The organism is Streptococcus suis S735 (genome assembly GCF_000294495.1).
GTDB lineage: Bacteria > Bacillota > Bacilli > Lactobacillales > Streptococcaceae > Streptococcus > Streptococcus suis.
On record NC_018526.1, the window covers coordinates 922,747 to 1,384,119 of the forward strand.

Annotated in this window: 440 protein-coding genes, 3 tRNA genes, 1 other RNA gene, 9 pseudogenes and 1 other annotated feature (1 of these 454 only partly in view); of the genes and pseudogenes, 92 read left to right on the plus strand and 361 right to left on the minus strand. The window is 40.9% G+C overall.

Annotation, left to right across the window (positions count from 1 at the left end; genetic code table 11):
• Positions 1-397 precede the first annotated feature (397 nt).
• From mutY to yjbM, 8 genes are all read right to left on the minus strand, one after another.
• Entirely contained in the window at positions 398-1,558 is a 1,161-nt protein-coding gene (gene mutY, locus YYK_RS04545; RefSeq protein ID WP_014917249.1) for an A/G-specific adenine glycosylase, read from the minus strand.
• Positions 1,559-1,735: 177 nt separating this feature from the next.
• On the minus strand, positions 1,736-2,128 hold the full coding sequence (locus YYK_RS04550) for a PaaI family thioesterase (protein WP_012027036.1): 393 nt from the start codon (positions 2,126-2,128) through the stop codon (positions 1,736-1,738).
• Positions 2,112-3,854, minus strand: coding sequence for an ABC transporter ATP-binding protein (locus YYK_RS04555; RefSeq protein WP_012028203.1), 1,743 nt, complete (start codon positions 3,852-3,854; stop codon positions 2,112-2,114). Before YYK_RS04555 ends, YYK_RS04550 begins: the two co-directional genes overlap by 17 nt.
• On the minus strand, positions 3,841-5,580 hold the full coding sequence (locus tag YYK_RS04560; protein ID WP_012775590.1) for an ABC transporter ATP-binding protein: 1,740 nt from the start codon (positions 5,578-5,580) through the stop codon (positions 3,841-3,843). The genes YYK_RS04555 and YYK_RS04560 overlap by 14 nt, the downstream gene beginning before the upstream one ends.
• A gap of 1 nt (position 5,581) precedes the next feature.
• On the minus strand, positions 5,582-6,556 hold the full coding sequence (pta, locus tag YYK_RS04565) for a phosphate acetyltransferase (protein ID WP_012775151.1): 975 nt from the start codon (positions 6,554-6,556) through the stop codon (positions 5,582-5,584).
• Positions 6,557-6,573: 17 nt separating this feature from the next.
• Positions 6,574-7,467, minus strand: a complete 894-nt coding sequence (locus YYK_RS04570) for an RluA family pseudouridine synthase (RefSeq protein ID WP_012027041.1) — start codon at positions 7,465-7,467, stop codon at positions 6,574-6,576.
• On the minus strand, positions 7,467-8,285 hold the full coding sequence (locus YYK_RS04575; protein WP_002935241.1) for an NAD kinase: 819 nt from the start codon (positions 8,283-8,285) through the stop codon (positions 7,467-7,469). The genes YYK_RS04570 and YYK_RS04575 overlap by 1 nt, the downstream gene beginning before the upstream one ends.
• On the minus strand, positions 8,269-8,940 hold the full coding sequence (yjbM, locus tag YYK_RS04580; protein WP_002935242.1) for a GTP diphosphokinase: 672 nt from the start codon (positions 8,938-8,940) through the stop codon (positions 8,269-8,271). The genes YYK_RS04575 and yjbM overlap by 17 nt, the downstream gene beginning before the upstream one ends.
• A gap of 86 nt (positions 8,941-9,026) precedes the next feature.
• Between yjbM and YYK_RS04585 the strand changes: the two genes are divergently transcribed.
• The 7 genes from YYK_RS04585 (at position 9,027) to YYK_RS04615 (ending at position 13,861) form a co-directional block, all read left to right on the plus strand.
• Positions 9,027-9,593, plus strand: a complete 567-nt coding sequence (locus tag YYK_RS04585) for a CYTH domain-containing protein (protein WP_014735798.1) — start codon at positions 9,027-9,029, stop codon at positions 9,591-9,593.
• A gap of 144 nt (positions 9,594-9,737) precedes the next feature.
• Positions 9,738-10,715 carry a ribose-phosphate diphosphokinase gene (locus tag YYK_RS04590; RefSeq protein ID WP_014735797.1) on the plus strand — a complete coding sequence of 326 codons (978 nt, stop codon included), beginning with the start codon at positions 9,738-9,740 and terminating at the stop codon, positions 10,713-10,715.
• Between the two features lie 10 nt (positions 10,716-10,725).
• Entirely contained in the window at positions 10,726-11,841 is a 1,116-nt protein-coding gene (locus tag YYK_RS04595; RefSeq protein ID WP_014735796.1) for a cysteine desulfurase family protein, read from the plus strand.
• A gap of 1 nt (position 11,842) precedes the next feature.
• Entirely contained in the window at positions 11,843-12,187 is a 345-nt protein-coding gene (locus YYK_RS04600) for a DUF1831 domain-containing protein (protein ID WP_002935248.1), read from the plus strand.
• 1 nt (position 12,188) lies between these two features.
• The gene (locus YYK_RS04605) at positions 12,189-12,392 is read left to right on the plus strand and encodes a DUF4649 family protein (protein WP_012775154.1); all 204 of its coding nucleotides are present in this window, start codon (positions 12,189-12,191) and stop codon (positions 12,390-12,392) included.
• A 134-nt stretch (positions 12,393-12,526) separates the two neighbouring features.
• Entirely contained in the window at positions 12,527-13,165 is a 639-nt protein-coding gene (locus YYK_RS04610; RefSeq protein WP_002935251.1) for a redox-sensing transcriptional repressor Rex, read from the plus strand.
• Positions 13,166-13,168: 3 nt separating this feature from the next.
• On the plus strand, positions 13,169-13,861 hold the full coding sequence (locus YYK_RS04615; protein WP_012028208.1) for a gamma-glutamyl-gamma-aminobutyrate hydrolase family protein: 693 nt from the start codon (positions 13,169-13,171) through the stop codon (positions 13,859-13,861).
• On the opposite strand, the gene radC is transcribed toward YYK_RS04615, so the two are convergent.
• From radC to gyrA, 3 genes are all read right to left on the minus strand, one after another.
• Positions 13,858-14,538 carry a RadC family protein gene (radC, locus tag YYK_RS04620; RefSeq protein WP_012775155.1) on the minus strand — a complete coding sequence of 227 codons (681 nt, stop codon included), beginning with the start codon at positions 14,536-14,538 and terminating at the stop codon, positions 13,858-13,860. The two genes, YYK_RS04615 and radC, sit on opposite strands and share 4 nt — an antisense overlap.
• 112 nt (positions 14,539-14,650) lie before the next feature.
• On the minus strand, positions 14,651-15,400 hold the full coding sequence (locus YYK_RS04625) for a class A sortase (RefSeq protein ID WP_012028210.1): 750 nt from the start codon (positions 15,398-15,400) through the stop codon (positions 14,651-14,653).
• A gap of 6 nt (positions 15,401-15,406) precedes the next feature.
• Positions 15,407-17,851, minus strand: coding sequence for a DNA gyrase subunit A (gene gyrA, locus YYK_RS04630; protein ID WP_012027057.1), 2,445 nt, complete (start codon positions 17,849-17,851; stop codon positions 15,407-15,409).
• 188 nt (positions 17,852-18,039) lie between these two features.
• Between gyrA and YYK_RS04635 the strand changes: the two genes are divergently transcribed.
• Positions 18,040-19,023, plus strand: coding sequence for an L-lactate dehydrogenase (locus tag YYK_RS04635; RefSeq protein WP_014735791.1), 984 nt, complete (start codon positions 18,040-18,042; stop codon positions 19,021-19,023).
• Positions 19,024-19,065: 42 nt separating this feature from the next.
• Here the strand turns inward: YYK_RS04635 and YYK_RS04640 are convergent, their stop codons facing one another.
• The 9 genes from YYK_RS04640 to YYK_RS04680 form a co-directional block, all read right to left on the minus strand.
• Positions 19,066-19,596, minus strand: coding sequence for a dihydrofolate reductase family protein (locus YYK_RS04640; protein ID WP_014735790.1), 531 nt, complete (start codon positions 19,594-19,596; stop codon positions 19,066-19,068).
• Between the two features lie 155 nt (positions 19,597-19,751).
• Positions 19,752-20,705 carry an ABC transporter permease gene (locus tag YYK_RS04645; RefSeq protein WP_012775589.1) on the minus strand — a complete coding sequence of 318 codons (954 nt, stop codon included), beginning with the start codon at positions 20,703-20,705 and terminating at the stop codon, positions 19,752-19,754.
• Between the two features lies 1 nt (position 20,706).
• Positions 20,707-21,768 carry an ABC transporter permease gene (locus YYK_RS04650; RefSeq protein WP_002935270.1) on the minus strand — a complete coding sequence of 354 codons (1,062 nt, stop codon included), beginning with the start codon at positions 21,766-21,768 and terminating at the stop codon, positions 20,707-20,709.
• Positions 21,761-23,296, minus strand: a complete 1,536-nt coding sequence (locus YYK_RS04655; protein ID WP_014735788.1) for an ABC transporter ATP-binding protein — start codon at positions 23,294-23,296, stop codon at positions 21,761-21,763. The genes YYK_RS04650 and YYK_RS04655 overlap by 8 nt, the downstream gene beginning before the upstream one ends.
• Before the next feature lie 194 nt (positions 23,297-23,490).
• Complete coding sequence (locus YYK_RS04660) at positions 23,491-24,558, minus strand: BMP family lipoprotein (protein ID WP_002935274.1); 1,068 nt, start codon at positions 24,556-24,558, stop codon at positions 23,491-23,493.
• 80 nt (positions 24,559-24,638) lie between these two features.
• Positions 24,639-25,028, minus strand: a complete 390-nt coding sequence (locus YYK_RS04665; protein ID WP_002940839.1) for a cytidine deaminase — start codon at positions 25,026-25,028, stop codon at positions 24,639-24,641.
• The gene (gene deoC / locus YYK_RS04670) at positions 25,015-25,677 is read right to left on the minus strand and encodes a deoxyribose-phosphate aldolase (RefSeq protein ID WP_014735787.1); all 663 of its coding nucleotides are present in this window, start codon (positions 25,675-25,677) and stop codon (positions 25,015-25,017) included. The genes YYK_RS04665 and deoC overlap by 14 nt, the downstream gene beginning before the upstream one ends.
• Before the next feature lie 15 nt (positions 25,678-25,692).
• A complete protein-coding gene (locus YYK_RS04675) occupies positions 25,693-26,970 on the minus strand; it encodes a pyrimidine-nucleoside phosphorylase (protein WP_014735786.1) in 1,278 nt (425 codons plus the stop codon).
• Positions 26,967-27,557, minus strand: coding sequence for a class I SAM-dependent methyltransferase (locus YYK_RS04680; protein WP_012027067.1), 591 nt, complete (start codon positions 27,555-27,557; stop codon positions 26,967-26,969). The genes YYK_RS04675 and YYK_RS04680 overlap by 4 nt, the downstream gene beginning before the upstream one ends.
• 108 nt (positions 27,558-27,665) lie before the next feature.
• Between YYK_RS04680 and coaA the strand changes: the two genes are divergently transcribed.
• Positions 27,666-28,586, plus strand: coding sequence for a type I pantothenate kinase (coaA, locus tag YYK_RS04685; RefSeq protein ID WP_012027068.1), 921 nt, complete (start codon positions 27,666-27,668; stop codon positions 28,584-28,586).
• Positions 28,587-28,644: 58 nt separating this feature from the next.
• Positions 28,645-28,893, plus strand: coding sequence for a 30S ribosomal protein S20 (gene rpsT, locus YYK_RS04690; RefSeq protein ID WP_012027069.1), 249 nt, complete (start codon positions 28,645-28,647; stop codon positions 28,891-28,893).
• Between the two features lie 261 nt (positions 28,894-29,154).
• On the opposite strand, the gene YYK_RS04695 is transcribed toward rpsT, so the two are convergent.
• The 4 genes from YYK_RS04695 to YYK_RS04715 all read right to left on the minus strand — a co-directional run bounded on the left by YYK_RS04695 (position 29,155) and on the right by YYK_RS04715 (position 33,332).
• Complete coding sequence (locus tag YYK_RS04695) at positions 29,155-30,384, minus strand: transglutaminase domain-containing protein (protein WP_014735785.1); 1,230 nt, start codon at positions 30,382-30,384, stop codon at positions 29,155-29,157.
• A 330-nt stretch (positions 30,385-30,714) separates the two neighbouring features.
• Positions 30,715-32,094: a sensor histidine kinase gene (locus tag YYK_RS04705; RefSeq protein WP_012775588.1), complete on the minus strand. Its 1,380-nt coding sequence runs from the start codon at positions 32,092-32,094 to the stop codon at positions 30,715-30,717.
• Positions 32,087-32,758, minus strand: a complete 672-nt coding sequence (locus YYK_RS04710; protein WP_009909965.1) for a response regulator transcription factor — start codon at positions 32,756-32,758, stop codon at positions 32,087-32,089. Before YYK_RS04710 ends, YYK_RS04705 begins: the two co-directional genes overlap by 8 nt.
• A gap of 193 nt (positions 32,759-32,951) precedes the next feature.
• A complete protein-coding gene (locus YYK_RS04715; protein ID WP_012027076.1) occupies positions 32,952-33,332 on the minus strand; it encodes a hypothetical protein in 381 nt (126 codons plus the stop codon).
• Positions 33,333-33,705: 373 nt separating this feature from the next.
• Here YYK_RS04715 and YYK_RS04720 point away from each other — a divergent pair, with 373 nt between their 5' ends.
• Positions 33,706-34,908, plus strand: coding sequence for an IS110 family RNA-guided transposase (locus YYK_RS04720; RefSeq protein WP_014917250.1), 1,203 nt, complete (start codon positions 33,706-33,708; stop codon positions 34,906-34,908).
• 201 nt (positions 34,909-35,109) lie between these two features.
• On the opposite strand, the gene phoU is transcribed toward YYK_RS04720, so the two are convergent.
• The 18 genes and pseudogenes from phoU to YYK_RS04810 all read right to left on the minus strand — a co-directional run bounded on the left by phoU (position 35,110) and on the right by YYK_RS04810 (position 47,811).
• Positions 35,110-35,766 carry a phosphate signaling complex protein PhoU gene (gene phoU / locus YYK_RS04725; RefSeq protein WP_012028219.1) on the minus strand — a complete coding sequence of 219 codons (657 nt, stop codon included), beginning with the start codon at positions 35,764-35,766 and terminating at the stop codon, positions 35,110-35,112.
• 28 nt (positions 35,767-35,794) lie between these two features.
• Complete coding sequence (gene pstB, locus YYK_RS04730) at positions 35,795-36,553, minus strand: phosphate ABC transporter ATP-binding protein PstB (protein ID WP_002937614.1); 759 nt, start codon at positions 36,551-36,553, stop codon at positions 35,795-35,797.
• Positions 36,554-36,564: 11 nt separating this feature from the next.
• A complete protein-coding gene (gene pstB / locus YYK_RS04735) occupies positions 36,565-37,368 on the minus strand; it encodes a phosphate ABC transporter ATP-binding protein PstB (RefSeq protein ID WP_002940866.1) in 804 nt (267 codons plus the stop codon).
• 24 nt (positions 37,369-37,392) lie between these two features.
• A complete protein-coding gene (gene pstA / locus YYK_RS04740; protein ID WP_002937616.1) occupies positions 37,393-38,280 on the minus strand; it encodes a phosphate ABC transporter permease PstA in 888 nt (295 codons plus the stop codon).
• Positions 38,270-39,187 (minus strand): phosphate ABC transporter permease subunit PstC, encoded by a 918-nt coding sequence (pstC, locus tag YYK_RS04745; protein ID WP_002937619.1) that lies wholly within the window; start codon positions 39,185-39,187, stop codon positions 38,270-38,272. The genes pstA and pstC overlap by 11 nt, the downstream gene beginning before the upstream one ends.
• Before the next feature lie 2 nt (positions 39,188-39,189).
• Positions 39,190-40,059 carry a phosphate ABC transporter substrate-binding protein PstS family protein gene (locus YYK_RS04750; RefSeq protein WP_012775159.1) on the minus strand — a complete coding sequence of 290 codons (870 nt, stop codon included), beginning with the start codon at positions 40,057-40,059 and terminating at the stop codon, positions 39,190-39,192.
• A gap of 137 nt (positions 40,060-40,196) precedes the next feature.
• On the minus strand, positions 40,197-41,498 hold the full coding sequence (locus YYK_RS04755; protein ID WP_012775160.1) for an RsmF rRNA methyltransferase first C-terminal domain-containing protein: 1,302 nt from the start codon (positions 41,496-41,498) through the stop codon (positions 40,197-40,199).
• Positions 41,498-42,256 (minus strand): inositol monophosphatase family protein, encoded by a 759-nt coding sequence (locus YYK_RS04760; RefSeq protein WP_012775161.1) that lies wholly within the window; start codon positions 42,254-42,256, stop codon positions 41,498-41,500. The genes YYK_RS04755 and YYK_RS04760 overlap by 1 nt, the downstream gene beginning before the upstream one ends.
• Positions 42,246-42,524 carry a UPF0223 family protein gene (locus YYK_RS04765; RefSeq protein WP_012027086.1) on the minus strand — a complete coding sequence of 93 codons (279 nt, stop codon included), beginning with the start codon at positions 42,522-42,524 and terminating at the stop codon, positions 42,246-42,248. Before YYK_RS04765 ends, YYK_RS04760 begins: the two co-directional genes overlap by 11 nt.
• Before the next feature lie 14 nt (positions 42,525-42,538).
• Positions 42,539-42,940, minus strand: a complete 402-nt coding sequence (locus tag YYK_RS04770; RefSeq protein WP_009909989.1) for a Spx/MgsR family RNA polymerase-binding regulatory protein — start codon at positions 42,938-42,940, stop codon at positions 42,539-42,541.
• A 74-nt stretch (positions 42,941-43,014) separates the two neighbouring features.
• Positions 43,015-43,761, minus strand: a complete 747-nt coding sequence (locus YYK_RS04775) for a potassium channel family protein (RefSeq protein WP_012775162.1) — start codon at positions 43,759-43,761, stop codon at positions 43,015-43,017.
• Positions 43,754-44,677, minus strand: coding sequence for a bifunctional riboflavin kinase/FAD synthetase (locus YYK_RS04780; RefSeq protein ID WP_014917251.1), 924 nt, complete (start codon positions 44,675-44,677; stop codon positions 43,754-43,756). The genes YYK_RS04775 and YYK_RS04780 overlap by 8 nt, the downstream gene beginning before the upstream one ends.
• 34 nt (positions 44,678-44,711) lie before the next feature.
• Entirely contained in the window at positions 44,712-45,590 is an 879-nt protein-coding gene (truB, locus tag YYK_RS04785) for a tRNA pseudouridine(55) synthase TruB (protein WP_012775585.1), read from the minus strand.
• A 49-nt stretch (positions 45,591-45,639) separates the two neighbouring features.
• Complete coding sequence (locus tag YYK_RS04790; RefSeq protein ID WP_012027091.1) at positions 45,640-45,849, minus strand: hypothetical protein; 210 nt, start codon at positions 45,847-45,849, stop codon at positions 45,640-45,642.
• Positions 45,821-46,072: a hypothetical protein gene (locus YYK_RS04795; protein ID WP_014636000.1), complete on the minus strand. Its 252-nt coding sequence runs from the start codon at positions 46,070-46,072 to the stop codon at positions 45,821-45,823. The genes YYK_RS04790 and YYK_RS04795 overlap by 29 nt, the downstream gene beginning before the upstream one ends.
• A gap of 26 nt (positions 46,073-46,098) precedes the next feature.
• A pseudogene (locus YYK_RS04800) lies at positions 46,099-47,335 on the minus strand (DUF438 domain-containing protein).
• Positions 47,332-47,565, minus strand: a complete 234-nt coding sequence (locus tag YYK_RS04805; RefSeq protein ID WP_012027094.1) for a DUF1858 domain-containing protein — start codon at positions 47,563-47,565, stop codon at positions 47,332-47,334. The pseudogene YYK_RS04800 and the gene YYK_RS04805 overlap by 4 nt, the downstream one beginning before the upstream one ends.
• A gap of 12 nt (positions 47,566-47,577) precedes the next feature.
• Positions 47,578-47,811, minus strand: a complete 234-nt coding sequence (locus YYK_RS04810) for a histone acetyltransferase (RefSeq protein ID WP_012027095.1) — start codon at positions 47,809-47,811, stop codon at positions 47,578-47,580.
• Positions 47,812-47,840: 29 nt separating this feature from the next.
• Here YYK_RS04810 and YYK_RS09945 point away from each other — a divergent pair.
• Positions 47,841-48,688 (plus strand): IS630 family transposase gene (locus YYK_RS09945; RefSeq protein WP_094122532.1). Its coding sequence is split into 2 segments (ribosomal slippage): positions 47,841-48,144 and positions 48,144-48,688, totalling 849 coding nucleotides; the frame shifts between segments, so codons are not numbered across the junction.
• On the opposite strand, the gene YYK_RS04825 is transcribed toward YYK_RS09945, so the two are convergent.
• The 4 genes from YYK_RS04825 to YYK_RS04840 are packed head-to-tail and all read right to left on the minus strand — an operon-like array spanning position 48,689 to position 50,977.
• Positions 48,689-48,970, minus strand: coding sequence for a GNAT family N-acetyltransferase (locus YYK_RS04825; RefSeq protein ID WP_012027096.1), 282 nt, complete (start codon positions 48,968-48,970; stop codon positions 48,689-48,691).
• Position 48,971: 1 nt separating this feature from the next.
• Positions 48,972-50,225: a DUF2130 domain-containing protein gene (locus YYK_RS04830; RefSeq protein WP_012027097.1), complete on the minus strand. Its 1,254-nt coding sequence runs from the start codon at positions 50,223-50,225 to the stop codon at positions 48,972-48,974.
• Positions 50,226-50,231: 6 nt separating this feature from the next.
• Positions 50,232-50,489 (minus strand): hypothetical protein, encoded by a 258-nt coding sequence (locus tag YYK_RS04835; protein WP_002940881.1) that lies wholly within the window; start codon positions 50,487-50,489, stop codon positions 50,232-50,234.
• A gap of 17 nt (positions 50,490-50,506) precedes the next feature.
• Positions 50,507-50,977, minus strand: a complete 471-nt coding sequence (locus YYK_RS04840) for an SRPBCC family protein (protein ID WP_012027098.1) — start codon at positions 50,975-50,977, stop codon at positions 50,507-50,509.
• A 381-nt stretch (positions 50,978-51,358) separates the two neighbouring features.
• On the opposite strand from YYK_RS04840, the gene YYK_RS04845 reads away from it, so the two are divergent.
• The 3 genes from YYK_RS04845 (at position 51,359) to YYK_RS04855 (ending at position 53,930) form a co-directional block, all read left to right on the plus strand.
• Positions 51,359-52,174, plus strand: coding sequence for a Cof-type HAD-IIB family hydrolase (locus tag YYK_RS04845; protein WP_012027099.1), 816 nt, complete (start codon positions 51,359-51,361; stop codon positions 52,172-52,174).
• A 9-nt stretch (positions 52,175-52,183) separates the two neighbouring features.
• Positions 52,184-53,404, plus strand: a complete 1,221-nt coding sequence (gene pepT / locus YYK_RS04850; RefSeq protein WP_012027100.1) for a peptidase T — start codon at positions 52,184-52,186, stop codon at positions 53,402-53,404.
• Positions 53,405-53,531: 127 nt separating this feature from the next.
• A complete protein-coding gene (locus YYK_RS04855; RefSeq protein ID WP_012028234.1) occupies positions 53,532-53,930 on the plus strand; it encodes a DUF5684 domain-containing protein in 399 nt (132 codons plus the stop codon).
• A gap of 35 nt (positions 53,931-53,965) precedes the next feature.
• Here YYK_RS04855 and YYK_RS04860 read toward each other — a convergent pair whose 3' ends face one another.
• Positions 53,966-54,880, minus strand: a complete 915-nt coding sequence (locus YYK_RS04860) for an AEC family transporter (protein WP_012027102.1) — start codon at positions 54,878-54,880, stop codon at positions 53,966-53,968.
• A 130-nt stretch (positions 54,881-55,010) separates the two neighbouring features.
• On the opposite strand from YYK_RS04860, the gene YYK_RS04865 reads away from it, so the two are divergent.
• From YYK_RS04865 to YYK_RS04880, 4 genes are read left to right on the plus strand one after another with little or no spacing between them, the layout of a single operon-like run.
• The gene (locus YYK_RS04865; protein ID WP_002940906.1) at positions 55,011-55,328 is read left to right on the plus strand and encodes a PadR family transcriptional regulator; all 318 of its coding nucleotides are present in this window, start codon (positions 55,011-55,013) and stop codon (positions 55,326-55,328) included.
• Positions 55,325-56,437 (plus strand): DUF4097 family beta strand repeat-containing protein, encoded by a 1,113-nt coding sequence (locus YYK_RS04870; protein WP_012027103.1) that lies wholly within the window; start codon positions 55,325-55,327, stop codon positions 56,435-56,437. Before YYK_RS04865 ends, YYK_RS04870 begins: the two co-directional genes overlap by 4 nt.
• 11 nt (positions 56,438-56,448) lie before the next feature.
• Positions 56,449-57,027 (plus strand): DUF1700 domain-containing protein, encoded by a 579-nt coding sequence (locus YYK_RS04875; RefSeq protein WP_012027104.1) that lies wholly within the window; start codon positions 56,449-56,451, stop codon positions 57,025-57,027.
• Entirely contained in the window at positions 57,014-57,868 is an 855-nt protein-coding gene (locus YYK_RS04880) for a DUF4097 family beta strand repeat-containing protein (RefSeq protein ID WP_014917252.1), read from the plus strand. The genes YYK_RS04875 and YYK_RS04880 overlap by 14 nt, the downstream gene beginning before the upstream one ends.
• A gap of 36 nt (positions 57,869-57,904) precedes the next feature.
• On the opposite strand, the gene YYK_RS04885 is transcribed toward YYK_RS04880, so the two are convergent.
• Both YYK_RS04885 and YYK_RS04890 read right to left on the minus strand, forming a co-directional pair.
• Positions 57,905-58,264: a DUF1304 domain-containing protein gene (locus YYK_RS04885; protein ID WP_012775165.1), complete on the minus strand. Its 360-nt coding sequence runs from the start codon at positions 58,262-58,264 to the stop codon at positions 57,905-57,907.
• Positions 58,265-58,283: 19 nt separating this feature from the next.
• Entirely contained in the window at positions 58,284-58,709 is a 426-nt protein-coding gene (locus YYK_RS04890) for a MarR family winged helix-turn-helix transcriptional regulator (RefSeq protein WP_012027107.1), read from the minus strand.
• A 161-nt stretch (positions 58,710-58,870) separates the two neighbouring features.
• Here YYK_RS04890 and YYK_RS04895 point away from each other — a divergent pair, with 161 nt between their 5' ends.
• From YYK_RS04895 to YYK_RS04905, 3 genes are read left to right on the plus strand one after another with little or no spacing between them, the layout of a single operon-like run.
• Positions 58,871-59,629 carry a threonine/serine exporter family protein gene (locus YYK_RS04895; protein WP_012027108.1) on the plus strand — a complete coding sequence of 253 codons (759 nt, stop codon included), beginning with the start codon at positions 58,871-58,873 and terminating at the stop codon, positions 59,627-59,629.
• Positions 59,630-59,632: 3 nt separating this feature from the next.
• On the plus strand, positions 59,633-60,085 hold the full coding sequence (locus tag YYK_RS04900) for a threonine/serine exporter family protein (protein WP_012775166.1): 453 nt from the start codon (positions 59,633-59,635) through the stop codon (positions 60,083-60,085).
• A gap of 56 nt (positions 60,086-60,141) precedes the next feature.
• The gene (locus YYK_RS04905) at positions 60,142-61,380 is read left to right on the plus strand and encodes a cation diffusion facilitator family transporter (RefSeq protein WP_012775167.1); all 1,239 of its coding nucleotides are present in this window, start codon (positions 60,142-60,144) and stop codon (positions 61,378-61,380) included.
• Positions 61,381-61,662: 282 nt separating this feature from the next.
• On the opposite strand, the gene YYK_RS04910 is transcribed toward YYK_RS04905, so the two are convergent.
• Genes YYK_RS04910 through folE form a run of 5 tightly spaced genes read right to left on the minus strand, consistent with a single transcriptional unit; the run spans position 61,663 to position 65,248 of the window.
• Positions 61,663-62,973, minus strand: a complete 1,311-nt coding sequence (locus YYK_RS04910; protein ID WP_012775168.1) for a GntP family permease — start codon at positions 62,971-62,973, stop codon at positions 61,663-61,665.
• Positions 62,974-63,023: 50 nt separating this feature from the next.
• Positions 63,024-63,512, minus strand: coding sequence for a 2-amino-4-hydroxy-6-hydroxymethyldihydropteridine diphosphokinase (gene folK, locus YYK_RS04915; protein ID WP_012027112.1), 489 nt, complete (start codon positions 63,510-63,512; stop codon positions 63,024-63,026).
• Positions 63,509-63,871 (minus strand): dihydroneopterin aldolase, encoded by a 363-nt coding sequence (gene folB, locus YYK_RS04920; RefSeq protein ID WP_012027113.1) that lies wholly within the window; start codon positions 63,869-63,871, stop codon positions 63,509-63,511. The genes folK and folB overlap by 4 nt, the downstream gene beginning before the upstream one ends.
• A complete protein-coding gene (folP, locus tag YYK_RS04925; RefSeq protein ID WP_002938084.1) occupies positions 63,864-64,676 on the minus strand; it encodes a dihydropteroate synthase in 813 nt (270 codons plus the stop codon). The genes folB and folP overlap by 8 nt, the downstream gene beginning before the upstream one ends.
• Before the next feature lie 8 nt (positions 64,677-64,684).
• Positions 64,685-65,248, minus strand: a complete 564-nt coding sequence (gene folE / locus YYK_RS04930) for a GTP cyclohydrolase I FolE (protein ID WP_002938082.1) — start codon at positions 65,246-65,248, stop codon at positions 64,685-64,687.
• A 167-nt stretch (positions 65,249-65,415) separates the two neighbouring features.
• On the opposite strand from folE, the gene YYK_RS04935 reads away from it, so the two are divergent.
• Entirely contained in the window at positions 65,416-65,898 is a 483-nt protein-coding gene (locus YYK_RS04935; protein ID WP_012028247.1) for an NUDIX hydrolase, read from the plus strand.
• A gap of 47 nt (positions 65,899-65,945) precedes the next feature.
• Here YYK_RS04935 and YYK_RS04940 read toward each other — a convergent pair whose 3' ends face one another.
• Positions 65,946-66,623, minus strand: a complete 678-nt coding sequence (locus YYK_RS04940; RefSeq protein WP_012027115.1) for a DUF4956 domain-containing protein — start codon at positions 66,621-66,623, stop codon at positions 65,946-65,948.
• The gene (locus YYK_RS04945; protein ID WP_012027116.1) at positions 66,610-67,353 is read right to left on the minus strand and encodes a polyphosphate polymerase domain-containing protein; all 744 of its coding nucleotides are present in this window, start codon (positions 67,351-67,353) and stop codon (positions 66,610-66,612) included. The genes YYK_RS04940 and YYK_RS04945 overlap by 14 nt, the downstream gene beginning before the upstream one ends.
• Before the next feature lie 192 nt (positions 67,354-67,545).
• Here YYK_RS04945 and YYK_RS04950 point away from each other — a divergent pair, with 192 nt between their 5' ends.
• A complete protein-coding gene (locus tag YYK_RS04950) occupies positions 67,546-67,848 on the plus strand; it encodes a hypothetical protein (protein WP_002938072.1) in 303 nt (100 codons plus the stop codon).
• Positions 67,849-67,868: 20 nt separating this feature from the next.
• Here the strand turns inward: YYK_RS04950 and YYK_RS04955 are convergent, their stop codons facing one another.
• From YYK_RS04955 to ligA, 29 genes are all read right to left on the minus strand, one after another.
• Positions 67,869-68,135 (minus strand): DUF2087 domain-containing protein, encoded by a 267-nt coding sequence (locus YYK_RS04955; protein ID WP_012775169.1) that lies wholly within the window; start codon positions 68,133-68,135, stop codon positions 67,869-67,871.
• Between the two features lie 54 nt (positions 68,136-68,189).
• Entirely contained in the window at positions 68,190-70,589 is a 2,400-nt protein-coding gene (pheT, locus tag YYK_RS04960; RefSeq protein ID WP_012775584.1) for a phenylalanine--tRNA ligase subunit beta, read from the minus strand.
• Between the two features lies 1 nt (position 70,590).
• Complete coding sequence (locus tag YYK_RS04965) at positions 70,591-71,112, minus strand: GNAT family N-acetyltransferase (protein ID WP_012775170.1); 522 nt, start codon at positions 71,110-71,112, stop codon at positions 70,591-70,593.
• Between the two features lie 201 nt (positions 71,113-71,313).
• The gene (pheS, locus tag YYK_RS04970) at positions 71,314-72,357 is read right to left on the minus strand and encodes a phenylalanine--tRNA ligase subunit alpha (RefSeq protein WP_002938060.1); all 1,044 of its coding nucleotides are present in this window, start codon (positions 72,355-72,357) and stop codon (positions 71,314-71,316) included.
• A 455-nt stretch (positions 72,358-72,812) separates the two neighbouring features.
• Complete coding sequence (locus YYK_RS04975; protein WP_012027120.1) at positions 72,813-74,537, minus strand: glycoside hydrolase family 3 protein; 1,725 nt, start codon at positions 74,535-74,537, stop codon at positions 72,813-72,815.
• A gap of 10 nt (positions 74,538-74,547) precedes the next feature.
• Entirely contained in the window at positions 74,548-76,338 is a 1,791-nt protein-coding gene (locus YYK_RS04980) for a glycoside hydrolase family 3 protein (protein WP_012775581.1), read from the minus strand.
• Between the two features lie 46 nt (positions 76,339-76,384).
• Entirely contained in the window at positions 76,385-77,185 is an 801-nt protein-coding gene (locus tag YYK_RS04985; RefSeq protein ID WP_012027122.1) for an HAD family hydrolase, read from the minus strand.
• Complete coding sequence (locus tag YYK_RS04990; RefSeq protein ID WP_012027123.1) at positions 77,185-78,024, minus strand: SDR family oxidoreductase; 840 nt, start codon at positions 78,022-78,024, stop codon at positions 77,185-77,187. Before YYK_RS04990 ends, YYK_RS04985 begins: the two co-directional genes overlap by 1 nt.
• Positions 78,025-78,026: 2 nt before the next feature.
• On the minus strand, positions 78,027-79,127 hold the full coding sequence (locus tag YYK_RS04995) for a mannonate dehydratase (protein WP_012027124.1): 1,101 nt from the start codon (positions 79,125-79,127) through the stop codon (positions 78,027-78,029).
• A gap of 14 nt (positions 79,128-79,141) precedes the next feature.
• A complete protein-coding gene (gene uxaC / locus YYK_RS05000) occupies positions 79,142-80,542 on the minus strand; it encodes a glucuronate isomerase (RefSeq protein WP_012775172.1) in 1,401 nt (466 codons plus the stop codon).
• A 1-nt stretch (position 80,543) separates the two neighbouring features.
• Positions 80,544-81,164, minus strand: a complete 621-nt coding sequence (locus YYK_RS05005; RefSeq protein WP_012775173.1) for a bifunctional 4-hydroxy-2-oxoglutarate aldolase/2-dehydro-3-deoxy-phosphogluconate aldolase — start codon at positions 81,162-81,164, stop codon at positions 80,544-80,546.
• Between the two features lie 122 nt (positions 81,165-81,286).
• Positions 81,287-82,003, minus strand: coding sequence for a FadR/GntR family transcriptional regulator (locus tag YYK_RS05010; protein ID WP_002938037.1), 717 nt, complete (start codon positions 82,001-82,003; stop codon positions 81,287-81,289).
• A gap of 45 nt (positions 82,004-82,048) precedes the next feature.
• A complete protein-coding gene (gene uidA, locus YYK_RS05015) occupies positions 82,049-83,848 on the minus strand; it encodes a beta-glucuronidase (RefSeq protein ID WP_012775174.1) in 1,800 nt (599 codons plus the stop codon).
• A gap of 15 nt (positions 83,849-83,863) precedes the next feature.
• Positions 83,864-84,892, minus strand: coding sequence for a sugar kinase (locus YYK_RS05020; RefSeq protein ID WP_012775175.1), 1,029 nt, complete (start codon positions 84,890-84,892; stop codon positions 83,864-83,866).
• A gap of 55 nt (positions 84,893-84,947) precedes the next feature.
• Positions 84,948-86,501 carry an MFS transporter gene (locus YYK_RS05025; protein ID WP_012775580.1) on the minus strand — a complete coding sequence of 518 codons (1,554 nt, stop codon included), beginning with the start codon at positions 86,499-86,501 and terminating at the stop codon, positions 84,948-84,950.
• A 186-nt stretch (positions 86,502-86,687) separates the two neighbouring features.
• Positions 86,688-87,527, minus strand: coding sequence for a DNA/RNA non-specific endonuclease (locus YYK_RS05030; RefSeq protein ID WP_012028260.1), 840 nt, complete (start codon positions 87,525-87,527; stop codon positions 86,688-86,690).
• Between the two features lie 29 nt (positions 87,528-87,556).
• Positions 87,557-87,748, minus strand: coding sequence for a DNA-directed RNA polymerase subunit beta (locus tag YYK_RS05035; protein WP_012775177.1), 192 nt, complete (start codon positions 87,746-87,748; stop codon positions 87,557-87,559).
• A complete protein-coding gene (murA, locus tag YYK_RS05040; protein ID WP_012027137.1) occupies positions 87,741-89,024 on the minus strand; it encodes a UDP-N-acetylglucosamine 1-carboxyvinyltransferase in 1,284 nt (427 codons plus the stop codon). The genes YYK_RS05035 and murA overlap by 8 nt, the downstream gene beginning before the upstream one ends.
• 23 nt (positions 89,025-89,047) lie before the next feature.
• Entirely contained in the window at positions 89,048-89,272 is a 225-nt protein-coding gene (locus YYK_RS05045) for a DUF1146 family protein (RefSeq protein WP_012775178.1), read from the minus strand.
• 59 nt (positions 89,273-89,331) lie between these two features.
• Positions 89,332-89,748: a F0F1 ATP synthase subunit epsilon gene (locus YYK_RS05050; RefSeq protein WP_002936007.1), complete on the minus strand. Its 417-nt coding sequence runs from the start codon at positions 89,746-89,748 to the stop codon at positions 89,332-89,334.
• Between the two features lie 9 nt (positions 89,749-89,757).
• Positions 89,758-91,164: a F0F1 ATP synthase subunit beta gene (gene atpD, locus YYK_RS05055; protein ID WP_002936008.1), complete on the minus strand. Its 1,407-nt coding sequence runs from the start codon at positions 91,162-91,164 to the stop codon at positions 89,758-89,760.
• Between the two features lie 19 nt (positions 91,165-91,183).
• On the minus strand, positions 91,184-92,062 hold the full coding sequence (locus YYK_RS05060; RefSeq protein WP_002936012.1) for a F0F1 ATP synthase subunit gamma: 879 nt from the start codon (positions 92,060-92,062) through the stop codon (positions 91,184-91,186).
• 11 nt (positions 92,063-92,073) lie between these two features.
• Positions 92,074-93,594: a F0F1 ATP synthase subunit alpha gene (atpA, locus tag YYK_RS05065; RefSeq protein ID WP_032497571.1), complete on the minus strand. Its 1,521-nt coding sequence runs from the start codon at positions 93,592-93,594 to the stop codon at positions 92,074-92,076.
• A gap of 3 nt (positions 93,595-93,597) precedes the next feature.
• Entirely contained in the window at positions 93,598-94,131 is a 534-nt protein-coding gene (locus tag YYK_RS05070) for a F0F1 ATP synthase subunit delta (RefSeq protein WP_012027140.1), read from the minus strand.
• Positions 94,132-94,638, minus strand: coding sequence for a F0F1 ATP synthase subunit B (gene atpF / locus YYK_RS05075; protein WP_002936017.1), 507 nt, complete (start codon positions 94,636-94,638; stop codon positions 94,132-94,134).
• Between the two features lie 17 nt (positions 94,639-94,655).
• Positions 94,656-95,372 (minus strand): F0F1 ATP synthase subunit A, encoded by a 717-nt coding sequence (gene atpB / locus YYK_RS05080; RefSeq protein ID WP_002936020.1) that lies wholly within the window; start codon positions 95,370-95,372, stop codon positions 94,656-94,658.
• A gap of 36 nt (positions 95,373-95,408) precedes the next feature.
• Positions 95,409-95,609, minus strand: a complete 201-nt coding sequence (locus YYK_RS05085; RefSeq protein WP_002936021.1) for a F0F1 ATP synthase subunit C — start codon at positions 95,607-95,609, stop codon at positions 95,409-95,411.
• 136 nt (positions 95,610-95,745) lie between these two features.
• Complete coding sequence (locus tag YYK_RS05090) at positions 95,746-96,789, minus strand: diacylglycerol kinase family lipid kinase (RefSeq protein ID WP_002939803.1); 1,044 nt, start codon at positions 96,787-96,789, stop codon at positions 95,746-95,748.
• 10 nt (positions 96,790-96,799) lie between these two features.
• A complete protein-coding gene (gene ligA, locus YYK_RS05095) occupies positions 96,800-98,758 on the minus strand; it encodes an NAD-dependent DNA ligase LigA (protein WP_012028263.1) in 1,959 nt (652 codons plus the stop codon).
• Positions 98,759-98,880: 122 nt separating this feature from the next.
• Between ligA and YYK_RS10265 the strand changes: the two genes are divergently transcribed.
• The 6 genes from YYK_RS10265 (at position 98,881) to YYK_RS05120 (ending at position 103,745) form a co-directional block, all read left to right on the plus strand.
• A complete protein-coding gene (locus YYK_RS10265; protein ID WP_012027144.1) occupies positions 98,881-99,027 on the plus strand; it encodes an SPJ_0845 family protein in 147 nt (48 codons plus the stop codon).
• A gap of 1 nt (position 99,028) precedes the next feature.
• Entirely contained in the window at positions 99,029-99,934 is a 906-nt protein-coding gene (locus YYK_RS05100) for a permease (RefSeq protein ID WP_012027145.1), read from the plus strand.
• A complete protein-coding gene (locus tag YYK_RS05105; RefSeq protein WP_012027146.1) occupies positions 99,931-100,746 on the plus strand; it encodes a TIGR03943 family putative permease subunit in 816 nt (271 codons plus the stop codon). Before YYK_RS05100 ends, YYK_RS05105 begins: the two co-directional genes overlap by 4 nt.
• A 78-nt stretch (positions 100,747-100,824) precedes the next feature.
• Positions 100,825-102,312 (plus strand): glucose-6-phosphate dehydrogenase, encoded by a 1,488-nt coding sequence (gene zwf / locus YYK_RS05110; protein WP_012027147.1) that lies wholly within the window; start codon positions 100,825-100,827, stop codon positions 102,310-102,312.
• 199 nt (positions 102,313-102,511) lie between these two features.
• Positions 102,512-103,186 (plus strand): DNA alkylation repair protein, encoded by a 675-nt coding sequence (locus YYK_RS05115; protein WP_012027148.1) that lies wholly within the window; start codon positions 102,512-102,514, stop codon positions 103,184-103,186.
• Position 103,187: 1 nt separating this feature from the next.
• Positions 103,188-103,745 (plus strand): GNAT family N-acetyltransferase, encoded by a 558-nt coding sequence (locus YYK_RS05120; protein WP_012027149.1) that lies wholly within the window; start codon positions 103,188-103,190, stop codon positions 103,743-103,745.
• A gap of 23 nt (positions 103,746-103,768) precedes the next feature.
• On the opposite strand, the gene ftsY is transcribed toward YYK_RS05120, so the two are convergent.
• Genes ftsY through rnc form a run of 5 tightly spaced genes read right to left on the minus strand, consistent with a single transcriptional unit; the run spans position 103,769 to position 110,875 of the window.
• Positions 103,769-105,043, minus strand: a complete 1,275-nt coding sequence (ftsY, locus tag YYK_RS05125; protein WP_012775180.1) for a signal recognition particle-docking protein FtsY — start codon at positions 105,041-105,043, stop codon at positions 103,769-103,771.
• 1 nt (position 105,044) lies between these two features.
• Positions 105,045-105,857: a Cof-type HAD-IIB family hydrolase gene (locus tag YYK_RS05130; RefSeq protein ID WP_014917253.1), complete on the minus strand. Its 813-nt coding sequence runs from the start codon at positions 105,855-105,857 to the stop codon at positions 105,045-105,047.
• Entirely contained in the window at positions 105,847-106,656 is an 810-nt protein-coding gene (locus YYK_RS05135) for a Cof-type HAD-IIB family hydrolase (protein WP_012027151.1), read from the minus strand. The genes YYK_RS05130 and YYK_RS05135 overlap by 11 nt, the downstream gene beginning before the upstream one ends.
• Positions 106,653-110,186 (minus strand): chromosome segregation protein SMC, encoded by a 3,534-nt coding sequence (gene smc, locus YYK_RS05140; RefSeq protein ID WP_012775578.1) that lies wholly within the window; start codon positions 110,184-110,186, stop codon positions 106,653-106,655. Before smc ends, YYK_RS05135 begins: the two co-directional genes overlap by 4 nt.
• 2 nt (positions 110,187-110,188) lie before the next feature.
• Positions 110,189-110,875 (minus strand): ribonuclease III, encoded by a 687-nt coding sequence (rnc, locus tag YYK_RS05145; protein ID WP_012028264.1) that lies wholly within the window; start codon positions 110,873-110,875, stop codon positions 110,189-110,191.
• A gap of 188 nt (positions 110,876-111,063) precedes the next feature.
• Here rnc and YYK_RS05150 point away from each other — a divergent pair, with 188 nt between their 5' ends.
• Complete coding sequence (locus YYK_RS05150; RefSeq protein WP_012775577.1) at positions 111,064-112,053, plus strand: acyltransferase family protein; 990 nt, start codon at positions 111,064-111,066, stop codon at positions 112,051-112,053.
• Positions 112,054-112,298: 245 nt separating this feature from the next.
• Here the strand turns inward: YYK_RS05150 and YYK_RS05155 are convergent, their stop codons facing one another.
• From YYK_RS05155 to YYK_RS05165, 3 genes are all read right to left on the minus strand, one after another.
• Complete coding sequence (locus YYK_RS05155) at positions 112,299-113,339, minus strand: ArsR/SmtB family transcription factor (protein ID WP_012775181.1); 1,041 nt, start codon at positions 113,337-113,339, stop codon at positions 112,299-112,301.
• A gap of 11 nt (positions 113,340-113,350) precedes the next feature.
• Positions 113,351-114,622, minus strand: a complete 1,272-nt coding sequence (locus YYK_RS05160) for an MFS transporter (RefSeq protein WP_012775182.1) — start codon at positions 114,620-114,622, stop codon at positions 113,351-113,353.
• Positions 114,623-114,994: 372 nt separating this feature from the next.
• Complete coding sequence (locus tag YYK_RS05165; protein WP_011922710.1) at positions 114,995-116,158, minus strand: IS30 family transposase; 1,164 nt, start codon at positions 116,156-116,158, stop codon at positions 114,995-114,997.
• A gap of 282 nt (positions 116,159-116,440) precedes the next feature.
• Between YYK_RS05165 and YYK_RS05170 the strand changes: the two genes are divergently transcribed.
• Positions 116,441-117,928 (plus strand): DUF1846 domain-containing protein, encoded by a 1,488-nt coding sequence (locus tag YYK_RS05170; RefSeq protein WP_002936048.1) that lies wholly within the window; start codon positions 116,441-116,443, stop codon positions 117,926-117,928.
• A gap of 81 nt (positions 117,929-118,009) precedes the next feature.
• Here YYK_RS05170 and ptsP read toward each other — a convergent pair whose 3' ends face one another.
• From ptsP to acnA, 5 genes are all read right to left on the minus strand, one after another.
• Positions 118,010-119,743, minus strand: a complete 1,734-nt coding sequence (gene ptsP, locus YYK_RS05175) for a phosphoenolpyruvate--protein phosphotransferase (protein WP_012027161.1) — start codon at positions 119,741-119,743, stop codon at positions 118,010-118,012.
• Positions 119,744-119,747: 4 nt separating this feature from the next.
• Positions 119,748-120,011 (minus strand): phosphocarrier protein HPr, encoded by a 264-nt coding sequence (locus YYK_RS05180; RefSeq protein ID WP_002936050.1) that lies wholly within the window; start codon positions 120,009-120,011, stop codon positions 119,748-119,750.
• A gap of 155 nt (positions 120,012-120,166) precedes the next feature.
• Positions 120,167-121,348: an NADP-dependent isocitrate dehydrogenase gene (gene icd, locus YYK_RS05185; RefSeq protein WP_012027162.1), complete on the minus strand. Its 1,182-nt coding sequence runs from the start codon at positions 121,346-121,348 to the stop codon at positions 120,167-120,169.
• Between the two features lie 2 nt (positions 121,349-121,350).
• Positions 121,351-122,469, minus strand: coding sequence for a citrate synthase (locus YYK_RS05190; RefSeq protein ID WP_012028268.1), 1,119 nt, complete (start codon positions 122,467-122,469; stop codon positions 121,351-121,353).
• Positions 122,466-125,135, minus strand: coding sequence for an aconitate hydratase AcnA (acnA, locus tag YYK_RS05195; protein WP_012027165.1), 2,670 nt, complete (start codon positions 125,133-125,135; stop codon positions 122,466-122,468). The genes YYK_RS05190 and acnA overlap by 4 nt, the downstream gene beginning before the upstream one ends.
• 386 nt (positions 125,136-125,521) lie before the next feature.
• On the opposite strand from acnA, the gene nrdH reads away from it, so the two are divergent.
• The 4 genes from nrdH to nrdF are packed head-to-tail and all read left to right on the plus strand — an operon-like array spanning position 125,522 to position 129,158.
• Complete coding sequence (nrdH, locus tag YYK_RS05200; RefSeq protein WP_012027166.1) at positions 125,522-125,740, plus strand: glutaredoxin-like protein NrdH; 219 nt, start codon at positions 125,522-125,524, stop codon at positions 125,738-125,740.
• Between the two features lie 32 nt (positions 125,741-125,772).
• Positions 125,773-127,932 (plus strand): class 1b ribonucleoside-diphosphate reductase subunit alpha, encoded by a 2,160-nt coding sequence (gene nrdE / locus YYK_RS05205; RefSeq protein ID WP_012027167.1) that lies wholly within the window; start codon positions 125,773-125,775, stop codon positions 127,930-127,932.
• Between the two features lie 45 nt (positions 127,933-127,977).
• A complete protein-coding gene (locus YYK_RS05210; RefSeq protein WP_012027168.1) occupies positions 127,978-128,172 on the plus strand; it encodes a hypothetical protein in 195 nt (64 codons plus the stop codon).
• Positions 128,173-128,198: 26 nt separating this feature from the next.
• The gene (nrdF, locus tag YYK_RS05215; RefSeq protein WP_002936057.1) at positions 128,199-129,158 is read left to right on the plus strand and encodes a class 1b ribonucleoside-diphosphate reductase subunit beta; all 960 of its coding nucleotides are present in this window, start codon (positions 128,199-128,201) and stop codon (positions 129,156-129,158) included.
• A 435-nt stretch (positions 129,159-129,593) separates the two neighbouring features.
• Here nrdF and YYK_RS05220 read toward each other — a convergent pair whose 3' ends face one another.
• The 32 genes and pseudogenes from YYK_RS05220 to metG form a co-directional block, all read right to left on the minus strand.
• On the minus strand, positions 129,594-130,595 hold the full coding sequence (locus tag YYK_RS05220) for a LacI family DNA-binding transcriptional regulator (RefSeq protein WP_012027169.1): 1,002 nt from the start codon (positions 130,593-130,595) through the stop codon (positions 129,594-129,596).
• Positions 130,596-130,691: 96 nt separating this feature from the next.
• The gene (locus YYK_RS05225; protein ID WP_012027170.1) at positions 130,692-132,668 is read right to left on the minus strand and encodes a heparinase II/III domain-containing protein; all 1,977 of its coding nucleotides are present in this window, start codon (positions 132,666-132,668) and stop codon (positions 130,692-130,694) included.
• A 259-nt stretch (positions 132,669-132,927) separates the two neighbouring features.
• Positions 132,928-136,446: pseudogene (hylA, locus tag YYK_RS09950) on the minus strand (hyaluronate lyase).
• A 96-nt stretch (positions 136,447-136,542) separates the two neighbouring features.
• Positions 136,543-136,851 (minus strand): preprotein translocase subunit YajC, encoded by a 309-nt coding sequence (locus YYK_RS05240; RefSeq protein WP_012027175.1) that lies wholly within the window; start codon positions 136,849-136,851, stop codon positions 136,543-136,545.
• Positions 136,852-136,857: 6 nt separating this feature from the next.
• Entirely contained in the window at positions 136,858-137,673 is an 816-nt protein-coding gene (locus YYK_RS05245; RefSeq protein ID WP_002936073.1) for a PTS system mannose/fructose/sorbose family transporter subunit IID, read from the minus strand.
• Positions 137,660-138,436 (minus strand): PTS mannose/fructose/sorbose/N-acetylgalactosamine transporter subunit IIC, encoded by a 777-nt coding sequence (locus YYK_RS05250; RefSeq protein ID WP_002936077.1) that lies wholly within the window; start codon positions 138,434-138,436, stop codon positions 137,660-137,662. Before YYK_RS05250 ends, YYK_RS05245 begins: the two co-directional genes overlap by 14 nt.
• A gap of 18 nt (positions 138,437-138,454) precedes the next feature.
• Positions 138,455-138,946, minus strand: coding sequence for a PTS sugar transporter subunit IIB (locus YYK_RS05255; protein ID WP_012027176.1), 492 nt, complete (start codon positions 138,944-138,946; stop codon positions 138,455-138,457).
• A gap of 9 nt (positions 138,947-138,955) precedes the next feature.
• On the minus strand, positions 138,956-140,146 hold the full coding sequence (locus YYK_RS05260) for a glycoside hydrolase family 88 protein (protein ID WP_012775184.1): 1,191 nt from the start codon (positions 140,144-140,146) through the stop codon (positions 138,956-138,958).
• An 11-nt stretch (positions 140,147-140,157) separates the two neighbouring features.
• Positions 140,158-140,592 carry a PTS sugar transporter subunit IIA gene (locus YYK_RS05265; RefSeq protein WP_012027178.1) on the minus strand — a complete coding sequence of 145 codons (435 nt, stop codon included), beginning with the start codon at positions 140,590-140,592 and terminating at the stop codon, positions 140,158-140,160.
• 286 nt (positions 140,593-140,878) lie between these two features.
• A complete protein-coding gene (locus YYK_RS05270) occupies positions 140,879-141,520 on the minus strand; it encodes a bifunctional 4-hydroxy-2-oxoglutarate aldolase/2-dehydro-3-deoxy-phosphogluconate aldolase (protein ID WP_012775185.1) in 642 nt (213 codons plus the stop codon).
• Positions 141,521-141,530: 10 nt separating this feature from the next.
• Positions 141,531-142,532 carry a sugar kinase gene (locus tag YYK_RS05275; protein ID WP_012775576.1) on the minus strand — a complete coding sequence of 334 codons (1,002 nt, stop codon included), beginning with the start codon at positions 142,530-142,532 and terminating at the stop codon, positions 141,531-141,533.
• A 16-nt stretch (positions 142,533-142,548) separates the two neighbouring features.
• A complete protein-coding gene (locus tag YYK_RS05280) occupies positions 142,549-143,190 on the minus strand; it encodes an RpiB/LacA/LacB family sugar-phosphate isomerase (protein WP_012028272.1) in 642 nt (213 codons plus the stop codon).
• 50 nt (positions 143,191-143,240) lie between these two features.
• Positions 143,241-144,056, minus strand: coding sequence for a gluconate 5-dehydrogenase (locus YYK_RS05285; protein WP_012027182.1), 816 nt, complete (start codon positions 144,054-144,056; stop codon positions 143,241-143,243).
• 1,077 nt (positions 144,057-145,133) lie between these two features.
• Positions 145,134-146,255, minus strand: coding sequence for an IS110 family RNA-guided transposase (locus YYK_RS05290; RefSeq protein WP_012775575.1), 1,122 nt, complete (start codon positions 146,253-146,255; stop codon positions 145,134-145,136).
• Between the two features lie 107 nt (positions 146,256-146,362).
• Positions 146,363-147,037, minus strand: coding sequence for a CPBP family intramembrane glutamic endopeptidase (locus YYK_RS05295; protein WP_012775574.1), 675 nt, complete (start codon positions 147,035-147,037; stop codon positions 146,363-146,365).
• A gap of 9 nt (positions 147,038-147,046) precedes the next feature.
• The gene (locus YYK_RS05300; protein WP_012028275.1) at positions 147,047-147,364 is read right to left on the minus strand and encodes a hypothetical protein; all 318 of its coding nucleotides are present in this window, start codon (positions 147,362-147,364) and stop codon (positions 147,047-147,049) included.
• Between the two features lie 9 nt (positions 147,365-147,373).
• Positions 147,374-148,063 (minus strand): CPBP family intramembrane glutamic endopeptidase, encoded by a 690-nt coding sequence (locus YYK_RS05305; protein WP_012775187.1) that lies wholly within the window; start codon positions 148,061-148,063, stop codon positions 147,374-147,376.
• Positions 148,064-148,088: 25 nt separating this feature from the next.
• A complete protein-coding gene (locus tag YYK_RS05310) occupies positions 148,089-148,295 on the minus strand; it encodes a hypothetical protein (RefSeq protein ID WP_009910094.1) in 207 nt (68 codons plus the stop codon).
• Between the two features lie 21 nt (positions 148,296-148,316).
• Entirely contained in the window at positions 148,317-149,075 is a 759-nt protein-coding gene (locus tag YYK_RS05315; RefSeq protein WP_014917255.1) for a DUF3169 family protein, read from the minus strand.
• Positions 149,072-149,287, minus strand: coding sequence for a helix-turn-helix transcriptional regulator (locus YYK_RS05320; RefSeq protein ID WP_012028279.1), 216 nt, complete (start codon positions 149,285-149,287; stop codon positions 149,072-149,074). The genes YYK_RS05315 and YYK_RS05320 overlap by 4 nt, the downstream gene beginning before the upstream one ends.
• 12 nt (positions 149,288-149,299) lie before the next feature.
• Positions 149,300-149,866 (minus strand): DUF3267 domain-containing protein, encoded by a 567-nt coding sequence (locus tag YYK_RS05325; RefSeq protein ID WP_012028280.1) that lies wholly within the window; start codon positions 149,864-149,866, stop codon positions 149,300-149,302.
• A gap of 185 nt (positions 149,867-150,051) precedes the next feature.
• Entirely contained in the window at positions 150,052-150,276 is a 225-nt protein-coding gene (locus YYK_RS05335) for a hypothetical protein (protein ID WP_012775188.1), read from the minus strand.
• A gap of 33 nt (positions 150,277-150,309) precedes the next feature.
• The gene (locus YYK_RS05340; RefSeq protein WP_012775189.1) at positions 150,310-150,510 is read right to left on the minus strand and encodes a hypothetical protein; all 201 of its coding nucleotides are present in this window, start codon (positions 150,508-150,510) and stop codon (positions 150,310-150,312) included.
• 208 nt (positions 150,511-150,718) lie between these two features.
• The gene (gene alaS, locus YYK_RS05345) at positions 150,719-153,337 is read right to left on the minus strand and encodes an alanine--tRNA ligase (RefSeq protein ID WP_012027193.1); all 2,619 of its coding nucleotides are present in this window, start codon (positions 153,335-153,337) and stop codon (positions 150,719-150,721) included.
• Positions 153,338-153,616: 279 nt separating this feature from the next.
• Positions 153,617-154,102: an LURP-one-related/scramblase family protein gene (locus YYK_RS05350; protein ID WP_012775190.1), complete on the minus strand. Its 486-nt coding sequence runs from the start codon at positions 154,100-154,102 to the stop codon at positions 153,617-153,619.
• A 267-nt stretch (positions 154,103-154,369) separates the two neighbouring features.
• Positions 154,370-155,371 carry a peptidylprolyl isomerase PrsA gene (prsA, locus tag YYK_RS05355; RefSeq protein WP_002938100.1) on the minus strand — a complete coding sequence of 334 codons (1,002 nt, stop codon included), beginning with the start codon at positions 155,369-155,371 and terminating at the stop codon, positions 154,370-154,372.
• Between the two features lie 60 nt (positions 155,372-155,431).
• Positions 155,432-156,151, minus strand: a complete 720-nt coding sequence (locus YYK_RS05360) for an O-methyltransferase (RefSeq protein WP_009910106.1) — start codon at positions 156,149-156,151, stop codon at positions 155,432-155,434.
• Positions 156,152-156,225: 74 nt separating this feature from the next.
• Positions 156,226-156,774 carry a DUF6630 family protein gene (locus YYK_RS05365; RefSeq protein WP_002938103.1) on the minus strand — a complete coding sequence of 183 codons (549 nt, stop codon included), beginning with the start codon at positions 156,772-156,774 and terminating at the stop codon, positions 156,226-156,228.
• Positions 156,775-156,789: 15 nt separating this feature from the next.
• Complete coding sequence (locus YYK_RS05370; RefSeq protein ID WP_012775191.1) at positions 156,790-157,230, minus strand: hypothetical protein; 441 nt, start codon at positions 157,228-157,230, stop codon at positions 156,790-156,792.
• Position 157,231: 1 nt separating this feature from the next.
• Positions 157,232-159,034, minus strand: a complete 1,803-nt coding sequence (gene pepF, locus YYK_RS05375) for an oligoendopeptidase F (protein WP_012027200.1) — start codon at positions 159,032-159,034, stop codon at positions 157,232-157,234.
• A gap of 230 nt (positions 159,035-159,264) precedes the next feature.
• A complete protein-coding gene (locus tag YYK_RS05380) occupies positions 159,265-160,206 on the minus strand; it encodes a competence protein CoiA (protein WP_012027201.1) in 942 nt (313 codons plus the stop codon).
• Positions 160,207-160,269: 63 nt separating this feature from the next.
• The gene (gene metG, locus YYK_RS05385) at positions 160,270-162,273 is read right to left on the minus strand and encodes a methionine--tRNA ligase (RefSeq protein WP_012775442.1); all 2,004 of its coding nucleotides are present in this window, start codon (positions 162,271-162,273) and stop codon (positions 160,270-160,272) included.
• Between the two features lie 155 nt (positions 162,274-162,428).
• Between metG and YYK_RS05390 the strand changes: the two genes are divergently transcribed.
• The 5 genes from YYK_RS05390 to aroB all read left to right on the plus strand — a co-directional run bounded on the left by YYK_RS05390 (position 162,429) and on the right by aroB (position 167,390).
• Positions 162,429-163,022, plus strand: coding sequence for a DUF1361 domain-containing protein (locus YYK_RS05390; protein ID WP_012027204.1), 594 nt, complete (start codon positions 162,429-162,431; stop codon positions 163,020-163,022).
• A 300-nt stretch (positions 163,023-163,322) separates the two neighbouring features.
• Positions 163,323-164,360 (plus strand): 3-deoxy-7-phosphoheptulonate synthase, encoded by a 1,038-nt coding sequence (locus tag YYK_RS05395; RefSeq protein WP_012027206.1) that lies wholly within the window; start codon positions 163,323-163,325, stop codon positions 164,358-164,360.
• 9 nt (positions 164,361-164,369) lie between these two features.
• Positions 164,370-165,395, plus strand: a complete 1,026-nt coding sequence (locus tag YYK_RS05400) for a 3-deoxy-7-phosphoheptulonate synthase (protein ID WP_012027207.1) — start codon at positions 164,370-164,372, stop codon at positions 165,393-165,395.
• A 45-nt stretch (positions 165,396-165,440) separates the two neighbouring features.
• A complete protein-coding gene (locus YYK_RS05405; protein WP_012027208.1) occupies positions 165,441-166,310 on the plus strand; it encodes a shikimate dehydrogenase in 870 nt (289 codons plus the stop codon).
• Between the two features lie 12 nt (positions 166,311-166,322).
• Complete coding sequence (gene aroB / locus YYK_RS05410) at positions 166,323-167,390, plus strand: 3-dehydroquinate synthase (protein ID WP_012027209.1); 1,068 nt, start codon at positions 166,323-166,325, stop codon at positions 167,388-167,390.
• Positions 167,391-167,594: 204 nt separating this feature from the next.
• Here aroB and YYK_RS05415 read toward each other — a convergent pair whose 3' ends face one another.
• The 11 genes from YYK_RS05415 to YYK_RS05470 all read right to left on the minus strand — a co-directional run bounded on the left by YYK_RS05415 (position 167,595) and on the right by YYK_RS05470 (position 178,920).
• The gene (locus YYK_RS05415) at positions 167,595-168,395 is read right to left on the minus strand and encodes an ABC transporter ATP-binding protein (protein ID WP_012027210.1); all 801 of its coding nucleotides are present in this window, start codon (positions 168,393-168,395) and stop codon (positions 167,595-167,597) included.
• A gap of 9 nt (positions 168,396-168,404) precedes the next feature.
• Positions 168,405-169,298: an ABC transporter permease gene (locus tag YYK_RS05420; protein ID WP_002940642.1), complete on the minus strand. Its 894-nt coding sequence runs from the start codon at positions 169,296-169,298 to the stop codon at positions 168,405-168,407.
• Between the two features lie 54 nt (positions 169,299-169,352).
• Positions 169,353-170,327, minus strand: a complete 975-nt coding sequence (locus YYK_RS05425) for an ABC transporter substrate-binding protein (protein ID WP_012028291.1) — start codon at positions 170,325-170,327, stop codon at positions 169,353-169,355.
• 23 nt (positions 170,328-170,350) lie between these two features.
• Positions 170,351-171,310 carry an ABC transporter substrate-binding protein gene (locus YYK_RS05430; protein ID WP_012028292.1) on the minus strand — a complete coding sequence of 320 codons (960 nt, stop codon included), beginning with the start codon at positions 171,308-171,310 and terminating at the stop codon, positions 170,351-170,353.
• A gap of 714 nt (positions 171,311-172,024) precedes the next feature.
• A complete protein-coding gene (gene lacD, locus YYK_RS05440) occupies positions 172,025-173,026 on the minus strand; it encodes a tagatose-bisphosphate aldolase (RefSeq protein WP_012775193.1) in 1,002 nt (333 codons plus the stop codon).
• A gap of 22 nt (positions 173,027-173,048) precedes the next feature.
• Positions 173,049-174,194 (minus strand): N-acetylglucosamine-6-phosphate deacetylase, encoded by a 1,146-nt coding sequence (gene nagA / locus YYK_RS05445; RefSeq protein WP_012775194.1) that lies wholly within the window; start codon positions 174,192-174,194, stop codon positions 173,049-173,051.
• 262 nt (positions 174,195-174,456) lie between these two features.
• Positions 174,457-174,795 carry a YlbF/YmcA family competence regulator gene (locus tag YYK_RS05450; protein ID WP_002938966.1) on the minus strand — a complete coding sequence of 113 codons (339 nt, stop codon included), beginning with the start codon at positions 174,793-174,795 and terminating at the stop codon, positions 174,457-174,459.
• 9 nt (positions 174,796-174,804) lie between these two features.
• The gene (locus YYK_RS05455) at positions 174,805-175,908 is read right to left on the minus strand and encodes a prephenate dehydrogenase (protein ID WP_012027217.1); all 1,104 of its coding nucleotides are present in this window, start codon (positions 175,906-175,908) and stop codon (positions 174,805-174,807) included.
• A 7-nt stretch (positions 175,909-175,915) separates the two neighbouring features.
• The gene (gene aroC / locus YYK_RS05460) at positions 175,916-177,082 is read right to left on the minus strand and encodes a chorismate synthase (RefSeq protein ID WP_004194717.1); all 1,167 of its coding nucleotides are present in this window, start codon (positions 177,080-177,082) and stop codon (positions 175,916-175,918) included.
• A gap of 3 nt (positions 177,083-177,085) precedes the next feature.
• Positions 177,086-177,760: a type I 3-dehydroquinate dehydratase gene (gene aroD, locus YYK_RS05465; RefSeq protein ID WP_012027218.1), complete on the minus strand. Its 675-nt coding sequence runs from the start codon at positions 177,758-177,760 to the stop codon at positions 177,086-177,088.
• Positions 177,757-178,920 (minus strand): class I SAM-dependent rRNA methyltransferase, encoded by a 1,164-nt coding sequence (locus YYK_RS05470; RefSeq protein WP_004194720.1) that lies wholly within the window; start codon positions 178,918-178,920, stop codon positions 177,757-177,759. Before YYK_RS05470 ends, aroD begins: the two co-directional genes overlap by 4 nt.
• 115 nt (positions 178,921-179,035) lie before the next feature.
• Here YYK_RS05470 and YYK_RS05475 point away from each other — a divergent pair, with 115 nt between their 5' ends.
• Positions 179,036-181,216 (plus strand): LTA synthase family protein, encoded by a 2,181-nt coding sequence (locus tag YYK_RS05475; RefSeq protein ID WP_012775195.1) that lies wholly within the window; start codon positions 179,036-179,038, stop codon positions 181,214-181,216.
• A 195-nt stretch (positions 181,217-181,411) separates the two neighbouring features.
• Here YYK_RS05475 and YYK_RS05480 read toward each other — a convergent pair whose 3' ends face one another.
• The 6 genes from YYK_RS05480 to YYK_RS05505 form a co-directional block, all read right to left on the minus strand.
• A complete protein-coding gene (locus YYK_RS05480; protein ID WP_012775196.1) occupies positions 181,412-183,916 on the minus strand; it encodes a pneumococcal-type histidine triad protein in 2,505 nt (834 codons plus the stop codon).
• Positions 183,917-184,241: 325 nt separating this feature from the next.
• Positions 184,242-184,601 (minus strand): 50S ribosomal protein L20, encoded by a 360-nt coding sequence (gene rplT, locus YYK_RS05485; RefSeq protein WP_012028296.1) that lies wholly within the window; start codon positions 184,599-184,601, stop codon positions 184,242-184,244.
• Positions 184,602-184,644: 43 nt separating this feature from the next.
• Entirely contained in the window at positions 184,645-184,845 is a 201-nt protein-coding gene (gene rpmI, locus YYK_RS05490) for a 50S ribosomal protein L35 (protein WP_012027223.1), read from the minus strand.
• Positions 184,846-184,871: 26 nt separating this feature from the next.
• Positions 184,872-185,378 (minus strand): translation initiation factor IF-3, encoded by a 507-nt coding sequence (gene infC / locus YYK_RS05495; RefSeq protein WP_002940606.1) that lies wholly within the window; start codon positions 185,376-185,378, stop codon positions 184,872-184,874.
• 40 nt (positions 185,379-185,418) lie between these two features.
• Positions 185,419-185,547: a sequence feature (ribosomal protein L20 leader region), on the minus strand.
• Positions 185,548-185,573: 26 nt separating this feature from the next.
• Positions 185,574-186,251: a (d)CMP kinase gene (gene cmk, locus YYK_RS05500; protein ID WP_002937055.1), complete on the minus strand. Its 678-nt coding sequence runs from the start codon at positions 186,249-186,251 to the stop codon at positions 185,574-185,576.
• A gap of 9 nt (positions 186,252-186,260) precedes the next feature.
• On the minus strand, positions 186,261-186,737 hold the full coding sequence (locus YYK_RS05505; protein ID WP_012027224.1) for an SAG1386/EF1546 family surface-associated protein: 477 nt from the start codon (positions 186,735-186,737) through the stop codon (positions 186,261-186,263).
• Positions 186,738-186,787: 50 nt separating this feature from the next.
• On the opposite strand from YYK_RS05505, the gene YYK_RS05510 reads away from it, so the two are divergent.
• Complete coding sequence (locus tag YYK_RS05510; protein ID WP_012775197.1) at positions 186,788-186,982, plus strand: ferredoxin; 195 nt, start codon at positions 186,788-186,790, stop codon at positions 186,980-186,982.
• On the opposite strand, the gene YYK_RS05515 is transcribed toward YYK_RS05510, so the two are convergent.
• From YYK_RS05515 to cps2T, 15 genes and pseudogenes are all read right to left on the minus strand, one after another.
• Positions 186,971-187,459 (minus strand): EbsA family protein, encoded by a 489-nt coding sequence (locus tag YYK_RS05515; protein WP_012027226.1) that lies wholly within the window; start codon positions 187,457-187,459, stop codon positions 186,971-186,973. The genes YYK_RS05510 and YYK_RS05515 overlap by 12 nt on opposite strands.
• A 182-nt stretch (positions 187,460-187,641) precedes the next feature.
• Positions 187,642-188,412 carry a glycosyltransferase family 2 protein gene (locus YYK_RS05520; protein WP_012027227.1) on the minus strand — a complete coding sequence of 257 codons (771 nt, stop codon included), beginning with the start codon at positions 188,410-188,412 and terminating at the stop codon, positions 187,642-187,644.
• Positions 188,402-188,758 carry a DUF2304 domain-containing protein gene (locus YYK_RS05525; RefSeq protein ID WP_002937073.1) on the minus strand — a complete coding sequence of 119 codons (357 nt, stop codon included), beginning with the start codon at positions 188,756-188,758 and terminating at the stop codon, positions 188,402-188,404. Before YYK_RS05525 ends, YYK_RS05520 begins: the two co-directional genes overlap by 11 nt.
• Positions 188,758-189,474, minus strand: coding sequence for a glycosyltransferase family 2 protein (locus tag YYK_RS05530; RefSeq protein WP_012027228.1), 717 nt, complete (start codon positions 189,472-189,474; stop codon positions 188,758-188,760). The genes YYK_RS05525 and YYK_RS05530 overlap by 1 nt, the downstream gene beginning before the upstream one ends.
• Before the next feature lie 103 nt (positions 189,475-189,577).
• Positions 189,578-190,832, minus strand: a pseudogene (locus tag YYK_RS10495) (glycosyltransferase family 4 protein).
• Positions 190,832-192,892 carry a rhamnan synthesis F family protein gene (locus YYK_RS05540; protein WP_012027230.1) on the minus strand — a complete coding sequence of 687 codons (2,061 nt, stop codon included), beginning with the start codon at positions 192,890-192,892 and terminating at the stop codon, positions 190,832-190,834. Before YYK_RS05540 ends, YYK_RS10495 begins: the two are co-directional and overlap by 1 nt.
• 9 nt (positions 192,893-192,901) lie before the next feature.
• On the minus strand, positions 192,902-193,882 hold the full coding sequence (locus YYK_RS05545; protein WP_012027231.1) for a glycosyltransferase family 2 protein: 981 nt from the start codon (positions 193,880-193,882) through the stop codon (positions 192,902-192,904).
• Positions 193,883-193,884: 2 nt separating this feature from the next.
• On the minus strand, positions 193,885-194,874 hold the full coding sequence (locus YYK_RS05550; RefSeq protein WP_012775198.1) for a glycosyltransferase family 8 protein: 990 nt from the start codon (positions 194,872-194,874) through the stop codon (positions 193,885-193,887).
• Positions 194,875-194,896: 22 nt separating this feature from the next.
• Positions 194,897-196,204 (minus strand): DUF2142 domain-containing protein, encoded by a 1,308-nt coding sequence (locus YYK_RS05555; protein ID WP_012775199.1) that lies wholly within the window; start codon positions 196,202-196,204, stop codon positions 194,897-194,899.
• The gene (locus YYK_RS05560) at positions 196,201-197,460 is read right to left on the minus strand and encodes an MATE family efflux transporter (protein WP_012775569.1); all 1,260 of its coding nucleotides are present in this window, start codon (positions 197,458-197,460) and stop codon (positions 196,201-196,203) included. Before YYK_RS05560 ends, YYK_RS05555 begins: the two co-directional genes overlap by 4 nt.
• 32 nt (positions 197,461-197,492) lie before the next feature.
• Positions 197,493-199,256: a rhamnan synthesis F family protein gene (locus YYK_RS05565; protein ID WP_014917256.1), complete on the minus strand. Its 1,764-nt coding sequence runs from the start codon at positions 199,254-199,256 to the stop codon at positions 197,493-197,495.
• Entirely contained in the window at positions 199,238-200,452 is a 1,215-nt protein-coding gene (locus tag YYK_RS05570; protein ID WP_002937100.1) for an ABC transporter ATP-binding protein, read from the minus strand. Before YYK_RS05570 ends, YYK_RS05565 begins: the two co-directional genes overlap by 19 nt.
• The gene (locus YYK_RS05575; protein WP_012027237.1) at positions 200,452-201,258 is read right to left on the minus strand and encodes an ABC transporter permease; all 807 of its coding nucleotides are present in this window, start codon (positions 201,256-201,258) and stop codon (positions 200,452-200,454) included. Before YYK_RS05575 ends, YYK_RS05570 begins: the two co-directional genes overlap by 1 nt.
• Positions 201,259-201,260: 2 nt before the next feature.
• The gene (locus tag YYK_RS05580) at positions 201,261-202,190 is read right to left on the minus strand and encodes a glycosyltransferase family 2 protein (RefSeq protein WP_012027238.1); all 930 of its coding nucleotides are present in this window, start codon (positions 202,188-202,190) and stop codon (positions 201,261-201,263) included.
• Positions 202,187-203,335 (minus strand): beta 1-4 rhamnosyltransferase Cps2T, encoded by a 1,149-nt coding sequence (gene cps2T / locus YYK_RS05585; protein WP_012028306.1) that lies wholly within the window; start codon positions 203,333-203,335, stop codon positions 202,187-202,189. The genes YYK_RS05580 and cps2T overlap by 4 nt, the downstream gene beginning before the upstream one ends.
• 213 nt (positions 203,336-203,548) lie before the next feature.
• Between cps2T and YYK_RS05590 the strand changes: the two genes are divergently transcribed.
• Complete coding sequence (locus tag YYK_RS05590) at positions 203,549-206,098, plus strand: LTA synthase family protein (protein WP_014636419.1); 2,550 nt, start codon at positions 203,549-203,551, stop codon at positions 206,096-206,098.
• Positions 206,099-206,157: 59 nt separating this feature from the next.
• Here YYK_RS05590 and YYK_RS05595 read toward each other — a convergent pair whose 3' ends face one another.
• The 17 genes and pseudogenes from YYK_RS05595 to cls form a co-directional block, all read right to left on the minus strand.
• On the minus strand, positions 206,158-206,544 hold the full coding sequence (locus YYK_RS05595; RefSeq protein ID WP_002937109.1) for a glycoside hydrolase family 73 protein: 387 nt from the start codon (positions 206,542-206,544) through the stop codon (positions 206,158-206,160).
• Positions 206,545-206,663: 119 nt separating this feature from the next.
• On the minus strand, positions 206,664-209,141 hold the full coding sequence (locus YYK_RS05600; RefSeq protein ID WP_237718130.1) for an N-acetylmuramoyl-L-alanine amidase: 2,478 nt from the start codon (positions 209,139-209,141) through the stop codon (positions 206,664-206,666).
• Positions 209,142-209,208: 67 nt separating this feature from the next.
• Positions 209,209-210,252 carry an LPXTG cell wall anchor domain-containing protein gene (locus YYK_RS05605; protein WP_014917258.1) on the minus strand — a complete coding sequence of 348 codons (1,044 nt, stop codon included), beginning with the start codon at positions 210,250-210,252 and terminating at the stop codon, positions 209,209-209,211.
• Positions 210,253-210,268: 16 nt separating this feature from the next.
• A complete protein-coding gene (rfbD, locus tag YYK_RS05610; RefSeq protein ID WP_012027245.1) occupies positions 210,269-211,120 on the minus strand; it encodes a dTDP-4-dehydrorhamnose reductase in 852 nt (283 codons plus the stop codon).
• Between the two features lie 54 nt (positions 211,121-211,174).
• Positions 211,175-212,221 (minus strand): dTDP-glucose 4,6-dehydratase, encoded by a 1,047-nt coding sequence (gene rfbB / locus YYK_RS05615; RefSeq protein WP_002937117.1) that lies wholly within the window; start codon positions 212,219-212,221, stop codon positions 211,175-211,177.
• A 188-nt stretch (positions 212,222-212,409) separates the two neighbouring features.
• Positions 212,410-212,895 (minus strand): hypothetical protein, encoded by a 486-nt coding sequence (locus tag YYK_RS05620; RefSeq protein WP_002937118.1) that lies wholly within the window; start codon positions 212,893-212,895, stop codon positions 212,410-212,412.
• Positions 212,895-213,488: a dTDP-4-dehydrorhamnose 3,5-epimerase family protein gene (locus YYK_RS05625; protein ID WP_014735663.1), complete on the minus strand. Its 594-nt coding sequence runs from the start codon at positions 213,486-213,488 to the stop codon at positions 212,895-212,897. Before YYK_RS05625 ends, YYK_RS05620 begins: the two co-directional genes overlap by 1 nt.
• Entirely contained in the window at positions 213,488-214,357 is an 870-nt protein-coding gene (rfbA, locus tag YYK_RS05630) for a glucose-1-phosphate thymidylyltransferase RfbA (protein WP_012027249.1), read from the minus strand. Before rfbA ends, YYK_RS05625 begins: the two co-directional genes overlap by 1 nt.
• 97 nt (positions 214,358-214,454) lie before the next feature.
• Positions 214,455-215,279 (minus strand): ZIP family metal transporter, encoded by an 825-nt coding sequence (locus YYK_RS05635; protein ID WP_012775202.1) that lies wholly within the window; start codon positions 215,277-215,279, stop codon positions 214,455-214,457.
• 175 nt (positions 215,280-215,454) lie between these two features.
• Positions 215,455-216,250, minus strand: a pseudogene (locus YYK_RS05640) (Nif3-like dinuclear metal center hexameric protein).
• The gene (locus YYK_RS05645) at positions 216,240-216,923 is read right to left on the minus strand and encodes a tRNA (adenine(22)-N(1))-methyltransferase (protein WP_012775203.1); all 684 of its coding nucleotides are present in this window, start codon (positions 216,921-216,923) and stop codon (positions 216,240-216,242) included. The pseudogene YYK_RS05640 and the gene YYK_RS05645 overlap by 11 nt, the downstream one beginning before the upstream one ends.
• 1 nt (position 216,924) lies before the next feature.
• Entirely contained in the window at positions 216,925-217,599 is a 675-nt protein-coding gene (locus tag YYK_RS05650) for a DnaD domain-containing protein (protein WP_012027253.1), read from the minus strand.
• 9 nt (positions 217,600-217,608) lie between these two features.
• Positions 217,609-218,550 (minus strand): homoserine O-acetyltransferase MetA, encoded by a 942-nt coding sequence (gene metA / locus YYK_RS05655; protein ID WP_014917260.1) that lies wholly within the window; start codon positions 218,548-218,550, stop codon positions 217,609-217,611.
• A gap of 103 nt (positions 218,551-218,653) precedes the next feature.
• Positions 218,654-219,166 carry an adenine phosphoribosyltransferase gene (locus YYK_RS05660; protein WP_002937136.1) on the minus strand — a complete coding sequence of 171 codons (513 nt, stop codon included), beginning with the start codon at positions 219,164-219,166 and terminating at the stop codon, positions 218,654-218,656.
• Between the two features lie 432 nt (positions 219,167-219,598).
• Positions 219,599-220,495 carry a DUF3114 domain-containing protein gene (locus tag YYK_RS05670; RefSeq protein ID WP_014917262.1) on the minus strand — a complete coding sequence of 299 codons (897 nt, stop codon included), beginning with the start codon at positions 220,493-220,495 and terminating at the stop codon, positions 219,599-219,601.
• Positions 220,474-222,687: a single-stranded-DNA-specific exonuclease RecJ gene (gene recJ, locus YYK_RS05675; RefSeq protein WP_012027256.1), complete on the minus strand. Its 2,214-nt coding sequence runs from the start codon at positions 222,685-222,687 to the stop codon at positions 220,474-220,476. The genes YYK_RS05670 and recJ overlap by 22 nt, the downstream gene beginning before the upstream one ends.
• Positions 222,688-222,842: 155 nt before the next feature.
• Positions 222,843-224,390 carry a cardiolipin synthase gene (gene cls / locus YYK_RS05680; RefSeq protein ID WP_012775565.1) on the minus strand — a complete coding sequence of 516 codons (1,548 nt, stop codon included), beginning with the start codon at positions 224,388-224,390 and terminating at the stop codon, positions 222,843-222,845.
• Positions 224,391-224,605: 215 nt separating this feature from the next.
• Between cls and YYK_RS05685 the strand changes: the two genes are divergently transcribed.
• On the plus strand, positions 224,606-227,791 hold the full coding sequence (locus YYK_RS05685; RefSeq protein WP_014917263.1) for a M14 family zinc carboxypeptidase: 3,186 nt from the start codon (positions 224,606-224,608) through the stop codon (positions 227,789-227,791).
• Positions 227,792-227,834: 43 nt separating this feature from the next.
• On the opposite strand, the gene YYK_RS05690 is transcribed toward YYK_RS05685, so the two are convergent.
• The 5 genes from YYK_RS05690 to miaA are packed head-to-tail and all read right to left on the minus strand — an operon-like array spanning position 227,835 to position 232,267.
• Positions 227,835-228,590 carry an SDR family NAD(P)-dependent oxidoreductase gene (locus YYK_RS05690; RefSeq protein ID WP_012027259.1) on the minus strand — a complete coding sequence of 252 codons (756 nt, stop codon included), beginning with the start codon at positions 228,588-228,590 and terminating at the stop codon, positions 227,835-227,837.
• The gene (rnz, locus tag YYK_RS05695) at positions 228,587-229,516 is read right to left on the minus strand and encodes a ribonuclease Z (protein WP_012027260.1); all 930 of its coding nucleotides are present in this window, start codon (positions 229,514-229,516) and stop codon (positions 228,587-228,589) included. The genes YYK_RS05690 and rnz overlap by 4 nt, the downstream gene beginning before the upstream one ends.
• Before the next feature lie 10 nt (positions 229,517-229,526).
• Positions 229,527-230,156 carry a cystathionine beta-lyase gene (locus YYK_RS05700; RefSeq protein WP_012027261.1) on the minus strand — a complete coding sequence of 210 codons (630 nt, stop codon included), beginning with the start codon at positions 230,154-230,156 and terminating at the stop codon, positions 229,527-229,529.
• The gene (gene hflX / locus YYK_RS05705; RefSeq protein ID WP_012027262.1) at positions 230,140-231,390 is read right to left on the minus strand and encodes a GTPase HflX; all 1,251 of its coding nucleotides are present in this window, start codon (positions 231,388-231,390) and stop codon (positions 230,140-230,142) included. Before hflX ends, YYK_RS05700 begins: the two co-directional genes overlap by 17 nt.
• Positions 231,383-232,267 (minus strand): tRNA (adenosine(37)-N6)-dimethylallyltransferase MiaA, encoded by an 885-nt coding sequence (gene miaA / locus YYK_RS05710; RefSeq protein WP_014917264.1) that lies wholly within the window; start codon positions 232,265-232,267, stop codon positions 231,383-231,385. Before miaA ends, hflX begins: the two co-directional genes overlap by 8 nt.
• A gap of 68 nt (positions 232,268-232,335) precedes the next feature.
• Here miaA and YYK_RS05715 point away from each other — a divergent pair, with 68 nt between their 5' ends.
• Positions 232,336-232,506 carry a DUF3042 family protein gene (locus YYK_RS05715; RefSeq protein WP_012775205.1) on the plus strand — a complete coding sequence of 57 codons (171 nt, stop codon included), beginning with the start codon at positions 232,336-232,338 and terminating at the stop codon, positions 232,504-232,506.
• A gap of 99 nt (positions 232,507-232,605) precedes the next feature.
• Here YYK_RS05715 and YYK_RS05720 read toward each other — a convergent pair whose 3' ends face one another.
• Positions 232,606-233,772, minus strand: coding sequence for an MFS transporter (locus YYK_RS05720; RefSeq protein ID WP_014917265.1), 1,167 nt, complete (start codon positions 233,770-233,772; stop codon positions 232,606-232,608).
• Between the two features lie 198 nt (positions 233,773-233,970).
• Here YYK_RS05720 and YYK_RS05725 point away from each other — a divergent pair, with 198 nt between their 5' ends.
• Positions 233,971-235,119 (plus strand): cobalamin-independent methionine synthase II family protein, encoded by a 1,149-nt coding sequence (locus YYK_RS05725; protein ID WP_012027267.1) that lies wholly within the window; start codon positions 233,971-233,973, stop codon positions 235,117-235,119.
• A gap of 669 nt (positions 235,120-235,788) precedes the next feature.
• On the opposite strand, the gene YYK_RS05730 is transcribed toward YYK_RS05725, so the two are convergent.
• The 12 genes from YYK_RS05730 to rplK form a co-directional block, all read right to left on the minus strand.
• Positions 235,789-236,811: a PhoH family protein gene (locus YYK_RS05730; protein ID WP_009910187.1), complete on the minus strand. Its 1,023-nt coding sequence runs from the start codon at positions 236,809-236,811 to the stop codon at positions 235,789-235,791.
• Between the two features lie 78 nt (positions 236,812-236,889).
• Positions 236,890-237,105 carry a YozE family protein gene (locus tag YYK_RS05735; RefSeq protein WP_009910192.1) on the minus strand — a complete coding sequence of 72 codons (216 nt, stop codon included), beginning with the start codon at positions 237,103-237,105 and terminating at the stop codon, positions 236,890-236,892.
• 5 nt (positions 237,106-237,110) lie between these two features.
• Positions 237,111-237,566, minus strand: coding sequence for a DUF1801 domain-containing protein (locus tag YYK_RS05740; protein WP_012027268.1), 456 nt, complete (start codon positions 237,564-237,566; stop codon positions 237,111-237,113).
• Positions 237,567-237,575: 9 nt separating this feature from the next.
• Positions 237,576-238,496, minus strand: a complete 921-nt coding sequence (locus YYK_RS05745) for a 2-dehydropantoate 2-reductase (protein ID WP_014917266.1) — start codon at positions 238,494-238,496, stop codon at positions 237,576-237,578.
• Between the two features lie 9 nt (positions 238,497-238,505).
• A complete protein-coding gene (gene cvfB / locus YYK_RS05750; RefSeq protein WP_012775207.1) occupies positions 238,506-239,360 on the minus strand; it encodes an RNA-binding virulence regulatory protein CvfB in 855 nt (284 codons plus the stop codon).
• A 131-nt stretch (positions 239,361-239,491) separates the two neighbouring features.
• Positions 239,492-240,049, minus strand: coding sequence for a ribosome recycling factor (gene frr / locus YYK_RS05755; RefSeq protein WP_009910199.1), 558 nt, complete (start codon positions 240,047-240,049; stop codon positions 239,492-239,494).
• Between the two features lie 134 nt (positions 240,050-240,183).
• The gene (gene pyrH / locus YYK_RS05760) at positions 240,184-240,918 is read right to left on the minus strand and encodes a UMP kinase (protein WP_015445263.1); all 735 of its coding nucleotides are present in this window, start codon (positions 240,916-240,918) and stop codon (positions 240,184-240,186) included.
• 166 nt (positions 240,919-241,084) lie between these two features.
• The gene (locus tag YYK_RS05765) at positions 241,085-242,725 is read right to left on the minus strand and encodes a putative polysaccharide biosynthesis protein (RefSeq protein ID WP_012027272.1); all 1,641 of its coding nucleotides are present in this window, start codon (positions 242,723-242,725) and stop codon (positions 241,085-241,087) included.
• Positions 242,726-242,874: 149 nt separating this feature from the next.
• The gene (gene yghU, locus YYK_RS05770; protein WP_012028317.1) at positions 242,875-243,663 is read right to left on the minus strand and encodes a glutathione-dependent disulfide-bond oxidoreductase; all 789 of its coding nucleotides are present in this window, start codon (positions 243,661-243,663) and stop codon (positions 242,875-242,877) included.
• 8 nt (positions 243,664-243,671) lie between these two features.
• On the minus strand, positions 243,672-243,962 hold the full coding sequence (locus YYK_RS05775) for a hypothetical protein (RefSeq protein ID WP_012775208.1): 291 nt from the start codon (positions 243,960-243,962) through the stop codon (positions 243,672-243,674).
• Positions 243,963-244,068: 106 nt separating this feature from the next.
• Positions 244,069-244,758 (minus strand): 50S ribosomal protein L1, encoded by a 690-nt coding sequence (rplA, locus tag YYK_RS05780; RefSeq protein ID WP_004194879.1) that lies wholly within the window; start codon positions 244,756-244,758, stop codon positions 244,069-244,071.
• Between the two features lie 40 nt (positions 244,759-244,798).
• Positions 244,799-245,224, minus strand: coding sequence for a 50S ribosomal protein L11 (gene rplK / locus YYK_RS05785; RefSeq protein ID WP_002935890.1), 426 nt, complete (start codon positions 245,222-245,224; stop codon positions 244,799-244,801).
• 154 nt (positions 245,225-245,378) lie between these two features.
• Between rplK and YYK_RS05790 the strand changes: the two genes are divergently transcribed.
• A complete protein-coding gene (locus tag YYK_RS05790) occupies positions 245,379-245,747 on the plus strand; it encodes a DUF3397 domain-containing protein (RefSeq protein ID WP_004194874.1) in 369 nt (122 codons plus the stop codon).
• 367 nt (positions 245,748-246,114) lie between these two features.
• Here YYK_RS05790 and gloA2 read toward each other — a convergent pair whose 3' ends face one another.
• The 10 genes from gloA2 to YYK_RS05840 all read right to left on the minus strand — a co-directional run bounded on the left by gloA2 (position 246,115) and on the right by YYK_RS05840 (position 256,458).
• Entirely contained in the window at positions 246,115-246,501 is a 387-nt protein-coding gene (gene gloA2 / locus YYK_RS05795; protein ID WP_012027277.1) for an SMU1112c/YaeR family gloxylase I-like metalloprotein, read from the minus strand.
• On the minus strand, positions 246,501-248,870 hold the full coding sequence (locus YYK_RS05800) for an FtsK/SpoIIIE family DNA translocase (RefSeq protein ID WP_012027278.1): 2,370 nt from the start codon (positions 248,868-248,870) through the stop codon (positions 246,501-246,503). The genes gloA2 and YYK_RS05800 overlap by 1 nt, the downstream gene beginning before the upstream one ends.
• A 125-nt stretch (positions 248,871-248,995) precedes the next feature.
• Positions 248,996-250,354: a glycoside hydrolase family 32 protein gene (locus tag YYK_RS05805; RefSeq protein WP_012028321.1), complete on the minus strand. Its 1,359-nt coding sequence runs from the start codon at positions 250,352-250,354 to the stop codon at positions 248,996-248,998.
• Positions 250,355-250,371: 17 nt separating this feature from the next.
• Complete coding sequence (locus YYK_RS05810) at positions 250,372-251,982, minus strand: ABC transporter substrate-binding protein (protein WP_012775562.1); 1,611 nt, start codon at positions 251,980-251,982, stop codon at positions 250,372-250,374.
• A 46-nt stretch (positions 251,983-252,028) separates the two neighbouring features.
• Positions 252,029-252,916, minus strand: a complete 888-nt coding sequence (locus YYK_RS05815) for a carbohydrate ABC transporter permease (RefSeq protein WP_012027282.1) — start codon at positions 252,914-252,916, stop codon at positions 252,029-252,031.
• Positions 252,917-252,925: 9 nt separating this feature from the next.
• A complete protein-coding gene (locus tag YYK_RS05820; protein ID WP_012775210.1) occupies positions 252,926-253,846 on the minus strand; it encodes an ABC transporter permease in 921 nt (306 codons plus the stop codon).
• A gap of 104 nt (positions 253,847-253,950) precedes the next feature.
• The gene (locus YYK_RS05825; RefSeq protein WP_012027284.1) at positions 253,951-254,940 is read right to left on the minus strand and encodes a LacI family DNA-binding transcriptional regulator; all 990 of its coding nucleotides are present in this window, start codon (positions 254,938-254,940) and stop codon (positions 253,951-253,953) included.
• Positions 254,941-255,096: 156 nt separating this feature from the next.
• Positions 255,097-255,642: a hypothetical protein gene (locus YYK_RS05830; protein WP_012028325.1), complete on the minus strand. Its 546-nt coding sequence runs from the start codon at positions 255,640-255,642 to the stop codon at positions 255,097-255,099.
• Positions 255,643-256,020 (minus strand): glyoxalase/bleomycin resistance/extradiol dioxygenase family protein, encoded by a 378-nt coding sequence (locus YYK_RS05835; RefSeq protein WP_002935876.1) that lies wholly within the window; start codon positions 256,018-256,020, stop codon positions 255,643-255,645.
• 84 nt (positions 256,021-256,104) lie between these two features.
• On the minus strand, positions 256,105-256,458 hold the full coding sequence (locus YYK_RS05840; protein ID WP_012775211.1) for a DUF2500 domain-containing protein: 354 nt from the start codon (positions 256,456-256,458) through the stop codon (positions 256,105-256,107).
• A gap of 142 nt (positions 256,459-256,600) precedes the next feature.
• On the opposite strand from YYK_RS05840, the gene YYK_RS05845 reads away from it, so the two are divergent.
• Both YYK_RS05845 and YYK_RS05850 read left to right on the plus strand, forming a co-directional pair.
• The gene (locus YYK_RS05845) at positions 256,601-257,404 is read left to right on the plus strand and encodes a peptidylprolyl isomerase (protein WP_012027287.1); all 804 of its coding nucleotides are present in this window, start codon (positions 256,601-256,603) and stop codon (positions 257,402-257,404) included.
• Positions 257,405-257,532: 128 nt separating this feature from the next.
• The gene (locus YYK_RS05850) at positions 257,533-258,789 is read left to right on the plus strand and encodes an ISL3 family transposase (protein WP_012775212.1); all 1,257 of its coding nucleotides are present in this window, start codon (positions 257,533-257,535) and stop codon (positions 258,787-258,789) included.
• Positions 258,790-259,086: 297 nt separating this feature from the next.
• On the opposite strand, the gene YYK_RS05855 is transcribed toward YYK_RS05850, so the two are convergent.
• The gene (locus YYK_RS05855; RefSeq protein ID WP_012028326.1) at positions 259,087-260,631 is read right to left on the minus strand and encodes a peptide chain release factor 3; all 1,545 of its coding nucleotides are present in this window, start codon (positions 260,629-260,631) and stop codon (positions 259,087-259,089) included.
• 236 nt (positions 260,632-260,867) lie between these two features.
• Here YYK_RS05855 and YYK_RS05860 point away from each other — a divergent pair, with 236 nt between their 5' ends.
• Positions 260,868-263,204 (plus strand): cation-translocating P-type ATPase, encoded by a 2,337-nt coding sequence (locus YYK_RS05860; protein ID WP_014735631.1) that lies wholly within the window; start codon positions 260,868-260,870, stop codon positions 263,202-263,204.
• A gap of 30 nt (positions 263,205-263,234) precedes the next feature.
• On the opposite strand, the gene YYK_RS05865 is transcribed toward YYK_RS05860, so the two are convergent.
• The 12 genes from YYK_RS05865 to yycF all read right to left on the minus strand — a co-directional run bounded on the left by YYK_RS05865 (position 263,235) and on the right by yycF (position 274,715).
• Positions 263,235-263,864: a YwaF family protein gene (locus YYK_RS05865; protein ID WP_231112255.1), complete on the minus strand. Its 630-nt coding sequence runs from the start codon at positions 263,862-263,864 to the stop codon at positions 263,235-263,237.
• A gap of 159 nt (positions 263,865-264,023) precedes the next feature.
• On the minus strand, positions 264,024-265,385 hold the full coding sequence (locus YYK_RS05870) for a UDP-N-acetylmuramoyl-tripeptide--D-alanyl-D-alanine ligase (protein WP_014735630.1): 1,362 nt from the start codon (positions 265,383-265,385) through the stop codon (positions 264,024-264,026).
• A 128-nt stretch (positions 265,386-265,513) separates the two neighbouring features.
• Complete coding sequence (locus YYK_RS05875) at positions 265,514-265,894, minus strand: OsmC family protein (RefSeq protein ID WP_012775215.1); 381 nt, start codon at positions 265,892-265,894, stop codon at positions 265,514-265,516.
• A gap of 87 nt (positions 265,895-265,981) precedes the next feature.
• Entirely contained in the window at positions 265,982-267,028 is a 1,047-nt protein-coding gene (locus YYK_RS05880) for a D-alanine--D-alanine ligase (protein ID WP_012775216.1), read from the minus strand.
• A 104-nt stretch (positions 267,029-267,132) separates the two neighbouring features.
• Positions 267,133-267,729 (minus strand): recombination mediator RecR, encoded by a 597-nt coding sequence (gene recR, locus YYK_RS05885; protein ID WP_012027296.1) that lies wholly within the window; start codon positions 267,727-267,729, stop codon positions 267,133-267,135.
• 8 nt (positions 267,730-267,737) lie between these two features.
• Positions 267,738-269,813: a penicillin-binding protein PBP2B gene (gene pbp2b, locus YYK_RS05890; RefSeq protein ID WP_012775443.1), complete on the minus strand. Its 2,076-nt coding sequence runs from the start codon at positions 269,811-269,813 to the stop codon at positions 267,738-267,740.
• A gap of 76 nt (positions 269,814-269,889) precedes the next feature.
• The gene (locus tag YYK_RS05895; protein ID WP_012027298.1) at positions 269,890-270,639 is read right to left on the minus strand and encodes an ATP-binding cassette domain-containing protein; all 750 of its coding nucleotides are present in this window, start codon (positions 270,637-270,639) and stop codon (positions 269,890-269,892) included.
• Positions 270,640-270,801: 162 nt separating this feature from the next.
• Complete coding sequence (locus YYK_RS05900) at positions 270,802-271,344, minus strand: ATP-binding cassette domain-containing protein (RefSeq protein WP_012027299.1); 543 nt, start codon at positions 271,342-271,344, stop codon at positions 270,802-270,804.
• Positions 271,331-271,603 carry a hypothetical protein gene (locus YYK_RS05905; RefSeq protein WP_014735627.1) on the minus strand — a complete coding sequence of 91 codons (273 nt, stop codon included), beginning with the start codon at positions 271,601-271,603 and terminating at the stop codon, positions 271,331-271,333. The genes YYK_RS05900 and YYK_RS05905 overlap by 14 nt, the downstream gene beginning before the upstream one ends.
• A 255-nt stretch (positions 271,604-271,858) precedes the next feature.
• A complete protein-coding gene (locus tag YYK_RS05910; protein WP_012027300.1) occupies positions 271,859-272,662 on the minus strand; it encodes an MBL fold metallo-hydrolase in 804 nt (267 codons plus the stop codon).
• 6 nt (positions 272,663-272,668) lie between these two features.
• Positions 272,669-274,018, minus strand: a complete 1,350-nt coding sequence (gene vicK / locus YYK_RS05915) for a cell wall metabolism sensor histidine kinase VicK (protein WP_012027301.1) — start codon at positions 274,016-274,018, stop codon at positions 272,669-272,671.
• Positions 274,011-274,715, minus strand: a complete 705-nt coding sequence (gene yycF, locus YYK_RS05920) for a response regulator YycF (protein ID WP_004298854.1) — start codon at positions 274,713-274,715, stop codon at positions 274,011-274,013. Before yycF ends, vicK begins: the two co-directional genes overlap by 8 nt.
• Before the next feature lie 193 nt (positions 274,716-274,908).
• Here yycF and YYK_RS05925 point away from each other — a divergent pair, with 193 nt between their 5' ends.
• From YYK_RS05925 to YYK_RS05940, 4 genes are read left to right on the plus strand one after another with little or no spacing between them, the layout of a single operon-like run.
• Positions 274,909-275,670: an amino acid ABC transporter ATP-binding protein gene (locus tag YYK_RS05925; RefSeq protein ID WP_012027304.1), complete on the plus strand. Its 762-nt coding sequence runs from the start codon at positions 274,909-274,911 to the stop codon at positions 275,668-275,670.
• 10 nt (positions 275,671-275,680) lie between these two features.
• Positions 275,681-276,520, plus strand: coding sequence for a transporter substrate-binding domain-containing protein (locus YYK_RS05930; RefSeq protein WP_012027305.1), 840 nt, complete (start codon positions 275,681-275,683; stop codon positions 276,518-276,520).
• A 14-nt stretch (positions 276,521-276,534) separates the two neighbouring features.
• Positions 276,535-277,233: an amino acid ABC transporter permease gene (locus YYK_RS05935; RefSeq protein ID WP_012028333.1), complete on the plus strand. Its 699-nt coding sequence runs from the start codon at positions 276,535-276,537 to the stop codon at positions 277,231-277,233.
• Between the two features lie 14 nt (positions 277,234-277,247).
• Positions 277,248-277,907: an amino acid ABC transporter permease gene (locus tag YYK_RS05940; RefSeq protein WP_002935828.1), complete on the plus strand. Its 660-nt coding sequence runs from the start codon at positions 277,248-277,250 to the stop codon at positions 277,905-277,907.
• A 71-nt stretch (positions 277,908-277,978) separates the two neighbouring features.
• Here the strand turns inward: YYK_RS05940 and thrS are convergent, their stop codons facing one another.
• The 5 genes from thrS to YYK_RS05965 all read right to left on the minus strand — a co-directional run bounded on the left by thrS (position 277,979) and on the right by YYK_RS05965 (position 283,224).
• Positions 277,979-279,931, minus strand: coding sequence for a threonine--tRNA ligase (gene thrS / locus YYK_RS05945; RefSeq protein ID WP_012027308.1), 1,953 nt, complete (start codon positions 279,929-279,931; stop codon positions 277,979-277,981).
• A 13-nt stretch (positions 279,932-279,944) separates the two neighbouring features.
• A complete protein-coding gene (locus tag YYK_RS05950; RefSeq protein WP_012775219.1) occupies positions 279,945-280,265 on the minus strand; it encodes a MazG-like protein in 321 nt (106 codons plus the stop codon).
• A gap of 383 nt (positions 280,266-280,648) precedes the next feature.
• Positions 280,649-280,897, minus strand: a complete 249-nt coding sequence (locus YYK_RS05955) for a hypothetical protein (RefSeq protein WP_014917268.1) — start codon at positions 280,895-280,897, stop codon at positions 280,649-280,651.
• 14 nt (positions 280,898-280,911) lie between these two features.
• On the minus strand, positions 280,912-282,225 hold the full coding sequence (locus tag YYK_RS05960) for a glycosyltransferase family 4 protein (RefSeq protein WP_012027311.1): 1,314 nt from the start codon (positions 282,223-282,225) through the stop codon (positions 280,912-280,914).
• Positions 282,226-283,224 (minus strand): LTA glycolipid anchor biosynthesis glycosyltransferase, IagA/BgsA family, encoded by a 999-nt coding sequence (locus YYK_RS05965; protein WP_012027312.1) that lies wholly within the window; start codon positions 283,222-283,224, stop codon positions 282,226-282,228.
• A 309-nt stretch (positions 283,225-283,533) separates the two neighbouring features.
• Here YYK_RS05965 and YYK_RS05970 point away from each other — a divergent pair, with 309 nt between their 5' ends.
• Positions 283,534-285,546: a Spy0128 family protein gene (locus YYK_RS05970; protein ID WP_014917269.1), complete on the plus strand. Its 2,013-nt coding sequence runs from the start codon at positions 283,534-283,536 to the stop codon at positions 285,544-285,546.
• 433 nt (positions 285,547-285,979) lie between these two features.
• Here YYK_RS05970 and ccpA read toward each other — a convergent pair whose 3' ends face one another.
• Positions 285,980-286,984, minus strand: coding sequence for a catabolite control protein A (ccpA, locus tag YYK_RS05975; RefSeq protein WP_004298830.1), 1,005 nt, complete (start codon positions 286,982-286,984; stop codon positions 285,980-285,982).
• A gap of 209 nt (positions 286,985-287,193) precedes the next feature.
• Between ccpA and YYK_RS05980 the strand changes: the two genes are divergently transcribed.
• Positions 287,194-288,279, plus strand: a complete 1,086-nt coding sequence (locus YYK_RS05980) for a M24 family metallopeptidase (protein WP_012027315.1) — start codon at positions 287,194-287,196, stop codon at positions 288,277-288,279.
• Positions 288,280-288,317: 38 nt separating this feature from the next.
• Here the strand turns inward: YYK_RS05980 and tgt are convergent, their stop codons facing one another.
• On the minus strand, positions 288,318-289,460 hold the full coding sequence (tgt, locus tag YYK_RS05985; RefSeq protein ID WP_012027316.1) for a tRNA guanosine(34) transglycosylase Tgt: 1,143 nt from the start codon (positions 289,458-289,460) through the stop codon (positions 288,318-288,320).
• A gap of 319 nt (positions 289,461-289,779) precedes the next feature.
• Here tgt and YYK_RS05990 point away from each other — a divergent pair, with 319 nt between their 5' ends.
• Positions 289,780-290,622: a DUF975 family protein gene (locus YYK_RS05990; RefSeq protein ID WP_012027317.1), complete on the plus strand. Its 843-nt coding sequence runs from the start codon at positions 289,780-289,782 to the stop codon at positions 290,620-290,622.
• 295 nt (positions 290,623-290,917) lie between these two features.
• Here YYK_RS05990 and YYK_RS05995 read toward each other — a convergent pair whose 3' ends face one another.
• The 11 genes and pseudogenes from YYK_RS05995 to tehB all read right to left on the minus strand — a co-directional run bounded on the left by YYK_RS05995 (position 290,918) and on the right by tehB (position 307,253).
• Positions 290,918-291,355, minus strand: a complete 438-nt coding sequence (locus tag YYK_RS05995; RefSeq protein WP_012027318.1) for a CoA-binding protein — start codon at positions 291,353-291,355, stop codon at positions 290,918-290,920.
• Between the two features lie 119 nt (positions 291,356-291,474).
• On the minus strand, positions 291,475-292,257 hold the full coding sequence (locus YYK_RS06000) for a lipoprotein (protein WP_012775221.1): 783 nt from the start codon (positions 292,255-292,257) through the stop codon (positions 291,475-291,477).
• The gene (gene polA, locus YYK_RS06005; RefSeq protein ID WP_012027320.1) at positions 292,244-294,880 is read right to left on the minus strand and encodes a DNA polymerase I; all 2,637 of its coding nucleotides are present in this window, start codon (positions 294,878-294,880) and stop codon (positions 292,244-292,246) included. The genes YYK_RS06000 and polA overlap by 14 nt, the downstream gene beginning before the upstream one ends.
• A 75-nt stretch (positions 294,881-294,955) precedes the next feature.
• Entirely contained in the window at positions 294,956-296,263 is a 1,308-nt protein-coding gene (locus YYK_RS06010; RefSeq protein ID WP_014636651.1) for a hypothetical protein, read from the minus strand.
• Between the two features lie 169 nt (positions 296,264-296,432).
• The gene (locus YYK_RS06015) at positions 296,433-299,798 is read right to left on the minus strand and encodes an FtsX-like permease family protein (protein WP_012775222.1); all 3,366 of its coding nucleotides are present in this window, start codon (positions 299,796-299,798) and stop codon (positions 296,433-296,435) included.
• Positions 299,799-299,809: 11 nt separating this feature from the next.
• Positions 299,810-300,511 (minus strand): ABC transporter ATP-binding protein, encoded by a 702-nt coding sequence (locus YYK_RS06020; protein WP_012027323.1) that lies wholly within the window; start codon positions 300,509-300,511, stop codon positions 299,810-299,812.
• An 88-nt stretch (positions 300,512-300,599) separates the two neighbouring features.
• Positions 300,600-300,935, minus strand: a complete 336-nt coding sequence (locus tag YYK_RS06025; RefSeq protein WP_012775223.1) for a hypothetical protein — start codon at positions 300,933-300,935, stop codon at positions 300,600-300,602.
• Between the two features lie 94 nt (positions 300,936-301,029).
• Positions 301,030-301,515: a thiol peroxidase gene (gene tpx / locus YYK_RS06030; RefSeq protein WP_012775224.1), complete on the minus strand. Its 486-nt coding sequence runs from the start codon at positions 301,513-301,515 to the stop codon at positions 301,030-301,032.
• A 39-nt stretch (positions 301,516-301,554) separates the two neighbouring features.
• Positions 301,555-304,045: pseudogene (locus tag YYK_RS06035) on the minus strand (heavy metal translocating P-type ATPase).
• Positions 304,046-304,375: 330 nt separating this feature from the next.
• A complete protein-coding gene (locus YYK_RS06040; RefSeq protein WP_012028341.1) occupies positions 304,376-306,199 on the minus strand; it encodes a C69 family dipeptidase in 1,824 nt (607 codons plus the stop codon).
• A gap of 193 nt (positions 306,200-306,392) precedes the next feature.
• Positions 306,393-307,253 carry an SAM-dependent methyltransferase TehB gene (gene tehB, locus YYK_RS06045; RefSeq protein WP_014917270.1) on the minus strand — a complete coding sequence of 287 codons (861 nt, stop codon included), beginning with the start codon at positions 307,251-307,253 and terminating at the stop codon, positions 306,393-306,395.
• Between the two features lie 153 nt (positions 307,254-307,406).
• Between tehB and YYK_RS06050 the strand changes: the two genes are divergently transcribed.
• On the plus strand, positions 307,407-308,450 hold the full coding sequence (locus tag YYK_RS06050) for a zinc-binding dehydrogenase (RefSeq protein WP_014917271.1): 1,044 nt from the start codon (positions 307,407-307,409) through the stop codon (positions 308,448-308,450).
• Between the two features lie 86 nt (positions 308,451-308,536).
• Here the strand turns inward: YYK_RS06050 and smpB are convergent, their stop codons facing one another.
• From smpB to ybeY, 10 genes are all read right to left on the minus strand, one after another.
• Positions 308,537-309,004: an SsrA-binding protein SmpB gene (gene smpB, locus YYK_RS06055; protein WP_014735607.1), complete on the minus strand. Its 468-nt coding sequence runs from the start codon at positions 309,002-309,004 to the stop codon at positions 308,537-308,539.
• 2 nt (positions 309,005-309,006) lie between these two features.
• Positions 309,007-311,376 (minus strand): ribonuclease R, encoded by a 2,370-nt coding sequence (gene rnr, locus YYK_RS06060; RefSeq protein WP_014917272.1) that lies wholly within the window; start codon positions 311,374-311,376, stop codon positions 309,007-309,009.
• Positions 311,377-311,807: 431 nt separating this feature from the next.
• On the minus strand, positions 311,808-312,041 hold the full coding sequence (secG, locus tag YYK_RS06065; RefSeq protein ID WP_002935768.1) for a preprotein translocase subunit SecG: 234 nt from the start codon (positions 312,039-312,041) through the stop codon (positions 311,808-311,810).
• A 45-nt stretch (positions 312,042-312,086) separates the two neighbouring features.
• Positions 312,087-312,236, minus strand: coding sequence for a 50S ribosomal protein L33 (rpmG, locus tag YYK_RS06070; RefSeq protein ID WP_012775228.1), 150 nt, complete (start codon positions 312,234-312,236; stop codon positions 312,087-312,089).
• Positions 312,236-313,441 (minus strand): multidrug efflux MFS transporter, encoded by a 1,206-nt coding sequence (locus YYK_RS06075; protein WP_014735605.1) that lies wholly within the window; start codon positions 313,439-313,441, stop codon positions 312,236-312,238. The genes rpmG and YYK_RS06075 overlap by 1 nt, the downstream gene beginning before the upstream one ends.
• The gene (gene coaE / locus YYK_RS06080; RefSeq protein WP_014735604.1) at positions 313,428-314,030 is read right to left on the minus strand and encodes a dephospho-CoA kinase; all 603 of its coding nucleotides are present in this window, start codon (positions 314,028-314,030) and stop codon (positions 313,428-313,430) included. Before coaE ends, YYK_RS06075 begins: the two co-directional genes overlap by 14 nt.
• Positions 314,023-314,850, minus strand: a complete 828-nt coding sequence (gene mutM, locus YYK_RS06085; protein ID WP_014735603.1) for a DNA-formamidopyrimidine glycosylase — start codon at positions 314,848-314,850, stop codon at positions 314,023-314,025. Before mutM ends, coaE begins: the two co-directional genes overlap by 8 nt.
• A gap of 612 nt (positions 314,851-315,462) precedes the next feature.
• Complete coding sequence (gene era / locus YYK_RS06090) at positions 315,463-316,362, minus strand: GTPase Era (protein ID WP_002935752.1); 900 nt, start codon at positions 316,360-316,362, stop codon at positions 315,463-315,465.
• A gap of 16 nt (positions 316,363-316,378) precedes the next feature.
• Positions 316,379-316,780 carry a diacylglycerol kinase family protein gene (locus YYK_RS06095; RefSeq protein WP_012027339.1) on the minus strand — a complete coding sequence of 134 codons (402 nt, stop codon included), beginning with the start codon at positions 316,778-316,780 and terminating at the stop codon, positions 316,379-316,381.
• On the minus strand, positions 316,761-317,258 hold the full coding sequence (ybeY, locus tag YYK_RS06100; protein ID WP_002935749.1) for an rRNA maturation RNase YbeY: 498 nt from the start codon (positions 317,256-317,258) through the stop codon (positions 316,761-316,763). Before ybeY ends, YYK_RS06095 begins: the two co-directional genes overlap by 20 nt.
• A 99-nt stretch (positions 317,259-317,357) precedes the next feature.
• On the opposite strand from ybeY, the gene YYK_RS06105 reads away from it, so the two are divergent.
• A complete protein-coding gene (locus YYK_RS06105) occupies positions 317,358-318,170 on the plus strand; it encodes a MurR/RpiR family transcriptional regulator (RefSeq protein ID WP_012028344.1) in 813 nt (270 codons plus the stop codon).
• Between the two features lie 103 nt (positions 318,171-318,273).
• Here the strand turns inward: YYK_RS06105 and YYK_RS06110 are convergent, their stop codons facing one another.
• The 7 genes and pseudogenes from YYK_RS06110 to YYK_RS06145 all read right to left on the minus strand — a co-directional run bounded on the left by YYK_RS06110 (position 318,274) and on the right by YYK_RS06145 (position 327,682).
• Complete coding sequence (locus tag YYK_RS06110; protein ID WP_012027342.1) at positions 318,274-319,782, minus strand: PTS transporter subunit EIIC; 1,509 nt, start codon at positions 319,780-319,782, stop codon at positions 318,274-318,276.
• A gap of 27 nt (positions 319,783-319,809) precedes the next feature.
• Complete coding sequence (locus YYK_RS06115; protein WP_012027343.1) at positions 319,810-320,511, minus strand: N-acetylmannosamine-6-phosphate 2-epimerase; 702 nt, start codon at positions 320,509-320,511, stop codon at positions 319,810-319,812.
• Between the two features lie 310 nt (positions 320,512-320,821).
• Complete coding sequence (gene sly / locus YYK_RS06120; RefSeq protein WP_012027344.1) at positions 320,822-322,315, minus strand: cholesterol-dependent cytolysin suilysin; 1,494 nt, start codon at positions 322,313-322,315, stop codon at positions 320,822-320,824.
• 589 nt (positions 322,316-322,904) lie between these two features.
• Positions 322,905-323,620: pseudogene (locus YYK_RS06125) on the minus strand (HAD family hydrolase).
• 53 nt (positions 323,621-323,673) lie between these two features.
• On the minus strand, positions 323,674-325,413 hold the full coding sequence (locus tag YYK_RS06130) for an ABC transporter ATP-binding protein (protein WP_012027346.1): 1,740 nt from the start codon (positions 325,411-325,413) through the stop codon (positions 323,674-323,676).
• Positions 325,413-327,140, minus strand: a complete 1,728-nt coding sequence (locus tag YYK_RS06135) for an ABC transporter ATP-binding protein (RefSeq protein ID WP_014917273.1) — start codon at positions 327,138-327,140, stop codon at positions 325,413-325,415. Before YYK_RS06135 ends, YYK_RS06130 begins: the two co-directional genes overlap by 1 nt.
• Before the next feature lie 469 nt (positions 327,141-327,609).
• A tRNA-Thr gene (locus YYK_RS06145) sits at positions 327,610-327,682 on the minus strand.
• 156 nt (positions 327,683-327,838) lie between these two features.
• Between YYK_RS06145 and YYK_RS06150 the strand changes: the two genes are divergently transcribed.
• From YYK_RS06150 to YYK_RS10160, 3 genes are read left to right on the plus strand one after another with little or no spacing between them, the layout of a single operon-like run.
• Complete coding sequence (locus YYK_RS06150; RefSeq protein WP_012775230.1) at positions 327,839-328,309, plus strand: FeoA family protein; 471 nt, start codon at positions 327,839-327,841, stop codon at positions 328,307-328,309.
• Positions 328,306-330,450: a ferrous iron transport protein B gene (gene feoB / locus YYK_RS06155; protein WP_012027350.1), complete on the plus strand. Its 2,145-nt coding sequence runs from the start codon at positions 328,306-328,308 to the stop codon at positions 330,448-330,450. Before YYK_RS06150 ends, feoB begins: the two co-directional genes overlap by 4 nt.
• Positions 330,450-330,602, plus strand: a complete 153-nt coding sequence (locus tag YYK_RS10160; protein WP_085461704.1) for a FeoB-associated Cys-rich membrane protein — start codon at positions 330,450-330,452, stop codon at positions 330,600-330,602. The genes feoB and YYK_RS10160 overlap by 1 nt, the downstream gene beginning before the upstream one ends.
• Positions 330,603-330,654: 52 nt before the next feature.
• Here YYK_RS10160 and ftsX read toward each other — a convergent pair whose 3' ends face one another.
• The 6 genes from ftsX to YYK_RS06185 all read right to left on the minus strand — a co-directional run bounded on the left by ftsX (position 330,655) and on the right by YYK_RS06185 (position 335,784).
• Entirely contained in the window at positions 330,655-331,584 is a 930-nt protein-coding gene (gene ftsX, locus YYK_RS06160) for a permease-like cell division protein FtsX (protein ID WP_014917275.1), read from the minus strand.
• Positions 331,577-332,269, minus strand: a complete 693-nt coding sequence (gene ftsE / locus YYK_RS06165; protein ID WP_002936190.1) for a cell division ATP-binding protein FtsE — start codon at positions 332,267-332,269, stop codon at positions 331,577-331,579. The genes ftsX and ftsE overlap by 8 nt, the downstream gene beginning before the upstream one ends.
• A 142-nt stretch (positions 332,270-332,411) precedes the next feature.
• Positions 332,412-333,507 (minus strand): peptide chain release factor 2 gene (gene prfB / locus YYK_RS06170; RefSeq protein ID WP_012775232.1). Its coding sequence is split into 2 segments (ribosomal slippage): positions 332,412-333,434 and positions 333,436-333,507, totalling 1,095 coding nucleotides; the frame shifts between segments, so codons are not numbered across the junction.
• A 34-nt stretch (positions 333,508-333,541) separates the two neighbouring features.
• Positions 333,542-334,669 carry a tRNA epoxyqueuosine(34) reductase QueG gene (queG, locus tag YYK_RS06175; RefSeq protein ID WP_012775233.1) on the minus strand — a complete coding sequence of 376 codons (1,128 nt, stop codon included), beginning with the start codon at positions 334,667-334,669 and terminating at the stop codon, positions 333,542-333,544.
• A 40-nt stretch (positions 334,670-334,709) separates the two neighbouring features.
• Positions 334,710-335,198: a VanZ family protein gene (locus YYK_RS06180; protein WP_009910340.1), complete on the minus strand. Its 489-nt coding sequence runs from the start codon at positions 335,196-335,198 to the stop codon at positions 334,710-334,712.
• Between the two features lie 169 nt (positions 335,199-335,367).
• Complete coding sequence (locus tag YYK_RS06185; RefSeq protein ID WP_004298733.1) at positions 335,368-335,784, minus strand: TM2 domain-containing protein; 417 nt, start codon at positions 335,782-335,784, stop codon at positions 335,368-335,370.
• Positions 335,785-335,917: 133 nt separating this feature from the next.
• On the opposite strand from YYK_RS06185, the gene YYK_RS06190 reads away from it, so the two are divergent.
• Entirely contained in the window at positions 335,918-336,118 is a 201-nt protein-coding gene (locus tag YYK_RS06190; protein ID WP_014636456.1) for a hypothetical protein, read from the plus strand.
• Between the two features lie 101 nt (positions 336,119-336,219).
• A complete protein-coding gene (locus tag YYK_RS09985) occupies positions 336,220-336,411 on the plus strand; it encodes a hypothetical protein (protein ID WP_012027357.1) in 192 nt (63 codons plus the stop codon).
• Positions 336,412-336,526: 115 nt separating this feature from the next.
• On the opposite strand, the gene YYK_RS06195 is transcribed toward YYK_RS09985, so the two are convergent.
• On the minus strand, positions 336,527-339,214 hold the full coding sequence (locus YYK_RS06195; RefSeq protein ID WP_012775235.1) for a cation-translocating P-type ATPase: 2,688 nt from the start codon (positions 339,212-339,214) through the stop codon (positions 336,527-336,529).
• 324 nt (positions 339,215-339,538) lie between these two features.
• Between YYK_RS06195 and YYK_RS06200 the strand changes: the two genes are divergently transcribed.
• Positions 339,539-340,702 (plus strand): IS30 family transposase, encoded by a 1,164-nt coding sequence (locus tag YYK_RS06200; RefSeq protein WP_011922710.1) that lies wholly within the window; start codon positions 339,539-339,541, stop codon positions 340,700-340,702.
• A gap of 342 nt (positions 340,703-341,044) precedes the next feature.
• Here the strand turns inward: YYK_RS06200 and YYK_RS06205 are convergent.
• Together YYK_RS06205 and ssrA are read right to left on the minus strand one after the other, a co-directional pair.
• Positions 341,045-341,132: transfer RNA gene (locus YYK_RS06205), tRNA-Ser, on the minus strand.
• Between the two features lie 2 nt (positions 341,133-341,134).
• Positions 341,135-341,488: a transfer-messenger RNA gene (gene ssrA / locus YYK_RS09990) on the minus strand.
• Between the two features lie 109 nt (positions 341,489-341,597).
• On the opposite strand from ssrA, the gene YYK_RS06210 reads away from it, so the two are divergent.
• A complete protein-coding gene (locus YYK_RS06210) occupies positions 341,598-342,191 on the plus strand; it encodes a TVP38/TMEM64 family protein (protein WP_002935545.1) in 594 nt (197 codons plus the stop codon).
• Positions 342,192-342,330: 139 nt separating this feature from the next.
• Here the strand turns inward: YYK_RS06210 and tnpA are convergent.
• Positions 342,331-342,656 (minus strand): annotated as a pseudogene (gene tnpA, locus YYK_RS06215) (IS200/IS605 family transposase); the annotation flags it as partial.
• A gap of 95 nt (positions 342,657-342,751) precedes the next feature.
• On the opposite strand from tnpA, the pseudogene YYK_RS06220 reads away from it, so the two are divergent.
• Positions 342,752-343,882, plus strand: a pseudogene (locus tag YYK_RS06220) (ISAs1 family transposase).
• 86 nt (positions 343,883-343,968) lie between these two features.
• Here the strand turns inward: YYK_RS06220 and YYK_RS09995 are convergent.
• The 4 genes and pseudogenes from YYK_RS09995 to dnaG all read right to left on the minus strand — a co-directional run.
• Positions 343,969-344,126 (minus strand): annotated as a pseudogene (locus tag YYK_RS09995) (transposase); the annotation flags it as partial.
• A gap of 180 nt (positions 344,127-344,306) precedes the next feature.
• The gene (locus YYK_RS06230; RefSeq protein WP_002935553.1) at positions 344,307-344,630 is read right to left on the minus strand and encodes a metal-sulfur cluster assembly factor; all 324 of its coding nucleotides are present in this window, start codon (positions 344,628-344,630) and stop codon (positions 344,307-344,309) included.
• A 168-nt stretch (positions 344,631-344,798) separates the two neighbouring features.
• Entirely contained in the window at positions 344,799-345,917 is a 1,119-nt protein-coding gene (rpoD, locus tag YYK_RS06235) for an RNA polymerase sigma factor RpoD (RefSeq protein ID WP_002935555.1), read from the minus strand.
• A 2-nt stretch (positions 345,918-345,919) separates the two neighbouring features.
• Positions 345,920-347,710, minus strand: coding sequence for a DNA primase (gene dnaG / locus YYK_RS06240; protein WP_012775236.1), 1,791 nt, complete (start codon positions 347,708-347,710; stop codon positions 345,920-345,922).
• 181 nt (positions 347,711-347,891) lie between these two features.
• Here dnaG and mscL point away from each other — a divergent pair, with 181 nt between their 5' ends.
• Positions 347,892-348,257 carry a large conductance mechanosensitive channel protein MscL gene (gene mscL, locus YYK_RS06245; protein WP_002935562.1) on the plus strand — a complete coding sequence of 122 codons (366 nt, stop codon included), beginning with the start codon at positions 347,892-347,894 and terminating at the stop codon, positions 348,255-348,257.
• A 90-nt stretch (positions 348,258-348,347) separates the two neighbouring features.
• Here mscL and galE read toward each other — a convergent pair whose 3' ends face one another.
• The 7 genes from galE to hemW all read right to left on the minus strand — a co-directional run bounded on the left by galE (position 348,348) and on the right by hemW (position 353,844).
• A complete protein-coding gene (gene galE, locus YYK_RS06250) occupies positions 348,348-349,361 on the minus strand; it encodes a UDP-glucose 4-epimerase GalE (protein ID WP_012775237.1) in 1,014 nt (337 codons plus the stop codon).
• Between the two features lie 103 nt (positions 349,362-349,464).
• Entirely contained in the window at positions 349,465-349,641 is a 177-nt protein-coding gene (gene rpsU / locus YYK_RS06255) for a 30S ribosomal protein S21 (RefSeq protein WP_000048054.1), read from the minus strand.
• 98 nt (positions 349,642-349,739) lie between these two features.
• Positions 349,740-350,369 carry a TIGR01906 family membrane protein gene (locus tag YYK_RS06260; RefSeq protein WP_002935566.1) on the minus strand — a complete coding sequence of 210 codons (630 nt, stop codon included), beginning with the start codon at positions 350,367-350,369 and terminating at the stop codon, positions 349,740-349,742.
• Positions 350,359-351,132: a TIGR01457 family HAD-type hydrolase gene (locus tag YYK_RS06265; RefSeq protein ID WP_012028356.1), complete on the minus strand. Its 774-nt coding sequence runs from the start codon at positions 351,130-351,132 to the stop codon at positions 350,359-350,361. Before YYK_RS06265 ends, YYK_RS06260 begins: the two co-directional genes overlap by 11 nt.
• Positions 351,133-351,141: 9 nt before the next feature.
• Positions 351,142-351,759, minus strand: a complete 618-nt coding sequence (locus YYK_RS06270; RefSeq protein WP_002935569.1) for an NUDIX hydrolase N-terminal domain-containing protein — start codon at positions 351,757-351,759, stop codon at positions 351,142-351,144.
• Positions 351,746-352,486, minus strand: a complete 741-nt coding sequence (locus YYK_RS06275; protein WP_002935570.1) for an acyl-ACP thioesterase domain-containing protein — start codon at positions 352,484-352,486, stop codon at positions 351,746-351,748. Before YYK_RS06275 ends, YYK_RS06270 begins: the two co-directional genes overlap by 14 nt.
• 230 nt (positions 352,487-352,716) lie before the next feature.
• On the minus strand, positions 352,717-353,844 hold the full coding sequence (gene hemW, locus YYK_RS06280; protein WP_012027377.1) for a radical SAM family heme chaperone HemW: 1,128 nt from the start codon (positions 353,842-353,844) through the stop codon (positions 352,717-352,719).
• Between the two features lie 490 nt (positions 353,845-354,334).
• Between hemW and YYK_RS10000 the strand changes: the two genes are divergently transcribed.
• Positions 354,335-354,535, plus strand: a complete 201-nt coding sequence (locus YYK_RS10000; protein ID WP_231112277.1) for a VanZ family protein — start codon at positions 354,335-354,337, stop codon at positions 354,533-354,535.
• Between the two features lie 134 nt (positions 354,536-354,669).
• On the opposite strand, the gene glgP is transcribed toward YYK_RS10000, so the two are convergent.
• From glgP to rpiA, 6 genes are all read right to left on the minus strand, one after another.
• The gene (glgP, locus tag YYK_RS06285) at positions 354,670-356,937 is read right to left on the minus strand and encodes a glycogen/starch/alpha-glucan family phosphorylase (protein WP_012028357.1); all 2,268 of its coding nucleotides are present in this window, start codon (positions 356,935-356,937) and stop codon (positions 354,670-354,672) included.
• A 174-nt stretch (positions 356,938-357,111) separates the two neighbouring features.
• Positions 357,112-357,825, minus strand: coding sequence for a purine-nucleoside phosphorylase (gene deoD / locus YYK_RS06290; RefSeq protein WP_012027381.1), 714 nt, complete (start codon positions 357,823-357,825; stop codon positions 357,112-357,114).
• A gap of 32 nt (positions 357,826-357,857) precedes the next feature.
• Complete coding sequence (locus YYK_RS06295; RefSeq protein ID WP_002935585.1) at positions 357,858-358,667, minus strand: purine-nucleoside phosphorylase; 810 nt, start codon at positions 358,665-358,667, stop codon at positions 357,858-357,860.
• Between the two features lie 11 nt (positions 358,668-358,678).
• Positions 358,679-358,957, minus strand: a complete 279-nt coding sequence (locus tag YYK_RS06300) for an ArsC/Spx/MgsR family protein (protein WP_014636461.1) — start codon at positions 358,955-358,957, stop codon at positions 358,679-358,681.
• A 77-nt stretch (positions 358,958-359,034) separates the two neighbouring features.
• On the minus strand, positions 359,035-360,246 hold the full coding sequence (locus YYK_RS06305) for a phosphopentomutase (RefSeq protein ID WP_012027384.1): 1,212 nt from the start codon (positions 360,244-360,246) through the stop codon (positions 359,035-359,037).
• 328 nt (positions 360,247-360,574) lie between these two features.
• Complete coding sequence (gene rpiA / locus YYK_RS06310; protein WP_012027385.1) at positions 360,575-361,249, minus strand: ribose-5-phosphate isomerase RpiA; 675 nt, start codon at positions 361,247-361,249, stop codon at positions 360,575-360,577.
• Between the two features lie 239 nt (positions 361,250-361,488).
• Here rpiA and YYK_RS06315 point away from each other — a divergent pair, with 239 nt between their 5' ends.
• Entirely contained in the window at positions 361,489-362,778 is a 1,290-nt protein-coding gene (locus tag YYK_RS06315; protein ID WP_014636462.1) for a restriction endonuclease subunit S, read from the plus strand.
• On the opposite strand, the gene YYK_RS06320 is transcribed toward YYK_RS06315, so the two are convergent.
• The 3 genes from YYK_RS06320 to hsdR are packed head-to-tail and all read right to left on the minus strand — an operon-like array spanning position 362,732 to position 368,100.
• Positions 362,732-364,300 (minus strand): restriction endonuclease subunit S, encoded by a 1,569-nt coding sequence (locus tag YYK_RS06320; RefSeq protein ID WP_012027387.1) that lies wholly within the window; start codon positions 364,298-364,300, stop codon positions 362,732-362,734. The two genes, YYK_RS06315 and YYK_RS06320, sit on opposite strands and share 47 nt — an antisense overlap.
• Complete coding sequence (locus YYK_RS06325) at positions 364,300-365,763, minus strand: class I SAM-dependent DNA methyltransferase (protein WP_012775649.1); 1,464 nt, start codon at positions 365,761-365,763, stop codon at positions 364,300-364,302. Before YYK_RS06325 ends, YYK_RS06320 begins: the two co-directional genes overlap by 1 nt.
• A 12-nt stretch (positions 365,764-365,775) precedes the next feature.
• A complete protein-coding gene (gene hsdR / locus YYK_RS06330; protein WP_014917278.1) occupies positions 365,776-368,100 on the minus strand; it encodes an EcoAI/FtnUII family type I restriction enzme subunit R in 2,325 nt (774 codons plus the stop codon).
• Between the two features lie 220 nt (positions 368,101-368,320).
• Between hsdR and mnmE the strand changes: the two genes are divergently transcribed.
• Entirely contained in the window at positions 368,321-369,694 is a 1,374-nt protein-coding gene (gene mnmE / locus YYK_RS06335; protein WP_012775650.1) for a tRNA uridine-5-carboxymethylaminomethyl(34) synthesis GTPase MnmE, read from the plus strand.
• A 111-nt stretch (positions 369,695-369,805) separates the two neighbouring features.
• Complete coding sequence (locus YYK_RS06340; protein WP_014636465.1) at positions 369,806-370,882, plus strand: hypothetical protein; 1,077 nt, start codon at positions 369,806-369,808, stop codon at positions 370,880-370,882.
• A gap of 121 nt (positions 370,883-371,003) precedes the next feature.
• On the opposite strand, the gene YYK_RS06345 is transcribed toward YYK_RS06340, so the two are convergent.
• The 16 genes from YYK_RS06345 to cdaA all read right to left on the minus strand — a co-directional run bounded on the left by YYK_RS06345 (position 371,004) and on the right by cdaA (position 385,000).
• The gene (locus YYK_RS06345; protein WP_009910392.1) at positions 371,004-371,312 is read right to left on the minus strand and encodes a hypothetical protein; all 309 of its coding nucleotides are present in this window, start codon (positions 371,310-371,312) and stop codon (positions 371,004-371,006) included.
• 82 nt (positions 371,313-371,394) lie between these two features.
• The gene (locus YYK_RS06350) at positions 371,395-372,864 is read right to left on the minus strand and encodes a flotillin family protein (RefSeq protein WP_012027392.1); all 1,470 of its coding nucleotides are present in this window, start codon (positions 372,862-372,864) and stop codon (positions 371,395-371,397) included.
• Positions 372,865-372,875: 11 nt separating this feature from the next.
• The gene (locus YYK_RS06355; protein ID WP_012028367.1) at positions 372,876-373,457 is read right to left on the minus strand and encodes a LemA family protein; all 582 of its coding nucleotides are present in this window, start codon (positions 373,455-373,457) and stop codon (positions 372,876-372,878) included.
• A gap of 72 nt (positions 373,458-373,529) precedes the next feature.
• On the minus strand, positions 373,530-374,306 hold the full coding sequence (locus YYK_RS06360) for a TPM domain-containing protein (RefSeq protein WP_012775242.1): 777 nt from the start codon (positions 374,304-374,306) through the stop codon (positions 373,530-373,532).
• A gap of 71 nt (positions 374,307-374,377) precedes the next feature.
• A complete protein-coding gene (locus YYK_RS06365) occupies positions 374,378-374,956 on the minus strand; it encodes a uracil-DNA glycosylase family protein (RefSeq protein WP_012027396.1) in 579 nt (192 codons plus the stop codon).
• Entirely contained in the window at positions 374,943-375,401 is a 459-nt protein-coding gene (locus YYK_RS06370; protein WP_012775651.1) for a GNAT family N-acetyltransferase, read from the minus strand. The genes YYK_RS06365 and YYK_RS06370 overlap by 14 nt, the downstream gene beginning before the upstream one ends.
• A gap of 40 nt (positions 375,402-375,441) precedes the next feature.
• Positions 375,442-376,842 (minus strand): dipeptidase PepV, encoded by a 1,401-nt coding sequence (pepV, locus tag YYK_RS06375; RefSeq protein WP_012027398.1) that lies wholly within the window; start codon positions 376,840-376,842, stop codon positions 375,442-375,444.
• Between the two features lie 100 nt (positions 376,843-376,942).
• Positions 376,943-378,118, minus strand: a complete 1,176-nt coding sequence (gene sstT, locus YYK_RS06380; RefSeq protein WP_212753081.1) for a serine/threonine transporter SstT — start codon at positions 378,116-378,118, stop codon at positions 376,943-376,945.
• A gap of 400 nt (positions 378,119-378,518) precedes the next feature.
• The gene (locus YYK_RS06385; RefSeq protein ID WP_012028369.1) at positions 378,519-378,887 is read right to left on the minus strand and encodes a hypothetical protein; all 369 of its coding nucleotides are present in this window, start codon (positions 378,885-378,887) and stop codon (positions 378,519-378,521) included.
• A gap of 39 nt (positions 378,888-378,926) precedes the next feature.
• Positions 378,927-379,064, minus strand: coding sequence for a hypothetical protein (locus tag YYK_RS10270; RefSeq protein ID WP_012028370.1), 138 nt, complete (start codon positions 379,062-379,064; stop codon positions 378,927-378,929).
• Between the two features lie 35 nt (positions 379,065-379,099).
• Positions 379,100-379,297, minus strand: coding sequence for a hypothetical protein (locus tag YYK_RS06395; protein ID WP_223375648.1), 198 nt, complete (start codon positions 379,295-379,297; stop codon positions 379,100-379,102).
• Between the two features lie 177 nt (positions 379,298-379,474).
• Positions 379,475-380,251 carry a class I SAM-dependent methyltransferase gene (locus YYK_RS06400; RefSeq protein ID WP_012775244.1) on the minus strand — a complete coding sequence of 259 codons (777 nt, stop codon included), beginning with the start codon at positions 380,249-380,251 and terminating at the stop codon, positions 379,475-379,477.
• 130 nt (positions 380,252-380,381) lie between these two features.
• Positions 380,382-381,926 carry an ABC-F family ATP-binding cassette domain-containing protein gene (locus YYK_RS06405; protein WP_012027403.1) on the minus strand — a complete coding sequence of 515 codons (1,545 nt, stop codon included), beginning with the start codon at positions 381,924-381,926 and terminating at the stop codon, positions 380,382-380,384.
• Between the two features lie 163 nt (positions 381,927-382,089).
• Positions 382,090-383,439 carry a phosphoglucosamine mutase gene (glmM, locus tag YYK_RS06410; protein ID WP_012775245.1) on the minus strand — a complete coding sequence of 450 codons (1,350 nt, stop codon included), beginning with the start codon at positions 383,437-383,439 and terminating at the stop codon, positions 382,090-382,092.
• 12 nt (positions 383,440-383,451) lie between these two features.
• A complete protein-coding gene (locus YYK_RS06415) occupies positions 383,452-384,156 on the minus strand; it encodes a CdaR family protein (protein ID WP_012775246.1) in 705 nt (234 codons plus the stop codon).
• On the minus strand, positions 384,149-385,000 hold the full coding sequence (cdaA, locus tag YYK_RS06420; RefSeq protein WP_012027406.1) for a diadenylate cyclase CdaA: 852 nt from the start codon (positions 384,998-385,000) through the stop codon (positions 384,149-384,151). The genes YYK_RS06415 and cdaA overlap by 8 nt, the downstream gene beginning before the upstream one ends.
• Positions 385,001-385,181: 181 nt before the next feature.
• Between cdaA and murT the strand changes: the two genes are divergently transcribed.
• From murT to YYK_RS10010, 3 genes are all read left to right on the plus strand, one after another.
• The gene (murT, locus tag YYK_RS06425; protein ID WP_012027407.1) at positions 385,182-386,525 is read left to right on the plus strand and encodes a lipid II isoglutaminyl synthase subunit MurT; all 1,344 of its coding nucleotides are present in this window, start codon (positions 385,182-385,184) and stop codon (positions 386,523-386,525) included.
• Positions 386,525-387,313 (plus strand): lipid II isoglutaminyl synthase subunit GatD, encoded by a 789-nt coding sequence (gene gatD, locus YYK_RS06430; RefSeq protein ID WP_012027408.1) that lies wholly within the window; start codon positions 386,525-386,527, stop codon positions 387,311-387,313. The genes murT and gatD overlap by 1 nt, the downstream gene beginning before the upstream one ends.
• 191 nt (positions 387,314-387,504) lie before the next feature.
• The gene (locus YYK_RS10010; protein WP_074390220.1) at positions 387,505-388,353 is read left to right on the plus strand and encodes an IS630 family transposase; all 849 of its coding nucleotides are present in this window, start codon (positions 387,505-387,507) and stop codon (positions 388,351-388,353) included.
• Here the strand turns inward: YYK_RS10010 and YYK_RS06445 are convergent.
• The 15 genes from YYK_RS06445 to licT form a co-directional block, all read right to left on the minus strand.
• Positions 388,346-389,179 (minus strand): putative RNA methyltransferase, encoded by an 834-nt coding sequence (locus tag YYK_RS06445; RefSeq protein WP_014917281.1) that lies wholly within the window; start codon positions 389,177-389,179, stop codon positions 388,346-388,348. The two genes, YYK_RS10010 and YYK_RS06445, sit on opposite strands and share 8 nt — an antisense overlap.
• Position 389,180: 1 nt before the next feature.
• Positions 389,181-389,657: a helix-turn-helix domain-containing protein gene (locus tag YYK_RS06450; RefSeq protein WP_012775247.1), complete on the minus strand. Its 477-nt coding sequence runs from the start codon at positions 389,655-389,657 to the stop codon at positions 389,181-389,183.
• A gap of 437 nt (positions 389,658-390,094) precedes the next feature.
• Positions 390,095-391,993: an ABC-F family ATP-binding cassette domain-containing protein gene (locus YYK_RS06460; RefSeq protein ID WP_012775248.1), complete on the minus strand. Its 1,899-nt coding sequence runs from the start codon at positions 391,991-391,993 to the stop codon at positions 390,095-390,097.
• 100 nt (positions 391,994-392,093) lie between these two features.
• The gene (locus tag YYK_RS06465; protein WP_012775249.1) at positions 392,094-392,459 is read right to left on the minus strand and encodes a hypothetical protein; all 366 of its coding nucleotides are present in this window, start codon (positions 392,457-392,459) and stop codon (positions 392,094-392,096) included.
• 10 nt (positions 392,460-392,469) lie between these two features.
• Positions 392,470-393,129 (minus strand): M57 family metalloprotease, encoded by a 660-nt coding sequence (locus YYK_RS06470; protein WP_012027414.1) that lies wholly within the window; start codon positions 393,127-393,129, stop codon positions 392,470-392,472.
• A 65-nt stretch (positions 393,130-393,194) separates the two neighbouring features.
• Positions 393,195-393,971, minus strand: coding sequence for an alpha/beta hydrolase (locus YYK_RS06475; protein WP_012027415.1), 777 nt, complete (start codon positions 393,969-393,971; stop codon positions 393,195-393,197).
• Positions 393,972-394,035: 64 nt separating this feature from the next.
• Positions 394,036-395,697 carry a ribonuclease J gene (locus YYK_RS06480; RefSeq protein ID WP_002935677.1) on the minus strand — a complete coding sequence of 554 codons (1,662 nt, stop codon included), beginning with the start codon at positions 395,695-395,697 and terminating at the stop codon, positions 394,036-394,038.
• A 389-nt stretch (positions 395,698-396,086) separates the two neighbouring features.
• On the minus strand, positions 396,087-396,491 hold the full coding sequence (locus tag YYK_RS06485; RefSeq protein WP_014917282.1) for a hypothetical protein: 405 nt from the start codon (positions 396,489-396,491) through the stop codon (positions 396,087-396,089).
• A 5-nt stretch (positions 396,492-396,496) separates the two neighbouring features.
• Complete coding sequence (locus tag YYK_RS06490; RefSeq protein WP_012775250.1) at positions 396,497-396,982, minus strand: prolyl-tRNA synthetase associated domain-containing protein; 486 nt, start codon at positions 396,980-396,982, stop codon at positions 396,497-396,499.
• 182 nt (positions 396,983-397,164) lie between these two features.
• A complete protein-coding gene (locus YYK_RS06495) occupies positions 397,165-397,923 on the minus strand; it encodes an ABC transporter ATP-binding protein (protein ID WP_012028376.1) in 759 nt (252 codons plus the stop codon).
• Positions 397,920-398,786: an ABC transporter permease gene (locus tag YYK_RS06500; RefSeq protein WP_012027421.1), complete on the minus strand. Its 867-nt coding sequence runs from the start codon at positions 398,784-398,786 to the stop codon at positions 397,920-397,922. The genes YYK_RS06495 and YYK_RS06500 overlap by 4 nt, the downstream gene beginning before the upstream one ends.
• Before the next feature lie 22 nt (positions 398,787-398,808).
• Entirely contained in the window at positions 398,809-399,810 is a 1,002-nt protein-coding gene (gene trpX / locus YYK_RS06505) for a tryptophan ABC transporter substrate-binding protein (RefSeq protein WP_012775251.1), read from the minus strand.
• 756 nt (positions 399,811-400,566) lie between these two features.
• Entirely contained in the window at positions 400,567-401,991 is a 1,425-nt protein-coding gene (locus YYK_RS06510; protein WP_012027423.1) for a glycoside hydrolase family 1 protein, read from the minus strand.
• Positions 401,992-402,005: 14 nt separating this feature from the next.
• The gene (locus YYK_RS06515) at positions 402,006-403,847 is read right to left on the minus strand and encodes a beta-glucoside-specific PTS transporter subunit IIABC (protein ID WP_012027425.1); all 1,842 of its coding nucleotides are present in this window, start codon (positions 403,845-403,847) and stop codon (positions 402,006-402,008) included.
• Positions 403,848-403,857: 10 nt separating this feature from the next.
• Positions 403,858-404,697 (minus strand): BglG family transcription antiterminator LicT, encoded by an 840-nt coding sequence (gene licT / locus YYK_RS06520; RefSeq protein ID WP_012775252.1) that lies wholly within the window; start codon positions 404,695-404,697, stop codon positions 403,858-403,860.
• 305 nt (positions 404,698-405,002) lie between these two features.
• Between licT and YYK_RS06525 the strand changes: the two genes are divergently transcribed.
• The gene (locus YYK_RS06525) at positions 405,003-406,661 is read left to right on the plus strand and encodes an Rqc2 family fibronectin-binding protein (protein WP_012027427.1); all 1,659 of its coding nucleotides are present in this window, start codon (positions 405,003-405,005) and stop codon (positions 406,659-406,661) included.
• 25 nt (positions 406,662-406,686) lie between these two features.
• Here the strand turns inward: YYK_RS06525 and budA are convergent, their stop codons facing one another.
• Genes budA through YYK_RS06540 form a run of 3 tightly spaced genes read right to left on the minus strand, consistent with a single transcriptional unit; the run spans position 406,687 to position 409,796 of the window.
• Positions 406,687-407,403, minus strand: a complete 717-nt coding sequence (budA, locus tag YYK_RS06530; protein WP_012027428.1) for an acetolactate decarboxylase — start codon at positions 407,401-407,403, stop codon at positions 406,687-406,689.
• A 3-nt stretch (positions 407,404-407,406) separates the two neighbouring features.
• On the minus strand, positions 407,407-408,636 hold the full coding sequence (locus YYK_RS06535) for a tetratricopeptide repeat protein (RefSeq protein WP_012775253.1): 1,230 nt from the start codon (positions 408,634-408,636) through the stop codon (positions 407,407-407,409).
• A gap of 8 nt (positions 408,637-408,644) precedes the next feature.
• Entirely contained in the window at positions 408,645-409,796 is a 1,152-nt protein-coding gene (locus YYK_RS06540; RefSeq protein WP_014917284.1) for an AI-2E family transporter, read from the minus strand.
• A gap of 135 nt (positions 409,797-409,931) precedes the next feature.
• Between YYK_RS06540 and YYK_RS06545 the strand changes: the two genes are divergently transcribed.
• Both YYK_RS06545 and YYK_RS06550 read left to right on the plus strand, forming a co-directional pair.
• On the plus strand, positions 409,932-410,936 hold the full coding sequence (locus YYK_RS06545; protein ID WP_012028380.1) for a lactonase family protein: 1,005 nt from the start codon (positions 409,932-409,934) through the stop codon (positions 410,934-410,936).
• Positions 410,937-410,999: 63 nt separating this feature from the next.
• Entirely contained in the window at positions 411,000-411,185 is a 186-nt protein-coding gene (locus YYK_RS06550) for a hypothetical protein (RefSeq protein WP_002935693.1), read from the plus strand.
• Positions 411,186-411,217: 32 nt separating this feature from the next.
• On the opposite strand, the gene YYK_RS06555 is transcribed toward YYK_RS06550, so the two are convergent.
• From YYK_RS06555 to eno, 4 genes are all read right to left on the minus strand, one after another.
• Positions 411,218-411,859: an HAD family hydrolase gene (locus YYK_RS06555; protein WP_012775255.1), complete on the minus strand. Its 642-nt coding sequence runs from the start codon at positions 411,857-411,859 to the stop codon at positions 411,218-411,220.
• 166 nt (positions 411,860-412,025) lie between these two features.
• Positions 412,026-412,286, minus strand: a complete 261-nt coding sequence (locus YYK_RS06560) for a type II toxin-antitoxin system RelE family toxin (RefSeq protein WP_012027435.1) — start codon at positions 412,284-412,286, stop codon at positions 412,026-412,028.
• Between the two features lies 1 nt (position 412,287).
• Positions 412,288-412,509, minus strand: coding sequence for a type II toxin-antitoxin system RelB family antitoxin (relB, locus tag YYK_RS06565; RefSeq protein ID WP_012775256.1), 222 nt, complete (start codon positions 412,507-412,509; stop codon positions 412,288-412,290).
• A gap of 309 nt (positions 412,510-412,818) precedes the next feature.
• Complete coding sequence (gene eno / locus YYK_RS06570) at positions 412,819-414,126, minus strand: surface-displayed alpha-enolase (protein ID WP_002935704.1); 1,308 nt, start codon at positions 414,124-414,126, stop codon at positions 412,819-412,821.
• Positions 414,127-414,275: 149 nt separating this feature from the next.
• On the opposite strand from eno, the gene YYK_RS06575 reads away from it, so the two are divergent.
• Complete coding sequence (locus tag YYK_RS06575) at positions 414,276-414,728, plus strand: DUF1694 domain-containing protein (protein ID WP_012028381.1); 453 nt, start codon at positions 414,276-414,278, stop codon at positions 414,726-414,728.
• Between the two features lie 6 nt (positions 414,729-414,734).
• On the opposite strand, the gene YYK_RS06580 is transcribed toward YYK_RS06575, so the two are convergent.
• Both YYK_RS06580 and YYK_RS06585 read right to left on the minus strand, forming a co-directional pair.
• Positions 414,735-414,965, minus strand: coding sequence for a hypothetical protein (locus YYK_RS06580; RefSeq protein ID WP_014917285.1), 231 nt, complete (start codon positions 414,963-414,965; stop codon positions 414,735-414,737).
• A complete protein-coding gene (locus YYK_RS06585; protein WP_012028382.1) occupies positions 414,956-416,083 on the minus strand; it encodes a glycerate kinase family protein in 1,128 nt (375 codons plus the stop codon). The genes YYK_RS06580 and YYK_RS06585 overlap by 10 nt, the downstream gene beginning before the upstream one ends.
• 107 nt (positions 416,084-416,190) lie before the next feature.
• Between YYK_RS06585 and YYK_RS06590 the strand changes: the two genes are divergently transcribed.
• On the plus strand, positions 416,191-416,841 hold the full coding sequence (locus tag YYK_RS06590; RefSeq protein ID WP_012027441.1) for an HAD family hydrolase: 651 nt from the start codon (positions 416,191-416,193) through the stop codon (positions 416,839-416,841).
• Between the two features lie 436 nt (positions 416,842-417,277).
• Here YYK_RS06590 and YYK_RS06595 read toward each other — a convergent pair whose 3' ends face one another.
• From YYK_RS06595 to YYK_RS06635, 9 genes are all read right to left on the minus strand, one after another.
• Positions 417,278-418,480: an IS110 family RNA-guided transposase gene (locus tag YYK_RS06595; RefSeq protein ID WP_014917286.1), complete on the minus strand. Its 1,203-nt coding sequence runs from the start codon at positions 418,478-418,480 to the stop codon at positions 417,278-417,280.
• Positions 418,481-418,753: 273 nt separating this feature from the next.
• Positions 418,754-419,389 (minus strand): phosphoserine phosphatase SerB, encoded by a 636-nt coding sequence (gene serB / locus YYK_RS06600; RefSeq protein ID WP_012775258.1) that lies wholly within the window; start codon positions 419,387-419,389, stop codon positions 418,754-418,756.
• Between the two features lie 51 nt (positions 419,390-419,440).
• Entirely contained in the window at positions 419,441-421,165 is a 1,725-nt protein-coding gene (gene ezrA / locus YYK_RS06605; protein ID WP_012027444.1) for a septation ring formation regulator EzrA, read from the minus strand.
• 88 nt (positions 421,166-421,253) lie between these two features.
• Complete coding sequence (gene gyrB, locus YYK_RS06610) at positions 421,254-423,206, minus strand: DNA topoisomerase (ATP-hydrolyzing) subunit B (protein ID WP_012027445.1); 1,953 nt, start codon at positions 423,204-423,206, stop codon at positions 421,254-421,256.
• 181 nt (positions 423,207-423,387) lie between these two features.
• A complete protein-coding gene (locus YYK_RS06615) occupies positions 423,388-423,927 on the minus strand; it encodes a DJ-1 family glyoxalase III (RefSeq protein WP_012775259.1) in 540 nt (179 codons plus the stop codon).
• 13 nt (positions 423,928-423,940) lie between these two features.
• Positions 423,941-425,170 (minus strand): FtsW/RodA/SpoVE family cell cycle protein, encoded by a 1,230-nt coding sequence (locus YYK_RS06620; protein ID WP_012027447.1) that lies wholly within the window; start codon positions 425,168-425,170, stop codon positions 423,941-423,943.
• 448 nt (positions 425,171-425,618) lie between these two features.
• Entirely contained in the window at positions 425,619-425,861 is a 243-nt protein-coding gene (locus YYK_RS06625; RefSeq protein WP_012027466.1) for a type B 50S ribosomal protein L31, read from the minus strand.
• A gap of 118 nt (positions 425,862-425,979) precedes the next feature.
• Positions 425,980-427,008 (minus strand): FAD:protein FMN transferase, encoded by a 1,029-nt coding sequence (locus tag YYK_RS06630; protein ID WP_012027467.1) that lies wholly within the window; start codon positions 427,006-427,008, stop codon positions 425,980-425,982.
• Positions 426,995-427,939: a DHH family phosphoesterase gene (locus tag YYK_RS06635; RefSeq protein WP_012775655.1), complete on the minus strand. Its 945-nt coding sequence runs from the start codon at positions 427,937-427,939 to the stop codon at positions 426,995-426,997. Before YYK_RS06635 ends, YYK_RS06630 begins: the two co-directional genes overlap by 14 nt.
• Before the next feature lie 94 nt (positions 427,940-428,033).
• Here YYK_RS06635 and YYK_RS06640 point away from each other — a divergent pair, with 94 nt between their 5' ends.
• The 4 genes from YYK_RS06640 to YYK_RS06655 all read left to right on the plus strand — a co-directional run bounded on the left by YYK_RS06640 (position 428,034) and on the right by YYK_RS06655 (position 430,469).
• On the plus strand, positions 428,034-428,495 hold the full coding sequence (locus YYK_RS06640) for a flavodoxin (protein ID WP_012775265.1): 462 nt from the start codon (positions 428,034-428,036) through the stop codon (positions 428,493-428,495).
• A gap of 140 nt (positions 428,496-428,635) precedes the next feature.
• The gene (gene rpsN, locus YYK_RS06645; protein ID WP_002940393.1) at positions 428,636-428,905 is read left to right on the plus strand and encodes a 30S ribosomal protein S14; all 270 of its coding nucleotides are present in this window, start codon (positions 428,636-428,638) and stop codon (positions 428,903-428,905) included.
• Positions 428,906-428,986: 81 nt separating this feature from the next.
• A complete protein-coding gene (locus YYK_RS06650; RefSeq protein ID WP_012027471.1) occupies positions 428,987-429,265 on the plus strand; it encodes a chorismate mutase in 279 nt (92 codons plus the stop codon).
• Complete coding sequence (locus YYK_RS06655; RefSeq protein WP_012027472.1) at positions 429,255-430,469, plus strand: chloride channel protein; 1,215 nt, start codon at positions 429,255-429,257, stop codon at positions 430,467-430,469. The genes YYK_RS06650 and YYK_RS06655 overlap by 11 nt, the downstream gene beginning before the upstream one ends.
• A gap of 20 nt (positions 430,470-430,489) precedes the next feature.
• Here the strand turns inward: YYK_RS06655 and YYK_RS06660 are convergent.
• The 20 genes from YYK_RS06660 to YYK_RS06755 all read right to left on the minus strand — a co-directional run bounded on the left by YYK_RS06660 (position 430,490) and on the right by YYK_RS06755 (position 451,946).
• Positions 430,490-430,561: transfer RNA gene (locus tag YYK_RS06660), tRNA-Arg, on the minus strand.
• Between the two features lie 195 nt (positions 430,562-430,756).
• Positions 430,757-432,781, minus strand: a complete 2,025-nt coding sequence (locus tag YYK_RS06665; RefSeq protein ID WP_012775266.1) for a surface-anchored 5'-nucleotidase — start codon at positions 432,779-432,781, stop codon at positions 430,757-430,759.
• A 261-nt stretch (positions 432,782-433,042) separates the two neighbouring features.
• Complete coding sequence (gene sodA / locus YYK_RS06670) at positions 433,043-433,648, minus strand: superoxide dismutase SodA (RefSeq protein ID WP_012028394.1); 606 nt, start codon at positions 433,646-433,648, stop codon at positions 433,043-433,045.
• 112 nt (positions 433,649-433,760) lie between these two features.
• Positions 433,761-434,792 (minus strand): DNA polymerase III subunit delta, encoded by a 1,032-nt coding sequence (gene holA, locus YYK_RS06675; RefSeq protein ID WP_012028395.1) that lies wholly within the window; start codon positions 434,790-434,792, stop codon positions 433,761-433,763.
• Positions 434,793-434,942: 150 nt separating this feature from the next.
• Positions 434,943-435,533 (minus strand): hypothetical protein, encoded by a 591-nt coding sequence (locus YYK_RS06680; RefSeq protein WP_012027476.1) that lies wholly within the window; start codon positions 435,531-435,533, stop codon positions 434,943-434,945.
• 107 nt (positions 435,534-435,640) lie between these two features.
• Positions 435,641-436,396, minus strand: coding sequence for an epoxyqueuosine reductase QueH (locus YYK_RS06685; protein ID WP_012775267.1), 756 nt, complete (start codon positions 436,394-436,396; stop codon positions 435,641-435,643).
• Positions 436,397-436,825: 429 nt separating this feature from the next.
• Positions 436,826-437,536 carry an ABC transporter ATP-binding protein gene (locus YYK_RS06690; protein ID WP_012027478.1) on the minus strand — a complete coding sequence of 237 codons (711 nt, stop codon included), beginning with the start codon at positions 437,534-437,536 and terminating at the stop codon, positions 436,826-436,828.
• Positions 437,536-438,300: an ABC transporter ATP-binding protein gene (locus YYK_RS06695; RefSeq protein WP_002937291.1), complete on the minus strand. Its 765-nt coding sequence runs from the start codon at positions 438,298-438,300 to the stop codon at positions 437,536-437,538. Before YYK_RS06695 ends, YYK_RS06690 begins: the two co-directional genes overlap by 1 nt.
• The gene (locus YYK_RS06700) at positions 438,300-439,247 is read right to left on the minus strand and encodes a branched-chain amino acid ABC transporter permease (RefSeq protein WP_002937293.1); all 948 of its coding nucleotides are present in this window, start codon (positions 439,245-439,247) and stop codon (positions 438,300-438,302) included. Before YYK_RS06700 ends, YYK_RS06695 begins: the two co-directional genes overlap by 1 nt.
• A 2-nt stretch (positions 439,248-439,249) precedes the next feature.
• Entirely contained in the window at positions 439,250-440,137 is an 888-nt protein-coding gene (locus tag YYK_RS06705) for a branched-chain amino acid ABC transporter permease (protein WP_012027482.1), read from the minus strand.
• Between the two features lie 215 nt (positions 440,138-440,352).
• Positions 440,353-441,522, minus strand: coding sequence for an ABC transporter substrate-binding protein (locus tag YYK_RS06710; RefSeq protein WP_012775268.1), 1,170 nt, complete (start codon positions 441,520-441,522; stop codon positions 440,353-440,355).
• 130 nt (positions 441,523-441,652) lie between these two features.
• Positions 441,653-441,925: a YlbG family protein gene (locus YYK_RS06715; protein WP_002937299.1), complete on the minus strand. Its 273-nt coding sequence runs from the start codon at positions 441,923-441,925 to the stop codon at positions 441,653-441,655.
• 126 nt (positions 441,926-442,051) lie between these two features.
• Positions 442,052-442,642 (minus strand): ATP-dependent Clp protease proteolytic subunit, encoded by a 591-nt coding sequence (locus YYK_RS06720; RefSeq protein WP_002937303.1) that lies wholly within the window; start codon positions 442,640-442,642, stop codon positions 442,052-442,054.
• A gap of 116 nt (positions 442,643-442,758) precedes the next feature.
• Complete coding sequence (gene upp / locus YYK_RS06725) at positions 442,759-443,388, minus strand: uracil phosphoribosyltransferase (protein WP_012027487.1); 630 nt, start codon at positions 443,386-443,388, stop codon at positions 442,759-442,761.
• A gap of 79 nt (positions 443,389-443,467) precedes the next feature.
• Positions 443,468-445,084: a glycoside hydrolase family 13 protein gene (locus YYK_RS06730; RefSeq protein ID WP_012775656.1), complete on the minus strand. Its 1,617-nt coding sequence runs from the start codon at positions 445,082-445,084 to the stop codon at positions 443,468-443,470.
• Positions 445,085-445,157: 73 nt separating this feature from the next.
• On the minus strand, positions 445,158-446,606 hold the full coding sequence (gene gtfA / locus YYK_RS06735; RefSeq protein WP_012775657.1) for a sucrose phosphorylase: 1,449 nt from the start codon (positions 446,604-446,606) through the stop codon (positions 445,158-445,160).
• 69 nt (positions 446,607-446,675) lie between these two features.
• Entirely contained in the window at positions 446,676-447,506 is an 831-nt protein-coding gene (locus YYK_RS06740) for a carbohydrate ABC transporter permease (protein WP_002937312.1), read from the minus strand.
• A gap of 10 nt (positions 447,507-447,516) precedes the next feature.
• Positions 447,517-448,389, minus strand: a complete 873-nt coding sequence (locus YYK_RS06745) for a carbohydrate ABC transporter permease (protein WP_014917288.1) — start codon at positions 448,387-448,389, stop codon at positions 447,517-447,519.
• Positions 448,390-448,523: 134 nt separating this feature from the next.
• Positions 448,524-449,759, minus strand: coding sequence for an extracellular solute-binding protein (locus tag YYK_RS06750; protein WP_012775660.1), 1,236 nt, complete (start codon positions 449,757-449,759; stop codon positions 448,524-448,526).
• Positions 449,760-449,771: 12 nt separating this feature from the next.
• Complete coding sequence (locus tag YYK_RS06755; RefSeq protein ID WP_012028400.1) at positions 449,772-451,946, minus strand: alpha-galactosidase; 2,175 nt, start codon at positions 451,944-451,946, stop codon at positions 449,772-449,774.
• A 104-nt stretch (positions 451,947-452,050) separates the two neighbouring features.
• Between YYK_RS06755 and YYK_RS06760 the strand changes: the two genes are divergently transcribed.
• The gene (locus tag YYK_RS06760; protein ID WP_012775269.1) at positions 452,051-452,890 is read left to right on the plus strand and encodes an AraC family transcriptional regulator; all 840 of its coding nucleotides are present in this window, start codon (positions 452,051-452,053) and stop codon (positions 452,888-452,890) included.
• Between the two features lie 31 nt (positions 452,891-452,921).
• On the opposite strand, the gene YYK_RS06765 is transcribed toward YYK_RS06760, so the two are convergent.
• Positions 452,922-454,082: a MalY/PatB family protein gene (locus tag YYK_RS06765; RefSeq protein WP_012027496.1), complete on the minus strand. Its 1,161-nt coding sequence runs from the start codon at positions 454,080-454,082 to the stop codon at positions 452,922-452,924.
• Between the two features lie 3 nt (positions 454,083-454,085).
• A complete protein-coding gene (locus YYK_RS06770) occupies positions 454,086-455,177 on the minus strand; it encodes a cystathionine gamma-synthase (protein ID WP_012027497.1) in 1,092 nt (363 codons plus the stop codon).
• A 201-nt stretch (positions 455,178-455,378) separates the two neighbouring features.
• On the opposite strand from YYK_RS06770, the gene YYK_RS06775 reads away from it, so the two are divergent.
• The 6 genes from YYK_RS06775 (at position 455,379) to YYK_RS06800 (ending at position 457,768) form a co-directional block, all read left to right on the plus strand.
• The gene (locus YYK_RS06775; protein ID WP_014636473.1) at positions 455,379-455,645 is read left to right on the plus strand and encodes a hypothetical protein; all 267 of its coding nucleotides are present in this window, start codon (positions 455,379-455,381) and stop codon (positions 455,643-455,645) included.
• 13 nt (positions 455,646-455,658) lie between these two features.
• Positions 455,659-455,913, plus strand: a complete 255-nt coding sequence (locus tag YYK_RS06780) for a hypothetical protein (RefSeq protein ID WP_012027499.1) — start codon at positions 455,659-455,661, stop codon at positions 455,911-455,913.
• A gap of 9 nt (positions 455,914-455,922) precedes the next feature.
• Entirely contained in the window at positions 455,923-456,174 is a 252-nt protein-coding gene (locus YYK_RS06785) for a hypothetical protein (RefSeq protein ID WP_012027500.1), read from the plus strand.
• A gap of 227 nt (positions 456,175-456,401) precedes the next feature.
• Entirely contained in the window at positions 456,402-457,151 is a 750-nt protein-coding gene (locus YYK_RS06790; RefSeq protein WP_014917289.1) for a tRNA1(Val) (adenine(37)-N6)-methyltransferase, read from the plus strand.
• The gene (locus YYK_RS06795) at positions 457,141-457,410 is read left to right on the plus strand and encodes a GIY-YIG nuclease family protein (RefSeq protein ID WP_012775271.1); all 270 of its coding nucleotides are present in this window, start codon (positions 457,141-457,143) and stop codon (positions 457,408-457,410) included. Before YYK_RS06790 ends, YYK_RS06795 begins: the two co-directional genes overlap by 11 nt.
• Entirely contained in the window at positions 457,400-457,768 is a 369-nt protein-coding gene (locus YYK_RS06800) for a potassium channel family protein (protein ID WP_012775272.1), read from the plus strand. The genes YYK_RS06795 and YYK_RS06800 overlap by 11 nt, the downstream gene beginning before the upstream one ends.
• Before the next feature lie 11 nt (positions 457,769-457,779).
• Here the strand turns inward: YYK_RS06800 and YYK_RS06805 are convergent, their stop codons facing one another.
• The 5 genes from YYK_RS06805 to cshA form a co-directional block, all read right to left on the minus strand.
• Entirely contained in the window at positions 457,780-458,391 is a 612-nt protein-coding gene (locus YYK_RS06805; protein WP_012028406.1) for an FMN-dependent NADH-azoreductase, read from the minus strand.
• Positions 458,392-458,523: 132 nt separating this feature from the next.
• On the minus strand, positions 458,524-458,931 hold the full coding sequence (locus tag YYK_RS06810) for a GNAT family N-acetyltransferase (RefSeq protein ID WP_012027506.1): 408 nt from the start codon (positions 458,929-458,931) through the stop codon (positions 458,524-458,526).
• A 111-nt stretch (positions 458,932-459,042) separates the two neighbouring features.
• Positions 459,043-459,645 carry a DUF1648 domain-containing protein gene (locus YYK_RS06815; protein ID WP_012775273.1) on the minus strand — a complete coding sequence of 201 codons (603 nt, stop codon included), beginning with the start codon at positions 459,643-459,645 and terminating at the stop codon, positions 459,043-459,045.
• Positions 459,632-459,910, minus strand: coding sequence for an autorepressor SdpR family transcription factor (locus YYK_RS06820; RefSeq protein ID WP_002936205.1), 279 nt, complete (start codon positions 459,908-459,910; stop codon positions 459,632-459,634). The genes YYK_RS06815 and YYK_RS06820 overlap by 14 nt, the downstream gene beginning before the upstream one ends.
• Positions 459,911-460,054: 144 nt before the next feature.
• Positions 460,055-461,373, minus strand: partial view of a degradosome RNA helicase CshA gene (cshA, locus tag YYK_RS06825; RefSeq protein ID WP_012027508.1) — the 3' portion only. The gene runs 226 nt beyond the window's last position; only the last 1,319 of its 1,545 coding nucleotides appear in the window; the start codon falls outside the window, past its right edge; it ends in the stop codon at positions 460,055-460,057.

Here is a 461,373-nt window from a genome sequence, read left to right on the forward strand (position 1 = left end):
ATTGCTTATTATGATGAAAATCGCTAGAGGTTTTTGTGATTTTCTAAGGTTATGTTCAAAAGTTACAACATCTTGAACACATAGTAGTTACGACACGAATAATCTTAGCCTACTTCTGATTGAACCGGGTAGCAAGGCTAAATAATGAGTTAATGCTATGCATTTGACAATGGATATCACAAATAGATATAAAACAGGGATAACGGACTTTTCCCCTACTAGCATCCCTCTCTTTTTATTAGAGAAAGATGGCTAATAGTATATACACTTCTACGAACGCTAAAGAACTCCTTTCAGCAATTCAGATGGCGTTCAACATCTTAACTAACTATTTCCTTTTTTCAATTAGATTATACCACTATTATAAAACGCTTTCAAATAATTATGTGCTCCAAAGTCAACTTTTTTGCTTTTCTTTTTCCTTGATAAAGTTTTCCCACATTTTTTGTTGCGGCTTAGCAAATGGGTAGGTAGGAAAATCTTCTACAGAAACCCATTTCAATTCTTTTGATTCTGGAAGGTTAAGTGTTTCTGCCACACCTTCTACCATTTCTATCTGCCATTTGCGGTGACTAAAAATGTGCTGGACGATGCCAAATTCTTGCTCTTGCCAATCAACAGTCAGACCATAAAGTTCCGTAAAGCTCTGCCGAATATCTGGCTGAACAACTTCTTCTGCAACTTCAAAGAGAGAGACTTGTTTGTCAACGATTGCTCCTTTTTCCAAAAGCGGAAAAGACCAGAAACCTGATAGAAGACCTGCTTCATTATTTTTTTCCAATAAAAATTGATTGTCTTTATTCCTGATGAGAAATCCCTGGTAGGCCACGGGAATCGGCTTTTTCTTTGGTGCTTTGATTGGATACTTATCCATTGTACCGTTTAAGTAGGCTGCGCTAAAGGCTTTGACTGGGCTGTCCTGGGGACGTGGATTAACTGGCGATTCAATATCCGACCCTAGATCCATTAGAGCTTGGTTGAAATCGCCCGGTCGCTCTGAATCAATCAATAGCTCCATCATCGCTTGGAAAATCTTGCGATTGGCAGGAAGACCAATGTCATAATCAACCTCAAACAAGCGGCTGAGAACCCGCATCACATTGCCATCTACCGCTGGTTCTGGCAAATTAAAAGCAATACTGGAAATTGCTCCAGCAGTATAAGGACCAATGCCCTTTAGGCTTGAAATGGCTGCATGCGTGGTCGGAAATTGCCCATCAAAATCTTCTACCATTTGCTGAGCCGCCTTTTGCATATTCCGCACGCGCGAATAATAGCCCAATCCCTCCCAGAGTTTGAGAATGACCTCCTCTGGTGCTTGTGCTAAATCACTAATCGTAGGCAAGTGATGGAGAAAACGTTCATAATAAGGAATGACCGTGTCTACTCTTGTCTGTTGAAGCATGATTTCAGAAACCCATATAGCATACGGATCCTTGGTCCGTCTCCAAGGCAAGTCACGTTTATTGGCATCATACCAATCTAAGAGTGCTTTGCGAAAAGCTTGAATCTTTTCCTCCGGCCACATTTCGATTCCATATTCTTTCAAATTTAACATACATCTAGTATAACACAAAGAAAGGGAGCCAGCTTTTGCCAACTCCCTTATATCGTTTATAATCAAAATCAAACTAGCTCCAAAGGTTTGGGGAACCTTTGGAGGTTGGAAATAGAGCGAACGAATTTGTTTTTCTAAATCTAGCCAAGACTGTCTGCTTTTGATGTTCGAAGAGTTTTATTCTACTTTTCCTGTTACAAACATGGTAAAACTTGCTGAAGCAAGTAGCTGTTTATCTTGGTTTTCTATCTTAACTTCGACGACCTTTGTTCTACTTCCATCATGTGTGCAAGAGCCTATTACTGATAAGGTATCACCAAGTTTAGCTGCCTTCATATAATGAATATTGGACTGTAGGGTGACAGAATAAGAACCACTTGCTACCGTTGTCAGACCTGCAACTGAATCTGCCAATGTGAAAAGAAAGCCTCCATGTGCCATACCGTATGGATTGAGAGATTTTTCCGTCACCTTTGTGGTCATTAGCACCTCTTTCTCATTGAGCATTGTAGCTTGATAGTCATCTAAAACCGTAATCGGTTGTAAGTTTAATTTATCTAACACTTTCATCCTCCTCTGTCTGCTGACTTGTTTGCATTTGATAATAAACGCCTTGTTCAGCCATCAACGCTTCATGATTCCCTTGTTCAACAATTTTTCCATCCACCATGACCAAAATCAAGTCAGCTGATTGAATGGTTGATAGGCGATGAGCAATAATAAAACTGGTCCGTCCTTCCATCAATTTGGCAAATGCTTCCTGTACTAAAATTTCTGTCCGTGTATCAATAGAGGAAGTCGCCTCATCTAAAATCAGGATTTTAGGTATCTTGACAAAGACACGCGCAATAGACAAAAGCTGACGTTGTCCCTGGGATAAGCCTTCTCCTCCATCTGCCAAAACTGTATCGTAGCCCTGCGGAAGCTGACGAATAAAGAAGTCTGCATTAGCTGCCTTAGCCGCCTCAATGACCAATTCCCGCGTGGCATTTGGATAGCCATAGGCAATATTATCATGAATGGTACCAGATTTGATCCATGTCTCCTGTAAAACCATCCCAATCTGTCTGCGAAGATCCTCACGACTATACTGGCTAATCGGAACCCCATCTAAGACAATCTGACCAGCCGTCACATCGTAGAAGCGCATAAGAAGGTTAATCATGGTTGATTTGCCAGCACCAGTAGGTCCAACAATGGCTACTTTTTGTCCAGCTTTGACAGCAATGTCCAAATGTTCTATCAGAGAACGTTCAGGGCTATATGAGAAAGACACATTGTCAAAGGAAATAGCTCCCTTCAACTCCTCTGAATCAATTTTCCGCTCAGCCTGGTCGTCAATGCTATCTAGAGCCAAGATAGCAAACAGCCTGTCTGCACAAGCTAAGGCGCTCTGCAATTCCGATAGGACCGAGGAAATATCATTAAAAGGCTTGCTGTACTGACTAGCATAATTGAGGAAGGTTGTCAGGGATCCCACTGTAAAATTTCCTGCCATAATTCTTAGCGCTCCAAGTCCTGCAAGTAAGGCATAAATAATAGCATTGACAAAGCGAGTACTTGGATTGACCGTTGAAGAGGCAAAGATAGCCTGTTGGGAATAGGTCGCATACTGGTCATTCACAACTTGAAAACCTTGCGTAAATTGCTCTTGAGCATTGAAAGATTGAACCAGTGTCAATTGACTGATGGACTCTTCCAAAAGCTGAGATTGCCTCCCACGTGCCTGAGTCTGTTGCCTATAATAACCATAGGATTTCTTAGCGATATAGCGTGCCACAAGCAGAGAAACTGGAGTCAGGGCAACAACAACCAACATCATCGTCAAGTCAAGCCTAGCCATAGTGAAAATGGTTAGGAAAATGGTCGAGATACCAATGAAAAATTGATTGAAAATCATCAAGAGACCATTTGTTAATTGCTCGCTATCACTTGAAAAACGAGCCACCAAGTCACCGACTGATTGACGATCAAGATAAGATAAGGGCATCTGGTGCAGCTTCACATAGACCTGTTCACGCAAGTCGGCCACCATTCCGTAAACCAAGCGATTGGTTACCAAAGGTAAGTACCATTGCACCAGTGTATTAAGCAAGATAACCATCACCATTTTGCCTAAGATACCGAGCAAGACCTGACCATTTGCTATCAATACTGCATCAACTGCCTGACCAATCAAGATAGGCAGATAAACTGTCAGAAGGACTTGCACCAAAGTTCCCACCAACATCAAGGACATTCGAAGGGGCTGGTGTAGAACCAATCTGACCAGTTCCTTAAAACTAGATTGTCTCATAGCTATCCTCCTCTCCTTGTTGTTGCGATTGGTGAATTTCTTGATAAATAGCAGAGCTTCTCAGCAAGTCCTCATGGCGACCAAGTCCAACTTGACGCCCTTGTTCCAAGACCAAAATCTGATCAGCTGTCCGTAAACTATTGGTTCTTTGTGACACCATGATTAAGTTCTGACCTGGTAATTCCTGGCGAATAGCAGCTAATAATCGACTCTCCGTCAAATAATCCAGAGCAGATGTTGCATCATCTAAGATTAAAATCGGTGCTTTCTGTAAAATAGCGCGTGCAATGGTCAAACGTTGACGCTGTCCACCAGAAAAATTCTTCCCAAAGGCTTCGACAGGGCTATCCAAACCACCTTTATCCTCTATGAAAGATTTAGCCTGTGCAATTTCTAAAGCAGACCATAGGTCACTATCAGATATTTCTTCCAATCCTAAAGATAAATTAGAACGAATAGTTCCAGCAAAAAGCTGGGCCTGTTGCGGAACGATGGCAATTCGCTGCCGCCACTCTTTTAAATTCTTAGGACTTTTTCCATCAATGAAGAGAGAGAGCTGATTTGTTGGCACTGAATAGAGTGCCTGCAATAAATCTACTAGGGTGGACTTACCTGACCCAGTTCCCCCGATAATTCCCATAAACTGTTCCTTACGTAAGTCAAAAGTAATGTCAGACAGGGACTCCTCAGCAGATTTTGGATAAGAAAAGGAAAGATGACGCACAGAAAAGATGATTTCCTTATCCTCACTAACCACTTTTGGCAAACTAGACTCTACATCCTCAGATGTTTGGTCAAACACCTCTTGAATACGTTGCGCTGAAATATAGGTCTGGTTGAGAGTAGACACGACCATAATCATCTTGACCAATTCGACTAAAATTTGAAGAAGGTAGTTGATAAGAGCGACCAACATCCCCTGTTCCAACAAATTGTGTGAAATGGCTATATTTCCTTGCCAGATGAGAATGAGTAAGGTGCTGTTGACCACCAAAAATGTCAATGGCGATAAAAGACTAGACCAAAAACCAGCCTGCAACTGTTGCTTCTTATAAATCTGATTTATGCCTTGAAAAGCCTTAATTTCCCGCTCTCTTTGTCCAAATGCACGAATCACTCGCCAACCAGTCACGGTCTCACGTACCTGCCCCACCAAACCATCTAATTCTTTTCGCATCGATTGATAAATACGGCTGGTCATAACAGAAATGACTGTCACTATAAAAATCAATAGGATAATCATTCCTAGAAAATAGGCAGATAGACTTGGGCTAATATAGAATGCCATGATGAGCGAACCAAATACGACAATTGGAGCACGTAAAAACAAACGAAGAAAAGTATTAATACCCGTTTGAATTTGTAAAGTGTCGCTGGTCAATCGTGTCAGCAAACTGGATGAGGAAAGAATATCTCGGCTAGACTTGGGAAGGGAAAGAACCTTCTGATACAAGTCATTCGTCAGCTCTTTAGTCACTCCAACTGCTGCTTTAGCTGAATAATATTGCGCTATTAGTGAAACAATAATTCCAATACATGCTATACCAACCAGTAAAAAAAGCATAGCAACCAGGTTTCCCTGGCTGCCATTTGGAATAATTGTATCAACGATATAGGCGATAATTAATGGTACCAAAAGCTCAAAACAAGCTTCCAATAGTTTAAAAACTGGACCTAATATGGATTCCTTAATATAGTCCTTAAAATATCGTGATAAAAATTTCATATTAACGGTGCTCCAAAGCCTGAACCGCAGTAATCAAGGTCAAGTTGTAAACATCATCAGGGTTACAACCACGAGACAAGTCGTTTACAGGCTGATTCAAACCTTGTAAAACAGGACCTACCGCTGCAAATCCACCCATACGTTCGGCAATTTTATAACCAATATTCCCAGCTGAGATACCTGGGAAGATAAATACAGTCGCTTGACCAGCAACACTCGAACCTGGTGCTTTTAATTTACCTGTAGCAGGGACAAAGGCAGCATCAAATTGCAATTCACCGTCCAAATCCAACTCCGGACGCAATTTTTGAGCAATTTTAGTTGCTTCAACCACCTTATCAACTTTAGGACCTGAGCCAGATCCTTTTGTTGAATAGCTGAGCATTGCAACTTTTGGATCAATACCAAACATTTTAGCAGTACGTGCTGAGTTGATAGCGATTTCTGCCAAGGTTTGAGCATCTGGATCAATGTTGATAGCACAGTCACCAAAAATATAACGCTCTTCACCTTTTACCATCAAGAAGGCACCTGATGTTTTCGATACACCTGGCTCTGTTTTAATGATTTGAAGAGCTGGACGAACTGTTGAAGCAGTTGAATGAATCGCACCAGATACCATACCTTCTACTACGCCCATATATACCAACATAACACCAAAGTAGTTCACATCTTTCAACAACTCATGTGCCTGCTCTTCTGATACCTTACCTTTACGGCGCTCTACCAAAGCAGCTACCATCTCATCATATCTATCATAATGAGCTGGGTCAATAATTTCAAAACCTTCTGTAATCCCTTCAATGTCAAGGTAAATCTTAATACGATCTGGGTTTCCAAGCAAGACGGGTACTACATCCGACTCATTTACCAAACGTTTTGTCGCCTGCAAGATACGTGGTTCTTCACCTTCTGGCAATACGATACGTACTTTTTTACCCTCTAGCTTTGTAGCTAATTGCTCAAAAATTTTCATGAACAAACTCCTTAAATTTATTTACTTATTAACTGATTGATGACAGCCTGAAAATCCTCAGGAAGCGGTGCTTCCAAATCAATCCTTTCGGCTGAAAAAGGATTGTCGAAGGCCAAATTATGACAATGCAAGGCTTGACGTTCTATCCCACATTCCAAACTTCCACCATACATATCATCTCCTAACAATGGAAATCCAATGTGAGAAAAATGAACACGAATCTGATGAGTCCGCCCAGTATGTAGTTGAATATCTACTAAATGAATATCTCCCCACGATTGCACAACACGATAGGAAGTATGAGCATATTTTCCATTCTTTGTCACACAACGGGTAATGATGCTGTCTTCTGGACGACCGATAGGGGCAATAATATCCCCTGTCTCTTCTAGCTGCCCATTCCCCTTCACCAAAGCATAATAACGTTTATGAATAAGCTTGGCCTGTAACTGCTTATCGAGTCGTGCATGGGCATAGCCGTGCTTGGCAAACAGCATGACGCCTGATGTATCCCTATCCAGACGAGTCACAATATGAACCTGCTTATTCTCATAATTCTGCTCAATAAGATAACCTTTTACAAAATTTGCGATTGTGGATGAATGCAAAGCAGAAGGAATGGAGGCGTAGCCAACCGGCTTATTTATCGCCAGAAAATGATCATCTTCATAGACAATATCCAACGGAAAGAAAATCGGTTTTAAACTACCAGTCAAATCCTCTTCAGCAGGTATGTCAATTGTAACCCTATCTCCAATATCTAGCAAGTAAGTTGCATTTTGCTCAATATCGTTGACCCAAATATTGCCACCTGTGTACTTAATTTTGGCCAACAAACCTTTTGAAACACCATGTTTTTTCAAAAAAGTTTTTATTTTAGTATGCTGGTCAGCAATGAATTCAAACCGCATTACTCCACCTCTCCAATAAAGGCGTCCTTAACCCGATTCCAAAAACTAGTATGACTCGGTGTTGCAACAAAATGAATCTTACTATTGTCTATCTGATACTCTATACTTTCAATACTATCATAGACAAAAGTCTTATTGTCTACCGCAATCGAGTAACGGTCACTATGCTTTGGTTCAATCACAATCTTGTCTTTTTTAGGGACAACAACGGATGAACCCAAGGTGCGGTAAACACGATTGTTCAAACTTGCCACTTCTGCAATCTGCAATGCCTCGATTGTTGGATGTAAAACAGCACCACCTAATGACTTGTTATAGGCTGTTGAGCCTGTCGGCGTTGAAACCGAAATTCCATCCCCTCTAAAGCGTTCGAAGGGCACATTGTTAATAATAATATCTGCGACCATGGTCTTAGAAAGACGTTTTACTGTCGCCTCATTTAAGGCACGCGCCTCGACAATGCGACCATCTGTCATCTTGACCTTAACATTTAAAATCGGATACGATACTCTAGCACCTGTATCAAGCTTAAGATTTTCAATCAGCTTGTCCACTTCAAAATCGCGATAATCTGTATAAAACCCCAAATGACCCGTGTGAATTCCTACAAAACGTACACGATCAATCAACTTTTCATATTTGTGAAAAGCAGATAAAAGCATCCCATCTCCACCGATAGAAATGACAATATCTGGATTTTTAGGAGTCAAAATAAAATTTGCTTCTTTTAACTTTGTCCATAATTCTTTGGACACCGCTTCACTCTTAGGATTTCGACTAGCGAGCAGAGCGATTTTTTTTCTACCTGTATTCTTCATCTGTATCATCACTGTTGCCCACACCGTCATTCAGTTTGCGATAGGCAGGATCAAATAAGGCCTGCGCTTCTTGAATGTCGTTGCGGATTTTTCGCATCTCCTCATCTAATTCATAAGCAATTTTTGCTGTAACTTCCAAGCGTTTCTTGATTTCTTCTGGAAAATTCCCCTTATATTTATAATTCAGAGAATGTTCAATTGTAGCCCAGAAATTCATGGAAAGGGTTCGAATCTGGATTTCTGCCAGAACCGTCTCGTTGCCATTTATAGTATCCACAGGATACTCAATCACCACATGATATGAACGGTAGCCAGAGGCTTTCATATTGTTGATATAATCCCGTTCATGCACAATTTGCATATCCTTGCGTTTCCGCAAAATAGCTAATACTTCTTCAATGTCGTCCACAAATTGAACCATAATCCGAAGACCGGCAATATCTTGCATATCTTGAGCAAGATTTTCCAATTTGATATGTCGCAGGGCCATTTTTTCTTTAATGGATTCAATCGGTTTTACCCGTCCTGTGACAAACTCAATTGGAGAATGCCGGTTAGCCTTGCGATACTGCTTGCGAATCCCCCGCAGTTTGATTTTCAATTCACCAACTGTCTGAATATAGGGGTCTAAAAATTCTTCCCAGTTAAAGTCCATACGGCCCCTTTCTTGTCAAAACTTTTAAATTGTATTAGAATAACACAAAGACTAATCTATTATAACACATTGAAAGGGTTTACTGCATGAAAAACCACCTTGAAATTGAGTATAAAACCTTACTGACCAAATCCGAATACAAACGCCTGCTTACTGACTTTTCAGATGTGAGCCCAATTCTTCAAACAAACCACTACATTGATACCCCAGACCTAGATATGAAGAATCACCGCTTTTCACTCCGTATTCGTACATTTGAGGACTCAGCAGAACTAACCTTAAAAATTCCACAAGAAGTCGGCAATCAAGAATATAACCAAGTTCTAGACATCCAAACTGCTCATGATTTACTGGAAAATTTTCAACTACCAGCCGGACAAATTTCTGACATTATTTCTGCAACCGAAATTCCACTTGATAAACTTGTTGTCTGGGGAAGTCTCACAACAAAACGCTATGAGAAACAGACATCTATAGGCCTTATGGCACTCGATGAAAATGATTATGTGGGACAAAAAGATTACGAATTAGAAGTCGAAGTGACCGATGCAGATGCAGGGAAAATTCTTTTTGACGAATTCCTTAAGAAGAAATCAATTCAATTCAAATATGCTAGTAGTAAGGTTGCACGAACAGCTGCCCACATGAAATAACTATAAAAAATCAGCCAAATAAGGTTGATTTTTTAGTTTCACTACTGAAAATTTTTCATTTTTTTGATAGAATAGAGCTATCTATTGTAAAAAATACTTTTATGTCATCATAAAAGCTCAGTGTGTAAAAGGAGTTACTTTAAAATGGTACAACCACTCGGTGAACATAACATTAAATTATTCTCACTCAATAGCAACCGTGATATTGCTGAAAAAATTGCTGATTCTGCTGGAATTCCTCTTGGAAAGCTGTCTTCTCGTCAGTTTTCTGATGGTGAGATTCAAATTAACATTGAAGAATCTGTACGTGGCGTAGACGTCTACATTATCCAATCAACAAGCTATCCGGTCAATAATCACTTGTGGGAATTATTGATTATGATCGATGCTTGTAAACGTGCTAGTGCCAACACCATTACAGCGGTCATCCCTTATTTCGGCTATGCTCGTCAAGACCGTACCGCTTCTCCACGCGAACCAATTACAGCTAAATTAGTTGCAAATATGCTGGTTAAAGCTGGTGTCGACCGTGTATTGACTCTTGACTTGCACGCTTCACAAATTCAAGGTTTCTTTGATATTCCAGTAGACAATCTCCTTACAGAACCACTTTTTGCAGCCTACTACATGGAAAAAGGACTCTGCGGAGAAGATGTCGTCATTGTGAGTCCTAAAAATTCTGGTATCAAACGCGCGCGTAATATCGCTGAATTTCTAAATGCACCGATTGCGATTATCGACTACGCTCAAGATGATTCTGAGCGTTCTGAAGGCTATATTATCGGTGATGTTGCTGGTAAAAAAGCTATTTTGGTGGACGATATTCTCAATACTGGTCGCACTTTCTCACAAGCTTCAAAAATTGTCCAAGAAGGTGGTGCTACTGAAATTTATGCAGTTGCCAGCCATGGTCTCTTTACGGGAACTGCAGCCCAACTCTTAGATGAAGCACCAATCAAAGAAATATTAGTTACCGATTCTGTTGCAAGCAAAGAACAGCATCCTAAAAATATCGCCTTCCTAACAGCTAGTGACTTGATTGCAGATGCCATCCACCGCATCCAAGAACATCAGCCACTCAGCCCACTTTTCAAATTTACTAGTCCTGAAAAAGAAAACTAGGAGTAACTCTTTGATTTATTTAGATAATGCAGCAACCACTGCTCTATCTCCTACTGCACTCCAACGGATGATGGAAGTGGCTCAAGAAAATTATGGAAACCCCTCCAGTATTCATCAAAGCGGTCGGAAAGCCAATCAATGTCTTAGACAAAGTCGTCAAGAGATTGCTCAGATTCTCTCCGCCTCTCCTGAACAAATTATTTTCACATCTGGAGGCTCCGAAGCTGATACTTTAGCTATTCAAGGCTATGCACTTGCGCATCAATCCAAAGGAAAACACCTGATTACTACGGCTATCGAACACCATGCTGTCCTCCATACCATGCAGTATCTAGAGGATCGGTTTGGATTCGAGGTAACCTATATCCAACCAGTCAATCAAGTAATCACCGCTCAACAAATTCAGGATGCCCTTCGACCAGATACTATTTTAGTCAGCGTCATGTTTGCTAACAATGAGACCGGTCAGCTACTTCCCATCAAGGAAATTGGAAAGCTTCTAGCCGATCATCAGGCCGTCTTTCATGTAGATGCTGTCCAAGCAATTGGAAAAATCGCAATATCTCCATCTGACTACGGAATTGACTTGCTCGCGGCCTCTGCCCATAAATTCCATGGTCCAAAGGGGATGGGATTCCTGTATAGTAAAGTTCATAAATTTGATTCCTTGATCCACGGCGGAAAGCAGGAACAACAACATCGAGCAGGTACTGAGAATCTCCCTGCTATTGCTGCTATGGCGACTGCCCTAACAGAACAATATGAGTCCTTAGATACGCATCATCAACATGTCAGTGAACTGCGACAACATATTATCGAGGGATTGTCTGGCTTAGACTATTATCTCAATCAGGCTGGACCTCATCTCCCTCATGTCCTTAATATCGGTTTTCCTGGTAAACTTAATGAACAACTCCTTATGCAACTAGATTTGGCAGGTATTGCTGTTTCTAGCGGTTCTGCATGTACGGCAGGTGTTGTCCAAAATAGCCATGTTTTAGAAGCTATGTATGGAAAAGACTCCCATCGTCTGAAAGAATCCATTCGTATCAGCCTATCTGAAATCAATACAAAAGAAGAGATAGATACTCTTATCATCGAACTAAAGAAAATACTTGGAGGTTAAAATGGCATTCCAACAATCAGTTACCTTAAAAGATTGTAATTTTACTTATCACATTAGCCCTGCTATCAAAAAATATACACTCCGTGATAACACCTTTGAACAAACCAAAGCAGGTCACTATCAGCTTACACGTCTTCTGGAAGAAATTCCAAATTCAAACCAAGGATTCCTCTTGAAAATTATTATCAATCAAGACCTAACTGGTTTTAAAATTAACATTACCGACAAGTCTGGTCTTCATCTGGTAAACATTTTTAAGCCAGAAAGTAACAAGGTTATTCAAGAAAAATTCTATTTCCTCATGGATAGCTTGATTGACCGTGACATCTTTACAAAAGAGAGTTAGTATGATTGAAATTCACTATCTTGACGCTTACAAGCAAGAACGTATCCAAACATTTGAGAATAAGGATGCAGCCATTCTGGCTTTTTCCGGTTGCTTAACCCTCCCAGACTATTATCCAGTTACCAGCATTACACAAAACGGACAAGCTCTGGATTACAAAGGGACAATCGGAGATCTCTATCGCTATTTACAAACACTAGATTAGACAGTTTCCTGTTTAATCTTTTTTTAAAATCAATCTGTTGATTTTTTCACAAACTTGGACTAGAATAGAATAAAGAACTGTTTAATATATAAATAATCGATAAAGCGTATTCTATCGAAATAAAGGAGTCTAAAGTGAAAAACGATAAAAAATCTGATATTCCACGCGCTACTGCCAAACGTCTATCCCTCTACTATCGCATTTTTAAACGTTTCTATGCAGGAAATATTGAAAAAGCTAGTTCAAAAGAAATTGCCGAAGCTATCGGAATCGATTCAGCTACCGTCCGCCGAGATTTTTCCTATTTTGGAGAGCTTGGTCGTCGTGGCTTTGGCTACAACGTCAAAGAGTTGATGGATTTCTTTGCGGATATTCTAAATGATACCTCCATCACCAATGTTATGCTTGTAGGTGTTGGGAATATGGGGCGGGCCTTACTACACTATCGCTTCCACGAACGAAATAAAATGAAAATAGTCATGGCTTTTGAAGCAGATGATAATCCAGCTGTTGGAACGACAGATGAAAATATCCCAATCCATGCAATCTCAGAAATCAAGGAACGTATCAGCGAAGCAAACTCTCAGACCGCCATTCTAACGGTACCCAGCGTCAAGGCACAAGAAGTGACCGATATTCTTGTTGAAGCTGGTGTCAAGGGAATTCTGAGCTTTTCACCAGTTAACTTGTCTGTCCCAAAAGATGTCGTTGTTCAGTATGTTGATTTGACTAGTGAATTACAGACACTACTCTACTTTATGCGAAAAGGATAAGCAATGAAAAAACCAGTTATTGGTATTTCTGGAAATGAATATAAAACAGGGGATCATACAGAACCCCTGCTTTCTTATACCCAGACTTGCCTCGTACAAGCTATTGAAGATGCTGGTGGGCTCCCACTCATCCTTCCAGCTACAGAGCCAGATTTGGCAAAATATTATATTCATCTTATTGACAAACTCATCCTAACAGGAGGACAAAATGTCCAGCCAAGTTACTATCACGAAGAAAGGACTATTGACAGCGATAATTATCTACCAAAGCGTGACGAGTTTGAATTAGCCCTCATAAGGGCTGCCCAAGAAAATCAGAAACCTATCTTCGGTATCTGCCGAGGTCTACAGCTCTACAATGTAGCTCAAGGTGGTAGCCTTCATCAATCAATTTCTGAACATTGGCAAGACATAGACGGACAAGAAGTCAGTCAAACGATTCAACTGACTCAAAATAGTCCACTTTACGACATATATGAGTCCGATCCGAGTGTGAACTCATTTCACCGTCAGGCTATCAAAGACTTAGCCCCTGACTTAGAAATCATTGCACTATCAGATAATCAACAGATTATTGAAGCAGTTCATTCAGCCTACCCAACTAAATTTTTAGGGGTTCAATGGCATCCTGAACTACTCTACGGTAAACGTGAGATTGAAAAAGACCTCTTCCACTATATTGTCAATAAACTTTAAAATAACTCACTTTCTTCTCTAAAAGAATAGTAATCCTTATTTCCAACAATTAAATGATCTAATAATACCAGTCCTAGCTTTTCGCAGGACTCTTTTAAATTCTCCGTAAATAGCAAATCATTCCTACTAGGTTGTACTGAACCCGACGGGTGGTTATGAACGATGATAATCGATGTTGCCATACATTTTACTGCGTAATGCAAAATTTCACGTGGTTCTGCAATGCTACGATTAACACTCCCAATAAAAATCGTTTTTTGACTGATAATCTGGTTCTGTGTATTGAGATAAAGTGCAACTAGATGCTCCTGCTTCTTATGCCCGATTTCATGAATCATCTTACGTCCCAACTTCTCACTTCCCAAAATTCTCTCATTTAAGAGTAGCTCTGATTGATTGATACGTTTTCCAAGTTCAATCATAGCCTTAATTTCAATCGCCTTGACGCGCCCAATTCCAGTCAAACTTTGCAATTCTTCAATTGATAGTTCTCTTAGAGCCGCTAAACTCTCCAAACGATTCAATAATTTATTGGAGAGAATAGAAACAGGTTCTTTTTTTGTCCCAGTTCTAATAAAAATTGCTAGTAGTTCCTGATTACTGAGACGCTCAGCTCCAACTTCTACTAAACGTTCTCTAGGTAGAAAGGCCTCTTCTTTAAATTCAATTTGATACATAATTTCCTCCTCACCTATCTATTCGTAAAATCTTGCAAAAAAGAAGCCATATAAAACCAAAGATTATCTCCTCAGTCCTATACCACTTCTTTATCCTTAATATATAGATGTTTTATTGTCCATAATCATACTGATTATAACTCTTATTGAAGGAATCTAAGATGTCTTTTGCCGTTTCATTATATGGAGTGGTTGATTCAAGAACTCCTTTTACAACAATACGTTGCGTAGCATAATAGTCCGTACATGTCACTAACGTAACTTCTGTACGTCCTTCTACATCATCAATGACATAGACACTTTCAGGCGAAACAATTTCCACACTATCAATAACGTAGGTGTAAACATTGGTCTTGTCAGTAATATAGATTTTCATGCCGTTTTTAGCACGATCAAGCGGTGAAAAGAGAACATCTGCCGCACCAGTTACACCAAAAATATGGTGGCTGGCCAACGCATAATTTCCTTTCCCCATCTCTTGGTTTTCCTTCATGGTACCAGCTCCATACATGAGCGAAGTATTGAAGACCCCTTTAAAAATAGGAAGGTTGATACCAAGCTCGGGAACCGCAATCCCACCAATTACAGGTAAGCGTTGTGCATCCCACTGAGCTGCTAAAATAGCTTCTGTAGAAATAGACTGAACCTGTTCGAAATCAAATGTTGTCTCAGCCTGTTTATTCTTTTCGATATCCTCTGTCGTAACATTGCTAATCTGGTATTTATTCGTATTCCAGCCGATAATAAAATTACGGATAGAGGTGTTGAATATCAATGCCAAGGAAATCAGTATCAATACAACTGTTAAAAGATTGCGCCAAAAAGAACCTTTACGCTTCTTCTTGTTTTCACGTTTTGACATGACTATTTATTCCTTTTCTTCTTTAATTTCGGCAGCATCTACCAAGGCAAAGGTCATGATTTTCGCTTCACCATTCAAGCGCATCACTTTTACCCCCATGGTTGAACGACCAGTTTGAGAGATATTGGCAACACTTGTACGAATAATCACACCAGTATCGGTAATAACCATAATATCTTCATCACCAGATACCGTTGTCAAACCTGCCAGAGAACCATTCTTATCAGCAACTTTAAGAGTCTTGATACCCTTACCACCACGACCTTTGGTTGGATACTCACTGGCTGGTGTACGTTTACCAAAACCTTTTTCCGTCAATACGAGTACTTCTTGGTCATCAGAAATCATAGTAGCGCCAACTAACTGGTCTCCCTCACGTAAATTGATACCACGAACACCTGTTGCTGTACGGCCCATATTACGAACATCTGTTTCAGTGAAACGTACAGAATAACCGAACTTAGTCCCCATAATAATGTCTGCTTGGCCATTTGTTAAGAAAACATTGATGAGTTCATCGTCTTCTTTCAAATTCAAAGCTTTCAGACCGCTCTGGCGAATATTGGCAAATTCTGACACACTAGTCCGTTTTACAACACCTTGGCGGGTTGCAAAGAAGAGATAGCTATCTGCCTCCTGGTCCTTAGTTACATTGATAATGGTTTGAATTGCCTCGTTTTCTTCCAATTTAAGCAAATTGACCACTGGAAGTCCCTTTGCAGTACGACCATATTCTGGGATTTCATAGCCTTTGAGACGGTAAACACGTCCCTTATTAGTGAAGAAGAGCAAGCGATCATGAGTGCTTGTAGAGACTAATTCTCGTACAAAATCATCATCCTTGACGCCAGTTCCTTGAACCCCACGTCCTCCACGCTTCTGAGCTTGAAACTCATCCTGTGCCAAACGCTTGATGTAGCCTTGGTTTGACAAGGTGATTAAAACATCCGTTTCTTCAATCAAGTCCTCATCTTCAAGGGATAGAACTTCACCAACCATCAATTCTGTACGGCGTGGGTCAGCATATTTACGTTTGACTTCTTCTAATTCGTCTTTAATAATCTGAACAACACGCTCAGGCTTAGCTAGAATGTCAGCCAAATCTGCAATCAAGGCCACTAACTCATCATATTCTGATTGAATCTTGTCGCGTTCCAAACCTGTCAAACGACGAAGACGCATATCAAGAATAGCCTGACTCTGACGTTCAGAAAGGTCAAATTTCTCCATCAATTCAGCTTGAGCAATAGCATCAGTTTCTGAATTACGGATAATACGAATGACTTCATCAATATGGTCAAGAGCAATCAGCAAGCCTTCTAAGATATGAGCACGCGCCTCAGCCTTTTCTTTATCAAATCGTGTACGACGAGTGACTACTTCTTTTTGGTGTTCAATATAAGACTCTAGAATCTGACGTACAGAAAGAATTTTCGGTACACCATTTTGGATGGCCAACATGTTGAAACTAAAGTTGGTTTGAAGCTGTGTTTGCTTGAATAGGTTATTCAAAATAACGTTAGCAGAAGCATCACGACGAACTTCGATAACAAATCGTACACCCTCACGGTTGGATTCGTCTCGAACAGCAGTGATTCCTTCAATACGTTTTTCTTGGACTAATTTGACAATATGTTCTTGAACCTTGGACTTATTGACCATGTATGGAAACTCTGTAACAACAATGCGTTCACGACCATTTCCATATTCTTCAATTTCTGTGCGGGAACGAAGAACTATTGAACCTTTACCAGTTTCATAAGCACGGTGAATTCCAGATTTCCCCATAACCAAGGCACCTGTCGGAAAATCTGGTCCAGGCAAGACTTCCATAATCTCACGTGTTGTTACCTCGGGATTGTCCATAACCAGCTTAACTGCCTCGATAGTCTCACCCAAGTTGTGTGGAGGAATGTTGGTAGCCATACCAACGGCGATACCAGTCGTTCCGTTAACCAGAAGGTTAGGGAAACGAGCAGGTAAAACCTCTGGCTCACGTTCACTCGCGTCATAGTTATCCGCAAAATTTACCGTATTCTTGTTAATATCACGAAGCATTTCAAGCGCAATCTTGCTCATGCGTGCTTCTGTATAACGCTGAGCGGCTGCTCCGTCGCCATCCATGGAACCAAAGTTTCCGTGACCATCAACTAACATGTGACGGTAGCTCCACCATTGCGCCATACGAACCATTGCTTCGTAAATCGCACTATCTCCATGCGGGTGATATTTACCCATAACATCCCCTGTGATACGGGCTGATTTTTTATGTGGTTTATCCGGTGTAATTCCTAATTCATTCATCCCATACAAAATACGGCGATGAACCGGCTTCAGACCATCACGTACATCAGGCAGAGCACGTGAAACGATAACACTCATCGCATAGTCGATGAAGGATGATTTCATCTCATTGGTCAGATTAACCGTTACTAAATTTTTATCTTGCATTATATGCCTCTTTCAACAGTCATTGTGCTTCTATTATACCATATTGGCGAATAAATTTCTTTGTTGGAAACTAGCATGTAAACATTTTCAAAGGCGCTTTCACAAGTGACAAAAAGCTTAAAACATGCTAGAATGTATTATGGTCGGGATGAAGTCATCCCCAAATAAAACTAAGGAGATGTTTAGCAATGACTGCAACTAAACAACACAAAAAAGTAATCCTTGTCGGTGACGGTGCCGTAGGTTCTGCTTATGCTTATGCTCTTGTTAACCAAGGGATTGGTCAAGAATTGGGTATCATCGATATCAACAAAGACCGTACTCAAGGTGATGCAGAAGACTTGAGCCACGCATTGGCCTTCACATTCCCTAAAAAAATCTACTCTGCTGAGTATTCAGATGCTCATGACGCAGACTTGGTTGTATTGACAGCTGGTTTGCCACAAAAACCAGGTGAAACTCGCCTTGAATTGGTAGAGAAAAACATTCGTATCAACCAACAAATCGTTACTGAAATCGTTAAATCTGGTTTCAACGGTATCTTCCTTGTTGCTGCTAACCCTGTTGACGTATTGACTTACTCAACTTGGAAATTCTCTGGTTTCCCTAAAGAACGCGTTATCGGTTCTGGTACTTCTCTTGACTCAGCTCGTTTCCGTCAAGCATTGGCTGAGAAAATCGGTATCGACGCACGTTCAGTTCACGCTTACATCATGGGTGAGCACGGTGACTCAGAATTTGCAGTTTGGTCACATGCCAACGTTGCTGGTGTGAAATTGTACGACTGGTTGCAAGATAACCGCGATATTGATGAGCAAGGTCTTGTTGACTTGTTTGTATCTGTTCGTGATGCAGCCTACTCAATCATCAACAAAAAAGGCGCAACTTACTACGGTATCGGTGTTGCACTTGCACGTATCACTAAAGCAATCTTTGATGATGAAAATGCAGTACTTCCATTGTCTGTTTACCAAGCTGGCCAATACGAAGGTGTTGAAGATGTCTTCATCGGTCAACCTGCTATCATCGGTGCCCACGGTATCGTTCGTCCAGTCAATATCCCATTGAGCGAAGCTGAATTGCAAAAAATGCAAGCATCTGCTAAACAATTAAAAGACATCATCGATGATGCTTTCGCAAACCCAGAAATTGCAGCTGGTGTTAAAAACTAATTATATAAAATAGTAAAAAAGGTGAGCAATAGCTCGCCTTTTTTACCTTCTAATATCATAACGTAACATAGCAATTCCATCTGTGACAGTGGACTCTACCAAGAGCAATTTCTTTTCTTCCAAAAGTGAGGCGAAAAGTGGAATACCGTCACCCAAAATAGTAGGAATAATCCCAATAATAAGGTGATCAATCACTCCCGCCTCTAAACAGTCCTGAACCAGACTTGCTCCACCAAACAACCAAATATCTCCACCTTCTCTAGAACGAAGTTCCATAATCTCCCCAATGATGTCCCTTACGAAACGCACATTACCATAGTCCGTCTGCTCGGTATGACTCGCAACGATAAATTGCTTTTCCTGATATCCTTCAATCATTTCCAACGGACAATCTTCTAATGATTTTCTCCCCATCACAACTGTATCACAGCTGTTAAAGAATTTTTGATTATCAAACTGTAAGACTGTATCGTATTTATCGGTACCATGTCCTTCAATCCAATCGTAGCTTCCGTCCTTACGTGCAATAAATCCATCTAAACTCATTGCAATATTTAACACCAATCGTCTCACAATTAACCTCATTTCATACCTTAGTGACAAACTATTATACCAGTCATTCTTCCTATTCTCAACCAAAAGTCCCTATAACTCCTCTTCCTTTGAATAGGACAATTATTCATTTCCTGTACAGCAAAGAACATGATAAAAAGGTCCAGTGGACCTTTTTATTTAGATTTGATATAGTTGATACCGTCTGCTTTAGGAGCGACTGCTTTACCAAAGAAAGCAGACAGAGCAATAACAGTAATCAAATATGGTGCAATTTGAAGATAAACCGTTGGAATATCTTTCAATCCTGGTAATTGTCCACCCACTACTGCCAAACTTTGCGAAAGACCGAAGAATAGACTGGCAAGCATAGCACCAATTGGATTCCACTTACCGAAAATTACAGCTGCTAGAGCGATGAAACCTGAACCTACGATTGTTGTTGCAGAGAAGTTGATATTCACTGATTGAGCACTTACAGCTCCACCAACACCACCAAGGAAACCAGCAATCAACACACCTGCATAACGCATAGCGTAGACATTGATTCCCAAAGTATCTGCTGCCTGCGGATGTTCACCTACTGAACGAAGGCGCAAACCGAACTTGGTTTTATAAAGGATGAACCAAGCAAGAAATGCTGTTGCAATAGCTACATAACCCATCAAGCTTGTATTTTTGAAGAAAATTTCACCAATGATTGGAATATCTGCCAAGATAGGGAATGAAAATTTACCAAATGATTCAGTAATACTATCAGTTTGCCCCTTATTATAGATAACCTTGACTAGGAAAACTCCCAATGCTGGAGCCAAAAGGTTCAACACCGTACCTGATACAACGTGGTCTGCACGGAAATTAATCGTCGCCATCGCATGAATGGCGGCAAAGACAACACCAGCAAGACCTCCTACAATAACAGCTAATAATGGAGTAGCATTACCAAATGTCCCTGCAAATTCGATATTGAAAACAACACCAGCAAAGGCACCGATAACCATGATTCCTTCTAGACCAACGTTTACAATACCACCGCGTTCAGAGAAAACTCCTCCAAGACTGGTAAAGATTAAGGGTGCTGAATAAATCAACATTTGCGAAATGAGTAAGGCAAGAATTGAAACATTCATCTTATTTCGCTCCTTTCGCTTTATTTCTAGATTTTAATAATTGTTCAAAAATAAATTTCACACCGATAAAGAAAATGATTGATGCCGTAACAACGTTGATCAATTCAGGTGGAATCTGTGCACGTACCATACCTGGGGCACCGACAGAAAGAACACCGAATAGAAAGGCAGCCAATGGGATACCTAACGGTGAATTAGAAGCTAAAAGCGCTACTGACATACCATTAAAACCAATATCCAAGTTACCGCTTTGGATATAAACGTTTTGGAAAGTACCCAAACCTTGGATAGCTCCCCCAAGACCCGCAAGAGCACCTGAAATAATCATAGATAGAATAATCGTACGTTTAGCAGACATACCTGCATAATCCGATGCTGTTGGGTTAAGCCCCACTGAGCGAATCTCAAAACCAAGAGTCGTTTTGGTCAATAGGAACCAAATCACAAAAACTGCAATAATGGCAAAGAAAATACCAATATTCATACGTGAGTTATCTGTCAATGCACGGAGCCACTCTGTTTGGTAAGAGGCATTTGCTGACACGTTAACTGTCGAGTCTGTATTCTTCATCAAACTATCTGCAAATACATCACGAATGATATAGTTACATGAATAGAGTAAGATGTAGTTCATCATAATCGTAACGATAACTTCACTTGTTCCCAAATAGGCACGTAGAATACCTGGAATAGCTCCAGCAATACCGCCTGCCAACATGGCAATTAAGACTGTTCCCAAAATCAAAACTGGGCGTGGTAAGTCAGGATTTGCCAAGGCAAACCATCCAGCAAAAACCCAACCAACATAGGCCTGACCAGACAAACCAACGTTGAAGAAACCTGCACGACTAGCTACTGCGAAACCGAGAGCAGTGAAAACAAGTGGTGCCATTGCACGGAAAATTTCACCAATTGATTTGATATTACCAAAAGCTGAATAGAATAACTCTTCATAGCCCCAAATTGGATCGTAGCCAAAAACAAGCATGACAATCGCTCCAAGTAGGATACCGCTGACCACAGCCATTAATGGAAGGGCCAAATTCTTATATTTATTAAGCATGTTCTTCTCCCTTCTCAATATGTCCACCTGCCATCAAGACACCTAACTCTTGTTTATTGGTCTTAGCAGGTTCAACAATACCATGGATGACACCATCATGGATAACAGCAATTCTATCTGATACATCCAAAATTTCATCCAATTCGAAGCTGACAACAAGAACAGCTTTACCCTTATCACGTTCTGCAATAAGACGCTTACGAATATACTCAATAGCACCAACGTCCAAACCGCGTGTTGGTTGGCTAACAATGAAAAGGTCTGGGTTGCGATCGATTTCACGCGCGATGATAGCTTTTTGCTGGTTACCGCCTGAAAGAGCCTTGATTGGGACGAGTTCACTTGTCCCACGAACGTCAAATTCTTCCATTAACGCGCGTGCTTTTTCATTAATGATATTATAGTTCAAGATACCATTTTTTGAAATCGGTTCTTTATAGTAAGTTTGAAGCGCAAAGTTCTCAGCAACAGTCATCGGAAGAACGAGTCCATCGCGATGACGATCTTCGGGAACGTGGCTCACTTGCATTTCTGTAATTTTACGTGGAGTTTTACCAACTACTTCCTCACCTTTGATAGTGATTGAGCCAGATTTTACCTTACGTAAACCAGTTATTGCCTGAATCAACTCACTTTGACCATTTCCGTCGATACCAGCAATACCAACAACCTCACCTGCTCGAACATCAAGCGACAAGCCTTTAACTGCTGGAATACCACGGTTTTCATTGACAACCAAATCCTTAATTGACAAAATGACTTCTTTAGGATTTGCTTCAACTTTCTCTGTTTTAAAGGAAACGGAACGTCCAACCATCCACTCAGCCAAATCTTGGTTTGTTGCTCCCTCAACGGCAACTGTTTCGATTGATTTACCTCGACGAATAACTGTTACACTATCGGCAACTGCACGAATTTCATCCAATTTGTGCGTAATCAAAATAATAGATTTACCCTCTTCAACCAAGGCTTTCATAATTTTCAAGAGCTCTGCAATTTCCGCAGGGGTCAATACAGCTGTCGGCTCATCAAAAATTAAAAGGTCTGCTCCACGGTAAAGTGTTTTAAGGATTTCTACACGTTGCTGTGCACCCACAGAAATATCTGCAACCTTTGCAGTTGGATCAACTTCAAGACCATACTTAGCAGAAAGTTCTTTAATTTCTGCGATAGCTTTTTTAAGGTCAATCACGCCACCTTTGGTGGTTTCAGAACCAAGAATGATGTTCTCAGCAACTGTGAAAGCATCAACCAACATAAAGTGTTGGTGCACCATACCAATACCCAATTGGGCTGCTTTGGATGGAGAGTCAATCTTCACGGATTGACCGTTGATAACAATTTCACCGCTTGTAGGTTCCAACAAGCCAGCAAGCATGTTCATCAGAGTAGATTTACCCGCACCATTCTCACCAAGAAGGGCATGGATTTCACCACGTCTGACATTCAAATTGATGTGGTCATTTGCTACAAATTCCCCAAATATCTTAGTGATATTGTGCATTTCAATGACATAATCCTTAGTCATAATCTATTATCCTTTCTGACTATAGCCTTCTGAAAATTCTTCAGTACTACTTTGAGTACTTAAAAACTCTTCATCAACTATACCATTTTTGTCAGTAAAACCTACCATAGCTAATAGGCTTTACTGACAAAAATCTCAGCCCGAAAACGGCGCCCCGTCGGGTCGCCGAATCGGAATTGTCGAAAAGAAATTCATTAAGGTTTTTCAGGAACTTCTACTTTGCCATCCAAAATTGCTTGTTTAGCATCTGCAACTGCTTTAGAAGCATCTTCTGAAAGGTTAGTTTCTGCCAATTCAACACCTTTATCTTTCAATGAGAATTGAAGTACTTGACCGCCAGGGAAATCACCTGCAGCTGCCTTAGTTGCAATATCTTTAACCGAAGTACCAACTTGTTTCAATGTTGAAGCCAATACAAAGTTAGAAGACTTACCATCTTTAGAAGTGTATGTACCTTCTGCTGATTGGTCACGGTCAACACCGATTACCCAAACTTTATCTGCTTCATTACGAGTTTCGTTTTCTGCTTTAGCAGCTGCAAATACACCGTTACCAGTACCACCAGAAGCGTGGAAAATAACATCTGCACCTGCAGCATATTGAGCAGCTGCAAGAGTTTGACCTTTAGCAGCATCACCAAATGAACCTGCATAGTCAACTGTAATCTTGATGTCTTTGTTTACAGACTTAGCACCAGCAACGAAACCAGCTTCAAAGCGATCGATGATAACACCTTCCATACCACCGATGAAACCTACGTGATTTGTTTTAGTTGATTTAGCTGCAGCAACACCAGCAAGATATGATGCTTCATGGTCTGCGAAACCTACGCTAACTACATTGTCTTGATCTGGAACAACACTATCCACGATTACATAGTGTGTATTAGGATTATTTGGTGCAACCTCAGCAATCGCACTCTCCAAGGCAAAACCAATACCGAATACAAGATTGTAACCACCAGCAACAGCTGAATCAAGGTTTGTGATATAATCTGATTCACTAGCTGATTGGAAGTAATCGTAGCCATTACCTTTGGAAAGACTAGCTGCTTTACCCCACTCTTGAAGACCTTCCCAAGCAGATTGGTTAAATGAACGGTCATCAACACCACCAATGTCAGTAACGATAGCAGCTTTCACAGATGTGTCCGCTGATGAAGATGCTTCTGAGCTACTGCTTTTTGAAGCACGGTTACCACATGCAGCCAAAGATACAGCCGCAACAGCTGCTAGACCCAGTCCAACAAGTTTCTTGTTCATTTCTGAACCCTCCTAAAAATCTTTTTGCAACTACATTGTTGCAGAGTAATATTGCTACAGTCAAATGACTGTCATACAGACTACGTTAAGTCTGTAAAGGAATATGGAAGTAATTCCCCGACTGTCATCTCGACTGTCGATTTATCTTTAGCGACCAAGGTCACTTTTAAATCCTTATCAAAAAATTCTGCCATAACTTGGCGACAAGCTCCACAAGGAGATATTGGCTTTTCTGTTTCACCATAAATAATGATTTCAGAAAAATCTTTCACACCTTCAGAAATAGCCTTGAAAATAGCTGTCCTCTCAGCGCAATTGGTCAAACCAAAGCTTGCATTTTCAATGTTTACACCCGTAAATATTTCCCCTGTCTTAGCTACAAGAACTGCACTAACTGGAAACTTTGAGTACGGTACGTATGCTTTTTGACTGTTTTTTACAGCTAATTCAATTAAATCAATAGTCTCCATCCGCCTGTGCTCCATTCATGATTGCCACGCCTGATGACGCACCAATACGAGACGCTCCTGCTTCGATAAAAGCAATAGCATCTTCATACGAACGTGCACCACCAGAAGCCTTCACTCCCATGTCAGGACCTACTGTTTTTCTCATCAAGGCAACATCCGCTACTGTAGCACCACCTGTAGAAAATCCTGTAGATGTTTTAACATAGTCCGCACCAGCTTCTTGAGATAATTGACACCCCTTCACTTTCTCATCATCAGTAAGGAGACACGCTTCGATGATAACTTTGACTAGTTTATCACCACTTGCTGCTACAACAGCTTTAATATCCTCCAAAACCAAATCGTAATTTCCAGTTTTCAGAGCACCGATATTGATAACCATGTCAATCTCATCTGCTCCATTTGAAATTGCATCTTTTGTTTCGAACGCTTTTACAGCAGGTGTGTTTGCTCCGAGAGGGAAACCAATAACCGTACAAACTTTTACATCACTATCTTTCAAGCTTTCAGCTGCTAAAGCAACCCAAGTTGGGTTAACACAGACACTTGCAAAATCATATTCTTTTGCTTCTGCTAAAATTTTTTCAACCTGCTCTTGTGTTGTCTCAGGTTTCAAGATTGTATGGTCAATATATTTATTCAATTTCATAGCTTTCTCCGTACATTAAGAAATAATCTCGATGATTTCTTTCGTTTTTACACTTTCTTTATCTATTTTAACATTTTTTTGGAAATTTGTAAGCATGTTTTCCAAAATATTTTCATTGGCATAAATCGTTGCGATTTGTTCGCCTTTAGAAACAGCTTCCCCCACTTTCTTATGGAAAACAATACCCGTTTCATAATCTAAATTGTCAGTTTTGACTGCACGACCTGCACCCAGTTTCATTGCAAAGAGACCAAATTCCAAAGCAGGAAGTCCCACAATATAGCCATCCTCTTCCGCAAGAACTGGAACTTGCTGTGTAACCTGAACTGGGCGATATAAATCTTCTAAGTCACCACCTTGAGCACGGACCATCTCTTCAAATTTCTTCAATGCTGCACCATTGTCAATATGTTGACGTACTTCTTCAATGCTTTTCTCAACATTAGCAAGCCCCAACATAATTTGGGCTAATTCACAGATAAATTCGGTAACATCTTCTCGACCTTTACCCTGTAAAATTTCAATAGCCTCTAAAATTTCCAAACGATTTCCAATCGAAGTTCCAACTGGTTGAGACATGTCAGTTAAAACAGCAACTGTCTTACGACCAACCGCTTTCCCAAGATCCACCATAGTTTGAGCTAGAACCCGTGCTTCTTCAACAGTCTTCATGAAGGCACCTTCTCCCACCGTGACATCTAGAAGAATCGCATCCGCACCTGCGGCAATTTTCTTAGACATTACTGAGCTGGCAATCAGCGGAATAATGTCAACGGTTGCTGTCACGTCACGAAGGGCATAGAGTAGTTTATCAGCTTTGACAAGATTATCTGACTGACCAATAACTGCAACACCAGTATCTTGAACTTGCTTGATGAAATCTGCTTGACTAACTTCAATCTGGTATCCTTTGATTGACTCTAACTTATCCAAGGTTCCACCAGTATGACCAAGCCCACGACCGCTCATCTTTGCAACTGGAATATCAAAACTTGCTACCAATGGCGCTAAGATGAGTGTGACCTTATCTCCGACACCACCTGTAGAATGCTTATCTACCTTGATGCCTGGAATTGCAGACAAATCAATCTGTTCACCCGTTGCAACCATGGACATCGTCAAATCAGAAATCTCACGCGTTGACATCCCTTTAAAATAAATCGCCATCGCTAAGGCTGACATTTGATAATCCGGTACTGTCCCAGCTACATATCCATCAATCAACCATTTGATTTCTTCAGACGATAGTTCTAAGCCATCACGCTTTTTTTGAATTAAATCAACTGCTCTCATTCTTTCACACTTTCAAGGATGTAGTAACCCTTATCTTTCTTTATAATCTGGCAGTTGCCGAACACCTCTTCCATCTTAGCTTTAGCACTCGGTGCGCCTTGTTTCTTTTGAATGACAATGGACAAGGTTCCGTGTGCCTCTAAGCGTTGAAAAGCCCCAGCAATTACTTCATGTACAACCGATTTTCCGGCCCGAATAGGTGGATTTGAAACAATATGATTAAATGTTTCGTCCACATTCTCGTAGATATTTGATTGATAAATTTTAGCGATAACACCATTCCTCTCTGCATTTTTTGTAGCTAAATCCAAAGCTCTGCTATTAATATCAATCAGTGTTGTCTTGGTACTAAACACCTTAGCAAGTGTCAAACCAATTGGTCCATAACCACAGCCAACATCCAACACTGATGCCCCTTTTTCAAAATAAAGGTTTTTTAAAAGCACTTGACTACCATAATCAACCATCTTCTTGCTAAAAACACCTGCATCTGTCATGAAAGACATTGGGGTGTCTAGTAAGTTTACGTGGATTTCATGAATATCATGTGCTATTGTAGGATTTTTTTCGTAATACATATTGGACATGTACTTATTATAACATTTCCTAAAAACGTTTTCAAGAGTTTTTCTTACATGAAAAATATGATAAAATGAAATCGATATTGAAACGCTTACCTATAGGAAGAATTATGTATGAAAAATGAATTTTTAAATTTTGAACAAATTGACCGAGCCACTTGGCAACAACTACATCGTAAGACTACCATTCCACTTAGTCAAAGCGAACTAAATTCTATTAAAAGTTTTAACGACCGCATCCAATTACATGAGGTTTCTGACATCTATCTTCCTTTGGTTAATCTTATCCATATCTATCGGAAAGCACGCAAAGACCTAAATTTTACGAAGAGTTTATTTCTACAGAAGACTATCAAGCCACAACCATTTATCATTGGCGTTTCTGGAAGTGTTGCTGTCGGCAAATCAACAACTAGTAGATTGCTGCAAATTCTTATCGCTCGGACATTTAAATACGCCAAGGTTGAATTAGTAACAACAGATGGTTTTCTCCAGCCAAATGCGGTTTTAGAAGAACGGCAACTGTTAAATAAAAAGGGGTTTCCTGAGTCCTATGACATGGAGAAATTGATTGATTTCCTTGATAAGATAAAAAACGGCTACGACTGCCAAATCCCTGTCTATTCACATGAAATCTATGATATTATCCCCAACAAAACTCAGGAAATTAAGTCTCCAGATTTCTTGATTGTTGAAGGAATCAATGTATTTCAAAATCCACAAAACCAGCGCCTCTATGTCAGTGACTATTTTGACCTGTCTATATACGTTGACGCTGATGTGGAGCATATTGAAACCTGGTACTTGGAGCGATTCCAAAAATTATTGACATTGGCAAAAAATGACCCTAACAACTATTACCATCGTTTTACCCAGATGACGTACCCTGAAATTCTATCTATTGCCCAGAATACTTGGAAAAACATTAATCTAGCTAACTTAGAAAAATTCATTGAACCAACCAGAAACCGTGCTGATATTATTCTTCATAAGGCCGAAAACCATGAGATTGATAAAATTTATCTAAAAAAATAAATTTCACTTGTCAAAAATACTCTTTTCAGATATAATGGTATAGTTAGTACAAGAAAGGGTGGAGGTGAAACCATTGGCAAACATTAAATCAGCTATCAAACGCGCTGAATTGAACGTTAAACAAAACGAGAAAAACTCAGCACAAAAATCAGCTATGCGTACTGCAATCAAAGCATTTGAAGCTAACCCATCTGAAGAGCTTTTCCGTGCTGCTAGTTCAGCAATCGATAAAGCAGAAACTAAAGGTTTGATTCACAAAAACAAAGCAAGCCGCGATAAAGCACGTCTTGCATCAAAACTTGCTTAATTAAAAAAGAAACCTTTGGGTTTCCTTTTTTTTATTTTTTCCATCATAAGGATGCGGGACAAAGTGGATCAGTTTTCCCTCGATGAGTAACATCATTAACTCGTCAACCGTAAAGCCCTCACTAAGATTATACACCTAGTGAGGGCTTTATGTTCGTTTTCATTATTCTGTGGGTGAGGCGGAGCCATCATGGATGTCTTTCCCACTCCCTATTTTTTATTATTAGGGAAGAACACGCTCCTGGAGATTCAAACTAATTCCTTAAAACCAATCTGCCAGTTCAAATGTATAGGTTTGGTCATTATAATAGTACTGATACTCTCCTACATCGCCCAAAGCCTGAAAAATAGCATTATTTTCAGTAGAGGCCAATGTAATCATTTGTTGCATTGCTTCTGCTGTTCCGAATTGCAAGACTACTTTATCCGTACCTTGTAGTCGCTGGTCAGTGATGGACTGTAAAACTGCAGCTTCATCAAAGCTTGTGAAATAAACTCCCTTTTGAACATAGTAATTCAATGAATTATCTGTACACTTTGGATAGGTCAATGCTCTAGGTTCGTAATATTGTTCTTCTCCCCAGTAGTCGAGTAGGTCGGTATCAGCAATTCTACTTCTCTCTAATATTTCATCAGGGACACATAGATAATCGTATGAAATATCTGTATGCGCTTCTCCACTTATAGCTTGATCAAAAACTGGATCTCCCCAAGTCGTATCGACACCATAGTATTGTCCATTTATCTTGACTAGATTCCAAGCATGCCCAAACTCACCGTTTTGCCCATTTTTTGCAATCCCTGTGACATAGATACAATCAATGCCTGCTTTTTTACATAGATATTGGAAGGTGCGACTATAGCCAGCACAAACGGATTTCTTATCTAATAGCACACTGGTAATTCCTTGGCTTCTCCACGTGACAGAGTTGGTTTGTAGGGCTCCAAGGTCGTAATCCGTTTGCTTTATAATCACCTCGTAAAAATATTTAACCTTCTCATAGTCCGACCCTGTCGGTGCCTGAGCAAGTATCTTATTCACTTCCTCTTCTATTTTATTTCGTGTCGGAGATAAATCAGTCGGATACACTGGCTCTTCTAAATCCAATATATCAACTCCGCCACTCATTGCTGCTTCATCAGTTAGCCAGTAAAATTCTGGATAATCATGAGCGACAGAAAAATAGACGCGCGAATATATTTCATCATTAACAGAATCAATATCGATCACTTGCATCCGCTTGCTGAGCCCATTAACAAATTGGAGATAGACACGACGTTCCTTATCAGTATCCAATTGTTGGTAGTAGAAATTTCCTTGAACCTCTTCTTTTAATGCTGTTAATTCTGCTTCTAGTTGCTTTTTTTCTTTAGAAAATTCAATTTTAGCTGCTTCCAAACGTTCACTCAGCTCTTGTCCTCCTCCTGAACAAGCAGAAAGGACTGTCGCTGATAATAATATGGTTAAAACGCCACGAGAAACTTTCCTCATATTTACCTCCATTCTTGTTTAAGTATAACATAATCAGGAGACTTCTGACGAACTACACAAAACAAAAAGGGAGTGGAAAGAATTCAATAGATCGAAAAAGAATTCCCCTCACTTCCAAACATTTAGGTTCGATTTTCTATGGTCACTTTCTTATTTTTAGGTGACCAGCTGAAACAGTTCCCCAAACCTTTGGAGGCTGGAGATAGAGCGAACAGAGTTCGCTACAAAACTACCTGGGAGACAGTTGGAAGTTGGAAATTGGAAATAGAGCGAACTTTGAGAAGAAAGGCTGGATTTTTTACCCAACCTCTAATCTTGATGAATGGTTAGTTATTTGGGTAAACGTACCTCAAAAATAGTTCCTTTCGGTTGGTTATCTCTCACAGAAATCTCACCATCTAGATTCTTAATAATTTGTTGAGCTAAAGATAAACCTAAACCAAATCCACCTTTTTGACGTGTTCTAGCCTTGTCAACTCGGTAAAAGCGATCAAAGATTTTCTTTTTATCGACATCGCTGATTCCCAAACCATTGTCAATAACTGTAAAACAAACTAGTTTGTCCTTGATATTAGCTGCTATTTGAATTGTCCCATCATCATCGGTATACTTCATAGCGTTGTCAAACAAAATGGTGAGCAACTGTTTAATCAAAACCTTGTCTGTTCGAATTGGCTGATGAATCAAATTATTAACTGTTAGAGTTTTTCCATTTTCTTCGGCAATCATAAGGTAATTAGCAAAGATTTCATCAAAATAGTTGGGTTGGACATCGATCATATCGACTTTTAAGCCATCATCACGACGAGCCAAATTGAGCAAGTTCGTTGTTAATAGTCGCATATTTCGAACTTCTTCTAAACTAGATCCGATGCTTTCACTACTTTCCAAAATAGTTGTCTCGGGATGACGAAATAGACTTTCCAGGCGATTTTGAAGAACTGCCAACGGTGTGCGTAACTCATGACTAGCATTTTCAACGAAGTCTTTTTGTTTTTGATAACTAATTAGGATTGGACGCATGCTAAGATTCGATAGGTAAATACTTGCTAGTATAGAAATCAACCAAGCTGATACCATAACAATAGCAACTGTCGATTCATAGCTCTCAATGGAAGATTTAATTTGGCTGACATTCACCAAAATTGTCGCATATTTTATATCATAGGACGAATAATAACCTAGTTCATCTGTAGCCAGCCCAATCGTTATATAGCGATAATCTTCAGACATACCAAAACTTGATTCAACCGTAGTTTCCTTAATTTCACCCAATTTTTCCTTGTCTAATGATAGGTCGGCCAAACCAGTAAAAGTATCTGGATTAATCATCTCTCCACTTTTACTATAGAGTAAAACATGAGTATTGGCACCTAATCTCAGCTGATCTCCAGCTCTAGTATTTTTTTGATTTTTAGGAACAGGCATGCTATCTGAACTAGAGCTCGTAGTTTCTTCACCAGTTGGACTATCTTGAAGGATAAATACAGAATTGGGCTCATAGGTTCTTGCGATTGCAAAACCAACAGCCAGCGCTGGTTCTTTCTTAATGCGTTTCAAGGTGTTATCTGAATTTTGGTACATAGTTGAACGCATTAATTGAAAAATGATGGCTGTCATTAAACCAAAAATCAGAGTAAATACTGCAAAATAACGGATAAAGAAAGAAAATTTATCCGTGTACATTAATTTTTTAAATCGCTTAGGCATTTTTTAGAATGTATCCGACACTACGCAGGGTTTGAAGATTTTCCCCAAAAGTCGTTCCTTTCAACTTTTTCCTAATTTTAGAAACATATACTTCTACTACTGAAATTGTAGTATCACTGTCAAAGCCCCAAATACGGTCAAAAATTTGTGTTTTTGGCAAAATAACATTTTGATTTTGCAAGAAATAAACTAGTAGATCAAATTCTTTTCCTAACAGTTCAACTTCTTCGCCATTTACCATCGTCATATTTGTAGATAGGTCAACTGTCACATCTCCAAAGGTTAGTGTGTTTTCATTAAACTTACCCGCTCGTTTTAATAGAGCTTGAATTCGCATCTTCAATTCTTCTAAATAAAACGGTTTTGTCAAATAGTCATCAGCCCCCAATTCAAAACCATGGCCTTTATCCTCTAGACTTTCCTTGGCTGTTGTAATCAGAACTGGTGTCGTAACCCCCTTTTCACGTAACTCTTTCAAGACTTGAAAGCCGTCTTTTTCAGGTAACATTAAATCCAAAAGAATCAAATCATAAACGCCTGTTTCCGCCTCATAAACGCCCTCTTCACCATCAAAAACCTGCATAACATCCGCAAAATCATCTAAGAAATCGAAAACAGAATTTGATAGACTTAAATCATCTTCCACTAACAATATTTTAATCATCATACACTTCCTTACGTTTCGGTTTAATAAACAAACCAAAGACCTGGGACAGGTCACGGTCTTTAAGAGAAATGGTTAGATAAAGTACTACTATGACCATCTGAAAAATGAATGATAAGGTAGTCTTTATCTAACTATTTATTGATACGAGTTCATTATATCATGGAATAAGTAAAAATCGAAATCTCAATATTTATTGATTAGAAGAACTACTATCTCCTGAAATTTGAGCTTTAATTTCTTGATTCCTCTTTTTTAAAGCATTCACTTCATCAGAAGAAGTACTCGAGTTTGACTGAGTTGCTCCACTTGTCGCATCAGGAGGAGTTATACCTTGTCCCGGTGATATATCTTGTGTAGCTCCTCCCTGACCTGGTAGCATGCCTTGGGTAGCTACTTGTCCACTCTTAGCTACGGAACCATTTTGCGCCAAAGTTACCTGACTTTGTGTTGAAACTCCTGCTGAGCTTTTAGAAATACTCATTCCCCCTGCAAAGCCCAAGATAGCAACTGAAATAGCAACAGTAGCTAGTACTGTTTTTGACTGTGACTTAAATTGATTAATAAATGACATGAAATTCCCCTTTTCAATAGAATATTATCAGAATGAGACCTGTTAAATAACTCCTCTTCACCTGATGATAATAGTATAGTATTGAAAACTTAAAACAAGCTAAAGAAATTCAGCATTTTTTATAAAAGTCCATTACACAAAAACATACTAAGATTAGTAGTGAGGAAATCTCCGACGAGAGAAAGTACTCACTACTTTTTCCTTATGATAAAGTAGAGGTGTCTTGTTAAGTCGAGGGTGCTTTTGACGCTAGACGTCGCAACAAAAACTGGCAAGACACCTGTTTTAGAAAGAATGTTATCAAAGTATGTGGGACGCCAGACGTCGAGTATTGAAAATGACATCGCTAAAACAAGGAATCATTCAAGACAACATGCGAGTAGTTTTTGGGATTGATGTGAGTAAGGCAAGTTCAGAAGTGGCCATTCTAGTCAATGGTGAGAAAGTTCATGGCTATACCATATCCAATGACGCCATCGGCTTTGCTCGGATACTTGGCGATTTGAGAACCGTCCATAAGCCAGAAATCATCTTTGAAGCAACAGGTGTCTATTCTCGCCGTCTCCAAACTTTTCTAGATGATAATGGCTATGCTTATACACGGCTTAATCCCTTAGAAGCTAAGAAGCAACTGGATAGCTTGCGTGTGCGGAAAACAGATCAAATTGACGCTGAAAAACTGGCTCAATCTCAATTTGTGCTGAATCGTAAACCCACTTATGTCCAAGAAGAAGTCTACCAAAACTTGCGGGATCTCAGCCGTTTCTATCAGAATCTGACCGAGGATATTGTTCGAGCTAAAAACCGCCTGCACAAGGTCTTACAGGTCACTTTCCCTGAATTGGAAAATATCTTATCGACACCATCTGGCGAACAATACTGGAACTTAGTTATAGCTTTTCCTTGTAAGGACTGCGTACTTGAGTTAAGCAATGATGAACTCTCAAAGAGCATCCGTCTGTCCACTTCAAAACGGATTTCTGACAAGCGTGTGGCTTACTTAGCAGAAAAGCTTATAGCACTAGCTAATCAATCTTATTGTGCCGTCAAGAAAACCTCTCCAATACTGGAAGAGGTCCGTTACTATGCAAAAGAATTGCTTAGACTTTATGAACAGAGACAAGCTGTCTTAGACGAAATGGTGGAACTAGCTCAGCCATTACCTGAATATGACATTCTGCTCTCTATTCCTGGAATAGCTGAGACTACTGCAACAAGTATTATTGGTGAACTGGGAGATATTCGCCGTTTTCAGTATGCCAACCAAATCAATGCCTTTATCGGTATTGACCTGAGACACTATGAATCTGGTAACTTCCTCGCTAAGGAACACATTACCAAGCGTGGCAATCCCTACGCTAGAAAGATTCTGTTCAAGTGTATCCACAATATCGCTTCAGCCAGTCATACCAATCCTTGCCATATCGCAGACTTTTATGAGAAACGAAAAAGACAATCGCAAACGACTTCAACGAAGCCGCACACGATTGCCTCCATACATCGTCTCATTCGGACAATGTATTACCTCATTATGCATAACAAACTTTACGATTACGCTTCAACCCAAAATCGGTAAAACTGTTTATGCTCTATCATTGTAACACCTTATCAAAAAATTTCAACATAAGGTGTTGGTTTTGTATGCACTTTTTACACTAAAATGTAGTCCAAAATAAAACAATTTCCTTATTTTGATTACGAGATACAAAATATTTTTCGTCAAATACCTTGATGAACTTGACAAATGGTAGAAAAGAAGCCCTCTCGGACTTCTGAATTACAACTCTGTAATATCACCTGTGCGTAGATAAACAACCCACTCACAAATATTTTTAGCATAATCACCGACACGTTCCAAGTAGGTTAAAACTTGGTAATAGTCGCGACCAGCAACCAAGGATTCTGGATTCTTCTTGATTTCTTCCGTTGTCAATTCTTGAATAGTTGAATAGAATTCATTGACAACCTCATCACGTGCTGCTACTTCATAAGCGCGCTCCATATCAGCATCACCTAAGTAGAGTTCCAAAGTTTCTTCTACTAATTGACGAACTTCACGTCCCATTTTCTTGATTTCTTCTTCAACAACTGGGATGCGAACTTCTCCCTTCATACGGATAGCTGCTTTAGCAACTGAGACTGCATGGTCTCCCATACGCTCCAAATCACTAGTTGCTTTTAAGACTGTGATAACGCGACGAAGATCTGTTGAGACAGGTTGTTGGAGAGCAATGATTTCAAGTGATTTTTTCTCTAATTTCACTTCGAAAGCATTAATTTTCTTATCTGCTTCAATAACTTCTTTTGCTAATTCACGATCATGAATTGTAAAGGCACGAACAGCATTATTAATCTGAGCCAATACTTCATTTCCCATGGCGTAAAATTGGTTATGAAGTTTTCCTAATTCCTCTTCAAATTGAGCTCTTAACATGTGAACCTCTTTCTTTTTCTTATAGGCCTTAGCCGAACTTACCTGTAATATAGTCTTCTGTTTCTTTATTGGCAGGATTCAAGAACATTTCTTTTGTCAAATTGTATTCTATCAAATCGCCATCAAGGAAGAAACCTGTTCGATCTGAAATACGTGATGCCTGTTGCATAGAACGTGTTACTAGCACCATTGTATACTTATCTTTCAGACCATAAAGTGTGTCCTCAATTTTACCAGCTGAGATCGGGTCAAGGGCTGAAGTTGGCTCATCCAACAAAATAATTTTGGGGCTTGTTGCCAATACACGGGCCACACATACACGTTGCTGCTGACCACCTGAAAGTCCAACTGCTGAGTCATGCAAGCGATCTTTCACTTCATTCCAAATAGAAGCACCAATCAAGGAACGCTCAACTGCTTCGTCCAAGACCTGCTTGTCCTTGATACCGTTAATACGTAAACCATAAACGACATTCTCGTAGATAGACATCGGGAATGGGTTTGGTTGTTGGAATACCATACCGATTTCCTTACGAAGATCAACAGTATCCGTACGAGGACTGTATATGTTCTTTCCGTTGTAATCAATCGCACCTGTCAATGTTACCTCTGGGTTTAAATCTCCCATACGGTTAATAGAACGCAAGAGGGTTGACTTACCAGAACCAGAGGGTCCAATCAAAGCAGTAATTTCATTTGGATAGAAATCGATTGACACATTATTCAAGGCTTTTTTCTTGTTATAGTAAACAGACAAATCTTTTACTTGTAAAATAGGTGATGTCATTTGTTTCCTTTCTATCCAAAATGTCCTGAAACGTAGTCACTAGTTGACTTGAGTTTTGCATTCTGGAAGACATTTGCTGTCTTATCATATTCAATCAAGTCACCCAGATAGAAGAAAGCTGTGTAATCACTTGCACGAGCTGCTTGTTGCATATTGTGCGTAACAATGATAATGGTGTAGTCCTTCTTCAATTCAAACATAGTTTCTTCTAACTGCATAGTCGCAATTGGATCCAAGGCTGATGCAGGCTCATCCATAAGCAAGATTTGTGGTTTTACAGAGATAGCTCGTGCAATACACAAACGCTGTTGCTGTCCACCTGATAAGGTAAAGGCTGACTTGTGCAAGTCATCTTTTACCTGATCCCAAAGGGCTGCTTGTTTCAGAGAAGTTTCAACAATCTCATCCAAAACCTGCTTATCTTTCACACCTGCACGTTCATGTGCGAATGTGATGTTGCGATAAATCGATTTTGCAAATGGGTTGGGACGTTGGAATACCATTCCGATATGCTTACGAATTTCGTAAACGTTCATATCTGGTCTATTGATGTCGATTCCTTCATAAAGAATTTGACCGGTTACCTTAGCAATATCAATAGTATCATTCATACGATTAAGACTGCGAAGATAGGTTGATTTCCCACACCCTGATGGTCCAATCAAGGCTGTAATTTTATTTTTTTCGAACTGCATATCAATGCCCTTGATTGCTTCATTTTTACCATAGTAAACATGAACATCTTTTGTCGAAAGGGCGATATTCTCCTCTGGAAAAGTAATGATATGGCGTTCATTCCAGTTGTAATCTGCCATTTTTTCTCCTTATAAGTCAGACTTCTAGGCTGCTGAAGTCAGTTTCGCATGAAGTTTCTTACCAATATAACGTGCAGAAAGGTTGAAAATCAAGATGAAGACCAAGAGAATCGCTGCTGAACCAGCAGAAACTTGGGTTGCATCTGGAATTGTACCTTCGCTGTTTACCTTCCAGATATGAACCGCAAGGGTTTCTGATTGACGGAAGATAGAAATCGGACTAGTAACACTCAATGGATTCCAGTTTGACCAGTCAAGAGCTGGAGCTGACTGACCAGCCGTGTAGATAAGAGCTGCTGCCTCACCGAAGATACGACCAGATGCCAAGACGATACCTGTTACAATCCCTGGAAGTGCTTCTGGAATAACAACATGGAGAACAGTTTCCCAACGTGATAGACCAAGAGCCAATCCTGCTTCACGTTGTGTATGGTGAACGTGACGAAGGCTGTCCTCTACGTTACGTGTCATCTGTGGTAAGTTGAAGACTGTAAGAGCCAAGGCACCTGATAAGATAGAAAAACCGTACTCAAACTGAACAACGAAAATCAAGTAACCAAACAAACCAACGACAACGGAAGGTAGGGATGACAAAATCTCAATACAGGTACGGATAAAGTTAGTCAATGGACCTTTTTTAGCATATTCAGCCAAATAAATACCTGCACCGGTTGACAAGGGAACAGAAATTAAGAGCGTTACAACCAATAGGAAGAATGAGTTGTAGAGCTGAATTCCAATACCACCACCAGCTTTGTAAGACGAAGATTTACTTGTCAAAAAATCCCAGCTTACATGTGGCAGACCACGTAGCAAGATGTAAAGAATCAGTGACGTCAAGATAACGACAATCACACCAGCGATTGAGTAAAGAATACCAGTCGCCAATTTATCAAATTTTTTAGCGTGCATAGTTTTTCTTACCCTCTCTCGTAATAAATTTCATAATCATGTTAAAGATAAGGCTCATCAAGAGCAAGACTAGGGCCAAGGACCATAGGACGTTGTTCTGAACAGTTCCCATAACTGTATTACCGATACCCATTGTCAAAACAGAAGTCAAAGTCGCTGCTGGCGTTGTCAAGGAAGTCGGGATAACCGCAGAGTTCCCCACTACCATCTGAATAGCCAAGGCTTCACCAAAGGCACGCGCCATACCAAAGATAACGGCCGTAAAAATACCTGGCTTAGCCGCGTTCAAAATAACACGCCAAATCGTCTGCCAACGAGTGGCTCCCATAGCCAAACTTGCTTCGCGGTAGTGACGAGGTACTGCACGTAAACTGTCAACCGTCATAAAGGTTACTGTTGGCAAAATCATAACGAAAAGTACAAATACACCCGACAAGATACCGAAACCTGTTCCACCGAAGATTGAACGTACAAATGGCACAACTACTTGCAAACCAATGAAACCGTATACAACCGATGGAATACCAACCAAAAGTTCGATAACAGGTTGTAAGATTTTTGCACCACGTTTTGGTGATATTTCTGTCATGAAGACCGCTGCACCGATTGCGATAGGGGTCGCAACAACAGCTGACAGAATCGTAACAATGAAAGAACCTGAAATCATTGGCAGGGCACCAAATATTTTCGAGCTTGGTTCCCACTTGCTTCCAAATAAGAAATCAGTGATGCTCACACCGTCAACAAAGAAAGTCGATAATCCACGCTGTGCAACGAAAATCAAAATCATTGCAACAATAAAGACAATCAATGATAGACAAAGGAATGTAATTACCTTACCAAACTTCTCTAATCGAGAATTTTTAGATGGAGACGATAACTCTTTTGCTAGTTGTTCGTTTTTCATGCTTACTCCTTCTCAGTCACCGTGCCATCAGCACTTTTCACAACTTTCATATCGTTGATAGAAATGTATCCCATACTTTCAACGATACCATTTTGAACTTCATCTGACATCATGTAATCTAAAAATTCTTCTGTCAAATCAGTCGCTTTTCCCATCGTATACATATGCTCATAGGACCAAATTGGCCAATCATTTGTTGCTACATTTTCAGCAGTTGGTTCAAAACCGTTTAACTTAATTGTTTTAACGGAATCATCTAGATAAGCAAATGATAGGTAGGAAATTGCACCTGGTGTCTGAGCAACAATAGATTTTACCATACCGTTAGAATCTTGTTCTTGACTCTGAGTTGCGGTTTGTCCATCCATGATAACACTATCAAAGGTCGCACGTGAACCTGAACTAGCTGCACGGTTAATGATTGAAATTTCCAAATCCTTACCGCCCAGCTCTTTCCAGTTGGTAATCTCACCTGTAAAAATTTTACGCAGATCTTCTGTAGTAATATCTTTAACCGATACCTGCTCATTTACAATAACGGCCAAACCAGCTACTGCTACTTGATGGTCAACAAGTTTACTTGCATCAATACCATCTTTTTCCTCAGCAAATACGTCAGAGTTACCAATCTGAACAGCTCCAGACTGAACTTGTGACAAGCCAGTACCTGACCCTCCCCCCTGAACGTTGATGGATTTACCGATATTGACACTACCAAATTCATCTGCCGCTGCCTCAACAAGTGGTTGAAGCGCCGTCGAACCTACGGCTGTAATAGACTCTCCTCGATCGATCCAAGAAGAACAACCAGAAAGAGCCATACTACTCAAAAGAAACAAAGCTGCAATTCCAAGCTTCTGCTTTTTTTTCATTTCATTTTTTCCTTTACATTTTTCAGTGGAATCTCCTAAAATTAACTCTGTATTTTACATAGAATTTACAAGATATTTCCACTCATCCACTATATCATATAAAAAGACAAGTTGCAAAAAAAATTTGCTGATTTATTTTAAAATCTCAACCCTTTTGGAAAGCCGTTTTTAAGCGTTCCAGATACAATTTTTGCGAAACTAAGACCGTTCCCCTGGACTGCTACCTGATACCAGCCATTAGCTAAATCCTTGGACACAGCTATGGTATGTCCTGCAGTATAGGACGAGAATTCTTCTAAGCTGATTTCCACTCGATTTTCAACCTCCGAACTATGGAGTGCTAGACCTAAAGCAAAACTTGGTTCAAATCTTTTTTTCTTATACGTCCCCAAGTGAAGACCATTTCGAGCAATCTTTACTTTTGACAAATCAGGAAGGCCGTGTGGCAGTAGGTAGAGATTGTCGCCAAAAACCTGCAGTAAACCATCCAATTGAACCCTTAAATGCTTCTGTTCAAATTCTTTCCAGAGAGATTGTTGTTCTCTATTCAAATTAGATTTTCCTGGTTTTAATTTTTTCTGACTGGCTTCCCCTAGAAATCTAAATTTGGCAACGAACTGACCTTCTCCTGCAAAATGGTGGGGATACATACGAGCAACTTCTGTATATCCGATTCCTTCTACCATTCCATTGATTTTAGGAATGTCTATTAGTTCCAAATCATACTGTTCTAAGAGCCAAGTCACTACTTCTTCATTTTCCTCTGGTGACCAAGTGCAAGTAGAATAAATCAATTGACCATCTGGAGCCAACATGTTCAAGGCCGATTCTAAAATTTCACGCTGTAAGCTTGCACATTGTGCTGGATAATGTTTGGACCAATATTGAATCGCATCGGGGTATTTTCGAAACATCCCTTCACCTGAACAGGGAGCGTCTAGGACAATCATATCGAAATATCCTGGAAAGACCTTTTCCAAGCGGTCTGCTGATTCATTTGTTACAACAACATTCCTCGCTCCGAAACGCTCAATATTTTCAGCCAATATCCTTGCTCGTTTGTTAGAAATTTCATTACTAACCAAGAGCCCCGTATTTTCTAAGTATGAAAGCAAGTGAGTAGACTTTCCTCCTGGCGCTGCTGCCAAGTCCAATACTTTCATCCCTTTTTTCGGTGCTGCAATCTGACCTACAACCTGTGCAGCTGGCTCTTGTGAGTAGACTAAGCCAGTTACATGTTCTGGAGATTTCCCTGAGACCTTACCATAGTATGACCAAGTCATATTAGGGATTGGTTGCTCAAAGTCCAATTGGCTTTCTTTAAGAGGATTTGTGCGAAATCCTGAGATTGGGTCTTGTTCAAAACTCTCAAAAAATGCTTGGGCTTCACTACCAAGCAAATGATTATATTTATCTATAAAATCCTGTGGTAATTGCATTAGAATATATACCCCTTCACTTCCTCAAGATGGGATTCTGATACTAGCATGACAAACTCTCGCTTATCATAGGCCAGACTCGGACCCTCAAAACTTAACATGACTAAGCCTAAAGAGGAACCAATAATACTGGCTGCTGCGTAGTCCCATGGACACAGATAAGAAGCATAGGCAAATAATCTTCCTTCCAGAACGTGGGCGAAACCAATTCCAGCACTTCCTACAGATCTTGTACCTAAACTTTGATTTGCTAATTCTGCCACTCCATGTGCATTGCCTGCGTACAACTTTGCATTGATTCCTATCAAACTCTGGCGAAGAGGGCGCAGCTCTGGTTTCTTTAAGCGTTCTTGATTGCAAAAAACAGGGAATGAATCTCCTCCATGGAAAAGTTTGTCTCGCATGACATCATAGATGATACCGAACTTTCCTACTCCATTTTCAAAATAGGCAATCATAATGGCAAAATCAGTTTTCTGAGCAATAAAATTTGTGGTGCCATCAATTGGATCAATAACCCAAACATTTCCCTCATGAATAGAAGAAACGTCCCCACCTTCCTCGCCTAAAATCCCATCACCTTGATAGCGAGATTGAATCTGTTGAGTCAACATTTCTTGCACTTGTTTATCAAGGTGTGTTACCAAGTCTGTAAAGTCACCTTTTTCTTCAATCTGAAGATCATCATGTAAATGCTGTCGGAGAAAATTTCCAGCTTCCAGGACAATCGTTTGGGCAAAGTGATACTTAGTTTCCAAAACAAATAACTCCTTTCCCTTTATCTCGAGCAGCCTTAACAACTCGATAGGTTGAATAACCAGAAACTGCTTCAAAGTCACGATCAATTTGACGTTCCTGTCCCTTACTTTTAACAACATCTTTGAAGCTTTTATAACTAGCTAATATAGCTACCGCATCTGCTCCTTTTTCATAAGCTGCCTCCACCTGATTCAAAAAAGAAAGCACGGAGGAAATCTCCTCTGTGCTCCACGAAAAATCAAGTGGATATGAATAATTTTTGTTCATATCTTTTATCTTTCTTATCCTATTTCTGCTCTCAATGTAGCATTTTTTAGTTCTTGTTTGCGATACTTCCGCGGAAGAAATGCACGAATTTCATCTTCGTTAAAACCAATCTGCATCCGCTTCTCATCCAAAATAATCGGACGCCGTAAGAGACTCGGATAGGTTTCGATTAACCCAATAAGCTGCTTCACAGAAAGCTCATCAACATCAATATCTAGTTTCTGAAAAACTTTTGAACGGGTAGAAATCAAGTCATCTGTCCCATTTTCTGTCAATGCTAAAATGTTCTTTAATTCCTCAGCAGTTAGAGGGCTAGTCATAATATTGTGCTCAATAAAAGGGACTTCGTGACTTGTCAGCCAAGCACGAGCTTTACGACAACTGGTACAACTCGGTGACAAAAATAAAGTAATCATGTCTTCCATCCCCTCTAAAAACATTTTTCTTCTTATTATTATACTCTAACTTAAAAGAGTTTTCAATAGTAAATCTAATCTCTTCCCTGTAATTCACCTAATTTTCCTAAAGATTCTATTTTTTTCTCTAAGCGTAATAATGTTTCGTTTTGTTCATCAATTTTTGCCATCAAGATATCCAACTTCGTTTCTCGCTCTGTTTCAGAGAAAAAACGAGTTATTGTGGAGGTAACCATACCAAAAGTACAAATACCAACCAACATCAAGAGGATGGCTATAATTTTAGAAATCGTATCTTGGGGGACAATATCTCCATACCCTACAGTTGTCATCGTTACAATGGACCACCAAAGTGCATCGAAGAATGATTTTCCTTCAATTACTGATAATAAGACACTTGAAACTAGCACTGCTGAGATATTTAACATCAACACTTTGGATAAACTGTTGGTATGCAAAAGCTTGTTGATTGTATCCCAGAATCGATTAGACAGGGCAAATATTCTCGTTACTTTGACCAATCTGAAGAGTCGTGCAAGTCTTCCCAAGCGAAGAAAACTGAAGAATGAATCAAATGGAATAATGGCAATTAATTCCAAGATATGTCCCTGTACATATTCAAGTATGTCATCCGCATAATAAAGCTGAGCAAAATAATCGCAAACAAAAATAAACCATAAGAGCAAGTCTAGTACCCGATACCCACTAGAATTGGCAATACTAGCATCCATTAATTCAAGTACGATAAGAAATACATAGACTACAGCTATGTAGGTCATAGCCTTCTCATAAAAAGGATGACGAATCAATCGTTTAAGCATATTTCCCCCATTGCAAGGCAAATTTCTCATCAGATTTCATCTGCTCCATCAATCCTTCAATTCCATCAAATTTGACCATATCTCGAATTTTTTCAAACCAAAAAATAGTTATTTTTTCTCCGTAGATAAAGCGGTGAAACCCAAAAATATGGGCTTCTATCCGCATCTCCGTTCCATCAAAGGTCACATTTTTCCCAACGCTTGTCATAGCTCGATAGCGTTTTCCATCTACTTCGACATCAGCGACGTAGACTCCCTCAGATGGTAAATGGACACGGTCAAAAGGAGCCAGATTTGCAGTCGGATAGCCGATGGTGCGTCCTCTGGCATCTCCATGCACCACAATTCCCTCCGTCATAAATGGATAACCTAAAAGTTGATTAGCTAGAGAGACATCCCCTGACTGGATAGCCTGACGAATACGAGTTGACGAAACTTTCTCTCCGCCCAGGCTCACTTCACTTACAATTTCTACCTGACCATCAAATAACTCTGTCAAATCTTTGACATCTGCTCTGCAATTTCCAAAATGATAGTCGAAACCTGCAACCAAAATCTGGGCATTGAGACCTTTAATATAGCGCTCCATAAACTGCTGAGGAGTATTATTAGCAAATTCACTAGTAAAATCAGTCAAAATAAGATTATCAACACCATATTTTTTCAATAAGAGGTAGCGCTGCTCTTGACTAGTCAAATGCAGTAAAAGTTCTGGGCTAAAGCGAGAAAAAGCCAATCGAGGTGACTCTGGAAAGGTCAGAACAGTTACTGTCAAACCTTGCTCATCTGCTACTTTTCTTGCTCGATCAAGTAAAGCTTTGTGCCCAAGATGAATCCCATCAAAGTAGCCCAGTACTAAAACCGTCGGCTCCTCTTGATTCAATTCACTATAATGTTTAATTGTTCTAATGTTCATGTTTTCTATTTTATCACAGTTATTGAGAAATTTCTTAGACCAAAACCTTGCTCGGTTTATACAGCTGGTCGCGTTTTTCAAAAATAGCAATCAACTGACCATCATGAAAGCCTGCTAAGCGCTCTGCTTCTGCATTCAATTCGACAAATCGACCAAATGTAGCATCTTGCACCTGCTCTTCTTTCAATTCTACAACAGGTAAATCCCCGATACCACGTTCAATAGGTTGGAGGAATGAAAAATCATTTTCAGCTACCAGCGAAGAAATTTCTTCTAAAGTCAAGGCATCCGCTAGGTCCATTCCAGCTGATCCTGTTCGTTCCAACTTGGACATATGGCTGGCATAGCCCAACTTAGCCCCTAGGTCAACAGACAGGGTGCGGACATAGGTGCCCTTACCACAGCGAACTCGGAAGGTAAACCGTGCACAGTCATCTGCTAGTTCAATCGGGCTAGTCCGTTCAAAACTGTAAATCTCAATTTGGCGTTGAGGACGTTCAACTTCTTCGCCCGCCCGTGCGTATTCGTAGAGTTTACGGCCCTTGACCTTGACAGCAGAGTACATAGGCGGAATCTGGGTAATAGTGCCTACGAAACTGGTCATAGCCTCATCAACTGCCTGCTCTGCTATGTACAAAACCGGTGTCCGCTCAACAAGATCGCCAGATGCATCTTCTGTCGTGGTAGAGTAACCAATGGTAATCTCCCCCTCGTAAATCTTGCCCTCTTCCTGCATGTACTCAATCATGCGCGTGGCCTTGCCGACTGCAATGGGCAGAACACCTGTCACATCTGGATCCAAGGTCCCACCGTGACCAATCTTCTTCTCCTGCAAAATCTTGCGGAGCTTAAAAACAACATCATGCGAGGTCATACCTGCCTCTTTTTTTACATTAATAATTCCTGAAATCATGTTCTCATTATAACACAAAGGACCGCTCTTGTGGGCGGTCCGGTATCAATCAGTCATCGTAGAAACGATAGCTACCGAATGTTGTACCTATCAAATTCTCTAGTTCCTTATGAATACGTCGCATGGTTCCAGAAGGTGCTGCTTCATATGCAACTGCCTCATCAATGCTTTCCTCAGCCTCCTCATCATAGCCCCAAGAAAATATCAATGGGGCATCATAATAGCCTTCGTCACCAATTTTTATGGTCGGCCAATCCAACAGCTTGATTTCCTTTCAAAAATTCTCTAAATTTTTTTGCCTTGCTGATACGAATAGAAGTGTAATCTACTGAATTCTCAACTCGATTATCTGCACCTATATATTCAATCATATACTCCTGCTCCCTAAGACTGACCGCAACATCTACGCTCTTTCCTTCAATATAATAAGCCTTAAAAAGAATAAAGTCAATATTCTCGTATGTACGTTCAAATTGTTTCATGTTCTTTCCTTTCAAAAATGACTAAACTAGATATCCCGATGAAAATCGCTATCAATCTCAAAAAATGGTTGAATATCCTGAACATACTCCAAAACGCCTTGAAACTCTCCTTGGTCATCACGCACCGCCTTATAGACTACATAGACAAACTTGCCCATGCTCTCGGACTTGAACCACATGGCGTCCAATCTGGCTTGGTGTTCGTTTGAAAATCATGTCTTCGACAGGGTGGCTGTCATTGTAATATTGGAAAATGTCATCCTTGTTGACAAAGGTTAATTCCAGCGGTAAATGATTGAGGATAAGATTCGCTTGCTCAACAGATAAATAACCATTGCCGAAGGTCTGCGGACTAGTTCTGTCCTGAACAGTTTCTGACTTTTCCTTGGGTGTGAAGGCAATGGTAAACTGGCCTTCTGGCGTGTCGATAATCTGCTGATTTGGTCCTGCTGGCTGCAGAGAAACAGCATTTACTTCCTGCTCTGCTATTTCCCAAAAAGCCTCCCGATGAGGTACCCACTTGGCTGTCGGCTTGACAATGGCGTAGCCGTAGGCGTCACTGTCTACTGCCACTTGGAGCCAGTCGTCCTGGGTGAAAATCTCCAGCAAAATCATGAGAAGTATGGCTTCTTCCTTGAAAATCATCTCCTCGAACTCCTTGGCGAAGTTTTCAAAGTGAGCACGTGTCGCAGCTAGGTCACCTCCTTCAAGTGCCTTACGGGCCGTCTTGAAGAGATCGCGAATCTCGTCGTCCACACCCCACATGACCTTGGGCGGTGCATCATAACCGTACCGCTCCATAATGGGAAAGAAGACCTTTTCCTTGCGGGTATAGTGGTTTTCAAATTGACCGAGGAGGCCAAACTGGCGTGTCAAACCTTGCAGGAGCTGGTCTTTCAGCTCCGCATCCTCTGTCTGCTCATACTGGTCAATGATACGGCGGATGCGTAAGAGAGCTGCCCGCAGGGCAAGGTTTTCCTGCTTAAAGACATAGACAGGGTGTCCTTCCCGGTCCATATCCGCCACATCCACATCCGCAATGGCTCCTTTGAAGAGGTTGGCGTGGATATTGCAGAGGCTCATGACATCTTCAAAAGTGATACCCGTATCGCTGGACATGAGTTCATGCTCCATCATGGAGATTTCCAAGGCAGAAACTCCCGTGAAATGCTGATTAAACTGGTCCTGAACAGACTCTGGACTGGCCCCATTGTGCAGGTCCAAGAGAATATTCTTCAGAATGTCAACACGTTTTTCGGTCATGCTTCTCCTCCTATTACCTCGTAGCCGTTGCATTCCAAGACCTGTTGAATACGGTCTAGTGGAATCTTGGTCATCTTAGATCCTGTCTTCAGACTGGTTACCTTACCAACTGTGTTCAGCATAGCTGGATTTGCCAAGGGCTTGAAACCAAGCTCTACCAGAATGTCCTTGACTTCTGGGTGCTGGTTGATAATCTCTGCAACAGGCAGATTTAGGTCGATGGTGTTCATTTTACTTTTCCTCTATAATTTTTTTGTAAAATACAAGGCCAATTCATCATCGTTATAGGCTTTGGCACCTACTGGCAAAGAGCACCCTCGGTACCAGACACCGCTTCCGTCTGGTATGAAACCATGTTTTACATAGAGCCGTTGAGCCTTTCCATAATTTGCATTCAAACCAACTCCAATACCTACTGTATCCGTAAATTCTGAGGCAAGTTGGCAGATAGCATCTAATATAGTTAAATGAAACAAAAACAGTACATTTATGATATAATGTATTTATGGCATATTCATTAGATTTTCGTAAAAAAGTTCTCGCATACTGTGAGAAAACCGGCAGTATTACTGAAGCATCAGCTATTTTCCAAGTTTCACGTAACACTATCTATCAATGGCTAAAATTAAAAGAGAAAACCGGCGAGCTTCATCACCAAGTTAAAGGAACCAAGCCAAGAAAAGTGGATAGAGATAAATTAAAGAATTATCTTGAAACTCATCCAGATGCTTATTTGACTGAAATAGCTTCTGAATTTGACTGTCATCCAACAGCTATTCATTACGCCCTCAAAGCTATGGGATATACTCGAAAAAAAAGAGCTGTACCTACTATGAACAAGACCCTGAAAAAGTAGAACTGTTCCTTAAAGAATTGAATAACTTAAGCCACTTGACTCCTGTTTATATTGACGAGACAGGGTTTGAGACATATTTTCATCGAAAATATGGTCGCTCTTTGAAAGGTCAGTTGATAAAAGGTAAGGTCTCTGGAAGAAGATACCAGCGGATATCTTTAGTAGCAGGTCTCATAAATGGTGCGCTTATAGCCCCGATGACATACAAAGATACTATGACGAGTGGCTTTTTCGAAGCTTGGTTCAAAACATTCTTACTACCCACTTTAGGTAAACCATCTGTTATCATTATGGACAATGCAAAGTTTCATAGGATGAGTAAGCTAAAAGATTTATGCGAGGAGCAGGGACATAGACTTTTACCACTTCCTCCTTACTCACCGGAATATAATCCCATTGAGAAAATATGGGCTCACATCAAAAAACACCTCAGAAGAGTATTGCCAAATTGCGATACTTTTCTTGAGGCACTTTCGTCCTGCTCTTGTTTCAGTTGACTATAATTGCCAACCTATCCCCTGATTTTGAAAGTCTTCAAAAACATTGAAATCAGCAATTTCAGGTATTCCAGATTGGTAAAACTGTCCCTCCTTCACTTGCTTAATCAAGGTGATATAACCTTTACAAACCCCCGTTTCTTCAGCAACTAGGACGATACGTTCTCCCTTTTCTTGTTCCCTTAAATAGTTGGTTAAAATCTCTTTGCGGGAGGGCCAACCTTGCTTCTGGAAGGCCTCATCAAGTTGAAGTATATGCTCAAATTGTAACGGAACAATCATCTCAATCCTCCCTCAACGCCTCAAACTTGGCTTTCATGGTTGGGTTATTGCGGGTTAGTTTTTTGACGGAGACATCGTCTAGTTTATTATTAGCTAGGCGAAGCTGGTTTTCGCTGGTGGTCAGGGCTGCTTTGACAGCCTCCATTCGCTTGATTGCCTTGTCGATTTCATCAATAGCTTTTTGGAAATTGTTGCTGGCCGATTGATAGTTTTTGGCAAAAGCATTCTTGAAAATTTCCAAATCTTCTTCAAAATGAGTAATATCAATATTCTGCTCCTTAACCAAGGCTAACTCCTGCTGATATTGCAGACTATTGAGCGCAGCATTTCGTAAAATTCCGATTAATTGGATAAAGAACTGTGGTCGAATAACATACATCTTCTCATATTCATGACTAACATCCACAATCCCTATATTGTAATAGTCATTGTCCGCCTCTAGCATGCTGACTAATACAGCATATTCGCATTTTTTCTCCCGACGGTCCTTATCCAACTCCTTAAAGAAATCAGCGTTTTTATGCTTGGTCTTGGTCGTATCTGCCTCGTTTTTCATTTCGAACATGATGGAAATAAATTCCAAGCCCGACTCGTCAAAATCACGGAAGATGAAATCTCCTTTTGAACCGGACGCTGATACTTCGTTGTCCTTAGCAAATTTGGCACGTGGAAAAGCATAGGAACGAACCTTGTTAAACTCCGCCTCAGCAAATTGCTCCAAGCTCTCTCCAATTGCCTTAGTAGACTGCTGAGCCTTGAAATTTTTGTAAAATTCCACCTGCTCATCCGCCGCCTTGAGCCGTACTTCGTACTCCTGACGAGTGGTCGCCAGGGCTAACTCTTGCTTTTGTTCCTGCAAAACCAAAGCATTTTGTGCCGCATCCCTCTCTTTTTCCACCTGAGCTACCGCCTGCTGCAACTCCAAGTCCTTGGCGAGACCGATTTGCCCCAACTGAGCCTTAAGCTCTTGGATTTCTTGGTCTTTTTGGGAAATAGCAGAGCTGATTTCCAGTTCCGTCTGACTAGCAAATTTATCAAGTTTTGCGGTCAGTTCCAGAATCTCCTTATCCTTATCACTCAATCTAGCCTGCAAATCATTTTCAGCCTTCTGGCTTAATAATTCCCGTTCCCGCTCCAAACGGTCGTAGATTTCCTTATCAAACTCCGCACCACGCACCTGGGCTAAAAGCTGACTATATTCTGTTTCATTGACCTGAAAGGCCGTCCCACAATGGGGGCAAGTAATTTGATGCATATACTCTCACTTTCTTCTTTTCAAATAAGATATTAATTTATGTAAAACCGTAGCTACTCCCAGCGCCAATAAAAAATAAAAGAAACGAACCGCATTTCTAGCATCTGGAAGTGATAGAGCCCAAAGGACAAAAATCGTTATGGCAGTCGGCCATCTCCAGCCCCAGGTCATCTTCCGTTTGATAAACCATTCCATCCAATCTTCATTAGAATCAAACCGTGTTTCATAATATTCTTCTTTCAGTTGTTCCCACCACTTTTTCATAACAGCCTCCTTTCAGATCACAGACCTTCTAATTCAAGCTCCAGAAAAGTCCTCCACTTTTCCTGCAAGGGTTGACACACAGGCGGCTCCTGACCTTCTAAGAATTTTTTGATACATTCATTTTGCACCAACCAGCCTGTCATGTCTTTTTGAGCATTCGCAAATTCATTACCAAAATCTTCTGGAATTCGTTCTTCAAAAGTAATCAAGGTCTGATTTTCTAGCTGAGACAGTGCAAATGAAACTGTTGCTGAATCCCACCTGTAGGCAATTTTCTCATTTTTTCGGTATTCCAGTAAATCCATAACTTCACGAAATCCTTCCATTTCAAAAACCAGCGTATTTCCTACAATGTTCAACTGTGGAAACCAGTGGGCAAAACCACTGTCTGTCGCCAACAAATCCCAGGACTCCGCCAAACTAGCCGACACAGAATAGCAAATGCTGAACAGGTAGTGCCCCGCCTCTTTCTTCACACTAATCTTCATATCATGCTCCTATTCTATCCTTCTATTAATTATACCAAAAAACACCGGTCTATAACCGATATTTCCATTGTCTCTATTCTTTAAGCATGAATGCTATTCATTCCAGAGGATCGAAAAACGGTATCTTGAAATCTGAATTATTTTTTATAACATCTTTCATAGACTGTCCTTACCTTTGTTTATCTGGCTCATACTCCATGTTTTGTATCCCCTAGCAATGTTAGACTTTCCTGCCACATAATGGACATTGTCATTTTTGAAACACTTCTATATTTCATTCGTCACCTAATTTATTTTAACATATAGAACAGAGTTTAGTATTTCAATCATTCCTTTCTCATTTTATGCTATACTAGATGTATTGAAAACAAGGAGGTTTATATGATAAAACTAATCGCTCTTGATATGGACGGAACCCTTTTAAACGAGAAAAAAGAGCTGATGCAGCCACAGATTGATGCCATTCATCAGGCTGTTGAAGCGGGCTTCAAGATTGTTCTTTGTACTGGTCGGCCCTTGGCTGGTGTTAAACCTTTCGTAGAGCAGCTCGGCTTTGACACCGAGGAAGAATTTATCATTGTCAATAACGGCTGTTCAACCCATTCGACAAAGGATTGGAGCCTGATTGACTGGGAAGAACTATCTATCTCTGATATTGATTATCTTTCCACTTTTATTGAAAATGCTGATGTGCAAATCTCTCTTTTTGATGAGGAAGACTACTTCGTTCTTGCAGAAAAAGCCAATGCACGCGTTAATTTAGACGCAGGTTTGGTAGGAATGACTCCTCAACCAATTGATTTAAAAGAAGCCCAGTCAGGTCAGTATCGCTTCTTTGAAGCCATGTTTGTCGGTGAAAAAGTGCATATTGATGCCTTTGAAAATCAACACAATCCTGTACTCAGCAAACGCTATTCCACCGTTCGTTCACAGGACTATCTCTTGGAAATTTTACCAAACGGTGCCAGCAAGGCCTCTGGTTTAAAAAAATTGGCAGACCGCCTCGGTATCCTCCCAGAAGAAATCATGGCTATGGGAGATGCCAACAACGACCTGGAAATGATTGAATTTGCTGGACTTGGTATTGCCATGGGAAATGCCAACGAGCAGGTCAAGGCTATCGCCCAGGACATCACAGACACCAATGAAAACAACGGCGTTGCCAAGGCCATTGAAAAACACATTTTGAACAAATAAGGAGACAATATGAAATACCCAACACTCTTAGACCGTTTCTTGGTCTATGTCAAAGAAAATACTCGCTCAGATGAAAATTCGACAACCACTCCTTCTACCCAAAACCAAGTCGAGTTTGCACAGAATATCCTTCTGCCTGAAATGGAACGGATTGGTTTGCAGAATGTCCACTACCTACCAAACGGTTTTGCAGTGGGAACACTGCCTGCCAACGACCCAAGTTTGACCCGCAAGATTGGCTTCATCGCCCACATGGATACGGCTGATTTCAACGCAGAAGGTGTGAATCCTCAGATTATCGAAAACTACGACGGTAACCCAATTGCCTTGGGAACTTCTGGCTATGAATTGCATCCAAAAGACTTCCCACAACTTGCCAACTACCACGGTCAAATCCTGATTACCACAGACGGTACTACCTTGCTAGGCTCTGATGACAAATCAGGAATTGCAGAAATCATGACAGCTATTGAATTCCTAATCCAAAACCCCGACATCAAACACTGCGAAATCCGTGTCGGCTTTGGTCCTGACGAAGAAATCGGTGTCGGAGCAGACAAGTTTGATGTGAAAGACTTCGATGTGGACTTTGCCTACACTATGGACGGTGGACCGCTGGGCGAACTCCAGTACGAAACCTTCTCAGCAGCAGGTGCAAAGATTGATTTCCTAGGACGCAATGTCCACCCAGGATCTGCTAAGGACCAGATGATCAATGCCTTCCAAATGGCTATTGATTTCCACAATGCCCTTCCAGAAACAGACCGCCCTGAAAAAACCGAAGGATATGAAGGTTTCTTCCACTTGATGAACATGGAGGGCAGCGTTGATACTGCTTCTACCACCTATATCATCCGCGACTTTGAGGAAGAAGATTTCCAAGCCCGCAAGCAACTCATGCTGGACATCGCTGAAAAGATGAATGCCAACTTTGACACTCCACGCGTCATTGTCAACCTACATGACCAGTACTACAACATGAAGAAAATCATCGAAAAAGATATGACTCCAATTAACATTGCTAAGGACGTTATGGAAAATCTAGGCATCAAGCCACTGATTGAGCCTGTTCGCGGAGGAACAGACGGCTCTAAGATTTCCTTCATGGGCATTCCAACACCAAATATCTTCGCAGGTGGCGAAAACATGCACGGTCGCTTCGAGTTCGTCAGCTTAGAAACCATGGAAAAAGCCGTCGATGTCATCCTTGGAATCGTCGCTTACAAATAAAATTTCAAACGGCTTTCAATAGAAAGTCGTTTTTTTCTGAAAAAATTTTAAAAAAATGCCATTTTATGTTGTGTTATTGAACTAATACTAGTATAATAGAACTATAAAAAAGAAATGGAGTTTTATTATGACAGAAGAAACATTAGCACAGGGAATTCTCATTGGCATTTGGGGTACAACACTACTATTTTCATTTATTTGGTATATTCTTGTTGCTATTTCCAACTACATCCTCTTCAAAAAAGCAGGCTACGCTGGTTGGAAATCATTGATTCCAATCTACAATCTCTATATCCAACAATGCATCACCTTCGGCTATGAAAAAAGATGGTTCATTCTATTCTTACTAATTCCACTAGCAGGACCATTATATGGCATCTATCTCGTTTACAATTTTGGTCGTAGCTTCGGTTTATCAGCTGTACAAGCTATCTTCTATGTTCTTCTTACACCTATCTTTAACCTCTACATCGCCTTTAATGATGGAAGTCGTTACCAAGGTCCACAAGAATTCTTTATTGATTAATATACAATCAAGCCCCCGCACACGCGGAGGCTTTTTTAAACGAATAGAAAAATAAGAAGAACCATCATGACTAGGCTGACCAAAATAGATAAGGAGTTAACGTTGGCAGGTTCAGCTGAGCGACTACCTAACTTTAATGCATAAATTGGGGACATGACTGAAATCGGAGAAACTAGACAGACCAGCAACATGATTTTCATCGTTTTATCAATAGGTAGAAGAAAATAAATGACTCCTGCTATTAGAATATTCGCACCCAGCCTCAAAGAGAGAAGATAGGCCAATCGACTAATTTCTTGCCAATTCAATTTTAAATCAAGCAAGATTCCCAACATGAGCATGGCTAAAAAAGGATTGGCGTTACTGGCTATCGTCAGCGCAGAGATAAGTTCGCGTGGAAGTTTGATAGAGCAGACTGCTAACGATAGGCTAACTAGATAGACTACTAGTGGAACTGAGCGTGAAAGATTCTTTATAAAAGTTGCAACGGTCATTCTTTCCTGCTCTTCATCCACACCAGCTGCGATACTGTAATTCCCACCTAGAACCATGATTGCATTCCCCGCATCAAATACGATGACACTTAGTAGACTAGATAGCGGAAAAAAAGCTTGCACAAATGGGAGTGTAAAGGTTCCAATATTATAGCCTGATAACTGCATAAGACCGACGGAAGTCTGTTGACCAGACTTCTTTGCTTCCCAGTATCCTACCATATCCAAAAAAAGATTACAAAGAATCCCTAATATGAAGGGAAGGTATAAATCTATAGATACTTGGGTTGTCGCTGAAGCTACAAGGAGAGAAGCTGGTAGCGTAACATTCATCACTAAGCTAGAAAAGATTCTTGCATCTTCCCTTCGAACAATCCCTTTGACTTTTAATGTATAACCTAAACCGATAACAAAGATAAAACCGAGAGCACGGGCTAATAATTCAAGTTCATTCATGAAACTAGTATAGCATATAGAAAAGAATTTTGATGATATATAAAAATTTTATATAATCGCTTGATTTTGCTAAACAATAGGTATATAATTTATATATAAAATAATTACATAAAGATAAAGAGGTGAGTTTATGTACTACCCCGTATCCTCTATCTTGATAGAATTTCTGGTCTTAGCCATCGTGGAAAAGCAGGATTCCTACGGCTATGAAATCAGTCAAACCATCAAGATAGTTGCTGATATAAAGGAATCCACACTCTACCCTATTTTGAAAAAATTGGAAAAGGCGGGCTACGTCACCACCTATACCCAAGAATTTCAAGGGAGAAAGAGAAAATACTACACCATCACACCTGCTGGACGTGAGCACATCCCCTTCCTGCAAGGTGAATGGAATAGCTACAAAGACCATATTGACGGAATTATAGAAGGGAGCTTACGAAAATGACACGCGCAGATTATTTGAACCAACTGGAACAAGCATTATTTCAACTTCATCCAAGTGCCAGACAGGAGGCTTTAGACTACTTCAATGAATATTTTGACGAAAAGGATAACGACGAGGAAGCTATTATAGAGCTAGGAACACCTGATGAAGCAGCAAAGGAAATCATTGCCAATCTACCTGAAGATGCCCTAATCACCGAGCAAGACCAAGCAAGTCCACATTCATCTAAACCATTTGATTTCAACTTTGATTTTGATTTTCAATTTGACTGGGAGAATTTTTTCAACAATTTTAAACATTCAGCCTATCAAGCTAGGGAAAGAATTAAATTGACGGCGAAGATTGAAGAATTACCTGAGTTTTCAAATCTACAGATTTCGCTCGAAGATCAGGCTCTTAGCGTTCAAAGTTATAACGGAGAAGCTGTCTTATTGCACAATCCTGTTTCAGAAGATGGTAGCTACCAGGCTTTTGACTATCAACTGGTTCAGGATAGTTTGTACCTAACAAGCAAGCCTACCCCTAATCACCTCTACTTCTCAAACAATCAAACCAGCTCTGCTATTCTCAAAATCCCTAAAAAACTACTGCCCCTTACTAGTCTCAATCTGAAAACGACAGATAGTAGTCTGACGATGGCGGCTGTGCAAGCGAGCGAACAGCTAGTCATCAATGCAAAAGATAGCAGTATCAGCATGACGAAAGTGAGCTGCCCAAGCTCTGCTCTACGGTTAGAAGACTCTACACTAACTATCTCAGATGGACAGATGAGCGAGTTAAAATTGGAAGCCAGCGATGCTGTTATCACTCTCTCAAGCATGAGCCTTTCAGATGCAAGGATAACATTAGAAGACTGTGTCTGGAAGTTGAAGGATTTTGTTATTGAAAAGAGCCTTAACTGCCAGGCTGAAGATTCTGTCTTAACCTATAAACCAAGTACGGACATCAGTTTAGACATCTGGGAGGAAGATTCTAGCCTTAAACTTCCAAAGGATAAGGCGTTTACAATGATGAAAGAGGGTGACATCACTCATCTCAGCTACAAGCAAGAAAATAGCCCTGCTCAGCTAGTTATTCATTGTCAAGACTGCCAGCTTAGTGTGGGATAAAGGAGGTTTCCATGAATCGCAAGGAATATTTACAGAAACTCGAAAAATATCTCAAAAACCTACCAAAAGAAGATTTTCAAGATACCTTGGACTATTTCAATGAATATTTTGACGAAAAGGAAAACGATGAGCAAGCTATTCAAGAGCTAGGCAGTCCAAAAGAAGCCGCCCATGAAATCCTAGCCAATCTCTATGATAAAGAGAAGACTGAGGATAAGCCAAATACCCGCAATATGGTCTGGCTGACCATCCTCTCTATCCTTGCCGCCCCAATCGGCGTCCCCCTAGCAATCACCTTGGTCGCCCTCTTCATCACCCTTCTCCTAATCATCTTTAGCCTCTTTCTGCTCCTTATCTCACTCTGGATTGTCCTCCTCAGTCTAGCAATCGCCCAGCTACTCCTCGCCTTTGACCTCTTCACACTATCATGGTCTACCTCCCTCCTCTTCACAGGCCTGGCCCTCATCTGCTTGGCCCTCACTCTATTGGGTAGTAAATTCACTCTAGACCTTGGAAGCAAAACCTTCTTGCTTGTTTTACATTGGATACAAAGAAAGATTCGCAAAGGAGGCTATTATGAAACAGCTTAAACCATTTACGAAAATCAGTCTGAGCCTGTTCACTCTTGGAACAATTCTCAGTCTCATTGGCTACCTGGCTGGCGGTTGGACAAATATGAAAACTGTTGCAGAAAACTATTTTCAGCCCCAAACGGCAAGCTTTACGGATATTCGTTCTATAGAGGTCAATGAAAAACTGTCCATTATGCCCTCGCCTGACAAACAATTTCACCTCCACTATTACCGAAATCAGCACAAAGGCATTGACCTCCTCAGCCACCAAGTTCAACATGGAAAATTAACCATTTCTAGTGCCTATCAAGGCATCGTTACTTATGATGGTTTACTCGAACCTATCTTAAATCTTGTCAATGACCAGAATGTTGCCTACTACCAACCTGTCTTACAGGTCCCTAAAAATAGCACAATCGAAACACTCTCAGGGAGCATTCAAGGAGATGTCTATCTGGATAAAGTGACTATTCAAGATTTCCAACTCTTTGTTGAAAATGGTGACATGTTGATTGAAAACAGTCAACTCAGCTTTGCTCATTTGTCACACCTCAATGGAGAAGTAGCAATCAATCATTCCACATTAATAAGTCCGAAAGACATTTCCGATACTGTCGGCAGTAGCTTAACGATTGAGGATGGGGATTTTAAAGCTGAAAACCTAAAACTAGAAGGAAGACATAGTATCAGTAATTACGGTGGTTCAATCGACATTTCTCTTCATTCCAAAACAAAAACTGACATCCATATAGATGCCAGTCAAAATAATCTGGGAATTGACCTTCCAACCTATTCCAATCCCCAATCCACTAATTACCTCAACATCTCTACACTAGATGGTGAATTGAGCATTCGGTAATCGCTAAAAAGCCCTCCTCACGGAAGGCTTTTCTATTTATTTAAACAACAAAATAGAGATCAATGCCAAGATAGCTGGTCCACCTTGGGTTAAGATAATTTTTGGACTTGCTGTAATAGCACCATAAGCTGCTGCAGCAATAACACATAGAACAAAAATGCTTGTAATTTCTAAATTACCAGTAAAAATACCGTAGAACAAGAAGACCGCCAACAAGCCATTATAAATTCCTTGATTCTTGAACAATGCAGTCACAGACTTACGTTGTAATTCTTCCTTCTCCATATTGAATACGCGACTAGTAGAGTCTGAATGGGTCGCAAAGGTTTCCAAATACATGATATATAGGTGCTCAATAGCTACGATACTAGCTAGAATAGTGGTAAAAATAGACATAATGTCTCCTCTCAAAAAATTATATAGGTAGATTTTGCAAGCCAATCAATAGTTTATCAAGAGTGGCTAGGAATTGCTCGCTCTCCTCAACAGTTAGAATCTGATTCATCGAAGCTTTGATAGCTTGGTGGTGGGCAGAAGGATTCGTGATTAGCGCTTCTCTAGCCTGCTCAGTTGGCCAGACAAGTACTTCTCTCTGATTGTCAGGATTTCGCTTGCGAATGATATAGCCACTCTCCTCCAACAATTTGAGATGACGCGTAACCGCTGCGCGGTCTATCTGAAGCCGCTCCTGCAAAGCCAACTGATGCAGGGGTGCATCTTTTAGTAATGTTTGCAATATTGAATAGCGTGTCAAACTGATTCCCAACTGCTTTTCAAAAAGATTGGAAATCGTCTCATCTGTCACTTTCAATCTGTATAACAAATCTTCCATTTCTTGCATTATCTACCTCTTTTGATTGATTAATCAATCATTGATGAGTCAATTATACTACAATCCGAACAATTTTCAACTATTTTGCCTATCTATTAAAAAAATATGTTGCCTACACCTATATTTTGTTATAATTAAGGAAATAACTAGCAGAGGGATGGGACTTACTTATGGAAAACACTCCTAGACTAAACTTGGTCATAGACGTGCTCATGCTCGCTGGTGCCATTTTGGCACAAAGCGGTGCAGAAATTCACCGAGTTGAAGATACCATGATTCGGATTGCACATTCACAAGGAATTGAACAGGCCAATGTCCTTGCCATCCCTGCTGCTATCTTTTTCTCCATCGACCATACGAATATTTCGCGTATGAAACGCATTGTCAATTCAAATTACGACATGCAGAAAGTTTGTGACGTCAACCAAATCTCCCGTTCCCTAGCCAATGAAGAAATCAGCCTAGAAGAAGCATGGAGCCAATTAAATGCAATCAAACAACAAAAGCCACCTTATAACAATATCCAAATAACCTTAGCTGCCGTAGTAGCCGCACCATTTTTTACCATCATGTTCGGAGGTTCTCTTTTAGATGCAGCAGGTGCTGTCCTCGCAACAGCTTTAGCTTTCCCTATCTCCCTAATTGTCGAGCGCTATATTGGAATTGATTTTGTCACCACCTTCGTTGGCGCCTTTGTCTTCTCACTCACCTCTTATTTATTAAGCGCAACCACTACTCTCCCCATTAATCCTAACCTGATTAATGCAGGGGCAGTCATGCCTTTTGTACCAGGGATTGCTTTTACAAATGCCGTAAGAGACCTCATGACCAATCATATCAATACAGGGATGACCAAATTTTTCCAAACTGCGCTTATTATCTTATCGCTCGGTGCAGGTACAACTGTGGCCTTTATGCTTGTGAGGTAATCTATGACACCAGTTCACTTCTTATTACAGGCACTCGCCTCTTATATCGCTATCGCAGCCTTCTTAATTGTTCTCAATGTTCAAAGAAAAATGCTGGTCCCTGGTGGACTCCTAGGCATGCTTGTTTGGCTCATCTATCTTTCATTATTAGGACCAACTAATGTACTGATTGCTACCTTTTTCGCAGCAATTATCGGATCCTGTGTCAGTCAAATCATGAGTATTTGGTTAAAAACACCCTCCGTCATCTTTTCATTGGCTATACTTGCACCACTTGTTCCAGGCTATCGAGCCTACATGACCACGACTTATTTCGTTTCTGGGGACCACGCTCAAGCCCTAACCAATATCACTACCGTCTTAACTTTAGCCTTAGTCATTCCCATCGGTATGGCCAGCGGAACAATATTATTACACCTTTATAAGGTTCTTCGAACAGGCAAAAAAGCAGCCTAACCCCTTGAAAATAAGGGGCCTTTTTGTTAAAATGAAAACTTATCAAAGGAGATGCTATGAACCAAAACGTAACCAATCTAAAACTTGCTGAACGTGGTGCCTTGCTATCTATCGGTGCCTATATTGTCTTATCAGGTATCAAACTCGTTGCAGGACAGCTCTTTCATTCGGATGCCTTACGAGCAGATGCCTTCAATAATATTTCTGATATTATCGGTAATATCGCTGTACTTGTTGGACTAAAAATGGCACAGAAACCAGCTGATACCGATCATAAATTTGGACACTGGAAAATGGAAGACTTGGCAAGCTTGATTACATCCTTCATCATGTTTGTCGTTGGTTTCCAAGTACTCTATGATACCCTCCAAAAACTAATCAGCAATTCTTCTATCGAAGTAGACATTATGGGGGCCATTGTCGGAATTTTTTCTGCACTAGTTATGTTAGCTGTTTATTTATATAATAACCGCTTGGCAAAAAAAGTACGTTCCAAGGCCTTAGAAGCAGCTGCCAAGGATAATCTATCCGATGCAGTCACTTCCATAGGAACTTCTATCGCGATCTTTGCTGCGGCTTTCAACTTCCCTATTGTCGATAAAATTGCAGCCATCATCATTACCTTCTTTATCCTAAAAACAGCCTACGATATTTTTATGGAAAGCTTCTTTACCCTATCTGATGGATTTGATGAAAACTTATTGAAAAAGTACGAGGAAGATATTCTCAAACTCCCAAAAATCGTTTCTGTCAAATCACAACGTGGTCGGACTTATGGAGCCAATATCTACCTTGATGTTGTTTTAGAAATGAATCCAGACTTATCCGTTTATGAAAGTCATGAAGTGACTGAGCAGGTTGAGCAACTCCTAACACTCAAACATGGAGTTTTTGATGTGGATATTCACGTAGAACCATCTGAAATTCCACACGATGAGATGTATGAGCATGTGTACGACAAACTCTTCCGTTTTGAAACAGAGATACAAGCACATGCTAATGGGTATGAAGAATTGATTGACGACCAGTATCTCTTAATTGATGCCAAAGGCCGCTATCGAAATAAAACTCAGATGCTTGCCGACCACCCCATCCAAACCACGTATTTATCCAATTACCAAATGACCTCCATTAGCCAAAAATCAAAATTAGTTACGTTTGAAATTGGTGATTATGTTCATACGTCACTTTGGCGCCGTCATGAAAATTGGACTGTTATTTTCCACCAGATTTCAAAGAAACAAGCCTCTCAGATCGAAGCTACTGAAAAAAGCTCTGATTTGCATAATCCATAATAAAAAATAGGAATTTTCCCTGAATTATAGGGAGAATTCCTATTTTTTAACCTTCCTTTTAAGCTATTATCAGTCTTTTATACTCAATTTGTAGTTATTTAGTTTTTGTTTAGTATATGATAAAAGCTAAATAACTATAGAAGATTAGAGCTTACTGTTTTGGGATTTCATTGATTATTATATTATAAAGAAAAAGCCTCTACCCGAATAAATATTTGAGTAGAGGTTTTAACTGAATGATATTGCCCATTGGCAGGGCTTTTATTTGTTTGTTAATCAATCCTAATATAGCAAAGGTGCCAACAGTAAAATCACAAATAATGCTAACAAATGCCCAACTGTCACTAGGATAAACGAATACTTGAGGCCACGTTTCATACTTAATTTCGAAAGATTGTGGAAGGTAATCATCACACCAGACTGAGGCATAACTGTCAAAATAGCCGATGCAACTACTACTACACGATGCAGCAACTCCGGATTAATCCCCATTTCCAAATAGGAAGGAAGGAAATTACTTGAAGCAATACCTATCGCACCAGAAGATGAACCGATAATACCACTAATCAATGCTGTCGAAACAGATAAACTGATTAGAGGTGATCCTGGTATTTGTTGAATCCATTCTTGAATGACTGCAAAACCTGCTGACAAAGTTAACACAGTCCCAAAGGCTACTGTACTAGAAGTTGCAAAAGCAGGCACTATAGATGCCGTTGTCGCAGCATTCAAAATTTCTTTTTGATTTGGCAGATATGGATAAAAAATCAAGGCTGATAGAAGGATAGAGACCAACAATCCGATTGCCAGGACATTCGGAGTTTTACTCATTAGGAAAATCGTCCCAATAAGACTGAATAGAGGCAAGACTGATAAAAATAGATTTGGTGTCTTATCAGCTACCACTACTGCAGTTTCATCCTCTTCTTCCGTATACGTCTCTCCATTTGCTAGACTTTTCTTGAGGCAGTAGGCCATGTAGAGCAAGCCAAATACTAATAGTGTCAAGCTGGCTGCCAAACTGATAATGGGTGCCGCGGTCAAGCTAGTTCCCAAAACTTTTGTCGGAATGACATTCTGGATGGAAGGTGCCCCAGGAAGAGTTGTCATCGTATAGGTACCTGCTCCCAAAAAGACAGGAATCGGAAAAAGTGCCCAGTTGATATTCAACTCTTTAAAGAGGGGGCGTGAAAGGGGAAGCAAGGTAAAAATAACTACAAAAATACTCACACCACCATAGGTCAGAATGGAAGCAATCAAAGTGATAGCTAACAAGCCCTTATAGGGACTATCCTTTCCCATTACCTTCAAAATGCTATTGGCGATCGTCTGCGTAGCTCCACTTGCCTCCATATAACGTGCCAAGATAGACCCCAACATAAAGATGGCAAAATTATTAATCAAAAAACCTGCTAAGCCCGCCATATAAGACTGCTCTTTGCCCAACATAACTTCCAAAACATTCATCTGATTGGTCAGAATGATGATTAAACTAGCGAGTGGTGCAGCAATGATAACATGTAAATTTTTTGATGTCCAATAAATAATGGCTACAATAGCCAATAAAACTCCTAAAGTTGCTAAAATTGTCATAAAACTCCTTTATCTATTCTATCCTCTAATAAACCTAGTATCAGAGGCAACTATTTGAAAATTTTTATATCTTTTTGTTCCCCTAGTTCTGCAAGCAAGTCCGATACCACTTTTTTCAAAATTGGGTGACAGTAATCAGAAGCAATCTCAGCAAGAGGTTTGAGAACAAATGCTCTTTCATGGGCGTAGGGATGGGGAACAATCAGATTCTCTTCTTGAATCTTCTCCTCATCCCAAAAAATAATATCCAAATCAATGGTCCGTTGTCCCCATTTTTCAATCCGTACTCGGTCCAACTCTTGTTCGATGTTCTGGAAAACGCTTAGAAAATCCTGAGCAGACAAATCAGTATACACTTGACAGGCTAGATTGAGGAAATCAGCCTGGTCGGTCTTGCCCCAAGCTGGAGTTTCATAAATGTTGGAAACTAAGCCAAGCTGGCAACCTGGATGACTGGCTAATTTGTCTAGGGCTGCCTGTAAATAGGCTTGTCGATTGCCCATATTCCCTCCGATACTGAGATAGGCTAGATGCTTCATGGTCGTTCACGCTCCAATTCAATTCCGACAGAATCATAGTGTCCAGCAATGGGCGGATTTTCCTTGTAAATGGCCAAGCGAATCTTCTCCACCTTTGGAAATTGATCAAAAATCTCCTGACAGATGACACCTGCCACCTTTTCAATGAGAATATAGGGCTTGCCTTCCACAACTGCTTTAATGGTTTCAAAGACCATACCATAGTGAACTGTGTCTTCTAAATTGTCAGTTTGTGAAGCTGCTGTCAGGTCAACAAACAAATCACAGTCAACTGTGAAAATTTGACCAAGAACTTGTTCTTCTTTGAAGGCACCATGGTAGCCGTAAAAGCGACATTTATTGAGAGAAATCTTATCCATGTTGACCTCCAGAAGTCAATTGGTCCCAAACCTTAACGATATCACGGTTGGCAGCGACATTGTGAACACGGACCATTTTACAGCCTTTTTGGACTGCCCAGGCAGACAAGGCTGCCGTTGCTTGATCGCGGTCAGTCGGTAAACTATTGCCCCCAAGCAGATAATCCACCACGCGCTTACGAGATATTCCAAATAGAACGGGATAACCAAGGGCAGTAATCTGTTCCAAACCTTGTAAGAGATCAAGGTTATGTTGGACATTCTTTGAAAAGCCAAATCCTGGATCCAACCAAATCTGGTCTGCGGAAACACCAGCATCAAGTGCTGCTTGGGCACGCTCAGCTAGAAAGTTTTTGACCTCTCCAACAACATCCGCATAGCTTTCGTCTTTCTGGTTGTGCATGAGAATAATTGGTACCTTGTACTCCGCAGCCAGGGCCAACATATCTCCATCATAAAGTCCTGCCCAGACATCATTTAAAATATCTGCGCCTGCTTCCAAGGCTGCACGTGCAGTTCCTGTTTTATAGGTATCGACGCTGACAAGACAGTCATAGTTTTCTTTGATAGCGCGGATAATCGGAACCACGCGAGCAATCTCGTCTTCTTCAGACACAAATGTTGCACCTGGCCGAGTGGACTCACCACCAACATCAATGACGGTAGCACCCTCAGCCAACAACTTTTCTACTTGTACCAAGGCAGACTCCACCTCATTATAGTGACCACCATCTGAAAATGAATCTGGCGTCACATTGAGAATCCCCATAATGGTTACTTGATTCGCTAACTGTTCGATTGACATAGAACCTCCTATTTATTGTGAATCATGGACAAGAGTTCACGGCGCAAGATGGCATCTTCCTTGTATTTGCCAAGAGCAACTGTGGTCACTGTCTTACTACCTGGCTTGCGAATACCACGCATGCTCATGCACATGTGCTCTGCTTCGACCATGACAAAAACACCTTCTGGTTCAAGGGCATCTTGAAGGGCATGGGCAACCTGATGGGTCAAGCGTTCCTGCAATTGAGGGCGACGACTTGCTACCTCCACTGCACGCGCCAATTTGCTAAGACCTGTCACACGCCCCTTACTCGGAATATAAGCTACATGGGCAATGCCATAAAAGGGTACCAAATGGTGTTCACACATAGAATGAAAAGGAATATCCTTGACCAAAACAACCTCTTCATGACCTTCTGAAAAGACAGCTGTAAATTGGTCTTTGGGATCCTCTTCTAGGCCGTTAAACATTTCTAAATACATCTTAGCAACCCGTTTAGGCGTATCTAATAAACCTTCACGATTCGGGTCCTCACCCAATAATTCCAATAATTGATAAATTGTTTGTTCGATTTGTTCTTGTTTTGACATAGTGCATCCTAAATAGTTTGATGTTCTTATTATACCTCAAAAACTGTTTTCAGAAAAGAGCTTTCAGTATGCTAATCCCAAAACTGTCCCCTACCAGAGCACCAAGCAGGTGTCCCTACTCCCGCCTTTGTGATATAATAGGAACAAACTAACTATAAGGAGCTACTATGACCAAGAAACCTGTCCAACTGGCTACGATTTGCTACATTGATAATGGCAAAGAATTTCTCCTGCTCCATCGCAATAAAAAAGAAAACGATGTCCACCAGGGGAAATGGATTGGGGTCGGTGGTAAGCTGGAACCCGGTGAAACACCGCAGGCTTGTGCCATTCGAGAAATCTTTGAGGAAACTGGGCTTACTGTAACGAAGCATGCTCTAAAAGGAGTGATAACCTTCCCAGACTTTACTCCAAACACTGACTGGTACACCTATGTCTTTAAGATAACTGGTTTTGAAGGAAGTCTTATTGACTGCAATGAAGGTGACTTAGAGTGGGTTCCCTATGACCAAGTCTTGTCCAAACCAACTTGGGAGGGCGACCGGCATTTTCAAGAATGGCTATTAGAGGACAAACCATTTTTTTCCGCTTGCTTCCGCTATGATGGGGACAAATTGCTTGATTATAGCGTTGATTTTTATGAAGAATAAGCTAATAAAAAACGAAAAAGCCTTGGAAATCCAGGGCTTCTTTGATATTACAAATACTTCTTCTTCGGCATTTGCTTGTTCAATACGACATCCAAAGGACCGGCTGACAATACTGTATCTACCAAGCGTTTATCTGTAATTTTTTTATCGAGGAGAACTTGATATTCTAAGATCAGCGCTTCTTTTTTCTTCTTGTACTTGAGGGAAATGAGATCCGCTTGCTTGCAGGATGTACCAAATTGTTTCTCAAAAAATTGGTCGTAGTCAAAATTCATTGGCACTGTTACCAAGAGATGACGACGATTTTGATTGACTTGAGCAAAGCTGATGTTCTCAAAAATCAAAATACAAGCAGATAGGATGACCGTCATAAAGACAGCCAAACCTAGGAAGCCCATTCCTGTCGCTAGACCGATAGCCATCGCTAAGAGGACTGCAAGCATTTCCTTCGAAGAACCTGCTGCTGAGCGGAATTTAATTAGACTGAAAGTCCCTGCTACCGCAACACCCGCTCCCAAGTTACCATTAACTAATGCAATGATAACAGCAATCAATGCCGGCATCAGACTTAGTGTGATGACAAATTCCTTTGTATAATTAGATTTATATTTATAAACAGCCGCTAAGAGTACCCCCATGGATAGACTAACTCCAAAAACCATGGACATTTGCGCTAAGGTAATATTGCTATTGGCCGTTGAAAAGATACTATTAAACAGCTGCATGTTTGCTTACTTCCTCTCCAGTGATGTTGTGGGCAAGCTTATAGGCATTGCCATATTTTGAAAATGATTGCTTTTCGATTTGGTATTTTTCGAGCAGGGCTACCAACCAGTCTGGTCGTTCTTCTGGAACTTTTACTTCCATGATTACTTTGGTTGGGTCTAATAGGTTCTTACCAAATTTACCTTCCATTGCATCCACATCGTAGTCTCGATAAAGTAAGTTCTTATCGATTGTGAGACGAACTTTTTTGTCTTCGATTCCTTTATAGGATACGCGATCGTAGTAGATATACATCTTCGGCTTAATAGTACCGTAGCGTTCTCTCAACATTTCGAGTTCTGAGGTTACCTTATCATCCTTGATTGTGGAATCAATCACTCCATTTTCGATATAATTTGCTACAGAAACAGGGTTTGAAGTTAAACGGTATTTATAGCCAATTTTATTTTCTTTTTTCTTGATTTCAAGAAAAGCTTGACTCGATTCAGATGGTGTCGCATCATAGACACGCATCCGAATTTTCTCACGTCCATTCTTTTTGGCAAGTGAATCTTGAATCATATCAAAATCTTCATTATCAAAGTAGATATTGGTAATCGTTGATGTCGCAAACTCATCTGCCATCATGTACTGACGAAGTTCCTTTTCTAAAAGTTCAAAAGTTTTTTTATCAACGATATATTTAGTCTCTTTACGCTTAAACTGCTTTTGTACGATTCTTGTTTTCATTATTGTGCCTCTTCTATCCTAAATTTTGACAGGTCCCTGTCTTGTTTACAAGATATAGTTTACCGACCTAGCTTTAAATGAAACTGAAAATAAAATTAAACAAAACTTAAACTGCAATAAAGTTGAAATTCTTTTGTCACATTCTAATCTATGCTACAATAGTCCTATCAATAGTAAGGCAAGGAGAAACCCATGTACGAATTTGTCCTAGAATACGGCTCTTTCCCCGTAAAACTCATCGACGGTTTTGTCAACAATCGCTCAGAAATCCCTGATTTTCTCAAAGAAGACGAAGAAATGATTGCCCGCTTGAATGAGATTAACGAACTCTTCCACCAACTTTTCTTAACCATCGAGTGCAAGTTTGACTACATCGGCAAACAATTTCCTGACAAGATCGAACAACTACGAGAACTCTATCATCCCCTGGCAGACGATTTACTAGCCAAGTATGGCAACCAGATAGAGTTGAAGATTGAACCCTTTATTTTGTAAGACAAAAGAGATGACCGCAATCATCTCTTTTCTTCTATTCTGTATTCCAAACCATATTGGTCACGCGACAAGTAGCCGTAGTCCACCAAGTAGCGTCTCAATATAGCATAATCATCATAGACTTCAGCTAGAAAGGCATTGACTTCTTTTTCTGTGAAGGTAGAGCCTTTCTTAGCCAACTCTTCTTGTAAATAGGCAAATAAAACTTGCTTACTTTTTAATTTTTTAGGAATAACGATAAGCTTGCCTTCTCGAAAAAATTTTTCTTGAATATCTTGAGTGTTCATACTTCCCTCCAAAAAATCCCAGCCCGCTGACTAGGATTTCACAAGATTTACATGTTAACGAATTTCAGCTCCAAGTGTTTCGAGCGACTTACTGATTTTCTCCATGTACTTAGCCACTTCCTCATCCGTCAAGCTATCCTCAGGATTCTGGAAGGTCAGGTTATAAGCCATAGACTTCTTACCAACCTCGATATTGCTGCCAGCATAGACGTCAAAGAGAGTCACCTTGGTCAAGCGTTTCACGCCAGCACCAGCAATGGCATCCAGGACATCCTGATGTTTGACATCGCTGTTCAAAAGCAGGGCAATATCACGGCTAACCGCTGGGAATTTAGAGATGTCGGTAAATGGCTGAGCAGGCTGGAGGGCTTCTTCAATCGCATCCAGATTGATTTCAGCCACATAAGTTTCAGGAATACCGTAGTCCTTAGCCGTTTGAGGGTGTACCTGACCGACAAAGCCGATCACAGCCCCATTCAAATGGATTTCAGCTGTACGACCTGGGTGCAGGGCAGCAATCTCACTAGTCGCCACAAAGTCAACTGCCAACTTGTAATGATCAAAGATAGCTTCCAAAATCCCTTTGGCATGGAAGAAATCAACTGGTACAGCTGGTGTCTGGAAGTCTTTCTCAGCAACCAAACCAGTCAAAACAAGGGCAAACTTGTTGATTTCTTGTGGCAGGTCCTCTTTTGGATTGCCAGACTGTTCAAAGATCTTACCGATTTCGTAAAGAGCCAAATTCTTGTTCTTACGAGCCACGTTGTAGGCCACTGTGTCTAACATACCAGACACCATGTTCTGACGGAGGGCAGAGCGGTCAACTGTCATCGGCCACATGAGTTCGGTGACTGTGGTTGGACGAGCCACAAACTCCACAGCCTTGTCAGGCGTTGTCAAGGCATAGGAAATGATTTCTGTCAGACCTGCACCTTCAGCCAGGCTACGTACTTGGCGACGGATGTTCTGGGTCAGGGTCAACTCGCCTGCTGTTCCGTCCTCTTTCGGAAGAGTGGTCGGCAGATTATTGTAACCATAGATACGAGCGATTTCCTCTACCAAGTCTGCTGGAATGCGAATGTCCCAACGACGACGCGGTACTGCTACTGTAAACTGACTTGCATCGCCAGTTGTTTCCATACCTAAACGACGGAAAATATCTGCGATTTGGGCATAGTCGAGGTTGGTCCCAAGCGAGCGGTTAACGTAATCAATGGTTGCTGTGACTGGGACATCCGAAGTGTCCACGCTGCCCGCAGAAACGATGCCAGACAAGACCTGACCGCCAGCCAGTTCCGCAATCATAGCAGCCGCTGTGTCCATAGCCTCCGTCAAAGTTGCTACGTTGATGCCTTTTTCAAAGCGAGAAGAGGACTCAGACCGAAGGTTGAGGCGACCTGAGGTCTTGCGGATAGACTTGCCGTCAAAGAGGGCTGCTTCCAGCACGACGGTCTTAGAGCTATTGTCAATCTCTGTATTAGCACCACCCATGACACCACCGAGGGCAACTGCCTTGTCCGCAACGGAAATGACGATGTCATCGGCAATCAAGTCACGTTCTTCGCCGTCAAGAGTTACCAAGTTCTCACCCTCTTTTGCCTGACGAGCCACGATTTTCTTGCCTTCAAATTTATCGAAATCAAAGGCGTGCATTGGCTGACCGAAGTAGAGCAAGATGTAGTTGGTGATGTCCACCACATTGTTGAGCGGGCGAATACCTGCGTTCATGAGCAGGTTTTGCAACCACTGCGGGCTCGGTGCGATAGTCACATTTTCAATAACACGGGCCGTGTAGGCAGTCACCTTGTCTGACTCAATGGCCACTTCAATCACATCGCTGGCTTTCTTGTCGCTTTCCTCCAAGACCACTGGCTTGAAGTTGACCTTGCTGTCATAGATAGCTGCCACTTCGTGAGCCACACCACGCATAGAGAGGGCGTCGGCACGGTTTGGTGTGATGGACAACTCAATAATCTCGTCGTCGAGGTCAAGATATGAAAAGACTGGCTCACCCACGACTGCATCTTCTGGCAGGTGGTAGATACCGTCCGCATAGACCTTTGGCACAACTGAGTCGGACACGCCGATTTCGCTCAATGAGCAGAGCATGCCCAAGGATTCAACTCCGCGGATTTTGCCTTTCTTAATCTTGTAGTTGCCAGCGATACGAGCTCCTGGCAGAGCAACGATCACCTTGATACCTGGCTTGACATTTGGAGCACCGCAAACAATTTGCGTGATTGCTTCGCCCACATTTACCTGACAAATATTGAGGTGAGTATCTGGAATTGGCTCAGCAGACACAACCTGACCGACAACCAACTTAGAAAGGCCAGCACTCTTTTGCTCAACCCCTTCTACTTCAATTCCTGTTGTTGACATTTTTTCAGACAAGTCATGGCTTGTCGCATCAAAGTCAACGAGTTCTTTTAACCATTTGTAACTTACTAACATATTATCCTTTCTGGTGCAAAGGCCGTTTCAGTAGCCAATCCACATCAATCTTATCACCGACCGCAAATTCATGCTGGCCAAATTTTTCAAATCCGTATTTGGAATAGAATTTCTGAGCCTTGTAATTATGTTCCCAAACTCCCAGCCAGACCCAATCACAACTAGACTGCTCTGCTTTTTCCAAAGCAAATTCAAACAAGACCTTCCCAAGACCGCGACCTTGATAGGCCTGCAAGAGATAGATACGCTGGATTTCAAAGGCATTTTCCAACTCTTGCTCCGTCTGGGCAGAACCTTTGTTGAGCTTGAGATAACCAGCTATCTGATGATCTATTCTTAGAAAATAGTGCTGGCAGTTGGGATCCGATAACTCACTAGTCAAGACCTCCAAGGAATAAGATTCCTCAAAGAATGCCTCCAGTTCCTTCGGGTCATTATCGTGAGCGAAGGTCTCTGCAAAAGTCTGCTTGGCCAACTCCTGCAAAACGGAAACCTCTTCCAAACGTATAGGATCAATCTGCATCTCATTGCCTCTCATTTCTAACTGGACTAGGAAAGTCGCAGAGCAACGATACCCACACCTTAAATAGTGCGAGATTACGACGGTTCAAGGTTGAAAACGACATATTTTTCAACCTTGAACCTAGTGAGGGGAGTAGGTAGACCGCCATAGCGGCTACCGTCCTGTTTCTAGATACTTTCAGTATCAGAAACAGGTCTCACATCAAAACTGCTCCGAGAATCGTACATCACCTTGATAGAAACCACGGATGTCGTTGATACCGTAACGGAGCATGGCAATGCGTTCCTGACCAAGACCGAAGGCAAAGCCAGAGTACTTGGTTGAGTCAATACCACTCATTTCCAATACTTGCGGGTGGACCATGCCGGCACCGAGGATTTCAATCCAGCCTGTTTTCTTACATACATTACAGCCGTCACCACCGCACTTGAAGCAGGAAACATCCACCTCAACAGAAGGCTCAGTGAATGGGAAGTATGATGGACGCAGGCGAATCTGACGCTCTTCACCAAACATTTTCTTGATAATCATTTCAAGCGTACCTTTGAGATCGCCCATGGATACATTTTCACCGACAACCAAGCCTTCAATCTGGTGGAACTGGTGGCTGTGGGTCGCATCATCCGTATCACGACGGAAAACACGTCCTGGCGAAATCATCTTCAAAGCACCTTTTGAGAAATCATGCTGGTCCATGGTACGCGCCTGAACAGGCGACGTATGGGTCCTCATAAGGATTTCTTCTGTGATGTAGAAGGTATCTTGCATATCACGGGCTGGATGATCTTTCGGCAAATTCATCCTCTCAAAGTTGTAGTAGTCTTTTTCCACTTCAAATCCGTCAACGATTTGGAAGCCCATGCCCAAGAAAATATCTTCAATTTCTTCAGAAGTTTGGGTCAAGACATGGCGTTTTCCGACCTTAACCTGACGACCTGGCAAGGTCACATCAATGGTTTCGGAAGCTAGTTGTTGCTGAATTTTTGCTGCTGCAACCTTTTGAGCAGTTTCTTCAAAGGCAGTTGTCAGCACATCACGCACTTCATTAACCTGTTTACCAACGATTGGTTTCATGTCGTTAGACAGGTCTTTCAAGCCTTTCAATAAGTCCGTCAAAGACCCTTTTTTACCCAAAACCGCAACACGCAGGTCTTGTAGTTCTTTTTCTCCTTGGTGCTGGATTTCTTTTAACTTTTCTAGTGTCGTTTGGCTTAATTCAGCCAACTGTTGTTCAATGTTTGACATAATTCCTCCAATAAAAAACGCATGACACCACTCGTATCGGAGCGTTGTCACGCGGTACCATCCGTTTTCATCTGCAAGGCAGACCTTAGTTCTATGAACCTATATTCACAAGTGAAGTGCTTGCACATAAGAGATGGTTTTCCGCTAATCAAGGCTGTTTTTTGAGGGAATACTGACTGTATTTTGAAAAAAACTAACGATGAGTAGCTGAAAAACTAGCCTTAGATGGAAGTGTTGAACTGTGAATGCAGGTTCTAAGTCCTTGTGTGAGTGAATTCGACCAACTTTCACTGATTGAGCTTGCAGTCACGGCTCAACTCCCTGGACAGCTTCCATAAGGTGTACTAGTCTCACAGACTTCTATTCAATTAAGGATATTTTATCAAAAAGAAGAAAGTTTGGCAAGAAATCTTCCTAGAAAACTCCCTCTATCTAGGATAGAAAGGAGTTTAGTTTTATAGTTTTGCCTGCCATTTATTGGCCCAAACATTCTCATTTGGCACACCAAAGAATGCGTCTTTTCCTTCTAATTTATCAAGTAAGGATTCGATAGTATTTTTATTGTGATGGTAGGCATTGATAGCAGTTTTGACCATGGTAACATCGTGAAGGTGAGTTGTATAGTTTAGTGAAATGAAAATGGTTGGAACTTCATGTACATACCAAGGAACTTCATTTGACATGGCCGTTTTCCACTGGATGCGGTAATTATTCTGCGCTCCATATCCAATGACATTGGCAACAGTCAAGGCTAAATCAACTTCTTCTCGGTATTGCAGCGTTTTTCCTTTGATCCGAGTCGTACCATCATTGACGGTCACTTCATAGCCACGCGCTTCCAAGGCAGCTTTAAGGTTATCAACCACTTCTGTACTTGCCGCCATAATCCCTTCTTTTTCACCTTCTAGGTAATACAATCGGATTCTGCGATGGGTTTCTGGACTGATTGGAAGATTTTTCTGTGTATCTTTCAACAGCGTAATTGCCTTGTCTGCCGCCTCACGTTGCCAAGCCAAGTGTTCTTCACAGCCGATAATAGCCAATTCATCAGCTGATTTTAGTAAGGTTCCTTCCGCTTGCTTGATATGCAGATTGAGTTTGGCTTTCAGACCTAAAATGCGACGGAGAGCATCATGAAGGCGTTCGTCAGTAATCACTCCCTTGCGGTAGCCATTGAGCATAAATTCAAAATCTTCTTCTAAGTTATTGAAGAATAAGAACATATCGCAACCCGCAGCAATGGCTGCAGGTACGTAGTCTTCACGACGCATGGCTGCTGTCATCCCCAACATGTGGCTGGCATCTGTTATGACCAAGCCATTGAATTCCAGTTTTTCTTTCAATAAATCTTGGATCAATTCAGGAGCCAGCGTTGCAGGCAAAATATCTTCGTCCGTCAAACTTGGATTGAGTCGTTGTTGGTAATATGGCAAGGCTATATGTCCCGCCATAATCATCTCAACACCAGCTTCAATATGATGACGATAGACACGACCAAAGCTCTTGTCCCATTCTTCTGGAGAGAGCTCATTGACGCCTAGGACTAGGTGCTGATCACGTTCTTCTTTACCATCTCCTGGGAAATGCTTGATACATTGAATAACATCTCTTTCAGCAGTCAATCCTTCTAAATAGGCACTGGTATAGGTAATAACATCATCCGCATTTGTACCGTAGGCTCTGGTATTGACGATAGTATTGCGCCAGTTCTGAACAATGTCCACGCAAGGATCAAAATTGACATTTACACCTAATGCAGTCTCCTCACGCGCAGATACGAGACCTGCTAGGTAGGGAATACGAGGATCCCGACTGGCTTCCGATTGAGCACCTGAGGAAATATAGGTTCCTCCTTTCACAGCTCCATCTCCACCTGAGTCACAGTTCGCTGCAACCAAGAGAGGTACTTTTGAATAGCTTTGCAGCTCGTTAATCAGTCCTTGTACCTGTTCTGGACTGCCATTCATATAACGGGCACCACCTATGTGGTATCGATTCATCAATTCCTGATTACTCAGATTATTTCCGCTAAAAGCGTCTCCTCCGAAGAAGAATAGATTAACAAACAATTGACCGATTTTTTCTTCATCAGTCAGATGAGCCAAGGTATTTTCTACCCAGGTAATCTGCTCATCATTCAAACAATAGGGTTTCTTCCGCAAATCAACCAATCTAGGCATTCTTTCCTCCTTATTTTCCGCGCCAAATCTGTGTATCTACCAAGCCACAGTAGGCATCAACAGGCGATACTCCTGTAAAGGCTGACTCTCCTGCTAGTTTAGCAACCAAGGCTTCTAATGTGACAGGCAAGCCATCGTAGGCATTGATATAGGTTGCAACCTGTGGCATATCTGCAAGTGCAAATGGGTGCTGAACAGAGACAACAATGGTTGGAATTTCGTGAACATAGAAAGGCTGGTCTGGTGTTCCCTTGGCAGCTGGCCAAATAATTCGCTGAGTTGTTCCTCCTGAGTTGACATCAACTAAATTGATAATCAAATCATAGTTATCTGTGATTTCCGCAATTGGACGCTTGGAAGCATAGACATTTGCAATCGCTGCTGGTCTTTCTTCTTCTGGCAATTTGGCAATCCGTGCCTCCGTATTTTCCCAGATAGATACTTGGTGACCTCGAGCTTCTAATAGTTCTTTCAGCGTATCGGCTGCTCTCTTCTTGCCAGCATTGATCATGGCACCAAAACCACCCTTATAGCCATCTACTTCGACCAACAAAATACGTTTGTAGCGTTCTGGATTGACTGGGAAAATTCCTTCTTGTTTGGCTTTTACCAAGGTAATCGCCTTGTCAGCTACTTCTTTTGCAAGCTGTTTCGCCTCATCTCTACCAATCAAAGCCAGTGCTTCTTCTTTTGGCAACATGATTTCCTGACGACGACCTTCAAACAAGTGAAGACCGAGTTTAGCTTTCAAGCCCAAGGTACGACGAAGGGCATCATGGAGGCGTTCCTCAGAAAGCAGACCATTTTCCAATCCTTCTTTCATCCATTGCAAATCTTCTTCTGGATCGTTGAAGAAAAGGAAAAGATCACATCCTGCCTCAATAGCTGTAGGCAATAGCTCACGACGCGGCATAGAGGCTGTCATACCGATCATGTGACTGGCATCCGTGACAATGGCACCATTGTAACCTAACTCTCCACGAAGCAATTCATCCAAGAGGGTTTTATTCAGCGAAGCTGGCAACATGTCATCCAATTCACGTTCTGGATGCATTTCTTTCTCAACATTTGGCAAATGAATGTGCCCCGCCATAATACCTGGGAGACCTGCGTCAGCCATCTCACCATAAATCCGTCCAAATGTTTCCATCCATTCAGACTTGGTCATGGGATTCGAAGCGAAAGACAAATGATGATCTCGTTCGTCAATACCATCTCCAGGAAAATGCTTAGCAAACGGCACAATGCCATGTTCCATAATGCCTCGCATGTATTCTTTGGACAATTCAATGACTTGGTCTACATTAGCTCCCCATGTTCGGTTTGCAATGATTGGATTGCGCCAATTACGGCTTAGGTCCATAATCGGTGCAAAGGAGGCATTGCAGCCTACCGCAGCTGCTTCAAGTCCTGCAACTTTCCCCATTTCATAAGCATAGCGGGGATCGGTTGTCGCAGCAATCTTGATTTCATCCCCAATTTTCGTTCCATCCGTAACAGCGCCATTTCCACCAGATTCGGTATTGGCTGCAATCAAGAGGGGAATCTTAGACTTGGTCTGCAAAATATAGTTTTGCTCCCAAATATCTGCAGCAGGTCCAGGATTGTAACGAACAGCAGCAATCTTATAATCATTTAATACTCCAGTCAGATAGTCTTCTGTCCGCTGGCTCCCCATGTTGACAAAGAGGTGACCGATTTTTTCATCCAAGGTCATCTGAGCAATGGTTTCTTCAATCCAAGAAATAGCCTCTTCATCAAGGCTGTAAGGTTTCTTCCGTAAATCTACTAAATGTGTCATGTTTGCCTCCAAAAAAGCTAGAGGGCATAGCGCCTCTAGCCCTTCTCTAGTCGTCTAAATTATTCCAAAATGCCTGTATCAATTCTGTTTCTTTCTCACCTGTGAATGCTTGATGAGCAAAGTCATCTGCAATCGTTTCTGTCAAATCTGCCCAAGATTGCATCTCTCGTCCTACTAAAATAGGATAGAAATGGACACCATTCAATTCCGCCGCCTTCAAATCACCAGGCGAGTCACCAATCATCATAATCTTATTAGGACAATACCCTTCCTCTATTAACAGTTTGATGACATCTTCTTTCTTGCCACGGTCTTGACAGTACAATTCTGTAACAAAGTCCATCAAACCTTGGTCTGTCCACTCTTCTTCTACTGCTTCCTTATTAGCAGAAGAAACTACGTAGACTTTTCCTAACTGGCTCAATTTTTCCAAGCCCTTGTGAACGCCGATGAAGGCTAAAACAGGACCACTATAATGCTTAATGGCTTGATTGACTTGAGTGGACCATTTTAAGGCTAATTCCAAGTCTTTTGACGGCTGCTCCTCTATCAATCTTTCCAGAGAAGCATTTGACAAAGAATCTGTGGTCGCGACCCAATTTTTCAAGTTGTCTATACCAGTCACACCTGCAAATTCTAGGCCTTTAACTAAGCCAACAAAACGGTTAATGCCACGTTCTCGTGAGTAGAGATTAACTCGATTCCATTCAGCTAAAAACGGTTCTTTATCTTCAACACCAAAAACTTCCGCAGCTAAGGGGCCGAAGAAAAGCTTATGTTTGTAGGTCATGGTGTCCATGGCGCAGCCATCAGAGTCCACACAAAATACGTATTCCATCTTCATCATCAGACTCCTGAATAGGCTGAGAAGCCACCGTCAATCGGTAAAACAACACCGTTGACAAAACTTGCCAAATTCTCATCTGCCAAGAAGAAGACGCCGCCGACTAGCTCTTCCGATTCACCAAACCGTCCCATTGGTGTATTGGTCAAAATCTTGTTGGCACGTGCGGTCGGTTGACCTGACTCGTCAAAAAGCAAACCACGGTTTTGGTTGGTTACCAAAAATCCCGGAGCAATGGCGTTGCAACGAATACTAACTTTTGAAAAATGTACTGCCAACCATTGGGTAAAATTACTGATGGCAGCCTTAGCACCTGAATAGGCAGGAATTTTTGTCAAAGGAGTAAAGGCATTCATGCTGGAGATATTGATAATATTTGCTCCGCTACGGCCAATCATATCCTGTGCAAAGACCTGTGTTGGCAATAAGGTTCCTAGATAATTCAGATTGAAAACAAAGTTAATCCCCGCCTCATCTAGGTCAAAGAAGGTTTTCGTATCCGCTGGAAGACCCACTTCATGGAACTCATTATCCGTTGTCGCTTTCGGATTATTGCCACCTGCTCCGTTGATTAAAATATCTACCGGACCGAAATCTGCCAATACCTGTTGGCGAACTTCTTCCAAATTTTCCTTGGAAAGGACATTAGATTTGTAAGCCTTGGCACTACCTCCTGCTGCAACAATCTCATCAACAAAAACTTGGGCTGCTGCTTGATTTAAGTCTAAAAGAGCCACCTTGGCACCAGCCTTAGCAAATTCCTTGGCTAAATAACCACAAAGTACTCCGCCTGCTCCTGTAATGACAACAACCTTGTCCTTAAATTCAATGACACGCGTCATAGTTATCCCTCCTTTGTTCCAACTGTTTTTGCTTTAATACCAAAATCTGGTGTTTTGCCAGCCGCTCGCATATTGGCTTCGTATAGACCATTAAAGTAAGTCGCCCCGAGCGCTCGGTCATACAGACCGTAGCCCGGTGTCTTGGTCTGATCTCCCCAGATACGACGACCATGATCTGGACGCAAAGAACCTTGCCAATCATAGTCCACCAATAATTTAACAACAGCATTCATATCAATGTCACCAGCCTGTGACAAATGTGCAGTTTCTTGGAAGCCCCAAGCACCTGCCGTCACATTGCGCGTATGCATAAAATTGATACGATTGCGTTTGAGAGCATATTCCGTCATGGCAAGGACATCATTTTTCGGATCAGAAGCATAGGATCCGACACACATGGTAATTCCATTGTGTTCTGAATCATAGAGATTCAAAAATCGTTCAACGGCTTCTTGACCAGTAATAATACGTGGCAATCCGAAAATTCCATACGGAGGGTCATCAGGGTGAATGGCCATTTTGACGCCAGCCTCCTCAGCCGTTGGCAGAATCGCTTTGATAAAATACTCCAAATTCGCCCATAAATCTTCTTCAGAGATATTCTGACGATAATTTTCAATAATAGCCTTCATTTCTTCCTTGGAATAGGACGAATCCCAACCTGGTAAGTTCAAATCATCCGCCACAGGATCAACACCTGCTAAATCAGATTTTAGGAAAGCTAAAGAGGTTGAACCATCCGGAAGTGGGTGGTGCAAGTCTGAACGGGTCCAGTCAAACACAGGCATGAAATTGTAGCAAACAACTGGAATACCTGCAGCCCCGACATTACGGATGGAAGTCTTATAGTTTTCGATTAAGGCATCACGATTTGGCTTCCCTTGTTTGATGTCTTCATGAACAGGAATGGATTCAATAACAGTAATTTCAAGTCCTGCCTCTTCTACCATTTTTTTCAGCTCTAGAATGTTTTCAAGGGGCCATGCCTGACCAACTGGTACATCGTAGACTGCCGTTACGATTCCCTGCATACCAGGGATTGCTTTAATCTCTTCCAGTGTCACAGGATCTTTTTTCCCGTACCAGCGAAATGACATTTTCATGATTTACTCTCCTTCTATTGTTCAAAAAACTCTTTGGCATTGTAATAGGATATGGCTTCTACAAATTGCCCTAAACGATTGTAATCTTCTGGCACTTCTTCATCAACAATCCATTGACCAACATAGGTCGCTAAAATGCGTCTGAAATAATCATGCCGTTGATAAGATAAAAAGCTACGCGAATCTGTCAACATACCAACGAAATTGGCAAGCATGCCCTGTTCTGCATAAGCATTCATCTGGTCAATCATGCCCAACTTTGTATCATTGAACCACCAACCAGCACCAAATTGTAGCTGACTACGAACCCCTTCCTCATTGGACTGGAAATTCGCCAAAGTATTGGCCAGAGCAATGTTGTAACTTGGATTGAGATTGTACCAAATCATTTTTGGAAGGGCATTTTCCTTGACCAAGTTATCTAAGAAACGATTCAAATTCACAGTCAGACATGTCTGGTCTCCAATCGAATCCACACCTACATCTGCTCCAAGTTTTTCAAACAGTCCGGTATGGTTATTCCGTAAGGCACCGAAGTGAACTTGTGTCACAAAGCCATGTTTCTTGTACAATCGGCACAATTCTCTAAAGATAGCAGTCTGCCATTTATTGATACTGGATTGACCAGCTTCTTTACCTGCAAGTCTTGCTAGTAAAATTTCATCCAACTCTTCGAGGGTAGCCTCTTCATAGGAAATAGCCGTAAAACTGATGTCACTTGCTCGGCAACCGTGTTGAGCAAAATAGGAAACACGCTGACCAAGTGCCTCTACAAAACTTGCAAAGTCTCTTACTGCTACCCCTGTTACCTCCTCCAAGCGTTTAATAAATGGATTGAAATTTCGATGTTCTATAAAAGCTTCATCTGGTCGGAAAGTCGGTGCCACTACAGTATCTATGGTCGAGTCCTCAGCCAAGCGCTTATGCCATTCCAAGCTATCAAGAGGATGGTCAGTTGTCCCAATAAAGGTCACCCTAACATCCGCAATCAGCTTCCGTGGACTAACTTGATGTTCTTGCAAATAAGCATTGAGCTGATGATAGAGTCGCTCTGCATTTTCTTCGGTCAACAATTCCTCAACACCGAAAACCTGTCGCAATTCCAAATGACTCCAATGATAGAGAGGATTTCCGAAAGCCCGTTCCAAGGTTCTTGCCCAGGCCTTAAACTTATCTAGTTTACTTGCTGAACCTGTGATTTCTTCTTCTGAGATACCATTAGCCCGCATCAAGCGCCACTTATAATGGTCACCCCCCAGCCACAAATCAACAATATCTTCATAAACCTTATCTTCAAAAATTTCCTTCGGATCCAGATGACAATGGAAATCATAGATAGGAAGCTCTGCTATTTTCCCGTAAAGCTCCTTAGCAGGCTCGTTTTTTAGCATAAAGTTTTTGTCATTAAAACTCATTTCATCCCTCCAAAGCTGCAACAAAACTGCGAGCAATCGTCGTTACACTTTCATAGCCTTCAGCCTGCACTCGACTTGCCAGAGCCGAACCGACTCCAACAGCACAAGCACCTGCCTTTTTCCAATCTGCAACATTTTCAACCGAAACTCCACCTGAAGGCATCAAATTCACATCAGGAACAGGGCCGTGAATATCCTTGATAAATCCAGGACCCAAGACACCACCAGGGAAAAGCTTGATAATAGGACATCCCGCCTGACTAGCTGTGACAATCTCTGTTGCAGTTGCACAACCTGGGAAGTAGAATACCTCAGCCTCTTGCGCCAAGTCTTGAATTTCTTTATCAAAATGAGGACTAACCAGGAAACTAGCACCTGCATCAATGGCCGCTTGTGCCAGCTTAAGATTCATCACTGTTCCCGCCCCAATGACTACGGATGAATCATCTGAGAACTCCTCTTGTAATTCTTTGATAACTGTCGCTGCATTTGGAGTCGAAAATGTAATTTCAATATTTCGAATACCTCCCAAAATCGCATGGCGAGCGATCTCTTTCGCATCTTCTTCATCTTTTCCGCGAATCACTGCGAAAAAGTAATTTTCTTTTAATTGCTTTAACATCTTGACCTCCAATTAGAAAGCGTTGTCATTTATAGCTATAGTATACAATTCATCAGATGATTTGTCAATAAAAAAGCAAAAAATACCCAGAAGAATTCTTCTGGGCTGTCTATTTTTTATTTCTATTTATGATCGTTGAGACCATGCAAAGTCATATCTTTATCGAACCATTCGCTTAAAACAACCTGTCTTACTGATATAATATGTGCTAACATGCTATCATATGCTGCAACAGGGTGACGTTGCTTGATAGCCATTAAGATATTCCTGTGGGCCTGTAAACTATCCGATTTCATCTGACGATTTGAATAGTTTTCATTGATTAGATGAATAGATTGATTAATGACAGGCATGAGACTTGTCATAGCCAGATTCCCACTCATCTCAGCCAGCATACAGTGGAATTTCACATCCAACTCCAGATGCTTCGTGTCTCCAGCAGCAACAGCCTCTTCAATAGCAAGGACAATTTCTTCTAGTCGAGCAATGTCTTCGTCCGAGGCAAACTGAGCGACACGCTCCGCAATTCTCGGTTCAAGTAAATACCGCACTTCAAACAAATCTGTCGTCAACTTCACACGGTCTCTTACCAAAGAAAAACCTAGGGGATCCTCTGATACTCCTTTTTTAGAGCTGATATAGGTTCCCGACCCTTGGCGCACCTCCAGAATATTTCGAGTAGCCAAACTTCGCACAGCTTCACGAACAGTCGAACGTCCAACTTCTAAATCTTGGGCCAATTCATACTCATTTGGAAGCTTATCACCAACTTCATATCCTCTTTCCAAAATCAATTCCAATAAGCGCTCTGATGCTTTTTCTACCAAGGGTTTCGCCATGTGCTTGGTCCTCCAATACAACTTTCTATTTGCTACTATTATAGCTCATTTCCTCTTATAATGGTAGTTTGGAATGGCAGTCCAACGTTTCTTGATTTCTCTTACAATTTGCTTGGGTTGTCTATTTCTTGAGAATAATCCTTTGTGATTTCCTTGAATGCGAATGATACCGACTGTAGTTTCAAAATCAGCAAAATTCCATACCTGCTCACCAACTAAATTCGGAATTGAATCAAAGACGCAATGGTTCATATCGTAGTAATCCACCTGAAATTCCTCTGTATAAGGAATATCCCACATCGAATGCAAACCTGGAAGAGTATCTGCACCATATTCCGTAATCAAAATCGGCTTGTCAGGATAAAGTTTTTGCCAAGTCTCCAACTCTTGACGGAGCCCTTTCTCTGCCGCCTTCAAGTCACCATGAGCAACATACCAACCATAGTAACGATTGAGACAGACAACATCGACCAAATCCATAACCTCATCCTTATCAGGCGTTGCTGTCATAATATTGACCAAGGTCACAGGACGCTTAGACGGATCTCTGTCCCTCATGCGCTGAATCAGAGGTTCAAAGTAAGCACGTGCTCCCTTTTCATGCCCTGCCGGTTCATTGGCAACAACCCACATCACTACAGAAGGATGATTCTTATCACGCGCTATCAATTCATCAATCACCAGCTCATGAGCCTCCTTGGTTTGCATAACTTCCCAAGTATTTTTTGCTTCTTCAGAATCCCCTGTCAAATTCAAGGCTGCATTGAAAAGCTGGAACAGGCCAACTGCTGGCACTTCATCAAGGACGACAATTCCCAAACGATCTGCCAGCCGCATCATTTCCTCAGAATAGGGATAATGAGATGTCCTAAAGGAATTTGCTCCAATATCTTTAAGCAAATTCAAATCCATCAGATTGGCTGCTTCATTGAAACCACGCCCATTGATGAAGGTATCTTCATGTTTACCAAATCCCTTGAAATAGAAAGGTTTTCCATTGATGAAAAACTGCCCATTTTCAACCGCAACACTACGAATGCCGAATTGTTCTGAGTAGGTATCGAGTAAGTTTTCTCCGTCAACTAATTCAACTTTAGCAGTATAGAGATAGGCATCCAAGACCTCCCAAAGGCGTGGATGTTCAATGACCATTTGTCCATTTTCAAGAAGACCTACTTCCTGTCCCTCTTGATCTAAAATAGACATACGGATGGAATCGTACTGCCCAACTGTCTTCACATCAACATTCACTACCGCCTGAGTCAAATCTTGATTTAGCTCCGTCCGAATAACAATATCCTCAATCCTATTTTGGGGACGTTTATAGAGATGAACTGTCCGCTGGATACCAGCATAGTTGAAAAAGTCAAAATTTTCCTTGACGGTCTTCACAATTTGACCATTCTCATCCACTTCTTCGCTATAATTCCCTACTGGGAGGGTTGTGTAATTCAACTCATTATTAGCACAAACCGTCAAACGGAATTGATCAGCGTCGTATAAGTTTGACGGAATCAAGCATTCAAAAGGTGTGAAACCACCCTTGTGCTCCCTGATTAACTGACCATCTGCATAGACTTTAGCCTGATGTGTCACCGAACCAAAGCGTACAACTAACTCTTCATCATCAGCTACTACTGGAAGAGCTACCATCAGTTCATACCAATTATCTCCGACAAAACGACGTTTGTCCTTATCAACAACAACATCATTAAAAGAACTCGGTACAACCATTACCTCATCTGTATCTAACAGAGTATGAACATCATTGTTCCCTTGCTTAAATTTCCATATTCCATTTAAAGAATAAACTGAGCGTGTTTTTGTCTGTATTGGATACAACATACTTTTTCCTTCTTTCTATCGTTTTATTTCACGTGACCCTTTTTTCAATAGCAAAGCAATATCTGACGGACTGATGACATTGACATCACCTTCAATGGTATGTTTGAATTGAAAACTAGCCATCCCCAAGTCGACTATTTCCTGTGGCGTTTTTTCCTGCAAATAGCCCAAAATAATTCCTGCTGTAAAGGCATCCCCTGTCCCAACTCGGTCCAAAACTTGAATGGATTCTTTTTCCGTTTCATAAAGAATACCATCTTGATACAAATATGCTTTCAGCAAATATTCATTATTGTAGGTCATTTCCCTCTGGGTAAAAGCAAGACTTTGCAAAGAATACGTCTCCGCCAGACCTTTAACCACCGCCAACAAGACTTCTTTATTTTCATAAGGGCGCTTCAACCCCAATTCATCCTTCACATCTTTTCCAGATTCATTGAAGAGTTGAATAGGCTCTAGACCAAAGCAAATATCTGCTAAACCTACAAAAGGAGATAATTTCTCCCTCGCTTCTTCAAAAGAAGACCACAAACTTTCTCGATAATTCAAGTCAAAAGAAACCTTAACACCCTGCCTCTTTGCCATTTCCATCAAACGAAAGGCCAGTCGATAAATATCTGGATTCAAAGCGACCGTTATACCACTGACATGAAACCAATCGACACCGTCAAACATACCTTCCAAATCATACTCTTCTTCCTTGGATAAGCTAAAGGCAGAATAATCACGGTCGTAGGTCACCTGGCTAGGTCTAAGAGAGAAGCCCTTTTGATAATAATAAATCCCCAGCCTTCCTTTTTTTCGAATCAGATGCTTCTGTCCAATCTGCCGTGCAAAGAGAAAGTGTTCTGCCATCTTTCCCACTTCATTTTCAGGAAGTGCCGTCACCAACTCAACTGAATGCCCCAACTGTGCTAAACTGGCCAAGACATTCAACTCTGAGCCACCAAACTGACAATCTAAACTGGTAGCTTGTGTTAGGGTCTGATAATGAGGAGGAGATAGCCGCAATAAAACTTCTCCAAACGCTAAGATTTTTTTCATACCGCCTCCTAGATGAAAGACCCAGCTGGAATCCTCCAACTAGGTCGTTATTGTATTATTTATCGTCGTATTGATCAACCTTATATTGAGTAACATCTACATAATCCATATCAGATAATGGAACATTTTTCGCAATCGCACGCACACGTTCCTCATCTTTTGCCGCTTTCATAACATGGATTTTCTCTTGAATACGTGCCATTTCTTCACGATCTAGTTTGTAAAATTTCATCAAGAACAAGGATACGCTCAATACCACTGCTGGAATCACTGTCAATAGGACAATCAAAGCCATTCTCAAATCTGTTGAGAATGCTGTTTCAACGGTTGGGTACTCTTTACCAAAACCAATACCTGCTAATACAAATCCAACAACCATTGGGGCAAATGAAGAAGCAATTGAGTCTGTCAATGAGAAGATAGTCCCAATCATACCTGACAAGTAACGACCAGATACTGAAGTTTCATAGTCTGTAATATCTGCCCCCATTGTCAATACCAAACCAGATGGAGCACTAGATGCGTAGCGAGCAATGATATAAACAACAAAGAAGCCGATTGTGTAGAGATTCCAATTTGTCAAATCCAACATACCTGGTTTAGCTGAAAAGAGCATCGCTGCCAAGGTCACAAGACCAGCAATCCCAAGTTGAAGCGCTGTAATATAGGCAAAGCGTAAACCTTTACGACGAGCCAATTGCGCAGCACCAACTGTTACAAGAATACCTGGCAAAATCAACAGCATAGACATTTTACCAGAAAGAGCATAGTCACCGAAGATAATACCATACAGCATAACCCCGATAACGGAATCTCCAAACAGTTGAGCAACAAATTTTACAAAAGCTGCAGAGATTGAAAGAACCTGCAAAGGTTTGTTTCCTTTGATAACTTTCCAGTAGTCTTTCAACTTAGTTTCTTGTGTCTTCTCACCAAGACCAAAGTATTTCTTATTGTCTTTCTCCCAAATACCGATAATAGCAAGAATACCCAGAACAGCTGAAATTACTACTACACCGAGGAACAATTCTTGGAAGAAACTTCGAGTGAAACCACCATGTTTTGGAACCAATGTCCCTGACACAACAACCTGACTACCAGTCATCAACACAGTTGTCGCAATACCATCAACAATATTAAAGATTGGACGTTGCTTTGGATCATTGGTAAGCGCAACTTGTCCTGCTTTTGTAATCGTCTGTTGAAGTGAATATCCAATTTTATGGATAATCAAAACAAGGATGAATAGAGGAAGACGGAGACTCTCGCTAACTCCACTTAAACCTAACATCATAAAAAGAGAAGCTGCTGTAATGATATTCCCCAAAACCAAAATAGGACGATATTTACCAAACTTAGTATCCGTTTTATCAATGATAACTCCGATTGTAGGATCAATGAAACCATCAAAGATACGAATATACCCCATCAGTTGACTAACAAACAGGGCTGCAAGACCAAGCACACCTGTCGATAAATAAGTCACGAAAGTAAAAGCAACCAAGTAAATATTCGTCGATGAATTGTTCATCGCAAATAATATGATTTGCCATAACTTGGCTTTGTTATAAGTAACGTCTTCGACACGTTGCTCAACATGTTTTTCCATTGGAAATTCCTCCTAAATGTTTTCTACGACAAAGTCGTAAGCGTTTTCTTTAACTATATTCTAATATTCATCAGATGATTTGTCAACTGTTTTTGTAAATATTTTTAATTATACGCAAAAAAAGACGATTTTACGTGAAAATCGTCTGATATATTTGATTTAACGAGGGAGAATTCGTCTGACTATTTATTGATTTACTGCAATTTCCCCACTATGATAGTTGATACTGAGACCACTCTGCACATTTGGAACGAACACATTGAACTCTAGGCTACCATCTGCTGCTTTTGCCTCTAGATGACTTCCGACAGGAACAAGGTCTTCACTCTCAGCATACACCAAGGTCACACGATAGCGGACACGCTTATTTTTATCCAAGGCCCGCCGAATCTGACTTTCAAAATAATTCTGCCCAGTTGAAGTTTGGTCGTTAGCTTGGTTGGACCAAGCTGTTTGAACTGCAATATTCTTAGGATTGCTGGTTGAAGCATCGAAGCCAGACAATCCACCAATCAAAGCATAACCTAGGAGGTGACCACGGTCCACTGCATGGTCATATTCTCCAGTTAAATCATGGATCTGATGCCAACCCGCAGGTGTCCAAGAAGTTCGACCATTTCCTGTTTCTTCACGATCCTTATACTGACGTGTAGATTTAGCTAAAAGCGCATTGGCTACTGTTGGAACCGTTTCTCCCTGGACTGTTTTTGTCTTATTATCACCATAAGGAACACTGGCAACCGATGCATCTAAATCCGTTTGATTCCCGTTAATAATAAACGCTCCAGCACTATTCCATTCAATCGAATTTCCCAGTTGCTTTTTTACATCTTCTGTCAATACCGAACTAGCCAGTTCCTGATTAGGTGTGCCTTCACTTGCCTTAGACTGATTGACATAATAGGAATAATCAGCAACGTTGCTACTCTTGTTATCACTTAAAAGATAGCCACCCGCTACTACAACAATCGTAGCCAATAAGCTGAGCAGACTCATTGCTTGTTTTTTTACATTTTTCTTCGCCATTTTCTCTCCATCAAAAAAGCAGGTCCAGCCTACTTTCCTGTAAATTTACCGATTAATTCTTGCCACTTAGCTGGTGACAACACCGCAAATACATTGTCTCCATCTCCTATGACACCGTAACCAACCATTAATCCTAAAATAAACACCAAAATAGCAATCAACAAAACAACTGCTACTAAGATTAAATTTTTACCAACATAGCTAAGATTATCCTTATCCATTTTCATCTTCTCCACTCACACGTTCAATCGTTGCACCTAAAGCAGCTAATTTCTCATGAAAACGATAGTAACCTCGATCTAAGTGCGTTAATTTACCTACAATCGTTTCACCTTCAGCGACCAAACCAGCCAGAATCAAAGCGGCACTTGCTCGTAAATCAGTAGACATAACCTGAGCACCTTGCAGAGCAAGTCCTCCCGTGATGATAGCTGTATCTCGTAAAATTTCCGAATGCAAATCCATCCGACGCATTTCTTCCAAATGCTGGAAACGATTCTCAAATACCGTTTCAATCATGGTAGATTCACCCTTTGCAACTGCCATTAGAGCTGTAAATTGAGCCTGCATATCCGTTGGGAATCCTGGATGGGGCAAGGTTTTTACTGTTACAGGTTTAAGCTTATCCACTTGCGAACGAACTCGAATCCCTTCAGCTTCTTCCGTCACCTCAACTCCCATTTCCAACATCTTAGAAATGAGTGGACGGTTATGCTCCCAGACAGCGTCCTTGACCAAGACATCTCCACCAGTCATTGCCGCTGCCACCATAAAGGTACCCGCTTCGATACGATCTTGCACCACTTGATGTTCTGCGCCAGTCAATTCTTCTACACCAGTAATCGTAATCGTCTCTGTACCTGCCCCCTTAACTTTTGCCCCCATTTTGTTTAGGAAAATAGCCAAGTCAACAATTTCAGGTTCTCGCGCTGCATTTTCTAATACCGTTGTACCCTGCGCCAGAGTTGCAGCCATCATCAAATTTTGCGTTGCCCCAACACTTGGGAAATCAAGATAGATATGAGCTCCCTGCAAGTTCTCTGCACTCGCTTCAATATAACCAGCGCGTTGTTTAATTTTAGCCCCCATAGCTTGCAAACCTTTTAAGTGCAAATCAATTGGACGACTACCAATTGTACAACCTCCTGGCATAGAAACCTTAGCATAGCCATTGCGTGCCAAAATCGGACCAAGAATAACAATAGAGGCGCGCATTTGACTCACATACTTATAAGGAGTTTCACTACCAAGTTTACCTGTTGCATCAATATCGATAGTCTTTGTTTCCTCGTCAAATTTCACACGAACTCCCAGACCACGTACAACATTATTCATTGTATAGACATCAGACAAAATAGGAACCTGGGTCAATTTGGTTTGCCCTTGACTTGCTAGAACTGTTGCTGCCAATAAAGGCAGAACGGCATTCTTCGCCCCCTCAATCTCAACCTGTCCTTTCAAACCGTTTTTACTACCTGTAATAATAATTGTATCCATTTCTTATCCTTTTCTTACTTAAATCACATATTTGCAAAAGAGCGTCCCATCATCAACAATTCTAAAAAGAAAGTCGAGACTAAGTACCCCAGTGCTATTGCCAGAAAGAGAATCAGCAAATTGATTTTACGCTGATTGTCCCCAGTCACCTTCAACCACCGTGACCAATCAACTGTTGTAACCAAGAGATGATGAGCCAGATAGATAAACAATATATGACTAAAAAACTGTAAAATTGAAATTACCATGTTTCCATTATACCATGAAATTAAAAAATGGAACTGAACCAAGTTCAATCCCATATAGATTAATGTTTCCCAACACGAATACGATTTATCGCACGTTGGAGGGCGACTGTTGCACGCATTTCCATATCAATATTACGAGCAGTCTGTGCTTCTTCCAATTCACGTTCCGCGCGCAATTTGGCACGTTCCGCACGACTAATATCAATATCCCGTTCCCGCTCAGCGGAATCAGAAATGACCGTAATAATATCCTTGTTGACTTCAATGATTCCACCATTGACCGCAATCCAGTCTACATGGTTTTCATCATCAACACGACGCACTTTCATTTCACCGATTTCCAAAACTGCAATCAGTTCTTCATGTCCAGAATAGACACCCATCTCACCATCAACCGTTTTGACCAAAACAAATGCTGCATGATGGTCATATTTGATACCGTCTGGTGTTACGATTTGTACAGTCATTTGTCCCATAAGCCACCTCTAGAATTTCATTTTAGCAGCTTTAGCGACCACATCCTCAATTGAACCAACATTTCGGAAGGCATCTTCTGGTAGATGGTCGTGTTTGCCGTCCAAGATTTCCTTAAAGCCTTTCACCGTTTCAGCTACTGGCACATAAGAACCTGGCATACCTGTAAATTGCTCCGCAACGTTGAAGTTTTGAGAGAGGAAGAATTGGATACGACGAGCGCGACCAACCAAGGTCTTCTCTTCATCTGATAATTCATCCATACCGAGAATGGCAATAATATCTTGCAATTCTTGGTAACGTTGAAGGACACGTTTTACTTCCATAGCTACTGCATAGTGCTCTTCACCAACGATTTGTGGAGCAAGTGCACGTGATGACGAAGCCAATGGATCCACCGCAGGGTAGATACCAAGCTGAGTCAACTTACGCTCCAAGTTAGTTGTTGAATCCAAGTGAGCGAAGGCTGTCGCTGGAGCTGGGTCTGTATAGTCATCCGCAGGTACGTAAATAGCCTGAATAGATGTAACAGAACCCTTCTTGGTTGAGGTAATACGCTCCTGCAATTGTCCCATCTCCGTCGCAAGTGTTGGCTGATAACCAACGGCTGATGGCATACGACCCAAGAGGGCAGACACTTCTGAACCAGCCTGTGTGAAACGGAAGATATTATCGATGAACAGAAGAACATCCTGCCCTTCCACATCACGGAAGTATTCCGCAATAGTCAAACCAGTAAGAGCAACACGCATACGGGCTCCTGGTGGCTCATTCATCTGACCAAATACCATGGCCGTTTTTTCAATAACACCTGATTCTTTCATTTCCCAGTAAAGATCGTTCCCTTCACGGGTACGCTCGCCAACTCCGGTAAATACAGAGATACCACCGTGTTCTTGGGCAATATTGTGAATCAATTCTTGGATAAGAACGGTTTTACCAACACCAGCACCACCGAAGAGACCAACCTTACCACCTTTTAGATAAGGTGCTAGGAGGTCGATAACCTTAATCCCTGTTTCCAAAATTTCGCTTGAAGTAGATAATTCGTCAAAAGCCGGCGCTTTCTTATGGATAGGCTCACGTTCAAAATCTGCCGGAAAAGACTCTTCAAGGTCAATGGTATCTCCCAACACATTGAAGACACGACCCAGCGTTTCTTTACCGACTGGAACAGAGATGGGACGACCTGTATCGAGAACTTCCATCCCACGTGTCAATCCATCCGTTGATTCCATGGCAATGGTCCGTACAACGCCATCACCAAGTTCCAAAGCCACTTCAAGCACGACTTTTTGTTTGGAATCATCATTTTTATATACAACGAGTGCGTTGTTAATCTCAGGAAGTTTATCTTCTGCTGCAAACGCAACGTCTACAACTGGTCCGACAACCTGAGTAATTTTGCCTGAACTCATTCTATTTCCTCTATTTCTATTACTCAAGGGCTGAGGCACCAGCTACAATCTCAGTAATTTCCTGAGTAATCGCTGCCTGACGAGCCCTATTGTATTGGATTGTCAAATCGTTAATGACATTCTTAGCATTATCCGTTGCTGTCTGCATGGCTGTCATACCTGCTGCATTTTCAGCAGTTTTGGCATCCAAAATCGCTCCATAAATAGTTGATTCTGCATATTGAGTCAAGAGTTGTTCCAAAATAACCTCACGGTTTGGTTCCAACTCAAAGGTAGCTGTATAACCATCTGCTTCATTGTGGTCCAAATCTTCTACAGGAAGCATCTGTTGTACACGCACCTGACTGGTCAAACTATTGACATGGTGGTTATAACAAACATACAACTCATCAAAGAGTTCATTCTTGTACATTTCAACAGACTTAGAAATGATTTTTTGAACCTCTTCAAAACTTGGGTTGTCTGCTAAACCTCGCAATTCAAAGACAGGATTGATACCACGGGCACGGAAGAAATCAGCTCCCATACTACCAATGGCAATAATCTCATACTCGTCTTTTGAGTCATGATCCTGTTCAATCATCCCCATCACAGCCTTCAAAATACTGGAATTATAAGAACCTTTTAGTCCACTGTCAGAGGTAATGACAATATAACCAGATTTTTGAACTGGACGACGAATCAGCATTGGATTGCTTGTATCTGAAGCCATCAACTCTCCACGCAAGAGGTCCGTTGTAATCTGACGAACCTTGCTAGCGTAGATTTGAAAGGATTGCGCTAATTGCTCTGATTTGGCTAATTTAGAAGCCGAAACCATCTGCATGGCACCGGTGATTTGACTGGTTTTCTTAGTTGATGCAATTTTTGATTTGATTTCATTGAGAGAACCTGCCATTATTCACTCCTTTACTTAAAGACAGACTGGTCTTTGAAAGCTTGGATAGCAGCATTCAATTCATCTGTATCAGGAAGATCTTTTGTTGTACGAATAACATCCAAAAGACCATCGTAGTGCAAATCAAAATATGCGTACAGTTCTTCTTCAAATGCCAAAATATCATCGATTGGCACTGAATCCAAGAAGCCATTTGTCAAAGCATACAAAATCAAAACCTGTTTTTCAACTGGAAGCGGCTTATGCAATGGTTGTTTCAACACTTCCACAGTCCGACGACCACGGTTGAGTTTAGCCTGAGTTGCTGCATCCAAATCCGAACCAAATTGAGTAAAGGCTTCTAATTCACGATAAGAAGCTAAGTCGATACGAAGGGTACCTGCAACCTTTTTCATGGCCTTAATCTGTGCAGAGCCACCTACACGTGATACAGAAGAACCCGCATCAATGGCTGGACGGATACCAGAGTTGAATAAATCGTCCTTCAAGAAGATTTGTCCGTCCGTGATAGAAATCACGTTGGTCGCGATGTAAGCTGAAATATCTCCCGCCTGTGTTTCGATAAATGGTAGAGCTGTAATGGAGCCACCGCCCAATTCATCTGAAACCTTTGCTGAACGCTCAAGCAAACGACTGTGCAAGTAGAATACATCCCCTGGATAGGCTTCACGACCCGGAGGACGACGAAGCAAGAGAGATAATTCACGGTAAGCTACCGCTTGTTTCGACAAATCATCGTAAACAATCAAGACGTGTTTGCCTTCATACATGAACTCTTCTGCCATCGCAACACCAGCATAAGGAGCCAAGAAAAGCAATGGAGACGGTTGTGAAGCAGATGCAGTTACTACGATTGTGTAATCCAAAGCACCATATTGACGAAGGGTTTCAACCTGAGTACGAACAGTTGACTCTTTCTGACCGATAGCCACATAGATACAAATCATGTCTTGGCCTTTTTGGTTGAGAATAGCATCAATAGCTACAGATGTCTTCCCTGTCTGACGGTCACCAATAATCAATTCACGCTGACCACGACCAATCGGAACCAAAGCGTCAATCGCCTTGAGACCAGTTTGAAGCGGTTCATTAACCGACTTACGTTGCATAACACCTGGTGCTGGATATTCAATCGGACGAGTCTTACTAGTACGAATCTCACCAAGACCATCCACAGGTTGACCAAGTGGGTTGATGACACGACCAATCAAAGCCGAACCAACTGGTACTTCCATAATTTTACCAGTACGACGAACAACTGACCCTTCACGAATATCGGTAAATTGTCCGAGAATGATAATACCAACATCGTTGGTTTCTAAGTTTTGTGCCATACCAATGGTGCCATTTTCAAATACCAAAAGCTCTCCACTCATGGCATTGTCAAGACCTTGCGCACGGGCGATACCGTCACCGATATAGGTTACGACACCAGTCTCTGTGTAGTCAAAGTCAGGCTGAAAGCCTTCAATTTGTTGTTTTAGTAAAGCGCTAATTTCTTGTGCATTAATCAAAAGAACACCACTTTCTATTTTTTAAAGTTTTTTTCTAATGTCCTTCAACTGTGTCCGAACGCTTGCATCGATTACCTTATGGTTAACCGTTACAATAAAACCACCGAGGAGACTTTGATCAAGTTCTTCCGTGATATTGCGTACACGCAAGGAAAATCGTTGTTCTACCAAGTGACGGAGACGCTCTTTTTGAGCTTCTGTCAACGGATAGACTGAAACCACACGGGCTTCAAATTCATTTTTAAATTTACTGATTTGTAATTGGACACGCTCAAGGGTTTCAAGAAGCAAGTCTGCATGACCATCACGAATAACATCTTCAATCAAGTCATTGATTTGCCAGAAACTAGATTGACGTACCGTCCTTACAAAGTCAGCCTTTTCTTCTCTCGATACTGTCGCTGACAGCAAGATTCGATTCAGCTTACTATCATGAATGATGGAAATCAAGTCAGAAATCTGGTCATACATATCCCAAATATCTGCATGATCACTGACTTTTTCAACAAATGATAGAGCATATTTTTGCACGATGGCATTTTCTCTAGCGTTCATCTACTTGTCTCCTAGTTTGTCCAAATAACGGTCAATCAAGTTACTATGAGCTTGTTGGTCCAAATCTTCCAAAATAATTTTGCTTGCAAGATCAACTGCCAATTCAGCAACTTGAACACGCAAGTTTTCTTGTGCTTCACGTTTTTCAGCTTCAATTTCCAATTGAGCTTTTTGCTTCAATCCTTGAATTTCAACATCTGCTTGCTCAAGAATACGTTTTTTCTCTAGTTTTGCGCGTTCAACCGCGTCTTGAATAATCTTTTGACTTTCAATACGTCCCTGTACCAACTCATCTTCACGTTGTTGAACAAGGTTTGCTGCTGCTGTTAATTTTTCTTCTGCAGCATCAATATCGTTCGCAATCTTATTGGCACGTTCTTCAAAAATACCTGTAATTTTATCCCATGCAAAAACACGAATAAGAATAATAAGTACTGCAAATGAGGCTGTTACCAAGATAAAGTTTCCAAGAATGGTACTAGATTGCATTGTAATAGTTGTTGCCATAGTTGTCTTTCCCTTTCCTATTCACTCTCACTACTGATTTTTTTATTTAAGTACATAGATACCAACATGATAAATACATATCCCTGCAAGCATGAAATGAATACAGAAAATGCTGTCCAAACAACGTTCAGAGCAAAGGCAATTGGATATGCAAGTGCACTTTGTTGAGATAATTGTAGAAGAAGAGAGACAAGCACTTCACCAGCATAAATGTTACCGTACAGACGAAGAGCAAGCGACACAAGGTTGGTCACTTCTTCCAAAATGTTCATTGGAGCCATAGCCCAGGGTGTCACAAAAGATTTGAGGTATGCCTTGAAACCGCGACGACGAATACCCTCAACATGACAAAATACTGTTGCAATTGTTGCCAAACCGAAATCGTAAGCCATATTGGCTGTTGGAGAAGTCCACAAATTATGTCCTTCTGCTGTTTCCAATTTGGTCATCAAACCTAGATTATTGGCAACCAAAAGAAAAGTAAAGACTGTAAAGAAGAACAAGGAATACCGCTTTGCTTCCGCATCGCCAAGATTCCCTTTTGTAAAATTGATGGTCAATTCGTAAACATACTCCAAAACATTCTGTTTTCCTTTTGGCTTGAGCTCCATCCGACGACTAGCCCAAAAAACTAGTAAGAAAATAATGGAAATGGTAATGACAGAAACCAATACCATGGTCAGGTCAAAGGTTACGGGACCAAGGGTAAGGGTTGGACTTAAATGTTCTTCCAATGGAGGTTCCCCCCTTTTCTATTTCTCTATTTTCTACTATTTTAAGACAAATGTCATAGCCAAGGTTACGAAGAAAGTTCCCTCGATAAAGGCAACACCCAAAAATACACCAGCCATCAATTTACTTTGCATTTCTGGTTGACGTGCAGTCGAACTAAGGTATGAAGCCACCAACAGTCCCTCACCGATACTTACACCAAGACAGGCCAATCCAAGGGCCAATGCGCCTAAACTCATAACGAATTCTCCTTTTAAAATTTAATACCATGTAAGGATACTCCTAAAACATCTATTTGTCAAGAAAATACCGCCATTGTAAGCGTTTAATTCGTTTTTGTAAAATAAAAAGAAAAGAGTATTTCATCTTTTCTTCCTATTTAATAGCTTCATCAATATGGTCTGTTTCTTCAATGAATCGTTTGGCCATATCTTCTCGATTCATCTGATCAGTATCAAGAGTGATTGCATGGTCAGAAACCAGATCTGTATCTGCGAAAAACTCTATATGGTTTGATAGGTTGTACAGACGTACAGGGGCTTCCCCACCAAACTCTCCATCTAGATTGAGCAGTAGACGGTTATCTGGGTTCAGATTTTCGATGGATAGGCTCTTGGTTTTTATGTATTCAACTAAATCACTCTCAATGTGTTTGCCACCATCTAAGACTTGACGAATCAGATGTAGAATTTCAAATAGATTCCCTGTTTTAACCATCAATAAGGTAAAATTACCATCATCTAACTTAGCATCGGGAACGATCTGTTCAAAACCTCCAATTGAATTGGTTAAGGCAACAAAAATCATTGAAACCGAGCCTTCAAACACGCCCTCATCATGCTCTACACGAACAGGTGTAAATTGTACTTGTGGCAGGAGTTCTGCTCCTTTTACTACATAGGCCAAATAGCCAAACATGGTCTTAAGTTGACTGGGAACACTGTAGGTCAACTCCGTAAGTGTACCTGCCGCAGCAATGTTGATAAAATAATGTTCTTGATGAAAACCATTTTTTTGATTTTTGGCTAAACCAATATCCATTAAAATTGTCTGCTGCTTACCAATAACCTTAGCTGCTTCTACAGGATTTCCCCTAGGCACTTTTAAAGCACGCGCATAGTCATTGGTGGTGCCAGTCGGTATGATGGCCATCTGCGGACGTTTTTCAAGTGGAGCAATTCCATTGACGACTTCATTGATTGTTCCATCTCCACCAGCCGCGATAATCAAGTCAAAGCCTGCAAGCGCCGCACGTGTAGCTTCATTCTTTGCAGAGTCTTTCTCAGCAGTTGTTTGGAAAGCTGAAGTCTCATAACCGTAGCCTTCCAAAATTTCCAATACTTCGGCCACATTTTTCTTCATGATTTCTTGACCTGAGGTCGGATTATATATTAGTCTAGCACGTTTTCTTTCTTCCATCGTTTTACCTTTACAAGCTCTCTAACCAAGCCTCATCTTTTATTTCAATACCTAGCTCCTGTGCTTTGGTCAATTTACTGCCTGCATCTGTTCCGGCAACCACAAGATTAGTTTTTTTAGAAACAGATCCCGCTACATTTGCCCCTAAAGCTTCTAATTTGGCTTTGGCTTCGTTTCGTTTCATTCGCTCCAATTTACCAGTCAGTACAACTGTCATACCCGATAGCGCAGCATTTTCATCTACTACTTGGCCGAGATAGGTTAAGTTTACCTTAGCTTCCTTAAGTTCGGCTAAAAGTTGTTGCGCACCCTCACTAGCAAAAAAAGTTGTCAAAGACTTAGCAATAACCTGACCAAGACCTTCTAGCGAAGCAATTGCTTCTTGATCAGCAAATGCTAGAGTTTCTAAATCACCAAATTTTTCTACTAAAATCTTACTTGCCTTACTACCTACATGGCGAATACCTAGTCCAAATAGGAGGCATTCTGCTGAGTTACTCTTAGAAGTTTGAATGGCTTGATAGAGCTTGTTAGCTGATTTTTCTTTGAAACCTTCCAAGGTCAATAGGTCATCAACAGTTAATTTATAAATATCAGCAACATCGTGTACCAAGCCTGCTCCAAAGAGTTTTTCAACGATTGAAGACCCTAGCCCTGCGATATTCATAGCATCCCGACTTGCAAAATGTTCCAACTTACTCATCAGCTGGCTAGGACAAATAGGGTTGATACAGCGGAGGGCAACTTCGTCCTCATAGTGTTGTAGGTCGCTCTGACAAGACGGACAATGACTAGGAATGGGCATGATTTCTTGCTCTTTTCGATACTTGTCCACCACTTTCAGAACTGCTGGAATAATATCTCCCGCCTTATAAACAATGACCGTATCGCCAATACGAATATCTTTTTCGGCGATATAATCTACGTTATGCAAAGTTGCTCGACTGACAGTCGTTCCTGCCAGTTGAACAGGACTAAGATTGGCCGTTGGTGTCACAACACCTGTTCGGCCAACAGTCCAATCAACCGACAAGATTTCTGCTTCTTTTTCCTCAGCTGGAAACTTGTAAGCTACTGCCCATCGTGGCGCTTTAACTGTAAATCCTAGTTCTTCTTGTATAGCTAAATCATTTACCTTGATGACAACACCATCTATCTCATAGGGTAAATCATCTCTACGCTCTGCTATTTTTTCAATAAAATCCCACGTGTCATCAATCGACTCCGCCAAGCAATATTCGTGGTTGGTCACAAATCCCAGAGCATCCAGTTTCTCCAGTACTTGTGACTGACTAGTCGCTTCAGATGGACTAGCCTCTTGGTAGAGGAAAGTAGCGAGACCACGCTGGGCCACCACTCCCGTATCAAGCTGGCGGAGGGTCCCTGCTGCTGCATTACGCGGATTAACAAATTCAGCTTCACCAGCCTCCTGACGCTGTTTGTTAACACGGTCAAAGGAAGCTTTTGGCATATAACACTCACCTCGGACAGTGATGTCCACAGCTTCGGGTAAGGTCAAAGGAACATCAGCCACTCGTTTGAGATTTTCTGTGATATTTTCACCGACACTACCGTCACCACGTGTAGCACCCACGACTAAATTACCCGCTTCATAGGTCAGGGAAATAGACAGACCATCAATCTTCAATTCACAGATATACGTTGCTTGAGGAAATTCCTTGCGAACTCGCTGGTCAAAAGCTTCTAACTCTTCACGAGAAAAGGCATCCTGCAAACTAAAAAGAGGATAAACATGACTATATTTTTCAAATCCGTCTAGCATCTTTCCCCCGACCCGATGGGTAGGACTATCTGGTAAAATCAGTTCTGGATGAGCCGTTTCTAGCTCTACTAATTCACGATAAAGCGTATCATATTCTGCATCTGATACGCTAGGTTGGTCCAATTGATAATACTCTTTAGCGTATTGATTGAGCACGCTAACTAATTCTGATATTCTTGTTTTCATAAGAATATTATATCATGATTTGAGGGTGCGAACTATATTTGCGCTTCAATAAAAACAGATTCCTTTAGATAATTTTTAGTAAAAAATGTATAATGTTTATATAAAATTTTTGGAGGTGCCCTATGGCTGTAACTTATAAACGACAAGATGATTTAGAAAAGATGCTGGAAGAATTTGCTTCATTTGAAAAATTGGAAGAAATTGAGTATCCAGATCCAAAATCAAAAGAACATTCCGAGAAAAACAACTTGAATCAGGATAAAAAATAATATGCTTGGTCTTGATCAATTACCTACCTCCGTCCTACAGGCGGGGGCTATTTTCCTATCTATCATGATTGAAGCATTGCCCTTTGTCTTGATTGGAGCTATTATTTCAGGTTTTATCGATGTGTTTATAACACCAGATAAGGTTCGTAAACTCTTACCTAAAAACAAGTTTCTTGCCATTCTATTTGGAACCTTTATCGGCTTCATTTTTCCGTCTTGCGAATGTGGTATTGTCCCTATTGTCAATCGGCTATTAGAGAAAAAAGTGCCGAGTTATACTGCTGTTCCCTTTTTAGTAACGGCGCCTGTGATTAATCCTATCGTCCTTTTTGCAACCTTTACCGCTTTTGGAAATTCCCTACTTTTCGCACTCTATAGAGCCCTAGGAGCCATCATTGTATCCCTAGTATTGGGAATCATTCTTGGTTTTTTCGTAAAAGGACCAATTCTTAAAGGAAGCAAGTTTGACCATCACCAGCATGATTATTCAGATAAAACCAGCTGGCAAAAAGTTGGCTTCGCACTTATTCATGCCATTGATGAATTTTTTGATACGGGACGTTACCTAGTCTTTGGTTGTCTATTTGCCAGTCTCGTACAAGTCTATATTCCAACCGCTGTCCTGACTACCATCGGTCACAGTCCATTAACAGCTATTTTACTGATGATGTTGCTGGCCTTTCTTCTTTCCCTATGTTCCGAAGCCGATGCCTTTATTGGTGCATCACTACTATCCAGCTTCGGATTCGCCCCAGTAATGGCTTTCTTAGTTATCGGACCCATGGTGGATGTTAAAAACTTGCTCATGATGAAACATTATTTCAAAGGGAAATTTATAGTCGGTTTTATCATTACTATCACTCTCGTTATTTTGGGATATAGTCTGATACTTGGAGGTGTAGTATGATTCGTTTTTTAATTCTTGCAGGTTACTTTGAAATGACCATGTATCTTTATATCTCTGGAAAATTAGACCAATACATTAATCTGCACTATAGCTATCTAGCCTATCTATCCATGGTTTTATCTTTCATACTTGCCATCGTACAATTGTATGTCTGGGTAAAAGAAATTCGAGTACATAGCCATTTAAAAAGCAAAATTGCCAAACTATCAAGCATTGGACTATTGCTCATTCCTCTTGCTATAGCCTGGCTCTTTCCTACGGTAAGCCTGGATTCAACAACTGTTGCTGCCAAGGGCTATCATTTCCCACTAGCAACAGAAAACGATACTAATACACAAAACCAAGAAGGGGCGACTGTTCAGTATCTCAAGCCTGATACTTCTATTTATTTTACAAAATCTGCCTATCAAAACCAGATGCGTGAAATTGCTGATAGATACTTGGCTGAAGAAACCATTGTCGTTACTAATGAAAACTATATGGAAGTGATGGAAGCAATCTACGACTATCCTACGGAATTTTCAGGAAAAACGATTGAAATGATTGGATTTGTCTACAATGACCCTGACAATAGCCAGCAATTTTTCCTTTTCCGCTTTGGTATTATTCACTGCATTGCTGATTCTGGGGTATATGGCTTACTCTCTACGGGGGCTACCACAGAATTTCCTAACAATACTTGGGTAAAAGCCAGAGGAACAATCAAGGTTTCCTACCACACATCGTTGAAACAAAATCTCCCAACACTTGAATTACAATCGATGGTTCAGATTGAGCAGCCAGATTCTCCGTATGTCTACCGTGTTTTCTAATAATTCCAACTAAAAAAGTGAATTTTCTGACAATTTGTGGTATACTATTAATGATATTCAACAGATAGGAATGAAATTATGTCATCACATGTATTGTTTACAATTTTTGGTGCTAGTGGCGACCTTGCCAAACGCAAACTCTATCCATCCCTCTTCCGTCTTTATAAGGCAGGCCATATCCGAGAAAATTTTGCAGTAATTGGTACAGCTCGCAGACCCTGGACCAAGGAATTTTTTGAGCAAACCGTCATTGAATCACTAGGTGATCTGCCTGACACACCACGTCAAGCTCATGAATTTGCAAATCATTTCTACTACCAAAGCCACGATGTCAATGACACGGAACATTATGTAGCTCTTCGTAAATTGCAGGACGACTTGTGTGAAAAATACAATACCCAGCACAACAAGGTCTTCTTCCTCTCTATGGCACCTGAATTTTTCGGAACCATTGCCAAACACCTCAAATCTGAGCAAATCGTTGATGGACAAGGTTTTGAACGCTTGATAATTGAAAAACCTTTCGGAACTAGCCTTGCTACAGCTACCAAACTCAATGATGAATTGGCAGCAGCCTTCAATGAAGACCAAATCTACCGTATCGACCATTACCTAGGCAAGGAAATGGTGCAAAATATCTTTGCGGTTCGCTTTGCCAATATCATTTTTGAGCATATTTGGAACCGCGATTACATCGATAACGTCCAAATTACATTTGCTGAAGCGATTGGTGTTGAGGATCGTGGAGGCTACTACGATCATTCTGGCGCCTTAAAAGACATGGTGCAAAACCATGCCCTTCAAGTTCTTTCCCTTCTAGCAATGGATAAGCCAGCCAGCTTCAAGGAGGAAGATGTCCGCGCTGAAAAGATTAAGGTCTTCCAACACCTTCGTCAGCCTTCTGATGAGGACCTCAAACGCAACTTCATCCGTGGTCAATATGCAGCAGGTTCCATTGACGGAAAAGACTACGTTAGCTACTTGGATGAACCAAATATTGCCGAAGGTTCTCAGACAGAAACCTTTGCAGGAGGTGTCTTCTTCGTTGATACTGACCGTTTCCGTGATGTACCTTTCTTCTTCCGTACAGGTAAACGTCTGACAGAAAAGGGCACGCGCGTGACCATCACCTTCAAGCATGCGGAAGATATTTTTGGTCAACCTTCCGAAGCCAATGTATTGACCATCTTCATCCAACCAACTGAAGGCTTCATGCTCTCTATCAACGGTAAGGAAGTTGGTTCCCATTTTGCTCTTACTCCTGCCAAACTCAACTTCCGCCACAATGCAACTGCTCTTGGAAATTCACCCGAAGCCTACGAAAAACTCTTTTTCGATGTCCTAAATGGTGATTCTACTAACTTTAGCCATTGGGAAGAAGTGAAAGCAAGCTGGAGCTTGATTGACCGCATTGTTGATTTGTGGGCAAGCAACCAAGTCCCACTCCACACCTATCCAGCTGGAACTATGGGACCTGAGGCAGCCTTTGATTTGCTAGAAAGCTACAGTTGCAAGTGGGTTTGGACACCTGATGTCTGGTATCGTGAACGTGGTTTATTGAAATAGTCATTTAGTTTAGCTTTGATTACTTCGTTAACTCGCTTTGCCGTACTCCACGAAAGTGACTTGCTTCGCATGTCTTATTTCCAACCTAGAACAGCCTCTAGGCTGTTCTAGCAACCTGCACCTCGTTGCCTTGTACTAAAAGCAAACTAAACGACTACATATAAAAACTGGAGCAATCCAGTTTTTTTGGGAGATATTTATGACTGAAATGAACATCATTCTCACCCAACTTGAAGTAGCCAGCCATGCTGGCACCCTCAAGCGTTATGAAAAAATTGGCGAAACTAAGCCCTACTACGGAGTTCCAATGGGAGCTATTTCTGGTATCGCCAAGGCCTATAAAAATCGACTGGACTTATTTGCCCCACTCTGGCAAACAGGTGTCCTAGAAGCACAATATTTAGCTATTCAAGTTGCCAAGGCTAAACCTAACCAACTTCCCCAAGCTGACCTAGAGAATTGCCTCAATGAACAAATTTCGGTCAATGTCCTCGATAAATTGGCTTCCATTATCCTCAGCAAACGCAAGGATAGCAAAGACTGGGAAGAATACTTACTCATCCAAGACCAGGCTATTTTTCAACGATTAGGTTGGTTCCTTCGTGCCAAATACTTTGCTGGAAGAACTGCCTCAAATCAAGAAATCGAAGAATCTCTAGACCATATTCGCCAGCATTTGCAAACCGCTGACCCGCTTGTCCAATGGACCATGAACCAATGCTTAGTGGAGATTGCAGTTACCTATCCTGACTACCTGGAACAAGGTCTTGCAATTGGTCAGGAATTGGCCGTCTATGCGAACATGAAAGTTCCAAAAGGCTGCACTTCTGCCTATGCACCAGACTGGATAGAAGCGTTGTTGAGGAGGAAATAAGATGCAACATAAAGGAACTCAGATTTTAGAAACAGAACGTCTAATTTTACGCCCTTTTCAAGCAAGCGATGTTGAATCAGTTTTCCAAAACTGGACTTCAGATGAAAAGGTTACCACCTATCTGACCTGGCCAACGCATCAGACACTCCAAGATACTGAAGACTATGTCCAGTTCTGTCTTCAATCCTATTCACAGGAAAAAACATACAGGTGGGTAATTGAGCTCAAAGAAAATCAGCAACCCATTGGAGATATTTCCGTTGTCAGCCTTGATGAAAGAGTTCAAGCTGCCGAATTAGGTTGGGTGTTGGGCAGTAAATGGTGGGGGCAAAGTTATATGGCCGAAGCTCTTGAAGCTGTTAATCACTATTTATTGGAGGAAGTGGGCTGTTTACGGATTACAGCTGTTCACGATAGTGAAAATCGTCCTTCTGGTCGTGTCATGGAAAAAGTCGGTATGACCTATGAAGGAACTCTCCGCCAAGCCGCTCGAAACAATCGGGGTATTGTGGATATTGCCATTTACTCACTGCTGCATACAGATAGAAAAAGTCGCTAGTTCATTGAACTAACGACTTTTTTCTATACCAATCCTTCCAATAGCCCACGCATGAATTCTTCGGATTTGAATTCACCGATGTCATCGATTTTCTCACCGAAACCAATTAGCTTAACTGGTATATCCAGTTCCTGACGGATGGCAAGAACGACACCACCCTTGGCTGTACCGTCTAGCTTGGTCAAGACTAGCCCAGTCAATGGAGTAATTTTTGCAAATTCCTTGGCTTGACTGAGGGCGTTTTGACCTGTGGAGGCATCCAGTGCTAAGAGGGTTTCATGCGGTGCATCAGGTAGGGTCCGTTTGATGATGCGACCGATTTTTTCCAGCTCTGCCATGAGGTTTTCTTTATTTTGCAAGCGACCTGCTGTATCAATCATGAGAATATCCACGCCTTCTGCCACGGCACGTTTTACCCCATCAAAAACCACACTAGCTGGGTCTGACTTTTCAGGTCCTGTGACTACTGGCACATCGACACGGCGACCCCACTCGACCAGCTGGGCTACCGCACCCGCACGGAAGGTGTCCGCTGCGACCAACATGACCTTCTTGCCAGCTTGCTTGTACTTGTAGGCTAACTTACCGATAGACGTCGTCTTCCCAACACCGTTGACACCGACAAAGAGCATGACTGTCAAATCATCTTGGAAATTGATTTGCTCACTGAATTGACCGTCTTTTTCGTAAATATCCACCAATTTTTCGATGATAACACGACGGAGTTCATCTATCTTCTTGGCATTTTGTAGCTTGGCTTCATAGCGGAGCTCCTCTGTCAGCGTAGAAGCAACTTGCACACCTACGTCTGACAAAATCAGCATTTCTTCCAACTCTTCGAAAAATTCTTCATCAACCGAACGGAAATTGGCAAAGAATTCATTGAGCCTTGCCCCAAATCCTGTACGCGTCTTTTTCAAGGTACGCTGGTACTTGTCCTGTTCACTTTCTTGCCCTACTGGAGCAACTTCCTCAACAGGCTCTTCCTTGACCTTGGTTTGAATAGCAGGGTCAAAGCCTTGTTCCTGCGCTTCCTTCACTCGAGCCGCAGCGGCTTCTTTGGCTGCATAATATTGAGCCATCATGTCTAAGGTCCGTTGTTTCTGAGCTTCTTGTTCGGCTGTCAATTCAGTCTCTGCTACTTCAGACTGGAACTTTTCCATTTCTTGAGTAGCTGACTCAACTTCAGTAGTTACTGTATCTTCGCTAGAAGCCGACTGCTCCCTTTCCACTTCTTCAACAAGAGCGACTTGCTCCTCTTGTTTTTTTTGTCCAAATAATCGATCAAATAATCCCATACTAGTCCTCATTCAATACATAGTGCTCGATGACCCAAGCAATGCCATCTTCATCATTGTTTTTTGGCAGGACAAGGTTGGCCGCAGACTTGATTTCATCAGTCGCATTAGCCATGGCAACACCCAGACCAGCCCATTCAATCATCGAAAGATCATTTCCTTCATCGCCACAGGCCATAACTTCTGACTGATCAATCCCCAGATGTCCAATCAACTTAGCCAAACCATTTGCTTTATGAACACCTTTTGGACTCCATTCGAGCAGAATATCACGCGATTTGAAAATCTCGAAACGCTCGTGAAGTTCCGCAGGAATTTTTGGAATTTGTCCATCCAAAAAGTCTGCTGCCACAGCTGAAACTGCCTTATTGTAGACAAAATCTTCTGGCATTTCCTCATCGCTTGCCACAATTTTATTAAGCAATGGATTACAAGTTAGATAAAGTGATTCATGGGCTGATGGTAGAGAATAGACATCGCCACCATAGAGAACATCCAGAGGAAGGTCCAAGTCATTTGTCACACGACTGATGGTGCGCACATCTTCAATGGTGAAGCCAACCTTATCCAAAACTCGACCTGTATTTTCCTGGACTAGACCACCGTTAAATGTAATCGAATATTGATTCTCCCCTAACAGATCTAGTTCTTCTAGAAAAGTACCGATAGCTTGTAAAGGACGCCCTGTTGTCAGAACTACATAAACTCCACGCTCACGCGCTGCCTGCAAGGCCTTTTTATTAGCTTCTGAAATCCGTTTGTCCGATGTCAGAAGTGTTCCATCTAAATCCAATGCAATCAACTTAATTGCCATTTACTTCCTCCTCTAAATAGGCTAATACTGCTCCATCATTGCAATGACCAATCATCCAATCTGCCTGGGCCTTCACTTCCTCTCTTGCATTTTCTGTCGCAAGAGCCAGACCAGCAAAGTCAAACATATCCAAATCATTTTGATTATCACCAAATGCCACTACATCCTGACGGGTAATTCCAAAATGAGCACAGAGATGACTCAATCCAACTGATTTATTTGAACCATTTGGAATTATATCAATATTGTCAAAACCAGTTGTCATGGCCGTTACACCTTCAAATGTATCATTTAACCATCGTCTAGCATCGTCCATTTCCTCAGGAGAAAATTTGGCATTGATTTTTATAATCTCTTCTCGAACTTCTTCAAATGTGTCTACCAATCGAAAATGTGCGTAATAATTCGTCATCGCTTCTAAAAACTGAGGCTCAGCATTTTTTAATAAATAAAAGTTTTCGAGGCCAGACAGCACCATGGAACGACTGCTACCAAAGGGACCTGCATCAATACCTGCGATAATCGGCAGATAAATTTCAGGACTAATTGGATCATCCATAAAGATAGTCTGCCCCTGATATTCAACGATTGAACCATTTTCAGCTACAAACCCGATTTCATCTACAAAATCTTCAAAAACAAGTTTCAGGCTTTGCATAGATCGCCCACTTGCTGCCACAAATAAATAACCTTTTTCTTTGAACTGATTCAGTATACGACGAAACCGTTCCTTATCAAAACTATGGTCTTCTCGTAAAAAGGTACCATCCATATCACTGGCGTAAATTTTGTTAATCATAATTTCTCCACATCTTTCAGCTTAACGGAAACAATCTTGGACACGCCAGATTCCTGCATGGTCACCCCATACATGGCATCCGCTGCCGCCATGGTCCCTTTACGGTGGGTCACGACGATAAACTGACTCTCCTTATCAAAACGGTTGAGGTAGTCGCCAAAACGTTTGACATTCGCCTCATCCAAGGCTGCCTCCACCTCATCGAGAATTACAAAAGGAATGGTCTTAACACGGATAATGGAAAATAGCAGAGCGAGGGCCGAAAGGGCTTTTTCGCCACCTGACATAAGATTGAGAGATTGAATTTTCTTACCCGGAGGTTGAACAGAAATCTCCACACCCGCAGTCAATAGGTCACCTTCTGTCAAAATCAAATCCGCTGAACCACCGCCAAACATTTGTTTGAATGTCTGCTTAAAGCTTTCACGAATAGCTTCAAAAGTAACCTTGAAGCGCTCTTTGACTTCATCATCCATCTCGTGGATAGTATCTAGTAGTAAATCACGCGCCGACAAAATATCTGTCCGTTGCTCATTGAGGAAGGTCAGACGGTTATTGACCTCGTCATACTGCTCAATAGCATCCAAATTGACTGGACCCAAAGCACGAATAGCTCTTTCTAGGTCTTTGAGGCTTTGTTCAGCAACTGCAAGATTCTCAACTTCCTTGGCCTGAGACTGAGCAGCTTCAAAACTCAATTTGAAATGCTCGGTCAAATTACCAAGTAAAGTCCGTAATTTATCGCCCGCTTGCTCACAATCCGCCTCTAACTTAGCCTGCTTACGGATCAAATCATCATTCTTAGTCCGAGCTTGTTGCAATCTTTCTTCCAAGTCTTCAAACTGCCCATCAATATCTTCCAACTCAAACTTTAAGCGAATTAGAATCTGATTGGTCTGGTTTTGCTTATCAGATGCGGCCTGCAATTGTTCTTCAAGAATCTCAATACTAGTATCTTCAAGAGCTTCTAACTTCTGGTCAATCATATCCTCTAAAAGAGAAATTTCCTTATCTGCAACCACTTTTTCTTCTTGCAAACGTCTCAGATCTGTCTGTTCAAAACGAAGTTGGCTAGTCAGTTCAGCTTGTTCCAAAGTTAGTTGACCCTTCTGAGTCTGTAGTTTCTGCAAGCTTTCTTGAATACTGTCGCGATTATCACGGACTTGATTGATTTGTTGATCCAAGGCTAGTTTTTTCTCATTCAAGGCTTGGACATTTACTTCTTCCTTAGCAGCAGCCTCTTCTAGCTCAGTCAAAATGGTCGGACTAACCTGACTCATTTGCAGGTCATACTGGGCTGATAGCTGAGCCAGTCTATTTTCTGCCTGTTCCTGATGAATCCTTGCGCTCTGCTGGTTCAATCTAGCTTCTTCCCCCTCCGCCTTAATCGTTTCCAAGGCTTCTCTGGTTTGGTCTAAGCTAGTTTTCTTAGCTGCAACCAAGCTTTCTTGCTCCTGCAACTGGCTAGACAGCTCTGCTATTTCTCCTAAAAGAGCATCCAGTTCTGGTTTGATAAAGGTCGTGCTGTTATTTCGATTGCTACCACCAGCAAAGGCTCCACCAGGACGGATTTCCGCTCCATCCATGGTCACCATACGCACTTGAAACTTGGTCGCACGCGCCGCCTGGTTGGCATGGTCAATGCTATCAAAAATCGCAATAGTGCCTAGCAAATTTTGGAAAATCGCATCTAAATTTGGCTGATAAGTCACCAAATCACTTGCAAGCCCCAAGAATCCTTCTGAAGATTCTAGTAAAGAGACTTGCTGTCCAGAAAGCTGACGTGGCTTGATAGTTGTTAGAGGTAAGAAGGTTGCCCGTCCTTGCCGTTTTTCTTTCAAAAATGCGATAGCTCGTTTAGCAGTCGCTTCATCTTCAACGATGACGTTTTGACTAGCACCGCCAAGAGCAATTTCCAAAGCCGTTTGGTAACGAGTATCAAAGGTCAATTGTTCACTGACTGCTCCAATAATTCCTCCTAAGCTTGGTGCCGCCTGTAAGACAGCCTTAACCCCCGCGTAAAAATTGGAGTGATTTTTTAAAATAGCTTCTAAACTAGACTGACGAGCCTGCTTGCCTTTCAACTGATCCAGCAAATCAAACAAGCGACCTTGCTCAGCCTGATAAGCAGTCTGGACTTGATCCAATTCTGTTTTTTTGGTCTGATAGCTCTCAAGCAACTGGCGTAACACGTGATCAGCTTCTTCTAAACTTTTCCGACTCTTATCAAGTACTTCTTGAGCTGTTTGTTTTTCCGTCTGCAAGCGTGCCAAGTCTTCAGATTTACTCTCTGAAAGACTGATTTGATTGGCAATATCCTGCTGAATCTTGGTCAGACTGTTTGAAGCTTCTGCCTCTTCCTGCATCAGAGCAACATACTGTTCACGCAGATGATCTAAAACCTGATCAGGATCTTCTGAAAAGTAGGAAATTTCTTTGTCTACCGCAGCAATATCGTCTTTCAAGCTAGACAAGGAACTATCTAATTGCGCAAGCGTTTCTTGCTTTTGCTCAATCTGTTCTGCCAACTGCTCTCGTCTAGTCAACAAGTTTTCCAAGCGCGCCTGCGCTTCTTGACGACTTGATTCGTTTTGACTAGATTCCAGTTTATGGACCTCAATTTTTCGCTCCAAATCACTGATTAACTTGGTCAAATCCAACAGAACTGCCTGTTCACGCTCCAATTGTTCTGAAAGGCGGTGGCGCTTCTCTTTCAAGTTCAGATTTTCTTGCTCCAGCTCAGAACGCTGTTTGTAGTAGCTAGTCAATTCAGTTTTGACAGACTCTAGTTCGGCCTCTTTTTCCGATAACTTTTCCTTACCAAGCGACAACTGAGCCACCAAAACATTTAAGTATAATTCCTTACGTTGACCATCTAATTCTAGAAATTTCTTAGCAGTTTGTGCCTGTTTCTCTAATGGTTTGACCTGATTATCTAATTCGTAGATAATATCGTCCAAGCGGTCCAAGTTGTCCTGGGCCTGTGCCAACTTACTTTCTGTTTCTTTTTTACGCGTCTTGTATTTTAAGACCCCTGCCGCCTCTTCAAAAATAGCACGGCGTTCCTCAGGCTTGGAATTGAAAATTGCTTCAACCCGCCCTTGTGAAATGATAGAGAAAGAATCACGTCCCAAGCCCGTATCCATGAAAAGATCATGAATATCCCGTAGACGAACCTTTTGCCCATCAATCAAGTACTCACTATCACCAGATCGATAAATGTGGCGTTCTACCTTGATTTCTTTCTGTTTATTGGCGATAAAACCTGTGCTATTATCCAAGGTCACGACAACCGAGGCATAGTTAAGAGCCTTGCGACTTTCTGTTCCCGAAAAGATGACGTCTGGCATCTTGCCTCCACGTAGGCTTTTAGCAGACGACTCTCCCAAGGCCCAACGTAGACTTTCTGTAATATTGGACTTGCCAGAACCATTCGGTCCTACAACAGCAGTCACTCCACGATCAAAGACTACCTTAGTCTTATCCGCAAAGGACTTAAAGCCCTGCATTTCAATTGATTTTAGATACATACCTATCCTCTAGCCTCCACAGCATTTTTGGCGGCGGCTTGTTCAGCTAATTTCTTAGAGCGACCACGACCACGACCAATCACACGCTGATCAGCAGATACCTCCACTTCAAAGGTCTTATCATGGGCAGGTCCAGACTCAGCTATTACTTGATACGAAATAGCAATCTCACCATTGACCTGCAAAATTTCCTGCAAAGCAGTCTTATAGTCGGTCACGCGCTCAAAATTCCCTTTTTCTAAACGAGGAATCATGACCTTATGGATAAATTCCTCCACGGTCTTTTCCCCTTTGTCCAATAGCAGAGCTCCTAAGAACGCCTCGAAAGCATCTCCTAAAATAGTATCGCGATTTCGCCCTCCAGACTTCTCTTCCCCCTTACCAAGACGAAGAAACCGATCAAAACCACAAGCACGTGAAAAACCAGCCAAAGACTCCTCACGTACAAAGGTCGAACGCAACTTGGACATCTCACCTTCGGGTCTATCAGGATATTTTTGATAAAGATATTTGGAAATCATCAACTGGAGAACAGCGTCTCCTAAAAATTCCAAGCGCTCATTATGTGAAATTTTTAGAAGGCGATGCTCATTGGCATAAGAAGTATGGGTAAAAGCCGTTTCTAATAAATTCAAATCCGAAAAATCAATCCCAAAATCAGCCAATAATTTTGCATGTAAATCTTTCATCTATATGCTCCTTTCTAACTTAAACGAAATAGATAGTTTACATTTACTCCGTCCTAACATTATACCATATTTTCCACTGGACTTCTCTTGTCAACTAAGTTTCAGCCAGCACCTCTCCACATCTTTTTGCAAACATTTACATATTCATCAGATTTCGATAAAATAGAAGAAAAAAGAAGAACGTTAGCATGCAAAATAAGACAAAACCACTCAATACATCACTGCTCTCCCTCATCCAGTTCATCGGAGCCATTCTCGTTATCGCCCTCCATTGCCGCAGGTTATTTGAAACAGACCAGCTCCACTTCATCCAAAAATCAATCTTTAGTCGCATGGTCGTTCCCTACTTCATGGTCACAGCCAGCTTCTTCCTCCGACGCAACTACCCCAGCCTCTCCAAACAATACCTAATCCGCTACAGCAAGCAGTACCTGACCTGGTCCGTCCTCTACCTACCCTTCTACCTCTTCTACCTAAACCTCCAAGAAATCCCCCTACTCCACTACCCCCTCGCACTCCTAGTCGGACTGACCTACACAGGCACCAGCTACCAACTCTGGTACATGCCCGCCTTCCTGCTAGGTCTTGTCCTTGTCCACTATTCTTTAAGGAAATGGGGCTGGCGCATCACAGCTTGTCTAGCCTGCCTTCTCTATCTTCTAGGCTCAGTCGAAACCTACTCCTCCTACCTGGCAGAATCGATTTTCCTGACCGCATTTGACAGCTACAAAACCTTCTTTTTCACCAGCCGCAACGGCCTCTTCTACGCACCGATTTTTGTCCTGACAGGCTTTTATCTAGCCGACAAACTCAATCACCCCATTTTCCAATACCGACAAAAAAACAAACTACTTGTCTGCACAGCCCTTTTAGCTTTTGAAGCCACTGTCATCTATCTCAAACAGGGCTACGACAAGAACTTTCTATTTAGCCTGATTCCATTCACAGCCTATCTAGTCGCCTGGACCCTAACCACAGATCTATTCCGCCAGAAAAAATTCCAATTTCTAAAAGAATACGCCAGCTATTATTATTTTATCCATGTTATCCCAGTCGAAATCAGCTTTTTCTTCCTAGAAAATCATTCCCTGACTATAATACAGCAAGGCTGGCTGGTTTTCTTTATCACCATCATCACTTGCCAACTGCTCAGCTGGTTAATCATTAATACTCAATGAAAATCAAAAACAGACTAGCTCCAACAGTCTGGCAATAGACTGTTGGAGGTCGGAAATTAGACGAACTTGGTTCGTGACCGTAAGATGCAGATAGAACACTGTTCCTTATTATATTTCAAGGGAACAGGCTGAAAAGATCCACTGGACCTTTTCACTCATCAAATCAAGTCAACAACGTCTGATTTTGATTTTCGAAGGGTATAAGCACAAAAGAACCTTGTAAGATCTAACTTACAAGGCTTTTTTTACAAATCAAAATCCTCTGTCAATTTGGCAATGACCTCTTGGAGAAGTTCACGATTGACACTGTATTTGACATCGCTATTTTTTGTATTGAAGAGAAGTAAGTCACCGTTAATCAGCTTTTGAGTGTGGAAAGACACTGCCGCCCCTGTAATAGCCAGTCGTTCTGCAATGTCCTTGCTCTTGGCATGAGGCTTGGTCAGCTCAACCAAGACCTGATAGCGCGTACTATCGCTGATGACTTTAAGAGCCGTTGTCAAATCATCCAGATCCAGCTCGTCATTTGACAGCATAATCTGATCAATTCGACAGGAAGCTAAAAGAGCGACTTTCATATAGTCAAATTCTTCGTTGCCATAATAAGCAAACCAATAATTCCACGGACTGAGAACGAAGAATTGAGCATTTTCAACACTCAAAGCATCCAAGCCAGTCATGGACAACTGTTTGGAGTCTCGATAGAGTTTCTCAATGTCAAAATCCCTAGCAAAGGCTTCCCGCTCAACTCTTGCTTGCTCAAAATAGGGCTGGTAGATTGGAAGCATCTTATCCAAGAGATGGACAGACCGCTCAACTGTTTCCAGGGGATTGCGGATAGCCAGTGACCAGTACCACTTATCTGCCGGCTTTTTATCCGTTTTTTCCAAAAGTTCCATGAGGCTGAGGGTCTTCTCACGATGTCCGTCATTTTCAGATGCCAACATGGTTCGCATGGCATCTTCTACTTCTTCTTGAGACAGCTTTAAAATCAATTGACAAGCTTCCTCAACTGTCTTTGGATCCTGCCCATCATTCAAGATATAGAAATAAAGACTATGCAAAATGTTAAAAATATATCCCCAGACAAAGACTTGATTGACTTCTTGACGAAAATCTGCCAACTTTTCTTCAATCTCATCACGAATGTCCAAGGTATCTTTGAGAATGCCTTTTTCTTTCTGTGAAAAATCCGCCTCAATCGGTTCCTCACGCTCCTTGACAATTAAAGGAATAAAGAATTTTTCGACAATCTCGCTTCTATAATCTCGGTAATCTAATTTCATACGCATACTTTCTAAGCTTTAACAACTACTTCATTTTTAGACTTACGCCCCACAAGAATAGTATAGCTTACTAGTCCTACAGAAAGCAAGAGGAAGATGAGAGAAATACTTGTCGCAGAAAGCACTGTCACCATTAGGGCAACTAAAGCTTGACCTGCTACCATACCAATCTGGCAGAAAGCATCAATCCCTCCACCGACTGTCGCCAATTTATCTTCAGGCAGTTCATTTAAGACCAAGGCATTCATTTTCGGATTGAAGACACCCAAAGTCATAGCTGTCACAAAAATAATCGTCAATACCACATAAATATTGTGGAGAAAGAAACCTGAGAAAATCAAGACTGGCATCAATGTAGAGAATTTGAGGAGATTGATTAAGCTGACATTTTTGAACAAAGCCATACCGATACTTGACCCCAAGATACTACCAACTGAGAAGAAAATGGAAATCAAAGCAACGGTTGTTCCTGCATTGACAATCACAAAGTCTGAGAACTCCTTCATATTTAGAATAACTAATGGTGAAAGTGCGGTAAAAATGGCATTCAGGCTGGCAATGGTCACAATTGACGCTTTGAGAACTGGAATATTCTGAACAGCTTGGTAGGATTCTTTGAGACTGTTACGCATGCCCTTGATAATACCTGCTTCTGTTTCTGTTTGCTCAGCTTCTTGGATTGGATTTTCCTTCAGTAGCTTGGCAAGAGCTGGACGGAGGGTTGCCATGATAGCAAGACTGACCAAGAAGGTCCCTGCATTGAAGAAGGCGAGATTCTGGTAAGACATAAATCCGATCAGGATAGCACCGCTAGCTTGGAAGGCAATTTGCAAAAGACTTTTCACCGTCATCTTAAAAGCCATAGCTGTTTCACGGTCTTCAGCAGCCACAACCCGCAAGCTGACTGGCATATAGAGACCGTTTTCGTATTGACCAGCAAGGTCAGACAGGAAGTTGATGACGCAGACCACCGCCACAACCCAGAGGGCTGGTGCAAATCCCATCAAGAAGCCAACAAAGGCATAGAGACCGACACGAACCACCAGAGTTGCAAGAATGGTATCCAATTTGTTTTTGGTCTTGTCTGCCCAAATCCCGATAAAGAGGCCTGCCAAAATCGGCAAGGTTTCAGATGCGGTAATCATAGCCAGGGCAAACTTGGTATCTGGTAAGAGTAAAACATAGTTCATCAAAGCCAGATAGTAAAGCGTATCTCCAAAGTTGGAAATCAAGTCTGCCACAAAGCTAGATAGAAATAATTTATTGTGAATCAACCTTTTCATAAACGTCTCCTTAAACATCAATTAAATATTTGTTTAATGTTATTTTACACTTTATTTCAATAAAGTCAATATTTAATTTTATAAAAATTAATTTTTTTAAACGGTAAATTCTCAAAGTAAGTTCTAGTTCCCGTCCTTCCAGAAGTTACTCTGAGAAAACTGCATAACATCAACAGAATTTAGTCTCAGACTAAGTTCTGTTTTTGACTAAAAATGTTGATAATAGTGAGTTTTAGGGTTGAAAATGTTGAAAAAAGAGTACACTAAAGTTACTGGCTCTGAGACGTCTCAAAGTAAGTTCTAGCTATCTGGAATTTTGGATGGAACAAGTTCCTTTCTATTTTGAAATTATTTTTTGATAAAAACTAGCGATTACTTATCCAATAATCGAGGTGATTGAATGACGTTCTCAGGGTCAATTTTAGAGATTCCCAAAAGTGTTGCCAATTCCTCACCGTAGGTAAATGTAAAGAGTTCATAGGCTGATTTTCCGTTGAAAGAAGCTCGTTTGACGCTGTTGATATGCGAACAAACCAGGTTGATGTCCTCCTGTGTCAAGTTGTCAAAAGAACTTCTTTTAGGAAGAATATCTCTGATAAGTGTGTGATTCTTCTCAATTCTCCCCTTCTGGTCAGAACGATTGGGGTCACAGAAGAATAGCTTAGATTCTCCGCGAACATCCATTTCGATATCGTCCACTCTAGCGAATTCACCGCCATTATCGGTCAGAATGACAGGAAATATTTCGCAAAAGTCCATCTCTTTCTGATGCAGGTCATTCTTGATAGCGTAGAGATGTTTAGCGACCTCATTAGCTGTTTTATTATCAAGTAATTGAGCGAAGATAAAGTTACAGAAGGAGAGGTTAAAGGTGAGAAGTACCTTTCCGCCGATCCGTCCAGTAACGGTGTCCATTTCCAGCCAATAGCTGATTCCTTTCTCTGTGAGAAAGCGTTGGAAGTCCTCGTAAGACCGTCCTTCTTTGGCGATTTTAGGAATGGGTTGTAGGTTTCTGATTCTCCGCTTTCTGAATTTCACGACACGGGGGAAATCAATGGGCTTTGTGGACAGATAGCCTTTTTCAAGGTATCGGTAGATAGAAGCTCTGGATGCCGACATTTCGTTTGAGGCGATGATGTGGTTGAGGTGTTGTCCCTTTTGGATGGCAGCAGAAACAATCTCATCCATGCGATAGAATTCTTCCTTGTTTAGTGCAACACCTGTTCTCGAATCTGAGAGCTTAACTTCATAATCAAGCTGAGCTCTTTTTGCGTAGTAGAACTGTTTCTGGTATCCGCAGTTGCTTCTCTTTTTCGGACAGGCATTACAAACGTAAGGAGTCTTTTTGAGTAGAGGGCAGGCCTCACAATTGGAGGTACTAGAGTTCTCTTTTATCACCCTATTTCTCCGAACTTCTTTTGAAATTGTGGACGGATCTTTTCCTAACTTAGCTGCTATAGCTGAGAAGGGCTTAAGTTGTTCAATTCCTATTTGAATATCATTGCGATCAGAGAGAGTTAAGTGTTTGTTTTTCATTGTCAGTTACCAACTTGTCCCATAGTAAGTTCTACCTTATTTCTTTGTCTCAGTCTAATTTCCAGTTTTTAAGACAGACTAGAACTTACTTTGGGAATTTACTAATTTTTTTAAACACTTGTTTAATTTTTCTTCTGTCTGACTTTTTCTTGACAAGATTAGCACAGTTTGTTATAGTATTGTTCGGGCACCTCTTTTGAGAGGTCGGAGAAAAGGCTCCCTAGTTTTAGGGAGCTATTTTTTGTTTTCCCAGAGATTAATACACATTTGGAGGACATATTTATGAAAAAAATCGCATTTGATTCAACTAAATATTTGAATTTGCAACGTGACCATATTTTAGAGCGTATTGCCCAATTTGAAGGCAAGCTCTATATGGAATTTGGCGGAAAAATGTTGGAAGATTTCCACGCAGCCCGTGTTTTACCTGGCTATGAACCAGATAACAAAATCAAACTCCTCCAAGAGTTAAAAGACCAAGTAGAAATCGTCATCGCCATCAATGCAAGCAACATCGAACATTCTAAGGCACGTGGTGACTTGGGTATTTCTTATGACCAAGAAGTCTTCCGCTTGATTGACACCTTCAATGATATTGATATTTATGTTGGTTCTGTGGTCATTACCCAATACCGCAACCAACCAGCCGCAGACGCCTTCCGCAAACAGTTGGAAAAACATGGTATCAAGTCCTATCTCCACTATCCAATCAAGGGTTATCCTTCTGATATCGACCACATCATTTCACCAGAAGGTATGGGCAAAAATGACTACATTGAAACTAGTCGCAATCTCGTCGTTGTCACCGCACCTGGACCTGGTTCAGGTAAATTGGCGACCTGTATCTCCCAACTTTACCACGACCAATTGCATGGAGTAACATCAGGCTATGCCAAGTTTGAAACCTTCCCAGTGTGGAACTTACCACTCCACCATCCCGTTAACTTGGCCTATGAAGCAGCAACTGCCGACCTGGACGACCTCAACATGATTGACCCCTTCCATCTGCAAACTTACGGCAAAACTGCGGTCAACTACAACCGTGACATCGAGGTCTTCCCTGTCCTCAACCGTACCTTTGAACGTATTTTGAACAAATCACCATACGCCTCACCGACAGACATGGGCGTTAACATGGTGGGCTATTCCATCGTGGACGAAGAGGCTGCGATCGAAGCATCCAAGCAAGAAATCATCCGCCGCTACTACCAGACCTTGGTTGATTTCAAAGCAGAGCGGGTGAGCGAGCAAGCAGTTAAAAAGATTGAACTCCTCATGAATGAAGTCGGTGTGACGCCAGCAGATCGTAAGGTTGTTATCGCTGCGCGCGAAAAAGCAGAGCTGACAACTAGCCCTGCCCTTGCTATTCAGTTGCCAACTGGAGAGATTGTAACAGGTAAGACATCCGACCTCCTCAAGCCAACTGCAACTGTCCTTCTCAATGCCATCAAGCAAATTGCTAACATCGATGATGAAACACTTCTCATCGAACCAAACTACATCCGTCCAATTCAAGAATTGAAGGCAGATTATCTGGATAAGACCAATACACGACTCGATGCAAGTGAGATTCTTAACGCCCTTGCCATCACTGCACAAGATAGCCCTCTTGCTGCACGTGCCATGAAAGAATTAGGCCAATTAAATGGTAGCGAAGCCCACTCGACTGTTATCCTATCTGATGAAGACAAGAGTGTCCTTCGTAAATTAGGCATCAATCTTACCTTTGACCCTATCTACCAACACAATAAATTTTATCAGAAAAACTAAGCACACAAAAAGACTTGCTCCGACAAGTCTTTTTGTGAACAGTAAAAAAGCAAGGATTCAATTCCCTGCTTTTTTCAACGATTAATCGAAATCAACATACTCTTTTTGAAGTTCAAGAACTTCTTCTGCCGTTGCACATTCTGTCAAGGCACGGTGAGCATATTCTTCCATCTTAGCTGTATCAAGTTTCTTCATAAGGCTACGTGTACGAAGTACAGATGTTGCACTCATAGAGAACTCATCCAAGCCCATACCTACAAGAAGTGGAACAGCTTGTTGATCACCAGCCATCTCACCACACATACCAGCCCATTTACCTTCTGCGTGTGCAGCCTTGATAACATTGTTAATCAAGCGAAGGATTGATGGGTTATATGGTTGGTAGAGGTATGAAACTTGTTCATTCATACGGTCTGCAGCCATTGTGTACTGGATAAGGTCGTTCGTACCGATTGAGAAGAAGTCAACTTCTTTGGCAAATTGGTCTGCAAGCATTGCTGCTGCAGGGATTTCAATCATGATACCAACTTGGATATCATCCGCAACTGCTACACCTTCAGCCAACAAGTTTGCTTTTTCTTCATCAAGGATTGCTTTTGCTGCACGGAATTCAGTCAACAAGGCAACCATTGGGAACATGATACGAAGTTTACCATGTACTGATGAACGAAGAAGGGCACGCAACTGAGTGCGGAACATTTGGTTACCAGTCTCAGAGATAGAGATACGAAGGGCACGGAAACCAAGGAATGGGTTCATTTCGTGTGGAAGATCGAAGTAAGGAAGTTCCTTATCACCACCAATATCCATTGTACGAACCACAACAGGCTTGCCATTCATACCTTCAAGAACAGCCTTGTAAGCTTCGTATTGCTCGTCTTCAGTTGGGAAGTCTTGTGAGTCCATATACAAGAACTCTGTACGGTAAAGACCAACTGCTTCTGCACCGTTATCATTTACACCTTCAACGTCTTTTGGTGTACCAATATTTGCTGCCAATTCAAAGTGTTTGCCGTCAGCTGTAACTGTTTGAGCATCTTTCAAAAGAGCCCATTCAGCTTTTTGTTTAGCATAAGCTTCACCAGCTGCTTTAAATTCTGCAATCACTTCTTCAGAAGGGTTAATCACTACGTCACCTGTGATACCGTTAACAGCCAATACATCACCGTCTTTAACGATTTCAGTAATGTTATTTGTCCCCAAAACAGCAGCAATTTCAAGTGTACGAGCCATGATAGCTGAGTGACTTGTACGACCACCAATGTTCGTTACGAAAGCTTTTACCAACTGTTTGTTTAATTGCGCTGTATCTGAAGGTGTCAAGTCATGTGCGATAACGATTGACTCTTCGTCGATAGTTGCTGGGTTTGGCAAGCGAACACCAAGCAAGTGTGCCAATACACGTTTGGCTACGTCACGAATATCTGCGGCACGCTCTTGCATGTATGGGTTATCTTCCATACCTTCAAAGATAGCGATAAACATATCCGTAACTTCTTTCAAACCAGTCTCAGCGTTTGTTTTCTTCGCACGAATTGTTTCCTTAATCTGACCAATCATTTCTGGATCAGCAAGAACCATCAAGTGTGCATCAAATACGGCTGCGGCCTCTTCACCTAGGCTAGCTACTGCGTTCTCACGAATAACAGAAAGCTCGTTTTGAGATGCTTCTAGAGCAGCATCCAAACGAGCTTCCTCTGCATTTGTATCTTCAACTGTAACAGTTTCGAAGGACAAATCTGGCTGAACGAGTAGATATGCCTTAGCAACAGCAACACCATCTGATGCTGCGATTCCTTTAAGCATTTCTGTCATATTCTTATGCCAATCCTTCTTTTTCCATTGTTTCAGTGATAGCTGCGATTGCGTCGTCAGCATCAGCACCTTCAGCAGAGATTGTTACGTCAGCGCCTTGACCAACACCAAGACTCATAACACCCATGATAGATTTAAGGTTAACAGACTTTTCTTTGTAGTTCAAAGTGATGTCTGAAGCAAATTTACTAGCTGTTTGCACAAGCAAAGTTGCTGGACGTGCGTGGATACCTGTTTCTGCCACAATGTGGAAGTCTTTTGAAGCCATATTTGGATTCTCCTTTATTTTTACAAAATTGCGAGTTATTTGTGATAACCCTTACAAAGGACATTATACCACTTTTTGAAATCATTTTCAAGATTTTTTTACCTTTCTTTCATGTTTCCGTCATAAAAAGAGAGGTTCATTTTACTTTTTCTTCATTAAATAGAATCTATTAGAACTTCTGAAAATTGACTAGTAGATTGATGAGCAACGTCCAAAATTTTAGCAAAATCAAGCGTAACATTTTTATTTATAAAAGCGTCTTCCAAGGCCTGAATAATTAAAACAGCCGCTTCTTTCCAGCCAATATATTCCAACATCATACAAGCCGAAAGCAAGAGAGAACATGGATTAGCCAAATCCTTTCCTGCAATATCAGGAGCAGTTCCATGTGTCGCTTCAAAGATAGCATGACCTGTCTGATAATTAATGTTAGCACCCGGTGAGATGCCTATTCCTCCGACCTGAGCCGCAAGAGCATCTGATGCATAATCTCCATTTAGATTTGTAAGAGCAACCACCTGGAAGTTTTCCGGCGCCAATAAAATCTGCTGCAGAAAGTTATCCGCAATAATGTCATTTACTACCAAAGTCCCCTCTGCAAGTTCTGTAGCAAATTCTTCTTTCGCCAATTCATAACCCCACTTGCGGAAGCCACCTTCTGTAAACTTTTGAATATTTCCCTTATGAACTAAGGTCACCATCTTCAATTGATGTTCTAGGGCATATTCTATTGCAGAGCGAATGAGGCGTTTACTCCCTTCTTCCGAAATCGGTTTGATACCAATACTTGAAGATTCTGGAAAACGGATATTTACCACTCCCATTTCTTCTTGCAGAAAGGAAATGACTTTGGCAACTTCATCTGAACCAGCCTCCCATTCAATACCTGCATAAATATCTTCTGTATTTTCACGAAAAATAGTAATATCCGTCTTTTCAGGCTCTTTCAGCGGACTTGGCACTCCCTTAAAATAGCGAATCGGACGCACACAGGCATACAAATCTAATTCTTGACGAAGTGCAACATTAAGAGAACGATGACCTTTCCCAATCGGCGTCCCCAAGGGACCTTTGATTGCAACTAAATGCTCACGAATTATTTCCAGTGTCTCATTCGGCAAAGAAGTTCCCATTAATTCATAAGCCTTTTCTCCTGCAAAAACCTCCCTCCACTGAATAGAACGTTGACCTGCATAGGCTTTTTTCACTGCAGCATCAATAACTTTTTGACTGACTGACCAAATATCCCTGCCAATACCATCTCCTTCAATATAGGGAATAACGGGACAATCTGGGACAATTAACCGTCCCTCTCTCATTAGGATTTTTTCTGCCATATTTACCTCTTTCCAATCGGGATGTAAACCAAATTCCTACCACCTAAGTAGGAAGAGCGCGGACGAATCAATTTATTATTTTTCCGTTGTTCCTGGACATGTGCAATCCACCCCGCCATACGGCTCATTGCAAAAATCAATGTAAAAATATCACTATCAATACCTAGCACATGGTAAACTGTCGCCGAATAAAAATCTACGTTTGGAATTAAACCTTTTTTGGTTTTAATAAAGCTTTCTACTTCCTCTGACAATCTATAAAACGCTTCATCGTCTGTTCCGAATGTCAAATCACGCGCCATCTCCTTCAAATACTCTTGGCGAGGATCAACCGTTTTATAGACTCGATGGCCAAATCCCATAATTTTTTCCTTCGAATCCAGCTTCTTCTGCAAATATCTCTCGGTATCACCACTCTCACGAATAGCCAACAACATGTCAAACACTCGTTCATTTGCACCACCATGCAATGAGCCTTTCAGAGTCCCAATTGCCGTGGTGACACAAGAATATAAATCCGTTAACGTTGATGCCGTGACACGCGCAGCAAAAGTAGATGCATTCAATTCATGATCAGCATGAAGCACCAAAGCTTTGTTAAACGCTTTGATTTGTAAATCACTCGGCTCCTCACCATTCAGCATATAAAGAAAATTCGCCGCAAAACCCAGATCAGACCGCGGTTCAATTGGAACCAATCCGCGTCTCAACCGAGCAAATGTTGCAATAATCGTCGGAACCTTGGCCATAATCTGAATAGATTGTTCATACAAAGCTTCTAACGAATTCTCTTCAGCGTGTACATTATATACTCCAAGGAGAGATACTGTCGAACGCAACACGCTCATTGGATGCAAATGTCGCCGTGATTGAATCAGAATACATTGCTCTACCGCATCTGAAATCGCATATTCTTTTCGCAGGCTTTTCTCAAAATAATTTAATTCAATCTGAGTTGGCAAATGCAGGTTCCACAGAAGATAGATGACTTCCTCAAAAGAAGCGTTATTCTCCATCAGTTCAGCGATGTCATACCCTGCATAGGACAAGCGGTCATTTTCAATTGCACTGATTCGCGTATCACAGGCAATCGCATCTTTTAACCCATTCGTTTCTGTCATACCTTTCCTCCTAATTTCTTTCTTACTACCATAGGTAAAATACCTCCGTGGCGATAATAACGAATATCCGCTTCTGCATCAAACCGCACCAGAGCTTGAAACTCCTTTGTAACATCGTCTGTTTGCGCATGGACTGTTACAATTTGACCAACACCGACATCTTCTGGCAAATCAATTGTATAGCTTTCATGTCCAGTCAAGCCAAGACTTTCTGCCGACTGACCTTCTAAAAATTGTAAAGGAAGAACACCCATCATCACTAAGTTTGAACGGTGAATCCGCTCAAATGACTCAGCAAGAACAGCCTTCACACCAAGTAAACTTGAACCTTTCGCTGCCCAGTCACGGCTTGACCCCATCCCATAGTCTTTACCAGCAATAACAATACTACCGACACCAACTTCCTTATATCTCATAGCCGCATCATAGATAGGAAGAATCTCTTCGCCAACTCTTGTCCAACCACCAATTTTTCCATCTGCCAGCTCATTCTTTATACGAATATTTGCAAAAGTCCCACGTATCATGACTTCGTGATTTCCACGACGACTTCCATAAGAATTAAAATCCTTATAAACAATGCCATTCTCTTCGAGATAACGAGCGGCTGGACTCAATCGTGCAATATTCCCTGCCGGGGAAATATGATCTGTCGTTACAGAATCGCCAAATTTAGCCAAAACAGATAAATTTTCCAGTGGTTTTATGGATAAATCTGCCTGCATGTTGTCAAAATAGGGCGGATTTTGAATATAGGTAGAAGATGAATTCCAATTGTAATTCTTATTTATTTTTGTTTCAATCGCATTCCAAGCCTGACTATCTGTAAATACCTGTTGGTATTCTTCCTTATAAAGGTCACGAGTCACATAACGCTCAATGTAGTCGTCTACCTCCTCACGACTTGGCATAATGTCCGCAAGGTAGACAGCTTGTTGCTTCTCATCATACCCCAGCGGATCCCTTGTTAAATCTACATTCATATTTCCCGCAATAGCATAGGCAACTACAATCGGTGGACTCGCTAAGAAATTAGCTTTTACCAACGGATTAATCCGTCCTTCAAAGTTACGATTTCCAGATAATACCGCAGAAACCAATAAATCTTCTTCCTTAATCGCCTCCGCCACTTCAGGACACAGATCACCTGAGTTACCGATACAAGTTGTACAACCATAACCAACCAAATTGAACCCTAAGGTATCTAGATAGGTCTGCAAACCTGATTTTTTCAAATAGCCAGTCACTACTTTTGAGCCTGGTGCCAATGACGTCTTGACCGTCTTAGAAACTGCCAAACCTTTTTCTACCGCATTTTTCGCCAGTAATCCTGCCGCCAAAAGGACATACGGATTGGAGGTATTTGTACACGAGGTAATCGCCGCAATAGCAACATGACCTGTTTGAATTTGCTCATCTCCTTCAACATACTTAACCGAGGCTGTTTTATCTAACTCTGCTTCCTCCAAACCAAATCCACGCACGCCTACTTCACGTATTAAACTAGCCTGAAACTCTGCTTTTGCATCTGTTAATTCTATCAAATCCTGTGGTCTTTTAGGACCAGAAATAGATGGGACTACTGTCGATAAATCCAATTCTAAAACCTTGCTATAAGACGGAAAACGTTCAGCATCATAGAATAAATAATTAGCCTTAGCATAGGCTTCTGTCAACTCCACGTGCTCCTCCGAACGGTTGGTCAATCTCATATAATGTAAAGTTTCTCCATCGATCGGGAAATAGCCACAAGTCGCACCGTATTCTGGAGCCATATTGGAAACAGTTGCTCGATCCGCTAATGTAAGAGAAGATAAACCTGGTCCAAAAAATTCGACAAACTTCCCAACTACATTTTCCTGACGTAGAAGTTGAGTGACCTTAAGCGCCAAATCCGTTGCAGTGGCAACCTTAGGCAATTGCCCATCTAGGCGAACACCAATCACCTCAGGAACGGGAAAATAAGATGCTTCACCCAACATTGCAGCTTCCGCCTCAATACCACCTACACCCCAACCAAGTACACCAATACCATTAATCATGGTCGTATGACTGTCTGTACCAAACATAGAATCTGGATAAAGCAAACCATCCTTGTTGATAATAACATCGCTTAGAAATTCAATGTTTACCTGATGGATAATTCCTGTTGCTGGAGGCACAGCGCGATAATTTTCAAAGGAATTCTCTGCCCATTTCAGAAATTCATAGCGTTCATTATTTCTTTCGAACTCTAAGGCAATATTTTTCTCCAGAGCATCTTCAGTCCCAAAAAAATCAACTTGAACAGAGTGGTCGATGACTAAATCCACTGGAATTTCTGGGTTAATCAATTCAGGGTTTCCACCTGCTTTCACCACCGCATCACGCATGGAGGCTAAATCTACCACAACAGGAACACCTGTAAAATCTTGCAAAATAACACGACTAGGTTTAAAAGGAATTTCCCCTTTAGGAGAGGCAGCCTGATAATGAAGCAACTCCATTATGTGATTTTTTGTAACATCCACACCATCTTCTTTTCTTAAAAGACTCTCTAATAAAATACGAATAGTATAGGGAAGTGAATGAATATCCACTTTTTCTTCCATTGAAATCGACTCCAATGCATAATATGAATATTCTTCCCCTTTATAAAACAAGCGCTTTCTCTGTGTTTTTTCCATATTTTATAACCTCTTTCGACATTATTGAATAGTATAGTACAAAAGGTAATATATATTCAATACATGTATAACCATAAATGTTATATTTTGTAACATCGTTTATTTCCTTCAAAATATTATGACATTTGTAAAAAAGCTGATTTATACTTTACCGAGAGATTGTTAGGGTTATCAAACTAAATAGAAACAGCTATGTAAACGCTATTTTTCGACTTGGCAGCATTGGACGGATGTACAATATATGGTGTCTTATGAAAATATTGTGCACTATATTTTGTGATTTTAAATAAACTTCCTTCTTGACTTTAACCTTAAAATCTTGTATCCTAGATTGGTAACAAAATTGGGATTTTTTATTAATCCCTCATGGACAAAGGAGAAATTGAATGGTAACGATCTATTCAAAAAATGATTGTGTACAGTGTAAAATGACCAAGAAATTCTTGGACCAACATAGTGTAGATTATAAAGAAATCAATCTAGATGAACAGCCTGAATTTATCGATCACGTACAAGGTCTCGGTTTCTCAGCTGCACCTGTTATCGAAACTGAAAATGATGTTTTCTCAGGTTTTCAACCAGGAAAACTAAAAGCCTTGGTTTAACTCCCTACTGTTTATAGAAAGAGATTGCGACTATGAGTTTAAAAGAGCTAGGCGATGTGTCCTACTTCCGTTTAAATAACGAAATCAACCGTCCTGTCAATGGACAAATTCCTCTCCACAAGGACCAAGAAGCGGTTAAGGCCTTCTTTACAGAAAACGTCCTCCCAAATACCAAGCAATTTGATAGTATTTTAGACAAGATTGCTTATCTATTAGAAGAAAATTACCTCGAAAAAGAGTTTTTGGACCAATACAGTCCAGAATTTATCATCAAAATCGATCAATTCTTGAAAGACCAAAATTTCCGCTTCAAGTCTTTCATGGCTGCTTACAAGTTCTACAACCAGTATGCCCTTAAAACCAACGACGGGGCTTACTACTTGGAAAGTATGGAAGATCGCGTTCTCTTCAACGCCTTGTATTTTGCTGAGGGCGACGAAGAATTAGCACTAAACCTGGCCAACGAAATGATTCATCTTCGTTACCAGCCAGCAACACCGTCTTTCCTCAACGCAGGCCGTGCCCGTCGTGGTGAGTTGGTATCGTGTTTCCTCATTCAAGTCACTGACGATATGAACTCGATCGGACGTTCTATCAACTCTGCTCTGCAATTGTCCCGTATCGGTGGTGGTGTTGGTATTTCCCTTAGCAACTTGCGTGAGGCAGGTGCTCCAATCAAGGGCTATGAGGGGGCAGCTTCTGGGGTTGTTCCTGTTATGAAACTCTTCGAAGACAGCTTCTCCTATTCTAACCAGCTTGGGCAACGCCAAGGGGCTGGTGTCGTTTATCTTGATGTTTTCCACCCAGATATTATTTCCTTCCTTTCGACTAAGAAAGAAAATGCCGATGAGAAAGTTCGCGTGAAGACCTTATCACTCGGTATTACTGTTCCTGATAAATTCTACGAATTGGCACGTAAAAACGAAGATATGTACCTCTTCAGCCCATACTCAGTTGAGTTGGAATACGGTGTCCCTTATAGCTACCTTGACATCACAGAAAAATACGACGAGTTGGTAGCAAACCCACGTATCCGTAAGACAAAAATCAAGGCACGTGACTTGGAAACAGAAATTTCCAAACTCCAACAAGAGTCTGGCTATCCATACGTTATCAACATCGATACAGCTAACCGTAGCAACCCTGTTGACGGCAAGATTATCATGTCAAACCTCTGTTCGGAAATCCTTCAAGTTCAAACACCAAGCATTCTTAATGATTCGCAAGAATACTTGAGCATGGGTACTGATGTTTCATGTAACCTCGGTTCAACCAATATCGTTAACTTGATGAAGTCGCCTGATTTTGGACGTTCTGTCCGTACCATGACTCGTGCTTTGACTTATGTCACAGATCATTCACACATTTCAGCTGTACCATCTATTGAAGCAGGAAACAGTCAAGCGCATTCAATCGGTCTTGGAGCTATGGGACTTCATTCTTACTTGGCTCAGAACTTGATTGATTACGGTTCAAAAACTGCTGTAGAATTTACCAACATCTACTTCATGCTCCTCAACTACTGGACTTTGGTAGAATCAAATAACATTGCCCGTGAACGCAAGGCAACCTTCCATAATTTTGACAAATCAAAATACGCAGACGGCACTTATTTCGATAAATACGTGACCGGAGACTACCAACCACAATCTGACCGTGTCAAAGAACTATTTGAAGGAATTTTCATTCCAAGTGGACAAGATTGGGCGGAGCTTCGTGAAAAGGTAATGGCAGATGGTCTCTATCATCAAAACCGTCTAGCTGTTGCACCTAACGGTTCTATCTCTTATATCAACGACGTTTCTGCTTCAATTCACCCAATCACACAACGGATTGAAGAACGCCAAGAGAAGAAAATCGGTAAAATCTACTATCCAGCAGCTGGCTTGACAACAGAAACCATTCCATTCTATAAATCTGCCTACGATATGGATATGCGCAAGGTCATTGATGTCTATGCTGCCGCAACAGAACACGTTGACCAAGGTTTGTCCCTCACCCTCTTCCTCCGCAGCGAGCTCCCAAAAGAACTCTATGAATGGAAAAAAGAGAACAAACAAACTACACGTGACCTCTCTATCCTTCGTAACTACGCCTTCAACAAAGGTATCAAGTCTATCTACTACATCCGTACCTTTACCGATGACGGCGAAGAAGTCGGCGCAAACCAATGTGAAAGTTGTGTAATCTGATTTACAGACTAAAATAAAGCTATTCAATATTTCTGGAGGTTTTTTATGTTTGGATTTGGTAAAACAAAACAAGAAAATAAAAAATTAAAAAGAGAAAATAACGTACTAAAAAAAGCTTATTCACAAACTAAAAAAGAAAATAATAAGCTCAAAAAAACGAGCGACCGACTAGCTGCGGATGGATTACGCCACGGTAGTCCTGAAGCAGGAAAATACTTAGTCGGAAAACGCAAAAAATAATTATTGATAAAACGAAAGAAAGTAATATGGAAACCTACTACAAAGCCATAAACTGGAACGCCATTGAGGATGTTATTGACAAGTCAACTTGGGAAAAGTTGACTGAGCAATTCTGGCTCGATACACGTATTCCTTTATCAAACGACTTGGATGACTGGCGTAAACTTACTGCTGAAGAAAAAGACCTGGTTGGTAAGGTCTTTGGCGGATTGACCCTCTTGGATACCCTTCAATCTGAAACAGGTGTCCAAGCCCTCCGCAATGACATTCGCACACCCCATGAAGAAGCTGTTTACAACAATATTCAATTCATGGAGTCTGTTCACGCCAAATCTTACTCTTCTATCTTCTCAACCTTGAATACCAAGTCTGAGATTGAAGACATCTTTGAATGGACCAACAGCAACGAATATTTGCAACGCAAGGCAAAGATTATCAATGAAATCTACGAAACAGGTACACCACTTGAAAAGAAAGTAGCCAGCGTATTCCTTGAAACCTTCCTCTTCTACTCTGGTTTCTTCACGCCACTCTACTACCTTGGGAATAACAAACTGGCCAACGTTGCAGAAATCATCAAACTGATTATCCGTGACGAATCTGTGCACGGTACCTACATTGGCTACAAGTTCCAGCTTGGTTTCAATGAATTATCAGAGGAAGAACAGGACAAACTTCGCGACTGGATGTACGACCTGCTCTACCAACTTTACGAAAATGAAGAGGGCTATACACGCTCCCTCTATGATGCAGTTGGCTGGACTGAGGAAGTCTTGACTTTCCTTCGTTACAACGCCAACAAAGCCCTCATGAACTTGGGACAAGATCCACTCTTCCCAGATTCAGCAGATGATGTCAACCCAATCATCATGAACGGTATCTCAACCGGTACATCTAACCACGACTTCTTCTCCCAAGTCGGTAACGGCTATCTTCTTGGTGAAGTGGAAGCTATGACAGATGATGATTATTTATATGGGTTGTAGATCTTAGGAAAAATATCATTTCTATTTTTCCGTTTTATAGTCATTTTGTTTATCTTTGACGTGAGGCTGGGCAAAAAGCCCAGCGCCACTTCTTAGAGTTCGTGTCAACATCTCAGCGCAGTGGTTGATTGGCGGATTTGTTCGTGTTTTACACTCTAAATCCAACCTAATCAACTGTGCGGCACTCCAGTACTGTCTGCGGCTCATTGCCTAGTACTAAAAGACTATAGAAATCTGTTGAGTTTAAAATCGTATATAATGTTAATATATCATCTCGATGAGATTGGCATAAAAATAGGAATTCTCCCACCAGTTAAGGGAAAATTCCTATTTTTTGTATATATTAGGCGATTCAAGGAGGGTTTCAGTGAGCTCTCAATCAGAATATTCTACTTCGTTCTGCTCCTCTTCCTAAGAAGTAAAATTTGACTTAACTTAGAATGTAGAATCTTTCCAATGAACTGTGCAATCTAAAACCTGTTGTCGTCCCACTTGGTTTCCGCCCTCAATCTGATTGATCAGCATCCTTGTTGCCTGACACCCTTCTTCAAAGGCGGGTTGAACAATGGTAGAGATAGTAGGGGATGAAAAATTTGTCCATTCAGTATTGTCAAACCCCAAAAGACCAACCTGAGGAAAGTCATATTTAAGTTCTTTCATAGCATTAAAAACTAAAGGTAACGCCCAGCAATTCGGAACGAATACTAGGGTCTTTTCCTGAGGATTTACCACCCCTTGAAGAAAACATTTAATTTCCTCTATGTCCGTATTTTCATCTGCAATTGTTAAATCTTGATAACTTTGTTTACAATCTAACAGAGCATCCATAAACCCTGTAGCTCGTTCAATCCGTGTACTTAAGCGACTAATGTCAGCTGTAATAAGAATAAATTTTTGATAACCATTTTCTACACATAGTTGAGTTGCATCATAGACAGCATCATAATTATTTGTCTTAATCCAACTGGTACGGTGTTCGTAAAGCTGACTATCAAAGAAAACCATATGCTTTTTCTTATCCTCAATAATGCGCGAATATTTTCTAAAATGCGATGTCGGCTGAATAATAAAACCATCTACACCCAACATCAGCATACTCTCAATATACTTATCTTCGCTTTCTTGATTGTAATTGCTGTTTCCGATGATAACTTGATAGCCACTCTTATGCGCTTCTTCTTCTATACCTTTGACAATTTGATTGGAAAATGTATTTGTAATATCACCAATCAATACTCCAATCAACTTAGTATTTTTTGAATTTAGGCTCCGCGCAACAACGCTGGGTTTATAGTCTGTTTCGCGAATGACTCTCTCAATTCTTTCGCGTGTCTCTTTGGACATCTTTTCATATTTACCATTTAAGTAAAAGGAAACTGTTGTTTTTGAAGTCTGAGCCAGTTCTGCAATATCTTTGATGGTAAACTTCTCTGACACCTTACCGATACCTCCTTTAGTTACTTTATTCTATCATACTATCCGTACTTTATCAGTTATTTTGCACAGAAATGACTGTATTTTTTTCTGTCCCTTCTAATTTTTGAGTCGGACAACTTGTCTCTTATCCCTATCCACTACTAAGCACTTACCTCTCAACTTATAACCAGCCACTTGAAGCAATTTCTCTCCCTTACATATATCATTATCAGAAACCACTAACAGAATATTCAGTCCCTTTCCTTGACAGCTAAAAGCCAAACCGCTTTCTATCAAATGATAGTCTGTTTGGTAAACTGGCAATTGCTTGACACGAATTGCTTCATCTGCTAATAGAGTAAATGTAACTAATCTATCTTGAAAACTCTCTTTTTTGACCAGTTTATTGGTCTCTACTAGTTGGTTGTATCGAGGAGAACGCACGGTTTTCTGGATTTCAAAATCCTTTTGACTATATAGCCGAAGATCATTTAACCGCTCTTCTCCAATCTTGACTCTTTCATCTAAAATCAATTGACTGATCAACTCATGCTGGCCTGAGCAATCAACGCTATCCACTATCAGCAATAAATCGCCTCCAACCATAAGGAGCTGTCGTTTATGCCAGTAAGGCAAGCCTTGGCTGGTCTGAGCCTGATAAATGCCCTGCATCCAATGACAGTGTTCAAAACCCTTATAACTGTGACTAATAAACTGAGGATACGTGTCATATTCCCATGAACCCTTTATCTGCCCTGGAGCATTGTCATCAAGGATACAAGTGCTGTGAGCCCAAGCGCTTTTAAGCAAGTAGCGCTCCTCGCATTCACGGTAGCTGAAACGACCGCTGTCAATTACGATTGGTTGTCCTTTGTGGTAAAAGCACAAGCTATTTTGGTCAGAGTGGCTGTGGGCACTTCCCATGGGACCGGCCTTGAAACATAAATAGCTGTCCACTTCTTTGACAATACTGTGACCGGATTCAGAAAAATGCTGTCCCCCTGACGAGCTGGATTGAGCGGTCAAGTGTTCAAATATGCGCAAGCCATTTTCTCCGACCAAGAAGAGAACGCCTAAATCTAGCTTGGAATTATCTACTAGGTAGGTGCCATCTTCAAAGAAAATCGCAGTCATCTGTAAGATGTCAGAAGTACAATGAACATCGCTATCGCCAAGAGCCACACTTTTGCCATCTGGCCCCGTCATCTGTAAGACATAGTCTGCCATTTTTTTCAAAATAGATGTCCACTGTTTTCGATAATCTGGCAAGCTGAAAGCTAGTCCTAGCAAGAGTTTATAAACTTCCACATGGTAGAGAAAAGACTGCTCAAACTGAGTTCCATCTTCCAATATCTGAGTTTGAATTTGCTCTTCGATTTCCTGACGAGCAAAATGGTGAAGCTCTACTAAATCCACCTGATCGCCGATATAAGCATGGGCCAAGAGCATTGCGCCAGTCTGGAAAATTCCCCAATTACTCAACGTATCTTTGGCACGGTAATGACTGTGAAGGTAAGATAATTGTTTTTGAATGGATACTAACAGTTGGCTACGCTCAGCTTCACTTAGTCCGCCCCAATCAATTAAAAATGGGAGAATATTGAGCCAGCTTAGACAGCGGATAGCCGTATCTAAGGTGCGACTGCTCGTTCTTTTAGGATACCAATCTGTCACTTGTTCTATCCAACTAAAGATAAACCGTTTAACCTGCTCCATGTAGCGCGAATCTTTTTCAACCAGATAGGCCAAAACTAATTTCCACAAGTATTCCTGCCGATTGAGCATAAAGGTCCATTCCTCATCCCCATGGCAGTCGGCTGTCCAGTCAAGAGGAGCAAGATGATACCCGACTGAACAAGGTTCCATATCCCAATTGTCTTCAAAGATAAAAATATCATTTAATAAATTTTGACAAGAAAGGAGAAGCTCTTTATAAGCTGCATCTTGTTGATTGAGAATATAGGTTTTGACCGACTCTGCTGACTGATTGGCTACTATTTTGCCGAATATTGTTTGCATAACAAGTCCTTTCTCTATCGCTTCTCCAAAAGAAGAGAGGCTGGGCAAAGCCCAGATCCACTCCTCAAAGTTCATATCAATATCTCAGCGCAGTGATTGATTGGCTTTAACAGTTCAGTGGACTGCTAAAGGTTGGAGATAGGAGTTCCAAAACAAATTTCAGCAATTCGTATTTCATACTCCGAATCTGATCTAATCAACTATGCGGGGGTGGGAGTGAAACAGTCTGGGGATAGACTGTTTCAGCTCAACAACTAGAAATAAAGACTTGTTGACGAACTCTTTTTTGACTAGTCGAGTTCTTTCCCGCTCCCCCTTCACCCACGAATTTCATTTAGGAGTGCGATCTGCGACACTTGAAATCCACCACTGCCCCCAAGGTTAGCAAACCTAAGAAACCAAGACCTAAACTTGCTTCTTCTCCTGTCTGGGGCAGACGGGGCTTACTCGACTTTGTTTTTTCGGCAGCATGATGAACCACTTGTTTCACCTCTGGACTTGGTTGGTTTTCCTTGAGTTGTTTTTCTTCTTTTTCTGTTTTTTCGACACTTCCAGTTTGTTTATCAGAACCTTCTGGCATAGTAACCTTCCAGACAGTGGATGGATAAGCCGCAGTTGGCTCCATCTCAACAGTCAGACTAGAACCTGCCTTTGTCAACTCAATGCCATTCTTTACGGTTCGGGTAGACGGATTGTAAAAGGCGATGCGATAGCCACCTTCGACTTTCTGAATGGTATACAAACCGGAATCTGTTAAGGTAATATCATCTGTCAGCTTGTAGGCTGTATCCGTGTATTTCACAACGCCCCAGACATTCTGTTCTTGGTCGTATACCACTTGCAAATCCCTGTCTTGATGAAGCAATTTCACACTAGCAGCCACCTGATTCACTTTTTCCATAGATTGGTTTGGAACAAGGACGTAAGCATAGTTACTTGAAGTCTGTGCATGTTCATGCCATAGGCTAACAAAGGAATTGCTCACTTCTTCTTTCGACTGGTTGTAGTTGATGTCACTCCATTTGCCAGTTCACTGGTCTAATTTGGCATAGGTCGGCAGTTGGTTCAAGAAGACGTAACCGATGGACTGGTTGTCCTTGCCATTGGTCATGTAAAAGGATTGAGTCTTATCTGTCACTACTTCTTTGGACAAATCAACTGGCTGGCCATTTATGTAATAGCTATATTTTTCTCCGGTCAAGAGTTTACGATTTTCAATCGTTGTCACGGCGCCTTGAGCAGATTGATGCTGTATATCAGTACCTAGGAAAACAATCTTATTTCCCAGAACAATCCAAGCCTTACGAGCAGTCAGACTATTGTTCCAGTTGTTGAAATTCATTGCAATCGTCGCTAAGCGGTTGCCTAACTGGCTTGCTCCAACAAAGTCACTTGCAAGAGTTACCTCGCCACTGCCATCTTCTCGTTTGTCCTTGGTCGTTGTCGTTCCCGGTAAGCGATACGGGTCAACTGTTGCCCAGTAGTGGTTACTGTAATGACTCAAATCATCATTGTAGAGGTAAACCATGCCATCTGCTGTATACCAACCCTTGCGGTTTTCATTGTTCATATCTTCATAGTTTTGAGTTTTAGAAGAGTACATAGACAAGGCAAAGGTAAAGCCTTCTTGAGCGCTTCGATAAACAAACTTATCCATATTGTTGAAGGCTGCAATATAATCTTTATCTACTTCAGCAGGGATTTGATTATCAGCTAAAAGCTTGTTGACCAAATCAATATCCTTATAGGATTTGAGGCTGCGGTAGCTGTCATAGAAGGTATCAGAGGTCAGCTGTGCCTTAACAAAGGAGAGAAGTTTGTTTTTTTGCTCAGGCTGAGCCGATTCTGCAATGCGGACCAAAGACCTTAAAATCTCCATAGCCTGAACATGTGATTCACCAGTTGCCCGACTGATGGAACGACCGCGGGTCATATCCATCAGTTCACCGCGAACCAATATTGGCATAAAGGCTTTTTCAATCCATTCATAAAGAATGTTGGTCTGTTCTTCCTTGAGGGCAAACTCCGTTGGCTGAATAACCGGTAGTAACTGTGAAAAACCTTCAATAAGGACATTTCCATACGCCCCTGTGTAGGCAACATTGGTGTGGTCGATAAAGGAGCCATCCTTGTAGAAGCCCTCTCCCTTATCTACAAATTTCATTATCGTTGTCAAACCTTGTGCACCAGCCCTCACACGGTCAGCATCTTCGCGAAGAGCACCTTCCAAGATGGCCACCTTGCTCAAATCCGTCTGATTACCGCCAACTGCTGGGACTGGATTGGTCAATGTTTTACGGATAGTGGTTGGATCTGGTACAAATTTTGAAATCGGTTTGGTATAGGTTAGAATCTCCTCCTGACTAAAGTAGGGATGCATGTAGATCAAGGTGTTGACAACCGCACGCGGAGTTCCAATTTCATAATCCCACCAATTCCCATCAATTGACTTATTTTCATTATAAACATTGGTGTAAAGCCAGTTCATTCCTTTTCTGACCAAATCGATAAGTGAGCGGTCGTGGTAATAGGCTGAGTCTGGATTCTCAACTACTTGAGCCATCTGCTCCAAGCGGCGATAGACCGTTGTCAGATGGCTGGATTTACTAAAGTCAATATCGTTGAAAATCGTTTTGCCCTGATTTGTTGGTTCAACCCATTTTTTAAGAGAAGAAGCTACGCCGGCATCTAAACGCCCTAGAAAGGCTTTCATCTGAGTATCGTTAGATTGGTAGCGTTTATTGGCTAAAGAAATATCTTCCCAGTTGTTCCTTAAGGTATCAAAGACTGTTGCTTGATGCTCCGTAACTGTCAGCTCGAAACTAGATAGTTTGGTGTCTTTATCATAAACATCTACCTGAGTCTTTCCAGCCGCAAGCGGACGAATCATATTTTTCTCTACTATGGCCACAGCCGCATCCGCAATCCGATAGGTCAGGTCTGGCCGAACAGGCAGGTAGACCTTGTTGCTGGCAAGACTTATTTGCCCTGTTTCAGGTTGGACAAGTTCTAGGCTTGGCTCTGGTGTTTCTGGTGTCTTTTCTACGTATTCGACCAGCGAGATGTTATCCAGCCAGGCTTGGCCGACACTATTCTCAAAAAACAGTTCCACCTTCAATTTACGAGTTTCCGGAGATACCGTCAAGATCTGCTCTATGTGCTCCGCTTGACTTCCATTTTTATAAGGTGTATAGGCAAATTCTTGTGGACTCAAGTCCTTACCTTCTGCAGTCAAACTACGCAAGCGAACACGAACACCGCTCCCTTTCAGGTCCTTGGTTTCTACATTATAGCTAAAGAGATAGCGCTTGTTAGGATCTACATCCACTGTTTGGTGCACTGCCACTCGATAGCTAGCTGTTGAAGAGATATGCAGCCGTCCCTCATCAATGCGAACCTGTCCGTTTTCTTTCTTCACATTTGCAGGAATCCATGTTTCCCAGTTTGTAGCTGCCGGATCTGCCCAATTTCCTGATGCTGCTGTTGTACTGGCGAACTCCCCGTTGGCTACTAGGTTCTTCTCTTCTTCTTTTGTCGCCTGAACAGCTTGCGGACTAGCAAGAGTTTCTGCAGCGGTGCTTGAAGGCTGGGTTTCTGTTGATGTAACAGGACTAACCTCAGAGCTGACCTCGCTTGTCATTACTGCTTCTGTCGTAAGATTAACTGCTTCTGTCGTTTCTGGAGTTGTTTCCACTAACTGACTGCTTTGTGGACTAGCTGTTTCTGTACTTGGCAGTTGATTGGCTGCAACCCTTGTTCCCAAGATAGACAGCGCGATAAGGGCGGAGCAGACACCCACCTTATATTTCCGGATGCCGTAATGCTGCTTGCTTTGACTGATAAAAAATCCCATTGGTGTTTCCTTTCCTTTTTATGCGGGGCAAAACAATGTCCCAGGGGTATAATTTTAATCCTGCAACCGCTTCCTTGCGGAGGCAAGAAAGAAGAACTACTTCGTAAAAAGTAGTTCTTTGGCTTTTCCCATAATCGACTCTTTTTCAACGTAAACAAGAACACCTTCTGCAATCTGCAATTCTACCAAGCTGTCTGTTAGTTTGATGATTTTCCCATGCAGCCCAGAGAAGAGGATAACCTCATCTCCAGCCTGTAAGGTTGATAAGTAGCGTTGGCGTTTTTCCAGTTGCTCCTCAAGTGCTTTTTGTTGTCGCTTACGATTGACATAAGAAGTGAGTACAGGAAGTATGGTCGATAGAGCTACTAAAATAATTAGTACATAGTAGAGAGTTTGTTGTTCCATAGGCGCTTATGCAAGGATGCCCAGCCAGCTACCCAAAATACCGATGATAACTGTCAGGATAACTAGTTTGTAGGTTGTCCATTTCTTGTTCTTGATGAGATAGTAAACCAAAATCGTAAACAAGGCTGGAAGCAATGCAGGGGCAATCTTATCGAGCATTCCCTGGATGGTCACAATTTTCTGATCTGCTCCTTCTGTCAATTCACCCGCCGCAAAGGTAATTGGCACCGAAATTTTTACAAAGGTTACTGCTAAACCAGAGATAACTGTCACACCGATGATATTGGCTACCTTAGAAATTGTTGCCATTTGGTCACTCAACTTATCAATCACGCTGGTACCAAATTTATAGCCATACAAACCAGTCAACAACTTGATAGAGGTCAAGATAATGTTCATTCCAAGGAAGAAAAGAATCGGTCCCATAACCAGTCCTTGACCTGCTAGAGAGGCAGCAATCGTAGATAAAAGTGGGGCTAATACAAATTGTGAAAGTGAGTCACCAATTCCTGCCAACGGCCCCATCAGAGCCATCTTAATCCCACGAGTCTCTTCTTCTGGGAGATCATTTTCTAACATGACCAAATGAAGACTAGTAATGAATGGAAGAAAATGTGGATTGGTATTGTAAAACTCACAGTTTTCTTCTAAAGCTTTAGTTAATCCTTCTTTGTCGTCACCAAAATGCTTCTTAAAAGCTGGATACATGACATTTGCATAGCCAATCCCTTGATAATTACTGTAATTGAAACCATTCTGCAAGAAGAAGGCCCGTAAAGAAGTGTTGAGATAATCTTTTTTAGTTAGTTTAGATCCAGTCATCGTGTGCTTCCTCCTGTTTCACTGCCACTTGTTCTGGTTTATTAAAGAATTCTTTAAGTGCAAAGATACTACCGACAATTGCGATACCAATTACAGGCAGTTGTAGATAAGCTGCACAAACATAGCCAAGCAATACAAACGGGATCAATTCTTTCTTAGCCATTACAGACAAAATCATTGCAAAACCGATAGCTGGAAGCATCTTACCTGCTACACTCAATCCGGTTAATAATACTGGTGGAATCATTTCAACCAATTTCAAAAGAGTATCCATTGAATAGGCACCCAAGAAACCAAGAGCAAATCCTAAAAAGGCGAAAGTAATCACTGTACCATTTGCAACACGTTTAAATTTAGAAAGGTTTCCTGCACGAAGATGTTTGATAGCTGATTCTGGAGCACCCGCATGTAAAGTATATGCTGAAGTTTGTAAGAATTGAATACCTACCGCAATAGGTGTTGAAAGTGCTAAAGCTGCTTCTGGTGTTACTTTTCCAGCACTTGTAATAGCCATCAAAGTACCAAAAATACCAGGTCCGATTGGATTTGGAGGAACGGTCCCCCCAGCACCAACACCAAATCCCATGTATGCCAGCTCACTGATAGCACCCATAGCTAAAGCCGTTGGTAGATCTCCTAAAATGATTCCGACCCCAAAAGAAAGCACGATACATCGGTTTGTGTAAAGCCCCAATAATAGACCGCTAAAACAGAAAGCTGTCCACAGACCAATAAGAGCTGCTTGAATTAGACTGATCGTCATGATAATTCTCCTTATTTTTTAAATATAATCCAATATATTAACTTCAACTGCCCCATCATTACCAGAAGGCGTTGTCTTTGTGTTGAAGCGAATCTTATAAACATCGTTCAACTCTCTCACTATAGCCTTATCTTCTGAACCAAAAAAGATAGACCGTGTTACTTGCATTTTTCCAGGCGCATTATGAATATTTCCAATATTTAATTCTGTGATTGGTACTCCCCCTTTAACCAAAGCTAGTGCATCTTGCAAATCTTTAATAACTAAGAAAATAGTTTGAGCAGGATTAGCCTTATGAATCACATCAATCACTTTCTGCAAAGAGAAGAAACGCATAGCTACTGAATCTGGAATAACCGTTTTCATTAATGTCTGCTGAATCTTATCTTCACTAACCTTATCATTTGCCACGATGACAGTATTACAACCTAAGGATTTAACCCATAGTTGTCCCTGTCCATGAATTAGTCGCTCATCAATACGAGCCATTACAATATTTGGTGTTGCCATTTTAACCTCCTACCAATATAATTCCCAATCTTTATAAAAACGAAGCAAAGCTTCTAAGTAATAATAATCGCCCCAAGTATTTCCTTCATTGACACCTTTTCCTGAATGCCAAGAGTAGACCCCATGTAAAAGCAATGGACGACCTGGAGCTAACTCACGATTAGCATAGTTATCAATCAAGGACCGTAGCATCGTGTGCATAGCATATTTATAAGTTTCCTTGTCCTCATCAACTTCTGGCAAATATTTAAGCATCTCGTGAATACCACAAACCGCTATTGCTGTCGCAGAAGAATCACGAGCGTGCCCACTACCATCATTAAAAATTAAATCCCAATAGGAAACGTTATCCTCTGGCAAACGATTAAGAAAGTAGTTGGTTACTCCTTTAAACAAATTTAAACATGCGGGATCTTTAATTTTACGGTAAGCTAACGGAATACCGTAAATACCCCAAGATTGACCACGCGCCCAGGAAGAGTCATCACTAAATCCTTGTCGGGTAACCCCTTTGAGCGGTTTTCCTGTTTCAGGGTCAAAGTAATAGGTATGAAATGTTGAAGCATCATCTCGAATAACTGTATTAACAGAAGCGTAGAAATGACTAAGAGCTACATCATAATATTTCTGCTCACCTGTCTCCTCATAAGCAAAGAAAAGTAATTGTAAATTCAGCAAACAATCAATAATCAACCGATAATCTTCTGCTTTACCAAGTTGCCCCCAGGCCTGAATAAAACCTCCCTTTTCTTGATAGCGCTCCATTAATTTATCAGCAGCCAAGAGCGAAGCCTCTAAAGCCTCTTTACTACCTGTCAATTTATAATCAGCTACCGTTGATGGTGAATACAGAAATCCCAAATCATGATGATCTAATTCAATTCTTTGTTTGACACGTTCCAAGAAAGATGTCGTATTCTTTTTTGCTAACGCTTTCATTTCATTGTTCAAAGAATACTCATGTCCTAACCAAAGCGCGCCCGTCCAAAAACCATTTGTCCACTCTGTATTATCCATCTTTGGATAATGGTTATCAAATGTGGCCGGAGTCGGGAACGATTCACCAAAATATTCACAATTGATAACAAGTTGTTGAATCGCCAATTCTATTGCAGCCACAACTTCTTTCTTACTCAATAGAGTGGAATTTCTAAACTCTCTTTTTTTAGCAATTGACTCAATCAAAACATCCTTAATCATGCATTTCTCCCTCATATACCATCTTCAAATAACTCTTCATCATGGTTATCCTCTGCTAACAGACTGACCGAATCAACGATTCCATCTTTAGAGGTGGTAATCAATTTACCAACCAATTGTTCTAAATCATCTGTTAACCGTGAAAAATTCGCTTCCAAAATCATCGCAAGATTTAAACCTGAAAGAACGACAACATTCTGCTCTTTCTGTTCTGTTGCTAATTCTACACTAACTTTAAAAGGCGTACCTCCTAGTAAATCAGTTAAAATCAAAACTTCTCTTTCGCCTAATATAGCTGATTTGATGCGTGCTTTTAGTTCTTGCGCCGACATTCCTTCACTAAAATCAATTGCCTCAATATTCTCCACCTCTCCTGCAATTAACTTTAGTGAAGTAAGAATCCCACTAGCAAACTGTCCATGAGCAACGACAATCACTTTAATCATAATTCTCTCCTTTTAACTTTACCGGTTTACCTACACTTTGTATTGTAGACTATTGACAACCACTTGTCAATAGATTTTATAAAAAAATGTAAGCGTTTTATATTTCGTTGGACTTTTATTTAAAAAATATTCTCCAGCTCCCTCTTTTCATAAACAGGAGTACCAAATATCTCCATGTTTCCGTTCAAAATTTCCCCTGTAACATCTCACTTTCTCCCACATTCAACCCCGTTGGAGGCAGGAGAAAGTGAAAACGTTAAAAATACAGTCCTTATTTTGAAATAAACTACTTCATCTTATCTCTAACACTTGTATAAGAGGACGCTAATTCTTGAATTGTACCGAACTCTCCTTTAGTAGCTAATTGATTAAATTCCCCACCGATACCAAGAACAGTTGCACCAGCGTTAAACCATTCTGAAACATTATTAAGCTTTACTCCACCGGTTACCATGATTGAAACATGCGGTAATGGTCCTTTGATTGCAGTAATGTAGTTTGCCCCCAAAACACTACCAGGAAACAGTTTAACCATTTCACAGCCTGCTTCCAAAGCATTTGTAATCTCCGTTAAAGTCATACAGCCCGGAAGATATGGCACTGCATAAAGATGACAGATTTTTGCAACTTCTATATTAAAAGATGGTGAAACAATATAACTTGCTCCTGCCATAATGGCTTGCCGTGCCGTTACTGAATCTAGAACCGTTCCAGCCCCAATTAAAACAGAAACATCATCTTTATGGCATCGACTAAGTTCTGTAATAATCATATTCGCGTCAGGATTTGTATAAGCAACCTCTATAGCTGTAATTCCTCCTGCAATACAGGCCTGTGCCGTCTTAAATCCGACTTCTTTGTCATCTCCTCTAACGACTACAACAAGCCCTTGCTCCTTCAATTTTGAAATAATTTGTGATGGACTCATTTTTTCTCCTTTATCGTATAATGTCATTTTTCCCCTCTAATAAAGACTCAACTTTTCTAAGAGATTGCCGCATGTGATCCCCTTCTATGCTACATTTATAAGTTCCACTAGCAACTGCAAAATCTAAAATAGCCTTTAACGACGTCCCCTCTAACAATTTATATAATGCCCCAGCAACAAACGCATCACCACTGCCAACACGTTGTAACACCTGAGTTTTCAATTCTTGAGAGCAACAAAATTCATCAGCCAATCCGTAAGCCTTATACAAATTTCTGCCTAGTTCATCTGTCTGCCTAATCGTATGGAAAATTGCTTGGAACTTATAGGCTTCCTTTAAAGTTTGCATCCGTTCTCTTATTGTATGGACAGTAGCCGTATCTCTTTCAAATAATTCCCAATCTTTTTCATTAGCCATAATAGGTTCCAGACCAAAACAATAGTCTGCATAGGTCGCAAATTGCGAGAACACTTTTTTTGCATCTCTTAATCCAATCATCTTAGAACGCCAATTAAGATCCATCGAAATCGGAATTTTACGACGCTTTGCTTCTTTTAATACTTGAACAAGCCATGCCCTAACAGCTGAACCAATAGCCACGGTGATACCACTAAAGTGAACCAACCCAACCTCTAAAAATAATTGTTCCATATCAAAATGATCGACTTGAATAGCTTCCAAACTAGACTGGCCACGATCATAGTAGACTTGACTAGAACGGCAACCAAATCCTGCTTCCATGTAGTATACCCCCACACGTTCCCCCTTACGTTGAACACTGGAAGTATCAATCCCTTTCCCATCTAAGAAATCTAAAAATCTATCACCTAGAGAGCCTTGTGGTAGTGCGGTCAAAAGCTTGGTTTCACATCCAAATCCTTGAAGATTACAAGCGACATTGATTTCTGAACCTCCAAAAAACACACGACTTTCTACACCATCTGTCAATTCTTGATAATTTGTTGGTGTAATGCGAATTAAAGGTTCACCAATCAGTAATACCTTCTTCATAACCGCCCCCCACTCTTTAACTTTCTAATACTGTTTTTAAATATGTTGCAATTGACTCGTCCTGACAGTTGGCAAAGAAATATTCTTGGAAATGTTCACCTGAAATAGTTTCTTTCAAAAAATCTTGATCAATTTCCTGAAGTACTGTCAGTAAGTCTTTATAGGTGACTGCTTTCATTTCATTCAAAATACGAGCATTTCGTTGTTCTGGAATAACGCGTTCACGGGGATATCCGCCCCCCATTTCCTCTGCAAACAGTCGCTCAAAAAGTAATTTGAGATTTAATTCAGCTCCCCAACCGAATCCCTTTGCAAATGGCAGAGACAAAGCATTTCCTCCATTTATCTGTGAAAAGAGGTATGCATCCGTCGGATCTACCGCGAAGCCACAAACTACCCCTGGAAAACTATTAGCCGCCAACATGGCACCTACCCCCGTGCCACAACCTGTAATAACAAAATCCGCTGCCTTACTAACTAGAAGGATTGAAGCCAACAGACCATTTTGTACATAAGTCAACTGACTTTCTCCCTCTTTACCATACATTCCATAGTTAAAAACATGATACCCTTTAGCATCTGTTACTGACTTCAATGTTTCAAAAATAAGACTATTTTTAGCAGCCTGACTATTTTCATTAATAAGTGCAATTTTCATCGTTTTTTCCCTTCTTATATCAAAATTTGTTAAATTTGTTAATTCGTTTATTACGCTTCCGGCTGTTTACCAATGTAAGCGAGAATTCCTCCATCAACATAAAGAATGTGCCCATTCACAAAATTACTAGCATCACTTGCTAAAAAGACTGCTGGACCCATCAAATCCTCAGCTTCACCCCAACGAGCTGCAGGGGTCTTCGCGATAATAAATTGATCAAATGGATGACGAGAACCATCCTTCTGGAGTTCACGTAACGGAGCTGTTTGTGGAGTTGCAATATACCCAGGACCAATGCCGTTACATTGTATATTTGCTTCACCGTATTCCGAAGCAATATTCTTCGTCAACATCTTAAGCCCACCCTTAGCCGCTGCATAAGCAGACACTGTTTCTCGTCCTAACTCACTCATCATGGAACAAATATTGATAATCTTCCCATGCCCCTTTTTAATCATAGATGGAATAACCGCTTTAGAAACAATAAACGGAGCATTTAGGTCAATATCAATAACTTGGCGAAATTGAGCCGCTGTCATTTCAATCATTGGAACCCTACGAATAATACCAGCATTATTCACTAGAATATCAATAATTCCAACTTCTGATTCAATTTGAGCAACCATAGCCTGTATTCCATCTTCATCAGTCACATCGCAAACATAGCCATGCGCATTAATACCAGCTGCCTTATAGGCTGCCATTCCTCTATCAACCAACTCTTGATTAATATCATTAAAAACAATTGTCGCCCCTGCTTTTGCATAGGCCGATGCAATCGCAAAGCCAATCCCATACGACGCCCCTGTTACCAAAGCAATTTTTCCCTTTAGAGAAAATTGATCCAATGAAAATTGCTGATTCATATTCGTAACTCCCTTGTATTTTAATTTGTAAAGCGTTTACAAATTGTATTGTAATATAGTAAACCGGTTTTGTCAACGGTTTTTATCATTTATTTTAAATACTTTCAAAACGAATCTTGATATAATCTTATAAAATTCGAGTATCTTCATTCCCCAAGCAATAAAATATACTTAACACAAGTATGATTTTCTTCTTCGATTTTATCAATCATTAGTAAACATTTTACATATCATTATTCATATATTATCCAAAATTGGCTATACTACATTCACGAAAGTAAACCATACAAAATGGGAGCGGGAAGTGATACGACTGACTCCCTCACTACCAATTTCCCACCTCAAACAATCTCCAGAATATTCGAAAACTCAACTACTCCGCCGAGATGTTAATAGGAACTCAAACATTAACATTTTTACCCTGTGTTTACTACTCTAAATAAAAAATACCCTATTGCAACGTGCAACAAGGTACCATCTATCTCAATCATATATTCTGTAATTCATTTTATATAGTCATATCAGTTTATCTTTGATTACTTCGACGAGCGAGGAAACGTCGTTTCCTTATTTCCAACCTAGAACAGCTTTTAGGCTGTTCTAGCAACCTGTAGCTATTGAGGAGAACTTGCTTCGCCCTATCTCCAGCCTTCAAAGGTTCCCCGAACCTTTGAAGCGAGTACTAAAAGCAAACTAAAAGACTGATATGTAAAGCCCTTTGTCAAGTAAAAACAATCGAACTGATAAAAAATGAAAAGTATCTAGAAAGAGCCTAGTTTTTAGCTTCGGGCATTGGCCACTCTAATATTCGTGGATTGGTTACCCACAGGTCAATGGTTCTGCCGCGAGTCCTACTCTCTATAAGCGTGGATCACAATTGTGTCACTTAGTTGTTTCGTAGATGACTCAAACCTTGAAGTCCTAAACTCCTTCAAGATACTCTCCATTCAAACATTATTTCAATCCTTATTTCTGTCCAAATTCACCCAGTGATTTGGGATAGAAATAGGGATTCCTCATCGCTCTGCGATGATAAAACTTAATTGTCAAAAGTGTACATGAAAACAAGTGCTAACTTCAAGCTATTCTTCCTGTCATCATCCCCCAAATAAAACCAGATAATTCCCGTGCAATAGCTGTTTTAGCAACATTTTGTTTCTTATTTTTTCCTAGAACAAGTGTGCGATAACGTCTTCTTAAGCGTTCATTAGCCTTATCCGCATAAGCAATCACCTCCACTCGGTTTCCACTTTGTCTCCTTTTCAATTCTTTGGATTTATACCCAATCGTCCCCTTAGCCAATGATTGTGCAGCTTCTATCAGAAGTCGTCTCACATGGCTATTCCCAGTTTTGGTGATAGCACCTCTTCTCTCCCTGTCGCCGCTAGAATTTTCGCTAGGAGTTAGCCCAAGATAAGAAGCAAAATGTTGAGCTGTCGCAAAGCGGTTAAAACCACCGATTTCCGTCACAATGGAAAGAGCGGTTAGTGTTTTAATGCCAATAAAGCAAAAAAGCTGAGAGACCTTCTCTTGATAACTGTCGCTTTGACCCAGTTGCTCAATTCGCGCATCATACCGTTCTATTTGATCTACTAATTTCTCATAGGTCAATAGATATTCTGTCAAAATCTCTGCGTAAAGTCCATCAATATTTAGGGGACAGAGCCAGCGGACATGTTTCTGTGTCCAATTACTGCTTCCCTCGGTATAGCGAAAATCATGTCGGAGACAGAAGGCAAGAATTTGTTGTTTGATTTTCTTCAGAGCCACTTTGTGGTCTGTTCTCATGCAGATATATTCTTTGACTTGTTCATCCTCAACAGTAGAAATATGAACAGGCCGATAGCTATGAAAGGCCAGAGCTTTTGTGAGCTGAGCTGCATCTTTTTTATCAGTCTTAACACGCTTAGATCCTTCCTTCATCACCGTTGTAGGCGCCATCACGATACAGGGAATCCCGTGAGCTTGTAGCTGGTGATATAGGGTAAATCCAAGACATCCGGCTTCGTAGCCACATAACACTTCTACATCTTGACCATATAAACGACGAAGCTCATTCACATAGTTCACAATATAGCTAACATTTGGACCAACTTTAGTGCTATGTTTGAATTGATTCGCCATCATATCATAATAGCAGAGTGAAAAACTTTCTTTGTGAACATCCATTCCGATGAAAAGTGTGGTAAAATGAAACATATAAGACCTCCAATTGAGTGTGGTAATTCCTGTTAGAAGTTGATTGTTTTTTATTCTAGTGTACAGGTAAATCCACGAATTCTCAACTGGGGGTCTTTACATATTGTCTATACCAAAAATAGAATCATCAAATAGGAAATTCCATTATTTAACATATGTAGCGCAATCGGATAACGAATATCTCGTCTAATTAAATAGAGCCAACCAAGATTGAGTCCCATCGTGAAATAAATCAAAAATTGGGGAAGAGTTGCTGGCATATGGACCAGACTAAATAAAGCCCCCGTTACAAATAGATAGATTCCAACAGCCTTCATATCTGCCATTTTAGGGAAGAAATAGGTCGCAAAAAATCCACGGAAAATCAATTCTTCTAAAATTGGAGCAAAGATCACTACTGAGCTAAATGCAATCAAGGGATAAGCTGATACGAATTCGATCACAAGCTTTTGATTTTCACTTTCTGGGACTGGTACTATAAATTGGATGATAAAAAATGCAATATAGAGCAATATCGGCCATTGAATCTTATGGAACCATGAAGCTGTCACACGATAGTCAACAGAATGACGTGGATAGATATACTTCCATAACAGAATAATGAGCGCAATGGAGAGAACAAGACCAATTATCGCACAAATCCAAATTGTACTGTCAATCAACTGGGCAGGTATGTCTGGTATGCTTTGTAAAGTTGGTCCTACCATCAGAAAACCTGAAGCAATTTGATAGGCAACAAAGTATAGAAATAGTAATGCGACGTGTTTGATAAATTTTAACATAATCCCTCCCTAAAAGCTCAAGTCAATAATATTATCGACCCGTACCAACTTGGTTTCAATCTCCCCATTCGCTAATTCACGAGAAATTTTAACCCATTCCTCATCAACTGCCAAAATAGTGTATTCATAAGCAATAGAAAATTCCTCATCAAAGCGGATTTTGGCTTTACTTCCGATCAATTCTTTCAATAAAACGGACATCTGATTTTCTCCTTTTGTAGTTTTCTGCAACTTTTTTACCCTAGCTTGCAACTGCTTCACTTTTTTCCTATCTGATAGAGAATTGAAAAATAGAAATCCTACTAGAATCCATAAAAATAGTTTCATCGTATCCTCCTATATCAAGCCCAGACTCTGCATCAGTAGCATCAACAAAAATCCAAGAAGATTATTCAGACTGTGTAGAATAAGTGCATTGGTATATTTGCCAGAAATACGATAGGCGAGTCCCAGGACCAGGCCCATACCTCCGTAGACAACCCAAGATCCGATATTGGTCGGATTGTGAATAAGTCCAAACAAAAAACTTGATAGCAATAATCCCACAATCGAATCCTTACCAAATACTCTCCCCATAAGAATCCCTCTGAAAAGCAGTTCCTCCAAAACTGGAGCAAAGAAAACTGCAAAGAGAAACAAAACTAAGGTTGGTAAGCCTGAATTGTTGATGATTTCCTGATTGGCAGTCGTTTGACCATATCCCTCTTCCAACATAATCAATTGCCCACCAATTATTTTCAGACCAAACATAACGATAAAAGCGAGGACTACAAACCCAACATTCGCAACCATCCCCCATTTCTGCTCACCTTTCCATAGACCTAATTTACCAGTCAAGATAAGACCAAGCACCACGGCTAACAATAAAAGAACTGCAGCAATCAGTAGATTATTACCGTCAAAATTTGGTAGGGCAAACATGGCCAACTGGGTCAATACATTCAGTGCAACGACTGCCAGTCCCACTAAGAGAAACTTCCAATTTTTAACCACATTCCAATCTTTGACATTTCCAAGTCTATTCATAGCAATCTCCTTCACATACACTAAATCAATTCTTATCACTTTCTTTTTTGAACAATAGCAGAGCTGGCAAGCCCAAAACCATCGGCAAGAGGATATTCAGATTAGACAAATCAATCTGCCCAGTAGCCAGCCATTCTCCGAAAATATAGCCAACTGCGTACAGACCGAGACCGATTAACCCCACGAAGTAAACAATTTTTAGAACCGATATAAACTTTTTATTCTCTTTCATAATCACTACCAAAACCTTTCCTTATTTAAAATACCGACGGATCATGCGAACCTGCATCACATTGATATAAATGTGCAAAAACGCCACAACTAGAAATGCCGTAATTTGTCGTTCCTGCAATAGCATGCTAAGTACAAATAGGAATAGATACAAACCTGGTAACACGATTTGATTCAAAGTGAAGACGATTTGGAAACTCATTTCGTAGTTTGCTTGTTTCTCACCTTCGTCCATCGCCTCAGCAAAATCCTTCATTTCTTTTACCGTAGCAAAAGCGGATAACTTATAGTCACGAATTTTCTGAGTTAATTTCATGATAAAAATCTGAGAAATGAGAAGAATGACATAGAAAACTACATCAAAAATTGACCCGTACATGATCGCCCCGTCTTCGAAGAAGGTAACACCAAATCCTAGAACCAAATTTAACAATGTCAATGATACAGCAACATTGAATGAAATGGTCGCGTACTCTAGGTTACGATACATTTTCTTATATAGTTCATCAACATGTTCCTCATCCTCATCTGAAATGGAATGATAAAGTTTATAATTTTGATTAGCTTTAACACCAAAATATACGGTTCCAGCTAAAATTAAAAATGTAATAATCCTCAAACAAATTAGAAAATTATCTAAATTGAGATAAGAAGGTAGGCTGAATTTAAAGATTAATATTCCAAAGAAACCGATAAAGCCACCCAAAATTGCTGAAATCAGCATATACGCTGAATATCTCATCCATCTTTGTTTCGTCGAAATTTGTTTCCCCTGTTTCATTCTTCTACCTCCACTAATTGAAAGACATTCTCCACATTTTCATTAAAAATTTGTGCAATCCGCATAGCAATGACCACCGAGGGTGTGTATTCTCCTCGTTCAATCAAGCTAATAGTCTGCCGTGATACTTCTGCCAACTTTGCTAGCTCTGTCTGATTGAGACCATCTCTGGCTCGCAATTCCTTGAGCCGATTTTTTAAGACATATTCCATAAATTTTCCTTTCTAGGCTTGGTAGATAATCAAGCCTGTTTCTGTGTCTTCGACAGCTATATTTCCCTTGGCAAACTTGACCAATAAGAGATAGGTATAGTAGAAATCACCTGCACAAGAGGCAGCGTGCATGGTTGCCAGCATGAAGTAAAGAGTAATATTCATCATCCCAAAACCTGCTACCATAGTCAAGACCAAACTAATCACAACAAAGGGTGCTAGGGAAATCACCAGCATTTGCATCCGATTGTAGAGGGAACCTGGACTGGTAGCATAGGCCATGCCCGATTTCCATTTAAACCCGTATTTGACAGGATTTTCAGGACAAAAAACCTTGAAGAAGATGCCGTGGATAGCCTCATGCACAACTATTAACAGAATATAGAGTGGGATAAGCAACCATACCTCCGACACGGATAGCTCCGAGTATTGCGAACCGTTAGCTATCAACCAACTGACTATCATTCCAAATACGAAGGCAAATGGAAAGATGAGTACCACAGCAAGAATATTCAATCCCCACACAAATTTCTTATTTTCCATGATATTAACTTCATATAATTTCTTTTTAGCTTCCATTTCTCTTCTCTTTAGATTTCATTTTGTAAAATAGCAGAGCTGTCACCAATGTCGCCAGCAATGGAGGAAATAGATAACTTCTCTCAGTCAAACTCATCTCAAAACCTAACAAAGATAAAACTTTAAACACCAAAATATTTATCAAGAAGAGTACGAAAAATAGTAGGACTACTTTCACTCCGTTTTTAACTGTCTTGTTCATTCTTCTTTTCCTTTTCTCTGCCGAGAGTGGTTTTCAAAATGAATAGGGAACTCACCATCATCAAGAGTGGCACCATATCTATAGGCTGACCAAATCCAAGAATTTGAACGAAAGCATATATCAAAAATAGAGCAATTATAACTTCCAAACCTCGCACAACACTTGTTCCTGTAATCAAAATTCCTTTTTTATTGCTACTGGTTTTCATAATTTTCCACCACCTACTACTCGACTAATTTTACTACTTTACCTTTGACTCTTTTCTGCCACCTAGTTTCTTCAAGCTTCCAGTTGTCACTGCGATGGCACAAATTGCAAGAGTCACATGAGTCTGATCCAACTGCTGCCACTTCATAATGTCAGCTAGTAGGACAAAAACTAGATAGATGATCGCGATAAGTTGTACAAAACCTGCCATGTCACTATTGTTTATCTTTTTCATATATAGTTCCTACTTTCTGTTTATTTACCAGATGGATTCGTTTTCATCTTTATCTCAATATCATTGTAACACTTACTTTTCTTTTTGACAACTATCATTGTCAAAAAAATAATAATTTTTGTCAAAAAGTTTATGAAGTTCGTCAAAATGACTAGAATAACATGCAAAAAACTCTTCTACCCAATGGATAAAAGAGTTTATTGAGCGATTATAGATTATCAGCTACGCTGTTCAAGAGGGTTTGGATTGCAGAGGCATCGCTACCACCTGCCATGGCCATATCTGGCTTACCACCACCACGACCTGCTACGATTGGCGCAAGGACTTTGATGAGGTTACCTGCATGAACATCGCTTGACTTGCTTGCCACAAGGACATTGACCTTGTCGCCGATGGCCGCAACCAGCACCAAGACATCTGAGTAGTCTTTCTGCTTCCAGTTGTCAGCGAAGGTACGGAGGGCACCTGCATCTGAAACTTGGACTTGGCTGGCAATGTAGCGAATGCCGTTAGCATCTTTGACATTTTTGAAGACATCACCAGCAGCGGCTGCCGCTGCTTTTTCTTTCAGAGCTGCATTTTCTTTTTGTAGGTCACGAACTTGTTGTGCAAGACTTTCAACCTTGTTTGGCACTTCCTTGATTTGTGGTGACTTGATGGTTGCCGCTACTTCTTTGAGGGCATCTTCTTGGTCACGATAGGCAAGGAAGGCTTCACGACCTGTTACCGCAATGATACGGCGAGTACCTGAACCGATACCTTCTTCTTTCAAAATCTTGAAGATACCGATTTCAGCGGTGTTGCCAACGTGGGTACCACCACAGAGTTCGACAGAATAGTCACCAATTGTCACCACACGGACTTCTTTACCGTATTTTTCACCGAAGAGGGCCATAGCACCCATTTCCTTAGCTGTGTCAATATCGGTTTCAACCGTTACAACTGGAATGGCATTCCAAATTTGCTCATTGACTTCTTCTTCAATACGACGAAGTTCTTCCGCAGTAACTGCCTCAAAGTGCGTAAAGTCAAAGCGGAGGAAGTCTTGCTCGTTCAAGGAACCAGCCTGTGTTGCATGCTCGCCGATAATATTGTGAAGAGCTGCATGGAGCAAGTGAGTTGCTGTGTGGTTCTTCTCAACACCCTTACGGCGTTTTGTTTCGATTTCAAGTGTGTAGGTTTGACCAACTGAAATGCTTGCGGACAGCTCAACTGTGTGTAATGGCTGACCATTTGGTGCTTTCTGCACATCGATGACAGTCGCAACAATGTCTCCAGTAGCATTTTTCACAAAACCATGGTCTGCAACCTGACCACCCATTTCTGCATAGAATGGTGTTTGGTCAAAGACAAGGAGGGCTTGACCTTCTGAGACTGCTTCTGTACGCGCATTATCAGCCACAATGACAGATAAGCTTGCTTCAAGAGCTGTTTGGCCATAAACAAAGGTCGACTCTTCTGTGATAGCAGCCAGGGTTTCATTTTGCATCCCCATTGAACCACCTTTGACAACTGAAGCACGGGCACGGTCTTGTTGCTCTTTCATAGCCGCTTCAAAACCAGCAATGTCAAGGGTCATACCACGGTGCTCAGCCAATTCTTCTGTCAATTCTACTTGGAAACCATAGGTATCATAGAGTTTGAAAATGTCACGACCATCAATCTCAGACTTACCTTCTGCTGCCAATTTATCCATCAATTGCTCAGCAAATTGTGAACCTGTATGGATAGTACGAGCAAATGACTCTTCTTCACTCTTAACAATCTTCTCAATGAAGGCACGTTTTTCAAGTACTTCTGGATAGTAACTTTCCATGATATTACCAACTGTCTCCACCAATTTGTACAAGAATGGCTCTGTAATGCCCAAACGTTGACCATGCATAGAAGCACGACGAAGGAGACGACGAAGGACATAACCACGACCTTCATTTCCAGGAAGGGCACCGTCACCAATAGCAAAAGAAAGGGCACGGATGTGGTCTGCAATAACCTTGAAGCTCATGTTGTCGCCATCTTGGTCATAGGTCTTACCAGAAATCTTTTCTACTTCACGAATGATTGGCAAGAAGAGATCCGTTTCAAAGTTGGTCTTAGCCCCTTGGAAAATAGCTGCTAAACGCTCCAAACCTGCGCCCGTATCGATGTTTTTGTTTGGCAATTCCTTGTACTCAGAGCGAGGAACAGCTGGGTCTGCGTTGAACTGGGACAATACGATATTCCAAATCTCAATGTAACGGTCATTTTCAATATCTTCTTCCAAGAGACGGATACCAATGTTTTCAGGGTCAAAGTCAGTACCACGGTCAAAGAAAATCTCCGTATCTGGACCAGAAGGACCTGCACCGATTTCCCAGAAGTTATCTTCAAGCGGAATCAAGTGGCTTGGCTCAACACCAAGGGCAATCCAACGATTGTATGAATCCATATCATCAGGATAGTAAGTCATGTAGAGCTTGTCTTTTGGAAAAGCAAACCATTCTGGGCTTGTCAAGAGCTCAAAGCCCCATTCAATCGCTTCATCACGGAAATAATCACCAATAGAGAAGTTACCAAGCATTTCAAACATGGTGTGGTGGCGGGCTGTCTTACCAACGTTCTCGATGTCGTTGGTACGGATTGATTTTTGGGCATTTGTAATCCGTGGGTTATCTGGAATGACAGAGCCATCAAAGTATTTCTTGAGGGTTGCCACACCAGAGTTGATCCACAAAAGAGTGGGATCGTTTACAGGGACAAGATTTGCTGAAGGCTCAACAGAGTGACCCTTTGATTTCCAGAAATCCAACCACATTTGACGAATTTGAGCAGAAGATAAATTTTTCATAAACTAAGATACCAAGCCCGATTAGAAGGCGACTGAAAAATAGGAAACTGACAGGAAATCTTGATTTCCTAGGCAGTTTATCTTTTTTCCGAGCCTTCCGAGCGGGTTCAATTTAACGAAACAGTTAAATTAAACATTTCCTTTCATATAGTAATAATTGAGGGGAAAGTCCGTAGCCCGAGTTCATTTCAGAATAAACTCGATACCCTTTCCTTTCATAAGTGATAGTTAGGCGGGTTCAATTTAACGGACCAGTTAAACTGAATGATTATTTCACGATTAAGTCGATGCATCTTCCATCATTTCGATGTAGTCAATTGCGACCACTAAGGAAATGACCAAATCTGCACAGGAGTCCTCCAATACAGTAACGGAGTAATGAGAAGTTAAATGAAAGAGTTCTTTGGAGATTTCAGCTACGAGCATACCATCTGGCCTTTTCAAGCGAAAATCCAAATCCCAGATATTTCCGTCTAGGATTAAACCTAGATTTTCCACAGTATAGCGATCCTTGAAAAAAGTAAATTCCTTTTGCAAGTAGAAAGAATGTCCCTCTACCATATCAATGGTAAACTGGGGCAGGAAGGTCAAAAACTTCTTAGTAATCTGACAAACTTCCCCACCTCTGGAATTGGTTACGATAAATCGTTTTGGAATTTCGAGAAAAGATCCCTCCACTTGATAAGCAAGATTCCCAAAACTATCACGAATATCAAATTTTTCACCACCAAAGGTAAAGCGCTGTTTCACTTGAAATTGCTTCATGATAACCTCCCCCAAAAAAATAACAAGAAATCAAACGAAGGGCGAAAAACCGCGGTACCACCTTCATTCAATGACTTGTCATTCTCATTTAAGAAACTGTATCCACAAGCAAAAAACTTTTATATATAAGCCACAAACTGTGAATACAGGCTCTACTATTCAATTGTAATATTAAGTAGCAAAATACTTGGCTTAGATGGCTCGCAACAACCGCCAATTTTCTGAACTAAGGTGTCAAGTACCAATTCTTAATAAGTAAATCGTCAATTACTGACCTGATGAACTAGAAGATTCTGTTGTAGAAGAAGAACTTTCAGTCGACGAAGAGCTGCTCTTCGTTGAGGAAGAACTGCTTTCTTCTGTTGTCACATACTGTGAAAGAAGATTTTGGAAAGCACTGTCTTTAACCTTAACGTTTGCTTTTTGGAGTGCTTCTTTCAGCACAGTAGCAACAAATGATGAATCTCTTTGCTTTTGTGCCAAAATAATTTCTTTCAGCTTATCTTTATAATCTTCCCATTTAGCAGATTTTTCTGATTTAGCATCCAATTTTACAACGTAATAACTCGTTGTATACGTCTTCATATCTACCGAAGAAATCACCGACGCTCCGACTTGACCTGCATCCAAGGCAAATACCGCTTTCTGTACCTCTGCTGGAACAGTTGTTGAAGTTGAATCGAATTTAACTTCGCCTCCATTGTCTTTTGTAGTAGTATCCGTGGAATTGTCTTTCGCCAATTGAGCAAAATCTGCACCTTCAGCTTGTGCAGCAGCTAAAACTTCTTTTGCTTTAGCTTCGTCTGCCAACTTGATGACACGTGCTGTTACTTCAGGTGTATAGGCGTCATAAGCTGCCTTGTAGTTTTCATCTGTCAATTCTTTCTCAGCAGCTTGTTTTACAGCATACTCAACCAATTTATTGGTACGAATTTGTTCCTTATAGGATTCTTCTGTCAATCCTGCCGAAGAAAGTGCCGCGTTAAAAGAAGCACCAAGTTGTTCTGCCTTCTTATCATATTCCTTATTTACTTCTTCTGCAGAGACTTTGTCACCATACTGATTTTCAAATACATTACTGATAACCATTGACAGCAAAACTTGTTGAGCTTGTGAGTTTGTTTTTACTTTCTCATAAAACTCAGACACAGTAATCGTGTTACCTTTCATCGTAATGATATCTTTATCAGCTGCATTGGAACAAGCAGCGAGTGTTACTGCAGCAAAGAGTGTTACTGCACCTGCGAGAATTTTTTTAGTTTGTTTCATTAAAGACTCTCTCCTTTTTTCATTAACCCCTTTATTATAACACAAAAGCTTAAAAACTTCTTAAATTTCTATATGTTTTAAGTCAACATTCTCTACATTTTTCCTCAACATAAGGAGACCGTCACTCATGGAAACAAGACTAGCAGTCACATCTGGATTATCCAAAGTCGCATCGAATAAACGTTGCAATCCCTTATAAATCGTTCGCTGCCCTCTTCTGATATCCTTGATGTCCTTGGCAACATCTCCTCCTTGGAAGATGTCATCCAAAATGATTAAACCACCTACTTTGACCTTTTTCAAGACTTCTGGTAAAAATACAATATATTTTGATTTAGCAGAATCCATGAAAATAAAATCATATGTGTTATCTGGTAAAGTAGGAAGAATATCCATAGCTTCTCCTTCCAGCAATTCAATCTGCTGGCGATAATCATACTTGGCAAAGTTTTCCTTAGCAAATCCAATCATTTCTTCATTTCGATCAATCGTCGTAATCTTCGAGTGCGGGCTATTGTCAGCCATCAGTAACGCAGAGAAGCCAATAGCAGTTCCAACTTCTAAAATACGTTTAGGTTGGAGTGTCTGCATCAGCAAGCGGAAATAAGCTACCGTTTCATGAGGGATAACTGGAATGTTTTCTTGATGAGCAAACTCTTCCAGTTCTTTCAAAAACCCTGTATTTTGCGCCTGACGTGTTCGCATAAAATCCACAATTTCTTCCTTGACAACCGGACGGCGCATATTGTGATTTGCGTTTTTACTATATGATTCAACCATAGAATCCATTATATCATAAGCCGACAAGATTTTCTTCCTCAATACACTAAAAGGTAGGTTTCCCCACCTTTTCTCTACATATTTTTGGCGTAATCAATTCGATACCCTAAATTTCCAGCTAGTTCTTGAAGTCGAATAAAAGTCGCCTGCTTACTGAAAAAGAGATAGTAACTATCCGTGTCCATATCTACTGCCCCTAGACAAAAGTTTTCATCAAGATATTTGTTATCAATGACTCTTGCCCATTCTGAAATAGATGCAATTGGACTTAATCCACCTGAATCCAATTTAAGAGAAATTCCCGCATTGCGGACCTGCTGAAGGCAATCAAAAAAGTAGATAAAATCTTCAAGATTGTCCTTATAATCACGCACACAAATATAGTTCAAATGCTCTAGTAATTTTATCAAGATTAACCAAAGATTTTCCTTTTCAGACTCTCCAACACGATCCAAGAAATCATCGAATGACTCTGAATCTAAAATACGTTCCATAAAATTGAGAATCTCGTGTGGATCACTGGCGAAGACTACTTCTCTAAGTTGGAGAAATAGTTCCCTATCACCATTTGACATTAAATCTGCTAATTCAAAAATATCTTGTAGTTGTTCTTCTGTTAACATAGTCCCCTCTCTTTATTAATTTGAAAAATCCCATCTTATATGCGGTGCTACTTGCTCTACAAAATGGTAAATATCATTAAAATCTGCACCATCAAGCCTATTCAAGCTGACGACTGCAAGTAGTCCCCCCTTATTTCCTACAATTCGCAAACGTTTCGACTGATAGCCACGATAGACAGGAGAAACCATGTATCGAATCTCTGCAATCTCTTCTAACGAATGGCGTTGACGTTCACTCCAAAAGTGTTCTTGAAATTCTAGGTACTGTTTTGTCAATATAAAAACTGCCTTTTGCTTTCTCAATATATATAAATAAACTAGCAAAGCTTGTAAAAATATCAAATAGACAACACTTCCCATAGATGGCTCTTGCTTGGTCAAACCACCAAGACCCAGCAAGATTAAAACAAGGCTAATCACACTGGGAATGACAATCGAACGTTTATAGGAAATCATATTAGAGGTGCACACCTTTCTCAACGAGAGCTTCTAATTCTTCCAAACGGGCTTCAAATACCTTGAAGGCATCATTGAGGTAATCTTCCTTGGTCATGTCTACACCTGCTTTGGCAATGACATTGAGGGAATAATCTGAGCTACCAGCCTTCAAGTAGTTGAGATAGTTTTCTTTGTCTTCTGGACTACCATTGACAATCTTGTTTGCTAGAGCTGATGCTGCTGCGAAACCTGTCGCATACTGATAGACATAGAAATTGTAATAGAAGTGTGGAATACGAGCCCACTCAAACTGGATTTCTGGATTTTCTTCGGCAGAAAGTCCGTAATATTTCTCGTTTGTCTGACCGTACAATTCATTGAGGAAATCAGCCGTCAAGACCTGACCTTCCTGGTCTGCCTTATAGATAGCTTGTTCAAACTCGGCAAATTGGGTCTGGCGGAAGACTGTACCACGGAAACCATCTAGGTAATGATTTAGAATAGCAAAGCGTTCCTTGTCATCTTCTACTTCTGCCAAGAGTTTTTCAGTCAGAAGGTTTTCGTTGGTAGTTGAAGCAATTTCAGCCAAGAAAAGTGAATAATGGCCATAGACATAGGGTTGAGTCTTACGAGTCAACATGGAATGAAGAGAATGTCCTGTTTCATGGATAAGGGTGTACATGTTATCCAAGTTATCCTGCCAGTTGAGAAGCATGAAGGCGTTGGTGTCGTAGGCACCTCCTGAGTATGCTCCTGAGCGTTTTCCTTCATTAACATGGACATCAATCCAGCGGTTTTCGAAGGCTTCCTTCACAATAGCCGAATAATCCTCGCCGAAGATTTCCAAGGTTTCTTGACATTTTTTAAGAGCATCTTCATAAGAAATCTTGGTGCTGAAATCTGACAATGGTGTGTACATATCGTACATCTTCAAGTCATCAATCCCCAGGAGCTTCTTACGCAAATTGATGTAACGATGCAAGAGCGGAAGGTGCTTGTTGACTGCCGCCACTAATGTATCGTAAACAGATTCTGGAATGAAATTAGCTGCAAGTGATGCGTGACGGGCTGAATCGTACTTCCGCAAACGAGCTTTCAAGTTATTGACCTTGACATTAGACTGAAGGGTCTTAGCGTATGTATGCTGGAACTGCTCATAAGTACCGTACATAGCTTCATAGGCTTCTTGGCGGACATCACGGTTTTTAGACTCCATAAAGTGGATGTAGTTTCCGTGTGAAAGTGGCACCAAGTGACCGTCTTCATCTGTGATTTCTGGGAAACGCAGGCTGGCATTGTCCAAGACTGAGAAGGTTTCAGCTGGTGATTCGAAAATTTCGCTGGTCGCCGCCAATACTTCTTCCACCTCTTGTGACAAGACATGGTCCTTAGCTGCTAAAAGTTTTTCAAATTGATGGCTGTACTGAACAAGAGCCGGCTCTTCTACTTTAAAGGCTTCCAATTTCTCTTCAGTAATGCCCATAAATTCAGGCTCATAGAAGGCAAAAGCCTGTGAAAAGACAGCATACAAGCCCATGGCCTTAGCTTGAAATTCCTGATATTTTCCTTCGCGAGTATCTTGGTCGTTCTTCATAGACGCATAGACATAGAGTTTTTCAATGCGACGCATAAGACTAAGTTGCGTTTCGCTAATTTCTAAGAGACTTTTAGCTGAGTCCAGTAAATGACCTGCAAATTCTTTTGTTTTTTCAGTTTCAGCTTGTAAATCTGCAAGTTCTGCTTCCCAGGCTTCATCGGTTGGGAAAATAGTGGTTAAATCCCACTGGTATTTTTCTTCAATTTCGTAACGTTGTTTAGACATAATTAATCCTCCGTATTCTTTATTCTAACATAAAAAATCCCCTCTTTCCAACGGAAAGTGAGGGCTTATAGGTTACTTATTTCAACTGGAAAACAGTTTTTGCCATTCGCTATCGCAAGTCGTCACTAGGCTAACAAAGTCTACAACCTTCACCGACAGTAGTATGACTAACATAAAATATTGAGCATATTTTCAAAAGTAATATATACACCTCCATCAGCTATCTCTACTTACATTGGTTTTCTATAAATTATAGGTGGATATAGAACCTGTTTCTGCTTGTCTTCAATATTGCCGTAATACTGGTCAAAATCCTGATAAACTAGGGTTAAATCTTTTTGTATTTGGGCAAAGCCAATGGCAGAGCGGGGCAGACGGATGTGGGGGTACCATTCTTCTGCCGTCTTTGTCAGCAAATTCTCCCCTCGGCTATAAGACTCTGCCTGCAGGGCCAACCAATTGGGGGATTTGTAATAAAGCTGTTGAGCAATGTAGCGAGGCAAATCCCTATCTAACGGGCAAGTAAGATGCGATAAAGCTTGCTTGGCAAATGGCAGACGCAAGATGTCCAATAAATTTCCCTCGCCAAATGGAAAAACCTTTGTCAGACAGTGGACCTTACCTCGTAAGTCTTCGTGAATAAGGTAACGAAGACGCAATTCCTTCTTCTCATCATCCAATTCCCAGAGGTGAAACCCCATATTCATACTAAAAGAGAGAAATTGCTTGTGCAAATTGGTCAGTCGTTCCTTGAGCCACAAATCCTTGCCAAGCAACCAAAGAACCTGATAACCAGCCTCACTATAGGCTTGCGTCCTCAGCTGCAAACGAGAAATGGGCAGACCGGAACATTGAACTTCCAAAGCTAGACTATTATTGACAAATAAATCAGCGACCTGTCCTATACTAGTCAAGCATTTTTCAAGTTCAACTTGTTCGGCATTGACTAACCACCTGTACAGACAAGACTTGAGGGACAGGTGCTGAGCGGACTCATTCTCGGAAAAATAGTGGCAGTCCCGCAGGGTTACATGGGCAAAGTGCGAACGCAGAACTTTTCCTGATTTGTATCGGACAAGTCCTCCACAACCTGGACAGGAAAAACTGCCTTGCGGCGCAGGATTTTCCAAGACATTAAAAACTTGCCCATCTTCATCAAGTGCTACTAACATATTACCTCCTTTCTATATTAGTTCGTAAAAAAACACCCAGTTTAACTGAGTGTTTGAAATTTTTTACCCAATCTGACTGCCGTTTGGCACAGATGGATCGACTGTTAAGAGTGTTAAATTGTCACCATGTTCGGCTGATAGGATCATGCCCTGACTGAGCAAGCCCATCATCTTACGTGGCTTAAGGTTGGCAACGATTTGAACTTTCTTGCCAACCAACTCTTGCTCATTTGGATAATACTTGGCGATACCAGACAGGATTTGGCGGTCTTGTCCATCACCAGCGTCCAGACGGAACTTGAGCAACTTGTCAGAACCCTTTACTTTGGCTACTTCTTTGACTTCGGCCACACGGATTTCCACCTTGTCAAAGTCCTCGAACTTGATCGCAGCTTTTTCGTTTTTGAGTTCCACGTCAGCTGGGTTCCACTCTTTTTCTTCCTCTTGGGAAATAGCAGAGCTGCCACCCATTTGGGCTTGGATATAGGCGATTTCCTCTTCCATATCCAAACGTGGGAAGATAGGCGTTCCTTTTGCGACCACTGTCAAACCTGCTGGAAGACCTGCAAAGTCAAGATTTTCAAGGTCAAATGCTGTTCCCAAACCAAGCTGTTCCATAATGGCATTTGAAGTGGTCATCATGAATGGCTGAATGAGGTGAGCCACCACACGAAGACCTGCTGTTAAGTGAGCCATGACTGCTGCCAACTTGTCACGGTCCGCTTCGTCCTTAGCCAAGACCCAAGGTGCAGTTTCATCGATGTACTTGTTGGTACGGGAGATGATATTCCAAACAGCTTCCAAGGCGCGTGGGTAGTCAACAGCTTCCATATACTTGTGGTAGCTTGCCAAGTTGTCAGCTACAACTGCCGCCAAGTCCGCATCGAAGTCAGTCACATTGGCAACAAAAGTAGGTACCTGACCACCGAAATACTTGTTAATCATGGCAACGGTACGGTTGAGCAGGTTTCCAAGGTCGTTGGCTAGTTCGTAGTTGATACGACCAACATAATCTTCTGGTGTAAAGGTGCCATCAGAGCCGACTGGCAGACTACGCATGAGGTAATAACGGAGTGGATCCAAGCCGAAACGCTCAACCAACATTTCTGGATAGACCACATTGCCCTTAGACTTGGACATCTTGCCATCTTTCATGACAAACCAGCCATGAGCAACCAAGCGGTCTGGCAACTTCATATCCAACATCATGAGCATGATTGGCCAGTAAATGGAGTGGAAACGAAGAATGTCCTTGCCAACCATGTGGTAAACTGTTCCATTCCAGAACTTGTCGTAATTAACTGTTTCTTCCTGACCATAACCCAAGGCAGTTGCGTAGTTGAGTAGGGCATCAATCCAGACATAGACAACGTGCTTTGGATTGGACGGTACGGGCACGCCCCATGTAAATGAAGTACGTGACACTGCCAAATCTTCCAAGCCTGGCTCGATGAAGTTTTTCATAATTTCATTGAGGCGGCCGTCTGGCTGGATAAAGTCTGGATGAGCATTGAAAAACTCGACCAACTTATCCTGATACTTGCTGAGGCGAAGGAAGTAGGATTCTTCTGAAACCCAGGCTACTTCGTGGCCGCTCGGAGCGATACCACCTGTTACTTTGCCGTTTTCATCTCGGAAGACCTCTTCTAATTGGCTCTCGGTGAAAAATTCCTCGTCCGATACGGAGTACCAACCAGAATACTCTCCCAAGTAAATGTCGTCCTGCGCTAGCAATTTTTCAAAAACAGCCGCCACCACTTCCTCGTGGTAATCATCGGTCGTGCGGATAAATTTGTCGTAAGAGATGTCCAGCAAGTTCCAGAGCTCCTTGACACCAACCGCCATACCGTCAACGTAGGCTTGCGGAGTCAAACCAGCTTCTTTTGCCTTCTCTTCAATCTTCTGGCCGTGCTCATCAAGCCCTGTCAGATAAAAAACCTCGTGGCCCATCAGGCGTTTGTAACGAGCCAATACATCGCAGGCAATGGTCGTGTAGGCTGAACCGATGTGAAGTTTTCCAGACGGATAATAAATCGGTGTGGTAATGTAAAACGGTGTTTTTGTCATGTTTTTTTCCTTTCAAATTCAGAGCAAATGAAACCCTGTTATTGACAACATCCTATTTTATCATATTTTCAGCTAAATCACAAAATGGTTCTAACTACAAGTCTTCCTCTATCTATGCTATACTATGATACAACTCAAACAGAAAGAGGTCATCTATGTTTACAAAGAAAAATATTCTTACTCATCTCTTTTTCCTCATCATAGCAGTCGGACTAAAACGGTACGGTGTCACAGCACCTGACTTGACATGGAATATGTTCTTGGCATTGGTAGCACTTGATTTTGCAATCCTTACCAATCATACAAAGTCCCATATCCTCAAAGTGATAGCAGGTCTCCTCTGGCTCTTTTTCTACCCCAATACTTTTTACATGGTGACAGACATCGTCCATATGCACTTTGCCAACACAGTACTATGGCAACGAGAAAGCATGATTCTATTTATGCTTTATGTTCCAAGTATTTTCTTTGGGGTCATGGCTGGCGTTGAAAGTGTACGACTTATTTTCTCTGCTTTTTCTATCAAATCCTACTGGCTAAAACTGTTTATGATTAGTGGTCTTTCCCTACTATCCAGCTTTGCCATTCATATCGGACGATATGCAAGACTGAATTCATGGGACATCTTTACCAGGCCAACTGTCGTTATTGATGAAATGCTTGCAGTTATTTCGTGGGATTCTCTCCCCTTTATCCTCGGCTTCACCTTTATCCAAATTATGGTTCTTGTCTTTTCAATAAATGAATAAGATTTTTATCTCATAGCCATTATCTTCAAGCATCTTCCCACACTCAAGGACTATCGTTCCTTTTGGGAAGATTTTTCAAGGACATAAACAAAATTTTTTGATAAATTTATATCTTCTCCGTTTCTCTCCATTACATTTTTATCCAAACTGTATGAGGCAAAAATCGTTAACCTATTGTAAGTAAAATTTCTTAAATTTCCTTATATATAAAATATTCAGAATTTACTGTAAATTCTACATAAAATCATGGATATTGATTTTAAATTCTTAAAAATAATGGTATAATTGAGGAACCTATAAATGAAAGAGGGAGATCTATTGTTTACACCAATCAGCGAAAAAATTGACATCAATCAAGTACGAGAACATTCAAAACTTTCTCCAGAAACACTTGCTAAAAAACAAGCTCGTGACCGTGAACTTGAAGCCATCTTAAAAGGTGAAGATAATCGTCTTCTCCTAGTAATTGGACCATGTTCTTCTGACAATGAAGAGGCTGTCTTAGATTATGCTCACCGCTTGGCCAAACTCCAAGAAGAGGTCAAAGATAAAATTTTCATGGTCATGCGCGTCTATACTGCCAAGCCACGTACCAATGGTGATGGTTATAAAGGACTCATGCACCAACCAGATACAGATGCTGCACCAAGCCTCATCAACGGAATCAAAGCAGTTCGTAACCTCCACTATCGTGTCATTACGGAAACAGGTTTAACTACTGCTGACGAGATGCTCTACCCTGAAAACCTGCCTTTGGTTGATGACTTGGTTTCCTACATCGCTATCGGAGCTCGTTCGGTTGAAAATCAGCAGCACCGCTTTGTAGCGTCAGGCATCGATGTTCCAACAGGCTTGAAAAATCCAACGTCTGGTAACCTCAAAGTCATGTTCAACGGTCTTTTTGCTGCTCAGAAGAAACAATCCTTCCTCTTCAACAATACTGAAGTTGAAACATCTGGCAATCCACTTGCTCACGTTATTCTTCGTGGCGCAGTCAATGAAAATGGTAAATACCTACCAAACTATTACTACGACAATCTCTTGGAAACCATTGAGCTCTATGACCAATTTGGTTTGAAAAATCCATTCATCATCATCGATACCAACCATGACAATTCTGGGAAAAATTATTTGGAACAAATCCGTATCGTCCGTCAAACCTTAATCAACCGTGACTGGAACGAATCCATTCGTAACTACGTTCGCGGATTCATGATTGAATCCTACATTGAAGACGGTCGCCAAGACAATCCAGATGTCTATGGAAAATCCATCACAGACCCTTGCTTAGGCTGGGAAAAAACACAAGAACTCATCCGAGAAATTTACAACAGATAGGAAGATACTATGGGAATTCACAAACGTAGCACCAGTTTAGACATCGATAAAGTAAAGGAACTTTCCAAGTTAGAAGGAGAATTTCTAGCTGCAAAAAATCAGCGCGATGAAGAACTGAAAAGAATTATCCGAGGCGAAGATGACCGTCTGCTCTTGGTTATCGGTCCTTGCTCATCAGATAATGAAGAGGCCGTCCTAGAATATGCACGTCGTCTCTCTAAGCTTCAAGAGGAAGTCAAAGATAAAATCTTCATGGTCATGCGGGTTTACACAGCTAAGCCACGTACCAATGGGGAAGGCTATAAAGGACTGGTTCATCAGCCAGATACTTCTAAATTACCAGACCTCATTAACGGAATTGCAGCCGTTCGTAATTTGCATTACCGTGTCATTACTGAGACTGGACTCACAACTGCTGATGAAATGCTCTACTCTGCCAACTACCCTCTTGTGGAAGACTTGGTGTCCTACCATGCTATCGGAGCACGTTCGGTTGAAGACCAAGAACATAGATTTGTTGCATCAGGTGTCGACATGCCAACTGGTATGAAAAACCCAACTTCCGGTAATTTGACCGTTATGTTCAATGGTATCTACGCCGCACAAAACAAACAGAACTTTATTTACCGTGATGCAGAAGTTGATACAGATGGCAACCCTCTAGCTCATGCTATCCTTCGTGGTGCCAATACTGAAAAGGGCGGTTATGAGCCAAACTACTACTATGATATTCTCTTGAAAACCATCAAACAGTATGAACAATTTGGTCTTAAAAATCCATTTATCGTAATTGATACCAACCATGATAATTCTGGAAAAAATTACCTGGAGCAAATCCGTATCGTCCGTCAAACCCTCATCAACCGTGATTGGAATGAAGCTATTCGCAAGTACGTTCGTGGTTTCATGATTGAATCCTACTTGGAAGACGGCCGTCAAGATAGCCCTGAGGTATTCGGCAAATCCATTACCGATCCTTGCTTAGGCTGGGAAAAAACGGAAGCTCTGATTCGTGAAATTCATCAAACCGTCTAATTCTTTCCTTAATTTTTTATACGATAAATAATTTGGAGGTAAGCTATGAACATTGATGGTTACACTCGTCTTGCTGCCGTTGTTGCAAAGCCAATCAAACACTCCATTTCCCCCTTCATTCATAATCTGGCTTTTAAGGAAACAGGTGTAAATGGTGTCTATGTCGCTTGGGAAATTCCCGAGGAAGATTTGGCTGTAACGCTTGAAAATATCAAACGATATGATATGTTTGGTATCAACCTGTCCATGCCCTATAAGCAGGCTGTCATCCCTTATCTCGATAGCCTGACTGACTCTGCTCGCTTGATTGGCGCTGTCAATACCGTCATTCATCAGGATGGCTTACTAATCGGTCATAATACCGATGGCATTGGATTCTTCAAAAGTTTAGAAAAACTAAGAGGATTCCAAGTACGCAACAAGCGACTAACCATCCTAGGTGGTGGTGGTGCTTCTACTGCTATCATAGCTCAGGCTACATTGGATGGTGCAAAGGAAATTACCATTTTCTGCCGTCAACAAAGCTTGGAAAGAACACAGGCGAGTCTTACACCTATTGCTCGAGCAACTGGAGTTCCCATGCAGATCCTAGCGCTTGATGATAGCCAATTACTACAGGAACATATCACCAACTCCGACTTACTAGTCAACGGAACCAGTGTAGGCATGGATGGGTATTCTCAACCTGTTCCTTCTACCATTCGCTTTCCCGAAAATCTTTTGGTTGCGGATGTGATTTATCAACCATTCGAAACACCTTTATTAAAACTAGCCCAATCACAAGGCAATCCAACTATCAACGGTTTGGGCATGCTCCTTTTCCAAGCAGCTGAAGCCTTCCAATCCTGGACTGGACAGGAAATGCCGACTGACTTGATTTGGGACCAATTAGTCCAGAAATATGACATCAAATAGAGAGGAAATCTGATGAAACTGACCGTCAATCTTCCCAACACTCCCTACGACATCCTTATCCAAAGAGGAAGTTTAGCACAGACAGGTGCATGGGTCAAAGAACTTTGGAAACCTCAGAAAATCGCCATTATTACAGATGACCACGTTGGCTCACTCTACCGCGAAACAGTTCAGTCAAGCTTAGAACAAGCTGGTTTTGAAACCATTGTTTTTGAATTTCCAGAAGGTGAAGCCTCAAAAAATCTTGATACTGTCAACCAGGCCTACGAATTTCTCGTAAAAAATGGTATGACACGAAGTGATGGAATCATTGCTCTCGGCGGGGGAGTCGTTGGCGATTTGGCAGGTTTTGTCGCTTCTACCTATATGCGTGGTATCCATTTCCTACAAATTCCAACCAGCCTAACTGCCCAAGTCGATTCTTCTATCGGGGGAAAAACTGGCGTGAACACCCCATTTGCCAAAAATATGGTGGGGACCTTCTGCCAGCCAGACGGCGTTCTCATTGACCCTGATACCCTAAAAACACTCGGCAAACGAGAATTGATTGAAGGAATGGGCGAGGTTGTCAAATATGGCTTAATAGATGATGTGGAGCTCTGGGAAACCCTAGACCAATTAGACGGCTCTGTCGAGAGCATTCTGGAGCATGCTGACTATATTATCTACCACTCCTGTGAAGTCAAACGCAAGGTTGTTGTCGAAGATGAATTAGACAACGGTGTCAGACTCTATCTCAACTTCGGTCACACGATTGGACATGCTATTGAAGCGACCGCTGGCTACGGCCAGGTCATGCACGGTGAAGCTGTTGCCATCGGTATGGTACAAATCTCACGCGCAGCTGAGAAAAAAGGACTGATGCCAGCTGGTATGACAGCAAAGATTATCGCCATGTGTGAAAAATTCGGCTTGCCGACTACACACCAGCCTTGGAATGTAGATGAATTATACGCCTCCCTAACTCACGATAAAAAAACACGTGGCAAGACCATCAAACTTGTCATCGTTCCTCAATTGGGACAGGCTGCCATCCATCAAATTCCAATGGAAGAAATGCTAGAATTTCTACAAGTATAGTCATTTAGTTGACTTTTACGTCGAAGTAATAAAAGTCAACTAATACTCAATGAAAATCAAAAACAGACTAGGCGACGCAGATGCAGATAGAACTGAAGTTCATCAAATTAAGTCAACAACGTCTGATTTTGATTTTCGAAGAGTATAAATGACGATATAAGAAAAAAGACTACTGACTTGCATGAAATCAGTAGTCTTATTTTTTTATAAAATCATCTCATCGTCAGTTAGCTTTTCACCGCTGTTTTTGTAGAAAAGGTCCATCAAGTTTTGAACAGTCAAGTTCTTCTTCTCTTCTCCTTCTACATCGACAACAATCTGACCACGGTGCAACATGACCAAACGATTACCATATTCAATGGCGTTTTCCATATTATGCGTAATCATCAGAGCTGTCAACTGATGACTTTCCACGATTTTCTTGGTCAATTCCATAACCATATCGCTGGTTTTTGGATCAAGGGCCGCAGTGTGTTCGTCCAGGAGCAGAACTTTTGGTTTAACCAGCGAAGCCATCATCAAGGTCAGAGCCTGACGTTGACCACCTGAAAGAAATTGCGTGTCCACCTTCATACGGTTTTCTAGTCCCAGACCGAGCTCTTTCAAGGCTTCCTTAAAAATAGCACGTTCACTATCTTTGACCCCCCAGCCAAGACCACGTGACAATCCACGACGATAGGCAATAGCCATATTTTCTTCAATGGTCAAGCGAGAAGCTGTTCCCATCTTAGGATCTTGGAAAACACGGCTGATGTCCTTAGAGCGTTTGGCAGCTGAGACATACTTAATGGATTTACCTTCAAGCAAAATATCGCCCGAATCAACCGTCAAGGCACCTGCAAGTGAGTTCATGAAAGTTGATTTACCAGCACCATTACCACCGATGATAGAGATAAAATCACCTTCTTTTACATCTAAGTTCAACCCACGAAGGACATGGTTCTCATTAACTGTTCCAGCTTCGAAGGTTTTATGAATATTTTGGATTGATAAAATTGTAGACATGACTTCCTCCTAAGCATTTCCATTCAATTTTGGACGACGAATATTCAATTTCTTCTGCAATTCTGGCACATAGAGAACGGTTGCCAGAAGGATAGCTGAGAAGAGTTTAACAAGGTCTGCATCCATACCTGGAATTTCCAAAATCGCTAAGATAATCAAACGGTAAACAACTGCACCGAGAACAACCGATAGGAGTCTCCAACCCAAGCGTAAGTTACGCAAGATAACTTCTGCAATAATGACAGATGCTAGACCGATAACAATGGTACCTGTACCAGAGTTCAAATCCGCATAGCCATTATTCTGAGTAAGAAGAGCACCACAAAGGGCAATTAGACCATTCGACAACATATAACCGTAGATTTTCATATTATCTACATTGATACCATTGGCCTCACTCATTGGAATATTATCCCCTGTTGAACGAATAGCTAGACCAATTTGTGTATTGAGCAAGAGCGTCAATAAGCCTACAACTGCTAGTACAAAGACCAGACCAATCACCAAAACAGCATTTGTTTTTGTCAAACCAAAATCCTGCAATTGGGTCACTAGAGTTTCTTGCTTAAGCAGAGCCACATTGGCTTTGCCTAAGATTTTCAAGTTGATGGAGTAGAGTCCTGTCAAGGTAACAATACCGGTCAAAAGGGCTGGAATTTTTAGTTTTGTATGAAGTAAACCAGAAATCAAGCCTGCACCCATACCAGCTACCATAGCCATAAAGGTTGCCAGCAAGGGATTCACTCCGTTCACAATCCCTGTCGCACAAACAGCAGCTCCAAGCGGATAAGATCCCTCAGCTGTCATATCAGCAATATCTAAAATACGAAACGTCAAGTAAACACCAATCGCCATAACTGACCAAAGCAAGCCTTGCGAGATACTTGATAAAATAATATCCACGATTTTCTCCTTTTTCTAAATTCGTAGTCAATACTAGGTTCTATCTTACCGATCTTATTCAGATACAGCAAGCTTAGAAGTATCGATACCTAATTTCTGAGCCATTTCTTCATTAACGTGAAGACTGACGGTCTCTGGGTATTCTACTGCCGTTTCTGACACATTGGCTCCTTCGATAATCTTAATAGCCATTTTTGCAGTTTGACGACCTAAAGCTTCATAGTTGGTACCGTAAGTCAAAAGACCTCCTTCATCCACCATGTCCGTTGAACCACCGATTACTGGAACCTTATGCTCCACAGATAATTCACCAATCATGGTCATGGTTGAAGCGACAGTATTGTCTGTTGGAATAAAGAGAGCATCTACATCCTTCATCAAGCTAGTTGTCGCATCTTGGACTTCATTTGAAGATGTGATTCCTTTTACTACTACCTTATAACCTGCTTTTTCTAGCAATTCCTTAGCTTGCTCTACCTGGACTTCTGAATTCCGTTCGCTAGTAGTGTACAAAATACCAACGGTCTTAGCATCAGGAACAGCTTGTCCTAGCAATTCAACCTGTTTGTCAATTGGAGCTTGATCAGATGTACCTGTCAAAAGTCCACCTGGTTTTTCAATGGATTCTACCAAGTCAGCTGACAAGGGATCTGTAACCGCAGTAAAGACAATCGGCGTTTCAGTAGACACAGTCGCTAAACTCTGGGCAGACGGCGTAGCGATTGCCAAGACAATATCATTTCCATCGATTAATTGTTCTGAAATGGTTTGAAGGTTAGCTTGATCGCCTTGGGCATTTTGATAATCCAAAACCAATTTTTCACCCTCTTTATAACCATTTGCTTCTAATTCCGCCACAAAACCCTCACGGGCAGCTGTCAATGATTCATGCTCCATATATTGGAGAACTCCAACTTTTACCACATCTGAGGAAGCTTGTTCTGATGATGAGGAACAAGCTGCAAGTGTTAGCAAACCCATACTTGCTACTGAAATAGTTGCCAATTTTTTTACTAGCTTATAATACATAAACGTTTCTTCTCCTAAATATTTTACTCTTCTAATGCTTTTATAGTCGCTGCATCAATACCAACAGCTTTAGCCATTTCTTCATTGACGGTAATAGCCGCTGTATTTGGTTTTTCAACTGCTAAGTCAGCAGGCTTTTCACCCTTCAAAATCTTCACAGCCAATTCACCAGCTTGAACACCGATAGCATGGTAGTCGACACCGTAGGTAAATAGAGCTGCGTCAATAACTGCCGCGTCACTTCCCATAGCTGGAACTTTTGCTTCTTTTAAAATATCACCGATTGTTGAAGCTGTAGAGGCAACTGTATTATCAGTTGGAAGATAGATAGCATCGACTTTTCCTGCAAGTGAAGTAATAGCTTGCTGAACATCGTTTGTCGTCGTAACTGTTGTCACTTCTACTTTTACACCTTTTGCTTCGAGTGCTTTTTTAGCCTGCTCAGCTTGAACTTCTGAGTTTACCTCGCTAGAATTGTAGAAAATACCGACAGTCTTCGCAGTTGGTACAACTTTGAGCAACATCTCGATTTGACCTTCCACATCAGTTGCATCAATCGATCCCGTCATGGTCCCACCTGGTTTTTCCAATGATTCAACCAAACCTGCTTCAACTGGATCTGTGACAGCTGTGAATACACTTGATGTTTCACTATCTGCATTAAGCATGGTTTGGGCTGCCGGTGTTGCGATGGCAAAGTTAAGATCATTTTTTCCTGCCAATTTCTCAACCATTGTCTGTAAGTTTGCTTGATCACCTTGAGCATTTTGCAAATCAATCGTCAGATTTTCACCTTCCTTGTAGCCTGCTTCTTCGAGCGCCTCTACAAAGCCTTCACGAGCTGAGCTCAACGCTTCATGTTCAGCATATTGAATAATACCAACATTGACTGAACTTGAATCTGACGAATTGGAACTACATGCAGCAAGCGTTACTGCTGACAAAAGTGCTACTGAACTAAGTATAATTTTTTTAAATCCCATGATTATTCTCCTTTTATAAATATAATAGCAAACAAGAAAGGACCGCTTAGACTACACTCTAAACGGTCCTTATATTTCATCTGTATAGGAAAACAGAATGAATTATCCGTGCCATTTAGATGTATCATCTATGAGGCACATGTCAAAATAGCTACAGCCACATAGATACAAACTTTACGTTCCCGTGTTTGCATCCATGTTTACCATGTCTACAAACACTATCTAAAATAGCCGTAGAAATAAGTATGATTAGCTGAATGATTTTGACACATTTGTAACATCTCTGTTTCCCTTTCTCATTTATTTGTAACTATCATAACTGTTTTCAAATTATTTGTCAATAGGGAATTGCGTAAATTTTCAGATTTTTCAAGTTTTTTCGAATTTTTCTAAAAATAGACCCCTATATTATTAGCTATAAAACGACCTGTCATCTTGTTTATATAGCCTTTTAGTTTACTTTTAGTACTTGCTCCAACTATTTCACAAATAGTCAGAGGTTGGAAATAAGGGGAACAAGGTTTGCGTCAACAACCGCAGCTATAACTGTTTCTGGGATTGCTTGCACAGTAAATGGACTGTTCAAGGTGAGAGATATAAGAGCGGATTGCAAAACCAGGTCAACATCGACTGATTTTGATTTTCGAAGAGTATAAATGACTATATTTGATGTTACAAAAAGTCTGAACCTAAGCCCAGACCCTACTAAAACAATTATTTTACTTCAACTTTTTCAGTCCAAGGACGCGCTGTAATTGCTAGAACCTCGTTTAGTTCTTCTACGTTGCGGCGGCCTTGATCCGCCAACCAAGCTTTGGCTGCTTCTTCACCCTCGCTTGCAAAGATGGCTACTGCATCCTTCCAAGTCGCCCGACCACAAAGAACACCATTAAAGCTTGAACCAGCTTCTTTGGCAAAGACAAGGGTTTCTTGGAAAAGTTTAGCAGATACGCCAGCGCTCAAATAAATGAATGGCAAGTGAGTGCTATCTGTTTGTTCCTTGAAGAAGGCCTTAGCTTCCTCAACTGTATAGACTGGCTCTTCATCTGTGTAACCTTCTACAAAGTTCATATTGACAGGTACTTCAACCTTGAGCACGTCGGCATTATAACGTGACTTACTAAATTCACGCATGGCACCATTGACCTTGTGTGGTTTGAGGGCTGCGTATTCACGAGAAGTCACATCCATATCGCTGGCATCGTAAGTCAAGATTTCGACGAAGTAAGGAATATCTTCTGCGATACACTCACTACCAATGCGTTCTACCCAAGCATGCTTAATGTCGTTGATTTCTGGCTTGTCATCTACATCATAGTAAAGCAAGATTTTTACGGCATCTGCACCCAATTCTTTGATACGTTTGGCTGACCAATTTGGCAAAAGGTCTGGCAAACGACCTGGTGTAGACGCATCGTAACCTGTTTTTTCATAAGCTGCAATGAAACCGCAATCTGCATGGCGCAATTCTGAAGCCGGAACGCCGTATTCCGCATCCAAGAGAATGGAGCTTGCATAAGGAGTCAAATCGCTTGAGATGACTTTCTTGAAGTCAATCAAAATGTCATCTCCAAATTCGCCACCACCTGCTGCAGCAGCAAGCAAGCGTTTCAAAGCCCCCCGTTGGTCAATCGCCAAAGCCGCAATCACCTGATCGCTGTTTGACAAGCGAGTCATGTGATTGAATTTAGCCTGAGAAAGTTGTAATTTTGTCATTAGTTTCCTCCTAAGGATTTTATTAACCAAATCGTTTCACGCCATCTAGATAGGTCGCTTGTAAGCGTCCTGCATCATCTACGACGATAAAGTCTGCAGCTCGGCCTTCTGCAATCCGACCACAAATATGGTCAATATTGACAGAGCGAGCTGGTGCCAGAGAAGCCATACGAAGGGCATCAGGTAGGGATACCAAGCCCCATTTCACAACATTCTGCACTGCTTCAATCAATTCTAAGATAGAACCTGCCAAACTACCACTTTCTTTTAAACGAGCAGTTCCATCTTTTACAACAACTTCAAATTCACCGAGGCGGGACTCCCCTTCACCCATACCGCCAGCTCGCATACAGTCCGTAATCAAAACAGTTTCCTCAGCTCCACGTGCTTTGACCACGATTTCTGCCGCAGCTGGATGAACATGGTGTCCATCACAAATCATTTCCGCATAGACATTTTTTAAATTCAAAGCAGCACCGACCATACCTGGTTCACGGTGATGAAGCCCACTCATCCCATTGTAAACATGGACGAAGATATTGGCACCAGCTTCTACTGCCGCTTCCGCTTGCGCATAGGTCGCATCGCTGTGAGCCAAGGCAGTATGAATTGCCTTGCTGTTAGCAAACTCGATGAATTCTTTGACGCCTTCACGTTCTGGAGCAATAGCAATTTTATTGACTAAACCTTTAGATAAGCTGTGCCAATTGTCTAACTTTTCAATGGATGGATCGCTCATGTACTTAGGATTTTGTGCTCCCTTGTATTTTTCTGTAAAGAAAGGACCTTCTAAGAAAATACCTTGAATCTTGGCGCCTGTTTCCTGCCCTGCATAAGTCCCAATCGTTTCACAAACTGCATCTAAATTTTCAGTCGTATCTGTTAATGTCGTTGGAAGCCAAGAGGTCACCCCACAAGACAAGAGACCTTCTGAAATTACCTTGATCCCTTCAAAATCATTGTCCATAACATCGTGAGAAGCGTAGCCGTGGATATGTGTATCAACTAGCCCTGGTGCTAAATGAAAGTCAGAATAATCAACAATCTCCCCTTCAGGCTTTTCAATCACAATCCGTCCAAACTGACCCTTGTCAGTAATTTCCAAATAGGCTGATTCGACCTCACTCTCTGGTAAAATAATAGATTTTGCTTTTATAAATACTGTCATATTATCTCCTTTATTGATATATATACTTATCAAACTGGTTATAACCATATACTAAATATATTGTAGAACTTCTATTAGAAAATGTCAAGTAATTACCATAACTTTATAAGAAATGGATGCTGTGAGAAGGTAGAAAAAAGAGTTCTTACTGCCCTAAGTACCGTTTCTGAATCTGTACTTGGAGATAAGAACTCTACGTAAGCAGTGTATACTAGGCGTCAATCCATGACCTAACACCCTGCTCCTATCAAATATAAATATATTACAACAATTCGTTGAGAGGCTTGAAGATGATACGTTCCAAATCAGCTACATAAGTTCCCAACTGTTGTTGCTTGCTGAAATATTCCGTCAAAAGTGGATTTCCCTGAACTTTCTTGTTGAAATCCAACATTTTCTTTTGGTCAGCTTCAGTAGGAATTTCACCAGCCTGCAATTTAGATTGGATCTCTTTTTGGAAAGAAATATAACTTTCCAATATTTCTTTGGCTTCTGAATTCCCCTCAACTGAGACCTTAACGGCTTCCACCGCCTTATATTCAGGCAGGTTACGGATTGCACGTTCCAATTCATTTGCGATATCATAGATATTTGTTGACATATTTTTCTCCTAATCTAAATGGATTTTGTAAGTCGTCTGCTCTCTTAAACGTTTCGCAGCGTCTTCCAAATTTCCCTTGTTTTTAAGCGTGATTTGTAAAATACCGTGTATATCTTCACGGTTCTCTTCATTGATACGAATATTGACAATGGAAATACCCCGTAAGACTTCCAAAACCTTCAAAATCGTATCTTCCTCATCAGGAACACTAAGGAATAAATCGTAGAAAGAATCAACACCTGCACGCTTGTGAATTTCCATGGCTTTACGAGTTTGACGTCCCTTATCAAAAAAGTCCCAAATTGCTTTTTGATCGCCAGATCTGAGAACATCTGAAATTTCTGAAAGACGTGCTTGAAATTCCTCGATTCGATTTAGAATAGAATCTGCATTGGTTAGCAAAATGCTAGTCCACATGCTCGGCTCACTTTCCGCAATCCGTGTCATATCTCTAAATCCTCCAGCTGCAAAATTATTCGTAAAGGGATGATCTTGAGCATACTCACCAGCTTGATGCATCAAACTAGAAGCCAATACGTGTGGAAAATGTGAAATTTGACTGGTCACACGGTCATGTTCTGCTGCATCAATCTGAACAAAACGTGCCCCCGTTCCAGATAACAAGTCTGTCAATCGGGGAACCGCATCCTGCTTGGTAGCCTGACACGGTGTCATAATGTAGTAAGCATTCTCAAATAGATGGAGATCTGCTGCACTGGCACCAGATTTATGACTACCTGCCATAGGGTGTCCACCGATAAAATTAATTTGTCTTGGCGCCAAATGTTCCTCAGCAGCAGCCACAATTGCAGACTTCGTTGAACCTGCATCTGTAATCAAGACCGTATCCTTCAATTCAAGGGCACTAAATTCTTCAATCAAACGCAAAGAAACTTGAATTGGAACACAAAGAAGAATCACATCAGCCTGCTTTGCTACACCCTCCAATTCCGTTGATACCTCATCAACCATCCCCTTGCCCAAGGCAATTTGGCATGATTGTTCGTTAGGATCAAAGCCAATGAGGTGATAGTCTGGATGGTCTTTGCGAATACAGAGCGCAAGTGAACTTCCAATCAACCCTAGACCTACAATTAAAATCGTTTTTTTCATTAATTACCTAGAAATTTTTGACATAGTCGCGATGACTGGCTACCGCAGCTTTCAATTCCTCCATATTATCGGAAGAGAACTTCTCTAGGATTTCTGTCGCTAGAGTTGTAGCTACGACTGATTCCATGACTACACCAGCTGCTGGGAGAGCCGTTGGATCTGAACGTTCCACAGTAGCTTTATAAGGCTCATGAGTATCAATGTCAACCGACATCAATGGCTTATAGAGGGTCGGAATTGGTTTCATAACACCACGAATGATTAGGGCCTCGCCATTGGTCATACCACCTTCAAAACCACCTAGATTATTGGTTCGGCGTGTATATCCTTTTTCTTGGGACCAGAGAATTTCGTCCATGACTTGGCTCCCTTTGAGATAACCAGCTTGGAAGCCTACTCCAAATTCTACTCCCTTAAAAGCATTGATTGAAACAACAGCCTGCGCTAATTTTGCATCTAACTTTTTATCCCATTGCACATAAGACCCCAAGCCAGCTGGAACTCCTCCAACAACAGTCTCAATCACTCCGCCAATAGTATCTCCATCTCGCTTGATTTGATCAATATAGGCTTTGATTTCTTCTTCACGCTCTTGGTTGACAATGGATACTTCTGACTGGGCTGCACGCTCTTTGATTTCTGCTACGCTTAAACCATCTGGGACATCAATTTCCTTCCCTCCGAAAACGACTACATGGTTAGCAATTTCAATATCCAACTCAGCCAAAATCCGTTTGGCAACCGCACCAACAGCCACACGCATAGTTGTCTCACGCGCACTAGAACGCTCCAAGGAATTACGCAAATCATCAAAGCGATATTTCATACCACCAACTAGGTCAGCATGTCCTGGTCGTGGATGTTTGATACGACGCTTACTTTTGAGTTTCTCTTCGATGTCCTCAACTGCCATAATATCCAACCATTTTTGATGGTCTTTGTTGGTCACATTCAATGTAATCGGGGCACCGGTTGTCTTACCGTGACGAACACCAGCTGTAATCTCTACGCGATCTGTTTCAATCTGCATACGACTACCACGACCGTATCCACCTTGGCGCCGTTTTAACTCTTCATTAATATCCTCGGCAGTTAAAGGAAGACCCGCTGGAACTCCCTCAATAATGGCTGTTAGACGTGGTCCATGAGACTCACCAGCTGTTAAATAACGCATAACTTAATTCTCCAAAATTTCCAGAAACTTACGAGTATTGCTTAAAGACATTTGTCCTGGTGCAGATGTTTCATCTAAGCTGGCAAAAGTCCAGCAGGAGCCTGTAATCACACCTGCAATACGTGTTAACTTCCCTAGTTCACCCATGGCGATTGTCGCAAATATCTGCTCAGTGTTCAGTGATTTAAAACCACGAGTATAATTCATAACATCTAGGACATCCTGCTCTGTCTTAGCCATTACAGCCATTTTAACAACAGCTGGTGATAGGCTAGTCAGTTCAGACATGATTTCCATATAATTAGACGGTGTTTCTTCAAAATTATGATAACTCAACACAAGATTAGGAAACTCCAACATCTGCTCAAAAACCGACTTATAAGAGTAGTATTCAAAATCAATATAATCTGGCTGATAAAGCGTTGCTACTTCTTTGATTACATTGACATATTCTTGATCGTCCAAATCCAAGTGACCGCCTTCACGTGTTGTCCGAATGGTGAAAACTACTTCCTTACCACTACATTTTTCAAATATAGCAGGTGCTACTCTTAAAATATCATCTTTCAGAAGATAGTCTGCTCGCCATTCAACAATATCTGCCTCTGCTAAACGTTCTACATCAATGGCCTCTACCTCTTCCAGATTTCTAGGCATAATAGGAACTACTATTTTCATTTATCTACCTGTATCGTAAAGACCTTTAGGTAATTACTACTTTCATCATTTTTATTGATTACAAAATCGGCTGGCAAGCGATAAGTTGCCTCATAGCGATGTTTTCTAACATCAAACCCTTTTTCAATCTGCCGCTTAAATTTTTCAACAGAAACATTTGCGGCGTTGGTCGAAGCGATAATAGTTCCACCTGTATTTAGTATTTCCAAAGATTGAGAAATCAACTTGTGATAATCTTTGGCTACTGAAAAGGTTTGTTTCTTATTTCGTGCAAAGCTTGGCGGATCCAAGACAATCACATCATAAGTTAAGCCTTTACGTTTGGCATATTTGAAATATTCAAATACATCCATTACTACAAAGTGGTGATTATCTAAGTCTAAACTATTAACCTTAAAGTGAGCTTTAGAAAGTTCTCGCGAGCGTTTGGCTAAGTCAACAGAAGTCGTTTCCTCTGCTCCGCCCATGGCAGCAGCAATAGAAAATGCTGCCGTATACGAGAACATGTTCAAAAGTGACTTGCCTGCCGCCAGGCCATCCACCAAGGAACCACGTACCTCATGCTGATCCAAAAAGATTCCCGTCATCAGTCCATCATTCATAAAGACCTGATAGTGAACTCCATTTTCCAACACAGTGAAATACTCAGGGGCTTCTTCTCCATAAAGATGAGCAGACTCAAAGGCCAAACCTTTAAAACGAATCTTCTCATAAGCTCCTCTTACTTCTGGAAATACCTGTTGAAATGCAGCAACAATCATCTCTTTGACAGAATAAATAAAGGTATTATACCATGAAAAAACTGCGTATTCATCATACAAGTCAACCGTCATTCCACCAAAACTATCTCCATCTTGATTAAATAAACGAAAAGCGTTCGTCATCTCAGATTGATAAAAATGTTGACGTTTCTGTTTAGCATCCACGAATAATTTAACAAAAAAATCCATGGTCAAGTCTTGATTGCTTCTACTAAACAGCCAGCCTATCCCCTTATTCTGTTTGGACAAATAAGCCTGACCCAAATAGCTTCCAGACTCTGAATACAAAACAGCCAGCCTGTCTTCATCAAATGAAACACCTGAAAAATCAGCGCTATCCAAGAGTTGAATCCCTCTGTTTATTTTCTGTTCTGCAATACGGTTTACCTTTATTTTCATAGAATTATTATAACATGTTTCTTCATATATGCCAAAAAAACTCTAAACTTTGAGGCTTATTTTAGAATTATGGTATAATGAACTAAACTTTTAGAAAGGACCATGAGGTTTTATTGTGAAAAAACTAATTGACTATGTCAAGAAGAGCGGACAGACTAGACTTGGTTTCGTCTTGATTTTGCTAATCATTTACTGGCTCAAAACACTCTGGGCCTACTATGTTGATTTCAACTTAGATACACAAGGGTTTTTCCAAAATTTTATTGCTATTATGAATCCTCTACCAGTCGGGATTTTATTACTCGGTCTCTCGCTTTATATAAAGAATACAAAAGTCTTCTATAGCGTAGCGATGATCATTTATATTATTCTTTCCGTCTGGCTCTTTTCAAATGCAGTCTATTACAGAGAATTTTCCGATTATATTTCCATCTCTACTATAATGGCTACCTCTAGTGTATCTGCTGGATTAGGAGAAGCAGCTCTTAAGTTATTTAGGCTATGGGATATTGTCTATTTTCTTGATTTTATCATTTTTGGAATCCTAGTCTATCGTAAACTACTCCGGTGGGATAAAAAAACATTTCATAAAAAATCTAGCTTTGCTATTACAGCACTATCAGTCATGCTTTTCTCCATCAACCTCTTTTTAGCAGAAATTGATAGACCAGAGCTACTTACGAGAGGATTTTCTAATACTTATATCGTCAGAGCCCTTGGTTTACCTGCTTTCCTTGGTTACAATGCTAATCAAACCTACAATGCCCACAAGAATCGTTCTGGAGCATCAGCTACAGATTTGGAGCCTGTGAAACAATATATTACAGAACATTATGCTCAACCGAATGACAACTACTTCGGTATTGCCAAAGGGCGAAATGTTATCTATCTCCACCTAGAAAGCTTACAACAATTTGTTATTGACTATAAGTTGAATGTCAACGGTGTCGAGCACGAAGTCACACCTTTCCTCAATTCTCTGTATCATTCTAGCTCTACTCTTGCCTTTTCCAATTTCTTTAACCAAGTTAAGGCAGGTAAGACCTCTGATGCCGAAACCATGATTGAAACCTCTCTTTTTGGACTCAATCAAGGCTCTTTCATGGTCCAATATGGCGGAAGCAATACCCAACAAGCTGCACCATATATTCTCTCTCAAAATGGAGGATATACATCTGCTGTATTCCACGGTAATGCAGCCAGTTTCTGGAATAGGAACAACACCTATAAACAATGGGGTTACAATTACTTCTTTGATCAATCCTATTTCTCTAAAGCCACTGCTGAAAATTCATTCCAATACGGTCTGAATGATAAAATCATGTTCGCCGACTCTATCCAATATCTGGAACATTTACAGCAACCCTTCTATACCAAATTTATCACAGTTTCCAACCACTACCCCTATACAACCAGCTTGATTGGGGATGAGATTGGCTTTCCATTAGCCAATACAGATGATGAAACCATTAATGGCTATTTTGCTACTGCCAACTATCTCGATGCGTCCATAAAGGCATTTTTCGATTACTTAAAAGCGACTGGCTTGTACGAAAACTCCATCATCGTCCTCTATGGTGATCACTATGGAATTTCTAATTCACGTAATCCTGACTTGGCACCGTTGATTGGAAAAGATTCTCAGACTTGGTCAGATTTTGACAATGCCATGATGCAACGTGTTCCATATATGATTGTTGTACCTGGAATGACCAACGGTGGGATTTTTGATACCTATGGTGGTGAGATTGATGCACTTCCCACTCTCGAACATCTTTTAGGAATCAAATCCGATAACTATCTTCAAGTTGGTCAAGACCTACTTTCCAGCCAACACAGCCAAATTGTGGCTCTTCGAACTGCTGGCAGTTTTATCACACCAAAATACACTAGCTACGAAGGTAAAATCTATTATACAGAAACTGGTCTTGAAATTACAAATCCAGATGAGACAACTCAGAAAGAAATTGATGCAATTAAAGAAGCTACTGCAGCACAACTGGCGACTAGCGATGCCATTCAAACTGGTGATCTTATCCGGTTCTTCGACAATGGATTGCCAGCCTTGGATCCAAGCCAATATAACTACATTGACTCATTGGCTGCCGAGATTGCACTAGAGAATAAACTTGGCAAACAATCAACAAGTTTGTATAGCACAAACGGCAATAAATCAACAATTGAACTATTTAAAGCACCAAGCTACCTAGAACTTCACGGTAGTACAACTGCTACCAGTACACCAAATACTGGTACAAGCACTAGCTCAACAAGTACCAGTTCAAATTCACGGTAATACACTATAAAAGGCTTAGAATCATGTCAGTTACTACATTGATTCTAAGCCTTTTTATACTCAATGAAAATCAAAAACAGACTAGGCGACGCAGATGCAGATAGAACTGAAGTTCATCAAATCAAGTCAACAACGTCTGATTTTGATTTTCGAAGAGTATTAGACCACTATTTCAAATCACTCATATCTATTTCATCAAGGAAATATAAAATCCTCACTAGGCTCTTCCTCTGTTGATGATTTTTTAGGGATATCTATGGGAGCAGCAGTACTACTTTCAGTTGCTTTTGTATCTTCTGTTGTAGTTTCAGCTTCTGTTACAGTTTCTATATCTGTCGCTTCTGGACTAGGTGTCAACAAATCATCTAACCAGCTATCTGCGTCCTCTTCTCCATTAGGGACATCTGGAGTATTCGCCAATGGATTCCCAGGCAACCAAGTATCACCTGGCTCAACTGTCCCATCTTTGCTATCACTTTCAACTTTATCGAAATGAATATCGTAGACAGTATCTTCCAAAATAGGTGTATCCCATGCTACATTTGGAATAACAGGTTTTGTATAATCTCGTTTATAACCTGTATCACTCTTCAAAGATGGCGGAAAAATTCCAGCTTGGTTCAGTGTTAACCCTTTTCTAACAAGGTAAACAACTGTTTTACTAGTTCCCAAATGTGTCTGAAGTTGACCACCTTCACCTGCTCGAAATGCGAGGGCTACATAATTCTTTGGATCATGCCAATAGTAATTTGGATGTCTACTTGGGTCATTGATGTCCGTTGGATTCTCCGTATTGTTAGCAATGTAAGGTCCTATACGAGGAGCCGTTGTCCCAAATGCTGCCAAGCTCGTTGTGGCACTAACATAATCTGTATCTTTTTCTCCACCAGTAATAACTGTCCTAAACTCAATGAACTCATAATCTTTGCTTGAAACCGGTTCTGGTACAACAAGTCCTTGCTCCTTAGCTTGTTTCCAAGTTAAGTCAGATTTCACAAAGTATATGAACCCTGCTCGAATCTCACCATTTAATTTTAAACGACCATTGGCTATCGCACTATATTTAACAGGTACATAGTCTGATAAATCAATATTTGAAACATCATCACTTGGAGTGTAAATATTTTTGGTTGGCTTACGATAAACATTATCAAAATCAGCATAAAAACTTTGATGTTCTCTTGCCATCTTGCCAGACTTTGGCAAAGTAGCATTCCAACCGTTAAAGACGCGTCCCTTTTGTTGAAGGGTCTGCGGATAGGCGATGTTCAAATCCTCCCAATTTAAATCTTTACGAACCAAATAATAAACTCTCTTCGTTTTTTTACCATTAACGACAAAATTACCAAAATCACTATTTGTACTGAATGTTACTAGAATGAAATTTTTAATATCCTGAAGACCTTCTGGACGATACTTTTGATGGACACCATTACGTGTTAAATTTTCTGTTGAACCTTCTGTATAAAAAGGTCCATATACTAATTGTTTCTCAATAGCAAGATTTACCGTTTCAGTCTTAACATCACGCTCAGGATCATCTGGCAAACTAGGATCAATTTTATAAACGTGCGCATGGTCTCCATGGCGTACACTCATATAGTTCCCATCAATTGTAATGTCCTCACGTTTTACTTTAAAACGCTCCATGTACTGTTTAATGAGACGTTCTTTTCTCTGTTCAAGAGTTTCTCCATCCTTTTGTTTAAGAATACGATCTTCCGGACTTTCAAATGGCTTCGTTGTATCAATTTCCTTTAATAAAACAATATGTGTGTGATCTCCATGCGGATACTCTAATCCAATTTGACCGTCAACGATGACTTTCTTAAAACGTGATGGCTCTAAATTCAGTTCTTTTGCTAAGTAGTCCAATTTGGTTTGATACTCAGTATTTTCTACCTCAGGTTGTGCCTTCTTATCCGATTCAACATTTGGTTTATACTGATTCACAAGATAAGACCATTTACTCCTTTTCAATGTTTCAAAATGAATAAGATGCAAATGTTTCCCATGCCTTACTAGAATCCCGGTTTCCGTTACACCGCTGATATTTTGCCCATCAAACAAGAAACCGTCACTCGTTTGAAAATCAATCCCCGGAATCCCTTCCTGTTGGTGAACGATAGGAAGAGTTGGCGATTGACGACTATCAGAGGTCAATTGTCTGTGTGTCGTGCCACCTAAGCTTGATTTTAAAATATAGTGATAATGATCCCCATGCCGAACAGTATAGCCATTGGCATCCTCTGCGACAATATCTTTAGGATCAAAAACGTATTCATCTTCGATCTGTTTCGAGCCTGACGATAATTGACTTCTCTTAGGTTGAGAAGAATGATTTTTTTCTTGATAGTTTTCAGGAATTAAATAAGCCCATTTTGTATTCTTTAAATCTGAATAAAAGAAAAAGTGCTTATGATCGCCATGATTGACAATAATTCCTAAATCAGTTTTTTCCTCAATTTGTGACTCATCAGTGAGTAAAAAACCATCATCCGTCGCCTTATCAATCCCTGGAACTTCCTTTTTCGAATCTGAAGGAATCTCTTTTGATTGCTTTGATTGCGATGTTTCTATGCTTGTTGTTTTTTGATGGTTCGATTGCTCTCTATAGTTAGACGCTTGATAAGTAACCAATGCTACAGCACAAATAAGCGATGCTCCTGCTACATAAAGCAAAGTCTTACCTTGTTTCATATCTATGTTTCTCTCCTTATTTACCATTATTATATTACCGACACGATAAATGTAATCAACTATTGTAAAATAGCATCACCACATCCACTTATTATAGTCTTTTAGTTTACTTTTAGTACGAGGCAATGAGCCGCAGGCATAACTGAAGTTAGGCAAGGCGAGTTGATGAAGTAACAAAAGAAAAACTAAATGACGATAAAGTTAAAACCGTCGATTTATTTACTAGTTAAGTATATCACTCATATCGAAATTTAGCAAGTAGTGAGCTACTTTCCAAAAATAAAGAACCTGGTTCATCACTACCAAGTTCTTTACATTTTTATACTTATTTAGCAAGTTTTGCTTTAGCAGCATCTGCAAGAGCTGTGAAAGCTGCTGCATCGTTCACTGCCAAGTCAGCAAGCATTTTGCGGTTTACTTCGATTTCGGCCAATTTCAAACCGTGCATCAATTGTGAGTATGACAAACCGTTCATACGAGCAGCCGCATTGATACGAGTGATCCACAATTTACGGAAATCACGTTTTTTCTGACGGCGGTCACGGTATGCATAGTAGTAAGAGTTCATGACTTGTTCTTTCGCAGTGCGGAACAAGAGATGTTTAGCTCCGTAGTAACCTTTAGCTAATTTTAAAATACGTTTACGGCGTTTACGAGAAACAACGCCACCTTTAACACGTGCCATTTAATTTTCCTCCAAATGATAATCTAAATTCTAGTAAGTCGGCTTATTTCAAACCTGTAAGCATTGATTTGATACGCTTGAAGTCACCAGCATGTACCATACCTGCTTTACGAAGGTGACGACGTTGTTTTTTAGTTTTACCGTGGAAACGGTGTGAAGTATAAGCGCGGAAGCGTTTCAATCCACCAGAACCTGTACGTTTGAAACGTTTAGCTGATGCGCGGTGAGTTTTTTGTTTTGGCATGTTAATTCTCCTTTTGCTTAAAAAGCTTATTTTTTATCTGAAGCTGGGGCCAATTGCATAAACATTTGACGTCCGTCCATCTTAGCGCGTTGTTCGATAATGGCAATATCTTGGGTTGCTTCAGCGAACTCAGCTAATACTTTCGCTCCAACTTCTTTGTGGGTAATCATACGACCCTTGAAACGGATCGAAACCTTAACTTTATTTCCTTTTTCAAGAAATTTACGGGCATGACGAAGTTTTGTCTCGAAATCCCCTTTATCAATAACTGGACTTAGACGCACTTCTTTTACAGTGACAACACTTTGTTTTTTGCGTTGTTCTTTCTGTTTCTTCTGATATTCAAATTTGAACTTACCGTAGTCCATAATTTTCGCTACTGGTGGTTTAGCTTGGGGTTGAATCAATACTAAATCCACGTTGGCGCTATCAGCAATGGCCTGAGCCTCATTGAGTGGTTTGATCCCCAACTGTTCACCCTCAAGACCGATAAGACGAACTTCACGCACTCGGATTTCATCATTGATGAACAAATCTTGCTTTGCTATGGCTTTTCACCTCATTTTATATTTTTCGAGAAAAACGAAACGGACTTGCTAAACAAGTCCGCACTACACCATTATTCTTTCCGAAGAAATCTTAATCCGTAGAGCCAGACAACGTTAGTCGCAAGGCGAGAAGTTCTCACTTCTGCTTTTCTCAATACGACTATTCTAACATGTCTAAAGCTACCTGTCAAGAATTTCTTTCGCTTTTTCGGAAATAAATTTCACTACACCTTCGATAGATACTCCTGTTGTATCAAAGGTAATAGCATCATCTGCTGCCTTTAAAGGAGAAACTTCTCGATTGGAATCTTTATAGTCACGAGCCGCAATCTCCTCTTTCAAGGATTCCAAGTCTGTCTCAATGCCACGTTCCGTATTTTCCTTAAATCGACGAAGGGCACGCTCTTCAACAGAGGCAACAAGGAATATTTTGAGTTCTGCTTGCGGCAATACAACCGTACCAATATCACGACCATCCATAACAATCCCACCAGCTTGCGCAATGTCCTGTTGCAGGCGGACCAATTCTTCCCGTACTAGAGGAAGCGCTGCTACCGCTGATACATTATTTGTTACTTGATTATCTCGAATAGGCAAAGTAACATCCTCATCACCGACAAAAACAAGTTGCTGACCGTTTTCATCCCGCCCAAATCGAATGGGATACTGGGCAAGCAAGTCCACGATTCTATTTTGATCTGTGACCTCTATGCCGTTTGTCAAGGCTAGATAGGTAGCCGAGCGATACATAGCTCCTGTATCTAAGTAAGTATATCCCAAATTTTTAGCAATAATTTTAGCGACCGTTGACTTTCCACTTGAAGCTGGACCGTCAATTGCAATTTGAATTGATTTCATAACTCCTCTTTATCTAATACGAACTACATCCCCAGGATGAGCAATCCAAGACCCTGTAGTCATTTTCTCTGGATTCAAACGCTCTAGCTCTGCAATTGAAATCCCACCACGAGCAGCCAGTTGTCCTACACCTTCACCTGCTTGAACAGTAAGGGTAGAGCCATCCGTTGCTTCCGCTGGGCTAGAACTTGTTTCTGTTTCTGTCGTGTCAGTCGAAGTAGATTCTTGTGTCTCAGCAGCCGATGAAGAGCTCTCTGCTACGACTGTTGTAGTGCTTGGGGTATAAAATTCTTTTGTTGAATCTGTTTTACTACCGCCACCGATTGAGAGATAGACAGCCATAATTCCAATAATCAGTACGATAACAAAGAAAATAATTGCCAAAACTGTAAATACTGTTGTATTCGCTACCCCCTTACTCAAACGTTCTTTACGACTAGTTGTTTCTGTGTGGTAAACTTCTTCATTCCATGGCTCTTGTGACATTATTGAGAAAACTCCTTGTATTTTTATTAAAATATGATTACAATACTAATATGAAAGTAAAACTTATTCCTGAACGGTGCATTGCTTGCGGGCTCTGCCAAACCTACTCATCTCTATTCGATTATGATGACGACGGTATCGTTGTTTTTTCAGACGACTCACAATTTGAGAAAACGATTGAACCCAATCCAGATATTCTCAAAGCCATCAAATCATGTCCTACAAAAGCCATTTCAGCGGATTGATTTGGCTTTTTTTGTATAATACTCTTCAAAATAATCCTGTTTTATTAAATGGTCTATTAATTCAATTTTACCCTTGAAGCAACTATGAATAGCTAAATGGTTAATAAAGTATTTTTTTGTCCATTTACGCATATAATACATTCGTCCGTTGGGAAATTCTTTTGCAAATATACGAATGGCTAAATAAGAAACTTCAATTTTTTCTATGGTAGCAATTTCAATTTTCTGCACTGCAAAAGGATTAGCCGAAGCAATCCGTAAATGCTCATCTTTTATCTCGAAATAGCGATGTAAGCCGAGCACTACTAATACAGCAAAGAGTGAGACAAGTAGAATAAATAATCTTGAAACTTGCAACTTCTCCAATAAAAGTGCCATACCAATAAAAATAGGTGTGAAGGTAAGTGACCAGTATATGATGGCCCATGATAAATCCGGTTGCCAATGGTAACGAATTTTACCAAAAATTTTGATCATATCGGACCTCCATCTATTATTCTAGCACAAAAAAAGAGATTTTCCTATGAAAACCTCTATCTTTTGAAATTTTTTATTACATTTACATGACAATGTTGAATGTTTTGTAATTTTTCTGAAATGTTTTTGAAATATTTTGAGTAGGAATTGATGGGAATACAATGATTGGTAACTAAAATATTTTAATTATTCGTCTCTTGACTCTTAACATAGTAACTCAGGAGAAACTTGGCAATAAACTTTGGCCAGAACAACAAATACATTTCATAGTCTTCTTGTGTACGAATATTGTTTTCAATGCTATTTGTCGTCTCAGATTCCTCATGGATACGATGATACATCAAACTCTCATCTACAAAGGTAAAGCTCCCATTTTTTTGTGCAATCTGATACCAAGCAAACCAATCAAGAGAAACTTTCATTTCTTCATTAAACTTGAAATCATTCAGTTTCTTCAAATTATAGGTCACAGCTGGACAAGAAATTGGATTACCAAAGGCTAAAACCCTATTCCGCCAAAACTTCCATTTGGGAAACATGGCCATTGTCCGTAACATGAGTTGCTTGATTTTCAAATTTGAAGTTAAGGGAATAGCCACACCTTCCTTAACTTCCTGGTAATCTGAATAAGCAATCAACGTTTCCTCTGTCATCTGAGACATTATTTTTTCACAATAGTCTGGTAAATAAATATCATCTTGATGAGCAATTGTAGCATAAGGGGTTGTTACAAAAGAGAGTGCCAAATTCCAATCTTTTCCAATACCTCCTCCTTGTGCGGTATGCATTACGATTGCATTCTTTTGGCAAATTTGTTCTATATATTCACTCGGAGTACTAGTGTATAGGATGAGTTGTGATTGAAGTGTTTGCTGCTTTAACGAATGGATGCATTCTTCTAGATACTTACTATCTCCATAAGCACAGATAACAAATGTATGGTTATTCTGCATGATGCTCCTCCAATTCAGAGATTCTTTTTTTAGCCATTGATACTTCTTGAATTAAATTTTTAATCTGCTGCTTTTGTTGAGATAAAGCCATACTATGCAAAAATCCAATTACCAAGAGAACAAAAATTGCCACAGATAACAAGAAATTGGAAGTCAGACCAAACCCGAATAAGTAGGCCAATTTAATAGGAATAACATCAAAGAGTGCAAAAACAATCAGTCCGAAGCCAATAACAATCCACATAAAGGCATGTTCGAATAAGATCTTATTTTTATTAATATTCCTAAAAATAAAATACAAAAAACCTAGCGAGGCAAGAAACATAGCTAATGCTTGTATAGTCATTATTCCCCCTCCTTCATAAGCGAAGCAATCAAAATAGATGAGCAAACTTCTACCATGTAGCGGATGGACTTAAATGGAGTAATCGAAGAAACCCCTCCCGCTCTTTCAAACATATTGGCCGGTGCTTCTACTACTTGGAAATTTTGCTTTAGTAAATGAACAGTTGATTCCGGTTCCGGATATTTAATTGGGTATCGTTTTGCAAATTGTGCAATCACTTTTCTATTTCCCAAACGATAACCTGATGTAGTATCCCAAATTCGGTTTCCAGTTGTTAATTTAATCATATTTGAAATAACACCTATCCCAAATCGTCTCATAAAGCTAGTTTGAAATTCCGACAAAGTATCACCAACAAAGCGTGAGCCAATCACCATATCAGCCTGACCAACTAAGATTGGCTGAATTAAGCCATTTAATGAACGAATGTCATGCTGACCATCACCATCAAATTGAACTGCTACGTCATAGTCATTGTCCAAGGCATATTTATATCCCGTCTGAACAGCTCCACCAATACCTAAATTTTGTACTAGATGAACAGCATTTAATTTATTTTGAATCAAAATTTCTTTCGTGCTATCTGTTGAACCATCATTGATGACAACATAATCCAATTGGAAATTCACACTATTTTTATAATCTATAATTCCCTGAACAGTTTGAAGGATACTTTCTTCTTCATTGTAGGCAGGGATAATCATTAATACTTTCATTTTTTCTCTCTAAAACTAGAATTCTATATAACTTTTTAGATTCTACTTACTCATTTGAAGAAACTATAATATACATCTTTCAGCATAGCTATCCTATTATTCATTAAAGTCGAAGTTTATGTCTGATTTTTGTCGCCATATTGCTGATCAATCTTGCATAACGCTCCAATCTTGTTGGACGCATATTTAAAGTCAGTAACTCTTTTATGTGACTTAAATTTGTATTTTGGTGTCCAGTATATTCTAAGTGATTGATGCCGTCCAGTATTTCTTTATAGGCAACTTCCGGTGTATATAGAGTACGTAAACGTTCCACATCAAGCCGAGCCCTATCTGAAAAATTTCTAAAGGATTCAATCACTTGCTCTAACTTAGTCACCAACTCTTCTATATCGCCCAATTTATAAATTTGACCTGCTGAGAATATTTCAAATGCCGTCAAATGTCCCAAATTATTTGATAGAATTACTGGAAGCCCTCTTAAGATTGCTTCAACATAGACTAAGCCAAAAGTTTCCATAGATGAGGGGAAAACACAGATATCTCTATCAGTTACTTCCTCCCAAGGATTATCTAAGTTACCTAAAAATTTAACATTTTTCTGTAATTTATTTTCATGGATATATTCATCACAAATAGCTTTGTATTTACTATCCCATCCTCCAATAAAAACCAATTCAATGTCTAATCTATTTAGTGTCTTATATGCTTTTATAAGTTCTAATTGATTTTTTCCTTCTGTTAATCGACCAACAGAAACAATTCTAACTTGATTGCCTTTTTTTAAAAACTTTTGTTTCTTGCTCAGTATAAGAAATAAACGAATGGACTTTCTTATTAAATAGTGGTGTTAAAAAATTATTTAACTCTCCAGTCACACTAAATAATTCTGAAGAATACTCTTCTATGAAGTCAATTTTATCAGCATAATAAGCAAACTCATTTTTAGGAAATTCATGAATTAGCCAGAAATGAGGAACCTTTTGACATGAGGCAGCAATTGCTCCTTGAAAAACATTAACAGTATTTGAAATAACCAAGTCTATCTCATTTTGCTCAATAATTTCAGCTATGTCTTGAACATTCTGGCGATAGTAGCTTGTGGCCTCTTCTCTATTAAGGATTTCTCCACCTGGTGCATCCGGCCACCACCACTTAATAGTTGGCAAATAGTAATTCTTAACCCCTATCATTTTATAAAGTTGCTCATGCTTATCTTGTGGTTCCCCTCCTATTGCATGAGTAACATTTATAACTGTGTGTCCCAGTTGAATAAGGTACTTCATTAGATAATAAATAGACTTCTCCGCACCATTATCCATACTAGTCGTAGGAGAAATAAACAAAATACGTTTCATTAGACTAACTCTTCTTTCAAAAAATCATTAATTCTATTTGCTGTAGTGCAATGATTCATTACAAACTCAAAAGCATTTTCTGCTATTTGTGCTCTCAAGTCTTGTTCAAGAATCAATCTCTCCAATTTACTTTCCCATTCGTTATCATCTGCTAGAACTCCAGTCACTCCATCTTGAATCATCTCTTCAAATGCTCCAAGATTACTTGCAACTGTCACAACTTTAACTGCTGCCGCTTCTATCCATTTAATTTCCGACTTTGCTTCATTAAAGGTTGTGGTTACAAGCGGCGCCAAGTTAATATCAACTTGTGAAATTAAAATTGGAAGCTTTCTCCAATCAACATACTCATGACTCACAATCTGTTTTTTGAATTTTTGGAATGGTTTCGGAATGTCTAAATATCCTACTATATGTAATTCCACTTGCGGGTACTTTTGAAGTAGATTTAGCAATGCTTGACTAATTAAATCAAAATTTTCGTTGTGTGTAATTGACCCTGAGAAATATCCTATTTTAACTTTATTGTCGTTCGAATTTTTCTTAACTTGTAAACTACGCTCAACTAATTCTTTAGACATGACGTTGCGATTCAAAATAACCTTGTTTTTATATTGTTCGAGCTCGTCTTTCAATTTCGAAGTCGATGTGATAGCATAATCGCAGAGAGAAAGCATTTTTTTGTAAGCTAAAACACTTGTATCATAGCCTTTTTTCTCTCTCTTGCTCAAACCTTGGGTAAATTCAAGTTCATCTGTAAATTTTGTATCAAAAACCAAATCATCAATATCAAAATAAACAGGTCTGTTCTTTATGTGTGCTGCCCTACATATTTCTTTCAGCATATCATTGAATGGAGCACGATAAATAATAATATGACTAGCAAACTGTGCATCCTGAAGTTGTACAAGAGAATTATTTATCACTCGAACTGTATAACCAAGTTCTCGCAATTGCTCAGCCTTATTTAACACACGATAACGTGTACATTGTGGAATAATATTTTCGACACCATCAATAATCAAAATATAAGATTGATTTTCTCTAGTTTTAAAATCTTCTAATATAGAAGACACCACTTCGATCGGATAGTCTGTTTCCTTAGCAATATACTCCATCAAATCCGGAATCTCGGATTCTCTTTCTAAACCATGCCAAAAATATTGTTCTCTGTCATAATTTCTAAAGGCCGAATACTTAACTAATGGACAACCTTGTTTTAATAATTTAAACGGATGAATATACAATGCACTATCTTTCGTGTCTTTAATCAATGCATCATACTTAAAGCCTCGATCATAAAAATATTTTGCAAACACAGTTTCATGTTTTCCAATTGCCTTATTACGAGAATCCGTATCAGAGAGCTTTTCCCAATAATCATAAAATCCTTCATACCTAAGCAAGCTATTTTCAATAACAACAAAATATGATTGTAAGTGCTTAGGAATTTTACCATAAGGGTTATAACCAGTAAAGTCTAGCTGCTCCTCACCCATGGAAATTCCCCAAAAGTCTAGCTGATCGGAATTAAACTCAGAGAAAACCTCTTCCAAATCTCTAAAAGGACCAATATTCGTATCATTAACCAAGATGAGCTGATTATATTGTTGTAACGCCTCTTTTCCAGTATGTATTATCCCGTGTCGGAAAGCCGCAACGTCATAGCCCTCATTATCTCTTTCCAAAACCTTACCAAATTGTGCTAAACGATTTATATCAGCCTGTGGAAGTTTACCATTTACAACAATTAAAACATCTCGAGAAATTTTAGCCAATGCCTCTAAAAAAATTACTTTATAGTCCTGTAAAGACGATTGATGTTCATAAATTGTGTAAATCAAGTAACGATTTTTGATATCTGAATAATTATTTCTACGTTGCTTATCACGTTGCAAAGCTAGTAGAGTTCGCTTTATATATTTTGGAATTCTCCAGAAAAACTTTGCAATATTTTTGGTAAGCTCTAATATATAAAACAATAGCTTGTATTTACCTGATAAGATAAATAATCGCGTTGTGAAATTTCTAATCCACCTTTTCACAGTGTTACCAATCACTTTCTATTATTATCTACTTTTATAAATTTTCAAAAGTTTGTTTTGAATAAATGTTGATACATATATCCCCAGAACTCTGGTCATTAAACCTGAGATTCTAAACGAAACAAGTTCTACCTTCTGTGAATATTTTAGCAAATATCTAAATTTTTTCACAAACATTTTTATATCAAAATTATTCAGATATGGAAATACAAATGGCAAGATGGAAATATAAGAATTTGATAAATAAATCAAAAGTGCTTCTTGTTTCTCATTCGATAGTTGTTTAAAATTCTTTAAATTTTCTTCAATTCCTCTAAAGGCATGTTCTACATGTCGAAGCGTGACATTATTTGTAATACTTCCTTGTCGGTTCTGACGATACATGCATTGTGTATTATCTACAACAATAAATACATTCAACTCTTTCAAGAGATTTGCACACCAAATACCATCTTCATATAAATATCCACTCAAGAAATTAAGAGCAGAGGTAAATTTATCTCTTCTGACACACTTATTCCAAGCAGGGGTGATTAGGGCTCCTGTTTCAACGAGTAAGCGCGTATCTGTAATAACCTGATGAAACGGTAATTTTTTAGAAAAATTTCGAACTGCTACATCATCCTTACCGTAAAAGTAGGAAAATGGATAGATAACTGCATCAATAACTTCATCATGTGAAATTATTTCTCTATTAACTTCATCTAAAAAGCATATATCGGTCCAAAAGTCATCTCCATCCAGAAATAAAATATAGTCACCACTAGCATTCTTTATCCCTGTATTTCTGGCTGCAGATAATCCCCCATTAGTTTGATGAAATACCTTCACCCTATCATCTTTAGCTGCTAATTTATCGCATATATTGGAGGTTTTACCATCTGTAGAACCGTCATCTACCAACAATATTTCAAACTCTTCATAAGTCTGATTCAGTACACTATACACACATTCTTCCAGATAATCAGCAACATTGTACGCTGGGATAATAACGGAAAACTTCACACCTAGACTCCTTTTTGTAATCTAATTTTCCTATATTTCATGAATACAGGAATTAAGACTGTAATAATTTTATAACGCAACATTGGAAAAGGCTTCATAACCATGTTAAAAAGATTAAAACAGAAAAAGTAAAACTGCCAACCACTCTCAAATTGAGTACCTCTCCATGGCGTCTGATTTAATGCAGAAACATAGTCCTCTCTAAATCGATGTTTATTTCCGATTCTCCATGGACGTTCTTCACCTAAAAAATGAACAATACGTGGTTGCTTACGAATTTTTACAAATTCTTCTTTTGAAATAAACGTTGAAGGCCTACTTAATTTTTCCAACGTACGATATGGATAAACATCAAAAATATTAAAATAATTATAAGTGATTGAGAGTGTTTTTATCTCTTCTTTCAATGCTCCATTCAGTGCATCTTGATCATTAGCAAAAAGCTCTCCATTTTTTTCTTTATAATAATCAAAAATAATTGTTCCTATACTTTTTGAACGCCACCGTTTCAAATCGATTAGAAGAACTCCCGCATTATGATATGTATACGTACCCAAATTTAAGCCTTCTCTTCTCTCAGATGAAGCTGTCGGTTCTGGGCACATTCCAAGGACTTTCCCCTCCAAATCTACTTCCCATAGCTCCCGAATATTTTCTAAAACTAAAGTATCTCCATCTAAATAGATGATTCTATCAACTTCTTCGGGCAGTAATTTATCTACAAGTAATCTTGCAAGTACAACCGAAGCCCAACCATTTGTGTCAACTTCAAAATCAAAATATGATTCCAAGTTTTCCAATTCAACGATTGTCAATTTATTTCCTCCGTCGGTAACAAATTGATGAAGGTTTTCTTTATTCTGTTGACTTATACCATCTGAGAAAAGATAAAAATGGCATGTATCGTCTTCGTCTAATGTTCGCATGATTGAGCCCATACAAGCTGCAACTTGCGGAACAAAAGCATCATTCAATGTAAATAATATATTCACGTTTCCCTCTTCCACTATCTTCTTACACCCAATAATAATCCACTATCAAAAATAGATACATGATAAAGTTAATGACTACTGTGCCAGTGAGCAACCGTATCAAATACTTCTGTTTTACCGATACACTTACCTGCTCTTTTAACATTAAACATGCCGGAAATAGATAGACTAAAAACGGAGTAAAGTATCTTCCTTGTGCCCCTTGAGAAATCATTGCATTTGGTCCAATAGCTGTCGGTGTCCAGGCAAAATACATGCCCGCTACAATGATAGCTACCTGAACAGGGAGTACAAATAACGACGCAAGACCTTCTGTTTTACTTATCTTTAAATTTCCATCATTAAATAATAATAACGTAAAAATGAAAATATCTATGAAAATTAACCAGAGAGGTAGTTGAGTGACAAACCAGCCAAAATAACCAAAAATACCAACCGTTAAAATACCATTAAGATGATCATTTCTATTATTGATAAATAAACTGTTTATCATCACTTTCACAAAGTGCACGACACCACCTCTATTATGTAGGAATAGATAGCTAACAAGTAAAACTAGTCCAAACCCTAAAATAAGAATTGGTAATCTTCTCTTTTGAATCCATTTTAAAATCGAATTAAACTTAGATAAGACGCCTTCAAATTCAAAATCAACAAAAAACAATAGTGCCAAAAGTAAAATATTATTTGCTTTTGTTAGATATAGTAGCAAGGATAGTAATATTAAGTTAATAAATTTCCTGGTGGTCAGTACCTTGTCTACCAATAAGTTAACATAAAAAACAAAAAATGCAACAACAGCCAGATAGTTCACCACATCATAAGACAGTGAGCCAGCCTGCTGAATCATCATAGGTAAAAGTGAGACAAAAAACAGGGTCATCTTCCCATACTTTATTTTTTTTATCAAATAGTAGATACCTATAATATAGACTATTGTATTAAAAAGGCGCCCTATAGTGACCATCATACCATATGACGGATAAAGCAATTTACCTACAACTAGACCAATTAGCTGAGGTGTACTCATTAACGATTTCAGAGAAAAATCGATAGATAATTTGTCCTTTGAAAAATCACGAATTTTGGTAAAAAGGCTTGAATATTCTGTAGAATCAACTGCATGAATCTCCGGTTCTGAATACGTAAAATCTGCTGCCCGTAATTCATTCATTGCCTCAGTATCTCTACTTGTCGGAGAATCAAATAATATATTCCACGACATAAAAGCATGTGTTGCTTCATCAGGAACCTTTGTCACAGGCATAACAAATATTGAAATTAACAAAAAGGGGATTGCTAACCTTAAAAATAATTTTTCTATCTTCATTCTTGTACTTCCCAATTCAAATGTTTTTGCAATTTTAGATATATTACTAAAGAAATTAAAAACCAAGTCCACATCGAACTAACAAAAGCAATAGCTGCCCCCAATATTCCATAATATTCTACCAATGGATTAGAAATCAATATGGATAATAAACAAGAAATTGCAAATGAAATTACGAGATACTTTTGCTTCCTCAAAACAGTAAGCATGTTATCACAAATGGTTGCAAAGGTACTCGCAATTCCCCCAAGCATTGTTATAATAAAGCTGAGCCAATATTTATTAAGATTCGTTCCGTAGAGAATATTTAATGCTGGAATCCCCAATACTATTCCCCCAACCAAAACTAACACAGCTAATCCGACAACCATTTTAACGATACGCTTCTGATATTGTTTAAATTGATTATAGTCCCCAGCTCTTCTATATATAGCCAACTGAGTTATCATGGGTCTAAACAAAATCAACAAAATATTCATTGAAAAAACAGGCATAAATAAAATATTAAAATCTCTTTGAACACCTGTTCCTATAACACCTCTCTCAAAAAAAGTATTGAGAGCATATTTAGGTTGATTATAGATAGTAACAAGTAAAAATGCATTAATAAATAACGGCAAACATTCTAATAATATATTTTTAATGGCTTTCAAATTAATTTCTTCTTTGATAACCCTCGTAAATTGAAACAAATTCGTAACATCAAAAAAGAAAACAAATAAATATGAACTAATTACTAGATAGATTAATGAGAGTAGCAGGTTATTGGTTATAAACAAACCAAGTCCAAATGTCAAAATCACAATAGAGTTTCTCAAAAAAAGTGATTTACCTGCAATATCTAGCCGAGCATTTTGTTGGAACAATCCTTGAAAAACATCCGATAGAGCATCACTTCCGCGATACAAACAGATTAGGAAAATACAAACAGATTTTTGAAATTCATATTTAGACAGAAAAATATAGCTTAAGGCAAGTAATAGCATAATAGTGATTGTTATAAGCCTTGTTGCAAGATACTGGCTAAACGAAAACTTTTTCGAAACATCAGTAGCTTGATAATCTCTTACCTGAAAAGTAGCAATGATTACAAAAAGATTTGCTACTGCATAAGCAAAACTAAAAATATCAGCCTCTAGTTCCGTCAACAAACGTGTTACTAGTAACAATAAAAATATTGATATTGCTGCTGAGGAAATACTTCCTAATAAATTCCAAATAAATATTGTCTTTGGTGATACTATTCTGCTCTTCACACTATCTTCCCCTCGTTTGTCATCCGTTATCCCTAATTTTTTAATAGAGATTTCTTTATCATCTTAAACACACTTACAATCCCAACAGATATTATCTTTAGTGTCCTTCTCAGTCCAATTTGTAAAAATTCCTTTTCTTCAATAATTAAACGTAATTCTCTTTCGCTAGAAAAACTAATCTTTTCCAATATTGGACTCACATTTTCAGTATTCTCGACCACTGCATAATCGTTTGATAAATCCCACGCGCTATAAATAAATAATATTGGAACTAGCAATAATCTATCTTCTTTTGAAAAATCAATGTTTCTAAATTTCTCCTCAATCTTTTTATAGTGTTCTGTTTTTATCCAATACCAACTTACTTCTTCTCCAATTATATAAGGCACTTTATAAAAATCAACTTTCTTAGTTCTCACAAGTGATTCATAAAGTATATTCAATTGACGAATAAGTTCTGGATTGCCCTCTCGAAGACTTTTTCTATCATATCTTTGATTGGTTGTTAAGTCTGGAATAACTACAGCCAAATTAGATTGTGATTCAAAATTAGAAATCACCGCATCAAATGATGTAAAAAACATTTTCCTCAACTGATACCTGTCAATAATATCCTCTACAGAATATTTTGTTTTATTTGTTTGTTTAACAGTTATATGAGCAAGATATTTGGCATCTCCCATATAGTTGTTTACTATTTCAAAAAAATGCAATTCATCTGTGAGTTTTACAATTTGGGCTCGCAATTTGTAAGTAGACAAATATCTCTCAACTATACTAAAATTATTTGAAAAATCAGTTTCTGGCAATGTTATTAGTAACTGACACCTATCAGATATTTTGCATAACTCTTCAATGTATTCTTCAAAAATAGACACTGATTCTATGTGAATATGAAGAAGTACCGACGTCGAAGAACGAACGGTCTCCGTCGTTTGCGAAACCCGTATTGGAGGAATAAAACTCGTACCCGGAATAATTATCTGCCTCAAATGCCTCTCGATTAATTCAACTGGATATTTCGTTTTCATCCTAATAAGATGTAATAAAGAGTATATTCTATCTGGATATTCGGTAAAACTCTTTATTTTTATGAATGGAACATTATTTTTAAGTATAACTTCTGGATATTCTAGTGTAATGTTGCTATTTTCAAGGGTTTTACAACAAATGGACGTATCTAATGCACACTTATAGCTATAGCCCTCTGATAAAAGTATTTTTGTCAATTGGCTCTCATATAATTTTATAACATCTTGAATATCTGTTAACTCACTTACCGATGACCAAAAACCAACAAATGCTTGACTCTGCAAGATTCGTTTTTTAAATACCATAAAATATGACTGTAAATGTTCCGGGACAACTACACTATCTATTTTTGTCTCTAAGTGATTGGTCATCCCCCAAAAATCTACATCAACATCACTGTCAAATTGACTATAATAATCCTCTAGGTCCCAGAGGGGGCCGAAACATGTATCATTCATCAGAGTTACCGAATCATATTGATAAAATGTTACTTGATTCAGCCCTTCTTTCCATGCCGCAAAATCATAACCAATATTATCTCTTTGGATAAAAAAATCAATCAGTCGTTCCGACTGTAAATATTGTACTATGTCCTTTGAAACATGGCTGTTAGAAACAAAAACTATGTCTGAATAAATACTTCGTATCGACTTTAATTGATAATAAATATATTCACTGACAACATTATATTTATTATAGTGAACATATACCAACAAACGCGACATTCTGCCTCCGTTATATTTTATTAATCTAGCAGCTCCCATTGGCTATTTCTCTGAATAAACCCGGTCGCTGCGTCTTCCTCTGCAATATTATCAGTACTAAACTTCCTACTAATAAAAATAGCTGGTGTGTCAGAAGTCTTGGCAAATAATAACGGCTGCTTATTACTATTTCGTACTGACACCGCCATTTTTAATTTTGCCTGATTAATTGAAGGTAGCTTACATTTCACTCGGAAAAACTTCTCGCCTTTGCCAAACGTTTTTAAATCCATAGAATTGTCGTTATATACATCAAAATGACGTTCTAAATCTAAAAATGTAAATGCAACATGTGTTTCAATATCTTCTAAAACCGTATATCTAAACTCGATTTCAATTGATTCATCTGGTTCAATTTGATTTTTTGAGACCAGGTTAATCTGCAAATCTTTTACAATATCACTCTGATGCAGAGGTTCTTCGTTTTCTGTAACTTCACTTATTGAGGCAAGCACATTATCAAAACTGTATTGATTAGCTACATCATCAGGTTCTCCTAATGCCTTGACGTATCCTTTCTCTATAAGAAGAGCTTTATTACAATACTTTTTCACAGCTCCCATATCATGGGTGACAAGAATGGTCGTTTTTCCACTTTTTTTACGCTCTAGGAAGTAATCATTACATTTACGCTGAAAGGCCTCATCACCGACTGCTAGAACCTCATCAAGTATCAGAATATCTCCTTGAGCTTTAATGGCAACTGAAAAGGCTAAACGTACCTGCATACCACTAGAATAATTTTTCAGCTTTTGATTCATGAATTCACTTAATTCCGCAAATTCAACAATATCATCATACATTGCATCAATTTCTTCTGCAGTAAATCCTAACATCGCACCGTTTAGGTATACATTTTCCTTACCAGTTAGTTCCGGATTAAAACCAACACCAAGTTCAATAAAAGAAACTAATTTACCATCCACAGCTACAGTCCCTCTTTCAGGAACATATATTTGAGATAAAATTTTTAACAGTGTAGACTTACCAGAACCATTGCGCCCAACAATTCCAAAAAAATCTCCTTTTTCAACTTCGAAACTGATATCCTGCAAAACATTATACTCTACGTAGCCTTTAATCCCTTTAAATAAATTGACTAAAGTAGTTCTTAGACTCTGACTACTCTCCGTTGGAAGCTTAAAACTCTTGCTAACATGTTCTACTTTCACAGCAATATTATTATTTTTTACCATTACAAAATCTCCGCAAACTTTTTGGCATTTTTTCTAAACACAGTTATACCCAATAGGTAAACAACGACTGGAAGAATATACGGAATTGCCACAATAACAGGATTTTCTATCAATTCACTAACTGTAGTATTCCCAGAATAAACAATAAAATGTCTCAAGTCTTGAATAATTTGTGCAACAGGGTTCAACATCATCAACTTAGCAAATGTTACTTGCCCACGCTGTAAAATAAATGTCAATGAATAAATAATTGGTGTCGCATACAATCCAGCCTGTAAGAACACTTCCCAAATTGGACCAATATCTCTAAATCTTACAAATAAGGAAGATAGAATGAAAGCTATACCTGTTGCTAGTAACGCCAATTCAAAAAACAATGGGATTATAACTAAAACGGACCAAGTAAAGGGAACCCCGTTAATAGCAGCAAATACAAACACAACCATTAAGTTAATGGCGTAATTAATTGCAGCTCCTGCAACTGAAGAAAAGACAATAATTTCTTTCGAAAAATTCAATTTACGCAACAAATCTCCGCGTGAAACAATAGACATCATCCCCATATTAGTTGCTTCTGTAAAAAAGTTCCATGTTACCATACCCAATAGTAGCCCTACTGCATAATGAGGAGTTCCATCATCAAAGCGCAAAAAACGAACAAATACTAAATACATAATTGTAAAAAGTAACATCGGTTTCAAAATCGACCAGAGATGCCCAATGAGAGAACCTTGGTAACGTAATTTAAAATCTGTTTTAATCATCTCTCTTAAGAGTATTTGATTTTCTTTATTTAATAAATTCATAACTATTCCTTATATGCAAATTTTGTCACAATCAGTGTTGTGAATACTAATGTATGGAAGGTTTTGTTTTTTCTTAAACCATATTTTCTCAAAATCCTGAATCGTTCAAGCATTGGTTTATCCATAATGGTTACAAAGGCTTCTATTAATTCTCTATTTGATTGAGAAAGGGGCATTTGTAATAAATGCCGGGCTTGTTTTTGACTATTTTTAATCAAGTCCCAATAAACTGCAAATAAAATATGAGGGCGAATCCATTTTTTAAAGCGTTTTGAGAGTGTTCGAGCCCCTAAAACATTATCAGAATGCTGGCGATAGAGTTCGCCAGGCTTGTCAATAAAAACCAGTTTACCCAAAGCCGAGGCCAACAAAGCTAAATACCAGTCATGCATCAAAATATCCTCAGTTACTTGCCACATTTCAGCAAGATGATGATTAATCATGGCGACACCGCCAGTTACAGTATTCTCAGTCAACTCTTGCACCAATTCCGTATTGGCATGATGAGATTGAGATTTTACCATGCTTTCTGCCATAACTTCTAGATTTTGATTGACAACTTTGAGGTCCATATAAACCATCAATGGCAAATTTGTTGGATAGGCTTGTGCTTTTTTCAGGCTAACTTCCAGTTTATTTGGTAGCCAAACATCATCTTGGTCACTGAAAAAATAGAAATCAGCAGTATCATAATGAACTAGCCTATGAAAACTTTTGATGACACCGAGATTTTCGTCTGTCTCAACATCTATGAAGTGAATTCGCTGATCTTGTTCAACAAAATCTTTAATAATCTCTCTAGTTCGATCACTGGAACCATCATCACGAATGAATAGTGTCCAGTCTATGTATGACTGTTCTTGGATAGAGCGAATTTGCTCAGCTAAGAACTGTTGACCATTGTAGGTCGACATGAGTATATTTACTTTCATTGTAAAAATAATTCCTCGTACTCTTGGACGATTTTTTCCCAGGTGTATTCATCCTTCATGTGTTTTTTCGCAATTTCTCCTAATTCCATCGCTTCAGCATTCTCATCAATTTGGTTAATTAATTGACTCAGGCTACCTGACTCCTTACTCCAATACCGAGCACCTTCTAGGGCAACTTTGCGGTTAAAATCAACACCTAAAACCAAATTTTCATTGGTTTGCGCCAGCGCTTCTAGGAGACTAGGATTGGTTCCTCCAACTTCATGCCCATGAATATAAGCTCGACATTCTTGGCGCAGATACTTAAGTAGTTCTTGGTCATATACTGTTCCTACGAACTTAATCCGCTTATCGGATATAAAGCCTGTCTCATCTTTCAATTTTTGAAAATAGGCAGAGCCTTCATGGTTTGCAACGATGACTAAATCACGTCTCGTGTTACTTGCCATAAACTCCCTAATTGCTGTCACATAGTTATTCTCAGGTACAAAACGACCAATAATCAGATAAAATTCTTTCTCTTTAATGTTCCAATTTGTAAAATATTGGCGAACTTGCTCAGATTCTTTTGTTAACTTAGTCGGACTTAAATCTGTACCATAGGCAATAAAGCGTGTATTGGTAGCCGAGTATTCAGATTGAATATAATCCTCAATTCCCTCATTATCAGCAATAATCAAATCAGCATATTTGACCATCATTTTTTCAGAAAATTTTAGATACCTTTGGACTGGCTTAGCCCACTTGGCCCGTTTCCATTCCAAACCATCTGGATTGACAAACAAGGTACCTCCAACAGAGTGAATCTGTTTCGCAAAAGGTACTATGAAGCCACCTATGGTATTTCCCAAGATATAGAAAATTGGTCGCTCTATCTGCTGTTCCTTAATGATTTTAAGGGCATAAGTGATCGCCATCATATCATAAGCAATCACACGAGCCGGTCCAAGTTTTGGTGGATTAATTGTGAAGCAATCTGCACCCAGGTAGGTCGAATGTTGGTGATGACTTGTATCCGATAAACAAGCCACATGATAACAAATCTTCTCAGATTGCTGGTGACTGACCAATTGTTGGACAAAGGTCTCAAAGCCACCATATTTTGCTGGCAGTCCACGACTACCGATAATAAAAACGTGTTTCATGAATCCTCTCCATCAAATTGCAGTTCTTTTCATTATACCATTTTTTAGTTTTTTTTCCTAATTCTATCCTAGTTTGGTTATAAAGGCTTTTCTTTTTCTACGCCTCTGACTCCACAGTATAGATAAAAACAAATTTTGAGTTAATAAGAAAAATTTGATATAATATGTACTGGCTTTTACATAAAAATATAAAACTTAGAATTGTTAATAAATATGAAATTAATCAAACAGCTTATTCACATACTAATCTCCATCGGATTGATTGGAAGTTTTTTTCTCTATGCACACCTCATTCAAAACGAATTAGGTTCTACAAAAAATGATGGAACTATAGAAATAATCGCAGAACAACCAAACCAAGTAATCGACAGCATCCAAATAAATGGACGTTATATTCATTCATCAGAAATTATAGAAAACCAATGGGGAATCAATGACGCTGATTTAATTCCCAATTTTTCTTCTCTAGGTGAGGAAAATTCACTCGTAATTAAATCTTCCTCTTCTGTAAGAACCTTATCATTTGAATACTTTGTTAGTGAAAATCCGACTATTGTAAAAATTAAAGTCGGTGGACAATTGGTTGAATCCATTGACACATCAACTGGAGATAAATATAAAAATTTAGCCTTTATTGAGCTTCCCTATACTTTACGGATAACTAAAGATAATCAATTTTGGTACCTCCACTTAATAGTCCTTGCTTTAGGTCTAACATGCTTTATCTTAAATGGAGCAACATGGAGAATCAAAAGAAGAGATATCCGTATCTTAACAATATTATTAATCGTTCAATATATATTCACTACTTTTACATTTCCACGTTTATATCGCAATGAATTAGTGCTATTTAATTCGAACTTTAATAAAATGGAAACTCAACAGCTATTAGTTGCACTGACTTACCTTATATTTTTTAGTCTTTTGGGATACAAACAACTCCGAGGTCATATCTCTAAAGCCTTCAAAACGATTAGTCTATCAGTAATTTATCTTCTAGTTCCCATTTTTTCATTATTTATTATTGAAAATAGCTACTCACAATTCTCTACTCTTTCCTCCAATAGTCTTTGGAACAATCTAATCATTATCGGAGTCCTCTACCTAATACTGGTCTTTACAACTAACTTACGATTTGCCAGCCTATTAATTCTATCCGCTTCAGTATTTATTGGTATAAGTAACCAACTTTTGATTGACAGCCGTGGTGCTCCTCTATTATTTTATAATCTTTTTCAAATCACAGACGGATTAAATGTAGCTTCTAGCGTAGCAATTAATATCAACAATCGAATGCTACAAAGTATGGTATTTTCTTATATCTTATTGACCTTCTTTTTCTTTATCCCCAAATTATATTTACCAAAACTTCTACCTTCTAGAACGTTTTATTCTAGTTATGATTTCAAATGGCCGAAACGTTTCAGCAGAATTTTACTGGGCTATATAACTTTAATAACAATCGTTCCAATGATTAATAAAACTGTCGTCTCTAATGCAAATATATCATTAAACTACTGGAGAATGTACGTCACCTATGGTCAATTTGGGCTACCACTCTCACTCGCCTCTTTCTATGAAGATAGTAAAATAACTAAGCCTGAAGGATACTCAGTCCCCAAACTTAATGAAGTTCTTGAGAAGTACCCTCCTGAAACAGAAAAACAAACAATCAGACCTAATATTATCTTTATACAGAATGAATCACAGAGTGATTTTTCAAACTTACAGGGCTTAAATATGGAGCCTAATCCGCTATCAAACCAACATGCTTTAACAGACAATACTATTCATGGCACCCTCAATGTCTCAGTCTTTGGCGGTGGTACTGCAAATACCGAGTATGAAGTGCTGACAAGTAACCCAATCAGTTTATTATCTTCTAATTTATTCCCATATCAGCAGATTATCACACAAGACCGTCCAAGTTTCGCAACTTATCTAAAAAATAAAAATTACGACACTGTAGCTCTACATCCTCAATCCGGAAATAATTACAACCGCAATGCAGTGTATCCTCTACTGGGGTTTAATAAATCTTATTTTTTAGATTCGGAACCTGCTATTAGTAGCTTAGCACCACTAACAATCGATCGTGGCTGGCCATCTGATCAATTCTTGTTCAACGGAATAAAAGAACTTTATACCCAAAAAGGAGACCAGCCTCTATTTAGCTTTGTTGTTACCATGCAAGGACATGGAGGCTATCCAAGTACGGAAGAAATTTATCCTCGCGAAGTCAGCATTAATGGTTCAACATCTGAATACTTAGCTGAAACAGAATTTTTGACCAGCATGAAAAGAACAGATGAAGCATTTGCAGATTTAATTACTTTCTTTAGTACTTACAAAGAGCCAACAGTCATCGTCATGTACGGCGATCACCAACCTAGTTTGACTCAGGAATTTTACGCACAATTTATGGATGAAAATAATCCTGCCGCTAAATATTCTACCCCTTTAGTGATTTGGTCGAATTTTGATATTAGGGAGCGCGAATCTACAACAATCAGCCCAAACTATCTCGTTCCATATTTGATGGATATTTTATCCGAATCCGACTATGCCCTTCCTCGATCACCTTACCAACAATTTTTGAGTGATATGCAAATCGAAGCACCTATCATTACTAGCTGGGGAAATATCGATAATAATGGCCAACAAATTGAAGACCTATCAACCCTACCACTTTACCAAACCTACTTACAACTAGAATACAATAGTGCCATTGACAAACAACCTTTAACAGATTTATATGAGTGATAAAAATAGCCTTGCTCGGTTTTGAGCAAGGCTATTTTATCATCAATCACCCAAAAAACTTAATTATCTAAAAGATAAAGCTTGTAATTCTCGATAATTGATCGTAATTTTTCACCATATTTCGGATCAGTAGCATATCCTGATTGTCTTAGCGCAAGAATCGCTTGTTGATAATCAGTTGCCTCTCTGAAACTCTGGTAATTTTTTATTCTCCACGGAGTAGAGGTAAAGAACTTAGCATAGTCTGCTACACTTTCATTCCATGAATTATATTTTCTAAACAAGTGCTTTTCTTGCTTCTTCTCACCATCACGGTATTCATTGGTAATGATTTCAATTGTAGCACCTGTCCACGCAGCATCCGCTTTGATGCCAAAAAGATTATTCCCATGAGTCGCCAAGTATGACGTTCCCCATGCACTTTCGAGGATGGCTTGAGATAACATGACGCTCGAAAGGATAGAATTAGCTTTTGAACTTTGTTCAATTGCAGGTACTAGATTGGCTATGAAACTTTTTTGATCATTAGAAAGTTTTCCTGTTTCAATACCTGTACCTGCAATTTCTACTTTCCCTCAACAGCACCATACCAATTCATTACACCTTGTGCCAATGCTTTCGCAAGGCGAGTGTGGTAAGAATCTTGTTTGATAACTTGCAACTCCGAAGGATTATCCATAAATCCTAGCTCCACTAGAATGGCAGGAATTGCTGTCTCGCGAAGGACTGCAAAAGTTTCTCTTCTTACACCACGGTTAACTGCACCTGTTTCTTTAATTAAACTCTCCTGGACCTTGTTGGCTAAAATCTCACTTTCAGCTAAACGAGTAGGGTTATTATGCATTTCTTTATTAATTTTAGGTTGGTATTCTGGATTATATTGATACCAATATGTTTCGATACCAGTCGCATTCGAAACTCCTGCACCCGTCGCATTAAAATGGATACTAATAAATAAGTCTGCGTTGCTTGCATTCGTCATTCGTGACCTCTCTGTTTTGAAGTCTACATCATAATCACCTGTACGGGTCATCAAAACATTGATTCCATATTGCAAGAGATTTTCACGCAACTTATTTGAAACAGACAATGCAAGATTTTTTTCATGTACGCCACCGTAAGAAGCACCCGAGTCTCGCCCTCCGTGCCCTGGGTCAATATAGACTGTGTAGGATCGCTGTGCCGACGGATTTGATAAATGAGTCGTTGTACCACCTGCACCTGTCAAACCACCATTTGAATCCTTATAATATAAGTGAACCGTGTAGGTACCTGTACGATACTTATGGTCCTTCTTATTAACAGTTAACTTATAACTGCCATCTGACTGACGAGTAGCTTCATACCAACGTATATCGTCTGACTGGGACCAGGTAGGTAAGAGAACACTTGCTATATCTTTCGGTGATGAAACATTAGTAACACGAACATCAAAGGTACCTTGGGCATCATTACGATTTTCAATTGTGATTGTACCTGTTGGCTTCGCTTCTGATAAATGAGTTGTTGTTCCACCTGCACCTGTCAAACCACCATTTGAATCCTTATAATATAAATGAACTGTGTAGGTACCTGTACGGTACTTATGGTCCTTCTTATTAACAGTTAACTTATAACTGCCATCTGACTGACGAGTAGCTTCATACCAACGTAAATCATCCGTCTGTGACCAAGTGGGTAAGATAATACTTGCTATATCTTTCGGTGATGAAACATTAGTAACACGAACATCAAAGGTACCTTGGGCATCATTACGATTTTCAATTGTGATGGTACCTGTTGGCTTCACTTCTGATAAATGAGTTGTTGTTCCACCAGCACCTGTTAGGCCACCACTTGAATCCTTATAATATAAATGAACCGTGTAGGTACCTGTACGATACTTATGGTCCTTCTTATTAACAGTTAACTTATAACTGCCATCTGACTGACGAGTGGCTTCATACCAACGTAAATCATCCGTCTGTGACCAAGTGGGTAAAATAACACTTGATATATCTTTCGGTGATGAAACATTAGTAACACGAACATCGAAGGTGCCTTGGGCATCGTTACGATTTTCAATTGTGATTGTACCTGTTGGCTTCGCTTCTGATAAATGAGTTGTTGTTCCACCTGCACCTGTTAGGCCACCACTTGAATCCTTATAATATAAATGAACCGTGTAGGTACCTGTACGATACTTATGGTCCTTCTTATTAACAGTTAACTTATAACTGCCATCTGACTGACGAGTGGCTTCATACCAACGTAAATCATCCGTCTGTGACCAAGTGGGTAAAATAACACTTGATATATCTTTCGGTGATGAAACATTAGTAACACGAACATCGAAGGTGCCTTGGGCATCGTTACGATTTTCAATTGTGATGGTACCTGTTGGCTGTGTAACATTGACCGAACTGGAAGCTGTACTGACTCGAGCACTTGGAACACTTGTAGAGCCATTCGAACTTCCTGCAATCGTATTTGAAGAACTTCTTGTCAGCGAATTCGAAGTACTACTTGTTGCACCTGCTGTCAAACTAGAATTAACCGTTGAGCTTGTAGTAGTCGAAGTTGCTTCCTCCTCAATTTTAGACGGAGTTGCATCACTATTATCCAAAGCAGTAGGCTTCTCAGCCGCGCTTACGACATCCTTCTTCCACTCGAAACTATAATCTGATAAGGTCTGAAAACTTCCATCTGTTAATTGTGCTGTTAACTTCAGCGAAAAGACTTGGTCTTCCTCCGCAAATGCAGACCGATCCAAAACCGCTACGTATCTACCCTGCTCATCCATTGAGAATGTGACAGTAATGCCGCTATTTGTTTCAGAGCTAAACTGGGCTGTAACACCAATAATTTCCCCTTGAATGTTCGATAGAATAGCTTTAATCTGACCAGCCTCATCAACGACAGATAACTGCCCGCCAGTTTCAGCAACCTGAGATGAAGAAACTTGACTAGATGGGGCATTTACCATATCCGCTTGAACAAGCTGAGCATTCAACGCGGATGCACACAAAGAAAGAAATAATAACGTTCTTTTTTTCACAAACATCTCCTTTATGTATTTCACATGTAAAAACAACTATATTTCTCAAAATAGATGCAATTACACTAATCTTCTATTTTTCTTCTTGCTTATTTGTCAATAACCAACCAGCAAAAATTGTTATGAGTCCTAGTACAGTTAATGGAAGACTAGATTTCCCTGAAGTTTTTGGCAATACCTTAGCATTATCATTTGGGATAACCTTTTTCTGACCTGCTTCGGAAATATTGCCTTTGCCTGTAGCTACATCAGAAATCTGACCGCCCCCTTGATCTGGAACGGTCTGCAAATCATTTGAGCCATTTGTAGCGCTTTGACTTGTTTGTACCCCGGTATTTTCAGTCTTAGCTGTACTTTTATCCTCGACTTTTGATTGTAGACTAGCAGTTAGTTCTGCAATCTGTCGGTCCATTTCTGAAAAGTCATACGGAAATTTTGGTTGCGAAGCAGTTGCAAGAGCTTGACCATATCCTATAGTTGCAGATGTAATAGATTCTAAATTAGAGTTTCCACTTTCCAATAATCCAGCTAATTCTTGTCCAGTTGCTTCTGCATAAGCAATATAATTATCAATCGCTGCCGACTCTTTATTCAGTAGTTCAACGATAACTTCTCTAGCGTATTTCAATGCAGCCAATTCGGCTTCAGGAGTACTTGCATCATCTTCAGACTCGTACTTAGAAACTATAGCCGCCGCTTCTTCTCTTCCGCTTTTTCCAGCGACTGTAAGTGTCTCAAATAAGTAATGGTAATGTTGGGCTATGCTACCAATTAAATTTGCTTCGAGTTCATCTAAAACAACAACTTGCTCTGCTGTTAAGTTTGCCTTCAAGTCTGCAATTTCTTCATCCCACGCAGCTTCAGCACTACCCGAAGCCATTTCTTCCATCATTCCCTCAAGAAACGCCAATCTATATTCTTGCATATCGATAGTCATTTTAGCTTGAATATATTCACGTACGGCAACTTTTTCATCATCAGTTAAATGATAGGTCGTACTTTGACTTGTCTCTGCTGCTACAACTGGAACAGCTCTGGACGGTAATGTAGCACCTCCTAGTAAAGCCAGAAAAATTCCTGACATCAACAACGGCTTAACAATCGCTTTCTTTTTCATACACATCTCCTGTAGACTATTTCTTTTCTTGTTTATAGAATGCTTCCAATGCTTCTTGCCAAGTTGGGATGACAAAACCTGTCGCCTTTGCCTTGTCCAAGCTCATGGTTGAGTTGAATGGACGTTTTGCCTTGGCTGGGAACTGGCTAGAATCCACTGGCAATACCTTGGTGTTGGTATCCTTGAGGACTTCCGTCGCAAAGTCAAACCAAGTCGTATCTTCTGCTGCATCGTTTGACAAATGGTAGTAACCAAATGCTTGCTTGGTGTCCACCAAGTGTACCATGAATTCCGCAAGGGTACGGGTCCAAGTTGGACGACCGTGTTGGTCATTGACAACCGTCAAAGTATCGCGGGTTTCCGCAAGATTTTGCATAGTGAAAACAAAGTTTTTACCGTAGTTACCAAAGACCCAAGCTGTACGAACAGTGTAGAATTTGTCAGCAAATTTCTCAACTGCTTCCTCACCCTTGCGCTTGGTGCGACCGTATTCAGATTGAGGATCCGGTTGGTCATCTACTTGCCACTCTTTGCCGACTGGCAAATCACCATTGAAGACATAGTCCGTTGAGATGTAAACGAGGGTCGCACAGTATTTAGCGGTTGCCTTGGCAACATTTTCAGAGCCTGTTACGTTAATCTTGTAGTTGAGTTCCTTGCCTTCATCCTCTGCCATATCAACAGCTGTGTAGGCTGCACAGTGGTATACAACGCTTGGCTTTACTTCTGCAAAGAAGGCATCTACTTTATCTGCATCCGTGATGTCCATTTCTGCTACGTCAGCGGCAACGTAATCAACACCACGCTCATCCAAGAGATAACGCAATTCTGTACCCAACTGACCATTTGCACCTGTAATTAAAATCATATTTGCTCCTTATTTCAAGAAAGGCTTGGGCAAGAGCCCTAGCCTTTAATAATCTTATTTAATAACTTCCTGTGTCTTAGCATAGTTGGCTTCAACAGCTTCTTTTTCAGCTTTCCACCAGTCTTGGTTATCTGTATACCACTGGATAGTCTCTTCCAAACCTTGAGAGAAGTCTGTGAATTGTGGTGTCCAACCAAGCTCGTCACGAAGTTTGCTTGCGTCAATAGCATAGCGCAAATCGTGTCCTGCACGGTCAGTCACGTGGTCGTAAGCATCTTTTGGTTGACCCATTTTTTCAAGAATCAATTCAAGCACTTCTTTGTTGTTCTTCTCACCGTCAGCACCGATTAGGTAAGTTTCACCCATACGGCCTTTTGTCAAAATTGCCCAAACACCTGTCGAGTGGTCGTTGGTATGAATCCAGTCACGGACGTTTTTACCTTCACCGTAAAGTTTTGGCTTAATACCTGCCAAGATATTGGTGATTTGGCGTGGGATAAATTTCTCGATGTGTTGGTAAGGACCGTAGTTGTTTGAACAGTTTGAGATAGTTGCTTTGACACCAAATGAACGCACCCATGCTTTGACAATCAAGTCTGAAGCAGCTTTGGTTGATGAGTAAGGTGATGACGGGTTATAGTTGGTTTCCGCAGTAAATTTCTCGCCTGGACCTTCGCCATGACCTGGCAAATCTTCACGCAAAGGAAGGTCACCGTATACTTCGTCGGTCGATACATGGTGGAAACGGATGTCGTATTTACGAGCCGCTTCAAGCAAAGTGTAAGTACCGATAAAGTTGGTATGGATAAATGGGCTTGGATCGTTGAGAGAGTTGTCGTTGTGGCTTTCTGCCGCATAGTGAACGATGGCATCTGCCTTAGCAGCCAATTTGTCAACCAACTCAGCATCTGCAATGTCGCCAACAACCAGCTCAACACGGTCACCAAGAATAGCTTCCAAGTTAGCCTTGTTTCCTGCATAAGTAAGTTTATCCAAAACAGTTACGTGAACGTCTGGATGATTGTTATATACATAGTGTACAAAGTTTGAACCGATGAAACCAGCTCCACCAGTCACGATAATATTTTTAAATTGAGACATTTTTTTCTCCGAAAAGTTTTTTTCTTTTTTGTGTGTCATCTTAGGTAGTGGGGTCGTAAGCAACCGCCAAGGTGTTTCATTACTAAACCATGAGCCTAAGGTCTCATGGTTTCCCCCGCTCCTTAGCAAAGCAAAGGAGCTTCTCACTACGGCGATGACACACAGAACTGCTCGCTTCGCTCGCTTTTTTACCTCAAGATTTCCTTCAAGTAAGCAATCTTAGCAAAGTCTTTTTGATTGTTATTTTCTGCACGGTAGGAATCTTTTGAAGAGGCTTGGTAGATTTTCAGGTATTGTTCAAGTGTCGGTAGGTAATAGCGAACACCTACTGTTTCTAGTTCTTCCAAATCTTCTAGCTCTACACCAGCAAATTCAGGCAGTGAATGTAGGCCTCCGAATTCAACAGATAAGCCGTCTTTATGAAATTCATGTTCATGACGATCAACCAGGACATAGCCAAGTTGATTCATCAGAACAATCAGCTCATCTGCACGGTAAATCCGCTCCTCATCTGGCGCTTCCCATCCCCGTGGGTCACTGGGCACATGAATATCAAGATCCCTTGCCTGCCAATCTCGTCCTGTCCGCCTTTCCAGACCAACAGAACCCATTAACAAGGGAGTGATTCCTAACTTGTTTAACTGCTCTGCTATTTCCAAAAAGGCTTGAAACATTAGAGGTCCTCTTTTCTCAAAGGCTTGACGTCCTTGAGGAATGGGTGGTTTTCATCTGCTTCTGAAACTTCTGCTTCTTCTAGGTTTTCCCACTTGATGTCGAGGCTAGGGTCAGCGTAGTTGACGAAAGCATACTTAGGCTTGAGTTCCAAAGCCCAGTAGTCGTTAACCAAGTAGCTGTAAGCCACGAAATCTGACAAGACTTGGAAACCATTGGCTACTCCGCGCGGAACGAAGATACCTTTTGAAGCATCGATAACGGTTTGGTAGGTATTACCGAAGGTTTCGCCTTCACGTAGATCGACCCAAGTTCCCAAAACCTTACCGCCGTCTGCTACTGAAATGTATTTATCCCAAGGCTCTGCGTGAAGACCACGAAGAACGTTTTTACGAGAGAAGGAAACATTATTCTGCAATTTTCCTTCTGCAAAGAAGCTTTCAGGAAAGCCGAGAGGCAACATTTTTTCCTTTTGGAAGTTCTCCTTAAACCAGCCACGGTTGTCGCCATGAACAGGAATGTCAAATTCTAACATTCCTGGAATAGCTTCAACTGGGCGAGCTGCTAGTGTTTTACCGAAAAAGTTTTCTGTCATTAAGCTTCTCCAATCAAACGGAGCAAGTATTGTCCGTATTCATTTTTCTTAAGCGGTTGTGCCAATTTATACACTTGTTCTTTTGTAATGTAGCCCATGCGGTAAGCAATTTCTTCCAAATTAGCCACTTGAACGTTTTGCAAACGTTGAACCGTTTCGATGTACTGTGCAGCTTCCAAGAGGCTTTCATGCGTACCTGTATCCAACCAAGCAAATCCACGGCCCATAAGCTCAACAGACAAGTCGCCGCGTTCTAAGTAAGCCTTGTTGACATCTGTGATTTCCAACTCGCCACGAGGTGAAGGCTTGATATTTTTCGCAATCTCCACAACATCATTGTCATAGAAATAAAGACCAGTAACAGCAAAATTCGATTTTGGCTCTTCAGGTTTTTCTTCGATAGAGATGGCATTCATATCAGCGTCAAACTCAACAACACCAAACCGTTCTGGATCTTTTACTTGATAACCAAAGACAGTCGCTCCCTTTTCTTTGCTAGCAGCACGTTGCAACATCTTGGTCAAACCATTTCCGTGGTAGATGTTATCACCAAGAATCAAGGCTACATTGTCATCACCGATAAATTCTTCACCGATAATAAAGGCTTGCGCCAAACCATCTGGACTTGGTTGTTCTGCATATGAAAGTGAAATTCCAAGTTCAGAACCATCTCCTAACATATCCTTAAAACGTGGAAGATCTTGCGGAGTTGAAATAATCAAAATATCTTTGATTCCAGCCAACATCAATGTTGACAATGGATAATAAATCATTGGTTTGTCATAGATAGGCATCAATTGTTTTGAAGCCGCACGTGTCAGAGGATAAAGGCGCGTACCTGAACCACCTGCTAGAATAATACCTTTCATATAAGAGTACCTTCCCTAAATTAATATCAGTTCATTATACCATATTTTTAAAGATATTGTCATAAGAAAAAAGCCTGTGACGACAGACTTTAACAAATTATCCTAGAGCAACATCTAAAATCATCATGATGATAAAACCAGCCATTAAGCCCAGAGTTGCAATATCCGTATTGCCGTTTGTCTGCGATTCTGGAATGAGCTCTTCTACGACGACAAAAATCATGGCCCCTGCCGCAAAGGAGAGGGCATAAGGTAAAATAGGTGTCATAAAAGTGACCGCAAAAGCACCGATGACTGCTGCAATCGGCTCGACAATTGCTGACATTGATCCCCAGTAAAAAGCTTTCCACCTAGATGCGCCGTCTGTACGAATTGGAATAGCCAAGGCTGCCCCTTCAGGAATATTTTGTATACCAATCCCAATAGCAAGACCAATTGCTCCGATAAAAGCTGCTGGACTATAGTTAGAAGCAAGTGCACCAAATATCACACCGACCGCCAAACCTTCAGGAATATTGTGAATTGTAATAGCTAAGAAGAGCAGGGCTGTTTTGGATAGATTTTTTCTATCCTTCTCACCACCACCTTCTGCCTTATCTTTATCATTTCCCAAATGCAAATGCGGAACCCAGGCATCTACCAAGCGTAAAAAAATACCACCTGCTGCAAAACCTACTGCTGCTGGTATCCAAGCCAGATTGCCGTATGAACTTTCAGCATACTCAATCGATGGGGCTAATAAAGACCAAAAAGAAGCCGCAATCATAACACCAGCTGCAAAGCCTAACATGGTGTCTAGCAAACGACGACTAACTGTCTTAAAGAAAAATACAACGGCAGACCCCACAATCGTACAAAACCATGTGAATAAACCACCTAGCAAAGCCTGTAGAACTACAGACTGATTAGTAACCCAAGTCATAACTAACATCCTATCCTGTTTAATCTTGCATATCCTATAAAGTAAGATACCCTAATTTATTATAAAATTCAAGCTTTTTCACTTAAATAAATAAGAAAATATCTAAAAAATAAAAGACCTAAAACTACATTAAATGTCGTCTTGGTCTTTCCACAATCAAGTGCTGATTAATTTATCACAAATGTCTAAACGGATTGGTTGAAACAGTTGAAGGTAGAATTTCGACATCCCAACCTTCTTTTGCCTTCCATATTTCCAACAATTCAGCAATTTTTTTTGATAAATAATGCTTCGATATGATGGCCTGGATCAATAGCCAGCAAGCCCTGAGTCAGCATGTCCTGCCCAGTATGGTAGTAAATATCGCCCGTGATGTAAACATCTGCCCCCTTAGCAAGAGCCTCATGGTAGTAAGACCCACCACTGCCTCCACAGATGGCTACACGGCTGACATACTGCTTGGCTTGGTGCCCATAGGTCACTAGACGGACAGCATCTAGATCAAAGACAGACTTGACTTTCAAAGCCAATTCTTCCAAAGTCTGCTCTGCTATTGTCCCCACACGGCCAAGCCCCTGCCCCTCGGCAGTTTCAATCAAGTAGGTAGTATCTTGAATTTCTAGTAGTTCACAGAACCAGTCGTTGAGACCACCCTCAACCACATCAATATCTGTATGACTAACATAGACTGCAATATCATGCTTAATCAAATCAAGATACATTTTAGTTTGCGGATTGTCAGCCACCAAATCATTTATTGGACGAAAAATCGGAGCGTGCTTGACTATAATCAAATCTACCTTTTTATCAATCGCCTCTGCCACTGTTGTCTCACGAATATCCAGAGCCACCATGACACGTTGAATCTCTTTATTAAGGGTACCGATTTGCAGCCCTTTGACATCGCCTTCCATAGCCAAAGAATGGGGACAAAAGGCTTGATAGCGCTCAATAACCTGACTAGCTAACATGGACTACCTCCTGAATTTGTTGGATCTTTTGGGAAATGGCAAAGCGGTCACCTTGGCGTTCAGATGGAACTTGTTCCAAAGCAAAACTTAATTTTTCAAGTTCTCTTCTCCACTTTTTGACGAAAACTGGCGAGGTCTCCTCTAGTAGATAGGGACCAAAACGACGTTCAACTTCTGACAATCTCATCTGTCCTGATTCTGCAACGAGGACTTCATATAACTTGCCATTTTCTTCCAGAATCTTTTCAGCAACCAATCTAAAACCATTTTTTTCCAACCATCGACGCACATCATCTTCACGATTATTTGGCTGGAGTATCAAACGTTCAATGGTCGCAAGCTTTTCTTTTCCTGCTTCTAAGATTTCCGCAATCAAGCGTCCCCCCATACCTGCTATGGTCACGGCAGTCATCTGGTCAGACTTCTCAAACGCGCCTAAGCCATTTGCCAAACGGACTAGAATTTTCTCTGTTTGTCCCGCCTGCTCTACATTCTGGAGCGCTGACTGATAGGGACCTTGAACGACTTCCCCCGCAATGGCAAAATCAATACGCCCCTGCTCTACCAAAAAAAGAGGGAGATAAGCATGGTCACTCCCTACATCAACTAGACGTGCCCCTTGTGGGACAAAACTTGCGACTGTTTCCAGCCTTTTAGATAATTTTGTTTCCATATCAATCTTTCCAGAGATCCATTGCATCAAGAAAGTCACTTGAAACAGTCACATTCTTAGGAGTCTGGATTTCTCTTTCTGCATTTTTCGCTTCTACTTGCACAACTGTAGTAATTCCCTCACGGCGCCAGTTTCGTAGAATAGCTTGGATGTATTTCCAATTTGTTTTGTTGTTAAAAACAGCTTCTTTCAAGGCTGCACGAACCAAATCAATCGAAGTTTTGTCATCCTCAATAGTCTTCTGCAAATCTTCAATTTCAAACGGCGATAAAAAGCGGCCCAATTCACGTTCAAAATCACCCACCAAGGTCTTCAAATCATTCTCTGGTTGCACAATCTCAACTGCCTGTTTTGGAGTTAACAGAACATCCAATTTTTCAAAAGCAGGAAGCGCATCGAATATCATTTCAATTTCACCAGCAATACTGATTGTCTTAAATTCTAAGAGTCCAGCATCTTGGAGATTTTCAATAGCTTGATTGACCTGAGCAACTGTTTTACCAGTAGCTTGAGCAATCTCACTAGGCGCTAATGATTCGATAGCTGAAGAATTTTGATATAAGAAAAACTGCCAAATCAAAAAATCATCTGCCGACGGAAAAAGCTCTTGATAGTGGAATAATATTGCTGCTGGCAGGACCAAATGTCCCTGACGAAATTGCTGTGAATAGTTCATACTTCCTCTTTAAAGACTAGCTGACTGGGCTGATTGTTCAAAGATATGCCAGTCGTATGGAGTTTCTTGATAGACAGCATAATTCACCCAGTTGGTAAAGAATTGTGCTGCTGGTAAATTCCAAGAGAGAGATGGTTTGCTTGTAGGGTCATCTCCTTTGAAATAATTTTCCGGTAAATGGGGATTTTTTCCAGCTATACAATCACGTTGGTATTCCTTAGCTAGTGTATCCCTATCATACTCTAAATGTCCAAAACTATAAATTTCTCTTAAATCCTTGCTGGCTAGAATGGATAGGCCAACTTCTGGACCTTGTGATAAAATCGTCAACCCACTCAGATGGGCAATATCTGCTTCTCTTACTTCCGTATAACGGGAATGTGGTGAACGAAATTCATCGTCAAATCCACGCATAAGAGGGCTCGTTGGATTAGTCACTTCTTGACAATATACCCCTGATAGTTTTCGAGACATACTGTGTTTGGGTACACCATAGCGTGCATACAAACCTGCCTGTGCACCCCAACAAATGTGCAATGTTGAATAAACATGTGTTTTTGACCAATCAAAAACTTGAGTAAGTTCATGCCAGTAATCAACTTCCTCAAAAGGTAAATTTTCAACTGGTGCTCCTGTCACGATGAGCCCATCAAAATAGCTATCCCTGACCTGCTCAAAAGTCTTATAAAACTGCTTCAAATGGCCCGAGTGTGTATTTTTGGACTCGTGACTAGCCATGTAGAGAAATTCAACCTCTAGCTGTAAAGGAGTGTTAGCCAAAAGACGGAGCAACTGAGTCTCCGTCACTATCTTCTGTGGCATGAGATTGAGAATAAGGATTTTGATAGGACGAATGTCCTGATGACTGGCTCGGTCACTATCCATCACAAAAATATTCTCTTTTCTCAAAATTTCAACTGCTGGTAATGATTTTTCAATTTTAATTGGCATAAGCAACCTCCCAATTTTCTTATATTTATTATAAGACAGGTTGCTATGCAATTCAATTAGAATAAAAATAGGACCAGTTATAAGTTTTGGCTATAACCTTAGATTAATAGTGCATCAAAACCTTGTAGTCGTAATCACCGATTGCTTCGCGGCCTTTCAAATCATCTAGCTCAATCAAGAAGGCACAGCCAGCAACGATACCGCCAAGCTTTTCAATCATTTCGATCGTTGCTTTTACAGTACCACCAGTCGCCAACAAGTCATCGACAATCAAGACACGTTGTCCTGGTTTGATTGCGTCTGCATGCATCGTCAATGTATCTACACCATATTCTTTTTCATAATCAGCTGAGATAACCTCACGTGGTAACTTACCTGGCTTACGAACTGGTGCAAAACCGATTCCCAATTCAAAGGCAACTGGACATCCAACGATGAAACCACGCGCCTCCGGCCCAACAATCATATCGATTTGCTTATCTGTCGCATACTGAACGATTTCACGTACTGCATAGCTATAAGCATTTCCATCTGCCATCAAAGGGCTAATGTCACGGAATTCGATACCTTCTTTTGGATAGTTAGGAATTGTTGCGATGTAATCTTTTAAGTTCATTTGTCTCTCTCTTTTTAAAAATAATTTTTACTCTTCATTATACCATGAAATTGTTTTTTGGTACATTTCAGACATATATCTTTAGCAAATCGTCTCCTCAAATTCGCCACACAAGCTGCTCTACTATGTCCACCATAGGAAAAGCTTCCTTGCTGATTAAAGTAAGACTGCTCCCAGCCAACCTCATTTCTTCCTTTTTGGTAGCGACGAAAGCGAGTAGGAGATAAATAGACTCCCATCTTTGAGCGTAGCAATTCTTTCCGAAAAATGGGATCCTGCCTGCCAACTGGAGAGGCAGGGCAAAAAGCTCAGCGCCACTTCTTAGAGTTCGTGTCAACATCTCAGTGCAGTGGTTGATTGGCGGATTTGTTCGTGTTTTACACTCCAAATCCAACCTAATCAACTGTGCGGGGGTGGGAAGACGAACTCTTTTTAGACCAGTCGAGTTCTTTCCCACTCCCGCTTATTATTAGCTCTGGCATAATTAAAGGAAGCCCCATTTACCACGCCATTGACATGCGGTCGTTCTTCTAAAATCAAGGCAAATTGTCCATCTTGATTTAGGATAAATTCGCTGTGAAAATGAATCAAAATCTTCATATTGACTGGCAAGGTCTTCTGATTTTTCTTGCCGAACAGTTGTTTATTGTGTAGGCGGGCAGATTCTCGTAAGCGATAAGACCACCGAGGTAGGCTACGTACATAGGCTATCAGAGCCTGCCAATCTGTTTTTCCTTTTCCAAACTGCTGACGCACCCAAAAAGTCTGCTGATAGGAAATAAGGTAGCGTAGCTGATGGACCTGTCTGTTTAACGGCCGTTTGACTTCTAATTCCCGAACTGGAAAAGCCTTATCAACTAGCTTAGCAAAGTACCGCCAAAACGGATGGTGTGGAGGACAATTCACATCCATCTTCGGCAAAAGTTCAGGTAATATCCCATGACTTAATTCCTCAGGAAAATCTAACATATTCATACATTGCTCCAATAAGGCCGTCGCTTTCTCTTGGCTTAAAGAGCGACTGTCAACTCTTATCAACTGATAAAAGCTAGTTGAGGCAAAAATAGTAGCTTCTTTTATGAAATTTTGAACAAATGCTGGGATGTCTTCTTGTTTTAGAGGCAACAGTTGTTTCAGAAAAACCTTTTTGATGGCTCTTTCTGACCATCCTACTCGCCGTAATTCAATCAGTGCGTGCTTTATTTCGGTTATCTGTTCAAGATTTTTCAACAAACCTTTTTGCCTGATAAACCAATAAGTGTAGAGAAGCGTTCCAATCACTCCAACAACCAGAGCTTCTACTGTCATCAAACGCGACCACATAGCCATTCATAAATTTCCTGAACGGTGCCAAGCGCCATCAACTCTTGTTGGATAACTGTTTCTTTCAATTCTTGATATATTTGACTTTCTGAAATCTCTCGCTTCTGTGCCTCTTTGTTGACCCGCATGACCCCATCCGCAATCGTGACAAATTCTAATTCTTGGAAAATCTGAATCATTTTAACCAATAGACTGTCCTTAATTTTTAAGTAAACAGCCAAATCTTTCAGTTTATAGCGAACATCAAACTCTTCAAATTGGTAAATAGTCTTATACAATTTAGCGAATTGTTCTCGGCTACCATAACCATCTAGATAGTACGGTTTGGCAATTTCGTTTTTAAAATAAATGGCTTCAAATTCTCTTTCCTGAAAATAGCTACGCAGACTACTGAGGTCCTCAGGCAAGTTAGCCAAGACAATTGCTTTGTTATCTGCTACTGGATTTTCAATGTCCAAAATTGGGACCCCTGCAGGAATAGGATGTTGTTTTCCACGAATATTATAAAGTTGAACACCATTGACCCGAGCATCAACCAACATGAGCTGAAGACTGGTATTGCCATTCCATTGATTGACAGACAAGGTGACAGCTAGTTCTAAGCCCTTGGCCTGTGAAAATTCCAAGGCTAGATTGCCCTTACCAAAAGCAAGAACATCAAATCCAGCAGCACCTTTAGTAATGCGTAGTTTCAAATGGGCATTATTCTGCCCCATGGTTCTTGCTGATTCCACCTGAAAGTCTCTGATGTAAAATACAGGCTTTTTATTATCCATGCCGTAAGGCGCAAGCTTCTCGAAAGATTTTAGAGTATCTAGGGTTAATTCCTCTAAATCCAATTCTTCATCTAAGACCAGCGAAGACTTGCTGGATAAATCCAATTTATTTTCGATAATGTAGTCTGTCAAGGTCAGAGCAAGCTCTTCAAGTTTGTCAACTTCCAAGGTCATACCTGCTGCACCAGCATGACCACCAAAGGCGATAAATAGGTCCTGATGATCTTTAAGTGCCTTGAAAATGTCAACTGCTTCAACAGAACGAGCCGAACCCTTTGCCTTACCATCTTCAATAGACAAGACGATAACAGGTTGCTGCAGTTCTTCTAGTAGGCGTCCTGCTACAATCCCTAAAACACCTGGGTTCCAACCTTCTTTAGCCAGAACTTGAACAGGTCTATCATGACGGAGCATGGTTTTTGCTTCATCGTAAATTGCTTGGACGACGTCTTTACGTTCTACATTTTTACTGTCAATCATGAGGGCAATTTGATGGGCCTCTTCGTCATCAAAACCAGTCAGTAATTCGATGGCTGGATTTGGATCATCGAGTCGACCAAGGGCATTCAACCTCGGAGCAAGTTGGAAACCAACTGTTTCTTCATCAATACTGTCTATGTCAATACCAGCTATCTTTATCAACTCTTGCAAACCTGCTCGCTCAGTCTGTTTGAGAAGCGAGAGACCATATTTGACCATGACACGATTCTCATCGGTCAAGCTAACCATATCAGCGATGGTGCCAATTGCGACCAAATCCAGCAAGTCTGCATGAACAGTTTCAAGAAGAGCACAGGCCAATTTAAAAGCCACGCCGCAGCCCGCCAAATGTTTGAAGGGATAATTTCCTTCTGGATGCTCTGGATGTACAATCGCATAGGCATTGGGAAGGGTTTCTTGCATGGAATGGTGGTCTGTCACGACAACATCGACACCCATTTCCTGGGCATAGGCAATCGCTTCATGACCCGCTACGCCATTGTCCACCGTCACAATAAGAGAAATCCCCTGTTGCTCGATAAAATACTTGTAAACTGACTGATTCGGCCCATAGCCATCTGTAAAACGGTTGGGAAGATAAACTTGGACTTCTGCCCCCATTTCCTCCAGAGTTTCTTTCAGAATAGATGCCGAGGTCATACCGTCTGCGTCATAATCTCCATAAATCAAAATGTGTTCGTAATTTTCGATTGCTCGGCGAATCCGCTCTACCGCCTTGTCCATATCATGTAGTAAATAGGGATCGTGAAGGTCTTCTAAGCTTGGTTGTAAGAAAGTATGCAATTCTTCCGCCGAATGGATGCCACGTTCATACAGCAACTTAGCCGCTACCGGGTCCACTCCTTCTTTTTTAGCAATTTTGATAAATTGTTCATCAGAAAAACCGGTCAATAATTGCCAGTCATAATTGGGCTTTATCACGTTTTTTACTCCTTAATACTCAAAATCACAAGTAGCCTGTAAATTTTCCGAGTATAAACTATCTTTCTATTATATCATTTTCCAAGAAAAATGGAGCAAGGTAAGACCGAAACAGAATGTCGATCCCTTGCTCCATGAAGAACGAATATTACAATTTATAATAACGGCGAAATAATTCGCAGTAGGGCTCCTCCCAAACGCTTATACCAAGAGTACGTTTTATGGAAGGTTAGAAGGTTAATTTGCTGTGATTTTTTGAAGGAATGAGTAAAGTCATCCTTAATAGCTGCCAAAACTTCCGAGTGATTGTAAATATAGAGACCGCACTCAAAATTAAGATAAAAAGAGCGAAAATCCATATTCACCGTACCAACAGTAGCTTTCTTATCATCGACCAAAACAACTTTGGAATGGACAAATCCAGGCTGAAATTCAAAGATTTCAATTCCTGCTTCCAAGTAAGTCGGAAAATCAGTACGAGCAGCCAAATAGGCTGATTTTTTATCATAGATATGCGGTAGTAGAATGCGAACCTCGACTCCACGCTTCGCAGCATAAGTCAAATTATCAATCATTTCATCATCCAACACTAAGTAGGGTGTCATGATATAAATATAATCCGTTGCCGACTGAATCATGTCTAGGCAGACTCGTTTGGCTACCTCATCTCCATCAAATGGATTCTCGCCATACGGAAGGAAGAAACCTTCGGCATCAACGGTTTCCGTCTCTAAATCTTTATGCGTTTTGAGGTATTTTAGGTCATCTGTCTCTGTCTTTTCATTGTAATTCCACATTTGAAGGAACATCAACGTAAAGTTTGCAACAGCTTCTCCCCTAATCATAATCGCTGCGTCTTTCCAGTAACCAAAACGCACTTTCTTGTTGATGTATTCATCTGCGATATTAATACCACCGGTAAAGGCAACCTTTCCATCAATAATCGCAATTTTTCTATGGTCACGGTTATTTTGCACCGTAGATAAGGCTGGGATAATTTGAGAAAATACTTTGGCTTTTATCCCATATTTTCGCAAGGTTTTATAGTAATTATAGGGAAGATTGGTCAGTGAATTCATCCCATCATACATAAAACGAACTTCCACCCCTTGCGCTGCCTTTTCCTTCAAAATGTCAAGGATAGAATCCCACATATATCCCATATCGACAATAAAGTACTCCATGAAAATATACTGCTCTGCCTTTTTCAATTCTTCTAGTAGAGCTTCAAATTTTTCCTGACCTGTTGAAAAATAGACGGCATCCGTATTGGTATGAATTGGGTAGCCAACGTACTCACTCATGAAGTGAGCTAATTTCAGTTGCTCCTTATCTTCCTGCTCCAATGCCTTCATGACCTTTTCAGACGTCTTACTATACTCCCGAAGTCTTTGTGCTTGCTTATGAAAATTTTTACGATAACGTTTGGTTTCAATGTTGGACTGCAAAATAAAATAGAATAGAGCACCAAAAATCGGAATACCAATGACAAAAATAATCCAGGTTAACTTAAAACTGGTATTCATCGGTCTATTGATGATTGAAATAGCCACAAAAATCGAAAAAATTTGCAAAATAATCAATAAAGCAGGCATATAGGTAGCTGCCGAACCTACCAACCAAAGAATAAGGAAAATGGTTAGAATAATCAAACTAATGACAATAAATGTCCGACTATATATAATTTTCCAAAGTTTTTCCATACATCTCTCCCTTATTTTTTTACCATTATAACAGATTTTAGTTCATTATCCTACTCAAAATAAATAGTCTCTATGATTCGATATTTCTGAATATTTTAAATATATAAACATATTCAATTTATATTGTAAAGACATATATTTTTTGATAAGATAAGCATGAAATAACCCGTTTTAATTTATTACCCTGTACATATTTTCAAAAGGAGGAAGTTCGCATGAAACTTTCATATAAGAAAAGGCTGTTGAATCAAGTCCTACTTGCCTCAACAGTTCTTTTAGCTGCATCTCTCGCTCAGGGAACGGTCTTCGCAAATACAGAGGAGATACCACCTACTACTAATGAAACAGTGACTCCACTGCCTGAAGAGACTCCTATTACGAAGACTAGCACAAGCGAAGCTACAGATAATCTTGTAGAAGGGAAGGAGACAGAAAAACAAACTGAAGAAATAGCAGATACTTCTCCTGCATCTGTTTCCACAGAAGAAGAGACAACATCTTCCGAGCCAAATGCCGAGGAAACTACGCTCAGAACAGCTAATAATGATAATCAGAATACTACAGAAGAAAAACCTGCCGTACCGACTATTGATACAATTACACTCGAAACAAAAACTGTCTATCTATCGGAAGCAGTCACTATCACAGAATCCGTCACTCTTCCAGATACGACTGAAAAAATAGAATGGATATTGGATGGAAAGCCTATTTCCGAATGGAAAACCTGGAATTTGAAAGAGGGAGATTTCACAGGCGATACATTTATCACAGTAGAAGAAAGCAGACAGGATAACCAACTTCATTTGAATATCCAGCTCGCAGCTCTCTTTGGAGAAGATTTGAGTAAACGGACACCGAGTAATATTCGCCGTACCTATCGACATTTTATAAAAGATATGCTGTTGGAAGGTACTAGTGCCGATGGAAACCTGATAATTTCAAAAACTCTTCATTTCCGTCCTTATGAAGCCTACCGTACACATGAGGAAATGTTGACAGAGATTGAGGAAACGAAAAATAATGCTGCGACCGACCGCCTAGTAAGGATTGAGTCAATTGGTCAATCAGCTGAAGGTAGAGATATTAAAATGGCTGTTGTAGCTAAAAATCAAGCAAGTATTGATAAATATCTTACTGAAACAACACCGCTCATGCTGACCCAACCCGACCAGATGCTGAAACAGTTGCAAGCTGGAACCTTCGACTATAGATTACCTATTCTCATCAACAATACTCATGCTGACGAACAACCCGGCATAGATGTGGTAACTAGCCTATTCAAAGAATTTGCACAAAAAGATACCATCACCTTCCCATCTACAGATGCCGATGGAAATCCTGTTACTCTTCATTTAAAAGTGACAGATTTGTTAGATAAATTTATCTTCTTGTTCAATTTCACAGAAAATCCTGATGGCGATGTTAAAAACTTGCGTTCACTAGTAAATGGTTTGGACCCTAACCGTGATACTGGTTTCCAAGTGAATCCAGAAACACAAGCCATCGTCCGTCAAATCCACAAATGGAATCCAATATCTGTTTTAGATATTCATGGCTTTGTATCTGGATTTCTCATCGAGCCTGCCACTCCGCCACATGACCCGAACTTTGAATATGATTTACTAGCCGATATTATGCTGGAAAAAGCTCATGAAATGGGCCGAGCAGGTATTGCAAATTCTAAATATGAACGCTACACCATCCCTAAAGTCCACTGGGGAGATGGTTGGGACGATTCCTTCTCAGGCTATACAGCGGTGTATGCAATGTATCACGGCATTCTTGGACACACGATTGAAATTCCAGAAGGAAATCAAGAATCATTCAAGGCGGGATTCTTTGCTGTTTTGGGCGGTGTTCACAATATGGCAACCAAGCCAGACAGTCTTATGGAAATGCGCCTCAAATACTATTCTCGCGGTGTCAATAAGGTAGAAGATCCAAAAGCAGAGTCTGAACTAGTCGGACCAGACGGAGCTGTTGTCGGACGTGTCAAAAAAGACCAGCCAAAATTCTTCCCAGACTACTATGTGATTCCTATGACGCTCGATAAACACAACGATATGCAAGAAGCATTTAAGATGATTGAATATTTCAATCGTAATGGGGTTGTTGTCAAGGAATTAACTGAAGATGTTGGAAACTTCCGCAAGGGCGACCTAGTTGTCGATATGGCTCAAGCCAAACGAGGATTCGCTAACCATGTCCTCTACGCTGGTTCTGATGAATCTGCTTGGGGAGCCATGTATGCTGAATTGGTGGTCAACTTCCCAGATATGAAAGGCTTTAGCGCCAAGGCTGTATTTGAAGAAAACACCTTTAGCGGCAAATTAGGTAGCATCACATGGACAAAAGCTCCACGTACTACGGAAATTGATTTCAAAGCGCCTTATTATGTCGTTGCAAACACCTCTGAAAGCGCCGTTCAGGCCATTAATCAAGCCATCAAATCAGGCGCTAAGGTCTACCTTACAGACGATGGCTACATCATGGAAACTAACCAATTTAGTCACTTACTGGACACCTATGCTCTATACGGCGAGCCTCTCTATAAGAAGCCTCTTGGACAAGAATTGAAAGCAATGAAGGTGTACGCTCCTTCTCACTCTTATAGTTGGGCAGGCGACTTTGCCATTCTTGCAAATGCTGCACTTGCGGTAGAACGAATGGGCTTTGAAATTGTCAATAGCGCAGATGAGGCTGATGCTATCATTCTCGAATCAGACCAATTCGATGCCAGTGTATTTGGTAAGAAACCAATTATCATCGTAGGTGGTGTCGCCATGCAAAAACTGGAGGAATTAGGAATCTTAGCAGGTTTCAATGCGGAACAATTTACAGATGGTGGTGACTATGAAGGTCTCATGCGGGCTATTATTGATGATAAAGATCCATTAACAAGTGGCTACGCCATGAATGGACTTTTCTATTCCAACTCCGGTAATTGGATTGAAGGCATTCCTGAAGGATTTAAAACGCTTGTTAAAATCGCTGATAAAGATTATTATATCGCAGGTTGGTGGCCTGGTCATGACAAATTAGCCAATAAAATTGTCGCCATCGCTGGAAATTATCAAGACCAACCTGTCTTTATCTATGCAGGTAATCCAACAAACAAGGTCCACCCTGTTCACTTCTTCCGTTGGGTGTCCAACGCCCTATTTGGTAGTCAATTAGCAAGCTTAGAAGACTTACCAGCTGTAGAAATTCTTGTACCACAACCTGAAATGCCAAAAAATATTCTGGATGAGGCGCCAAAAACTACTACAGTAGTACATACCACCAAGTCTACCGAGGCAAAACAACTACCTCAAACAGGTGAAAAAACAAACTATATAGCTATCGCATTAGGTAGCCTACTTCTAGGCAGTATCGCCTTACGTAGAAAAGAGCGTAGCTAGTCTACACGAAAACGCCGAGTTTTATTTCGGCGTTTTTCTATGCTTATTTTAAATTAAATACTGTACTGGCCAAGTAGTCTGCTATTCTTGGAAAGAGAGTATAGAGTTTATGAGCAGCTGCTAGTGACCAAGGCAGATTGATGTCTCGTTTCTTCGTCCCCATAGCTGAAACAATCTTCTTGGCAACATAGTCTGGTTGCAGCAAGAAAGCCTTGACGCTCTCTTGATAGCTTCCATCCGGGTCAGCCTGATCGAAAAAGCTGGTTGCGATTGGACCTGGATTGACCGTTGTAACTGTCACACCATACTGGGCTAATTCCAAGCGAATGGTATTAGAAAAACCCATGGCCGCAAACTTGGTCGCTGAATAGACCGAGGACTTAGCTGAAGCAATCAAGCCTGACATGGAAATGATATTGATAATCTGCCCGCTCCGTCTTGCCTTCATTCGTTTACCTACTAAACGGCACATGGTCATCAGAGCAAAAGTATTGATATCAAACATGGCCTGCACCTGCTGGCTGGAAAAATTCTCAAAATCATCGTAAATGGCATAGCCTGCATTATTGACTAGAATATCAATCTGACCAAACTGACTATCCAGTTCATCAAAAAATGCCGTCAGAGCTATTTCGTCTCGGATGTCTACATCAAAGACAGCCTTTTTTTCATGGTAAGCATAGAGCTGCTCAATTTTTGCCACATCACGACCTAGTAAAATCAAAAAATCATCTTTCAGCAATGGCACCATTTCCTGTACCAAACCACCAGAGGCACCTGTGATTAGAATGGTTCTCATAGCTCAATTTCCTCTAAATCTTTGACAATATGAACCTGCTCGAAAATAGTACTTGCATCTTTCCGTAATTGACTAATATCCTTGGATAAAAATCGTGGACTGATATGATTAAGCAAGAGCTGCTTGACACCTGCATCCTTGGCAACCTGAGCGGCTTCCATATTGGTCGAATGCCCGTGCTTGCGAGCAATCTTCTCATCGCCTTTTCCGTAAGTCGCCTCATGCACCAGCACATCAGCATTAACAGCCAAGCGTACACTGGCATGGCACTTGCGCGTATCACCAAGAATGGTCACTACCTTACCAGGCCGAGGAGGAGAAATATAGTCACTCGCGATAATTTCAGTCCCATCTTCTAGCGTCACGTTTTGACCATTTTTGATTTTACCGAATAGGGGACCAAATGGTACACCTGCCGCGCGCAGAGCCTCTGCATCCAATGTCCCTTCCAAATCTTTCTGGATGACACGATAGCCGACACAAGGAATGGTATGGTCCAGCTTTTCAGCGAATACCGTGAATTTGTCTGTTTCTAGGACCTGACCTACCGTATCAACATCAAACTCATGAAAATGAATGCGATAAGGTAGGCGTGTCCCTGATACTTTAAGACTTGCCAAGACAAAAGAACGGATACCAACAGGTCCATAAATATCAATATCTGTCTGCTCCTCGCTAGACTGGAAAGAACGGCTAGACAGGAAACCAGGCAAGCCAAAAATATGGTCACCGTGCAGGTGGGTAATAAAGATTTTAGCCACCTTGCGTGGACGAATGGTCGTTTCCAAAATCCGATTCTGAGTGCCCTCACCGCAGTCAAAGAGCCAAACCTGATTGATTTCATCCAAGAGTTTCAAGGCCAAACTGGATACATTTCGAGCCTTGGAGGGCTGACCAGCCCCCGTACCTAAAAATTGAATTTGCATTGTTTACTTTCTAATGTTTTATATATAAAATTGCAGAGCGACCCGACCAGACATAGTAATGCTGACCAGCATAGCCGTCCGCCACTTCCAGCACTTCTTCCTGATTAAAGCCTGAAATCTTGACCAAGCCTTCTCCGGTTGCCACCTGGGTTAAAAGGTAGTCTGTTTCAACCTCCTCTAACTCGGCGTCCTCAAAGGGATTGACTTTCATAAAAATCTTGCCCTCCTCCACAAAGACGACATAGTGGGGAAAGACTTGGGCGATTTCAAAGAGCAAGCTATCCGTCACTTCCTCTCCTACTTCCGAAAAAACCTGGGCCAGACCGTCCGCCGACACATAGGTAAATCCGAAAGACTTACCAGATAAATTCAGGCGGACAAAGGGCTTGCTTTCAGCAAAGCTGGGTTCTTTTGGAAAAAGGCAGAGCTGCTGAGAAAGAGTGAGATAGTAGTCCGTCGCCTCTTCTGCCCCTTGTTTCTGGTAGATTTCCGCAAAATAGGCATTGATAACCGAAGGCGGTGGCGTGATAAAATCTAGTTTTTGTTGGTCAGTCATATCAGCCAATTTCCTAGCCAGATAGACCTTGTCCAGGCTGGTAAAACCACCGTATTTGATTGCCAAATCAAGATAATCCGTCATAAAATTCTTCCAACTTCCATTTATTGCTGGAAGCGATATAGCCTGATACCACTTCCACATCCTCTTCGTAGGTCCGATTTTCAATCAGAGCCAGAGTAGCTAAATCATGCAATTTATAAGATTCAGCAAGTGGCACCCTGACCTCAAATCGTTCAAACATGGTCTTTATCTTGGCCAAGACCATCATCTGAATATGGCCTTTGGCATTTTCATCCTTAGTGGACAGCATGACATGAGGAAACTGACTGGGGGTAAAGCTGTCATCGGTCTTGTCCAGCTTGTTGTAGAGAGCTAGACGTGGAATGTCCAGCATATCCAGGTCTTTTAGAATGTCCAAGACCACCTGCTCCTGCTCACTGTGATTGGGGTCAGAGGCGTCGATGATATGGAGCAAGAGATCCACGTTCATGGACTCCTCCAAGGTGGACTTGAAGGCAGAAATCAACTCAGTCGGCAGGTCCTGAATGAAACCAACCGTATCGGTCAAGGTCACATTAAATTTGTCTGCCAAGTTAATCTGCTTGGTTGTGGCATCTAGTGTGGCAAAAAGTTCATCAGCCTCGTACTGTCGCTTGTCCGTCATGGCATTCATAATAGTGGACTTACCCGCGTTGGTATAGCCAATCAAGCCGATTTTGAACACGCCTGATTGCAAACGGCGTTCACGGACAGTCGCTCGGTTCTTCTCCACTGTTTTGAGTTGGCGCTCAATGTCATGAATCTGGTTGCGAATGCTTCGACGGTTGAGCTCCAACTGGCTTTCACCTGGTCCACGAGAGCCGATACCACCTGCCTGACGGCTGAGCATGATGCCCTGTCCAACCAAGCGTGGCAACATGTACTTGAGCTGGGCTAGGTGGACCTGCAGTTTTCCTTCGTGACTCCGTGCCCGCATGGCAAAAATATCCAAAATCAGCTGCATACGGTCGATGACCTTGACACCTAAAATCTCTTCCAGATTGACATTCTGGCGGGGTGTTAATCGATTGTTGACGATGACAGTATCAATCTCGTCAGCTTCGACCATCTGGGCAATTTCGTCCAGCTTACCAGAACCGACAAAAGTCTTGCTGTCATATTTCTCCCGCTTCTGCGTATATACTCCTTTGACGAGGGCCCCAGCGGTCTTAGCCAGGCTTGCCAACTCTTCCATGGACACGTCAAAATTATCTGTCTGCTGCAATTCAACTCCGACCAGGAGGGCACGTTCTTGTTCTTTCTGGGTTTCAATCATCTAAAAATTCCTCCACAGCGGTGTAAATCCTATCCTTAACAGCTTCTTCTGATACTTGGTAAAAATCGACTGCCATGCGGTTTCTAAACCAGGTTAATTGGCGTTTGGCAAAGCGGCGGCTATTTTGTTTGACCTTATCAATTGCTTCTTCTAGGCTGATTTGACCTTCTAAGTAGGGGAAAAACTCCTTGTAGCCAATTCCCATAGCAGCTTGAGCTTCTGGGTGTTCTTGGTAGAGCCAGCTAACTTCATCCAGTAAGCCCGCCGCCATCATCTTATCCACTCGCTGATTGATGCGGTCGTAAAGAACCTGTCTGTCATCCGTCAGGCAGATGTAAAGAGGCTCATATCCTGACTCTGTATTTTCTAAGTTTTCGCCAAATTTTTTCAATTCCAGTCCACGAATGATTCTCCGTCGGCTGTTTCCCTCGACCATCAAACCTGCCTGCTCTGCCATTGTTTCCAAATCCTCGTCAGACAAGCAGTCGAGTTCCGCCCGATAAGCAAGTACCTGCTCCTGGTCAACCAGCCCGCCCAGATGGTAGCCTTCAAGCAAGCTCTGAATGTAAAGCCCTGTCCCACCCACGATAATAGGCAACTTGCCACGACTTTTAATGTCAGCAATCAGAGCCTTGGCTTCTGCTACAAATTCATAAGCCGAATAGCCCTCGGTCACATCTCGGACATCAATCAAGTGATGAACCGCAGCAGCCTGCTCTTCAGGACTAGCTTTTGCCGTACCAATATCCAGTTTGCGATAGACTTGCTGGCTATCACCGCTGATAATTTCTCCATTGTAGCGCTGGGCCAAGTCTATGCCAAGGGCAGTTTTTCCTACCGCTGTCGGTCCTATGACCACAATAACTTTAGTTTTCATCTTTTTCCTTGAAAATATTTTGTTTTTTCGCTAAAATCTATTATAACACAAGTAAAGGAGAAATAACTATGGCTAAAGGTTTTGGTAAAGGTTTCTTGACAGGTGTTCTTTCTACAGTTGCTCTTGCAGCAGGCGCAGTCTTCACTGTTCACAAAACAATCATTGAACCAGAAGAAAAGAAAGAAGCTTTCATTGAGGAAAATCGTAAAAAAGCTGCTCGTAAACGTGTGGCACATTAAAAAGCTGGCAAATGTCCAGCTTTTTTTGTTTGACAAAAAATCCCTTAGAAGCTCTGCCATTTTCACAGAAAAATGCCAGCCTTCTTAAGGGATTATACTTTATAAGATAATATCTTCTCTTTCAATGAGAACAATAGTCCACATCATGGCAAGTGTGACGATAGCCAGAGCAAGAATCAATGGCATCCAGTTTCCGAAGATTGGATAGCTGTAACCGAGAAGGCCTGGTCCAAATGCTGCAATGAGATAGCCACCTGTCTGCACCATTCCTGATAACTGGGCAGTAGCCTGGCTGTTGCTTGTTTTCAAAGTAAAGCTCAACATCATATAAGGGAAGAGGGCTGCATTTGAAAAACTTAAAATAATGTGAAGTGCTGACCAAAGAATGAGATTGGTCGGAATCAATGACATCATGAACAAACCAAGTAAGGTAACAGATGAAATAGCCAGCATGATATTTCGACGCATTTCTTTTGTCTGACGAGAAAGAACAGCTGGGATAATCATAGACATGGGAATAGCTGTCATATTGAAGAAACCAGCCATTAGCCCTGCTTCTGCCTTACTAAAGCCAACTGATTGAGAAATAGTTGGCAACCAGGTAATCTCTGTATAGTAGAGGACTGATTGTAGCCCACCAAATATCAAAAAGGCAATCGCTGCTTTATTTTTCCAGATAGATGATTTCTGGTTTCCTTGGTTCTCACTTGCAAATCGATGGTTATTTTTTACATTAGGCAACCAGATCAGGAAAGCCATAAACACCAATCCTGTAATTAATAGAATAAAAAATTCCCAAGAACTAGAGGATACAATTGGAACAGCAATCATAGATGCAACTGTTGCCGCCACCCCCATGAGAGTGATATAAATCGTCGTATACAGACCAATTTTCTTTGGAAAATTAGCCGCAACCAAACTTGGTAGCAAAACATTAATAAATGCTATTGTAGCACCAACAAGCATTGTACCAATGTAAAGGGCTGGTAAGTTGAGAACTCGCATTCCTGAACCCAGCACCATAACCAGTAAGACTAGGCCCATTAGTTTTTCCATGCCAAACTTAGCCGCAAGACGCGGTGCTAAGGATGAACAGAGAGCAAACATGATGAGCGGAATAGAGGTTAAAATTCCTAATGAACTCACTTCTACTCTCAGTCCTGCTGCCACATCTATCAAAATAGCAGGCAAAGCTGTAAAGGGGGCACGCATCACGACCCCTAGCATGACGATTCCTGCAATTATAAATGGTGATTGTTTTTTCATTTTTCTCCTAAGTCTCCTAATGTTCGGATTTCAGCACTTTTGATTATACCATAGTTGACAAATGATAGAAAGTTATTTCCTTCTATTTTTTCAAGTTATAGTTTTTAACTATGGATTTGCCATGAAAATAACTATTTTTCAAATGATAGCTTATGAGTTAGAATAGGTTCATCACTAAAACGAAAGAGAGACACACATATGACAACTTCAAGATTCCAATTAGTCGGTTCACTTCTTCGACCAGCAAACTTAGGAGAATTTAAACGACAAATCGAAGCTCGTGAAGACATCAAATACCCATTCTATGATGACTTCGATGGTTACAAAGAAACTGAAGCTTCACTCATCCAAAAAATTGTTGCAGAACAAAAAGAAAACGGTTTGGATATTGTGACAGATGGAGAATTTGGTCGTTCAATGTGGCACCTAGATTTTCTCTGGGGCTTCGACGGTATCGAGCGTTACATTGCTGAGCATGGTTATCCATTTAAAGACCATGATGGACAGATTTTTGAAACACGTAAGGATATTGGATTGCGTATTACTGCTCCACTTTCTGCAAAAAATCACCATTTCATTGATATTTTCAAACAAGTGAAAGAATTAGCAGGAGAAACTGTAACCAAACAAACTATTTTCGGTCCAGCCCATGCCTTTAATGAATTGACAATTTTCAATGGACAAGTTGGACCAAATCAGGTCTACAAGACTCGTGATGAATTAAAAGTCGGGCTCATCGCTGCCTATAAGGAATTTTTAGACCAGTACAAGGAAGCTGGTGGACAAATCGTTCAATTTGATGACTGCCTTTGGGAATTATTTGACCCTGCTAACCCTGTACCTTTCTTGCCACAAGACGATTCTGAAGCATTGGCCGCTTTGGCTGACGAGTTTGTTGCTATCAATAATGCTGTTATTGATTACGGACATGAAATTGGCTTGACCGTCTGGACGCACAACTGCCGTGGTAACTATGAAAGCCGCTCTGCAGCTGGCGGAACTTACGAAGCTATTGCCGAAAAATTCCTGCGTGACCAAAAATACGATCGATTCTTCCTTGAGTGGGATGATGAACGTGCAGGTGATTTAAAAGCTTTGGAAAGCTTGCGTGACAAGAATGTCGAAGTCGTTCTTGGTCTACTTTCAAGTAAAACTTCTGATTTGGATGATGAAGAACGTGTTTACAAATTACTCGAGGAAGCAAGCAAGATTATTCCAAAAGAGCGTCTCTACTTGTCACATCAATGTGGATTCGCTTCATGTGATTCAGGTAATGAATTGGCCATCCCGCAACAGTGGGCAAAAATTAAACAAGGCCAAGAAATTGCAGAGAAGTTTTGGTCTTAAGCCACTTCTTGTTATTCGTGCATAAAAGCCCTGTCATCAATCAGTGTCTCTAAGTTAACTCTGATCAGTTAATCTATGATATCTAATCCCAAGTATTTTTCCGATGTAATACTTGGGATTTTATGTTCGGACAACACAAAGGGAGGCTTTTTTATATAGTCTACAGGTTTATCACAATTGGCCACGAGGGTTTCATACTTATCGGTGCCGAACATGCGAAAAGAAAGGGAGTAAAACTCGGTTTCATGCTGCTTTTCCCATCTCGAATCCGAATCAGATAGAACCAGCCTTTTTATTGGTAACAATCCATAAAGTTATAGGTTTTATGATCTCTATCCGCTATAATGAGGGCTGGTTCGAAAATGTCGTTAAGATTTAATCTCTAATCCAACTTGAAGTACTAGCAATATTTTAATAGATTTATATGATACCGTTGACAAAGCAACGTTGTGACAATGCTTTAAGGGAGTCGGGCAATAGGATTGGTATAACTTGTGACAAATAGTTGATATTTGCTGTACGATGTGATTTTACGATATGCTGTAAGTCGCTTATTTGGACTAAGTTCCTGTTTGTTTCATCGCTTACAGTATCGTCCATTTGGGCTTTTTATTGTATATTAAATGTAACTAGCATCACAATTCTTTTATATATCAGCCAATGAAACAACTACTCTTCGCCATTGTATTTCCGACTAGGCTCCCCAATCGTTTCAAAACTTGCTCGACCATCCGCAGCCAGAGCCTCCTGCTCATAGGCATTGATAATCTGGGCAACAACTGGGTGACGAACCACATCCTTGGCTGAAAAATGTACAAAATCAATCTGCGGAATTTTGCTTAGTTTCTCTGTCGCATCAATCAGGCCTGACTTAACCTTGCGTGGCAGGTCAATCTGACTAATATCCCCATTGACAATCATCTTGGAATTAAAGCCCAGACGGGTCAGGAACATCTTCATCTGCATAATGGTCGTATTTTGCGCCTCATCCAAGATGACAAAGGCATCTTCCAAGGTCCGACCCCGCATATAGGCCAGCGGTGCAATCTCGATAATCTCGCGCTCCATTAGGCGCGTGGTCTGCTCCTTGCCCAAAATCTGGTAGAGGGCATCATAGACAGGACGCAAATAAGGGTCTACTTTTTCTTTTAAGTCCCCTGGTAAAAAGCCTAAACTTTCACCTGCTTCTACCGCAGGACGGGTCAGGACAATCCGCTTGACCTGTCCCCGCTTGAGGGCTGTTACAGCTAGAGTAACCGCCAAGAAGGTCTTTCCTGTACCAGCTGGTCCAATTCCAAACACGATATCATGACGCTTTACGCTGTCCACATAGAGTTTTTGTCCAAGGGTCTTTACGCGAATGGGTTTGCCATAGTTGTCCTTGATAATCTCTTCTTCATAGAGGGCAACGAATTTCTCAATCTCATCATTTTTTGCCATGGAAATAGCTGTGACCACATCTGGCGTATTGATAACTAAACCACGACTCACCAAGACAAGGAGAGACTGGATAACAAGACGCGCCTGTTCTACATGTTCTTCCTGTCCAATCACCTGCACTTTTTCCGTACGGGCATGAATAACCACACCTAGTTCCTGTTCCATCAATCTCAGATGGCGTTCATTCGAACCAAATAGGCTAAATGAATCATCTGGATGCTTGAGTTGAATATCAATTGAATGTTCTAGCAAGAGTTGCTCCTTTTCCTGTGCTTTTCTCTATTATAACAAAAATAGCCCAAACAAGGCTATTTTGTACTATTTTATCCATCAATGTCCCAAATAATCTTCCCAAATCGCATCAAAATCAGACATGGAAAAGGCAAAGCTGGCCGATTCCTCCAAAAAACGACTGACTTCATCGAAATTATCTGATTGCTTAGGAAAATCAGATTCATCAAAGGCATAATCTGCCAAGATAGCTACTGGTTCATTACTTTTCGGGTTGCGCTGGGTCATCAACCAAGAATAAAAACTTCTTCTCACTACATCTACTTTCTATGATTTTTTTCGTAGAGCTCTATATAGCGCTCCATAGACATCTTACTAACCAATTCCCCAATCAATTCATAAGGAATATTCTTGGGATTTTTCATACGAACACAGGACTTGCCCATATCCAGTTTGGTAGGCACCTGTGCTTGATAAGCAGCAACGAACCAATCATTCAATTCTTGGTCCATATAGATTCCCATGTGGTAGAGGGCGATGTGTGCCTTTTGTGATGCCAAAGCAAGGAATGGCAAGGGCTCTCCCGGTGTGCAATGATAACCATCGGGGTAGGCAGCAAGCGGCACATAATAGTTAATCATACCTCCCAAGATTCCTACTTCAAAACCAGCTGGTAACTGTTCCACAATCACTTGATGGAGCCGTTCAACTACTTCCTTCCGATTTTCAGGCAAGGCAGCCAAATATTCTTCAATCGTTTCCACTTCAATCAGCATGACTTTCTCCTATCTCAACCCCAACATACTTTCCTTGGCATGAATCATATCTGTTATCATCTGACAGTATGGCGTAGAGATACCTGCACGTTTGCCCTTAAAAACAACCGCTCCATTCAGATAATCAATTTCTGTCTTTCGACCATGTTGGACCAAATCCTGGTGCATAGATGGATAGTGATTGGAAGCCTTCTTCGAAGCATCAATAACATATTTCCAAATAGCTTCTTCGTCAATTCCATCTGCCTCAGACTTAGCAACAGCAATAAATTCTTTGAAAATCCCCTGTACTAGATTTAGTCCAGCCTCCGTACCAAATAATTCACCAATTGTACAGTCTAAAATGGTACAAGTTGGATTCATCACACCATTGACACAGGCTTTCTGCCAAATAGCACTGACAACATGATTGTCATAGGTCACATTTAGTCCAGCTTCATTCAGCATTTCAATAATATCCGCAACTGATTGCTCATCACCAAGAATATGCTGAACGGACATAGAACCCGGACCTTCTAAGTGAGCATGTCCAGGACCCTTTAGTCCCGCCAACCACATGGTCACCCCAACCATAATACTTTCATCTGGCACGTACCGACGCATGGTCGTCGCATGCCCCAAACCATTCAAGAGACTCAAAACCTTGGTAGTTGGACCGATAATCGGTTTAATATCCCGCAACATCTTTGACAACTGATCAGCCTTTGTCAGTAGAATAATAAAATCTGCTTCTCTCGTTGCTTCGGTCGGTTTCATGATGGGTAAGTATACAGTTTCCTCTACGTCTCCAGTCACTTTCAAGCCGTTTTCTCGAATCGCTTCGATATGTTCTTCCCAATTATCCAGCAAAATCACTTCATGATTTGTCTTAGACAATTGATAACCAAACCGACACCCCATTGCCCCACTACCAGCAATATATACTAGCATAGACGCCCCCTAGACCAACTCTGTTCCAAAAGAATCCTGTTTAATTTTCCCAGCCTTCATCAAACCACCAAGAGCTTTTTTGAATTGCCCTTTGGAAATACCAAAGGTGGCCTTGATGTCTTCCGGAGCAGACTTATCGTTCAAGGTCATGAAACCTCCATTGCTTTCCAGATAAGTCAATATCATCTGAGCATCATTTTCCAGCATCTCAAATGAACGTGGCTTGAGAGACAAGTTCAAGGTCCGATCAACTGCACGGTAGCCGATGACACGAGCCTCCAAAACCTGACCCAGACGTGGTTCCGCAAATCGTTCACTTGGGTGGATAAAACCAAGCATGTTGTTGTCTGGCAAATAAACAAAAGTACCATTCATTTTCAAACGATAGACAATCGCTCGCAGATTTTGGTTTTGCATATTATCATAAGCAGGTCCAGCCATTTTCTGAAAATCTTCTTGAAAAGCTGGCAGAGCCCAAATGCGGTCCTTCTTATCGACGTCTAATTTGACGTACAACCGATCCCCTTTTTTCGGCCAGAGTTCCTTGATTTCAGGCAAAATGTCCAAGGAAACAACCACTTGCTTGTCTGGTAGACCTGTATCCACAAAGACACCCAAATCCTTACGTACCTCTGTGACAGTTCCCCAACCAAAGCTGGTACGACTCGCCCCAACTTCCTTAGTTGTCAAACGGAGTTTTTGTTTCATATCGGTATAGGCAAATCCTTTAACAGATTGACCTAGACTATGTTCGCCTTCATCCTTAGAAAGAGCAAAGGTTCTACCCTCTTTTTGGACAAAGTAAAACTGATCGTTTTCGTCAGTCACTAAACCAACGATATACTGTGCTAATAAATCATTCATGATTTTCTTCTTTCTGATTAAAAAGTGGGGGAAGTCTTGTCTAACTCCCCCCATTAGATTTCTTATTGGTTCACCACTGGAAGTTAGACAGCCCAGTGATGATCTATTTTTGTAGTCTAAAAACGTGTTGATTAAACTTCCAACAATTCTTTTTCTTTGTCGGCAGTCATTTTATCAATTGTCTTGATAGCATCATCTGTTACTTTTTGAATATCTTTTTCAAGCGTCTTCAACTCGTCTTCTGTGATTTCTTTTGCTTTTTCAGCTTTTTTAGCTTCATCCATGGCATCACGACGGATATTACGGATGGCAACTTTTGAATTTTCACCGACTTTTTTCACATCCTTCGCCAAGTTCTTACGAGTTTCCTCTGTAAGGGCAGGAATAACCAAACGGATAACAGTACCGTCAGATTGCGGTGTCAAACCAAGATCTGAAGCGTTCAAAGCACGCTCAATATCCTTCAAGATTGACTTATCAAACGGAGTAATCAATAGAACACGCGCTTCTGGCACTGTAATACCAGCCAACTGGTTCAATGGCGTTGGAGAACCGTAGTACTCAACTGAAATACGGTCCAACAAACTAGCATTGGCACGGCCAGCACGAATGTGGCTGAATTCACGTGCCAAACTCTGATGAGATTGGTTCATGCGCTCTTGCGCTTTAGCAATAATTTCTTTAGACATAAGACTTCCTTCTTTGTATTTTTTTACAGTCTTTTAGTTTACTTTTAGTACTAGGTAACGAGCCACAGGCATAACCGAAGTTAGACAAGGCGAATTAACGAAGTAATAAAAGAAAAACTAAATGACGATATGATTTATTTTTCTTCTGAAGAATTTGAAACGGTAGTACCGATTGGCTCACCGAAGACAACACGTTTAATATTTCCTGGTTCATTCATATTGAACACGACCAAATCAATATCATTGTCCATTGAGAGAGTTGATGCTGTCGCATCCATGATTTTCAAACCACGACTAATCACTTCACGGTGGGTCAATTCATTGAATTTAACTGCATTAGCATCTTTCTTCGGATCAGCATTGTAGACGCCATCCACACCATTTTTAGCCATCAAAATCGCATCCGCTTCAATTTCTGCAGCACGAAGAGCCGCTGTCGTATCCGTTGAGAAGTACGGAGAACCAATACCAGCTCCAAAAATAACAATGCGACCTTTTTCAAGATGACGAAGAGCACGACCACGAATATAAGGCTCTGCAACTGACTGCATCGCAATCGCTGTCTGCACACGTGTATCCACACCAAGCTGTTTAAGGGAATCAGCCATTACAAGAGCATTCATAACAGTCCCCAACATGCCTGTATAGTCTGCTTGAACTCGATCCATACCCGCTTCAGCAGCAGGCTCTCCACGCCAAAGGTTACCACCACCAATAACAAGGGCAATCTGAATACCTGATTCTGCGACTTCCTGAATTTCCTTTGCCATTTCCTGAACAGTTTTAAGGTCAATACCGACACCACGTTCACCAGCCAAGGCTTCACCAGATAGTTTGATTAGAATACGTTCGTATTTAGGTTTCATCATCTCTCTCCTCTTTTTTATCCCTACTATTCTACCACAAAAACCGTTTTTTTTATACTGAAATCTCCAAGAAAAAAGGAAAATCCTCAACGAACTTTCCTTCTCACATTCTAAAACGCCTCTTTTTCCCAGCTTTTCAATAGTAGAAAATAGAGATCTTTAAAACAAACTAGCCTAGGCGCAATTTCCTCCGTAAACTCTGAGCCCGACTTCCAATTAAACGATCTAGCTGACGAGTCTTCAATGTCAAGATGACAAAGACAAGCATACCTGCTCCACCTGCAACAGCCAAGTGGATAAAGCTAGATACATAGCCATTTGCTGGAAGGATAAGATTCAAGACAAATTCAATCCCCCATACAACGAGTCCCATTACGATAGAAATCCAACTAATGGTCGCAATATCTTTTATCACTAGTCTTTCATCAATATGCAGAACCTTGTCAATTCGCCTATAGAAGAGGTACAGCATAATTCCCAACCCAAATATCGTTGAGATAAAGCTACCATATACCTTAAAGACATAGATCATTGGTACTTGTAAAACGATTTTCACTAGCATCCCAATCAAGAAATAATAAATGGCTCTTCTATTTTCAAATATCGCTTGAATGACCACACTAATGACAGAATATAGTCCCAGAGGTAAAATTAAAAATAAGTTCCAAATAAATAGAGTAATGGCGATAGGCTCTGACGGTCCGTAAAAAATCGTATAAAGTGGCCCAGCTAACAGGACTGTTCCAACAATTGCCGGTATAGTGAATATAAAGAGTAATTGTAGATTATCCGCCACTAAATGAGACGCCGCCTTCAAATCTTTCTTGACAAATTTCTCTGTAATCAATGGAATAGCAACACTTCCCAAACTAAGTGAAATCCCGATAATCATCATCGTAATCTTACTTGGATTGGCAGCCATATATGAATAAAGTTCCAAAAGTTCCGAATTACTGTAATCCGTAATTCTTTCCATAACACGAATAAACGTGACTTGGTCAATAAACTGCAATAATTGAATCGTTAGACCTAAAATGATAATTGGAATCGCATCTCGAACAGTTTCCTTAATAAGTTGACCTGTATCCAAAGAAATCTTTTGTTTCTTAGCATGAAGCAACTTACCAAGGTAACCTTGCTTCCATAAAGTATAAACTAAAATCCCAACACTAGCAATCATCCCGACAAAAGCTGCAAAGGTAGATTGGACAACCGCTTCAAGATAGTCACCGCTACCCAACTTCATAATCATAAATGTTGCTGCCAGTATCCAGATAACCCGTACCAGTTGCTCTGCAAGCTGGCTGATCGCATAGGGCTTCATATCGTGCCGACCTTGGAAAAAACCACGCAAGATACTCATGGCTGGGAAGATAAAGAGAGGCGGGACTAGACTATACATGACTGGAAGTAACTTTTCTTTCGACCCCGATGCGTCTGCCAACCACGGAGCACTTAGATACATGACCCCTGCAAAGACAGCCCCAAAGACCAACATGAGCTTGAAGAATTCTCTGACCAAGTAAAGCGACACCTCTTCTTTACCCAAGACATTGTATTTAGCTACTTGTTTAGCAATAGCTGTCGGAAGACCAGCTGTTGAAATCAATAAGAAGTTGGCATAGATTTGATACCCCATACTAAAGAGGGCATTGGCTTCAGCTCGATATTCCCCTAACCAAATATACCAGGGAATAACATAAGCAACACCAAGCAGGCGACTAAGAATATTTCCAGCAGTCAACCAAGCCAAGCCTCTGGCCATTGTCGCCTGTTCTTTGGACTGCTGCATTTCAACTTTTTCGGACATTTTTCTATTACTTTCTATGTAAATATAAGACAGGAAAAACTCAATTATTAATTTCTATTTTTGGATTTTCACAAAGTCTAACTCTTTCATTATAAACTTTTATCATACCAAAGTAAAAGAAAAACCCACCCATAAGGTGGGCAAGTCAATTAATTATCAATTGAATGATATTTCACTGTCAACCCTCGTTGTACAGCTGGGAGCTGAGCTATTTTATCTACCCAGGTCTTTAGATGCTTGTAAGAATCAACATCTAAAAATTCTGCCGAACCTGGATATAGTTCTCCTTGCACCAAGCGACCATACCAAGACCAAATAGCAATATCTGCGATGGTATAGGTATTTCCAGCTATATATTCTCTTGTCGCCAATAGCTGATCCAAGAGATCTAGCTGACGCTTAGTTTCCATTGTATAGCGATTAATCGGATATTCTTGCGCTGTCGGAGCGTAATGGAAGAAATGTCCAAATCCTCCACCAACAAATGGAGCGGCGCCAGTTTGCCAGAAGAGCCAATTAAGAACCTCTGTCCGCTCTGCCCAAGCTTTTGGCAGGAAGGCCTCAAACTTTTCTGCCAAGTAGAGGAGAATATTGGCTGATTCAAAGACCGAAATCGGTTCTTGCTCGGAATAATCTACCATAGCTGGTATTTTGGAGTTGGGGTTGATGGCAACAAAATCGGAGCCAAATTGGTCTCCTTGACCGATATTGATGAGAAATAGGTCATAATCAGCTTCCGAAATACCTAACTCTTTCAACTCCTCCAACATAATAGCAACCTTAATGCCATTCGGCGTTCCTAATGAATAGACTTGGAAAGACTTCTCTCCCCTTGGTAGGTCTTGCTCAAAGCGACTGCCTGCTGTTGGACGGTTGCCAGATCGGTTGTCATTTTCATCTTCCCACTTCCAAACGAGTGGTTTTGTATATTCTGTCATGTTTTCTCCTATTTTACCTTTCCTGGAAAAAGACTAGCATAGCGATAATGGTTTTGAACCTCTTGAAGGTAATGGGCTAGTTGCACCAATTCCTTAGGCGCTCGGCAAGTCAGAGCTGTTAACTCTGCATTGATAAAGCGACTTAAGTGTCCTGCCAGTATATAGAGATTTTCCTCCTTGTCCAGCTGACCTGCCACCTCCAATATTTTTTCACGCAGGGCTTCTGAAAATGCTTCCTGCGGAAGGTTGTAGGCTGCAGAAAGGTATTTATAAAGCTCTTCTTTCTCTGCTACTTTCATCGGATAACTCCTTTTATGTAAATTGAATATAGTATAAATCGAAATCAAGTGCTTGTCAAGAAAATCTCAAGAAAAAAAGATTGCCCTAAGACAATCTTTCTATTGATTAAAGTGAGTTAGGATCAACTTTGATACCAACACCTTGTGTTGTTGTAATAGATACTGAAGTCATGTAAGTACCTTTAGCTGTAGCTGGTTTAGCTTTAGCCATTACATCGTGGAAAGCTTTGAAGTTTTCAACGAGTTTGTCAGCGTCAAATGATACTTTACCGATAAGAGCTTGTACGATACCTGCTTTGTCAGCACGGTAAGTGATTTTACCACCTTTAGACTCTTCAACTGCTTTAGCAACATCCATTGTTACTGTACCAGTTTTAGGGTTTGGCATCAAGTTACGTGGACCAAGTACACGACCAAGACGTCCAACAACAGCCATCATATCTGGAGTTGCGATAACAACGTCGAAGTCCAACCAACCACCGTTGATTTTAGCAACGAGGTCATCTTCACCAACAAAGTCTGCACCAGCAGCTTTTGCTTCTTCTGCTTTAGCACCACGTGCGAAAACAAGAACGCGTGAAGTTTTACCAGTACCGTTTGGCAATACCATTGCACCACGGATTTGTTGGTCTGCTTTACGTACGTCGATGTTCAAGTTGTAAGCAACTTCAACTGACGCATCAAATTTAGCGAAGTTAGTTTCTTTTGCAAGAGCAACAGCTTCTTCTACGCTGTAAAGTTTTGTGCTGTCGATTTTTTCAAGAGCAGCACGCAAGTTTTTACTTTTTTTAGCCATGTTATATGTCTCCTTGTAATCAGATAATCTTGGGTGCTACTTAGTCAGTAACAGTGAATCCCATAGAACGAGCAGTACCTTCGATCATACGCATTGCAGCTTCAAGAGATGCAGCGTTCAAGTCAGGCATTTTAGTTTCAGCAATTTCTTGTACTTGTGCACGAGTAACTGTTGCAACTTTAGTTTTGTTTGGTGTACCTGAACCTTTTTCAACACCTGCAGCTTTTTTCAAAAGAACAGCAGCTGGTGGTGTTTTAGTGATGAAAGTGAATGATTTATCTTCATACACAGAGATAACTACTGGGATGATCATACCAGCTTGGTCAGCTGTACGAGCGTTAAACTCTTTTGTGAATCCCATGATGTTGATACCTGCTTGACCAAGTGCTGGTCCGACTGGTGGAGCTGGAGTAGCTTTACCTGCAGGAATTTGAAGTTTTACGAGTTTTTCGACTTTTTTAGCCATGATATAAAATCCTCCTATTGTGGTTTTGGCGGTAATTAAAGATTTTTACCTCCCACAAATATGTGTTTTACACATACCTTTTCATTATACACGAATTTCAAAGAAATGCAAGCTTTAGGTTTACTTTTTTTCACATTTTTTATAGAATGAATGTATGTTTGAATCGATTATATTTTTAAAAATAGTAGCCTTTCTATTCATCTTTCTAACCTTGGCCATTTCGATAATTGCTGTCAAGTTTTTTAGGTTGCAAAACCGAGGATGGAACTTTGCAGACATTGCCTTTCCTCTCTATGCAATTGAATTTTATCTGATTTCGGACAAGGCCTACTATAACAGTCTACTGCCTCAGCTTGTCCTAGCCCTCTCACTACTAGCGATTGGTCTTTGCGGTTTCTTCCTTTTAAAGAAAAAGAATTTTTTATATCGACGTTTCTTCAAGGTTTTCTGGCGAGCTAGTTTTATCTTGACTTTTTTGATGTATCTAGCTTTGGTTATTGCGGTCTTCACTTTAAAATCCTAAAATCATCCATCCTTTCATAGATGGCATAATAAATCCCCATTGCAGGCGCAGTGGGGATTCTTTTTATACTAAATCAGACAAGGCGACGTAGATGTATAGTCGAATGAATTAGCTTTCAGACAAGGAACTGAGGTGCAGGTTGCTAGCACAGCCTAGTGGCTGTGCTAGGTTGGAGATATAACTTTCAAAGCAAGTCACTTCTGCAGAGTACGGCAAGCCGAAAGTGACGATGTATCAAAGTTAATTCAAATGACTATAGATAGAACTGACCTTCATCAAATCAAGTCAACAGCGTATGATTTTGATTTTCTAAGAGTATTAATTAGTTGTCATATTGATAGGCCTCTCTGGGCATGAAAAGATGGACTTATTCATGAATTTCTAGAGGGAGGCCATCTGGATCAAAGAAGAAGGCCATTTTTTTACCATCAAAATCATCTGTTCGCAGGACTTCATGTCGGATGTCCAAACGGTCAAACTCTTCCAGACAAGCTTCCACATCTGCAACCTGGAAGGCTAGATGGCGTAGGCCTGTATGTTCAGGATTGGGCATGGCCGGACGCATTGGCGCATCTGGTTTGATGAAAATTTCCAAGATCAGATTGCCTTTTTTGACATTGAAGAGAATATCATTTTTTTCTGGTCGGATATGTTCATCCACCTGTTCAAAGCCTAGTTTCTCAACATAAAATTCTCTTGTTTTGCCATAGTCACTACCGATAATTGCAATATGATGAACTGCATCAAATTTCATTATTGTGTTTCCAATACCTTTCTAGGTTTTGTTCCTTCAGCTGGACCAATGACACCCGCTGCTTCTAGCTCTTCCATGAGGCGTGTTGCCCTGTTAAAACCAACAGACAAGCGTCGTTGAATCATAGAGGCGCTGGCTTTTTGTGTCTCAACTACCAAGGCACGTGCTTCGTTGAAAAGTGGATCTCCTCCAGCATCACCAAAACCTGCATCGCCATCACCTTCTGCCACTTCACCTGGATCAAAGGATTCATCATAATCTGCATCTGCCTGATCCTTGATAAAGCCAACTATTGCTTCTACATCATCATCGGATATAAAGGAACCTTGCAAGCGGACTGGATGGTTTTCATCAATCGGTTTAAAGAGCATGTCACCGCGGCCCAAGAGTTTTTCAGCACCATTTTCATCTAGAATCGTCCGACTGTCTGTACCGCTTGATACGGCAAAGGCGATACGAGATGGTACATTGGCTTTAATCAAACCTGAAATAACATCAACAGATGGTCGCTGGGTAGCAAGAATCATGTGGATACCTGCTGCACGAGCCTTCTGTCCCAAGCGAATAATGGCATCTTCCACTTCCTTGCTGGCTACCATCATCAAGTCTGCCAACTCATCTACGATTACCACAATTAGAGGAAGTGGAATCTGTTTTTCTTCTGAACGGCTATTAAATTCTTCGACCTTCGCATTATAACCTTCTAAGTTTCGGACACCAATTTGGCTAAACAACTCATAGCGTTTCTCCATTTCATCCACTACTTTTTGAAGAGCTCGAGCAGCCTTGCGTGGGTTGGTCACAACGGGAATCAATAGGTGGGGAATATCATTATAGACCGATAATTCGACCATTTTGGGGTCAATCATCATGAACTTAACTTGATCTGGACCAGCTTTCATGAGAATTGAAGAGATGATACCGTTGACAGCAACAGACTTCCCTGAACCAGTTGAACCAGCCACCAATAGATGGGGCATACGTGCTAGGTTAAAGGAACGGACGGAACCATTGACAGCCTTACCGAGAGGAATTTCCAGAAGTTTGTCTGGGTCTGTTTTAGATTGTTCCCAGAGCTCACGGAAAGGTACTGTAGCCACTTCGGAGTTTGGAACTTCAATACCGACCAGTGATTTTCCTGGGATAGGAGCTTCAATACGGACATCTTTAGCCGCAAGGGCTAGAGCCAAATCATCAGCTAGGTTAGAAATCCGATTGACACGAACACCGACTGCTGGTTTGACTTCATACTTGGTTACCGATGGTCCAATCTCAGCTCGCTCAACTACTACCTTGATTCCAAAACTGGCAAAGGTGTCTTCTAAAACTTTAATATTCTGACGAACAATTCGTTTTTCATTGGACTGACTCTTAGCTTTTATAGGAGCAAATAAGTCTATGGACGGAAGTTTATATGCTAGTCTCTGCTTAGGCTTGAAATCAATCTGCACATCTGTCTCGTCCTTCTCAAACTCATTTGTTTCAGAATCCTGGCTTGCCGAGTTTGATTGTGCTGGTTGGTCATCTTCTGCCAACATAATAGGAAATTCATCTTCTATGTCTAAGTGGTCATATTCTGAAATAATCGGTACTTGAACAGGCTCTTCTTCGAGGATTTCACCCGTTTCTAAATTGACATGTCTATCTACCAGTGCCAAAGCCCGAGCTGACTCTTCCTCTTCCTCTAGACGAAGGCGTTCCTCTTCTAGACGAGCTAATTCTTGCTGACGTTTTTCTTCTCGTTCTGCTTTTTTCTGTGTTCGAAGCTCTGCTCTTTTTACCTGCGTCTCCACCAACTTATCTTTGGCAACCGCCAAGCCATCGGCAACATCATAAACAGACCATGGGCTTACAAAAAAGATACCAAATGCTATCACTAGAAGACCGATGAAGAAGGAACCGACATTTGCAAAGAGGAAGGAGACTGGCAGATAGAAGATACTTCCAATCATCCCTCCGCCTAGAAATGCTGTTACCTGAAACTTAGCTAGGTCTGACAAGGCCAATTTTAGAGTATGACCGAATAAGTCACTCCCTTGATAGGTCCAGTCTAAGTAAGCCTGAAATTCAATCAATAACCCGATAACAATCAGCCAGAAGCCCGATATGGTCCCTTCTCTTTCGCGTAAGACTTTGGGAATAAGAAGGTAGATAAATGCACCCACCAATAATAGATAGGCCAGACTACCAAATAATAGCCGGAAAATATTGTAGCTGGTCACTCCAAACACACCTAGGCGACTGGCTGCAAAGGCAATGAATAAAAGCCCCAATACTCGAAGGGTGATATTTTTAACACGTTCTTGCTGTGCTAATTCTGCCTTGGTTGGTCGCCTCGTAGCCTTTCCTTTTTTACTTGTCTTTCTCATAGATACCTCAACTTTCTCAATCTCTTTATTTTATCATAATCGGGAAGAATTTTCATGATAGAAAAAACCCTGCAAATACAGGGTTTCTCTTGGAGTGAAAGAATAATTTAAGAGGGCAAATAATATTATAGAGCGTTTAGAATAATCTGACCTTCTACGTAGAAGGTTGATGTCAAGGTTTCTTGACCATCGTTAATAAAGATTTCCAAACAGTTGGTGTCAACCAAGACCTCTAGCTCTGTCGCTTGAACCGTGACCGCTCGACGAACAGTTGACCATTCCTCCTCACCAACTTGCTGGATTTTGAGGTGACTACGATCAATATAGACTTCTTGTTTGGCTTTATCATAGCCAAATTGAAGATAGTCTCGGTCAGTACCCAGTTTCAAGTCTAGACTGTCGTCCAGTTTGAGGGAGAGCTTACTTGGTCCTTGAATAACTTGACCGATTTCAATGTCGTCAAAGCTGTTCAAGATACCTGCTGGCAAGACCTGCCTGAGTCCATTCTCACCTTGCTTAAGTAGACGAGGCAGGGTCATTTGACCATACCACTTATGGCCTAGGTCATTGGTTACAAGCGGACGTCCCCATGTATGCATCCAGGCAATCATGACACGTTCCCCTTCTGGACCTTCAGTCGTTTGAGCTGCATAGAAATCATGCCCATGGTCGATTTCCTTGAAGGATTCTGCCACAAAGACTTTCTTGTCCCAGTCCACATGACCCGTCACAAAGATATTGGAGTTGATATTGATAAAGTCATTCCCGTCTTTTTGGTAACGCATTGGAGAGATAATCAGGTACTCTTGACCGTCCACTTCAAAGTAGTCAGGACATTCCCAGACAAAGCCTTGGTTGGCCTCACCTTTCAAGAAGATAGACTCAAATTTCCAATCCGTCAGGTTGGGAGAGCTGAGTAAGACGATACAGCCGACATTGTCCTTGTGCTTGGTTGCGACAACAGAGTAGTAGTGACCATCTTTCTCAAAAATCTTCGGATCGCGGAAGTCATTGGCAATCACTTCTTCTGGCAGTCCATCTGCTGTTGCGACTGGATTCTGCTCGATTTTTTCAAAGTGAATACCGTCAGTCGAGAAGGCCATGTTCTGAACTTGACTAACTGTCCCGTCTTCATTGACGATGTGACCTGTGTACATGAGCCAGAGGACATCATCTTTGACAATGGCAGAGCCCGAGAAACAGCCGTCTTTATCGTAAGCTTTATCAGGAGCTAGGTCAACTGGAAGTTGTTCCCAGTTGACCAAGTCCTTACTTTTCGCATGCCCCCAGTGCATCGGTCCCCAAACACTCTCGTAAGGGTTGAATTGGTAGAACAAATGGTATTCTCCACGGAAGTAGATAAATCCATTGGGGTCGTTCATCCAGCCTGTTTCCGGTGTTAAATGGGCTTGTGGTTTGAAAATCGGATTAACGTTTCCTTTTTCTTTCTGAATAAATTGATTGGCTTCTACTACTGTTTTCACAGGCAGCCTCCTTTTGATTACTGATTTTCTTTATACTGATCATAGTATTTTTGCTTGATAGCTAACCAGTCAGAAAGACCATAGCTTTCCAATTCTTTCAAATAGCTATCCCATTCTTCTTCGATACCGCCGTTTACAATCCATTCTGCACGTTTACGGTAGATGAAGTCGTTCATATCTGCTTCAACTTGGGCAATCTTATCCAAATCTTCTTGTTCCATGAAGACGCGAGGGTAAATATCATCGTTTGTTACATAGTCAAGATAGGTTGCGTGCATCAAGTCCAAACGCCATTTAGCATCGTCTGGCATGGTTGTTACGGTTCCGTAGTATTCATCAAGAATAGCCAACGGTCCACCAACTTCTGTCTTCTGACGAAGTTCACCCGGTGCGGTACCCTCCAATGGTAGGTGTTTCAAACTATTGGTTGCTGTGTCGAGTTCAAAAATATTTTGTTGGGTTTCATCACCATAGGTACCCCAGTTGTTTTGAACAGACTGGATTGGTTTGTATTGGGCATCAATCCATTTAGCAGTCAATTCCAAGTTTTTGTTAGCTGAGGTGATAACCATGCGGTCGCGTTGGAAGCCCATACCGTTTGTACGTGTGATGTGCTTGGTTCCATCAGGACCTGCCAAGACTGGCAAGATGTCATAAGTATCGTTCATACCTGTAATGTTAGCTTTATCCCAAGTGAAGTAAACACCGTATAGATTTTCACTACCTTTGGCAATGTAAGTATTCCAATCTTGTTCAAACGCTTCCGAATCTAGAAGACCTTTTTCTTGAAGGGTACGCATGAACTCAACACCTTCTTTGTAGTCTTCGTTGTCTGCTGTAAAGTCAACGGTACCGTCATTGTTGACAACTAAGTGGTCATCGTTATCGCCTACACCAAAGGCACCAAATAGAATTTTAAAGTCCTCGTTACCTCCACCATTAATGAAGCCCATCGGAATTTCATCAGCCTTACCGTTTCCATTTGGATCCTGTGTTTTAAAGGCTTCGAGAACCTTAATCAAGTCATCTGTTGTTTTTGGCATATCAAGTCCAAGTTTGTCCAACCATTCCTTGTTAATCCAAGCAATGTCATTAACGGTATGGATAGACTCCTTGCCCTCTCCTAATTCTTCAATCCATGGGAATGAGTAGATATGACCGTCTGGTGCTGTAATCATGGAACGGTACTCTGGATTTTCATCAAGAATTTTCTTGAGGTTTGGCATATGCTTATCAATCAAGTCTTCAACTGGTACAATAACACCTTGTTTAGCCCAGTTCATCAATTCCACATCAGAAGCCCCGTCATTATGGATGGCGTCTGGCAAATCACCTGAAGCGATGTCCAAGTTCCGCTTTTCACCAAAATCAGACTGGTAGTTTGTCCAATCAATATGAACGCCAGTTTCTTCCTCTAAACGCTTGAAAATTAATTTTTCATTTGAATCGGCTGGAGCTAGAGGTGAACTAGCTGTCATAAACTTAAGTGTAACGGATTTTTCCAAAGGGAATTGAACATCTTTCAATTCATAATCAGGGCTTGAAGCAGTATTTTTTGAGCCACAAGCAGCCAATAAAACGGTACTTGCAAGAAGTGTAACAACTGTTTTTCCAAATGTGTGTTTCATCAGAAACAACCTCCTGTTTTGTTTTCTATAAAAATTTTGAACAATTTTAACCTTTTAGTGAACCAGCCATAATCCCCTTGTCAAAGTATTTCTGGAAGAATGGATACATGACAATGAGTGGCAAGCTAGAGATGACAATGGTCGCATACTTAATCATTTCTGCGATTCGTTTCATTTCATTCATGGCAGCCTGGGCACCAATCATGTCCTTAGCAGGCTCGCTTTGAATGAGGATTTTACGAAGTACTAGTTGGAGTGGCTCCAAGTCTGGGTCCTTGATGTAAATCATGGCATCAAAGTAAGAATTCCATTGACCGACAAAGGCATAGAGGAAGAGCACAAACATAATTGGCTTAGCTAGTGGAATCATGATTTTCCAGAAAATCTGAAATTCATTAGCACCGTCCATTACGGCCGCTTCTACCAACTCATCTGGCAAGCCTTGGAAATAGGTCCGTGCCAAGATGATATTCCACACATTGACTGCACCAGGAATAATAATGGCCCAGACAGTATTCAACATTCCCAAATCTTTAACCAAGAGATAGGTCGGAACAAGTCCACCACCGAAGAACATAGTGAAGACAAGGAAGGCATTGATCCATTTTTTCCCGACCAAATCTTTTTTAGAGAGTGGATAGGCAGTCATGACTGAAATAGCCACGGTCACGAAGGCAAAGGAGAAGGAATAAAAGAGGGAGTTGAAAAATCCGCGTAGGATAGACTTGTCTGAAAATACCCGTTGATAACCTTCTACTGTCCAGTCCTTTGGATCAAAGCTAATTCCCTTGCTAAGTAAGGCCTGTGGATCCATGAAGGACGCTACTAAGATATAGACCATAGGCACAACTGTTATGAGAACAAGAAATGCCAGCAAGATTTTATTGACAACCAGCATTCGCTTGTCAAATTTTGTGTACATTTGTGTATTCATACGAACCTCCTATAAGCCTTGTCCGTCGTTGATGCGTTTGACAATCTTATTGACTGCAATCAGCAGAATAATATTGATAAGTGCGTTAAATAAGCCAACCGCTGTTGAATAAGAGTAGTCCCCTGACACCAAACCGATTTTATAGACATAGGTTGAAATGATTTCAGAACTGGTCAGGTTGAGGGAAGTCTGCATCAGAAAGGCTTTTTCGTAACCAACGTTCATGATGCCCCCAGCTGCTAAGATAAACTGAATGACCATAACTGGTTTTAGTGCTGGTAAGTCAATATGCCAGATTCGTTGGAAAATATTTGCACCGTCTAGCTTAGCCGCTTCAATCAAGGCTGGATCAACATTGATCAAGGTAGCCGTGTAAAGAGTCGATGCCCAGCCCATTCCCTGCCAAATACCACTGAGGATGTAGAGGGGTCTGAAGAAGTCTGGGTCTGTCAGGAAGTTGGCTTCAATGCCAAACATACCTAGGATGGAATTAACCGGTCCTCCTACTGAGAAGAAGAGGAAAATCATACCGACGATGACAACGACTGAGATAAAGTTTGGAGCGTAGAGCACCAACTGAATCCGTTTTTTAGCCTTATCGCTCAATAGTTGATTGAGCATGATGGCCAAAATAATTGGTAGAAGAAATCCTAAGAGCAGACCGTAGACACTCAATTTCAAGGTGTTGGCAAGTAAGGTGCCGAAATTTGGAGACGAGAGAAACTTGGTAAACTCTTCAAACCCAATCCACTCACTACCAAGCACCCCTTTTAAAGGATTATAGTCTTTAAAGGCAATCAGCACTCCGTACATGGGAATGTAACGGAAGATGAAAGTCAAGACCAAGCCTGGTAGTAACATCAGTAACAAGAGTTTCTGTTGCTTGATTCTATCGAATAGACTAGCTTGTTGCAGTTTTGATGTTTTCATAAGAACTCCTTTTTGAAACGTTTCATTTTTCTTGTGAAAATAAAACCAACTGTTTATTGATGGTTTTATTTTACAATTGTAACCGTTTTCTGTCAACTGCTTTTTTAAAAATTTTTTGTAGTTTTTCCTTCAAGATAGGAAATCGGTAGAGTGACTTGTAGGGGGCGCTCTCTTTTCTCAATAATATCAATTAGACAGGCAACGGCTTCTTGGGCCATAGACTCCAAAGGTTGACGAATGGTCGAAAGGGCTAAAGATTTTTCACTTGCCAACTGAATACCATCATAGCCAATCACCTGCACATCTTCTGGAACCCGTCGTCTCAGTTTTTCCAAAACAGCAAGTGTGTCTAGGGCCGTAAAATCATTGATGGTGAAAATAGCATCAACCTGTGGATTGTTAATCAGAAACTCTTCGACTTGACCGACAAAGTCATCATATGGCTCTTCCAAGTCCAAGACATGACAAGGAAAACCTGCCTCTAAAATCCTCTTTTCAAAATACAATCTACGCTTCTTGGTTTCATTGATTGTTTTATTGTGCCCACCGATAAAGGCAAAATGGCGACCTCCTTTTGCTATCAAGGTATTCGCTGCCAGTTCCGCACCAGCTCGGTTGTCCGAACTGACACAAGGGATAGCCTTATTTTCATAGGTGCGGTCGATACTGACGAATGGAATGTTAGAAGATAAGTAATCCTCGATTGGACTGTAGGTGATAGCAATAATGCCGTCCACCTTATTTTGTTGCAGCATAGTCAGATAATCCAACTCCCTTTTTGGACCAGAAATATTGCAAAGGAGCAACTTGTAATTTTTCTTACTCAGTTCCACTTCAACATGATAGGCAAATTCTCCAAAAAAAGGATGCCAAACTGTCGGAATAATCAAGGCGATAGTTTCGGTTTTGTTCTTCTTCATGCCACGAGCATAAACATCTGGAATGTAATTCAATTCCTTAATGGCAGCATTGACTTTTTCAAGCGTACTTTCCTTAATACCTGGCTCATTGTTGATAACTCTTGAAACTGTCCCAACACTGACCCCTGCAACTCGAGCTACATCTTTCATAGTAATTGATTTTTGTTCTTCCATGGTTTACCCCTTTCTTTTGAAACGTTTCAATAATTTACACTAGAATATCATTGATAGCGTTTTCTGTCAAGAAAAATTGACTTGTTAGCAAATAAAAACACCCAAAAAGCTAGAATGATTCTAACTTTTGAGTGCCGTTTAAAAATCTTTTCTATTTTATTTGTACATCTTCTTCATTGGGTGTTTTGCAAGCACTTCTGGGTGATTATCGAGTGCAGCTCTGCCTTTTTCCGTCAGGGCATAACCTCGGACGGTAAAGTATGGAGCTAACTTTTCTTCCGTCAAGTTGTCCTTGAGGGCAGTGTCGAGGTCTGCCGCCTTCATCTTGGATAGGCCTGTCACACCCTCTGCTTTGAGGATATTTTTCTTGGCAGTAGAAGTGATGTGGTCTAGGGAATCAAAGGCCGATTCCACATAGGCATAACCGTCTGCGATCAACTGCTCCATGTGAGCAGGACCATTGATACCATACATGTACTCAAAGTACTTGGAGTAGGGCGTCGTCGATTCAAAAGAACCCAGGCTAATCCGCCATAGCAAAATAATATCTCCTGGCAAAATACCTTCTTCCAGACGAACCATATTGCGTTTGGGAACGGGCTTGGCCTCCAACAGCCAGGCTGCCAAGTCACGCTCGGGGGAAATATAGGGTTTGACCTCGTGGTCTTTATACATTTCTTCAACACGATTCTGGAGTGACATTTACTTTACCTCACGAATTGCGTAATAATTTCCATCATTGTCTGCAAAGCTAATTACCTTCATGAAACCAAGGTCCATGACTGGATTCGTTGTGACACCACGTTCAACAAGTTCTTCGTAAGTTTTGGCTACATCTACTGATGTCATTAAGATTGATGGTGTACCTAAGTTTAATTCTGGCTCCATCTCAGCAACCTCCGCCTTATCATGAAGTACAAATTGTACCTCACTATCTGATTTAGGTGCAATAATGTAAGAAGTTTGGGGGCCTTGCACTTGTTTTTCTACACGTTCAAATCCCATTTTCTCTTTCCAAAATTGAGCTGAAGCCTCAATATCATTCACATATAACATAACTTGTCCGATTGATTGAATCATCTTAAATACCTCTTTTGCGTTGTACGAACATGTGTTCAAACCATTATACACTAGATAGGGATATTCTCCAAAGAAAAACGACTCTTAGAGCCGTTCAAAACCTAGGAAACGAGTCCCCTGAAAATGCAGGGTGCCTACATCTCTCTCTGCTAAAAGGGCATATTCATCTGAACGAAGGCGAAATTCCTGCCGTTTTCCCTCCCATTCAAACGTTACATAATAATTGGTTCGTGCTACTTCGTTACCAAAAACATGGGTTCGTTTAGAGACAAGCTTAGCCTTGCAAGATTCTTTGGGCGCCCGATTGTTGTGGTGCCATTCCATAAAATTTTTAATGATATGGAAACAAACTGTCGCTAATATGATTGCGGAAAAACTGTAGAAAAGGGCCGTATGCCATACTAGGCTTCCATCTGGGTCAAACAAGTTCTCAAACATCATTATTCTCCTTTTACATCTTTAAATATAGTATATCATATTATTGTTTTAGATACGCTTTTTATACTAGATAAAAATTGAAAAAATCCATATTTCATGGTAGAATGAGCATAATTTTGAACAAGACAAGAAAGGATTTTCAATGAAAAAAATACTAGTTCTTGCTCTAGCTTCGAGCATCTTGCTAACTGCCTGCACAAACAACTCGACAGCTAATAGCTCATCTTCTACAGCATCTAGTTCTAGTCCAAGCTCGACTACGACAGCTGATACAACTGCTTCTAGCCAATATGCCAAAGATTTGGCATACGCCATTAACAATCCCAAAGCTACATTCCCCCAACTTTCCAATGAAATTGGTGAAAATGAGGCTGCTATTAAAATAAAAACAACCGAAGGCGACATCACTATAAAACTCTTCCCCGAGCAAGCACCACTAACTGTGGAAAACTTTCTGACTCATGCGAAGGAAGGATACTATAATGGAACGATCTTCCATCGTGTCATTAAGGATTTCATGATTCAAGGTGGCGATCCTCTTGGAAATGGTACTGGTGGAGAGTCTATCTGGGCCGGAAAAGATACTACTATCGATGCTGGAAATGGTTTTAAAGACGAGATTTCAGCTTTCCTCTATAACATTCGTGGCTCACTTTCTATGGCAAACGCTGGCGCGGGAACAAATGGAAGTCAGTTTTTCATCAATCAAAATACAACAGACATGTCTAGCCAACTCTCTAGTTCTAGCTATCCTGGTAAAATCATTGACGCTTATAAAAACGGAGGCAATCCAAACTTAGATGGCAAGCATACCGTATTTGGTCAAGTCATTGAAGGGATGGACATCGTGGATAAAATCGCTTCAGTCGAAACAGACAATAGCGATAAACCTAAAACAGATGTAAAAATTGAGTCTATTGAAATTCTGAAAGATTACACCTTTTAAAAATGGGTTCTATAATTTCTGTAGTGGGTAAAACCACCGTGGAGATTATGGAGCCTTTTTGAGTATAGAAAAAAAGTCCCATATGACCTATAATGAAAAGCAACCACACTCACATTAGAAAGACTCATATGGAACAACTAAATCTTATCACAAATTTTCTCAGAATTAAAGACAAAAATATCACTATCACTGATGAATATGATATGGGAACTCACTTAGAACTCCACGGTTACTTGGATTACATGGCTCCTAAATGTCCAGAATGCAAGGGACAAATGGCTAAGTACGACTACCAGAAAGCATCAAAAATCCCTTACCTAGAAACTGCTGGTTATCCACTCCTTATCCGCCTTAAAAAGCGTCGTTTCAAGTGTAAAGAATGTGGGAAAATGGCGGGCGCTGAAACTCCTCTTGTTAAGAAAAACCATCAAATCTCCGTCGCTGTTAGTCAGAAGATCGCTCAATTACTCATCGAAAATCAAGCAATGACACATATTGCACACAGGCTATCTATCTCAACATCATCAGTTATGAGAAAGCTCAATGAGTTCAAGTTTGAAACGGATTGGAATACCCTACCTGAAGTGATGAGTTGGGACGAGTATGCCTTCAAGAAGGGGAAAATGAGCTTCATCGCTCAAGATTTCGACTCCCTAAACGTCATCGCCATTCTCGACGGAAGAACTCAAGCAACCATCCGAAACCACTTTCTACGCTATCCTAGAAAGGTTAGAAATCAGGTCAAAGTGATTACCATGGATATGTTTAGTCCCTATTATCAACTTGCTAAACAGCTTTTTCCGAATGCAAAAATCGTACTCGACCGCTTTCATATTGTGCAACACCTTGGCCGTGCTATGAACCGTGTTCGTATTCAAATTATGAATCAATTCGACAGAACCTCGCAGGAATACCGAGCCTTGAAACGCTACTGGAAATTGATTCAACAGGATAGTCGTAAACTCAGCGATAAACGATTTTATCCCCCTATGTTTCGAATGCATTTGACTAACAAGGAAATACTGGAAAAACTCCTGTCTTTCTCCGAGGAACTACGACAGCACTATGAACTCTATCAATTGCTCTTATTCCATTTCCAAGAGAAGAACTCAGACCATTTCTTTGACATCGTCGAACTGGAAATAGCCACTGTTAATCCTATTTTCCAGACGGTATTTAAGACATTTCTAAAGGATAAAGACAAGGTTTTGAATGCCCTAGAATTGCCTTATTCCAACGCCAAACTGGAAGCTACTAATAATCTCATCAAAGTCATTAAGAGAAATGCCTTTGGTTTCAGGAACTTTGAGAACTTTAAAAAACGCATTTTGATTGCTTTGAACATAAAGAAAGAGAGAACGAAGTTCGTCCTCTCTAGGTGTTAGCTTTTCATCTACCCACTACAGTTGACAAAGAGCCTAAAAATGAAGCTGGGCAAGACATCATAGATGTCTTGCCCAGCTTCATGTATTCTATCATATCCTTTTATAGTTATCTTTATCAAGGTAAGCTGATTACCATCAGCTCTCATCTACCACTAGAAAAAGTTCACTGAACCTCGACGCAGTAGGCGTCACAACAAATCACTCTTCGCATTGCTCGAGTTCTTTGGACGCCGCCCTTGCGAGGGAAAGACGACGAAATCAAATCAACTTTGTTGATTACTGATTTCTGTCTTTCCGCTACATCTTCTCTTCCAACTCCACATCCGGATACTTGTCCGCGAACCAGCGGAGGGCGAAGTCGTTTTCAAAAAGGAAAACTGGTTGGTCAAAGCGGTCTTTAGCTAGAATGTTACGACTTGATGACATGCGTTCATCCAGGTCTTCTGGCTTGATCCAGCGGACTGTCTTTTTACCCATTGGAGCCATGACTACTTCGGCATTGTACTCGCCTTCCATGCGGTGTTTGAAAACTTCAAACTGGAGCTGACCAACGGCACCCAGCATATACTCGCCTGTCTGGTAGTTCTTGTAGAGCTGGATAGCTCCTTCTTGCACCAGTTGCTCAATTCCCTTGTGGAAGGATTTTTGTTTCATGACATTTTTGGCAGAAACTTTCATGAAAATTTCAGGGGTGAAGGTCGGTAGCGGCTCGAATTCAAACTTGTTCTTGCCTACGGTCAAGGTATCTCCTACCTGATAAGTCCCTGTATCGTAAACCCCGATAATGTCACCCGCTACTGCATTTTCCACATTCTCACGGGACTCGGCCATGAACTGCGTCACGTTGGACAACTTGGCTCCCTTACCTGTACGAGGCAGGTTAACCGCCATACCGCGTTCAAATTCGCCCGAAACCACACGGACAAAGGCGATACGGTCGCGGTGACGAGGGTCCATGTTGGCTTGGATTTTGAAGACAAAGCCTGAAAAATCTTTATTGAGCGGGTCAATGACATCCCCTGTCGTTGTCTTGTGACCATGTGGCTCTGGAGCAAATTCCAAGAAGGTGTCAAGGAAGGTCTGCACACCAAAGTTTGTCAGGGCTGAGCCGAAGAAAACAGGTGTCAAATCGCCGTCCAAAATCGCCTGTTCTGAAAATTCATTCCCAGCTTCCGCCAGAAGTTCAATATCATCCAGAACTTGTGCATAAAAGGGGTTAGAACCAAAGAGCTTGTCACCCTCGTCCAAGCTTGCAAAACGCTCATCACCTCGATAGAGTTCTAAACGTTTGTTATGGAGGTCATAGAGTCCCTCGAAGGATTTCCCCATACCAATCGGCCAGTTCATTGGATAGCTGGCAATGCCCAAGACTTCTTCCAACTCCTGCAACAAATCAAGTGGCTCACGACCGTCACGGTCCAACTTGTTGATAAAAGTGAAAACAGGAATGTTGCGGTGCTTAACAACCTCAAAGAGCTTTTTGGTCTGGGCCTCGATACCCTTGGCAGAGTCCACCACCATGACAGCCGCATCCACCGCCATCAAGGTCCGATAAGTGTCTTCTGAGAAGTCCTCGTGCCCTGGTGTATCTAGGATATTGACCCGCTTGCCTGCATAGTCAAACTGCATGACAGATGAGGTAACAGAGATACCACGTTGCTTCTCAATATCCATCCAGTCAGATTTGGCAAAGTTACCAGTCTTTTTCCCCTTGACCGTACCTGCTTCACGAATCTCACCCCCAAAGTAGAGCAACTGCTCGGTAATGGTGGTTTTACCCGCGTCCGGGTGAGAGATAATCGCAAAGGTGCGGCGTTTCTTGATTTCTTCTTGTAGTGACATAATGTTTCCTTTTCATTTTTTGTATTTTGATTCATAGCAGAGCTGAGCTCTTATCCTATTCGATTTACATTGGATTCATCCTTATTCTTTACTAGACAACTCTCTTATTATATCGGAAATAAGGGAATTTTTCAAACTATTGAAGAATAGGTCTACAGACCTATACTATTGTATTATAAATATGTTACAATAAGTATGAGATGTATTCTATATACTAGAAAAAGAAAGATAAAATAATGAACAAACAAATAAAAGGTTTATCAACCAAGGAAGTACAAGAACGTATTCAAAACCAGCAAACCAATCATTTTAAGACAAAGACCAGTGCCAGTAATTGGGAAATCTTCAGACGAAATGTGTTTACATCTTTTAACGCACTAAATTTTGCCATTTTCTTAGCCTTACTAGCTGTTCAGGCATGGTCCAACCTTTTCTTCTTCGGAGTTATTGTCCTCAACGCTGTTTCAGGAATGCTGACAGAATGGCGAGCACGACGAATGATTGACAAACTCAACCTGATGAACAAGGATTTTATCCGAGTTGTTCGCGATAGCGAGACAATATCTATTGCACCAGAAGATATTGTCTTAGATGATGTTCTCTTGCTGTCTGCTGGCGAACAAGTTCCTAGTGATGCTATTGTTTTAGAAGGTATAGCCGAGACAAACGAGGCCATGTTAACCGGTGAAAGCGACTTGATTGTGAAAAATACTGGGGCTGAATTATTGTCTGGTAGCTATCTAGTTAGCGGACAGATTTATGCAAAAGTCATCCATGTTGGCGCAGAAAACTATGCCAATAAGCTCATGCTTGAGGCGAAAACTCACAAACCTATCGTCTCTCGTATTCTTTACAATATGGATAAAATTGCTAAATTTACAGGAAAAATTATCATTCCATTCGGACTTGCTCTTTTTCTAGAAGCCTTTTTCATCAAAATTCTTCCCTTAAAAGACTCAGTTATTACCAGCTCTACTGCCCTACTAGGTATGTTACCAAAGGGAATTGCTCTGCTGACCATCACTTCTCTCTTAACTGCCGTTATCAAACTGGGAATGAAAAATGTCCTCGTACAAGAAATGTATTCCGTCGAAACACTTGCCCGAGTTGATGTTCTTTGTTTGGATAAGACCGGAACGATTACTCAGGGGAAAATGACCGTCGAAAACCTGCTCCCCTTAACCAACCATTATTCACTTGACACTATCCAACAGATACTCGCTACCTATATCCAGACAAGTGAGGATACTAATTCAACAGCTCAGGCCATTCGAAAAGAATATGGTGATTTAGAGCACCACTATAAAGCTAGTCACATCATCCCATTTTCTAGTGATAGAAAATGGGGGGCAATGACAATAGAAAACATTGGTCACATTTTTCTAGGGGCACCAGAAATGTTACTAACACAAAATCCTCCTTCTGTTTCTGAGGCACAGGCTCGTGGTTCCCGTGTCCTGATTCTTGCGCTTAGCCAACAGTCCCTTCTTTCTTCTCAAAATCAGCTACCTGAGAATATTGAACCTCTAGCTCTATTAGAAATTGCCGACCCAATCCGAGAAGACGCCGCAGAAACACTGGCCTATCTTCGCTCGCAAGAAGTGACACTAAAAATAATCTCTGGTGACAATCCTGTGACAGTCTCACACATTGCCAGGGAAGCTGGATTTGCTGACTACGATAGCTATATCGATTGTTCCAAAGTTGACGACGAAGAACTAATTGCCAGAGCTGAAACAACCGCCATTTTCGGTCGCGTATCCCCACATCAGAAAAAATTGCTCATCCAAACCCTCAAAGCACAGGGACATACTACTGCAATGACCGGTGATGGGGTCAATGATATTCTTGCACTACGCGAAGCTGATTGTTCCATTGTTATGGCAGAAGGCGATCCCGCTACCAGACAAATCGCTAATCTAGTCCTCCTAGATTCTAAATTTCGCGATATTCCTGAGATTCTCTTTGAGGGACGACGCGTTGTTAATAACATCTCCCACATTGCTCCCATCTTTCTTATCAAAACAATCTACTCTTTCTTACTTGGCCTTATCTGTATCGCTAGTATTGCCCTAGGTAAAGCAGAATATTTGTTAGTTTTCCCATTTATTCAAGTACAAATGACCCTCATTGGTCAATTTGTCGAAGGTTTTCCTCCTTTTATCCTAACTTTTGAACGAAATATCCGCCCTGTAGAAAAACATTTTCTCAGAAAATCTCTTCTCTTAGCCCTACCAAATGCTCTCATGGTTGTTCTCAGTGTCCTTATTTTCCATTTAATGCAAGTATTTGGATACTTAAACTTGCATGACATGCAAACCCTTTCTTATTATGTTCTTGGTTCAACAGGTCTACTGGCTGTCATTCGTGCCTGTTTGCCACTGACAAAAGCTCGACTGGCTCTTATTATTTATTCCGTTTTCGGTTTCTTCATCAGCTCCCATTTCCTACATGGTCTGATTGAAATCCACCCCCTAAACAGTCACACATTGCCAATCTATTCTGGATTAATGCTCATTTTTATCCCTGTCTTTTTCTGGATTAGCTACAAACAAGGCGCATTTAAAAACTAAAAATAAGACTTGAAAAACTAATTTCAAGTCTTATTTTTTCAATATATGCGAATTCATTTGTTTGCTTTCTTTTTTCAAATAGGCAATCAGCATAGCTTGTATACTCAAAATAGAGAAACAGAGTAGGCAGGTTACCAAGAAGAAATTCAAAGGAAGATTATTAGTATTCACTAAAGGTGCCTGTCTCAAAAATCCATAATTTCCACCAGTTAAAAGAGCTACTCCTAGAATCAGCATATTCATAATAAGCGTATATTTCACTACCTCTTTTCCCTTCAACATCTCCCCTTCTAAATCAGATAACAGGTACAACATACAATTAACCGTCAAGGCGTAGTGACCAATAACAAAAGTAAAGAAGGTCAGATGTGGAAATGCAAATGGGTCAAATACTGGATGAATAAAGGCCGCAAGCGATCCAAAAAGACCGAGATAGGCAAAATAACGTTTCAAAGGTCCGGGCTTCGCCCAAAGAATAAAGAGCATGGCCAAGCGACAATGATAAAAAGGAAGACTCTCTGAAAGAGGAGAATCAGCTACGATATACCAAGTATAAAGGGAGACAATCTGTATAAATTGAAGCCACCAAAAAACAATATGAAACCATCTTTTTTGATAACAACGAAAACAAAGATGGAGCATGAAAAACCAAATAATCATGAGAAACAGATGTTCCAATACGTTCAGGTTCGGTGCTTCAGAAATCTGATTGCTAAAAAAATCACTCATCTTATTAAAATCCTCTCTTTCCTCAAAAGTTAGTATATCAACTTTTCGATGTTTTGACAAGACTTGCTAAAAAAGAGAGGTCTCTCCTCTCTACTTTTCTATTGCTTCCACTACTTTCCCAAGATTCATGGAATTAGAGCCTTTAAAGAGGATTTGGTCCTCTTTTCCTAGACTTTCCCTAACCTGTTTAACCAGATCTTCAAATTGATCCTGCTCTGCATTTTTCCTAAAGAAATAGACTTTTCCAATCGGGAACATCTGACTAGCCAACTGGGCCAGACCTTCAATATCCTGACCGTAGAAAATGACGGTGTCTAGCACATCAGGCGACAGGCTCAAAATCATCTGATTGTGGAGATCGACGGACTGGCTCCCCAGTTCTTTCATATCTGCTAAAACGGCGATTTTCTTGCCGCCTTCGTTTGCAGAAATGCTAGTGAAAGTTTCCAAAATCAATCGCATGGCCGTTGGGTTGGCGTTGTAGACATCGCTGAGAATATCTGCTCCGTTTGCTGCCTTCTTCCACTCGGTGCGGTTTCGGGTCAAGTTTAGACTGGCTAGGGCTGACTTGATTGCCTCATCAGGCACACCCAAGGTCTTACCTACGTAGCTTGCTACCATGGCATTGGTGGCATTGTACTTACCCGTTACTGGGAGGAAAATGTCGCCGTCCATAAAATTGACGGTGAAGGTCAGGCTATCTTTTGACTCGACCAGACTGGTCACCTGCAAATCAGCCTGCTCACCGAAGCGAATGAGGTCTACATGGCTCGGCAAGAGCTTATCCGCAATCGGATCTGCTGGGATCAAGAGTTTACTACCTGGCTCCATTCCATCTGCAATCTGTAATTTTCCTTTGGCAATCTCTTCTCGTGAGCCGAAAAATTCTAAATGCGCTTCACCAAAAAGGGTAATAACTGATAGACTTGGTTTGGCAATTTCGGATAGAAGATGAATATCTCCCAAGTGGTCTTGGCCCATTTCCAAGACCAGTTTTTCTGTATCATCAGGCATGTGGAGGACGGTGTATGGCAGACCGATTTCGTTGTTGTAGTTGCCTTGTGTCTTATAAGTCTTGTAAGTCGTCGCCAGAACATCGTGAATCATGTCCTTGGTGGTCGTTTTACCGTTTGATCCTGTCACAGCAATGACTTCTACCCCTGTTTTCTCTAGGTAGTAAGCCGCTAATTGTTGAAGCGCAGCCAAGCAGTCCTCTACTAGAATGTGAGGAACATCAAGGCTAACTTCAGACAGGGTTACTACGCAGCCATTTTCAAAAGCCACAGGAATAAAGTCATGACCGTCACGCGCACCTTTAAGGGGAACAAAGAGGTCGCCAGTTGTGACGAGTCGACTATCGAACTCGACCTTGTTGAATGCAGTATCGGTATAAAGACTAATATCATTTTTTGCGCCCAAGACCTGAGCGACTTCGTGTAGGGTTAATTTCATTGTTTTCTCCAATAAACTAAAAAAGAGCTTTCGCTCTTTCTATTATACCACTTTTTATCGAACTTGAGTGAGGACACCATCTTTCATCTCATAAACCTTGTCGCATTTCTTCAATTGCTAAAAACATCTTACTCCACACTTTCTAAGACATAAAAACTTGTCTCAAACTGCAAGTCTTCCCTCAAAAGAGCTTTGACTTTACATTTCTTTTCCACATAGGCAAGAATCTCTTTCTGCTTCTGCGCTGAAACCGACTCACCAATTCCAATCAACACCTCAAAACGCTGATTGTCCAAGCGACTCTCCACCTGAACAGGCATGGTTTTATTGCCTTCTTGGCTGGCATAGTAGCCCTGCACACACATGGTGATACAGGCAGCTAAGCCAATATTAACTAGACTAACCGGAGTCTCACCCTTCTCCGTTACCCCAAAGGTACGAACCGATTCGCCATATCCTTGAGAAAGAGCCTGAAACAGACCTTCCCCTTTTACTGTCGTTTGATACATAAACACCTCCAGAACTTGTTCCATTTTATTTCTTTTTGCAAACCTTTGCAAGAAAAAAGATTGGAATGATTCCAATCTTGATAATAATTAAATGAGGTGACTTTCGCGTTTTTCAAACATTTCCTTAGCCAAACGAACAAGCTCTTCAATCAAGTCTGGATAAGCTAGGCCCATATTATCCCAAAGGAGTGGATACATAGACCATTGGGTGAAACCTGGCATGGTATTGAGTTCGTTTAGGAAGATGTCGCCGTCTTCAGTCAGGAAGAAATCACAGCGAGAAAGTCCACAACCACCGATAGCACGGAAGGCCTTGGCAGCATTATCACGCATGATATCCATGATAGACTCATCAATCTTAGCTGGGATTTCCATGGTGATTTTGTTGTCGATGTATTTGGCATCGTAGTCATAAAAAGCAACGTCTTTGACTACTTCGCCAGGAAGTGTCGTTTTCACGTCAGCATTTCCCAAAAGACCGACCTCAATCTCACGCGCATTAACACCCTGCTCAACGAGGACACGGCTATCATACTTGAAGGCCAGATCAAGTGCCTTACGCAAGCCAGCTAAATCCTCAGCTTTTGAGATACCGACACTTGACCCCATATTAGCTGGTTTTACAAAGACCGGATAAGTCAATTTTCCTTCAATCTCTGCAATCTTATCGTCGATATTTTCACCCTCGATAACTGCCACATAAGGTACCTGGGAGATTCCTGCTGATTCAAGTACGCGCTTGGTAGTGATTTTGTCCATAGCAACGCTTGAAGACAAGATATTAGTGCCAACATAAGGCATACGAAGCACTTCCAAGAAGCCTTGAATAGATCCGTCTTCTCCCATTGGGCCATGAAGAACAGGGAAAACAACCGCCTTTTCTTCATAAATATCGCTCGGACGGATTTTTTGCTCTTCAACAATCGTCGCGTTTGTCATGAGTTTTTCATCGGCAGACGGTGTTTGAGAAAACTCTTGCGTCTTAATAAAGTCCCCGGTCTGGCTAATGAAATAGGTTTTGACAAAAAATTTATCATAATTGATAGCACGCATGACGCTTTCGGCAGACAGAACAGATACCTCACGCTCTGCAGAACGCCCACCATATAGTAAAATCAAGGTTTCTTTTGACATATATTTTCCTTCCTGTATCAACGCTATTACTCTTAGTATAGCATAATTTAACAAATCATAGCTATCCTATCTCAAAATTAGGAACGTATCTAACTACAGAACTGCTATAGCTCTGTGCGGTTTTCAATAGCCCTCAACAGGGTCACTTCATCTGCATATTCAATATCACTGCCTACCGCTAAGCCACGAGCTAGTCTAGTTACTTTGATTCCAGCAGGTTTAAGGACACGTGAGATATACATGGATGTAGCCTCTCCATCTGCTGTTGCATTAGTCGCCACAATCACCTCTGTCACCTCATTTTCCATCAAGCGGGTCAGCAGAGTTTTCAGGTTAATATCGTCTGGCCCAATCCCGTTCATAGGGGAAATCAAGCCATGCAATACATGGTAGAGACCGTGATACTCTTGGATATTTTCCAAGGCTGTAACATCTCGACTATCCTCTACAATCAAAATAGTAGACTGGTCTCGCGTTGAGTCCTGGCAAATGGCACAGGGGTCCTGATCTGTCAAATTACCACAAATGGAGCAATAAGATAGGTCTCGCTTGGCTGCCAATAAATTTTTTGCAAACTCATTAACGACATCATCCTCCATGCCAATAGTATAAAAAGCTAAACGGGTAGCCGTTTTTATACCGATACCTGGCAATTTAGAATAGCTATCAATTAACTTGGCAATAGGTGTAGGGTAAAGCATAAGCCTCCTTAATTCATTGGGTGAAGTGATTGATATAGATTGATAATTTCTTGAGTAATTGTCTTAGTAGTTGTTGAACTTTGATTGGTCAAGTTTGGTAGGACAACTGCTACCGCAATTTGAGGATTATCACTAGGCGCATAAGCAACAACGTTGGTATTGACCGCAGTAACCACATCACCAGAAGCTGTCGTTGTGTAGGTTTCGGCTGTACCAGTCTTGGCACTGATGGTCACGGCCGCACCACGACCGATAGCACTACCTGTATTAAAGCGCCCACTACCATTGACAACTTGGTAGAAACCTTGACGAAGAAGAGACATATCCTCAGCGGAAATATTAACCTGATTCATCTCCTTACCAGATACGGTTTCAATTAATTCCCCCAAACCACCTTGGGCATTATTCCCATAAATTCCCTCAACGAGGTGTGGAGAAATCCGTGTCCCGTTATTCGCAATGGTCGCTGCATACTGTGCCATCTGCATCGGTGTATAGTTATCAAACTGTCCAAAAGCGTTGGTAATAAAGTTGGCTGTCGTATACTTATCTGGTAAAAATCCTGTAGATTCGAGTGGAAGGTCAATACCTGTAGAAGCACCAAGACCATATTCTGCAAAAGTCGAACGAAGCTTAGTCATGGCGTTTTTCAATGTATCACCATCATTCAAATACATGTTAGCTGAGTAGGTCTGACCGAGTAGTCCCAAAGCAATCTTAACCATATAGATGTTAGAAGAATATTCCAGAGCCTCTGTCGCATCAATATTAAAACTACCATAGGCCCCATACCAAGATGTAATTGGTGCTGAACCTGCAAAATAGATTGGTTCATCTAATTGAATCTGATTACCACTGATAACTCCATTTTCCCAACCAGAGCTGATTGTCGCTCCTTTGACGATGGAACCTGGTGTAAAGACACTTGTAATCGTACCAAGAGCATCCTCCGTAATAGTACTTGAGCCTTTTTCATGACTATATCCTGACATAGCAAGTACTGCACCTGTAGAAGGATTTAATGCAACTGCATAAACACCTTCCGAGTAAAGCGCACTACCAGTAGCTAGCTCACTTTCAAAGTATTTTCTCAAAATAGCATTGACCCCATCTTGAAAGGCTAAATCAATAGTCAGTTTAATATTATTTCCCTGCTGTCCTTCTTGGATTGTCTCAATACTTTCGATATTTCCATTTCTATCTAGGTTTATTTGTTTTTTCTCACGTTGACCTTGCAAGACTTCTTCATATTGTTTCTCGAGGTAGGCAGTTCCCACACGGTCATTTGAAGAGTAGCCCTTGGATAGATAGTATTCTGCATCTTCTGCAGGCAAACCAGCCTGTTCACTCGTTACTGTACCGATAATGGAGCTGAGGGAAGTTGGTAAAATCGTCCGTTGCCAGTTATTGGTCGTTGAAATGCCTGGAAGTTGACTTTCATTGGCTACGATATGAGCAACCTGTTCAGAAGTCAGAGTATCCGTTACCAAATTAACAGTAGAGAAGTAAGTAGCTCCATTCATCTGCTTGAAGAGTTCAATCGCTTTATTGTCTTGCTCAGAATATTGTAATGCTTCGGCAGGGATACTATCAACTGCATTAGAATAAATTGTTGATTCGCTCAAGTAGTTACCATCGGAATCGTATTTTTTATCTTTTGGCAAGGCCTCGACTACCTGACGATAAACCTCTTCATCTGCCAAATAATAATCAGCCTTATCACGTTGAGTAATTGTTACGTCTGAAACATTGACCCACTGCAAGAGTTTATTAGCTACTTCTTTCATTTCCTGAGCAGACATCTTGTTGGGACGTGTGAAGGAGACGACCTGCTGAATCTCGTTTTCAACCAAAGGTTTTCCCTGCGCATCGTAAATCTGCCCGCGAATAGAGCCATTGCTGATGATTTTCTGACTGGCAGTAGACAGCTTATTACTATAAAAATCATGATTGATGATCTGCATATCTGCCAGACGCAATATCAAAACTAGGAAAAGGAAAATCACGATAGAAAATAAAATATTTAAACGAAGGGAAATAAAATTTCCATCATGTTCCAAAGGCTTGTTCTTTCTTTTTTTCACTTCAAAGACCTCATTCTAGAAATATCCTTCTTATTATACCACAGGCAAAAAATATTTTTTAGACAGAGCCTCCTTTTCAGAAAATATTTTCTTGTGATTTCTTCACGAGACAAGCTTGCACTATCTCCCATTGACTGTGAACAGATGTTTCCACAAACTGTTGATCATGGGAAATCAAGGGGACACTTCCTTCATATTCTTTCAAGAATGTTTCCAAAACCTCAATAGCTGCCATATCTAGAAAATTTGTCGGTTCATCTAGTATCAAAAGATTTGCATCCGCCAACAATACCTTAGCTAAGGAGAGACGAACACGCTCACCACCAGACAGATTTGCTACCTTCTGCTGAGCCTTATCGCAAGAAAGTCCTAACATACCTAATAAATTGAGAATCATCATCCTATCTTGAAGAGAGGTACAACTAACATTTTCAAAAGCAGTCTTTTCTTCATCAAGGTTTATCAAATCCTGTGCAAAATAAGCAATTTTTAACTTAGGATTATAATAGCCTGCTAATTCTTTCCTAAATAATTTTCGGACAAAACTAGTCTTTCCAGAACCATTCGCCCCCACTAAGGCTAACTTCTCTCCAAACGTCATCCCTATCTGAGGGACATCAAATAGATACACTTCATCCATCAAAACTTGACCAGCCTGCAAGCGAAAGAGACTGTGAAGACCCGTATCCAAGGCACCTTTCGCTTCCATCTTTACCCACGTTTCCTTTCTAGGTTGTTCAACCTTGTCCAAACGCTCTATCCGTTTTTCCAAATGCTTGGCAGTCTTGGCCATAGACTTGGCTTGACTATCATAGGACCCCATCATGGCACTGACTTTCCACTCAGACGATATTTAGAATAAATGTCCACATTCACTTCTCAAAGTTCGCGTCAACATCTCAGCGCAGTGGTTGATTGGCAGATTTGTTCGTTTCTTACACTCCAAATCTGACCTAATCAACTGTGCGGGGGTGGGATGACGAAGTTTTTATAATTGGTTGACTTCTATCCCACTCCCTCTCTTCCCCATCTTCTGAGCCTTGGCTTGACGTTCATGTTGGGCTTTTTTCATTTGGGCAACTTTTTTCTGATAGGCTTCATAAGACTCCTGCTGTCCTTCTCGCCTAGCCCGGCGACTTTCTACAAACGCCTCGTAATTTCCTAGATAAACCTGAACCTTTTCTTCTTCTAAATGCCAAATGTGACTGGCTATTTGATTGAGAAAATGCCGATCATGACTAACAACTAGTAGACTACCTCGATAGCGTTTGATTTGTTTGATTAGCTTTTCCTGGTGTTCTTGATCCAGATTGGCAGTCGGTTCATCCATGATTAACAACTGTGGTCTTTGGGCAAAAGCCTCTTGAATAGACTTCCAAACCTGTTCCCCACCTGAAAGCGAGCTCCTTTCCTGTAACTGGGGTACATAGGCCCAGTCTGCTTTTACCTCAATCTGACCGGCAAAATCCCTATCCAGTCCTAGTAAGATTTTCAAAAAAGTAGACTTGCCAACTCCGTTATTTCCAACCAAACCAACCTTTTGACCAGCTAGCTTGAAGGCTCAACTGCTTGGGAGCAGGAAAGAACTCGACCAAGATAAAAAGAGTTCGTCTTCCCGCCCCCGCACAGTTGATTAGGTCAGATTTGGAGTGTGAAGCACGAACAAATCTGCCAATCAACCACTGCGCTGAGATGTTGACACGAACCCTGAGAAGCGAGGTTAAGCTTTTTGCCCAGCCTCTACGTCCCGCAAATTCCTTCTCTAATCGAATACATTTTATTACTTCCATATAGACCTCTTTTCTTCACAAAAAGGGCCCCAATTCTGCAAAATGGACACAGAAAAAAGCCATGCAAAACATGACCATTCCCTATGGGAAAAGTCACACGAATAGTAAGCCCTTATGAGCAGTCTTATCCCTTGTATAGTCAGTTAATGTAACCTCACCACAAGTTTTAAGAGCAACTAATAAGTAGCTTAATTATTCATGTAACTTCACCTCGTATAATTAGTAATTTCAGTATAACTTAGTTTGTATCAATTGTCAAATCTTGGTCAAGGGAGTCGCTGTATCTGGCGATGTGTCATAGACTTGGAAATCCACTCCAACTCCTAAATCAGCCTGCGCCAACTGATTAACCATGGTCATGTGAGCCAATTCCTTGATATTGTTTTCCTTTGACAAATGCCCTAGGTAAATCTTTTTGGTCCGATTTCCCAACGAGCGAATCATGGCGTCAGCTCCATCTTCATTACAAAGATGGCCCTTATCTGACAAAATCCGTTGCTTCAAATTCCATGAATATGAACCTGCGCGCAAAATTTCAATATCATGGTTCGATTCAATCAAATAAGCATCGGCATTTTCTACAATTCCAACCATGCGGTCACTGACATAGCCTGTATCCGTCAACATAACAAAGGATTTGTCATCCTTCATAAAACGGTAAAATTGCGGGCATGCAGCATCATGGCTAACTCCAAATGACTCAATATCTAGGTCGCCAAAAGTCTTCATAGCACCCAATTCGAAGATATGTTTTTGAGCCACATCAATCTTGCCCAATTTGCTCTCCATAGCCTGCCAGGTCAATTCATTGGCATAAATGTCCATGCCATACTTACGTGCTAAAACACCGATACCATGGATGTGATCGCTATGTTCATGCGTTACCAGGATAGCATCAATATCCTCAGGCTTTCGATCAATTTCCGCCAAAAGACTGGTAATCTTTTTCCCTGATAAGCCAGCATCCACTAAGATTTTCTTTTTATCTGTTTCTAGGTAAAAACAATTCCCGCTGGACCCCGAAGCTAAAATACTATAATTAAAACCTTTTCCGATCATATTCTCCTATTCTTCCTCATCTGAATCATCCCACTCATCTAGTGCGATGTCCTTGCTATACGGCAAGACAATTGTAAACGTTGAGCCATGACCATATTCGCTTTTAGCCCAGATAAAGCCCTTATGTTGTTTTACGATTTCTTTTGCAATAGCTAAACCAAGACCTGTACCACCTTGGGCACGAGATCGTGCCTTGTCTACGCGATAAAATCGGTCAAAAATTCTAGGTAAATCTGCTTTCGGAATCCCCAGACCTTCGTCTGATACGGATACAATCAACTGGCTATCTGTGGTCTTCATGCTGAAGGTAATTGTCCCGCCGTCTGGCGAATATTTAATGGCATTATTTAAGATATTATCTAAAACCTGAGTCATCTTATCTGTATCAATCTCAACCCAAATAGGACTGATTTGATAGTCACGAACAATCGTATAGACCTTATCTGAATCAGCATTTTTCATTTGGTCAAAACGGTTAAGAATAAAGGTCACAAAAGCAGTAAAGTTTATCAGTTCGACATCTATCTGACCAACTTGATTATCAATGCGCGATAAGCTAAGGAGATCTGTAATCATCCGCATCATGCGGTTGGTCTCATCTAAGGATACCTTAACAAAACTCGGCGCCACAGACTCCGTCAGCGCTCCCTCATCCAGAGCCTCTAGATAGGATTTAACGGAAGTCAATGGCGTACGCAATTCATGACTCACATTTGACACAAACAGCCTACGTTCCCGTTCTTCCTTGGCCTGCTCGGTCATATCATGCAAGACGACAACCAGGCCAGAAATCAGACCACTCTCACTACGAATCGTTGCAAAATTAGCGCGTAAAGTCAGAAATTCTTCGTTTTCATTGGTGTGATCAATCACAATCTCAGGTGTCTGAGCCAACAAATCTCTCAATGTATAACGGTCTGATAAATCTAAAACCTCTAGCAGGTGATACTGCTCCTGCTTTGGGTTAGATAACCCCAACTGTTTCTGGGCCATATCGTTAATCATGATGATCCGTCCGATACGGTCTGTAGCAATAACACCGTCACTCATATAGGACAGGATGGACGTCAGACGTGTCTTTTCTTGTTCTAAATTATCATGAGTTAAGCGGATGACCTCGGACAAATCATTGAGGGAATTAGCCATGTCTGTGATTTCAGGACTTCCCCTCATGTCTAACAGATCTGCATAATTCCCCTCAATTAAGGCATTGACTTTTTGATTGAGTTGTTTAATTTGCTTATTATCCCAATAGTTTTCAATCAAAAGGACCGTCAGAGCAATTAGAAAGCCAATCAAAATGACAACAAACCAAAATTCTGCCGTGGTCATTAAATAACGTAATTGATTAATCATTTCCTTTTATAAAATATCCCACTCCGCGACGAGTAAGAATGTATTCTGGTCTGCTTGGTGTATCTTCAATTTTCTCACGCAGACGACGAATCGTTACATCCACCGTGCGGACATCACCAAAGTAATCATAACCCCAAACTGTTTCCAATAGATGTTCTCGAGTCATAACCTGACCTAAGTGTTTGGCCAGATGGTGGAGCAATTCAAACTCACGATGGGTCAGCTCCAGCTCTTTACCATGCTTCTTAGCAACAAACGCATCAGGCAGAATGACCAAATCGCCAATCACCAACTCTGGAGTTCCTGTTGACTCAATATTTGTCTGCGTCTCTGCCAATTCACTACGACGAAGAAGAGCCTTAACACGCGCCTGTAATTCGCGATTAGAGAAGGGCTTGGTCACATAATCATCCGCCCCTATTTCAAGCCCGATAACCTTATCAAATTCGCTATCTTTAGCAGATAACATCAAGATTGGAACATTGCTGGTCTTACGAATCGTTCGAGCAACCTCTAGTCCGTCCAATTCTGGCAACATCAAGTCCAAAATGACAATGTCAGGAAACTCAGCCTCAAATACTTCCAAGGCTTCACGTCCATCGAAAGCTGTCACAACTTCATATCCCTCACGCGTCATATTAAACTTAATAATATCTGAGATTGGTTTTTCATCATCTACAATTAATATTTTTTTCATTAGAATCTTACCTTTGCTTTATTTCTTCTATTATATCAGACTTACCTAAAAAATTCATATTTCAAAACCATCTGACACGGTGATGTCACATTTTATAACATACAACACATTAAATTGTCAGAATTTACTTGACATTGTATATAGGCAATGCTAAGATGGGAATACCTAAAAAACAGTATGCAAGGAGAATTTTATGGCTTTAGTAGAATTTAAAGATGTCAATAAATACTATGGTGACTACCACGCCCTACGCAATATCAACTTGGAATTCGAACCTGGACAGGTTGTCGTTCTCCTTGGACCTTCCGGATCCGGAAAATCTACTCTCATTCGCACGATTAACGGTTTAGAGGCAATTGATGAAGGAACGCTCATCGTCAATGGACATGATATTTCCTCTACTTCTATCAAAGAGCTCGTATCACTTCGCAAAGAAGTTGGCATGGTTTTCCAGCATTTCAACCTTTACCCACACAAAACCGTGTTAGAAAATGTTACCTTGGCACCGATTAAGGTTTTGGGAATCAATAAGGCTACAGCTGAAAAAACCGCTCAAAAGTATCTTGAATTTGTTAACCTCTGGGATCGGAAGGATTCCTACCCTGCTATGCTATCCGGAGGCCAAAAACAACGTGTTGCCATCGCTCGCGGCTTAGCTATGAAACCTGAGCTTCTACTCTTCGATGAACCAACATCTGCCTTGGACCCAGAAACTATCGGAGATGTACTTGCAGTTATGCAAAAATTGGCACGTGACGGGATGAACATGATTGTCGTAACACACGAAATGGGCTTTGCCCGTGAAGTAGCTGATCGCATCATCTTCATGGCTGAGGGAGAAGTTTTAGTTGATACAACAGATGTGAATGGCTTCTTTGACAATCCGACAGAGCCTCGTGCCCAACAATTCCTCAGTAAGATTATCAACCACGAATCTGACAAAGTAAAACTCTAGGAGGAAGTCTATGGATAAGAAAAAAATCAACATTTTCTTTGCAATTAGATTATTGGTCTTTGGACTTATTCTTCTCGTTTTCGCAAAACAACCAGTAGCTCAAACAGAAACACCCGCATCCATTACTAATAGTGATCAAGTTCAAGCTATCATCGATAGAGGCGTGCTCCGCGTCGGAGTGAAACAGGACGTCCCAAACTTTGGCTACAAGAACCCTGATACTGGTGAATTCGAGGGAATGGAGATTGATATTGCTCGCAAAATTGCAGACGAATTAGGTGTAGATATCGAATTTACTCCCGTTACAGCGCAAACCCGAGGACCACTTCTTGATAACAGTCAAGTGGATATGGTCATCGCAACTTTTACCATCACTGAGGAACGTAAGTTGCTCTACAATTTCACAACTCCTTATTACACAGATGCCGTTGGCTTCTTGGTCAATAAGGATAGTGGAATTAAGACATTCACCGACCTGGATGGAAAGACAATCGGTGTAGCTCAGGGTTCCATTACACGTACCCTCATCTCTGAACTAGCAGACAAATACGGTATCACTGTCAATTTTGCAGAGCTTGGTTCTTATCCAGAACTCTCTGTCTCGCTACGTGCTCACCGTACAGACGCATTTTCTGTAGACCAATCTATCCTTGCTGGGTATATCAGTTCGAAATCTGAACTCATGGACTTTAGCTTCTCAGCTTCTGACTATGGAATTGTTACTAAATTATCTAACAAAGACCTTAACAACTACTTAAATAGTCTCGTAGAAAAATGGACTGCCGATGGTAGCCTACAAAGCATCTATGATGCCAATGGTCTCAAACCAGTCACAGAAACTGACGAATAGAAAGGTGAAACAATATGACAGTTTTAACAACTAGTCCTTACGCTTGGGAGAATTGGGTCAGTTATTTCAAAGATTTTCCAATCTTTTTCCAAGGTTTTCTCTTTACCTTAGCCATTTCTGTCGGAGCCTTTATCATGGCCATGTTTTTAGGAATTGTCTTTGGTAGTCTCTCTTCAAGTAAAAATAAAGTTTTAAAAATCATCGCACGTGTCTATGTTGAATACTATCAGAACACGCCGCTTTTGGTTCAGTTCATGATTGTTTATTATGGACTTCCACTGATTTCAAATTATGTTCTCATGCCATCCATCTACTGGACAGCTGTTATCTGCGTCGGACTCTATCACGGTGCTTATATCGCAGAGGTCATTCGTGCAGGGATTGAGGCTGTGCCTACTGGGCAAACTGAAGCCGCACTTTCACAAGGATTTACTCAGTCTGAAACCATGCGAATCATCATTTTACCACAGGCCATTCCGACCATTCTTCCACCTTTGACCAACCAAGTAGTAAACTTAATTAAGAATACGGCTACTGTTGCCATTATCTCTGGAGCTGATATTATGTTTATGACAAAATCTTGGTCTGCCATGAATGCCAACTACATCCCAGCCTTTGCTGGTGCTGCTTTCCTTTACTTCATCATGTGCTTCCCCGTCGCAAGCTGGGGACGTCGCATTGAAGAAAAGAATAAGTCAGCCTTTTCACACTAAAAGGAGGTTGAACGATGAATTATGTTTTAGAATTACTCAAACCTTCAACCTTCCAACTCTTGTGGAGCGGATTGAAGTTAACCCTTTATATCTCAAGCATTTCGGTAATCCTGTCCATTCTTTTCGGAATGATTCTCGCCATCATGCGCAATGGGAAAAATCCAATTTTCAAGTGGATTGCAACCATCTATATCGAATTTGTGCGTAATGTACCAAACTTGCTGTGGATTTTCACCGTCTTCTTAGTCTTCCAAATGAAGTCAACGCCTGCTGGTATTACTGCTTTTACTATTTTTACCACGGCAGCCATGGCCGAGATTATCCGTGGTGGTCTCAACGCCATCGGACCGGGCCAGACCGAAGCTGGTTTGTCACAGGGTTTTACCCCAGTGCAAATCATGGTCTATATCATCATGCCACAGGCCATTCGCAAGATGCTGCCCGCCATCATCTCTCAGATTGTGACGGTTATCAAGGATACCAGTTTCCTATACTCCGTTATCGCTTTGCAAGAACTCTTCGGTTCGAGTCAAATCCTCATGGGACGCTACTTTGAGGCGGAGCAAGTCTTTGCTCTCTACATTATGGTTGCCCTGATTTACTTCAGTATCAACTTTGCTATTTCAAGCCTGTCACGTTATGTGGCTAAGTCTTGGGCGAGCAGTATAGAATGAAATTTCTCCCAGCCAATCGGTTGGGAGTTTTTGCTGTCAAAAAAGAAGCCCTTTCGGACTTCTTGCTTTATTTATTCAGCTGCTTCAGCTGGACGTGACTTGCGGGCAATATCTGCTAGGATATGGTCCACAAATTCTGATACAGACTGAGTTTGTGTTGCCTTACTTCCGTAGCGACGAACGTTGACAGCATTGTCTTCCATTTCCTTGTCACCCACGATGAGTTGGTATGGAATCTTGCTGGTTTGGCTCTGACGGATCTTGTATTGCATCTTCTCGTTGCGTTCATCCACGTGTACTCGAACGCCACGGTCTTGCAATTCTTTGGCAACCTTCCAAGCGTAGTCCAAGTGAGCTTCCACAGAGATTGGAATCATGGTCACTTGTGTTGGAGCCAACCAAGTTGGGAAGGCACCCTTGTAGGTTTCAATCAAGATAGCAGTGAAACGTTCCATAGTCGAGATAACACCACGGTGAATCATAACTGGGCGGTGCTCCTCACCGTCAGCACCGATATAGGTCAAGCCAAAGCGTTCTGGCAAGAGGAAGTCCAACTGAATGGTTGACAGGGTTTCCTCGTTACCAAGGGCAGTTTTCACCTGAATATCCAATTTCGGACCGTAGAAGGCTGCTTCACCCTCTGCTTCAAAGTAGTCCACGCCCATTTCATCCATGGCACCTTTCAACATCCGCTGGGCATTTTCCCACATCTCATCGTTGTCATAGTACTTCTCTTTGTCCTCTGGGTCACGATAAGACAGGCGGAAACGGTAGTCGTTGAGGTTGAAATCTGCGTACACATCAATAATCAACTGGAGAGCTTTTTTGAACTCTTCTTGGATTTGTTCAGGTGTCACAAAGATATGACCGTCGTTGAGGGTCATCTCACGTACCCGTTGCAAACCAGTCAATGCACCAGATTTTTCATAGCGGTGCATCATACCAAGCTCAGCGATACGCACTGGCAACTCACGGTAAGAACGCACATGGTTTTTGTAAACTTGAATGTGGTGTGGACAGTTCATCGGACGAAGAACAAACTCTTCACCGTCGCCCATGTCCATAGTTGGGAACATATCTTCTGAGTAATGCTCCCAGTGACCTGAAGTCTTATAGAGTTCAACAGAAGCCAATGGTGGTGTGTAAACGTGCTGGTAACCAGAAGCCAATTCCTTGTCTGTGATGTAACGCTCCAAGGTACGACGGATAGTCGCCCCATTTGGCAACCAGAATGGCAAACCTTGACCAACTTCTTGGCTGATCATGAAGAGATCCAATTCCTTACCAAGTTTACGGTGGTCACGCTCTTTAGCCTCTTCACGCATTTGAAGGTAGGCCTTGAGGTCTTTCTTGTCAAACCAAGCTGTACCATAAACACGTTGCATCATTGGATTTTCACTCTTACCACGCCAGTAAGCACCAGCCACATTGAGCAATTCAAAAATCTGGATACGACCCGTTGACGGAACGTGTGGACCACGACAGAGGTCAACGTATTCACCCTGCGTATAGATGGTCAAACCGCCCTCGTCATCAGAGTGCTCGTGAATCAATTCCAACTTGTAAGGATCGTTTTTGAAGATTTCAAGAGCTTCTTCCTTAGTCACTTCACGACGTTCAGAAGGGAAGTTTTCCTTGACAATCTTCATCATTTCTTCCTGAATGCGTGGCAAATCTTCATTTGAAATCTGACCAGCCGCATTGTCCGTATCATAGTAGAAACCGTCCTGAATGGCTGGACCAACGCCCAACTTAATGTCTGGGAAAAGGCGACGAGCCGCTTGGGCAAACAAATGAGCTGCTGAGTGACGCAAGATGTCCAAGGCATCGTCGTGGTCAGGCATTACAATTTCAAGCGTGCCGTCCTCGTCAATGGCACGAGTAGTGTCAATCAATTTACCATTGAACTTACCAGCAAGAGCCTTTTTTGCCAAAGACTTGCTGATGCTCTCTGCAATTTCAAAAGTAGTCACACCAGCCTGGTACTCGCGAACAGCACCATCTGGGAAAGTAATTTTAATCATGTTTATCTCCTTTTTATTTATTTTTAATCCCCAATAACTCTTCTTTTTGAGCTAAAAAGGTTTCCATTTCTTTTTGAATATCAATATCCAGGCGGTCGGCTAATTCGATCAACCACCAGATATTTTCAGCCATTTTATGCTCCAAGGTATAAGGCGTTTCGTCATAGTAACGACCCTGCTTGGTCATAATCAGTCGGTTCATGTTGCCAATATCATTGGTCAAAGCCAAGAGGTCCTCATCAATAGACCACTCTTTGTCATGGTGCTTGATTTCCAACTCTCTATAAGCACGACGCACATCTTGACACCGTCTTAATAAGTCATCAGGTAGCATCATTCCTCCTCCAAAAGAAAATACGACGCCCTCGCAAAAGGACGTCGTAACGTGGTTCCACCTTCATTCGCAGTCACGCAAAAAAGCCTGACTACCTCAGATTGGCGATAAGGGAACCACCCTTTTATGTTTGCATAAAATCATACCGAGTAGTGTCAATCCTATCCTCTATGTGCTTGCACCCACCGCACACTCTCTCAAAGATTTCCTAGAATTGATAAGTCTCTAAAAGCTATTATAACAGGATTTCCTGATTTTTCAAGGATTTTTCCTCATTTTCTTTCTTAGAGAAAATAGCAGAGCTCCTATCCCATTTCCAATCAGAGCACATAAGGTGTAGACAATCTGATAGAGAATAATCCATTCCTTAAAGAAAAAGATGGTTACAGGATAAAGTAGTAAAACCAAGACAAGAAGGCTAGGAGAAAAACCGTGAAAAATCCATAAAGAAGACCAGTTAAGAATAGCACAATGGGAGTATAGAGCAATATATTTCCGACCACCAGTTCCTTAGAAAGCATAGTATCACTAATCAGATGAAAGGCAATCAGATAAATACCTGCATACATGGACAGAATAATAAGAGTTGCCAAAACCAGATTCTTCCAACTCTCTTTCCGAAGCTTTTCCATTTGAAACCTCCAAATTATTCAAAGAAATTCCGGATTGATTTTACTTGTTCGACTGATTTTTTCAATATTTTTGCTGTCGTGTCTGTTGATTTAACTACTACTTTTTGCGGTAGGTAAATAGCCTCTTTTATCAAAGCTTCTGCTACGCTATCTTGATTAGTATGTTCTTTTCTAAAATCATACGAAATCTTCAAATCTAGATAATATTCAAAAACCTTACGTCCAAAATTCGTAGAAGAAATCTCATAGAGCTTCTTATCAAGCACATACGGATTCATTGGTGGTGTAGCAACAATTGCCTCAACGACGGCATCTGCCAACTCCTGTTCTCGAATGAAGAGCGTCCCAAACATCTTATCTGTTATAACGTTTTTTAAGTAGGGATTGCTATGTGCCAAAATAGGAGTTCCAGAAGCTAAACTTTCTAAGAAAGTTAGTCCCTGTGTTTCACTGGTCGAAGCAGAAATAAAGAAATCCGCAGCTTTATAATAAAGTGCTGTATCACTTGGTGCAATCATTCCCGTCAACTGGACATGTTCATCTAGATTAAGCTCCGCTATCATTTCCTGAAGATCATCTGTATAAGGTCCACCTCCGACAATGACCAACTTCACCTTTGGATTTTCCAGCAAAATTTTTGGCATTGCCTGAACGATTGCTTGGATATTCTTCTCGTGAGAAATCCTAGACAGACTTAACAACATCGTTTCATCACTAGCAATTCCTAGCTGTTCCCGCAACTCATCTGTTTCATCCTTGCCAATTTCTGGTCTATCAAACTTTGCCAAGTCAATTCCTGTCGGAATTACTCGTTTAGAAATCGGAACATTGTAACTCATTAAAAGATCTTCAACGATCTCACTAGGACAAATTACCCCATCCAAATCTTTTAAAAATGCCCGTACTAAATATTTAACCATCCCGGGACGAATAATCCTCCCCTTGGCAATATAGTGTACGTAGTCTTCATACTGGGTGTGATAAGTATGTACCACCGGAATATCTAGTTCCTTGGCAATCATTTTCCCCAAAATCCCCAAAGAAAATTCTGTATGAGTATGAATAATATCTAGTTTATAGCGACTTGCAATTTTTAAGGCATCTGTAAAACCTGCGTAGGCCACTCGACGATCTTTAAAGGCAAAAAAAGGTACGCTAGGAATTCGGATAATGTCCCAATCTTCGTAGCGATTCACATCCTCATCTGTCGTCGTAAAAATAAATACCGTATGTCCCAATTTCTCCAACTCTGTCTTAAGAGTCCGAATCGAAGTCGCGACTCCTGAAACCTGTGGAAAATAGGTATCCGTAAACAATCCAATCCGCATTTACATCTCCAATACTTGTCGATAGGCATCCACCAATTGGTGGGAAACATTGTCAATCGAGCGACTAACCGCAACCTGGTAGCCCGCCTCACGTTTATCAACCTGCTTGTCTAAGATTTTCTGAATAGAATCGACAAAATCATCCACTGTATGTCCCAATTCGGCAACGTTTTCGTCAATCCAACCATCGTAAACTGGAATATCTCTTAGAACAACATGCTGATGACTAGCAAGAGCTTCCAGAACAACAATCCCTTCTGTTTCCTCATACGATGGGAAGAAAAAGGCATTCGCTCCGCTCATTGCACCTTGAAAAACAGCACCTTTAAAATAACCTGGAAACTCGACATTCGCTGGATGATCTCCCTCAACAATTTTTCTAATATATGACGGAATCAGCCACTTATTGATTGAACCGAGCCAAATGAAGCGGACATGCGGCATCTTTTCGGCTACCTTGACAAAGTCTTCAATTCCTTTACGTCGAAAGTAGAGTCCTGCACAGACAACAACCGGCTGCCCTTCTTCAATTTTAAAATGCTCTCGAAAGATTGCTTCCTTGCGTTCATCCTTCTTATATTTATCTAAATCAATACCATTCGAAACGGCTATAATTGGCGTTGTCACACCGTAAGACTGGATGAGTTTTTTTGAATACTCTGAAGGAGTGATGACAAAGTCTGCCTTTTGGTACATGCTTGCTAGATATTTCCCTACAAAAGGAGCTAGGGTATTCGAACCGATAAAGGAATTTTGAAAATCTTCCTTCGTGGAATGTCCATGCATGATTACCTTTTTTCCACTCCGTTTGGCTGCATGTAGCAATAACCAGGAGCGTGGACCATAGGTATTGATATGAATGACATCGTAATCTCCCAGCAGGTCTGTTGTATAAGGAATGCCTGCCATATCTAGCGCTTCCATCTGGTGTTGAAGTGCCCGGCCAATTCCTGATTTCTCTAAAACAGTTTTACCTTCTAAATACAATAGTACTTTCATAATACCATTATAGCCCTTTTTTACATTTTTTCATATTTTAAACTGTATTCTACACGAATTTTGTATCAATTAAAGCCAATACTAAAGAATATAATCCCAAATATATGATTACATAAAAAACAGATAAAACAGATTTTAAAAACAGAAGGACAGCTTGAATGTTTTTTAGAAGATGTTATAATTTACGAATGGTGCACATTCTGGCACTAAGTGTTCAAATTTTATTGAGGACTTTAGATGTAAAATTTGCATGTTATAACGACACAGATTAGCTACATAAATCATGCTTTGAGAAAGGAAAAAAGGATAATGAATACTAAGAAATGGAGAACATCGCTCCTAATACCAGGAATAGTATTATTTGGAACTGTTGCTCTAGTGAATAATGTATCGGCACAAGAAGTAAAAAATACCATCATCAGCGCAAAACAACCTGATGGGGGACAGGCTACTTCAAAGGCGGTTAATGTCAAAATACCAGCAGTAGTACGACTATTTGGTCGTGAGCTTCTAGAAAATGAATTTAAATTTGAGCTTAGAGAAGCGAATGGCGAGGAACTCCCTGTCCTTGATACAGCTCAAAATACAAAAGAGGGTCAAGTTAGATTTAAAAATCTATCATTCGATAAGCCTGGCAAATACTGGTATACAATTTCAGAAGTAAAAGATGAGCTTGGTGGTATTGAGTATGATTCGAAATATATTGTAGCAAAAATAACTGTAGAAGATCGAAACGGGCAATTACAGGCAATGATCGAATTTATTGATAATGACAATGTCTTTAACAATTTCTATACACCTGCTCCAGCTGCTGCTAGTCTTTCGATAAAAAAAGTCCTCGAGGGACGTACCTTAAACACCGGTGAATTCGAATTTGTTTTAAAAAATGAAAAAGGCGATGAAATCGAAAAGGTAAGCAATCAAGCAGATGGTTCTGTAAACTTTAGTGCCCTAACATTTACAAAAGAGGGAACCTATACCTACACTGTTTCAGAAGTTGATGGTGGACTTGGCGATATTATCTATGACAAATCAGATATTAAGGCCACTGTTACTGTGAAAGATAACAATCACGGACAACTAGTCTCAACAGTGACTTATGAAAATAGCGATCAAATCTTCGAGAATATTTTGAATCCTGGGAAGTTAATAGCGCCAACCACGGATAGCGTTATTACTGATAATGAAGTCTCTAAGGAAGCAATGACCGGTAAAGAGAAGGGAAATATCGAACCCCCTAAAGAGCAAATAGCTAATGAAGAGAAGGATAATATTGAAGCCTCTGAAAAACAGATGCCAAGCATTGTGAACGACATGGTCGTAACACCTGAAAAGCAAATGACTAATAAAGAGAACGATAAGGTTGTAATCTCTGAAAAACAAATGCCGAGTGTTGTGAACGAAAATGCCGTAACACCTGAAAAGCAAATGACTAATAAAGAGAACGATAATATTGAAACCTCTGAAAAACAGATGCCGAGTGTTGTGAACGAAAATGCCGTAACACCTGAAAAGCAAATGACTAATAAAGAGAAGGATAATATTGAAACCTCTGAAAAACAGATGCCGAGTGTTGTGAACGAAAATGCCGTAACACCTGAAAAGCAAATGACTAATAAAGAGAAGGATAATATTGAAACCTCTGAAAAACAAATGCCAAGCATTGTGAACGACATGGTCGTAACACCTCAAGAACAAATGGCTAATAAAGAGAACGATAAGGTTGTAATCTCTGAAAAACAGATGCCAAGCATTGTGAACGACATGGTCGTAACACCTCAAGAACAAATGGCTAATAAAGAGAACGATAAGGTTGTAATCTCTGAAAAACAGATGCCAAGCATTGTGAACGACATGGTCGTAACACCTCAAGAACAAATGGCTAATAAAGAGAACGATAAGGTTGTAATCTCTGAAAAACAGATGCCAAGCATTGTGAACGACATGGTCGTAACACCTCAAGAACAAATGGCTAATAAAGAGAACGATAAGGTTGAAACCTCTGAAAAACAGATGCCTGTTAATGAGAAGGACAATGCCGTAACACCTGAAAAGCAAATGGCTAATAAAGAGAAGGAAAATATCGAAACCTCTAAAAAACAGATACCTGTTAATGAGAACAACCAAAATGGTACAGTCGAAGAAAATTCAAACACTAAACCAACAACTGAAAAAACAGACAAGCAGGAGACTTCAACATTTAAAACCGAAACTGCTAAGCAAATCTTACCAGTAACTGGTGAGAAAGGAAGTTTATGGTTATTGACAAGTGGTATTATCGGGCTTGCAATTGCGTTATTTACACGTAAACGTAAATTATAATAATCACCTAACTGATACAGTTCTAAAGGATGAGAACAAGTCCAGTACTGCTTCTCTAGATTCGCTTCAACATCTCGCACAACTTACAGAGTGTGACAGACTTAAAATCAACCACAAAGCCCTCGCTAAGCTTATACATCTAGCGAGGGCTTTATATTTATTTTTTATAATCTTTTAGTTTTCGGTTAGTATAGCCATTTCGTTTGCTTTTAGTACTCGCTTCAAAGGTTCTCCGAACCTTTGAAGGCTGGAGATAAGTCGAAGCAAGTTTGCCTCAATAGCTACAGGTTGCTAGAACAGCCTAAAGGCCGTTCTAGGTTGGAAATATTTCCTCGCTCGTCAAAGTAATAAAAGATAAACTAAATGATTATAATGTTTGATAGAGTGAGGGGGCGGAGTAATAAGATATCTTATCCGGCTACTCCCATATTTATCACTTAGTTGATTTACGTACTTTGATTCCGTGGTTAAGAACTACCTCACGGTTTTCCAACTCTTCCTTGTGCATGATTTTGGTAAGCATGCGCATAGCAATTGCACCAATATCATATAGTGGCTGATTGATAGAGGTCAGGTTTGGACGGGTAAACTTAGTCACTAGGGAATCATCACTTGTGATGATTTCAAAATCTTCCGGAACCTTGATGCCCATATCACTGACACCGTTCAATAGACCTGCAGCAATCTCATCTTCTGCAACATAAGCTGCAGTTGCTCCGGCATTCAAAATACGTTCTGCTAGAGCGTAGCCTTCCTCGTATTTATACTTGGATTCAAAAACCAATCCTTCGTTAAACTCGATTCCGTTGTCCTTCAAGCCTTGTTTGTAGCCTGCAAAACGAACTTTACCGTTGATGTCATCTACAAGCGGCCCTGATACAAAGGCAATTTTCTTGTTGTTCTTAGCTAATAGATTGACTGCATCAACACTAGCGGCAGCGTAGTCAATATTGACGCTAGGTAATTGGTGCTCCAAGTCCACGGTACCAGCTAAAACAATCGGTGTACGTGAGCGTGAAAACTCCGCACGAATCTTGTCTGTCAAATGATAGCCCATGAAAATGATTCCGTCCACCTGTTTTGAGAATAGGGTATTTACCACATTGATTTCTTTCTCATCATTTTCATCACTGTTTGCTAGGACGATATTGTATTTGTACATATCGGCAATATCATCAATACCTTTGGCCAAGGTTGCAAAATAAGCATTAGCAATATTTGGAATCACAACCCCCACAGTGGTAGTCTTCTTGCTGGCCAATCCACGTGCAACAGCATTCGGACGATAATCCAAGCGGTCGATGACTTCTAATACTTTTTTACGAGTATTTTCCTTTACGTTTTTATTCCCATTTACCACGCGCGATACTGTCGCCATGGATACACCTGCTTCGCGGGCAACGTCATAAATCGTTACCGTATCGTCAGTGTTTAACATACGTTATGTACTCCCTTTCAATAGTTCTGGTTCTATGAAAATTACGCTTTCACTCAAGTATAGTGTATCACTTTTTGAAACCACTTTCAAGAGATAAACTCTATTTTTTTGATAATACTTGCAATTTTTTTCATTTTTTGAAACAATAGTCTATATAATAAACGAAAATTTCACTTTTTTTACCACTACATGCTAGAAAGGTCTCCACTATGTCAAAATTACATCATGTTAAATCCTACTTAGAAGCCAACAAAATGGACTTGGCCATCTTCTCTGATCCAGTTAGCATCTATTATCTGACTGGCTATCATAGTGATCCTCATGAACGCCACATGATGCTCTTTGTTATGCCTGACCACGACTCACTACTCTTTCTCCCTGCCTTGGATGTAGAGCGTGCGGTTGCGACTGTTGATTTTCCTGTAGCCGGCTATATGGACTCAGAAAATCCATGGCAGATTATCAAGAGCAAATTGCCACAAAAATCTTTCTCAGCAATCTGTGCAGAATTTGATAATTTGAATTTAACCCGCTACCATGGTCTTCAGTCTATCTTTAGCCAACCATTTTCAGACATTACACCTCTGATTAATACTATGAAATTGATCAAGTCTCGTGATGAAATTGAAAAAATGCTGGTTGCTGGAGAGTTTGCAGATAAGGCTATGCAGGTTGGTTTCAATAACATCTCACTCGATGTAACTGAAACTGATATTATTGCTCAGATTGAATTTGAAATGAAAAAGCAAGGCATCTCAAAAATGAGCTTTGAGACCATGGTCTTAACAGGTGACAATGCCGCAAATCCACATGGTATTCCCTCAACAAACAAAATCGAGAATAACGCTCTGCTATTGTTCGACCTAGGCGTGGAAGCTTTGGGCTATACGTCTGATATGACACGGACTGTCGCTGTCGGTAAACCCGATCAGTTTAAAAAAGATATTTACAACTTGACTCTGGAGGCTCACATGGCAGCTGTCAATATGATTAAGCCTGGTGTGACTGCTGGCGAGATTGACTATGCCGCTCGCTCTGTGATTGAAAAAGCAGGTTATGGCGAGTACTTCAACCACCGACTCGGTCACGGTTTGGGAATGAGTGTCCATGAATTCCCATCGATTATGGAAGGCAATGATTTGGTCATCGAAGAAGGTATGTGTTTCTCTGTCGAACCAGGTATTTACATCCCTGGAAAAGTTGGTGTTCGTATCGAGGATTGTGGTTACGTTACCAAAAATGGCTTTGAAGTCTTTACAAAAACACCAAAAGAATTACTGTATTTTGAAGGATAAAAAATAGCCTCCTACAAATCTGTAGGAGGTTGTTTATTCTAGAAATTTCTGCCGTTTTTACCGTAACCGTATTTTTCCATAAAGTCTTGACGGAATTCCAAAAGGTTGTCATCCATGATTGCTTGACGGACATTTTTCATCAAATTAATCAAGAAGTAGAGGTTGTGATAACTTGTCAAACGAATACCAAACGTCTCGTCGGCCTTAAGTAAATGGCGGAGATACGCACGTGTATAGTTTTTACATGTGTAGCAATCGCACTCTGGATCTAACGGTGTAAAGTCCTCAGCGAACTGGGCATTTTTCACTACAAGACGTCCACGATTGGTCATACAGGTTCCATTACGCGCAATACGTGTTGGTAATACACAGTCAAACATATCAACCCCACGAATTACGCCATCAATCAAGCTATCTGGTGCTCCAACACCCATGAGATAGCGTGGTTTATTCTCCGGTAAAAGAGGGGTCGTGAAGTCCAGTACAGCATTCATTTCATCATGTGTTTCACCAACAGCCAATCCTCCAATAGAGTATCCTGGAAAATCCATGCTAACCAAATCATGGGCTGATTGGCGACGAAGATCTTCAAAACCAGCACCTTGGACAATACCAAATAAACCTTGGTCATGCGGACGGCGGTGAGCCTTGAGACCACGTTCTGCCCAACGACTTGTTCTTTCGATGGATTTTTTTACATAGTCATAAGGCTGGTAGAACTGCGGACACTCATCAAAGCTCATCATAATATCCGAACCAAGATTATTCTGAATTGAGATAGCTTTTTCAGGTGACAAGAACATTTTACTACCATTGAGATGGTTTTTGAAGGTCACACCTTCTTCTGAGATATTGCGACTATCCGCCAAAGAATAAACCTGGAAACCACCTGAGTCAGTCAAAATCGGTTGATCCCAATTCATAAATTTATGCAAACCACCTGCACGCGCCACCAATTCGTCACCTGGACGAAGCCACAAATGATAGGTATTAGATAGGATAATTCCTGAACCCATCGCTTTCAATTCTTCAGGCGACATGGTTTTTACCGTTGCCTGAGTTCCAACTGGCATAAACATGGGGGTTGGAAAGGTCCCGTGTGGGGTAATGATTTCGCCCAAACGTGCACCTGTGTGCTTTTCTTTCTTAATCAAGCGATACTTGATTGGAACATCTGTCATGTTTTATTTACCTCCCGCTAGGAAAAACAGTCCTAGGATATTAGTTCTGGATTCACAGTTCAGCTCTTTCATACCATCCATAAAAGCACTTTACCTGGAAATACAGTTTCTCAATCTTGCATGGTCTAATCTATCAGAATGTCTTTAATGTTCTCGCTTATTTCAGTGATATTTGCCTTTTCTTCTACTTATTTAATAGTAAATAGATAGGCGCATCACAACAAACTGACAAATTCCCACAGCACCTTCTAGTCTATCAAAAAAAGCCTAGCTTGTCATCTAGAATTATGTTACAATGTTGGGTAAGGAGGTTATGTAGATGTTTACAATTTCTAATATACGTGAGCGGGCTCGCCAAACGCTAAACGAGACACCTGGTATCTATCAAGTGGCCGTCATCCCCGTCACTATTTCTGTTATCGTTCAGTTAATTTCTTTCTCTCGCAATAGCCTTGCTGGAGTGTCGGCTGAGGAACTTGCTAGTCCGAGCTACTTTATTTCTACCTCTTTGTTTCCAGTATTTTACGGATTGCTACTAGGAATGTTGTCATTATCAGTCATATGGACTATCTTCAATATCATCAAAGGGGGCAAAACTACCACATCATTCAAAGATTCCTTGAGCATTTTCAATCATAAAGATTTCTGGAAAATCTTTCGAACTTACATTTTAAAAAGTTTCTTGCTCTTCCTTTGGGGACTACTGTTTTACCTTGGTATCGGTCTACTTATCGGTGCTGGAACGATGATTACGATTATAGCTGCATCCAGTCAATCCTTAGACCCTGATGCACTTCCTATGGAAATCCTTGCCATACTAGGGCTAATGGCCATGGGAGGTATCCTACTTATGGTTTTAGGAATTGCTCTTTATATTCCACAAATCTATGCTTACTCACAGGTAGAATATATCTTGTTTGAACAATTGGAACGCGAAGAATATACAGGTGCCTTTTCAATCATTAAATCTAGTCGAAAGTTGATGAAAGGTTACAAGTTTAAACGCTTTACACTTGATTTATCCTTCATCGGCTGGTTCCTTCTTGTCATTATTACATTTGGCCTGGCTGGTTTATATGTATGGCCGTATCACTATGCTGCACAAATGCACTTCCATGAAGAAATTTTAGATGATCAGGCTAAGAAAATGAGTTACGTATAAAATAAGAGCGATATTTGCTCTTATTTTTATATACGCTTTTATGTCTATATTTAAGAAAAAAAATATAGTAATAATTGGTACAAACATTTGGATTGTGTTATACTATGACTGAGGAGCGACAAAGGACTATTTTAGCCTGCTTGGTATTGGAGCAGATTTCTTCCTTTCTATTTTTTACGCCATGTGTAGTAATTTATTCCAATTCTAAGTGCTCCTCCTTAGAGTCATCCGGCAGTTCAATGGTTCATTGAGCTGCTTTTTCGATGAAAAAAGTCGGATAAATATACCCGACTTATTAGTATTGTTCTTTCATTTCAAGATATTCAATCTTGATACATTTATTCATGACAATATCGTTACGACCTGCCTGACGCAATTGTTTTTCTGCTTCTTGGCTTTCTAAACCGAGTTGAGCCCAGAAAACTTTGGCGTTCGACTGGATAAATTCCTGTGCTACCTCTGGTAAAAATTCACTTCTGCGGAAAACATCTACAATATCAATAGGTTGGTCAATCTCTGCTAGACTACTATAGACCAACTCGCCTAAAATAGTCCCACCAGCAGCCTTGGGATTAACTGGAATAATTTTATAGCCCGCTTCCTGCATGAGCTTGGAAACGCGGTAGGCTGCCGTCTCTTCTCGACTAGACAAACCGACCACTGCAATGGTCTTAGCATTTTTCAGATAGTCAAAGATAATGTCCTGACTAGGATTTTGGAAGGAATAAGACATAGAGACCTCCTTTAATGTATATTAAATGTTAGAATCAATAAAAGCTTAATGAATAAGGTGTGCTATAACACAATCTTGTCAGTTTTAACTCGTTACTGATTATAGCTTGTCTACCTTGATTATTTTTTAGCAATTTGGTACACAACATCCTTAACTTGGCCGATAACCTTTTTAAGATTGGTACGCTTTTTATCATCTCCTGGATCTAAGGAATAATAGATTGAACCCACAACCACGGAGTCATCATAAGCAGCTGTTGATTCCATCCGATAAAAAGTCAGACGAGCTAATTTTTGATCTGTTAATAACTGTCGCCCAACCTGCCATTCCTGACCATTGATTGTGACAACCGTCTTTTCACTGAAAGAATGATTTGTTTCAACCATCCGTGCTTCTAATTCCTCCGGCGTCATATTGCGACCGTCTTCCAATGGAGACTGATTAAAAGCATTGATATTATAGATTTGAACCATGTAATTGCTTCCCCCCTCTTTAACATCGTAGACTGCAGCGACCGTCTCATCCTTAGTATTTTCTGCATTAATTGTCCAAGTAGATGGCACATCATAATAACGGAAATATTCCTTGATATTCCCATTTTCATCTTTTTCAGCAACACCATTATTGGCCGCATAAATCTTGTGGCCTTTTTGTGTTTCGTCGGCAGGTGGTGTACTATTAACAGCTACAACCTCTGCATTTGCTAAAACATTGAACTGTTCGTTCGTAGTATCCTGTTTTTCTTGCAAAATCGGTAAGGTGGTTGAAAACTCTTCCCCTGAAGAAGCTGGTGTTTTCTCAGTCTTCTGCGATGCTTTTCCGCAACCTGCAAGTAGAAGACTACATAGACCAATACAAAGAATTAATTTTTTCATACTTTTTCCTTTCTTACTTTGCTTCATACCATGTTGAACCTTCATTTTCATCCGCAATCAATGGTACAGACAGGCTAATCGCCGATTCCATAGTCTCTTTTACCATGGCTTTTACCGTTTCTAGCTCTGCCACTGGGACTTCCAAAACAATCTCATCGTGTACTTGCAATAACATACGTGTCGCAAGACCTGCTTCAGTCAAAGCCTTGTCGAGATTAATCATGGCTACTTTGAGAATATCTGCGGCCGAACCTTGAATTGGTGAGTTGATGGCTGTTCGTTCCGCAAAATTACGGACATTGAAATTGCGAGAGTTTATATCTGGTAATTCACGACGGCGTTTGTAAATCGTCTCTACATACCCCTTATCACGTGCCTCACGAACAATGGTTTCCATGTAATTCTTAATTCCTGGGAAGCGTTCAAAATAGGTATCGATATAGGCTTTAGCTTCCTTACGTGTAATCCCCAAGTTATTAGATAAACCGAAATCTGAAATACCATAGACGACACCGAAGTTTACAGCCTTGGCATTCCGACGGTCATTTGGTGTCACATACTCAGCTTTTTCGATACCGAAGACCCGCATAGCTGTCGAAGTGTGAATATCTGCACCTTGCTGGAAGGCCTCAATCAAATGCTGGTCCTGAGAAATATGAGCCAAGACGCGCAATTCAATCTGTGAATAGTCCGATGCCAAAAGGACACTATTTTCAAGCGATGGCACAAATGCCTTACGAATCAAGCGCCCTTGTTCTAGACGAACAGGAATATTTTGCAAGTTAGGGTCCGTTGAAGATAGACGACCTGTTTGTGTCAAATCCTGTACATAGCGGGTATGGATCTTACCATCTTCTAAAATGGCATCCTGCAAGCCGACTACATAAGTTGATTGAAGCTTGGTAATCTGACGGTATTCCAAGATTTTTGAAACAACTGGTGCAATTGGCGCTAATCGTTCTAAGACATCTACTGCTGTTGAATAGCCTGTCTTGGTTTTCTTGGTATATTCCAATGGTAGTCCCATATCTTCAAAGAGAATGGTCCCAAGCTGCTTAGGCGAATTGATATTAAATTCCTGACCAGCTAGTTCATAGATTTCCTTGGTCAACTGGTCAATCAAAACTTCGTTTTCAGATTGCATAGCTTTGAGAGTCTCAGCTTCCACTTTAATACCAGCAATTTCCATCTTAGCTAAAACATTTGCTAGTGGCAACTCCATGTCAAACAAAAGATCTAATTGCTGATTTTCTTCTAATTTGGTCAACATCGGCTCTTCTGTCTCAATCAAAACCTGAACCTTACGTGCCAAGTGTGGGAAAAAGATCTCGCGTTCTGGCAAGTCTAACTTAGCACCCTTGCCATAAACTGCCTCATCTGGAACAAGACTGGTCTGACCATAGAGGTTGGCAATGGTTGTTAGGGAATTGTCCTCAACGGTGGAAAGCAAGTATTTGGCTAGACGGCTATCGAAAGTAGCTGGAGGTAGCTTAATCTCTTTTCGGTCGAGAAGAACTTTTCCACGCTTAAAGTCATAGGTTTTTATGGTTTGGCTTTCTAAAAAGTCACGCAAGACTGGACTATCAAGTAGCTCAGGCCCTCCGACATAGATTTTCTCCTTATCTCCCCAAGCTAAACCAACCAAATCCTCTCGGTGATAATTTTCACCCAAGATTTCAAAATAGAAAAACTGGTCTTGTTTGAGCATAGCGGGGCTGATTTCCGTTACGATTTGGAAATCGAGCACCGCTTCCTCTTGCGAGCTGGTCGTACCTAACTGAGCCCTTAATTGTTTGAAGCCCATGTCATCATAAAATTGTCCCAGTTCATCCACCTTGGGGCCTTGATAAACAATGTCATCCAGACCAATTTCGATTGGTGCCTGAGTATCAATGGTAGCAAGTGTACGAGATAGGAAGGCCTTCTCCTTATCAGCAATCAGGTTTTCTTTCATCTTAGAAGCCTTCATGCTGTCAATGTTTTCGTAGATACCATCCAAAGAACCAAATTCTGTCAGGAGTTTTAGACCTGTTTTTTCACCGATTTTGGTCACGCCAGGAATGTTATCGGACTTATCTCCCATCAAAGCCTTGAGGTCAATAAACTGAGTAGGGCTAATCCCCATTTTTTCCATGAGGTAGGCTGGGGTAAATTCTTCGAATTCGGCAACGCCTTTCTTGGAAATTTCGACTACGGTGTTCTCATCAGTCAGCTGGATCAAATCCTTATCACCGCTAACAATGGTCACATCGAAAGGGATGTCTGTCCGCTCTGCCATTTTGTCCAAGGTACCGATAATATCGTCTGCCTCATACTGATCCAGTTCGTAATGCTTGACTCCCATGGCATCCAACATCTGACGGATAAAAGGAAACTGCTCACGGAATTCGTCTGGAGTCTTGGCACGACCTGCCTTATAGTCTGCATACATCTCCGTACGGAAAGTGGTCTTTCCAGCATCAAAAGCCACAAGAATGTGGGTCGGCTCAATCCGCTTCATCATGTGGTCCAGCATGAGATTGAAGCCGTAAATGGCGTTGGTATGCAGACCGTTGGCATTCTTGAAGCGGTCGATTTGGTTATAGAGTGCAAAGAAGGCACGGAAGGCTACAGAAGAGCCATCGATTAATAATAATTTATTTTTTTTCATGTCTCTATTATAGCATGGATGGGGGAGTTTTGTGGAACTTAGAGAGCTGGAATAACAGAAAATCCCAGTCAGTGACTAGGATTTTTCTTTTCGATAATAAATGTTCTTTGCGACTACTAAACTATGTGGCTTTTCAAATTCTTGATCCAGATAAGATTGGTAGGTTCCGGGTGCGATAAATCCATGCATACCAAGTATATCGGTTCCAGCTTGTCCAATCACAGAATCAGCCAGAAGAACGCAATTAGTAGATAGGACGAAATAGGTTTTAAATTTAGACTTTCTAAATTTGAATAATTCCGCATGTATTGCCTCTTTCATTCGATAGGCATACATTTCAATCGGCTGCCCATCTACCGTTTTCGATACTTTTTCAGGACTTGGATTCCAAGGAAGAAGCAGATTATCAATTTCAGCCAATCGAGTTTCTATTGCCTCTTCTTGCTCTGGTCTTAAGCTCAGCTGGTAACCTAACATGGTCATTCCTTCTTGATTACAGAAGTCAATATAGGCTTGGCGCTCTGCTTTGAACAAGACTCCATCACCAATCGCACCACCCAAACGCTCAGACAGGACATCGTATGAACCATAACCATACACTCGTCCCTTATAGCTCAAATCAACATGTCCAACAGCCCCAAAACCCTCTTCACCTACATGCACAAAGACTTCTAATGCTGGAAGCTCCGCAATTTCTTTGTGGCGGTTATAGATAGATTGAGCCGTTTGTCCCTCATTATCCGCCAAGTAATCATTGACTTTTTGCAGGGTCATACGAGGAATCAAAGCTGCTAAAAATAAAGGTAGAGGCAAACGGACATGGCGCTTAAGATTTTGTTGCTCAATCGCCTCCTCAAACAAGAAACCATCACGCAGATTAGTTAGTCCATACAAGATCAGATAACCTCCGATGACAATTGTTTGAACAACCAGCTGTGTGCCTGACACAAATAGGGAAGCTGAACCTAGTAAGAATAACCAAATTCCATCTATTAAATAGCGAATCCGTGGCTGTACCCCATCTTTTCGATATAGGTAAAAAGTAATGAAATTGATAAGAGCTGTAAAAAGTTGATAAATCCCAACAAAAATAGCCGCGAAATAGAGGGGAATTTGAACAGCTAAATCGAGACTGGCTAGGATCCCGAAAAGAACAGCCTTCCCAACTAGCGCAATAACACTTTCACTTGATTTCTTCTTTCTGAAAAATGTCATGCTCAATTCATATAAAGCTAAAAAGAATAGACCTGCGTGAACAAATCGAAGAATCAGTCCTGGAAATTGCCAACCAGCAATTAAAAATCCAATACCGATGAAGACTAAGATTAGACCTTCTCCAACTAATTTTCGACCTGTTAATCCTAAATCACTTATTTTTTTCATGAGATGATTATAGCACACTTCTAGACTTGTGTTTACAGAAAAATCCTAGATGCACTAGGATTTTTTTGCTTTATAGCTGTGTTTCTCATATTTCAAATTAGTTCACAATACAGACTATCCGCTTTCGTGTTTTTAGGCTCGGGTTAAAACAGTCTATTCCCAGACTGTTTTAATCAACCGACTTCAAGGCCACCAGCATATCAACCTTTCTCAGATGGTGATTGACATACCAACCAAGAACAGACAAAATTCCACTAATGGCTAAGATAGGAATGAGATAGACTTCTAGTCCGACAGATGGATTGAAGCGGATACTGTCCGAACCAATCATGGCAAGAAGGAGCTTGTGGAGATAAATACCGCCAACCAGTCCAACCAACATACCAATCAGCGAAAGGGCAATGGTTTCACGATAGATGTACATGGTCACCTCTCTATTGTGGAAGCCCAGCACCTTGATGGTGGATAATTCACGAATCCGTTCGGACATATTGATAATTGTAAGGTTGTAAAGAATAACCAAGCCGAGCAAGATGGATAGGATGACTAGAATGGTCATGATGGTCTGAAGCGAGCCTGCAATCGTGGTAAGCATGTCTATAAGAGAAGTATTTTGAACCAAACTTCTGACTGCTGGCATCGCTAGGAGTTGACTTGCAAGAGTCTGAATATGCCCCAACTGACTGTCTTTCAATTGAACCAAATAGGCATTGGCAGTCTTCTGCTTGCCGGTCACTTGTTCGTAGTAGCTATCTGTCATGTAGATAAAATGCCCTGCGTACATATCAGCCACAGCCTCTACCCTGACTGAAACTTCCTTATCTTCCAAGGTCAGTGATAACTTATCACCAACTGAGACCCCGTAAATTTGCGCCAATTTTTCTGTGAGGACAATCCCCCTGTCACTCAGTTTAATAGGCTGACCTGTCGAGCTTTCCAGACTGACTTGATTTCCAAAATCCCGACGGTCTGAAATGTAGAGACTAATCGATAAATTCTTTCTCTGACCGTTTTCTTCCACCGTTTGATTGAGCTGTTCAAAAGCCACTGGCAAGGATTGGCGAACCTGATCTGACTGAAGAAAATGTGTTAACTTATCTAACTCTTCCTCAGTAGCTCTGCTATTTTCCACCACCAACATATCATAATGGATCAGCTCCCCAAACTGTCGTTGGACAACTCCTGAGATGGAGGAACGGATACCCAGTCCTCCAAAAAGAAGGGCGACGGTCCCTGCTACTCCAAAGATGGTCATAAGCATACGAAGCTTGTAGCGGAAGATATTGCGGGCTGTCACCTTATGGGTAAAGCTCAGACGAGACCAGATAGCCGGCCATTTTTCAAGCCAAATGCTGGAGCCTGTGACCGGTGGCTTAGGTAAAAGTAGCTGAGCAGGTTTTTCTGTCAGCTCCCGACGAGCCACCAAGTAAGCTGGCAGGACCGAGGAAACCAAAGATAGGAGCAAGGCTAAACCTGTCCAAAGGGGATAAAAATGAAGTTTAGCTGGTCCAATCACAGTTGTCTGCGTAATAATGTCGGAAATAAGTGGAGACAAGAGGAGATTACCTGCTATTATGCCGACTATTGTTCCTACCAGACCTGCCGCCAAACCATAGAGAATGAACTTAGCCATAATCTGTCTATTCGTATAACCAAGGGCCTTGAGGATACCTGACTGTGTTCGCTCTTCATCGACAAAACGGGCCATGGTGGTAAAAGTCACTAGAGCTGCGACAAGGTAGAGAACAACTGGGAAGACATTGCCCACTGCAGCAATAGACCTAGTCGCATTGCTATAGGTAGTATAGCCATCTCCACCTGGTAGGCTTGAACGAGTATAGACCTGATAGGGCGCTTTTGCCAGCTTACTTAAGTCGGATTTAGCCTGAGCAATCTCGGTTTGAGCTTGGCTAATTTCTTGATCGGCCACAGCTTTCTTATCAGAAAATTGGGATTGAGCTTGACTTAACTCTTTATCAGCCTCCTCCAAACGGAGTTCTTCCTGACGGAGCAGTTGATTTGAAGACTCTAACTGACTCAGTCCCCATTCATAGTCTTCTACTCCTTTATTGTAGGCTGCAATGCCTTGTTCATACTGACTCAAACCTGCTTGATAACGGGCCAAACCTGCCTGATATTCTTGATTCCAAGTTTGGTACTGGGCTAGATTGCTATTGTATTCATTTTGTTTGGTTTGATAGTAATCATAACCTTGTAAATAGGCTTGGTTGGCCTGCTCATGTGCAGATTCCATTTGGTCTAATCGGCTTTTCTCAACATCCAAACCTTCCTGTCTGGCCAACAAGTCAGGATAGTCTGAGAGGGTTTGACCTTCTTGCAAGTGATTGGCAATTTCAAGGTCTAACTCTTGCTGAGCTTGAAACCAACTAGCTCGCCCTGTGGAAATCTGAGATGCGGTCTGACTCAGTTGGGCATTTTGGGAATCCAATTCTTGCTTGGCCTCTTCTAACTGCTGGGCTGACATTTCTAATTCCATCTGATAGCCGTCTAGAAATGAAGCAGTCTGTTCTAATTGAGCCTTACGCCCGTCCAATTCCTTTTTACTTTCTTCCAATTCAAACTTATTTTTTAATAGTTGGGCTTGGGCAGCTCGTAATTCAGCTTCCGTTTGGACAACCTTAGCCCTACCACGCGCAAACTCACTGCGACCTGTCGCTAATTGCTCCTCCCCTGTTTCCAGTTCTGACTCTGCCTGTTCAAGCTGGGACTGAGCCTGAGCAATTTCCTCTTCCCCTTTTGAAATATCTGTCTGTCCATCTGACTGAATAGTTGCCAATCGTTGTTCATCATTGTTAGCCAATAACTTTTCTAAGTCTTCTTGGTGCTGGTCCAACCTGTCTTGATAGGCCTGACTGTAATATGGTAAATCAACCAAATCATCATAGCGAATACGGGCAATAGTGTAAACTTCTGATTTGAAGGTATCCTGACTAACAAGGCCATAGCCACCTAACTGCCCATCACCACTTACAGCCATGCCCATGGTTTCATTGTCCCAAATTTCTGCTGATGCGACAAAGCCCACAAGAGTAAAACTTGTCTGTGTCAAGATTTTTCCATCCTTATCAGACTCCGTCACTTGAACAGTATCGTCCAATTTGTAACGATTTTTGAAAGAAGCTGATAGGGCTATTTGCCCCTTTTGGCTGGGCACTTCCCCTTCTACTAGTTTATAGGTCGATAGGGTCTTGGGAGCTGAAAACAGCCGAATTGCAGTCTGACCTTCATTAGTAACCACATCTTTAAAGTAGCCCGCTTCAAGAGTAGCACCTTCTATCGTTTCTAATTCGTCAAGGTCAGCTTGACTAAGTCCCAGACCTGAAATTACTGCCAAATCCATCGTTCGATGACTGGCTATGTAGGCTTGGGCCGTCTTTTCCATATTGGGAGCTGTTACTTTCAGACCTGTCAAAGCTAGAGCTCCTAGCATCATCAGGCTAAATATGGACAAAAAACGCCCCTTGGAAGAAAGCAGAGATTGTCTCATATCCTTCCAGTAGATTTTCTTTTTCATAGTTTCACCCACTAATATTCTAGGCTTGCAATATCCTGTGGTTCTGCGTGTAACTCAACGGAGTGCACACGGGCATCCCGCATCCGAATGACCCTGTCTGCAATAGGGGCTAGGGAACTATTGTGGGTCACGATAATCACCGTTGCCCCCTGCTTGCGGGACATATCTTGTAGGATTTGTAAAACCTGCTTACCTGTTTGGTAGTCCAGAGCGCCAGTTGGTTCATCGCAAAGCAAAATTTTAGGCTTTTTGGCAACAGCACGGGCAATGGCCACACGTTGTTGTTCACCGCCTGAAAGCTGAGCAGGGAAATTATTGATTCGGTGACCGAGTCCGACCTGTTCCAAGACCTCCTCGGCATCCAAGGCATCCTTGACGATTTCTGCTGCCAGTTCCACATTTTCCTTGGCGGTCAGATTGGCAACCAAGTTATAAAATTGAAATACAAAACCTACATCATCTCTACGATAATTGGTCAGTTCATGACTTGACAGCTTGGCGATATCCACACCGTCAATCCAAACCTCCCCCTCGTCGTTGCTGTCCATGCCACCTAAGATATTGAGCAGAGTGGATTTGCCCGCACCAGATGAACCCAGAATGATGACCAGCTCACCCTGCTCAATCTCAAAGGACACACCATCATTGGCCACAATGGTCGCATCTCCCATTTGGTAGTATTTTGACGAATTCTTTACTTGGATATAGGACATGATACACCTCGCTTCTTCTCTTCCTAAAAACTGTATTCTTACTACTTATTATAGCACAAAAGAGGGTTTTCACCCTCTCCTTCATCTTTTACACTTGGGCAATAGCAGAGCCGCCATAGAGTTTGAGTTCTTCTCTGATCGTTTCGTAGTAATATCGGTCAAATGCCCGCCAAGCCTGCCTGCTGGTTTCACTCAATCGCAGGTCGCCCAGTCCAACCAAAAAACTGGTCGAACGATAAAATTTCTCAATCGCAATCAGTTCTGTATTGGTAACCGACTTGGCCTCCGACAATATGCGTGTCGTCTCTGTCAGATTATGTTGGAACCGTTGTTCATCAGCTGTTCCTACTTTATCTGCTTGAAAGGCCCGATTCAAGTCTTGAATGAGGGCCAAAACGTCTTGAATAATCTGTGTCTTTTCCATAAAAGACCCTCCTTGTTTTTGATAAATTTAGTATATCAAATTAGACAAAAATATTCCATCAAAAAACGATGCCTGTTCCGGCACCGTTATATCTTTATTTAACAGCCTCCAAAGCCGCATCATAGTCTGGATGTTCGTTGACATTATCCAAGTATTCTACGTAGGTGATTTCATTGTCGGCATTGAGGACAAAGACCGCACGCGCCAGCAAATTCCACTCCCGCATGAGCACACCGTAGGATTTACCAAAGGCATGGTCATAGTAATCAGACAGGGTGATGGCATCTTCCAAACCTGCAGCGCCACACCAGCGTTTTTGGGCAAAGGGGAGGTCTGCTGAAACCGTAATAACAACCGTATTGTCACGGTCAGCCAGTTCCTGATTGAAGCGACGGGTCTGGGTATCACAAATCCCTGTATCAATAGAAGGCACAACACTGATGACCTTGGTCTGCTTGCCAAAGTCTTTCAGGCTTTTCAAGCTCAAGTCATTGGCCATGAGGACAAAATCAGGGGCTACATCCCCCACTCTTAATTGCGGACCTACCAAGGTCACCGGTTTTCCAATAAAGGTTGTCATAAACATCTCCCTTGCACTTAATATATACATTGTAAGCGTTTATGTAAAAAAATACCAGTTTTTTGACTGGTATTTTTGATATAGTTTGTAGGTTTTCAATCGCAGAGCGTTCAAGACGACGGACACTGAGCTGAGGGCCATGGCTGCACCTGCAAACATAGGATTGAGCAGGGGTCCACCAAATGCATGTAACAGACCCATGGCGATTGGAATACCTATCACATTATAAGCAAAGGCCCAGAAGAGATTTTGTTTGATGGTCCGCATGGTTGCCTGGCTGAGTTTGACAGCCTTGACCACATCCAAAATGTCACTATGCATGAGGACAATGTCGGCAGACTCAATGGCAATATCAGTCCCTGAACCAATGGCTAGACCCACATGTGCTTGAGCTAGAGCTGGGGCATCGTTGATGCCATCCCCCACCATAGCGACTGTCTTGCCCTGTTCTTGTAAGAACTTGACTTGGTTAGCCTTGTCATCTGGTAGGACCTGACTGATCACCTGTTCAATGCCGACTTCCTTGGCAATGGCTTTGGCAGTTTTTTCATTATCTCCTGTCAGCATGACAACCTCTAGTCCTATGGTTTGCAGAGCCTGGACAGCCTGACGGCTGGTCTCTTTTATTTTATCAGCAATGGCAATGACTGCTAGTACTTCTTGCTGGCTGGCTAGGAAAACAGGCGTCTTGGCTTGCTGGGCAAATGCCTCCGCAACTGCACGTCCTTTGGAAACATCAATTCCCTGTTCCCGCATCAACCGTTCATTTCCCAGATAGATGGTCTGCTCTGCTATTATCACCGAAAGACCACGACCAGAAAGTGCCTGAAAATCTGTGGCGGGCAAGAGTTCAATCTTTTCTGTCTGAGCTGCTTGCAGGAGAGCCTGAGCCAAGGGATGTTCGGAAAATTGTTCGCTACTTGCTGCTAGCTGGAGAACTTGCTCACGATTTTTAGTAGACAAGAGGTGGATGTCTGTCACCTGGGGTTTGCCCTCAGTAATGGTCCCAGTCTTGTCAAAGACAATGGTGTTCACACCTTGTAGGGTTTCAATAGCTTGACCAGACTTGAACAGAAGGCCATTTTCTGCACCTTTTCCAGTACCAACCATGATGGCAGTCGGCGTTGCTAAGCCCAGAGCACAAGGGCAGGCGATGACCAAGACGGCGATGATAATACTTAGTGAAAAAATCCATGATTCTTGACCCAAGAAGTACCAGGCCAGACCCGACAAGAGAGCCAAGCCCATGACGACTGGTACAAATATTGCAGATACTTGGTCAGCCAATTTGGCGATGGGGGCCTTAGAACCTTGAGCCTCTTCTACCAAGCGAATAATCTGGGCCAGAGTCGTATCACGACCAACCTTGGTAGCCTGCATGGTAATGGCGCCTTGCTGGTTAAGGGTGCCGCCAAAAACATTATTGCCTAGAGCTTTCTTCACTGGTAGGCTCTCACCCGTCAGCATAGACTCATCCACACGTGTCTGGCCTTCGAGAACCTGACCATCAACAGGAATCTGTTGCCCAGGACGAACAATAACCTGGTCACCGACCACCACTTCTTCAATCGGCACTTGCATTTCCTGACCATTTCGCAAGACCTGAGCCGCCTTGGGGGCCAGATCCATCAATTTCTTAATCGCCTCAGAAGTCTGACCTTTGGCTCTAGCTTCAAAATATTTTCCTAGGGTAATCAATGTCAAGATAACGGCGGCTGATTCAAAATACAGTTCTGGATGGTGACCGTGCATGGCCACTTCTTTCCCCATCTGAAGAAACACAATCATCAAAAGACCTTGAACCAAGGCTGCCCCTGTCCCAACAGCAATCAAGGAATCCATATTGGGATGGCCTTGCAAGAGAGTTTTAAAGCCTTTTTGGAAAAAAACTGCGTCCGATATAGAGGATAGGGATGAGCAAGATAACTTGGCTGATCGCATAGACTAGCGGTTGGTGGAGCAAAGCTGGTAACGGAAGCCCTCCCCAAGGCAACATAGGACCCATAGCAATATAGAGCAGTGGAAAAGTAAATGCTGCTGACCAGACAAATCGATGCCTCAGCTTTTCTTCCGTGCTCGGTCCCTTGTCCGCAGCCCCTTCTACTTTTTCTGGTCTAATCAACTGATAACCTGCCTGCTCAACTGCTCTTTCAAGACTAGCTGGATTTTGCCTATGACGGCTATAACGGATAGTCGCCTTTTCTGTTGCTAGATTGACACTGACTTCTTCTACACCCTCTAGTTTGCCCAGAGCTTTTTCAACCGTCAGAGCACAGGAAGCACAGGTCATGCCTGAAATGTCATAAGACTCGGTCACCAAGTTATCGACTAGCTGGTACCCCGCCTTTTCAACTGCCTGACGAATATCCTCTAGTCCCAAAAGCTTTTCATCATAGCTGACACTCAATTTTTCAGTCGCTAGGTTGACACTGACTTCTTCCATTCCTGCTAGTTTACCAACCGCTTTCTCAACCGTCAGAGCACAGGAAGCGCAGGTCATACCTTGAATGGGATAGCTTGCTTGTTTCATAGGTTACTCCTTTTCCGACTACATCTGTAAACAAATTATACAATATACGACTACGTTTGTAAACATTTTTGATTAATACTCTTCGAAAATCAAAATCAGACGTTGTTGACTTGATTTGATGACTGAAAAGCTCCTGTGGAGGTTTTCAGCCTGTTCCCTTGAAATATAAAAGGAACAGTGTTCTATCTACATCATATCGATACGAACTAGGTTCGCTCTATCTCCAACCTCCAAAGGTTCCCCAAACCTTTGGAGCAAGTCTGTTTTTGATTTTCATTGAGTATAAAAAATAGATTGGAGAGACCCCAACCTATTTCTTACTAGCTCTATTTATTCTTTACTGGATTTTTTTCGATGAAGAAAAATTGCTGTTAAAATTCCTGCAACACCTAGCGCCACCAACAAGAGGCTGACTTGCTCACCTGTACTAGGAAGACTTGATTTACCTTTTTTATTGGTAGGTGTTACTTTCTTATCAGAAGGCACTACTGTTCGGCTTGATGAGGAAGTATCCGTAGCTCCTCCTGTGTTAGAATCACTTGTAGACTGACTTGTACTGGTTGAAGTTTCGGTACCACTTGATGATGGCTCAGTGCTGGTCGATGGTTCAGTACTACTTGATGACGGAGTTGTTGCTGCTTCAATTTTTGCCATCATTTCAGCTTCAACAGCTTTTAGTTGGGCAAAAATCTCTGCTGAACGAGCCAAGGTTGCCTCTGTTACAGTTGGAGCCAGAGCTACGGCTGCATCTTCTGAAAGTCCGGCATATTGAGCATCAAGAGCTGCCTGTGAAGCAATCCATTCTTTTTCAAGTGCAATCCATTTTTCTTGAATTGATGTACCAAATAACTCTGGGTGTGAGATGGCCATCTTATCAATATTTTGTACCGTCCAGTACCATGAATTGGTATCATAAGAAGCTGAGCGATTTTTAAAGGCTTCATAAGTATCAGTCACAATACCATAAAATGGAACATACGGTGTATTCCTTGTCTGAGCCAAGCCCAACCATACTGTGCCACCGAAGGCTGATGGTAAGCTACTATTAATCTGATAAACATGGGCATCGATGACGTTTTCATTACCAAGAGCGTATTTATAAGTCGCATCTGCCGCTTGGTCATTCGCACCATTATCCCCTTGTTTTACCTTACCTGCTTCATCGTCTGGACGAAATTCTGGAAGATGTTCAAAACGGTTACGTTGTAAGGCAAAGGTATCTTGTAAACTAAAGCGACGACTTGGGTCTGTTGGCTGACGTAGCAAATCATACACAGCATCTTCATAGGTTACAGACGATGCTGGATCTAACAATTTTATACCAGCGTATGTCCGAGAACGATCACCATCAGCATAATTCTCAGGTCCATATGATTTGGCAATATGGAACTTCCCATCAACCATCATATAATTTTCAGCCTGTTTGGCTACTTCTTCAACCTTTGCAGAAGCAATCACATTTTCTGTATCGGTAAAATCAACATGACCTAGATAGTAAGTATTTGCAAAAATTGCATACTTGTCTTCTGGGAATTTGATGGCTACGTATTGGTGACCTGACAAAATTTCCATGTACCAAACTTCATTCTTATCAGCAATAACAATGATATTCCCTTCTGCCGAACCTTTTTCATCAATTGTCTTCGCAATTAATTCGATACCTTCACGCGCACTGGTGACTCTAGGAAGAACATAGTCAATCAAAATGGCCTCACCTAGTCCCCCCGCAGTTACCAATGGGTCAACAGCTAAAACTTTTTTATTTGGAATAGCTGTAACAGTAGCAGTCATGGACACACCTTTTTCATTAAATCCATGCGCACCAAAATTACCGTTTGACCCATCCCCACGTGCCGCATCAGGCGTAGAGGTGTACTTGAACTCATTTGCCAAGTGTGGTGCTGTGAAACCGAATGATTCATCCACCAACATATCCCCCTTGGCATAGGCTGTTGCTGGAACCACAATATAATTTTTATTGTGCGCTCCATTATTTGGTGGATATGGATAATCTTCCGTTCTACCATAAAGGATAGAACCATCCGTTGTCAACCCTTTCCCAATAATAAAGCCTGAACAGGCTTGAACAAGTTGAACAGGGAATAGGCAAACCAACATTAGAAATGTGGCTATACGAACAAAAGTCTTTTTCATAGACTTCTCCTTTCCTGATACTCTGTGAAAATCAGAAGTAGGCGCCCTCCAGAGATATAAACTCAGAGACTATTTTACACAAGTCTCTTATCCAACCAGAAGGTGATTTTCGTGGAGTATAATATGATTTACCCATTTGCACCTACATTGTAACGCAAAAGCACCTGCCTTGCAAGTGCTTTCAAAAAAATATTTATCCTTTTTTCCTAGCCAGCATGGTCGCAAACCGCATCTTGAGGAAATGGCCATTTTCATCCCGCTTGTGAAGTTGACCGAAATCTTCATTGTACTTGACCAGTTCCCAGTCACGGTAGTATTCCTTCAACTCACCTACTCCAAAAGTAAAGGAGAAATTCATAGGACAGGGCGCATCTTCTGTATCCATGGCCGCCACAATCAAGTTATAGCCACCAGGTCGTGTCTGCTCCTGCATATTGCGGATAATAGCTGGCACCCGCTCCCGCTCCAAGAACATAAAGACAACGGTTGAGATAATCCAGTCGTAATCCTGCTCCAGACTAGCTGAGTTAATATCGTAAGTCCCAGCCTGCAAGTCCAAATCTTCTACTTCCTTGACCTGCAAGAGTGTCCGAATACTTGGTACATCTTTATCTACAGCAGTTACCTCAAACCCCTGCTGGGCCAAGTAGAGACTGTTCCTGCCATGACCACAGCCCAAGTCCAAGACCTTACAAGGCTCAATTCTCTTCAAGGCCTCCAAGACTTCCGAATGTGTCCGAGTATAGTCATACTTTTTGGCAAAATAGTCTTCTGGTTGACAGAAAAATTCCAAGAAAAACTCCGTATCCTCTGTCAGCAAAGTCACCCGATGCCAAGCCTGTGGCTCGACAAAGGGAACATCATCTGTCGGACCATAGACAAATTCTCCCAAAATTTCATTATCATCTGAAATCGGCTCAAATTTAAGTTGACCTTTCAAGACTTTTATTTTAGCCCAAGTACCTACCTTGGTATTGTGCTTGGTTAAAAAATGCTGGGGAACCGTCTCCTGATTCCAAATAGGCATGCGTTTGTAAGGAACTAAAACAGTCATTATCTCTCCTTTTCTTTCCGATACACTTAGTCTATCACAAAGGAAATATGAATTCAAACCCATTTTTTTCTTGACTTGGAGTGAACTCCAAGGTGTATAATATTCCATATTAATCAGAAAGGATATTTACTGACAAGTAAATGTGTGATGAATATGAAAGCAGCTATTTATGAAAAAGCCGGTAAGATGACCGTTGCAGAAATCGAAAAACCAAGCCTTCAAGACAAAGATGATGTCATTATCAAGGTCGTTCGGGCCTGTGTCTGTGGGTCGGACCTTTGGGGCTACGGAGAAGACATTCACCATGACCACGGTGACACAAACTCTGGTCATGAAGCCATCGGTATCGTTGAAGAGGTAGGCGAAGACATTACAACACTTGTTCCTGGTGACTTTGTGATTGTTCCATTTACACATGGTTGCGGACACTGTGATGCCTGCCGTGCTGGCTTTGACGGTACCTGTGACAACCATCCAGGCTACACCAACTGGGGCAACAACTACCAGTCTCAATACATTCGTTTCCACTACGGCAACTGGGCCTTGGTCAAAATTCCTGGTCAGCCAAGCGACTACTCAGAAGGCATGATCAAATCTCTCTTGACTCTGGCAGATGTTATGCCAACTGGCTACCACGCAGCCCGTGTAGCAGATGTCAAACCTGGTGATAAGGCGGTTGTCATCGGTGACGGAGCAGTGGGACAATGTGCCGTCATTGCTGCAAAAATGCGCGGAGCTTCTCAGATTATCATGATGAGCCGTCACGCAGACCGCCAGCAAATGGCTTTGGAATCAGGGGCTACTGCCATCGTAGCAGAACGTGGTGAGGAAGGAATTGCCAAAGTCCGTGAAATTCTTGGAGGTGGCGCTGATGCTGCCCTCGAATGTGTTGGTACAGAAGCCTCTATTGACCAAGCCCTCGGCGTCCTTCATAATGGCGGTCGCATCGGTTTTGTTGGTGTGCCTCATTACAACAACCACGCCCTCGGATCAACTTTTGCTCAAAATATCATTATCGGTGGTGGCTCTGCTTCTGTCACAACCTATGATAAGGAAATTTTGCTTGATGCTGTTCTCAAAGGCGACATCAACCCAGGTCGAGTTTTCACCCAAACTTACAGCCTGGACAATATCGACCAAGCCTACAAAGACATGGCCAACCGGAAAACGATTAAAGCTATGATTACGGTGGATTAAGATAAATAATAAGCCCCAGATAGTCTCGAAACTGTCTGGGGTGTTTGTTTTCCTATAACAAAAAAGACCGGGATTTCTCCCAGCCTCTATCGACTATTGATAGCCTTCATGGTTCGTTTGATATCACGGTCTTGCTCACGGCGTTTAATTGACTCCCGCTTGTCGTAGTCGTGCTTCCCTTTGGCAAGCCCAATCAAAACCTTGGCAAAGTCATCCTTGATATAGACCTTGAGGGGCACCAGAGTCATCCCTGTTCCCTTGACCTCATTGCCCAAAGACTCGATTTGCTTCTTCCGCAAGAGGAGCTTGCGGGTCCGTGTTGGCTCCTGATTCCAAATATTGCCCTCATCGTAGGGAGCGATATGGACATTGACCAACCAAGCCTCGCCCTGCTTGATCTGGGCAAAGCCGTCCTTAAGGTTGATCCGCCCCGCACGAATAGACTTAATCTCCGTCCCCGTCAGGACCATCCCCGCCTCCACTGTATCGACAATGGTATAGTCGTGGCGGGCTTTTTTATTTTGCGCAATCACATTGCCCTCACCCTTGGCCATGCCTATCTCCTTTTCTTCTTGTTCTTTTTGGCCACTTCTTTGTAAAATGGTTTCTTTTTCTTGTCTTTTTTACCACTTTTTAACTTATGGTCTTTTCCAGACTTGTGACGTCCGCTGTCGCGACCAGCAGCTTCTTGTTTGTGGTGCTTGCCCCGTCCTCGCCCTGACCGATCATCACGGTCACGGTTGGAGTGACTAGCAGTTCTCCGCTTGGCTTTCAAAGCTTTTTCCACAATATCCAGCTCGGACGGCACGTGGGCAAAATCGATTTCCCCTGTCATCTTGTCCGCCCGCGTTAGCTTGATACGAATTGGCTGACCAACACGGAAGACCCGACCTGATTTCTCACCCTGCAAGGTCAGAGTCCGCTCGTGGAACTGGTAGTATTCGTTGAGGTTGGTGATATGAATCAGACCTTCAACCGTATTTGGTAACTCGACAAAAAGACCAAACTTGACCACGCTAGACACGACACCATCAAACTCTTGCCCAACAAATTCTTGCATGAACTCTGCCTTCTTCATGGCTTCGACTTCCCGCTCTGCCTCAATGGCACGGCGTTCTAAACTGGACGAAGACTTGGCAAGCTCAGGAATAACCTGCTCAAAATGCTCTGCTTTTTCCACAGGATTGTGACCATATTCCCGTACCATACGGTGAACCAGCAGGTCGGGATAGCGGCGGATAGGACTGGTGAAGTGGGTGTAGAACTCCGCACCCAGTCCGTAGTGGCCGTGGTTGTGCTCTGAGTAACGTGCCTGCTGCATAGAACGCAGCAACATCATGTTGAGGACATCCGCATAGGGTTCATCCTTGACCCGCTCCATGAGGTCTTGAAGGGCGTCCTGGCTGATAGAGCTGGCCGTACCATAGACCGTCAGACCAAAGCTGGTCGCATAGTCGATGAACTTTTGCAGCTTGTCTGACTTAGGCTCCTCGTGGATCCGATAGATGAAAGGCAGGTCCAGTTTGGCAAAATGCTCAGCAACGCACTCATTGGCAGCCAGCATGAAGGACTCAATCATCCGCTCGGCAATGCCTCGCTGGCGCAGTTGAATATCGACTGGCAGACCATCCTTGTTGACGATGATTTTAGCTTCTGTCGTGTCAAAGTTGAGAGCCCCACGCTTATAGCGCATGGTTTCCAACGTCTCATGGAGTTTGACCATGAGCTCAACACTTGGCACGATTGCCTTGTATGTAGCAAGCTTTTCCTTGTTACCAGCAATCATATCATTGACATCGGAATAGGTCATGCGGAAGGTGGTTTTGATGACCGTCTGGCCAATCCAGTGCTTGACTACCTTGCCCTTGCGGTCAATTTCCATAATAGCCGACTGGGTCAGGCGATCCACGTTTGGATTAAGGGAGCAAATACCGTTTGACAGGCGTTCTGGCAACATTGGCACCACACGGTCGGTCACATAGACAGACGTTCCACGCTTGACAGCTTCCCGGTCCAAGGCAGAGCCTTCGGTCACATAGTAGCTGACATCAGCGATATGGACACCCAGTTCCAGATTGCCGTTCTTGAGCTGCTTGATATGGACCGCATCGTCCAAGTCCTTGGCATCCGCACCGTCGATAGTGAAGATGATTTCATCCCGCAGGTCCAAGCGTCCTTCAAAGTCCTTCTCAGACGGACTTTCTGGTACCCGATTGGCCTCCGCCAAGACTTCATCAGGGAACTCCGACACGATGTCCATGGATTCCAAAACTTCCAAGACATCGATTCCCACATCATCCTTGTGGCCCACCACGTCCCGAATGGTCGCAACAAAGTGGTCCCGTTTCTTATTGGGATAAGCCTCGATATCAACCTTGAGGATTTCCGTCCCGGTCAATACCAGAGGTGACTTCTTGATGTAAATCTTCTGAGCGATTTTCTGGTTTTTAGACTTGATGTAGCCGGCATATTCTGGCTTGTCTTCGTCAAAAACAATCAAGCCCACCGCTGTTTTCAGGCTATGTTCCAAAATATCAATGACTTCCGCTTCTGCGGCAGTTCCCTTGAGACGATCTGCAACCTTTTTAATTGCAATTTCAACTCTGTCACCTTCGATAGCAAAGTTAACATCGTCACGGCTGACAAAGAGGTCATCTTCCTCTTCATCAATGGTCACAAAGCCAAAGCCTGACTTGTGGGCACGAAAAATACCCTGTAAGGTTACCTTGTTTTTGGACACTTTTGGAGCTGGCAAAGCAATCCACCCAGCATTGTCAAAGACAAGTTGACGACTGCCTTCCATACTCGAAACCAGCTTGACCAAATCTGTAAAGCTCTTAGCAGAACTGGCTCCAAACTGATCTGCCAGCTGGTCCATGGTCACAGGACCAACTTCTTTAATATAGTTTATAATTTCGTTTTTCATCTTGTATTTACCAGAGTGCAGGATAAAAACCTAGCACTATTTCTCTTTCAGTCCTTTAGTTTATCTTTTATTACTGCGACGTACGAGGAAACTCCGTTTCCCTATTTCCAACGTCAAATAATTTCATCATTATTTGAACTCGCTTTGTCGTACTTCAGTACAGTCTGCAGCTCGTTGCCTAATACTAAAAGCAAACTAAAAGACTGTATTTTGCGTTATATCCAGACGCAGTGGTTGATTGCTCCAACAATCAAATGATTGTTGGAGGTGGGAGATAGGATTTGCAAAGCAAATCTCAATAGTTCGCGAATAACGCTCCGAACCATACCTATTCAACTTATGCGGGGGTGGGCAGACGAACTCTTTATACTTGTCGAGTTCTGGCCCACTCCCAAAAAAATAGACCAAGAACAAGTCCCAGTCTGATTTATCTACTTACTTGAAATGATAACAAGTGCCAGCGCATCCAGCATCCAAAGAAAAACAAGAATAGCTGTAATGCGTTGCATCACCGCTTCAAAACCACGGGCCTTTGTACGTTCAAATAAGGCTCCACTAGAAGAGTCAAAAACGTTGCTAGACTGGTTTTTAGCCGGTTGAATAAAAATCACTACAATCAAAATAACAGATAAAATCAACAGAATTGCTAATAATGCTTGATACATATTTTTTCACTTTCTACAATAACTTATGACATTATACCATAAAACCTACTTAGTTTCAAGGTGGAGGGTTACTTTTCTCTCTTTTGGGCAGTATTTAAGGACTTCAATCTTATCTGGATGAGTCTTGGCGTTTTTGCTAGTCAAGTAGTTCTTACTACCACATTCTGAACACTGTAAATTGATTTTAACTCTCACTAAACATCCCTTACTTTCAAATAGTTTCTAAAATTGGTCAAAGACCAGATAAGGTTAAAGAGGACAAGTCCGCTCGACAGATAGAAAACCCAGTCATAACCCATGTGAGCAGCTACCGCAGACCCCATCATGGGACCAACAACAGAACCTAGATTATTAAAGAGTTGGTTGTAGGAAAATATCCTTGAAATCCCTTCTTTTGGGGTCAACTTGGTCAAAAGAGAATTGACCGAAGGCAACAATGCTCCTGTCCCAAAACCATACATGAATCGCAACAAACCAAGCTGGAAAGGATTTTCTGCAAAAACACAGAAAACATTAATCAACAGACTGTAAGTCAAAGCAATCAATAGGAGGCGATGATTGCCAATACGGTCACCAATTTTCCCTAAATAACCTGATGTCACTAGCGATGCCATACCAGGCAAGGAAATGATAAAACCAGCAACAAATAACAGATTATCTGTCTGTCCCAAATGCCGCACATAGAGGGTCAATATAGGAACAACAGCCTGAGCAGCTGCAATAATAATCATAGAAGTCACAAAAAGCCCAACCAGCATCTGCCGATCTTTCACCTGCTCAAATACCTCTTTAACCGACATTTCTTCGCCTTTTTTGACTGGAACAAAATCCTCTCGAATATAGAAAACGGTCAGTAACACAACGATAGCATAAAGAAGTCCCACCAGCAAAAATACCATATGTACGCCAAACATCTCTGCTAAGATACCACCTAGGGTCGGACCAATCAAATTACCCGCTACCGCACCTGTTGATAAGGTACCCAGAGCATACCCCGTCTTATCCTTTGGAACCTGACTGGCAATCAAGGCAGTCGCATTGGGAATGTAACCTGTAAACACACCGTTCAAGACCCGCAGGACAATCAGCCAAAAGACATTGGGCACAAAGGCCATACCACCCATAGTAAAAATCATCGCAAAAGCAGCCCGCACCATCATGGGCTTGCGACCGTAACGGTCCGCCAAACTCCCCCAAATAGGTGCCATCAAGGCTGCCGCAAGGGCATTAACAGATACCGCAAGTCCCGCATAATATTCTACCTGTCCAGGGCCCACTCCCAACTCTTCCACAAAAACCGAGATAAAAGGCATAACCAAGGTAAAACTCGTCCCTGTTAGGAAATTTCCCAACCAAGCCACCTTCAAATTCTGCTTCCAATAACTACTACCGTCGTCCATCCTTTAATTCCTCCAAAAGTTGCTCAACCTGTGCTAAGGTCGCCTCAACCGCTCCGCTATTGTCAATCACCACCTGGGCCTTGCCCCGTTTTTCCTCTAAAGAAAGCTGAGCAGTCAGACGATTTTCCGCATCTTGAACAGCTAAGCCATTGCGTTTCATAAGCCGTTCCAACTGCTGTGCTCTATCGACATAAACTAGCCAAACTTCATTTACTTCCCCGCTATAATCCGCCTCGTAGAGCAGAGGAATATCCATAAAAATCACATCCTCCGTCTGCTTGAGAACATCCCTTCTAGTCAACAATTCTTGCCGGATGATCTGGTCCTGCAGGTCAGACAGGCGAGCCCGCAATTTGCTATCCGCAAAAACAGCCTGCCCCAGCTTAGCCCTATCCAAATTTCCATCATCTGATAAGATGTCTTGACCAAACTCTTTCACCAAAACCTGATAGAGCTCGCCACCTTTGGCCTGCAACTCATGCACGACCGCATCCGCATCGATGACTGGATAGCCTTGTTCTCGCAAAAAAGCTGTGACCGTTGATTTTCCAGAGGCGATACCGCCTGTTAAACCGATAATTTTAGCCATATTTCACCTGACACGTGGGACAGAAATGTGTCCCTCGACCACCCAGCTGGATTTTGACAATCTCTGTCTGGCAACGGGGACAAGCCTGTCCTGTCTTTCCATAAACTTGTAAATAATCCTGCATAGTCCCATCCATGCCCAAGGCATTTTTGTAAGTCCGAATGGTTGAACCACCTTTTTCAATACCCAGTTGCAGAACTTCTATGGTAGCTTGACGGAGGTCTGCCGCCTGCTCTGCCGATAGCTGATTACTTGCTTGAGCAGGATGAACTTGTGCTCTAAACAGAACCTCATCTACATAGATATTGCCCAAACCAGCCACCAAAGACTGGTCCAAAAGATGCGACTTAATGGGCTTTCTCGACTTAGCTAACTGTTTGGCAAATTCTTCTAAGTCAAAATCTTCCTCCGTCGGCTCAGGACCAATTTTTCGACTGATAAAATAGGCATCCACATCTGCCTTGCCCAGCAGTTCCATTGTGCCAAACTTGCGGACATCCTGATAAACCAAGGTCGAGCCATCTGAAAAAGTAAAAAAGGCATGGAAATGTTTGTTGGCAGGCACCTGGTCAGGAAAGAAATTGTACTTACCTTCCATCCGCAAGTGAGAAATAAGGACATGGTCTGTCAGGTAAATCAAGAGATACTTGCCACGACGGTCCACATCTAAAATCTCCTGACCAATCAAGTCTTGGCAGAAAACAGTAGCACCAGTCTTAATCATAGGGGCATAGGTCACCTCCACCTTGGAAATAACCTTTCCCTTGACCAACCGATTTAAACCACGACGAACCGTCTCAACCTCAGGCAATTCGGGCAATTTACGATACCAAGAGCGTAAAAAGCGACTGAAAATTAGGAGAGCGACGCTGTGTGACTTGCACACAAGGAGCTCTATCTATTTTCCGAGCTTTTAGCTCGGGTTCAAGTACGCAAACACTCATCCTTTCTAACAAAATTACAAAGCAAATAGAAACCTGACCGACGGTGCTTCGGCACCTAGGTCACGGTTGTGATTTTCAAAGAGTCGTAGGCGAGTTCAAGACAACGCCTAATCGGCTTTCCTTTCTTGTTTACTAAAAAGATTTCTCCATAACGCAGTAAAAGCCTTTCGGCTTTTCTGCTAACTATTTCTAAGTGATTGACTTAGACAGCCTATCCCCAGGCTATCTCGCCTTCCAATTTCTAAGATCGGGTTTTCAAATGGTCACTTTCACATTCCTATGTGACCTGCTGAAACAGTCTATTCCTAGATTGTTTCACTCCCCCGAACTACCTCGCCCTCTAGTTTTCAAGCTCGGTTTTTTCAAATGGCCACTTTAACATTTCTATGTGACCAGCTGAAACAGTCTATTCACAGACTGTTTCACTCCCTCGAACTTCCTCGCTCTCTAGTTTCCAAGCTCGGGTTAAAAACGTCCCCCGGACGTTTTTAATACTCTTTCTCATTATAACCAAAGTCGGCGAGGTCGAGTTTTTTGTCTCGCCAGTTTTTCTTGACCTTGACCCAGGTTTCGAGGAAGACCTTGTCACCTAGCATGAGTTCAATATCACGACGAGCCATGGAGCCGATTTTCTTGAGCATGGCTCCTTGCTTACCGATGATGATGCCTTTCTGGCTATCACGCTCTACCATAATCGTAGCGCGAATGTGGACCTTGTCGGTAAATTCATCACGTTTCATGGACTCGATGACAACGGCCACAGAGTGCGGAATTTCCTCACGAGTCAGGTGTAGAACCTTCTCCCGAATCATCTCAGATACCAAGAAACGTTCTGGGTGGTCAGTGATTTGGTCCGCCGGGAAATACTGGAAGCCTTCGTCCAGGTTTTCCTTGAGAATTTCCATGAGTCGGTTGACATTGTTCCCTTGGGTAGCAGAAATTGGCACAATTTCCTTGAAGTCCATCTGTTGACGGAAATCATCAATCTGTTCCAAAAGCTGGTCTGGGTGGACCTTGTCAATTTTGTTAACCACTAAAATGACTGGAACCTTGGCCTGTTTAAGGCGTTCCATAATCATGTCGTCACCCTTGCCTCGCTTTTCATCGGCTGGCACCATAAAGAGGACCGTATCCACTTCACGAAGGGTGCTATAGGCAGATTCCACCATAAAGTCACCCAAGGCTGTCTTAGGCTTGTGGATTCCTGGTGTGTCAATGAAGACAATCTGCTCTTCTTCTGTCGTATAAATGCCCATAATCTTGTTACGGGTGGTTTGAGCCTTGTCGCTCATGATGGCAATTTTCTGCCCCATTACATAGTTGAGAAATGTTGATTTCCCAACATTTGGACGACCTAAAATCGCCACAAAACCTGACTTAAATGTCATGTATTCTCCTTATATTCTAAAAAATAAAGTCCCAAATTTTCGGCACAAAGATAATCAATCCTGTCAACAAGGCAAATCCTGACACAAACAAGACTGCCCCTGCTGCCATATCTTTTGCATTCTTTGCCAACATAGAAAAATGATAGTCTGACGCCAAATCCACCACATTCTCAATAGCCGAATTCACAATTTCAAAAGCGATAACTAGACTAATACTGAGCAAGAGGAAGAGCCATTCTGTCACAGATACTTGGAAAATAAGTCCCGCAAGCACAACAAGGACAGCTGAAGCCAGGTGCTTCTTCATATTGCGTTCTTCCTTGAAAGCTGTCAACAAACCTGTTACTGCAAATTCTAGACTAGCAATCAATTCTCGGTTTTTCCAGCGATTTTTTGAATTATTCTCTTGTAAGTCCATAGGCCGTCAAAATTTCTTCTTGTAAACCAAACATTTCTGCTTCTTCTTCTGGCGTATAATGATCATAGCCATTGATATGCAGAAAACCGTGTACAGCTAAAAAGCCCATTTCGCGCTCGTAGCTATGACCATAATCTTCAGCTTGCTCACGTGCCTTATCGATAGAAATATACAATTCACCAATATAGGCATCGAAATCTTCCATCATTTCAGCCAATTCAGGATTGTCCAGTAAGTCTTCCTCATCAAAAACAATCTCCGACTCTGGCTTATATTCTAAACTGACAACATCTGTCGGACGGTCAATTCCTCGGTACTCCAAGTTAACCTCATGGACACGCTTATTGTCCACAAAGGTCACAGCCATTTCCTTATTCTGCTTGCCAATTTTTTCGGCAGCAAACTGGAGCAATTCCGTAATCTGCTCCTGCATTTGAGCAGAAACCTGCCCTGTTTCATCAATCATTTCAATATACATAATCTTACATTCCTTTTACGTTTCCATTATATCATAAAACCTATCAATGAGGGTTTTTTAGTGGTATAATGTCCTCAGAAGCTATCAGAGGAATGGAAAATGTTACAAACACCGAAACACATTACTGCCATCATTGAGTCTCATCTGGATCAGATGACTAGACTTGAAAAGCAGATTGCCAGTTATTTTACTCAGTTAGACCCATCTAGCGCCGATCTTAGCCAAGAAAACACTATACAGCAACTCCACATTTCTCCATCTGCTCTTACCCGTTTTGCCAAAAAATGTGGATTTTCCGGTTATCGAGAATTTGTCTTTGCCTTTCAGAATAACCAACAATACTTGGATAAACATTTTGAAAAATTACAGCGGAGCCTAACAAAAAAAGTCTTGGTAGACTATGAGGAAATCCTAACTGCTACCAATAAACTGGTAGATGAGGAAAAATTAGAAGAGATTGCCAAACTGATTGACAGTAGCAAGCGTGTCTATTTTTACGGAATCGGCAGTTCTGGTTTGGTTGCAATGGAAATCAAATCCCGCTTTATGCGACTGGGTGTAGTCTGTGATGCAATTACTGATGAAAACAATCTCATCTGGACTACCAATATTCTGGATGATAGTTGCCTGGTTATCGGTCTTTCTCTGTCTGGTCAGACAGAAGAGGTCATGGAGCATCTCCAGCTGGCTGCTCAAAAGGGGATTCCTACCGCCCTGTTAACAACTAGGAGTTTTCCCCATCCGACTTTTGACCAAATCATTCCTGTCGCCTCTGTCCGCCACCTCAATTACGGCAATCGTATCTCACCCCAAATCCCCCTGCTCATCATGCTAGATATTATCTACGCCTATTTTTTAGCTATTGACAAGGAGAAAAAAGAGAATATTTTCAAGCAAACCATTAGAGAATAATTCATCCGTCTTTCTATTTCACAACAATCTTAATAAAACAAAAAGCATTCAAAAATACCCGATAGGTACAGTTTGAATGCTTTTAATTCGCTTAAATATAACTCTATTCTTCAAGACCAAGAATTTGATTGATTTCTTGGCTATACAGAATAGCCTTACCTCCGAAAATAGCCTGTATTCCTCCTTTTACATCCAAAACAGCCGTTGCACCTATAGACTGAATAACTCCCTTATCCACAAGACCACTATTTCTGAGCGATACTCTTAATCGAGTCGCACAGGCAGTCACATTCTCAATATTATCTGCTCCACCAAGAGCATCGATGATAGCAATTGCATTATCACGAAGACTAGAACCGTTTGATAAAACTTTTTCCGAATGTGATGCTTGGTCACTGCTTTCCATACCAGGAACTAGCACGTGAAATTTGGTTACTAAAAATTTGAAAACTAGATAATAAACTGCTGCCCAAAGCAAGCCAACAGGAATCACGTAAATCCAATTGGTTTTGTCATTTCCTTGGAAAACACCAAAAATCAAGTAATCAATAAGCCCACCAGAAAATGAGTTCCCAATACGAATTTGCAGGAGATCTGCGACTAAGAATGATAGTCCATCTAAAAATGCGTGAACAACATATAGCCATGGAGCAACAAACAAGAAAGAAAATTCGATTGGTTCAGTAATTCCTGTCAATAGGGAAGTTAATGCACTACTTGAATAAAAACTGCCTACCTTCTTACGATTTTCCTTAGGAATTGCGTGATACATAGCCAAACAAGATGCTGGTAGACCAAAAATCATCGTTGCAAATCGACCAGCAAAAAATCGAGTTCCATAAGTAAATAAGCCTGTGTGATTCGCATCTGCTAATTGAGCAAAGAAAATATTTTGCGCACCTTGGATCGTCTCACCTGCTACCACTTCACTTCCACCTAATGAAGTATACCAAAACATTGGATAGATGGTATGGTGCAAGCCAAATGCACCTGTCAAACGCAATCCAAAACCATATAAGAAGGTTCCAAAACTTCCCATCTCTGCTATTGCCTTACCAAAATCAACTAATAAATTCTGAATCGGTGGCCAAATTATATAAAAAATGGAGCCAATCGCAATTGCTGCAAATGATGAAATAATTGGAATAAAACGAGAGCCCCCGAAGAAACCAAGAAAGGCTGGTAATTCAATTTTTCGATATTTATTGTGTAAAGTTGCAACAGTGATACCAATCGCTAAAGCGCCCAAAACTCCAGTATCAATGCTTGCTCCCTTATCAGCAAAAAGAGTTAAAAATCCACTAATAGTAGCCGTATAAACCAAGTATGCAACCCCAGCAGATAGGCCAGCAGTCCCCTTATCAGCATCTGCCAAACCTACAGCAACACCAATTGCAAAAATCAATGCTAAATTCGCAAATACCGCACTACCTGCCGTACTCATGATAGTGAATACAGCTTGCAACCACGCTTGATCCAATACAGGAAATTGTGCTACAGCATTACTATTTGATAAAGCGCCTCCAATTCCCAGTAAGAGACCAGCAACAGGCAAAATTGAGATTGGCAGCATAAAGGCCTGACCTAGCTGAGAAAACTTCTTAAAATTCATACTCCATTCCTTTCTATAACCTATTTATTATTTATGTAAAGCACTAATAAACCGCTCTGCGATTTCCTTTGGACGTGTGATCGCACCGCCTACAACAATTCCTGCCACACCTAAATCATGAATAATTTTTACTTGGTCAGGATAGTGTATTTTTCCTTCCGCTATCACATCGATACCTGCTCGGCACAAGCGGTCAACCAATTCAATATCCGGTCCCTCCTCCTGCCTACTATAGGATGTATACCCCGAAAGTGTTGTCCCAATGAAATCGATGCCTGCTTCATAAGCAGTTAATCCTTCCTCAAAGGTTGAAATATCTGCCATAAAAAGTTGTTCGGGGTATTTTTCCTTGATTTGCTTAATGAAATCAACAATATCGAGTCCGTCATAACGCTCACGCTTGGTACAATCAAGAGCAATGACTTCAATATCTAGAGCTGCTAACTCGTCTACTTCTCGCATCGTAGCCGTAATAAAGGGCTCTTGTGGAGGATAGTCTCGCTTGATAATTCCGATAATTGGTAAAGTAGTTACTTCTTTTATCTCCTTAATATCTCGTACACTATTGGCCCGAATACCGACAGCCCCTGCTTCTTGGGCAGCCTTGACTAGTAAAGGCATAATACCGCCTTCTTCCCTATACAGAGGTTCGCCTGGCAAAGCCTGACAGGAAACGATAATTCCATCCTTAATTTGTTGCTTTAAATCTGTCTTACTAATAGTGCCCATTATGTCATTCCTTTCTGCTCCATACTAGAGATAGCGCTTACATTGTTTATTATATAGTATATTATTATTTTTTCAATAACCTCTTTTTATTTAGAATGTAATTTCGATTTTTGTAGAAATACAAAAAATCCTGAAAATAGTTTCAGAACGAGTTCTCATACCTAAAAGTAGTTTTTAGGAAAATATAAAAGATTCTACCCAAAATTTGAATAGAATCCTTATTTTAATACCATTTTCTTGTGATAAGTTTCTGACGAATAGTGTTTAGCTCCTAGCCTCTGTGGCTAAGAGAGTATAATACATTGCCAGATTACTCTATCACCTCATCCGCATACTGTGGGTATAACGTTGTTCCCCAGATGGTTATTTTACGTTGACCAACAAGTGGTAAATCTTTGTCATAAACTGTTCTCCACCACTCCCATGCTAATCCTGTACATTCTTGAATATTGACATGAAGATTGCGAGCATTTCCTGGAATTTGAATGGTTTCACTCCAGTGTGAGGTCAGATTTACACCATTCTTATCCCAAGCTTTTGGTTCCCAAACTTCTTCTCCAGCTTCATTGTAAGATACTTCTTCCCAAGTAATGTTGTATTTCGCAACATAAGCACCTGAATGATCCAATGTCAATGCACTGCTATTATGGACTGTTGAAGTTGTTTCTATGTACTCTGAATTGCTCAAAATCTGAGCAGGTCTATTGTCTTTGACAAAGTTGGTTGAATACGAAATCGGAACACCTGGATTGAGTTTTCCGTATCTTGCACCTTCTTCAATAATCTTCTTCAGTGTTTCAATATTTCCGCTCACAACAGTAGCCGCGCTACCTGCATCCCCACCAAAAATATAAGCAGAGAATGAAGTATTTTTCAGAATGTCTTGATACTCAGCATTGCCACTAATATCAACGCCTTTGATGGCTGCTTTAAATGCGGCTTGAACTTGGGTACTCCTACTGCTAGTTTCTAACTTGATGAACATAGAGCGTCCATAAGAAACGCTGGAAACATAAACAGGAGGTACCTCATCTGTTATCCCATTTCGTTTCAAATCTTCTACAGTTGTCCCTTCTGCAAAAAGCTTGCTTGGAGATTCTGGTTCATCAACACTAACTGTATAATAAATTTGTTTAAAGTTAACAATCTGAACCTGTTTTTCACCCGAATTCACGGCATCAAAATTGATATCTAATGGTACAGCAATTTTTTCAAAAGAGGTTCCGAACTTCGTTTTCAATTGTGACATACTGTATGCCATTGTTTCATCATATTGAAGCTCTGCTTGGGTATTGCCATACTCTCCAGCATACGTATTATTCCATTTAGACAGAAGGTTATTCACCCCTGTTCGAACAGTACTTCTTGTTGGAGAATTTACAACAGTGTGGCTATCCCCATTGGCCAAACCAGGTAAATTCAAACTAAGCGTCAGATCTCCCCGCGCAATACTGATAAGCGTTGGATTATTATCCAGAAGATTTTGGTCAGCACGCAATAAAGCACCTGGATAAATATTTGCAGCCTTAGCATCAATAACAGCAATATCTGCACTATTGTTCGTAATATTCTTCTTTTCTCTGCGAAGTACTACAAAACGTCCGTTTTCTAACATACCAGTTGTTGCTGGCGGATTATCAATGTATTCTCCCTCATTTGTAAGAATCTCTTGTGGCTCGTAAGTCAAGCTTTGAAAATACTGATTAATATCTTGTTTGGAATCTGCAAGAACACTCAATGGTGTGACCCCTACGAGTGCCAAACTGACTATTGAGCTTAAAATCAAGTGCGAACTTTTTCTCATAAGTTTTATCCTTTCATGTTTTCACTAATGAAATGAATAGACATAAAAAATGGTATTAAAAAAACAAACGTTTGCGAGTTCATTCTGCACCTTTTTAGATAAGTTGTCAAGACTCCTTGAGATGAAAAACAGACAAAAAACAGATTACGCCTCTCTATTTGTTGTTTTTCCAACAATTTCCGGAATATTTCTGTAAACAACCTATTCATTTTCTGTTTTTTCTGAATTTCTGTCAGTTTTTTATACACATTATCACTTATAAATATTTGCAATGATAACCAGATATTATAGTTGTTTAGTTCGCTTTTAGTACAAGGCAACGAGCTGCAGGTTGCTAGAACAGCCTAGAGGCTGTTCTAGGTTGGAAATAAGACATGCGAAGCAAGTCACTTTCGTGGAGTACGGCAAAGCGAGTTCAAACAATCCAGTGGAGTGTTTGAAGTAGGAAATAAGAAAACGGAGTTTCCTCTTGCGTCGAAGTAATTAAAGATAAACTAAATGACTATACCTCCTCTTTTTGAACACAAAAACTCCCCCGACTAGCTTCTAATCCTATTAAAAACTTGTTAGGAGAGTTATTCCATTTTATTTATCCAATCGGCTTTATGATGTTTTTGATAAGGGAATCCAGATTGAACCATTCGTCAATCATATAATCTGCCTGAAAGGAACTTTCTGGCTCTGACCGTTTTCTGTGATTAAACCAGACCGCTTGCCAACCAGCTGTTTTTGCCCCGATGATGTCATTTTCAAACGAATCCCCTACCCTAGATAACAAATATCTTCGCCTGACATCCCCAAACGTTCTTCCATTAGTTGAAAAATAGCAGGATTTGGCTTTGTGATACCAACTTGTCCAGAAATAAGGACATGTTCTAGCTCAAACCAATTAACTAACCCCATCGTGCGTATCTTTCTCAACTGATGTCTATAAGGTCCATTCGTAATAATCCCCATTGCAATTCCTTGCACCTGACACCACGAAAATATTTCTGGAAACACTGGACTGAGCTCTATCTGCCCTTGAAAATAATCATAATCTATTTGAATAGCTAAGGCTGTTGCATCAGACACCTGATACCCAAAATCTGCCAAAGCATGTTTCATCCGATAAATATGACTGTCTTTCAAACTCATCTTTCCAATTGCTGTCGCTTCAAATACTTCATCCGCATATCTGCGAAAGGAAAGGTAGAGTGGTTCAATTTGCTCCCTTGCTACTTCAATGTGTCTTTCCAAAGCACGTTCAAACGGTTGAATCTGATCATAAAGCGTATCATCTACATCAAAAATTAAGGCTTTCATGAGTCAATTATAGCAAAAAATTCCAGCAAAAGCTTGGAATTTTTAACTGCTTATTACACCTTTGCTTGAATCTCATGCATTTGAGCATATACTCCACCACGTGCAACCAATTCTTCATGCTTCCCATGTTCAATAATTCGACCTTGATCTAAGACAAGAATCTGGTCTGCATTTTGAATGGTAGAAAGTCGGTGAGCAATAATAAAGGTTGTCCGACCTTCTTTCACCACTTCCATGGCATGTTGGATAATTTCTTCCGTCTCCGTATCAATATGAGAAGTTGCTTCATCCAATATCAGAATTTTAGGATCAGAGTAGAGTGTCCGCGCAAAGGCAATCAATTGACGTTCCCCACTTGAAAAGGCCGCCCCCTTCTCAACAACCGGTTCATCAATCCCTTTCTCTAAGCGAGATAGCATAGGCCCTGCACCAACTTTTTCTAGCGCCTGCATGATTCTTGTTCTATCTGCTTCCTCTTCATTCATGGAAACATTGCTGGCAATCGTCCCTGTAAAGAGATAGGGATCTTGCAAAACAATCCCCATGTGACTGCGCAGGCTTTCACGAGAATAATCACGGATGTTTTTCCCATCAATCAGTACACATCCCTCCTGTGGATCATAGAAACGATAGAGGAGATTCATAATAGAAGACTTACCAGACCCAGTATGCCCAACCAGAGCAACTGTTTCTCCTTTTTCTGCTCGAATGGTAATATCTTTCAAAACTGGTCTGTTTTCTTCATAGCTAAAGTTCACGTGTTCAAACACGACTTGCCCTTGTTCAACTTCCAAAATACGATCACAGTCGTCCTCCAGCTCTTCTTCTAGAAGGGCCATTAGACGCTTACCTGTTTCAAACGAGCGAAGCATATTTGGGAACTGTTGAACCAGCGCTCCCAAAGCAATGAAGACTCCTTCGATATAGTTGACATAAACAAAGAGTTTCCCAGCTGTAACTCCATCCTGTCCCGCAAGAAATTGATAGCCGACTACCGTTAAAATCGCAGCAATGACCAAATTTTGCAGAAAACCACTCAGATTCCACGTGGCAAGAGACTGGGCCCAGATAATCTTATTATCTGCCCGACGCATCTTGTCAGCAGTCACTTCAAATTCTTTCATGATGCGCTCTTCTTGTCCAAAAAGTTGAATCAAACTTGCACCATTCATGGTCTCATTCACCTGCGTATTGACGTCACTCCTTGCATCATAAAAATCCTTCATCGGCTTGTCTGTCATTTTCTTGTAAGCAAATTGAATACCGATATAGAGTGGTATCAAGAGTAACATCAGCCAACCAAGACTCCTATTCATATAAAATAGGACACCGTATGTAAAGAGCAAACGAACAATATTGTTAAAGGCATTAACTAAGGTCCCATAAAATTGTGTCCGCAGAGTTTCTGTATCATTGACAATTCTAGTTGCAATTTTTCCAGCGGGCTTATCATCAAAATAAGAAATAGGCAACCGTTGCATAACATCGTAGGCTTGATTACGTAGATTTTCAGCAATACGATTGGCGCAATGCATGAGTAAACGCATAGATAAGTAGAAGCCAATAGCTCCCAGAATAATCATTCCCATGTATTGAACTGACTGGTTTAAGAAAACAGCTTCATCAAAAGGCAAACCCTTGCTCAAATCCGTAATCGGCCCATCAATCGCCTGCTGAATCAGCAGAGGAGCCAATCGAACCATGGTCGAAGCCAATAGATAGAAGCCGACAGCTACTATAAATAGACACTTGACTCGACGGATTTGTTTTAATAAAAAACCTAAAATAGTCATTACTCTCCTCCTTCCTGGCTTTGTTGTCGTTGGTATTGTTCATAGTACCAACCTCTTTGGGCAAGCAAATCAGCTGGACGCCCTTCCTCAACGATACGCCCCTCATCCAAGACTAGTACCCAGTCTGCATGGTTGACAGCAGATAGACGATGGGTCACGATGACATTGGTTTTGCCTGCACGTTCTTTTTGAATATTTTGGATAATCTGGCGTTCTGTCCTAGCATCCACTGCCGACAAAGAATCATCTAGAATTAGCAAATCTGGCTCTCGCAGGAAAGCACGGGCAATGGAAATCCGTTGTTTCTGACCACCAGAAATAGACACACCACGCTCACCAATCATGGTATCAAGACCATCACTCATCCGTTTTAAATCTTGACTAAAAGCTGCTGTGGCAATGGCTTGTTCAATCTCCTCAGAGCTACTAGCTACTTTCCCTAGGGCAATATTTTCTCCAACAGACCTTGAAAACAAAATGTGTTCTTGTGGAACATAGCCAATTTTTTCCTCTATACTAGAACGTTTAAAGTCTAAAATAGATTGATGATTGATGAAAAAATTTCCCTGACCAATCGGATACTGGCGTAAGAATTGGCGAACCAAGGTCGTTTTTCCCGAACCAGTTTTCCCAACGATACCTACAGTTTGCCCTGCTTTCAGTGTCCAATTGATGTCCTGTAGGCTGGCTCTTTCCGCCTGTGGATAACTAAAGCTATAATTTTTGAAGGAAATACTAGACAGCTCTGCAATTTCCTTAGAAGCATCAGCCTCCAAATCATCACCCGTCTCAATCAGCTCTTGCAGTTTTTCGAAAGATGTCTTACCAGTCTGATAAACAAGGATGAAATCTGCTAGTGTCCAAAACGGCTCTAAAAGCGAACCGACATACAATTGAAGGGCAATTACTTGTCCCAAGGTCAGTTGCCCTGCTTTCACGGCTTGTGCCCCCATGAGAAGTACGAAAATAGTAGACAATCCCAAACAGACTGTGGCTAATGGATTATACAATGATTGCAAGGAAGTGATGCGATCCCCACCTTGAGCCAATTGCTTGGTACGAGCTTGAAATTGAGCCTTTTGATTTGCTTTTTTACTATAAGCCCGAGTCACTCGAATGCCTTCGATGACCTCCAAAACTTCATTATTGAGCTGGGCTACAGCTTCTCTATTGGCATCAATCGCCTTATCTTGTTTTCTCCCGATAAAAAATATACATAGTGTCATGAACAGCATCGGTAGTAAAGCTACTAGCGAAATTTTCCAATCAATAAAGAACATCGTGGGAATGATAAAAGCCAACATACCGCCTGCATAGACGACAATCATAAGACCGTAACCCACCATCTCCATCAGGCCATCCACATCCGTTGAAAAACGAGTCATGACATCTCCTGAGCGGAATTTTTCATAAAATGGAGTCCGCATGGTCACTAATTTTTTAAAGGCACGTTGCTGCATATCAAACTTGAAATTGACAGAGGCCTGAAATAATTTCAGATGCCAAATGAAGGCTGTTGCATAGTTCAGCACTGTTACCAATAACAATAAGGTCATCTCCTGAACCAATATGGCCTGTGTTAATTCATTCTTGGTTAGTATATCGACCATCCGCTGAATGATTTGCGTTGGTAGCAAAAGTGTGGCGTCATAAATAATCAAGGTCACAGCAACCAATAGGTAGAGCCACTTATGACGCTTGATATAGTCAAAAATTAATCGAAACATATATCTCCTTTACAAATCCATAACCTATCATTTGCCACTTTATTCAATAAGCTACAATTGATAGACCTTACTTTTCTAAGCTAAGCGCACAAAAAAGCCCAGGGAAGCATCTCACTCCACCTAGGCTTGCGTAAGTCCACAAAAATAGACCAGCTCTTGAACATAGTCGACAATTTTTATCACACCATACCCACAGTGCTTGATTGTCTCAATGTTTCAAAATATAGCCCACGAAAAACGACAAAAGTTCATCAATGAGCTTTGTTTTCCTGCTTAGAAAGGAGTGTATGATAAAAAATAGCTTGCTGAATGACAAGTTGCTTGTTCATTTGTTTTACTCCTTTCATATTTCTAAGCCCTATTCTACCATAATAAACATTCATGTCAAGGGATTTTTTGACAATAAGGGCGAATTTAGGACAAAAATAAGAAAAAACCTTGTCAAACAAGGCCTTTCGATAGTATTCGATGCTAGTTGCCGGGATTGAACCGGCGACCTCATCCTTACCATGGATGCGCTCTACCGACTGAGCTAAACCAGCAGTACTTGACTAGTATATCATATCTCTAAAAAAAGTCAATGGATTTTTTGGAAATATTGAGAAAAATAAAGAGAAAATAAGTCATTCCTAAAAATTGTCTGACACTTTTAAGGAATTGTGCTATACTATTGTTATAAAAATCACAAAGGAAACGATATGAAACTGCAAAACCTTCAAGTTGGACAATCTTATTTAGTCAAAGATTGTCTAACGCAAGATGATATTCGTAAACACTTAGCACACTTGGGTTTAAAAGTCGGAGAAGAGATTCGCATCATTTCAAAAACCAAGACCAATGCAATTTTCCAAGTCAAGGCAAGCCGTCTAGCCCTAGACAGAGAAATTATTGAATCTCTGGTTTTAACAGAAAAGTCAGCTACGGAAATAATCAATCTATCCGAGGCACCTATTGGTAGCTCAGCTAAGGTTATGGACATCTATGCAACAGGTGCACTCCGTCGTCGCCTCATGGATATGGGACTTACAAAGAACACGCAGCTATTTCTCAAAAAAGTCGCTCCCCTGGGCGATCCAATCGAAACTACCTTGAGAGGATACGAGCTGACACTACGCAAATCCGAAGCGCAAATGATTGGTGTTCAAATCACAAGCGAGGTGAGGAAATGACAAAACACATCGCCCTTGCAGGAAATCCAAATAGCGGAAAAACAACTCTTTTCAACCTCCTAACAGGAACCAACCAACGTGTCGGTAACTGGCCTGGAGTCACCGTTGAAAGAAAATCTGGAACGATCAAAAAGCGAAAACATTTACTAATTCAAGATTTACCAGGTATCTACTCGCTGTCTCCCTACACACCAGAAGAACGGGTTGCCAGAGATTATTTGATAGCGGACCAACCAGCTGCTATCCTCAACGTCCTTGATGCAACAAACTTGGAACGGAATCTCTATCTGACCTTGCAGTTATTAGAAATGGGCCTTCCTATTGTTATCGCCCTCAATATGACAGACGCCCTGAAAAGTCAAGGTCGCTCAATAAACAGCGACCAGCTCTCCTATCAACTGGGAGTTCCTGTACAGCCTATCAGTGCACTAAAAAAGCTAGGTATATCCCAGCTCCTCCATGAAGTAGAAAAAATTACCAATCAGCAAGCCGAGCCAATCTATCCTCAGTATGACAAACAATTTGAAGCCGGCCTCGCCCAAGTTATTGACCTATTATCGGATTCCATCCCAAATCGTCAAAAACGCTTCTACGCCATTAAGCTACTCGAACAAGACCAAGTCATTCTAGACCAATTGCAACTAAATGCACAAGACATGCTTGATTTGACCGAAATCATTGCCATTTTGGAAAAAATTTACGCAGACGATATGGAAGCCATTATCGTCAATCAACGCTACCAATTTATCGAGAAAATCACAGAACTGGTCACAAAAGACAGCGATAAGGCTTTTAACCTGTCTGATAACATAGACCGACTTGTTACCAATCGTTTTCTTGCCCTCCCTATCTTTGCGGCAGTCATGTGGCTGACCTACTTCCTGTCTATTCAAACGGTAGGTACAATGGGGACTGACTGGGTGAATGATGTCCTCTTCGGAGAGCTTGTTCCAGGCCTTATTCAGGCAAATCTAGATCGATTTGAAATCGCTGGCTGGCTACAATCTCTGGTCCTTGATGGCATTATTGCAGGATGCGGAGCCATTCTAGGTTTTGTACCACAAATTTTCGTCCTCTTCGTCTGCTTGGGAATCTTGGAAGACATCGGCTATATGAGCCGAGTCGCCTTTGTCATGGATAGGATTTTTAGACGTTTTGGTCTATCAGGCAAATCCTTTATTCCCATGTTGATTTCCACAGGCTGTGGCGTTCCTGGAGTCATGGCAAGCCGGACTATTGAAAATGAACAGGACCGAAAAATCACCATTATGACAGCAACCTTCATGCCCTGTTCTGCCAAACTTCCTATCATTTCACTGGTAGCCGGTGCTTTCTTTCCTGACAATCCTTGGATTGCTCCAAGCGCCTATTTTGTCGGTATGGCTGCCATCGTCCTATCCGGAATGGCACTAAAAAAGACCAAGCAACTTGGTGGAGTCGCAAGCCCCTTTATCATGGAATTACCATCTTATCACTTACCAAAACTCAGTACGGTTCTCCGGTATGCATTCGATAAGGCACTTAGTTTTATCAAACGAGCTGGTACCATTATATTTGTGACCAACATCATTATTTGGTTCAGCAGTTCCTATAATTGGTCTTTACAAATGGTAGAAACAGATGAGAGTATCTTAGCCTCCATTGGACACAGTTTTTCTCTCCTCTTTGCCCCACTTGGTTTCGGAAATTGGCGAGCAACTGTTGCAGCCATTACAGGTCTCTTAGCCAAGGAAACCGTCATTGCCACCTTTGGTATCCTCTATAAATTAGGAGAAACAACCGAAGAAAATCCCGAACTATGGGGGCTTTTACAACAAGACTATACAGCGTTATCAGCCTACTCCTTCCTAGTCTTCAATCTCCTCTGTGCCCCTTGTTTTGCGGCTATTGGTGCCATTCACCGTGAAATGGGAGAAGCCAAGTGGACATGGATTGCTATCGGTTTCCAAACGGGTTTAGCCTATGCAAGTAGTTTGGTTATCTATCAGATTGGTCTTGTACTTATCCACGGACAATTACCAACCGTCTGGACATTTATCGCTATCTTTCTAATTATCACAGCCATCTACAGCCTAGTGAAAAAACCAACCAACACTCTTCCAATCGTCACGCTAAAAACATTAGAAAAAGGAGAATATTAATGCCCACACTTATCCTCTTTCTCATCATCGTCATCTTATTTTCTCTTGCGATTCGCAGTCTCATCAAAGGAAAAGGATCCTGCGGAGATTGTTCCTGCGACTGTACTATTAAGCAAGAGATGAACGAATCTTCTCACCATAGACATCCATAACAAAAAGGTCTGCCTCATTATTGTGCAGACCTTTTTACATGTAGCTTGTCTATTAAATTTTTAAGTAGCGGTTCATGGAAATGACTGATCCCAAGGAACCAATAATAATACCAATTACAAAAAGTGCGCCAATCATTCCTGGAACAAAGACATCCATACTAATCAGAGACAAATCTTGACTAGCAAGACTAGCATTTACCGAAGTATAAATCATCTTATAAAAAGAATAGACTAAAGCAGAAGGCAAAATAGCTCCGAGGAGACCTACCCAGGCACCTTCCCAGAGGAATGGTCCACGGATATAACTGTTTTTAGCACCAACCAGACGCATAATCTGAATTTCACGGCTACGAGAAATAATGGTAATTCGAATAGTATTGGAAATCAAGAAAACAGCAGTAAAGAGCAATAAGCCAGTTGCTGCCAATCCCCATGTACGAACTAGATTAGCTAATTTAAAAATACGTTCCGTTTCAACTTCCCCATCCTGTACCTCTGTAACACCATCAATTTTAGCAATCTCTGCTGCAACAGTTTTTACATATTGCGGTTCAGTCGTATCAATGATATAAGCATCGTAAAGTGGATTGGCATCTCCTTGGAATAGGTTCCAAGTATCTCCCAAGGTAGCTGTTAATTTCTGTAACTGTTCATCCTTACTTGAATAAGTGACAGATTGTACATTTTCTAAGGCTGTAATCTGATTATACACCTTTTTATAATCTGGATTAGCTACCGTCTCTCCTGCTTCGTTCACAATCGTCTCAGCTTGATCGGTTGAATTCGCTCTCAAATACACATTGATGCGTACATTCTGTTCCAAATCCGAAGCGAGCTTTGCTGTGTTCAAAATAACTGAAGCAAATAGACCAACCAAGGTAAGGGTAATGGCTACAGATGAAATGGCTGCAATCGTCATCCAACCATTTCGCTTCAAACTCTTCAATGACTCAATAAAGTGTCTAAAAAATCGATTACTCATCGTATCCATATTCTCCTTCCGCTTCATCACGTACTACACGACCATCTTCAATCGCAATAACACGATGACGAAGTGTATTTACAATCTGACTATTGTGTGTCGCCATCAAAATCGTTGTCCCCTGTAAGTTAATTCGCTCCAATAGATTCATGATTTCCCAAGAGTTTTCAGGGTCCAAGTTACCAGTTGGTTCATCAGCAATCAATACTTTAGGATTATTTACAATGGCACGGGCAATAGCAATACGCTGTTGCTCACCACCTGAAAGTTCATTTGGGAAAGAACGAATTTTGTGTTTCAAACCAACCAAATCTAAAACTTCCATTACACGTTTCTTGATATTCCGTGGTTTCTCACCGATAACTTCCATCGCATAAGCAATATTTTCAAAGACAGTCTTTTTAGGTAAGAGTTTGTAGTCTTGGAAAACCACTCCTACACTACGACGTAGAAGAGGAACATCTCTCTTTTTAATTTTTGCAAGGTCAAACTTACCAACCTTTAGACTCCCCTTATCGAGCTTTTCCTCCCGATACAAGAGTTTGATAAAGGTTGACTTACCTGCACCAGAAGGACCTACAATGTAGGCAAATTCTCCCGCTTCAACATTGACTGATACTCCGCGAAGGGCAGTCGTTCCGTTTCCATATTTCTTGGAAACGTCTTTCATTTCTATTATTCCCATAGGATTTCCTGTCTTAGACAGTCCTTTCTTTAGATTTGAGAACGTTTTTTTCAAAATACAGTCCGTATTCTCTAAAAAAACTTCCTTGATGAGCGAAAAACTATCTCTTATTTACAAGCACTTCACTTGTAAATACAGGTTCTTAGCTAATTCGCCATTTTAAATAAGCATCTATAAAGCCGTCCAAGTCTCCGTCCATAACCTTATCGACTTGAGCCACCTCATAACCAGTACGGTGGTCTTTTACCATTGTATAAGGTGTAAAGACATAAGAACGAATCTGACTTCCCCAAGTGATCTCTTTCTTGTCACCCTTAAGTGAGTCTACTTCTGCCGCTTTCTTCTCCTGCTCCAATTGATACAATTTAGCCTGCAAGAGTTTCATTGCACGGTCTCGGTTTCCATACTGAGTACGGTCAACTGTGGACTGAGTCACAATCCCTGTCGGAATGTGCGTCAATCGAACACCCGTTGAAACCTTATTGACGTTCTGTCCACCAGCACCTCCTGACCGGAAGGTATCCATCTTCACTTCATCATCTCTGATTTCAATTTCAATGGTATCATCCAACTCAGGCATTACCTCCACAGATGTAAAGGAAGTATGACGACGCTTAGCTGAGTCAAAAGGTGAGATGCGCACCAAACGATGAACACCCATTTCTGACTTAAGCAAGCCATAGGCGTTTGGACCAGTAAAGCTTAGAGTCACAGACTTAATACCTGCCTCATCACCAGCTTGATAATCCAATGTTTCTACTATAAAACCTTTGGCATTTCCATAACGCTGATACATCCGCAGGAGCATTTCTCCCCAGTCTTGTGCCTCGGTACCACCCGAACCTGGATGGATTTCCAAGATAGCGTTATTGTGATCATAGGGTTCTGATAAGAGCAAGGTCATTTCGTAAGCAGTCATGGTTTTGTCCAATTCCACTAACTTTTCAACCAACTCATCCCGCACAGACTCATCTTCTGCTAGAAAATCTAGCAAAATTTCAGATTCATCATATAAATCCAACATCTGATGGAAATTTCCATAAGTATTTTTTAATTCATTCAACTCCTGAGACGTCTTCTGGGCTGCCAAATTATCATTCCAGAAATCTGGCTCCGTCATCTTGTTCTCAAGAATGGCAATCTCTTCTTCCAGACCTTCTAAGTCAAAGAGACCCCCTAAAAGAAGTTAATTTTTTGCCAAGTTCTTCAATCTTTTGGCGAATTTCTGCTGTATCCATATACACCTCATTTTTATTCATAATCTTTATTATATCACATTTGCAAGTCCTTGACCATGTTGAGAAAGGCCGCTTGCTCTGCTATGACATCATCATTGTCTGATGAAATACCTGCGATAAAGGAAACCATCTCATCATTGGGCTGTTTGACCAATTGCCCCAAGGCCCAGATAGCCGTTGCCATGTGGACCGGATTTTGTTTTTTATCGATGATTTCTAGGAGTTTGGGAATGGCAGAGCGATCATTACTATTAGCCAAGGCTATGATGGCATTACGCTGGAGAATATTTTTCCCCCGCCAAGAACCTGCAATCATACCAAATTTTTCCTTGAATTGTCCATTTGACAAGTCCAAGAATGGAATCAGCTCAGGCTCAGCCAAATCAGGGTCAATCTCCACCACAGGTGGACTGGAAATTCCCTTGTTGTAAGGACAACAAATCTGGCAAATATCACAACCATAGATGACCGTCTTGATTTTCTTACGAAACTCCAAGTCCATCATCCCCTTATCCTGGGTCTGAAAGGACAGACAGCGACGGGCATTCATGGTCGTGTCACCTAATAGACAAGACGTCGGACAGGCTGCAACACAGCGATTGCAATCACCACAATCATAATCTACTGGTTGATCTGGTTCGATGTCCAGGTTGGTCACTAATTCTCCTAGAAACATATAGGAACCAAATTCCTTAGAAATGACTAGCCCATTCTTCCCGATAAAGCCAATTCCTGCACGACGAGCGACCGCTGTATCCACCAAAGCTCCTGTATCTACCATAGCCTTGTATTCCAAACCATCCGTCAGTTTCTCAATTCCCCGTGCCAAACGCTCCATCTTATCTTGCAAGATATAGTGGTAATCAAGCCCCCATGAACTAGGGGTAATCTTCCCACGTTTGTATTGGGTCTTCTGCGGTTTGACAGGCAAATGTCGAGGATAAGCTACCGCGATAGAAATGATAGTTTTTGCAGATTCTAACGACAGTTTGGGACGGATACGTTCTTCAATATTCTTGTGTTCAAATCCTGACGAACGCCCCTCTTCCTGACTAGCACGAAGTGATTTCTCCAAATAAGCAAAATCATCAGCCGTTGTAAAACCAATCTTCGAGATTCCGATTTCCTGAGATAATTTAATAATCTCTTCCTTAATATTCATTATATTCATTTTAGCAAACTTTGAATATATTTAGCAAGACCTACATGGCTAAATAAGTTATTAATATAACAAAAAACGTTAGCACAAAACAAAAAATATTCATACGAACATAGGCCTTCTCCCGCCAAATACTGGTCAAGACATACATGATATTAATACCGATTGCTCCCCCTAAGCCGTTAGCCAGTAAATCAGTTATATCTGCAACCCCAAGTAAAAGAAGATATTGCAGAACCTCAAAGCAGAGACTCACTAACATAATCAAACATAGATTAGTCACCCACGATGCCTTGCGAAATAGCATTTCCATATAAATACCAAAGGGAATAAAACTTACAATATTAAATAGAATTTCTGGAAAATCCAGCACTCCATCATAGACCGCTGTTCCTGCAAACGGAATTAAGTTTATACTAGCATAACCATAGCGTCCATATACGATGCTCAAGTCCATCTTAAAGATAATCATCCAAGTAAGTAAAAGGAGATAGGCAAAAAATAAAAACATACTCATTTTCTTTGTCTGCATAGAAATTCTCCTCTCAACTAGCATATTTTATCATTATATCATAAATGCTGTTCTATAAAATGTCACTTCTGTGACAAAGCTCGTTCCATATTACAAGTACTTTACAGCCTACTAAAAACAGAAAAGGAAGACACTACCAAGCCTCCCCTTATTCCCAAAAATATCTTACTTAAAATGTCTGATTGCTATGCTGAAAAGCCTTATATTGATGGATTTGTAGCATCAAACGCTCAAAGTTCGCTTCCTTACATGCTCGCATGATCAAGAAGCAATCAATAAACTTCCACAAATAAAGTCCCAAAAATAACAAGAACCCAATCAAGATAAATAGCGTAACAAAAGATACTGCAAAAGCAATCAGCTTGGCAAATCCCAATTCTTTATTCCCGACATAAAAACGGTCGACACCAAACTCACCGAAGAAAATAGCCAAAATAAGAGCGACAAGAGGTTGACGCATCTCAACCATCATAAGAACGTTTAAAGCCTCATCATCTAAATCTTCTAGTTCTTTTTGCAGAATGAATAACTTATCAGATGGCAAATAACTGCTTTTACTTAAAATATAATTCTGAAGATAATTCATATAAACTCCTACCTCTTCAAAATTATAGCAGTTTCTTATTCTTCAAGCAAGCCTGTAGGGGAAAACAGTGTCAGAAATCGTTTACATTTTTTTCTTTTTTGCTATAATGAAACTAGATTACAAGGAGGTTCATATGAGAGTTATTATTCATTATCCAAAACCTATCAAACAACTATCCTCCCAAAAACTTCCGCTCCTGGTAGATGGAAAAATTGCTGGGACAGTTACTCAAGGTAAAATTCTAAGCTTACCAATTACACAACCATCTGTTACACTAAGCATTCGAGGGGATAAAAAATCGAGCATTCAAGTTAAGGAGGGCGATAGGGTCTAAATAATATAGTCGAATGAATTAGCTTTCAGACAAGGAACTGAGGCGCAGGCTGTACTGAAGTACGGCAAGGCGAAAGTGACGATGTATCAAAGCTAATTCAGATGACTATGGAAAGTAGCAAATACTTCACTCCCTACTATTTCAGCTTGGCTATCGTACCAATCGCCTTACTGTTTAACTTACCAACTCTTGTCAAAACCTTCCTCCTCATACTAGCACTAGCCATTACTTTATTGGGACAAGCAATCTTCCCAAAATACATTATCAGTACAGAAAAAAGCTCAGACCACTAAATCTGAGCTTTTTCAAATGATATTTGCTTTTAGTACAAGGTAACGAGGCGCAGGCTGTACTGAAGTACGGCAAGTCGAGTTAACGAAGTAATAAAAGATAAGCTGAATAACTATATTAGATAGCTTTTTCATCCAATCCCAACTTACGTTGAACAAATTTAACAATTTCTACAACGACAACCATGAGACCTGAACCGATTACTGTTACCATCCACTGAGTTGGTGTCAAGATAGATACCTTGAAGAAGGTATTGAATCCTGGAATCACAACAGTCGCCATCAAGAGCAAGAAGGCAGCTACGATAGACCAGTTAAAGAGTTTGTTCTTGAATGGACCAACGGTAAAGATAGATTGGTAAACAGACTTAACGTTGAAGGCATGCACCAACTGAATCAATCCAAGAGTAACATATGCCATCGTAAGAGCATCCGCATGAATGGCATGATTATCTCCAGCGTGCTCTGGGTAAAGAAGTGCAAAACCATATACGCCCAAGACAAGTGCTGTTTGAAGGATACCTTGATAGATAATCGAACTCAAGACACCACCTGAGAAGAAGCTTGAGTTACGACCACGAGGTTTGTGCTGCATAACACCTGGTTCAGCAGGTTCAACACCAAGGGCAATCGCTGGAAGTGTATCTGTTACCAAATTGATCCAAAGAAGATGAACTGGCTCCAATACGTCCCAACCAAAGAGGGTAGCAAGGAAGATACACAATACCTCAGCAGTGTTAGCTGACAAGAGATACTGGATGGTTTTTTGGATGTTTGAGAAGACTTTACGTCCTTCTTCAACCGCCACAATGATAGTTGCAAAGTTGTCATCTGCAAGGACCATATCAGAGGCACCTTTCGAAACTTCCGTACCTGTGATACCCATACCGATACCGATGTCGGCTGTCTTAAGTGATGGTGCATCGTTAACACCGTCACCAGTCATGGCAACAACCTTACCATCATTTTGCCAAGCCTTAACGATACGAACCTTATGTTCTGGAGATACACGAGCGTATACTGAGTATTGTTTGAAGACTTTCTGGAACTCTTCATCCGTCAATTCGTTGAGCTCTGCACCTGTAAATACATGGTCTTCTGTATCATTTGGATCGATGATACCAAGACGCTTTGCAATCGCCTCAGCTGTATCTTGGTGGTCACCCGTAATCATGATTGGACGGATGCCCGCTTCCTTAGCGACACGAACAGCTTCTGCCGCTTCAGGACGCTCAGGGTCAATCATACCAACCAAACCTGAGAAGACAAGGTCGTTTTCAACAACGTCAGATTCCAATTCAGGAATAGCATCAACATACTTGTAAGCCATCATCAAGACACGAAGTGCTTGCTTAGCCAAGTCCTTGTTAGTGGCAAGAATGGCTTGTTTATCCGCATCGGTAATCGGACGAATTGTACCGTTTTCTTCAATTTGCGTTACACGTTTGAGCAATTGGTCTGGAGCACCTTTAACAGCTACAAAGAAGTTTCCAGCAGCTTGTTGGTGAACAGTTGACATCAATTTACGTGTTGAGTCAAATGGCAATTCAGCCACACGAGGCTCCGATACCAAGACTTCACGAACGTCAAAGTTTTGATCCAAACCAAATTGAACAAGTGCCGTTTCAGTTGGGTCACCAATCAATTTACCAGTTGGGTCAACTTTTGTATCGTTGGCAAAGTTCATAACACGAAGCGTTGTATTGCTTGCATCCAAAGCTTCTTTAGCATCCACCAATTGACCGTTTGTATAGACTTTTTCAACAGTCATCTGGTTCATAGTCAAAGTACCAGTCTTATCTGATGCGATGATTTCAGTTGAACCAAGTGTTTCAACAGCAGGCAACTTACGGATGATGGAATTACGCTTAGCCAAGACCTGTGTACCAAGTGAAAGAACAACTGTTACAATAGCTGGCAAACCTTCTGGAATGGCCGCAACCGCAAGAGCTACAGAAGTCATAAGAGCAGGCAAGATACCTTCACCACGTACGAAGACTGAAACAGCCATCGTTACCGCTGCAATTACAAGAACTGCATATGTCAAGACTTTTGATAGCTGGTGCAAGTTTTGCTTCAATGGTGTATCAGTCTCATCTGCATTAGCAAGCATGCCAGCGATGTGCCCAACCTCTGTGTACATACCTGTATTTGTAACCACACCAAGACCACGGCCGTAAGTAACGTTAGAGTTTTGGTAGGCCATGTTGACACGGTCACCGATTGGTGCATCTTCAGCCAAAACTGCGGACAAATCTTTATCAACTGGTACAGACTCACCTGTAAGAGCTGCCTCTTCGATTTTGAGGGAGTTAGCTTCCAACAAACGCATATCGGCAGGGACAACATCACCTGCTTCAAGCAAGACGATGTCACCTGGTACCAAGTCTTTAGAATCAACTTCGACTACATGATTGTCACGAAGCGCACGCGCAACTGGGCTTGACATGTTTTTTAGCGCCTCAATGGCTGCCTCAGCTTGACCCTCTTGATAAACACCAAAGGCAGCGTTCAAGATAACCACGGCCAAGATGATAATGGCATCTGTCAAACCGTGTGAACCTTCTGTAATCACCGTCAAGATTGCTGCTGCAATCAAAATGATAATCATCAAGTCTTTGAACTGATCCAAGAATTTAGCTAAGAGTGTGCGTTTTTCACCCTCATCCAATTCGTTACGACCGTAGTCTGCTAGACGTTTGCTTGCCTCATCACTAGACAAACCGTCCAAAGAAGACCCCATGCTTGACAATACTTGCTCTTCGCTCTGTGTATAAAACAAATCGCGTTTTTGTTCTTTTGACAATTTCCTTCTCCTTCTCGGTCCCTTTTTTACCTAACAAATAAAAAAGAGACCTGTTTTATTAAAACAAGTCTCGCTATTTAATATATTGCCGGAAACAAGTCGGATTGACGACAATATCACGGAATTTTCCGCTAGCTACTCCCTCGATTTGTTAACTATTATATCAAAAATCCCGAGAAATTCAAGAATATTTTTCTGGAAATAAGAGATTATTTCCACGAAGTAAATTCCCAAAGTAAGTTCTAGTCTGTCTTAAAAACTGGAAATTAGACTGAGACAAAGAAATAAGGTAGAACTTACTATGGGACAAGTTGGTAACTGACAATGAAAAACAAACACTTAACTCTCTCTGATCGCAATGATATTCAAATAGGAATTGAACAACTTAAGCCCTTCTCAGCTATAGCAGCTAAGTTAGGAAAAGATCCGTCCACAATTTCAAAAGAAGTTCGGAGAAATAGGGTGATAAAAGAGAACTCTAGTACCTCCAATTGTGAGGCCTGCCCTCTACTCAAAAAGACTCCTTACGTTTGTAATGCCTGTCCGAAAAAGAGAAGCAACTGCGGATACCAGAAACAGTTCTACTACGCAAAAAGAGCTCAGCTTGATTATGAAGTTAAGCTCTCAGATTCGAGAACAGGTGTTGCACTAAACAAGGAAGAATTCTATCGCATGGATGAGATTGTTTCTGCTGCCATCCAAAAGGGACAACACCTCAACCACATCATCGCCTCAAACGAAATGTCGGCATCCAGAGCTTCTATCTACCGATACCTTGAAAAAGGCTATCTGTCCACAAAGCCCATTGATTTCCCCCGTGTCGTGAAATTCAGAAAGCGGAGAATCAGAAACCTACAACCCATTCCTAAAATCGCCAAAGAAGGACGGTCTTACGAGGACTTCCAACGCTTTCTCACAGAGAAAGGAATCAGCTATTGGCTGGAAATGGACACCGTTACTGGACGGATCGGCGGAAAGGTACTTCTCACCTTTAACCTCTCCTTCTGTAACTTTATCTTCGCTCAATTACTTGATAATAAAACAGCTAATGAGGTCGCTAAACATCTCTACGCTATCAAGAATGACCTGCATCAGAAAGAGATGGACTTTTGCGAAATATTTCCTGTCATTCTGACCGATAATGGCGGTGAATTCGCTAGAGTGGACGATATCGAAATGGATGTTCGCGGAGAATCTAAGCTATTCTTCTGTGACCCCAATCGTTCTGACCAGAAGGGGAGAATTGAGAAGAATCACACACTTATCAGAGATATTCTTCCTAAAAGAAGTTCTTTTGACAACTTGACACAGGAGGACATCAACCTGGTTTGTTCGCATATCAACAGCGTCAAACGAGCTTCTTTCAACGGAAAATCAGCCTATGAACTCTTTACATTTACCTACGGTGAGGAATTGGCAACACTTTTGGGAATCTCTAAAATTGACCCTGAGAACGTCATTCAATCACCTCGATTATTGGATAAGTAATCGCTAGTTTTTATCAAAAAATAATTTCAAAATAGAAAGGAACTTGTTCCATCCAAAATTCCAGATAGCTAGAACTTACTTTGAGACGTCTCAGAGCCAGTAACTTTAGTGTACTCTTTTTTCAACATTTTCAACCCTAAAACTCACTATTATCAACATTTTTAGTCAAAAACAGAACTTAGTCTGAGACTAAATTCTGTTGATGTTATGCAGTTTTCTCAGAGTAACTTCTGGAAGGACGGGAACTAGAACTTACTTTGAGAATTTACCCTTTCATTTGTTTTCAGTTGTATCATTCACAGACAAAAAAAGAACGACTATCAGTCGTTCTTCAATAACATACGGAAGACATGGGATTCGAACCCACGCACGCTGTTACACGCCTACCGCGTTTCCAACACGGCCTCTTGAGCCTCTTGAGTAATCTTCCATATATGGAGCTGGTGGGAGTCGAACCCACGTCCAAACACCTGCTAACTTATTCGTCTACAACCATAGGTTATGTCTTGCTTTAACTTTAACTTGAACTCGATACATAACTCAAACCTAGACCAAGCGAGTCAGTAAATCTCTTTTGGAACTGCCTGACTCAATCCCAACGTAGCTTGCTATTTTAAGACCAATCAGCAAACACAAGCAATTCGCGACTGGTCACGCAGGCAGGTTATTAAGCTGCTAATGCGTAAGTGTTTGTATTTTTTGCAGTTATATTTAACTGGCATTTTTACATCTGCCGATGAGTTGCAGAACAAGCCTCATAATGCCTGTCGAATCCGTAACAACCCCGTAGGATTTGATACAGGAATTATTATAGCAGAATTTTTTATAAATAGCAAAATTATTTTACATTTTCCTTACAATTTAAAAAAATTTTGAAATATGGTAAAATGAAAGTATGTATAAATTTTGGCAAAAAACCATTCAAGTATTAAGTATTTTGACCCTTATCGGGACCGCTATTTTTCTATTTTGGCTCTATAAGATTGGCATTTTGAACGACCAAAATGTCTTAAGCGATTTAATCAAAAGCCAAGGTGCTTTAGGTAGCCTCTCCTTTTTAGCTATTCAGATTATTCAAGTTGTATTTCCGATTATTCCAGGCGGTGTTACGACTGTTGTGGGTTTCCTCGTATTTCATTTTTGGTGGGGATTCTTTCTCAATTATCTTGGAATTTCAATCGGTAGTATCATCCTTTTCTGGTTGGCTCGTCGCTATGGAAAGAAATTTTGTCTCCTCTTCATGTCTGAAGATACGTTTTACAAATATGAAAGCAAAATTGATAATAAACGTAGTTATGAAATTTTCTTTATTCTCTGCATGCTTTCTCCCATTTCTCCAGCTGACATAGTGGTGATGATTACTGGATTAACAAGCATGAGTTATCGGAAATTTATTATGATTACTTTACTTTGTCGCCCTTTCTCAGTTGTGGCCTATAGCTTCTTTTGGATCTATGGCAGCCAATGGTTGCAGCAATTGTTAGGATAAAATCATAACCACCCGTGAAAACGGGTGGCTTGTACACCGGCTATAAGCCGTTTCTCTCCAGCGACGTCTAAAGACGTTCGCTGAACTTCGTTCAGGTTAGTGCTATAATTACTTGACTAATGCCCGTAACAACGGGCTTTTATCTTGTTCTAAAACTACTATCTGAAAATGAATCTTCATATTCTTTAACACTTAACTTATCAAGTGCGATGTCATTTTTCTCCTGCTCGCGAATATATTTCGCTACCGTCTTTTCGTTCAGTCCAACGGTACTCACATAGTAGCCTCTAGCCCAAAACTTTCGATTTCCATACTTATATTTTAAATTAGCATGTTTATCAAATATCATGAGAGCACTTTTACTTTTCAAATATCCCATAAAATCGGAAATACGAAGTTTTTGGGGGATATCAAGACAAGCATATGAACATGGTCTGGCATCATGTGTCCCTCAATGATTTCCACCACACCAAACGCATGAAGAAAAAAACGTTTTCAGAAAGCGAAAATCATAACCAAAGATCAATCAAAGTAGTACACTAGAATAGAGGTGAACTACAATAATTGATTTTCTTTTATCCATAGAAGAGCACAAAGAGGAGTACAACAGCCGTCAAGCATGGAAAATTCGTTATCCCTTATCCACTATTCTGTTTCTAGTTTTCGCTTGTCAATTGGCAGGGGTTGAAACGTGGAAAGAGATGGAAGATTTCATAGAAATGAACGAGTCTGTTTTGGGAGAATACGTTGACTTGAGTGTCGGCTGTCTTTCTCATGACACCTTGGAACGTGTTGTGAGTATGGTCAATCCAGATTTCTTAAAGGAACTGAAACTGTCCTTCGAAGCTAGTTCGGAAACAACTGATTTTTCAAAATTGATTGCCGTTGACGGAAAAACGATTCGGGGGAACCGAGGGAAACACCAATCTCCTACTCATATTGTCACTGCTTATGATGGTGGTAATCGGATTAGCCTTGGGCAGGTAGCTGTTGAGGATAAAAGTAATGAAATCACAGCCATTCCTCGCCTCTTGTGTCAGCTAGACCTTCGTAAGAGTGTTGTCACGATTGATGCCATGGGCACCTAGACAGACATTGCGGATGTGATTATCAGCGGTAAGGGTGATTATTGCTTGGCAGTCAAAGGAAATCAAGGCAATCTCCATGAGGATATTGACCTCTATTTTAGTGACGCCAAATTGTTATCTACGTTGACAGAGAAAGGCTGTCATTATCAGACCATTGAAAAGGCACGCAGTCAGATTGAGGTGAGGGACTACTGGGTTTCTCACGATGTGAAATGGCTGAGCCAACGACATCCGAAATGGAAAAAACTTCGTGGGATTGGTATGACTAAGAATATCATTGATAAAGATGGTGTCATCACTGAAGAGGTCCGTTACTTTATCCTTAGTTTCAAGGGCGATGTGCAAACTTTTTCTCAGGTTGTTCGTGGTCATTGGTCGGTTGAGAGCCTACATTGATTGTTAGATGTGGTTTACCGAGAAGATAAGAACCAAACCTTAGATAAACGAGCTGCTTTCAATTTAAATGCTATTCGTAAGGCTTGTCTTCATCTCTTACAAATGATGACCTTCCCTAAGGAGAAATTGAGTTACCGCCGCAAACAACGCTATATTTCTGTCCATTTGGAGGATTATTTGCCACAATTATTTGGAAATCGGGGATAAGGTGCTTGTAAAAAGGTAGATACTAAGTTTAAAGCAGTTATTTCCGGGGACAAAAGGAGAGAAGAAATTTTTCATGCGTATGACGTGATGTCCACGCCTTTGCATCGACATAGATGACGGAAAATATCAATTAAGTCCTGCCTTATTTTGTAGTAAATGGATTTTCTACGGTACTTAGGTGTGAAAACTATGTGATAGAGCACATCCATTTAGTATGTGATAAACTGTAACTGGTTTTAGCCATTTCTTTTTCCTCCTTGATCTAACCTGAACAATTAGATTATAACAGGAAAAAGAAATGGAAACTCAAAGCCTTGGCAGCCACCAGCATAGCTGGTGGCTTTCTTGTTTTTCTCTACGAGAAAAACTGGCTCGAAGCCATAATAAAAAAACGGCTTCAAACGTTCGAAACCATTTTGTTTTTTTATTTAATTCCTAATGCAATTCGAGCATAACGACTCATTTTTTGAACGGTCCAAGCTGGTGACCAAACCAGTCTCACATCTACTTCTGTTACTTCAGGGACATCCTTCAATACATCATGAATTTGATCGGTAATTAGATCAGCTAATGGACAACCCATGGTCGTCAAGGTCATATCAATTTCAGCCTTGCCCTCAATAAATCGGATTTCATAAATTAGCCCTAAATTGATAATATCAATACCTAGCTCAGGGTCAATCACATCTTCAAGAGCATGAAAAATACGCTCCTGAATGTCTTTAATTTGATCTTCTGTGTACGTCATTTTTCTCTCTTTCTTTTTCACAAGTTCAATACTAGAAAAGAAACAAACGAAGTTTGTGTCAAAAAGTCCACTGGACGTTACGCTCCCTTTCTAATTTCAAGGGGAGCGGTTAAAATCTCGCTCGTTTCCTGTTTTCAGCGAGCGGTTGATTTTGTCTCCCAGACAAAATCAATCCTCAATAAAATCTCTTAGTGGTTTGCTGCGGGATGGGTGGCGGAGTTTACGGAGGGCTTTGGCTTCGATTTGGCGGATGCGTTCACGGGTTACGTTAAAGACTTTACCAACATCTTCAAGCGTACGCATTTTACCATCATCTAAACCAAAACGAAGACGCAATACGTTTTCCTCACGGTCAGTAAGAGTATCCAATACCTCATCTAACTGTTCACGAAGAACGACACGAGTTGTGTAATCAACTGGATTTTCAATGACTTCGTCTTCGATAAAATCTCCAAGATGACTATCATCTTCTTCACCAATTGGGGTCTCGAGTGAAACAGGCTCTTGGGCAATCTTGAGGATTTCACGAACTTTCTCAGGCGTCATATCCATACGCTCAGCGATTTGCTCTGGAGTTGGATCTTGGCCCAATTCCTGCAAGAGATTGCGTTGTTCACGGACCAATTTGTTAATGGTTTCTACCATGTGAACAGGGATACGGATTGTACGCGCTTGGTCCGCAATGGCACGAGTGATAGCCTGACGAATCCACCAGGTTGCATAGGTTGAAAACTTGAAACCTTTAGAGTAGTCGAACTTATCAACAGCCTTCATCAAGCCCATGTTTCCTTCTTGGATAAGATCAAGGAACTGCATACCACGGCCGACATAGCGTTTAGCAATGGATACAACCAAACGCAAGTTGGCTTCAGCCAAACGTTGTTTCGCTTCTGGGTCACCTGCCTCAACCGCCAATGCCAATTCTTGCTCTTCCTCGTTGGTCAAAAGAGGTACAACACCAATTTCTTTCAAATACATGCGGACTGGGTCGTTCACTTTTGCAGAAGTGCTTCCGAGCAATTCTTCATCAGATAATTCTGGTTCTTCCTCTACCTGCATAGCACGAGCAGAAGGGTTCCCTTCTTTATCAACAATCGAAATCCCTGCGTCCTGAATACGTTGGAGCAAATCATCGATTCCGTCAGCATCAAGCGTAAATGGAATAACCAGTTGGTCATTGATTTCATCGTCTGTAGCTGAACCTTGTTTTTTATGGTTACGGATAAATTCGGCAACTTGTACATCAAAAGTAGTTACTTCTGTTTTTTTATCTTTTTTATTTGTCATATTTACTCCATTTGTCTTCTTCTATCGAGGAGTTTTTGCAACTCATCGAGGGCAATATCTGCATTTCCCACATGGGAATGTTCACGGATTTTCCGTGCTAGGTGCTGGTTCTCCTTCTTTAACAATTCCTTGTCTCGCCGAATTTCTAATTCTTCGATTTCGTGTGGAGACACTTCATCAGGTAAACGTTCTTCCTGCATACGATACCAAGCCTGTTGAGCGGAATCGTTCAACTGTGATAGTTCAAAACTGGTAATTTCCCCAGATTTTTTTAACATATCATAAATAGCTTGCAATTCTGGCGTCGCAAAATAAAAATCTTCTCGTAAACGGAACTCATTGAGAATATAAGGATGTTCAACCATCCGATAAAGTAAATGGTTTTCTGTTCGAATAAGACTCGTTATACGAGCAATCGTTTGGACTGGTGGCAAATAAGACTGACCAGTCTGTGATTGAAATACCTGTTGTGTTCTCTCCTGGCGCTGATTCAGACGAACAGCATTTACTGCCTGTTCCACCTGATTATAATCAAAGTCAGAAAGTAAATCCGCCACCTTATAAATATAAGAATTTTGAGCTGTAATGGATGATACTTTGGCAATAATTGGTGCAATCTTATCTACAAACTCAATCTGCATTTGTAGATTGTCAGGATTTTCAGGTTTCAAGTATTGAATCAAAAATTCTACATCGCTGATTCGTGACTTGGTTAAAACCTGTTGCAAGGCTTCTTCCGAATTTTTCTGCAAAAATTCATCTGGGTCCATATTATCTGGCAAGCTCACGATTTCAACCTGAAAATCTTGTAGTTCGTCCAACGCTTTCATGGTAGCAGCCTGTCCAGCCTTATCCCCATCATAAGTCAGAACAATTTTCTTACAAAACTTAGCTAGGTGTGCAACATGCTCTCTTGTCAAAGCTGTTCCCATGGAAGCCACTGCATTATCAATCCCTACACGATGAGCAGCAATAACATCTAGAAAACCTTCCATGAGATAGGTTTCACGTTGCTTCTTAATAACCGCTTTAGCCTTGTCCAAATGATACAATTCATAGCTTTTATTGAAAATCGCAGTACTACGAGAGTTTTTATACTTGGCTAATTGTTTATTGTTTCGATTTTCTTCGGTCCAAATCCGACCTGAAAAAGCTACAATTCGACCATATTCATCCGCCAAGGGGAAAATAATCCTCGCTTGAAAGGCGTCATAAATAATATTATTCTCACTTGGATTGAACAAACCCGAATTCAATAGACTTTCTTCGTCATATTGACCTGATAGTTTTTGGTAAAGAATATTCTGTTCGGCAGGAGCTAAGCCTAGCTGGAATGTTTTTATGACATCATCTGTCAAGCCACGTTGGTGTAGATAAGCTCTAGCTTCCTCACCCATTTTAGTTGTCATCAAAAGGGCATGATAAAACTTTGCAGCATCCCGATGAATATCATACAGTACCTGATGCGGACTAACCCTTTTCTCCTCTTGATGATAGGAAGGAGTTACATCTATTTGAAACCCTGCCTTCTCAGCTAAGATAGCTGCCGCATCTGCAAAAGAAACACCACGAACTTCTTCGACAAACTTGAATACATCTCCGGACTTACCACATCCAAAACAATGGTAGAACTGCTTATCTTCAATCACATTGAAAGATGGGGTTTTCTCCCCATGAAAAGGGCAAAGACCGACATAATTACGTCCGGCCTTAGTCAAAGCAACCGTTTCACCAATAACATCAACGATATTGAGAGCTTGTTTTATTTCAGTAATTTTATCCTTTGAAAGCACATTCCCTCCTCATATCATACTAGCTAATTTAAAAAGTGAACACTCTCCCCTTAGTTTAACATACTCTATTGTATACTAAATATGGGAAAATGTAAAATTTCTAAAACAAATTGCTTGTAAAATATTTTTTTATGGGTATAATAGATAAAGTAAAATATTTATGAAAGGACATATTTAGGATATGTTGAAAGATTTAAAAGCATTTTTGTTCCGTGGGAACATTGTTGACCTTGCTGTAGCAGTGGTAATTGGCGGAGCGTTCGGCGCAATTATCAAATCATTTGTAAATGATATCATCACTCCATTGATTTTGAACCCAGCTTTGAAAGCGGCAAATGTACAGAATATTGCTGACCTTGCATGGAATGGTGTGAAGTACGGTAGTTTCTTGAGCGCTGTTATTAACTTCCTAATCATTGGCACTTCAATGTTCTTTGTTGTTAAAGCAGCTGAGAAAGCAATGCCTAAGAAAGTTGAAGAGAAAGCTCCTGCTGGTCCAACTCAAGAAGAGTTGCTTGCAGAAATCCGCGATTTATTGAAAAAATAATCAATAATATATTGAAAAACAGGTCTCCATACCTGTTTTTCTCTTCCATAATTACAAAAATAAGATGTGAGCCTCCACTCACATCTTTTCTTATCCTTCGTATCCATTTGGATTTTTCGATTGCCAGTTCCACGTATCTTGACACATGTCTTCAATTGTTTTTTCTGTTTTCCAATTTAACTCTTTCCAAGCCTTGTCTGCGTTGGCGTAACAGGTTGCCACATCACCTGGACGACGGTCAACAAGTTTATAGTGTACTGGAACGCCATTTACCTTTTCAAAGGCTTTGACCAACTCCAATACACTTGTTCCTTGACCTGAACCAAGATTGTAAGTATATACACCTGTAGTAGTTGAAATTTTTTCAAGCGCCTTGATATGACCGAGTGCCAAATCAATCACATGGATATAATCACGCACTCCAGTACCATCAATTGTATCATAATCGTTACCAAAAACGCTGAGTTCCTCACGTTTACCAACTGCTACCTGTGCAATAAACGGCATCAAATTATTAGGAATACCAGCTGGATCTTCCCCAATCAAGCCAGATTCATGGGCACCGATTGGATTGAAATAACGGAGCAATGCAATACTCCACTCCTTATCTGCTACTTCCACATCACGCAAGATTTGTTCCAACATAACTTTGGTATAGCCGTACGGATTCGTTGCGCTAGTTGGCATAGTTTCAACCAAAGGCGATGGATTATTGAGACCATAAACAGTCGCACTTGAGGAGAAGACAATTTTCTTAACACTAAATTCTGTCATGACTTCTACCAAAGCTAGGGTTGACATGATATTGTTTTCATAGTACATAATTGGCTTAGCCACTGATTCTCCTACTGCCTTGTAGCCAGCAAAGTGAATGGCTGCCTCAATGTTTTCATTTTCAAAAACTTGGCGCAAGGCTTCCTTATCTGCCACGTCCAACTCATAGAAAGTTGGGCGCTTGCCAGTGATGGTTTCAATGCGATCTAAAACCAAAATACTTGAGTTTGAAAGATTATCCACGATAACCACTTCTTTCCCCAACTTCAACAATTCGACAACCGTATGACTACCAATATAACCTGCACCACCAGTAACTAAGATACTCATCTTTTTACTCCTTTTCACCTGGACAAAATTCTATATCCCTATTATATGTTACCTGTTGTAAAAAGTAAACAAAAAACAGCCTTTCGGCCGTTTTCAAATTCAATTAGAATTTTTTACGCTTGCGAGCTGCTTCTGATTTACGTTTACGTTTTACAGATGGTTTTTCGTAGAATTCGCGTTTGCGTGTTTCTTGAAGAGTACCAGCTTTAGTAACCGCACGTTTGAAACGACGAAGAGCATCATCAAGTGATTCGTTCTTACGTACTACTGTTTTTGACATTTTTTTCACTCCCCTCAATTTCAAAGTCTTTATCATTTTACTATGATTCAACTCATTTGTCAATATTTTTTTCATTCTAAAATATGAATTTTACGCTCTTATCCTATCCTATTCTTTTTTCCTGTCCACGCCAGTATTGTCCAAAAGAAGAATTCGTAAAGGACAAAAAATAATACAAAGCAATGCAAGAAAAACTCTTGGGGCAAAATATATATGACAGGATCCTTTGCAGGGTCAAATAGCCATGTAGAATCTCCTGGAAATAGCACCGTATGAAACAATGCAAAAAACTGATCAAAGCCAACAAGAACTCCTAATAAACCGATTATCATTGGCGTAAGCATGGTCCAGAAAATGACCTTTTTAACCAAGTCTCCATAACCTTTTAGCAGAATGTTTTTTACAAAAAGCACAAAGGCAGGGAGGGTGAGGATAAAAATTCCCTGAGTTAGATGGAATAAATGTTTCACATCCGCAAAATGTTTCAGACCATCAGCTGAGGATGAAAAATTTGGCATGTCTAAAACACTTGCAAAAGGATTTGTTAGATAGTTCATCAGGATATTGAAATTGTAGGAAATATCTGCCACCTTCATGTAGACCACTTTTTCCAACCCCAAAAAAGAAATCTCAAGCGGATAAACTAGCCAAGCTAGGTAGATGGTTCCTAGAACTGCTGCCGATAAGACAAATAAAATCGTTCCGATAATCTGTAACTTAGTTCTCATCAAAACTCCATTCATCTAGGCTGTTGAGGACATGGGTTGGAGCCAGGGGTAAGTCTGCTACTTCTTCTGGCTTGGTAAATCCTGTCAGGACTAAAAGAGTTGGAAATCCATTGTCAATCCCTGCACGAATATCTGTCAGGTAGTTATCTCCTACCATAACTGTCTGGCTGCGTTCTGTGCCTAAAATCTCCAGAGCCTTGTCCATGATAATGGCTTCAGGCTTACCGATAAAGGTCGGCTCTACTCGGGTAGCAGCTTTCAAAAGCGCAATAAGTGAGCCTGCTCCTGGCAAATGACCTCTTTCAGTCGGAATGTTCAAATCAGGATTGGTACCGATAAAGGTCGCTCCCTTTTGAATAGCCAAGGTGGCAATGGTCAGTTTTTCATAGGTCAACTGAGTATCCAAACCGACAACAACATAGGCTGGATTTTCCGTGTCTTCCACATAACCTGCCTCAAAAATGGCAGACTTGAGCCCGTCTTCTCCAATGACATAGACTGTCTTTTCCTTGCCCAAGTCATTCATATAATCTACTGTCGCCAGACTGGCTGTATAGATTGTTTCAAGCGGTGTCTCAATGTTAAAGTTTTCAGCCAACATAGCCTGCACCATCTCAGGACGGCGGGTGGTATTGTTGGTCACAAATAAATAGGGAATCTGACATTCTTGCAAGCGATGAATAAAACGTTCACCAGCAGGAATCCGCTTTTTCCCTTCATAAATCGTACCATCCAAATCAATCAAATAACCTGTATATGTCATTTTTCCTCCTTAATCAAATCGTGTTTCCCAATGCTCAGACCGACTAGCTTCCAAGCAAAGTGCTAACTGCTCAGCTGTATTTTTCCCAAGGTAGAGCGGTGGTAAGTCATCTAGACTGAAAAAGCCACTGGCAACTGTTTCCGAATTGGGCTGAAACTCCCCGCCAAGGAGACGACATAGAATGAAGACCTTGGTCACGCGGTGGGCTGACTTGGCAGGATTGTTCTTGTGTTTGTCCAAAATCGCCACCACACGTTGAGCCTCCACATCCAGCCCCGCTTCTTCCTTTACTTCCTTGACTACATTGTCCTTGACAGACTGGTCCACATCGCACCAACCGCCTGGTAAGGACCAGAGCCCATCGTTTTCCTGAACCAGTAGGATTTTATCCTCTTGGAAAATAGCTGCGCGGGTATCCAGCTTGGGTGTCTGATAGCCTGTTTCATTGCAAAACAAGTCTTTCACTACTTCCAAAGGCTGTCCAGATGGCTCTACCAACATTTCCGCCGCAATCTGTCTGATTTCTTCGAAACGTTCCATGTCATAAACATCTTTTCCATAGGCCAAGCCTGTCTGAGCCAAGGCTTGTAAACGTACGGCCCATTCCAACCACTTATCCTGCGACATGACGTTCCCTCCATTCTATGACAGCTTGCGCATGGATATGCCCATCTACCACAATCTCATGCTGACTACCACCAGCTTCTGCCACCATACGCGAACTCACCAAGCTAGTTGCCTCTACCTCTTTAAGATACTTGAGTTGTATTTTTTTAGGGACATGGCAGAGCAGAAAATCATAGCCCAGTGCTTCATACATCCATTCCAAATACTTGCCATTATTGACATGCCCATTCATATCCAAGTCAAAATAGCGAACAGGAAATTCTTGGACAGATGGATTTTCCAAGAGCTGATACTTGGGAGCCCGAGGCAATTTCTTGACCTGCTCAGACTGATAAGGAGCAATCAAATCTTCTGGCACAGGCGCCACCTTGCGAGTTTCAAAATCAATCAGGACAAAATAGCAGAGAATGTCCAACAAAAGATTGCCTGCTGCATCGTAGATATAGAACATCCGATGACAGAAAAACTTGTTGTAGGCAACCGCTTCTGTCTTAATGGTAATGGTTTCATTGTACTTAGGTAAACGTTGAATGGTCAGTTCATAATCTGTCACCACCCAAATCAAGCCAAATTCCTGAAAAACATAGAGGTCACTGCGACCCAGTTCTTCCGACTGCCGACCTGATACACCAAGACAGTAGGAAATAAAGTCAGGTAGTTTGATTTCTTGTTTGACATCCACCATATCAAAAGGAATGGTGAACTCTTCTTGGTATGTTAGTCCCATAATGTTGATCTTTCTAGTCTTAAAGTATAGTCTTTCAGTTCACGTCAACAGCTGCAGGTAGCTTCAATAGTCCAGTGGACTATTGAAGGTTGGAAATCGTACTTACGATAGTAAGTAACATTCGTAGAGTACGGCAAAGTGAGTTCAAATACTTCAGTGGAGTGTTTGAAGTTGGAAATAAGGAAACGAAGTTTCTTCGCTCGTCGAAGTAATAAAAACAAACTGAATGACTATATGAAACGCTCTGCAACTGTATCGCCCAGAAACAATCCCTTTTTAGTCATCCGAAGCCAACAGTCTTCTTCTTGCAAGAGTCCTTCATTTTTCAAGTCTCTGACCACCTGACCGTAGCGGTCTTCAAAGGAGATACCAAACTTTTTCTCGAATCGCTCAATGGACACGCCAGTTTTTTTCCGTAGCCCTAAAAACATCTCTTCTTCCATCTGCTCGGTCTTGCTGAGAAATTCTTCGTGTAAGCGAGAATGGCCTTTTTCGCGGATGGACTTGAGGTAGTGCTGGATGGGGGCACGGTTGCGATAACGCATGCCGTCGATGTAGCCTGAAGCCCCTGCTCCCAATCCGTAATACTCGGAGTTGTCCCAGTACATGAGGTTGTGGTGGCTTTCAAAACCAGGCTTGGTGAAGTTGGAAATCTCGTAGTGTTCGAAGCCGTTTTTCTCCAACTCCTGAAGAATGTAGTCAAACATATCGGACTCCACATCTTCGTTGGGTAGATGAAGATTGCCGCGACGCTGGCGGTTCATGAAGACCGTGTGATTCTCCAAAATCAAACTATACAAGCTCATGTGGGGAATATCTAGCTCCAAGGCCTTGGCGACATTGTCCACCACCTGCTCCATGGTCTGACCAGGCAGGGCATAAATCAGGTCAATGGAAATGTTGTGGAAGCCCGCTTCCTTGAGGGCCGCAATGGTTTCATAAATCTGGGCCTGATTGTGGCTGCGACCAATTTTTTTCAACATACGGTCATCAAATGTTTGAACGCCAAGCGACACCCGATTGCACTTGGACTTTTTCAGAACTGCTATCTTATCCGCCGTCAAGTCACCTGGATTGGCCTCGATAGTGAATTCTTCCAGCTGTGACAAGTCCAGCAAGTCCTCCAGATTGGTCAGGAGGTAGTCCAACTGTTCTGCCGATAGAGCCGACGGTGTTCCGCCTCCGATGTAGAGGGTCTTGAGGGCTGGAAGGTCGTAAAACTTGACCTCTTCCATGAGGGCTACCAAATAGTCATCAACAGGCTGGTTCTTAATAAAAACCTTGGAAAAGTCACAGTAGTAACAAATCTGGGTACAAAATGGAATGTGGATATAGGCAGATGTCGGTCGTTTTTTCATAAGAACTATTATAGCACACTGTCTATAAAAATATTTTTTACAGCCATCACTTCCCCCTCAAAACAATGATATAATATAGTAAACTTACAAAATCTACAAAAGGGATTAAATCATGAACAAAGAACGATTCTATGATGTCATCAACGCTATCTTATCATTCTTATTCTGCCGCTGGCTCTTTATGACCTTTCTTTTTTACCAGTTCACGACCATTTTCATGACAGTTGATTTTTGGCCGACACTTGCCGCAATCCTGTTAATGACCGGATTTTGCTTTACCCTATTTCGACTTGTCTATAAACCCCACATTTCGCGACTGACACTTTGGTTTTTCTACGCTTGCTACGGGCTTCTGCTAGTCTATCTTCTCTTTTTCAAAAGCATGGGCGTCAGAGGTGTCAACTAGAATCTCCTTAGCACTTTTTCACAAGACCTATTTCTCAATCCTACTATATTGGTTTTTAACCTCTTACTCTTTTTACCACTTGGGTTGCTTTTTTCATTTTCTTGGAAAAAACTTTCTCTCTTTGTAGGTGCTATTTTACTGGTTGAAGCCTGTCAATTCTTCTTTTCACTGGGCTTCTTTGACCTTGGCGACATCTTGCTTAACACTTCTGGCTTTGCCCTTGGAAACCTTTTGGGAAAATCCGCAATCGCTCAATCTTTTAAAAATAGAATACAGAAAAAATGACCCCGCAAGGTCATTTTTAGTTTATTTATACTCAATGAAAATCAAAAGTAGCCTAGGAAACGAAGCCGACGATAGAACTGAAGTTCATCTAGGCTCTTGACAACGGATAATTTTGATTTTCGAAGAGTATTAGCTTACTTAACTTCCAAATGCCAGATGTCTTCGTTGTACTGTTGAATAGTACGGTCTGACGAGAAGAAACCTGCTTTAGCGATGTTGACGATGACTTTTTCCAACCAGCTGTCGCGATCTTCGTAGTCTGCTAACATCTGCTCTTTAGTCGAGATATAATCTTCCAAATCAAGCAGGGTCATGAAGTGGTCATTGTGCTTAAGGTTATCCTGCAAACGCCAGAGACGCTCATCGATCCCACCAGCATGACGAATGGTATCCGATGTAATAAAGTCAATCAATGGGCGAATGGCTTCACGTTCGTAGAAGGAATATGGATGGTAGGTCCCATTTGCATAGTGTTCGATAACTGTTTGGCTATCTTGACCAAAGATATAAATATTTTCATCACCTACCAACTCATGAATTTCCACATTGGCCCCATCATCTGTACCGATGGTCAAGGCTCCGTTGAGCATGAATTTCATGTTACCTGTACCAGAAGCTTCTTTGGATGCAAGAGAAATTTGTTCTGAAATATCTGCCGCTGGAATAATATAACTTGCCTCGGTTACGTTATAGTTTTCAATCATAACGAGTTGCAAGTGTGGCGCCACGTCAGGATCATTTTTAATCACCTGTGACAATACCAAAATCAAATGAATGATGTCCTGTGCGGTTGTGTAAGCAGGTGCAGCCTTTCCACCAAAGAAAACTGTTAATGGGCGAGTAGGGATGTTGCCTGCTTTAATATCCAGATACTTATGGATAACATAAAGAACATTCATCTGCTGACGCTTGTACTCGTGCATGCGCTTGATTTGTACATCAAAGATGGATTCTGGATTAACATGAACACCTTGTGTCTTGGCAATATGGCGCTGCAATTTGCGTTTATTATGCTGCTTTGTCTTTTCCAACCAAGATTTCAATTCCTTATCATTTTTGTAATCCAACAGCTTTTCGAGCTCACTTGCATCGTGATGGTAGCCATGTCCAAGTAGGCCGTCCAGGTAGCTTGCCAAACTTGGATTAGCATGCATGAGCCAACGACGGAAGGTAATCCCATTTGTCTTATTATTGAATTTTTCAGGATATAGCTCATAGAAAGCTTTCAACTCTGAAGTTTTCAAAATCTCTGTATGAAGTGCCGCCACCCCATTGATGGAATAACCATAATGAATATCCATGTGTGCCATGTGAACACGGCCATGTTCATCGATGATATTGACAGCAGGATCATCCTTCACTTCTTTGGCACGACGATCCAATTCTACGATGAACGGTACCAAGTGCGGAACCACATAGTTCAGAAAATCAAGCGGCCATTTTTCCAGCGCCTCTGACAAGATGGTATGGTTGGTATAAGCAGTCATTTTCTTAACAATTTCAACTGCCTCATCAAACGAAATACCACGGAGCTCCAAAAGGCGAATCAATTCTGGAATAACAAGTGATGGGTGAGTATCGTTGATTTGAACAACGGCATAATCAGGTAGGTCATGTAAGTTTGATCCCTTAGCAACCGCTTCGTCAATCAATAGTTGCGCAGCGTTAGACACCATGAAATATTGCTGGAAGATGCGGAGAACTTTTCCTTCATCGGTCGAATCATCTGGATAGAGGAAGAGGGTCAAGTTTCGGAAAATATCTTCCTTATCAAATTCTATTCCGTCATAAATGATATTGTCATCAACTGAACCAAGGTCAAACAAGCGAAGTCGATTCTTGCGTTCCATTTTATAACCAGGTACATCGATGTCATACAACTTAGATGTCAAGGTAAAGTTAGCAAATGGCACCTGATAAGAAATCGGTGACTCTGTTAACCATGAACGTGGTGTAATCCACTCGTTTGGCACAGCAGACTGCTGATGGTATTCAAATAATTGTCTAAACAGTCCAAAGTGATAATTCAAGCCGACCCCATCACCGTTAAGACCTAGACTAGCAATTGAATCAAGGAAGCAGGCAGCCAAGCGCCCCAAACCTCCATTACCAAGAGACGGTTCAAGCTCCATGTCTTCAATAGCAATCAAATCCTTACCAGCTGCCACCAACTGGCTTTTAACCTCATCATAAAGACCAAGGTTGATTAAATTATTAGACAAGAGCTTACCAATTAAGAACTCTGCTGAAATATAGTAGACCTTTTTCTTTTGGTCATTTGTATACTTAGCTTCACTCTGCTGTTTTGCAAAAGCAAGCAAGGCGTAATAGAGTTCTTGGTCTGTACAATCTTCAATGCGTTTGGCATACATAGACTGAACAAAATTTTGTAAATTAATCATGAGGGCTCTCCTAGATATATTAATGTAATCATTCAGAAAGGTTTCGCTTTACCTTTGTAAACGTTTTCTTAATTATACCCTATTTATAAAAAAAGACAAGCCAACTTCCGTACAAATAGAAATTAGTTCGTCTTTTAAACGATTGCAGGTTACTACAATCAGAATTATTCTTAATTATTCTGCAATCAGAGTTTCCAAACCAACTTTCATCATATCCGTGAAAGTATTTTGACGCTCTTCTGCTGTGGTGTCTTCCTCTGGATTAACCAAGCTATCTGAAATCGTCATAATGGCAAGCGTTTGAACGCCAAACTTAGCACCTAGGTAATAAAGTGCAGCTGCTTCCATTTCTACAGCCTTGACACCTAGTTGACCTAATTCTAAGTTGCGACTAAACAATTTTGGAGAATAGAAACTATCTGATGATAAAACATTGCCAACATGCGTTGTCATGTTGAGTTCTTTGGCGATATGATAAGCCTTATCTAAAAGATCAAAATCAGCGATTTGTGGCAAATCGTACTCTGGCCAGTCAATATTGATCATACGAGAGTTGGTCGCAGCTGCCTGAGCCAAGACCAATTCACGGACATGGACATCCTCATTCAAAGAACCTGCTGTTCCCACACGAATTAGTTTTTTCACACCATATTCGTTAATCAATTCATGAGCATAGATAGATATGGATGGTATTCCCATACCTGTTCCCATGACAGAGACACGATGACCCTTGTAGGTACCTGTGTAGCCGAACATATTGCGAACTTCGTTGAAGCAAACGGCATCTTCAAGGAAGTTTTCAGCGATAAATTTAGCACGAAGCGGATCACCAGGAAGCAAAATCTTATCAGCGATTTCGCCTGGTTTTGCGGAAATATGGATAGACATGTAATGTACCTCTTTGTTCTATTTTCGAATACTTACAACTCAGCCAAGATAGCCTTCACCAAGCCCTTGAAGTTGCCCTTGATTTGCTCGGTTACTTCTACAACTTCTTCGTGATTAAGTTCAGATTGGAAACCAGCCGCAAAGTTTGTGATAGCAGAAATACCCAAGACTTTCATGCCTGAGTGAGCTGCCACGATAACTTCTGGTACTGTTGACATACCGACTGCGTGGGCCCCCATGGTCTTGAAGGCCAAGATTTCAGCAGGTGTTTCATAGGTAGGGCCTGTCACACCGAGGTAGACACCATCGTCCAACTTGATACCCAATTTTTCCGCAACGGCATGGGCTTTTTCACGGTATTCTTTAGTGTAGGCATTGGACATATCTGGGAAACGTGGACCAAATTCTTCCAAGTTTTCGCCAATCAATGGATTTTGGCCAGTCATGTTGATGTGGTCTGTAATGGCCATAAGGGTACCTGGACCGTAGCCAATACCACCTGCGGCATTAGTAACAATCACTCCTTCACAACCAAGAGCTTTCATGACACGGACTGGGAAAGTCACGACTTCCATCGGATTTCCTTCGTAGAAATGGAAACGACCTTGAAGAGCTAAGACCTTACGTCCTGCCAAATCACCGTAAACCAACTTACCAGCATGACCAACAACTGTTGATTTACCCCAGTTTGGAATATCTGCATAGTCGATGACAATAGCATTTTCAACTTCTTGGGCCAATTCACCCAAGCCAGAACCCAAAATCAAACCGAATTCAGGTTTTACCAAACCTTTTTCTTCCAAGAACGTTTTTGTTTCATTGATTTTTGCAAGTAAACTCATATTTTCTCCTTTTATAAATAATCCGACCAGTCATATTCTGGCATTTTTTCTTTAATGATTTCAAGCGGACGACAGAGGAAGGCTGTCTGCTCTCGCTCGATAATGGGGCGATTGAGAGTGGCAGGCTCTTTAACTAAACGCTCAAAGATTTCTTCTTCTGACAAGGCTAGTCGTTCTTCTTCCTTCAATCGAATAACTGCTGAAGGTTGACTGCCCATTTTTTCCAAGAGAGCTGTCAATTCAGTTCCCCTTAATGGTGTTTCCAAATAATTAACCCACTTGACTTCCATATCCTGGCTGGACAGCAATATTCTTAATTTTTTACACTTGCTACAGTTAGGATTGTAATAGACCGTTAGCTTCTCCATTAAACCAATTGTGACAAGAAGCTTTCGCCAATCATGGCTGTGTCCACTCCGAAGTTTTCCGCAACGGTTGCTGAAATGTCCGCAAAATGGCCTACTGGCAAAACACCGCTACCTTTGAAAGCCTTGCTGTATGCTAAGAGTGGCACATATTCGCGTGTGTGATCTGTTCCAGCATAGGATGGATCATTGCCGTGGTCTGCAGTAATCAAGAGCAGGTCATCTTCACGCATATTGTCAATAATCTCTGGAATACGTGCATCAAACTCTTGCAAACAATCGCGGTAGCCTTCGATATTGCGACGGTGACCATACACAGCATCAAAGTCAACTAAGTTTGTGAAGGAGAAACCTTCCTCGAAGTCTGATAACTTCAGAGTATCAATCAACACATCGACACCGTGCATGTTGGACTTGGTGTGACCCATATCATTTGTAATACCTGAACCATTGAAAATATCACTGATTTTACCAACTGAGTAAGTTGGTACACCCGCATCTGCCAGTTTGTTGAGTACTGTTGCCTCAAAAGGTGATACTGCATAGTCGTGACGGTTGGCAGTTCGTGAGAAATTGCCTGGCTCACCAACGTATGGACGGGCAATAATCCGACCAAGAAGAGCTGGGCGTTCAAGGGTAATGGAGCGAGCGTATTCACAGATACGATACAATTCATCCAGCGGAATAATGTCTTCGTGGGCTGCAATCTGAAGGACTGGGTCTGCGGAGGTATAGACAATTAACTCCCCAGTTTCCATTTGGCGAGGGCCAAAGTCATCAATGACAGCTGTACCTGAATACGGCTTGTTTGCTTCGCGGATGATTTTACGACCTGAGAATTCTTCGATTTTTGTCAAAATCTCTTCAGGGAAACCATCCCAGAATGTATCAAATGGCTCAGTAATATTGAGACCCATAATTTCCCAGTGTCCAGTCATGGTATCCTTACCAAGCGATACTTCTTCCAACTTGGTCACGTAACCAGTTGGATGGCTTTCAGCAGGAACTGTCGCAAGCGCTGTATCTCGAGGGATATTTCCAAGACCAATCTTGGTCATATTAGGCACCTCAAGCCCAGCTTTTTCAGAAATGTGGCCGAGAGTGTCAGATTCTGTATCTGCTACACCCGCATTGAAAAATTTATCTGAGTCTGGTGCTGCGCCGATTCCGACAGAGTCCATAACTACCAAGTGAACACGTTTAAATTTAGGCATAATTGTCTCCTTTATTTGATATAGTTAGATTCAACCAAAATCAGCGTCCAACCAAGTTGCTAGACTGGAAATTATCATCACCACACCTAAACATTTTAATGGGGTGCAATACTTATACAGTCAAAGCTCTCGGCATCAAACTTCTTAACCATCAAAACTAGATACTGTTACTCGCTTCACTGCCTGCTGTTCAGCTATCGCTTTTTCAGTACCTATCATCTGACTGCTACGAGGTAAGGGGATAGATTTTTGAAGAGTCTAAACGTTCGTGTTTTCATTATACCATAAAAACGCCTCTCATTGTACCAAAATGAGAAGCGTTTTCAATTTATTTCTTTTCGATGATGTTCGGTCCTTCTGGTGTACCAACAATTACCTTGGAAATCAATCCAATAAAGAGACCGTGTTCTACAACACCGACGGTCCGATCCAATTCTTCCGCCAATGCATATGTGTCTTCTATTCTGCGCAAATCAAGGTCAATGATAAAGTTCTGCATATCCGTGATATGTTTTTTTCCATTACGCATACGAAAACTTGGACGATACCCTTTTTTCTCAAATAGTCGGAAAAGATTTTCCGCACCGTACTGCACGACTTCCACCGGCAACTTGAAGGCTCCTAGGGTTTGAACCATCTTAGACTCATCCACAATCCAGATGCAGTCCTTGCTATTGACTGCTACCACTTTCTCCATGAGAAGCGCTGCACCACCGCCTTTAATCCCATTGAAGTCACCATCAACCTCATCTGCTCCATCCACCGTCAAGTCCACATATTCGACTTCGTCGATATTTTTTAGGGGAATCCCAAGGGACGCAGCGTGCTCAGCCGTGGCATGAGAGGTCGTTACGCCTGTTATCTGTAGCCCTTCTTCTGCAACCCGGCGGCCAATCTCCTGCACGAAATAGTATGCCGTCGAACCAGTTCCCAGCCCAACAATCATCCCGTCCGTCACAAATTCCGCCGCCTTAATCCCAACCTGCTCTTTTAGGTTTATCATCTTTGTCTCCTTTGAAGTAAAACGAATACATATAGTATAGCATGGAGAGGGAGATGGGACAAGAGTGAGTTAGAAATTCAAAAAATAATGTCTTAAATCCTAAAAAATTTTTTTCATTTGTTCAAATATATTTGCTACTAACTTAGGGACGTAGGAAACCTTATGAGAAGTTAGCTGATGGGACAGTCCAAGAAATTGAAGTGCCTTATGATATACCAGAGAGCTGGGAGTGGGTGAGGTTGGGTGCTATTGTTACTGCTAAAGGTGGAAAAAGAATACCTAAAGGGTACAATCTGCAAGAAGAAGATAATGGTCATCCATATCTTCGAGTTACAGATATGAAAGATGGTACGATAAAACCAACTAATATAAAATTTGCTCCAGATAATGTATATACAATAATAAGAAATTACACTATTTCGAGTACTGATATATATGTCACGATAGCTGGAACTATTGGTGATGTTGGAATAGTTCCGGAAAATTTTAATAATGCTCTATTAACCGAAAATGCCCTTAAACTGATGCTGACAGAAAGTATCAATAAAATGTTTTTGGCTCATCTCTTGAAGTCTCCATTAGTTCAAAAACAATTCAAAGAAGTTTATAATCAAGTTGCTCAGCCTAAACTGTCCATTCGTAGCACAAACTCAACAATTATCCCTCTCCCACCCCTAGCCGAACAAAAACGAATTGTTGCCCAAATTGAGCGAGCCTTGGAACAAGTTGAAGTCTATGCTGAAAGTTACAATAAACTCCAAGAGTTAGATAGAGCTTTTCCAGATAAACTGAAAAAATCTATCCTCCAGTATGCTATGCAAGGAAAATTAGTTGCACAAGATCCGAACGACGAACCCGTCGAAGTCTTACTTGAAATGATTCGTGCTGAAAAGCAAAAACTCTATGAAGAAGGCAAGCTCAAGAAGAAAGATTTGGCGGAAATAATGGTCGAAAAAGGAGATGATAACTCTCCTTATGGGAAGATTCCGAGAAATTGGACTCTTCTTTCTGTCAAAGATATTTTTTCAATTACGACAGGGTTATCTTATAAGAAAACAGATTTAGCTATCATCCAAAGAGGTGTGCGGATTATTCGTGGGGGAAATATCGAACCCTTAGCATATAAATTATTAGATAATGACTACTATATTGAGTCAAAATATATTACATCAGAATCTGTTTACTTGAAGCGAAATCAACTAGTAACCCCGGTCTCTTCATCGTTAGAACATATCGGAAAATTCGCCAGAATTGATAAAAATTATTCAGATACAGTAGCTGGAGGATTTGTATTTCAACTAACACCATTTATCTCGTCAGATACTTTATCAAACTATCTATTACTTTGTCTCTCATCGCCACTTTTTTACAAACAACTACAATCAGTAACCAAGCTGTCTGGACAGGCTTTATATAATATTCCAAAAACAAAGTTGAATGATCTCCGTATTGCCTTAGCTCCTGAACAAGAGCAAGAACGTATCAGTAATAAAGTTGGGCAACTTTTTCAAAAAGTAAATCTACTTTAGTTACAATATCTTTCATTTCTCGATAGTTAGAAATAGGTATCAATAATCCTGAAATACTAGTACTATTTAACGTTTTTCCTTTTATAGCATCCTTTGAATTACCAGTGGTTGAGATTAGGGGCAAAAATCGCATCAGATAGTCTCTTATGATATTTTCTTTATCTCCGTACGGAAATATTGAGATTATCGCTTCATTATGGCTAGCAGGGACCTCTAATGCTACTTTACCAATAGTTAACTTAAAACTCATCAACAAGGTGCCTGCCGAAGCTATCTTTACCTTCTTCTGATTAATAGCAAAATCTGATAGATATTCTTTTGTTTTGAAGATGTGACCATTGTTAGACATATCTGAAATAGATACCCAAGGAATATCGTCTCCCCAATAATTCGGCTCACTTCTTGGAGGTGTTTTTCCAATATTAAATAAAACTAGACCACCAAACTTAACGTAGCACCAAGAACTAGGAAGTTTAAACAAAGTTGAATTACTAAAACCAATATTTTCCTTGTTCTTCCCATAAGGAGAGTTATCATCTCCTTTTTCGACCATTATTTCCGCCAAATCTTTCTTCTTGAGCTTGCCTTCTTCATAGAGTTTTTGCTTTTCAGCACGAATCATTTCAAGTAAGACTTCGACGGGTTCGTCGTTCGGATCTTGTGCAACTAATTTTCCTTGCATAGCATACTGGAGGATAGATTTTTTCAGTTTATCTGGAAAAGCTCTATCTAACTCTTGGAGTTTATTGTAACTTTCAGCATAGACTTCAACTTGTTCCAAGGCTCGCTCGATGTGAGCAACAATCCGTTTTTGTTCGGCAAGCGGGGGAAGGGGGAGAAGTGTATCTCCAAAACCTGAAGCAGAAATCTCCTTAAATGTCGTACCTGATGATCGTAGAATAATATCTTTTGTTCGAAATTGCAAAATCCAATACATAAAATCTAAATTTACTAGTATTGGCGTTACGGATTTACAACCTTGATTTGTAGTAAAGTCATAGTTAACAATGTTTATATGTCCTATTGGAGCTCGACTAGAATAAACAATAGAGTTTTTTGAAATTAGTTGAGCAGAAGATTTTTGTACGCCTAATTCGGTAATTTTTTTTGATGAGGTGGCAAATAATTTATTGTTTTGCTGTTTACCCATATCTGCAGGAGTTATCCAAGTGATATTCCCATCATAATAAGTAGATTCAGAAGATTTCGGTGTGCCTCCCGAAGTAATAACTCCTAAATTTCTTAACCTCACCCACTCCCAACTATCTGGAATTTCATAAGGTACTTCAACTTTTTTAACAGTCCCATCAGCTAACTTCTCATAAGGTTTCCCATCATCACTACGAAAAAATTCTGTTTCCTTTTTATCTCGCTTGACTTTTCCTTCCGAAATCAACTTCTCTTTCTCTTCCTTGATACGTTTCAAAAGTTCACTTGCAGGCTCATCATTTGGGTCTTGCGGAACAAGCTTACCCTCCATCGCTCTTTGCAGGATACTTGCTTTCAGTTGTTCAGGAGTCATTATTTCTCCTCCAAAATTTCTAAAATTTCCGCCAAAACAGTATCAATTTTTTTATTTAGGACAGCTCGTTCTTGCTGATAGTTTTGGATAAGTTCAAGTGGCTCTAAAATTTCTTCCTCTTCCTTTGGAAAACCGCATTGATCAAAATTATAGTTTAAACTAGCTAACTCATCTGGTCTAAACGATTTAGATTTGTAGAAATTCCCTTCTAAAATCTCTTGTCGATTTTTCCACCATTCGCGAACAGGATTAAAGTGATCGTTTCTCATTGGTTTAGTTTTAGAGAAATTTTTATAGCCTTCTGGCATATCCAATCTGTAAAACCAAGTTTCTTCTGTTTTTTTCGTCTTATCAAAAAAGAGAATATTCGTATGAATTCCTGTATATGGAGCAAATACGCTATGTGGTAAGCGAATAATAGTGTGAAGATTAAACTCCTCAACCAATTTCTGCTTTAGTCGTGTTTTTACTCCTTCACCAAAGAGGAATCCATCTGGTAGAATTACACCAACACGACCATTTTCTTTAAGTCGATACATAATAACAGCCATAAACAAATCTGCTGTTTCAGAGCTGCGTAACTCTGCTGGAAAATTATTTTTTATTGTTTCAAGTTCAGAACCACCAAATGGAGGATTCATCATGATGATATCGAACTTTTCATCCTCAGTGTAATCCCTCACATTTTTTTCCAACGTATTCCCGTGGATGATTTTCGGATCATCAATTTCATGCAAGAATAAATTTGTCACCGCTAATAGGTGGGGGAAAGCCTTTTTCTCAATACCAAAAACTGCTTGATTGTATTTTTGAACGTCTTCGCTAGTCTTTCGCTGTTGGCTTAAATGATTTAAGGTAGATGTCAAGAAACCACCTGTCCCACATGCTAAATCTGCCATCGTTTCCCCTAATTGAGGATTGAGCATTTCAGCAATAAAATCTGTTGCTGCACGTGGTGTGTAAAATTCACCAGAATTTCCTGCACTTTGAATATCTTTGAGAATCTTCTCATAAATATCATTAAATGAGTGACGATCTTCTGGACTGTTAAAATCAACTTCGTCAATCACATTAATCATTTGCCGCAGAAGAACTCCATTTTTCATATAGTTGTTAGCATCTTCAAAAGCAGATTTTACAATTGATTTGCGAATTGGCATGTTTGGAGTGATTTCGAGTTCTTTCAACTCTTTGAACAATTTATTATTCACAAACTCAAGTAAGTCATCTCCAGTCAAGACCTGCTCACCCTTCTCAGCATGAGCCCAGTTTCGCCACTTCAACTCCTCGGGAATAATTGACTCGTATTCTTCTTCCTCCAACTCCCAATCTAACTCTCGACTGTCATAGATTTTTAAAAATAGCATCCAAGACATTTGTTCAATTCTCTGGGCATCACCATTTATCCCTGCATCGTTTCGAGTAATATCTTGTATTCGTTTAACAAATGATGTAATTGACATTTTTTCCTCTCATTAAGCTACAGCAAATAGCTTTTCTTCTAATTCTTTAATTACTTCTAAGTAATGTTTTCTATTTCCAAAATAGGTATTAACAATCTTGGAAGGAGTACCATAAACATGAAATTCTGGTAACTTTAAAGTTTCGATACTTTCAAGCTCACCGATTCCCTTATCCATATACTTATCTAGTAAAACCTCTAATACAGCACGCGCTTCTTCGCTGTATTTAAATAGATATCCACTTTGTTTCACATTTCTGATTCGCTCGGTTTTAGTCAAACTTTTCTGCCCGTATGCCAGTTTCAAAAGTAAATCAAAATCATCGATTTCTTGCTCCGAAATATTTTCTGCTTCACGAATTGCATCCAGATATACACCTTTTTTATAGAGTTCTTCTAAAATAACTTTTTTCTTATCTGCTGAATGCCATGCAGTAATAAAATCGGTTAATGTCGCATATGTTCCTAAAATATTTTTACGTGTATAATCTGTTAGACTCTCAGTTACTAATTTCCCATTTTCATCCAAGACTTGAACTGTCGAATTGAGAATATCCACTTTCCTATCCGCAACTCGATATTTTTCTATAGGATCACCTACTGTAAATGATGTTGAATCCTGTCCAGTTTTCAGATTAGGATCTAATATTTTCGCCGGCTCACCATCAAATCCAGGATCAGCAAATAGATTTGTCACATTCCTAAAATCAATAATAGTGAAAAACTCTTTCCCTTTTTCAGGATATAAACGTGTTCCACGACCAATAATCTGTTTAAATTCTGTCATTGATTGAATATTTGAATCTAATACAATCAATCGACAAGTTTTTGCATTAACACCTGTGGTTAAAAGTTTAGAAGTTGTCACAATCGCCGGAAACTTAGAGTTAACATCCATAAAATTATCTAGTTGGGCTTTTCCTTCAGGATTGTCACCTGTCACCTGCATAACATAACGATAGTCCTCCCGTACCAAATCCTGATTTTCGTTGACAAATGCTTCACGCATACGTTCGGCATGATCAATATCAACACAAAATACAATTGTTTTGTCAAAGCGTGCATTATTTTGTTTCATATAATCTGAAACAAATTTTGCAACCTTTCGTGTACGATCATCAATGATAATTGTCTTATCAAAATCCTTGCGACCATAATACCTATCTTCGATAAGCTGTCCCTTAGCATCAACTTTTCCATTTTCCGGACGATAGCCATCTACGTCCACATCTAGATTGACTCGCATAACTCGATATGGAGCGAGAAATCCATCCTCTATCCCTTGCTTCAGGCTATAAGTATAAATTGGCTCACCAAAATACTCCATATTGGAAACTTCTTTAGTTTCTTTTGGTGTCGCAGTCATACCAATTTGCGTTGCCGATGAAAAATACTCAATCACTTTACGCCAATTACTATCTTCTTTTGCTGAACCTCTATGAGCTTCATCAATCACTATCAAATCAAAGAAATTTTTATCAAATTTTTGATAGTGAGTTTCGGTTCCATCTTCTCCCATTAATTGCTGATAAAGACCTAAGTATATTTCAAAAGAATTTAATTTTTCTGGCGCATTCAGCAATTTTGATGTGATTTTAGTCATCACTTTTTCAAATGGCTTGAAATCTTCTGCCATTGTTTGGTCAACTAAAATATTCCTGTCTGCTAAAAACAAGACACGCTTTGCTAATCCGGCTTTCCTAAGTCGGTGAATAATTTGAAAAGCCATAAAGGTTTTTCCAGTACCTGTTGCCATTACAAACATGACTCTGTTTTGCCCGCTTGCAACTGCCTCAATTGTACGATTAATTGCAATTTGCTGATAATAGCGTGGTTTCTTAATCGAAAAAGCATCTGTATAGTAAGGAGTTGTTATTGCTTTCGAAACCTCTGGTGCCATTTCTTTTTCAGCCTTTAATCGCTCAAATAATTCATCACGGGTTGGAAACTCTTCTAAAGAGAGTTCCCTCTCTTGTCTAGTAATTCGGTCATGCTCAACAAACCCATCACCATTTGAGGAATAAACGAAAGAAACATCCAAAATTTCACCATATTCAATCGCTTGTTGTAAACCTGCACGAATACTATGCTTATTATCCTTAGCTTCAACGATTGCAATTCGCTGTCCAAATTGATAATAGAGAGCGTAATCTGATTTTTTTCCCTCTTTTCGACGTCCTTTATCACCTCGAACTTCTATTCGACCATCTGTGAAATATTCTTCATAAGCAATCTGTTCTCCATTTTTCCAGCCTTTTGACAAAATAGCTGGTGTAATAAAGTTTGCTTTAATGTCTTCTTCACTCATCTCTTTTTTAGATTTGATAAATACAACCATAATTTTCCTCTTTCAGTATGAATAATAACTTCAGGATAATAAGATTATCAGAACAAACTATATTTCTATTATACCACACCTAAATAATCAAACTACAATATTATAATAAAGTAATTCTCAAAGTAAACATAAATATATTTACATCCCCATCCCTCATCTGTGCTTTTTTCATCATTCCATGATACACTAATAGATAAGACAATTTTAGAAAGAAAGATATATGATTACCAAAGAATTCGACACCATTACCGCTATTTCCACCCCTCTCGGTGAGGGCGCTATCGGGATTGTCCGCCTATCTGGGACGGACGCTTTTGCCATTGCCAGCACGGTTTTCAAGGGCAAGGACTTGGCGACTGTACCCAGCCACAGCCTCAACTACGGTCATGTCATTGATCCTGCAACGGGTCAAGTGCTGGACGAGGTTATGATTGGAGCCATGCGTTCTCCAAAGACCTTCACCCGCGAAGATGTCATCGAGATTAACACCCACGGAGGCATCGCCGTTACCAACGAAATCCTCCAGCTCCTCATTCGCCAAGGGGCTCGAATGGCTGAGCCGGGTGAATTTACCAAGCGGGCCTTTCTCAATGGTCGTGTGGATTTGACCCAGGCCGAAGCCGTCATGGATGTTATCCGCGCTAAGACCGACAAGGCCATGCATAATGCCGTCCGCCAGCTTGACGGCTCCCTCTCCCAGCTCATCAACGACACGCGCCAGGAGATTCTCAACACACTGGCTCAGGTCGAGGTCAACATCGACTACCCCGAGTACGACGACGTCGAGGAGGCGACGACAGAGCTGGTCCGTGAGAAGACCCTCCAGTTCCAAGCTCTTTTGGAAAATCTCCTCCGCACTGCCCGCCGTGGAAAAATCCTGCGTGAAGGCATCGCAACCGCTATTATCGGTCGTCCAAATGTGGGAAAATCCAGCCTGCTCAATAACCTCCTCCGCGAGGAAAAAGCCATCGTTACAGACATCGCAGGAACAACCCGTGACGTTATCGAAGAATACGTCAACATCAAGGGCGTCCCCCTCAAGCTGATTGATACAGCAGGTATCCGTGAAACAGACGACATCGTTGAAAAAATTGGTGTGGAACGGTCCAAAAAAGCTCTTGAGGAGGCCGACCTGATCCTGCTAGTCCTCAACGCATCTGAGCCCCTGACCGAGCAAGACCGCAATCTCCTAGCCATTTCCGATATGGCCAACCGCATCGTCCTGCTCAACAAGACCGACCTGGAAGAGCAGATTGAAGTAGACCAACTGCCTGAGGATGTCATTCGCATTTCCGTCTTGCAAAACCAGAACATCGATCAGATTGAAGAAAAAATCAATCAACTCTTCTTTGAAAATGCTGGTCTGGTAGAGCAAGATGCCACCTACCTCTCCAATTCTCGTCATATTTCCCTCATTGAGCAAGCCGTTCAAAGCCTACATGCTGTCAATGACGGACTGAAAGTGGGCATGCCAGTAGACTTGTTACAGGTTGACCTGACACGCTGTTGGCAAATTTTGGGAGAAATAACAGGTGATGCTGCTCCAGATGAACTCATTACCCAACTCTTTAGCCAATTCTGTCTTGGAAAATAAGAACAAAAGTCATGTAAGAAAACTTGCATGACTTTATTTGTATATTAACACATAATTTCTTGTCTAAGATGACAAATTTAGATATACTAAACAGTGAAAGGCGGCATTCCCATGAAAAAACTTCTTATTTGTATTGTCCTTCTATCCTGTCTTGTCTTTCCATTTATCGGCTGGAAACTATATGCCTATCAGCACAATACGATCACATTAACGTCGGAAGCTGATTTTTACTTGATTTATCCTGGCAAGGTCGAGACTTTTCAGCTAAATGGGCAAGAGCCTCAACTCCTTCATACACAGAAAATGAATTCTCAAGGGTATTTTGGCTCTGGTGAAAATTATGTCATAGACAATCGGTATCTAGTCTTTGCCAACGATCAGCAAAAATTCATTAACGACAATCTGATATCCATCGATTTCAATACTGGCACTGTCTTGCGAAAGCCAAGTCAGTATAGTAGCTATATCAGTGGTACAGATGGACAAGACTTTTATACAGTGGGGCCCTATCACATACTAGCGCAATTTGACAGGAATTTTGATACTATTCAAACCCACGTTTTAAACGATGACTTCATCCCAAGTGCTCCAGTCATGGTAGACCAAACGTCAGTCTATTTAACTGGTTTTGTGAAAGATTTTACCCAAGAAGGACCCGAAGAAAATGTCTTGATTGTATTTGATAAGAAAGATTTTTCAAAACAAGAGGTATTCAAGTACGACAATACCATTGCCACAGGAGAAGGGCTTTGGGTCAATGGAACCATCTATCTCCCAAATTTAGGGAAAAAAACAAGTGAGTATACGGAAATTGAACAGTCATCCGAACTCCTAACCTTTGATACAAAAACAAAAACATTTTCGTCAGTAACTTTAGAACACCCCTCACCAAGCACACTACATGCTCTCAAAGACCAGAAGCTTCTCCTCATCGAACATCAAAATGGTATGTTTAGCCCGATCTCATTTACCATTTATAATACCCAAACAGGTCAAGAGAGCTACCATCGTCTAGACGAGCTTAATCCTCGTCCTTATTATATTGACCATGTCCGCCAACTAGACGGTAACAGATTATTATTGATTCTGGCTGGTAAGGCACTCATCTATGACTGGCAAGCAAAAAAAGTTTTAAGCCAAACTATTCTATCTGAGGATTATGTTAGCGGGGTGTGGGTAAATGACTGATAAACAAAAACGAATCTCAATAAAGATTGTAAAAGTCCCAAGATGACTCTTTCTTGGGACTTTCGCATATTCTATCGAAGTTGCACAGCACAATCAATGTACTTACAAATCCTAGGAACCACTATCTAATCGAAGTAAACGCCATTCCCAAAGCAGAACCAAAATAATATTTCCACCTTTCTTGCTCTAAATAGCGCTTAAACATCTTTAATTTATCCGATTGAATCCTATTCAAAGCTAGTTCTTCCAATACCCATGGATAAATTTTATACGAAAGATAGCTAATCTTACTACCTTTTTCACACAACTCCATTGCTTCCAACAACTGGAATTTCAATGCTTTGCTCAACTTTAATTCTGAATCAGATAATAGTTCATTTATTTTTTGTATAAACAACTTACTTTTTTTACTGTTTCTAAACATTTTCATCTTCGTAGGGATTTCTGAAACAATCATGCGATGGAAATGATGGTGCAAACCTACTCAGTCACCCATCTCTTCCAACTGCTTATTATTTTTCTTTGTCCCCTTCCACTTCTTTTGTTTCTTGGGCAGTCAGTAAACCTGTTGACATGGCACGACCAGTTAGGGTTGCGCTGATTAAATCACGGACATTGAGTCCTAGACCTTCTGTTGTCTTGTCCATGGTCGTCATCAGGTCTCCCACCATTTTTGAGGCATTCCCTTCGCCGTACATGGTAATCTTATCAACATTTCCAAGTGGTGCTGCAATATTCTTGGCGATTTCTGGAAGAACATTAACCACCATTTCTGTCACCGCTGCATCATTAAACTTAGCCATGGCATCCGCCTTCTTGCTGAGTCCTTCTGCCTCGGCTTCGAGTTTCAAACGGATGGCTTCTGCTTCGGCACGTCCTTTGGCCTCAATACCTGCCGCTTCTTGCTCCGCAGCATACTTGGCAGCTTCTGCACGCGCTTTTTGAGCTTCCGCTTCACGCTGCGTTTCGTAGAGTTCTGCTTCTGCCTTGCGTTGACGTTCAATCAAATCTGCTTCTGCAGCTTGTTGGCGAGCGTATTTTTCTGCCTCTGCCTGTTTGCGGATAGTAGCTGAGAGCTCTTGTTCACGGACCTTAACTTCCTCTGCTTTTACTTCTGCTTCTTTTTGTTGCTTGACAATATTGGCTTCAGCAGTTGCACGCTCGATTTCTTTCCGTTGAGCTTGCTCCTCAATGCCATAGGCTGCGTTTGCCTGTGCCAGTTGGACATCGGACCGACGTTTTAGATTAGCTTGCTCAATAGCTAGTTCATTCTGTTTCTTGGCGATTTCTAAGTCTGCAGCAACACGCGCATCATTAGCCGCCTTATCCTCACGGGCACGGACTTCTGCTTGTTCCCGCTCTGCTTTGGCGCGAGCATTTGCGGCATCCTTCTGGATGGTCACAATATTGTCAATACCCAAGTTTTTAATGACATCGTTGTCATCTGTGAAGGATTGAACCGTAAAGGCAATGATTTCCAGCCCCATTTTAGCCAAGTCAGGAGCTGCGTTGGATTGGACTTTTTCTGCAAAAGCCTGGCGGTTATTGACCATGTCTCGCAGTTCCATCTGACCAATGATTTCACGCAGATTTCCTTCCAAGACATCTTGAATAGAGGCAGAAATATCTGCAGTTTTCCAGTTAAGGAAGTTTTGAGCTGCCGCATTGAGCAATTCATCGGATACCCCAACCTTTACTTTTACGACCGCGTCAGCTTTTACGTTGATAAAATCAAGAGTCGGCACAAAATCTGTGGTCTGCACATCTGTTGAAAACTGCTCAATAGAGATATAGGAGCGTTTTTCGATAAAGGGAATCATAAAACCAGAACGACCAATTAAGGTCCGAGGTTTGCCCAAGCCGGTAATGACAATCGCTTCGTTAGGCTTAGCAGACACATAACCAAATACAAACAATAAAACAAATAGTACAACAACAATAATTGGTATCATAATTGCCAATATATCAAATCCAAAGTCCATATTTATCTCCTTTATTCCTTATCACTCAAATCCACACTTGGCACGGTTGTCGCCGCATCATTTGTTGCTTGGAAGAGCTCTACTTTTTCATATCCGAATAGACCTGCATAGATGGAGGTCGGGAACCGCTTGATTTTTTTATTGTAGGTAGTTGCTACCGCATTATAGTCTTTACGGGCTACCAGTATCCGATTTTCCGTACCTTCAAGCTCTGTTATCAGGTCAGATACCTGTTGGTTGGCTGTCAATTGAGGATAATTCTCAGCCACTACCAACAATCTAGACACTGCCGAATCCAGCTGACTTTGTGCCTGATTGTAGTCGCTGGTTCCTACTTGACTGGAGCCGATTTTAGCACGCGCTTCTGCAATAGCAGTAAATATTTCTTCCTCGTGTTCCATGGCGCCTTTGACAGCTGCGACTACATTGGGTATCAAGTCATAGCGACGTTGCAACTGTGTGTCTACATTGGCTTGCGCATTTTCAACCTCAGCATAACTGTCAACTAAGCCATTGTATTGCCCAACTGCTCCCATTCCTAAAAACAGCAGAGCTAGGACTGGAATGAGAATAACCAACCATCTCTTTTTCATAAGATTTCCTTTCTAACTACGATTAAACATTCGTAAAAAAGCAAACAACTATCAGAAGCCTTATACGATGCCTTACCATCCAGAAGAGGCTCCGCCACCGCCGCCTCCTGACCAACTACCTCCGCCAAAACTAGACGATGAGGAATTAGACGAGTGATGATTGTGATAGTGATGATGATCATCAACCAACATCCAGAGTAGATTGCCTGGACCTCCACCACCACGACTAGATTTGTCAATGATACCAAATAGGATAGCGATCAGAATAACTATGAGAAACAGCCAGAAGCCGTCATCCTTCTCACTTGTACCTTCTTCTATAGCAGCTAACTGATTTTTACCAATGCTTGTACCATAAAATCTATCCCCAATGGAGTTGACGATATAGGAAATTCCTCTACTGTAGTCTTCCTGTCGAAAGAATTCCCTTGCATTCTCTAAAATATCCTTGGCTTCCACATCTGTCAACACCGTTGCAGCATTGTCTGAGGTTTCTATCCGAAATGCTCTGTCAGCTATGGCAACCACTAAAAGAACTCCGTTGTCCGTTCTTGCAAAACCGACCTGCCAGTGACGAAAGGTTTCATTAGCCAAACTTTCAATATCACTGGACAGACTTTCTGTTACATAAACACCAACCTGTAAAGCTTGCTCGGTGCTTGCCCAACTTCGATTGAGTTGATCAATTTCTGCAATGGTCTCACTCGAGAGTAACTGCGTCTCATCCACTACCGTTGTACCTGTGGGGCGGTCTGGGATCTGATTTGCTCTAGCTAGTGTGGGTGCAAATAGCAAGCAAACCGTTAGAATAGCGAAACAGCCGATGATAATTTTTTTCCATTTTCTCATCAGAACACCTCCTTCGATGAACAAAGATAAGAAAAATTTATTAGGTATATATATACAATTATATCATATTATCATTTTCCCAACAATATATTTATGTTGTTTTTCAGTATCGGTAGAGTCTGTTCAACAAACCAAGGATGTTTAGCTTGCCAGATATTGTTTCTAGGTGATGGATGGGGCAAAGGAAAATAGGTGGGTAGGTAATCATCTGCATGTTTCACTCTCTCCGTCAGGTTCCTTTGGGATTTTTCCAAATAATAAGTTTGAGCATAATTGCCTACCAATATGGTCAGCTCAATCTGGGGGAGTTGCTTCATAATGAGTGGGTGCCATTTGGGCGCAAAATCCTTGCGAGGCGGCAAATCCCCAGACTTCCCTTTTCCTGGATAATAGAAATCCATAGGAAGAATGGCAAAATGACCCGATTCATAAAAAGTCTGTCGATCCACGCCCAACCATTGACGAAGGTTGCTACCACTGGCGTCGTCAAATAAACGCCCTTTTTCCTGGGTTTTCAAGCCAGGTGCCTGTCCAATAATGAGAATTTTTGCGGTCGAAGGGGCTTGGAAAAGGGGAGCTATTCCCTTGTTCGTAAAATCTCGGTTAGCAACATCCTCAATGATGGCTTGACGAATATCAGCAAGTTCCATGATGTCCTACTTTCTTGACTATGGTCACATCTTCTTCTAAGGCTCGGAAACCGCATTTTTTGTAGAAAGAATAGGCTAAAAGGTTGCGTTCGGTTTGCAGAAGAATATGAACAATCTTTCTATCAGCTAACTGCTTCTCAATATCAGCTAATAAACTAGCACCATGTCCTTGCCCTTGGTAATCACGGGAAATACAGAACTCTTCAATTCGATACTCTGTTCCCTCATACCAATAGCGAATGTAACCAAGTGACAGCCCTATCAATTTTTCTTGGTCAAACAAGCCAAAACAGAGTGCTCTTGAGTGTCCCAGTAAATCGCCTATGTAGCAATCTAATTGTTCCTCATCTGACCAATCATCATTCCAAGGTTCTTGGCTGAAAACAGATAAAAATAATTCTTTAACCATTTCCATGTCTGAAAAATAAAGTTCTTTCAGTTCCATATTTCCTCCTAAAAAAGACGGGCGTACCCGTCTTCATGTATTACTTAATGAGTTCGTAGATAGCTTCTGCATAAATGGCAGCGGCGCGGTAGAGTTGCTCAACTTCGATAAATTCGTTGGCTTGGTGCATGGTGTTGACATCGCCTGGGAACATAGCTCCGTAGGCAACCCCGCGTTTGAGCAAGCGTCCGAATGTACCACCTCCGATAACTTGTTCGTGACCTTTCAAGCCTGTGTGTTTTTCATAAACAGACAAGAGGGTTGCGACCATTGGGTCATCGATTGGGCAATAATGTGGAGTATGGCCATGCTCAGACAGGCTAACAGCTTCCACGCCCAGTTTTTCCAAACCAGCCTTGATGGTTTCAGGGTTGGTATTTTTTGGATAACGGAAGTTGAGGGCAATGGTATTGTCTGATGAAGTTTCGTCAAATTTGAAAACACCAGCGTTCATAGAAAGAGCTCCCATTTGCTCATCGTAGATGGCTACGCCGAGTTTTTTAGCGTCATGGTCTTCCAGAAGGACTTGACCTGCCAAATCCAAATAGGCTTTGGCTGCTTCGTCAAAGGCGAATTGGCTGAGGAATTTTGCCAAGTAGGTTGCTCCGTTGACCCCTTCTTCTGGGGTTGAACCGTGGGCTGATTTTCCGATGACGGTGACTTGAACTTGACCGTTTTCAAGGGTTTCCGCATCAGCTTTTATGCCATAGGCTGCTGTGAAATCTACTAACTTGCTGTCCAGATCTGCTAGGTCGCCAGAGATAATAGCTGTCGCAGATTCAGGCACCATGTTCTCACGCAGGCCGCCTGTGAAGGAATGCAGTTTAGCAGCTCCGCTATTTTCCCCCGCAAAATGAAGATAAGCTGTGATATTGCCCTTTTCTCCGTTGATAATCGGGAACTCAGCGTCTGGAGAGAATCCGAAATCTGGCAGGGGAAGGCCGACGTGCTCGAAGTAGTAATCCATGTCCGCCCAGCCTGACTCTTCGTCGGTACCGACGATGAAGCGGACTTTTTTAGAGGTCGAAAGGCCCAACTCCTTGATGATTTTCAAGCCGTAGTAGCAAGCCATGGTCGGTCCCTTGTCGTCAGAAGATCCGCGGGCAAAGAGCTTGCCGTCAATGATTTGCGGCTCGTATGGATCAGTGTTCCAACCGCTTCCTGCTGGCACCACGTCCAAGTGACCGAAGATACCGAGGACTTCGTCACCCTCGCCAAATTCAAAGTGACCTGCGTAGTTGTCAACGTTCTTGGTTGGATAACCATCACGCTGAGCAATTTCTAGAAACTTATCCAAGGCACGCACTGGTCCAGGTCCAAATGGGTGTTGGGCATCTGCCTGGCTATCGTCACGCTCAGAATTGATGCGGAGGAGGTCAAAGAGGTCCGCTAGAAACTCATCTTTGCGTTTGTCAAACTCTGCTCTAAAATTTACTGTCATATGTTCTCCTTTTCAGTATCAAAGTAAGTCTATTTTATCACAAAATGAAAGAGATTTCACAAGTAAAGCGAAGAAAAAAAGTTGGTCTCCCAACTTCTTTCTATTTTTTCCAAGCAGATCGTTCTGCTACAACTGTAAACAAAACATCAGTTGATGAGTTGAGGGCTGTTTCACAAGAGTCCTGAATCACTCCGACCACAAATCCGACTCCAACTACTTGCATGGCTAACTCATTTGGAATACCAAAAAGACTACATGCTACTGGGATGAGGAGAAGCGAACCACCTGCTACCCCAGATGCTCCTGCTGCTGATAGTGATGCAACAACGGATAAAAGAAGAGCTGAGCTGAAATCAACACTAATGCCAAGTGTATGAACAGCTGCCATTGTTAAAATATTAATCGTAATAGCCGCGCCAGCCATATTAATTGTGGCACCGAGCGGAATGGATACTGAGTATGTATCTGGATCCACTCCTAAACGTTTGCAGAGCTGCATATTGACAGGGATATTAGCTGCTGAACTTCTTGTAAAAAATGCCGTAACCCCACTAACTCGAAGACATTCAAATACCAGCGGGTACGGATTTTTCTTCATTACAAGAAAAGCAATCAAGGGATTGACAACAAGCGCGACAAAAATCATGCTTCCAACCAAGAGTAAGAGCAGTAAACCATAGTCTTTTAAAGCTGTCAGACCATTATTTGCAATGGTATCGAAAACCAAGCCCATGATACCAAATGGTGCCAGACCAATAATCCATCCTACAACTTTAGAAGTCACTTCCGCCGTAGATTGCAATAAATCTTTTGTTGTCTTGCTTGCATGACGAAAGGCCAAGCCAAACACTGCCGCCCATGTCAAAACACCAATATAATTAGCCGTTGCAAGAGCATTGATTGGATTGTCAACGACCTTCAACAAGAGGTCTTGGAATACTTCAGCAATCCCTTGTGGAGGAGTAATGTCCGTAGTCGTTGTAGTAGAAAGAACCAGTTTAATAGGGAATAAATAGCTTGCTCCTACAGCAATGAAGGCCGCCGCAAAAGTGCCAAATAGATACAAGCAAATAACTGTCCTCATATTCGATTTTTGACCAGCAGGAGCTTGTGATAGAGCATGTGCAACTAGTGTCAGAACCAAAAGAGGGGCTATAGCTTTCAATGCTCCTACAAATAGACTACCAAAGAGAGCAATGACCGTTATTTTGGGAGCAATTAAGCCTAGTAACACTCCCAAAACAACACCAATTCCGATTTTTCGGATTAAATTCATTTTTTTCCATACAGATATTATTTTATTCACTCATTTACCTCCAAACAAACATTTTTCAATCATAGCAGAAAAATCCAGTCAGGTCAATAGCCTTGGCTTCTAAAATCTATTTTCTGCATGATGCAATCTATGTGTGGCGCCCATTTTTTTACGAATAAATATGCATCTGTAATCAAAATAAAATACTTTATAAGCTTTATCTACTTACTGCCCAGACCTCAACGATTTACGCAATCATTTTGTTACCTAAACAGCTAACTCCACTACTTACTTTTATTTCAAATGATAGCTAGGTAACACTGACCTGTAATTTTTCTTTATGTGCGAAAAATGTGTTAGGATTGCAATGAAAAGCCCTGCCTTATCAGTAAAGCAGGACTTTGATGGCTCAAGAATATCGCTAGTAAATATCAATATTTTTGATACCATTCTTATCAAATAATTGTGTTTTCATCTCCGTAGTCAACGGAGTAATAACGATTTTTGAATTAGAATCAATATTGGATACGACACCGATAATGCGACCGTCTACAACGACAGGTGACCCGGATTGCCCCTTAACACCTGTGATATTGGTTTGAAGCAAACCGTCATAACGGACTTCCGTAATGGTTCCATATTCGTATTCCCAACGTCCGTAGAGATTAATGCTGTTGCTGACCATTAGAAATTGTCGGCCAACTAGGTCATAGGTGTTACGGTAAATTCCTAGCCGAGCATTTGCCGTATTGGCTGTCTGTGTTTTTCTGCTAGGGGTGGTGATTTTCACAAGGGCTACGTCTCGACTAGCATCCCATGTTCCACCATATCATGGCATCTGAATGAAGGGATTGAAGGGATTGGTTCTCTTAATTTCTGACAGTTCATAGTATGGTGAAGCATCGCCCCAAACAGCATTTCCAGACCAAGTTTGGCTGGTCACACGTCCAGTCCCATCATCTGCCACTACGTGAACTGCGGTTAATAAAGTATTCGGAGCTATTAGAATAGCTGAACTTTTTTGGTTTGACCGGAACCAACATTTACTTCCAAATAATGAGATAAATTATATGGATAACTATTGCGTAGAGCTGGATCTGAAACGTGAGTCGTCTGTGCTTCAACCTCTACTATTGTAGGAGGAGCTACCGATAGACCGACACTAAGAAGGGCTACGCCAAGCAGTAATTTCGTTTTCATTTGAAAACCTCTTGTTTTTTCTTTCATTATATCAATCCTAATTATAAAGTGCAAGCGTTTCCAAGTGTTTTTTGTTCAACAATTTAGGCTCTTCTCATCCATTGACAATAGCTCAAAAATAGGACCAGTGCTTATCTAACTAGCCCTGTTAAAATACTTTCTGTCAGAAGTATTTGCCTACCACTTTATCGATAAATTCGCTAGGTAATCTGAGGCAAATTGAGTCAAGCGATTGCGACTGTCTTTGGATTCATAAAAATCAATCATGGCAAAACCAGCTCGTAATTGCCCAGCAATCTGTTCTTCTAAGGTGTGGCTAAATTCATAGCCATATTCTGGATCAATCGTAATTTGTCCTGCTTCTTCTAATTGTCGTGCGTTGAAAGGCAGGCTGTACTTTGGAACCAAGGTTTTGTCTGGATGCTCCCAAACATCATCAGCATCAAAGACATAAATCCAAGGGTTCATATAACCGACCATGAGCAGACCACCTTTTTTCAAAACCCGATAAGACTCCTGCCACATATTGGCCAAATCTTCGATATAAATATTTGAAACCGGACAAAAGATGATGTCAAAACTCTCGTCTTCAAAAGGAAAGGCTTGTGTCATATCTGCCTGGACCGTTTGCAAATCCAGATTTTCTCGCTCAGCAACTAGCCTATCCTTGTCCAACTGTTCCTTGGAGAAGTCCAAAATAGTTGTCTCATAGCTATGAGCCGCAGAAATTGGTCCCTGTTGACCACCACCACAGGCCAAACCCAGCAATTTCTTACCTTTGGCTTTTTCAAACCAGTCAAGCGGTACTGTCTTTCCAACCGTCAAAGAAACGGATAAGGGCTTATCTTTGGCAACAAGAAATTCCTCATGACTGAGCGGAACTGTATAGGCATTTCCCTGTCTAGCTGAAACCCGATTCCAACGTTCTTGATTGTAGTTTACATAATCTGTCATTTTTCTTTCCTCGCTTGAGGCCTAGCCAATATGACCTCGTTCTGTTCTTTTCATTTTTCACCTCCTTTACTATGCTAATTCTATTATGGCATAAAGAAAGAGAAAAAGCTACCTATCGATAGCTTTTAGTCTACGTCAAGTCGTTAAAATCCCAGACATCGTCCACCCAGCCTTCATAGAAATCAGGCTCGTGGCAGACCATGAGAATTGAGCCCTTATAGGCTTGAAGGGCACGTTTGAGTTCATCCTTGGCATCCACATCCAAGTGGTTAGTCGGCTCGTCGAGAACCAGGACATTGTTTTCACGGTTCATAAGCAAACAGAAGCGAACTTTGGCCTGCTCACCACCTGAAAGAACTTGAATTTGGCTTTCGATATGCTTGGAAGTCAGACCACAACGAGCCAAGGCTGCCCGCACTTCTGCTTGATTGAGGGCTGGAAAGGCATCCCAAACGACTTCCAGTGGGGTCTGACGATTGCCGCCAGCTACTTCTTGTTCAAAATAACCGAGTTCCAGATACTCCCCACGCTCCACAGAGCCACCGAGCGGTGGAATAATCCCCAGCAAACTTTTAAGAAGAGTAGATTTACCGATACCGTTGGCACCGACAATGGCAATCTTCTGGTTGCGTTCAAAGGTCAGATTGAGCGGCTTACGGGTCAGGACACGGTCGTAACCAATCTCCAAGTCAGTCGTCTGGAAGATAAAGCGGCTTGGCGTCCGAGCCATTTTGAAATCAAATGATGGCTTTGGTTTCTCTGCTTGAAGTTCAATAATCTCCATCTTGTCCAATTTCTTCTGACGGGACATGGCCATGTTTCGTGTCGCAACTCGGGCCTTATTACGGTTAACGAAGTCCTGCAAGTCTGCGATTTCCTTCTGCTGGCGCTCATAGGCCGCCTCCAACTGAGCCCGCTTCATAGCATGTACTTCTTGGAATTGGTAGTAATCCCCTGTGTAACGGGTTAAGAGTTGATTTTCCACATGGTAGACAATGTTTATCACATCATTCAGGAAAGGAATGTCATGCGAAATCAAGACAAAGGCATTTTCATAGTTCTGCAAGTAGCGTTTGAGCCAGTCAATATGCTCTGCATCCAAGTAGTTGGTCGGCTCATCCAGAAGCAAGATGTCAGGCTTTTCCAAGAGCAATTTTGCAAGAAGAACTTTAGTCCGTTGTCCCCCTGATAACTCCGTAACATCCTTGTCCATGCCATAATCCATGACACCAAGCGCACGCGCCACTTCGTCAATCTTGGCATCAAGCGTATAGAAATCACGGCTTTCCAGACGGTCTTGCAGCTCACCAACCTCTTCCATGAGGGCATCCATATCGGCACCCTCTTCTGCCATAGACATGTAAATGTCATTGATACGAGCTTCTGTCTTGAAGAGTTCATCGAATGCTGTCCGCAAGACATCACGGACTGATTGACCCTTTTCTAGTTTAGCATGCTGGTCTAAATAACCTGCCGTTACATAACGTGACCATTCAACCTTACCTTCATCTGGCTGCAATTGACCTGTCACGATGGACATGAAGGTCGATTTCCCTTCACCATTTGCACCGACAAGTCCGATATGTTCCCCTTTCAAGAGACGGAAGGAGACATTTTCAAAAATTGCGCGGTCACCAAACCCATGACTTAAATTCTTTACTTCTAAAATACTCATAATTTCCTCACAACATCAAAGAACTGGAGTAACCAAACTCCAGTTTTTACTTTTATTCTCGCAGTATTGAGCGGAACTTCTTCGCCTATCAGCTGTGAAATTCCTACTCAACCTTGCGGGGGTTAGACAACAAAATCAAACTCTACGAGTTACTGATTTCTGTCTAACTCCCAATTTCCGCACGAACCACATCGGCAATGGTGTCCACGTAGTAATCGACTTCAGCATCCGTTGGCGCTTCTGCCATGACACGCAAGAGGGGCTCAGTACCACTTGGGCGAACCAAGATACGACCGTTGCCAGCCATTTCTGCTTCCATTTTTTCAATGATAGCTGCAATAGCAGGCACTTCCATTGCCTTGTCCTTCATGCTATTTTCCACACGAATATTGACCAATTTTTGTGGGTAAATGGTCACTTCTGCTGCCAATTCTGACAACTTCTTACCAGTTTCTTTCATGATTTTGGTCAATTGCACAGCGGTCAACTGGCCGTCGCCTGTGGTGTTATAATCCATCAGAATCACATGTCCTGACTGCTCACCACCGACATTGTAGCCTTCCTTGCGCATTTCTTCAACCACATAACGGTCACCAACTGCGGTCACAGCTTTTTCAATCCCTTCACGGTCCAAAGCCTTATGGAAACCAAGGTTAGACATAACTGTGGTCACAATTGTATTTTTGGCCAATAGACCTCGATCAGCAAGGTATTTACCAACGATGTACATGATGCGGTCGCCATCTACCAAAACACCATTTTCATCGACGGCAATCAAGCGGTCACTGTCACCATCAAAGGCAAGTCCAATTTGACTACCTGTTTCTTTGACCAGTTCTTGCAATTTTTCAGGATGAGTTGAACCAACACCCTCATTGATATTCAAACCGTCTGGCTTTTCAGCCATTACTGTCAAATCTGCTCCCAAATCTACAAAAATTTGACGTGCAGATGTTGCAGCAGCACCATTAGCTGTATCAAGTGCAACTTTCATACCGTCCAAATCTGTACCAGTTGATACCAAGAATTGCTGGTACTTACGTAGACCTTCTGGATATTCTACCACATCTCCTAAACCTTGAGCAGATGGGCGTGGCAATGTGTCTTCCTCAGCGTCAAGAAGAGCCTCAATTTCCGCTTCCAATGCATCATCCAATTTGAAACCATCACCAGCAAAGAATTTGATACCGTTATCTTGCGCTGGGTTATGACTTGCAGAAATCATGACACCTGCACTTGCTTTTTCAGTTTTGACTAGGTGGGCAACACCCGGTGTCGCCAAAACTCCCAATTTATACACATGAATCCCTACTGATAGAAGTCCTGCAATCAAGGCAGCCTCTAACATTTGACCTGAGATACGTGTGTCACGCGCCACAAAGACACGAGGAACATCTGTCTCATGCTGGCTAAGGACATAACCTCCAAAACGACCCAATTTGAATGCTAATTCTGGCGTTAATTCTACGTTTGCTTCTCCACGGACTCCGTCCGTACCAAAATATTTACCCATTTTCATAACCTCTTATTTTGTTTTTGTAAGTATAATTTGCATATTTGCTTCCGTCTGAGACAGTACAACTGGCAAGACATTGCCGTCGCTATCTACAGCCTGTAATTTAGCTGTACCACTATAATTCTCAGACAGATTGCTCACATCCATCGCAACAGCTTCGACCCGATCAATCTTAGCCATTGTTTCTTCATCCGTTGTCACTTTAACGGTATCTACGTTGACTGAAACCTTAGACAGACTGTAACCTTCTGCCAATTGATTACTATAGACTCGACCTGCTACTGGGAATGCCTTGCTAACTTTTTTACCAATCTTGACGGTAATCGCATCAGGTGCTAGTGTCGCACTCACTCCAGCCGGCAAATTGGTCAATTGTAGCTTGACAGTCTGTGTCCCATCACTCAACTCTCTCAAATCCGCAGTCACTTGAAAAGTCCGAGTTGACTCATCTGATTCTCTCTGTAGGAGAACACGATTAGAGCCCCTTAATTCAACTGCCACCGTCGAAGAAAATCCGGAAATAAAATACTTGTTTGTATCATATTCAATCTCAATCGGTACATTGCTCAGTGTGTGAACATAGGTTTCTGACTCCGTGTTCTGTGCAGCTGATTCTGAATTTTTATAGTTGGTGGTTGTTGCATAGAAAAAGAGCAACAATGCTAGAAAAATAGATAAGGCTAAGTGACCTACAGCTTTAAACTTATCATTCATGTTTGCCACCTCCTAATCGCTTCCAGATGGACTTCTTCTCTACATTTTCAGAAATAAAAGTCGCTCGCAACTCTGCTTCAAACTCATCCAAAGTCAAATCATGTTTAAATATCCCGTTTCGTGCAATAGAGATACTGCCAGTTTCTTCAGAAACAATAAATACAAACGCATCAGATACCTCCGATAAGCCAATGGCTGCACGATGTCGTGTTCCAAATTCCTTTGAAATTCCTGCGCTCTCTGACAGGGGCAAATAAGCACAAGCAACAGCTACCTTGTCTTCCTTGACAATTACAGCCCCATCATGTAGCGGTGTATTCGGGATGAAAATATTTATTAACAATTCCTGAGATATATCCGCATTGAGTGGAATCCCCGTTGCTCTATATTCTTGCAATGTTTGGGCTTGTTCTACTGCCACAAGTGCACCAATTTTACGCGGAGACATATAAGCAACCGATTTGAGAAAAGCAACAATTAACTTTTCTTCTGCACTCACTGTATTTGTCCCAAAAATCTGAGTTGTTCTACCGAGTTTTTCAAGCATAGCGCGCAACTCTGGTGCAAAAATAACTACTGCTGCAATAACCCCATACGTGATTACTTGATTAATCAGCCAAGCAATCGTCTGCAGACCGAATAAACTAGCTATAATCTGAACAATAATGAAGAGAAAAACCCCTCGAATCAATGTCATAATTTTAGTACCTGCAATAGACTTACTAAAATTATAAATCAAATAAACAACTATACTAATATCAATTAGGTGCAACAGTGCGGTCCAAGGACTGGCTATCAAACTCGACCAATACCCTGTATCCAGTAACTGGTTTAGGTTTAACATATCATTCTCATACTTTCTAACTCATACATAGTAATGTACTCATTATACCATATTTTTTCCCCTTTTCTTTAGAAAATAGTGACCTTCCTGTTAAAAATATTACAGATTTACTGCAGGAATATATCATGTTCCAACATACTCCATTCTAGAAAATCCCCAACCTTTATGATAAAATAGTCCCATGAAAATAAATACAGCTTTGGGTATTCTAGCAGGAAAAAGTTCCCAGTTCATTTTGAAAAAACTAGGACGTGGTACTACCCTACCTGGAAAAATTGCCCTCAAATTCGATAAACATATTTTAGATAGTTTGGCTAAGGATTATGAAGTCGTTGTTGTGACAGGTACTAACGGAAAGACTCTGACCACCGCCCTGACAGTTGGTATCCTCCAAGAAGCCTTTGGCGAAATCACGACCAATACCAGCGGTGCCAATATGATCACAGGAATTACGGCAACCTTTTTGTCTGCCAAGAAAAATAAAAACGGCAAGAAGATTGCCGTCTTGGAGATTGACGAAGCAAGTCTTGCCCGTGTAACCGACTTTATAAAGCCTAGTCTGATTGTCTTTACCAATATCTTCCGTGACCAGATGGACCGCTACGGTGAGATTTATACCACCTACCAGATGATTTTGGACGGGGCTGCAAAAGCTCCGCAGGCAACTATTTTGGCCAATGGTGATAGTCCACTTTTCAACTCAACGAACGTTATCAATCCAGTAAAATACTACGGTTTTGCGACGGAAGAGCATGAGCCACGTCTGGCCCATTACAATACCGAAGGCGTTCTCTGTCCTCATTGCCACCAGATTATCCAGTACAAGCTCAATACCTACGCCAACTTGGGTAGCTACATCTGTACCAACTGTGGCTTTAGCCGACCTGAACTGGACTACAAGTTGACCAAACTAAAAGAAATCACCAATACTTCTTCTACCTTTGTCATTGACGGTCAGGATTATAAGATTAACATCGGAGGCCTCTACAACATCTACAATGCCCTAGCAGCTGTCAGCGTAGCAGAATTTTTCGGCGTATCTCCTGAAAAAATCAAGGCAGGATTTGACAAATCAAAGGCAGTCTTCGGTCGCCAAGAAACATTTAAGTTGGGTGATAAAGATTGTACATTGGTCTTGATTAAAAACCCTGTCGGTGCAACCCAGGCTATTGAAATGATGAAACTGGCTCCATACGATTTTAGCCTGTCCGTCCTTCTCAATGCCAACTACGCTGACGGAATTGATACCAGCTGGATTTGGGATGCTGACTTTGAACAAATCACCCAAATGGACATTCCACAAGTCTTTGCAGGCGGTGTTCGTTCGTCTGAAATTGCCCGTCGCCTCCGTGTGACTGGCTATCCTGAGAACCAGATTACTGAAACACCAAAACTAGAAGACATCATGACCTTGATTGAGCAATCGAGTAGTCAGCATGCTTATATTTTAGCTACTTATACAGCTATGCTCGAATTCCGTGACCTGCTGGCTCAACGCCAAGCCGTTGGAAAGGAGATGAAATAATGGTCTATACGTCATTAAAAAGTCCTGAAAAAGACTACACTTACGATCTCCACATCGCCCACCTCTACGGTGATTTGATGAACACCTACGGTGACAATGGCAATATCCTCATGCTTAAGTATGTGGCTGAAAAGCTGGGGGCTCGTGTCCAGGTGGACATCGTTTCCCTGACAGATGAATTTGACAAAAATTTCTACGACATCGCCTTTTTCGGCGGTGGACAGGACTATGAACAATCCATTCTTGCTAAGGATTTACCGACAAAAAAAGACAGCCTAGCAGACTTTATCGAAAACGATGGCGTCATGCTAGCTATCTGCGGTGGCTTCCAGTTGCTCGGTCAATATTATATTGAAGCTGGCGGTCGCAAGATTGACGGTCTAGGAATCATGGGCCACTACACCCTCAACCAGACCAATAACCGCTACATCGGTGACATCAAAATTCACAATGATGAGTTCAACGAAACCTACTACGGTTTTGAAAACCACCAAGGGCGTACTTTCCTAGCTGACAACCAAAAACCGCTGGGCAAGGTTGTCTACGGCAATGGCAATAACAAGGAAGACGGCGGCGAAGGTCTGCACTACAAAAACACCTTCGGTAGCTACTTCCACGGACCAATCTTATCCCGCAATGCCAACCTGGCCTACCGCCTGGTCACTACTGCCCTCCGCAAAAAATACGGACAAGACATCCAACTTGCCAGCTACGCCGACATCCTCAGCAAAGAAGTCGCTGAAGAATACGGCGATGTAAAAAGCAAGGCAGAATTTGATACTCAATGAAAATCAGAATCAGACTAGGCGACGCAGATGCAGATAGAACTGAAGTTCATCAAATCAAGTCAACAACGTCTGACTTTGATTTTCGAAGAGTATGAGAAATAAAGCAAAACCGCTTCTGATATCCAGAGGCGGTTTTATTTTATATATAGTTAAATGAAACAAAAACAGTACATTTATGATATAATGTATTTATGGCATATTCATTAGATTTTCGTAAAAAAGTTCTCGCATACTGTGAGAAAACCGGCAGTATTACTGAAGCATCAGCTATTTTCCAAGTTTCACGTAACACTATCTATCAATGGCTAAAATTAAAAGAGAAAACCGGCGAGCTTCATCACCAAGTTAAAGGAACCAAGCCAAGAAAAGTGGATAGAGATAAATTAAAGAATTATCTTGAAACTCATCCAGATGCTTATTTGACTGAAATAGCTTCTGAATTTGACTGTCATCCAACAGCTATTCATTACCCCCTCAAAGCTATGGGATATACTCGAAAAAAAAAGAGCTGTACCTACTATGAACAAGACCCTGAAAAAGTAGAACTGTTCCTTAAAGAATTGAATAACTTAAGCCACTTGACTCCTGTTTATATTGACGAGACAGGGTTTGAGACATATTTTCATCGAAAATATGGTCGCTCTTTGAAAGGTCAGTTGATAAAAGGTAAGGTCTCTGGAAGAAGATACCAGCGGATATCTTTAGTAGCAGGTCTCATAAATGGTGCGCTTATAGCCCCGATGACATACAAAGATACTATGACGAGTGGCTTTTTCGAAGCTTGGTTCAAAACATTCTTACTACCCACTTTAGGTAAACCATCTGTTATCATTATGGACAATGCAAAGTTTCATAGGATGAGTAAGCTAAAAGATTTATGCGAGGAGCAGGGACATAGACTTTTACCACTTCCTCCTTACTCACCGGAATATAATCCCATTGAGAAAATATGGGCTCACATCAAAAAACACCTCAGAAGAGTATTGCCAAATTGCGATACTTTTCTTGAGGCACTTTCGTCCTGCTCTTGTTTCAGTTGACTATACTTCCAATCAAAAGTAAGCCCTCCACCGTTATCTCCGTCAATTGACTCAAATCCAGCTTGGACTGGTCCACTTGGAAAAAGAGGGGTGTCATGTCTGCCAAAATACGAGCCTGCTCTATACCAATCGGCAGGGTCCGGCTGACCACCTCTTGCTCCACCTGTCCCATGTAAGACTTGAAATGGTCCACGATATCTTGGTTGTCATAGGACTCCTTGCGGAGTTGGTCTTTGGCTAAATGGCGGAGCTCCTTGAGGTGATTGGGGCCTGGGACTAGTTTGAGAATAGCCCCACCAGCTTTCAGCACTCTGGCAAATTCCTGATAATTGGCTGGGGAGAAGATGTCCAAGATCCCGTCGATGGTCTTGTCTTGAATGGGCAACTTGGTCAAGTCACCGACAAACCATTTGACCGACTTGGTCCTGTCTGTTCTGGCTGCTAGGAGAATAGAATCCTTAGAAATATCAAAAGCAAGAATGTCCAAGTCCATTTTCTCGGCTAATTTACGGGAATAAAAGCCCTCTCCACAGCCGATGTCCAAGACAGACCGCAATCCCAGCTCTGCTATTTTTTCCTCCAAAGCCTCGTAGAGATGATCGTAATAGCCCGCCTCTAAAAAGGCCTGACGGTTTTCAAAGCTAGACTTGTGGTAGTTGGCGGACTGCTTGACCTGGGGTGCCAGGTTGACGTAGCCCTGCTTGGCAATGTCGAAGGTGTGGCGGTTGGGGCAGCGAAGGCTGTTGAGGTCAAGACCAAGAGCCTGCCCACAATGTGGACAGGCGAAAAATTGGTCGCTATTGGCAAAACGTTGGTGTTTGGTCATCTTATTTGTGTTCTTTTCTAAAGCGGTGCAGGGCTAGTCCTGATAGGAGCGTGGCAAGGGCTCCTGTAAAGACCAGCAAGTAGCCGACTGGAATGAGATAAAAATTTTCATGCAGAATGCCCTCGGCATCAATATACTCGACCGAGTTTGCCTTGATGACAAAGCAGACGAAGCCGAGAAGCATGAGAAAACTACCAATAATGGTAATGGTCAGGTGCATCTGGGTACGGCGGCCTTCACGACCGTCTTTTACAAGTTTTTCTGTCATGTTGTTCATATCAGTTCCTCCTAAGATAAGTTGATCTAAGGAGATCGAAAAGACAGAGGACATGAGAATCAAGAGCTCCAAATCAGGTAGATTCTTGTCATTTTCCCAGTTGGAAACAGCCTGCCTGGTCACATTGAGTTTGAGGGCAAACTGTTCCTGAGTCAAACCTTTCTTTTTTCGTAAGTCTTTGATTTGCTGTCCAAAGTTCATTTCTTTCTCCTTTCTGGGAGCGGGACAGAACTCGAAAAATGAAAAAAAGTTCGTCAACAATTTTTCGTTTTAAGTTGTTGAGCTGAAACAGTCTATCCCCAGACTGTTTCACTCCCACCCCCGCACAGCTTAAACTGTCTGGGGGACAGTTTAAGGTTGGGAATAAAGCGAACAAAGTTCGCAACATTCGTTAGGCCAGATTTGAAGTGTGCAACACGAACAAATCTGCCAATCAACCACTGCGCTGAGATGTTGACACCACCTTCGAGAAGTGATGCTAATCTCTATACTTATCTTAGCTTGTCGGTCGATGTTTTCCAAGAAAGACTGGCTTGCTCTGGACTTTTTTAGCGAAAAGTGGTCGTTCTAACTCCGCAAGACTGGCTTGCAAGCTTGTTCTATCAAGGGTTTGAGCCTCTTGTCAACTTGCTGTCAACCTAGCCCATCTGCTCAGATAATTCTTCCCATTCTTCCATGAGACTTTCTTGTTGGCTGGTCAGTTGGTCGATTTCTTTCTGGTAATCGGTCAACTGGCCGATGTCGTTGGTTTCTAGCATGGCTTGGTTGAGCTCGTTCAGGCGGTTTTCGATGCTATCGATTTCTGCCTCGATTTGCTCGATGCGGCGGGCTAGTTTGCGTTGCTCTTTTTGGTTTTCCTTTTGGGCTTGGTAGTCCATGGCTCCAGCTGATTGGCTGGTACTTTCTAGCTGGTCAGGCTGGGCTTCTGCTTCCAGCTCTGCTTTTTTCTCCAAATAATAATCATAGTCGCCCAAATAGAGCGTGGAGCCAGTTTCCGAGATTTCCAGCACCTTGGTGGCGACGCGGTTGATGAAATAGCGGTCGTGGCTGACAAAAAGCAGGGTGCCGTCAAAGTCGATGAGGGCATTTTCCAAGACCTCCTTGCTGTCGATATCCAAGTGGTTGGTCGGCTCATCAAGGATGAGGAAGTTGTTGTTTTCCATGGACAGCTTGGCGAGGAGCAGTCGGGCTTTTTCCCCACCCGATAGCATGGAAACGGACTTTTTGACATCATCTCCTGAGAAAAGGAAAGCTCCAAGGCGATTGCGGATTTCCACTTCAGGTGTAGTCGGAAAGGCGGACCAGAGCTCCTCTAAGACCGTATTGGAAGGTGTCAGGGCCGACTGGGTCTGGTCATAGTAGCCCACTTCCACATTGGCACCGAGCCAGGCTTCCCCTTTGATAAATGGCAGAGCTCCGACGATGGATTTGAGCAGGGTTGTTTTTCCGATTCCATTCGGACCGACAATGGCAATGGCATCGAGTTTCCGTTGGTCAATAGAAATGGGCTGGGAAAGAATGTTTCCATCGTAACCCACCGCAGCATTTTCCACTGTCAAGACGATATTGCCAGAAGTCTTGTCCGACTGGAAGGTCATATTGGCAGACTTCTGACCAGTTGTCGGCTTGTCCAATCGATCCATCTTTTCCAACTGCTTGCGTCTAGCCTGAGCGCGCTTGGTGGTCGAAGCACGGACAATATTTTTCTGGACAAAGTCTTCTAGTTTGGCAATTTCCTTCTGCTGCTTTTCATAGTTTTGCAATTCTGTTTGTAACTTCTGCTCTTTGAGCTCAACAAACTGAGAATAATTGCCCACATAGCGATCCAAGGAATGCTTGGTCAAATCCAGTGTCAGTGTCGCCACCTTGTCCAAGAAATAGCGGTCATGGCTGACAATAATCAAAGCTCCCTTGTAATGCACTAGGTAGTTTTCCAGCCAAGCAATCGTGTCGATGTCTAGGTGGTTGGTCGGCTCGTCCAGGACCAATAACTCTGGGCTTTCAAGAAGCATTTTTGCCAGAGCAAGTCGAGTATTCTGACCACCTGAGAGTTCGGAGATCTTCATGTCCCACATGGTCTGGTCAAACTTGAAACCATTCAAAATAGCACGGATGTCTGCCTCATAGCTAAAACCACCTGCCAGACGAAATTCCTCCGACAGACTATCATAGGTCTTCATGAGCTGGTCGAGTTCATTACCAGAAAGACTGCCCATTTGCTCTTCCATAGATCGCAGGCGTTTCTCCGTCATCCGCAGATCGTCAAAGACATGGAGCATTTCATCGTAAATGGTATTTTCCGACTCAAAACAGCTGTCCTGTGCCAGGTAAGAAAGGGACAAATCTCGCTTGGTAGAAATCTCGCCGCTAGTCGCTGCTTCTTCTCCGACAAGGATTTTAAGCAAGGTGGACTTACCTGCCCCATTTTTTCCGACAAGAGCAATCCGATCCCGCTCATCCACTTGAATGTTGATATTGTTAAATAAAACTTCGCCCGCAAATGAGCGTTCAATCTTGTTTCCACTTAAAATAATCATAAAAATATTGTACCATAATTTAGGGTAACAGTGCGGAATCCTTTTTCTGATTTCAGCAAAAAACAGCGACTTTACCGTCACTGTCCTTCTCAAAAAATATTTAGACCAAACCGCTAAGCAATTCCTTATTCTGCCAGAGTAGATAAAGACCACCGCCGATAATAATCAGCATAATGACAAACTTAATCAAGCCCTTAACAAAGCGGATGACCAACATCAATATCATAGATACAATCAGCCATCCCCAAGCAGAAGAATTGAGTAAGGTTTGCATACTCTCTAGACTTGCACCTGTCCAGGCCTTAATTGGTTCAGGGATTTTATCAAACCAGTTGCTATCTATACCGATTTGTTCCATAATCGAATGACTGGTAGACTGCATCCATGCAAAAATTCCAGCATTATAGAGAAAGAGCAGAGCTTGCTCAGGATAACGTTTTATTGTGTTTGTAATTGTTCGAAGCATATTTTCCCTTCTATTCTGAATACAAGGCAAGGACCGCATCAATATCTGCCTGCTGGATACCATGATTAGAACCTGCCGATTCCATAACAGAGGTCTGACTATCTTCATGATCTAGGCCAATAGCATGGCCCAATTCATGCTCAGCTGTATGGATAATTCTATCCATATCATAACCATATTGGTCGTTTAATAAATAAAAACTATTCAGACACACCGTTACCGAGCTATAATAATTCGTCAATAAATTAGTCGTTGAATTGGCCTCACCTGCTGCCTGGGTATTTCCATCATTCATCTCAGTAGCAATAATATCAGCCTGATTTGGATCACTTGTCATCACAAAAGTAAATGCCCCTGTCGCATTCCAATTTGCAATGGCTGTTTCATAGGCAGCTACAAATGTTGGATTCTGAGTTTCAATGTAAACAGTCGCAGTATTGCTTTCCCATCGACCATGATCGGCTGTATTGACCGTATCAGTCGTCACTTCAGACTGTCCTTTAACCATCAGTTGCACTTCTTGAGGTAGAGTTTGTAACATCTGAGGCGCTGCTTCCTGTTGAAAATAGAATAATAGACCTAGACCACAAGCCAATAACACCATTGATAACCAAATCAGACCCCAAAATGTCCGCCAAATCCACCGTAGAATATTTCCAATAAGTTTCATAGACTATACCTCTTTCTAGAAATAGGTTTTAGTATAGCCATAATTTCTGAAACTTTTCTTAAAAACTAGGACAATCTTTCTTCCAATTTGAAATCAATTGGCAACCAAGCCAATACTTTCTCAATCTGCTGATTCCAGTAGTACCACTCATGTTTACCAGGTCCGAAACTTGCCTCTATATCAAATCCCAGCTCTTTCAACTCCTCAACTGCCTTTTGATGCCCTTCAAAGAGAAAATCTTCCTCACCACACCAGGCATAAAATTTGGTCTTTTTATCGGATTGTTTAGCAATTTCTAACAAATTATTTGGATTCTGTTTATCAGAAATATCACCAAATACTCCTTGCCAATACGAAAGACTTCCCAATTCTGCTGCCGCTGGATTATCAAAATCAAAATACAATGCGCCTGAAAGCGAAGCTGCGTGTGAAAAGCGATTGGTCATCATGGCAATCTTGAAAGTCCCATATCCCCCCATAGACAAACCAGCAATGAAATTCTTCTCCCGCTTGTCAGACATATTTGGGAAAAACCGCTTGAGGATTTGAGGCAACTCAATCGCTATGGCATCATAATAATTCATACCATAGGTGGTATTGGTGTACCAAGCCTTATCCGTATTAACCATAACAACAATCAAATTAGTATAACGAACCAAGCGTTCAATTGTAGACCGATTGAGCCAGGAATCCTGGTTTCCTCCCATACCGTGCAAAAGATATAGGACAGGAATGTCGTTGTCATCGGGATTTTCCACACGATTTCGATCTGGATATAAAACCGTAACCTGTCTAGACATATCTAGAGCTTCTGAGTGGTATTCAATTTTCATTATTGCCATAAATCTTCTCCTTATGGTAAAGAGCCTGAGTTTCCCTCGGCTCTTCTTATGTATATAAATCAGCTTACTTGACTTCCATAATCACCGGCAAAATAGCTGGGCGACGTTTGGTTTGGTCAAAGAGGAATTTTGCTAAATCATCGCGAACAGCACTCTTAAGCTCTGCCCAGTCAAAGCTATCCTTTGTAAAGTAATTTTCCACCGTTGTATTCACCAATTCTGATGCCTCACGCAAGATGTCCTTGCTCTTTTTCACGTAGACAAAACCACGAGTATTGACCTTGGCTTTAGAAATGATTTTTTTCTCACGGCGGTTGACAGTGATAGCCACGATAAAGATACCGTCTTCTGAGAGGATCTTACGGTCACGAAGGACGATATTTCCAACATCGCCCATGGCATTTCCGTCAATCATGACATCACCAGCCGGAACCGCTCCGCTATGGACAAAATCCCCCTCTTCAAAAGCCATGACATCCCCACGCTTAACGATGATAATGTTTTCTGGATACATACCGATTTCAAGCGCAGCCTTAGCGTGAGCATCCAATTGACGATACTCCCCTTGAACTGGGAAAAGATATTTAGGCTTCATGATGTTGAGCATGAGCTGCAAATCACGCGCATTCCCATGCCCAGAGACGCGAAGATTCTTTGTGATAGATTTTACGGTACCACCAGCCTTGTAAATCAAGTTCTCCACACGAGCAACAACCGCTTCTTTTGAAATACTTGGAGTGGTAACAATATAAACTAGATCACCTTCTTTGATTTCAACATAGCGATGTCTACCGATAGACATTTTACGCAATCCATTTAACGGCTCGCCCATACGACCAGTTTCTAAAATAATCAATTCATGGTCTTCATACTTGTTCATATCCTTTGGTTTTACCAACAAGCGTTCGCTGACCAAACGAAGTTTTTTCAATTGAATCGCTGTTCGGACAATGTTTTCCACATCATGTCCTGTCAATACGACACGACGACCAGTTGCTTCTGCCGCGTCAAAAATCTGTTGAATACGTACAATATTGCTGGCAACTGCTGCCACAATAACACGCCCGTCACAGTCAGCAATCGTATTGAGAATTTCCTCCCCAGCCTCATGCATGCTCGCTACTTGAACATTGCTATCTGCATTAGCTGAGTCTGACAAGAGGGCCAACACACCTTCGTTACCGATTTCAGCCAATCGCCCAAAATCCGTACGATAAAACTTATCTGCCGCCTGGTCAAACTTAAAGTCACCTGTGTAGACAATATTTCCTTCATCCGTCTTAACGACAATTCCTAAACTCTCTGGAATAGAGTGGGTCGTCTGAAAGAAAGATACCACTGAATCCCCGAAATCAATTTCCGTTTCAGCATTGATAACATGGAAATCATTAAATTTCTTAGTAGCATTATTCCCCTTGACAAGTAGCTTAGCCAATTCGATAGTCAAGTGCGAACCAAATACTGGCACTTTCACTTTCTCCAAGAGATAAGGAAGCGCTCCGATAGCATCTGCATGCCCGTGAGATAAAAAGACCCCTGCTACACGATGCTTATTTTCTTCCAAATAATCGAAATTTGGGACGACTACATCCACACCTAACTGTTCATTCTCAGGATACTTTGCCCCTGCATCCAAAACAAAAATATGTTCATTCACTTCGGCAATGTACAGGTTTTTTCCATTTTCCCGCACACCCCCAAGAGCCATAATTTTAATTGTACTCATCTTTACTCCTTTTGGACATCCCACAGGTGTCCATTTTATTTTTCTTACCAACGGTCCTTGGGAGCTCCAAGTCGAATTACAGTCTGCTATTTATCGTCATTTAGTTTTTCTTTTATTACTTCGACGTAAGAGGAAACTCCGTTTCCTTATTTCTAACTTCAAACACTCCACTGGACTGTTTGAACTCGCCTTGCCTGATTGAAACAGTCTGGGGGACTGTTTCAAGTCAATGCCTAGAAACAAGAAAACATTGAGTCATGCCTGCAGCTCGTTGCCTAGTACTAAAAGTAAACTAAAAGACTATATTTTAGCTATCGCTTCTATTATACATTTTTTCAAGAAAATTTACAAAAAACTCCGCTGAAAATCAACGAAGTTCTACATATACATTAGTAACCATATCCCTTATGTTCCCACTTACCACCAACATTCCGCACTAAAATCCATTTCCAATCCGTATGAGTACTATTAGGCTCTAAGGTGGGCTCTGCCCCCTCAGCTGCTACCTTAAAAGACGAAGTTAGGATAATAGCTTCCTCTGCACCATAGTGCTCCGCCCACTCATCAAATTCCTTTTCATTATCACCACTGTAACCGATAGTCAGCAATTTACAACTGTTAAAATGGTGATCAAAGTAATCTTGAACTACAAGAATAGCCGCCTCAATCTCTTTTTCCGTATACAATTCTGATTGTTCCATCGGTTCAATCTCTGCCTGATAAGCTGCTCCTGTCCGACATCCTACCAAAAAAAGGCAACACAACAGACTACAAATAGCTAAACATTTTCTCATCTTTGTTACCCCCAGTCAACAATCGTTGCTGAAAAGCCAATCTCTTCGACAAAACGTAATACATCCTCCGTTTTGACAAAAATTGTTTTCGTATTAACATTGGGGTGGAAGGTTAGAATGGGTTCGGATAGGATTTCTTTATCAAAAAAGACTTGAATATCCTTATCAACATTATGTAACAAGCCAAAAACAGATACCGCACCCGCAGGCAAGTGCATTTTTTCCATCAAGCTATCACTCGAGGCCATCCGAATGCGGTTGGCTCCCACCAAATCACGAAATTGGTCCATATCCAGCTGCTTCTGGTCATCCATGATCAGTAAATAAAATGCAGTCTTTTTCTTATTAGTCAGAAACATGGACTTGGTCCGTACTCCTTCTACCCCTTCAATGTAACGGTCTGCTTCCTCAGTTGTCAGAGCTGGTGGATGCTCTACAATGGTGTAGTCCATTCCTAAGTCAGCTAAGCTTTCAAAAACCAATTTATCCATGACAGCACCTCTTGATATATTTAGTATATTATACTGCTTTTTAACTAAAAATTCAAAGGATAATAAAAGCCTGGATTACTCCAGACTTTAGACCTGTATTCACAAGTGATCTGTTTGATATAAGATTCAGTTTTAGCCAAAACCAAACTTAGTTGGAAGTTGCGAACTATCCACACAGGTTCTTAATCAAACAACTTATAATAATCTTCCAGTTTCATCTTGGATTTTTCTTCAGCCGTTTGGTCCTGAATAATCTGACCATTTTTCATGACAATCAAGCGATTACCGTGACGCAGAGCATCTTCCATCTGGTGAGTGACCATGAGGGCCGTCATTCCCTTGGTCTCAATCAACTCGTCCGTTAATTGCATCAAGGATTGGCTGGTCTTAGGGTCAAGGGCTGCAGTATGCTCATCCAAGAGTAAAAGTTCAGGCTGTTTCAAACTCGCCATCAACAAACTCAATGCCTGACGTTGACCACCTGATAAAAGTCCTGCTGGCGTGTCCAGATGTTTTTCTAGACCATTTCCCACTCTCGGCAAAAGCTGGGCAAATTCTTCCGTCTGTTGGGCCAATCTGCGTGGCAGTAAGCCCCGTCCCTCGCCACGGTACTTAGCTATCAGTAGATTTTCTGCCACCGTCATCCGTGGCGCTGTACCCATTTTAGGATCTTGGAAAACACGTGACAAATACTTAGCACGTTTTTCTGCAGGCCAATTGGTCACGTCCTCACCAAGAATATGGACTGAACCACTAGTCAAGGGTAGGGTTCCAGCAATGACATTAAAGAGGGTTGACTTCCCAGCCCCATTGCCACCTAAAATGGTAATAAAATCACCCTGGTAGATGGTCAGATTGACATTGTCCAAAATCACACGTTCTTCATCAAAACCGTTTGTCACCACCTTGGTGGCATTTTTTAATTCAACAATTGCTTTCATCGTGACAGACTGGCTCCTTTCAGAAGTTTATTTTTCAACTCAGGAACCATGAGGCAAGTTGCCAGAATCATGGCCGAGAAAATACGGAGGTAGCTGGTATTGATCCCGAGGGAAATGACCACCAAAATTAAGAACTGATAGAAAATCGCTCCGACAACAATGGCCAAGAATCGTTCTAACATAGTAAGGTTACCATAAATTACCTCACCGATAATCAGACTAGCCATACCGACCACAATGACTCCAATACCACGCGACACATCCGCATAGCCTTCTTGTTGTGCAATCAAGGCACCTGCAAGAGCGATGATCCCATTTGAAAGAACAAGGCCTAGCAACTCCATTCGACTTGTATTGATACCAAAACTGCGTGCCATATCTGGATTATCCCCTGTTGCAATAAAGGCCTGTCCAAGGCGAGTATAGAGGAAGAACATCAAGGCACCAATCACCACCGCTAGGCTACCTAGACCTAGCAAGAGACCATTGACTTGCTCAGAAAAAGGAAGGAAATCTTGTAAACGTTTGGTATTCAGTAAGCCTAGATTTGCCCTACCCATGATAAATAGAATGACAGAGTGACAGGAAGACATGACCAAGATACCAGCTAGAAGAGTGGGAATTTTCCCCTTGGTATAAAGCAAGCCTGTGACAAAGCCCGCCAAACAGCCAACAAGAACTGCTGCTAGAGTAGCCAAGATAGGATGAACTCCTTGCGTCAATAAGGTAACAGCAACCGCTCCTCCAAGCGGGAAAGACCCCTCTGTCGTCATATCAGGAAAATTCAGAATCCGAAAGGTAACGAATATTCCCAAACCTAGTACAGCCCATAAAAGAGCCTGTGAAACTGTTGATACAATCATATTTTTCCTTTTCTCTTATCTCTTATTCGATAACCTTGCTTGCTTTACTAATCACATCATCTGACAAGGTAATTCCTAATTCTTTAGCAACTTTTTGGTTGACAACAACGGTACCCTCGTTAAAGATTTGTACAGGTGTATCCGCTGGATTGGCACCATCAAGAATTTTCGCAGCCATCTTACCAGTTGCCACACCCAAGTCATATTGGCTAAGGGTAACAGATGCGATACCTCCACCTTCTACCATGTCTTCTACGCTAGTGAAAATCGGAGTTTTGGTTTTATTTGCCACAGATACGACAGTTGAAAATGCTGAGGCAACTGTGTTGTCTACTGGTGTAAAGAGAACATCTGCTTTACTACTTGCGACCTCTACTGTCGCTGCAATTTCATTACTAGAAGCAACTGCATATTCAAGAACAGTATAGCCAGCCTCTTCTGCTGCTGCCTTAAATTCCGCTACTTGAATTTTTGAATTGTCCTCATTTGAAGAATAGAGGACACCGATAGTTTTAGCGTCTGGTGTAATTTCTTTAATGAGAGAAACTGCGTCTGCTACTGGTGTTTGGTCAGATACCCCTGTAATATTTCCACCAGGATTTTTCAAATCCGTCACCAGGTTGGCTCCGACTGGATCTGTTACAGCCCCCATGATAATGGGTAATTCTGTGGTTGCATTGGCAAGACCTTGTGCAGCAGGTGTTGCGATACCAATCAATAATTCATTGCCATTGTCCACCAATTTTTTACTCATGGTTTGAACTTGGGATTGATCACCCTCAGCATTCATAAAATCAATTTCTAAATTATCCGTTGTGGTATAACCACCTTCTTCAAGTCCTGCCTTGATTCCCTTATAAATCTCATCTAGTGAATCATGGGTTACAAACTGAAGAACCCCTATCTTAACTTTCTCCGTTGATGTAGATGAATTGTTCTGCTCTTTCTGTGTCATAAACAAAGCAGCAACTACCATAACAGTAAGGGCAACAATTGTAGCAAGTAAATTTTTATTTTTCAACATATTCATTCTCCTCGTAAAATACACAATATACAATTTCTACGTCATCAATATATTATCCCACCATCGCCATCGTTTCATCATGATTACCTCGTTTTGTTAATAATTGTCAAAGTAGATTGCTTTTAGATAAGGAACGGAGGCGCAGACATAACTCAAGTTAGGCAAGCCGAACGTGACGCAATATAAAAGCACTCTACGAAGACAATGGAAAAGCCCCCGCAGGAAAAAACAACCTGCGAGGGCGTCAATGACACGGTGCCACCTCACTTATGGGAATTGTCTAGAATCCTCCCATATCTCATCTCCTCTAACAAGGAGTTGCACTGTAAGGTGTGCGGACCGAACTATCATTGTTTTAAGTTCATTTACGTGACTGTTTTGGCTAGTTACTTCGTTAACTCTCCTTGCTATACCGCCAGTATAAGCTGCGTCGACCTGCCTCGTACTCAGCCAAAACAGTCTACGCAAAGTATGCTATACCAAACAATCCTTGTGAATTTAGGGCATTTTAGGACTAGGCAGTCGGGTGAAGGCAGTACTGGTGGTACGGCAAGCACGACTAACGACGTCATAAAATAGACATAAATGCACATCAGCCCATTTCATAAAACTCCGCCACCCGTTCTCAGCACCACAGGCTCCCTGAAGACTTCTGCTTTACTACTTCTTCTGATTACAGATGATTATACGGTATCCATCAGTCTTTGTCAATACTTTTGATTAAATTTTCTGAAAACTTTTTAATACCTTAAGAGTCTATTTTGAGCTATTGCTCAGGATACTGCCATTGGATTGAATAACTTCTTTATACCAGTAAAATGATTTCTTTCTATATCTAGTTAGACTGCCACTTCCATCATCATTTCTATCAACATAAATTAGTCCATATCTTTTAGATAATTGTGCGGTAGACATAGATACACAATCAATACAGCCCCAAGAAGTATAACCCATGACTTCTACGCCATCCTGTATCGCCTCCGCAACTTGTAAAAGGTGTTCTTGCATGTATTGAATTCGATAATCGTCATGAACAGTCAAACCACCAGCCTCATCCTTGACTAGCTGATCTTTAGCTCCCAAACCATTTTCAACAATGAATAAAGGAATCTGGTATCGATTATAATAACGATTTAGTGTCAATCTTAAACCAATTGGATCAATCTGCCAACCCCAATCAGAAGCTTCTAAATAAGGATTGACCAAACCACCCAAGATATTTCCTTTTCCAGATGAATATTTTGATGGATCTGCTGCCTGAGTAATACTCATATAATAACTGAAGGAGAGAAAATCAACCGTATTATTTTTTAATAACTCTTCATCACCTTCCACGAAAGTAATCTTTATGCCATTTTCTTTAAAGTATCTTTTGGCATAATTAGGATAATATCCTCTAACATGTATATCCGAAAATAAATAGTTCAAATTTTCATAGGCATGAGCCGCCCAAACATCTTCAGGATTGGGTGTCATTGGATAGGTCGGCATAGCTAAGACCATACAGCCAACCTTACAGTCAGGAATAATTTCATGAGCAATTTTGGTAACAAGACTAGAAGCTACAAGTTCATGGTGAATGGCCTGATATAAATCTTGTTTTGAAAGTTCTTCATTCGGCAAGTCAATTCCACCACTTGTAAAAGGCAATTCTAAGACAGAATTGACCTCGTTAAATGTCAACCAGTACTTAACCTTATCTTTGTATCGCTCAAAAACTGTACGAGCAAATTTTTCAAAAAATTGAATCATTTTTCTATCCACCCAGCCATGATATTTCCTTGCCAGATACAGGGGAGTTTCATAGTGAGAAAGAGTTACAAGAGGCTCTATACCATTCTTTAGAAGTTCATCAAAAAGTTCATCATAAAACTGTAGCCCTTCTTCATTTGGAAATTCTTCATCTCCATTCGGAAATATTCTACTCCAAGCAATTGATGTTCTAAATACCTTAAATCCCAACTCTGAAAACAGGGCTATATCTTCCTTGTATCGATGGTAAAAATCAATAGCTTGTAATTTCAAATTATCCTCCGTTGGTTCTTGGGTAGCTTCACCCAGTCCACCATTGGGGAGAACATCTTGAACGGATAATCCTTTTCCTCCCTCATTATATGCACCTTCTACTTGGTTTGCAGCTACTGCTCCTCCCCATAAGAAATTATCTGGAAAAATTGACATATACCCTCCTCGAATTATAAGACTGCTAATAAATCATCAGCATAGTTGACTTCCTCTTTTGTCGAAAGCAAGAGAACATCCAGATATTCCTGTGTATTTGTAACAACTACAGGAGTCACTATATCGTACCCTTCTGCGACAAGCATTTCTACATCCACTTCCAGCATCAGTTGACCCTTTTCAACTTTTTCCCCATCTGAAACATGGCTTACAAAACCTCTTCCTTTTAGCTCGACAGTTTCTAATCCAAAGTGGATAAGCAACTCTACCCCTTCATCACTTGTTAAACCGATTGCATGTTTTGTTGGAAAAAGACTGGTAACAGTCCCGTCAAATGGAGCATAGACTTTTCCATCCTTAGGGATAATTGCAACTCCTTCTCCAAGCATTTTTTTTGAAAACGTTGCATCATTTACTTTTTCTAAAGGGAGAATTTGACCTGAAAGAGGAGAGAAGACATTTTTTCTACTTGAAATGCCAGGTGCTACTTTTTCTAAATTAACTGTTGACGTTTCTTCATCAATACCTAGGAAATAGGCCAAAATAAATGTGACAATAATTGAAATTGCCGCAGCAATCATAGCATTAGTAATGTTTGAAGCTGCTTCAGAGTAAATAAATTGTGGCAAAGCAATGAGAGAAGGTACTGCAAAGAGGTATGCTTTTACACCTGTCAAACCAACAAATAATCCTGCTAGACCACCACCAATCATTGCTGCATACAATGGTTTTTTATACTTTAGAGTAACACCATATAAAGCAGGCTCAGTGACACCAGCAAATAAAGCTGAAAATCCAGCTGCAAAGGCTATTTGTTTTGTGTTACTATTTTTACTCTTAAATGCAACTGCGATAGAAGCGGCACCTTGTGCCAAGTTAGAACCTAACATCGCTGGTAGAATCAATACATCAGGTGTCGCGATTGAAGCTGCCAAGAAAATCGGTGCAAAAGCCCAGTGCATACCGGTCATAACGATAAATGGCATGATTGCTCCAAGAACTGCTAAAGTTAACCAACCAGCTACACCATGCATTTGTTCAACCAATTGCGATAATCCTTCACCAACAATAACGCCGAGAGGTCCAACAAGAACTAAAGCTATGAAACCTGAAACAAGCAGGACCAAGGTTGGCTGTAAGAAACTTTTCGTTACAGCTGGAGTGACCTTGTTAAAAACAGCTTCAATATACTTCATTAGCCAAACCATAATAAGAATTGGAATAACTGATGAACCATAGCTAGCAGGTGTAACAGGGGCACCTAAAAAATGAAGTGGATCACCTGAAGATACCATTTGAACAAAATTAGGATGTAGCAAAATACCAGCAACCGACATAGCTAAAGCAGGTGTAACTTTGAGTTTTTGTGAAGCTGAGTAGGCCAAAAAAATCGGCATAAAGTGATATGGTGCATCTCCAAAAAAGGCTAAAAATGAAATTGATTGGGAATCCGCTTTTAAAAGCCCCAGCATCGGTAAGACAATGACTAGAACTTTTATCATACCTCCACCAAGCATAGCTGGAATAAGTGGTGTCATAGAGCCAGCGATATACTCGATGACTTGTTCTAAGACATTTGCTTTTTTAAGCTGTTGAACTGAATCAGAATCAAATTTTCCTAATGCAGTAAATTCTTTATAGTAATTAGCTACATCATTACCTAAGATGATTTGATATTGTCCATTTTTTTTCATAATGCCAATGACTCCGGAAATGGATTTAACACGTTCATCGGACACGATATTCTCATCTTTCAGTTCCAGTCGCAATCTAGTAACGCAATGGGTTGCACGAAGAACATTCTTTTCTCCTCCGACTGCCCCTAGGATTGCCAATGCAGTATTCTTGTACTTCATAATAGACTCCTTATGATAAATTTTTTGTTAAACGCCGAATGTGAGCAATTAAATAGACTAATTCACTTGGACTCAGTAGATAATCATATTCTAACCGAATAAAGTCCGCTACTCGAGTTCCACATTGGTACTCTCTTGGATACTTCTTTTTCATTAACTCTAAAAGATCCACATCATCTTCATCATGGTATTCATTCCCCTCTACCAAACGATGAGCAAACAACTTAACATGTGTGATGAATCGGTAGTAATCAATAGAATCTTGATTGAATTCTGTAGAATAATAGTCTTGAATAATTTGTTCAATCTTCATGATAATTCCAGTAATACGATAAGATTCTTGAAAAATATTTTCCAAATTCGCATTGACAAAATGCAAAGCGATGAAGGCTGCTTCATCAACTGGGAGTTCGACATGTAAATCTTTTTTTATGATGGATAATGCTTTTTTCCCCAGTTCAAACTCCTCTTTATAATATTTGGCAATTTCCCATCTAAGAGGGTTCGTAACGACTACTCCTTCCTTATGTCTTTCTATACTAGAATTGATATGATCTGTCAAATTGATGTAAATAATCTCATCAAAATGATTTCCAAGTGTTATCTTTCCTAAATTTATTATTTTCTCACAAACATAAACCAACTCAATAGGAACATCGATAAATAGTTCCGTAAAGCGATTCATATTATCGCTATTCTTGAGCAAAAAACTTTTTTCTATCGAAGAAGGTGGGATCGCATCTCCGACCTTCTTTCCAAATGCAATTCCTTTACCAAACAACAAGATATCAACGTTCTTATTATTTTGTGCTATGACTGCATTATGATTTAATACACGCTTTATGATCATAAATTTTCCTTTAAACTTAAAATAAAAGAACCTACTTAAAAGAAATCGACATATATCGTATCGATTCATTTAAATAGGTTCCTGCTCGCCTTAAAGCGATAACATCCTTTTATTTCAATTATTAGTTGGTACTTCTAGCTTAAAAAATTTAATAACTCTGTAACCATTTTCAATTTTAATATAAATTAAAGAATTTGTCAATAATTTATAAAAATATAAGAATACTTCTTTTAGTCCCCTTCGTTAAAAAGTCACTGATTTATGATATACTAGACTGAGTTATAGCTATTAGAAAGAGGAAAACCATGTCTTTTGACGGATTTTTTTTACATCACATGACGGCTGAGTTAAGGGCCAATTTAGAAGGTGGGCGGATTCAGAAAATCAACCAGCCCTTTGAACAAGAGATTGTCCTCAACATCCGCAGCAACCGTCAGAGCCATAAATTGCTTCTGTCCGCCCATTCGGTTTTCGGTCGGGTTCAGCTGACCCAGTCGGACTTTACCAATCCAAAAGTGCCCAATACCTTTACCATGATTCTGCGGAAATACTTGCAGGGAGCCATTATCGAGGAGATTCGTCAGTTGGACAATGACCGTATCTTAGAATTTTCGGTGTCCAACAAGGACGAGATTGGCGACCATATCCAAGCAACCTTGATTGTGGAAATCATGGGCAAGCACAGCAATATCATCTTGGTAGATAAGTCTGAACAGAAGATTATTGAGGCTATCAAGCACGTTGGTTTCTCGCAAAATTCCTACCGAACCATCTTGCCAGGCTCCACCTATATTCGTCCACCGGAGACGCATTCTCTCAATCCTTATACGGTGTCTGACGAGAAATTGTTTGAAATCTTATCGACTCAGGAACTGAGTCCAAAAAATCTCCAACAGGTCTTTCAAGGTTTGGGTCGGGATACGGCTTCTGAACTGGCCAATCATTTGCAGATAGACCGCCTGAAGAACTTCCGTGCCTTTTTTGACCAGGCAACTCAGCCTAGCCTGACAGACAAATCCTATGCTGCTCTGCCATTTGCCAATAGCCCTGAAAACCAGCCACACTTTGAGAGCCTGAGCAGTCTGCTGGACTTCTACTATCAGGATAAGGCGGAGCGGGATCGGGTGGCCCAGCAGGCCAATGAGCTGATCAAGCGGGTAGCCAGTGAGTTGGAGAAAAATCGCAAGAAACTAATCAAGCAGGAGCAGGAATTGGCGGATACGGAGACGGCGGAGTTGGTGCGGCAAAAGGGCGAGCTCCTGACCACCTATCTGCATCAAGTGCCAAATGACCAGTCGAGTGTGCGGTTAGACAACTACTATACGGGCAAGGAACTGGAGATTGAGTTGGATGTGGCTTTGACTCCTAGCCAAAATGCCCAGCGGTACTTCAAGAAGTACCAGAAACTCAAGGAGGCGGTCAAGCACCTGACCAACTTGATTGAGGAGACCAAGTCGACCATTGTCTATCTGGAGTCCGTTGACACCATGCTGGGACAGGCTAGTCTGGCAGAAATCGATGAAATCCGTGAGGAATTGATTGAAACAGGCTACCTCAAACGCCGTCATCGTGAGAAAATCCATAAGCGTCAGAAACCTGAACGTTACTTGGCAACAGACGGGAAAACCATCATTCTGGTAGGAAAAAATAACCTGCAAAATGATGAGTTGACCTTCAAAATGGCCAAAAAAGGCGAACTCTGGTTCCATGCCAAAGACATTCCTGGTAGTCATGTGGTCATCACAGATAACTTGGACCCAAGTGACGAGGTCAAGACAGACGCAGCTGAATTAGCTGCCTACTTCTCCAAGGCCAGACATTCCAATCTGGTCCAAGTCGACATGATTGAAGCCAAAAAACTCCATAAGCCAACAGGTGGCAAACCAGGCTTTGTGACCTACCGAGGTCAGAAGACCCTCCGTGTCACCCCAACTGAAGATAAAATAAAATCCATGAAAATCTAGTTCATGGATTTTTCTGTATTGAAGCCTACTCCGCCTTATCAATATCTTCTCTAACTTCCTTAGCATTGAACTTAGCAAAAAGATATTGGCGGTCTTGGACTGGGAAGCGTTGGTCTAGTTGATCTACTGGCCCCACTTCCACCATTCCTTCTGAGATAACATAATCCATGACATGCCCGCCAAATGTCAAATCATCCGAAATAAAATGCAAATGATAGCCAGCCACACTGACCCCGTGAAAAATTTCTGGTGTCCAAATACCAACAATGGTACCTGAAATATTCTCAGCGGTATACTCAGGCTGACGACTTGCCACCTCCGCAAAACGAACATCAGAAGCCGATTTTGGAATCATGCGGACATGCATCCGTGAAAACGTCCCTTTGATTTTGATGGAGCGAAAAAGATTTTCCCCATCATAATAGGATTCAATCCGCTGATGCAATTCATCGCTGGTCATTTCAAAGCGTTGCTTAAAAATCACTTCTGCTTCATGGAAAATGACCGCTGCATAAGGAACCTTCATCTCAGCAGGAACTTCAACCACTTCTGGTTTCTCCCCTGCTCCCTTGGCCTGATAAGCCTTTCCATCCAAGACAATCAGCTCGCCATCAATGGAATCCAGGGTTCCCAAGCCCAAATCACCATGTTCCAACAATTCGCCAACCGTCAAGGAGCCGCCATACAGTCCAGCCATTAAGGCACCTAAGGTATTGTATTGAAATAATCGATTTACTTGCATAACCTACTCTTCATTCAAAAATTCTTGCATGGCTAAATCGTCTGGCACCAATTGGATATAACGACTAGCTTGCTCTTTTGCCTCATCCAAACGACCAAGTTGACGTAAAACCGCTACGTAATCAGCCAAAAATTCAGGATTCTCAGCAAATTCTCCAGCCAATTCATCGTAAAGCTCAATAGCTTCATCGTCTCTTTCTAGAGCTTGATAAGCCTTGGCCACATTCCAGCGAGCTAGAACGTTATCTACCTCTTCATCAAATAAAGCCACAACCTCTTCAAATCGTTCCTGCTCAAGATACAGATTGGACAAGCGCAGAGCTAGTTCGTTACTATCATCTGCTACCTCTTTTGCCCGTAGAAGATAATCTTCTGCCCCCGCCTCATCATGCAATTCATAGGCATACTGAGAAGCCTGGAGCAAGAGATTGGCGTCAAAATCATTTTTAGCCAGGCCTTTTTGAGTCATAACCAAGGCATCATCAATCTTATGCTCGACATGAAGCGACTGAGCATAGGCATATTCATAGCCCTCAAAATCAGGATTGATGGTATCCAACTGCTTGAAATAGAGATTTGCTTTTTGGTATTCTTCTCGTTCAAATAGCAGAGCTGCTAACTCAAAAACCGTCTGATCATCGTATTCCAACTCAACAGCTTTTTCCAAAAATTCAATCGCCGCTTCAAATTTCCCCAAACTTGCATAGGCAATACCAATTCGCTGATAGGTAGAAACTCCCGTTAATTCGTAGATCTCACGATTATCCAGCTGGGCATAGTAGGAAATAGCCTCATTAAAAAGCTCCAGTTCCATATCCAATTCTGCTAAGCCAAAGAGGATGATGGGTTCATCTGATAAGTGACTTGCTTCTAACAATTTTTCACGCGCCACATCCGACAAGCCTTCTGCCTGATACAGGTCCGCCTTAACCAACAAGGCTTCCACATAGACAGAACTGTCTTCCGAAATTTCCTCCAAGTATCCAAAAGATTCTTCAACCAAGCCATCTTCAAATGCTATTTGGGCAAGATTGATCAGTACTTCGGGAAATTCTTCTTTGACCTGCTCATAGATTTGTCTAGCCTGTGGGAAAAAACCAATGCCTTCTAAGTAGGCTGCCAAGGACAAAAGCGTTTCGCTATCATCTTGCACCAAGGCGCGCTTGAAATACTTATCTGCCTTGTCTAAATCCTGTTGGTCCAAACAAACCAACATTTTTTCACTATTGTTCATTCACAACCTCATTTTCTTCCATCTTCATACCAAACTACCCTGTGTGCCTTGTACCATTCAAATGCCGCTTTCACTAAAACCTTAATAGAGGCATATATTGGAATTCCCAGAAGAACTCCTAGGACACCATACATCTGACCAGCTGTCAATAATACAAACAAAATGGTAATCGGATGAATACTTAGGGAGCTTCCGATAATCAATGGTGTCACAAAACGACCTTCTATAGTTTGCTCAATCATAAAGACTACTAAAACCTTTATCAGCATGATTGGACCAGCAATCAATCCTAAAATAACAGCTGGAATCATGGCCAAGAAAGAACCCAAATACGGAATTAGATTGAGGAAACCAGCCATCACCCCCAAAGTTATTGGATAGCTAAGACCAATGATTGAGAACATCACTGAAAACATCAGGGCAACAATAATCGCAACGGTCACCTGACCACGAACATAGTTTGATAATTGCCCATTCACATCTGATAGTACTGTTCCAATCGGTTCTCTCCACTTGGTTGGTAGATATTGGGTGATGTGTTTATTCAAATACTGACCATCCCGTAATAGATAAAAGAGAATAAAGGGCATAATCAAAATAGCAACAATAATCTGTGAAGCGGTTGAAATCAAATTACTTGCCCAGTTCACAGCGCTTGAAGAAAACTTCTGAGCATAGGCAACGATCTGATCATTGACCTTATTTAACATCTCCAGAGCTGTTGGTCTAAATTGTTCAAAGCGCTGATCCTGTAGGAGCCCAGTTACCTGTCCTTCGATTTTCTGGATATTCGAAGGAAGATTTTGCGCAAAAGATGTCACTTGCTCTTGAATACTCGGAATTGCCACCGCCAGTCCCCAGATAATGAGAAGACTGATTAAAACAAAGAGAATGGAAATACCAACTGTACGAGAAATTTTATGCTTTTCCATCCAGTCAACCATCGGATTTAATAGGTAATACAAAAGACCTGTTAAAATCATCGGTAACAATACAATTTCTAAAAAGCTTCCTATTGGTCTGAATAAAAAACTAATTTTACTAAAAATAAATATGGTCAAAAAAGTCAGCAAGGTTACCAATAAAAATGTCACCGCTTGGCTATTTAAAAACAAGCGGAAAAACCAAGTCAGACTAAATTTTTGATGCTTATCCTCCATCTGATACACTCCTAGTCTTTTTTTCTATTGTAACATGGAGAAAGGATTTTTGTAAAAATCAACTACAGAATCTATACGACTTTCTCAGAAAAACATGGTATAATTTTATCAATCATTTCCAAAAAGGAGAATCCTATGGCTATCTATTTCGGTACCTATACAAAACGTGAATCAAAAGGAATTTATAAAGCAAATTTTGACTCTGAAACAGGACAACTTAGCAATCTAGAATTGGTCACTGAAGAACCTAACCCTACCTACCTTGCCTTTGATAAGGCCGGACATCTATACTCCGTCGGCGCTGAAAATGGTCTAGGAGGTATCGCTGCCTTTAATACTGACTATACTCTACTCAACCATGTTGTATCAGAGGGCGCACCACTTTGCTATGTCGCTGTAGATGAAGCAAGAGATTTAGTTTATGGTTCCAATTTCCACAAAGGGCAACTACTTGTTTATAAACGTTTGGCGGATGGTTCGCTAGAATTAGCTGATGTCGCTCAACACGAAGGATCTGGGCCGCACGAAAACCAAGCTTCCGCCCACGTTCACTTTTCTGATTTGACGCCCGATAAATTTTTAGTAACCTGTGATTTAGGATGTGATCAAGTGGTAACCTATAAGGTATCTGACCAAGGAAAAGTAGAGAAAATAGCAACCTATCAGGCTGCGCCAGGAAGTGGTCCACGTCACATTGTCTTCCATACTGTCGCAAAAATCGCCTATCTCATCTGTGAACTCAATTCAACTATTGAGGTGCTTATCTACGACGGCTGGGGACAATTTGAACACCTACAAACTGTCTCTACTCTCCCAGAAGACCATACTGGTTTCAACGGTACTGCCGCTATTCGCATCACAAAGGATGGTAAATTTATTTATGGATCCAACCGCGGAAACGACTCTATCGCAGTCTACAAAACGCTTGCTGATGCCAGCTTAGAATTAGTTGAAATCGTCCCAACAAATGGAAAAACTCCTCGCGATTTCACGCTTAGTCCTGATGAAAAGCATTTGATTGTTGTCCATCAAGATTCTGACAATGCAACTGTATTCAAAAGAGATGCCGAAAATGGCTGTTTGACTGAGCTTTCACACGATTTCTATGTTCCTGAAGCAGTTTGCGTTACATTTTTATAAGTCGTTTCAGTTGTGAAATCCGTACAGTTTTGGTTTAATAGTCTCATAGGAGGTGATTTCAACATGAATCCAGTAGATCTTTTTAACCAAGTAAAAGAATTGATTGCAAACAAAGACTTTGATGGTGCAAAACAATTTATCGAAGAAAACAAGGACCAATTCGGTGAATACTTGGAACAAGCAAAAGGCTTGTTATCAGGTTCTGAAGGTGTTAACGGTCTTTTAGATAAAGTTAAAGGCTTGTTCTAATACATGTAAAAACTAGGCTGAGAATGTTCAGTCTAGTTTTTTGTTTGTTCAAAAATATTTGTTATCTCTTGCAATGAAGGAATTATCCAATCGCTCTTCAATTTTTCATTTTCACTGGCATGCTTCCCAAAACCTGTCAGTATCCGTACAGTCCACATTCCCAAAGATTTAGCAGGCAGAATATCATTATCAAACCTATCCCCGACATAGACAACTCTATCTGCAGGGATGTTTGTTTTTTGCAAGGCAAGTGTGAAAATAGCTGTATTTGGTTTAGATAGCCCAACCTCTTCAGAGAGGATGATGAGTTGAAAATAAGACTCAATTCCCCACTCTTTAAGCAGTTCTCTAATACTACTAGACTGATTGGCAATAATCCCCAATCGATAGTTTTGTGATAACTTCTCTAGAGCATCTATTGTTTCAGGATACAAGCTCACACCCTCATTTGTCCACAAAGGACGTGGCTCGGTCGGTGCAAAATAGTGCCAGGTCGAACGAATGGGATCCAGCGACTTATGAGCATACTCCACCATTTTCTTTTTATAAGAATCTGATGAAACCTCTATATCCAGAGACTCTAACTTCTTCACACACTTGTCTATATAATAACCATAAGCAGCCTCTTCATCTAAAAGCGTCGAACCCAAATCAAAAAATATCCACTCTATCATCCCACTCTCCATCTCTTTTCAAAATGAGAATACTTAAGTTGATCTGCCTTTTTAGAATATCATTTTATCAATATCAAGGCAAAGAAAATTCCCTAGGAATTTCAGTCTAGTTTTCTATTCATTCTTAAAAATAGTTAGGACCTATCTTGTCATAGATTTTCACGCATCAATAGACATCTTTACGATGTCCAAACTCAAGTGCTAAAATAACCAACTTATCATCTTGAATATCGCAAATCAGTCGGTAATCTCCGATACGATAACGCCACTCGTTAGCATGATTGCCTGTCAAACCTTTACCATTGGCGCGTGGATTATCAGTCCCTTCTAAGTGTTTATCAATCCAAGCAAACAACAGCCTCTGAATTTGCCTATCTAATTTCATAATTTGCTTTTGAGCCTTTTTAGAATACTCTAAATGATACATGCTATAATCCTAGCTCTTTCTTAAAATCAGCATGACTAATTGTTTCTGGATCTGCTTTGTACTCATCATAAGCTTGATGATAGATTTTTAAATCATACTCATCTTCAATATCACGCTCCAAAGCTTTCTTAAAAAGGCTAGAAAGACTTTGACCTGTTAATTGTGCATAGCTTTTAAAGAATACTTCTTCTTCTTGATTTAATCTGATTGTCACTGTACTCATGATATTCACCTCGCTTCTTTGTGTTACATTGTAACACATTTTTAAAGTATCTGTCAATCTATCAAAAAAGTACCTTGGGATGATGCCCCAAAGTGCCTTATATCAAGGCTTTACAGCCCTTAAATCATATAAAGTCAAAGAACAAGTCCGAATATTTTCAGACTTGTTCTTACTATATCCCTCACTATACTAGCTCGGGGATAAATTAGTACACTGTACTACGAAAAACAAGTCTGGAAATTTCCAGACTTGTTCTTACTATAACCCTCGCTATGCTAGCTCAGGGATAAAACAGTCTCCCAGACTGTTTTATTTTTTCAAGTTGTAGAATGAGTTCAAGCCTTTGTAGACTGCAACTTCACCAAGTTGATCTTCGATACGAAGCAATTGGTTGTATTTAGCGATACGGTCTGTACGTGACAATGAACCAGTCTTGATTTGGCCAGCGTTAGTTGCAACTGCGATGTCAGCGATTGTTGAATCTTCAGTTTCACCTGAACGGTGTGATACAACGGCAGTGTAGCCAGCTTCTTTAGCCATTTCGATAGCTTCAAATGTTTCAGTAAGAGTACCGATTTGGTTAACTTTGATAAGGATTGAGTTAGCAGCACCTTCTTTGATACCACGTGCAAGGTAGTCAGTGTTTGTTACGAAGAAGTCGTCACCAACCAATTGAACGCGTTTGCCAAGACGCTCAGTAAGAGCTTTCCAGCCATCCCAGTCGTTTTCATCCATACCATCTTCGATAGTGATGATTGGGTATTTGTTAACCAATTCTTCAAGGTAGTCGATTTGTTCTGCAGATGTACGAACAGCAGCGCCTTCACCTTCGAATTTAGTGTAGTCGTAAACTTTACGTTCTTTGTCGTAGAATTCAGATGACGCACAGTCGAAACCAATCATGATGCCGTTTTCACCAGCTTCGTAACCAGCAGCTTCGATAGCTTCGATGATTGTTTCAACACCGTCTTCAGTTCCTTCGAACTTAGGAGCGAAACCACCTTCGTCACCAACAGCTGTTACCAAACCACGAGCTTTCAAGATTTTCTTCAAAGCGTGGAATACTTCAGCACCCCAACGAAGACCTTCTTTGAATGAAGGAGCGCCAACTGGCAAGATCATGAATTCTTGGAAAGCGATTGGAGCGTCTGAGTGAGAACCACCGTTGATGATGTTCATCATTGGAGTTGGCAATACTTTAGTGTTGAATCCACCAAGGTAAGTGTAAAGTGGCACTTCAAGGTAGTCAGCAGCAGCACGCGCAACAGCGATAGAAACACCGAGGATTGCGTTTGCACCCAATTTACCTTTGTTAGGAGTACCGTCAAGAGCGATCATAGCGCGGTCGATAGCTTGTTGATCACGAACGTCAAAACCGATGATAGCGTCAGCAATCACGTTGTTCACGTTGTCAACAGCTTTTTGAGTACCAAGACCAAGGTAACGAGATTTGTCACCGTCGCGAAGCTCAACTGCTTCGTGCTCACCAGTAGAAGCTCCTGAAGGAACCATACCACGTCCGAAAGCACCTGATTCAGTATAAACTTCAACTTCAAGTGTAGGGTTACCGCGTGAGTCAAGGACTTCGCGAGCGTAAACATCAGTAATAATTGACATTATATTACTCTCCTTTGAGTTTAAAATTGTTACATAGCTATCATACCCTAAAAGAAGGGATTTTTCAAGAAAAAACAGGTTATTTTACTGAAAGAAATAATGTAAACGCCTTCCTTTTCAAAGTTAACTGAGTATGTTATACTGAAACCATGAACGATTTAAATACTACCATACTACAGAAAGCCTCTGGCGAAACACGATTGAATCCAGATGAACAGCGTCTATACATGGGAACCTATCGCGAACGGGTTGTCCTGATCGTTTCCTTTGACGATTTGAGTAGTGAAGTCGTCGGAAATAAGTTCGATACAATTTGCCAAAAACTAGCAAACAGATACTCTCCTCTATTCCTCAAACTCTCGCCAGCCCTGTCTGACAAGCAACAAATTTCACTACTAAAAATTGCTCAGACCTTTGGCATTACTACCGCTATCATCGATGAAAAAATAGGACAATCTCCCTACGCACTTGTCTTTCACACAAATCACGCTGTGGATAATGAAGAAGTTAGCTTAGAATCCATATTTCCAAATCTTATCTCAAAACCAGAAGAAAAAAAGGAAGATGCAAAACCTTCCTTCTGGAAAAAATTATTTGGTTAGACTTATTTAACGATAAAGCAGTATAAATATTAAAGTAAAAATAATACAGGTTAGACAAAGGATTCCTAGCAATCTGCCTCTTTCATTTTTTTCATTGAAAAAGAACATTGCTCCGTTTGCCTTTATTACATTCATTTCCGTTACTCTTTCTTTTTCGGAAAGTCTCATAACGGATACTAGCTTTGCAAGACAAATAAAAATAAATAAGATAATAGCCACATATTTCACTAATTCCATCTTTGTTGGCCTCCTAACTGAAGAATTCTTGCCACCTGCTCTGCCGTGCGGACCAGGTTTTTTTCTGCTTTTTGAAGCGTGTCCTCCAAACTTTCAACGCTTGCAATTATCGGAAAAGCGGCGCAGATATTTTCAAAAGGAAACTCGGGAAGATCGTCTTTGAGGCTACCACAAATTGCAATGATGGGAATCCCCGTCGGCGTCCGTCTAGCTACTCCTATTGGAGTCTTCCCTGATAAGCTTTGGGCATCCATCCGCCCTTCTCCGACCACAACCAGACCCGCTTTGGTGACGCGATGATCAAAGTCCAACTGATCCAAGACAAAGTCGATGCCTTTTCGAATGCGAGCACCAGCAAATTGGACTAAACCTGCTGCCATACCTCCTCCAGCACCCGCTCCTGCCAAATCGAGTAGCATTGGATTAACTAATTTATAAAAGGACTCCATTTTCTTGTCTACTAGTTCAAATTCAGCAGAGGTAAGACCTTTCTGACCTGCAAAAACAAATGTGGCACCCGCTGGTCCGCAAAGCGGATTCTCCACATCCGTTACCAAATCAATCCTGACCTGAGATAGATCTACCAACATATCCTCTGTGGAAAAGCTGACAATCTCCCCGATATGAGCTCCAATTGCCTCTACTTCTTTTCCCTCTCGATTATAAAATTTCACTCCTAAACCTGCCGCCATTCCGATACCACCATCATGACTGGCAGAGCCACCTACTCCTATAAATATGCGTTTAACACCATTTTGAACGAGCTCCACAATCAGCTCCCCAACCCCTTGTGTCTTAATAAAGAGAGGACTCCTTCTTTCATGCGGGATACTTGCCAGCCCTACAATCTCAGCCATTTCAAAAACCGCAAGATCATCTTTAACCGCATAGGAAACCTTAATTTTATCTCCAAATGGACCTGTCACCCAAGTCTGGGTTCCATCCAAGGATAAGGCTTGCATTAGACTCTCAACTGTCCCTTCGCCACCATCTCCTAGGGGAATTAAGTCATACCCTGCTTGTGGGTAAACTTTAGAAAATCCTTTTTTAATCGCTTCAGCAACCTTTGTAGCTGAAAGAGACTCTTTAAATGAATCCGGAGCAATGAGAATATGCATGGTACTAACCTCCTTTATATTATTAGTATATCACGCTCCTAGTCAGCTTTCAATAAATCTTTTCTGTTTTTCATCGTCTGTGTTATACTGAAAGAAAGGAGATAAGTATGTATCAAACTATATTATTTGACTTAGATGGAACACTTACTGATTCTGGACAAGGAATCTTAAACTCCGTCGCCTACGCACTAGAAAAAATGGGAATCGAAGAACCAGATACAGCCAATTTAAACCGATTCATCGGTCCGCCACTCTATGAATCTTTTTCTCGATTCTACCAACTCAGCCCTGAAGATACACAAAGTGCAGTTGATGCTTTCCGTGTCTATTTTAAAGAAAAAGGAATGTTTGAAAATCAACTCTATCCTGGAATCATCCCTCTGCTTGAAGAATTGAGAACGGCTGGAAAAACACTAGTAATTGCTACCTCAAAGCCAGAAATATTTGCCAAACAGATTCTAGAACATTTTGGTATCTCACACTACTTTGATGTCATTGCCGGTGCTAGTCTGGATAGTAGTCGCATCAGTAAGGCGGACGTCATCTGCTATGCTATAAATCAATTAGAAGCATTTCCAAACCATGCTGTGATGATTGGAGATAGGGAACATGACATTGAAGGAGCACGCATGCACCAACTTCCCGCCATCGGTGTTCTTTACGGCTATGGGAACAAACAGGAATTTGAAAAGGCTGGGGCCACCATGATAGTCGAAACCGTCCAAGATTTGAAAAGGGTTTTACTGACAACAGAATAGAAGAGGCTGGGCAAAAAGACCAACCTCGCTTCTCAGGGTTCGTGTCAACATCTCAGCGCAGTGGTTGATTGGCAGATTTGTTCGTGTTTTACACTCCAAATCTGACCTCTATGACTGATGCGAACAGAGTTCGCTTCATTTCCAACCTCAAACTGTCTCCCAGACAGTTTGAGCTGTGCGGGGGTGGGAGTGAAACAGTCTGGGGATAGACTGTTTCAGCTCAACAACTAGAAATAAAGACTTGTTGACGAACTCTTTTTCTACCATTTGTCAAGTCTATCAAGGCTTTAAGCAAAAAAATAAAGCATAACAGTAGCTATTTTGAGGCTGCTACCTTATTTTTGTCACTAATTTAGCTATAAAAGGGCATGACAAAATGACACCTTATCTAGTATTTTTTGAAATAAGGTGTTACAATGATAGAGCATAAACAGTTTTACCGATTTTGGGTTGAAGCGTAATCGTAAAGTTTGTTATGCATAATGAGGTAATACATTGTCCGAATGAGACGATGTATGGAGGCAATCGTGTGCGGCTTCGTTGAAGTCGTTTGCGATTGTCTTTTTCGTTTCTCATAAAAGTCTGCGATATGGCAAGGATTGGTATGACTGACTGAAGCGATATTGTGGATACACTTGAACAGAATCTTTCTAGCGTAGGGATTGCCACGCTTGGTAATGTGTTCCTTAGCGAGGAAGTTACCAGATTCATAGTGTCTCAGGTCAATACCGATAAAGGCATTGATTTGATTGGCAGACTGAAAACGGCGAATATCTCCCAGTTCACCAATAATACTTGTTGCAGTCGTCTCAGCTATTCCAGGAATAGAGAGCAGAATGTCATATTCAGGTAATGGCTGAGCTAGTTCCACCATTTGGTCTAAGACTGCTTGTCTCTGTTCAGAAAGCCGAAGCAATTCTTTTGCATAGTAATGCACCTCTTCCAGTATTGGAGAGGTTTTCTTGACGGCACAATACGATTGATTAGCTAGTGCTGTCAGCTTCTCAGCTAAGTACGCCACACGCTTGTCAGAAATCCGTTTTGAGGTGGACTGACGAATGCTCTTTGATAGTTCATTCTTGCTTAAATCAAGCACGAAGTCCTTGCAAGGAAAGGTTATGACCAAGTTCCAGTATTGTTCGCCAGTTGGTGTTGACAAGATATTTTCCAATTCAGGGAAAGTGACTTGTAAGACCTTGTGCAGACGGTTTTTAGCCCGAACAATGTCCTCGGTCAGATTCTGATAGAAACGGCTGAGATCCCGCAAGTTTTGGTAGACTTTTTCTTGGACATACGTCGGTTTACGATTCAGTACACACTGAGATTGAGCCAGTTTTTCAGCGTCAATTTGATTTGTTTTCCGCACACGCAAGCTATCCAGTTGCTTCTTGGCTTCTAAGGGATTGAGTCGTGTATAAGCGTAGCCATGTTCATCCAGAAAAGCTTGAAGACGACGAGAATAGACACCTGTTGCTTCAAAGATGATTTCTGGCTTATGGACGGTTTTCAAATCGCCAAGTAGCCGAGAAAAGCCAATGGCATCATTGGACATGGTGTAGTTATGTACCTTCTCGCCGTTGACTAGAATGGCCACTTCTGAACTTGCCTTACTCACATCAATCCCAAAAACTACTCGCATGATATTACCTCTTTGTCTTGAATGATTCCTTGTTTTAGTGATGTCATTTTCAATACTCGACGTCTGGCGTCCCACATACTTTGATAACATTCTTTCTAAAACAGGTGTCTTGCCAGTTTTTGTTGCGACGTCTAGCGTCAAAAAGCCCTACGACTTAACAAGACACCTCTACTTTATCATAAAGAAAAAGTAGTGAGTACTTTCTCCCGTCGGAGATTTCCTCACTACTAATCTTAGTATGTTTTTGATTAGTCGAGTTCTTTCCCGCTCCCATTATTTACTATCTAAAATCTCTATTAGTTTATAGAGATTTTTTTCATTTATTTGGTAGGGCACCTGTTCTTGGACAATCGGTTTAGCACAGAAAGCTACTCCAATTCCTGCTCGTTGAATCATTGGTAGATCATTTGCTCCATCCCCCATGGCAATCGTTTGAGATAGACTCAGCCCATTTTCTGCCGCCCATTCTTCTAAACATGCTTTTTTAGTATCTTTCGTTACAATTTCACCCAACACTTGTCCCGTCAATACTCCATCTACTACTTCTAATCGATTAGCCCGAACATAGTCTAACTCTAACTGTGCAGCTAGTCGATCAACTGTTTCATGAAACCCGCCTGAAACGACTGCTACCTTATAGCCTCGCATTTTTAATTCTGAGACTAATTCTGCTGCTCCAGGCGTAAAGTGGATTTTTTTGATAATTCGATCAAACACAGAAACAGGCAATCCCTTTAACAACGCCACACGTTCACGTAAGGCTTCTTCAAAATCCAATTCCCCACGCATAGCACGTTCGGTAATTGCTGCAACTTGCGCTCCTAAACCGGCCTCTTCTCCAAGTAAATCTATTCCTTCTTCCAAAATTAATGTTGAATCAACATCCATAACTAATAATCCAGTTGTCATCTCCAATATTCCTTTCAATGTATAAAAATAAAAAGCCAAATGGCTTTTTATCTAGTAGCGAATGGCTTCGCGAGTTTTTTCGTATGAACGCACAAAACGCTCTGTTACACCAGGTTCAACTGTTTCCAGAGCAAATGAAATTTCTTCAAATGCTGCTTGGTAATCAAAATCCTTTTCAAAAATTGATAATGAACGGTTAAATGCTTTTTGCACACTTTCATCGAATGAACGATAACGGTTAGAGTATTGTAGCAACTGCTCTGTCAAAGTCGCATTTTGCACAATCAAATACGCCAACTCTTCCAATTGATTCATATCATACGTTGCATTTTCCAACAAACGGTTAACAACTTCGATATTGATTCGTTTATAGTCTAACTCGGCAATCAAGGCTTCCACATGATCGCTCGTTCTAAAGAAGTTTGTTAAAAATTCAGCTGGAATTCCTGGAAGGTTGCGTTTTTCCATATAACGCTTAAGGGTATGCAATTTGTTGATATAAAGTGTAGCTTTCTTACGCGCTGTGTTCTCTGACAATTCTTGTGATTTAAGATAGTCAGCTAAAACAAGCTGCTCCTCTTCGATTTCTTTCAAGCTTGCCAATGAATGATCCAAACGCTCTTCTAAAATAGAATATGCAACTTGTGGATTTTCAATGTCTTCCACACTTTCTGTAACAACAATCTCAATCGATTCCAAACGAGCTTTAAGCTGATTGATACGTGAAAGTTTGCTATCTGCCAGCAAGTAAGTTGCATTTAGGCGTTGGCTTTCCTCATCCAAGAGCTGTGTATTTTGGACAACATGCTCCAAGAATTTTGGCAAGTTTTTACTAATCTTAACAGCTTCCTTATTCGCTTCGATTTCACGATTGAAGACTTTATACAAATGATCAATTTTTGCTTGAATTCCCTCATTTTCAGCTTCTGCGGCATCCAAATCAAAGGAAACAATCAAAGCAGTATTTTCACGAATTGAAACGCGAATATTTTGGAACTGTGACTCGATGTTAGCTTCTGTGAACAAATAATTCTGCTCAACCAGTTTACGATAACCCGACTCCAAATCTTCCAATTGCTCTGGGAAATCTTTTGTAACTCGTTCAATCAAACTTGGAATGCGATCCATGATTTGATTGAGGGCAATCATATGCTCTTCAGTCTTATCAAGGATTTCAGAAGCTTCAATCGGGTCACCTGAGGAATTAAGCATCACAAATTCAGAAAACTCAACTTCAATATTTTTCAATTGTTTCTCAAGTTCTGATAGTGTCTCACCGTAGCTATCTGGATTTTCACGAACAGCTTCCTGTAAACTATCGAACAAGTTTAACGCATGTTTTACGCGACCAGAGTTTTTCTCTTCTTGCTCCTTCAACTCCATCAAACCTTGACGGATAGAGGCAATATCTTCTTCAATTAAATCAATTTGGCTGTCGATACTGTCGATAGCGTTCTTTGCACTCACAAAGCGAAAGGCATTGTTATAGCCTTCTGCCTCAAAGATATGATTTTCAATATCGGCAAATGAATTGAGCGACAAATCAACCCATTTTTGATTCCATTCACGGAATGACACCTGACTTTGACCAATCAAATGAAGTGCTTTGACAGTTTCGACTTCTTCATTAACTGGAAGGTTAAATAGCTCTTCCTTACGTTCTTCCAATGCAACCAAAAGGTTGTCATTTCGTTTACGAACAATCAGGCAAGCTACATAGGCAATGATTAAAATAATAACAATCGAAACGATTAAGATGATTGTTCCTGTAGGCATGTAAATCTCCTTAGCTCATAGTAATTACTAGAAAATATCGCTTAATTATACCATAAATCTCTAGTATATGCACTTGTTTTTTTAGTTTTTAGACATCCAATGTTGAATAAACAGCATTTTCCTCGATAAACTCTCGACGAGGTTCAACCTTATCCCCCATTAACATGTCAAAAATCTTATCGGCTTCTGCCGCATCATCAACTGAAACGCGTGCCATGAGACGATTTTCAGGATTCATCGTAGTTTCCCACAACTGATGATCATCCATTTCTCCCAAACCTTTGTAACGTTGAATCGTTGGCTTGGACCGTCCCGTACTATGTCTTTCTAAGGCATCTTGCAATTCTTGCTCTTGATTAACCCCAGGTTGAATATATTCTTTTATCTCACTTCCAACCTTGATACCGTAAATAGGTGGTTGAGCGATATATACGTATCCCGCTTCTACAACAGGACGCATGTAGCGGTAAAATAATGTCAGAAGGAGTGTCCGAATATGGGCACCATCGACATCGGCATCTGTCATAATGACTAATTTTTGATAACGTGCCTTGCTAACGTCGAAATCAGCACCAAAGCCAGTTCCCATAGCTGTAAATAGACTACGGATTTCTTCGTTGGCCAAAATCTTGTCCATGCTGGCTTTTTCTACGTTCAAAATCTTACCACGAATCGGTAAAATAGCCTGAAATTCGCGGTCGCGACCGGATTTAGCTGAACCACCGGCTGAGTCCCCCTCAACGATGAAAAGCTCTGTCTTCGCTGCATCATTTGAGGAACAATCCGCTAACTTACCTGGGAGGTTTGAAATCTCAAGACCCGATTTCTTACGAGTTACCTCACGCGCACGCTTAGCAGCAATACGAGCCTTGCTTGCCAAAATACCTTTTTCAACAATCCGTCTAGCAATCTGTGGATTTTCCAAAAGAAATTCTGCAAAGGCATCAGAGAAAAGGCGGTTGGTAATTTTGACCACTTCACTATTCCCAAGTTTTGTCTTAGTTTGTCCCTCAAATTGAGGACCTGGGTGCTTAACAGAAATGACCGCTGTCAAACCTTCACGCACATCTTCACCAGTCAAATTATCCTCATTTTCTTTGAGAATTTTATTTTTCTTGGCGTAGTCGTTGATAACACGTGTCAGAGCTGTACGGAATCCTTGCTCATGGGTACCACCTTCATGTGTGTGAATATTGTTGGCAAAACTAACTACGTTTTCATGATAACTCGTCGTATATTGCATGGCAACCTCAACGGTAATATCATCCATTTCACCTTCTGTATAGATAGGGGTCTCAAAAATGACATCCTTGTTCTCATTAAGATACTCAACGTAGGAAGCAATACCACCTTCATAGTGATATTCCTTTGTTTGCTCTACTCCCTCACGTTTGTCCGTAATAGAGAGATTTAAACCACGATTTAGGAAGGCCAATTCTTGGATCCGCTTATTTAATTTTGCAAAGTCGAACTCAGTCGTCTCAGTAAAAATTTCTGGATCAGGTGTAAAATGTACAGTTGTACCAGAACGGTCTGTTTCTCCAACAACCTCCAAATCTGCAACGACTTCACCTCGTTTATACTCTTGGAAATATACCTGACCATTTTTGTAGACATGGACGTCTAGCTGAGTAGATAGGGCGTTTACGACTGATGAACCTACGCCGTGCAATCCACCTGAGACCTTATAACCGCCTCCGCCAAATTTACCACCTGCATGGAGCACTGTAAAGACAGTTTCTACCGCTGGACGACCAGTTTTTTCCTGAATATCTACCGGAATCCCACGTCCATTATCAATAACCGTGATGGAGTTATCTGGCTCAATATAAACTTCAATTTTATCCGCAAAACCAGCCAGCGCCTCATCGATTGAGTTGTCGACAATTTCCCAAACCAAGTGATGGAGACCTTCTTTAGATGTTGAGCCGATATACATCCCTGGACGCATTCGAACAGCTTCAAGACCTTCCAAGACTTGAATCTGACTGGCATCATATTCTTGAGCCTTCTCTTGTAAATCTTTGATTTCTTCTGTCATTTCTTTTCCTTATTTTCTATTTGTTGCTCCTTAAAAATAGAAAAGCCAATCCATCTGGATAAAAGCGAAACATATTTTTAGAGCAAAAATCATTCTAACGAATACCCTTTATTATACCATATTTTCTAATATTTTGATAGAAAAAAGAAGAGGAAACATTAGCTCCATCTTCTTCATTACTTTAACTATGATAAACCATTGTTTGAGCTAGGCTTTCCCCATCTCCACCAAATAAATCAACCAATTTATAGGCGAAATCCAAACTTGTTCCAGCACCTCGGCTAGTGATAATTGGACCATCAACGACCACATCCTCTTCCAGATGAATACCTGACGGAATGTCTTTTTCTTTCCCTGGGAAACATGTATAGTGACGACTATCTAACAAACCAGCCTTATCCAGAACAATTGGTGCCGCACAAATTGCTGCTACTGATTTTCCTGATGCAACCGCTCTTTGCAATTCCGTAATCAGTGACTCTGAATCTCTAAGGTGAACAGAACCTGGCATTCCTCCTGGTAAAACAATCAGATCAAAGGAAGACAGGTCCCCATCAAAGACTTGGTCAGTTTGAACACGAATACCGTGCGATCCCTCCACTTCATGACTATCTAAACCAACAATCTGACAGTCAAAATGAGCTCGACGGAATACATCTACAGAGGCCAATGCTTCGATTTCTTCAAAACCATCGGCTAAAACAACCGCAACTCTTGTCATATAAACCAACTTTCTAACGTTTTATCGTAATTTTTCTATAGCGACGTGATCGATTTGTTTCCTTCTCATCAGCTAGTCGTGACTGATACCCCATTGACAGCACTAGACCAACACCAATCAGATTTGAAACCATGGACGAGCCACCTTGGGAGATAAACGGCAAAGGAATACCTGTTAAAGGTAACAAACCAGTTGCAGCGCCAACATTTTCAAACACATGGAACAAGAGCATCATGATATAGCCAGTTGATATGTAGGTGTAGTATCGATTGTTTGACTTCAACGTTACCCGCAGCATTCGATAAATGAGCAACAAGTATAGTCCAATCAATACCGTCCCACCAATAAAACCAAAGTCCTCTCCAATCACCGTAAAAATCATATCACTTTCTCGAACAGGTATAAGAAGATTTGTTTTATTGAAACCTAGTCCTTTTAAGCCACCACTTCCGATAGCTATCAAACTTTGAGCTTGCTGGTAGGTCGTTGATTGGGCATTTTTAAAGGGATCAAGCCAGGCTGCAATACGATTGATTTTATAAGTATCCATCCCCAAATTGTGGAGAAATGTTGTTCCACCAGGAGAAATAAAAATCAGCATAAATCCGCCAACCAAAACGATACCTGTTAAGGCAGTCGGTAATAGAATTTTCCAAGAAACTCCTGATAATAGAAGCATTCCGCTAAAGATTGCTACAAATACTAAGGAAGTTCCTAAATCTTTCTGTAAGGCCAACAAAATCAGGACAGGGATAGTAAACAGTGTCATATAACCAATCAACATAAAATCCTCACGAATTTTTCGATTTGGATAATATTTATGAAAGGTGACAATCACCCTTGACAACATAATGATGTAGGCTATTTTCATAAATTCGGATGGTTGAAAAAGAGTCATTCCACCAATCGTTACCCAGTTTTTTGCTCCCGTTGATGCTACTAAGTCTGGACTGTAGAAAAACAAAGGCAATACCATAAGTCCTAGCCCAAGTACGTACAAGTAAGGTGTGATTTGCCACAGAAACTTAGTGGAAAAGAACATGACCAAAAAAGCTGCCACTGTTCCAATTCCTATCCAAGCAATTTGTTGACCAACCATCTGTACAACATTATCCGGATAATCTTGACTAACCGCAATGTAGAGAGAAATAATCCCCACAACTAATAAAAAAAAGACCGGTAAAATAAGTGAGTAGTCTACTCGACTATCGATTGTTCCCCTATTTTTCATCAATTTCCTCATACTTTCACTTCAAATTCTTACTCGTTCCATTATAGCAGAAATCATCTCTCATTGAAACTAAAAATCTAGTTACATCAGTGGGGATACGATTTATACTCAACGAAAATCAAAAGTAGCCTAGGAAACGAAGTCGAAGATAGAACTGGAGTTCATCCAGGCAAGTTGACAACGGATAATTTTGATTTTCGAAGAGTATTACTAGTGCACAAATCATAAAATACGTATATCTTCATACCTTCGAACAGGCTGAAATATAATGCTTTACCTTCACACACCCCATAAGTTTGCTCAATTCATGAGTATGTAGACCAATGGCAATCATTTTGGCAATCACGCACGAAAAAGCCCTCTCTTATTTCTAGAGTCAAAGAAAAAATGGTCCACTGGACCATAACTCGCTCTTTTATTTTCAAGCTCGTGAAAAAACAGTCCGTTAAGGACTGTTTTTTTATTTGAGACCGTATTTTTTGTTGAAGCGATCCACACGTCCATCTGCTTGAGTGAACTTTTGACGTCCAGTATAGAATGGGTGTGAGTCTGATGAAATTTCCACACGGATCAATGGGTAAGTTTCACCTTCGAATTCAACTGTTTCGTTAGATTTCTTAGTTGAACCGCTAAGGAACTTGTAGCCAGTAGTTGTGTCCATGAAGACAACAGTGCGATATTCTGGATGGATATCTTTTTTCATTTTAAAATTCCTTTCTGCCATGGACTCTTTCCGAGCCATAGATTATAACCATTTAAGTTTACCAAAACTTTGTTCTTATGGCAAGTCTTTTTACCTATTTTTTTAATATTTTTTCAAGTTATAGTACAGAAGCACCTGAAGCAAGGTCAGAAGTTACTCTGGCGCCAAATCCCCCTCTTGAAGGACTGCCCAAGCTATCAGAAATTCTTTCTTCACCAGCAAGAACTTTCTCAGAAAGCCCTGAGGTCACTAGAATCCTGCCATCCAGCCCAATCAGAACCGCTTCGATACCATCAGTTTCTTCTACCATCTTATAAATCCGAGTTATTTCTTGACCAAACAGTCGAGTCGTCCAAATCTCACCATCAACAGATTGTTTGGACACAATGGTCAAACTAGCCAGCTGCGACTCCATTGGATAGCCGGTCTCAGGACTCAAAATATGATGATAGGTCTTTCCATTCACGGTAAGGGTTCTTTCGTAAATACCAGAGGTGACAACCGATTCTTCTCCTATTTTGAGGACGAGGGCATTTTCACCACGTGGTTTCTGAGGATCCTGTATACCAATTCGCCAATAACCATCTGCATTGTGAGGAGCTTGACCAAAGGTCAGGACGTTGCCACCCAGATTAATCAGCCCAGCTGCCACACCTATTCTTTTCAAGAAGTCAACAATCTTATCTGCTACATATCCTTTAGCAAGAGCACCCAGATCAATCGCCATACCTTCTTTTTTCAAATAGACTGTCTGCTCCTCATCATCTAATTCGATGTCCCTTGGATTGATGAGCTGGAGTTTTTCACTGATCATTTCTTGGGTTGGAAGTTTGGCATCGCTAAATCCAATCCGCCAACTTTGCACAAGGGGACCGATGGTAATATTCAAAAAAGATCCCTCAGCCAGACTGTGTTCTTTGCCCAATTTTATCAATTCATACAGGTCATCGGCAACTGGAACTGCTTGAACACCAGCGTTTAGATTGACCTCCATCAATTCTGAAGTCAAATCATTGGCAGAAAACCGGTCTTTATAAAGATAAAGTAGCTCTTCGACCTGATCTAAAATTGGTTCTGCATCTGGATGCCATATTTTCGTTTCAATGATGGTTCCCATTAGACGAAGGGAACGGCTACTTGCTTGCATTCCTCACTACCTCTTGGATTTCTTGGTATATTTGCTCATTTTCGGATAGTGAATAAGAGTTAGCACCACTTGCTAGTGGGTGGCCACCGCCATCATGGCGTTTGGCAATCTCGTTGATTGGAAGATACTTACTGCGCAAACGGACTCTGTAATTTCCGTCAGTTTGTTCCACAAAAATCCCCCAAGATTGAACGATTCCAATCCGTCCTGGAGCCCCAACGATAAAGGAAGTGTCCGCATCGGTCACCCCGTATTTTTCGAGAATGTCCTGTGTCAAAATAACACGCGCCGCACCATGTTCATCCACTTCCAAGTTGTCGTAGACGTAACCTGTCAACTTGGCAATCTTGAAATCAATGGTATCCATCTGGCGAGACATCCTTGCAAAGTCAAAATCTTCTTGGCGGAGACGAGCAACAATCTCAAAGGTGCGCGAGCTGGTTGCCGGATAGAGAAAGCGGCCTGTATCGCCCACAATTCCTGCATAGAGTAGACGAGCAATCTCTCCATCGAGTTCCAGTTGGCATTGGATGGCTAGTTCTGTAATCATTTCACTGCAAGAACTAGCTTCCGTATTGACCCAGAGCAGGTCACCATAAGGCTCTTCATTGGGGTGATGATCGATTTTAATCAAGAAATCTCCTTGAGCATAGCGGTCGTCATCCACACGCGCCGTATTGGCAGTGTCTGTCACGATAACCAAAGCTCCTTGATAATCTTGGTCTGCAACTTCATCCATTCCTGCCATCCAAGCAAGATTTGGTTCCTCAAAACCGGTTACCTTGATGGTTTTTCCAGGAAAACTCTTCTGTAAGAGTTTCTGCAAGCCAACTTGACTACCAATGGCATCCGGATCTGGTCGTTTATGTCGGTGAATAATAATCGTGTCGTATTCGTGAATTTTTTCAATAATTTTACTGTAAATTGTCATAGCAACTCCTTTTCATCATTTTAGCATAAACTTCCCCTTTTGAAAATGATGGGAGTGTGGTATAATGGAATTACTATGTAATTTGGAGGAAATTATGGCACTAGCAAAAATAGTTTACGCTAGTATGACTGGTAACACAGAAGAAATTGCTGACATCGTCGCCAGTAAGCTAGAAGAGTTAGGTTTGGAAGTACAGGTTCACGAATGTACGACTATTGAAACCGAAGAAATCTTGGATGCGGACCTCATCGTGGTAGCCAGCTACACCTATTCTTACGGTGGAGACGGTGAGCTTCCAGATGAAATTGTTGATTTCTATGCTGACCTAGCTGACTTAGATTTGACCGGTAAGGTCTACGGTGTTTGTGGTTCTGGCGATACCTTCTATGATGACTTCTGTAGTGCAGTAGACGACTTCGATGTCATGTTGGGTTCACGTGGTGCAACTAAGGGTGCCGAAAATGTTAAGGTAGATCTTGCCGCTGAAGATGAGGATATTGTTAACCTTGAGCAATTCGCGACAGACCTTGTTGCTAAACTAGATACAATGAATTAACTGACAAACAGACTGGCTTATCAATAGGTCTAGTCTGTTTTCTTTTAGCCTTTTATTAAGATTGTACACCTATTGCTTGCAATCTTAATAGTTTTGATATATAATTAACTGGTTAATTTTTTTGAAAAAAGGAGAATTTTATGGCTAAAAAATCAAAAATGGCACGCTATCAGAGACAATTGGAGTTAATCGAGCGCTATGCGGATTTACGTAAAAGTCTCAAAGAAAAAGGTGACTATCAAGCACTTCGAAAATTGCCTCGCGACTCAAATCCAAATCGACTGAAATACCGCGACAGGACCGATGGCCGTCCGCATGCTTATATGCGAAAATTCGGTGTGAGTCGGATTACCTTCCGTGAATTAGCCCATCTTGGTCAACTTCCTGGGGTAAAAAAAGCAAGTTGGTAACTTCCTCAAACAAGGCTAGTATTCTGCCTTGTTTTTTGCTATACTAAAAAACAACTGAAACAATATACGGAGGTTTATAAGATGAATTTGGATTGCATCCGCGAACAGATTAACACGATTGATAGCCAATTGGTTGAACTACTTGAAAAACGAATGGAGTTGGTCGACCAAGTTACAGCCTATAAACGAGCAACAGGTAAGCCTGTTTTGGATACCAGCCGAGAAAATGCTGTCCTTGAAAGAGTCGGAAAATTAGTTCAAAAGGATGATTACCGCTCTGCCATTCAAGCAACCTTTAGCGATATTATGGCCCAATCAAGAACCTATCAATCTTCCAAATTAGCGAATCATGAGCAATAAGATGAAACATGCCATCCAACTCCTTTTCTTTTCCAGCTTAATTGGAGTCGGTGCAGGAATAATCACCACACTTTTTGGGAAAATTCTACTAGGGATTGGAGACTTACGGTCTGAATATTTTACATATCTAATCCCCTTTCTGCCACTTGCAGGTGTGTTGATTGTTTTCATTTATCAAAAATGGGGGAGGGAAGTCCAAGCAGGTATGGGCTTAGTCTTCAAAGCTGGACAAGGGGAGAAAGCGCAAATTTCTCCAGTTCTCATTCCACTCATCATCTCTACAACTTGGCTCAGTCACCTTGTCGGTGCTTCCGTTGGTCGCGAAGGTGTAGCTGTCCAACTTGGAGCCAGTCTCTCACACTGGTTACAAAAACATGGTTTCACACACTTGCCCAAAGATATGATAACAAAGATTGGTATGGCCGCAGGTTTTGCAGGGTTATTTCAAACACCATGGGCTGCTGGTTTCTTTGCCATTGAAGTTTTAATCGTTGGCCAATATTCTTGGACTAGTCTCCCCTATTGTCTAGTTGCCGCTTTCACGGCTTCTACTACTTCCCATTTACTGGGATTGGAGAAATTTTCGCATACCATCGCTACTACCTCATTCTATTTTACAGATAGTTTTAAATGGCTATTTATTGCCCTTTGCTTCGGTTTCATCGGCAATTTATTTGCTTTGTTTCTGGCGCAAGCAAAAAGCATCTCAACTCGATGGCTTCCAAATCCTTACATTAAAATAGCTATCATGGGAGTTGGACTGACCGTTCTACTATTTTTCTTCCATCAAGGTCGTTATACTGGTCTAGGAACCAATTTGATCGATGCCAGTTTAGCTGGGGAACAGGTGTTTGCTTTCGATTGGCTACTAAAACTCCTACTAACCTGTCTTTGTTTGGCTGCAGGTTTTCAAGGGGGCGAAGTTACTCCGCTCTTTGCGATTGGGGCAAGTTCTGGGGCTGTTTTAGCAGGATTACTAGGTCTACCAACTGAACTTGTTGCAGCCCTTGGGTATTGTGCCGTATTTGGAACAGCCACCAATACCTTACTGGCTCCTCTCTTCATTAGTTATGAAGTCTTCGGCGCTAATATCCTGCCCTATGCTATTCCTGTACTTGCCATAGCTTATCTTATAAACAGAAAACAGACTATTTATGGACAGCAGTTGAGGAAATTCAATAATGCAAAAAAGCCTATCATCTAGGCTTTTTCGTATACTCTTCATCTCCCCTGCAGGAATCGAACCTGCAACTAATTCTTAGGAGGAATTTGTTATATCCATTTAACTAAGGGAAGTCTGCTTCTCTATTGTACCCCAGAAGAGAGCAGATTGCAAGAGCAAGGTTATATAAGTTTTTTCAAATCTTTACAAAAAGCAGAACCTACTCTAAGATGAAACACAATTGTTTTTATGTATTTCTCTCATAATAGTCTCTAAAAGAAGTAATTCTAAAATGTACTTCGAAAGTTTGTCGTTTTTATGCTTGATTCCTACTCCCCTTCCTTACGTCTCACTGAGACAGCCATTCCGAGTGAAACTAAGCCACCCAAGCTAATAAGAAGTGAGCCTAGGGCTTCTTGACCGGTATTTGGAAGTGTTTGATTTCCTGATGCTTTTTCAGTTTTCTTATTTGAAATAGGAGCCATACTTCCAGATGGTGCCGGTTGCTCGGTTGCTTTCTGATTTGTTACACTATCGCCACCGTCATTTGCTTTCTCAGGTGTTTTCACATCAGTAGTTGTCCCAGCATTATCTTCTTTTTCTTCTGCTTTTGGTTCTTCTACGTACTTCTCTACAAATGCTTTTCTACCTGGAATTGTTGCACTAATGGTTTGACCTGCTTTTTCTAAATCAGTCAAGTACTCCACAAATACTTCTGTATCTGGATTGATAGCACCAATCAGTTTAGCTTCTTTGAAAATCGAGAAGCCATCCCCACCACCAAATAAGAAGTCGTTGATGACAAGTGTATAGGTTTCTGTCGGAACAATCTCCGTCCCATCTTCTTTGAAGGCTTTAACAACCTTATAAGGATTTTCTTCCGTTGGATTGTCAGCCTTCGTGTAGATATATTTAATTCCAGACATTTGAAGGAAATATTTTTCACCTTCATCATATTGTTGATTTAAGGCTGTATAAATCTGCTCACCTGTCATTTGAACGACTTGTAGGATATTCCCAAATGGTTGAACAGCTTGTGCTGCTCCCCAAGTAACTGTTCCATCTTCTTGGACCTTCAAATCTGCCCGAATCCCGCCATCGTTTGTCATTGCAAAGTCAACATCATAACCCGATTTCTTAGCGATAGCTAATTGAGCCGATGTTACTAGATTACCTACAGCACTTTCTTTAAATTCATTCACTTCGCGTGAAATATCTGTCGCTTGACTAGCTGTAGCAATTTTTTGCTCAGTTACTTTTTTAACAATGGTATTTGCCTCATCTACAATTGCCTGAATTTCCGGACTTGGTGTTTTCTGCCCTGGTGCTACTGCAATAATTTTCGCAGTCGGAACAGCTTTAAAGTCGGCAATATCTGTATCATAAACAGCCCTAACATCTGCGTAAGCCTTACCTTGTGAGGTAGCTTGAACAATCAAGGTTTTGCCCGTTGTACCGTTTGTATAGACATGGTTATGGCCAGCAAATACAAGGTCAACTGAGTGTTCAGGATAGATTTCATTTAGCTTAGCAATCATATCTGCAGCTTCACCAGCAGCCACACCATCCTTGCTTGTAGCCGGAACGTGAGCCAGTACAACTATCGCATTTACACCTTTTTCAGCTAATTCACGCGCATATTTAGCAATCGTCTCTGCCTCATTCAAAAAAGTGTACTGCTCATAGTTTTTCTTCAAAACAAGATTAGGAATTTCTGTCGTAACTACACCAATAAAGCCAATCTTAGCTTCTTTATCATTCACGGGAATAGTCTTAATAGCGTAGGGCTTCCAACCATACGGAATTTCACCTGTTTCTTTGTCAATAACGTTAGCAATAACAATCTCCTGTTTAGCAGCTTCACGAGTATAATTATCTACAATCTCATTAAACTGACCTTTTTTTGGAGCTTCACCAGTCATGATACGGTTATACTCATCAAGTCCCTCATCAAACTCATGGTTCCCCAAAGTTCCGTATTCAACATCCATTTTATTAAAGACTTTTACAGTTGGTTCATCTTGCAAAAGTCCAGAATTCGATGGACTTGCACCAACCATATCCCCAGCTTGAACACGGATAGACTCTGCAGGTGTCTCTGTTTCTGCTGCTGTTTCTTCAAATTCTGCTTGTGAATCATCCATGTAAGCATCAAGTAAAGCGGCAGTTCCTGCATTACGAACTGTTTCCCCTTCCAATCGCGCTGTCCCCGTCATATCAAGCGCACCATGGAAATCATTAACTCCCATAATTTGGACAGCTAATTCATCTGCTAAAACAGCTTGTGTTGCAATAACGCTAAAACCAGCTACAAGAGCTAGTATACTGCTTTTCAACCGAATATTCTTTTTCATAAGCAAAACAATGCTCCTTCTATTTTTTTCATATTGACATATCTATAATAATCCTTTTCTTACGGCTTTTCAATATCAAATCAGTCATTTATAACAAAAAATTATAAAAATATTCGTTTATTCTTACTTTTACATCATTTTTCTGAAAATATCTTGTCATTTTTATCTATAATACGAAAATTCCCCTTCTTCCCTTACACAATTCTCTCCAAAATACTCCTCACAACTAAAAAATCTCTTCCAAACGGAAGAGAACTGTTCTTATTTAGCTGCTTTATAAAGTTCGTTAACCTTGTCCCAGTTGATTACTTCAAAGAAGGCTTTGATGTAGTTTGGACGGACATTGCGGTAGTTAAGGTAGTAAGCATGTTCCCAAACGTCCAATGCCAAGATTGGTTTCAAACCTTGCATGATTGGTGTGTCTTGGTTAGCAGTTGAGATAACTTCCAACTTGCCTTCTTTATTAACAACCAAGAAAGCCCAACCTGAACCGAAACGAGTTGTTGCTGCTGCAGTGAAGGCTTCTTTGAAAGCATCAAATGAACCAAAGGTTGCATCAATATCTGCTGCCAATTCTGCTGAAATTTCTGTTTTTTCAGGTGAAAGCAATTCCCAGAAAAGAGCATGGTTCAAATGACCACCACCGTTGTTGATCAAAGCTTGGCGGATGTCTGAAGGAATTTGCTCCACATCTGACAAAAGAGCTACCAAGTCTTCGCCAATTTCAGGATGTTTTTCAAGTGCTGCATTAGCATTTGCAACATAAGTCGCATGGTGCTTATCGTGGTGAAGGGTCATTGTTTCTGCATCAATATGTGGTTCCAAGGCATCGTATGCGTATGGAAGGTCTGGTAAAATAATTGTCATTTTCGTTTTCTCCTATACTAAGTGATAGTTCTATTCTACTCCAATGTGAGAGCCTTTTCAATTTATTTGTCTGAAACCACGGTTGACCCTCAATCTAAGAATACTCTTTTTACTATGTAGTCGCGATTTTTAATAATAGCAAATCAAATAAATAATCCTTATCAAATTGGCCGGTTTTAATTTGAAAATCTGTATCGATTAGGAGCTTGACGACTTTTTTCAAAAATCCAATGGACAGATGGCGTGAATCACGCAAAGCATACTTTACTTGGTATGGATTCACCTTACGCCCCATAATAGTTGATAACTCAGCTACTATCTGCTGTTCCCCTCGGCCTTGCTCTAGTAGTATTTGCACTTGTAGATAGGTTCGAAATTGGGTTAACATGATGGCAATCAACTTAACCTCTTCCTCCCCTTGCAACCGCAAGTCACAAACTAAGTTGCGAGCATCGTCTACCTTGGATTGTAGAATTAACTGTGTTAAATCAAAGATATTATCTTGTAGTGTTTTTGGGATAGCCGCATCAATATCTGAAATTTCAATCGTCTCTTTTCCCTTATAAGATTGAAGAAAGGCTAGGTTCTTACTGATTTCTGCAAAATCAAAATTGGACTTTTCTAAAAGATATTGAAAAACCTCTCCTCCCATCTGCAATCCAAGACGCATTATCTCCTTTTGGAAATGATTTTTCAAATCCATCTCCTTCAGAGGATTGGCTTCTAATACTAGTCCATCTCGTTTGAGGAGTTTGACCAGACGGCGCTTACTGTCCAACTTACCCGGTGCTAGAATGACCAAACGTGTTGTTTCGACAGGATTTTCCAAATAGGCCTCAAACTGTTTGAGTTCATCATCTGTCAAATGCCGTTTTTTATCTGTCGTTAAATCTGCAAAATAATCAAGAATCACTACTTTTTCATCTGAAAAGAAGGGAAGAGAAACTAGGTCCAAGTCTACCTGATGATAATCAGCCTCCGACATATCAAAATAGGCAAAACCTAAATCTGCCGCATCAAAATGAAGCTTCCGCAGAAGTAAGTCTTTCGCTATTTGGTATTGTCCGATGTCTTCACCGCATAAAACGGTCAGAAGCTCTAATTTCTCTTTTTTTAATTTTTCAATCTGTTCAATTACTGTCATAAAAACCTCAAAATTCTTTTCTCATTGTACCACAAAAAGAGCCTAGACATAAAGTCTGGACTCTTTCATTGAAATTTATATCAGGAAGGTAGGAAAAAATTAATTGATAATCACTCCAAATGACCTATTTCCCAAATAGCAGTTCCTTTGTTAGCTATTCCACCATCCTTTGAAATTCCACCAAGTATCTTGAAAAGTATCCTTTATCCGATCTCTCCAAGTCTTATTTTCTTCTTCCTCAATAGAACGTTTGAACAAGGCATCTGCGTACTCATCCTCTTGTTCCTTTTGATTCTGTTCAACTCGTTTCTTTTCGCTTTTATATACTAATTGACCAAAATACAAATTCCCATCGTCTGCAAATTTTAATGTAACAACATCACCTTCTTCGAGTTTCTTATTCAATTTTACAACATAATCTCCACTGCCGTCCGCACGTTCCCCACTTGTATACCACTCTCTAGTTTGGCAATTCTCTGTAGTATAACTCGGACACTTGAGTTCATGCTTTACAGGCTCGACCTTCAATCGTTCTCCATTTATATATGTAGCGACATAACCAAATGAGCCAACATGGACATGAATAGAGTCTGAACCAGTTCTAAAAGGAGCTACTTTTACCCCCGGAACATTCTGTTGACCTACTGGTACAAATATTGAAGTCTCCGCCTTTACACTTGATAACGATAGTAAACCGATGACAAAGGTAACTAAAATAAATGATACTTTTCTCAATTTCATTTTGCTTTTCTCCTAGTAGTACAATACATTAACCGGAATTAGTATATACCAATTTCATAGAGAAAGCAAGAAAAAACGCTCCTTAAGTAAAAACTAAACTCAAAAACTCAATTCTTATCCAGCACCTTGAAAGGAATGTGGGAATAATCTCTGTGCGTTTTTAAAAATTCCAAGGCTTCTTTTTTTACCTGTATGAGATTAACACCTTGGGCATTGGCTCCATAGACACAGCCACAATAGCACTGGCGATAAATGTCATACTCTTCACACATTTGAACTGAACGCTGATAGCCTCCATTTTTCTTAAAGTCACTCGGAAGATACTGGGTATCGTATAATTTCTGCACCTCAATCCCAACAGCATTGATGGTCTGCGAATTCTTATGTGGACTGATTGTCAAAGCCGAACCAAAATAGTCAAAACCAAGCTCAACTGCCTTCTCCGCAGTCTTATCCAACCGATAATCATAGCAAACCTTACACCGATCTCCTCCCTCTGGCTCATTGGCGAGATGCTGAGTTTTCTTGAAAAATTCCTGAGGGCTATAGTCAGCTTCTAGGTAGCCTACTGACTGTCCAGTTTTCTGATTAAATTCTTTGACAAACTGGGCCGTCACGGCTGCCCGCCGCTGGTACTCCGCCTTTGGATGAATATTGGAATTCGCAAAATAGATGGTTACATCTGCATATTGAGTCAAGTACTCCAATGTATAGGTCGAGCATGGGGCACAACAGACATGCATGAGAATGTTCGGTCGAAGCCCCGCTTCCTGCCACGTGCTTGCCATTTTTTGAAACACTTTATCATAGTTAACCTTTTGATTCGGTGATAGAGTCGATAAAATCTCTTCAACTTTAATCATACAAACCTCCAAATATACATTCATTATACTATATTTGAAGCCTACTGCATAGATAGTAATAACGAGGGAGAGCGCTTGATAAGGATCCCTATTTCCAACTTAAAAAGGTCCCTCGGACCTTGATATAAAGAAAAACGCCTGCCGACGTTTCTCATCTCCAGCTTAAAACGTGGGGTAACCCACTTGTAAAGAAAACCGCTTACCAGCGGTTCTCATTTCCAACCTAAAACAACCCGTCAGGTTGGGGACAAACCAGCAACATGCATTGCTGGTTTTCCTATCTCCCGATTAAAACAGCCTATCCGAATATAAAAAAACTGCCTGCCGGCAGTTCTCATTTTCAACTTAAAACGTGGGGTAACCCACTTATAAAGAAAACCGCTTACCAGCGGTTCTCATTTCCAACCTAAAAAGGTCCCCCGGACCTTTTTAGCCACCCAGATATGCTTTTTTGACTTCTTCTGAGGCGAGGAGTTCTTTTCCTGTTCCTGAGAGGACAACTTTTCCTGTTTCTAGAACATAGCCACGATCGGCAATAGCGAGAGCTTTGTTGGCATTTTGCTCAATCAAGAGGACAGTTGTTCCTTGTTTTTGAATATCTTGGATGATATCAAAAATTTCTTGGATAAAGATCGGAGCCAAGCCCATTGATGGTTCATCAAGGAGCAAGAGCTTTGGTTGGCTCATTAGGGCACGTCCCATGGCCAACATCTGTTGCTCCCCACCTGAAAGGGTAGCTGCATCCTGGTTTTTACGTTCTTCCAAACGTGGAAAACGAGCAAAGATTTTTCTCAAGTTTGCTTGGTTTTCTTCACGATTGTTGTGAAGGAAGGCACCCATTTCCAAGTTTTCCATAACAGTCAAGCCTGCAAAAACATGACGACCTTCTGGAACTTGTGATAAACCGTCCGCCACGATTTTACGAGCAGGAACTTTTTGAATCTCATTTCCAAGGAAAGAAATCGTTCCAGCTGATGGACGAACAAGCCCTGAAATAGTACGAAGGATAGAGGTTTTACCAGCACCATTAGCGCCGATAAGGGTTACAACTTCACCTTCATTAACCTCAAAGCTAACATCTTTAACAGCTTCGATAACACCGTAGTTAACGGAAAGATTTTTTACTTCTAACATTGCCATTAAGCTTCACCTCCAAGGTAGGCTTCAATTACACGCTTGTTATTACGAATTTCTTCTGGTGTACCATGGGCAATCAAACGACCGTACTCCAATACGTATATCCGCTCCGTCACTTCCATAACCAAGCTCATATCGTGTTCAATCAAGATGATAGTAATGCCAAATTCTTCTTTGATTTTACGGATGAGTTGGGTCAATTCTGCCGTTTCTTGTGGGTTCATACCAGCCGCTGGCTCATCCAAGAAAAGAATTTTCGGTTCAGTCGCAAGGGCACGAACGATTTCCAAACGTCGTTGTTGACCGTAAGGAAGGTTTTTAGCTAATGTATCTGCATCTCCATCCAAATCGAAGATTTTCAAAAGTTCAATCGCTTTTGTTTTCAACGCTTCTTCATTCTTATAGAATGCTGGAAGACGGAAGAAACTTGCAAATACTTCTGATTTACCATGGTTGCCAAGACCAATCAAAACATTTTCCAAAACGGTCATATTTTTGAACAAACGAATGTTCTGGAAAGTACGACCTAGACCAAGCGAAGCAATTTTTGATGGTGCTTTACCGTTCAAAATAGTCCCTGCCAGAGAAATTGTCCCCTCGCTTGGCTCATAAACACCTGTTAAGAGGTTGAAAAGAGTCGTTTTACCAGCACCGTTTGGACCGATAAGACCAACCAATTCCCCTTCATGAAGTTCCATGGTCACGTCACCAACGGCAGTCAGGCCACCGAAGTTCTTGGTTAAATCTTTTACTTCAAGTAATGCCATTACTTAACCTCCTTCTTCTTGAGTAGAGCCGCTACGCTGAATTCCTTAGTTCCCAAAAGACCTCCAGGACGGAAAATCATCAAGAGAATAAGAGCTAATGAATAGATAATCATTGAAATATCAGAGTAACTCTTGAGGAATACGTTCAAAATACCAAGTACAATGGCTGCTACAAAGGTACCTGTGATAGAGCCCAAACCACCCAATACAATGATAATCAAAACGTTAACAGAGGTCATAAAGGCAAAGTCTTTCGGAACAATTGTCCCAACGTATCCTGCATGGAGACCACCTGCAATGGCTGCCGTCATGGCACCAAATACAAAGGCTGAAACCTTAACAAATGTTGGATTGACACCTACAGATTCTGCCGCAATTTCATCCTCACGAACAGAAATTGTAGCACGTCCCATCGGACTGCGCAAAAAGTTAACTGTCACCAAGGTTGTGATGATTACAAAAATATAAACTAAAGGCCAGCTTGTAAAGAGTGGTATAGACATAATACCTGCTGCACCATTCGTTACACTACCACCATTGATAATTAAAATACGAATAATCTCTGCAACACCAAGAGTCGCAATTGCAAGGTAGTCACCTTTCAAACGAAGGGTTGGAATACCGACTAAAAGAGCTACTGCACCTGAGATTAACATCCCAACAATCAAGGCGATAGCAAATCCACCATAAGTCGGCATCATTTTCCCAAGAATACCTACTGCATAAGCACCAATAGCCATAAAACCAGCATGACCAAGTGAAAATTGACCTGAGAAACCGACAATCAAGTTTAAACCAACTGCCAAGATAATTTGAATACCGATTTGCTGAACAATCTGGATGTAGTAAAAATTCAGAATCCCTGCTGATACAAGACCTTGAATAAGTCCAAAACCAGCCAATAAGATAGCCAACCAAATCGCATTAACTTTTAAATTTTGCTTCATGGTTACACCTTCTCTTTCACATTTTTACCAAGAATACCACTTGGACGCACCAAGAGGATGATGATCAAAACAGTATATACGATCGCATCGCGGAAAGTATCGAATTCAATCACATAGGTGAATGTTTCGATGATACCGATAACGAAGCCACCAAGCGCTGCACCTGGAATAATACCGATACCGCCCAATACTGCCGCAACAAAGGCTTTCAGACCTGGCGTCATCCCCATCAAAGGCTCAATCTGGTTGTAGTAGAGACCTAGGAGAACACCCGCAGCACCCGCAAGAGCTGACCCAAGAGCAAAAGTAAAGCTGATTGTACGGTTTACATTGATCCCCATAAGCTGAGCTGCATCGCTATCTACAGAGACCGCACGCATGGCTTTCCCCATTTTTGTACGTTTGACAATTAATTGAAGTGCAACCATCAACGCAAGCGATACACCAAGAATAATCAACTGGATATTCGTAACAGAAACTGGACCAAGGTTAAAAGTCACAGCTTCGATTGCTTGTGGAAAGGCTTTTACGTCTGCTGTAAAGAATTTAATCATAGTGTATTCTAAGAAGAAGGATACACCGATAGCCGTAATCAAAGCTGCTATACGCGTTGAATTACGCAAAGGACGATAGGCTAAAAACTCTATAACTACACCGAGAATAGCCGTCCCTACCATCGCTAGAATGAGAGCAACAAAGAAACGCGTTCCACCATCTGCAATAAAAGTTAAATTATTTAATAGGAAGTACCCCATAAAAGCACCCATCATATACAAATCACCATGGGCGAAGTTAATGAGTTTGATAATTCCGTACACCATGGTATAACCAAGGGCCAAAAGGGCATAAACAGAACCAAGAATCAAACCATTGACAAGTTGTTGAAGCATAGGTTCACCAATCTTTCTAAATATTTTTCGAGCTCAATAGCATTGTTACATTATACAAAATTTTCTGAAAATAAGCAAGTTAGACAGAGAGTTTAATCATTAAAATTACAGAAAATTTAACCAACCCAAATTTAACCAAATTTTATATCCGCATGTATACTATTCTATACATTCTGACAAGTGAAAAAGAGGGAATTCCCTCTTTTCATCCACTATTAGTCAATAGAGATAGTATCTACAGATGATTCTTCTCCGTTTGTTAAACTAACAACATAAACTGATTTAATGACATTGTGCTCTTTGTCAACAGACATTGTACCAGTCACACCTTTAAAGTCTTTCAGAGCTGCAAGATTAGCCTTCACTGCTGCTGAATCAGCTGCACCTTTTGCTGCTTCTGCTGCCATGTAAACCGAGTCGTAAGCTAAAGCTGAGAACATTGATGGCTCTTCATTGTATTCTTTCACATAGGCATCATAGAATGCTTTTGCTTTTTCGCTTGCTGATGTTACAAATCCAGAAAGGTAGTAAACATTTGATGCTGCTGATGCAGTTGCCAATTCAGTAAATTGTGGTGAGTCAAAACCATCTGAACCAAGAATTGGCTTGTCAATACCCAAACCGCGTGCTTGCTTCACAATTGTACCTGTTTCATTGTAGTAACCAGGCATGATGATCGCATCAAATTCCTTATCTTTCAATTTTGTCAAAGCAGCTTGGAAATCTTTATCGCCAGAAGCAAATGTGATTTCTGAAACGATTTCTCCTGTGTATGCTTTCTTGAACGCCTCTGCTACACCCTTACCATAATCAGAAGAGTTGTCAAAGTAAAGAACAACTTTCTTAGCTGACAAGTTCTCAGTAGCGTATTTAGCCATAATTTGACCTTGATACCCATCTGTAAAGGTTGTACGGAAGAAGTATTCTTGGACCTCACCTTTATCGTTCACAACCAAGGTTGTTTGAGTTCCTGAAGGAGTAATCATAGGAACACCAGCAGATGTCAATGCTGGAATAGAGGCTGCTGAAGCTCCTGATGTAGCAGGGCCAATCACAACGTTTGCCCCTTCACTTGCCAAGCTTGTTGCAACAGTAGCTGCCTCTGCTGTTTCAGACTTGTTGTCTTTTGTGATCACTTCGATTTTTTTGCCGTCAATACCACCTGCAGCATTGATTTCTTTCACGGCAAGGTTGGCACCTTTTTCCTCTGTTTGACCATAAGATGAAACAGCACCTGACAACTCCAAGTTGTAGCCGATTTTAAATGTATCACCTACAGAAGAACCTGCGGCTGAAGTATTGGTTGTCGAAACATTACCACATGCAGCGAGTAGAGCTGCAGAGGCAAATGTAGCAAGCGCTACTGCAAATTTTCTTGTTTTCATGAAAACTCCTTAAATCTTTCTTAAATTTTACGATGTATCTAATATACTGAATTATCTGAAAATTGTCAACAAAAAAGAAAAAAATTTTAAAATAAAAAATTAGCAGGGAATACATACCTGCTAATTCCGACTATCCTACGACTGATGGTTCTTCATCTCTCCATAGATTACCTACAAAGTTTTGGTCTAATTCCTTAATGTATGAAGGAACCACTTTTTTTACAAAACGTTCCTTTTTCAATTTTAATATGGTAGCTTCTACTAGTTCTTGATCCATATACACCAAAACATATCGCAAGCGTTTGGAATGGTAAACAATATCTCCATATTGGCTGAGTTTACGTGCATCACGATTGTAGTGTAAATAGACAGTTAAGCAAGTGCGATTTTTCTTCTCAAACATGTCTTCTCCTCTAAAAATTCTCTTTCTATATTATACCGTTTTCAATGATAAATGAAAAGCTCCAACTACCTGTAAAAGAGTTGGAGCTAATAGGAATAGTCAGTACTATTACATATTTGTCACTGCTTATTTGACTTTTGTATTGTCCATAATCTGGTCAATAAATCCGTAAGCCAAGGTTTCTTCAGCTGACATCCAGTAATCACGTTCCGCATCCTTGTGGATTTGCTTGACTGTCTTACCTGAGTTGTCTGCCAAGATTTTTTCTAGCTTATTACGTGTTTTTAATAGGTGTTCTGCAGCAATAGCCATATCTGTTTGCTGAGTACCACCACCAGTTCCACCCATTGGCTGGTGAATCATGTACTCTGCATTTGGCAACATGAAACGTTTGCCCTTGGCACCGCTTGATGCAATGATGGTTCCCATGCTCGCAGCTGTTCCCATAACGATGGTTTGAACATCAGCTTTAATGAAATTCATCGTGTCTACAATGGCAAGACCTGCTGACACCGATCCTCCTGGCGTATTAACATAGAGGTAAATATCCTTTGTAGGGTCTTGGGCATCAAGGAAAAGCAATTGTGCAATGATAGAGTTTGCCATGTTGTCCTCAACTGGTCCTGTCAACATGATAATACGGTCTTTCAAAAGGCGTGAGTAAATATCATAAGAACGCTCACCACGGCTAGTTTGTTCAATAACTACTGGAATCATAAAATTACTCCTTTTCGAGATTTTCTGTACCCATTATATATAAATAGTCAAAATTGGTCAAATAAAAAACACGATTTCAGGAAATGAAAAAGAAACCAGCAGAGCTGATTTCTTAATTATTTTGTACCGAACAAGCGGTCACCTGCATCTCCCAAACCTGGTACGATGTAGCCTTTTTCATTGAGTTTTTCATCCAAAGCTGCTGTATAAATATCAATGTCTGGATGTGCATCTTGAAGAGCTTTTACACCTTCTGGAGCTGAAACAAGAGCAACAAATTTGATATTTGAAGCACCACGTTTTTTCAATGAATCAACTGCAAGAATAGCTGAACCACCTGTAGCAAGCATTGGATCAACTACAAAAATATGACGTTGATCAATGTCTTCTGGTAATTTCACAAGATACTCAACGGGTTGAAGGGTTTCTTCATCGCGGTACATACCGATGTGACCAACTTTAGCTGCTGGTACCAAGCTTAGCAAACCATCAACCATACCAACACCTGCACGAAGAATTGGTACGATAGCTAATTTTTTACCTGCAATTTGTTTCTGAACTGTTTTAGTGATTGGCGTTTCAATCTCCACATCTTCAAGTGGCAAGTCACGCAAAACTTCGTAACCCATCAGCATCGCGATTTCATTAACCAACTCACGAAAATCCTTTGTTGAAGTAGATGTACGACGAAGGATAGACAACTTATGCTGAATGAGTGGGTGTGAAATGACTTGGAATTTCCCCATGATGATAAAACCTCTCTTTTTTGTTTTTTCTATTTTACCAAAAAAATTGAAAAAATGCTTGAGAATATGGCAAATTTATTTATTTTTTGAAAACGATAGCTTCAAAAGGTCTCAACATCCCTTTATTAATCGCCTCTTCGTTTTCATAATTGTTCATGAAAATAGAATATTCTTCCACAGCTATAGTATAAGCCTGTTCCTGGCTTGAAAAGTTTACCAATATGATGAAATCATCCTGTTCATCATATTTACGGTAGGCCATTACCGAGCTATTTCCAGTCTCCATCACTTCATATTTTCCTTCAGACATACAAGGATACTCTTTCCGAAGAGCAATTAATTTTTGATAGGTATAAAAAAGTGATTGTTTGTCTGCAAGTGCTTTTTCAACATTGATGTCTTTGACAGTATCTCCCAAAGCCAGCCAGGCTTGACCTGTACTGAAGCCTGCTCCTTCTGCCTCTGTCCATTGCATTGGACGACGAGCATTATCTCGACCTTTGGCATTTATAGAAGTAATCAATTCCTCCTTGGTGAAGCCATTTTCAATCCGTTCCGCATACATGCGACGTGTTTCAATATCGTCCGCTTGGCTAATATCTGTAATTGGCGTATTAATCATACCAATTTCCTCACCTTGGTAGATATAAGGTGTCCCTGACATAAAATGAAGATAGATAGCCAACATTTTACCACTTAGTTCACGAAATGCAGGTCGATCATCACCGAAGCGAGAAATGGCACGAGGTAAATCGTGGTTATTCCAGAAAAGCGAGTTCCAGCCTTTACCAACCAGTTCAGTCTGCCATTTGGAGAGAACCTTATGCAAACGTGCTGGATCAAGCGGTGCCAAATCCCACTTTTCTTTCCCTTCCTGCTGATCAAGTCCGACATGTTCAAATTGGAAAATCATCGAAAATTCTTTTCTGTCAGGGTGTGAATATAACTGAGCATTTTCTGGATTGGCACTCCATGTCTCCCCAACAGTCACTAAGTCGTAAGCACCAAAGGTTTTCTCGTTTAATTCCTGAATAAGAGGGTGGAGAGTCGGTCCATCGGCTGTAATTAATTTTTCTGGTTCTTTTCCAATCAAATCAATCACATCTAGCCTGAAACCGCCGACACCTTTTTCAATCCAAAAATTAATCATATCCCAGATTTCTTGTTTCAGAGCAGGATTTTTCCAGTTCAGATCTGGTTGCTTAACAGAGAATTGGTGGAGGTAGTATTTGTTCAGATGTGGAACGTATTCCCAAGCAGAACCTGAGAAGGTCGAGCGTAATTCATTCGGCTCATCAGCCCAAACATAATAATCATAATAGGGATTATCTGGTCCTTTGAGGGCTTCTTGAAACCAGAAATGTTCATCCGAGGTATGATTGAGCACCAAATCCATGATTATTTTGATATTGCGCTTATGGCCTTCTGCAATCAGCTCTTCCATATCTTCCATGGTCCCAAATTCTGGAGCAATTCCTTGGTAATTACTGATGTCGTAACCATTGTCATCCATGGGGGACTGATAAACAGGACTGAGCCAAATAGCATCAATTCCAAGCTCATGGAGATAATCTAATCGGCTGATAATCCCTCGAATATCCCCTACTCCATCTCCATTTGAATCTTGAAAACTACGAGGGTAAATTTGGTAAATGACGGACTTCTTCCACCAATCCGTCTTTTGTATTTCTGACATTTGATTGATCCTTTCTGCACAATCTTATTTAGTCAAGAAAAAGAGGTATCTCCCCTCTTTCTATATAATCATATTATAACTCAATTATGGTAATTTTTCCCTCTTCAATTTCAACAATTTCAAAGGATTTTTCTTTTAGGTTTGCTGTTAGACGGGCAGACACCCCTGCATCTTGATTATTCCAGAAAATTTCCATACTTGTTTCATCCAGCATCTTAACAGAGAACTCTCCGTCGAAAGCTGGACTTGTATTGCGGAATTTAAGGAGTTTGAACAAGGATTGTACAACTGGCCGTTGCACTTCCTGCTCAATTTCTTCCAAATCATAGTAATGGCGATTGATATTGCGCCCTTCCTTACTTGATTCTAAAAGTTCAATATCATTTTCGCCTGCAAGTAAACCAACATAGTAAATCTGTGGAATACCTGGTGCAAAACATTGGAGAACACGCGCTAATAGGTAAGCTTGGTCGTTATTGCCAAGAGCAGAATAATAAGTACAGTTAATCTGATAAATATCCAAATTATTATAGGCTTCTGTACTATAAATTTTCTTCACATTGGCACCTTGTGCATACAAGGCTTCACGCGTTTCCTCTGTCTCCTCATCCGTCAGCAAATCCTTAACATCCACAACACCGATTCCATCATGTGTATCAAGAGTTGTAAATTGCTTGCGAGGGCAAATCTCCATCCAGTGAACCAGGCGATTGACATGACCAGAATACAAAGCGTGGAGAACTAGCATTGGCAAGGCAAAATCATAAACATAATAATCTTGCTCGGCAATTTTCTGCTGAATGGTGTAGTGTTCATGAATTTCTGGTAAGATTTCTACATCTTTTGGTGCCAATAACTGACGTGGAAAATGGAGCATTTCCCAAATATCAGGCTCCACAAAGAAACAATTGGTTCCGATTTTTTTATTGGCATAAGCAAAGGCGTCCAAACGAATAATCGAAGCACCATGCTCTGCCAACTGTTCCAAATTTTCTTGGATGAAACGACGGGTTGTCTCCGTTGTCACATCTAAATCAATCTGCTGTTCATCAAAGGTACACCACACCTTCTCTTCACTACCATCAGCAAATGTTGCAATTCGATATGGAGCACGAGGTTTACGCTTATAGATCAAATCAACATCTTCTTGCGTTGGCTCACCATTTGGCCAAAAGTTTTTATAGCGAATAAACAAATCCGCATAAGCTGATTCATCTTTCTTTTCAAGAAAATCAAGGAAATAAGGAGATTTTGCAGAAATATGATTGATCATAAAATCGAACATCAGATAATAGTCCTTGCTCAATGCTTCAATATCTGACCAATCTCCAAATGCAGGGTCCACCTTTGTATAATCCATTGGCGCAAACCCACGGTCACCTGATGATGGGAAAAACGGCAGAATATGGATACCTCCCACAACATCCTTTAATGGACCTTCGAGGACTTTTTTCAAATCTTTAAGATTCTTGCCTAAACTATCCGAATAGGTAATCAACATAGCTTGGTTTTTAATTTTCATAGACTTTCTCCTTTGTAAGCCTTTTCTTTTTTCATTGTTAGAAAAGGTTGAACAAGTCAACCTTTGTAATTATTTGACAGAACCACTTGTCATACCTGAAATAATATGTTTTTGGAAGATGAGGTAAACAAGTAAGATTGGGATAATCCCCACCACATAGGAAGCAAATGATGGACCATAGTCACTAAAATACATACCTTGGTAATTGTATTGGAAAAGAGGTAAAGTCCACATGCTTTGATCACGGTTCAATACTAGTAAAGGCAAGAGGAAATCGTTCCAGACCCAGAGGGCATTGATAATCAAAACGGTTGCATGCATAGGTTTCATGAGTGGGAAAATGATTTTCCAGTACATAGTAAATTTATCACAGCCATCAATAGCTGCAGCCTCATCCATTTCTTCAGGAACAATGGTCTTAATATAACCGACGTAGAGGAAGAGGGCCTGAGGAACTGCATAGGTCAAATATAGAATAATCAAACCGACAATATTGTTCAAACCAAGGCTTGACATTAATTTGGTCATTGGGAGCATAATCACTTGGAAAGGTACAAAAATCCCAATAATCAAGAAAAAGTAGATAAAGTTAAACACTGTCTGACGTTTCATTTGACGGGCTACGGCGAAAGCTGCCATTGGAATAACAAGTAGAATCAAGCCAACAGCTACAATCGTAATCAAGGCAGAATTGCCAAAATATTGTACAATTCCATCATTAAACAAGCGTTCGTAGTTATTTAAGGTGAAATTTTCAGGAAGACCAAAGAAGTTGCTCGTAATTTCCTTGGTTGGTTTGAATGAGCTAATAATCGTTACAAGTAGCGGAATAAACATGAAGAGAATACCGCTGAAGAGCACGAGATAGACCCACCAATTTTTCTGTTTTTGAGTATTCATGCCTGTCCTCCTAGATTTCAAATTTCTTCGAAATTCTCATCTGAATTAATGAGATGACAATAATGAAGATGAAGAGTACTACAGCCAAAGCATTGGCATAAGAGAATTTATTGTCTACAAAGGCATAGTTGTAAACGAGTAAACCCAAGGATTCTGTTTTGCCGTCTGGACCACCACTTGTCAGTGCAAAGATAAGGTCAAATGCTGTCAAACCTGATTTCATAGCCAAAATGAAAACCATACTGATAGATGGTAATAAGAATGGAAGCTCAATGTTGAAGAACTGTTGAGAACGACTTGCACCATCAATAGCTGCTGCTTCCTTCACATCTTCTGGAATACTTTGCAAGCCAGACAAGAAGATGATGACTGGCATCGCCAGCCCTTGCCAGAGAGCCACAAAAAGTACAGCTGGAATAACAGTATTTTCTTGTACCAATAAGTTTTCCATCAACCAATCGATATAAAGGATTTCTCCAATCTGTGTAAAACCATAGTTGAACAATTGGACAAAAATCAATCCTAAAGTAACAGTTGAAAGAACCGCAGGGAAGAAATACCATGTTCTAAAGAAACCAACAGCTTTAATCTTACGATTGAGGAGACTAGCCAACCAAATCCCTATAACAATTTCTCCGATGACCAAACCAATGGTGAAGATAATGGTAAAAGTCATGGAAGTGTAAAAATCAGGATTTTTTAAAATATCTAAGTAATTCTGAATACCGATTAGTTTGAAATCAGATGTCAATCCATTCCAATCCGTCAAGCTATAATAGATACCTGTAAATAGAGGATAGAAGAAAAAGATTAACTGTAAGCCAATTGGTATGGCAACAAATAGATAGGGCCAATATTTGGCAATAAATCCTTTTTGATTCATCATGGTACTCCTTTTTGATAAAGTTATAGTTGCTTAGTCTCAGTTCAAGGAATCCCATAGGGTTACTAAAACTGACACTAGGCAACTATAAGGAGGCTAGGCTACAACTAGCCCCTGCTTATAGTTTTCCTGGATTATTTTTTCATTGGATCAAAGAATGCGTTCAGTTTTTTCACTAATTCTGCTGAGTTTGGATTTTTTACCATTTCAACAGTGATATTCCAGAACTCTTCTTCTGATTCCCATTCAGATTGCAACCAAACTACGTGTTTGTCAGTAAAGGCATATTGTGTAACTCCAGCAGTTTCTTCAAACTTACCTTCTGTATCTACACCTTCAACTGAAGTTGGTGAGCCATCTACATCATAGTATTTCTGGATAACTTCTGGACGAGAGAGGTATTCTAGGAATTTTTTAGACTCTTCTGGGTGCTCTGTATCTGCTGAAATAGATAGAGCAAGGTCAGCTGCACCGATGGTATAGTCGCCACTTTCTTTATCGCCAGGGAATGTAAACATACCATATTCAAATTCTGGTTCTTGTTGGTTTACAGCTGTAGCTGCCCATGTACCTTGTGGAAGCATGAGAGCATCACCTGCTGCAAAGGCTGCCACCGCATCTGCATAGAGCGCGCCTGTTGCCCCTTTTTGTCCATTGTCTTTCAACAATTGCAAGCGTTCTAACACTGCTTTTGTTGTAGCATCATCTTGAATCGCTCCCTTTGCACTACGAATCAGAATATCTTCTGCACCATCAAATCCACCCGCAACAGTTACCCAAGCTAACTGATGGTAGCCGTTCAATGACCAAGCATCGTTCAATGAAAGAGCAAACGGTGCTGCACTGCCATCAGACTTGATTTTGTCTACCAAAGCCACAAATTCTGCATAGGTAGTTGGAACTTCGAGCCCCAATTCTTTGAACTTATCCTTATTATAGTAAATACCATAGGCATTAGCTGTCAAAGGAAGGGTATAATTTTTTTCGTTAACAAGATATGGTGTTACAGCACCATCTTTCAAATGATTTAATCCTGCATCATCACCAATTTCTAGGAAACGACCATCCGCTGCGTATGCTTTGAAGTCCGCATTTTGTGGATAAATGTTGATGACATCTGGCGCTTCGTTATTTGCCATACGGGTTTTCAGAACAGTTCCTGCATCTGGTACATTTGAAAATTTAACATCAATCGTAGGATTTTCCTTTTCGAAATCATCAATAATTTCCTGAAGGGTAGCTTGCATTTCTGGTTTTTGTGAAAAATATTCTATTTCTACCTTATCGCTACTACTTGCATTCCCACAAGCAACCAAAAAGCTGGCAAAAGCACAAACCGATGCACATTTTAAAAATGTTTTCATTTTCATTATAAAATCCTCCTAGATTTTGTTAAAAATATATTGTACACTAAAATAATCTTTTTGAACATGTGGCATTGTAAGACCAATGTTCATCAGTTCATCCCCGTAGAATGTCTCTCCTAATTGTGGGCATTCATACAAGGCATCTGGGTCTAACCCCTTCAACCGAACATGAAGCAAAGGCGCTTCTGGCTTGGCAAGAATTTTTACAAATGTAAAGACCACTTGATTCTTATCTTGACTAACATAATTGGCAGCCCAGGTATTGCTCGTCTTTTTCAGACGGTAGAGCTGACCGAATTGTATAGTTTCACGAATGGAGTGATAGGTTTCGATTTGCTGACTGATTTCATCCAATTCCTTTTCCGAAAGTTTCGTTAAATCCAGCTCGTAACCAAATGCTCCTCCCATCATAGCCACATTGCCTCGTGTAGCAAGAGGTGTGATCCGACCAACCTGATGGTTTGGAACGGCAGAAACGTGTGCACCAATTGAGGAAGGGGGATAAATCAAACTAGTACCTTCTTGAATAGATAAGCGCTCAATCGCATCTGTATCATCACTTGCCCAAGCTTGCGGCATATAATACATGATTCCCAAATCATTACGACCTCCACCGCCTGCACAGGATTCGAAAAGAATATCCGGGAACCGCTTTGTAAGGTGGTCTAATACACGGTAGAGACCTAGCATGTAACGATGGTGGAACTCAAAGCGCTGGTCATTTGCTAAACCTTCAGGAATATTGGTGATATTACGGTTCATATCCCATTTTACATAAGAAATATTGGCTGATTCTAATATGGAAGAGACGCTATCAATGATGTAGTCACAGACTTCCTGCTTGGTCAAATCCAAAACTAATTGTTCTCGGCTGTAGATTGGTAAGCGTCCTTCTGTCCGAATTGCCCAATCAGGATGCTCACGATAAAGATCGCTATCAATAGAAATCATCTCTGGTTCAAACCACAATCCGAATTTCATACCAAGCTCATTTATTCGCTCTGCTAAACCATTCAAACCATTTGGCAACTTATCCAAATTGACTTTCCAATCGCCCAATGAACTTTCATCATTGTTTCGTTTACCAAACCAACCATCATCCAGAACAAACAATTCAATACCAGCTCGACTTGCAACCTGAGCTAACTGTAAAATCTTTTCTTCTGTAAATTCAAAATAGGTCGCTTCCCAGTTGTTGATTAAAATGGGTCTTGGTTTGTTTACAAACGATGATCGAATGAGGTGTTTTGTGATAAAGTGATGACTATTTTGTGTCATGCCAGTAAATCCTTTATCAGTATATGATAAGAGAACTTCTGGAGTTTGAAACCGGTCATCCTTATCCAATTGCCATGAGAAATAGTGACTTTCCAATCCTAGTCCCAAACGACTGGTTTCCATGGCTGTCGTTTCGACAAATGCTGTAAAGTTGCCGCTATAAACAAGGTGGGCTGCATAAACATCGCCCTTGTCCTCACTTGCATCGGGTGAAACTAGTGCTAAAAAGGGTGTTCTTGAGTGACTTGAAGCACCTCGAATGCTACCAATCGAATACTGACCTTTTGTCAATGGGGTCTGTGTCCACTCTTTTTCATAAGCATAACGTCCTGCCAAGCTGTGAACAATGAAATCCTGATGTGGAAAATCAAGCGTTGCAGACAAGACCTTCTCTAGTTTGCATGGATATTTGCCAGTTTGAATTGTAGCTGACCGTGCGAGATAGGAAGCTTCTTCAAAAACAGAATACTGAAGAGTTACGGTAATATCTGTCAACTGATCGTAAAGATCAATTTCAAGACTCTCTACCTCTTCTTGATTTCCAAAACTTGCTGGTAATCCCCTCAGTTCTTTTTTCCCCTTGTATAATCGATACTCTTTGTATTTTAGGTCAAGAGTGACTCCAAATTCATTCCGAACATCTAATGCTGAGGTTCTAAAATCTCCCAGACCATTGCTGGAATATTCGAGTGGGAGGACATCCAATGAGTATGTCCTATCCCCAGTAATTGGACTCGGAGAAAACGATCGATCTAAATATGTTATTTTGTTTCCATCGCTAAATTTTTCGATTTTTTTCCCAAAATAACGATGAACCAGATCGCCTGTTTCCAATACTTGGATGATATAAGAGAATTCTCTTGTTTTCAGGTGAAAAATCTGTTTTTCATTATAAATCTCAATCACATTCATCTCTCCTATCTCTTCTTTATGGTCTTATTGTACAAAATGAAAACGCTTTATTTAATGGTCTTTTGTATTTAAAACATGTTATAATGTTTCCTAGGAGGATTGAAATGAATGTTCTAAATATCTATAATGAATTGGATAGTCATAATTTTGACCTAAATGTAGACCATTACGGTGCCGAACAATGTGACAAGGGCTATTCCTTCGGTCCTACTATCCGTGATAATTTTGTCCTACATTTTATTACAAAAGGAAGAGGAAAAATTCTTGTTGACGGAAAAACAAGCTATCTTGCTGCAGGTGATTTGTTTATTCTGCCAAAGGATGTTTCCATTTTCTATCAAGCTGATGATATAGACCCGTGGACCTATGTATGGGTTGGTTTTAGTGGTTCACGAGCAAAAGACCTACTTAATCAAAGTCAACTGCTAGAAAACTACTACCTCCACTCCAATCTAGAGTCACCAATTCTAGGCTACATGCATCAGATTAACCATGTTCAGATGCATCCCATCCCCTCTATCACAGAATTGGTCTTAATTGGCTACCTCAACCAACTCTTAGCAGCACTCATAGAGGAATTTCCCAGTGAAACATTAATTAAGCCTGAAACACAAACCAAGCACTATGTTCAGCAAGCCATCAAGATGATCCATAACCACTATGCCCATCCAATTAAAGTTTCTGAAATAGCAGATTTTCTAGCTTTAAGCCGAAGCTATCTCTATAAAATTTTTAAGCAGGAAACTGGCTATTCTATCAAAGATTATATTTTACAAGTAAAAATGAATCGTTCTTGCCAACTATTAGAAGATGCTTCTCGGAGTATCACTGAAATCGCCTATTCTGTCGGATACCAAGACCCTCTCACCTTCAGCGCGGCCTTCAAAAATTATTTCCATATAAGCCCGACAGAATTTAGAAAAACACAAAAAAATAAGGATTAGGTGATTTTACTCACACCTAGTCCTTATTTCTTTATCCAAAAACCTTACCAAGTCGCTGACAGGCTTCTTCAATCATGTTGAATGGTGCTGCTACATTCAGACGTGCATGGTGCTTACCTTCCTTACCAAAGGTCAAACCATCATTCAAAATCAACTTCGCTTTACAATGAAGAATATCAAAGAGCTCCGCATACTCTAATTCATAGGCAGAAAAATCAAGCCAGATGAGGTAGGTTCCCTGAGGCTTCATGACCTTGATCCTTGTATGGGTTGTCAAATACTCCTCAACAAAGTCTATATTTCTCTCCAAAATAACCTTCAACTCCTTCAACCACTCATCTCCATAAGTGAAAGCAGCTTCTGTGGTTAACAAGCCAATCGTTGGAATCTCGTGCTGATTATTTATCAATTGACGCTTAGCGAAAGTCTTGCGAATACTTGGATTTTCAATGATTGCAAAGCTATTTTTTGTACCAGCGATATTGAAGGTCTTGGTCGCAGATGATAAGATGATTGAAAACTCTTTAAAACTTTCATCCACTGTGTTAAAGGAATAATGCTTGTGACCATACAAGGTCAAATCTTGATGTATTTCATCTGAGACAAGGATAACACCATGTTTCTGACAAAGACGTCCAATGGCCAACACTTCCTCTCTTGTCCAAACTCTACCACCTGGGTTGTGGGGATTACAGAAAATATAGAGTTTCACTTGATTCTCTACAATGTCCTTTTCAAGCTGGTCAAGATTAAGCCTAAAAATACTATCTACATCAACTAGTGAATTGGTCACCAACTGACGATTGTTTAATTTTACAGTCCGCGCAAAGGGTGGATAGACAGGTGTATTAATTAGGACTGCATCCCCTTCTTCTGTCAAAGATTGAATAGCCACAGATAAGGCAGGAACAACTCCTTCAATGAGTAGAATAGACTCTCTTTCAATCTTATAGCCATGCTGTCTATCTTCCCAGTCAATAATAGACTGATAGAGGCTGTCACTAGCATAGGGATAACCAAAAACGTGATGAACTGCGTAGTCACGGATAACTTGGCGAATTTCTGGTAGAGGCTCAAAGTCCATATCTGCTATCCACAAGGGTAAGAGTTCTTTATCCGTCTCTACTTGTCTCCATTTTTCCGCATGCTGGGATAGACGATTCGGACTATCTATAAAATTATACTGTGTCATATCTTATCCCTCCAAGGCTGTCTTTAAATCTGCAATCAAGTCTTCCGCATCCTCTATACCAATAGACAGACGAAGCAAATCATCTGTCAAACCGTAAGAATGACGGGTTTCAGCTGGAATGTCTGCGTGGGTCTGAGTGGCTGGATAGGTAATCAGACTCTCTACTCCACCCAGACTTTCAGCAAAGGTAAAGACTTTCAGGGTGTTGAGAATATGGGGAATCCGACTTTCATTTACCACCTTAACCGAAATCATCCCACCTTTTCCTGTGTAGTAAACTTGCTTGACTGCTGGACTCTTCTCCAAATAGGCAACAATTTTCTGAGCATTTTGTGTCGCCCGCTCCATTCGAAGCGAGAGGGTTTTGAGTCCACGCATGAGTAAGTAAGAATCCAGTGGAGATAGGGTTGGACCCGATGTATTTTGGTCATAAAAGAGCTTATCATATAGGGCTTGATCATTGGTCATCAAAGCGCCAGCTAGTACATCATTATGCCCAGATAGGTACTTGGTTGCTGAATGTAGGACAACATCCGCTCCTAGAACAAGTGGATTTTGATAAATAGGGCTGTAAAAAGTGTTATCGACAATCACCTTAACACCTTTGGCATGGGCGATAGCCGAAACCTTAGCGATGTCAAACTCCACCATGAGTGGGTTAGTCGGTGTCTCCAGATAAACATAGTCTGTCTCTTCGGTGATGGCTGCAATCAGCTCCTCCTCGGTGTTTGCATAGGTAAATTGAAATCTACCGATACTCTCTTGCTCATTGAACCAGCGGAAGGAACCACCGTACAAATCACGCGCCGCTACCACTTGACTCCCTACAGGAAAACCATTAAAAAGTAAGACCAGAGCAGCCATTCCCGAGCTCGTTGCTAGGGCATAGTCGGCCTTTTCAATAGCTGCCAAAGTCGTCTCTAGACTGGCACGTGTCGGATTTTTTGTTCTCGTGTAGTCATAACCTGTCGATTGACCAAACTCAGGGTGTTGATAGGTCGTCGAAAGGTGGATAGGGGAAATCAAGGCACCTGTTCTCTCATCGCTATTGATGCCCGTATGCGCTAAAATCGTATCAATCTTATAATCTGTCATAACATCTACTCCAATCTAACTTACAATATAGTCTAGCATGAAATAGGAGATTTGGTGTGAAAAATATCCAAAAATACTTATAGAAAAATAGCAAGCTTTGTTATAGTTTTTCTTTATAACAATATCCATACTGGATCTACCAATAAATACTTTTAAACCTATAATTTATTTGATATAATAAAAGAAAGAGAGGTGATTGTCATGAAATTCCAGTTTAACAAGCATTTCTATCGGTATAGTGCCTTCTATTCTATGATTTTTTGGACTTGTTTTTTTCTGTCAGACATTTTGCTAGACCCTTCCCAAACTCCTGCATGGTATAGCCTACTAGCCTGTCTGATTATTTTTATCAATGCCATTTGGGTATTCTTCTTCAAAGAAGAAAAGGAGCTCACTCGCATGGGTTACATCTTCTATATCGGATTGATTGTAGTGATTGTTTATCTGAGATTTATTTTAGGTAAGTAGAAAGGAGTTTACTATGTCTAAGAAATTCAATAAAGCATTCTATCGGACCTGGGAATTTTACTTGTCTCTTGCCTGTATCCTACAAGTGATTTATGCTGCTGTAAACGGACCGTTTTGGTTTATCCATTTTCTCAAGCTTGGAGTCGGACTTTATGCTGGTTATCTAGCTTTCTTTAAGTCACGTAGCTGGATAAAAAAAACATGGCAAATTTATCTGACGATTGGATTGATTGCTAGTTGGATAATCATTTCCTTCTTTGTATTGTGAGGATTTTATATGTTTAAGGAATTTAATAAAGAATATTATCGGAGTTTGAATTTTTATCTGATGATATTGTTGTTTCTAGGAAGTATCGGGGAGTGGCTAAATAAGGGACCTAGCCTCTGGCTTGCACTCTTGCTCTTTGCTACTGTTGGTACTGCCCGTAGTGCCTTTTGGTCTAAAGAATGGACCTTAAAAGCAAATTGGCAAATCTATCTCTGTATCGCCTTCTTGCTTGTTGGAGCTTGGGTAGAATTTTTTGTTTAAGAGTTGGGAGTGGGAAAGAACTCGACTAAGTCAAAAAGAGTTCGTATTCCCACCCCCGCACAGTTGATTAGGTCAGATTTGGAGTGTAAAACACGAACAAATCTGCCAATCAACCACTGCGCTGAGATGTTGACACGAACACTGAGAAGTGGGCCAGGGCTTTTTGCCCAGCCTCTTTTCTTTCAAAATAAACAGTGATTTTCATTCAAAGATGGTATAATATACCTATGCAAAAAATTGATTTACTAGACGGAGAGCGGATTGACCAGCTCTTCTCGACAGATGTTCAGATTATTCAAAATCGGGAGGTATTTAGCTACTCGATTGACAGCGTTCTTCTTTCGCGGTTTCCAAAAATGCCTGCTCAGAAGGGGTTGATTGTTGACCTTTGTAGTGGAAATGGGGCGGTGGGTCTCTTTGCTTCTACACGCACCAAGGCTCAGATTATTCAGGTCGAGTTGCAGGAACACTTGGCGAATATGAACCGCCGCTCCATTGCCCTCAACGGTCTGGAGGATCAGGTTTCGGTTATCAATGACGACTTGGCAAATCTACCCCAATATGACCTACGGTCCAAGGTTGATTTGATGCTCTGCAATCCTCCCTACTTCAAGGTGGATAAAGAGTCAAACCTCAATGAAAGCGAGCATTATCTCCTAGCCAGACATGAGATTGCAACCAACCTAGACAGCATTTGTCAGGTGGCCCAACAGGTGCTCAAGTCCAATGGTCGCTTGGCCATGGTTCACAGACCCGACCGATTTTTAGATATTTTAGACACACTAAGAACCTACAAATTGGCTCCCAAACGCATCCAGTTTGTCTATCCCAAGGCCAGCAAGGAGGCCAATATGTTGCTGATTGAGGCTATCAAGGACGGCTCGGTGGACGGGCTGCACATCCTGCCACCTCTGGTTGTCCATGAGGAAAACGGCGACTATACACCTGCCATTCGTGAGATTTATTATGGAAAATAAGGCCTACTTGTATGTTTTGGAATGTGCCGACGGAAGTCTTTATACTGGTTATACGACTGATGTGGAGAAGCGACTTGCTACCCATAATCGTGGGAAAGGGGCCAAGTACACCCGCGCACGCTTGCCTGTCAGCCTGCTCTATCAGGAAGACTTTGACAGCAAACAGGAAGCTATGTCTGCCGAGGCTTTGTTTAAGAAACGCAGTCGGCAGAGTAAATTAGATTATATTGCAGAAAGAAAACAAGAAAATGCAAAATAAAAAACATATCCACCGCCTTCGCATCATTTGGCATATCTTGAGAGTGACTGGTTTTGCCACTTTTCTCACTTCCTTTTTCAGTTTTATCTTTCTAGCAGCTGGTTTGCTACTCTGGTTGGAGCCTGATTTTACCAGCTACGGTGATAGTTTATGGTACAGCTTTGTAACGGCGACGACTGTTGGCTATGGAGATATGCTGGTCACCACTGCTTTTGGACGGATTATCAGCATTATCTTAGCTATTTACGGCATTCTCTTTTTGGGGAGCCTGTCTGGATTAGTCGTCAGCTACTATACCGAGGTCAGCAAGCATTATTCTTTAGCAATCAAACAGGACAAGCAAAAAACTGGCTCTTAGGAACCAGTTTTTTAATAGCTTTCCAAAATCTGATCAATTTTAGCCATTGCCTCTTCAAAAATAACCTGAGACTGACTTGGATCGGCAGATTGCCCTTCGATAAAGACCTGATGAATGTCTTCAAATCCAAGAAACTCAAAGATAGACTTGATATATTGGGCAGCTGGATCTTGACCTGCATAAACACCACCATTGGACTGGATGTGCAACAATTTTTTGCCCTTGACCAGACCGATAGAGCCCTCAGGTCCATACTTGAATGTCAGTCCTGCAACGTTAATGGTATTGATCCATGACACTAATTGACTTGGCACATTGAGGTTCCAAAGGGGATTGACCACGACAATCTTATCTGCTGCAAGAAATTGTTGGGTCAAGGCATTGTAGCGGCCCAACTGCTCTGCTTGTTCAGGGCTGATAGCTTCGCCTCTTTTAGCTGCTCCCATAGCCTCTAACAAGGGCTTATCCAAAGCTGGTATTTGGTCCTCAAAGACATCTACTATTTCAATCCGATCTTCTGGGTGCAAACTGGCGTACCGTGTTTGAAACTCTTCCAAAGCCCGCAAGGCGTAGGACTTTTGTGCGTCAAGTGGGTGGGCTTTTACGATTAATAGATTTGCCATTGGTTCTCTCCTTTGTTATCCGTTATTACTAATTATTGATAAATATATTCTACTCTTTTTGATTTGAAATTCAAATCATTTGCTCGAAGCAAAAGGCTGGTCTCCCAGCCTCTGCTTTTTTAGATTGTTTTATTATTTTAAATAGGTGTAAGCGACACAGTCCAGGCTATCAACGGCTGTAAAGCCAATTGCCTCATAGAAAGACCGTGTTTTCTCAGTATTGTCCGTCAAGAGATGAAGCTGATAAATACCCGGAAAGTGGGTAACGGCCTGCTCCAAAAGCTGACGCCCAATTCCTCGTCGCTGATAGGTTGGTAGGACCAAGATGTCCTGAATAAAAACGATTGAATGCCCGTCGCCAACTGCTCGCAAGAGACCCACTAGACGGTCACCGTCAAAGGTAGCAAGAACGAGCAGACTATGTTCCAAGGCCTTCTCTAGCATTTCTGGACGGCTAGTATATCCTGTCCAACCTACAGAAGCATAGACGTCAAGGACAGCTTGAAAATCGAGTTGAGGATTTTGTTTGTAAGTAATCATGTCTTTCTCCTTTGTATTGTTTTTTAGAATACAAAGGCTTTGTCCATTGTTAAAACGCCCATGGTCTTTCCTCCTGTTTTGCTACATTTAGTATAACAAAAACTGCTCCAATTATGAAGCAGTTTTGTAACGACGATAAAAATAATAGAGACTCAAGGTTATGACAGATGTACCAAACAAAATCAGCACAAGGATAGATAGGGTTGGTGAGCCTAATAGACTAACTAGCAGCAATAACCCACCAATAATGAAGAGATAGCCTGACTGCTTTCTTCCCTTTCGTTCTATTTCATTGGTCTTGCTATCCAATTCCTCCTTGGGTAAATAATTCCCTATTACCATATAGCCGATAGCCAGCAGTCCAATGACAAGCCTACGGTAATCCAATTCTCCGCCTAAATTATACCAGAGTAAAGAAACTTGAATGATGAGAGCCAGTAGCGGAAAAAGCCATTTGAACACTCGAATGACTGGTGTTTTCCCTATCCCTTTCACATCATAAAGCACACAAATAAATAGGTGAACACAAAAGAATAGTAGCGGTGTCAAAATTGTCACCATATACTTAGCCATAGAGCCATTTGGCTCACCATTTACGCCAAAATGCGTTACCATGGTATCTGGCAATGCTCCATAGTAATAAATCGTCAATAAAGCAATCAGTAGGAATATACCAGAAGTTGCAAATAAGGTTTTTATGTCAATTTTCTTCATCTTGTTGCCCTCCAAAACTTGCAATCCAAACCAAGACTTCTTCAAAGACCGTATAGTTTAGACGATAATAAATAAAATTTTTCTGCTTTTCCTCCAAAATTAATCCAGCTTTTTTCAAAGTGGATAAATGATGAGAAACTGTTGCTCCTGTTAATTGAAATTGTTCTACAATTTCCCCAGCAGACTTCGGCCCCGACTTAAGACTATCTAGAATTTGCCTACGAATAGGAGCAGAAATTGCCTTCAAGGTTTCAGACAATCCCATAATAAGCCTCCTTGTCCATCTATTTAGAAATATTTCTAAATAGAATTATACTCTGTTTTTATTGTTTGTCAAGAACTATTTCGATTATTTTCTAAATAGATTTCAAAAAAAACAGACCACTCTTTATGGTCTGTCAAATCCGGCTTATCTCTCCCCTTTATTGCGAATCACAAAGCCTGTTTTCTTTTCACTTGATGTGCGTTGGTGTGGTTTTTTGTTGTCTTGACGGCGGTTATCGCGCTTGAACTTGTCATCGCGACGGTTGCGGTCGTTACGATCACCACGGCGTCCTCCGCGATCACGGTCGCGACCTCCACGTCCACCTTTACCCTTGGCTTGACCAGGTGCAAACTTGAATGGTAATGGTTTTTCTCGCGCAATTTCTACCTCTGGCAGACTTTCTGGATCCTGAACAGTCAAGGTCAATACATAAAGCGCTAACTCTTCAGGGGTAAATTCAGCCGCTAACTGAATAGCATCTTTCTTGAACTTATCAAAATTGTTACGGATGGTTTCATCCGCCATTTCACGCTCAATCTTCTTCAAAGCAACTTTTTTCTTGGCTTCAAAGGCCTCTTCAGCTGTCGCTGGCTTGAGCCCTTTCATGCGTTTCTTGGTCAAATCTTCGATAATAGCCAAGTAGCCCATCTCGTTTGGCGAAACAAAGGTAATAGACTGACCTGATTGACCCGCACGACCTGTACGACCGATACGGTGAACATAGCTTTCTGGATCCTGTGGAATATCGTAGTTATAGACATGCGTTACACCAGAAATATCCAAACCACGCGCCGCAACGTCCGTCGCAACGAGGACATCAATCTGGTCATTTTTAAAGTCACGAATAACACGAAGACGCTTATTCTGATCCAAATCTCCGTGGATACCCTCTGCACGGAAGCCACGCAGTTTCAAACCACGAGTCAATTCATCAACACGGCGCTTAGTACGACCGAAGACGATAGACAATTCTGGCTGGTCAACGTCCATGAGGCGTGTCATGGTGTCGAATTTTTCATGTTCTTTGACACGAAGATAATATTGGTCAACATTGACATTAGTCAATTCCTTTGCTGCAATCTTAACGTGCTCAGGCTCTTTCATGAATTTGACACCAATACGCTTGATTGGCTCTGGCATGGTTGCAGAAAACAGAAGAGTTTGACGGCTTTCTGGCACACGTTCGATGATGGCTTCAATATCATCCAAGAAGCCCATGTTGAGCATTTCATCAGCCTCATCAAGAATAAGGGTTTCAACACCGTCAAGCTTGAGAGCTTTACGTTTGATCAAGTCCAAGAGACGACCAGGTGTACCAACAACAATGTGAGCACCAGAACGAAGGGCCTTGATTTGTTTTTCAATGCTAGAACCACCGTAAACAGAGCGAACTTTTACTCCTTTTTCACGACCAAATTTGAAAAGCTCTTCCTGACTCTGCACCGCCAACTCACGCGTTGGGG

What these genes read in the sequence shown, in the direction of transcription:
- mutY (WP_014917249.1), bottom strand. Translation starts at nt 1,558, where the DNA reads ATGTTAAATTTGAAAGAATATGGAATCGAAATGTGGCCGGAGGAAAAG.
- YYK_RS04550 (WP_012027036.1), bottom strand. Translation starts at nt 2,128, where the DNA reads ATGAAAGTGTTAGATAAATTAAACTTACAACCGATTACGGTTTTAGAT.
- YYK_RS04555 (WP_012028203.1), bottom strand. Translation starts at nt 3,854, where the DNA reads ATGAGACAATCTAGTTTTAAGGAACTGGTCAGATTGGTTCTACACCAG.
- YYK_RS04560 (WP_012775590.1), bottom strand. Translation starts at nt 5,580, where the DNA reads ATGAAATTTTTATCACGATATTTTAAGGACTATATTAAGGAATCCATA.
- pta (WP_012775151.1), bottom strand. Translation starts at nt 6,556, where the DNA reads ATGAAAATTTTTGAGCAATTAGCTACAAAGCTAGAGGGTAAAAAAGTA.
- YYK_RS04570 (WP_012027041.1), bottom strand. Translation starts at nt 7,467, where the DNA reads ATGCGGTTTGAATTCATTGCTGACCAGCATACTAAAATAAAAACTTTT.
- YYK_RS04575 (WP_002935241.1), bottom strand. Translation starts at nt 8,285, where the DNA reads ATGAAGAATACAGGTAGAAAAAAAATCGCTCTGCTCGCTAGTCGAAAT.
- yjbM (WP_002935242.1), bottom strand. Translation starts at nt 8,940, where the DNA reads ATGGACTTTAACTGGGAAGAATTTTTAGACCCCTATATTCAGACAGTT.
- YYK_RS04585 (WP_014735798.1), top strand. Translation starts at nt 9,027, where the DNA reads ATGAAAAACCACCTTGAAATTGAGTATAAAACCTTACTGACCAAATCC.
- YYK_RS04590 (WP_014735797.1), top strand. Translation starts at nt 9,738, where the DNA reads ATGGTACAACCACTCGGTGAACATAACATTAAATTATTCTCACTCAAT.
- YYK_RS04600 (WP_002935248.1), top strand. Translation starts at nt 11,843, where the DNA reads ATGGCATTCCAACAATCAGTTACCTTAAAAGATTGTAATTTTACTTAT.
- YYK_RS04605 (WP_012775154.1), top strand. Translation starts at nt 12,189, where the DNA reads ATGATTGAAATTCACTATCTTGACGCTTACAAGCAAGAACGTATCCAA.
- YYK_RS04615 (WP_012028208.1), top strand. Translation starts at nt 13,169, where the DNA reads ATGAAAAAACCAGTTATTGGTATTTCTGGAAATGAATATAAAACAGGG.
- radC (WP_012775155.1), bottom strand. Translation starts at nt 14,538, where the DNA reads ATGTATCAAATTGAATTTAAAGAAGAGGCCTTTCTACCTAGAGAACGT.
- YYK_RS04625 (WP_012028210.1), bottom strand. Translation starts at nt 15,400, where the DNA reads ATGTCAAAACGTGAAAACAAGAAGAAGCGTAAAGGTTCTTTTTGGCGC.
- gyrA (WP_012027057.1), bottom strand. Translation starts at nt 17,851, where the DNA reads ATGCAAGATAAAAATTTAGTAACGGTTAATCTGACCAATGAGATGAAA.
- YYK_RS04635 (WP_014735791.1), top strand. Translation starts at nt 18,040, where the DNA reads ATGACTGCAACTAAACAACACAAAAAAGTAATCCTTGTCGGTGACGGT.
- YYK_RS04645 (WP_012775589.1), bottom strand. Translation starts at nt 20,705, where the DNA reads ATGAATGTTTCAATTCTTGCCTTACTCATTTCGCAAATGTTGATTTAT.
- YYK_RS04650 (WP_002935270.1), bottom strand. Translation starts at nt 21,768, where the DNA reads ATGCTTAATAAATATAAGAATTTGGCCCTTCCATTAATGGCTGTGGTC.
- YYK_RS04655 (WP_014735788.1), bottom strand. Translation starts at nt 23,296, where the DNA reads ATGACTAAGGATTATGTCATTGAAATGCACAATATCACTAAGATATTT.
- YYK_RS04660 (WP_002935274.1), bottom strand. Translation starts at nt 24,558, where the DNA reads ATGAACAAGAAACTTGTTGGACTGGGTCTAGCAGCTGTTGCGGCTGTA.
- YYK_RS04665 (WP_002940839.1), bottom strand. Translation starts at nt 25,028, where the DNA reads ATGGAGACTATTGATTTAATTGAATTAGCTGTAAAAAACAGTCAAAAA.
- deoC (WP_014735787.1), bottom strand. Translation starts at nt 25,677, where the DNA reads ATGAAATTGAATAAATATATTGACCATACAATCTTGAAACCTGAGACA.
- YYK_RS04675 (WP_014735786.1), bottom strand. Translation starts at nt 26,970, where the DNA reads ATGAGAGCAGTTGATTTAATTCAAAAAAAGCGTGATGGCTTAGAACTA.
- YYK_RS04680 (WP_012027067.1), bottom strand. Translation starts at nt 27,557, where the DNA reads ATGTCCAATATGTATTACGAAAAAAATCCTACAATAGCACATGATATT.
- coaA (WP_012027068.1), top strand. Translation starts at nt 27,666, where the DNA reads ATGAAAAATGAATTTTTAAATTTTGAACAAATTGACCGAGCCACTTGG.
- YYK_RS04695 (WP_014735785.1), bottom strand. Translation starts at nt 30,384, where the DNA reads ATGAGGAAAGTTTCTCGTGGCGTTTTAACCATATTATTATCAGCGACA.
- YYK_RS04705 (WP_012775588.1), bottom strand. Translation starts at nt 32,094, where the DNA reads ATGCCTAAGCGATTTAAAAAATTAATGTACACGGATAAATTTTCTTTC.
- YYK_RS04710 (WP_009909965.1), bottom strand. Translation starts at nt 32,758, where the DNA reads ATGATTAAAATATTGTTAGTGGAAGATGATTTAAGTCTATCAAATTCT.
- YYK_RS04715 (WP_012027076.1), bottom strand. Translation starts at nt 33,332, where the DNA reads ATGTCATTTATTAATCAATTTAAGTCACAGTCAAAAACAGTACTAGCT.
- YYK_RS04720 (WP_014917250.1), top strand. Translation starts at nt 33,706, where the DNA reads ATGCGAGTAGTTTTTGGGATTGATGTGAGTAAGGCAAGTTCAGAAGTG.
- phoU (WP_012028219.1), bottom strand. Translation starts at nt 35,766, where the DNA reads ATGTTAAGAGCTCAATTTGAAGAGGAATTAGGAAAACTTCATAACCAA.
- pstB (WP_002937614.1), bottom strand. Translation starts at nt 36,553, where the DNA reads ATGACATCACCTATTTTACAAGTAAAAGATTTGTCTGTTTACTATAAC.
- pstB (WP_002940866.1), bottom strand. Translation starts at nt 37,368, where the DNA reads ATGGCAGATTACAACTGGAATGAACGCCATATCATTACTTTTCCAGAG.
- pstA (WP_002937616.1), bottom strand. Translation starts at nt 38,280, where the DNA reads ATGCACGCTAAAAAATTTGATAAATTGGCGACTGGTATTCTTTACTCA.
- pstC (WP_002937619.1), bottom strand. Translation starts at nt 39,187, where the DNA reads ATGAAAAACGAACAACTAGCAAAAGAGTTATCGTCTCCATCTAAAAAT.
- YYK_RS04750 (WP_012775159.1), bottom strand. Translation starts at nt 40,059, where the DNA reads ATGAAAAAAAAGCAGAAGCTTGGAATTGCAGCTTTGTTTCTTTTGAGT.
- YYK_RS04755 (WP_012775160.1), bottom strand. Translation starts at nt 41,498, where the DNA reads ATGCAATTACCACAGGATTTTATAGATAAATATAATCATTTGCTTGGT.
- YYK_RS04765 (WP_012027086.1), bottom strand. Translation starts at nt 42,524, where the DNA reads ATGAACAAAAATTATTCATATCCACTTGATTTTTCGTGGAGCACAGAG.
- YYK_RS04770 (WP_009909989.1), bottom strand. Translation starts at nt 42,940, where the DNA reads ATGATTACTTTATTTTTGTCACCGAGTTGTACCAGTTGTCGTAAAGCT.
- YYK_RS04775 (WP_012775162.1), bottom strand. Translation starts at nt 43,761, where the DNA reads ATGCTTAAACGATTGATTCGTCATCCTTTTTATGAGAAGGCTATGACC.
- YYK_RS04780 (WP_014917251.1), bottom strand. Translation starts at nt 44,677, where the DNA reads ATGAACATTAGAACAATTAAACATTATAGTGAATTGAATCAAGAGGAG.
- truB (WP_012775585.1), bottom strand. Translation starts at nt 45,590, where the DNA reads ATGATTTCAGGAATTATTAATGTAAAAAAAGAGGCAGGTATGACCTCG.
- YYK_RS04795 (WP_014636000.1), bottom strand. Translation starts at nt 46,072, where the DNA reads ATGAAACAATTTGAACGTACATACGAGAATATTGACTTTATTCTTTTT.
- YYK_RS04805 (WP_012027094.1), bottom strand. Translation starts at nt 47,565, where the DNA reads ATGAACACCATCGACCTAAATCTGCCTGTTGCAGAGATTATCAACCAG.
- YYK_RS04825 (WP_012027096.1), bottom strand. Translation starts at nt 48,970, where the DNA reads ATGATTGTTCCGTTACAATTTGAGCATATACTTCAACTTGATGAGGCC.
- YYK_RS04830 (WP_012027097.1), bottom strand. Translation starts at nt 50,225, where the DNA reads ATGCATCAAATTACTTGCCCCCATTGTGGGACGGCCTTTCAGGTCAAT.
- YYK_RS04835 (WP_002940881.1), bottom strand. Translation starts at nt 50,489, where the DNA reads ATGAAAAAGTGGTGGGAACAACTGAAAGAAGAATATTATGAAACACGG.
- YYK_RS04840 (WP_012027098.1), bottom strand. Translation starts at nt 50,977, where the DNA reads ATGAAGATTAGTGTGAAGAAAGAGGCGGGGCACTACCTGTTCAGCATT.
- YYK_RS04845 (WP_012027099.1), top strand. Translation starts at nt 51,359, where the DNA reads ATGATAAAACTAATCGCTCTTGATATGGACGGAACCCTTTTAAACGAG.
- pepT (WP_012027100.1), top strand. Translation starts at nt 52,184, where the DNA reads ATGAAATACCCAACACTCTTAGACCGTTTCTTGGTCTATGTCAAAGAA.
- YYK_RS04855 (WP_012028234.1), top strand. Translation starts at nt 53,532, where the DNA reads ATGACAGAAGAAACATTAGCACAGGGAATTCTCATTGGCATTTGGGGT.
- YYK_RS04860 (WP_012027102.1), bottom strand. Translation starts at nt 54,880, where the DNA reads ATGAATGAACTTGAATTATTAGCCCGTGCTCTCGGTTTTATCTTTGTT.
- YYK_RS04865 (WP_002940906.1), top strand. Translation starts at nt 55,011, where the DNA reads ATGTACTACCCCGTATCCTCTATCTTGATAGAATTTCTGGTCTTAGCC.
- YYK_RS04870 (WP_012027103.1), top strand. Translation starts at nt 55,325, where the DNA reads ATGACACGCGCAGATTATTTGAACCAACTGGAACAAGCATTATTTCAA.
- YYK_RS04875 (WP_012027104.1), top strand. Translation starts at nt 56,449, where the DNA reads ATGAATCGCAAGGAATATTTACAGAAACTCGAAAAATATCTCAAAAAC.
- YYK_RS04880 (WP_014917252.1), top strand. Translation starts at nt 57,014, where the DNA reads ATGAAACAGCTTAAACCATTTACGAAAATCAGTCTGAGCCTGTTCACT.
- YYK_RS04885 (WP_012775165.1), bottom strand. Translation starts at nt 58,264, where the DNA reads ATGTCTATTTTTACCACTATTCTAGCTAGTATCGTAGCTATTGAGCAC.
- YYK_RS04890 (WP_012027107.1), bottom strand. Translation starts at nt 58,709, where the DNA reads ATGCAAGAAATGGAAGATTTGTTATACAGATTGAAAGTGACAGATGAG.
- YYK_RS04895 (WP_012027108.1), top strand. Translation starts at nt 58,871, where the DNA reads ATGGAAAACACTCCTAGACTAAACTTGGTCATAGACGTGCTCATGCTC.
- YYK_RS04900 (WP_012775166.1), top strand. Translation starts at nt 59,633, where the DNA reads ATGACACCAGTTCACTTCTTATTACAGGCACTCGCCTCTTATATCGCT.
- YYK_RS04905 (WP_012775167.1), top strand. Translation starts at nt 60,142, where the DNA reads ATGAACCAAAACGTAACCAATCTAAAACTTGCTGAACGTGGTGCCTTG.
- YYK_RS04910 (WP_012775168.1), bottom strand. Translation starts at nt 62,973, where the DNA reads ATGACAATTTTAGCAACTTTAGGAGTTTTATTGGCTATTGTAGCCATT.
- folK (WP_012027112.1), bottom strand. Translation starts at nt 63,512, where the DNA reads ATGAAGCATCTAGCCTATCTCAGTATCGGAGGGAATATGGGCAATCGA.
- folB (WP_012027113.1), bottom strand. Translation starts at nt 63,871, where the DNA reads ATGGATAAGATTTCTCTCAATAAATGTCGCTTTTACGGCTACCATGGT.
- folP (WP_002938084.1), bottom strand. Translation starts at nt 64,676, where the DNA reads ATGTCAATCGAACAGTTAGCGAATCAAGTAACCATTATGGGGATTCTC.
- folE (WP_002938082.1), bottom strand. Translation starts at nt 65,248, where the DNA reads ATGTCAAAACAAGAACAAATCGAACAAACAATTTATCAATTATTGGAA.
- YYK_RS04935 (WP_012028247.1), top strand. Translation starts at nt 65,416, where the DNA reads ATGACCAAGAAACCTGTCCAACTGGCTACGATTTGCTACATTGATAAT.
- YYK_RS04940 (WP_012027115.1), bottom strand. Translation starts at nt 66,623, where the DNA reads ATGCAGCTGTTTAATAGTATCTTTTCAACGGCCAATAGCAATATTACC.
- YYK_RS04945 (WP_012027116.1), bottom strand. Translation starts at nt 67,353, where the DNA reads ATGAAAACAAGAATCGTACAAAAGCAGTTTAAGCGTAAAGAGACTAAA.
- YYK_RS04950 (WP_002938072.1), top strand. Translation starts at nt 67,546, where the DNA reads ATGTACGAATTTGTCCTAGAATACGGCTCTTTCCCCGTAAAACTCATC.
- YYK_RS04955 (WP_012775169.1), bottom strand. Translation starts at nt 68,135, where the DNA reads ATGAACACTCAAGATATTCAAGAAAAATTTTTTCGAGAAGGCAAGCTT.
- pheT (WP_012775584.1), bottom strand. Translation starts at nt 70,589, where the DNA reads ATGTTAGTAAGTTACAAATGGTTAAAAGAACTCGTTGACTTTGATGCG.
- YYK_RS04965 (WP_012775170.1), bottom strand. Translation starts at nt 71,112, where the DNA reads ATGCAGATTGATCCTATACGTTTGGAAGAGGTTTCCGTTTTGCAGGAG.
- pheS (WP_002938060.1), bottom strand. Translation starts at nt 72,357, where the DNA reads ATGTCAAACATTGAACAACAGTTGGCTGAATTAAGCCAAACGACACTA.
- YYK_RS04975 (WP_012027120.1), bottom strand. Translation starts at nt 74,537, where the DNA reads ATGCCTAGATTGGTTGATTTGCGGAAGAAACCCTATTGTTTGAATGAT.
- YYK_RS04980 (WP_012775581.1), bottom strand. Translation starts at nt 76,338, where the DNA reads ATGACACATTTAGTAGATTTACGGAAGAAACCTTACAGCCTTGATGAA.
- YYK_RS04985 (WP_012027122.1), bottom strand. Translation starts at nt 77,185, where the DNA reads ATGATGAAGATGGAATACGTATTTTGTGTGGACTCTGATGGCTGCGCC.
- YYK_RS04990 (WP_012027123.1), bottom strand. Translation starts at nt 78,024, where the DNA reads ATGACGCGTGTCATTGAATTTAAGGACAAGGTTGTTGTCATTACAGGA.
- YYK_RS04995 (WP_012027124.1), bottom strand. Translation starts at nt 79,127, where the DNA reads ATGAAAATGTCATTTCGCTGGTACGGGAAAAAAGATCCTGTGACACTG.
- uxaC (WP_012775172.1), bottom strand. Translation starts at nt 80,542, where the DNA reads ATGAGTTTTAATGACAAAAACTTTATGCTAAAAAACGAGCCTGCTAAG.
- YYK_RS05005 (WP_012775173.1), bottom strand. Translation starts at nt 81,164, where the DNA reads ATGTTAAAGCAATTAAAAGAAAATTACTTTTTCGCAGTGATTCGCGGA.
- YYK_RS05010 (WP_002938037.1), bottom strand. Translation starts at nt 82,003, where the DNA reads ATGGCGAAACCCTTGGTAGAAAAAGCATCAGAGCGCTTATTGGAATTG.
- uidA (WP_012775174.1), bottom strand. Translation starts at nt 83,848, where the DNA reads ATGTTGTATCCAATACAGACAAAAACACGCTCAGTTTATTCTTTAAAT.
- YYK_RS05020 (WP_012775175.1), bottom strand. Translation starts at nt 84,892, where the DNA reads ATGAAAAAAATCTTAGCGTTTGGAGAAGTTTTATTGCGGCTATCTCCT.
- YYK_RS05025 (WP_012775580.1), bottom strand. Translation starts at nt 86,501, where the DNA reads ATGGAAAAACATGTTGAGCAACGTGTCGAAGACGTTACTTATAACAAA.
- YYK_RS05030 (WP_012028260.1), bottom strand. Translation starts at nt 87,527, where the DNA reads ATGGCGAAGAAAAATGTAAAAAAACAAGCAATGAGTCTGCTCAGCTTA.
- YYK_RS05035 (WP_012775177.1), bottom strand. Translation starts at nt 87,748, where the DNA reads ATGGATAAGGATAATCTTAGCTATGTTGGTAAAAATTTAATCTTAGTA.
- murA (WP_012027137.1), bottom strand. Translation starts at nt 89,024, where the DNA reads ATGGATACAATTATTATTACAGGTAGTAAAAACGGTTTGAAAGGACAG.
- YYK_RS05045 (WP_012775178.1), bottom strand. Translation starts at nt 89,272, where the DNA reads ATGGTAATTTCAATTTTACAGTTTTTTAGTCATATATTGTTTATCTAT.
- YYK_RS05050 (WP_002936007.1), bottom strand. Translation starts at nt 89,748, where the DNA reads ATGGGACAAATGACTGTACAAATCGTAACACCAGACGGTATCAAATAT.
- atpD (WP_002936008.1), bottom strand. Translation starts at nt 91,164, where the DNA reads ATGAGTTCAGGCAAAATTACTCAGGTTGTCGGACCAGTTGTAGACGTT.
- YYK_RS05060 (WP_002936012.1), bottom strand. Translation starts at nt 92,062, where the DNA reads ATGGCAGGTTCTCTCAATGAAATCAAATCAAAAATTGCATCAACTAAG.
- YYK_RS05070 (WP_012027140.1), bottom strand. Translation starts at nt 94,131, where the DNA reads ATGAACGCTAGAGAAAATGCCATCGTGCAAAAATATGCTCTATCATTT.
- atpF (WP_002936017.1), bottom strand. Translation starts at nt 94,638, where the DNA reads ATGGCAACAACTATTACAATGCAATCTAGTACCATTCTTGGAAACTTT.
- YYK_RS05085 (WP_002936021.1), bottom strand. Translation starts at nt 95,609, where the DNA reads ATGAGTTTAGGCGCATTGGCCCTTGGATTGGCCTGTCTTGGTGTAAGT.
- YYK_RS05090 (WP_002939803.1), bottom strand. Translation starts at nt 96,789, where the DNA reads ATGGAAGAAAGAAAACGTGCTAGACTAATATATAATCCGACCTCAGGT.
- ligA (WP_012028263.1), bottom strand. Translation starts at nt 98,758, where the DNA reads ATGAAAACAAGAATATCAGAATTAGTTAGCGTGCTCAATCAATACGCT.
- YYK_RS10265 (WP_012027144.1), top strand. Translation starts at nt 98,881, where the DNA reads ATGGCTGTAACTTATAAACGACAAGATGATTTAGAAAAGATGCTGGAA.
- YYK_RS05100 (WP_012027145.1), top strand. Translation starts at nt 99,029, where the DNA reads ATGCTTGGTCTTGATCAATTACCTACCTCCGTCCTACAGGCGGGGGCT.
- YYK_RS05105 (WP_012027146.1), top strand. Translation starts at nt 99,931, where the DNA reads ATGATTCGTTTTTTAATTCTTGCAGGTTACTTTGAAATGACCATGTAT.
- zwf (WP_012027147.1), top strand. Translation starts at nt 100,825, where the DNA reads ATGTCATCACATGTATTGTTTACAATTTTTGGTGCTAGTGGCGACCTT.
- YYK_RS05115 (WP_012027148.1), top strand. Translation starts at nt 102,512, where the DNA reads ATGACTGAAATGAACATCATTCTCACCCAACTTGAAGTAGCCAGCCAT.
- YYK_RS05120 (WP_012027149.1), top strand. Translation starts at nt 103,188, where the DNA reads ATGCAACATAAAGGAACTCAGATTTTAGAAACAGAACGTCTAATTTTA.
- ftsY (WP_012775180.1), bottom strand. Translation starts at nt 105,043, where the DNA reads ATGGGATTATTTGATCGATTATTTGGACAAAAAAAACAAGAGGAGCAA.
- YYK_RS05130 (WP_014917253.1), bottom strand. Translation starts at nt 105,857, where the DNA reads ATGGCAATTAAGTTGATTGCATTGGATTTAGATGGAACACTTCTGACA.
- YYK_RS05135 (WP_012027151.1), bottom strand. Translation starts at nt 106,656, where the DNA reads ATGATTAACAAAATTTACGCCAGTGATATGGATGGTACCTTTTTACGA.
- smc (WP_012775578.1), bottom strand. Translation starts at nt 110,186, where the DNA reads ATGTATCTAAAATCAATTGAAATGCAGGGCTTTAAGTCCTTTGCGGAT.
- rnc (WP_012028264.1), bottom strand. Translation starts at nt 110,875, where the DNA reads ATGAAAGATTTACATGCAAAATTATTGGCTGATTTTGGGATTGATTTT.
- YYK_RS05150 (WP_012775577.1), top strand. Translation starts at nt 111,064, where the DNA reads ATGCAAAATAAGACAAAACCACTCAATACATCACTGCTCTCCCTCATC.
- YYK_RS05155 (WP_012775181.1), bottom strand. Translation starts at nt 113,339, where the DNA reads ATGAAATTAGATTACCGAGATTATAGAAGCGAGATTGTCGAAAAATTC.
- YYK_RS05160 (WP_012775182.1), bottom strand. Translation starts at nt 114,622, where the DNA reads ATGAAAAGGTTGATTCACAATAAATTATTTCTATCTAGCTTTGTGGCA.
- YYK_RS05165 (WP_011922710.1), bottom strand. Translation starts at nt 116,158, where the DNA reads ATGAAAAACAAACACTTAACTCTCTCTGATCGCAATGATATTCAAATA.
- YYK_RS05170 (WP_002936048.1), top strand. Translation starts at nt 116,441, where the DNA reads ATGAAAAAAATCGCATTTGATTCAACTAAATATTTGAATTTGCAACGT.
- ptsP (WP_012027161.1), bottom strand. Translation starts at nt 119,743, where the DNA reads ATGACAGAAATGCTTAAAGGAATCGCAGCATCAGATGGTGTTGCTGTT.
- YYK_RS05180 (WP_002936050.1), bottom strand. Translation starts at nt 120,011, where the DNA reads ATGGCTTCAAAAGACTTCCACATTGTGGCAGAAACAGGTATCCACGCA.
- icd (WP_012027162.1), bottom strand. Translation starts at nt 121,348, where the DNA reads ATGGCAGAAAAAATCCTAATGAGAGAGGGACGGTTAATTGTCCCAGAT.
- YYK_RS05190 (WP_012028268.1), bottom strand. Translation starts at nt 122,469, where the DNA reads ATGACAGAAACGAATGGGTTAAAAGATGCGATTGCCTGTGATACGCGA.
- acnA (WP_012027165.1), bottom strand. Translation starts at nt 125,135, where the DNA reads ATGGAAAAAACACAGAGAAAGCGCTTGTTTTATAAAGGGGAAGAATAT.
- nrdH (WP_012027166.1), top strand. Translation starts at nt 125,522, where the DNA reads ATGGTAACGATCTATTCAAAAAATGATTGTGTACAGTGTAAAATGACC.
- nrdE (WP_012027167.1), top strand. Translation starts at nt 125,773, where the DNA reads ATGAGTTTAAAAGAGCTAGGCGATGTGTCCTACTTCCGTTTAAATAAC.
- YYK_RS05210 (WP_012027168.1), top strand. Translation starts at nt 127,978, where the DNA reads ATGTTTGGATTTGGTAAAACAAAACAAGAAAATAAAAAATTAAAAAGA.
- nrdF (WP_002936057.1), top strand. Translation starts at nt 128,199, where the DNA reads ATGGAAACCTACTACAAAGCCATAAACTGGAACGCCATTGAGGATGTT.
- YYK_RS05225 (WP_012027170.1), bottom strand. Translation starts at nt 132,668, where the DNA reads ATGAACTTTGAGGAGTGGATCTGGGCTTTGCCCAGCCTCTCTTCTTTT.
- YYK_RS05240 (WP_012027175.1), bottom strand. Translation starts at nt 136,851, where the DNA reads ATGGAACAACAAACTCTCTACTATGTACTAATTATTTTAGTAGCTCTA.
- YYK_RS05245 (WP_002936073.1), bottom strand. Translation starts at nt 137,673, where the DNA reads ATGACTGGATCTAAACTAACTAAAAAAGATTATCTCAACACTTCTTTA.
- YYK_RS05250 (WP_002936077.1), bottom strand. Translation starts at nt 138,436, where the DNA reads ATGACGATCAGTCTAATTCAAGCAGCTCTTATTGGTCTGTGGACAGCT.
- YYK_RS05255 (WP_012027176.1), bottom strand. Translation starts at nt 138,946, where the DNA reads ATGGCAACACCAAATATTGTAATGGCTCGTATTGATGAGCGACTAATT.
- YYK_RS05260 (WP_012775184.1), bottom strand. Translation starts at nt 140,146, where the DNA reads ATGATTAAGGATGTTTTGATTGAGTCAATTGCTAAAAAAAGAGAGTTT.
- YYK_RS05265 (WP_012027178.1), bottom strand. Translation starts at nt 140,592, where the DNA reads ATGATTAAAGTGATTGTCGTTGCTCATGGACAGTTTGCTAGTGGGATT.
- YYK_RS05270 (WP_012775185.1), bottom strand. Translation starts at nt 141,520, where the DNA reads ATGAGTCCATCACAAATTATTTCAAAATTGAAGGAGCAAGGGCTTGTT.
- YYK_RS05275 (WP_012775576.1), bottom strand. Translation starts at nt 142,532, where the DNA reads ATGAAGAAGGTATTACTGATTGGTGAACCTTTAATTCGCATTACACCA.
- YYK_RS05280 (WP_012028272.1), bottom strand. Translation starts at nt 143,190, where the DNA reads ATGAAAATTGCACTTATTAATGAAAATAGTCAGGCTGCTAAAAATAGT.
- YYK_RS05285 (WP_012027182.1), bottom strand. Translation starts at nt 144,056, where the DNA reads ATGAATCAGCAATTTTCATTGGATCAATTTTCTCTAAAGGGAAAAATT.
- YYK_RS05290 (WP_012775575.1), bottom strand. Translation starts at nt 146,255, where the DNA reads ATGTTTCATTTTACCACACTTTTCATCGGAATGGATGTTCACAAAGAA.
- YYK_RS05295 (WP_012775574.1), bottom strand. Translation starts at nt 147,037, where the DNA reads ATGTTAAAATTTATCAAACACGTCGCATTACTATTTCTATACTTTGTT.
- YYK_RS05300 (WP_012028275.1), bottom strand. Translation starts at nt 147,364, where the DNA reads ATGAAACTATTTTTATGGATTCTAGTAGGATTTCTATTTTTCAATTCT.
- YYK_RS05305 (WP_012775187.1), bottom strand. Translation starts at nt 148,063, where the DNA reads ATGAATAGACTTGGAAATGTCAAAGATTGGAATGTGGTTAAAAATTGG.
- YYK_RS05310 (WP_009910094.1), bottom strand. Translation starts at nt 148,295, where the DNA reads ATGAAAGAGAATAAAAAGTTTATATCGGTTCTAAAAATTGTTTACTTC.
- YYK_RS05315 (WP_014917255.1), bottom strand. Translation starts at nt 149,075, where the DNA reads ATGAAACAGGGGAAACAAATTTCGACGAAACAAAGATGGATGAGATAT.
- YYK_RS05320 (WP_012028279.1), bottom strand. Translation starts at nt 149,287, where the DNA reads ATGGAATATGTCTTAAAAAATCGGCTCAAGGAATTGCGAGCCAGAGAT.
- YYK_RS05325 (WP_012028280.1), bottom strand. Translation starts at nt 149,866, where the DNA reads ATGGAAGCTAAAAAGAAATTATATGAAGTTAATATCATGGAAAATAAG.
- YYK_RS05335 (WP_012775188.1), bottom strand. Translation starts at nt 150,276, where the DNA reads ATGAAAACCAGTAGCAATAAAAAAGGAATTTTGATTACAGGAACAAGT.
- YYK_RS05340 (WP_012775189.1), bottom strand. Translation starts at nt 150,510, where the DNA reads ATGAAAAAGATAAACAATAGTGACATGGCAGGTTTTGTACAACTTATC.
- alaS (WP_012027193.1), bottom strand. Translation starts at nt 153,337, where the DNA reads ATGAAAAATTTATCTTCTGCTCAAATTCGTCAAATGTGGTTGGATTTC.
- YYK_RS05350 (WP_012775190.1), bottom strand. Translation starts at nt 154,102, where the DNA reads ATGAAGCAATTTCAAGTGAAACAGCGCTTTACCTTTGGTGGTGAAAAA.
- prsA (WP_002938100.1), bottom strand. Translation starts at nt 155,371, where the DNA reads ATGAAACAAACTAAAAAAATTCTCGCAGGTGCAGTAACACTCTTTGCT.
- YYK_RS05360 (WP_009910106.1), bottom strand. Translation starts at nt 156,151, where the DNA reads ATGGTTGAATCATATAGTAAAAACGCAAATCACAATATGCGCCGTCCG.
- YYK_RS05365 (WP_002938103.1), bottom strand. Translation starts at nt 156,774, where the DNA reads ATGTTAACAGAAGAACAACTACAAGATATTTTTGAATTAGCAGATTTA.
- YYK_RS05370 (WP_012775191.1), bottom strand. Translation starts at nt 157,230, where the DNA reads ATGATTTCCTATAAACGTTCGATTGTCATTCCCAGTGTGATTAGCCTT.
- pepF (WP_012027200.1), bottom strand. Translation starts at nt 159,034, where the DNA reads ATGTCTAAACAACGTTACGAAATTGAAGAAAAATACCAGTGGGATTTA.
- YYK_RS05380 (WP_012027201.1), bottom strand. Translation starts at nt 160,206, where the DNA reads ATGTTAGTAGCACTTGATGAAGATGGGCAAGTTTTTAATGTCTTGGAA.
- metG (WP_012775442.1), bottom strand. Translation starts at nt 162,273, where the DNA reads ATGACAAAAACACCGTTTTACATTACCACACCGATTTATTATCCGTCT.
- YYK_RS05390 (WP_012027204.1), top strand. Translation starts at nt 162,429, where the DNA reads ATGTTTACAAAGAAAAATATTCTTACTCATCTCTTTTTCCTCATCATA.
- YYK_RS05395 (WP_012027206.1), top strand. Translation starts at nt 163,323, where the DNA reads ATGAAAGAGGGAGATCTATTGTTTACACCAATCAGCGAAAAAATTGAC.
- YYK_RS05400 (WP_012027207.1), top strand. Translation starts at nt 164,370, where the DNA reads ATGGGAATTCACAAACGTAGCACCAGTTTAGACATCGATAAAGTAAAG.
- YYK_RS05405 (WP_012027208.1), top strand. Translation starts at nt 165,441, where the DNA reads ATGAACATTGATGGTTACACTCGTCTTGCTGCCGTTGTTGCAAAGCCA.
- aroB (WP_012027209.1), top strand. Translation starts at nt 166,323, where the DNA reads ATGAAACTGACCGTCAATCTTCCCAACACTCCCTACGACATCCTTATC.
- YYK_RS05415 (WP_012027210.1), bottom strand. Translation starts at nt 168,395, where the DNA reads ATGTCTACAATTTTATCAATCCAAAATATTCATAAAACCTTCGAAGCT.
- YYK_RS05425 (WP_012028291.1), bottom strand. Translation starts at nt 170,327, where the DNA reads ATGTATTATAAGCTAGTAAAAAAATTGGCAACTATTTCAGTAGCAAGT.
- YYK_RS05430 (WP_012028292.1), bottom strand. Translation starts at nt 171,310, where the DNA reads ATGGGATTTAAAAAAATTATACTTAGTTCAGTAGCACTTTTGTCAGCA.
- lacD (WP_012775193.1), bottom strand. Translation starts at nt 173,026, where the DNA reads ATGACAAAATTACAACTTTCTCAGGCTAAATTCAATCACATGACTCGC.
- nagA (WP_012775194.1), bottom strand. Translation starts at nt 174,194, where the DNA reads ATGACAGTATTTATAAAAGCAAAATCTATTATTTTACCAGAGAGTGAG.
- YYK_RS05450 (WP_002938966.1), bottom strand. Translation starts at nt 174,795, where the DNA reads ATGTCAACAAATATCTATGATATCGCAAATGAATTGGAACGTGCAATC.
- YYK_RS05455 (WP_012027217.1), bottom strand. Translation starts at nt 175,908, where the DNA reads ATGAAAAAAACGATTTTAATTGTAGGTCTAGGGTTGATTGGAAGTTCA.
- aroC (WP_004194717.1), bottom strand. Translation starts at nt 177,082, where the DNA reads ATGCGTTATTTAACAGCTGGTGAGTCTCATGGACCACGTCTAACAGCC.
- aroD (WP_012027218.1), bottom strand. Translation starts at nt 177,760, where the DNA reads ATGAAAATAGTAGTTCCTATTATGCCTAGAAATCTGGAAGAGGTAGAG.
- YYK_RS05470 (WP_004194720.1), bottom strand. Translation starts at nt 178,920, where the DNA reads ATGAAAATAAAGGTAAACCGTATTGCAGAACAGAAAATAAACAGAGGG.
- YYK_RS05480 (WP_012775196.1), bottom strand. Translation starts at nt 183,916, where the DNA reads ATGAAACAAGGTAAGACTTTGCTTTATGTAGCAGGAGCATCGCTTATT.
- rplT (WP_012028296.1), bottom strand. Translation starts at nt 184,601, where the DNA reads ATGGCACGTGTTAAAGGTGGCGTTGTTTCTCGTAAACGCCGTAAACGT.
- rpmI (WP_012027223.1), bottom strand. Translation starts at nt 184,845, where the DNA reads ATGCCAAAACAAAAAACTCACCGCGCATCAGCTAAACGTTTCAAACGT.
- cmk (WP_002937055.1), bottom strand. Translation starts at nt 186,251, where the DNA reads ATGAAATCAATTCAAATTGCAATTGACGGTCCAGCTTCAAGTGGAAAG.
- YYK_RS05505 (WP_012027224.1), bottom strand. Translation starts at nt 186,737, where the DNA reads ATGTCACAAGAGCCATGGAATGAAGAAGTTTACCACACAGAAACAACT.
- YYK_RS05510 (WP_012775197.1), top strand. Translation starts at nt 186,788, where the DNA reads ATGAAAGTAAAACTTATTCCTGAACGGTGCATTGCTTGCGGGCTCTGC.
- YYK_RS05515 (WP_012027226.1), bottom strand. Translation starts at nt 187,459, where the DNA reads ATGATCAAAATTTTTGGTAAAATTCGTTACCATTGGCAACCGGATTTA.
- YYK_RS05520 (WP_012027227.1), bottom strand. Translation starts at nt 188,412, where the DNA reads ATGCAGAATAACCATACATTTGTTATCTGTGCTTATGGAGATAGTAAG.
- YYK_RS05525 (WP_002937073.1), bottom strand. Translation starts at nt 188,758, where the DNA reads ATGACTATACAAGCATTAGCTATGTTTCTTGCCTCGCTAGGTTTTTTG.
- YYK_RS05530 (WP_012027228.1), bottom strand. Translation starts at nt 189,474, where the DNA reads ATGAAAGTATTAATGATTATCCCTGCCTACAATGAAGAAGAAAGTATC.
- YYK_RS05555 (WP_012775199.1), bottom strand. Translation starts at nt 196,204, where the DNA reads ATGAAGATAGAAAAATTATTTTTAAGGTTAGCAATCCCCTTTTTGTTA.
- YYK_RS05565 (WP_014917256.1), bottom strand. Translation starts at nt 199,256, where the DNA reads ATGGGAGCTGCTAGATTAATAAAATATAACGGAGGCAGAATGTCGCGT.
- YYK_RS05570 (WP_002937100.1), bottom strand. Translation starts at nt 200,452, where the DNA reads ATGGTAAAAAATAATAATATTGCTGTGAAAGTAGAACATGTTAGCAAG.
- YYK_RS05575 (WP_012027237.1), bottom strand. Translation starts at nt 201,258, where the DNA reads ATGAATTTATTAAATAAAGAAAATCAAATACTCTTAAGAGAGATGATT.
- YYK_RS05580 (WP_012027238.1), bottom strand. Translation starts at nt 202,190, where the DNA reads ATGAAAGTAAATATACTCATGTCGACCTACAATGGTCAACAGTTCTTA.
- cps2T (WP_012028306.1), bottom strand. Translation starts at nt 203,335, where the DNA reads ATGAAACACGTTTTTATTATCGGTAGTCGTGGACTGCCAGCAAAATAT.
- YYK_RS05590 (WP_014636419.1), top strand. Translation starts at nt 203,549, where the DNA reads ATGAAATTAATCAAACAGCTTATTCACATACTAATCTCCATCGGATTG.
- YYK_RS05595 (WP_002937109.1), bottom strand. Translation starts at nt 206,544, where the DNA reads ATGTTATCTCAAGCCATCCTCGAAAGTGCATGGGGAACGTCATACTTG.
- YYK_RS05600 (WP_237718130.1), bottom strand. Translation starts at nt 209,141, where the DNA reads ATGTTTGTGAAAAAAAGAACGTTATTATTTCTTTCTTTGTGTGCATCC.
- YYK_RS05605 (WP_014917258.1), bottom strand. Translation starts at nt 210,252, where the DNA reads ATGAAAAAGAAAGCGATTGTTAAGCCGTTGTTGATGTCAGGAATTTTT.
- rfbD (WP_012027245.1), bottom strand. Translation starts at nt 211,120, where the DNA reads ATGATTTTAATTACAGGTGCAAATGGTCAGTTGGGTACAGAATTGCGT.
- rfbB (WP_002937117.1), bottom strand. Translation starts at nt 212,221, where the DNA reads ATGTCTCAATTTAAAAATATTATCGTGACTGGTGGAGCTGGTTTCATC.
- YYK_RS05620 (WP_002937118.1), bottom strand. Translation starts at nt 212,895, where the DNA reads ATGTTTCAAGCCTTTTTGGAAATAGCAGAGCAGTTAAACAAGTTAGGA.
- YYK_RS05625 (WP_014735663.1), bottom strand. Translation starts at nt 213,488, where the DNA reads ATGACAGAAAACTTTTTCGGTAAAACACTAGCAGCTCGCCCAGTTGAA.
- rfbA (WP_012027249.1), bottom strand. Translation starts at nt 214,357, where the DNA reads ATGAAAGGTATTATTCTAGCAGGTGGTTCAGGTACGCGCCTTTATCCT.
- YYK_RS05635 (WP_012775202.1), bottom strand. Translation starts at nt 215,279, where the DNA reads ATGACTTGGGTTACTAATCAGTCTGTAGTTCTACAGGCTTTGCTAGGT.
- YYK_RS05645 (WP_012775203.1), bottom strand. Translation starts at nt 216,923, where the DNA reads ATGGAAACAAAATTATCTAAAAGGCTGGAAACAGTCGCAAGTTTTGTC.
- YYK_RS05650 (WP_012027253.1), bottom strand. Translation starts at nt 217,599, where the DNA reads ATGAACTATTCACAGCAATTTCGTCAGGGACATTTGGTCCTGCCAGCA.
- metA (WP_014917260.1), bottom strand. Translation starts at nt 218,550, where the DNA reads ATGCCAATTAAAATTGAAAAATCATTACCAGCAGTTGAAATTTTGAGA.
- YYK_RS05660 (WP_002937136.1), bottom strand. Translation starts at nt 219,166, where the DNA reads ATGAACTTAAAAGATTACATCGCAACAATTCCTAACTATCCAAAAGAA.
- YYK_RS05670 (WP_014917262.1), bottom strand. Translation starts at nt 220,495, where the DNA reads ATGGCTATGTGGTCGCGTTTGATGACAGTAGAAGCTCTGGTTGTTGGA.
- cls (WP_012775565.1), bottom strand. Translation starts at nt 224,390, where the DNA reads ATGGAAAAACTTTGGAAAATTATATATAGTCGGACATTTATTGTCATT.
- YYK_RS05685 (WP_014917263.1), top strand. Translation starts at nt 224,606, where the DNA reads ATGAAACTTTCATATAAGAAAAGGCTGTTGAATCAAGTCCTACTTGCC.
- YYK_RS05690 (WP_012027259.1), bottom strand. Translation starts at nt 228,590, where the DNA reads ATGAGAACCATTCTAATCACAGGTGCCTCTGGTGGTTTGGTACAGGAA.
- rnz (WP_012027260.1), bottom strand. Translation starts at nt 229,516, where the DNA reads ATGCAAATTCAATTTTTAGGTACGGGGGCTGGTCAGCCCTCCAAGGCT.
- YYK_RS05700 (WP_012027261.1), bottom strand. Translation starts at nt 230,156, where the DNA reads ATGACGGATTATCTTGATTTGGCAATCAAATACGGTGGTTTTACCAGC.
- hflX (WP_012027262.1), bottom strand. Translation starts at nt 231,390, where the DNA reads ATGATTGAAACCCAGAAAGAACAAGAACGTGCCCTCCTGGTCGGAGTT.
- miaA (WP_014917264.1), bottom strand. Translation starts at nt 232,267, where the DNA reads ATGAAAACTAAAGTTATTGTGGTCATAGGACCGACAGCGGTAGGAAAA.
- YYK_RS05715 (WP_012775205.1), top strand. Translation starts at nt 232,336, where the DNA reads ATGGCTAAAGGTTTTGGTAAAGGTTTCTTGACAGGTGTTCTTTCTACA.
- YYK_RS05720 (WP_014917265.1), bottom strand. Translation starts at nt 233,772, where the DNA reads ATGAAAAAACAATCACCATTTATAATTGCAGGAATCGTCATGCTAGGG.
- YYK_RS05725 (WP_012027267.1), top strand. Translation starts at nt 233,971, where the DNA reads ATGACAACTTCAAGATTCCAATTAGTCGGTTCACTTCTTCGACCAGCA.
- YYK_RS05740 (WP_012027268.1), bottom strand. Translation starts at nt 237,566, where the DNA reads ATGCTGATTGAAGTGGAAACGATTGAAGAATATTTGGCTGCCTTGCCT.
- YYK_RS05745 (WP_014917266.1), bottom strand. Translation starts at nt 238,496, where the DNA reads ATGCTAGTATATATTGCTGGTAGTGGGGCAATGGGGTGTCGGTTTGGT.
- cvfB (WP_012775207.1), bottom strand. Translation starts at nt 239,360, where the DNA reads ATGAATGATTTATTAGCACAGTATATCGTTGGTTTAGTGACTGACGAA.
- frr (WP_009910199.1), bottom strand. Translation starts at nt 240,049, where the DNA reads ATGTCTAAAGAAATTATTGCTAAAGCGCAAGAGCGCATGAACCAATCT.
- pyrH (WP_015445263.1), bottom strand. Translation starts at nt 240,918, where the DNA reads ATGATGAAACCTAAATACGAACGTATTCTAATCAAACTATCTGGTGAA.
- YYK_RS05765 (WP_012027272.1), bottom strand. Translation starts at nt 242,725, where the DNA reads ATGTCCGAAAAAGTTGAAATGCAGCAGTCCAAAGAACAGGCGACAATG.
- yghU (WP_012028317.1), bottom strand. Translation starts at nt 243,663, where the DNA reads ATGACAGAATATACAAAACCACTCGTTTGGAAGTGGGAAGATGAAAAT.
- YYK_RS05775 (WP_012775208.1), bottom strand. Translation starts at nt 243,962, where the DNA reads ATGAAAGTAGCAGAGAAAGAAGAGCTTTATAAATACCTTTCTGCAGCC.
- rplA (WP_004194879.1), bottom strand. Translation starts at nt 244,758, where the DNA reads ATGGCTAAAAAAAGTAAAAACTTGCGTGCTGCTCTTGAAAAAATCGAC.
- rplK (WP_002935890.1), bottom strand. Translation starts at nt 245,224, where the DNA reads ATGGCTAAAAAAGTCGAAAAACTCGTAAAACTTCAAATTCCTGCAGGT.
- YYK_RS05790 (WP_004194874.1), top strand. Translation starts at nt 245,379, where the DNA reads ATGTTTGAATCGATTATATTTTTAAAAATAGTAGCCTTTCTATTCATC.
- gloA2 (WP_012027277.1), bottom strand. Translation starts at nt 246,501, where the DNA reads ATGAAATTTGATGCAGTTCATCATATTGCAATTATCGGTAGTGACTAT.
- YYK_RS05800 (WP_012027278.1), bottom strand. Translation starts at nt 248,870, where the DNA reads ATGAGAAAGACAAGTAAAAAAGGAAAGGCTACGAGGCGACCAACCAAG.
- YYK_RS05810 (WP_012775562.1), bottom strand. Translation starts at nt 251,982, where the DNA reads ATGAAACACACATTTGGAAAAACAGTTGTTACACTTCTTGCAAGTACC.
- YYK_RS05815 (WP_012027282.1), bottom strand. Translation starts at nt 252,916, where the DNA reads ATGAATACACAAATGTACACAAAATTTGACAAGCGAATGCTGGTTGTC.
- YYK_RS05820 (WP_012775210.1), bottom strand. Translation starts at nt 253,846, where the DNA reads ATGAAAACATCAAAACTGCAACAAGCTAGTCTATTCGATAGAATCAAG.
- YYK_RS05825 (WP_012027284.1), bottom strand. Translation starts at nt 254,940, where the DNA reads ATGGAAGAACAAAAATCAATTACTATGAAAGATGTAGCTCGAGTTGCA.
- YYK_RS05830 (WP_012028325.1), bottom strand. Translation starts at nt 255,642, where the DNA reads ATGTCACTCCAGAATCGTGTTGAAGAAATGTATAAAGACCACGAGGTC.
- YYK_RS05835 (WP_002935876.1), bottom strand. Translation starts at nt 256,020, where the DNA reads ATGATTCAATCAATCGGACAAGTTATGTTATATGTGAATGATATTGAG.
- YYK_RS05840 (WP_012775211.1), bottom strand. Translation starts at nt 256,458, where the DNA reads ATGTTTGAGAACTTGTTTGACCCAGATGGAAGCCTAGTATGGCATACG.
- YYK_RS05845 (WP_012027287.1), top strand. Translation starts at nt 256,601, where the DNA reads ATGAAAAAAATACTAGTTCTTGCTCTAGCTTCGAGCATCTTGCTAACT.
- YYK_RS05850 (WP_012775212.1), top strand. Translation starts at nt 257,533, where the DNA reads ATGGAACAACTAAATCTTATCACAAATTTTCTCAGAATTAAAGACAAA.
- YYK_RS05855 (WP_012028326.1), bottom strand. Translation starts at nt 260,631, where the DNA reads ATGTCACTACAAGAAGAAATCAAGAAACGCCGCACCTTTGCGATTATC.
- YYK_RS05860 (WP_014735631.1), top strand. Translation starts at nt 260,868, where the DNA reads ATGAACAAACAAATAAAAGGTTTATCAACCAAGGAAGTACAAGAACGT.
- YYK_RS05865 (WP_231112255.1), bottom strand. Translation starts at nt 263,864, where the DNA reads ATGATTATTTGGTTTTTCATGCTCCATCTTTGTTTTCGTTGTTATCAA.
- YYK_RS05870 (WP_014735630.1), bottom strand. Translation starts at nt 265,385, where the DNA reads ATGAAATTAACCCTACACGAAGTCGCTCAGGTCTTGGGCGCAAAAAAT.
- YYK_RS05875 (WP_012775215.1), bottom strand. Translation starts at nt 265,894, where the DNA reads ATGTATCAAACGACAGTAAAAGGGGAAGGTCTGTTTCAGGCTCTTTCT.
- YYK_RS05880 (WP_012775216.1), bottom strand. Translation starts at nt 267,028, where the DNA reads ATGTCAAAAGAAACCTTGATTTTACTATATGGTGGGCGTTCTGCAGAG.
- recR (WP_012027296.1), bottom strand. Translation starts at nt 267,729, where the DNA reads ATGCTTTACCCTACACCTATTGCCAAGTTAATTGATAGCTATTCTAAA.
- YYK_RS05895 (WP_012027298.1), bottom strand. Translation starts at nt 270,639, where the DNA reads ATGATGGGGTCCTATGATAGTCAAGCCAAGTCTATGGCCAAGACTGCC.
- YYK_RS05905 (WP_014735627.1), bottom strand. Translation starts at nt 271,603, where the DNA reads ATGGAAGTAATAAAATGTATTCGATTAGAGAAGGAATTTGCGGGACGT.
- YYK_RS05910 (WP_012027300.1), bottom strand. Translation starts at nt 272,662, where the DNA reads ATGATCGGAAAAGGTTTTAATTATAGTATTTTAGCTTCGGGGTCCAGC.
- vicK (WP_012027301.1), bottom strand. Translation starts at nt 274,018, where the DNA reads ATGATTAATCAATTACGTTATTTAATGACCACGGCAGAATTTTGGTTT.
- yycF (WP_004298854.1), bottom strand. Translation starts at nt 274,715, where the DNA reads ATGAAAAAAATATTAATTGTAGATGATGAAAAACCAATCTCAGATATT.
- YYK_RS05925 (WP_012027304.1), top strand. Translation starts at nt 274,909, where the DNA reads ATGGCTTTAGTAGAATTTAAAGATGTCAATAAATACTATGGTGACTAC.
- YYK_RS05930 (WP_012027305.1), top strand. Translation starts at nt 275,681, where the DNA reads ATGGATAAGAAAAAAATCAACATTTTCTTTGCAATTAGATTATTGGTC.
- YYK_RS05935 (WP_012028333.1), top strand. Translation starts at nt 276,535, where the DNA reads ATGACAGTTTTAACAACTAGTCCTTACGCTTGGGAGAATTGGGTCAGT.
- YYK_RS05940 (WP_002935828.1), top strand. Translation starts at nt 277,248, where the DNA reads ATGAATTATGTTTTAGAATTACTCAAACCTTCAACCTTCCAACTCTTG.
- thrS (WP_012027308.1), bottom strand. Translation starts at nt 279,931, where the DNA reads ATGATTAAAATTACTTTCCCAGATGGTGCTGTTCGCGAGTACCAGGCT.
- YYK_RS05950 (WP_012775219.1), bottom strand. Translation starts at nt 280,265, where the DNA reads ATGCTACCTGATGACTTATTAAGACGGTGTCAAGATGTGCGTCGTGCT.
- YYK_RS05955 (WP_014917268.1), bottom strand. Translation starts at nt 280,897, where the DNA reads ATGGAAAAGCTTCGGAAAGAGAGTTGGAAGAATCTGGTTTTGGCAACT.
- YYK_RS05960 (WP_012027311.1), bottom strand. Translation starts at nt 282,225, where the DNA reads ATGCGGATTGGATTGTTTACGGATACCTATTTTCCACAGGTTTCAGGA.
- YYK_RS05965 (WP_012027312.1), bottom strand. Translation starts at nt 283,224, where the DNA reads ATGAAAGTACTATTGTATTTAGAAGGTAAAACTGTTTTAGAGAAATCA.
- YYK_RS05970 (WP_014917269.1), top strand. Translation starts at nt 283,534, where the DNA reads ATGAATACTAAGAAATGGAGAACATCGCTCCTAATACCAGGAATAGTA.
- ccpA (WP_004298830.1), bottom strand. Translation starts at nt 286,984, where the DNA reads ATGTTAAACACTGACGATACGGTAACGATTTATGACGTTGCCCGCGAA.
- YYK_RS05980 (WP_012027315.1), top strand. Translation starts at nt 287,194, where the DNA reads ATGTCAAAATTACATCATGTTAAATCCTACTTAGAAGCCAACAAAATG.
- tgt (WP_012027316.1), bottom strand. Translation starts at nt 289,460, where the DNA reads ATGACAGATGTTCCAATCAAGTATCGCTTGATTAAGAAAGAAAAGCAC.
- YYK_RS05990 (WP_012027317.1), top strand. Translation starts at nt 289,780, where the DNA reads ATGTTTACAATTTCTAATATACGTGAGCGGGCTCGCCAAACGCTAAAC.
- YYK_RS05995 (WP_012027318.1), bottom strand. Translation starts at nt 291,355, where the DNA reads ATGTCTTATTCCTTCCAAAATCCTAGTCAGGACATTATCTTTGACTAT.
- YYK_RS06000 (WP_012775221.1), bottom strand. Translation starts at nt 292,257, where the DNA reads ATGAAGCAAAGTAAGAAAGGAAAAAGTATGAAAAAATTAATTCTTTGT.
- polA (WP_012027320.1), bottom strand. Translation starts at nt 294,880, where the DNA reads ATGAAAAAAAATAAATTATTATTAATCGATGGCTCTTCTGTAGCCTTC.
- YYK_RS06010 (WP_014636651.1), bottom strand. Translation starts at nt 296,263, where the DNA reads ATGAAAAAAATAAGTGATTTAGGATTAACAGGTCGAAAATTAGTTGGA.
- YYK_RS06015 (WP_012775222.1), bottom strand. Translation starts at nt 299,798, where the DNA reads ATGAAAAAGAAAATCTACTGGAAGGATATGAGACAATCTCTGCTTTCT.
- YYK_RS06020 (WP_012027323.1), bottom strand. Translation starts at nt 300,511, where the DNA reads ATGTCCTATATCCAAGTAAAGAATTCGTCAAAATACTACCAAATGGGA.
- YYK_RS06025 (WP_012775223.1), bottom strand. Translation starts at nt 300,935, where the DNA reads ATGGAAAAGACACAGATTATTCAAGACGTTTTGGCCCTCATTCAAGAC.
- tpx (WP_012775224.1), bottom strand. Translation starts at nt 301,515, where the DNA reads ATGACAACCTTTATTGGAAAACCGGTGACCTTGGTAGGTCCGCAATTA.
- YYK_RS06040 (WP_012028341.1), bottom strand. Translation starts at nt 306,199, where the DNA reads ATGAAAAAGACTTTTGTTCGTATAGCCACATTTCTAATGTTGGTTTGC.
- tehB (WP_014917270.1), bottom strand. Translation starts at nt 307,253, where the DNA reads ATGACTGTTTTAGTTCCTTACAAACGCATGCCTATTTGGAATCAGGAG.
- YYK_RS06050 (WP_014917271.1), top strand. Translation starts at nt 307,407, where the DNA reads ATGAAAGCAGCTATTTATGAAAAAGCCGGTAAGATGACCGTTGCAGAA.
- smpB (WP_014735607.1), bottom strand. Translation starts at nt 309,004, where the DNA reads ATGGCCAAGGGTGAGGGCAATGTGATTGCGCAAAATAAAAAAGCCCGC.
- rnr (WP_014917272.1), bottom strand. Translation starts at nt 311,376, where the DNA reads ATGAAAAACGAAATTATAAACTATATTAAAGAAGTTGGTCCTGTGACC.
- secG (WP_002935768.1), bottom strand. Translation starts at nt 312,041, where the DNA reads ATGTATCAAGCATTATTAGCAATTCTGTTGATTTTATCTGTTATTTTG.
- YYK_RS06075 (WP_014735605.1), bottom strand. Translation starts at nt 313,441, where the DNA reads ATGGACGACGGTAGTAGTTATTGGAAGCAGAATTTGAAGGTGGCTTGG.
- coaE (WP_014735604.1), bottom strand. Translation starts at nt 314,030, where the DNA reads ATGGCTAAAATTATCGGTTTAACAGGCGGTATCGCCTCTGGAAAATCA.
- era (WP_002935752.1), bottom strand. Translation starts at nt 316,362, where the DNA reads ATGACATTTAAGTCAGGTTTTGTGGCGATTTTAGGTCGTCCAAATGTT.
- YYK_RS06095 (WP_012027339.1), bottom strand. Translation starts at nt 316,780, where the DNA reads ATGGACTTACAAGAGAATAATTCAAAAAATCGCTGGAAAAACCGAGAA.
- ybeY (WP_002935749.1), bottom strand. Translation starts at nt 317,258, where the DNA reads ATGTATATTGAAATGATTGATGAAACAGGGCAGGTTTCTGCTCAAATG.
- YYK_RS06105 (WP_012028344.1), top strand. Translation starts at nt 317,358, where the DNA reads ATGTTACAAACACCGAAACACATTACTGCCATCATTGAGTCTCATCTG.
- YYK_RS06110 (WP_012027342.1), bottom strand. Translation starts at nt 319,782, where the DNA reads ATGAATTTTAAGAAGTTTTCTCAGCTAGGTCAGGCCTTTATGCTGCCA.
- YYK_RS06115 (WP_012027343.1), bottom strand. Translation starts at nt 320,511, where the DNA reads ATGGGCACTATTAGTAAGACAGATTTAAAGCAACAAATTAAGGATGGA.
- sly (WP_012027344.1), bottom strand. Translation starts at nt 322,315, where the DNA reads ATGAGAAAAAGTTCGCACTTGATTTTAAGCTCAATAGTCAGTTTGGCA.
- YYK_RS06130 (WP_012027346.1), bottom strand. Translation starts at nt 325,413, where the DNA reads ATGACTATTTTAGGTTTTTTATTAAAACAAATCCGTCGAGTCAAGTGT.
- YYK_RS06135 (WP_014917273.1), bottom strand. Translation starts at nt 327,140, where the DNA reads ATGTTTCGATTAATTTTTGACTATATCAAGCGTCATAAGTGGCTCTAC.
- YYK_RS06150 (WP_012775230.1), top strand. Translation starts at nt 327,839, where the DNA reads ATGAAACTGCAAAACCTTCAAGTTGGACAATCTTATTTAGTCAAAGAT.
- feoB (WP_012027350.1), top strand. Translation starts at nt 328,306, where the DNA reads ATGACAAAACACATCGCCCTTGCAGGAAATCCAAATAGCGGAAAAACA.
- YYK_RS10160 (WP_085461704.1), top strand. Translation starts at nt 330,450, where the DNA reads ATGCCCACACTTATCCTCTTTCTCATCATCGTCATCTTATTTTCTCTT.
- ftsX (WP_014917275.1), bottom strand. Translation starts at nt 331,584, where the DNA reads ATGAGTAATCGATTTTTTAGACACTTTATTGAGTCATTGAAGAGTTTG.
- ftsE (WP_002936190.1), bottom strand. Translation starts at nt 332,269, where the DNA reads ATGGGAATAATAGAAATGAAAGACGTTTCCAAGAAATATGGAAACGGA.
- queG (WP_012775233.1), bottom strand. Translation starts at nt 334,669, where the DNA reads ATGAATATTAAGGAAGAGATTATTAAATTATCTCAGGAAATCGGAATC.
- YYK_RS06180 (WP_009910340.1), bottom strand. Translation starts at nt 335,198, where the DNA reads ATGCAGACAAAGAAAATGAGTATGTTTTTATTTTTTGCCTATCTCCTT.
- YYK_RS06185 (WP_004298733.1), bottom strand. Translation starts at nt 335,784, where the DNA reads ATGAATTATCTTCAGAATTATATTTTAAGTAAAAGCAGTTATTTGCCA.
- YYK_RS06190 (WP_014636456.1), top strand. Translation starts at nt 335,918, where the DNA reads ATGAGAGTTATTATTCATTATCCAAAACCTATCAAACAACTATCCTCC.
- YYK_RS09985 (WP_012027357.1), top strand. Translation starts at nt 336,220, where the DNA reads ATGACTATGGAAAGTAGCAAATACTTCACTCCCTACTATTTCAGCTTG.
- YYK_RS06200 (WP_011922710.1), top strand. Translation starts at nt 339,539, where the DNA reads ATGAAAAACAAACACTTAACTCTCTCTGATCGCAATGATATTCAAATA.
- YYK_RS06210 (WP_002935545.1), top strand. Translation starts at nt 341,598, where the DNA reads ATGTATAAATTTTGGCAAAAAACCATTCAAGTATTAAGTATTTTGACC.
- YYK_RS06230 (WP_002935553.1), bottom strand. Translation starts at nt 344,630, where the DNA reads ATGACGTACACAGAAGATCAAATTAAAGACATTCAGGAGCGTATTTTT.
- rpoD (WP_002935555.1), bottom strand. Translation starts at nt 345,917, where the DNA reads ATGACAAATAAAAAAGATAAAAAAACAGAAGTAACTACTTTTGATGTA.
- mscL (WP_002935562.1), top strand. Translation starts at nt 347,892, where the DNA reads ATGTTGAAAGATTTAAAAGCATTTTTGTTCCGTGGGAACATTGTTGAC.
- galE (WP_012775237.1), bottom strand. Translation starts at nt 349,361, where the DNA reads ATGAGTATCTTAGTTACTGGTGGTGCAGGTTATATTGGTAGTCATACG.
- rpsU (WP_000048054.1), bottom strand. Translation starts at nt 349,641, where the DNA reads ATGTCAAAAACAGTAGTACGTAAGAACGAATCACTTGATGATGCTCTT.
- YYK_RS06260 (WP_002935566.1), bottom strand. Translation starts at nt 350,369, where the DNA reads ATGAGAACTAAGTTACAGATTATCGGAACGATTTTATTTGTCTTATCG.
- YYK_RS06265 (WP_012028356.1), bottom strand. Translation starts at nt 351,132, where the DNA reads ATGACATATACAGGTTATTTGATTGATTTGGATGGTACGATTTATGAA.
- YYK_RS06270 (WP_002935569.1), bottom strand. Translation starts at nt 351,759, where the DNA reads ATGTCGCAGGATAAGTGGTTGGAATGGGCCGTACGTTTACAAGCCTTG.
- YYK_RS06275 (WP_002935570.1), bottom strand. Translation starts at nt 352,486, where the DNA reads ATGGGACTAACATACCAAGAAGAGTTCACCATTCCTTTTGATATGGTG.
- hemW (WP_012027377.1), bottom strand. Translation starts at nt 353,844, where the DNA reads ATGAAAAAACGACCGACATCTGCCTATATCCACATTCCATTTTGTACC.
- glgP (WP_012028357.1), bottom strand. Translation starts at nt 356,937, where the DNA reads ATGATTAATTTACAAAATTTTGTTCAGTCTATGTATGCCAAACGCATT.
- deoD (WP_012027381.1), bottom strand. Translation starts at nt 357,825, where the DNA reads ATGTCTATCCATATTTCCGCAAAACCAGGCGAAATCGCTGATAAGATT.
- YYK_RS06295 (WP_002935585.1), bottom strand. Translation starts at nt 358,667, where the DNA reads ATGAGTTTACTTGCAAAAATCAATGAAACAAAAACGTTCTTGGAAGAA.
- YYK_RS06300 (WP_014636461.1), bottom strand. Translation starts at nt 358,957, where the DNA reads ATGGAAGTCAAGTGGGTTAATTATTTGGAAACACCATTAAGGGGAACT.
- YYK_RS06305 (WP_012027384.1), bottom strand. Translation starts at nt 360,246, where the DNA reads ATGCCTAAATTTAAACGTGTTCACTTGGTAGTTATGGACTCTGTCGGA.
- rpiA (WP_012027385.1), bottom strand. Translation starts at nt 361,249, where the DNA reads ATGATAAACCTAAAAGAGCAGGTTGGGATTAAGGCGGCGGAATTTGTG.
- YYK_RS06320 (WP_012027387.1), bottom strand. Translation starts at nt 364,300, where the DNA reads ATGACTCCTGAACAACTGAAAGCAAGTATCCTGCAAAGAGCGATGGAG.
- YYK_RS06325 (WP_012775649.1), bottom strand. Translation starts at nt 365,763, where the DNA reads ATGTCAATTACATCATTTGTTAAACGAATACAAGATATTACTCGAAAC.
- hsdR (WP_014917278.1), bottom strand. Translation starts at nt 368,100, where the DNA reads ATGGTTGTATTTATCAAATCTAAAAAAGAGATGAGTGAAGAAGACATT.
- mnmE (WP_012775650.1), top strand. Translation starts at nt 368,321, where the DNA reads ATGATTACCAAAGAATTCGACACCATTACCGCTATTTCCACCCCTCTC.
- YYK_RS06340 (WP_014636465.1), top strand. Translation starts at nt 369,806, where the DNA reads ATGAAAAAACTTCTTATTTGTATTGTCCTTCTATCCTGTCTTGTCTTT.
- YYK_RS06345 (WP_009910392.1), bottom strand. Translation starts at nt 371,312, where the DNA reads ATGAAAATGTTTAGAAACAGTAAAAAAAGTAAGTTGTTTATACAAAAA.
- YYK_RS06350 (WP_012027392.1), bottom strand. Translation starts at nt 372,864, where the DNA reads ATGGACTTTGGATTTGATATATTGGCAATTATGATACCAATTATTGTT.
- YYK_RS06355 (WP_012028367.1), bottom strand. Translation starts at nt 373,457, where the DNA reads ATGAAAAAGAGATGGTTGGTTATTCTCATTCCAGTCCTAGCTCTGCTG.
- YYK_RS06360 (WP_012775242.1), bottom strand. Translation starts at nt 374,306, where the DNA reads ATGAGAAAATGGAAAAAAATTATCATCGGCTGTTTCGCTATTCTAACG.
- YYK_RS06365 (WP_012027396.1), bottom strand. Translation starts at nt 374,956, where the DNA reads ATGGAACTTGCTGATATTCGTCAAGCCATCATTGAGGATGTTGCTAAC.
- YYK_RS06370 (WP_012775651.1), bottom strand. Translation starts at nt 375,401, where the DNA reads ATGGAACTGAAAGAACTTTATTTTTCAGACATGGAAATGGTTAAAGAA.
- pepV (WP_012027398.1), bottom strand. Translation starts at nt 376,842, where the DNA reads ATGACAGTAAATTTTAGAGCAGAGTTTGACAAACGCAAAGATGAGTTT.
- sstT (WP_212753081.1), bottom strand. Translation starts at nt 378,118, where the DNA reads ATGAATTTAATCCGAAAAATCGGAATTGGTGTTGTTTTGGGAGTGTTA.
- YYK_RS06395 (WP_223375648.1), bottom strand. Translation starts at nt 379,297, where the DNA reads ATGAAAACGAAATTACTGCTTGGCGTAGCCCTTCTTAGTGTCGGTCTA.
- YYK_RS06400 (WP_012775244.1), bottom strand. Translation starts at nt 380,251, where the DNA reads ATGACAGATTATGTAAACTACAATCAAGAACGTTGGAATCGGGTTTCA.
- YYK_RS06405 (WP_012027403.1), bottom strand. Translation starts at nt 381,926, where the DNA reads ATGAGTATTTTAGAAGTAAAGAATTTAAGTCATGGGTTTGGTGACCGC.
- glmM (WP_012775245.1), bottom strand. Translation starts at nt 383,439, where the DNA reads ATGGGTAAATATTTTGGTACGGACGGAGTCCGTGGAGAAGCAAACGTA.
- YYK_RS06415 (WP_012775246.1), bottom strand. Translation starts at nt 384,156, where the DNA reads ATGAATGATAAGTTTAAAGCTGTAGGTCACTTAGCCTTATCTATTTTT.
- cdaA (WP_012027406.1), bottom strand. Translation starts at nt 385,000, where the DNA reads ATGTTAAACCTAAACCAGTTACTGGATACAGGGTATTGGTCGAGTTTG.
- murT (WP_012027407.1), top strand. Translation starts at nt 385,182, where the DNA reads ATGAAAATAAATACAGCTTTGGGTATTCTAGCAGGAAAAAGTTCCCAG.
- gatD (WP_012027408.1), top strand. Translation starts at nt 386,525, where the DNA reads ATGGTCTATACGTCATTAAAAAGTCCTGAAAAAGACTACACTTACGAT.
- YYK_RS10010 (WP_074390220.1), top strand. Translation starts at nt 387,505, where the DNA reads ATGGCATATTCATTAGATTTTCGTAAAAAAGTTCTCGCATACTGTGAG.
- YYK_RS06445 (WP_014917281.1), bottom strand. Translation starts at nt 389,179, where the DNA reads ATGACCAAACACCAACGTTTTGCCAATAGCGACCAATTTTTCGCCTGT.
- YYK_RS06450 (WP_012775247.1), bottom strand. Translation starts at nt 389,657, where the DNA reads ATGAACTTTGGACAGCAAATCAAAGACTTACGAAAAAAGAAAGGTTTG.
- YYK_RS06460 (WP_012775248.1), bottom strand. Translation starts at nt 391,993, where the DNA reads ATGATTATTTTAAGTGGAAACAAGATTGAACGCTCATTTGCGGGCGAA.
- YYK_RS06465 (WP_012775249.1), bottom strand. Translation starts at nt 392,459, where the DNA reads ATGCTTCGAACAATTACAAACACAATAAAACGTTATCCTGAGCAAGCT.
- YYK_RS06470 (WP_012027414.1), bottom strand. Translation starts at nt 393,129, where the DNA reads ATGAAACTTATTGGAAATATTCTACGGTGGATTTGGCGGACATTTTGG.
- YYK_RS06475 (WP_012027415.1), bottom strand. Translation starts at nt 393,971, where the DNA reads ATGGCAATAATGAAAATTGAATACCACTCAGAAGCTCTAGATATGTCT.
- YYK_RS06480 (WP_002935677.1), bottom strand. Translation starts at nt 395,697, where the DNA reads ATGAGTACAATTAAAATTATGGCTCTTGGGGGTGTGCGGGAAAATGGA.
- YYK_RS06485 (WP_014917282.1), bottom strand. Translation starts at nt 396,491, where the DNA reads ATGAGAAAATGTTTAGCTATTTGTAGTCTGTTGTGTTGCCTTTTTTTG.
- YYK_RS06490 (WP_012775250.1), bottom strand. Translation starts at nt 396,982, where the DNA reads ATGGATAAATTGGTTTTTGAAAGCTTAGCTGACTTAGGAATGGACTAC.
- YYK_RS06495 (WP_012028376.1), bottom strand. Translation starts at nt 397,923, where the DNA reads ATGAAAGCAATTGTTGAATTAAAAAATGCCACCAAGGTGGTGACAAAC.
- YYK_RS06500 (WP_012027421.1), bottom strand. Translation starts at nt 398,786, where the DNA reads ATGATTGTATCAACAGTTTCACAGGCTCTTTTATGGGCTGTACTAGGT.
- trpX (WP_012775251.1), bottom strand. Translation starts at nt 399,810, where the DNA reads ATGTTGAAAAATAAAAATTTACTTGCTACAATTGTTGCCCTTACTGTT.
- YYK_RS06510 (WP_012027423.1), bottom strand. Translation starts at nt 401,991, where the DNA reads ATGTCAATTTTTCCAGATAATTTCTTATGGGGAGGAGCAGTAGCTGCA.
- YYK_RS06515 (WP_012027425.1), bottom strand. Translation starts at nt 403,847, where the DNA reads ATGAAGTACAAGAATACTGCATTGGCAATCCTAGGGGCAGTCGGAGGA.
- licT (WP_012775252.1), bottom strand. Translation starts at nt 404,697, where the DNA reads ATGATCATAAAGCGTGTATTAAATCATAATGCAGTCATAGCACAAAAT.
- YYK_RS06525 (WP_012027427.1), top strand. Translation starts at nt 405,003, where the DNA reads ATGTCTTTTGACGGATTTTTTTTACATCACATGACGGCTGAGTTAAGG.
- budA (WP_012027428.1), bottom strand. Translation starts at nt 407,403, where the DNA reads ATGCAAGTAAATCGATTATTTCAATACAATACCTTAGGTGCCTTAATG.
- YYK_RS06535 (WP_012775253.1), bottom strand. Translation starts at nt 408,636, where the DNA reads ATGAACAATAGTGAAAAAATGTTGGTTTGTTTGGACCAACAGGATTTA.
- YYK_RS06540 (WP_014917284.1), bottom strand. Translation starts at nt 409,796, where the DNA reads ATGGAGGATAAGCATCAAAAATTTAGTCTGACTTGGTTTTTCCGCTTG.
- YYK_RS06545 (WP_012028380.1), top strand. Translation starts at nt 409,932, where the DNA reads ATGGCTATCTATTTCGGTACCTATACAAAACGTGAATCAAAAGGAATT.
- YYK_RS06550 (WP_002935693.1), top strand. Translation starts at nt 411,000, where the DNA reads ATGAATCCAGTAGATCTTTTTAACCAAGTAAAAGAATTGATTGCAAAC.
- YYK_RS06555 (WP_012775255.1), bottom strand. Translation starts at nt 411,859, where the DNA reads ATGATAGAGTGGATATTTTTTGATTTGGGTTCGACGCTTTTAGATGAA.
- YYK_RS06560 (WP_012027435.1), bottom strand. Translation starts at nt 412,286, where the DNA reads ATGTATCATTTAGAGTATTCTAAAAAGGCTCAAAAGCAAATTATGAAA.
- relB (WP_012775256.1), bottom strand. Translation starts at nt 412,509, where the DNA reads ATGAGTACAGTGACAATCAGATTAAATCAAGAAGAAGAAGTATTCTTT.
- eno (WP_002935704.1), bottom strand. Translation starts at nt 414,126, where the DNA reads ATGTCAATTATTACTGATGTTTACGCTCGCGAAGTCCTTGACTCACGC.
- YYK_RS06575 (WP_012028381.1), top strand. Translation starts at nt 414,276, where the DNA reads ATGAACGATTTAAATACTACCATACTACAGAAAGCCTCTGGCGAAACA.
- YYK_RS06580 (WP_014917285.1), bottom strand. Translation starts at nt 414,965, where the DNA reads ATGGAATTAGTGAAATATGTGGCTATTATCTTATTTATTTTTATTTGT.
- YYK_RS06585 (WP_012028382.1), bottom strand. Translation starts at nt 416,083, where the DNA reads ATGCATATTCTCATTGCTCCGGATTCATTTAAAGAGTCTCTTTCAGCT.
- YYK_RS06590 (WP_012027441.1), top strand. Translation starts at nt 416,191, where the DNA reads ATGTATCAAACTATATTATTTGACTTAGATGGAACACTTACTGATTCT.
- YYK_RS06595 (WP_014917286.1), bottom strand. Translation starts at nt 418,480, where the DNA reads ATGCGAGTAGTTTTTGGGATTGATGTGAGTAAGGCAAGTTCAGAAGTG.
- serB (WP_012775258.1), bottom strand. Translation starts at nt 419,389, where the DNA reads ATGACAACTGGATTATTAGTTATGGATGTTGATTCAACATTAATTTTG.
- ezrA (WP_012027444.1), bottom strand. Translation starts at nt 421,165, where the DNA reads ATGCCTACAGGAACAATCATCTTAATCGTTTCGATTGTTATTATTTTA.
- gyrB (WP_012027445.1), bottom strand. Translation starts at nt 423,206, where the DNA reads ATGACAGAAGAAATCAAAGATTTACAAGAGAAGGCTCAAGAATATGAT.
- YYK_RS06615 (WP_012775259.1), bottom strand. Translation starts at nt 423,927, where the DNA reads ATGACAAGAGTTGCGGTTGTTTTAGCCGATGGTTTTGAAGAAATCGAA.
- YYK_RS06620 (WP_012027447.1), bottom strand. Translation starts at nt 425,170, where the DNA reads ATGAGGAAATTGATGAAAAATAGGGGAACAATCGATAGTCGAGTAGAC.
- YYK_RS06625 (WP_012027466.1), bottom strand. Translation starts at nt 425,861, where the DNA reads ATGAAAAAAGATATCCATCCAGAATATCGCACTGTTGTCTTCATGGAC.
- YYK_RS06630 (WP_012027467.1), bottom strand. Translation starts at nt 427,008, where the DNA reads ATGCAAGCAAGTAGCCGTTCCCTTCGTCTAATGGGAACCATCATTGAA.
- YYK_RS06635 (WP_012775655.1), bottom strand. Translation starts at nt 427,939, where the DNA reads ATGACAATTTACAGTAAAATTATTGAAAAAATTCACGAATACGACACG.
- YYK_RS06640 (WP_012775265.1), top strand. Translation starts at nt 428,034, where the DNA reads ATGGCACTAGCAAAAATAGTTTACGCTAGTATGACTGGTAACACAGAA.
- rpsN (WP_002940393.1), top strand. Translation starts at nt 428,636, where the DNA reads ATGGCTAAAAAATCAAAAATGGCACGCTATCAGAGACAATTGGAGTTA.
- YYK_RS06650 (WP_012027471.1), top strand. Translation starts at nt 428,987, where the DNA reads ATGAATTTGGATTGCATCCGCGAACAGATTAACACGATTGATAGCCAA.
- YYK_RS06655 (WP_012027472.1), top strand. Translation starts at nt 429,255, where the DNA reads ATGAGCAATAAGATGAAACATGCCATCCAACTCCTTTTCTTTTCCAGC.
- YYK_RS06665 (WP_012775266.1), bottom strand. Translation starts at nt 432,781, where the DNA reads ATGAAAAAGAATATTCGGTTGAAAAGCAGTATACTAGCTCTTGTAGCT.
- sodA (WP_012028394.1), bottom strand. Translation starts at nt 433,648, where the DNA reads ATGACAATTATTTTACCAGACCTTCCATACGCATACGATGCCTTGGAA.
- holA (WP_012028395.1), bottom strand. Translation starts at nt 434,792, where the DNA reads ATGACAGTAATTGAACAGATTGAAAAATTAAAAAAAGAGAAATTAGAG.
- YYK_RS06680 (WP_012027476.1), bottom strand. Translation starts at nt 435,533, where the DNA reads ATGAAATTGAGAAAAGTATCATTTATTTTAGTTACCTTTGTCATCGGT.
- YYK_RS06685 (WP_012775267.1), bottom strand. Translation starts at nt 436,396, where the DNA reads ATGATTAAAGTTGAAGAGATTTTATCGACTCTATCACCGAATCAAAAG.
- YYK_RS06690 (WP_012027478.1), bottom strand. Translation starts at nt 437,536, where the DNA reads ATGGCAATGTTAGAAGTAAAAAATCTTTCCGTTAACTACGGTGTTATC.
- YYK_RS06695 (WP_002937291.1), bottom strand. Translation starts at nt 438,300, where the DNA reads ATGGCATTACTTGAAGTAAAAGATTTAACCAAGAACTTCGGTGGCCTG.
- YYK_RS06700 (WP_002937293.1), bottom strand. Translation starts at nt 439,247, where the DNA reads ATGAAGCAAAATTTAAAAGTTAATGCGATTTGGTTGGCTATCTTATTG.
- YYK_RS06705 (WP_012027482.1), bottom strand. Translation starts at nt 440,137, where the DNA reads ATGCTTCAACAACTTGTCAATGGTTTGATTCTTGGTTCTGTTTATGCC.
- YYK_RS06710 (WP_012775268.1), bottom strand. Translation starts at nt 441,522, where the DNA reads ATGAAAACAAGAAAATTTGCAGTAGCGCTTGCTACATTTGCCTCTGCA.
- YYK_RS06715 (WP_002937299.1), bottom strand. Translation starts at nt 441,925, where the DNA reads ATGTTTGAGAAGAAAAATCGCACTTGCTTAACTGTCTATTTACACTAC.
- YYK_RS06720 (WP_002937303.1), bottom strand. Translation starts at nt 442,642, where the DNA reads ATGATTCCAGTAGTTATTGAACAAACTAGCCGTGGTGAGCGTTCTTAT.
- upp (WP_012027487.1), bottom strand. Translation starts at nt 443,388, where the DNA reads ATGGGGAAATTCCAAGTCATTTCACACCCACTCATTCAGCATAAGTTG.
- YYK_RS06730 (WP_012775656.1), bottom strand. Translation starts at nt 445,084, where the DNA reads ATGTCAGAAATACAAAAGACGGATTGGTGGAAGAAGTCCGTCATTTAC.
- gtfA (WP_012775657.1), bottom strand. Translation starts at nt 446,606, where the DNA reads ATGAAAATTAAAAACCAAGCTATGTTGATTACCTATTCGGATAGTTTA.
- YYK_RS06740 (WP_002937312.1), bottom strand. Translation starts at nt 447,506, where the DNA reads ATGAATACTCAAAAACAGAAAAATTGGTGGGTCTATCTCGTGCTCTTC.
- YYK_RS06745 (WP_014917288.1), bottom strand. Translation starts at nt 448,389, where the DNA reads ATGAATCAAAAAGGATTTATTGCCAAATATTGGCCCTATCTATTTGTT.
- YYK_RS06750 (WP_012775660.1), bottom strand. Translation starts at nt 449,759, where the DNA reads ATGAAAATGAAAACATTTTTAAAATGTGCATCGGTTTGTGCTTTTGCC.
- YYK_RS06755 (WP_012028400.1), bottom strand. Translation starts at nt 451,946, where the DNA reads ATGAATGTGATTGAGATTTATAATGAAAAACAGATTTTTCACCTGAAA.
- YYK_RS06760 (WP_012775269.1), top strand. Translation starts at nt 452,051, where the DNA reads ATGAATGTTCTAAATATCTATAATGAATTGGATAGTCATAATTTTGAC.
- YYK_RS06765 (WP_012027496.1), bottom strand. Translation starts at nt 454,082, where the DNA reads ATGACACAGTATAATTTTATAGATAGTCCGAATCGTCTATCCCAGCAT.
- YYK_RS06770 (WP_012027497.1), bottom strand. Translation starts at nt 455,177, where the DNA reads ATGACAGATTATAAGATTGATACGATTTTAGCGCATACGGGCATCAAT.
- YYK_RS06775 (WP_014636473.1), top strand. Translation starts at nt 455,379, where the DNA reads ATGAAATTCCAGTTTAACAAGCATTTCTATCGGTATAGTGCCTTCTAT.
- YYK_RS06780 (WP_012027499.1), top strand. Translation starts at nt 455,659, where the DNA reads ATGTCTAAGAAATTCAATAAAGCATTCTATCGGACCTGGGAATTTTAC.
- YYK_RS06785 (WP_012027500.1), top strand. Translation starts at nt 455,923, where the DNA reads ATGTTTAAGGAATTTAATAAAGAATATTATCGGAGTTTGAATTTTTAT.
- YYK_RS06790 (WP_014917289.1), top strand. Translation starts at nt 456,402, where the DNA reads ATGCAAAAAATTGATTTACTAGACGGAGAGCGGATTGACCAGCTCTTC.
- YYK_RS06795 (WP_012775271.1), top strand. Translation starts at nt 457,141, where the DNA reads ATGGAAAATAAGGCCTACTTGTATGTTTTGGAATGTGCCGACGGAAGT.
- YYK_RS06800 (WP_012775272.1), top strand. Translation starts at nt 457,400, where the DNA reads ATGCAAAATAAAAAACATATCCACCGCCTTCGCATCATTTGGCATATC.
- YYK_RS06805 (WP_012028406.1), bottom strand. Translation starts at nt 458,391, where the DNA reads ATGGCAAATCTATTAATCGTAAAAGCCCACCCACTTGACGCACAAAAG.
- YYK_RS06810 (WP_012027506.1), bottom strand. Translation starts at nt 458,931, where the DNA reads ATGATTACTTACAAACAAAATCCTCAACTCGATTTTCAAGCTGTCCTT.
- YYK_RS06815 (WP_012775273.1), bottom strand. Translation starts at nt 459,645, where the DNA reads ATGAAGAAAATTGACATAAAAACCTTATTTGCAACTTCTGGTATATTC.
- YYK_RS06820 (WP_002936205.1), bottom strand. Translation starts at nt 459,910, where the DNA reads ATGGGATTGTCTGAAACCTTGAAGGCAATTTCTGCTCCTATTCGTAGG.